Origin of the sequence: Stappia albiluteola (assembly GCF_014050225.1) — a bacterium.
Classification (GTDB): Bacteria; Pseudomonadota; Alphaproteobacteria; order Rhizobiales; family Stappiaceae; genus Hongsoonwoonella; species Hongsoonwoonella albiluteola.
Genome location: NZ_JACFXV010000043.1, coordinates 1 through 461,373 on the forward strand (window position 1 = coordinate 1; position 461,373 = coordinate 461,373).

Sequence of the window (461,373 nt, forward strand, 5' to 3'; positions counted from 1 at the left end):
GCTGAATTCACGAAACAAGTGCAACACCTGCTAAGGTGTTGCCGCGATGGGACAAAGTTACGATCAGTTGAGCCTGCGGGAGCGGGTAAAGATAGAGCTGTGGCACCGGGAAGGGCGCTCGCTGCGCTGGATCGGACGGCAACTGGGTCGTTCGGCTGCCACGATCAGCCGCGAGTTGCGGCGCAATGCCAGGCCGACCAAGCAGTGGTGCGGCAGCTATGACGGGGAACGGGCGCACGGACTGGCCCTCCGGCGCCGGCGCTGGGATGCCCGCTACAAGCTGGCACGCCAGCCGGCGCTGCGCGACATGGTCAGGCAACGCCTTGCGATGGGACAGTCACCCGAACAGATCGCCGGCCGGCTGGCGCGCGAGCACGGTGGCACGCTCATCAGCCATGAGTCCATCTACCGCTTCGTTTATCACCGCTCGGCGCAAAAGGATTACTGGCACCGCCTACTGCCGCGCGCCAAGAACCGCAGGGGCCGCCTGGGCCTGCGCGGCGGCTCGTCCGTCAGCTTCATCAAGCTGCGCCGCCCGCTGGCCCAACGTCCCGCCGAGGCCGACGACAGGGCCACGCCGGGCCACTGGGAGGCCGACCTCATGGCCTTTTCCCGCTATGGCCAGTATGTGCTGGTCACCCATGAGCGCAGCTCGCGCATCCTCACCATCGATCGGCTGTCGCGAAAGACCGCGCGCGCCGTCGTCCAGGCCCTGGTTCAGCGCTTCGGTCCGCTGCCCCGCCTGTTGCGCCGGTCGCTCACCTTCGACAATGGCACGGAATTCGCCTTGCATTTCGAACTCACGGACAGGCTCGGCCTCGCCACCTTCTTCTGCGATCCGCACGCCCCCTGGCAGAAGGGTGGCATCGAGAATGCCATCGGCCGCATGCGCAAGATCTTGCCGCGCAAGTCGGATCTGGCAACCATCGATCAAGGCCAAATCCGACAGTTGGTCGAGCACTACAACAATACCCCGCGCAAATGCCTTGCCTTCAGGACGCCGAATGAGGTCTTCTCGGAACTCCTCAACCGTGTTGCACTTCAAACGTGAACCCACCTCCCCGCCTGCGCGGGGATGACAGCCGAGTGTGGGGCAAGGACTGCTCAGTACTTTGCCACGTCCGCGAAAATGGGCGTCCTGTAGCGGTCAGAACTGAAGATCCAAACGTAAAATCAGCCGCTTACTGGGTCTCCGCCTTCGCGGAGACGACAACCTGGAGCAGGGCGGCGGTGCGCTGAGCTGCACGGCCGCGCTGGAGGGCTGGGGACAATCATGACAATCGAAGAGAGGGACGCAATCCACGGCGGCGCGCTGCCGGGGGCAGGCGAAGCCGTGCCGGAGGCCATGGCGCAGCAACTGGGGGATGGCAAGGCCGCAAGTGTCGACAACCCGAAATCCGACGAACGTACACCGCCCGGCCCCGACGACTGGGCAATGGCGCGGGCGCTCTACGAGATCGAGGGACTGCCCCTGACGGATATCGGGGCGCGGCTGGGCGTCAGCCGAGGCACGGTGCGCAGGCGGGTGCAGCAGGGCGGCTGGGTATCCCGCAAGGCGACGCAGTCGCTGCTCGACGCGGGCGAACCAAACGGCGTCGCAAGAATGGTGAGCCGCCTCTACCGCGCGTTCGAGACGGAGATCCTGCGGCTTGAGCGGCGGCTTCTTGCCGACCCGTACGAGGGGGCGGCGGACGGGCCGCAGGCCGATGCGGCGGCGGAGGCGGAGAAGACGGCCAGGACGCTGGCAAGCCTTGCCCGAACGCTCGACATGCTGATCGAGCTCAGGAAGGCGCAGCCGCAAGGAACAGACGAGGAAGCGAGGACCGCCGATGACCTGCGCCAGGAGCTTCAGGAACGGCTTGGCCGCCTCGGCGAGGGCGGGGACGCTGGCGAAATTCCTGGCGGGCCTGACGGCTGCGGAACTGGCCTTTCTGAAGACGGACTGGCCGATCTGGGCGCATGACCATCAACTGCCGCCCGGCGGCGACTGGCGGGTATGGATGCTGGTCGGCGGGCGCGGCGCGGGCAAGACGCGCGCCGGCGCGGAATGGGTGCGCGCGCTGGCCGAAGGCGCGGGCTGGGCGACGGCAGAGCCGGCGGGGCGCATCGCCCTGGTCGGAGAAACGCTGGCCGATGTGCGCGAGGTGATGGTGGAGGGGATTTCCGGCATCCTGAGCGTGCATGGCCGGATCAACCGGCCGGAATGGCAGCCGTCGCGCCGCCGGCTGGAATGGCCGAACGGCGCGGTGGCGATGGCGTTTTCGTCGGAGGATCCGGAGGCGCTGCGCGGGCCGCAATTCGACGCGGCCTGGTGCGACGAACTGGCCAAGTGGCGCTACGCGGAAGACTGCTTCGACATGCTGCAATTCGCGCTCAGGCTCGGCGAGCGCCCGCGCCAGCTGGTGACGACGACGCCAAGGCCGGTGCCGCTGGTCAAGCGGCTGCTGGGCGACCCGGAAACGGCGGTGACGCGGGCGGCAACCTCCGCCAACGCGGCCAATCTGGCGCCGGATTTCCTGAAAGCCATGCGCAAGGCCTATGCGGGCACCAGGCTCGGACGGCAGGAACTGGAAGGCGAGCTGATCGACGACCGGCCCGACGCGCTCTGGCAGCGCGGCGCGATCGAACGGATGCGGGTGGCGTGTGCGCCGGACCTGCAGCGCATCGTGGTCGCCGTCGATCCGCCCGCCTCCTCGGGCAAGCGGTCCGACGCCTGCGGCATCGTGGTGGCCGGACTGGCAGCCGATGGCACGGCCTATGTGCTGGCAGACGAAAGCGTGACGCAGGCGCGGCCCGCCGACTGGGGCGCGGCGGCGATCGCAGCCTATCGCCGCTTCGAGGCCGACGGCCTGGTCGCCGAGGTCAACCAGGGCGGCGAGATGGTGTCGGCGATCATCGGCGGCATCGATGCCGGCGTGCCGGTTAAGGCGATCCGGGCGACGCGCGGCAAGTGGCTGCGCGCCGAGCCGGTGGCGCTGCTCTACGAGCAGGGCCGGGTGCGGCATGTGGGAACCCTGCCGGAACTGGAGGACGAGATGGCGGATTTCGGCCGCAAGGGCCTTTCCTCCGGCCGCTCACCCGACCGGCTGGACGCGCTGGTGCACGGCTTGAGCGAACTGATGCTGGCGACAGGCGCCAAGCCGAGGCTGCGGCAGCTCTGAAGGTTGAATCGATTTCTCAACGGCTTGAATCCGTTTTTCAGAACGGCGCGAATTTGCGAGAAAAATCATGATCTTGAGACGACTGTTTGAATCTGTTTCGGCTCGGCCCGACGACATCAAAGCCTCGAAGGCCGGGCCGCTGGTGGCCCTGCAGGGCGCGGGGCGGGCAGTGTGGACGCCGCGCGACTATGCAGCGCTTGCCCGCGAGGGCTATGCCCGCAACCCGGTGGTTCACCGCTCGGTGCGTTTGATCGCCGAAGCGGCGGCCAGCGTGCCGATGGTGCTCTATGACGGCGAGCGGGAACTCGACCGCCATCCGCTGCTGGAGCTTCTTGCCCGGCCCAATCCGGCGGCGACGGGCGCGGGCCTGATGGAGGAGGTGTACGGGCATCTGCTGGTGGCGGGAAACGCTTATCTGGAGCGGGTGAACCTGGAGGGGCGGGTGCGGGAACTGCATGCGCTGCGGCCGGACCGGGTGCGGATCGTGCCGGGCGCGGACGGCTGGCCGGAGGCCTATGACTACACGGTCTCGGGGCGCACGGTGCGGTTCAGTCGGGAGGCAGGCGGCGGCCTGCCGGTGCTGCACCTGAAAATCTTCCATCCGCTCAACGACCATTACGGCTTCGCGCCGATCGAGGCGGCGCAGATGAGCCTCGACATCCACAATGCGGCGAGCAACTGGAACAAGGCGCTGCTCGACAATGCGGCGCGGCCCTCCGGCGCGCTGGTCTATGGCGCGGGCGAGGCGGCGAACCTGTCGGACGACCAGTTCGAGCGGCTGAAGACGGAGCTGGAAGCGGGCTACCAGGGCGCGCGCAATGCCGGGCGGCCGTTGCTGCTGGAAGGCGGACTCGACTGGAAGCCGATGGGTCTTGCGCCCAAGGACATGGATTTCATCGAGGCGAAGAACCAGGCGGCGCGGGAAATCGCGCTCGCCTTCGGCGTGCCGCCGATGCTGCTGGGCATACCGGGCGACAACACTTTCGCCAACTACCAGGAGGCGAACCGTGCCTTCTGGCGCCAAAGCGTGCTGCCGCTGGCAACCCGCGCACTGGATGCCGTCGGGCGATGGCTTTCGCCCGCCTTCGGCGAGGGGCTGCGGCTTGCGCCCGATCCAGACCGGGTGGAGGCGCTGTCGGTGGAGCGCGAGGCGCTGTGGCGGCGGGTGGAGGCGGCAAGCTTCCTCAGCCGCGACGAGAAGCGCGTCGCCGTCGGCTACGGCGTCGAGGAAGGCGGCGCGTGATGGAGGAGGTGACGCGCCTCATCGCCGAGAAGGGCGATCTCGCCCACCTGGTGCTGTTCCTGTGGGCAAGCTCGGCATCCGCGCTGTCCTTGATGCTGCTTCGGGAGATTTCGGCCTCGAACCGCCGCTTCAACGATTTCGTCCAGGCGATCGCACGGCTCAACCGGCTGTTCTCCGCGCTCGACGGCGAGGGGTGAGATTGGAGGGTGCGGGCTTGCGCCCGCGCCGATTTCCGGATCCCGGATCGGCGCTCGGCTTCGCCTCGCTTGTCCGGGATGACCGGGCACGGGGCAACAGTCCGACAATCAACGAAAGGAGAGAACCATGTCGCATCGTGGCAGGGCGGAGGCAGGTCGCGCCCATGAGGGACATCGCGCGGTCTTCGCAAGGTTTGCGTTGAGCGTGGCGCGGCTGTTGCGCCGGCAGGCTCTGGCGTGAGCGGCCGCATCCCGGCGCCCGCCTTCCGCATCAAGGGCTATGCAAGCCTGTTCGGCATCGCCGACGAGGGCGGCGACACGGTGATGGCGGGCGCCTTCCGCCGCAGCCTGCGCCAGCGCAGCGCTTCCGGCATCCGCTTCCTGTGGCAGCACGATCCGGCGCGGCCGATCGGCGTGTGGGAGGAGATGCGCGAGGATGAGCGCGGGCTTTTCGTTCGCGGGTCGCTGATCGCCGGACTGCCGCTGGCCGACGAGGCGCGGCTGCTGATCCGGGCCGGCGCGGTGGACGGGCTTTCGATCGGCTTTCGCGCCCGCAACGCGCTGCGAGATCCGAGATCCGGCACGCGCCGCCTCTACGACATCGATCTTTGGGAAATCTCGCTGGTGACCTTTCCCCAGCAGAGCTTCGCCAGGCTCGACACCCGCTCCGCCGAGCTTGCGGCGGAAGCGGAATTTTCACCCGCAGCCCGCGCCATCTGCCGGGCCTCTCTTACACTGGAGTATTGCGACACATGATCGATCTTGAACGGGCAATGGCCGGCGGAACCGAGACGAAGGCGGCCGAGGGCGAGTTGAAGCGGGCGGTGGAAGACCTGCAGCGCACCTTCCAGGTCTATTGCGAGGCCAATGACGAGCGGCTGGCCGACATCGAGACGCGCGCCTCCGACGACGTGGTAACGGGCGAGAAACTGGCCCGTATCGACGCCGCGCTCGACCGGCAGAAGCGCCAGCTCGACGACCTGATGCTGAAGGGCCGGCGGCCGATGCGCGAGGAGAGGGACGAGCTGCGCTTGCGGGGAGTGTCGCTGGAGCACAAGGCCGCCTTCGACGCCTATGTGCGCGGCGGCGGCGAGGACGGGCTGAAGGGACTGGAACAGAAGGCGCTTTCGGTCGGCTCCGACGCCGATGGCGGCTATCTGGTTCCGGAAGAGACGGAGACGGCGATCCTGACCAGGCTTGCCAGCGTCTCGCCGATCCGCGCGATCGCCGGCCTGAGGCAGGTGTCGGCCAGCGTCTTCAAGAAGCCCTTCTCGATCTCCGGGCCGCAGACGGGCTGGGTGGGCGAAACGGCGGCGCGGCCGCAGACAAACGGGCCGACGCTGGCCGAACTCGCCTTCCCGACCATGGAGCTCTACGCCATGCCGGCGGCAACCGCGACGCTGCTTGACGATGCCGCCGTCGACGTCGACCAGTGGATCGCCGAGGAGGTGGAGACGGCCTTCGCCGAGCAGGAAGGTGCTGCCTTCATCAACGGCGACGGCGTCAACAAGCCGCGCGGTTTCCTCGACTATCCGCGCGTCGACGAGGCGATGTGGAGCTGGGGGAATATCGGCGAGGTGGCGAGCGGAGCGGCGGGCGCCTTTCCGGCAACCGACCCGGCGGACAGGCTGATCGACCTCGTCTATGCGCTGAAGAGCGGCTACCGGCAGAACGGCCGCTTCGTCATGAACCGCCGCACGCAGGCGGCCGTGCGCAAGCTGAAGGACGGCGACGGCAACTATATCTGGCAGCCGCCGGCAACGGCCAACGCCCCGGCAACGCTGATGAGTTTTCCGGTGACGGAAGCCGAGGACATGCCCGACATCGCCGACGGCGCGGCGGCGATCGCCTTCGGCGACTTCCGACGCGGCTACCTGGTCGTCGACCGCACCGGCGTGCGCATCCTGCGCGACCCCTATTCGGCCAAGCCCTACGTGCTGTTCTACACCACGAAGCGCGTGGGCGGCGGCGTGCAGGATTTCGACGCGATCAAGCTGCTGAACTTCAGGGCGTAAGGCGCGGGCTTGCGCCCGCACTGATTTCCGGGTCCCGGCTCTCGCCATGCGCTGTCGCGCATGGCCAAGGCGGGATGACGGCGGAGGGTGGAGTAAGGGCTGCTCAGCAGGCTGTCATGCCCACGAAGGTGGGCATCCAGTATCCGCCGATGCTTGAGGTTTAGCCGCAGGCGCATGTGTTTACTGGATCCCCGGTCGAGCCGGGGATGACACCTGCGTTCGCGGTAAGCACTGGCCCAACCCTCAGCCGTCATCTCGCACCAATGAGGACGAAGTCCGAACGCGATGCGGGATCCGGATATCGCTCGTGCGCTAGCCGCGTCCTCATTTCCACCTCCCAACCTTCCGGAGACATCATGACATCGATCATCACGACGCCGCCGGCGATCGAGCCGGTGACGATCGCCGACGCGCGCCTGCACCTGAGGGTCACGCACACGGACGAGGACGCGCTGATTTCCAGGCTGATCGAAGCGGCGCGTGCCCATGTGGAACAGGCGACGCGGCGCGCGCTGATCACCCAGGGCTGGCGGCTCTATCTCGACGCCTGGCCGCCGGGGCGGATCATCCGCCTGCCCGTCAGCCCGGTGCAGCGCATCGACGCGGTCACCGTCTATGACGCCGACGGCATGCCGGTCGCGCTGGATCCCGGCGCCTATACGCTGGACGGAGCGTCGAGCCCCGCCCGCGTCAGGGTGCATGCGGGCGCGCCGGCCGCCGCAAACGGCGTCGAGATCGACTTCATCGCCGGCTACGGCGACGAGGCCGGCAGCGTGCCGGCGGCGCTTGTGCAGGCGATCCTGCTCCTCGTCGGCCAGTGGTACGAGTTCCGCGAGGCCGGCAGCGAGCTTGCGACGGCGGGCATCCCCTTCGGATTCGATGCGCTGACGGCCGGCTACCGGGCGCCGCGCCTATGAGAGGGGCGGCGCATTTCGATCGTGCGATGCGGCTGGAACGCCCCGAACGGGTGGAAGCCGGCGACGGCGAGGCGAGCCTCGTCTTCCATCCAGAAGGCACGGTCTGGGTCGCGCTCGCGCAGCCAGGCTTTTCCGAAAGGGTGACGGGCGAGCGGCTTTCTTCCCGCGTCACCCATCGCGCGAGGATGCGGGCGGGGCCGGCGGTCGCGGCGGGCTGGCGGCTCGTGGACGGGCAATCCGCCTTCACGGTGGTGTCGGCGGGACGCGGACAAAGGCGCGGCGAGACGGAACTCCTGCTGAAGGAGGATGAGGAATGAGCGCGGAAATCGCGCTGCGCGCCGCCATCCTCACGCGCTTGAAGGGGGATGCGGGCTTTGCGGCGGCGCTCGGCGGGGAACGCGTCTTCGACGGCGCGCCGCAGCGCCAGTCGTTTCCCTTCGCCTTTCTCGCCGAAGTGACGGCGGCGCCGCTCGATGCGGATGCGGGCGATGCGGAGGAGTTGCGGCTGACGATCGCGGTGCTTTCCAGAGCCGCAACGCGTGGCGAGACGGCCGGAGCGCTTGACGCGATCCGGGAGGGACTGGCGGTGCTCGACCCCGATCTCGGGGGCTACCGGCTCGCCAACCTGACGGTGACATCGGCGGCAACGGAGCGGCTCAACGACGGACGAACCTGGCGCGGCACGCTTCGGCTGCGCGCGGTCTGCGAGCCGGCGTGACAGGGAAAGGAACGGCAAATGGCGGTGCAGAAGGGCAGGGATCTGCTGCTGAAATGCGATACGGACGGGACGGGCAGCTTCATAACCGTTGCGGGGCTGAGGGCGCGGCGGATCGCCTTCAACGCGGCCTCCGTCGACGTGACCGACGCCGAGAGCGCGGGGCAATGGCGCGAGCTGCTGGCCGGGGCCGGCACGCGGGCGGCGGCGATATCCGGCAGCGGCATCTTTCGCGACGGAGCCTCGGACGCGGCCGTGCGGGCGATCTTCTTCGACGGGCTGATCCGCGACTGGCGGATCGTGCTGCCCGATTTCGGCGTGGTCGAAGGTCCGTTCCAGATCACCGGCCTGGACTACGCCGGCGAGCATAACGGCGAAATGACCTATGAGATCGCGCTGGAATCGGCCGGCGCGCTGAGCTTCACGGAGACCTGAGCCATGGCGAACAGGCTGAGAGGCGAGATCGACGCGATGCTGGACGGCCGGCGCTGGACGCTGGTGCTGACGCTGGGCGCGCTGGCGGAACTGGAGGCGGCCTATCAGGCCGGCAATCTGGCGGAACTGACGGAACGGTTCTCGACCGGCCGGCTTTCGGCGCGCGATCTCATCCGCATTATCGGCGCGGGGCTGAGAGGAGCCGGCAACGCGGTCGACGACGACCACGTGGCGGCGATGACGGCTGCCGGCGGCGCGGCGGGCATGGCGGCGATTGCCGCCGACCTGCTGCAGGTGACGTTCGGCGGGGAGGCCGAGCCCGAAAACCCTTGAACGGCGCGGCTGGCGGAGGAACGGCGGACGAGATCCGGCCGTTTCCATGGCGGGAACTGATGGCGCTCTGTCTTGGCCGGTACGGCTGGAGGCCGAGGGACTTCTGGGCCGCCACGCCGCGCGAGATCGCCTGCTTGCTGGGCGAGCCCGAGCGACAGCCTGCAATCGGGCGGGGGGAGCTTGAAGCGCTCATCGCCCGCTTTCCCGACGGAGCCAATTAATAATGCCCGAAACAGAAGATGCACCAAGCTTTCCGCAACAGGCGCTGGAGGATTTTACCCGCGGCCTCGACCTGGCGAAAATCAGCGCCGATTCCATTTCGCGCTCGCTGACAACCGGATTGCGGGAAGCCGTCAAGAACGGCCAGCGGCTGGACGCGGTGTTTCGCTCGATCGCGCTGAAGCTGTCCTCCGACATCCTGAACAAGACCCTGGAGCCACTGGAAAAGGGGCTGAATACGCTGATTTCCGGGTCCGTGAAGGCCGTGACCGCAAGTTTCGGCCCAAGCTCGCCACCGCCCATACCCACGCCCAAGCCCTTCGCCAAGGGGGGCGTGATCGCCTCGCCGACCTTCTTTCCGCTTGGAGGCGGCGGGATCGGGCTTGCGGGAGAGGCCGAGGCGGAGGCCGTGTTGCCGCTGTCACGCGGTAGCGACGGCAGGCTGGGGATTGCGGCAGCGGGCGGGGAAGGCGGTGGAATGACCGTCGTCTTCAATATCCAGACGCCGGATGTGGAAGGCTTTTCGCGCTCGAGGGCGCAGATCGCGACAATGGTTGCCCGCGCCGTCGGACGGGGACGGCGCGGGCTCTGACGTCGGGCCTGAAGAGGAGGGGCTCAGGCGCCGGCGCGTTCCGATCCGGCGATGATCGCCGCGATCTGGTCTTTCAGGTGCAACCGCTGCTTCTTGAAGGTTTCGAGCGCCTCGTCGGATGCGGGCTCGACCTCTGTCTCGATGCGGTGAATCTGGCGGTTGACCTGGTGATATTCGTCCGCGAGCCGCGAGAAATGGGCGTTGGAGAGCTTCAGTTCGTGAAGGACTGCCTGGGCCTCGGGGAATTCTTCATGCAGCTCGTGGGGCACGTGACTCATCTTGCGATCCGACTCCGGTTCACTGGGTTCCATTGGTAGCGACATTCGCGAAATTCGCCCCGGCCTTCCTTGAGCAAGATCAAAAGCGAAATGAGGTGTGATGGATGCCGGGCTTTCTTGAGGAACGTTTTCCGGTCGATGTGGGTTTCGGCGCGAGCGGCGGACCGGAGCGGCGCACGGATGTGGTGACGCTGGCCTCCGGCCACGAGAAGCGGAACGCGCGCTGGGCGCATTCGCGCCGGCGCTACGACGCGGGCACGGGAATCCGCTCGCTGGCAGATTTGCAGGCGGTTGCCGCGTTTTTCGAACGGGCGCAGGGCAGGCTGAACGGCTTCCGCTTCCGCGACCCCTTCGACAGCGCCTCCGCCCCGACGGGAACCGCGACGAGCCCGTTCGATTGCGAGATCGGCACCGGCGACGGGGCGGGTGCGACATTTCAGCTCGCCAAGACCTACGGAACCGGCGCGGCCGCCTATCGACGGGACATTGCCAAGCCGGTGGCCAGCAGCGTGCGGCTGGCGGTGGCCGGTGTCGAGCTGGCGGAAGGCGCGGGCTTCGTTCTCGACGCGGCGACGGGCCGCGTGACGCTCGCCGTTGCGCCGCCCGCAGGCGCGAGCGTGACGGCAGGCTTCCGGTTCGACGTGCCGGTGCGTTTCGACACGGACCGTCTGGACATGAGCCTGACGCATTTCGAGGCGGGCCGGCTGCCGAGCGTGCCGCTGATCGAGATCCTTCCGTTCATGCAGGAGGTATTGCCATGAAAGAGCTTCCGTCCGAATTCGCCAGCCGGCTGGCGCAGGAAACGACGACGCTGGCCCATTGCTGGACGGTGACGCGGCGCGACGGCCTGGTGCTCGGCTTCACCGATCACGACCGGCCGATCCTGCTGAACGGCGTCCCGCACGAACCGGGGCAGGGGCTGGAGACGGGCGCGGCGACCAGCGGTCCCGGACTATCGCCGGGCACGGCGGAAGTGACCGGTTTCCTTGCCTCCGAGAGCCTCGGCGAGGATGATCTGGCAATGGGTCGCTTCGATGGCGCGCTGGTGGAGGTGTTTCGGGTCGACTGGCGCGAGCCGTCGTTGAACGTGCTCGTCCGGTGCGCCGAGGTCGGCGAGGTGACGCGGGAGGGCAATGCCTTTCGCGCCGAGTTGCGCTCGCTTGCCCACAGGCTGAACCAGCAGCGGGGACGGGTGTTTTCCAGCCGCTGCGACGCCGATCTCGGCGACGGGCGTTGCCGGGTGGATATCGAGGATCCCGCCTACTCGTCGCTCTGCGTGGTGGAGGGGGGCACGGCGCAAAGATTGCGCGTGAGCGGGCTGGAAAGCTTCGCGGCCGGATGGTTCTCCGGCGGCAGGTTGACGGTTCTCGACGGACCGGATGGCGGACATAGCGTCGAGATCGCCGGTCACCGGATCGAGGCGGGCGAGGCGGTGATCGACCTGTTCCTGCCGCTCAGCGAGGCGCCCGCGCCCGGGACGCAGGCGAGGGTGCGGGCCGGCTGCGACAAGCGCTTTTCCACCTGCAGCCAAAAATTCGCCAACAGCCTGAACTTCCAGGGCTTTCCGCATATGCCGGGGGCCGATTTCGTCTTCTCCTATCCCTCGCGCGGGGCGGCGGAGAATGACGGCGGGCCGCTGATCGGCTGATTCTCCGAAGGACGAAACGATGATCGAGAGACCGGAGATCGTGCGCCTGGCGCGCGGCTGGATCGGCACGCCCTATCGCCACCAGGCAAGCCTGAAGGGGGCAGGCGCCGACTGCCTGGGCCTGATCCGGGGGCTGTGGCGCGAGATCTACGGCGCGGAGCCGGAGGACGTGTCGCCCTACAGCCCCGATTGGGCGGAGACGGGCACGGCGGAAACCATGCTCGCGGGTGCAAGGCGGCATTGCCGGGAAGTACCGGCAGCGCAGGCGTGGCCCGGCGATATCCTGCTCTTCCGCTGGCGCGACGGCGCGCCGGCCAAGCACGCGGCGATCCTCGCGACGCGGCAGACCATCATCCACGCCTATGAGGGTGTTGCGGTCGTCGAAAGCCCGCTGGTGAGCGGCTGGCGGCGGCGGATCGCCCATGCGTTCGAATTTCCGGGAGCGAACTGATGGCGACACTTGTCCTGACGGCTGCCGGGCAGGCGATCGGCGCGGCCATCGGCGGTCCTATCGGCGCGGCGATCGGGCAGACCGTGGGCGCCATAGCCGGGTCCTATGTGGATCAGGCGCTGTTCGGCGGCGGGAGCGGCAGAACGGTGGAAGGGGGCCGGCTTGCCGATCTCAATGTACAGTCCTCGACCGAAGGCACGGCCATACCGCTCGCCTATGGCCGGGTGCGCCTCTCCGGCCAGGTGATCTGGGCGACGCGCTTCGAGGAAGAGGTGACCGAGGAACGGCAGGGCGGCAAGGGCGGCGGGCGCAAGAGCGCGACCGTTCGCACCTATCGCTACTTCGCCAATTTCGCCGTCGCGCTGTGCCAGGGGCCGATCCACCATGTCGGACGGGTCTGGGCGGATGGCAAGCCGCTCGACCTTGCGACGGTGACGATGCGCGTCCATCGCGGCGAGGCGGATCAGCTACCCGACCCGCTGATCGCGGCAAGGCAGGGCGAAACGCCGGCCTATCGCGGCATCGCTTATGTAGTGTTCGAACGCCTGCCGCTGGAGGATTTCGGCAACCGCTTGCCGCAGCTTGCCTTCGAGGTGATCCGGGCGGTCGGCGACCTTGAAGAAAAGGTGCGGGCCGTGACGCTGATCCCGGCAGCCGGCGAGTTCGTCTATCATCCGAGCGAGGTGACGCGCATGCTGGGGCCGGGCGCGGCGGCGACGGAAAACCGCCATGTGCTGCAGGCGCCGAGCAATTTCGTCGCCGCGCTCGACGAGTTGACGGCGATCTGCCCGAACCTGGAAAGCGTGGCGCTGGCGGTGGCCTGGTTCGGCGACGATCTCAATTGCGGGACCTGCACCATTCGCCCGAAGACCGAGGGGCAGAACCGCGCGACGCGCGGAGCGACATGGTCGGTCAACGGGCTGTCGCGGCCGCAGGCCGAAGTGGTGAGCCCGGTGGACGGCCGCCCGGCCTATGGCGGCACGCCGTCCGACGCCTCGGTGGTCGCGGCGATCCGCGAGCTGAAGGCGCGCGGGCTCAAGGTCGCGCTCTATCCCTTCCTGCTGATGGATATCCCGCCGCAAAACGGCCTGACGGATCCTTATGGCGGCACCGAGCAGCCGGCCTTTCCCTGGCGCGGGCGGATCACGGGCAGCGTCGGCGAGGCGGCGGCCGGTACCGAAATCGCGGCGTTTACGGGACTTGCGACGCGGCAGCATTTCACGCGGCACGCCGAAACCGTCTCCTATTCGGGTCCGGTGGAATGGTCCTACCGTCGCTTCATCCTGCACCATGCCCATCTTGCGGAGGTGGCGGGTGGCGTGGACGCCTTCCTGATCGGGTCGGAGATGCGCGGCCTGACGCAGCTCCATGACGATGAGGGCGCCTATCCCTTCGTGACGGCGCTCAAGGCTCTGGCAGGAGAGGTGCGGCAGGTGGTCGGGGCGGGGACGAAGATCACCTATGCCGCCGACTGGTCGGAATACGGCAGCCATCAGCCGGAGCCCGGGAGCCTGCGCTTCCCGCTCGATCCCCTGTGGGCCGACGAGGTGATCGACATGGTGGGCATCGACAATTACCTGCCGATTGCCGACCAGCGCGACGATGGCGATCCGGACGGCAATTCCGACCCCTACGATATCCCGGCACTGCGGTCGCAGATCGCGGGCGGGGAATATTTCGACTGGTTCTATGCATCAAACGCGGATCGACGGGCGGGCCTGCGCAGCCCGATCAGCGACGGCGCCTACGGCAAGCCCTTCGTCTATCGCGCCAAGGACATTGCCGGCTGGTGGGCAAACCCTCACCACGAGCGCGATGGCGGCGTGGAACGGACGGCACCGACGCCCTGGCAGGCCGGGATGAAGCCGGTGTGGTTCACCGAACTGGGTTTCCCCGCGGTCGACAAGGGTGCGAACCAGCCGAACGTCTTTCCCGATCCGAAATCGTCGGAAAGCGCGCTGCCGTATTTTTCCAACGGCGGCCGCGACGACCTGCTGCAACGCCGGGCGCTGGAGGCGGTCCTCGGCTATTGGGACGGCGAAGGCGCGCCGACGGGCACCAATCCGGTGTCGCCCGTTTATGGCGGGCCGATGGTCGACCCGGCCGGCACATATCTCTGGGCTTTCGACGTGCGGCCCTATCCGGATTTTCCGGCGCGTGGCGACATCTGGTCCGACGGGGCAAACTGGCGCGGCGGGCACTGGCTGAACGGACGGCTGGGCGGGGTGACGCTGGATGCCTTCGCGAAGGCGCTTGCCGGCGATCTCGGCCTCGATGCCGGCCTGCTGGCAGAGGTGGCACCGGCGGTGGTCCTGGAAGGAATTGCCCTGTCCGGCCCGATCTCGCTGAGGCAGGCGATCGAACCCCTGATCGCCTCTTTCGGATTGGCGGCGGCCGACCGGGGCAGCGATATCGCGCTTCTTCCAGCATGGCGACCGCCGGTCGCAACGCTCGGCGCGGGCGATCTGGCGGAGCCGGGCGCGGGCGAGGCGCTGGTGAGCCGCCACCGCAACCAGGACAGCGACCTGCCGGCGGAAATCCGGATCGCCGGGCGGGACCCGCAGCGCGAACACCGCCGCCATGTGGCGGCGTCGAGACGGCTGGAAGGGGCCGCACTCGGCATCAGCGATTTCGACCTTGGCGCGGTGGCCGGTCCGGAAGTGCTTGGACGGGCGGCCGACAAGGCCCTGATCCGCCTGTGGGCGGAGCGGGAAACCTGCCGCTTCGCCCTGTCGCCGCACCGGCTGGATCTGGAGCCCGGCGATGTCGTGGAAATCGGGGCGGTGGCGGGAAGCGGCCTTTCCGCTTCGAAGATCGTGCGGATCGAGGAAATCGAGGACGGCCCCGTGCGGCTGGTTTCAGCACGGGTGGCCGCGCGCCCGCCGGTCGTTACCCGCGAGGAACGGGGCGAGGGCGGAAAGCCGCGATCGATCACGACGAGGAGCGGTCCGCCGGAAATCGTGCTTCTCGACCTGCCGGCGCTGCCGGGAGACACGGATGCCGGATCGCCGAGGGTTGCCGCATATGCCGCCCCCTGGCCGGGTGCGCTCGGGGTCTTCCGGCAGACGGAAAGCGGCGCGCTCTCGGCCATCGCGACGGTGGAGAGCCCGGCGACGATGGGACTGACGGTGACGCCGCTCGCGGCCGGTCCCGTGTGGCGTTTCGACAATGCGAGCACTGTCGAGGTGGAGCTTTTCGGCGGCGTGCTGGCAAGCCGCACACGGCAGGACGTGCTGGGCGGGGCGAATTCCGCCGCGATCGTGAGCGACGGCGGCGGGCTGGAAATCCTCCAGTTCCGAACGGCCGAACTTGTCGGACCAGGCCGCTACCGGCTGGGAGGCCTGCTGCGCGGCCAGCTCGGCACGGAGGCGGCGGCGGCTTCCGGCCACGCGGCGGGAGCGCGCTTCGTGCTGCTGAACGACGCGGTGACGCCGCTGCCGCTTGCCGGCGACAGGATCGGCCTCGATCTGACCTATCGATTCCTGGCGGAGGGGCGGGCGCTCGACGATCCGTCGGCGGTGGTCGCGAGCCATGCGGCGTCGGGACGCGGCCTATCGCCCCTGAGCCCGGTGCATCCGCGCGGCCGCAGGCTCGCGGACGGATCGGTGCGTTTCTCCTGGGTTCGGCGCACCCGCCGGGACGGCGACGGCTGGATCGGCCTCGACGTGCCGCTTGGCGAGGAGGCGGAGGCCTATGAACTGGACCTGCTGGCCGAAGACGGGACGGTGGCGGCGACGCTGGCGAGCGATGCGCCGCAGGCGGTGCTTTCGGTTGCTGAGGAACTGGCGGCTTTCGGCGGCGTGCAGGATGTGTTCCGCCTGCGGCTCGCGCAGCTCTCGCGGGCAGTCGGGAGGGGACAGGTGGCGGAAGCGGAGATCCGGGTGTGAGGTGGGAAGGATGAGAGAAGGTTGCGGGCTTCGCCCGCGATGAGTTCTGGACTCCGACTCTCGGGATGCGCCTCGGCGTACGCGGGCCGGGGTGACGGCGCAATCCCCTCTCCCTGGGGGAGAGGGCTAGGGTGAGGGCGTATTCAAAGCCCGCTGAAATTCAGTTGCTTCGCGTTCCCCTCACCCGGCGCTGACGCGCCGACCTCTCCCTCCAGGGAGAGGTGAAGCGCACGCGACATCCGCTCTGCCCTCCGCCAAGCTCAATCCAAATCGGGAGGGGGCGGGCTTGACCCGGGCATCCATAAAAACCTCCCGCACGCGGGCCAAAGCCTGCCGCCTTTGTCCAAACAATCCGTTCATATGCTATTCACGAGCGATGTTGCAGGATCGCGCCATGTTCAAACCTCGTCGTCTTGCCGCCTTCTTCCTGCTTACCGTGAGCCTCTGCGTGCCGCTGGCCGGAGGGGCCGCCGCCGCGTGCCTGAGCCAGGCGGAGGCCCGGCAGGCCGTTTCAAGCGGGCAGGCGCGCCCGCTCGGCTCCATGGCGGGAGCGGCGGGCGGCGAAATCGTGCGCGCCGACCTTTGCGAACAGGGCGGCAGGCTGGTTTATGTGCTTTCGGTGCTTTCCGGCGGGCGGGTCGTCCAGCGGGTGCTGGACGCGCGCAGTGGCAAGGTCTTGAAATAACGCCGAATCGGCCAGGGAAAGAGGCGAGCGTCAGGAATGCGAATACTCGTCGTCGAGGACGATCAGGATCTGAACCGGCAGCTCCGCGAGGCGCTGACGGATGCAGGCTATGTCGTGGACAGTGCCAGCGACGGCGAGGAAGGGCATTTCCTCGGCGATACGGAACCCTATGACGCGGTGGTGCTGGATCTCGGCCTGCCGGTTCTCGACGGATTGAGCGTGCTGGAGCGGTGGCGGCGCGACGGCAAGACGATGCCGGTGCTGATCCTCACCGCCCGCGACCGCTGGAGCGACAAGGTGGCCGGGATCGACGCCGGCGCCGACGACTACGTCGCCAAGCCTTTCCACATGGAAGAGGTGATCGCGCGGTTGCGGGCGCTGGTGCGCCGCGCGGCTGGTCACGCCTCCAACGAGATTTCGGTCGGGCCGCTGCGGCTCGATATCAAGGCCGGCAAAGTGACGCTGGACGGGGCGGCGGTGAAGCTGACCTCGCACGAATACCGGCTGCTTGCCTATCTCATGCACCAGAAGGGGCGGATCGTCTCGCGCACCGAACTGATCGAGCATCTCTACGACCAGGATTTCGACCGCGATTCCAACACGATCGAAGTGTTCGTGGGCCGTCTGCGAAAGAAACTCGGCGGCGATCATATCGAGACGGTACGCGGCCTCGGCTACCGGATCGGCGGCGATGGCGCAGACTGAGGCGGATACCGGACCGCGGACCGACGACCGAGCCGTTTCCGCCCGGAGCGTGAATGCGAACGGGGGCCGGCGGTCACTGGCCGGGAGGCTGATCACCGTAGCCACGCTCTGGTCGGTGGTGGCGCTGGCGGTGGCGGGGTTCATCCTCGTTGCGCTTTATCGCCAGGCGAGCGAAAGGGGCTTCGACGACCGCCTCGACCTGCATCTGAAGGCGATCATCGGCGCGATGGCCGGCGGCGAGCCCGGCAAGCCCAACCCACCCGAAAACCTCGGCGAGCCGCGCTTCGAACTGCCTGTATCCGGCTGGTACTGGCTGATCGCGGACGACCGGACCGGCGAAGTGGTGCACGCCTCCCTCTCGCTTCTGGGCGATGCATTGGCGCTGCCGGAAATTCCGCCCTCGGGGGTGTTCAACGGTACGATCGAGGGGCCGGAAGGCGAGGAACTGCGCGTGGCCGAGCGGCGCATCGTCTTCGGCCAGGAGGAAATCTACCGGATCGCCGTCGCCGGCGGGACGGACGAACTGCGCGACCAGATCACGGCGTTCGCCGGCCAGGTGGCGCTGACGCTGACGATCTTCGGGCTCGGTCTCGTGGGGGCGATCTTCCTGCAGGTGCGGGTCGGCCTGCGGCCGCTGCGGGACCTGCGCGCGTCCGTGGCGGCGGTGCGAAACGGCGATGCGGAGAGCGTGGAGGAAGACCTGCCGCGCGAATTGCAGCCGCTTGCCGTCGAACTCAACGATCTCATTCACTCCAACAGGGAGATCGTGGAGCGGGCACGCACCCATGTCGGCAATCTGGCGCATGCCCTGAAGACGCCCCTCAGCGTCATCACCAACGAGGCCCGCTCCTCGCCCGGGCCGCTGGCCGACAAGGTCGCGGAGCAGGCGGCGGTCATGCGAACGCAGGTGGATCATCACCTGGAACGCGCGCGCATGGCGGCGCAGCGCCGGGTGATCGGCGTGTCGGCGGAAATGGAGCCGGTGGTGGCGAGCCTGGTACGGGCGATGGCCAAGATCTATCGGGACCGGAATATCGCCTTTTCCGTCGATGTTCCGCACGGGATCCGGTTCCGTGGCGAGAAACAGGATCTGGAGGAACTGGTCGGCAACCTGCTCGACAATGCCTGCAAATGGACCAGAAGCCGCGTCGATGTGAGCGTGCAGCCGATGCCCGGCAGCGATCGCGGCCGCGACCTGGTGGCGATCGAGATCGCCGACGACGGTCCCGGCCTGACGGAAGGCGAGCGCAAGGAAGCGGTCAAGCGCGGCAGAAGGCTGGACGAAACGGTGCCGGGCACCGGCCTCGGCCTGTCGATTGTTGCCGATATTTCAGCGATTTACGGCGGCCGGCTGGAGCTTCATCCGGCACCCGCCGGCGGATTGCTTGCGCGCCTCGTGCTGCCGGCCGCGCAGGCGGCAGGCTCCTGAACGGGCTTTTCGCGAATGCGGTGGAAAGATCCGCGTTCCACCGCATCCGGTGCGTTTCAAGACGCAGTTCAGCCACAAATCTGTGAGAAGCGGAGTTCGCATCGCGCTATTATGATAATGTTCCGGGCAGGGCGCATGCGGTCGTTGTGATCTTGCATGGGATCTACCGGGACGAGCGTCGGATCTGGCCTGTTAAGGACGTGGAATGAACCGAACCGGAATTGCCGCCGTCATGCTGCTGGCCGCCGCCCTTGCGGGCTGCGGAGGCGGTACCAGCGTGGGTGGAAACGAAGGCGAGCCGGTCGTGGTCGGCGGCTTTCTGGGCAATGCATTTCGCGATAGCTCGATCCGCCAGAGCGAGGCCGATAGCGCGCTGGCCGACCTGCTGAAAACGAAGCCGGGAAGCGCGCTCGACGCCAAGGATCGTCAGGCCGCCGCCATGGCGCTGCTCAGGGCGCTCGACCAGCGGACGAACGGTACCTCCATCGAATGGCAGAACCGGTCTTCGGGCTCGTCGGGGAGCGTCATCGCCGGCCCGATCTACCAGGTCAACAACGTGATCTGCCGCGACTATACGCACGTGCTGACGTCGGGCGGCGCCCGCGAGCAGGTGCGCGGTTCCGCATGCCGCGAGCAGGACGGAACCTGGCGTCCGATCGTCTGATTCGACAGAAGCTTCCGGCATTTCGCCGCCGCCTGTCGCGGGGGCGGTAATGCGTTGCCCGCGAACGGATCGATCCGACCGTCGTCCCAAAGATTCGATTAATTGTTTTGGTCAATACTACCGCCTTGTGATTACGGAACATTCGGACTTCCGCATGCTTTCAAGGCATATCCTCGTTCAGAAGATCAGGGCGTATCTGCAGGCGCTGTCTCCGCGCGCCGTGGATATGCTGCTGCGCAACCTGGAGGCCAGCAAGGCACGCGGCGAGACGGACCCCATCGTGCGGCTGATCCTGGAAGCCGGGATCGAACTGCTGCGCGGGGAAGAGGAGGCTGTTGCCGGCGAGCCGCGCGGCAAGTGGCTGCGGCGGCTGTTTTTCCGCCCGGTCGAATGCCTGCTGATCGACGAGGCCCTGCCGCACAAGCAGAAGGGCCGTATCACCCGTTCCAGCCTTGTCGGCATCTGGACCATGATCGAACGCGATTTCGTGCCGGAGCTGATCGAAGCCGCCGAGCGGCAGGTGCAGGACCCGGCCCTGAGCGAAGCGGAGGCGGCGTCGATCGCTGGTCACCTGCGCGACGCGGTGACGCCGGATCTGAGGCGGTTCATCAATGACATGCTGCAGGATGAGAAGCTGCGCCAGCGCATGACGATGGTGATGGGCGGCGAGCGCGTCTATCTCGATCTTTTCGACGTGGTCGATGCGTTCGAGGCGGAAGCCTGGCTGACGCCGTTCCTCGACAGCCTGCCGGAAAAGCTCAGCGACTGGGACCTGAAGTCCGACAGTCCGGCGGCGCAGCGCGTGAAGGCGGCAACGGGGCGGCACGCGGAAAACGCGGCGCTGATCGCCGCAGCAATCCTTGGGCGGGCGGAGAACCCGGCAGGGGTCGCGGCCCTTGCCAGCAACCTGGCCCGGACGCAGGACGCCAAGAAAATCGCCGATTCGCCCTATGCGGCGTTCGTCGATGTGGTTCTGTCGGAGGCGGAGCGGCTTTATATCGTGGCCTGCAAGCGCCCCGACGCGGAGAGCGATATCACGTCCGCGTTGTCGCATTATCACGCCCTGATGCGCGGGATCGACCGGGACATCGATTTTTCCTGCGGCGGCAAGTGGTACAAGCGCCTTGCCGAAACGCGGCGGCAGTTTTCCGAGCTGGTGAGCGCGGAGCTGGAGGCGGCGGTGTCGCATGTGCGCCGCGCCCTCAAGGTTCCCGCCGTCGATGCCGATGGCAAACCTCTGACCGACAGGATTTCGGTTGAGGAAGCCAAGCGCGCGCTGGGCATGCTGGCGCTGATGCGGGTGGCGGCCGAAAGCCTCGCCGTCAACGAAGTGACAGCCCGCACCCGCCAGACGGTGGAGCAGACGCTGGAAATCATGACGCGCAAGCTGCTCGCCGATGCCGCGAAATGCACGGCGGAGGAAAAGCCGGCGCATCTTGCCGCCGTGGATGTGGCGATCGAACTGTGCGAAGGCTATTTCGGCAAGGACTATGCCGGCCTGCTACGCCGCAGCCGGCGGGCCGCGGAAAGCGTGCAGAAGCCCAAAAGCAAGGTAGCAAGGGGCGGCTGAGGGCCTTCCGCTCGGGCGGCAAACCGCCGTTTTTCTCCGGTAAAGTCCGTATCAGGGCCGTTTCAGCCGCGACCGCCTGTCACAGGTGGCTTATCGCGTTGCGGAAGAGGTTGCGATTTTCGACCGGGCACTATCTATTCTGCCGGCCATGATGATCTGGATTGCCTTTGCCCTGCTGACCGCGCTTGCCGCGCTTTCCGTGCTCGTGCCGATGGCGCGTGCGCGCAAGGAGACGGTTTCGCCCGCCGCCAACGATGCGGAGGTGTACCGGGCGCAGCTTCACGAGGTCGAGCGCGACCTCGAGCGAGGACTGATCGACGCCGAGCAGGCGGAAGGCGCGCGGACGGAGATCGCAAGGCGGCTGATCGCGGCCGGACGCGCCGGATCGTCTCAGGAGAGCGGCGAGGCGAAAGGCGAGACAAGCTTGCGGTTTGCGAGGCTCGCCGCGATCGCGATGCTGCCCCTGGCGGCCGTCGGTCTTTACCTGGAACTCGGTTCGCCAGACATTCCCGACCAGCCGCTTGCCGCGCGGATCGCGGCCGCCGACGCCAACACGGATATCAATCTGCTGGTCGCGCAGGTGGAGCGCCATCTGGCGGAAAATCCGCAGGACGGCCGTGGATGGGAAGTTCTGGCGCCGGTCTATATGCGGCTTGGCCGGACAACGGACGCGGTGAACGCCTATCGCAGCGCCATCCGGCTGCTTGGTTCCGACGCGCGGCGGGAAACGGATTTCGGCGAGGCTCTGACCATAGCCAACCAGGGACTGGTGAGCGCCGAGGCGCGCGTCGCCTTCGAGAAGGCGGTGGCGGCCGATCCCAAGGCTGCCAAGCCGCGTTTCTTCCTAGCGATTGCCCTTGGGCAGGAAGGCAAGACGCAGGAGGCGATCGCCGCCTGGCAGGCGCTGCTTGCCGATGCCGAGGGTAACGAACCCTGGGTGGAGGTCGCGCTTTCGGAACTGAAAAAGATCGGCGGAGAGCCGCCGGCGGCCGCGTCCGCTCCCGGTCCATCCGTGGAGGATGTCGAGGCTGCGGGCGCGATGTCGGATGAAGAGCGCGCACAGATGATCGGCGAGATGGTCGCCCGTCTCGACGAGCGCCTTGCCCGGGACGGGGGCAGCGCGGAGGAGTGGATGCGGCTGATCCGCGCCTATCAGGTGCTGGGGGAAAAGGACAAGACGGCCGCCTCGGTGAAACGGGCGGCGGCCGCGCTCAGGGACGACCCGGCGGCAAGCGAGGCGCTGCGCTCGCTGGCGCAGGAAATCGGTGTGCCGCTGTAACGCGGACGCAGTACGGGACAGACGGGCAAGATGACACGCAAGCAAAGACGCCTGACGCTTATCGGTTCGGCCGGTGTGGTGCTGGCCCTGGCAGCCGGCCTGATCCTCTATGCGCTGAACGACCAGATCGTGTTCTTCCAGAGCCCGACCGACATCGTCGCAAGGACGATACCGGAAGGAAGCCGCATTCGCCTTGGCGGGCTGGTGGAGGAAGGCTCGGTCACGCGCGGCGACAATGCCCGGGTGAGCTTCAAGGTGACCGACCTGGAGGCCAGCGTGCCGGTCACCTATGTCGGCCTGCTGCCGGATCTGTTCCGCGAGGGACAGGGCGTGGTTGCCGAAGGCGTGATCGGGCAGGACGGGATTTTCCACGCCGACAAGGTGCTGGCCAAGCACGACGAGACCTATATGCCGAAAGAAGTCGCCGACGCGCTAAAGGACAAGGGCGTATGGCAGGGCGAGGAAAAGCCGAAGTGAGGGCGCCCCGGCGCAGCGGAACCGGGCGGCGGAGATAAGCGATGATCGTTGAAATCGGCCACTACGCACTGGTGCTGGCCTTCGTGCTGTCGCTGGTGCAGTCCGTGGTCCCGGTCTACGGGGCGCTGAAGGCGGACAACCGGCTGATGGCGACGGCCGCCCCCGTGTCGGGCATGCTGTTCCTGCTCGTCGGCCTTTCCTTCGCGGCGCTGACGGCTGCCTATCTTTCTTCCGACTTTTCCGTGGTCAACGTCTTTGAGAATTCGCATTCGGCAAAGCCGCTCGTCTACAAGATCAGCGGCGTGTGGGGCAATCATGAAGGCTCCATGCTGCTGTGGGTGCTGATCCTCGTCTTCTTCGGATCGCTGGTGGCGGCGTTCGGGCGCAATATCCCGGATGTGCTGAAGGCGGCGACGCTCGGCGTACAGGCGTGGATCACGGCGGCCTTCCTGGCCTTCATTCTCGCCACCTCCAACCCGTTCCTGCGGCTGCTGCCGGCGCCGGCGGAAGGGCAGGACCTCAATCCGATCCTGCAGGATCTCGGCCTCGCCATCCATCCGCCGCTGCTTTATCTCGGCTATGTCGGCTTCTCCATCACCTTCGCCTTCGCCGTGGCGGCGCTGATCCTCGGCAGGCTCGATGCCGCCTGGGCGCGCTGGGTCAGGCCCTGGGCGCTGCTGGCCTGGCTGTTCCTCACGCTTGGCATCTCCATGGGCTCCTACTGGGCCTATTACGAACTCGGCTGGGGCGGCTGGTGGTTCTGGGATCCGGTCGAAAACGCCTCCTTCATGCCCTGGCTTGCCGGCACGGCTCTGCTGCACTCGGCCCTGGTGATGGAAAAGCGCAGCGCGCTGAAGATTTGGACCGTGCTTCTGGCGATCCTCACCTTTTCGCTGTCGCTGCTTGGTACCTTCCTCGTGCGCTCCGGCGTGCTGACGAGCGTGCATGCCTTCGCCACGGATCCGGCGCGGGGCGTATTCATCCTCGCCATCCTCTGCGTCTTCATCGGCGGTTCGCTGGCACTCTACGCCTGGCGCGCGCCGGCGCTGAAGCAGGGCGGCATCTTCGCCCCGGTCAGCCGGGAAGGGGCGCTCGTCCTCAACAACCTGCTTCTGACGGCCGCCTGCGTGGCCGTCTTCGTCGGCACGCTCTATCCGCTGGCGCTGGAAGCGCTGGCCAACGACAAGATCTCGGTCGGCCCGCCCTTCTTTAACCTGACGTTCGGGCCGATCATGGTGCCGTTGCTGATGGTCGTGCCCTTCGGCCAGTTCCTCGCCTGGAAGCGGGGCGACCTGCTGGCGGTGGCCCAACGGCTTTGGGCGGCCTTCGCGGTGGCGATCGGCGCCGTGCTCGTCGTCGCCTGGTCGCAGGGCGTCGAGCACGTGCTTGCGGCGCTCGGGATCGGACTCGCCTTCTGGGTGATCGCGGGCTCGCTTTCGGAAATCCTCAGCCGCGCGCGGTTCCGGGACGTCGGCCTCGCTACCGGAATCAGGCGGCTTGCCGGCCTGCCGCGTTCCGCTTGGGGTACGGTGCTGGGCCATGCCGGACTGGGCGTCAGCGTGCTCGGGATCGTGGCGGCGACCGCGTTCCAGACGGAGGCGATCCGCACGCTCAAGCCCGGCGAAACGATGACGATATCCGGATACGACCTGACCTTCCGGGGCATCGCGCCGCGGCGCGGGCCGAACTACGTGGAAGACGTCGCGCATCTGGAAGTGAGGCATGGCGGTACGCTTGTGAGCGAGCTCGACCCGGCAAAGCGCGTCTATCCGGCGCGCCAGCAGCCGACTACTGAATCAGCGATCGCGACCTACGGCTTCTCCCAGCTCTATCTCTCCGTCGGCGAGGTGCGTAACGATGGCGGCGTGGACATGCGCGCCTATTACAAGCCGCTGGTGACGCTGATCTGGCTCGGCACGCTGGTGATGGCGGCGGGCGGAGTGGTGTCGCTGAGCGACCGGCGCCTGAGGGTGGGCGCGCCGAAATCCGGCCGCGCGCAGCCCGTGCCGGCCGAATGAGGAGAGCGGGCATGGCCCTTCGCCGGATCCTGACCATCGTCGTTTCAACGCTTTTCCTCGCAACAGCGGCCCACGCGGTACAGCCGGACGAGGTTCTCGACGATCCGGCGCTGGAAGGGCGCGCGCGGGCGATTTCGGCCGAACTGCGCTGCATGGTCTGCCAGAACCAGTCGATCGACGATTCCGACGCGCCGCTTGCCAGGGATCTGCGGGTGCTGGTGCGCGAGAGGCTGGTGGCCGGCGACAGCGATGCGGAAGTGATGGACTATCTTGTTGCCCGCTATGGCGAATTCGTGCTTTTGAAACCCCGTTTCGGGCTTCATACGCTGATCCTGTGGGCAGGTGCGCCAATGGCGCTGATCGGAGGCGCAATTGCCGCCTATATCGCCTGGCGACGCCGGCAAGGGGAAGGCTCCGTCGCCGAAAAGCCGGCTCCGCTGACGGCGGACGAGAAGGCGGAACTGGAGCGATTGCTGAAAGACGGCTGACCGGTTGCCGTCCGCGCGACCTTGGAATCGAGAAAAGCAGGAGGAAAGCATGAGCGTCCGGCCGATCAGACTGAAGTTTGAAGGGGCGAGAGACGCTGAGCTTGCCGCCCGGCTCGACCTGCCGACAGGACCGGTGACGGCCTATGCGCTGTTTGCCCACTGCTTTACCTGTTCGAAGGATGTCTCGGCCGCACGCCATATCGCCGAAGCGCTGACGAGGCGCGGCATTGCCGTCCTGCGTTTCGACTTCACCGGGCTTGGCGGATCGGGAGGCGATTTCTCGTCGACCAACTTCTCCTCCAATCTGGAAGACCTGCGCCGCGCGGCGGACTATCTGCGGGAGCAATACGAAGCGCCGTCGCTGCTGATCGGGCATTCGCTGGGCGGTGCGGCGGTGATTTCGGTGGCGGCCGACCTGCCGGAGGTCAGGGCGGTTGCCACCATTGGCGCGCCGGCCGATGCGGAACACGTGACCCATAATTTCCATGCCCGCCTCGACGAAATCTCTGCCGACGGCAAGGCGGAGGTGCAGCTTGCCGGGCGCAGTTTCACCATTGAGAAGCAGTTCATCGACGACCTGAAGGAGCACGACGTCTCAAGCCGCGCGGCAGGCCTGCGCAAGGCGCTCTTGCTGCTGCATGCTCCACTCGACGAAACGGTCGGCATCGACAATGCCACGAAGATTTTCGTCGCGGCAAAGCACCCGAAGAGTTTCGTATCGCTGGATCATGCCGATCATCTGCTGAGCGATCCGAAGGACGCTGCCTATGCGGCCGATGTCATCGCCGCCTGGGCGTCGCGCTATATCGAGGAAGCCGGCGATGAGGCGGCGGACGGCGCGCCGGAGGACGGCATCGAGGTGCGCGAGACCGGTCTTGGCCGCTATCAGGCCATGGTACTTGCCGGACCGCACCGGCTCATCGCCGATGAGCCCACCGGCGTGGGCGGGTTAGGCTCGGGGCCGTCGCCTTACGAGTTCCTCTCCACCGCGCTCGGCGCCTGCACGGCGATGACGCTGCGCATGTATGCCGAACGCAAGGATATGCCGCTCGATCGGGTGTCGGTCGCCGTGCGCCACGGCAAGGTTCACGCCGAGGATTGCGCCGAGTGCGCGCAAGAGCTGCGGGAGCGTGGCGGCAAGATCGACCGTTTCGAAAGGGTCATCCGCCTGGAAGGCGATCTGGACGACGCAACCCGGGCGCGGCTGATAGAGATCGCGAACAAATGCCCGGTGCATCGCACCCTGGAAGCGGGCGCCGCCATTGCGACGCGCGAGGAGCGCTGAGCACCGCGGGATTGGCCCACATTACAAAAGATTAATCCCTCCGACAGGCGCCTGTAAGGCGCAATGGCCCATATGTGGGATGTCCGATGCGAACCGACCTCCACGGTGACCGCCAATCGGGCATTGCCTCATTCTGTCTTTGTTTCGAAGACCTGTTGGAGAAGTCGATCCATGAACACCATCAATGACCAGGCTGCAATCCTCCGCAAGCGCCGCAAGGCCCGCCTGCTCGGCAGCGCGGTCGCGCTTGGCCTCGCCGGTGCCTTCACCGCGCAGACGATCGCTCCGCAGGGTTTCGCGCTTGCCGATCCCGTTCATGTGGAAGCGCCTGCGCCCGCCAACTTCTCGGCCGTGGTTTCCGCCGTGCAGCCGGCCGTCGTCAGCGTGCGCGTGAAGACCGAAGCCCAGCCCGAGGCGATGTCGTTCAACGGCTTCGACGGCCTGCCCGGCTTCGAGGACCTTCCCAAGGACCATCCGCTGTACCGCTTCTTCCGCCGCTTCGGCGAGGACGGCAACCAGGGCCAGCAGCAGAACAAGCGCGCACCGAAGCGCTATGGCCAGTCGCAGGGTTCCGGCTTCTTCATTTCCGACGACGGCTATCTCGTCACCAACGAGCACGTGGTCTCGCACGGCGAGGAATTCACGGTCGTCATGGATGACGGTACCGAATACGACGCCAAGCTGATCGGCTCCGACGAGCGCAGCGATCTCGCCCTGCTGAAGGTCGACGCGGAACGCACATTCACCTACGTGGAATTTGCGGACGACGCACCGGCGGTCGGCGAATGGGTCGTCGCGATCGGCAATCCGTTCGGTCTCGGCGGCTCGGTGACGGCCGGTATCGTTTCGGCCCGCGGCCGCGACATCGGCGCCGGACCCTATGACGATTTCATCCAGATCGATGCGCCGGTCAATCGCGGCAATTCCGGCGGCCCGGCCTTCAACGTCAATGGCCAGGTGATCGGCGTCAACGCGGCGATCTTCTCGCCGTCGGGTGGCAATGTGGGTATTGCGTTCGCCATCCCCGCATCCACAGCCAGGACCATCGTGGCCGACCTGCGTGATGACGGCACCGTGGTGCGCGGCTGGCTGGGCGTGCAGATCCAGCCCGTGTCGCAGGACATTGCCGACAGCATCGGGCTGAAGGCTGCCAAGGGTGCGATCGTCGCCGAACCTCAGGCGGACAGCCCGGCGATCGCCGCCGGCATCCGCTCCGGCGATACCATCCTGAAGGTGGACGGCAAGGAGGTCGAAGGCCCGCGCGAGCTTGCCAAGATGATTGCCGGCTATGCGCCCGACACCAAGGTCGACGTGACCATCTGGCGCGACGGCGAGGAAAAGGATGTCGAAGTCACGCTCGGCAAGCTGCCGGAAACGCGCAAGGCTGCCGCCGAAGTCAGCCCGACCGGCAAGGATACGGCCGTTGTCGAAAGCCTCGGCGTCGAGCTCGCCTCCGCAAAGAGCGCCGGCGCCGGTGACGAAGGCGTGGTCGTAACGGAGGTCGATCCCGACGGACCGGCCGCGGAAAAGGGCTTGAAGGCTGGCGACGTGATTCTTGAAGTCGCCGGCGAGGCCGTCGAAACACCGGGTGACGTGGCCGAAGCCGTCGTCGCTGCCTCGGAGAAAGGCCGGAAAGCGGTGCTGCTGAGGGTCAAGTCCGATCAGACAGTGCGCTTCGTCGCGCTGCCTGTCGAAAAGGCCTGAGGCAAAACTGGCGGCGCGGTTCTCAATTCGCCCCCGCTGGGGAATCGCGCCGTTACAGTTTTACAGGTCCGAGCCCTGAACTATAGTTCCATCCTATGTTTTGGACCGGCGGGACTGCAAACCGCCGGTCCTTTCCGTCGATAAGCACAGCCGAAGATTGTCATGCGCATTCTCATTGTTGAAGATGACCGCGAAGCTGCCGCCTATCTCGCCAAGGCGCTGAAGGAGGCCGGCCATGTCGTCGACCAGGCGGCGGACGGCGAAGAAGGCTATGCTCTCGCAGCCAGCAGCGACTACGACGTCCTTGTGATCGACCGGATGCTGCCGCGCCGCGACGGGCTTTCCGTCGTTTCGGCGCTGCGCAAGGACGGCAACCACACGCCGGTGCTGATCCTCTCGGCCCTTGGCCAGGTGGACGACCGGGTGACGGGGCTGCGCGCCGGCGGCGACGACTACCTGCCGAAACCCTATGCCTTTTCCGAACTTCTCGCGCGCGTCGAGGCGCTGGGCCGCCGCCCGCGCCAGGCGGGGCTGGAAACCTCCTACAAGGTGGGCGACCTGACGCTCGACCGGCTGAGCCATACTGTCGAGCGGGCGGGCAAGGAGATCCCGCTGCAGCCGCGCGAATTCAAGCTGCTCGAATATCTGATGCAGAATGCCGGGCAGGTCGTGACGCGGACGATGCTCCTGGAAAACGTCTGGGAATATCATTTCGATCCGCAGACCAACGTCATCGACGTGCATATCTCCCGCCTGAGATCGAAGATCGACAAGGATTTCGACCGTCCGCTGCTTCACACCATTCGCGGGGCGGGATACTCGATCCGTGACCTCGCTCGGTAAGTTTTTCCGAACCACCGCCTTCAAGCTTGCCGTTATCTATCTCGGCGTGCTGACGATCGCCTCCGGCGTGCTTCTGGTCTATATCGCGCAGGAAACGGCCTCCGCCATGCGCGACCAGATCGTGGAAACGGTGGATGCGGAAATTTCCGGGCTTGCCGAACAGTACCGCGCAGGCGGCATCCGCCGGCTCGTCGGCGTGGTCGATGCCCTGTCGCGCCGGCCGGGAGCCAGCCTCTATCTGGTAACGGATTTTGCCGGCAACGCGCTTGCCGGCAACATCCAGGGAATTTCGGCCGACGCGATGGCCGGGGCGAACGGACAGCTCCAGCGCATCGACTACAGCCGCATCGACGACAATGCCCGCCTCGAGGCGCTGGTGCGCGTCTTCGAGATCAAGGGCGGCTTTCGCGTGCTGGTCGGCCGCGACCTGGCAGAGCAGCAATTCTTCCGCGTCGTATTGGCGGAGTCCCTGCGGTACTGGCTGGTCATTCTCGTCATTCTGGGTTTCGTCACCTGGATCTTCGTCAGTCGCCGGGTGCTGAAACGCATCGACGCCATGTCGGCAACCGGGCGGCGCATCATAAATGGCGACCTGAGCGAGCGGCTGCCGGTCGACGGCAGCGGCGACGAATTCGACCGGCTGGCGACCGGCCTGAACGCCATGCTGGAAAAGATCGAGGCGCTGCTTTACGGCCTCAAGGATGTTTCCGACAATATCGCCCATGACCTCAAGACGCCGCTGACACGCATGCGCAACCGGCTGGAGGGCGCGCTGCGCGAGGGCGCCGACCACGACAAGGCGGTGTATCGCAGTACGCTGGAATCGGCGATCGAGGACTGCGACCACCTGATCCGCACCTTCGACGCGCTGCTTCGCATCGCCCGCGTCGAGGCGGGCTCGTCGGATGCGGAAATGACGACGATCGACCTCAAGGAACTGACCGGGGAAATCGCCGAGCTTTACGAGCCACTTGCCGAGCACGAAGGCTCCACGCTCTCCCTTGGAGAAGTTCAGCCCTTGACGGCAAAGGGAAATCGGGAACTTCTGGCACAGGCGCTGGTCAATCTGGTCGAAAATGCCTTGAAATACGGAAAGGACCCGGCGACAGGCAGCGCGAAAGTGGCCATTGCGGTCAGGCGCGAAGGCGATACGGCAGTGCTCTCGGTCAGCGATACAGGCGCCGGGATCGCCGAGACCGACCGGGAGCGGGCGGCACGGCGCTTCGTGCGTCTGGAGGCGAGCCGGTCGGAGCCGGGCTCCGGCCTCGGCCTCAGCCTGGTTCAGGCCGTTGCGAGGCTGCATGGCGGCAGCCTGGAGCTTGGCGACGCAGCACCGGGCCTTCGGGCCGAATTGCGCCTGCCTGTCGAGGAGGCGGGCGCTAACTGACGATATAGTAGCGGCAAGCGGGGGAAGTGTGATGGCTGGTGAGGTGCCGCAAGGCGAAGGGCAGGGGCTCGCAGCGCTGGCGAGCGTTTACCCGAAGCCGGTGGACGAGGCCGCCGCGGCAAGCGTGCTGGAAGATCTGGAGGGGGCGCCCTTCGAGGACGAAGCCGTTCGCCGCCTGCTGTCGGGTATCTTCGCCAATGCACCTTATCTGCGCGATCTTGGCCTGATCGACAAGGATCGCCTTGCCGAAATCCTGCGCGGCGATCCGCGCCGGCGCGTTGCGGGTTTGATCGAGGCGGCGAGGGATCTGGCTCCCGCCGACGAAGCCAGCCTGATGACCGGCTTGCGCAACCTCAAGAAGGACCTGGCGCTCACCCTCGGCCTCGCCGACATCGGCGGCGTCCTCGATCTCGACGAGATAACGGGCGCGCTGAGCCGCTTCGCCGACGCGGCACTGACGGCTGCAATCCGCTTCTGCCTTCGCGACCTCGCGGCGCGGGGGCGTTTCGTGCCGGTGAAGGAGGATGAGCCGGAATTCGGCTCCGGCTTCATCGTGCTCGCCATGGGCAAATACGGCGCGCTGGAGCTGAATTATTCCTCCGATATCGACCTGATCGCGCTCTACGACCCGCACAAGGCACCGCTTGCCGGCGCCGCCGAGGCGCCGGTCGAATTCGTGCGGCTGACGAAGAGGGTGGTGAAAATCCTGAGCGACCGCACGGCGGACGGCTATGTCTTTCGTACCGACCTGAGATTGAGGCCGGATCCGGGCGCCACGCCGCTGGCCATGTCGGTGCCGGCGGCCTTCGTCTACTACGAAAGCCTCGGACAGAACTGGGAACGCGCGGCGTTGATCAAGGCCAGGGCCTGCGCCGGCGATATCGTGGCCGGCGAGAGCTTCCTGAAGGAGATCGCGCCCTTCATCTGGCGCAAATATCTGGATTATGCGGCGATCGCGGATGTCCATTCGATCAAGCGCCAGATCCATGCGCACAAGGGCCACGGCAGGGTCGCGGTTGCCGGCCACAACGTGAAGCTAGGCCGCGGCGGCATTCGCGAAGTGGAGTTCTTCGCCCAGACGCAGCAGCTCATCGCCGGCGGGCGGATTCCGGAACTGCGGGGCCGCCGCACGCTGGATACGCTGGCCACGCTCACCCGCCTCGGCTGGATCGAGGAAGATGCGCGCGCCGAACTCACCGACGCCTACCGGTTCCTGCGAGCGGTCGAGCATCGCATTCAGATGGTGAATGACGAACAGACGCACAGCCTGCCGGAGGACGAGGCGGGCCTCGCGCGGATCGCCTATCTGATGGGCTATCGGGAGCGTGCGGCATTCGAAAAGGACATGCGGCGGCAACTGACGACGGTGCAGCGCCATTATGCGGCCTTGTTCGAGGATGAGCCGGAACTCGCGTCGGAACTCGGCAATCTTGTCTTTACCGGAGACGACGACGACCCGGATACGCTGGAGACGCTGGGCCGTCTGGGCTTCAAGCGGCCAGTCGATGCTTGCCGCATCATCAAGGCCTGGCATTTCGGCCGCTATCCGGCCGTAAGATCCACCAAGGCTCGCGAAAGACTGACGGAGCTGCATCCGCTTCTCATCGACGCTCTGGCCAGGACCGACAATGCCGATCAGGCGCTGATTGCCTTCGACGGTTTCCTGTCGAAGCTGCCGGCGGGTGTGCAGCTCTTTTCCCTGCTCAAGTCGAACCCGCAGCTTCTGCAACTGATGGCGACGGTGATGGGGGCAGCACCGCGCATGGCGGAAGTGGTGTCGCGCCGGGTGCATGTGCTGGATGCGGTGCTCGACCCGGCCTTTTTCGACGCCATGCCTCGCGCGGCCGATTTCGAAGCCGGCCTCGACCGCACCCTGTCACTCGCGCGCTTCTACGAGGAAGCGCTGGACCGGGCGCGCATCTTCGCGCAGGAGCAGAAATTCTTGATCGGCCTGAGGCTGATTTCCGACACCCTGAATGCCCATCAGATGGGGCATGCGCTGGCCCGCCTGGCCGAGGTCATCGTCCAGCGCCTGTCCGTCCATGTCGTCGAGCATGTGGCCGAGTCCCACGGGCGGCTTGCGGGCGGCGACTTCGCGATCCTCGCCATGGGCAAGCTCGGCGGGCGGGAAATGACGTCGGCGTCCGACCTCGACCTGATCCTCCTCTACGATTTTGATGAGGAGACCCCGAAGACCGACGGGGCGAGGCCCTTGGAGGCGAGCCAGTATTATATCCGCCTGACGCAGCGGCTCGTGACGGCCCTCTCGGCACCCACGGCCGAAGGGCAGCTCTACGAAGTCGATTTCCGCCTGCGGCCGTCAGGCAATGCCGGTCCGCTCGCGACGAGGCTTTCCTCCTTCGAGGACTATCAGAAGAGCCGGGCCTGGACCTGGGAACACATGGCGCTGACGCGGGCGCGGGTCATCGCCGCGACTTCCGACGATTTCCGCAAGAGGATCGAGACGTCCATCGAGAAAACCCTTTGCGCTGCGCGTGAGGAAAAGACGATCGGCCGCGAGGTTGCCTCGATGCGCGCGCGGATCGAGGCGGAAAAGGGCACGAGCGACATCTGGGACCTGAAACAGGTCGCCGGCGGCATGGTGGATATCGAATTCGTTGCCCAGTACCTGCAGCTCGTCCATTCCGCAAGCCATCCCGACATCCTGAACCAGAACACGGAAACGGCACTCGGCAAGGCGGCGGAGGCGGGTGTGCTGTCCGCGGCGGATGCGGAAGTCCTCATTCCCGCCATCCGCCTGTATCATGCATTGACGCAGGTGCTGCGTCTTGCTTGGGAGGGCGGCTTCAAGGCCGAGACGGCGCCGCGCGGCGTGATCGATCTTCTGCTGCGGGCAAGCTCGGAGCCGGATTTCAGCCGGCTGGAAGCGCTGCTGCGCGAAACGCAGGGCCGGGTGCGGGCCACTTTCGAGCGGCTGGCGGGCGAGGTGAAACCCGACAGTCAGTGAACTGTCGGACCGTTGACGGGCAGGCGGATGACGACCGTGGTGCCCACGCCCACTTCCGAATCGATGCGCATCGAGCCGCCATGCAGTTCCGTCAGCGAGCGGGCAATGGCCAGGCCAAGGCCGGACCCCTTGTGCGTCTTGGTCATCTGGTTCTCGACCTGGACGAAGGGCTGCGCAAGCATCGGGATATGCTCGCGGGCGATGCCGATGCCGGTGTCGGTGACGGAGATTTCCAGCCAGTCGGTGCCGCGCGCGGCGTTCAGGGTGACGCGGCCATTGTCCGGCGTGAACTTCACGCCATTGGCGAGCAGGTTGATCAGGATCTGCTTGATCGCGCGGCGATCGCCGGACACATGCAAATCGATGCCGGCATTGGCTTCCACCGTGATCTGCTTTTCCTTGGCGGTCGCGGAAATGATGCGGGTGACGTCTTCCACGATCTTGCCGACGTCTACTTCCTCGCTCTTCAGCTCCATGCGGCCGGCTTCGATCTTCGACATGTCGAGGATGTCGTTGATGACGTTCAGCAGGTAGCGGCCGCTTTCATGAATGTCGCGGCAATATTCCTCGTACTTGCCCGAGCCGAGCGAGCCGAACATTCCCTGGTTCATGATTTCCGAGAAGCCGATGATGGCGTTCAGCGGCGTGCGCAACTCGTGCGAGATATTGGCCAGGAATTCCGACTTGGCGCGGTTGGCGTCCTCGGCGCGCGTCTTTTCCTCTGCGTATTTCTCAGCCAGTTCGACGAGCTGCTGTGCCTGGACTTCGAGCTTCTGGCGTGACTGACGCAGGTCTGCGATCGTGGCGATCTGGCGCCGCTCGCTTTCCATCAGCTTTTCTTCGTGGCGCTTCAGCGCGGTGATGTCCGTTCCGACCGAGACGAAGCCGCCGTCCTTGGTGCGGCGCTCGGAAATCTGCAGCCAGCGGCCATCCTCCAGTTGCGCCTCGTAGCTCGCCGAAGGGTCGTTCGCTTCCGTGCCGATCGTCGGGCTTGCGTTGACGACGGGCTGGCGCGCGGCGGACATGACGGAGGCATAGGCGGTGCCGGGCTTGATCACGGTATTCGGCAGATTGTGCAGCGTCTGGTAGTTCGAATTGCACATCACCAGGCGGTTTTCGGAATCCCACAGCACGAAGGCTTCCGAAATCGTCTCGATCGCGTCGCGCAGGCGAAGATCCGCCGTGCGGCTCTGCTCGGCCAGAAGCTTCTGTTCGGTCACGTCGATGCAGATGCCGATCAGGTGCGGCTCGCTCAGGCCCGGCTCGCTGTGCACCTCGGCGCGCGCCCTGAGCCACACCCATTCCCCGTTGGCATGGCGCATGCGGAACATCTGGTCGACCGTGCTTTCGCCGGTCTCCAGCAGGTGTTCCGCGAGGCGATAAAGGTCGACGTCGTCGGGGTGGACGAGGGCGGAAATCTCGGAAAAGCCGAGAATGTCGTCGCGCGGCTTCATGCCGAGCATTTCATAGAGAGAGGACGACCAGAAGATCCGGCCGCGCGAAAGGTCCCAGTCGAACAGGCCGCAACGGCCGCGAGTGAGAGCAGCGTCGATCCGACCGCGCGCGGCGCCATAGATCAGGTCGGCCTGTTCGGCGCGTGTCGCCTGGGCGAAGAAGGCATAGATCAGGACAATCAGGACAGCCGCCGTGCCGACGAAGAGCGTCACGTTGGCCGAAACATCCGCGCGCCAGCTCGCGAAGATCGCGCTTTCCGGTTGCAGGATCGCGACCATGCCGAGGCGGCCGTCCAGATGATGCACCGTCGCATAGGCCGCCTCGTCCGTGCCTTCGTTCACCGGCAGGACGCCGGCACGTTCGCCGAAGACCGTCAGCGGCTGGCCCAACCCGAGAAGGTCGGACAATGGGCGACCTTCGATTTCCGGACGGATTGGAGCGCTTGCGACAATGGTTCCGTTGGTGTCGGCGACATAGATCTGTCGGGCATCGCTGGTGGCGCGGGGCGGCAGGTTGTCGGCCAGGGCGGCCTGCAGGGCGTCGGCAAACCCCTGCTCGGGCAGGGTCTGTTCGGACAGGGACAGGCGGGCGGAGAGGGCGGTTGCAACCAGCGTCAGCTCGTCGCGGGCGCGCGCGTCCACCTCCTGATAGGCGTAGGAGAGCGAAAGGGCGCGGTAGACGGCGAGCGTCGCGATGAAAAAGATGCTGAGCGTCGGGATCAGGCCGCGGAAGAAGGGCTCCGCGGTCAGGAGACGATGATAGGCCGGCTGCGTGAGCAGCCGGATATGCGCCGTCAGGGACGATCGCCCCCGATGCTTTCTTATGAAGTCCGCGAATCGACGCGCGGACGCGGTGGCAACAAATGCCCGCGCCATCGCCATGGCCCCCGATGTGTCGATTTTGCTGCCGATCCGATGCACGCCGCACGTTCGAATCGAATTCATTTGAATCGTATTCGCGGATTCTGTCCAGTCCTTCGGCAGAAAATTTTGGTTAATGCATCGTTAATGCAACATAGGAGTCGTGCAGTTGACTTCAGTTAAAATTTATTCGCATGCCGTAGAGAGAGTAATATTGCGTTGCGATAATTACCATGGAAGCTCGGTGGATATTGTTTCTCATGGTGATGCAATAGTTCTGCCGAAACTTGATCTGGCATTTCGTGCGCCGGATAATTGTTTTTGGATAGGGCATATCCCGCGTAGATTGATTCAATCCGCGCAGGATATGCTCAAGATATTGATGGTAAAGCGTTTTCTCGCTCGGGCGGATACCTGATTTGAAGCCCGGGCCTGCTATTGCAGGCTGCGGGACACGATATCCTGGACGTCGCGCGAAAGGTTCTGCTTTGCCTCGACCTTGCGCAAGGCCCGTTCCGCGGCGGCTCTGCGCACCGGTTCCAGCGCGCGCCACGAGCGGAAGGCGGATAGCAGCCGTGCGGCGACCTGCGGATTGCGCTCGTCCAGTGCCAGAACCGTGTCGGCAACGAAGTCGAAGCCGGCTCCGTCAATCCGGTTGAACTGCGTCTGGTTGCCGGTGGCGAAGGCGCCGATCAGGGCGCGCACCCGGTTCGGATTGCCGAAGGAAAAGGCGGGGTGCGCCGTCAGCGCCCGTATCTTGTCGAGCGTGTCGGCATGGCCGGCCGTCGCCTGCACGGTGAACCACTTGTCGATGGCCAGCGCGTGATTGCGATGGCGATCGTAGAAGCGGGACAGCGCGGCGTCCCTTCCTTCGAGCCCGGCATGCACGATCATGTTCAGCGCGGCGTAGCGGTCGGTCATGTTGTCGGCAGCTTCGAAATGCTTCCGGACGAGGTCGCCTTCCGCGCCACCTGTCGCGTGGGCGAGATATTCCAGCAACGTATTGCGAAGCGCGCGAATGCCGGCCTGGGCCGCGGATGGCGAATAATTCTCGCCATCGCGCAGAGCTTCGAACTGCCGGCGAAAGGTGCTGCGCAGGCTGTCCGCCGTTGTCCGGCGCAGGTGGTTACGCGCCGCCGCCACGGCATCCGGATCGACGTCGGATCCGATCTCCCGGGCTATATCCGCTTCACCCGGCAATTGCAGCGCGAGCGCCCGAAAGGCCGGATCCAGGCTTTCGTCGCCCGCAACGGATGCAAAAGCCTCGATAAGCTGGGGGTCGGCGTCGGGCGTGCGTCCCTCGACTGCGGCGGAGGCGCCGGCGATCAGGGCTTGCAAGGCAACGGTCTGCAACGCCTGCCAGCGATTGAACGGATCGCGGTCGTGGCGAGCGAGGAACAGCAGGTCGTCCTCGCCAAGATTGCTTTCCAGCAGCACGGGCGCGGAAAAGTTGCGCAGCAACGAGGGGATCGGCTTCACCGCGACATCGGAGATGACAATCTTGTGCTCTGCCTCGGCAATGCGAAGCACGTCTCCTTCCACATCGACGCCGCCGATCCCGCCATATTCGAGATCCTCGCCGTTGGGCCCGACAAGGCCGATGCGTAGCGGGATCGCCATCGGCTGCTTTTCCGGTTGGCGCGGGGTGGGAGGCACCTGCTGGCGAATGTGCATGACGAACTGGCGGGTGCCGGCGTCATAGCGGCTGTCGACATCGATGACCGGAGTGCCGGCCTGCTCGTACCACAGCGCGAACTGCGTCAGATCCTGACCGGAACTCTCGGCGAAACAGGATAGGAAGGCTTCAATCGTCGTCGCCTCGCCGTCGTGACGCCTGAAATAGAGCGCCATTCCGGCGGCGAATGCCTCATCCCCCAGGAAGGTCTTCAGCATCCGCACCACTTCCGCACCCTTCTCGTAGACGGTCGCGGTGTAGAAGTTGTTGATCTCCTGATAGAGGCGCGGGCGCACGGGGTGGGCGAGCGGGCCCGCGTCTTCCGGAAACTGATGGGACTTCAGCAGCCGCACGTCGCTGATGCGCTTGACGGGGCGCGAGCGTTGATCGGACGAGAATTCCTGGTCGCGGAAGACGGTGAGCCCTTCCTTGAGGCAGAGCTGGAACCAGTCGCGGCAGGTGATACGGTTGCCGGTCCAGTTGTGGAAATACTCGTGGGCGATGACACCTTCAATGTTGGCATAGTCCTGGTCGGTCGCCGTGTCCGGATCGGCCAGGACGTATTTGTCGTTGAAGATATTGAGGCCCTTGTTCTCCATCGCGCCCATGTTGAAATCGGACACGGCGACGATGTTGAAAACGTCTAGATCGTATTCCAGGCCAAAGGCTTCTTCGTCCCAGCGCATGGAGCGCTTCAGGCAATCCATCGCCCAGCCGCAGCGCTCCTCGTTGCCGTGCTCGACATAGATCCCAAGCTTCACTTCGCGGCCCGAGGCAGTTGTGAAGCTGTCCTCGACCAGCGCGAGATCGCCGGCGACCATTGCGAAGAGATAGCTCGGCTTGGGGTGAGGATCGTGCCAGACGGCGAAATGGCGGTCGGTTCCCGGCACGTCGCCGGTCGCGGTCAGATTGCCGTTGCCGAGAAGGACCGGCGCTTCCGTGCGCCGCGCTTCGATGCGGGTGGTATAGACGCTGAGAACGTCGGGCCGGTCGAGGAAATAGGTGATACGGCGGAAGCCCTCCGCCTCGCACTGGGTGCAGTAGGTATCGCTTGACCGGTAGAGCCCCATAAGCTTGCTGTTGGCGTCCGGATCGAGCTCCGTAACGATCTCCAGCATGAACGGATCGGCGGGCGGAGCGACGATTTCGAGACGGTCCGGGGTTGCCTCGAACGCGTCGGCACCCAGCACGACGTCGTCGAGCTTCAGTCCGACAAGCTTCAGGTCGTCGCCGTCGAGCACCAGCGGCGTACCGGGCGCCGTGCCGTCGCGCCGGTTGACCGAAAGACGCGCGCGCACTTTCGCGGCTTTCGGAGCCAGACGGATATCGAGATCCACCTTGTCGATCGCATAGGCGGACGGCCGGTAATCTTCCAGGCGGATCTCAGCCGGCGTTTCTGTGCGCATGTTCTACTCCTCAACGGCAGATTGACCCCGACCGCTATCTCCTAGCCCCGGTGGCTGTGTCATGCCTTGATCCCGCTCATGGTGCGGATATCGAATGAAGATCCGCAGCCGGCTTTTTGCGATTATTTCGACAACCCGGCAAGCCGCAACACTTCCAGCGTCAGATCGCTGTTAGCATCGGCGAGTGGCGCGATCACAGTGAAATGGTTGGCGCCGGGGCGGATATCGAGCCTGGTTTCCACGCCGTTGCGTCCCCAGCTATCGACGATTGTCCGGGACTGGCGCAGATATTCGGAAGATTCGTCGCCCCCGACGGCGGCTGTCAGGCGCGTCCCCTTCGGCGCGGGCGCCAGGAGCGGCGACTGGGCCGATGCCTCCTCGACGTCGAGGCCAAGCTTGTCGTTGACCGTCGTGCCGATCAGCGGCGCGAGTTCGAAAAGTCCTGAAAGGGCAAGGCCTGCCGTCACCAGATTTCTGGGCAGGCCGCGCGCTTCCCAGTCGGTTGCAAGCAGACAGGCCGTCAGGTGCCCGCCGGCGGAATGGCCGTAGGCGACGATGGGCCTGGAAAAGCGCCACCAGAGCGTGCAGGCGAGCTGGCGCAACTCGTCGGCGATATCGCCGATACGGACGTCCGGGCACAGATCGTAGGATGCCACCGCAACGTTGAGACCATGCGCCAATGGTCCGGCCGCCATATGGGAAAAGCTCTTTCCGTCCAGCGCCTGCCAATATCCGCCGTGAATGAAAAGGGCGGTGACCGGGGCCGCAGCGTCCCTGTCGGCGCGGAAGAGGTCGTACATCGTACGCCGCGTCCGACCGTAGGAGACATCGAGCTCGCTCGTGACGGACTCCCGGAAGGCCGCGGCATCCCTTTGCCAGCCGGCCATAATCTGAGGATGCTCGGGCACCCTTGCGCGGTTATTGTATTCGCTTTCGTAGTCGATGCCCGTCATTCCGCCCTCAGCTTGTTCCCCGTCAAAGTCTTAGCCCTGAAGCCGGCGGGCGGACAAGCTGTAGATGCGATCCGCGCACCGGTGGGCGTTACAGGCCTTTGTAACGGCATTTGGCGGGCTTTGGCGGCAATTCGGCTATACTGTCATCGGGTGCCGGATTTCGGCGGATAGGGAAGCATGAATGGTGAAGGAAATCGCGTCAGCAAACGAACGGCGACGCAGCAGGCTGTCGCTGACCGCGCTCGTCGGGGCTGCGTTCGGGGGGCTCGTCACGCTTGCCGTCCTTATCGTGCTTTTCATGGCGGTGATGGCGAACCGCCAGAACACATTCTCGCTACTCAACGACAAGTCGATCCTGATCACCCGTTCGCTGGCGAACCAGGTGCGGGAGAACCTCGATTCCGTTTCGCAGGCGGTCATTGCGCTCAAGCGCATGTTCGACGGCGGGCAGATTTCGGGAAGCGACTTCGACAGGATGAAGCTGGCACTGAACGGAGCGATCCTCGCCAATTCAGTCATCGACGTCATCGTCTATACCGATCTGGAGCAGAACGAATCCGGGATCTATCGCAGCGAGACCGGCAAGCTCTGGCCCTTCCAGCGCCAGGCCGGACCGGAGATTGCCCGTCTCTACGTCCTGCCGGATCTCGGCGTCGATTCCCCCCCGACCTGGGGGCCGCTGACGGAGGTGCAGGGAAGGATCTATGCCAATATCACCGTGCCGCTCGTGCGTCACGACAAGCTGGTGGGATACCTGACGGCGGCCGTTTCGACCCGCGAGATCGGTGACGCCGTGCGGCAGATGGATGAGAGTGACGACGAGACCGTTTTCATCATCAACGGCGACGACAAGGTGATCGCCCACTCGGACCTGAACACGCTGCGCAAGGCCGAATCCGTGGAAGGACGTCTGCCGGCGGACGTCAAGGAACTCGGGGATCCGGTGCTTGCCCTTGCCAATGGCATGCCGACGCTGAATTCCTTCAAGGAGGCGGAGCTGGCCGGTGTCGACGTCCGGCGGGTGGACCTGCCGGAAAACGGCGATGCGTTCATCGTCATGACTTCAAAGGTCGAGGGATATGGCCCCGAACCCTGGATCGTCGGCGAATATTTCCGAGCCACCAGCATCTCTCGCGAAATCAGCCGGCTGCGGGGTTCGCTGATCGTCGGCTTGTTCGCTGCGGCAATCTCGTTCCTGCTGGCGCTCTGGATGGCGCGGCGCGTCGCCAGGCCGCTCAAGGAGCTGTCGCAACGGGCCGGTTTCGTGGGAAAGCTCGAATTCGACCACGTGAGGCCGCTCGAGCGAAGCCGGGTGAGCGAACTCGACCAGGTGGCGCTCGCCTTCAACGCGATGGTCGTGGGCCTGAAGGCCATGAATACCTATGTCCCGCGCACGCTCTTCCGCAAGCTGATGCGCATCGGCCTTGGCGAGGCGACGCAGGCGCGGGAAGCGGATCTGACGATCATCTTCACCGATATAGCCGGCTTTACATCCTTGTCGGAGAACATGACCGCCGGCGAGACGGCGGCGATCCTGAACGAGCATTTCGCGCTCCTTGTCGCGGCGGTGGAGGCCGAGGGAGGGACGGTCGACAAGTTCATCGGCGACGGCATGCTGGCCTTCTGGGGAGCTCCGGACGCGCGGGCGGACCATGCGCAAGCCGCCCTGCGATCCTGCCTCAGGATGGCGGAAGCCGTGCACGAGGCGAACCGCAAGGCGAAGGAGGACGGCAAGGTGCCCATTCGCCTGCGCGTTGGGGTGCACAGCGGACATGCCGTTGTGGGCAACGTGGGGGCGCTCGACCGCTGGAACTATACGGTCGTCGGCGATGCGGTGAATGTCTGCTCCCGCCTGCAGGAGCTTGGCCGGGAAGTGGCGCCCGATGACGAGCTTGTCATTCTTGCCAGTGCTGATACGGTCCGCCGCGTGCCGGGGATCGAGGGCGTGGAGCCTGCCGGCTCCCATCATTTGCGCGGACGCAGGATGCGAATTGACGTCTGGCGCGTTGGATACGGGGCACGGGGGATGCTGGACGGGGCCGCCGGGGACGAACCGGCCGTAGGCGTTGCCTGACGCTGGGTTATAAACCTGCAATTTCGCCGGCCACTTCTTGTATCCATTGATGAAACTGCGGCATAAAATTGATTAACATATCTATGCTTTACAAAATCGGCGGCATGACCGGTAAGTAGGCGGGGAACAAACCGGCAGGCAAAGCCGGAAAGAGGGTGCGGGGAATTGGGCTTCGGGAGCCGGAGGATGCCGGTTCGCGTAACGCAGAGGAAGCCGGCCGTCCGGTCTTGCAGGCCCAGGGCCTGGGCAAGGTCGGCTGGTATCGCCGGGGAGGGCGGTTCGGGTGAATGTCCTGACGATCGACGGGCTGACCGTCGATTTCAAAACGGGCGAAGGCACGACACGCGCCGTGGAGGGAGTTTCCTTCTCGGTTCCTAGGAACCGTACGGTAGCGCTTGTCGGCGAATCCGGATCGGGCAAGACGGTCATTTCCCAGACCATCATGGGGCTGTTGCCGGCAAATGCGCGCATCGTCTCCGGCAGCGTGATGCTCAGCGATCCCGGTCTCGCGGGCGGCAAGCCGGTCGATATCGTTTCGCTCGACCCGTCGGGCCCAAAGATGCGCGCGATCCGCGGTGACCGCATCGCCATCATCTTCCAGGAGCCGATGACGTCGCTGTCGCCGCTTCATACGATCGGCGACCAGATCGGCGAGGCGGCGGAACTCCACCGCAAGGTGGATTCCGCCCAGGCACGCGAACTGACGCGCGAGATGCTTCGGCTGGTCCGCTTTCCCGATCCCGCGCGCGCGCTCGATGCCTATCCGTTTGAATTGTCCGGCGGCCTGCGCCAGCGCGCCATGATCGCGATGGCCCTGATCTGCCATCCCGCCCTGCTGATTGCCGATGAGCCGACCACTGCCCTCGACGTCACGATCCAGGCGGAAATACTGAAGCTCATCAAGGACGTGCAGCAAGAGCTGCAGATGTCCGTGCTTGTGATCACCCACGATTTCGGCGTCGTTGCCAATCTCGCCGACGACGTGGTGGTGATCTATCACGGCCGGATCATGGAAAGCGGCAGCGCCCGCCAGCTCTTCGCCGATCCCCAGCACGACTACCTCAAGGCTTTGCTCAATGCGGTTCCACGCTTCACCATGAATGCGGGCGAGCGGCTGGTGCCCATCCGGCCGATCGAGCCGCATGCGGGCGGTTTTCTCGTCAAGGAGCGGCGAAAGGCGGTGGAGACCGGAAAGCCGCTGGTGCGGCTGGAGAACGTTTCCAAGAGCTTCATCACGCGCAAGGGCGGGCTGCTTGGTGCGAGGCCTCGCGAATTCCTGGCGCTGGACGACATCAACCTGACGATCAACCGGGGAGAATGCGTCGGCCTTGTGGGTGAATCCGGCTCGGGCAAGACGACGACCGCCAAGGCGATCCTCCGGGCGATTTCCATCGATCGCGGGCGCATCTTGTATGATTGCGGAGACGGGCCGATCGATGTCGCCGCCATGAGGGGTGAGGTGCTGAAGGACTATCGCCGGCGCGTCCAGCTGATCTTCCAGGATCCGTTTTCCTCGCTCAATCCGCGCATGACGGTGAACGACATCCTGGTGGAGCCTTATATCATCCACCGCATCGGAACTGCCGAGGAACGGGCGGAGCGGGTGCGCGAACTCATGCGTCTCGTCGGTCTCGACCCGCGCTTTTTGCGCCGCTATCCGCATTCATTTTCCGGCGGCCAGCGTCAGCGCATCGGCATCGCGCGGGCGCTTGCGCTCAATCCGGAACTCATCTTGTGCGACGAACCGACTTCCGCGCTCGATGTCTCGGTGCAGGCGCAGATATTGAACCTGCTGAAGGACCTGAAGTCGGAACTGGGTCTCACGTATCTTTTCGTCAGCCATAACCTTGCGGTGGTCAACTACATCTCCGACCGGATCGCGGTGATGTGCCGCGGGAGGATCGTCGAGGTCGGCCCGACGAAGGAAGTGGTGAGCGACCCGCTGCATCCCTACACCCAGGCCCTGCTGGCGGCCGTACCCGAGCCGGACCTGGATGCGAGGCTTGATTTCGAGGCGCTGGATGCCCGCAAGGCGTCGGAGCCCGCACTTTGGCCGGAGCCATTCCGCTTGACGGATGACGATGCCCCAACTCTCGTCGAACTCAGGCCAGGTCATTTCGCCTGCGCGCCGGGACTGGCCGATGGCGCCATGCCGGCCGCATTGATGGAGGCGGCACTATGATGCGCATGCTACGTCGTTTTCTCTTGTCGGCGGCCCTTTGCGCGACCGCGCTTTCAGCACCGGCCCTGGCGCTTGAGCTGAAAGAGACGCCGAGCCTTGCGGCCCGCGTCGGCAAGGACCTGCCGCCGGTTGCCGAGCGCGTGCCGGAAGAGATGCTCGTCGTCGACATGGAGGCGAGCGGTCGCAAGATCGGCAAGCAGGGCGGGACCATTGATACGATGATCGGACGCTCCAAGGACGTGCGGCTGATCAACGTGTGGGGCTATGCCCGCCTCGTCGGCTACAACGAAAAGCTGGAGCTCGTGCCCGATATCCTCCGCGACATCGAGGTGGAGGGCGACCGGGTCTTCACGCTGCATCTGCGCAAGGGGCACAAGTGGTCGGACGGGCATTCGTTCACCACGGAAGACATCCGTTTCTGGTTTGAGGACGTGGCGACGAACGAGGAACTGCAGCCCACGGGCCTGCCACCGTTCATGCTGGCCGCCGGCAAGCCGCCGAAGATGGACGTGATCGACGAGACGACGGTTCGATTCGCCTGGGATGCGCCGAATCCGCTCTTCCTGCCGGAACTGGCGAAATCCCGTCCGCCCTTCATCTACCGGCCGGCGCATTACCTGAAGCAGTTTCACGCCAAATATACGGACGAGGCCAAGCTGGCCAAACTCGCGGCGGCGCAGAAGGTGCGCGGCTGGGCTCCGCTCTTCAACAAGGCGGACGACATGTACAACCACGAGAATGACGACATTCCAACGCTTCAGCCATGGATGATGCAGTCGTCCGACGGCGACCGGCGTTTCGTGCTGACCCGCAATCCTTTCTACCACCGGGTAGACAGCGCCGGTCAGCAGCTTCCCTATGTCGACGAAGTGGTGATGACGGTCGCCGACAGCAAGATCATCCCGGCCAAGACGCAGGCGGGCGAAGCGAACCTGCAGGCCCGCAACATCGGCTTCTCCGACATCACCGTGCTGAAGCAGGGCGAGGCGCAGGCCGGCTACACCACCTACCTCTGGCCGATCTCCAAGGGGGCGGAAATCTCGATCCTGCCGAACCTGACGACCAAGGATCCGGTGTGGCGGGAACTCAACCGCGACACGCGCTTCCGCCATGCCCTCTCGATGGCGATCGATCGCGACCTGATCAACAAGGTGCTCTATCTGGGTTTCGCCAAGCCGGGCAACGACACCGTGTTGCCGCTGAGCCCGCTCTACAAGGAAGAATACACGACCGCGTGGGCAAACTACGATCCGGATGCGGCCAATGCGCTGCTTGACGAGATCGGTCTGACGAAGCGCCGCGGCGACGGCATCCGCCTGCTGCGCGACGGGCGCCCGCTCGAAATCATCGTGGAAACGGCGGGCGAGGACCAGTCGCAACTCGATGCGCTCGAACTCGTTGCCGAAACCTGGAAGGAGGTCGGCGTCAAGCTCTTCGCCAAGCCGAGCCAGCGAGACACGATCCGCGACCGGGCATTGTCGGGCGATCTGGTCATGTCGGTCTGGTGGGGCTTCGAGAACGGTATTCCCACGCCCGACATGCCGCCTGAAGATTATGCGCCGACCCGCGGGGATTTCCTGTCGTGGCCGCTTTGGGGCGACAATTACGAGACGGACGGCAAGTCGGGCGAGAAGCCGGATTGGGCGCCGGCCGAGCGGCTGATTTCGCTCTATGACGCGTGGCTGTCGTCGGCGTCCACGCAGGAGCGCGAGGCCATCTGGCGCGAGATGCTCGACATCCATGCCGCCGAAACGATCCATATCGGCCTGGTGTCGGGCGTACGCCAGCCGGTTGTGGTGAAGGGCCTGGAGAACGTGCCGAGCGAAGGCATCTACGGCTGGGATCCGGGCGCGCAGTTCGGCATCCACCGGATGGATGAGTTCTTCTTCAAGTGATGGCCAGACGTATGGAGAACCGGCATATGGCGCCTGGCGCTGTAGGAAACATCGACAAGGCAAGGGGCACGGCGGGATGATCTTCTATATCCTGCGCCGGCTCCTTGGCATGGTTCCGACGCTGCTGGTAATCAGCTTTCTCACCTTCTTCATCATCGAACTGCCGGCAGGCGATTATATCTCCAACCAGATCGCGGCGCTGAAGGCGACCGGCGAAAGCTCGTCGATCGCCAAGCTCGAATTCCTGCGCAAGGAATTTGCCCTCGATCGCCCGTTCCTGGAGCGCTACCTCGTCTGGGTCGGCTTGTGGCCCGGCCCGCACGGCTTTGACGGCCTGATCCAGGGCAACTGGGGCTGGTCGTTCGAATATGACAAGCCGGTGGCCGAAGTGGTCGGACCGACGATGCCGCTGACCATCGTGCTGAACGCGGCAACCATCCTCTTCGTTTATGTGGTCGCTTTCCCGATCGGCATCTATTCGGCGACCCGGCAGTATTCCTGGGGCGACTACGGCTTCACCTTCCTCGGCTATATCGGCCTTGCAACGCCGAACTTCCTGCTCGGCCTCATCCTGCTTTATTTCTCCAACCGCTGGTTCGGCCTGTCGATCGGCGGGCTGATGGATCCGCAATATATCGGCAAGCCCTGGAGTATGGGGAAGATGATGTCGGTGCTGGGGCATCTGATCGTGCCGACCATCGTCATCGGCACCGCCGGCACCGCGGCGATGATCCGGCGCCTGAGGGCCAATCTGCTCGATGAACTGCACCGCCAGTATGTGACGACGGCACGCGCCAAGGGCATGCGCGAAGCGCACCTGCTGGTGAAATATCCGCTGCGCATGGCGCTCAACCCCTTCATCGCCGATATCGGCAACCTGATCCCGTCGCTGGTCTCCGGCTCGGTGATCGTCTCGGTGGTCCTCAACCTGCCGACGGTCGGGCCGGTGCTGCTCACCGCGCTGCAGTCGCAGGATCAGTTCCTCTCCGGGTTCATTCTCCTGTTCGTCGCGTTGTTGACGCTCTTCGGCATGCTGATCTCGGACCTGCTGCTGGCCGTGCTCGACCCGCGCATCCGCCTTGGCGGGAGGGCGGTGTCGTGAACGAGGCGAGGGGCGAAAGGGCGGCGATGGATCGCGAGAAGAGCGTTCACTACGTGAACCCGGAAGCGTTCAACCCGGCTTCGGTCGAGACGTTGACGCCGGAACAGGAGCGCTACTACCAGTCGTCCCAATGGAAGATCATGTGGCTGAAATTCCGGCGCCACAAGGTCGCGCTGTGGTCGGCCGTTATCCTGTTTCTTTTCTATCTGAACGTCCCCTTCGCCGAGGTGATCGCCCCCTATACGGCCAACGATCGATCCAACGACCACCTTTTCGCGCCGCCTCAGGCCGTGCATTTCTTCCATGAGGGGGAATTCGTCGGGCCGTTCGTCTATGGCCAGACGGCAAGCATCGACATCCAGACCGTGAAGTGGGTCTTCACCGAGGACCGCAGCAAGGTCTATCCGATCCGCTTCTTCTGCACAGGCTCGCCTTACAAGTTCTGGGGATTGTTCGACGCCAGTTTCCATGTGATTTGCCCGGCGGAAGGCGGCACGCTGTTCCTGTTGGGCACAGACCGTCTCGGGCGCGACGTTTATTCCGGCCTCATCTACGGGGCTCGCCTTTCGCTGACGGTCGGCCTCATCGGTGTGGTGATCTCGATTGTGCTTGGCATGACCTTCGGCGGCATTGCCGGCTATTTCGGCGGCATTGTCGACAGCCTGATCCAGCGCATCATCGAGATCCTGCGTTCCCTGCCGGAACTGCCTTTGTGGATGGCGCTGTCGGCGGCGCTTCCGGTGACCTGGTCGCCGGTCTGGATCTATTTCGGCATCACCATCATCCTTGGCCTGCTTGACTGGCCGGGTCTGGCCCGTGCCGTCCGTTCCAAGCTGCTTGCGCTGCGCGAGGAGGAATACGCCAAGGCCGCCGTTCTGATGGGCGCGAAGCCGTCACGCGTGATCGCGAAGCACCTGCTGCCGGGCTTCACCAGCCACATCATCGCGTCGGCGACGCTGTCCGTGCCCAGCATGATCCTTGGCGAGACGGCGCTTTCCTATCTCAATCTCGGCCTGAGGCGACCTGCCGTATCCTGGGGCGTCATGCTCAACGAGGCGCAGGACATTACCGTCATCGTCGTCTATCCATGGCTGATGGCGCCGGTTGTGCCGATCATCATCGTCGTGCTTGCCTTCAACTTCATGGGCGACGGCTTGCGCGATGCGGCCGACCCTTACAAGTGAATGCGACTGGAATATCGGAGCGATCATGAACAGGAACGCCTCCACCGCCGAAGGCTGGGATGAGGAATATCGCGGCGGGCGCTGGTCCTTCCTTCGCGACCTTCCCGAAAGCGGCCGCTACGGCATTATCGGCATGTGGCTGGCGCTCAACGATTGCCTCGGCAACGTGCTCGATATCGGCTGCGGCGAAGGCCTGCTCTACGAGCGCCTGAAGCCGATGGGGATCGGCCGTTACCTCGGCGTGGACCTTGCTCCGGCGGCCCTCGGCATTGCCGATGTCGATCCGGCGATCGCGAGCCTGCGGGCAGGCGACATGCATACCTTCACGCCGGAAAAGGACGAGCGTTTCTCGGCCATCGTCTTCAACGAGGTGCTGCATTTTTCCGACGATCCGGTCGCGGTGGTGTCCCGCTACGTACCGTTCCTCGCGGAGGATGGGCTCATCGCCATCTCGATGTATTCGCCCAAGCGGCTCGACTCCGGCGCCAACCGCCTCATCGCCCGCCTGTGGGAAGCGACAGACGGCAACGGCTTCGAAGTCCTCGACGACTACCGCCTGACCTCCGACAAGAAGAAGGTCACCTGGCGCCTACGTCTTCTGAAGCCGGAGAGGTAGGCCTTCGCTCGTTGGGCCGCTCACCCCTCGGGTGGCTGACGCGGGCCGGATCACCAGCTTGATCACATCACCGTGAGACTGCGGCCGCAGGCGCCGCAATGGATCGCAATGCGCGAAAATTGCAGTTGCGAACGGTGAAATTGCGATTATAAAAAATACATGCGTCTCGCACGCATATATTAAAAGCAATAGCGTACTGTGTTTTATAAAGCCCAATTTCGACCCTGCGGGCGGCCAGCTCACCCCCTGGCCGCCCATTTTTATCGGGATGTGGCGGAAGATCCTGCTTTCGACATCGTACCTCCAAGGATCAGCTCGGGCCCGGTTTCTCGGTGGGTCGTTTATGGTGGTCAAATACGTGCGTCTTGCATATTTTTGGCGCCTGCAACCCCGAACCTCCGTGGCCGTCCATGTCTCATGCCGAAAACATTCTCGGTGCCCTAGCTCTTGCCGTTGCCGACCGGCTGAACAGGCTCGCCGAGGAAGGAAGCGGCTGTTCGCAAGGCGGGGCGATTGCGCTTACGCAGATCGGGCAGCGCGATCGGCCGGCGATAGAGGACCTGCGCGCCTGTCTGGATGTCGATACCCATTCCGCCGCAACCCGCGTGGTGGCCAGGCTTGAGGCGGACGACCTCGTCGCCAAGACGAAGGATCCGAAGGACGGCCGTTATGCCCACCTCATGCTGACCGAGAAGGGGAAACGGCTGCAGGAAACCGTTCTGGCGGAACGGGAGCATTTTCTGCGGGGCGTGTTGGACATCCTCAGCGAGGAAGAGCGCCAAACATTCGAGGCGCTTGTCTTCAAGCTGTTGAGCGGCCTGCCGTTCGATGTCAGGGCCTGCGACCGCACCTGCCGCCTGTGCGATACCCGGGTTTGCAGCGGCGACGATTGCCCGGTGCAGGTCAGATGAGGGGCGCTCGTAGGCCCGTCTGAATTCCAGGCCAGGTTTCTTCAACCAGCCTGGCAACGCCCGGGCATTCCGCGCCGGGGTGGCTGCGGATAATCGCGAAAAGTTCCATAAGAAACTCGAAGCACGCCTCGTCGTGGTCGAGGTGATGCGTCAGGATGCCGACCGGTTCGTCCGGCGCGTTGCGGCGGCGGGCCAATTGCAGGTCGAGGCGCAGGCCGGCGCAGTGATAGCCGATGAAGCTGCGGCCCTTCTTCCATTTGATGATGTCGATATGGCTTTGCAGCCTGCCGCGGGCGTAGGGCTGCATCCAGGTGAAAGTGGAAACGCCGGCAAGGCCGGCAGCCGGCAGGGCGCGCACGACCGCCGGCGAGATGCGGTTCCACGGCGGCACGAGCACGGGCACGAAGCGATTGCCGAACAATGCGTCCAGCCGCTTGCGGCCTTCGACGAGTTCGCGCACCGCCTCGTGCGGCAATCGGCGCGCGCCGAATTCGGCTGCCTTCTCGCCGCGTTCCCTGAGTTGGAAATTCTGGTGTCTGAAGCCATGCTGGAAGACGACGGCGTGGCGTTCGTCCTGCAGCCGGTCGGCGAGGCTTTCCCTCACCTCGTTCGGGATGATGGCCAGCGCCACGTCGATATCGAACTCGTTGGCGATCGCCATCAGCCGGTCGAGCGCTGGCGTGGGCTCCACCGCATCGTCGTCGCGCCACCAGAAGCGGGCCTTCAGGCCGCGTTCCGCGAACCAGTCCAGGTGCTCCAGAAGCGCATCGCGGAAGAAGGCGAAATGTTCCTTCATCGGCCGAAGCGCTCCTGCAGGTCGGCGATCAGGATGTCCGCGCTCGCCTGCGCGCCGCCAAGCCGCACGGCGAAATGCCGGCGTGGCGCGGCGAGCGCATCGTCGAGTGCGGCGGCAAGCCTTTCGGGCGAGAGGCCGCGTTCCGGCACGATCGTCGCGCGCCCCCTTGCCGCCAGCGCCTCGGCGCGCTGCTGCTGCTCCGTTTCCCTCACCTGGGCGAAGGGAACCAGCACGCAAGGCACGCCGGAGACCAGGATGTCGAGCACGGTGTTGTAGCCGGCCTGGCTGATGGAGGCGCGGGCGCGCGGCAACAATGCGGGAAAATCCGGCCGCGCCCGTTCCACGATGACGTTCTCCGGCAGGTTCCGGCGCAGGTCTTCGAATGTATCGCCGTCGATGTCGTGGCCGACGAGAAGCCGCCATGCGGTGTCGCCGGCCCGCCGCGACAGCGAGGCCGCATCGATTGCCGCCCGCAGCAGGCTGAGGCCCACCGCGCCGCCGCCGCAGGAGACGATCACCTCGTCCTCGCCGATGCCATCGGGAGCCTCTTCCTTTGCCTCGCCATTGACGAAGCCCGTGTATCGCACCAGCGATGCCACGCGGTCGGCGAAGGGAAAGCTGTCTTCCAGCCGCACGAATTCCGGATCGGAATGGATGAGGATGCGGTCGTAGAAGCGCTCGGCCCGCTCCGCCATCCATTCCTCTTTCCACAGTTCCTGCTTGCGCACCAGGATGTCGCGGATCGACGTTGCGATCAGCGGCGCGCGGTCCCGGTCCTTGGCCGCCTCCACCAGCGGTTCGAGTTCGAAGGCGAAGGGGCGCCGCCCGAAGGGAAAGGTCTCCGTCAGCAGCAGGTCATAGTCGTCGGCCAGGAAGGCTTTGAGCGTTGCCTTTTGCCGTGCCGCGCGCCAGTCGTCGTCGACCTCCTTGCCGTCCGGCGTCACGAAGCGGTTGAAATGCGCATCCAGGGTCCGCACCGCCGGCAGTTCGACGATTTTGAGGCCGTCCGTCGCCAGCATCGGCGGCAGGCGGTTGCCCGTGGCAAGGGTCACCTCGACGCCGCGTTCAGCAAGGGCGCGGCCGATCGCCGCTGCCCTAACGGCATGCCCGGTGCCAAGCAGGTGCTGGACGTGGATGAAAGCCTTGAAACTCATGATGCCGGGGTAAAACGTCCGGCCCGGTTCTGCAAGGCCAGATCGAGAAACCGGGCAAGGCTGCCGATACCTGCGGCAAGGTCGTGGCGCGCCGCCACATGGGCCTGGGCCGCTCGGCTCAGGCGGTGGCGAAGGGGCGCGTCCCCGATCACCCGACGCAGGTTGGCGGCGAATGCGGCAGCATCGCCCTCCGGTGAAAGCAGGCCGGTCTCGCCGTCGCGCACGATATCGGGAACGCCGAACGTGTCGCCGCCGACAACGCAAAGTCCCGCCGCCTGCGCCTCCAGGAAAACGAAGCCGAAGGCCTCGCGGATCGCCGGCCAGACGAGCACGTCATGTCCGGCATAGATCGCCGGCATGTCTGCCGCATCCCGGGCGCCGAGAAAGGTCAGGCGGCTGTCGGGAAAGAGCGGCAGAATTGCATCGCGCGCCGGGCCGTCGCCGACGATCGAAAGGCGCCAGTCGAGATCCTGCAGGCCTGACAGCGCTTCCGCCAGGATCCGGTAGGAGCGCTCCTTGTCGCCGTCCCGCATCATGCCGACGGCCAGCAGGCGCACGGGACCGTCATGGGCCTCGTTCGCCTGCGCCGCGAGGCGATAAGGCGCGGCATCGAGGAAAGGCGGCGTCACCACGAGCCGCTTCGGCTCCACCACCGCCGACAGGCATTCGGCGTCCGCCCGATGCAGGGCCGCCACCGCGTCCGCCCGTGCCAGTGCCTTGTCGGCCGCGGCAAAGCCGTGCGACCACGGTCCGCTCTGGCGCTTCGGCGCGCGGCTGGCCTCGATGATCGCGTAGGGCAGGGAGAAGAGATCGGCAAGCCGCGGGCCGATCCAGTCCGGCGCCTTGTGATAGAGGTGATAGGTCAGGAAAAGATCGGGGGCGGTGCCTTCCCTCGTCCAGCGTTCGGCGATGCGGTCCGCCTCGACCAGCGCCTCGCGCTCCACCAGCCTTTGCGCCTCGACGCCGCCGTCCGCCCGCCAGGCGCGGAAGCGGGTGGCGATCTCCACCTCATGCCCCGCCGTCTGCAGCGCCTTGAGGATCAGCCGCGCCATCGTCCGGTCGCCGGAGGGGCGCGGATCGTCGATGGGCTTCATCGGCGTTGCGAGGGCGATGCGCATTTTCTCCGCCCCTCAAAGGAGCTTGCGGAAACGGTCGGCGAGCCGGTCGAGGCCGGGCTCGGTCGAAAATTCGGCCCTGACATGGGCCGCCGCCGCAAGGCCCATCCGGGCGCGGTCCTGCGGCGCGCGCGCAAGCTTGTCGATTGCCTCGGCGAGTTGCTTGCGGTCGCCTGGTTTCACCAGATAGCCGGTCTGTTCATGGGTGATGAGTTCGGGGATCGCCGAAACGTCGCTTGCCAGACAGCATAGTCCCATGGCCTGCGCCTCCATCAGCACGTTCGGCAAGCCGTCGCGGTCGCCCGATTTCGCGATCTTCGACGGCAGCACGAACAGGTCGGCCTGCGAAAGGGTGGCGATCACCTTATCGCGCGGCTGGGCGCCATGCCATGCGATGCGCGGCGCAAGCCCCAGTCTCTCGCCAAGCGCCTTGAGATCGGCCGCGAGTTCGCCGCCGCCGACATGGTCGAAATGCCAGTCGAGGTCGTCCGGCAGGCGGGCCAGCGCGTGGAGCAGGTCGTCATAGCCCTTCTTCTCCACCGCCCGGCCCACCGAGACGAGACGCACCTGGCCGTTCGCGCCGCCGTCATGCCGGCTTCCCGGATTATGCGGCTTCGGGAAGGGCGAGAAATCGAGCCCGTGATAGACGAGCTCGATCTTTTCCGGCTCGCTCGCCAGGCTTCTCAGATAGTCCAGATTGAGGCTGGTGCAGGTCACGCCCCAGCTTGCATCGTCGAGCTTGGTGGCAAGATCCCATTCCGGGCTCGTCCAGATGTCCTTGGCATGGGCGGAGAACGACCATCTGCGCCCGGAAATATGCGCCGCGTAGCGGGCGACCGAGCAGGGCGCATGCAGGTAGTGCGTATGGATCCAGCTCACATCCTGCGGAAGATCGTGGGCGAGGACGCAGGCCTGTCCCCAGCGGCGATGGCGCGCCGCGTTGTTCTCATGCGCCTTGTCTGCCTCGAAGAGCGCGCGTGCCGCCTCGTAGCCCGGCTGTTCCTTCGCCCATCGGCGGGCGCGGGCGACGCGCTGCGGATCGTCCTTCAGGTATTCCGGCAGATAGAGCACGTCGGCGGAGATCTGCCGGTGCACGTCGTGGATAAAGGGATCGTAGGGCTTTCTCAGCGCGACGATCAGCTGCGGGATGCCGCGCCGCTCCAGCCCCAGGATCTCCTGCGCGATGAAGGTTTCCGAAAGGCGGGGATAGCCTTTGACGATGACGGCGATGCGGGACATTCAGCCTCGGGCACGGTTTTGATTTCGGCAAGCACCCTGTTTTTCGGAATTTCGAGCAAATTGCCAGCCCGGCGTCGCTCTTCCGCCGGCCTCATGGGGCCGTGCCGTTTCGCTGTTGTGGAAAACCCGGCGTCTTCAGGAGCCGGCGGCAGCAACGCGCACGGCCGGCTTGTCGCGCGCTTCCAGGATCTCGCCGACCTTGTCGCCGATCACCTCAAGGCCACCGAGCAGGTTTTCCACGCCCGCCCTCGACGGCGGGGCGGAGCGGGGCAGCTTCACCAATGCGTCGAGCATCATCTTCACGTTCGGATAGTTGTCGATCGGCAGCATCTTCAGCAGGCCGGTCTCGGCCGCCCGCGTCGCGCGGATCGACTGTTCGCGCCGCGGCACCACGCGGGGTACGAGCAGCGTCGGCTTGTCGAAGGACAGGATCTCGCAAAAGGTGTTGTAGCCGCCCATGCCGACGATGCCGATGGCATTGGCCATGTAGGGCTCGATCGTCGGCGTGAAGCGCATCACATGCACGTCGCGCAGGTGTTCGGCACGTGCCTGGAAGGCGGCCACCGCATTTGCGGCCATGAAGGGTCCAAGCACGATGAGCGCCGGAAACAACGGCTCGCAGCGCGCCTCGTAGGCCCGCATCACCCAGTCGACCAGTTCCACGCCGTCACCGCCGCCGCCGGGCGTGACGAGGATATAGGGCTCGTCGTCGAAGGGCAGGGGTTCGCTGATGCGGCTGTCGGCCGGCAGTTCGCGCCTCAGATAGCCGGTATAGCTCGCCTTCTCGCGGATCGCCTCGGAAAGTCCGAGGCCCTGCAGCGGATCGTGCAGGTTCGGCGGGCCGTAGATCCAGATGTCGTCGTAAAGCGTCTCGAGCGCCGGATCGACATTCTTGCGCGTCCATTCCTCGCGCAAGATGTCGGGGTCGTCCATCACGTCGCGCAGGCCCAGCACCAGTCGGGCATTGGTCGTGCGCTTCAGCATTTCCAGCGTGCCCAGGATCTCGCCCCGCAGCCCCAGCGGCTCCTTGTCGACGATCAGGATATCTGGATCGAAGACCTTGGCCGTGTGCTCGATGATGGAGGAGCGGATCGCCAGCGTCTGGTCTATGTTCAGCGACAGCGACAGCGGCGTGTATTCGCCGTTCCTCAGCTTGATGACGCCGGGAATGCGCACGAAGTCGACGCGCGAGCGGAATTCGAAGCTGCCGATGATCGGCGAACCCGACAGGATCAGTACCGACATCTTTTCGAAGCGGCTGACCAGCGAATGGGCGATCGTGCGGCAACGGCGCAGATGGCCGAGACCGAACGAATCGTGGCTGTAGATCAGCACTTTCGGGGAGGAGTTCGGCATCAAGCCCCGCTAGGATTTGCCCCGCAATCGATTTTGGGCACAGCCGGCCGCGCGTGTCGGCTTGCTTCAAACGCAGCGTTATCTGTAGCCAGCCCGTCGCCGGCACGCAAGGCTCCATTCCGATGTCCCTGCCCGGCAGCGTCGACACGCAAGCCGCGGCGGTGCGTATCGCATCGTCCTTGTCGCGCTCGCGCCTTGCCGTCCGCCGGGCTTTCCGGCCCCCTTGCGCCGGCCGGCCGGCCTCAGCATGATCGCCGCGGATTGAATCGATCCGGGACGAACATGATAAATGCCAATAAGGTAGCATGTGGATCCCGGGGCGCCGAGCTGTGCGAATGCGGCTCCCGTTCTGTCCGATCGCGAATTATTATGCCCGAGGCGGCGCGGTAAGGGGTGCCGTCCCAGGGCCTCCACATTCAGGATCCGGTGTGCGGTATGGGCGAAAAATGCTCGGATTCAGGAGCGGAACCGCAGGAAAGAGCGGCCCCTTTCAAGGTTTCGCGACGCGAATACCGGTGCATTTTGCCATGTCCCTTCGGGACGGGCCGCACCAGAAACCTGAATGTTGATCGGCCCTAGTGCTTCCGGAATAGCAAATGGAAAAAAGCCTCTTCAAGTTCATCTGGAAGTACAGCGCCCGGCAGCAGCTCGTCATCCTGCTCATCACCATTCTTTCCTATCCGGTCGGCTACATCCTGCTGGAACTGCCGAAGCTCATCACCAACGAAGCCATCCAGGGCGGGGCCTTCCCCAAGGAAATTTTTGGCTTCGAGTTCGACCAGATCTCCTATCTCGTCCTGCTTTGCTTCACGTTCCTTGGCCTCGTCGTCGTCTCCAACGGCATCAAGCTGGTGCTCAACGTCTACAAGGGACGGCTCGGCGAGCGCATGCTGCGCCGCCTGAGGTTCGAGCTGTTCCAGAGGGTGCTGCGGTTCCGTCTGCCGCATTTCAAGAAGGTGAGCTCGGGCGAGATCATCCCGATGATCACCTCGGAGGTGGAGGATGTCGGCGGTTTCGTCGGCGAGTCGATCGCGCTGCCCGCCTATCAGGGCGGTACGCTCGCGGTGCAGATCGGCTTCATCTTCATGCAGAACCCGCTGCTCGGGCTTGCCGCGATCTCGTCCTATCCGTTGCAGGCCTATGTCATCCCGAAGCTGCAACGGCGCGTCGTGCTCTTGTCGCGCGAGCGCGTGAAGAACGTGCGGGCGATCGCCGACAAGGTCGGCGAGAGCATTTCCGGCATTGCCGAGATCCATTCCAACGACGCCTCCGCCTGGCATTCGACGGACCTTTCCGACCGGCTCTACGCCAACTACCTCATCCGCTTCAAGATTTATAACTGGAAGTATTTCATAAAGTTTCTCAATAACTTCATGAACCAGTTGACGCCGTTCTTCTTCTATCTGATCGGCGGTTACCTCGTGATCGAGGGGGAACTTTCCATCGGCGCGCTGCTGGCGGTCATCGCCGCCTACAAGGACCTTGCCGGGCCGTGGAAGGAACTGCTGGCCTATTACCAGATGGTCGCTGATGTCGATGTGAAGTACCAGACGGTGGTGGAGAACTTCGACCCGCCCGACATCTATCCGGTCGACCGGCTGACCTCCGACGACGCCGAACCGCTTGCCGGCGAGATCGTTTTCCAGAACGTTTCCTTCTCGGGCGGTGCGGCGGGGCAGGAGGTGTTCGAGGTATCTCTGCATATCCCCGACAACACCGCCTGCGCGATCATCGGTCCGGACGGTTCGGGTCGCTCGGAGGTTCTGCAACTGGCGGCCGGCCTGCTCGGGCCGAATTCCGGCCGCGTGGAGATCGGCGGCAAGAGCCTCGACAAGCTGCCGGAGTCGGTGATCGGCAGGCAGATCGCCTATGTCGGGCCGTCCGTGCACATCTGGACGGGCACGGTGCGCGACAATCTGTTCTACGGCCTGCGTCATCGCCCCCTGCGTCCGCCGGAGCGCAAGGGCGAAGCGGTCGCGGAGCACGAAAGGCTTCTGGGCGAGGCTCGCCAGACGGCGAATCCTCTCCATGACGGCCAGGCCGAGTGGGAAGACTATGCCGCAGCCGGCGTCCGCGATGCCGACCAGCTCGACGCCCAGGCTCTCGATATCGTCCAGAAGATCGGCCTTGCCTCGGATATCTACCGCATGGGCCTGCAGTCGCGTCTCGACCCGGCGCAGAACTCCTCGCTCGCCTATCGCATCCTGACCGTCCGCCAGATCCTGGCCAAGCGCGTGGAAGAAGACAAGGAAGTGCGCGGGCTTGTCGAGCTTTGGGATATCGAGCGCTTCAACAACAGCGCGACACTGGTCGAGAACCTGCTTTTCGCCGCGCCCGAGGATCCGTCGATCTCGCTTGACCAGGTGTCCAGCGATCCCGACGTGAAGGCCTTCCTGAAGGAGACGGCGCTCGACAGCCGGCTTCAGACCATAGGCCTCAAGATCGCCGAGACGATGGTCGAGCTCTTCGCCAACCTGAGCAGCGATTCCGGGTTGCTTGGCACCTATTCCTTCATCACCCAGGACGAACTGCCGGAGTTCGAGCGCATCCTTCGCGCCAGCCGGTCGGAGAACGAGAAGCTGGGCCTGACCCCGGCCGACAAGGACCGTCTCGTCGGCCTGGCGTTCAAGCTCATCCCCGCCCGCCATCGCCTCGGCGTGCTCGACGACGCCACCAAGGAGGAGATCGTTCGCGCGCGGCGCAGCTTCCACGATCGCATCTACAAGAACGGCGGCCGCTTCGTGGTCTTCGATCCGGAGCGCTACGTGGCGCCGATGACGATCGAGGACAACCTGCTCTTCGGCAGGCCGCGCGTCGACCGGCGCGATGCGCGCGAGCGCATCGACGGCCTGATCCGCTCGATTGTGGAGGAGATGGACCTGCGGTTGCCGATCACACGCGCGGGATTCGATTTTCACGTCGGCGTGGCCGGCGCCCGCCTGTCGTCGGGTCAGCGGCGCCGGCTCGCACTCGCTCGCGCATTTTTGAAGAACGCCGAAATCACCATCCTTGACGAAACGGCTGCCGGGACTAGCGACGAGGAAAAGGCATTGCGCGGTGTCATTCTCGATCTGCTGAAAGGAAAGACACTACTATTTGGCGCATCGAATTTGATCGTTGCGCAGGAATTTGCGCATAGTGTTGTGATGGATCAAGGGCGCGTGGTTGAAAAGGCCAAGTGTTGACAGGTCTTTCCGCCAGCTAACGGGCAGGCAAGATCGGCCGCAGGAGTTCAAAGGGGAACATGGACCCCGGCCGACGCTGAAAGGAGGGAGCGTGACGCTGGAATCTGAGGTCGAGGCCCTGCGGCGGGTACCGCTGTTTCGGGGGATCGACGCAACGAAGCTGCGGCTTCTGGCGTTCATCAGCGAACGGACGCATTTCAGGGACGGGGAGCACCTGTGCAACCAGGGGGATCAGGGCGATTCGGCCTTCATCATCCTGGAAGGCACCGCGGACGTGCGGGTGAAGACGCCCGAGGGCGAACGCAGCGTGGCGCAGGTGGGACAGCATGCGATCGTCGGCGAGATCGCGATCCTGTGCGACGTGCCGCGCACCGCGACCCTCGTGGCGCTGGGCGACATGGATGTCCTCACCGTCTCCAAGGAGGATTTCCTAAAGCTGCTGAAAGAATTTCCGGAAATCGCTCTTGAAGTCATGCGCACGCTGGCGCAGCGTCTGGAGAAGACCACGCAGGATCTGGCGGCCATCAAGGCCGGTCAGACAGCGGCATGATCTGGATCGGAAGGCGCGTTCGGTGTCGCAGACATTTTCGCTGAAACTCTGGGGTGTGCGGGGCTCGACGCCGACGCCGGGTCCGTCAACGCTGCGATACGGCGGAGAGACCACATGTTTCGAGGTCGTCGCCGGCGATGCGGTGGTGCTCGTCGATTGCGGGTCGGGCGCGCGCGAATTGGGGCGCAAGCTTCACGCCCTGCCGCCGCGCCGCTACGACATGCTCTTCACCCACACCCATCTCGACCACATCTGCGGCATGCCGTTTTTTTCGCCTGCCTATGACGATCGATTCGAGATTGCCGCCTGGGCCGGCCATTTTCCCAATCGCGCAGGTCTCGTCGACATCATCTGCCGCATCATGTCGCCGCCGATCTTTCCCGTCGCGGCCAACACACTGAAAGCGGTCTCCTTCCACAGTTTCACGGCCGGAGGCGAGGTGCCGCGCGACGACGGTCTCGTCATCAGGAGCGTGGCGCTCAATCATCCGGGCGGCGCCTGCGGCTACCGCTTCGAATTCGACGGCAAGTCGATCTGCATCATCACCGATCACGAACATGGCGATCCGGAGATCGACAGGGCGGTCTTCCGTTTCGTGCAGGATGCCGACGTCATGATCTACGACGCCATGTACACGGACGAGGAATATCCGCGGTTCGTCGGCTGGGGGCATTCCACCTGGCAGAAGGCGGTCGAGCTTGCCCATGACGCCAATGTGAAGGTGCCGGTGCTATTCCACCACGATCCGCGCCGCAGCGATGCCGAACTTGACGAGATCGGCCGCCTTGCGAAGGAGCGCCACCCCGGCGCCCTGGTCGCCAGCGAGGGGCTCGTTCTCACGCCCTGATTGTCAGAATGGGCAATCGGATCGCGAGCATCTCAATATGGCGTGACGGCAACCTGACGCCGCTTGTGATTTGCCGAATAAGGCTCATCTTTTTCCCGATTGGACTGATTTGATATCTGCCTGGCCCGTTGCCTGGCATCTGGCTGTTTTTTGGTCCTTTGTTATTTGCCTGCCATGGCTGCCGGTCGCGGCTGGCCATGACACCCGCAACAGCGCCTGAAAGAGGGGGCGAACGGAATGGACACGGCGGGCATGCCTCAATTGCAGAAGAAGGACGGCCGTCTGAAGACGGCGTTTCGCTATATTGCCCGTGGCGGACCCACCGCCGATGGCATTCCGGCGCGCGTGCGCAACGAGATCGCCGAGCGGGAGGCGGCGGCCGAGCGGCTCATCGGCTGGGTGCAGCTTGGCGTCGTCGTCTTCTTCGCCACGCTCTATTCGATCGCGCCGCGCGCGGAAGGCAGCGGCGGCTTCAATTTCGTGCCGATCACGCTCGCCGCCTATTTCCTGTTCACCGTGCTGCGTGTCGTGCTGTCCTACCGCATCGTGCTGCCGCAGTGGTACCTGATCGTCTCGATCGTCGTCGACGTGGCGCTTTTGTGCGGGCTGATCTTTTCCTTCCACATCCAGTACCAGCAGCATCCGGCTTTCTATCTGAAGGCGCCGACGCTGATGTATGTCTTCATCTTCATCAGCCTGAGGGCGCTGCGTTTCGACCCGCGCTTCGTCCTGACCACCGGGCTGATCGCCGTCGGCGGATGGCTGGTGCTTGTCGCCTATGCGCTGGTCGGCGACATGGGCCGCATGCACATCACGCGGAACTACATCGAATACCTGACCTCCAATGCGATCCTGATCGGTGCGGAACTCGACAAGACGATCGTCATTCTCGGCGTGACGGCGATCCTGTCGCTCGCGCTCTATCGAGGCAGGCAGATCCTGTTCGATTCGATCCAGGACCACGCGGCGGCCGAGGATTTGAAGCGCTTCTTCGCCCCGGAGGTCGCCACCTCCATTACCGGCGCCGACGAGACGGTGATGGCCGGGCAGGGCGAGACACGCAACGCCGCGATCCTGCTCGTCGACCTGCGCTCCTTCACCTCCACCGCCGAAACCCTGGCGCCGGAAGTGGTGATGCGGGTTCTCGCCCGATATCAGGCGGCCGTGCTGCCGGTGATCGAGCAGCATAACGGCCGCGTCGACAAGTTCCTGGGCGACGGCATCCTGGCGACATTCGGCGCGGTCAGGCCGAGCGAGCATTACGCCGCCGACGCGATGCGGGCAGCCGAGGCGATCGTGGCGGCGATGGACAAGGAGGCCGCCGCCTTCAACATGCTTGGCTGGCCGAAGCGGCTGAGCGTCGGAACGGCGGTGGCCTGCGGCGGGGTCACGGTCGGTGTCGTCGGCGCCCGCGACCGGCTGGAATTCACGGTGATCGGAAACGCGGTCAATTTGGCCGCCAAGCTGGAAGACGCGAACAAGGTGCAGGCGACGCGGGCGCTCACCGATTCGGATAGCTATGAGCGCGCCCGTGCCCAGGGTTATGAACGCAGGGACTGCGAGGTCCGTCCGGGTGCAGAGATCGCCGGCATTTCCCATCCGGTGGATCTGGTGGTTATCGCGTGACGGGAACTTGACGCAGTGGCGCCAAGCAGTCACACGAATGCGTGAAAAGAAATTCGGAGGAAATGGTCATGAAGCTTGGCGATCAGATTGCGGCCGTCGTCACGGGCGGCGCATCGGGCCTTGGCGAGGCGACTGCCAGGCGACTTGCCGCAGCCGGCGTCAGGGTCACGATTTTCGATATGAGCGTGGAGAAGGGCGAGGCCGTTGCCCGCGACATCGGCGGGCTGTTCATTGCCGTCGACGTCTCCAGCGAGGAAAGCGTCGTCAAGGGGCTTGAAGCGGCGCGGGCCCGCCATGGCGTGGAGCGCATTCTGGTCAACTGCGCCGGCATCGCGCCCGCCGCCAGGACCACCTCGCGCGGCCAGCCGCATCGCCTCGACATGTTCGAGAAGGTGGTTGCCGTCAATCTGGTCGGAACGTTCCGCTGCATCGCCCATTCGTCCACTGCCATGGCGGAACTTGAGCCGGTGACGGCGGATGGCGAGCGTGGCGTGATCGTCTCCACCGCGTCGGTCGCCGCCTTCGACGGCCAGATCGGTCAGGTGGCCTATTCGGCGTCGAAGGGCGGCGTCGCGGCGATGACGCTGCCGGTCGCGCGCGATCTGGCGAAGTCCGGCATTCGCGTCATGACCATCGCGCCGGGCCTGTTCGAAACGCCGATGCTGCTCGGGCTGCCGGAAGAGGTGCAGGCTTCGCTCGGCCAGCAGGTGCCGTTCCCCTCGCGCCTCGGCAAGGCGGAGGAATATGCCCAGCTGGTGCAGGCGATCTGCGAAAACCCGATGCTGAACGGCGAGACGATCCGCCTCGACGGCGCCATCCGCATGGCGCCGCGCTGATCGACCTCAGTTCCGGCGCCCGAGCCTTTCCAGGGTCTTCGGGTGCCAGAATAGGAACTGGTCGGTCTTCTGCCTGTCGAAGGCCGCGTCGCCTTCGCCGACGTCGCTGAGCGTCGTCTCCAGGTCGTGGTGATCGTTGACGAAGAGCGCCTGATAGCCGGCGTCGAACAGCACTTTCACCGCGTCGCGCCGGTTCATGCCCGTTTTCGCCAGCATCCTGTCCTTGTGCAGTTCCAGCACCACGAAGGGGAAATGCGTGGCGAAAGTTTCGCGGCCGCCCTTCAGCACGGGGCCTTCATGGCCGTCCACGTCGATCTTGATGAGGTCCGGCACCACGTTCTCGCGCTTTGAGAAAGCGTCGATCGAGGTGATCTCGATGTCGGCTTCCTTCAGTTCGTCCCGGTTCCTGCGGCCTTTCAGGGCGAACTTGATGCGCCGCCAGACGGAGTCGCGATAGTCGTTTTCCTCCGGCTTCGTCTCGTAGAGCTTGGTCACCGAATACCAGACGTGCGACGTGCCCCTGTCGCTGTCGGAGAGGCCGGCGCAGTAGGCCTTGCCGCTGCGCCCGTCCTTCGCCCATTCCGCCATTATCGCATCCAGCTTGGGCGTCAGCGACGGCTGCATCTCGAAGGCATGGACGTCGATCGCGCGCGGCAGATAGGTCAGGCACAGGCGGGAGAAATATCCGCTGGCGGCACCTGCGTCGAAGAACGTGCGGATATCGAAGTGGTCCAGCAGGAAGGCGACGAGACCTGTCGTCGTTTCCTCGTACAGCTCGGTGTTCGGCTTGTTCTGAAAGAGGCGGCCCTTCATCGGCGGATGCCAGGGGATCGTCGCGAACCGGTCGATCTCGAGATAATAGCTGCCATTCCTCCCGGCGACCCTCGGCTGGAAGGTCTTCAAAAAGGCGCTGATCTCGTCTCGCATTGCCGTCATTCTGGAAAGCCCGCATCTGTCGCATGGTCACCTGATCACCTAAACGGCATGGTGCGGGGTTTCAACGCCTTTGTGCGCTCCCGGTGCCGGGTTATCCTTTCACGAAGTGTCCCTCGCGCGGCCCGTTGCGCTGCCGTGCCGAACCTCGATCGGGTGCCATGACCTATTCGACAAGGAAAGCCGTCGCGATCGCCCTGTCTGCTGCACTGCTGGGTCATGGCGGTCCGGCCGCCGCTCAGTCCTGTCGGCTAGCGCTGACATTGGCGCTCGATGCGTCCGCCAGTGTGGATGCGGAGGAGCACGCATTGCAGAGCATGGGTCTGGCCAGCGCTCTGGACGACAGCGACGTACGCCATGCGATCCTGTCGCTTGGCGGCATCTGGCTGAGCGCCTTCGAATGGAGCGGGCGCAATCAGCAGATCGTGCATGTCGACTGGACGTTTCTCGACAACCACGATGCAATCGATGCCGTGTCGGCCCGCTTCGCAGAAGTGCCGCGGCAGCATTTCGAATTCCCGACCGCGATGGGCTTCGCCCTCGGCTTTGCCTCCGTTCAGATGCGCAACGCCCCGCAGACCTGCGCGCGCAGGGTCATCGATGTTTCTGGCGACGGGGTGAACAACGAAGGCTTCCCGCCACGGGCCGCCTACCGCGAGTTCGACTTCGATGGCGTGACGATCAACGGCCTGGTCATCAAGAGCGCGGAAGCGGGAGCTGAGGATTATTACCGCGCGGAGGTCCTTCGCGGGCCCGATGCCTTCCTTGAGGTGGCCGAGAATTACGGCGATTACGCGCGGGCGATGAAGCGCAAGCTGCTGCGGGAAATCCGCGGCGATCAGGTTTCCGATCTGCGAGCGAGATGAGCGTTCATTCGCCACCGTTCGTCGGTCGCTCGCCTCAGGATTACCGGCACTCTCCCGGCAGGCGGGACGACGCGCTGTATTTGCCCCGGCTTGAGCCGGAGGGCGCGCCGCTCGTAACCGTTGCCGTCGAGGGGCAGTCGATGCCCGCGCCATCGGTGGCGAGCGGGCGTCCGGCCAGGCAGGCTTCATAGGCGGCGTCGTAGCGCTTCTGCCAGTCGTCGTTGTTCAGTGTGTCGAAGACGCCGAGCGCGCCGCCGGCGCGGGCCTCCTTTTCGGCATTGCGCGGGTCCCATCTGCCGCGCCCGGTAAATCCGCCATAGACCGCACCTTCGATACCGCCCCTGGCGGCGCTTTCGGCAAGTTCGGAGGGCGAGGGGCCGGCATCGGCATAGGCGATCGCCTGCTCCTCGCAGGCTGCCGGATCGCCCGTCGGCCGGCCGGCGTCTATGCCGTCGGCGCGCGCTGCGCAAACAGCCGATGCAAGCAGCAATGCGGCAAGGGGGCCAAGCAGAATGGCTCGCCACGCAGATCGTGTTGTCTCGCTCATGTCCTCGGCCCGCCTCGTCGTGCTGCGCTCATGCAGTCTTGCACCGACTTCCATGCAATCCGGTTACCGGGAGCGTTCTTTTCCAGTTCACCCAGCGTCCACATGATCCTCGCACGCCTCAAGCCATGCAAGCCAAGCCGGATCAATTGGTTACCGGCGTCCATGCATGCGTGAATTGTCTGAAAACGGCGTTCAAATGCCGGGCAAGGCGTGGTTTACTCGCCCCCGAAAGTGCTGCGGGGCTTCACACGGGAAATATTTTAGGCTTAAACTATCCTCCGTGTGGTGTCCGCCGCGCTTGAGCGCTTTCCACGAAAGCGGGATCGCTTCGTGACAGGAAATCGCTCCAGGATCAATGTCTTGCCCGCGACAGAACGGGCAGGTGTGCGGATTTTCCCACGCCGACTTGAGGGGAGACTGGCAATATGAAGCGTGCACTGAAAGTGGCGGTTGCGGCCGCCGCGCTCGGAATGTCTGGCCTCGCGGCCCAGGCCGAGGGCCTGAAGGTCGGGTTCATGGCCACGCTGTCCGGCCCGCCCGCCGCCCTTGGCGAGCATATGCGCGACGGCTTTCTGCTCGGCGTGAAGGAAGCCGGCGGCAAGCTTGGCGGGCTCGACACGGAAGTGCTGATCGTCGACGACGAGCTGAAGCCGGATGCGGCCCTCACCAAGGTTCAGGGCCTGCTGGAGCGCGACAAGGTCGATATCATGGCCGGCGTCGTCTTCTCCAACGTGATGATGTCGGTCTACAAGCCGATCATCCAGTCGGAGACGATCATGGTCAGCGCCAATGCCGGTCCGTCGCCGATCGCCGGCAAGGCCTGCTCGCCCTATTTCTTCTCCACCTCCTGGCAGAACGACCAGAACCACGAGGTGATGGGCAAATACGCCCAGGACCAGGGCTACAAGCGCGTCGTCGTGATGGCGCCGAACTACCAGGCCGGCAAGGACTCCATTTCCGGCTTCAAGCGCTACTACGGCGGCGAGGTGGTGGACGAGATCTACACCAAGCTCGGCCAGCTCGATTTTTCCGCCGAGATCGCCCGCATCGCCGATGCCAAGCCGGACGCGATCTTCACCTTCATGCCGGGCGGCATGGGCGTGAACCTCGTCAAGCAGTTCTCGCAGGCCGGCCTGTCCGACAAGGTGCCGTTCCTGTCGGCCTTCACCGTCGATGAGACGACGCTGCCGGCGACGCAGGACACCGCGGTCGGCCTCAAGTCCGGCTCGCAGTGGTCCTCCACGCTCGACAACCCGGCCAACAAGGCCTTCGTCGCGGCTTTCGAAAAGGAATACGGCTACGCTCCTTCGCTCTACGCGTCGCAGGGCTATGACGCGGCCCGCCTGATCGACGGCGCGCTGAAGAAGGCCGGCGGCAAGGACGACAAGCAGGCGCTGATTGCCGCCCTCAGGGAAGCGCCGTTCGAAAGCGTGCGCGGCGACTTCAAGTTCAACACCAACCACTTCCCGGTGCAGGACTTCTATGTCGTCGAAGGCGCCAAGCGCGACGACGGCAAGTATATCGTCAAGGTGGTCGAGAAGGTCTTCGACGACCAGGGCGACGCCTATGCGGCGGAATGCACGCTGAAATAATTCGCGGGAAGGCCGGGGGAACCACGGTTCTCCCGGCCTTCCGGCCGGTGCCTCGCGCCTGACGCGCTGCCGGGCTGGCCTGAACACGACCTCTCGAAAACCGGATCTAAGGGGCGAAGTCTCGTGAGCGCCACCTTGCTTGCCGTTCAGACGCTGAACGGGCTGCAGCTCGGCATTCTGCTTTTCCTGATCGCCGCCGGCCTGACGCTTGTCTTCGGCGTGATGGATTTCATCAATCTTGCCCACGGCGTGCAATACATGCTCGGCGCCTATCTGGCGGTGGCCGCCTATGGCGTGACCGGCAGCTTCTGGACGGCGATGCTGCTGGCGCTTGCCGGTTCGCTGGTCGTCGGGCTTGCGCTCGAACTCGTCGTCTTCCGCCACCTCTATGACCGGGATCATCTCGACCAGGTGCTGGCGACCTTCGGCGTCATCCTGTTTCTCGGCGAGGCGGTGAAGGTGATCTGGGGATCCTCGCCGCTCAGCCTGCCGGTTCCCGATCTCCTGTCCGGCTCGATCCCGATCAGCGACGGCCTGCTCTATCCCGTCTACCGCATCGCCCTCATCGTCGCCGGCCTCCTGATCGCGGCTCTTCTTTATGTGCTCGTCACCCATACCCGCGTCGGCATGCTGGTCAGGGCAGGGGCCACCAACGCGCCCATGGTCTCGGCGCTTGGCGTCAATATCCGCCGCCTCTTCATGGTGGTCTTCGGCTTCGGCGCGATGCTCGCCGGTTTCGCCGGCATCATGGCCGCCCCCATCCTCGCCGTCGAACCCGGCATGGGCGACAACCTGTTGATCCTCGCCTTCGTCGTGATCGTCATCGGCGGCATCGGCTCGATCCGCGGCGCTTTCCTCGCCGCCCTCATTATCGGCCTCGTCGACACGATCGGCCGCTCCGCTGCGACCGATATCGCCCGCCTCGTGCTACCCCCGGCCGCCGCCAATGACGTCGGGCCGGCGATTGCCTCCATGCTGATCTACATCCTGATGGCGGCCGTGCTGTTCTTCCGTCCCAGCGGGCTCTTTCCCGCCAGGGCAGGCTGAGGAAGGGCGGCACTGATGGAAAATGCTACCGCATCCCTGTTTCGCGCCCGCCTCGTGCCCGGCCTGATCCTTGCCGCCTTCGGCCTGCTGCCGGTGCTGGCGGGGTTGATCGACGATACTTTCATCGTCTTCTTCGCCATCCGGGTGATGATCTTCGCCATCGCGGCGGTCAGTCTGGCGCTGATCCTCGGTTTCGGCGCCATGGTCAGTTTCGGCCACGCCGCCTATATCGGGCTTGGCGCCTATACGGTCGGCATACTGGCGGAAAACGGCGTCTGGGAATTCTATGTCAGCCTGCCGGCGACGCTTGTCGTCTGCGGGCTGTTCGCCCTGGTGACGGGCGCGATCAGCCTGAAGACGCGCGGCGTCTATTTCATCATGATCACGCTCGCCTTCGGGCAGATGGCCTATTACACCGCCACCTCGCTGTCGGCCTATGGCGGCGACGACGGGCTCACCATGTGGGGCCGCACCGAGATCTTCGGCTCCTCGATGCTGTCGGACCGCATGACCTTCTACTACGTGGTCTTCGCGGTCCTCGTCGCCGTCTGGTGGCTATGCCGCACCATGGTCAACTCCCGCTTCGGCCGGGTGCTGCAGGGCGCGAGGCAGAGCGAAATGCGGCTGCAGGCGATCGGCATCGACCCTTACGCCTATCGCCTTGCGGCCTATGTCATTGCCGGCATGATCGCCGGCGTCGCCGGGGCGCTGCTCGCCAATGCGGCGGAGTTCGTTTCGCCCGCCTATATGTCGTGGCACCGCTCGGGCGAACTCATCTTCATGGTCGTGCTCGGCGGTCTCGGCTCCTTCTCCGGCGCGATCCTCGGCGCCAGCGGCTATCTCGTGCTGGAGGAGGTGCTGTCGCACGTGACCGAGAACTGGCGGCTGATCTTCGGCCCCTTCCTCATCCTCGTCGTGCTTTACGGGCGCGGCGGCCTGCTCGGCCTGATTACGGGAGGAAAGCGCGATGGCTGATTCGATCCTCCGCCTTGAAGCCCTGGAAAAGAGCTACGGCGCGCTGCTTGTCACCGACAGGGTATCGCTCGACGTGCGCCCCGGGGAGATCCACGCCGTCATCGGGCCGAACGGTGCCGGCAAGACGACCCTGATCGGCCAGATCTCCGGCTCGCTCCAGCCGGATGCCGGCCGCATCCTGTTCGAAGGGCGGGGTGTCACGCATCTTCCCATGCATGCCCGCGCGCGGGCGGGTCTCGCCCGCTCCTTCCAGATCACCACCATCCTGCCGGATTTCACCGCCCGCCAGAACGTGGCGCTGGCGTTGCAGGCGCATCAGGGCCATTCGTTTCGCTTCTTCCGCGACGTGGCGAAGGACGAGGCGCTGAACGAGGCGGCGGGCAGGGTGCTGGCCGACCTGTCGCTGGCCTCGCGTGCCGACATTCCGGCCGGCGTCCTGTCCCATGGCGAGAAACGGTCGCTGGAACTGGCGATTGCGCTCGCCACCGCTCCCAAGCTCCTGCTCCTCGACGAGCCGATGGCCGGTACGGGGCGCGAGGAGACCGACCGCCTGGTCGAGGTGCTGTCCTCGCTCAAGGGCCGCTATGCCATGCTTCTGGTCGAGCATGACATGAGCGCGGTCTTCGCCCTGGCCGACCGCATATCCGTGCTCGTCTACGGCGCGATCATCGCCACCGGCACACCGGAGGAAATCCGCAACGACGCGCGCGTGCGCGAGGCCTACCTTGGCGAGGAAGCGGCATGAGCGCGCTGCTTGAAGTCGCCGGTCTCGAAGCCTCCTACGGCGAGGCGCAGGTGCTCTTCGGCATGGCGCTTTCCGTCGAGAGCGGCGAGGTCGTCACGCTGATGGGCCGCAACGGCATGGGCAAGACGACGACGATCCGCGCCATCATGGGGCTGGTTTCGTCGAGCGCCGGCACGGTGCATTTCCTCGGCGAGGACCTGACCGCCGCCCCGCCGTACCGGATTGCCAAGGCCGGCATCGGTCTGGTGCCGGAAGGGCGGCAGATCTTCCCCACGCTCACCGTGGAGGAAAACCTCGTCGCCACCGCCGCCAACCGCTTCAAGGCCGCGCCCGCATGGTCGCTGGAGCGGGTCTACGAGTTCTTTCCGCGGCTGAAGGAACGGCGGAAGAACATGGGCAACCAGCTTTCCGGCGGCGAGCAGCAGATGCTTGCCATCGGCCGTGCGCTGATGACCAATCCGAAGCTCCTGATCCTCGACGAGGCGACGGAGGGACTTGCGCCCCTGATCCGTGCCGAGATCTGGGCCTGCCTCGGCCGGCTCAAGGGAGAGGGGCAGTCGATCCTCGTCATCGACAAGAATGTCGATGCGCTGGAAAGCCTCGCCGACCGCCATGTGGTGGTCGAAAAGGGGCATGTCGTATGGTCGGGCGACAGCGCCGCGCTGAAGGCGGACCCGACCATCCGCGACCGTTATTTGAGCGTTTAGGACCGGCAAGCGACCGATAGTTGACCGCTTGGCTACCGATCATGCAGCAGTCAGCCCGCGCTTTTTCAGCAGCGGACCGGCATCCGGCATCCGGCCGCGGAACTTCAGATAGGCTTCGGCCGGGTCGTCCCTGCCGCCGGCGGAATAGATGAAATCCTTCAGCCGTGCCGCTGTTTCGGGATCGAAGATGTCGCCCTTTTCCTCAAAGGCCATGAAGGCGTCGGCATCCATGACTTCCGACCACATGTAGCTGTAATAGCCCGACGAATAGCCATCGCCGGAAAATACATGGGCGAAATGCGCCGGGCGGTGGCGCATGACGATCTCTTCCGGCATGCCGATGCGCGTCAGCGTTTCCGCCTCAAGTTCGGTGATGTCGCCAATCCCGCCGCTGCGGCTGTGGACGTCGAGGTCGTAGAGGGCGGAGGCGAGATATTCCACCGTCGCGAAGCCCTGGTTGAAGTTGCGTGCGGCGAGCAGCCGGTCGAGCAGCGCTTCGGGCATCGGTTCGCCGGTCCGGTAGTGGACGGCATAGCGCGACAGCACCTCCGGTTGCGACAGCCAGTGCTCGTAGAGCTGCGACGGCAGTTCCACGAAATCGCGGGCGACGGACGTGCCAGAGATCGTCGGGTAGGTCACGTCGGACAGAAGCCCGTGCAGACCGTGGCCGAATTCGTGAAACAGCGTGCGCGCATCGTCGAAGGTCAGCAGTGCCGGCTCGCCGTCCGCGCCCTTGTTGAAGTTCATCACGTTGACGATGATCGGCCGCACCTCCCCATCCAGCTTGTGCTGGCGGCGGAAGGCGCTCATCCAGGCGCCGCTGCGCTTGGAGGAGCGGGCGAAATAATCGGCGAGGAACAGGCCGACATGGCGGCCGGAAGCGTCCGTCACCTCGAAGACGCGCACGTCCGGGTGATAGACCGGCAGTCCGCGCTTTTCGGCAAAGGTCAGGCCGAACAGGCGGCCTGCCGTATCGAAAGCCGCCTCGATCATCTTTTCGAGCTGCAGGTAGGGCTTCAGTTCCGCCTCGTCGAGATCGTGCTCGGCCTTGCGGAGCTTTTCGGCATAGTAGCGCCAGTCCCACGGGGCGACGGCGGTGTTGTCGCCGCCCGCGCGCGCCGTCTCGCGCAGCTTCTCGGCCTCTTCCCTTGCGCGCACCACGGCCGGCTGCCAGACTTGTTCCAGCAACTCGCGCACCGCGGCTGGCGTCTTCGCCATGGTGTCGTCCAGCTTGAAGGCGGCGAAATGCTCGTAGCCGAGCAGCTTCGCCCGCTCGTCGCGCAGCTTCAGCGTCTCGGCGATCAGCTCGCGATTGTCCGTATTCCCGCCCTTTTCGCCGCGTGCCGTCCAGGCGCGGAAAGCTTCCTCGCGCAGGTCGCGGCGGGTCGAGAATTGCAGGAAGGGCTCGATACTGGAGCGCGACAGGGTGATGGCGTATTTGCCGTCATGGCCGCGTTCGCGGGCAGCCGCGGCGGCTGCCGCGCGCAGGAAGTCGGGCAGGCCGGCAAGGTCCTCCTCACTTTCCAGATAGAGCGCGTAGTCAGCCTCGTCGGCCAGCACGTTCTGGGCAAACCGGGTACCGAGTTCCGCCAGCCGCTGCGAGATGGCCGCCATCCGCGCCTTGCCTTCGTCGTCAAGGCCAGCACCGGCGCGGCGGAAGGCGGTGTGATAGCGCTCAAGCACGCGCATCTGCTCTGCCGTGAGGCCCAGGCTGTCGCGCCTCTCCCAGAGGTCGGCGACGCGGGCAAACAGGCTAGAGTTCAGCATTGTCTCGCTGTGGTGGCGGGCAAGACGCGGCGCCATTTCACGCTCGATCTCCTGCAGGGCAGGCGAGGTATGGGAGCCGGTCAGGTTGAAGAAGACGCCGCCGACCTTCGTCAGCAGGCGCCCGCTCTTTTCCAGCGCGCCGATCGTGTTGTCGAAGCTTGGGGCTGCGTCCTGGTCCGCGATCGCATCGATATCGCGGCGGGCTTCGTCGAGCGCCGTATCGAAGGCCTCGCGGAAATGACCGGCCTCGATCCGGTCGAAGGGCGGCATTTCGAAGGGCGTGGCCCATTCGGCCAGCAGCGGATTGTCGTGCTTCGTCATGGTCGGTCGTGTGCTCGAAGATGTTGGCGGGCGGGGGCGGGGCGTGTCGGTCCCTGACGCTCAATATGGTGGCGTTTCCACGCCGGCTCCAGCCCTGAAAGCGGGTAATCGGACATTCCGGCGTCAAAAGAACCGGAGGCGCCGACCGACCACGCGCGAATATGCGCCCTCCCGCGGATATGCCCTTTCCCGCGGATATGCCCTTTCCCGCGGATATGATTGGCACCCGCAATATCGCACGACTAGTATGGCGCCCGCGAATATCGGCAAAGTCGGCATCCGCGCCGCTCCGCCTGCTTGATCGAATACGGACCTTAAATATTGAAATTCATAACGGTGGACACGGTCGGGAGCCCGAAACTCGATCGGCTCAAGCGATCCTGCGACTATCATTCCATTCCCCTGGAAGTCATCGGGCTGGGCCGGCCCTATCCGCATCACGGCGTCAAGCTGCACTATATCTGCGAATATCTCGCCGGGCTGGACCCCGAAGAGACGGTGATGTTCGTCGATGGCTATGACGTTGTCTTCCTCGCGGGAGTTGAGGAAATCGAGCGTAAATTCAAAGCGTTCGGGCGGGAAATTCTTTTCTCGACGGAGCAGAATTGCAACGTCAACGGCGGCTTGCGTGTGAGATTTCCCACCTGGCTGAAATATCCCAAGGCGAAGGGACCGTACCGCTTTCTGAATTCCGGCTCCTATGTCGGCAAGGCGGGGCGTTTGCTGGAGCTGTTCTCGCAGCTTCGCATAAAGCCGACCGACAGCGACCAGACGGTCCTCAACCGCTACCTCGTGGCGCATTCCCCCGATATCGCTCTGGATTGCGAGCAGCAGATCTTCACCTGTACTGCCGGGCGCACCGGTCTTGAGGAGCAGGATTACAGGGTCGAGGACGGACGCCTGCGCAACGTGGTGACCGACAGCCTTCCGTGTGTGCTGCACTGTCCGGGGAAAAACTATATTGGCCTGGAGAAGCTCGTCTCCAGGCTTCCCTTCGCAGGTCCGGTTTACGAGCCTGCGCCTGACGAGCTTCGTCGTTACCGCAAGAGCCGTTTCATGAACCGCATCACGGCGCGCCTGCTTCCCGATAATTTCCTGTTTCACCTGATCCTTGACGGATTGCTTCTTGCCGCCGGCATCGGCGTGCTGCTTGCGATCGTTGCCGCCTTCCTTTGACGGCATGGGCGTCGCCGGCCTGCTTCCCGGATACCGGTTCGTTAGATTTTTGCCGGAGGAATTAGGCCTGCCTTAACGGGATCGGCGCAGACTTGCCGCATGTCGGCTCTCGGTATCTCTCTTGGCGGTTTGCAGGGCGCTTCTGTCCGCTTCGAAAAGGCGGCGCAGCGCGTGGTCGCGAACGGCGCTGCGCAAAGCGAAAGTCTGGGCGCTGCGGCAGGGCGAGGTTCGGCGAATGCACCGCTGCAGGGCGGCGCGCCGGTACCGGCCGGGGCGCAGGGGCTGCTTGCCGGCGACACCACGGCGGCGCTCGTTGAACTGAAGCAATCCGAGTTGGATTTCAAGGTGAACGCCAGGGTCGCGGGCCGGGTGTCGGATCTCTACAAGGAAACGCTGGATCTTCTTGGCGGCCGCCGGGATCGCTGAGCAGCGAACAATTCAGGCCCTTTCAGTCACCCTTGGCCGGCTCGATCAGTCCGGCGGCCGCCAGTTCCTCTCTTACGACGTCGTAGGGCAGCAGCATGTTCGACTGCACCACGAGAAAGAGGCTGTCCGGATCCGGGTGTCTCAACCGCTCGCGCATGGTGTCGAGGTCTGTCGCATGCCATATGGATTTTCGGGATAGCAGGTGCATCGGCCGCTCCGGCGTGCCTGCGCGTACATGATAGCGATCAAGCAGGCCGTCTTCCCGCGCCGTCAGGAAATAGAGCGTATATTCGCTCCACCGGAAGAGGTATCTCTGGCGCGGCAGATAGACATGCGGCGCGCCCTGCCTGAGCGGTCTTACCAGATATTCGTACCAGTCTGCGTTTCGCGCCCGCGTGGCAAGCCGCTCCAGCGCCCTCCGGCAGATCTCGGTCGACATCAGGACGGGCGTCACGCCGATCGTCTCCTCGTTGCCGGGTCTGCCGACGCCGAGCTTTCTCGCGGAGGCACTCCACCACCAGGGTCGATGCGTCGCGCTTGGATCGATAAGCGCCTTGCCGCCGGGAAGCAGGATATCCTTTGAGAGGGGATGGACGCAGAGAACGTCGGCATCGAATGTCAGGACGAAATCGGCGTCCAGCCGTGCTGCGCCAGCGAGCTTGATGATCTGCTGCTTCGACCAGCCGCTGAGTTTTTCGTCGCCGGCAATCTCCGGAACGAGTTCGGTCTCATCGACAATGCGGACGTTAAGGCCGGTCCGATTTTCGAATGCCTCGCGTCCGGCATCCACTTCGTCAGGTCGCATGACGATCAGAAATTCGTCGAACGTCCCTTCGGCCGCGTACCGGGAAAGGCTGTCAAGCAGGTGGCGGGCTCGCTCGGCTTCGTGCAAATCCCTGTTCCCGTGGATCCTCAGGGGCAGAAGCGCGGCAAGTCTGGGTGCGGTACCGGAAGTCGACGAGGAAAGCATCCTCCTTTTTTGCATCAATCAACGCAGATAGCCATTTAATATTATTATGGACTTATAATTATATTCGTTGATTCCTCGTCAGTAGCTTCAAAATTGCTTCGATTTTCCGAATATTGAAGTGGAGCATATGAATTTGATGGCGTCGGGTTGAGCTTTTAATTGCCGACTGTACTCCTCTCCGACACCCTCAGATTGTTTTCGGGCCTCTCCGGGGTCACCAACTGGAAGAGGCGGTAGTCTCCGGCCTCGGCGATCTGGGTCATCGCATCGCCCGGGAGGTTCTGCCGGATCGCATTCGTCAATTCGCCATAGGTCAGCAGATAGTCGAAGCCCAGGATATGCGCTTTCGGGTCGATGCCGGCCGCCTTCAGGTTCCTTGCGGATTCGGCAAGAAAGACGACCGAGTTGCCTGGCGCATTCTGGATCGCTTCGTCGCGCAGGCGCAGGGGTTGCTGGCCCCTGTAGGTGAAAAGCGTCTGCACCAGTCCCCGGCGCTCGGTCACGATCAGGCTTTGCGCGTGATAGAGACCGACGGCATAGCTGTGCAGCCAGGACTTGTCGACATCGCCGAAGCCGAAATAGACGCGCGAACCTTCCGCGATCCGGGGCAGGATGCGATGAATGTCGCGAAGTCCCGCATCGCCGTCCTTGTAGGAGGAGATCAGCACGGCATTGGCGATGACGCTGACGCCGACGGACAATGCGGCAAGAACCGGCACGGTGAGCGAGGAGCCATTCTCGCCTGGACGCAGGGACGCTGCCAGCAGGAAGCCGAAGGGTAGAATGAAGCGCCAGCCGAGATGGCCGGTGGAGTTGAAGTTTCCCGGTGCCAACAGGAACAAAACGAGGAAAACGGCGATGGGTGCCATCATGCGTCTGTCGATCTTGATCCGCCGCAAGATCACGCCGAGCGCGATGATACCCAGGGACAGGAACGACAGCGCGCGGCACCAGCTTCCGGGACCGGCATCGACCAGGCGGCCGACCAGTTTCAATCTGCCGAGCGGATTGGCGATCTCGCTCGGCGTCTGGCCTACCGTGGAAAGCGGCTGCGAAAATTCCGAATAGAGGAAGAACACGGTTGCGGCGGGCAGGGCCTGCAGCCCGTCGCTCCAGGCCCGCGCCGCGAATGTCCGCAGGACTGCGCCGAGCCCCCTTGCGCTGAAGAGGCGCATCTGCGGTTCCGCCGCGCGGACGTCCTCGGCGGCCAGCGAGAGCGACCAGAGGGCGACGAAGACCCCGTAGATGCCGAATGCCATCAGATGGGCGGCGTAAAGCAGCGAGGAAGCAATCAGTCCGTAGGCTAGCCGCGCCCATCGTGGCTGGCGGGAAAGCAGGATCCAGCCGGCGATCGCCCAGAGTGCCAGCCCAAGTCCCAGTTCGAAGCCGACGAAACCCATTGCCGCCGCACCGTTGAAGGCGAAGGGCGTCGCGAGGAGGGCGAGCGGCGTAAGCTTCCTGTTGATCGCGCAGCTTACGGCAATCGTGCCGCTCCAGGGCAACAGCAGCATCAGCGCGACCGTGAACGTGATCGTGCCCGCATGGCCGAGCCATGGCCCGAAGGCGAGCACGATGCCTTCGAAGCCGAGGTTCGGTTCAGGCCGCCAGTCGAAATAGAAATGCCGAGCGAGCAGCGGATCGTCCTGGTTGAGCAGGATGAAAGCGCGAGCCGCGTGGTTCGGCAGGTCCTGCATGTGGACGTTGTCCGCCACAAGCAGCGGCATCAGGGCGGCGGTCAGGCTCGCGGCAAACAGCAATGCGGTCAGGGCCGCCATGGAGGCCCGCTTGCGGTTCGTCATCCGGTCCGGCCATGCGCGGCAGCGGCGTCGAAGGCATCCGCGATCACCTGGGCCTGCGCGCGGAACGAAAATTTCTCCGATGCCACCCGCGAGCGGGGCGGAATCGCGCCGGCCAGGCAATCGTCGAGGAAGGAAACAGCCTTGACGAGTTCGTCCGGCCCGACATGCAGGGCGGCGCCGGCCTCGGCGAATATGCGTGCCAGTTCGGGATGCTCGGGCCCGACCGAAAGGATGGGCCTGGACGAGGCCAGGTAGTCGTAGGTCTTGGCAACGATGCGCTGGGCGGTCGAATTGACCTCCACAAGCACATCCGCCTTTTCGAGGATCGCCTGCGCGGCCGCATAGGGCTGGTGGCCGATAATCGTGATGCGTTCGGCGACGCCGAGCGCGGCGGCAAGCGCCATGTCCCGTTCCGACGGCGAATGGGTGACGAAAAGCCGCAACCCGGATGACGGACCTCCGCTTCGGGCGGCTCTGGCCAGCAGGCGGATCAGCGGCTCGGCCCTTATCACGTTGCCGAAGGTGCCGAAGAAGAGCAGGGACGGCGACGGCAGCGAGCCGACCCAGTCGTGTGCCTGCAGGTCACGGTCGAAGCCGTTATGGAAGGAGACGAAAGTCTCCGGCGGCCGGTGCGGATAGAGTCCGCGGTAGTCGTCGCGGCAGCGCTCGGTATACAGGATCGCCCGGGCGCTTGCATCGATCACACGCCGCTCGTGGAAGGCATTCGCGATCCACGTATGCGGCAGGCGCTTGCGGTTGCGCAACTCGCAGCATCGCCATGGGTCAGCGAACAGGCTCACCAGCGGCAACCCGGTCTCAAGCGCGAGTTCGCGGCCGACCAGGAGCGCTGCGACCGGGGTCGACTGCGCGACGATGAGATCGCAAGGATGTTTTTCGAGCAGGCGCCTTGCCGCCGAAAGCGCGATCTTGCGATAGGCGCCGTAGTCGCCGATGGGCAGCACGTCCCGCTCCGCCGCCCAGCGAGAAATCCTGTCGATCAGGCCTGTCTTTTTCTTTTGGCCGCGCCGGGCCTCCGCTGTCGTGGAAGGCGAGAACGGTCCGCGACCGCTATAGCCGCGATCGACCGGCGTTCGAGGCGGGATCAGTCCGGCAAGCTGGGGGTCGGCGGGGATATCCGGGGCCTGATCGGCCAGCACGACAGCCTCCCAGCCATATTCCGGCAGGTGGCGGACGATCTTCAGCGGAGCAAGCGCACCAACCCGCTGGTTCGGCGGAAAGAAGGGGCTGATATAGAGAAATCGCCGCATCGAAAACGGATTCGGACCTTGAGGAAATTCGGTACGTTTGCGCTCTATGGCATGATTTTACGGACAAAGGGGCAAAAATTACTTGGCAGACGGAAATTCCTGATCCGTTCCGAGGACCGGCGCGACCGGTCAGACGCTCAGTTGGGCCGCGACGATATGAGACAGGATGAGACAGCAACAGTCACGAGATCGGCAATCACAATGTCGGGCGTCCGTCTTCCTCGGGACGTGACAGGATCATGACCCAGAAGTTGCGCCATTTTCCGTCGGCCCGTCTGGTTCGGGCGATGCCGACCCGGGTCACGTATGGGTTGAGGAGGTTCTTGTCATGGTCCTTCGATCCCTTCCAGCCTGCGAAGGCCGCGTCGAAGTCCTTGTAGCCGGCGCCCAGGTTTTCGGCGCCCGCATAATTGCGGTAGCCGGACCCGTCGAGGCGGCGGGCAAGGCCGGAGGCGCTGTGCTGGCGGGTCGAAAGGCTGTCGTTTTCGGCGATCAGGTGGGCCATGTCCCTTGAGGCCGCATCGAGACGGGCGTCGGCGGCAAGCGGATGCAGGCCCTTCGCCGCCCGATAGGCATTGACCTTGGCAAGCGCATCGGCGCGGTCCACCGGTACGTCCGAAATCTCGGCGGCGGAGTTGCCGGAGCCAAACCCGGCGCAACCTGCCAGCGCGAGCGGCAGGCTCGATGCGGCGATCAGGAAGGCACGGCGACTGCCTGGGTATTTCGCCATAAAGCTTTGATCCTGCACGACTCCTCCAGATGTTCCGACGCGCTCATGGCCAGCTCACGCCTTCGTCAGCCCAGAACGGGAAAGGGCCGGGATAGGCCTCCACATAGGCAAGATGCGTGACCATGCCGGCTTCCTGCGTAAAGTGATGGAGGAAGTAGGCCGGCGGCTCCATCACGAATTCGGCCGGCGCGCTGTCGTTGAGATCAAGGACGACCTGATGGGCCGTTCCTGGACAGAGCGTCATGACTGTTCCGGCGAAGGCGGAAATGATCGGCCGGTGGACATGGCCGCAGATCACCCGTTCGACATGGCGGTATTTCGAGATCACTTTTCCGAAGGCGGCGCCATCGCTGAGAGCTATGTCGTCCATGTGTCGGATTCCGACCGCCTTGGGCGGATGATGGACGGCGATCATCGTAGGCCTTGGGTGCTGCGCCAACTCAGTATCGAGCCAGTCGAGCTGCTCTTTGCCAAGTTCGCCGTTGGCAAAGCCGGGAATGGAGCTGTCAAGTGCGATCAGCCGCAACTCGCCGACCTCCGCCGCATAATACACCTTCTCCTTCGACCCTTTTGAAATCAGGGGGAAATCGGAGAGGTGCTCGCGCATTGCGTCCGTCCGGTCGTGATTGCCGGGCATCACGTAAACGGGGCAGGACAGGCGCTTGAGAAGCCGTCGGACGAGGCGATATTCGCGCGGATCATTCCGCTCGGTCAGGTCGCCGGTCACCACCACGGCATCCGGAGCCGGATCGAGCGCCTTGAGCGCGCGGACCGCACGGTCGGCCAGGAGGTTCGTTTCGCTGACGCGGTAGCAGGCGACCCCTTGCGGCCGGATGTGGAGATCGGTGATCTGCGCGATCAAGGTCATACGGCGCTCCGTCGGTCCATCGGGCGAGATACGTAGGAACATCTATATCAGGCCGCCACTGTTTGGCGACTGCCTGATGGCGGTTTCCCTTTCCTTCGGCGTCATGTAGGAAGCGCAGCGAAGGCTCGTGGCGCGTTGCCCCCAACGAAGTGCCTTATGCCGGGAGAACCTTGCAGCAGATGAGCGGATCTGTGCCGTCATCGGCTATTGCCGAAAACAGCGCTGGATTGCGGACCGAACCCGACCGCCGGCCTCTGTGGTTGCGCATCGCGGGGCGGCGCCTTCTCGCGCCGGTGATCCTGTTGGCTCTGGCGCTTGCGATGATCGTGCCGGGCGTCTTTCAGGTGCCGCCGCTCGATCGCGACGAGCCTCGTTTCGCCCAGGCCACGAAGCAGATGGTGGAGAGCGGCGACTATGTCGATATCCGCTTCCAGGACGAACCGCGCCACAAGAAGCCGGTCGGCATCTACTGGCTGCAGTCGGCGGCCGTGGCGGCAAGCGGCAAGGGTGCCGACGCGCCGATCTGGGTTTATCGGCTTCCGTCGCAGGTCGGGGCCGTCCTCGCCGTGATTCTGACCTACTGGGCGGCGCGAGCCTTCCTGCCACCGTCGGCAGCGCTGCTTGCCGGCCTGTTCACTGCCCTGGCCATCATTCTCGGGGTCGAGGCAAGGCTCGCCAAGACGGATGCCGTGCTCCTCGCCTGCATCGTCGCGTCGCAAGGCGCCCTGGCGAGGCTCTGGCTGAAGGCGCAGGAAATCAACCTGCCCCGCGGCCGACCCTGGCCTATTCTGTTCCTGTTCTGGACAAGCCTGAGCGCCAGTATCCTGATCAAGGGACCGGTCGGTCTCATGGTCGTCGGCCTTACGATCGCCGCACTGAGCGCCGCGACGCGCAAGCTGGGCTGGATCCGGACGCTCGCGCCGCTGCCGGGCATCCTGTATCTGCTGCTGCTGGTCAGCCCATGGTTCGTGGCGATCTGGATCGCAACCGACGGCCAATTCTTCCAGGAAGCGGTCGGCAAGGACTTTGTCGGAAAGCTCGCCACGGGCCAGGAAAGCCACGGAGCTCCGCCGCTGACCCATCTGGCTGCGATGCTCGGCACCTTCTGGCCCCTGCCTGGTTTCCTGCTTCTTGCCTTCACCCAACTCAAGGGGCGGCTGATGTCGCCACCCGTCCTCTTTGCGTTGTGCTGGGCCCTGCCGTCCTGGGTCGTCTTCGAACTGGTGGCGACCAAGCTGCCGCATTACACCCTACCGATCCTGCCGGCGCTCGCCATTCTCGCGGCTGCCCTCGTCGGCGCGGAGACCAGACGACCGGCCGGCAAGGCGCTGCGCTGGGCAGCCAGCGTCCTGTATTTCGTGCCGGCCGCGGTCCTTGCGGCCGCAGCCATCGCAGCTCCGGTCCATCTCGGTATATGGCCGTCACCTCCCGGGGCAGTCATCGCGCTGCTCTCTCTCGTCTTTTCGCTGGCTGCCGTAAGGTACCTGCTACGGGACAAGCCGCTTGCCGCTACAGGTCCCGCGATTCTTGCCAGCCTGCTGATCGCCGCGGGAACGTGGGGCTTCACCATGCCCTCCTTGTCGCCGATCTGGATCAGCCCGCGTCTTGCCGAGACCGTTCGCCAGACAGCAGGCTGCACCGATCCGGAGGTCGCGACCGCAGGTTTCAGCGAGCCGAGCTATGTATTTCTGCAGGGAACGGGCACGCTTCTTTCGACCGCCGAGGGGGCGGCGACGTTTCTGGCCGAGGCGGCGCCCGCCGACTGTCGTGTCGCCGTAATCGATATGCGTCAGGAACCCCGGTTCAAGGAAGAGGCCAGCGCCGCCGGCCTTGGGCTTCGCGAAGCAGCGCGGGTTCAAGGCCTGAACATCAATGGCGGCAGGAAGCTCGACATCGGCGTCTATCTCAAGGAGGGAACCGGGCGTGATTGAGAAGGGGGCTGCCGATGCGTCCTGGCTGCCGGTATGGAAGGCAAAGGTCGCTGTGCTTTGGGCGACTGCCCGGCGCAATGGCAGGAATATCGCGGCAATTCTTCGCACGCGCCGGCAGCGGATACGATCCGTCAAGACCGCCGCCAGAGCGGGGCAGCGGCCGCAGGACCTGCTGGCGATCCTGCTTCTGACTGTCGGGATAGCCGTCATCGCGCTCGATATTCCGACCTATCCGTGGATACATTCCATGCCCGCACAATATCGCGATGCCTTTGCGTCCTTCACGCATCTCGGCCGGGCGGACTGGATCCTCTGGTCGAGCGGTCTCTTCTGCCTGGGAATGCTTCTCGTCGACTGGCAGAAGCTGGCGAACCGGATACGTATCGCCGTAATCGCCGCCTGGACCTACGCGGCTTTCATCTTCGCCAGCGTCGCCGTCAGCGGCATCATCGCCGTCACCATAAAATGGTCGCTGGGGCGCGCGCGGCCGAAGCTGTTTCCCGAGTTCGGGCCGATGGAATTCCGTCCGTTCTACTTCGACAGCCATTTCACGAGTTTTCCTTCGGGTCACTCGACCACGATTGCGGCTCTCGCAACGGCACTGGTGCTTCTGTTTCCCACCTGGCGATGGCTGACGATCGTCGCTGCTTTCTGGATAGCCTTCAGCCGCATCATGATCGGCGCGCACTATCCCAGCGATGTCATCGCGGGAACCTTGCTTGGCATAACCATCACGCTCGCGACCGCCCGATGGATGGCGCGACGGCATATCGGTTTCGTACTCGGGCCCGACAACAGGCTCAGGCCGACGATCGGCAGGCTCTCGGCGAAAGCTTGCGCGGTTGCGCTGTGGCAGGCTGTGCAGGGGTACCGCAGCGCCTATCGCGGTTCGCCTTCCCACTCATCATCGAAGACAATCGAAAACGGTGATCAAGAATGATCGATCGCGCTATAGCGGACGCGGAGCAGGCTCCGGCTCCGGACATCACCGTCATCATCCCGGCTCGAGACGAGCGGGACAACCTGCCGACTCTGCTGGACGAGATCGCGGCGGCACTCGGAGAGCGACGCTTCGAGGTGGTGGTTGTCGATGACGGGTCGCGTGACGGAACCGACGAGACGCTGCGCGCCTATGCGGCTGAGCACCCCTGGCTCCGGGCCTTGCGGCATGCCCGCTCCTGCGGACAGAGCTGTTCGGTTCGCACGGGACTTCTGTCGGCCCGCGGCCGCATCGTCGTGACGATCGACGGCGACGGCCAGAACGACCCGGCCTATATTCCGGGGCTCGCCGATGCGCTCGACCGTGCCGGGCCGCGTGTCGCGCTCGCCGCCGGTCAGCGGATCGGACGCAAGGCAAGCGGCGCAAAACGGCTGGCTTCTAAATTCGCCAATCGCCTGCGCGGGGTGCTTCTAAAGGACGACACGCGCGATTCCGGCTGCGGATTGAAGGCACTTCGGCGCGAAGTCTTCCTGAGACTGCCCTATTTCGACAGCTGGCACCGCTTCCTGCCCGCGCTCGTGCTGCGCGAGGGATACGCAGTGGTGCATGTGGATGTCGTTGACCGCGAGCGCAGGCATGGTTCGTCGAAATACGGCATCTTCGATCGGGCGCTGGTCGGCGCGCTCGATCTTTTCGGCGTCTGGTGGCTGCGCCGCCGCCGGAAGCATGTTCCGGAAGTCGCGACGATCGCCGATCGCGCGCAAGCCGGGGAGGCTTGAGAGATGCTGGACCAGTTGTTCGCCTGGCTGAACCATGTCTTCGTCGCACGCTTCGATGGTTGGGTCGTGCTGGGCTTTGCTGCCCAGTTCCTTTTCATGATGCGCTTCGTGGTGCAGTGGATCGCCTCCGAACGGGTCGGCAGGTCGATCGTGCCGATTGCCTTCTGGTTCTTCTCGCTCGGCGGCGGCAGCCTGCTGCTGATCTATTCGATCCGCCAGCAGGACCCCGTCTTCATCGCCGGCCAGGGGCTCGGCCTGCTGATCTATTTCCGCAACCTGTGGCTGATCTTCCGCGAGAAACGCCGCGATCCGGCCTTGTAAACCGGACGCGGCGCAGCCCGTTCAGCGCGATATGACGTCGAAGGCCTGCTCGATATCGCGGCGCAGGTCCTCGACGTCTTCCAGACCTATATGCAGCCGTACGCTCGGGCCGCCTTCCGGCAGTGCCGAGGCCGTGCGCATGCCGGCAAGGCGAACCGGGATCACGAGGCTTTCGAAGCCGCCCCAGGAATAGCCGAGGCCGAAAAGCTTCAGCGCGTCGATGAAGGCATGCGACTGCTCGATCGTTACGCCTTTCCTGAAGTCGAAGGCGAAGAGGCCGCAGGCACCCTTGAAGTCGCGCTTCCAGATCGCATGGCCAGGATCGCTTTCAAGCGCGGGATGGCGGACGCGCTCGACGAGCGGGTGCGTCTCCAGCCAGCGGGCGATCGTCAGGCCGCTTTCCATATGCTGGCGCAGGCGTACGCCCATAGTGCGCAGGCCGCGCAACGCGAGGTAGACGTCGTCCGGCCCCACATGGACGCCCATGGCGCCGTGGGTCGTCTTCAGCCCTTCGATCGCCCGTTCGCTTGCCGCTACCGTGCCGATCATCACATCCGAGTGGCCGACGATGTATTTCGTTGCGGCCTGGATGGAGAGATCGACGCCGTGACTGATTGCCGGAAAATAAAGCGGTGTCGCCCAGGTATTGTCCATGAGGACAAGCGCGCCGCGGGCATGCGCGATGTCCGCGATCTGCGGAATGTCCTGCATTTCGAAGGAGAGCGAACCGGGCGCCTCGGTGAGGATAGCCTTCGTGTTCGCCTTGAAGAGGCCGGCGATGCCGGCCCGCAGTGCGGGATCGTAGTATTCGACCTCGATGTTCATCCGTTTCAGGACGGTTTCGCAGAAGTGGCGCGTCGGCCCGTAGGCGCTGTCGACGATCAGCACATGATCGCCGGCCGAGAGGCAGGAGAGCAGTGCGAGCGAGATGGCGTTCAATCCTGAAGTCGCCAGGCGGGCGCCCGCAGCCCCTTCAAGCTCGGTGATCGCCTCTTCCAGCGCTTCGGTGGTCGGCGTGCCGCGTCGCCCGTAGACATATCTCTGTTTTCCCGAAAGCATCGTGGCCGTATCGGGAAACAATACTGTCGAGGCGTGGATGACCGGCGGGTTGACGAAACCGTGATTCTCGGCCGAATGCCGCCCGGCATGGGCAAGTGTCGTGTCCATCCTGAGTGCAGGTTCTGACTTATTGCTGGGCATGTTCACCTTCTGTGCAGCGAATGGCTTTTCATCTTGTGAAAAATTATGCGTTTTTCTGATCAAGGTGTTTTTCACCCCTCTTGACCCTGCCCGTCAAATGCCATCGAATGCATGGCACGAGGCGATGGTCCGGCGTATCCCTTAACTTGAAACAAAAACGGGAGCGAGGATCGCCATCGGGGAGGGGCTTAGTCTGGAAGGCATTCTTGTTGGGAAACCGCCTTCACAAGGCCCGTGCCTGAGGCCGTTGTCTCCAAATGACGTATCCAAGGACAACAGAAAAGGCTGCAGATTCATGAAAACCAAATTCCTTCCCGTCGTGCTCGGCGCCGCGCTCGGCGTGGCCGCCACGGGCGCGAACGCGGCCAAGCTCGACGATGTCAAGGCCAAGGGCTTCGTGCAGTGCGGCGTGAGCCAGGGTCTGCCGGGCTTTTCCAATCCGGATTCCGCCGGCAACTGGACCGGTCTTGACGTCGACTTCTGCCGCGCCATGGCTGCCGCGATCTTCGACGATGCCAATGCGGTCAAGTTCACGCCGCTTTCGGCCAAGGAGCGCTTCACGGCTCTGCAGTCCGGCGAAATCGACGTGCTGTCGCGCAACACCACCTGGACCATGTCGCGCGACACGCAGCTCGGCCTGAACTTCGCCGGCGTCACCTACTATGACGGCCAGGGCTTCATGGTGCGCAAGTCGCTGGGCGTGACCTCGGCGCTCGAGCTGTCCGGCGCCACCGTCTGCACCCAGACCGGCACCACGACCGAGCTGAACGTCGCCGACTACTTCCGCGCCAACAACATGCCCTACGAGATCGTCGCTTTCGAAAAGAACGACGAGGTCGTGCAGGCCTATGACGCCGGCCGCTGCGACGTGTTCACCACGGATGCCTCGGGCCTCTATGCCGAGCGCCTGAAGCTTACGAACCCGGGCGATCACCAGGTCCTGCCGGAGATCATCTCCAAGGAGCCGCTCGGCCCGGTCGTCCAGCAGGGTGATGACCAGTGGTTCAACGTGACCAAGTGGGTCTACTTCGCTCTGATCAACGCTGAGGAAGCCGGCGTCAATTCGGCCAATGTCGATGAGATGAAGTCGTCCGAAGACCCGAACGTCAAGCGTCTGCTCGGCACCGAGGGCGCCTTCGGCGAGGCCATCGGCCTGTCCAACGACTGGGCATACCGTGTCGTCAAGCACGTCGGCAACTACGGCGAGATCTTCGAGCGTAACGTCGGTCCGGACACCCCGCTCGGCATCGCCCGCGGCCTGAACGCGCTGTGGTCGAAGGGCGGCATCCAGTACGCCCCGCCGGTCCGCTGATCCGCACACGAAACCGTGAAGCCCCGGTCGGTTGCCCGACCGGGGCTTTCAATCAAAAAGCACAAGCCGTACACGGGCGCCCTTGGCGGGTGACCCGCTGAAGCGGCGGCCGCAAGACCGCGTAGATCGGCAGCGGCCAATTGGGCGGGATATTTGCAGTTTTGCCGCGTTGGCGCGATGATATGCGCTGTGGCTGGACTGTTTGACCGTCGATACAGCAGGCGAGGGCATATGGCTGTTCAGGATCAGGGGATGGAAGCCCATCCACCGCGCACCTCCCTTTGGAACGACCCGAAAGCACGCGGGATAATTTTTCAGGCGCTCCTAGTCGCCGTTCTATCCTATCTCGTGTTCTGGATCGTCCGAAACACGATTGGAAATCTGGAAAAGCAGAATATCGCTTCCGGCTTCGCGTTCCTGGATACGACGGCCGGATTTGGCATCAGCCAGACACTCGTTTCCTATAGCGAAACCTCGAGCTATGGCCGGGCGATCCTGGTCGGGTTCTTCAACACGCTGCTGGTAGCGGTCGTTGGTATCATCGCCGCGACCATACTCGGCTTCGTCATCGGCATTGCGCGGCTCTCCAACAACTGGGTGATCTCCAGGCTCGCCTATTGTTATGTCGAGGTCATCCGCAATATCCCGTTGCTGCTGCAGATCCTGTTCTGGTACGTGGCCGCCCTGCGGTCGCTTCCCAGCAAGCGTGAGGAGCCGCTGTCGCTCTTCGGTTTGGTCGACATGAACGTCTTCGGCCTTTGGGGCCCGAAGCCGATCTTCGGCGAGGGATCTTCGACGGCGGTTATCGCGTTCATTGCCGCAATCGTGATCACCATCTTCATGCGTCGGTGGGCGCACAAGCGCCAGGACGCGACCGGCCAGCAGTTTCCCGTCGGCTGGACGACGCTCGGGCTCATCGTCGGTCTGCCACTGCTGGCGCTGATCGTGACCGGGTTCCCGATTTCTTTCGAATGGCCTGTTTTCGTCGATACCGGTCCGGTCTTCGGCCGCGGCTTCCAGCTCGGTGTCGGGCTCAACATCATTCCCGAACTGGTCGCCCTGACGCTGGCCCTGTCGATCTACACCGCCTCGTTCATCGCCGAGATCGTGCGTGCGGGTATCCAGGCGATCAGCCACGGCCAGACGGAGGCCTCGCATGCGTTGGGACTTCGCCACGGACCGACGCTCCGCCTGGTCATCATCCCGCAGGCCCTGCGCGTGATCATCCCGCCGCTGACAAGCCAGTATCTCAACCTGACGAAGAACTCGTCGCTGGCGGTCGCTATCGGCTACCCCGATCTCGTGGCAACGGGCGGCACGGTGCTCAACCAGACCGGCCAGGCAATCGAAATCATCGGTATCTGGATGCTTGTCTACCTCTCGCTCAGCCTGACGACGTCAGGACTGATGAACTGGTACAACCAGCGCGTCGCGCTGATAGAGCGATAGGAGCGGGCTCATGACAGATCTATCGTATGTGAGAGCCGACGAATCTCCGAACCTGCCACCGCCCGTCAACACGACCGGCGTGATCGGCTGGATGCGCGCGAACCTCTTTTCCAGCATCGGCAACACGATCCTGACGCTGATCGGGGTGTTCCTCGCCTACAGCATCTTCGAACCGCTGATCGAGTTTTCCCTGATCAACGCGGTGTGGGAGGGCGAAAACCGCCAGGCCTGTGTCGCCCCGCCGGATTCCGGGCTTCATGTCGGCGCCTGCTGGGCCTATGTGAAAGCCTATCTGCCGCAGTTCATCTACGGCCGCTATCCGATCGACGAGCGTTGGCGGGTGGACATCGTCTACGGCCTTTTCGCGCTGCTGCTGATCCCGATGGCGATACCCGGCGTGCCGTTCAAGCGGACCAATGCGCTGCTTCTCCTGATCGCCTACCCGATCGTCGCCTATTTCCTGCTGACCGGTGGTTTCGGCCTGCAGATCGTGGAGACCAACCTTTGGGGCGGCCTGCTGGTGACGCTGGTCATTGCGGTGACGGGCATCACGGCCTCACTGCCGCTTGGTATCCTGCTCGCGCTCGGACGGCGATCGAACTTGCCGATCATCAAGCTGGTCTCGGTGATCTTCATCGAGTTCTGGCGCGGCGTGCCGCTCATCACCGTGCTGTTCATGTCTTCGGTGATGCTGCCGCTGTTCCTTCCCGAAGGCGTCAATTTCGACAAGCTGCTACGCGTGCTGATCGGCGTCACGCTGTTCTCCGCCGCCTATATGGCGGAGGTGGTGCGCGGCGGTCTGCAGGCTATCCCGAAGGGCCAATACGAGGGCGCCCAGGCACTCGGCCTGCGCTATTGGCAGATGATGGGCCTCATCATCCTGCCGCAGGCGCTGAAGCTGGTGATCCCGGGCATCGTCAACACCTTCATCGGCCTGTTCAAGGACACGACGCTGGTGCTGATCGTGGGCATGTTCGACCTGCTCGGCCAGATCCAGTCGTCCTTCACGGATCCGACCTGGTCGTCGCCGACCCAGGCCCATACCGGCTACCTGTTCGCCGCGATGGTCTTCTGGAGCTTCTGTTTCGGCATGTCGCGCTATTCCCTGTTCATGGAGAAGAAGCTCCATACGGGCCACAAGCGCTAAACGAACAATTCGGTATCGGCCGCTCAAGGCCTTGAAGAAATTCGGAGTAACCCAATGGCGGAAAACACAGTCGAAGCCGAGGAACTGCACGCAAACCGGTCCAAGATGCACATCTCCGACACGGATGTGGCCATCGAAATCACCAAGATGAACAAGTGGTATGGCGACTTCCACGTCCTCAAGGACATCGACCTTCGGGTGATGCGGGGCGAGCGTATCGTCATCTGCGGTCCATCCGGCTCCGGCAAGTCGACCATGATCCGTTGCATCAACCGGCTGGAAGAGCATCAGAAGGGCTCGATCGTCGTCGATGGAATTGAACTGACGAACGACCTGAAGAAGATCGACGAGATCCGGCGCGAAGTCGGCATGGTGTTCCAGCATTTCAATCTCTTCCCGCATCTGACGATTCTGGAAAACTGCACTCTGGCGCCGATCTGGGTGCGCAAGATGCCGAAGAAAGAGGCGGAAGAGATCGCCATGCACTACCTGAGCCGGGTGAAGATCCCGGAGCAGGCGCACAAGTACCCGGGCCAGCTCTCCGGCGGTCAGCAGCAGCGCGTGGCCATTGCCCGTTCCCTTTGCATGAACCCGCGCATCATGCTGTTCGATGAGCCGACTTCCGCGCTCGATCCGGAGATGATCAAGGAGGTTCTGGACGTGATGGTCGGCCTGGCTGAAGAGGGCATGACGATGCTCTGCGTCACCCACGAAATGGGCTTTGCGCGGCAGGTCGCCAACCGCGTCATCTTCATGGACCGGGGCCAAATCGTCGAGCAGAACGAGCCGGAAGAGTTCTTCAACAATCCGAAGCATGAGCGGACCCAGCTCTTCCTCAGCCAGATCCTGCATCACTGAAGCAGCTTATATTTCGAGATCAGGAAGAGCCGGCCCATGGCCGGCTCTTTTTTTTTTGGTCGGAAAGCGGCTGCCGGTGGAGCAATGAAAAAGGCGAAACGCTTGTGCGCTTCGCCTTCATGGAACGATCTGCCTGAGCGGTCAGGAACCTTTTTCGATCACCGCTTCGCTGCGGGAAGCCCATTCCGCCCAGGAGCCGTCATAAAGCGCGTTGTCGCGATGGCCGATCACCGCCAGTCCCAGCGAAAGGATGGCAGCCGTAACGCCCGAGCCGCAACTGGTGACGATCGGCTGGGAAAGATCGGCGCCTGCATCCACGAACGCCTCTCGGATTTCAACGGCCGGACGCAAGGTGCCATCCCGCAGGAGCAGGTCGAAGGGCAGGTTCAGCGACCCGGGCATATGACCGCTGTCGATGCCGGGACGCGGCTCCGGCGCTTCTCCTCTGAAGCGCGCAGAGGAGCGCGCATCGATAAGTTGAGCGCTGCCATCGCCGAGCAACTCCCTTACCATGTCGAAATCGCGCACGAGCGCATTGTCGAGGCGGGCGGTGAAGTGGCGCTCGGGCCGGTTTACCGGGTCGTCCGTGACCTCACGGCCTTCCGCTTTCCATTTGGGCAGTCCGCCGTCGAGGACGTGAACGCTCTCCACGCCCATTGCGCGAAAGGTCCACCAGACGCGCGGCGCCGAGAAAAGCCCCATGCCGTCATAGACGACAATGGTCTGGCCGTCGCCGATCCCGAGCTTCCGCATCCTGGAGGAGAAGACATGCGGCTGCGGCAGCATGTGCGGCAGGTCGCTTGCCGTATCCGAGATCGCGTCGATATCGAAGAAGACGGCGCCTGGAATGTGCTCAAGCGCGTATTCCTTCCTGGCGTCGCGACCGTGAGCCGGCAGATACCAGGAGGCGTCGACGACCACGACGTCCGGCGCGGAAAGATGGTCGGCCAGCCATTCGGTGGATACGATCGGGGCGGAAGTCATGCGCGGTCCTCGCTCTGGCGGATCCTGTGGTTTCGGGTGTCCGGTTTGCGCTTTCGCGCCGGCCGCGTCAATCCGTCAGGAGAATACGAACCCGGCGGTTGAGCTTGCCCTTTTTCTCGATCTTGGTGACGGCAAGCTGCCCGATTTCCGACGTGCGTGCCACATGCGTGCCGCCGCAGGGCTGCAAGTCGACATCGTTGCCGATACGCACGAGCCGTACGCGGCCGCTACCCGTCGGCGGCTTCACGCTCATTGTCTTCACAAGGCCAGGATTGGCTTCCAGCTCCGCGTCGGTGATCCATTCGCTGGTGACCGGGTGATCGCCGGCGGCCAACTCATTCACCCTTGCGGCTATCTCGTCCTTGTCGAGAATGGCTTCGGGAATATCGAAGTCGAGCCGTCCTTCGCCTTCGCCGATCTGGCCGCCCGTGACGGGGTAGGGCAACACGACAGAAAGCAGGTGCAGGGCGGTGTGGACGCGCATCAGACGGAAACGGCGGTCCCAATCGAGATGAACGGCCACCTTTTCGCCGACGCCCGGCAGTGGTTGACCCTCAGCGGGCACATGGACGATCTCGCTTTTCGTATCGCCGTAGACAGTGGTCGCGATATCGACGCGCTTGCCTCCATCCAGTTCCAGATGTCCGATATCGCCCGGTTGCCCGCCGCCGGTCGCGTAGAAGACGGTGCGGTCCAGAATGATCCCGCCGCGATCGTTTACCGCTACGACCGCCGCTTCGCAGGACTTGAGGTAGGCGTCGTCACGAAAGAGCGGTTCGGTCATGGTGTCCTCAGCTGGAATCGATGCAAGGCCCGCCACCTTACAGGATGGCGCGGCGATGGATACTCACAGGATGGGCGAAAAGAGCCGTGCCGCCTGGGCAAGGAAGCGGAAAGCGTAGGAGCGCGTCAAGAGCACGTCGGCCGGCGTTGGAACACTGTTTTCGAAATCCGCTTCCAGCATCTTGGCAATGGCAGCGATCGTGCGCGGATGGGTGAACCAGAGCGTGATCTCGAAATTGATGCGGAAGGAGCGGTTGTCGAAGTTGACGGTGCCAACGCTCGCGATCTCATCGTCCACCAGCACGACCTTCTGATGCAGGAAGCCGCTCTTGTAGCGCAGGACCTGAATTCCGTGCGCCACCAGGTCGTCGGCATGGGCGTAGCTTGCCAGCCAGACCAGCCGGTGGTCGGCCTTTTCCGGCAGCAGGATGCGGATATCGACGCCCCGCAGCGCGGCGGCGAAGAGCGCGGTCTGGACGTCCGCGCCCGGCACGAAATAGGGACTGACGATCCAAAGGCGCTTCCTCGCTCTGGAGATCGCCTCGGTGAAGGCGATGGCGCAGTCCTCGAGCAGGTCGGCGGGGCCGGTCGGCATCACCAGCACCGCCTCATTGCCGGGTTTGGGAAGCGTGTCGCCGGGAGGCCGGATCGCCGACGACTCGCCGGTCGCCCATTGCCAATCCTCGTTGAAGACGAGGGCGCAGCCGAGCGCCGCCGGACCTTCCACGCGGACGTGAGTGTCGCGCCAGTGGCCGAACTCGCGCGAGCGCCCAAGGTATTCGTCGCCGACATTGTGCCCGCCGACCCAGGCGGTGAGGCCGTCGACGACCACGATCTTGCGGTGGTTGCGATAGTTGAGCCGCATGGGCCCGGTCATGCGCAGCAGCTTGTGTCGCTGGTTGAAGCCGGACACGCGAATGCCCGCGTCCGTCAGCCGTCGGACATAGGCTTTCGGCAGCGCCTTGCTGCCCACGTCGTCGTAGAGGAAGAAAACCTCAACGCCGGCTTTGGCACGTTCGATAAGTGCGTCCGCAAGCTGCCGGCCAATCTCGTCGTCCCGTACGATGAAGAACTGTACGAGCACATAGTGCCGGGATTCGGCGATGCCGGCGAGGATTGAGGCGAAGGTCGCTTCTCCGTCGACCAGCAGATCGACGCGGTTGCCGATCAGGAAGGGAAGTTCCGCGACGCGGGTGAGCACCGGCCATGATGCGCTGGCGTCTTCGTCGGACAGTTGCATGGCGCGCGCCCGCGCGGCGCGCTTTCCGCGCCCGGAATGGGTCTGCACCGCGATATAGTCATCGAACCGCTTCCAGCCGAAGACCAGATAGAGAAAGCCGGTAGGAAAGGGGAAAAAAAGAAGGGAAAGGAGCCAGGCGATAGAGCCCTGCGACGTACGGCCGTGCAAGACCTCACGCACCGCACATACGAAGGCGAGTCCGTAGATCGCCAGCGTCGCCAGTGCGATGATGTGCAGGTTTGCGAGGAGGAACCCGATGAGGTCGAAGTCTTGTTCAACTCGTGCAACGGGTTCCACGGCGCCCTGCCTCCGTTCGGTTTATGCGAAGGGGACTTCGATATCCCACCTGCGTTCCAGCCAGCCCGGAACCGGCAGGTTCTTCGAGCGCAGGAATTCCGGATTGAACATCTTCGACTGATAGCGCGTGCCATAGTCGCAAAGCATCGTCACGATCGTATTGCCGGGCCCCATCTCCTTCGCCATGCGGATTGCGCCGGCAACATTGATACCGGAGGAGCCGCCAAGGCAGAGGCCTTCGTGTTCCAGAAGGTCGTAGCAGATCGGCAGCGCTTCCTCGTCGCTGATCTGGAACGGCATGTCGACGGGGGCGCCTTCAAGATTTGCAGTGATGCGGCCCTGGCCGATGCCTTCCGTGATCGAGGAGCCTTCGGCCTTCAACTCGCCGTTGGCATAGTAGCCATAGATCGCCGAGCCGAGGGGGTCGGCCAGGCCGATCTTGATGCGGCTGTCGATTTCCTTCAGCCGAAGGCCGGTACCGGCCAGCGTGCCGCCGGTTCCCACGGCGCAGATGAAGCCGTCTACCTTGCCATCCGTCTGCTGCCAGATCTCGTTGGCGGTCGTTTCGACATGGGCCTGGCGGTTGGCGACGTTGTCGAACTGGTTGGCCCAGATTGCGCCGTGCTTCTCGCTCGCCGCGAGCGATTCCGCCAGGCGGCCGGACAGCTTGACGTAATTGTTGGGATCCTTGTAGGGAACGGCCGGCACTTCGATGAGATGAGCGCCGGCCAGACGCAACATATCCTTCTTTTCCTGGCTCTGCGTCTCGGGAATGACGATCACCGAGCGATAGCCGAGGGCATTGCCGACCAGCGCAAGGCCGATGCCTGTGTTGCCTGCGGTGCCTTCCACGATAACGCCGCCAGGTTCAAGCTTGCCCTTGGCAATGGCATCCTTGATGATGAAAAGCGCGGCGCGGTCCTTCACCGACTGGCCGGGGTTCATGAATTCCGCCTTGCCGTAGATTTCGCAGCCGGTCAATTCGGAGGCCTTCTTGAGGCGGATGAGCGGAGTGTTGCCGATCACGTCGACCACGGACTTGTTCAATTGCATGGGTCTCATCTTCTTTCAGGCGATGAATGGTTTGGCGGATACAATATCGCCGCGGCAGCTAGGGTCCAGCCGCAAGGGTTGATTTTCGGTCCGGTCCGGGCATTTTCGATGATCCGGCCCGGTAGAACGCGCGTAATGCCTTTGTAACAGTGCGGCGTGAGGCGTGCCACGGCCGGTATCGGATATCAGGTGAGAATGGCTGAGGAAGCTCCGGATTTTGATTCATTGCTGGCAAGCTATGTCGCGGGCTCGCTTGTTGAACCCGCCCGCGTCCTGGTGCGTTCGTATCTCGAACTCAATCGGGAGAACCGCGAATTCGTGCGCGGCCTGGAAAGCATGGCCGGCGAGATGCTGGACGATATCGAGCCTCAGCCGCTTGAGGCGCGAAACGAACGCCTGGCGTCGATTCTCGCGCTGGAACCGGAACAGCTACGGGACCGGAAGCGTGGTCCTGAAGTAGGCAAGGACGATCTCCTGCCGCCGTCCTTGCGCAATTTTCTTGGCCGCGGCCTCAACGATTTGTCCTGGCGGACGCGCCTGCCTGGCCTGAAGGAGCACCGGCTTGGCGAGATCGACGGCTGTTCGGTCAGCCTGCTATGGATCAGGGCGGGGCAGGCGATGCCGACGCATACCCATAGCGGCAAGGAATTGACGCTGGTGCTCGACGGCGGCTTTTCCGACGGCATTGGCCACTATCTGCGCGGAGACGTTTCTTTTGCCGATGACACGGTCGACCATCGTCCGGTCGCCGATGACGACGGGGATTGCCTCTGTTTCGTCGTCACGGAGGGCGACCTGCGTCTGACCGGGCCGATCGGCCGCTTTTTCGCGCCTTTCGTCCGCGGCTGACTTATCAGCGGGTCAGCCGTTCTTCACGTATACCATCTGGCGGACGTCGATGTTGCCGGAGCGGAACCCCGCTTCGCAGTAATGGAGGTAGAACTCCCAAAGGCGACGGAAGCGGTCATCGAAGCCAAGGTTGCTGATTCTCGGCCAGGCCTCGGCAAAACGGCTGCGCCATTCCTGCAGCGTCCTCGCATAGTCCTGTCCGAATACCCGCTGGTTTGCCAGATCCAGCCCGATGCGCCGGCCCAGCTCCTGCAGGCGGCCCGGCGGCGGCAGCATGCCCCCGGGAAAGATGTAGCGCTGGATGAAATCCGGCGTGCGGCGATAGTCGTCGAACATCTGGTCCTGGATGGTGATGATCTGGAGGCCGGCCCTGCCACCCGCCTTCAGGCAGTCGCCAAGCTTCTGGAAGAACGCGGGCCAGTACTGTTCTCCCACCGCCTCGAACATTTCGATCGAGGCGATGCGGTCATAAATGCCCGTCTCATCGCGATAGTCCTGGAACTTGACCGTCACGCGCTCGGTAAGCCCTGCATCGAAGACCCGTTTGCGCGCGAAGTCGAACTGCTCTCTGGAGATGGTGAGCGCGGTGACCTTCGCTTCCCTTTCGCGGGCGACATGTTCCGCGAAACCACCCCAGCCGCAGCCGATCTCCAGCACATGGTCGCCAGGACGGATTTCGGCGGCATCGGCCAGCGCGCGATATTTCTGCTTCTGCGCCTGTTCCAGATCGTTGATGCCGGCCTCGAAAAGAGCGGAGGAATAGGTCATCGAAGGGTCGAGCCACTCCCGATAGAAGGCATTGCCGAGATCGTAGTGGGACGAGATATTGCGCCTTGAGCCAGTGCGCGTGTTTCGGTTCAGCCAGTGGCGCAGCCGCGTCAAGGCGCGAAATAGGGGGCGTCCCGACACGGCTTCGATGGTCGCGTCGCGATTGACGCAAAAAAGCTCGAGGAAGGTCGTGACGTCCCGGCTCGACCATTCGCCAGCCATGAAGGATTCGCCTACTCCAATGTCGCCGCCATCGACGAGGCGCCGTGCGAACCCCCAGTGATGGATCGTCAGATCCGCGTCAGGTCCTCGTTCCTTGCCCGGTATGCGGAAGGTGCGGCCGTCTGGAACCGTCACCGTGAGGCTGCCATACCTCAGGCGAAGCGCGATGCTGAGGCCAAGTCTGGCAAGGCGGGGAAGCCCCTTGAGGTGCTTTCTGGCGTTGTCGCGGTCCAACACGATCGCATCGGGCATGGCAATACCTCTTAGCGCTGCATCGGTTTACGGTCTGGCACCTTCCCGCCTTGCGGAGCTGCGATAGCCGTGACGCTCGGCCGGAGAGTGAAAAGGCGCGCCTTTCAACCAGATTTTAAGCGCTTCAAAGTGGATCGCCGCAACAATTTTCAACGACAGCAACGGAATAGTGACGCAAAGGTGGAGAAGCGCCTTCGATGTCAGCTTCATCTTCTCACCTGAGAATGTCGCGCTTAGCAGCGGTCCACCAGCGTCACCCTGAAGGATCCGGATGCGTACGGCCTTGCCCGGGGGCAGCATGCTGAAGCGGTAGCGCTGATCCATGGCGATGAAGGGAGAGACGAAGAAAGCCTTGTCGCGCGCCTGTCGGATGCCTTCCGGCCCTTGCTGTCCTTGCCTGAGCGGCTCCACATAGGTGTGGATGTCGCCAAACGTGTTGCGCACTTCGTAGATGAGGGCAATCAGGCGGCCATCGCAGCCGTAGGCATAATAGACGGCGAGCGGATTGAAGACGAAGCCGAGGACGCGCGGATAGCAAAGCAGCAGCACCCGCTCCACCTTCTCCCGAACGCCATGCGCCGCAAGCAGCCGATCTACATGCAACCTTAGCGGCCTGCCATCGCGCAAGCCATGATCGGCCTCGTGAAATGACACCAGGTTGAAGCGGTTGACGGAGAACATACGACTGAGGCGACCGGTTTTCGGCAGCCGATCAAGATCGATCAGCAGGCTGAAGACGCGGTAGGAGAAACGGTGGGCGAAGGGCCTCAGGCGCGCATGCATGACGCTGCCGCGATAGAGCGTGGCGGCTTCTTCCGGCGGCGGACCGTTCGCCGCCATCGTCGTCGGCAGGCGCCTGTTCATTCCGCAGCCTCGAAGATTGCCGAACAGGCCCCGCCCGTCGCATGCCATGGGATTTCCGCGCCAAGCGCACGGGCGACATTGAGGCCGGAAACGAGGCCGTCCTCGTGAAAGCCGTAACCGCACCAGGCGCCGCAAAACCAGGTGTTCCGTTCGCCCTGCAAGCGGTCCAGCAGAAGCTGCGCCTTCAGCGCGTCGCCGCAGAACTGGGGATGGTCGTAGACGTAACTTGCGAACGTGGAGGCGGCATCGGGCAGCCTTGGCGGATTGAGGCTGACGAACAGCGGATATGCGGGATCGACCCCCTGCAGCCGGTTCATCCAGTAGGTGACGGAGACGTCCCGCTCGCCGGCGTCCTCCGCCGTCGAGCGCAGGTAGTTCCACGACGCCCAGACCTTTCTCCTTTTCGGCATCAAAGATGGATCGCGGTGCAGGATGACCGTGTTCGGCCGGTAGGCGATACTCGACAGCATTTCGCGCTCGGCAGGCGAAGCGTCCGCAAGCATTGCCAGCGCCTGATCGGTGTGGGCGGCGATGATCACATGGTCGAAGATGTCTTCATGGCCATGCGCGTCGATGATCCTGACGCGACCAGCCTCCCGGCGGATCTCGGCAACCGGCGTTGCAAGGCGGATGCGGCCGCGCAGGGGAGCAAGCAGTCGCTCCACATAGTTGCGGCTGCCGCCCGTGACGGTGCGCCACTTCGGCCGGTGGTGGTGGCGATGGACGAGGCGGTGGTTCTCGAAGAAGGCGACAAAGCTTTCAGCGGGAAAATCCATCATCGCGTCGGTTGGCGTCGACCAGATCGCAGCACCCATCGGGATCAGGTAATCGTTGACGAAGGAACGGGCGAAACGCCGCGCCGCGAGGTAATCGCCGAGCGTGCGTCCGGCGAGCAGGCCTTGGGCGCGATCGGCGACAGCAAGCCTGTTGAAGCGCAGGATTTCGCGCAGCATCCACAAGAAAGTGGGCGAGATGAGATTGCGGCGCTGACCGAAGATCGTATCGAGGCTTACCCCGGACCATTCCCGCCTGCCGCCGTCCACGGATAGCGAAAAGCTCATGTCGCTCTCCTGACTTTCGACGCCAAGATGGGCAAACAATGCGGTCAGGTTAGGATAGTTGAGCTCGTTGTAGACGATGAAGCCGGTATCGACGGATAGCGGATGGCCGTCATAGTCGATATCGACCGTGGCACTGTGGCCGCCGGGCCTGTCGCGCTTTTCGTAGAGAACGACCTGATGACGGTCGCTCAAGGCCCACGCGGCGCTATTGCCGGCGATACCCGAACCAACGACGGCTATTCGCATGCTTGTTCCTTCTTTTTTCAGGCTGCCGCGGAAAGCGTCTGGAAGGCCTGCAGCGCGCGGTCGCGTGCCAGGCCATGATCGACGATCGGGGAGGGATAGGTCTTGCCGAGCGTCACGCCGGCCTTTGCGAGGACGCTTTCCGGCGCCTCGAACGGGCGGAAGAGGTAACGGTCGGGGAGACCTGCGAGTTCGGGCACGAAGCGGCGGGTATAGCTGCCGTCCGGATCGAATTTCTCGCCCTGGAGCACCGGATTGAAGATGCGGAAATAGGGAGCGGCATCGGCGCCGGAGCCCGCCACCCACTGCCAGCTAGCCGAGTTGCTGGCGATATCGGCGTCGACCAGCGTGTCGCGGAACCATTCCGCCCCCTTTCTCCAGTCGACCAGCAGGTGCTTGATCAGGAAGGAGGCCGCGATCATCCGCACGCGATTGTGCATGGTGCCGGTCTGCCAGAGTTCGCGCATGCCGGCATCGACGATCGGGTAGCCGGTCCGGCCTTTTGTCCAGGCCCGGAAAGCCGCCTCGTTGTTCGCCCAGGGAAAGGCGTCGAATTTCCTCTGGAAATTTTCCCGAGGCAGGTCCGGATTGTGAAAGAGGAGGTGGTAGGAAAATTCCCGCCAGGCGAGTTCCGACAGGAACTTGTCGAGGTTGCCTTCCGGGATGTCCCGGCGCGCGGCCGCAAGCGACGCCGCGTGCCAGATCCGGCGGGGCGAGATTTCTCCGAAGCGCAGGTGAGGCGAGAGCATCGAGGTGGCGCCAGCCGCTGGAAAGTCGCGACAGTCCGCGTATTGTGCGAAGCCGTCCGCCAGGAATCGCTGCAACCGATCCCGCGCGCCGGCCTCGCCCGGGCACCAGGTTCCCCGCAAGCCATTTGCCCAGTCAGGCTTTCGCGGCAGAAGGTCCATGTCTTCAAGTCGCAGCGACGGAATGGAGGCGGTGGAACCTTCCAGCGTGGATGGTTCTGAGATCGGCTTGGCCGGGACGTAATGCGCTCGCAGTGCCTTCCAGAAAGGCGTAAACACGCGGAACGGACCGCCGGAACTGGTTTTCACCTCCCACGGCTCGGTGATGAGATTGCTGTTGAAACTTTCGACGACAAGTCCGGCCGCCCGCAGCTTTTCCTTGAGATCGGAATCGGCCGCAATGCCGTGCGGGTCGTAGCGGCGGTTCCAGAAAACGTTCGCAGCTCGCGTTTCGAGGGCGAGCGAGATGACTTCCTCACGAGCGGGGCCGCGCCTCAGGATCAGCGGCACCCCATGGCCCGCGAGGCGTTCGCCCAATTTTGCCAGGGAGTGATGCAGCCACCATCGGGTCGCTCCTCCGAGGTAGCAATCGTCGAGTACATGCAGCGCAATCAGCGGGCGACGGCTTGATGCGGCGCGTGCCAGGGCAGGGTTGTCGGCGAGCCTGAGGTCGTTCCGGAACCATATGATTGTCGGGCGGTTTTGCTCCGCATCATCCATCTGGGCGCGATCCGTATGTGAAAAACCTGTATCTTTTCACTTTTTTACGGCGCGCCAGCCCAGGCGGATCATCGGACGCCGGACAGTGGCGGGAAATTGTCCGAGACGCGGAAAAGCCGACGGAGGTTACTCCGCCGGCCCGTGCCAAAGCCCGGGTGCGATAGCCGGACTTGAAAATTCGTTCAGGCCTGGGCGGATCCGAAGAGCCAGCTCCAGGCGGTTTTCACGCTATCGGCCGCGGCGTGAAACACCACCACAATCGACGTCCAGACGTGGTTGCCGAAATCGGCAAGCGCCGTCAGCGCGGATTGTTCCCGCTGAGGTTTCTCCTCAATGAACTCGATCGTCGACTGGTTGGCCGGATCGTCCACCACGCGGCGTGTTACGACGAGGCGAGCGTCGGGAGCGACGCGGCTTTCATCCTGCTTGGCGATACGCGTCTTTGCGTTCTCCTCATTCTGGAGCGCGCGCACGACGATGGCACGGCCATCCGGCAGGAGATGGGTTTCGTTCTGCCTGACCTCGCTGTCATAGACCACCTCGCCGTGGTCATCGATCAACTCGACCCACACGGCCTTGCGGCCGCCGAGTTCCACTTCGCCGACCCAGATGGAATAGTCGGTTTCGTCGGTCAGGCTACCCGTAAGGCCGCTTGCGCCAAGCGTGACCGCAAGCTTGTCATCTGGCAGCAGGATTGTTTCGCGATCCTGCTTGGACGCCTCAAAGGCGAAGGCCGCTGTAGAAATGGCTACCACCGCGGCGCCCGCCGCGATTTTTACTAAGGTACGCATCCGAAGCCTCCCACAGGCTTTTTGCGCGCCCGGCCTTCTTTATTCGGGTCCGGTCCGCGCAACACGCAAACAGCTGTCTCTTTATTTGGTTCCGCAGTGTTTGCATTCTACCGCTTTACCCGGACACATTATCGACAAAAGTCCTACCGGATCTGTAATCTTCGTCACGAATCTTACGGCTATCAGGCCGAAATATGCGTGAGAATGCTTTAGGTGACCAAGGGTAACCTACTGGCCGGGGCCGCGTTTCCGATTTTGGAGAAAATATGGCAACCACCTGACGCAATTACGGCAGCGATATCAATCACATTTTCGTGATCAATGGATTCTTCGCTTTAATGGTGCGGAAATGCACGCGTCCCAACTCCTGCTTTCGGCGCGGCGAGAGATGTCAGAGGATGGAATTTTTGAAGGTTTTTTCAAGTTTGCGAATTTGGAGAAGAAGGAGCGTCTTCAGCCTGTTCCCACTCCATGCGGTCGGAGATTCGACTTGGGAGGACGGATGAGCCCTGAAATCTCGTCTCCGCGCCCGACTCCCGGATGAGGGTACGAGTTAGAAAGCCGGCGGGATGAAAAGCGCGCCTCATGCACTCATGTTCCTCAGCCAAGTAAACGGCGCTGCCAAGCCCGCCGGTGTGATAGGATGAAGCTGCCGTTCAGTGTATCCGACTTGACTTGAATGAAGGGAGGATAAGCTATGGCACTCTACCTATATCAGGCCGCCTATACGTCCGAGTCCTGGGCTGCGCAGGTTGCCGATCCCCAGAACCGCGTCGAGAATGTCGGGAGGCATGTCTGCGAGTCCGTTGGCGGAAGACTCGTCGGAGGCTGGCTCTCGTTCGGCGACTACGACATCGTTCTCGTCATGGACATCCCGGACAATGTCAGCGTTGCGGCGGTCGGAATGGCTGTGGCGGCCGGAGGGGCCATCAAGTCCAGCAAGACGACCGTCTTGATGAGTGGGGAGGATGGCGTTGCTGCCCTTCGGAAAGCGTCTTCCGTAGGCTACAAGCCGAAAAAATAACGACAAGTTTGTGACTTTGCTCTGAACGCGCGCAATTTCCGGGGCCGGGCGGTCTGCACGCTGCTGCGCCGGGCCGGCTCCAATCCCTGAAAGGTCCAGTACTCTATTCGAGAATAGCGGCGTAAGCGGCAGGCACGCCTGATAGGCGGCATATGTCGCATAGCACGTCTTTTGAGATTTGAAGGTGGTAGGAGGGATGGCTCCCCGGGCCGGACTCGAACCAGCGACCCAGCGGTTAACAGCCGCTTGCTCTACCAACTGAGCTACCGGGGATCACCACCTTCACTGCAAGCGCCTGAGCGCCGCGTCAGTGGCAGGCGTATAACAAAGCCTTGGCCCGCTTGCCAAGCCCTTTGTCGTAAAAGTTTTCCACACGAGCGAGGCCGATGCGGGAGTGGAGGCGGGAAGCCAAGGCGATTTCGCGGTTCGGACCCGGTCGCTGCCGCTTCAGGCGTGTTGTGGAAATCCTTGGGCCTCGTATTCGCGGCCTATGTTGCGGACAGGATCTCCACGCGCCGGTTCTGAGGGCACAATTGCCGCAGAAGGTTCTTGTTGAGCGCCGATTGTGCGGTTAGAACTGTCTTGTTCCGGTTCCCCGCCTTGGGCAAAGCCCGATGGGGACCAAATGGGAATGCGGTGCGGGAGGACCCAATCAGGGCTCCCAAGGCCGCAGCTGCCCCCGCAACTGTAAGCGGAGAGCCGCCTCGCGAAACGCCACTGGGCCTTGAGGGTCCGGGAAGGCGCGAGGGCGGCGACGACCCGTGAGCCAGGAGACCTGCCGGAACGCGAGACCTGCCAACCGTCGTCGGGTGGACGACAAAAGGAGACAGACATGCCTTCCGCCGTTTCTTCTCAGAGCCTTACTTCCCGCGCTGCCTTGCTGCCGACCTTGATCTTCACCGCCCTTTTCGGCGCGTTCCTGGTCTACGGCGCTGGATTCGCACATTCCAACGTGCTCCACAACGCAGCGCATGACAGCCGTCACGCGCTGGGCTTCCCCTGCCACTGAATTTGGAGCAGCCCGGCCTGGCCGCCGGGTGACGCCAATCCATGCTGACACGGATTTTCGGGGTGGCCCTCGGCGCGGGATGCGCTGCGGGTCTTGCCCTCGCTTTGCTTCAGGCAATGTTCACGACGCCGCTGATTCTGCAGGCGGAGGTCTTTGAAACCGCTTCCCATGCCCAGCCGCTCGTCCAGCACGCGGTTGCCGGGGAGGACGAGGCGCGCCTCTGGCTTGCCCATAGCGGTGCCGCGCACGATGAGGACGGAGGTCACGGCTTCCTGGACTCGATCTTTGGCGACTGGGCGCCGGAAGACGGGCTGGAGCGGACTGCCTACACGGCGCTTTCGAGCGTCCTGGTCGGCTTCGGCTATGCCTTGATGCTGCTTTCGGTGATGCTGCTCGGCGCGAAGAAACTGGACGCTTCAAGCGGCCTGTTGTGGGGTATCGGCGGCTTCGCGGCCGTTTCGCTTGCTCCTGCGCTCGGCCTTCCGCCCGAACTGCCGGGCTCGGCTGCTGCCGATCTGCTCGCGCGCCAGACCTGGTGGCTCGGCACGGCTGCTGCGACCGGCCTTGGTCTCTGGCTGATTGCTTCGCGCGAGAATGCTGGCCTGAAGGTCTCGGGCCTCCTCCTGCTGATTGCGCCGCATCTCATCGGCGCCCCGCATCCGCATGAATATGCCTCTCGGGTGCCGGCGGAACTGCAGGGCCATTTCGTTGCCGCCTCGCTGGTGCTGTCGGCCGTCTTCTGGGCGCTGCTCGGCAGCCTCACCGGCTGGCTGTGGCAGCGCGGCGAAGGGCGATGACGGGCGAAAGCCTGAGATCCCATATCATGCTCGTCCTCGGCGGGGCGCGCTCGGGCAAGAGCGACTTTGCCGAAAGCCTTGTCAGGAAAAGCGGTTTCGCTCCGGTCTATCTGGCGACCGGAGCAGCTTTCGATGGCGAGATGGAAGAGCGGATCGCCCGGCACAAGGCTTCGCGAGGCGAGGGCTGGCTGACGATCGAGGAGCAGCGCGACGTTGCCGGCGTTCTCGATCGCGAGAGCCGGGCGGAGCGGGCGATCCTGATCGACTGCCTGACGCTGTGGCTCTCAAACCTGATGTTCGCGGAAGCCGATATCGAGGCGGAAACGATGCGGCTCATCAAGGCGTTGGCTAACGCTAAGGGACCGGTCGTGCTGGTTTCCAACGAGGTCGGCGGCGGGATCGTGCCGGACAATGCGCTGGCCCGCCGCTTCAGAGATGAACAGGGGCGGCTCAACCGCCGCGTGGCCGAAGCCGCCGACACGGTGGTGCTGGTGGCCGCCGGGTTGCCGCTTCTGATGAAACCCAATCCAGATCAACCGGAGATCCGCCTATGAGCGCCGGACAGAAAATACCCGCAACCATCGTCACCGGCTTCCTCGGAGCCGGCAAGACGACGCTGCTGCGCCACCTGCTGCGCGAGACCGGCGGCAGGAGAATCGCGCTGATCGTCAATGAGTTCGGCGACATGGGCTTCGACGGATCGCTGGTCGACGGCTGCGCCGATGCCGATTGCCGGGCCGACGAGGTGGTGGAGCTCACCAACGGCTGCATTTGCTGCACCGTGGCCGACGACTTTCTGCCGACGATGGAAATGCTGATCGCTCGCGATCCGGCGCCGGACCATATCGTCATCGAGACTTCGGGCCTGGCGCTGCCGCAGCCGCTGGTGCGCGCTTTCTCCTGGCCGAGCGTGAAGACGAAAGTGACCGTCGACGCGGTGGTTACGGTCGTCGATGCGGCGGCGGTGGCCAGCGGAACCTTCGAGAGCGAGGCTGCAACCTCTCCTTCTGCTTCGCCGGAACCGGAGCATGAAAGCCCGCTTGAGGAATTGTTCGAGGACCAGCTCGTCTGCGCCGACCTGGTCGTGCTCAACAAGACCGATCTGGTGACGGGGACGGAACTGGAAAAGGTGCGGGAGGAAGTGGCGCGGCAGGTGCGCGGGTCCGTGGAGATTATCCCTGCGCGGATGGGCGAGGTGGCGACAAAAGTCATCCTGGGGCGAGCCTCGGCATCGGAAGACGACATGGACGGCCGCAGGAGCCACCACGAGATCCATCATGGCGACGAGGACCATGACCACGACGATTTCGAGAGCCATGTGATCGAGACGGGAGCCTTCGAGGTTATGACCGGCGTCGAGGAGATGGTCCGCCGGGCGATGGCGATGCCGGGCGTGCTGCGCATCAAGGGCGCGGTGACGGTGGCCGGCAAGGCCGCGCCCGTTTACGTGCAGGCGGTCGGCCCACGGGTCGAGGCGTGGTTCGCGCGCGAGGCGAAGGCGCCGGGCCGGCTGGTGGTGATCGGCACCAGGGGCTTCGATATCGACGGCGTGCGCGGCCTCCTGGCACAGGCACTGGCGGCCTGAGGCGATGCATATCCTGGCAAGCCGGACCGGGCGGATAGATCAGGGCGAGGAGGCGGTCGACCTCGGCCAGGCGCCGGCCGACCTCGTATTCCTGACCGCCGCCGATACCGAACTTGCCGGTTTCGCCGAAGCCGCGGCCGCACTTGGCGGGGAGGCGCCGGACCTGCGGCTGGCGAGCCTGTTGGCGCTGACGCATCCCTATTCGGTCGACCTCTACATGGAGCAGACCGTGCGCGGGTCGCGCATGGTTGCGGTGCGGCTCCTTGGCGGCGCGCAATACTGGGCCTATGGGCTGGAGCGGCTTGCCGAGATCGCGCGCGGCTACGACACGATGCTGATCGTGGTGCCGGGCGACGACCGCTGGGACGAGGCGCTGGCGGCCTATTCGACGATCGATATCGAAAAGGCACGGACATTCTGGCGCTACTGCGTCGAAGGTGGGCCGGAGAACCTGAAAAACGCGCTGCGCTTCGCCGCCCATTGCCTGGGTGAGTCGGAAGAGCCGGTACCGCCGCGCCCGTTGCCGAGGGCGGGAATTCACCTGTCGGGCGTCGCCGCGCCCGGCCTAGATGAGCTGAAGGCGACGTGGTCCAATCCAGCAGCGCCCGTCGCCGCGCTCGTCTTCTACCGGGCGCTGGTGCAATCCTCGGCGACGGCTCCGGTCGAGGCGATGTGCGAGGCGCTGGCGGAGCAGGGGCTCAATCCGCTTCCGGTTTTCGTCTCTTCGCTGAAGGAAGCCGAAAGTGCCGCCGTGCTCGATGCGTTGTTTGGCGACGCACCGCCGGCAGTCGTGTTGAACGCCACGGCCTTCGCCGTGTCGAAGGCGGGGCGGCTGCACGAGCCGACGCCGCTCGACCGGCCCGGAGCACCGGTGCTGCAGGTGGTTTTCGCCTCGTCGTCGGAAGAGGGCTGGCGCGACAGCGATCAGGGCCTTTCGATCCGCGACCTTGCCATGCATGTGGTGCTGCCGGAAGTGGATGGGCGCGTGCTGACGCGAGCGGTCTCCTTCAAGGAGGAGGGCGCGCGGGACGAAGCCACGCAATCCACGCCCGTGCGCTTCGTTCCGAAGGCGGACCGCATCCGCTTCGTGGCGGAACTGGCCGCCAATATCGCGCGGCTCTCAACGACGCCGGCGGCAGACCGCAAGGTGGCGCTGGTGCTCGCGAATTATCCCAACAAGGACGGCCGGCTTGCCAACGGCGTCGGGCTCGACACGCCGGCCTCCTGTGCCGGGCTATTGCGGGCGATGGCGCGCGAGGGTTACGCAATCGACGGGGTGCCGGAGGATTCGGCCGCGCTGATGGCGCGTCTGTCGGCGGGTGCTACCAACGCGCTCGAGGGTCGGGAAGAAAGAATCTTCGACGCCAGCTTATCGGTTGCAAGCTATCTCAGATACTTCAAGGCGCTTCCGGATTCGATACGTGAAGGGGTGACTGCGCGCTGGGGCGCTCCGGATGCCGATCCGCATGTGGAAGGCGGCGCATTCCGGCTGGCGCTGCACCGCTACGGCAATGCCGTTGTCGGCATTCAGCCGGCGCGCGGCTACAACATCGATCCGAAGGCGACCTATCACGATCCGGACCTGGTGCCGCCGCATCACTATTTCGCCTTCTACATGTGGATCAGGCATGAATTCGGCACCCATGCGGTGGTGCATCTTGGCAAGCACGGCAATCTGGAATGGCTGCCCGGCAAGGCGCTGGCACTTTCGCAAGGCTGCTATCCGGAAGCGGTGCTCGGCCCGCTGCCGAATGTCTATCCCTTCATCGTCAACGATCCGGGCGAGGGCGCGCAGGCCAAGCGGCGGACGTCCGCCGTCATCGTCGACCATCTGACGCCGCCGCTGACGCGGGCCGAAAGCCACGGCGCGGCAGGCGAACTGGAGACGCTGCTCGACGAATATTACCTGGCGCAGGGCGTCGACCCGCGCCGCCTGGCGGTGCTGTCGCGCGATATCCTGGATACGGCGGCGCGGCACGGGCTCGATATCGATATCGGCCTGTCGGCGGAAATGGACGATGCGACCAAGCTTGCCCGGCTCGACGCGCATCTCTGCGACCTCAAGGAATTGCAGATCCGCGACGGGCTGCATGTATTGGGCGAGGCGCCGACGGGCACACAACTGACGGACCTGCTGGTGGCATTGGTCCGTGTGCCGCGTGGGCGCAGCGAGGGTGACGAAAGCCTGCTGCGCGCGCTGGCGGCCGATCTGGAGCTTGGCGAGTTCGATCCGCTGGACTGCGATTTCGCGACCGCCTGGCAAGGCCCGAAGCCCGAAGCCCTGCTGACCGCGAGCGATGCACCCTGGCGCAGCCATGGCGACACGGTGGAGCGGCTGGAACTGCTGGCGAGCAACCTCGTGCGCGACGGATATTCGACTGACGGAATGCCGCGCAGCGCCGCTGTGCTGCGGGAAATCGCGGAGCGCCTCGAACCAGCCGTGACGGCGTCGGGCGAGGCGGAGACGAAGGCGGTGCTCGACGCGCTCGCCGGGCGGTTCGTGCCGCCGGGGCCTTCGGGCGCGCCGACGCGCGGGCGGCCGGACGTGCTGCCGACGGGGCGCAACTTCTACTCCGTCGACGTGCGGGCCGTGCCGACGGAAACCGCCTGGGGGATCGGCAAGGCAAGCGCGGAACGGCTCGTCGAGCGGCATTTCCAGGACGAGGGCGAGTTTCCGAAGGCCATCGCGCTGACCTGCTGGGGTACGGCGAACATGCGCACCGGCGGCGACGACATCGCGCAGGCTCTTGCCCTGATCGGCGCCAAGCCGGTCTGGGAAGCGGGATCGGGCCGGGTGACGGGCTACGAGATCCTGCCGCTGTCGCAGCTGCAGCGGCCGCGCATTGACGTCACGCTGCGCGTTTCCGGTTTCTTCCGCGATGCCTTCCCGCATCAGATGGATCTTTTCCAGTCGGCGGTGGCCGGCATCGCCGAGCTGGATGAGCCGGAGGAGGCCAATCCGATCGCCGCGCGGGTGCGGCGGGAAGCGGCTCAACTGGCCGCGTCGTCGGGGATTTCACCAGAGGAAGCGCGGCAGCGAGCCGCCTATCGCGTCTTCGGCTCCAAGCCCGGCGCCTATGGCGCGGGACTGCAGGCGCTGATCGACGAGGGGCTCTGGCAGGAGCGTTCCGATTTTGCTGAAGTCTTCCTCGCCTGGGGCGGTTACGCGTATGGCGGCGGGGCCGAAGGCGTAGTGGCGAAGGGCGCGCTGGAGCAGCGGCTGAAGCTGGTCGACGCGGTGGTGCACAATCAAGACAACCGCGAGCACGACCTGCTCGATTCGGACGACTACTATCAGTTCGAGGGCGGGCTGGCGGCCACTGTCGAGACGCTGAAGGGCGAAGCGCCCAACGTCTACCACAACGATCATTCGCGGCCGGAGCGTCCGGTCATCCGCACGCTCGCCGAGGAGATCGGCCGGGTGGTGCGAGGGCGGGCGGCCAACCCGAAATGGATCGCCGGCGTCATGCGGCACGGCTACAAGGGCGCCTTCGAGATCGCCGCGACCGTGGATTACCTCTTCGCCTTCGCGGCGACGACGCGGGCGGTGAAGGACCACCATTTCGACCAGCTCTTCGCCGCCTATCTGGAAGACAAGGCGGTGCGGGACTTCATCGAAGAGGCCAATCCGGTCGCGCTTGCAGAAATCGTCGCGCGCTTTCACGAAGCCATCGACCGGGGCTTGTGGACGCCGCGCAGGAACAGCACGCATGACAGCCTGAAACGGCTGGGACCGAGGGAGAAAGCATCGTGAGCGACAAGAAGAAGGAGATGAGCGAGGAGGAGCTCGACGCCCGCCATGCCGAGAAGATGCGCAAGAAGAAGGCCGCCCGCGACAAGATCATGGCGACCAAGACGATCGAGAAGGGCCTCCTGATCGTCCATACGGGCAAGGGCAAGGGCAAGTCGACGGCCGGCTTCGGCATGGTGTTCCGCTCGCTCGGCCATGGCCACAAGGTGGCGGTGGTGCAGTTCGTCAAGGGCCGGATCGAGACCGGCGAACGCATGGCGCTGGATCGTTTCTCAGACCTGGTGACGATCAAGCGCATGGGCGAGGGCTTCACCTGGGAAACGCAGGACCGCCAGCGCGACATCGCCGCCGCCCGCCAGGCCTGGGAGGCCGCGAAGGACCTGATCCGCTCCCGCGAGTACCGGCTGGTGCTGCTGGACGAACTGAACATCGTGCTGCGCTACGATTACCTGCCCATCGAGGAAGTGGTGGAGTTCTTCAAGACCGAGAAGCCCGAGGACGTGCATGTGATCGTCACCGGACGCAACGCCAAGGACGAGCTGATCGAGATCGCCGACCTTGTGACCGAGATGGAACAGGTGAAGCATCCGTTCCGCTCCGGCGTGAAGCCGCAGGAGGGAATCGAGTTTTGAGGGGATGACGAAAACAGAGACCGGAACGTATTGACCAGGCTCAGGAAAACCGGATGACCATCCGCCCGCCCGCCCTCATGATCCAGGGAACCGGCTCCAATGTCGGCAAGAGCCTGATCGTGGCCGGGCTCTGCCGCCTGTTTGCCGACCGGGGGCTGAAGGTGCGACCCTTCAAGCCGCAGAACATGTCGAACAATGCCGCGGTGACGGCCGATGGCGGCGAGATCGGCCGGGCGCAGGCGCTGCAGGCGATGGCGGCGCGCGTGGTTCCGAGCGTGCACATGAACCCGGTTCTGCTGAAGCCGGAAACCGATACCGGCGCGCAGGTGATCGTGCAGGGCCAGCGCGCGGGCACGATGCGGGCGCGCGAATACGGCAGCCGCAAGAACGAGTTGCTGCCGAAGGTGCTGGAGAGCTTCGCCATTACCTGCGAGGGCGCCGACCTGGTGCTGGTGGAAGGCGCGGGGAGCCCGGCGGAGGTGAACCTGCGTGCCGGCGACATCGCCAATATGGGTTTCGCCGAGGCGGCGGACCTTCCCGTGGCGCTGTGCGGCGACATCGACCGGGGCGGTGTGATCGCCAGCCTTGTCGGCACCCACGCGGTGCTGGCCGATGCCGAGCGGGCGCGCATCAAGGCGTTCCTGATCAACCGCTTTCGCGGCGATCCGTCGCTCTTTGCCGATGGCATGACGGAGATCGAGCGGCGGACCGGCTGGGTCCCGCTCGGCGTCGTGCCGTGGTTCGACGCGGCGAACCGCCTGCCGGCGGAGGATGCGTTGGGGCTGGAGGCGGGGCAAAGCGCGGGCGCGGTGAAGATCGCGGTGCCCGTGACCTCGCGGATCGCCAATTTCGACGACCTCGATCCGCTCCGCATGGAGGAGGGCGTCAGCCTGGTGCTGGTGCGCGCCGGCGAGGCGCTGCCGGGCGACGCCGATATCGTGCTGCTGCCTGGCTCGAAGTCGACGATCGGCGATCTCGCCTTCCTGCGCCAGCAGGGCTGGGACATCGATCTGGCCGCGCATGTGAGGCGCGGCGGGAGGGTGATCGGCATTTGCGGCGGCTACCAGATGCTGGGCGCAAGCATCGACGATCCCGAAGGCATCGAAGGGCCGGCCGGCAAGGTGGCTGGGCTGGGTTTGCTCGACGTGGAGACCGTGCTGACGCCGGAAAAGCGGCTCGTCTCGGTTAACGGCACGCACGCGGCGAGCGGCGCGGCGCTGTCGGGCTACGAGATCCATATCGGCCGAACGCGGGGCGCGGATTGTTCGCGTCCTTTCGCCCATATCGGCGAGGCTGGCGAGGGGCATCCCGACGGGGCGGTTTCGGCAGACGGTCGGATCATGGGGACCTATCTGCACGGGCTGTTCGGCGCGGACGGGTTTCGCCGGGCACTTCTCGGCCTCGACGACACGGCGTCGGCGCTGGCCTATGGCGCGACGGTGGAGGCGGTGCTGGACCAACTGGCACGGCATCTGGAAGCCGCGCTCGATATCGAGGCGATCCTGCGGATCGCGTTGGAGCGGCAGGTCCGGATCCTAACCCAAAGTTAAGTCGCGTTTTTCACGGCAGGGCGTTACTCTGGTCATTCGGCAGTTGTTGCAAGTCGCCAAGAGGTCAGGCCGATGGGCGAAGCACGCATCAGGAGCGACAGGCTCGACGGGATCGAGTGGCACTGGGTGGATGACAGGGTCTCGGTGGCCACGTCCGGCGGCGTGACGCTGGTGGTTCGCCAGATCAGCGCGCGGGAAGATGGCGTCAACTGGCAGCCCTGGGCCATCGGCGAGGGAGAGGGCGCGGCGCTGACGGACAAGCCGGCCGGCCTCAACGAGGCGAGACGAGCGGCGGCGATGCTTTCCCACAGCCTCGGTAGGCCGCGCGATGCGGGCATCCGGCCGGAAGACCTCAACGCCTCCAACGACGATTAGAACAGAAGTGCGAATATTGCGACGAGCACCGCCTGCAAGGTGCAGGCGCCGCCAAGCAGGCGCAGGCTGCGGGTGATGTCGCCCGCATTGGCGTCGCGCCGGCCCGCCTCGTTGAGGAAGGGATCTTCCACCACGTAGCCAGGATAAGCGCGCGGACCCGCAAGGGCGAGGCCGAGACCACCGGCCATCGCCGCTTCAGGCCAGCCGGCATTGGGCGAGCGGTGCCGGCCGGCATCAGCCCCAATGGTGCGGAAGGCGGTGGCAACCGAACCGCCGGCGAGCGGGGCGGCGATAGCCAGAAAAGCGCCGGCGAGGCGGGAGGCGGGCAGGTTGACGAGATCGTCGAAACGGGCCGAGGCCCAGCCGAAGGCCTCGTGACGCTCCGTCCGGTGGCCGATCATCGAGTCGGCCGTGTTCACTGCCTTGTAGGCCAGCAGGCCCGGCAGGCCGAAGACGAGGAACCAGAAGGCGGGCGCGACGACGCCGTCGGAGAAATTCTCGGCACAGGATTCGATCGCCGCGCGCGATACGCCGGCCTCGTCAAGGCGGGCAGGATCGCGGCCGACGATCATGGCGACCGCCTTGCGCCCGCCGGCAAGCCCCTCGCGCAGCAACCCGTCGCGAACCCTCGCCACATGGTCGTAGAGGCTGCGCTGGGCAAGGAACACGGCGGCGACGAGCACGGTGAGGATCTCGCCGAAAGGCAGGACGCGGGCGATTGCCTCGATCAGCAGGCCGAGCAGGAAGGCGCCGAAGACAAGGGCGGCAAGGAAGATCGCGCCGTAGAGCTTGCGCGTGCCCGCCGGCAGGTCGGGCGTGTTGAAGTCCTGGTCGGCGATCTCGATGATCTTGCCGAACAGCGTGACGGGGTGGGGCAGCCGCCGCCACAGGAAATCCGGGTCGCCGAAAGCCGCATCGACCAGAAGGGCGAAAAGAAGAAGGAACGCGGCGTCGGCAAAGAAGAGCATCGGCCCTAGGCTTCCTCGAGCGCTTCGCGAAGGGCGGTGTCGAAGCGGGCGAGATTTTCCGCTCCGCCCGGCAGGCCGAGGCGCATCCAGGTGGGTGCGTAGTCGAATATGCGGGTCCATACGCGGCGCTTCGCCAGCGCCTCGTGCAGGGCGGCGGCGCGCGGATGGGCGACGAGGGCGTAGAGCGGCGTGCCGCCGAAGACCGTCAGCCCGCGTTCGTGCAGCAGGATATTCAGATCGGCCATCTCGTCGGCGAGGCGCGAAAGCATCTTCGACTGCCATGCGGTGTCGCTCAATGCCGCGGTTCCGACAGCCAGCGCGGGTCCGGAGACGGCCCAGCTTTCCTGCGAACGCTGCAACGCCTGGGTGAGCCAGGCGGGGCCTGCGAGAAAGCCGAGGCGCAGCCCGGCCAGTCCGTAGAATTTGCCGAAGGAACGCAGCACGGCAACAGGTCGCCCCTCCGCCAGCGCCAGGACGCTGGCACCGGGCATGCAATCGGCAAAGGCCTCGTCGACGATCAGCAGTCCGTCACGCTCCGCCAGCCGGTCGGCAATCTCCAGCAGCGACTTGACACCGATCAGCCGGCCATCCGGATTGTTCGGATTGACGAGGATCAGCACGCGGCAGTCTTCGGGCAGGGCGAAAGGATTGGAAATCTCCTCGACCCGCTTTCCGGCGCGCCGCCAGGTCGCGGCATGGCTGCCATAGGTCGGCGACACTACGGCGACGCCGCAGTCCTGCAGCGCAGAAGGCAGCAGCGTGGGAAGGCGGCTGATGATCGCCTGGGTGCCGGGCGCCGCCGTAACGCCAAGCGAAGCCGGTACGGCGTAGCATCGGCGTGCGGCAGTCAGCAAGCCGTCCAGTGCACCGGCGGAAGGAAGTCGTTGCCAGCAGGAATGCTGGATCGACGGCAGCGGGTAGGCATGAGGATTGATGCCCGTCGACAGGTCCAGCCAGTCGGCTCCGAGGCCACCGTACCGCGCCATTGCCCTGTCGAGGTCGCCGCCATGCTCCATGTCCGCTCCGTTCTTTCAGCCACTTGCGCGAATGTCCGTCGGATCAAGCTTGTATCGCTTCCGAGAGGTGGCGCGCAATCATCGCGCCGTGCTTGACAGCGGCGAAAAGGAGCGGCAAAAATCAGAACAAAAGAAGAACATAATATCTCAACTCACTATAGACGCAACGTAAGGAAACGAAGGTCATGGCCCCACGCCGATCGTCGTCGCCGCTCGATTTCGACCGCGACACCCTGCTTGGAACGATGAAGAGCGCGCGCGACGAACTGGTGCAGGCAAGGCGGGGAATGCAGAAGCGCTCGGGGCTGATGCATTGCGTCGATGCAGTGATCGAGGATCTCGACGAACTGGCTCTGGTGCTGACGGGCCGGCGCGACTACTTCCATGCGGGCGGGCACGCCACATTGCCGGGCGAGCGCACTATCGGAAAGTGATGGGAAATTGGAGGCCTCGGCCGGAATCGAACCGGCGTACACGGATTTGCAGTCCGCTGCGTCACCACTCCGCCACGAGGCCACCGCGCGCTATATCAATTAGTTAGCTGTGGCTGTCAATCGGTGTGTGCAAAATTGTTCGTGCGCGTGTGCAAAAGCCATCCATCCGGCGTTCTCGATGGTGTTGAGAACGCAAAGCAAATCGTTCCGTCCGGCTGAATTCACGGGACGGGAGCAACAACTTCCAGGGTATTACTGGAATGGGAGTAAGTCACGATCGGTTAAGCACGCGGGAACCGGCGAAGATAGAGCTGTGACCCCAGGAAGGAATCCGCTCCGAAATTTCCGTGAAGTGCGGCAAAGGACGCCGGAAGAAAGCGAAGCAACCGGAATCCGCAGACTGCGTATCCAACCGCGCGGTTACACCGCCGCCGGTGCCTGCAGGGCGACCGATGTCTGCCGCCGCGCGGAGTTGGGCGTGATGTGGCAGAAGAGCAGCCGCGCGCCGCTCCCGGTTCGCACCGGCAATATCAACCGGTCGCATTCCAGACGACAAGGCATGCCGTCACCCGCGATCAGATTGCCGCTCAGCGTGTCGAAGGATGGTTCGTCCCGCTCGATCACCGTACGATACGCGGCGTGGATGCGCCTGCGGAAGGCTGGTTCGATCGCCGGGCGGCGGGCATTCGGCTCCAATACCCAGTCTCTGCCATAGAGTGCCGCCAGCAGGCTCTTTTCGCCGCAATAGAAAATGGCGGGACTTTCGTCCGGCATAGCCTTGTCGTCGAGGATGAGGAGATATTCGATTATGGCAAGGAAATCGGGAACCATCTGTCCCTCGGCTTCCGACCAGATCTGCCAGAGACGCCTTGCAACCGGATGAACGGACTGAAAGGCCCAGGGCTCGGTCCCCGCTTCGCGCAGGCCGCCGGCCAAACTATAGTCCCGGCCGCCCGAAGGCCGCTGGCGCGACGGCATCATGACACTGACGAGAACCATACGGCAGCGGGCGAGGAGCGCTTCCTGATCGCCCTCCTCCAGCCCTTCCAGATGCGGATGCCCAAACATCTGCCAGCATACGGCCTTGACGATGATCGAAAGATCATAGCGTTCGACGGCGTCGAGAAACTCCGAATAACGGAAGGATAGAGGCCGCCTCAGGCTCATGAATCGCGGGTTTGTAAGGATACTTTCAAACATGCCGGTCCGGATCGCTGGTCGATGCGTCAAGAAAGATCAAGGCCGCGCGTAAAAAGGGCTTGCGCCGCCTCGCTGCGATTTTGCCTGGAGCGATATACAGGTGGAACCTGATGGCCGAGGTCGGTCAGCGATTGTGTGGGTGCGATTGTCGTCGGACCGTGCCGGGACGAATAACTCTTAAAAAACCTGTGTTTAACATATTACCTGCCGCCGGCGAACAGTCCCGGCCGCGGGAGCCGGGGTGGGAACAGACCCCTAGTTCAAGTTGTTAGCGGCGCGAACTTCCATCGTTGCGCGTTATGAGATCGTTATACACCTTGAGGACGATCCGGAAGAAATCCTCCAGCGACCCGTGTCCCCCCATGAGCTGGCGTTCGAGTTCCAATGCGCGAAAGTGCGCTTCCTCAAGGAGGCTCAGGCCACCGGAAAGACTTTCCGTCCAATCCGGATGCCCGGGCTCCGGATCGGATGAAAGGGGGGCGGGCAGGGGTTCGCCGTGAAGAGGCAGGAAATATCCCGCCTGCTCGGCCATGCCGCCCTGTGCGTGCAGGCCCGCATCCTCGTGGACCGGAAAACCATAAGCCGCATCGAGCCCGGGAATGCGGTTTTCCGGGGTGGGATCGACGGGACCCGCTCCGATCAGCAGCCAGCGGATGCTCACGCCGAAAGCGGCGGCATACCGCTGCGCATCGGGAATTCCGAAAGGCGCCGTGCCGTCTTCATGTGCCGCGTAGAGTCCCTCGGCCACCCGCGCCCTGACCGCTCCCTCCTTCGCGCTATCGCAGCCAGCCTGTAGCCGCGCCCATCTCAGGCGCCGGTGCAACTTATCCATCGTTCAAAGGCTTGCTCCAGCACTTACCGGGGGTTCAAACTCAATCAGGAGGATTTCATGGCCGTTCCTTGGGCAAGGGACGAAATAGACCGTATCCGCGTCGCGGGTCTTTGAAGACCGCGCTGATTGCCCGTGCCATCGCTCTTCGTATCCCACCAGGTCGGCTCATACCATTGCCGTCAGTCTTATCGGTCCGGACTCTGATGGTCCCGCTTCGTCAGGCGAACTTCGCGGCAGCTCCAAGCGGAAGGCTTGTGCGCCAAGCCTGCGCAGACTCGGCTATACGGCGGCCGCGCCCTGGGAACATGCCGCCCGTGCCTCATGATCCAGGCCAGGCAACTCGCGATCCGGGTCAGGCAATATGCGCGTACTTCTATTCATTCGTCACCGGCAATCGCCACAGGAATGCAACATCAGTCTAACGTATGGGGCCTGCCGGCCTGTTTAAATCAACATGCGGAGGTGATGAAGAAAACTCTAGCATGTGAAATCCATCCGTACAATTGCCAATTGCCCGCGCGCCCGGGCCCGATGCCGGGTACGCCTCTTGTTCCGGGCGAAGGCGGGCACGGGTGCTTGTCACGGACCGAACTCATCGATAAGAGACCTGTTGCAGTTTCCAGGCTGCCGACCCGCAACGAGACGAGGCACAGGATGGGCGACTTCGAACAGTCCCGCACCCGCATGGTGGACAACCAACTCAGGACCAACGACGTCACGGACCTGAGAATTCTCGACGCGATGGGTTCGGTACCGCGCGAGCGCTTCGTCCCCGCGGCAAAGCGTGCGGTGGCCTATATCGACCAGGACCTGGCCGTACGTGAGGGCGCCGGCGGCCGTTACCTGCTGAAGCCTCATATCCTGGGGCGCCTGATCCAGCTTGCCGAGATCGCGCCGGAAGATGTCGTGCTGGTGGTCGGCTGCTCCACCGGCTACAGCGTCGCCGTTGCCGCCCGTCTTGCCCAATCGGTGGTAGGACTGGAAGAGGATGGTGAACTCGTGGAAGAGGCTTCCTCGACGCTGGTCGAACTGGGCATCGAGAATGGGGCGGTCATTCAGGGCACGCTATCTGAGGGTTGTGCCAGCGAAGGTCCCTATGACGTGATCCTGATCGATGGCGCGGTGGAAGAACTTCCCACGGCACTCACACGCCAGCTTAAGGACGGCGGCCGACTGGTCGCCGTGCAGGGCACCGGCGGCGCGGGCGCCGCATATATCCATACACGTTCCGGTGATACCGTCTCAGGGCGATTCGCGTTCAATGCGGCGGCGCGCCTGCTGCCGGGCTTCGCCCGTCCGAAAGCCTTCGTCTTTTAGAAAAACGTTAACGAATCAGCCGATTTTGCGGCCGTCCGATGCTGTCGGGCGGCCTTTTTTACGTACGGATATGTGTCGTAAGGGCAATATTGTTGCATTCAAGCCGCAGGCACTAAAAAACATGTTAGGCGCCGCCAGTTCAGGTTGTTTGTTTGACAAGTCCCGCTAACAGTAGGGGACAACGTGTGAGGAGTGATCAAATCGGCGCGTGAGGCGGCCTCGGTAATATTGCCGAGGAGGCGGACGACCATCCGCTAGGCTGGCGCCAAGACGGCTTTAGATGGGTGGAATTCTTTTATGAGGCGGTGCAACTTGGTGTCCCGAAAACTGCTTATAGCTCTCGCCGGGCTGGCGCTGCCCCTGCTTGGATCGGGTGTCGGCGCGCCATCGGCGCAGGCCCAGTCGATCAATGAAGCTCTTGGCGCGGCCTATGCCAACAATCCGTCGATAAATGCCGCCCGCGCGGAACTCAGGTCCGTCGATGAATCGGTTCCGCAGGCACTGTCCGGCTGGCGGCCGCAGATCTTCGGCAATGTCGATGTCGGCTCCGTTTCGAGCAATCCGAATCCGGGCTCGTCGCGCTACCGCAATACGGCGGCAATCGGCCTTTCCGTCCAGCAGGCGCTGTTTCGCGGCTTCCGGACGGTAAACTCCACCCGGCAGGCGGAGGCGATCGTGCTGGCGCAGCGCGAAAGCCTGCGCTCGACCGAGCAGAACGTGCTGTTCGATGCCGCCAGCGCCTATATGGACGTGATTCGCGACACGGCGATTGTGTCGCTGCGGCGCAGCAACATTCAGTTCCTGAACGAGCAGGTGCGCGCGGCGCGTGACCGCTTCGAGGTCGGCGAGGGCACGCGCACGGATGTTTCGCAGGCGGAAGCCCGCCTTGCCGACGCGCAGGCCGAACTCAACCTGGCGCTGGCCAACGTCAACACCAGCCGCGCCGTCTACCGGCAGGTGATCGGTGCTGATCCGAAGGCGCTTTCGGCCAGGACCGACATCTATCGCCACCTGCCGAAGAATGTCGATCAGGCGATCCGCATCGGCGCGGATGAGCATCCGGCGATCCTTTCGTCGCTGCATCTCGTCGATGCCGCGATCTTCAACGTCAAGGCGACGGAAGGCGAACTGCTGCCGACCGTGACGCTTGAGGGAAATATCGAGCGCCAGTGGAGCCCTCCGGGCGTCTCCAACCTGACCTCGCAGGATTCGGCGAGCGTCTTTGGCCGCGTGTCGATCCCGATCTACCAGGGCGGCTCCGTCTCCTCGCGGGTACGCGAGGCAAAGGAGGATCTCGGTCAGGCGCAAGTGCAGGTGGATGTCGCCCGCGACCGCATCCGCGCGCTGGTGGTTTCGGCCTGGGGTCAATATGAGGCGGCGGTGGCCTCCATTTCGGCCGCGGAGGCCTCGGTTTCGGCCAACCAGTTGGCCCTTGAAGGCGTGATCGAGGAACAGCGGGTCGGCCAGCGCACCACGCTGGACGTGCTTGACGCCCAGTTCGAGCTGGTCAACAGCCGCGTGCTGCTGGTCAGCGCGCAGCGCGACCGCGCGGTTGCCGCCTATCTGCTGATCTCCTCCATTGGCCGCCTGACAGCCGACAGCATTGGCCTGCGCGTGGCGGTCTATAAGCCGAGCGAGCATTACGACAAGGTCCGCAACAGCTGGTACGGCATCCGCACGCCGGACGGTCGCTGAGGATCAAGTCGAGCGAGAGCAAGAATGCGGGGCGGGTGCCGGAAGGCATCCGCCCCTTTCTATTTGAGCGGTGAAATGACGTAAACGAATACAGCCCGTCCGGGCAAGAATTCGTGCAGCGCCTTTCCTTCGTTCTACGTGCAGCCGCATGACCCGGTCAGAGATAAGGGGGAATACGGTTCGGAAAACCTGCTGGACTGGCGTGCGAGCGCGCGAAATATCCGCCATCTGGCAAGATATTCCACCTTGACTGAACCGGCCCCCATGATTCTTTTCCTTCCGCGCTTTGCCGTGCTTTCCGGCGCACGGTATATTTTGCTCATGTGATTCGTTCGCGCGCCGATGCGGCCGCGGGCGCTGTTGTTGGAAGTTGCCGGCCCTGGGGGACAGAATGGCCAATCCGAAATCGGCTCAAGAACCCTCGATGGAGGAAATCCTGGCGTCAATCCGCCGGATCATCTCCGACGACGACGCGCCGCCTGCCGAACCGGCGGTGGAAGAGGAGACCGACATGGATGCCGGCGCCTCCATGTCGCAGGACGACCTCGACAAGCTCTTCGACAGCGACGGCGGCAGCGATATCGAGATCGAGGCGCCCGAAGAGGACGACGACGTTCTTGAATTGACGGAAGAACTGGCCGTCGAGGACGACGATGCCGACGCCGGCGATTTCGACATGGTCAACGGCTTCGACAAGCAGGAGAGCGAACTCGCCTTCGTGGAGCCCGACGAGGAGCCGGACATGGCCGGCTTCGATGTGGCCATGGACGAAGAGGAGGACGAGACCGAGGATATGGACCTGGCAGCGATGGTTGCCGACCAGGTGTCCGACGAGGTGAGCGAGGAGGCCGAGCGGCTGCTTTCGCCGACCACGGACAACGCCGTCCATTCCGCCTTCAGCGACCTGGCCAGCACGATCCTGACCAAGAACGCCCGCACGCTGGAGGATCTGGTGAAGGAAATGCTGCGGCCGATGCTGAAGGCCTGGCTCGACCAGAACCTGCCGACCATGGTGGAGCGGCTGGTGCGGCAGGAAATCGAGCGCATCTCGCGCGGACGCTGAGGCGCCATCGTCCTTCGCTCAAGGGGCTGCCCGCGGGGCGGCCCTTTTTCGTTTGGCGCGGTTGACTTCACTCCCTGCATCCGATTTACACCCAAGCAATCACGAATGCAGGCTTGAGACCACTTTCATGCTCGACAAGACATATGAGGCGGCGGCTGTCGAGCCGCGGATCTACGAGGCTTGGGAACAGGCGGGCGCCTTCAGGGCGGGCGCCGGCGCGGAGCCGGGTGCCGCTTCCTATTCGATCGTCATTCCGCCGCCCAATGTCACCGGCTCGCTGCACATGGGCCACGCGCTCAACAACACGCTGCAGGACATCCTGGTGCGCTTTGAGCGCATGCGCGGGCGCGACGTGCTGTGGCAGCCGGGCATGGATCACGCCGGCATCGCCACGCAGATGGTCGTCGAGCGCCAGCTGGCCGAGCGCCAGGAGCCCGGTCGCCGCGACATGGGCCGCGAGGCCTTCGTCCAGCGCGTCTGGGACTGGAAGGCCGAATCCGGCGGCATGATCTTCAACCAGCTCAAGCGGCTGGGTGCGTCCTGCGACTGGTCGCGCGAGCGCTTCACCATGGACGAAGGCCTGTCGCGCGCGGTGCTGGACGTCTTCGTCTCCCTCTTCAAGGAGGGGCTGATCTACAAGGACAAGCGCCTCGTCAACTGGGACCCGAAGCTGCACACCGCGATCTCCGACCTGGAGGTGCAGCAGATCGAGGTGAAGGGCAACCTCTGGCACTTCCGCTATCCGCTGGAGAAGGGCGAGACCTACCAGGCGCCGGTGGCCTTCGACGACGACGGCAAGCCGACCGAGTTCGAGACGCGCGACTATATCGTCGTCGCCACGACGCGGCCCGAGACGATGCTGGGCGACACGGCGGTGGCCGTGAACCCGGAGGACGAGCGCTACAAGGACCTGATCGGCAAATACGTCATCCTGCCGCTGGTCGGCCGCCGCATCCCGATCGTCGGCGACGACTATGCCGACCCGGAAGCGGGCTCGGGCGCGGTGAAGATCACCCCGGCGCATGACTTCAACGACTTTGAGGTCGGCAAGCGCCACAACCTTGCGATGATCTCCGTGCTCGACCGCGAGGCGACGGTCACGCTTGCCGAAAACGAGGACTTCCTGGCCGGCGTGCCGCAGAGCGAGCAACTCGCGCGTACCCTTGCCGAACTGGACGGCAAGGAGCGCTTCGCGGCGCGCAAGCTGGTCGTGGCGATGATGGAGGAGGCGGGCTGCCTCGACCGCATCGAGGATCACGTCCACATGGTGCCGCATGGTGACCGGGGCGGCGTGCCGATCGAGCCCTATCTCACCGACCAGTGGTACGTCGACGCGGCGACGCTCGCAAAGCCGGCGATCGCCAGCGTGCGCGAGGGCCGCACCGCCTTCGTGCCGAAGGCTTGGGAAAAGACCTATTTCGAGTGGATGGAAAACATCCAGCCCTGGTGCATTTCCCGCCAGTTGTGGTGGGGGCACCAGATCCCGGCCTGGTACGGCCCGGATGGCGGCCTGTTCGTGGAAAAGAGCGAAGCGGAAGCCATCGCGGCGGCGCAAGAGAAATACGGCAGGCCCGTCGAGGTGGTCGAGATGGGCGAGGCGCTGCGGCGCTGGGAAACGGGCGAGGGAGACAGGATCGCGCTCCACCGCGACGAGGACGTGCTCGACACGTGGTTCTCCTCCGCGCTGTGGCCGTTCTCGACGCTCGGCTGGCCCGACAAGACCGAAGAACTGGCCAACTACTACCCGACGAGCGTGCTCGTCACCGGCTTCGACATCATCTTCTTCTGGGTTGCCCGGATGATGATGTTCGGCCTGCACTACATGAAGACCGAGCCCTTCAAGACGGTCTATATCCACGCGCTGGTCCGCGACGAGAAGGGCCAGAAGATGTCGAAGTCCAAGGGGAACGTGATCAACCCCCTGGAGCTGATCGACGAGTTCGGCGCCGACGCGCTGCGCTTCACGCTGGCGGCGATGGCGGCGCAGGGCCGCGACATCAAGCTGGCGACCAACCGCGTCGCCGGTTACCGCAACTTCGCGACCAAGCTGTGGAATGCCGCCCGCTTCGTGGAGATGAACGGCGGCACGCGGCCCGAGCGCTTCAACCCGGCGACCGTGCGCCAGACGGTGAACCGCTGGATCGTTACCGAGACGGGCCGCTGCGGCGCCGCCGTCACCGAGGCGCTGGAAGGCTACCGCTTCAACGAGGCGGCGGGCGCGGCCTACCGCTTCGTCTGGAATACCTATTGCGACTGGTATCTCGAATTCGCCAAGCCGATCTTCAACGGCGCGGACGAGGAAGCCAAGGCCGAGACGCGGGCGACCGCCGCCTGGGTGCTGGACGAGATCCTGAAGGTGCTGCACCCCTTCATGCCGTTCCTGACGGAGGAATTGTGGGCGCGTACCGTGGAAGGCGCGGCCCCCCGCGCCAACCTGCTGGCGCTGACGCGCTGGCCGGGCGCCATCGTCGGCGACGAGGACGCGGCGGCGGAAATCAACTGGCTGGTCGACGTGATCACGCAGGTGCGCTCGGTTCGGGCGGAGATGAACGTGCCGGCGGGCGCGCAGGTGCCGCTCGTCATCACGGGTGCCGGGCCCGTCACCGCCACGCGGCTTGAGACGCATGGCGCGCTGATCTCGCGTCTGGCGCGCTGCGAGACGATCACGCTGGCCGATGCGCCGCCGCAGGGCTCGGCCCAGATCGTCATCGGCGAGGCCACCTACTGCCTGCCGCTGGCCGGCATTATCGACCTTTCGGCGGAGCGGGCGCGGCTGTCCAAGGAACTCGGCAAGATCGACGAGGAAATCTCGCGCATCAACAAGAAGCTCTCCAACCAGAAGTTCGTCGACAACGCCCCGGAAGAGGTGGTGGAAGGCGAGCGGGAGAAGCGGGCCGACTATGCGGCGCGCCGGGCCAAGGTGGACGAAGCGCTGGCGCGTCTCGCCGGGCTGGCGTGAATTCAGGCCATTTCGCAGCCGCAATCTGCCGTTAAGCGGCGGGGCAGCTACGGGAAAATAATCGTCTGGAGCGGGCGAAGCGAATCCGCTTCAATCGGCTCCACTCCGGGCGAACATGCAGAGGGCTTCCGGCGATACATGCGCGGCGAGGTTTTGGCGAGAATGGCGGATCTGGCGTTTGGCGCGCGGCGCGTGAAAAGGGCGATGCTCGGCGTTGCGACTGTCGCGACCGCTCTTGGGCTCGCCGCCGGACCGGCGAGCGCGGAAAAGATCGCCAATCCGGTCGCCGTCTTCTCCGGCCTCGACAAGATCACCGGCCGCATCATCTCCTTCGACGTCTATATCGGCGAGACGGTGCAGTTCGGCGCCCTGCAGGTGACGCCGCATGTCTGCTACACGCGCCCGCCGACGGAAGCGCCGCAGACCACCGCCTTCCTGGAAGTGGACGAAATCACGCTGAACAACGAGGTGAAGCGCATCTTCACCGGCTGGATGTTCGCCGCCAGCCCCGGCCTGCACGCGGTGGAACACGCCGTCTATGACGTCTGGCTCACCGATTGCCGCCGCACCTCCAACGTGCCGCCGCCGGAAGGCTATTCCGGTCCCCCGGTCGAGGTGACGACCGGCGACGACACCGACCCGCTGGCCGGCAGCGTACCGCTCTCCGACGCCTCGCAGGTCAAGCCGCAGCCCAAGCCGCTGTTTTGAGGGGTCTAGCCGGAATGCCTGCAAGATTAGCCGCTGCTTCCTTCCAGATGCTTCACCCGCAGATATCTTCTCTTATCTAGCTGAAGGCTGCGACTACAGTCTCGATGGGCAGAAACAGCGTGCGGCTGTCTTCCGGGTATTCCATGAACTCGGCGCACTGCAGATAAAAGCGCTTTGCCGCATCATCCTTCGCGTGGACCAGAAGAGCTCCGATACCGATGCTCTGGGAAGCAATGGCGATCCGCCGCAATGCATCCGAGAGAATGTCGGCGCCGAGGCCTTTCCCCGAATGGCTGCGATCAACTGCGAGACGGCCAATCACGGAGACGGGGATTGCATCAGGCGCATTGCGCCGAATCTTGCCGGGAGCGGATGCACGTTCCACCGCCCCGGCAGAGATACAGAAGTAGGCGGCGACACGGTTTTCCTCGCAAACGACATAGGTGCGCGAAAAACGGCTTTCGTTCTTCAAGGCACGATGGCGCAGCCATTCGTTCAGCGCAGGCTCGCCACAATCAAATCCTGAATGGTCATGTTCGGAGGTCAGTGGAACGGGAGCCGAAAGGTGGGGTTCTGGGCGCTCCGAAGCATCCCCTATTTCTGCCATGCCGGCGCCCGGCGCAACAGCGACCGCAGCTTCGGCCCAGGGGCGGGCGGATTGTCGAGCGCATTCATGAAAGTGTTGAAGCGGTCGGCATCGAGCATGAACAGTCGCTGGTCAAGCAACACGTCGATGGCTTGCCGCCTGGCACTCTCGATCATGAATTCGGTGCGTGTCTTGCCTAGCACCGCTGCCGCATTGTCGATAAGTTCGCGGGTGCTGGTTTCGATGCGCAGATTGATGCTGCCCTTCGTATCGGCAGCCGGAACCCGCTCTGCCATCGTCACGTTTGCAGGGCTAGTACTTGCCGATGATGTGCGTACCTTTGACATACGTAACAATATGTGGGTTTGTATCTACAATGTCAATACAAACTAACTTTATTTGAATGGATGTAGCCATTCGAGCCGCGTTCTCGATTGCCGGAACCGAATCCTTGGGAGGGGCGCTTCTGCAATCCAGCCATGATTGTCAATGCGGCGGGTGGAGAAGCATGCGAGTGTCGATGCCCATTCTGGCAGACTGGCGACCAATTCCGTGGTCCCCGTGAAGCTTCATTCCGCGCTCCATCCAATCTCGGCGCTCTCGGGTGCGCGTACTAATTCCCGACCTAGGACATAGGTCCTTAGGCGTGCCGTCTGCGTTTCGAGGCGCGTCGCTCGCGGTCCTCTCACACCGCCATATCTCTCTGCCCGATAGCGCTTCATAGTTCTCTCCGCTAATCTGATGGGCGCGAAACGAAAAGATCCGGGCGCTGTGCGAGGCTCAATCTGGCGGTTCGGCGAAGCAAGCGGCGAACCGCTGCCGGAAGCGTCGGCATGGTCCATGCCCTTAAACGCCGCGCGTGCGATAGACCGGGAGTGCCCGACGCAAGAAAGAGAGCAGGGACGATGCCGACGCTGCTTTCGCTGCCCGACGAAATGAGGGTCGATTTCGAGCCCGGCGAAACCGTGCTCGATGTCTTGCGCAGCCATGGCATCCACATTGCCTGCGCCTGCGGCGGCAAGGCGAAATGTTCCACCTGCCGCATATGGGTGCTGGAGGGGGCAGCGGACTGTCCGGAGCGCAACGCGCTGGAAAGAGCCATGGCCGAGCGGCTTCGGCTGAGCGCCAATGTGCGCCTTGCCTGCCAGCTCCGCCCGACCGCCGATCTTACCTTCCGCCGCCTCGTGCTGGACGAGACGGACCTGCGCATGGCGAACCAGCTTCTGCGGCATGGCGCCATGGGGGCGGGGGAAATGCGCTCGGTCGTCCTGTTCTTCAGCGACGTTTCGGGCTTCACCAGCTTTTCCGAAGCGCTGACGCCCTATGACCTCATGTACCTGCTCAACCGCTATTTCGCGCAGGCTGGCGAGATCGTGGAACGCAACGACGGCTATATCGACAAGTTCGTCGGCGACGGCATGATGGCGATCTTCGGCGTCAAGGGCCAGGAAGACGCGGCGCTGCGCTCGGTCAACGCCTCGCTGCAGACGCTTGCCGCCGTCGACCGGCTGAAGCCTTTCTACGCCACCATGTACGGCATCGAGTTCGATATCCGTATCGGCCTGCATCTTGGCGACGCGGTGATCGGCTCGGTCGGCTCGCCCGGCAGCGAGCGTCTGACGGCGATCGGCGACGCGGTGAACATCGCAAGCCGCATCGAAAACGCTAACAAGGAGGCCGGCACGCGGCTTCTGATCTCCGAGCCTCTCTACGAAGCGGTGAAGGAGGATGTCGAGATCGCCGACTTCATCCGCGTGCGCCTGCGCGGCACCTTGGACCGCATCACGCTCTACGAAGTCAGGAAGCTGAAGGACGAGGCCGAACGGCGGCTGAACGAAACGGTCGAGCGCGAGGCCATGCGCCTTGACGGCAAGACATGGCGCAAGGCGATGCGCACGAACGAGTTGGCCGTCGGTGAACACAAGGTGGTGGAGTTTCCGGAATTCTACGTCGCGATCCTGCGCGACAGCGAGCACCTCTATGCCTTCAACAACGCCTGTCCGCACCTGAAGCTGCCGTTCTTCGAACAAAACCCCAGCACCAGCGGGCTGGCGCCGCCGGAAAGCCACGTCGACGACAAGGGCGTCCTGTTGTGCCGCTGGCACCACAGCGGCTTCGATCTTGCGACCGGCGAGATCGTGCATTGGTGCGAAAGCCTCAGCGCGGAAGGGGTTTCCGAAGGCATGGAGAAGCTCGGCGATATCTCCAAGAACCGGTCGCCGCTCAACCTTCTGCCCTGCCGCGAGGAAGACGGCTACATCTGGGTCGGTATCGATTGATGCGATAACGGCGGCTTTCTCAAATTTTCCGCGCGCTTGACACTCTGGGACGCTTGTCCTATTTTCCTGGAACTAGGACATGTGTCCCAGACCTTGCAGCATGGGCCCAATCGGGAAGAGGATAGATGAGCACGAAGACGACGCGCGCGGAGATCGTCGAGGCGGCGGACGACCTGTTCTACCGGCAGGGATTCGAGCACACGTCCTTCGCCGATATCGCCACTGTGGTGGGGATCTCGCGCGGCAATTTCTATCACCATTTCAAGTCCAAGGACGAGATCCTGGACGCGGTGATCGAGAAGCGGATCGTCGACCGGCAGTCGATGATGGAGCGCTGGGAGATCGAGGGCGCAAGCCCGGAGGAGCGTATCCGCCGCTTCATCGACATCCTGATCGTCAACGGCGAGAAGATCAAACGCTACGGCTGCCCGATCGGCACGCTGACGAGCGAGCTTGCCAAGCTGAACCACGCCGCGCAGGGCGAGGCGAACAGGCTCTTCACCCTGTTCCGCACCTGGCTGCGCCGGCAGTTCGCGGCCCTTGGCCGGGAAGACGATGCCGACGAACTGGCGATGCATCTGCTGGCCCGCAGCCAAGGAGCGGCGACGCTCGCCAACGCCTATCAGGACGACGCCTTCATCGCCCGCGAGCTTGAGAGCATGTACGCCTGGCTGAAGGACTGCGCGGCAGGCGCGAGCAAGCGGGAGACGGCGGCCATGTAAGGCCCGGCTCCGACACAGCCAGACTTATCGTTTCGGCATTCGGCCGCATGCAGCGTGCCGCCCCTGGGCGGCGCGAAGGGCAGCCTTTTGCCTGCACCAACCCCATGGAAATGATCAGAAAGGGACCACAGAGATGTTTGTCGTGCTGCTGAAATTCACCGAAAACAAGGCCCGCGCCGGCAAATTCATGGACGGCCACAAGGCCTGGATCCAGCGCGGATTCGAAGCCGGCACCTTCGTGCTGATGGGCAGCCTGCAGCCCAATCTCGGCGGGGCCCTCGTCGCGCACGGTGCCACGCGCGCGGATCTGGAGGCTTTCGTCGCCGAAGACCCCTTCGTCGCGGAGGGGATCGTGACGCCGGAAATCCTGGAGATCACCGCGTCGCGGGCCGATGAGCGGCTGAGTTTCCTGATCGGCTAACCGCAAACCACCCCGAACATTACCGGTTGCCGCAACGCTGAAGGCCACGCCTTCCGCGAACGGTTTCGCTTTGCCGCGTGTCGGCGCCGGGATGTGCTTCCAACCGGAAAAGGAAAGTCACTGATGAAACGCTTGATGACGCAGACGGCTAAGCTTGGCGCGGCCGCGGCGCTTGCCGCGATGCTGGCCAGTTCCCCGGCTCTTGCCGGCGGCGACAAGGCGGGCAAGAGCCCGTGGGGTCCGCAGGATGAAATCGGCACGCTCAACATGATGACCGATGCCTCGCGGCAGGAGATCCTGCAGCGGATCGAGACGGGCAAGGTCTACGATCTCGGCGTAGACCTGTTCGTCGGCATGCCGGATTGCTGCAGCGCTGCCTTCGGCGATCCGACCTATCAGATGTGGATGATCCACGCTCCGGCGCGCGGCGACGGCAGCGGCGAATTGCTGTCGCATTCCAGCGAGGCGATCTCGATGAACACCCACACGGGCACGCATATCGACACGCTCAGCCATTTCGGCCTGCACGGCAAGCTGTTCAACGGCGTCAGCGCCAATGAGGCGCTCGGCGTGCGCGGCTGGTCGAAGTCCGGCGCGGAGAAATATCCGCCGATCGTGGCGCGAGGCGTGCTGATCGACGTGGCGAAGGCCAAGGGCGTCGACATCCTGCCGGCCTCCTATGCGATCACGGTCGACGACCTTAAGGAAGCGCTGGCCAGGCAGGCTACGACGCTTTCCGAGGGCGACGTGGTGCTGGTGCGCACCGGGCAGATGAGCGCGTGGCCGGACAAGTCGAAGCTCACGCTCTTCACCCAGTCGGGCCTGAGCCTCGAAGCGGCGGAGTGGCTGGCCGAGGAGCAGAAGTCGATGGTGCTCGGCGCCGACAATCTGGGCCTTGAGAGCTTCCCCTCCACCAACCGCGAGAACTTCGCGCCGGTGCATTCCTACCTGCTGGCGGAAAAGGGCGTCTCCTTCATCGAGCTTCTGTGGCTGGAGGAGCTCGCCAGGAACGAGGTCTATGAATTCGCCTTCATCACCTCGCCGCTGAAGCTGCGCGGCGCGAGCGGCTCGCCGATCCGCCCCGTCGCCATTCCGGTCAAGCGCGGAAGCTGACGGCGGTAACGAACCCGGCGGGGCGTCCTGCTCCGCCGGATTTCCCAGTTCTGTTTTTGCAGGAGCGATTTCATGAAATTGTTGCATGTCGATTCCAGCCCCAAGGGCGAGCATTCGAATTCGCGCGCGTTGTCCCGCTATTTCGTGGATCGGCTCGGCGAGCGCGTTCCGGATCTTGAGATCGATTATCTGGATGTCGCAGCGGAGCCGCTGTCCCCGCCTTCGGGCTTGTTCACCCGCGCCATCTACACGCCGCCGCCGGAACGTACCGACGAGATGAACGTCGAACTGGCCGCTTCCGACCGGCTTTGCGAACGGGCACTGGATGCCAATGCGCTGGTGATGGCCATGCCCATGCACAATTTCTCCATGCCGGCGGCGTTCAAGGCCTTCGTCGACAATCTTGTACGCGTGGGAGTTACCTATACGTTCAACGAGGATGGGCGGCCTGTGGGGCGTTTTGGCCGGCACAGGGTGCTGTTCATCACCAGCCGGGGCGCGGATTTGCGCGCGGGAGGACCCATGGCGCACATGGATGCGCTGACGCCCGCGCTGCGTGCGGCCTTCGGCTTTATCGGCGTATCGGCGCCGGAGTTCGTTGACGCGCAGCCTCTGCAATTCGCCGATCGGGCCGCGCACGAGGCCGCATTGGCGCGGGCAAAGGCGGAGCTGGATGGCGTGGCGCGCGAATGGGGAGGCGGCCTGCCGGCTCAAGGATCGGAGAAGCAGAAGGCATGAGCAGGACGATCGAGGGGCTGGACGGAAAGCCGCGTTGCCGCTGGTGCGGCGCCGCGCCGGAATTCCTGGCCTATCATGACACAGAATGGGGCTTTCCGGTCGCCGACGACTGCCGCCTGTTCGAGAAGCTTTGTCTGGAAAGCTTCCAGTCCGGGCTGAGCTGGCGGACGATCCTTGCCAAGCGCGAGGGCTTTCGCGCAGCGTTCCACGGCTTTGACTTCAAGCGCGTCGCCGGCTTCACGGAGGCGGACGTCGAGCGCCTGTTGAAGGACGAGGGAATCGTGCGCCATCGCGGCAAGATCGAAGCGGTGATCAACAACGCGAAGCGGGCGCAGGAGATGGTGAGGCGCGAGGGATCGCTGGCGGCCTTCGTCTGGCGCTACGAACCCAGCGCGGAAGACCTCGGCGCGCCGCAAAGCGCCTCCACGTCGCAGGCATCGGTGGCACTGTCGAAGGACCTGAAGAAGCTCGGATGGAAGTTCGTGGGACCGACGACGGTCTACGCATTCATGCAGGCGATGGGCCTCATCAACGACCATGTCGAGGACTGTGTTGTCCGGGCGGAGGCAGCAAGGCAACGCGAGGCCTTCCGGCGGCCGGGAAGCTGACGATCAGGGCCTTCAGGCGTCGATGATGGACAGTGCGTGTTCGCCGGACACGGTATCGGGCAACGCCAGGAAGTCGCCGTCCTCCTGCAGGGCTTCCTGCAGGTCCAGGCCATAGAGCAGCTTCGGCACTTCCACGGCGCCGAAACGGGCGAGATGCTCGGTAACGAACTGGGTGTCGAGCAGGGTGAAGCCGCCGGCGATCATCCGCGCGACGAGATGGACAAGGGCGACCTTGGAGGCGTCGCGCTCGGCGGCGAACATGCTCTCGCCGAAGAACGCGCCGCCGAGGCTGACGCCGTAAAGGCCGCCGACAAGCTCGCCATCCTTCCAGGCCTCGACCGTATGGCAGTAGCCCATGTCGAACAGCGCGCCGTAGAGGCGGCGGATCTCCGTGTTGATCCAGGTCTTGCGCCGACCGGGCGCGGGCCGCGCGCAGCCATCGATCACGCCGGTGAAATCGTGGTCGACGCGGATCTCGAAGACGTCTTTGCGAACGGTCTTGCGCAGGCTGGAGGGGATATGGAACGCGTTCAGCGGCAGGATGCCGCGCCGCTCTGGCTCGATCCAGAAAAGGCCGGGATCCTCGGCGGATTCGGCCATCGGGAAGATGCCGCAGGCATAGGCTTTCAGCAGGACCTGCGGTGTGATCTCCAGGACGCCGTCGCCGCTCTTGCCAGCCATTCAAAGGCTCCCCTGGTTCGAACCTGGAGCAGGTCCCGATGGCCGGATGCATAATCCGGCCATCGGGCAAAGGAGGCCTCAGTCCTCCTTCGAATCGAGATACTTCTCCAGCCAATGAATATCATACATTCCATTGGCGATGTCCTGACTGGCAAGCAGGTCGCGGAAAAGCGGGATAGTCGACTGGATGCCGTCGACGACGAATTCGTCGAGGCAGCGGCGCAAGCGCATCATGCATTCCACCCGGTTGCGGCCATGCACGATCAGCTTGCCGATGAGGCTGTCGTAATAGGGCGGGATGCGATAGCCCTGATAAACGCCTGAATCGACACGCACGCCGAGACCGCCCGGCGGGTGGTAATAGGTGATCGTGCCGGGCGAGGGCGTGAAGTTTCGCGGGTTTTCCGCGTTGATGCGGCATTCGATCGCATGCCCCTCGAAGACGACGTCCGACTGCTTGATCGACAGCGTGGCGCCGGCCGCGATGCGGATCTGCTCGTTCACCAGATCGATGCCGGTGACCATTTCGGTGACCGGGTGTTCCACCTGCAGGCGGGTGTTCATCTCGATGAAATAGAACTTGCCGTCCTCGTAGAGGAACTCGACCGTGCCGGCGCCGCGATATTTCAGCTTGCGCATGGCCTCGGCGACGACTTCGCCGATCTTTGATCGCTGTGCCACGTTGAGGGCGGGCGAGGGAGCCTCTTCCCAGACCTTCTGGTGGCGGCGCTGCAGCGAGCAGTCTCGCTCGCCGAGATGGATCGCGTTGCCCTGGCCGTCGCCAAGCACCTGGATCTCGATATGGCGCGGCTTGGAGAGATATTTCTCCATGTAGAGCGCATCGTCGCCGAAGGCGGCCTTCGCCTCTGCACGGGCGGTCGAAAGCGCGGTATCGAGTTCCGCTTCGCTGCGGGCGACCTTCATGCCGCGTCCGCCGCCGCCGGCCGCTGCCTTGACGAGGACCGGATAGCCGATCTCGCGCGCGATCGCATGGGCGTCGTCGGTCGGCTTCACGGCGCCATTGGAGCCGGGCACGACCGGAATGCCGAGCTTCTCGGCCGTCAGCTTCGCCTCGATCTTGTCACCCATGATGCGGATATGCTCCGCCGTCGGGCCGATGAAGGTGACGCCATGCGCTTCCAGGATCTCCGCGAAGCGCGCGTTCTCCGACAGGAAGCCGTAGCCGGGATGAACGGCATCGGCGCCGGTGATCTCGCAGGCTGCCAGAAGCTGGGGAATGTTGAGGTAGCTGTCGCGCGCCTGCGGCGGGCCGACGCACACGCTTTCGTCCGCCAGCCGCACATGCATCGCGTCCGCATCGGCGGTGGAATGAACAGCGACCGTTTGGATGCCAAGTTCCTTGCAGGCACGTAGCACTCGCAGCGCAATTTCACCGCGGTTGGCGATCAGGATCTTGGAGAACATTGCCGGTCCCCCCGTCATTCGATGACGACGAGAGGTTCGCCATACTCGACCGGCTGGCCGTCCTCGACGAGTACCGCCGTGATCTTGCCGGCGCGCGGAGCCGGGATCTGGTTCATGGTCTTCATCGCTTCGATGATCATGATCGTCTGGCCCAGGGCGACGTTGTCGCCGACCTCGACGAAGGCGCGGGCGCCGGGCTCGGGCGAGCGGTAGGCGGTGCCGACCATCGGCGAGGAGACGGCGCCCGGATTGCCGGCAGCTTCGGCCGCGGAACCAGGAGCCGCTGCGGGAGCCGCGGTTGCCTGAGCGGGCCGGACGGGGGCGGCGGCAACCGGAGCCTCGATGGTGATCTGGCGGGCGACGCGGATGCGGAAATCGTCCCGCTCCAGCTCGATCTCGGAAAGATTGGTCTCGTCAAGAAGCATTGCGAGTTGCCGGATCAGCTCGTGATCGAACTGGTTCTTGTTTTCTGCCATGGTCGTTGTGGTCCGGTGCTCGGTGCCGCTCAGGGTCTGATAACGGTTGAAAGCGCCTCGAGCGCCAGGCGGTAGCCGGTGGCGCCAAAGCCGCAGATCACCCCGAGTGCGACGGGTGAAACATAGGAATGGTGACGAAAGGCCTCCCTGGCGAAGACATTCGACAGGTGGACTTCGATGGTGGGGATCTCGGCCGTGCGGATCGCGTCGTGGATGGCGACCGAGGTATGGGTATAGGCGGCCGGGTTGATGATCAGGCCCTGCGCCACGTCGCCAGCTTCCTGGATCCAGTCGACGAGGATGCCCTCGACGTTCGACTGGCGGAATTCTATGTCGAGATCCAGATCCTCACCGACGTCCCGGCACATGCTCTCGATGTCCGCGAGCGTCGTCTTGCCGTATGTCGCCGGTTCGCGCGTGCCGAGCCGGTTCAGGTTGGGTCCGTTCAGGATATAGATTGAGGCGGACATTTGATCCCCATACAGGCGATCGCCAAAACGGCGGCCCCCGTCGATGCGGCGCGGACGTTGCGTCCACGCTCACACATCCGCCCCTTATAGGCATTCACGCCGGACAGGAAAAGGCCCATCCGGCGTTTGTCGACATGGTCTTCCGCCACTCAACAGGTGGTGGTGCCGCAATCGCGCACGGCGGCGATCTTGGTCTTCAGCGCGTCGTAGCCGACGGCACCCATCACCACCTCGTTGCCGACGACGAAGGACGGCGTGCCGGTGAGGCCCAGGCGATTGGCCAGGGAATAGACTTCCTCAATGGTTGCAGCGACTTCGCCGGACGAGTTCATCACGGCTGCGATCTCTTCCTGATCGAGCCCGATCCTGGCGACAGCGTCGAGCGCCCGGGCTTCGTTGGCCTGGCCGCGACCGCCCAGAAGCTCCTTGTGGAAATCCATGTATTTTTCCGGAGCGACTTCCTTCACGGCCACCGCGACGCGAGCTGCCTCGACCGAGCCTTGGCCGAGAACCGGGAATTCCTTCAGCACGACGCGCAGGTTCTTGTCCTCATCCAGAAGCTGGATGATGTCCGCCATGGCGCGCTTGCAGTAGCCGCAGTTGTAATCGAAGAACTCGACCAGCGTGACGTCGCCTTCCGGATTGCCGAGTTCGACCTGACGGCTGGAATTGAAGAGATATTCTGCGGCGCTGCTGACGGCCTCAGAACGCGCCTTGTTCTGCGCTTCCTCGTCGCGGCGGTCGAGCTCGATCAGCGCTTCGCGAATGACCTCCGGGTGCTGGAGGATATATTCGCGCACCACCTTGCCGATCTCTTCCTTGTCGGTGGCGGAAAAATCGGCGGCCGAAGCAGCCGCGAACGTCATGGCGGCAATCACGGTTGCAGTGAGAGCGCGCGCCACCAGGCGGAAAAATGTCGTCATCCTGATCTCCCGATGCCGGTTGAGCGAAAGATGCCCGGCCGGCGAAAACGATTTGCTTCAGCGAGAAAGCTTCGGAGGTTTATAGGACAGGATATCATCGGCCTGTAGCCAAGGCCTCGTTCCCGACTTCAAATTTTTTTGCGCACGCGACGCGTAGCGCTTGGCGCCCTGGAAGTCTCCACGGGCCATCAGGCCTTGCGCCGTGGCAAGATCGGCCTCCGGCGTCTTGCCCTGGCGGGCAAGCGCGATGGCGAGCTGGGAGAAACCGATCTGCGAGTTGGCGTCGATCTGCAGGCCCGCCTTGAGTATGCGTTCAGCTTCCGGCAGGAGCGATGCGTCATTGGAGGCGACCATCGCGAAGCCGAGCCAGACCAGGAACTGGCCTTCGTTCGGCCGCAATGCGACCGCCTTGCGGAACGGGTCGATCGCGGCGCGGGGCTTGCCTGATTCAAGCAGCGACTGCCCCTTCAGTTCGTAGAAATAGGGGTTGTTCGGCATCTGGCGGATCAGATCGTCGACCGCCTTGGCGGCCCTGTCGCCGCTTTTCGTCTGCGACGCCACGACCGCACGGGCATATTGCGCGGGCAGGCTCTTGTCGGAACGCGGATAGGCCCGCTCCACCGTGCTCGGATGGCTGGTATAGGCCAGGAGCTTGGCACGGACCAGGTCGTGACGCAGCTGCAAGGAGGGTGGATCTGACTTGTCGAAATAGCGGCTCTTCTTCGCTACTTCCTCCAGCGCGTTGTAGCGCTCGCGCGGTAGCGGGTGGCTTAGTGCGTAGGGGTCCGCATAGCGGCTGGAAAAAAGCGCCTGGTCGGCAAAGCGGCTGAAGGTCTTCAGCATGCCCTTGGCCGACTGGCCGGTCTTCTCGAGATAGGTGAGGGCGGCGCGGTCGGCGGACGCCTCCTCGCTGCGCTGGTAAGACAGCAGGCTGCGCTTGCCGAAGCCCGCGCCTGCGGTCGCCAGACCGGCGCCGCCCCGCGATACGTCGACCGAGCCGGACGAGGCGCCCGCCGCAATTGCACCGGCACCAAGGATCGCGCCGATGACGGCGATGATCTGCGCCTGCGAGGCGGCCTGGCGGAGGCGGGCGAGATGGTTGCCGGCAATGTGGCCGGTCTCATGGGCGATGACGCCGATCACTTCGCCCGGCGTTTCCGCATCGAGGATGACCCCGAGATTGATGAACATGCGTCGCGCGTCGGGAACGAAGGCATTGAAGCCCTTGTCGTTCACCAGAATGATGTCGACCTGGGCGCTCGGAACGCCAGCGGCGGCGAAGATCGGCTTGGCATAGTCGCGCAGCAAATCCTCGGTTTCCGCGTCGCGCACCAGCGGCAGCTTCCCTCGCTGGGCTGTCGCGGGGGCGATGACGGAGGTCGACAGCAGCGCCGCGGCGGCGGCAACGGAGACAAATCGCGACACGGCCTTGCCGAATGAGCGCTTTATCGGAGAGGAAGTCTGCGATAGGGGACTTTGAGCCATGTGCCTGCCTGTGAACGTCTCGTGCCGGCGAAGGTAGGCATGCCGCAAGGGACGGTCAACTCACACAGTGTGAATGCGGCGGCATGGTGGCGGCGGGCGCGATCGGAACATTTGCAGCAGGAATGGGCGACACGATCTTGGACAAGGAACAGAGACAGCAGACGGCACTTCTTCAGCCTTCGCGGCGCAGCGCGGTGGATGCCTTCATTGCCATGGACGTCATGGCGGCCGCAAACAGGCGGGAAGCGGATGGCGGCCGCGTGATCCACATGGAAGTCGGCCAGCCGGGCGCCCCGGCGCCCAAACGGGCGCTCGACGCGGCGAGGGAAGCTCTTGTCCATGGCCGCTTCGGCTATACGGAAGCCTGCGGCATACCCGGACTGAGATCGGCGATCGCCAACCACTATCGGCTGACTTACGGCCAGGACGTTCCGGTGTCGCGCGTCGTGGCGACGACCGGGTCCTCCGCCGGGTTCAATCTCGCCTTCCTCGCCGCCTTCGATCCCGGCGACCGGATCGCACTGACAGCGCCCGGTTATCCGGCTTACCGCAACATCCTCAAGGCGCTCGGGCTTGAGCCGGTGGAAATCGAAGTGGGACCGGAAACCCGCTGGGCACTCACGGCGGAGCATATCGAGCGCGCGCATCGCGAAAAGCCGCTGAAGGGCGTGCTGGTGGCCAGTCCCGCCAATCCGACCGGCACGATGATGACACCGGAAACGCTGCAGGCGTTGATTGCCGCCTGCGAGGATCTGGGCCTGTGGTTCGTCTCCGACGAGATCTATCACGGTCTCGTCTATGCCGGACGGCAAGAGACGGCGCTGCGCCACACGCAAAACGCCATCGTCATCAACAGCTTCTCCAAATACTATTGCATGACCGGCTGGCGGATCGGCTGGATGGTGGTGCCCGAGGTTCTCGTGCGACCAATCGAACGCCTGGCGCAGAACCTCTATATCTCCCCGCCCTACCTGTCGCAGGTGGCAGCAACGGCGGCTTTCGAGGCGAGGGAAGAACTTGAGGCGGTGAAGGCCGGTTATGCCGCAAATCGGAACCTGCTTTTGAAGCGGCTGCCGGCTATCGGATTCGACGAATTGCTGCCGGTGGACGGCGCCTTCTACGTCTATGCCAGCGTCCGGCGCTTTTCGAACGACTCGCACGATTTCGCCACGCGGATGCTGCAGGAGGCGGGGATCGCGGCGACGCCGGGTGCCGATTTCGACCACGGGCGCGGCCATCGCTACATCCGCTTCTCTTTCGCCGGGCGGAACGACGAGATGGGCGAGGCGATGGACCGGATGGAAAACTGGCTGAAATAAAAAAGGCCGGGCGAGAGGCCCGGCCTTTCCAATTCAGTCAGCCGTTTCCATCAGAAGAAGCCGCGACGCTGCCACCAGCCTGAACGCTTGGGCTTGCCGTCGTCTTCGCTTTCGCTCACGACGGCATTGCCTTCGACGACGCGTTCGCTGACGAGAACCGGTTCGGCAGGGGCGGCGGGCTCAACCTCTTCCTCGGTCTCGGATTCTTCGACAGGTTCCGGCTGCGATTCTTCCGCTTGCGCCGCCTCGGCAGGAGCTTCGGCGTCAGTTTCCGCATCATTGGCAACCGCAATGGCCGCTTCGATCTCGACGCGCTCGGCGACGACGGCTTCTTCCGCGACAGGAGCGGGTTCGGTGCCAGCTTCGGCCGCCGCTACTTCAACCACTTCCTGATCGTCGTCGGTCGAAGCGGATTGCTCGTCAGTGGCGCCCTCGTCGCCTTCGCCCTCGCGTTCGCCTCCACGGCGGCCACGACGACCGCCACGGCGGCCGCGACGGCGCTTGCGCTTGCGGTCGTCATCCTCGGAAGATTCCTCGGCGTCGATGGAGGCTGCCTGGGCTTCGTCGCCGTCCTCACCTTCATCAGCCTCGCCATCGGCGGCATCCTGCGCCTGGGCGGCCTCGGACTCGCCATTCTGGCCGGGCTTGCGGCGCCTGCGGCGCCTGCGGCGCTTGCGGCCACCCTCGTCTTCCGCCTCCGCTTCGGCCACGAAAGGTTCTTCGGGCTCTTCTTCGACGATCGGCTGAACGGTATCCGGCTGCACGATCGGCGCAATGACGGGCGCCGCCGGGTCGCGCAGGATCGGTTCGCCGCGTTCCAGAACATAGTGCTGGCCGTTGACCATCGCATCGGCGACGACGGCGATCTGAAGCTGGAAGCGGGCTTCCAGGTCGACCAGGTGACCGCGCTTCTGGTTCAGGATGTATAGCGCCACCTCCGCCGGAGTGCGGACGATGAGATCGTGCGTGACGCCCTTCAGAAGCTGGTCCTCCAGCGAGCGCAGGACGTGCAGCGCAACCGACTCCACGGAGCGGATGATGCCGGAGCCGTGGCAATGCGGGCAGACCGTCGTCGAGCTTTCAAGAACGCCCGTGCGGATGCGCTGACGCGACATCTCCAGCAGGCCGAAATGGGAAATCCGGCCAACCTGGATGCGGGCGCGGTCGTTCTTCAGGCAGTCTTTCATCCGCCTTTCGACCGACCGGTTGTTCTTGTTCTCCTCCATGTCGATGAAGTCGATGACGATCAGGCCGGCCAGGTCGCGCAGGCGCAACTGGCGGGTGACTTCTTCCGCCGCCTCCAGATTGGTCTGGAGGGCGGTGTCCTCGATATTGTGCTCGCGCGTCGACTTGCCCGAGTTGACGTCGATGGAAACCAGCGCCTCGGTCTGGTTGATGACGATGTAGCCGCCGGATTTCAGTGTCACCTTGGGCGAGAACATCGCGTCGAGCTGCGCTTCCACGCCGAAGCGCGTGAAGACGGGCGTCGCCTCGCGATAGGGCTGGACGTTCTTGGCATGGCTCGGCATGAGCATGCGCATGAAGTCCTTCGCCTCGCGGTAGCCTTCCTCGCCGGAGACCAGAACCTCGTCGATGTCCTTGTTGTAGAGATCGCGGATCGAGCGCTTGATCAGCGAACCTTCCTCATAGACGAGGCAGGGGGCGGTCGACTTCAGCGTCAGGTCCCGCACATTCTCCCAAAGGCGCATCAGGTATTCGAAATCGCGCTTGATCTCGGCCTTGGTGCGGCTGGCACCGGCCGTGCGCAGGATAACGCCCATTCCGTGCGGGACTTCCAGCTCGGAAGCGATCTTCTTCAGCCGCTTGCGGTCCGCCGGGTTGGTGATCTTGCGCGAAATACCGCCGCCGCGCCCGGTATTGGGCATCAGCACCGAATAGCGTCCCGCAAGCGAAAGATAGGTGGTCAGCGCAGCGCCCTTGCTGCCGCGCTCCTCCTTCACGACCTGGACGAGCAGCACCTGGCGGCGCTTGATCACTTCCTGGATCTTGTACTGGCGGCGCGTTTTGCGCACACGCTGCGGCAGTTCCTCCAGCGCATCCTCGGCGCCGACGGACTCAACCTCGTCGATCTCATCCTCGCCCTCGGCCCTGGCCTCTTCCCGCCTGGCGGCCTTGCGCTTCTCGGCCGCGTCGTCGGCCGCCTCCTCGGCGTGATGCTCCTCGGCGTCTTCTTCCTCAAGCAGCGCCTGACGATCGGCGACGGGAATCTGGTAGTAGTCGGGATGGATTTCGCTGAAAGCGAGGAAGCCGTGGCGGTTGCCGCCGTATTCGACGAAAGCCGCCTGAAGGGACGGTTCGACACGGGTTACCCGTGCCAGGTAGATATTGCCGCGTAACTGCTTCCTGTTTGCCGCTTCGAAATCGAATTCTTCAACACGATTGCCGCGCACCACAACCACCCGGGTTTCTTCCGGGTGGGCGGCGTCGATGAGCATTTTGTTTGCCATTGACTGGGATCTCCACGACCTCCAGCCCGCCCTGACCCGCATCGAGGCCCTGGGGCAGGCGCAAGGGAACGGTCGCCTGGTTGTTCTTTGAAAGAGAGGGAAGCAAGGCGTTGCGCGCGGCGGAACCAAGGAGCGCGGCGGCCGGGAAGTCGCCTCGTACCGCTCCTTTAAATGACGTCCTCGCGCTGTTGCCCATAGCAACGCCTGTTCGACTGGATGCCTTGTGGGTCCGCCCGATGGGGCGAACGTCGATTGTTTCGCGCAGGTCAGACCTGCCGACGAACGAGCGGCGGACTCGCAATGCCCTGAAGAGATGGACGTCCTGACCCGCCTGCAAGGCGGGCCGTCAACACCTTTCCCGGCAGCCGCACTTGCGGGTTTGGCGAAACCGCCATAACCGGCATTCAGCGGCGCCGTTCCGCCCACCGGCACCGGATCCTCAGGATCGACGGCATATGCGGCGTGCGGCTGGTCCCGGCGCGGGATCCAAAACTTCGAAAAAGCCGATTCAGAGCAGTCTGAATCCGAAACCCGTTCGTCCCCCTTTTACGGTCCGTTACGAAGGAAGGCAAGCTATGTTAAACAGTGTCGGCAAAAGAGGGATTTTTTGAGTTACGCGACGGCATTGAGATCGTCAATCAAAGGTTAACTTGCCTCGCGTTATGCAATATGTAGCCGGTTCCGCGCGGCTGATTCCGCTACACTGTCGCTGATTTCGATTCTCGCAGAAGGTGTGACATTGCCAGCCCGACCCTTCCGATTCGCGCTTGCCATGCTGGCCATTGCGGCGGCGTTTTCGCTCGCCGGTCCGTCATACGCCGTCGACGGGAATGTGGCGAGCGATGAGGCGAAGGCCGAAAATGCGAGCATTGGCAAGCCGGTTGTCAGCGATGCGCGTCTGGCCGGCGACGGCGCGCGCACCCGCTTCATCCTCGATTTGAGCGAACCGGTAGCTTTCACGCATGCGACGCTTGCCGATCCATACCGATTGATCATCGACTTGCCGGAGGTTCGTTTCGATTTGCCCGAAGGGACCGGCGCGAGCGGGCGCGGTCTTGTCAGTGCGTGGCGCTATGGGCTTTTCGCAGCCGGCAAATCGCGCATCGTGCTCGACGCGGGCGAACCGGTTGCCGTGGACAAGTCCTTCATCCTGCCGCCGGTGGACAACCAGCCGGCGCGGCTGGTGATCGACCTGGTCAAGACTTCGCGCGAGGCATTTCTTGCAAACGCGCTCAAGCCAGCCCCTGCCGTGGCCTCCACCAAGGGGGACCGGCTGGACGACAAGCGGCGGGCGGGGAGGCCGGTTGTCGTGATAGACCCCGGCCATGGCGGCATCGACACGGGGGCAACGGGAGCGAACGGCACGCTGGAAAAGGCCGTGGCGCTCGATTTTGCAATCCTGCTTAAACGGAAACTGGAGGAGGGTGGCCGCTACGACGTCCATCTGACGCGCGAAACGGACATGTTCATACCGCTTCGAGAGCGCGTTAAGATCGCCCGGTCGCTCGGCGCGGATCTTTTCGTCTCGGTGCATGCGGATTCGGTGCGCATCGGTAAGAACGAAGTGCGCGGCGCCTCGGTCTACACACTTTCGGAAAAGGCGTCCGATGCCGTAGCCGCAGAACTGGCGGAACGCGAAAACCGCTCCGACGTGATCGCCGGTATCGATCTCAGCCACGAACCGACTGCCGTGACGGACATCCTGATCGACCTCGCGCGGCGGGAAACGAAGAATTTTTCGATCTTCTTCGCCAGGAACCTGGTCGAGGAATTGCAAAGCGCGGCGAAAGTGATCAAGAACCCGCATCGTTCCGCCGGCTTCCGCGTACTGGAAGCACATGATATGCCGTCGGCGCTGGTGGAACTGGGTTACCTGTCGAACAAGCTCGACGAGAAGCTGCTGACCAGCGACGAGTGGCGCGAGCGTATGTCGTCGGCGATTGCAGCGGCGGTCGATCGGTTCTTCGGTCCGCGCCTGGTGCAGCGGCAGGGCTTCAGGACGGCGCAATGACGCGCATATTTTGAGGAAGCGGCTGCAAGAATCGCCTCAGCATCGCCATATTGCTTGCAGATGGATGATGCAACGACGACAGCCGGGCGCAAGCGCACGGCCCGGATGTATTTAACCGCCGACGGATTGCTGCGAAACAAGCAGTGGCCGGGACGGCGGTTCAGACATGACTTGATGGGAAAACGAGCCGATCTATGAAATTTCTGGTCAAGCTCTTCGGCTATCTTTTCGGAATCGGCACCGTCTTTTTCCTGCTGATCGCAGCCGGCGTATGGATCTATCTCAACGAGATGGGCAAGGATCTGCCTGACTACACGGCCCTGAAGAACTACGAGCCACCTGTGATGACGCGCGTGCATGCCGCCGACGGCCAGCTAATGGCGGAGTTCGCGCATGAGCGCCGCCTTTTCCTGCCCATCCAGGCGGTACCGGACGTGCTGAAGCAGGCCTATATCTCGGCCGAAGACAAGAATTTCTATACGCATATCGGCGTCGACCCAGAGGGCGTGGCGCGCGCGCTGGTCAGCTATGTACAGAATTTCGGCTCCGGTCGCCGCCCGCAGGGCGCCTCCACCATCACCCAGCAGGTCGCAAAGAACTTCCTTCTGACGAACGAGCTTTCCATCGAGCGCAAGATCAAGGAAGCGATCCTGTCCTTGCGCATCGAGCAGACCTTTACGAAGGACGAGATCCTCGAACTCTATCTCAACGAGATCTATCTCGGTCTTGGCGCCTATGGCGTGGCTGCCGCCTCGCTGGTCTATTTCGACAAGTCGGTACATGAACTGACGATCGCGGAGGCAGCCTATCTCGCAGCCCTTCCCAAGGCGCCGAACAACTATCACCCCTTCAAGTACCGTGATGCCGCGATCGCCCGCCGCAACTGGGTGATCGACAGGATGGTGGAGAACGGCTATGTCGACCCGGCCGACGCGGAAAAGGCCAAGGCGTCGCCGCTGGAAGTAACGCCCCGCACGCGCGGCTCCCATCTGTTCGCCTCCGAGTATTTCGCCGAGGAAGTGCGCCGCAAGGTTGCCGAGATCTACGGCGAGGACCGGCTCTACGAAGGCGGCCTCTCGGTCCGTTCGACGCTTGATCCCAAGCTGCAGGTACTGGCGCGCAAGGCGCTGATGGACGGCCTCATCGATTTCGATCGCAAGCGAGGAGGCTGGCGCGGCCCGGTAACGACGATCTCGCTCGGCGCCGGCGACTGGGGCGAGGAACTCGGCAAGATCGACGGCCTGTCCGATGTGCCCGAATGGCAGCTTGCCGTCGTGCTTTCCCTGACAGGCGACGAAGCGACGATCGGCCTGAAGCCGGATCGGATCGTCAGCGGCGCGCTGTCGACCGAACGCGTGCGCGGCACCATTCCGTTTTCCGCCATGAACTGGGCACGTTCCAAGGGGCGTTCGCCAAAGACGCCCGCCGACGTGTTGGCAGCAGGCGATGTGGTCTACGTGCGTAAGCAGGAAGGCCCGGTCGCCGATTACTACGAGCTGATGCAGGTGCCGAAGGTCTCCGGCGCGATCGTCGCCATGGATCCCTATACGGGCCGCGTGCTTGCGATGTCGGGCGGTTTCAGCTTTGCCCAGAGCGAGTTCAACCGCGCCACGCAGGCCTATCGCCAACCGGGTTCGTCGTTCAAGCCGTTCATCTATTCGGCCGCCCTCGACAATGGCTACACGCCATCAAGCGTGGTGCTGGACGCGCCGCTGGAGATCAGCCAGGGGCCGGGCCTGCCGACATGGCAGCCGCAGAATTATGGCGGAAAGTTCTATGGCCCGTCGACGCTGCGAACCGGCATCGAGCTGTCGCGCAACGTGATGACAGTGCGCCTGGCGCAGGACATGGGCATGCCGCTGGTCGCCGAATACTCGAAGCGGTTCGGCATCTACGACGCGATGCCGCCGGTGCTTTCCATGTCGCTTGGCGCAGGCGAGACGACCGTCCTGAGGCTCACCACCGCCTATGCGATGATTGCCAACGGCGGACGCCAGGTGAAGCCGACGCTGATCGACCGGGTCCAGGACCGTTACGGCAAGACGATCTACAAGCATGAGGAGCGGATTTGCGACGCCTGCGCCGTCGATGCCTGGCAGGGCCAGGACGAGCCGGAACTGGTCGACAATCGCGAACAGGTGCTCGATCCGATGACGGCCTACCAGATCACTTCGATGATGGAAGGCGTTGTCCAGCGCGGCACGGCAACGAAGGTGCAGGAAGTCGGCCGCCCGGTTGCCGGCAAGACCGGCACCACCAACGATGAGAAGGATGCCTGGTTCATGGGCTTCACGCCCGATCTGACGGTTGGCGTCTTTGTCGGTTACGACACGCCCAAGCCGATGGGCCGCGGTGCGACGGGCGGCCAGATCGCCGCGCCGATCTTCACGGAATTCGTCAAGACTGCGCTGGCCGATCAGCCGCCGGTGGAATTCCGCGTGCCGCAGGGCCTGCAGCTCATCCCGATCAATCGCCGCACGGGTCTTCGCGCCGCTGCGGGCACGCCGGGGACAATCCTGGAATCCTTCAAGCCGGGCACCGCGCCGCCGGACGAATATTCGATCATCGGCTTCCAGGATGAGATCGGCATTCCACGCAGCGTTTCGCCGGATGCCGGGCGCGCTGTCCTTTCGGGAACCGGTGGTCTGTACTGAACTTTCAAGCGCTTTCCATCGGTTGCGGGCACGGTTTACACGCCGAAGCCTCGCGCGTATGGTCGCGGCCCTGAAATCGGGGTCGCGATCGCACGATCGCCAGCGGCTCCCACCTTCACCCATAGCTGAGAGGTAACGATGCGCGCCGAGACCCAGGCCGTCGTCGACGAAATCAAGCAGGCCATAAGCCTGCTGAGGAGGCATCTTTGACTGGGATGTCGCAATCTCCCGTCTCGATGAACTGAACGCCCTTTCCGAAGACCCCTCGCTGTGGAACGATTCGTCGCGCGCCCAGAAACTGATGCGCGAACGCCAGCACCTCGATGACAATATCGGCGGCGTCCGCAAACTCGAACGCGATCTCGCCGACAATCTCGAGCTGATCGAACTTGGAGAGGCAGAGGGCGACAAGGACGTGATCGCCGAAGCCGAGGGAGCCCTCAAGGGCCTCAAGGAGGAAGTCGGCAAGCGTCAGATGGCCTCGCTACTTTCCGGCGAAGCCGACGGCAACGACACCTATCTTGAAATCAACGCAGGCGCCGGCGGCACGGAAAGCCAGGACTGGGCCAGCATGCTGTTGCGCATGTATACCCGCTGGGCGGAACAGCGCGGTTTCAAGGTGGAACTGCTTGAAGTCCATGATGGCGAAGAGGCGGGCATCAAGTCGGCGACGCTCCTGATCAAGGGTGAGTGGGCCTATGGCTGGCTGAAAACGGAATCGGGCGTGCACCGTCTCGTCCGTATTTCGCCCTATGACAGCCAGGCGCGGCGACACACGAGCTTCGCCTCGGTCTGGGTCTACCCGGTGATCGACGACTCCATCGAGATCGAGATCAACGAGAGCGACTGCCGGATCGACACCTATCGCGCGTCCGGCGCCGGCGGCCAGCACATCAACACGACCGACTCGGCCGTGCGTATCACGCACCAGCCCACCGGTATCGTCGTGCAGTGCCAGAGCGAGCGGTCACAGCACAAGAACCGGGCGCAGGCCTGGTCGATGCTGAAGGCGCGTCTCTACGAGGCTGAACTGCAGAAGCGCGAAGAGCAGGCCAACGCCGAGGCCGCGTCGAAAACCTCGATTGGCTGGGGGCATCAAATCCGCTCCTACGTGCTGCAGCCCTATCAGCTTGTGAAGGACCTGCGTACGGGCGTCGAAACCACCAGCCCGCAAGACGTGCTCGACGGTGAACTGGACGCCTTCATGGAGGCGGCGCTGGCACAGCGCGTGTTCGGCGGCGAGCCGGCGGAAGTCGCGGACGTCGAGGCCTGATCGCCTTCTCAAGTTCGCGCGGCGAATAAAAAAGCCGCCGGATCATGATGACCCGGCGGCTTTTTCGTTCGGTGAGGATGGTGGGTATTCAGTAGTCCAGGATCGAGGCAAGTTCCTTGCCGGCCTGGACGAAACGGCGCGGGTCGGTCGCCTCACCGTTCACCCGGATCTCGTAGTGAAGGTGCGGGCCGGTGGAGCGGCCTGTGGAGCCGACAAGACCGAGGACATCGCCAGTGTCTACCTCTTCGCCTTCCGAAACCAGAAGCTTTCGCATATGCGCGTAGCGGCTCGTCAAGCCGCTTGGATGTTCGATTTCCACCATCAGGCCATAGCCGCCATTGCGGCCGGCCGAGACGACCTTGCCTGGTGCGCTGGCATGCACCTTCGTGCCGCCAGGGGCGCGCAGATCGATACCCGTATGCATGGCAAGGCGGCGAAGAAACGGGTCGAGGCGAGGGCCGAATGACGAGGAAATCTTGGCACCCTCGATCGGACGGGAGAGGGGGATGCCGCGAGCTGCTTCCTTGACGCGTTCCAGATCCGCAAGGGCCCGCTCTGCGCGCTCGAGCCGGCTGTCGAAGGCATCGTCGTCGAAAGCCTCGAACGGTCCGCCGGTGCCGCTTTCCGCCGACGCGGGCTTTCCGGCCAGGCGCAGCCCGAGGGAGCCGGCCGTTTGCTCGATCGTTTCGATATCCTGCTCTGCCGATACGGCAATCACGTCGAGGGCAAGATGTGCCTCGTCGTCCATCCGGTTGAGTGTCTCGTTCACCTGTACGAACAGGTTCTCCCGGTCTTCCGCTGCGGCGGACGCTCGCTTGTCGGCTGGGACGACGATTGGCGCGGATGTGGTACCGCGCAAGCCAAGCGCCGGGGCGATCTCGATCGGCTCGTTGGTGCCGCCGATGCCGGTGTCGTCCTGTCCGGACGGGTCGCCGGCGGCCAGAACGGGAGCTTCGGGCTTGCGGCCGGGAACCTGGCCGCTCAGCGAGAGCTTGATGCCGCTTTTCGCGGCCATTTCGAGCAGTGCGGATACGCGCGCCTGCCTTTCGTCGAGGTCGCGCTGGCGCACGATCAGGTCATCGACCTTTTCCTCTATGGATTTCTTGTCCAGGACGCGCCGGCTGGTGAGCCGATCTATTTGCGCCCGGAGATTTGCGATGCGGTCCTCGTAGGTAAGTTGGAGAGCCGCCTGCTTCTCGGTCGAGGTGCGGATCAGATCGTCGCGCAGAACCAGATAGGCCGTGGCGCCGATATAACCGATGGCGAAAAGGGCGCCGACACCGCTGACGAGCCCGGCCGCCCAGGGCGATATCGTGAAGGAACGGACATAGCCGTTACGGGCGATCGTTACCCGATGGGGTTCGCGCCTCTTGCCGAATTCGCGGTTGCTTGCCTGTGACCGTTCCATGGATCCCATGCTTCGTTCTTTGATCGACGATCGTGGATCTCTTTCCGGTCACGATTAGAAATCAGTAAGGTTAACAAACCCTAAGGACGCTGCGTTACGCGAGAAGCCGCACCTGGCGGTATGGGCAAGTTCCGCAGACGCGCTCACGCGGCCGCGGAACTCGTTCGGCCGACATCCGTCAGCCGAGCGCGCGGGCCGCTTCCAGCACCTCCTCGGCATGGCCGGGTACTTTTACCTTCCGCCAGATACGGGCCAGCCGGCCTTGCGAATCGATGAGGAAGGTGGAGCGCTCGATGCCCATGTACTTCCGCCCATACATGGACTTTTCTCCCCACACTCCATAGGCCGTCGCGACCTGGTTGTCGGTATCGGCTCCGAGCGTCACCGACAGGTCATGCTTGGTCTTGAACTTGTCGTGCCTTGTTGTCGAATCCGGCGATATACCGATTACCGCGACATTGAGCCTGTCGAATTCCCCCTTGAGACTGCTGAAGGAAATTGCCTCTTTGGTGCAGCCGGGCGTGTCGTCCTTGGGATAGAAGTAGATGACCGCCGGACGGCCCTTCAGATCTTCAAGGCTCAGCATTCCGCCGCCATCGGTCGCCACCGTGAAGCCCGGGGCTGCCATTCCTTCCTGCAAATTGCTCATCCTGCCTTCCTTTCGACACAGCTTGCCGACACATGATCGGTTGTAACAGAGCCTTGCGCCATGCGTTGTCGACGCTTGCCGCGATTGGGCGAACCCTGAATGAGGACTGACTCCGGATGCGGTCGACCGATCCTCGACGGCATACGCGGCGCGTGCATAGCCGGTTTTCTTTCCTTGCGATATCGCGCAGCCGAAGGCGTTATGATGTCGCGCAATAGGCGCGGATCGGGTAATCGCTCAACTAAAAAGGACAGCAGGGCTGATTAAGAGATTGCTGAGGAAGGAAGAAAAGGGAGGAGAGCGGCGCCAGACGAGCCGGCGGCGGCGAATCGTGCTCGTCCTTGCCGCCTTGCTCGCAGTCCTTACGGGTCTTTTGGTCGTCCGGATCGCACACGGGCCTATCAGCCTGCCGCGCCTGGCAAGCTTCCTGGAAGAGCGAGCCGCGAGTCGCGGCTACCATCTGGCGGTCGGCGACGTGATGATCGACCTGTCGAGCGGAAAGGCGCTGGAGGTCGTACTCGACGATGTCGTGATCGACACGAAGGGCAAGAGCGAAGCCCTTGTTGCGGTGCCCAGGATATCCGCCCCGGTCGATATTTCAGAAGCGATCGGCGGGCGCATCACTTTTCACTCGCTCATATTCGACCGGCCGAGCCTTGCCTTGAAAGCGGGTGAGCCCGACGAAGCCACGCCCGACATGAGCGTGATCATGGAGGCTGCGGATCGTCTTGCCGAAATGGTGCTTTCCGAATTCGAGCGCCGCGATCTCGAGCGGATCGAGGTGATCGATGGCAGCGTTAAGCTGGAGACCGGGAAAACGCGTTCCTTTTCCGGTATCGACGCGATCCTCACGCGCGACGGCTTGACCGGTCTTTCCGCCAAGGCGGATATTGCCGGACGGCTGGGGCGCTGGCGGGCGGACGTTAGCCGGAAGATCGACCCGCAGACCGGCGAGCGGCAGATCATCTTTGCGACTTCGGGGATCACGGCGGCGGAGTTCCTGCCCGAAGAGGCGCCGATCACGCCGGGCAGGGGGCTTGGCGTGCCGATCTACCCGAGATTCGAGGCCCTTCTCGATCGGGAGGGCAGCTTTCTCGGAGCCCGGCTCCATACAAGGGTTGCCGGCGGCTGGATAAACACCGGCAAGACGGCTATTGCGTTTGACGAGATCGATATGCATCTCGCCTGGCACCCGGACAAGGATGGCTTCAAGATCGAACCGTCCCGCTACGTGCGCGGCCGCACGGTCATTCCCTTCGAGGGCCTGGTGGAGGCTCCGCGCGAATGGCAATCCTCCTGGTCCTATCGCATCATCTCGAACGGTTCTCGGCTATCGCCGTCGGACGTACCCGGACCTCCGATGAATGTGCATTCGATTGTCGTCGAGGGTGACATCGATCCGAAGACCCGCACGATTGGCATCAATCGTTTCGACCTGCGCGCCGGCACGGCAAAGGTCGACATGGTTGGCACCGTGGAGATCAGGGAAGATGGTTCCTACGTGGCGTTGGCGATCGAGACCGGCAGCATGCCTATCGCGTCGGTCAAGCGGCTGTGGCCGATAACACTGGCGCCGGCAGCGCGCGCCTGGGTTATCGGGCATCTGACGGAAGGGCGCATCAATGGCGGAAGCGCGAATATTTCCCTTCGCCCCTCTACCTTCGATCCAAGGGACGATACACCCGGTTGGGCTGGGCACGACGTCCAGATGACCATGAGCGTTTCGGACATGTCGGTGAAGACCATCGGCACCCTACCGCCGGTCGAAAATATCTCCGGAGATATCCTTATCGACAACGCGACGCTGACCGTTCACGCGGCCGAGGGCGCGATTACGCCCCTGGTCGGGGATAAGGTGACCGTCACCGGTGGCACTTTTACCATCGGCGAGCTTAATTTCCATTCGATCAAGACAGGCCATTTGAGTCTCTCCGCCGAAGGGAAGGCAGAGAGCCTAGGTTCCGTGCTCGACAGCAAGCCGTTTTCGGTGCTGTCGATGCGCGAGTTGTCGGCTTCAGATCTGAGCGGTACAGGGAAGCTTGACGTCAAAGCCTCCTTTCCGCTGGCGCGCAATACCACAATGTCTGAAGTGTCCTGGCAGCTTGAAGGCGAGTTGAAAGGCTTTTCGCTGGCCAAACCGGTGAAGGGACGCGAGATCAGCGATGCCACGCTTTCCTTTGTCGCAGATCCTTCGAAGATCGAGGTGCAAGGCAAGGGCCGGCTGAACGGTATCCTGGCGAATATCGATATCGTCGAGCCTTTCGGGGACACTCCCATTTCCGGGAATGCCGTGGTGGCGAAGCAGGGGATCGTATTGCAGCTCACCGACAAGGATTTCGAGAGGCTCGGGCTCGACGCCGGTTCGCTTTTCAGCGGGCCGATGACGGTAACCCTCTCCCAGGACGGTGATACGCAGCGCTACGACATCGACCTCACGAAGACGAAGGTCGCTTTGGACGCACTTGGTTGGGAAAAGAGCTCCGGGGTGGCGGCGGATGCGCATTTCGAGCTCGTGAAAACCGATGACGGTCAAGTGCTCAGGAATTTCACCCTGACGTCGGAAGGGGTCGATATCAAAGGCGAAGTCCACCTGACGACTTCGGGTGCCCTGCAGGAGGCGCGGTTTGGGAGTTTCAAGCTGCGGCCAAGCGATTCCGCCTCGCTCACTATCACGCGCCAGGGCAGGCATGGCCTGACGGCGGAGCTGAAGGCGGAGCAACTGGACGGCCGGGGGCTGATTTCATCGTTCAAGCAGTCCGCAGGTGGAACCGGGGAGGGAAGCAAGGAAACCCTCCGCGTGAAGGCGGATGTGGACCTGTTGATCGGATTCAACGGGGTTTCGGCGAACAATATCAGGCTTGAGGCAGTCAAGAACGAAGCCGGGCTCCAGTCCCTGACACTGGAGGGCGTCACCGGCGGCAAGAATCCCGTGACCGCCGCGCTCAAGGCGGCCGGCAACGGCCGCTCCTTCGACGCCAGCTTTGCCAATACGGGCGAGACCTTGCGCCTGCTGAACCTCTACAAGCGCATGCGGGGCGGGCGCGGGCGGCTAACGATCGGTATGCCGGACAAGAAGGACTGGAACGGCAATTTTACCGTGAGCGACCTGTCGGTGACGGAAGATCCCGCAATCCAGCAACTGGCCTCCATCAGCCAGTATTCGCAGGACGACGGCGCGCTGGTGCGCAACGCCGGCGCCGTGCTGCGCGGGGAAGCTTCCTTCCAGAAGCTGCGGATCGATTTCCGCCGCAAGGGCGACGAGATCACGGTGACGGAAGGCACGCTGAACGGGGCGACGATCGGCGGCACCTTTACCGGTGGCATCAATCTCGCCGCGCAGTCGCTGGATCTGACCGGGACCTTCGTGCCGATCTTCGTGCTGAACAATCTTTTCGCGAAGATCCCCGTCCTCGGCTTCGCCCTGGGTGGCGGCAGCGACGAGGGGCTGATCGGCGTCACCTACAGGGTGACGGGCACGCTTTCCGAGCCGGACCTTTCGGTCAACCCGGTTTCCGCCATAGCGCCGGGAATTTTCCGCAAGCTCTTCGAATACAACTAAAAAAGCCCGCCCGAATTTTATTTCCGGGCGGGCTTCGTTCGAACGAACGCACGCTCAAACTGGCTTCAGCAGCACGTGGCGCTTGCGGCCAAGCGAGAGCTTGATCACGCCATCCGCCACAAGGTCCGAGGCGGTGAGGACGCGCTTTTCATCCCCTTCCGCCTGATCATTGATGCGAATAGCGCCGCCCTTGATATTGCGTCGAACTTCGCCGTTGGAGGCGCACAGCCCCGCAGCCACGACGGCGCTCAGAAGGCCGTAGCCCGCCTCCAGTTCGCCCCGGCTGATCTCCACCGTGGGAAGGCCGGTTGCAAGCTGTCCTTCCTCGAAGGCTTTACGGGCGGTCTCCGCCGCCTGTTCCGCGGTTTCGCGACCATGGGCCATGGCGGTGGCCTCGGTTGCCAGGATCTTCTTGGCCTCGTTGATCTCCGCGCCGCCAAGGCTGCCGAGCCGGGCGATCTCGTCCAGTGGCAGCGTGGTGAAGAGCTTCAGGAAGCGCTCGACGTCGGCGTCCTCGGTGTTGCGCCAATACTGCCAGTAGTCGTAGGGCGACAGCATTTCGGCATTGAGCCAGACTGCGCCGGCCGCCGTCTTGCCCATCTTGGCGCCCGATGCGGTGGTGAGCAGCGGTGTGGTGATGGCAAAAAGCTCGACATCCTCCATGCGGCGGCCGAGATCGACGCCGGAAACAATGTTGCCCCACTGGTCGGAGCCGCCAAGCTGCACCCGGCAACCGGTGCGCCGGTAAAGCTCCACGAAATCGTAGGCCTGCAGCAGCATGTAATTAAACTCCAGGAAGGAGAGATGCTGCTCACGCTCCAGGCGCAGGCGCACTGAATCGCGCTGGATCATCTGGTTGACGGAGAAATGACGGCCGACGTCACGCAGGAATGGCAGGTACTGCAGCTGCAGCAGCCATTCGGCATTGTCGAGCATGAGCGCGTCCTTCGGCCCCGAACCGAAGGTGAGGAAACGATCGAAGACTTGACGGATACCGGCCTTGTTGTCCTCGATCTGCTCTTCGGTAAGCAGCGGGCGCGCCTCGTCACGGAAGGACGGATCGCCGACGCGGGTGGTGCCACCGCCCATCAGCGCGATCGGCCGGTGGCCGGTCTGCTGCATCCAGTGGAGGATCATGATCTGCACGAGGGAGCCGACATGCAGGCTCCTGGCCGTGCAGTCGAAGCCGATATAGGCGGTGACCGTTTCGGATGCATACAGCTTGTCGAGTCCTTCCGGGTTCGACACCTGATGGATGAAGCCTCGCTCCTGGAGGACCTTCAGAAAATCCGATTTGAAAGCGGTCATCTCGCTCAATTTCCGTATGTTTTGAATTGTTCCCTGATTTCGGCCGGAGAGAGCCGGTCCGCTCTATAGCCGATGTAGCCTGCGAATTCACGGAGGAATTGGGCACGCCCTCGCTGATTCGGCAAAAAGAAAGGCGGCTCGCGGGAGCCGCCGAAGTTTGCGGGTAAGGGCGATGTCGGATGACATCAGCCTTGCGGCAATGTCATAGCCAGCCGAGATGACGGGGCCGTGACAGCTGCTTCTGTCGACACCTTGCCGTCGAGGTTCAGATGGCGATCTTGCCGCCCCCTCGCTTCGTGATGACGACGACGGAGGGGCGCGGCGGCATGCCGTCGGAGAAATCCGGCCAGCGCGTCGACGGATCTTCGAAATAGGACGGGCGGCCGAAGGGTTCCCAGTCCAGACCTTCGTCGGCAGGGTGCTGGATGGCGACGAAAAAGTTCTGCATGTCTTCCGTCATGCAGGGGCCGCAAAGCTCCGCGCCGACGGGAACACGGAAGAACAGGCGCGACGTACCGCGGCCTTCGCCTGTCGTCTCCACCGCCCATACGCCGTCTGTACGGCCGGTATCGGCGGGCGAATTGCCATCGGTTGCCACCCAAAGCCGTCCTTCGGCATCCACCGCGCAATTGTCCGGCATGCCAAACCAGCCGTTCTGCGTGGTGTCGGAGGAAAAAGTTGCGCCGACCTCGGCAATCGAGGGGTCGCCGCACTTGACGAGGATCTCCCACTTTGCCCGGGTCGCGGCGTGGTCCTGGTCCGGGTTGACGATCTCGATGATGTGGCCGAACGCGTTCTTTGCGCGCGGGTTGGCCGCGTTGATCTGGTCGTCCTTGCGCTTGGTATTGTTGGTGAGCATGACGAAGGCGTTGCCGTTCTTGCCGGGCTGCACGTCTTCCGGGCGGTCCATCTTCGTCGCCCCGAGTACGTCGCCGGCGCGGCGAGACTCGATCAGCACGTCTGCCTGGCTTTCGAAGCCGTTCTCGGCAGTCAGAGGACCTTCGCCGTGGACCATCGGCAGCCAGTTGAGGGTGCCGTCCTCCTCGAAGCGCGCGACGTAGAGAGTGCCCTCATCGAGGAGGTCCATGTTCGCGGTGCGATCGCTCGGATTGTAGATTCCGGCGGTCACGAATTTGTAGACGTAGTCGAAGCGCTCGTCATCGCCGGTGTAGATGACGACGCGTCCATCCTTGTTGACGATGGTCTCGCAACCTTCGTGTTTGAAGCGTCCGAGTGCCGTGCGCTTCTTCGGCGTGGAGTTAGGGTCAAGGACATCGACCTCGACGATCCAGCCGAAGCGGTTGGGTTCGTTCGGTTCCTTGCCGACGTGGAAGCGGTCGTGGAAATTACCCCAAGCATAGGAGTTGCCGGGAACACCGACACGTTTGAAGTTCGCCTCTTCCCTATGGCCGGCGGGCAGTTCACCGGTGAAGTAGCCGTGGAAATTTTCCTCCGCCATGAGATAGGTGCCCCATGGTGTCACGCCTCCGGCGCAGTTGTTGAGTGTGCCAAGCACTTCGACGCCAGACCGGTCAGCGGATGTCTTGACGCGATCATGGCCGGCGACCGGCCCGCTCAACATCATGGGTGTATCGGCGGTAATCCGGCGATTCATCCTGCCGTCGCGCCGGATCTGCCACTTGCCGCCTTCCTTGCGAATCTCGACGATGGAGCCGCCATGAGCGGCCATTTCGATATCGATGCGGGCCCGGTCCGCTTCGGCGACTTCGGCCTTCTTCACCTTCTTGCCGTCTTTCTCCACCTCGACAATGGTGACGATGCCCGGGAACATCAGCTCTTCATTCGTGTACTCGTGGTTGACGACCAGAAGGCCATGCTCGTCGGAGCCGCCAAGGGGAATGAAGCCTATGAAATCGTTGTTGTAGCCGAACTGCTTCCTTTGAGCGTCGGCCGACTGGTTCAATGGATCGAATGCAGGAGAATCGGCAAAGATGGCATCTCCCCAACGCAGCAGTATATCTGCGTCATAGCCTTCGGCGACATGGTGCATTTCATCTACACCGGCCTCTACCTCCTTGAAATTGAAGCTGAAAGAGCCTGAGGCACGGGCTTCCGACGAAGCCATCAAGGCCAGCGGGCTAACGGTAGCCGCAATCGCAGTAACGCCGAGCGCGCCTTTCAGGATGCCGCGACGGGAATAGCGAGCTGCAATGATGTCGCCCATGGTGGGGTTTGCACTGCTGTTGCGACCGATATCGTCGGAGACTTCGAACTGGCCGGCGCGGAAAAGCGGTTCGTTGCTGCTTTCGGACATTGCATGACCTCCCTTGTCGGCCGGCTGACAGAGCAGCCGGACATGGTCATGTCCGCTCTAACGCGCGGCGGTGAAGCCCTTGTGACATGATGGATGCCGGTCCGATTTTGGCCTTGCAGCCTGCAAATGAAAACGGGGTGGGAGATCGCTCACCCACCCCGCTGCAATGATGTATCGCCCGCCCAATCAGCAGGAGTAGTACATGTCGTACTCGATCGGATGCGGAGACATCTCGTAGCGCATGTTCTCTTCCATCTTCAGCTCGATGTAGGCATCGATCTGATCGTCGTCCATGACGCCGCCGGCCTTGAGGAATTCGCGGTCGGCATCGAGCGCTTCAAGCGCTTCGCGCAGCGAACCGGCGACGGTTGGGATTTCCTTCAGCTCCTCCGCCGGCAGGTCGTAGAGGTTCTTGTCCATCGGGTCGCCCGGATGGATCTTGTTCTTGATGCCGTCGAGGCCGGCCATCAGCATCGCGGCGAAACCGAGATACGGATTGGCGGACGGGTCCGGGAAGCGGACTTCCACGCGCTTCGCCTTCGGCGAGGACGTGAACGGGATGCGGCAGGAGGCGGAGCGGTTGCGCGACGAATAGGCGAGCAGAACCGGAGCCTCATAGCCCGGGACCAGGCGCTTGTAGGAGTTGGTCGACGGGTTGGTGAAGGCGTTGATCGCCTTGGCGTGCTTCAGGATACCGCCGATGTAGTAGAGGCAGGCTTCCGAGAGGTCGGCATACTGGTTGCCGGCGAAGACGGGCTTGCCTTCCTTCCAGATCGACTGATGGCAGTGCATGCCGGTGCCGTTGTCGCCGAATACCGGCTTCGGCATGAAGGTCGCGGTCTTGCCGTAGGCGTGAGCGACCTGGTGCACGGCGTACTTGTAGATCTGCATCTTATCGGCGTTGCGGACCATGGTGTCGAACTTGATGCCAAGTTCGTGCTGGGCCGCGGCCACCTCGTGGTGGTGCTTCTCGACTGTAACGCCCATCTCCTTGAGGACGGTGAGCATCTCGGAGCGGATGTCCTGGCAGCTGTCGATCGGCGGAACCGGGAAGTAGCCGCCCTTGGTGCGCGGACGGTGGCCGAGGTTGCCGGACTCGTACTCCGAGCCCATGTTGATCGGCAGTTCCATGGAGTCCACCTTGAAGGAGGTGTTGTACGGATCTGCCGAGAAACGAACGTCGTCGAAGATGAAAAATTCGGCTTCCGGGCCGAAGTACACGGTGTCGCCGATGCCGAGCGACTTCATGTAGGCTTCCGCCTTCTTGGCGGTCGTGCGCGGATCGCGGTTGTAGGCCTCGCCGGAAACCGGGTCGATGATGTCGCACATGATGGCGAGCGTCGACTGGGCGAAGAACGGATCGATATGCGCGCTCTCGGGATCGAGGACGAGCGTCATGTCGGATTCGTTGATGGCTTTCCAGCCGGCGATCGAGGAGCCGTCGAAGGCGACGCCTTCGGCGAACATGTCCTCGTTCACTTCCGAGGCGTCCATGGTGACATGCTGCAGCTTGCCGCGCGGATCAGTGAAGCGCAGGTCGACAAACTTGATGTCCTTCTCGCTCATTTCCTTGAGGATGTCGCTAGCGGTCGTCATTTCATCCTTCCCAGTTCATTCTTGGATTTAAGTTTCAGATTTTCCGCGAATTCCCGCGCGAGAGGGCGGCAGCGCCGCACTGCGGGGCGATCGTTCGCGTGCATGCTCAGATGGCGTCGACGCCGGTCTCGCCGGTGCGGATGCGTACGGCTTCCTCGATATTGGAAACGAAGATCTTGCCGTCGCCGATCCTGCCGGTTTGCGCGGCGTTGCGAATTGCCTCGACAGCCTTGTCCACCAGTTCATCGGTCAAGACAATCTCGACCTTCACTTTCGGAAGGAAATCGACGACGTATTCGGCGCCGCGATAAAGCTCCGTGTGGCCTTTCTGGCGCCCGAACCCCTTTGCTTCCGTGACGGTGATGCCCTGGAGGCCGACCTCCTGAAGCGCTTCCTTCACCTCGTCAAGCTTGAAGGGCTTTATGATCGCTTCGATTTTTTTCATCGCCTCCGTCTCTCCGCATCCAGTCCATCGGGTCCGGGTGGCCGTGCCCGGTCCCGAAATGTGCTAGCACGACGCGTGCCAATCCCGCATGCTTAAAAAAACGCCTCCAAATGCGGCAAATTCGCTCGACAAGCGGGGCTTGCGGCAGCGCAACCTGCTGTATGCTGACTAATTATTGGTCAATATGCACAAAAAATAATCGAGGAATCGGGTTGGAATGCGGCGGCCAGGCCGAAGAGAGTTACGGGGGAGGCGGGGAGGAGCGAGCTCGTTTGCACAGCATCGCGGCAGGGACGGGTGGCTTTCTGCCGCATATCAGGGCTGAGGACGTTGCTATCCGCTGTTCCGCGGCCTTCGTCGCCGTTGTCGGGTCTTCAAGGGGGGCTCGTGGCGCAATATCATCATGGAGTTATCAAATAAGCGCGGCGACCAGAAAAGTGGTGATATTTGCAAGGGGGAGCGAATGTCGATGAAGATCATCTCGATCGATCACCTGGTACTTACGGTTCGCGATGTCGACGCGACGGTGGATTTTTATGTCGGCGTGCTCGGTATGGAGGAAGTTGTCTTTTCGGGCGGGCGGCGGGCGCTTCGCTTCGGCCAGCAGAAGATCAATCTGCACCAGCACCAGCGAGAGTTCCTGCCGAAGGCGTTCGAGCCGACGCCCGGCTCCGGCGATCTCTGTCTTCTGGTGGAAAGCCTCGACGCGGCGATAGCGCGTTTGAAGGGGGCTAAAGTGGTGATCGAGGAGGGACCGGTATCCCGTACAGGAGCCACCAGTCCGATACGCTCGATATATATACGCGATCCCGACGGCAACCTGATCGAGCTCGCCGAGCCGCAGAACGTCGTTCTCGCCTGAGCCCGCGGTTGCTCTGGAGCGGTCCATGGAAGTTCTCCTGACGACGGAAGATATGGCGCGCGCCGACCGGTTGACGATCGAGTCCGGCGTGCCTGGCATTGAACTCCTGAACGCGGCCGGGCGTGCGGTCGCCAATTGCTGCACGCGGATGGTTGGGCCTGACGGCCGCATCCTAGTTTTGGCGGGGCCGGGAAATAACGGCGGCGACGGGTTCGTGGCGGCCGAGGTTCTGAAAAAACGCGGCTTCATCGTTTCCTGCCTGCTGCTCGGATCAGCGGAAAAACTGAGAGGCGACGCAAAGCTTGCCTTTGACTCAGCCCTGGCGAAGGGCGTCGATATCGCTCCGATCGACCTGAAGTCTTTACCCGAAAAGCTGGAGGTCTGCGGCCTCATCGTGGACGCGTTGTTCGGGGCGGGGCTCGATCGGCCGCTGTCAGGTGAGGCTGCCGAGGTGGTTGGCCTCGTCAATGCAAGCGGAGCCAGGGTTGTCGCTGTCGATCTTCCGTCGGGCGTTTCGGGCGACAGCGGTGCGGTAATGGGCGCCGCAGTCAGGGCAACGCGTACCGTCACCTTCTTTCGGCGGAAGCCGGGGCATTACCTGCTACCCGGACGCCTCCTGTGCGGGCCCGTCGATGTCGAGGATATCGGAATTCCGCAAGCGATACTGGGGCGGATCGATCCCGGCATGGTGGTCAATGAGCCGTCCGTCTGGTCAGGCTCCTGGCATCCGCCTGCCCCCGAGGGACATAAATATTCCCGCGGCCACGCGGTGGTCGTATCGGGGCCGGCCACGGCGACGGGCGCGGCGAGGCTTGCCGCGATGGCTGCATTGCGGGCGGGGGCAGGGCTGGTGACGGTGGCCTGTCCGTCTTCGGCGGCACTCGTTCAGGCCGCGCATCTGACCGCGGTGATGATCCGTTCCTGCCGGGACGAGGGAGACTTCGCCGAATTTCTCGGCGACCGGCGGATCAATGCCGCCGTTATCGGACCAGCCGCGGGCGTCGGCGCAAGAACGAGGGAAAAGGTTGCCATCGTTCTGGGTGGCTGCCGGTCCGTGGTCTTGGACGCGGACGCGTTGATGAGCTTTGCGGATGGACCGCAGGAGCTTTTCGAGGCGATCGCCGCTACCCGGCCGGGTGAGGCGGTGATGACGCCGCATGAAGGAGAGTTTGCCCGGCTCTTTCCCGATCTTTCCGCGGACATGGTTCCGTCCAAGGCCGAGCGGGCGAGGCAAGCGGCGCAAAGGAGCGGTGCGGTCATCCTTTTGAAAGGGGGCGATACAGTGATTGCGGCGCCGGACGGGCGCGTGTCCATATCGCCAGGTGCGACGCCGTGGCTTGCGACCGCGGGATCGGGCGATGTGCTTGCAGGCATTGTCGGCGGGCTGCTCGCCCAGCGGCTGCCGGCCTTCGAAGCGGCGGCGATGGGTGTCTGGCTCCACGGTGAGGCGGGACGTATCGCCGGGCCAGGACTCATCGCGGAGGATCTTTTGCCGGCACTCAAAACGGCGGTCGCCGAACTCGTGCGCGATGCCTGAAGTCCGGCTTGGATAGGGGCTGCGTTTTTTCTTTGAACGTGCCAAAGCGGATGCTATAGAGGCCGCGCCTTGGCTTCGGGCCTTTCGACCGTCGCGGGCGTGGTGGAACTGGTAGACACGCCAGATTTAGGTTCTGGTGGCGCAAGCCGTGGGGGTTCAAGTCCCTCCGCCCGCACCACGTCTGAAAGCCGTCATCCGAACCAGCGGAAGCGCAAGGCTGTTCTTGCGATCGTCGGGCATCGAAGCAGCGTTTGGCTGTCGTCCTGCGAGAGGTGGAACGATCGGGGGTATGATGAAGTTGGAAATCCCTGGCGGTTGCGCGCGTGCGCGGCTGGCCGCGAGGGCTTCCGGTTAGTTCCGTCGCCGGATCCCGTGAATGCGGGGCGGCTGGAGGATCGCCGAGCGATCGCCGGTACCTGCCGGCAGGAGGGGCGGCCTGATCCGGCGGGCGTCGAGGTGAGCTTGATCCCGAGGGTTCTCTGACCTTCCGGATATGATCATGCTCAGGAAAACAATCAGTTAGAACGGGATGAACGACTGAAACAGGTTCATCCCGATCTGGGGATTCAAGACCGAGGACGAAGCAAATTACCATGCAGGTGACCGAAACCCTGGCCGAGGGGCTGAAGCGCGAGCTCAAAGTCGTCATTCCGGCGTCAGATCTGGCAAGCCGCCTCGATTCCTATATCGAAGACCTGAAGGGCAAGGTGCAGATCAAGGGCTTCCGCCCGGGCAAGGTGCCGACCGCTCACCTGAAGCGGATGTATGGCCGGCAGGCCATGGCGGAACTGGTCAACAACCTGATTCAGGAAACGACCCAGAAGGCGATCGATGATCGCAACGAGAAGCCGGCCCTGCAGCCGGATATCGATCTGCCTGACGATGACGCGGAAGCGATCCTCGACGGCAAGGCTGATCTCGCCTTCAAGATGTCCTATGACCTGCTGCCGGAATTCGAGCTGATCGATTTTTCGTCGGTCGAGCTTGAGCGGCCCGTGGTCGAGATTCCGGAAGAGGAAATCGACGAGCAGATCAGGCGCATTGCCGAAAGCAACCGCCCCTTCACCACCAAGGAAGGTGCGGCGGAAGAGGGCGACCGCGTTTCGATGAGCTATGTCGGCAAGCTCGACGGCGAGGCCTTCGAAGGCGGCAGCGACGAGAATGGCCAGCTGGTGATCGGCTCCAAGATGTTCATTCCCGGCTTCGAGGAGCAGCTCGTCGGTCTCAAGGCCGGTGATGAAAAGACCATCGCCGTGACCTTCCCGGAAGACTATCCGGCCACCCATCTGGCGGGCAAGGAAGTGACTTTCGACATCGCGGTCAAGGAAATCGCCTCTCCGGGCGAACTGGTTCTCGATGACGAATTCGCCAAGGGCCTCGGCCTGGAGACGCTTGAGGCGCTGAAGGGTGTAATCCGGGGCCAGGCGGAGAGCCAGTACGGCGCCATGACGCGCCAGAAGATGAAGCGTCAGCTTCTCGACAAGCTGGACGAGGCCTATTCCTTCGACCTGCCGCAGAAGCTCGTCGAAACGGAATTTGAAGGCGTCTGGCGTCAGGTTTTGGCCGACATGCAGCGTGCCGGCAAGACCTTCGAGGACGAGGGGGCGAACGAGGAAGAATCCAAGGCCGAATACCGCAAGATTGCGGAGCGCCGGGTTCGTCTCGGTCTTGTTCTCTCCGAAGTGGGCGAGAAAAACGACGTCCAGGTCACGGACGACGAAGTGCAGCGTGCACTCTACGATCGCGTCCGCCAGTACCCGGGCAACGAGAAGCAGGTCTTCGACTTCTTCCGCAGCAACCCGCAGGCCCTGGCCGGCCTGCGTGCGCCGATCTACGAAGAGAAGGTGGTCGACTATATCTTCAGCATCGCCAAGGTCACTGACAAGACTGTGACCAAGGAAGAGCTGATGGCCGACGACGAGGACGATCAGGCGGAAGTCTGACCTTCAGTCATGCGATGCCTGGCTCCGGGCGACGGAACCCTGCAAGGTCAAGGCCGACAGGGAGGTTCGCCCGGGGTGGGCATGTCGGGTGGCCCGCTTTCCTCGCCGGCGTGAATGAATAAAGGAAGTTCGCAGCCGGCGCTCCAGACGACCTTTCGAAATGAAGCGACATCTCCTATGTTCCGGGTGTCGCTTTTTTCGACTCATGAAAGAGGGCGTCGTTTCTCCGCTGGAATGCCGGTTGCATTCGAGGTTCCGGCGTGGAGGGCGTCTCTCCGTTAAAACATGGAAGAGGCATGCAGGATCCTGTCGATTTCGCCGTGAACACGCTTGTGCCGATGGTCGTCGAGCAGACGAACCGCGGCGAACGGGCCTATGATATCTATTCGCGGCTTCTCAAGGAGCGCATTATTTTCCTGACCGGGCCGGTCGAGGATCATATGGCGACCCTGATCTGCGCCCAGCTTCTGTTTCTGGAAGCGGAGAATCCGACCAAGGAAATTGCGCTGTACATCAATTCGCCGGGCGGCCTGGTGACGTCGGGTCTTGCGATCTACGACACGATGCAGTTCATCCGGCCGGAAGTTTCCACGCTCTGCATCGGTCAGGCGGCCTCGATGGGGTCCCTCCTGCTTGCAGCGGGCGCAAAGGGAATGCGCTTCGCGCTGCCGAACTCCAGGGTGATGGTACACCAGCCGTCGGGCGGTTTCCGCGGACAGGCATCCGATATCATGCTGCACGCCCAGGAGATCCTGAAGCTGAAGCGCAGGCTGAATGATATCTACGTGAAGCACACCGGGCAGTCCCTCGATTCCGTCGAAGAGGCGCTCGAGCGTGACAATTTCATGACAGCCGACACAGCAAAGACCTTCGGCATCATCGACGAGGTCATCACCGACCGCACGAGCCTTGCCGCGAAAGCGGAATGATTTCAGGGACTTTGATTCCCGCCTTCCGGAAGGTGGGGATGTGGGGCCGGGGATGACCACCGCCTTGCATTCGCCTTAAACCAATATTGATTTTTAAGGTCGAAGCATGGTGACATTCTCAATAGACTGCCGGGGCAGTGCGGTGTTCGATCAGTTCGAGTTCTCGAGCAGCGATTGAGCCGGCTCCCGAGCGACAAGGGGCAGGGCGGCGGCCTTACCTTTTGCGGGCAGGCAAACGGGGAAGGATATGACCTTCTCCAAGCACGCGGGGTTTAACTGATGAGCAAGGCCAGCGGCGGCGACACGAAGAATACGCTCTACTGCTCCTTTTGCGGCAAGAGCCAGCATGAAGTGCGCAAGCTGATCGCAGGCCCGACCGTTTTCATCTGCGATGAGTGCGTCGAGCTTTGCATGGATATCATTCGCGAGGAGAACAAATCCTCGCTGGTGAAGTCGCGCGACGGGATCCCCACCCCGCAGGAGATCCGTAAGGTTCTCGATGACTATGTCATCGGGCAGAACGGCGCCAAGAAGGTGCTGTCGGTCGCAGTCCACAACCACTACAAGCGCCTGAACCACGCATCGAAGAACAACGACGTGGAACTGGCCAAGTCGAATATCCTGCTTGTCGGCCCGACCGGCTGCGGCAAGACGCTGCTGGCCCAGACGCTGGCGCGGATTCTCGACGTGCCCTTCACGATGGCCGATGCCACCACGCTGACTGAAGCCGGCTATGTGGGCGAGGATGTGGAAAACATCATCCTGAAGCTCCTGCAGTCGGCGGACTACAATGTCGAGCGCGCGCAGCGCGGCATCGTCTATATCGACGAGGTCGACAAGATCAGCCGCAAGGCCGACAACCCGTCGATTACGCGTGACGTGTCGGGCGAGGGCGTGCAGCAGGCGCTGCTGAAGATCATGGAAGGCACGGTCGCGAGCGTGCCGCCCCAGGGCGGCCGCAAGCATCCCCAGCAGGAGTTCCTGCAGGTGGACACGACCAATATCCTGTTCATTTGTGGCGGCGCGTTTGCAGGTCTTGAAAAGATCATTGCCGACCGTGGCCGCAAGACATCGATCGGCTTCAAGGCGATCGTCGAGGCCCCCGAAGATCGCAAGGTTGGCGAGTTCTTCTCGGAACTAGAGCCGGAAGACCTGCTGAAGTTCGGTCTCATTCCGGAATTCGTTGGCCGCTTGCCGGTCATCGCGACGCTGGAGGACCTGGACGAGGAAGCCCTGGTCACGATCCTGACCGAGCCGAAAAACGCGCTCGTGAAGCAGTATCAGCGGCTCTTCGAGATGGAGACGGTGGATCTCACTTTCCATGAGGATGCGCTGAAGGCGATTGCCCGGCGTGCCATCGAGCGCAAGACCGGCGCTCGCGGCCTTCGCTCCATCATGGAAGCGATCCTGCTGGATACGATGTACGAGCTTCCGGGCCTGAAGGGTGTAAAGGAAGTGGTCATCTCGCCGGAAGTCGTCGAGGGCAAGGCCCGCCCGCTCTACATATACGAGGATCGGGTCGAGGATTCAGCGACGAGCGCCTGAAGACAGTCGGGTGTGCATCGATCAAGGCGCCGGGCAGCATATCCGGCGCCTTTTTCGTGGGCGCATCTGTGTAAAACCTCATAGATAACCGCGGAAAGTCGGCAATTCGGCCACGGTTGGGGTACGCGTGAATACGCGAAACCGCGGGTTAGCTTGACACTCCCAGTGCGGGTAGCCACCTAATAGGCTAACGAGCGACGGGGCGAGTCTGCGCAAGCCGAGTGAATGGGTGCGTGAGGCCGGCCTTTTTCGAGCCGGGACTTGTGGTGCGCTGCATCATCGGGTCATGGTAAGACCGTCGAGTTCACTGCGCCTGTTTGTTTCTGCCACTTGGGGAATGACGGGCTGCAAGGAAAGGACATCAGATGACTGAATCCCAGACGCAGCTGGCAGGTGGGGGTGAAGAGGCGGTCTATCCGGTTCTTCCCCTGCGGGACATTGTTGTGTTCCCTCACATGATCGTGCCGCTGTTCGTCGGCCGCGAAAAGTCCATTCGCGCGCTTGAGGAGGTTATGAATTCGGACAAGCAGATCCTGCTGGCCACGCAAGTGAACGCCTCCGACGACGATCCTTCTCCAAAGGACATCTACCAGATCGGCACGCTTGCGACCGTGCTTCAACTCCTGAAATTGCCCGACAATACCGTAAAGGTGTTGGTCGAAGGTGCCGCGCGCGCGGAAATCGGCGACTACACCTCGCGGGAGGATCTCTTCGAGGCGCATGCCCGAGTCCTGCCGGAAGCCGAGGGCGACCCGGTGGAGATCGAAGCGCTGGCCCGCTCGGTGGTTTCCGAGTTCGAGAATTACGTGAAGCTCAACAAGAAGGTTTCACCGGAGGTTCTCGGCGCTGTAAGCCAGATCGACGACTATTCCAAGCTCGCCGATACGATTGCCTCGCATCTCGCGGTGAAGATCCCGGAGAAGCAGGAAATCCTAGGTATTGTCTCGGTCGCCGGCCGGCTCGAGCGTGTGCTCGGGCTGATGGAGAGCGAGATCTCCGTTCTCCAGGTGGAAAAGCGTATCCGTTCGCGCGTCAAGCGCCAGATGGAGAAGACGCAGCGCGAGTACTACCTCAACGAGCAGATGAAGGCGATCCAGAAGGAACTCGGCGACGGCGAGGAAGGCCGCGACGAGGTTGCCGAACTGGAAGAGCGCATCTCCAAGACCAAGCTTTCGAAGGAAGCCCGCGAAAAGGCCAATGCGGAGCTGAAGAAGCTCAAGCAGATGAGCCCGATGTCGGCGGAAGCTACCGTGGTGCGGAATTACCTAGACTGGATGCTCGGCATCCCGTGGGGCAAGCGCAGCAAGGTAAAGCACGACCTGGCATTCGCGGAGGAAGTGCTGAACGCGGACCACTACGGCCTTGAGAAGGTCAAGGAGCGCATCGTCGAGTATCTGGCGGTGCAGAAGCGCTCCACCAAGCTCAAGGGGCCGATTCTCTGCCTCGTTGGCCCTCCGGGCGTTGGCAAGACCTCGCTCGGCAAGTCGATTGCCAAGGCAACGGGACGCGAATTCGTCCGCATGTCGCTGGGCGGCGTGCGCGACGAAGCGGAAATCCGGGGTCACCGGCGGACGTATATCGGCTCGATGCCCGGCAAGGTCATCCAGTCGATGAAGAAGGCCAAGAAGTCCAATCCGCTCTTCCTGCTCGACGAGATCGACAAGATGGGCATGGATTTCCGGGGCGATCCGTCGTCGGCTCTGCTGGAGGTGCTGGATCCGGAGCAGAACTCCTCGTTCATGGATCACTATCTGGAGGTCGAGTACGACCTTTCGGAGGTGATGTTCGTGACGACGGCGAACACGCTCAACATCCCGCCCCCCTTGATGGATCGTATGGAGATCATTCGCATCGCCGGTTACACGGAAGATGAGAAGGTCGAGATCTCCCGCCGGCACCTGCTTACGAAGGCGGTCAAGGACCATGGCCTGAGGGAAGGCGAGTTCGAGGTGACCGACGAGGCGCTTCGGATGGTCATTCGCCGCTACACGCGGGAAGCGGGCGTCCGCAATCTCGAGCGCGAGCTGGCTTCGCTTGCCCGCAAGGCGGTGAAGAACATCCTGATGTCCGACCTCACGAAGATCGTCGTGACGGAACAGGTGGTCGAGGAGTATCTCGGCGTGCCGCGCTTCCGGTATGGCGAGGCGGAGCTGGAGGACCAGGTCGGTGTCGTCACCGGCCTTGCCTGGACGGAGGTCGGCGGCGAATTGCTGACGATCGAAGGCGTCATGATGCCCGGCAAGGGCAAGATGACGGTCACCGGCAACCTTCGCGACGTGATGAAGGAGTCCATCTCTGCGGCCGCGTCCTATGTGCGCTCGCGTGCGATCGACTTCGGCATCGAGCCACCGCTCTTCGACAAGCGGGACATCCACGTCCACGTGCCTGAAGGGGCAACGCCCAAGGACGGACCGTCCGCGGGTATCGCAATGGCGACGGCGGTCATTTCGGTGATGACCGGCATTCCGGCCCGCCGCGATGTCGCCATGACCGGCGAGATCACGCTGCGTGGCCGCATCCTGCCGATCGGCGGACTGAAGGAGAAGCTCCTTGCGGCCCTTCGCGGCGGTATCAAGACCGTGCTTATTCCGGAGGACAACGCCAAGGACCTGGCGGATATCCCGGACAATGTGAAGAACGGCCTTGAGATCGTTCCGGTCTCGCGCATGGAGGAGGTGCTGCGCAAGGCGCTCACCCGCATGCCGGAAGCCATCGAATGGACTGAGGAAGACGAGGCTAAGACCCCTAAGGAAGCCTCTGTTTCCGAAGAAGATTCCCCTGGCATGGTTGCGCACTGACGCAAGCGTGAAACGCGAAAAACCGAGGCCCCGGCGCAAGCCGGGGCCTTTTCTTTTGAAAAACCTGACCTGAATCGCGAAAAATCGCGGATTTCCGCCATTTTCGGCTTGCTTTGGCCGGTGATTCGAAAGACTGTCGCGCCGGAGCCTGTTGCGAATCGACAGGTAAACCGCTGTTTCCAAGAAAGGTGACTGCTATGAACAAAAACGATCTGATCGCAGCCGTGGCCGAAAAGACCGGCCTGACCAAGGCGCAGGCGGGCGAAGCTGTCGATGCAACCTTCGATGCCATCACCGGCTCGCTGAAGGGTGGCGACGAGGTCCGCATTATCGGCTTCGGCAACTTCAGCGTTTCCGAGCGTGCGGCTTCCGAAGGCCGTAACCCGCGCACTGGCGAGACGATTCAGATCCCGGCTTCCAAGACCCCGAAGTTCAAGGCCGGCAAGGGCCTCAAGGACGCGGTCAACGGCTAAGCCTGAACGAGCGACGGTTTTTCGGAGCGCCGCGCGCTGCCGCCGTTTCAGGCGGATCAGCGCCGGCGCTCCACCTTTTTTGTCACAGGCAAACTCGTGGATATAATCGCTGCTGGCGACTGAAGCCGCGGACGCTCTTGCAATATGCGGCCGGACGGCATAGACAACCGCAGTCCGGTGACAAGGCCAGAGTTGTCTGGCCCGCGGGCGGTTAGCTCAGTTGGTAGAGCGCCTCGTTTACACCGAGGATGTCGGGAGTTCGAGTCTCTCACCGCCCACCATTTCCCTGTTTTGGGTGCATCTGCGGCCGGCGTCTGTTTCCTGCAATTTGAGCTGTTTGACGATTGCCGAAGGCGTGACTTCGGCTGTCCGATCGCATTCTGCCTCGCGTATGCTTTTCCACAAGCGGAGGAAGTGGCGGCTGGGAATTTCGCGGATTTTCGCTGCATTGTTCAAAAGGTCGCCTGGCCGGCCTTGCGGCGCTTGACACCTGCCTCGTGTCGCCGTACATCAGCGCCACCTCGGGCGGTTCCGAAATCGCCCGGACGAAGCGGGTGTAGCTCAGTTGGTTAGAGTGCCGGCCTGTCACGCCGGAGGTCGCGGGTTCGAGCCCCGTCACTCGCGCCACTTCCCTGAAAGATCGTGTTCCTCGAGCCGGTCGGACTTCCGGGAAGGGCGCAAAAGCGAAATTGGCGAGCGGGTGTAGCTCAGTTGGTTAGAGTGCCGGCCTGTCACGCCGGAGGTCGCGGGTTCGAGCCCCGTCACTCGCGCCATTCGCTTGATTGGACTTTCCGAAAATCGCAGGATGTTCAGGGCCCGCGCCGGTTGGTGGCGGGTTGCTGTCGTTGAAGGGCGAAATCCCAGGGCTTTGGGCGAATGTTGGATTCGCCTGCCGGTCGGACTGCGCATTTTCTTCTCCCTCCCTGATATCCATGGCCATGATCCGCCGCATGACCTTTCGTTTTGACGGCTATCGCGACTTGTTGAAGTCGCCGAAATTTTGCCATCGGAGGGAATGCCGGTGGATGGCCACCCGATTGCGCACTTTATATGACTGTTGTGGGACTTGCGTTGCATGTGAGCGTGGGATAAGCGTGCCCACGCGGCGATTGCATCGGTCCCAACCTGATGTCGCCGCCGGTGCGGATCGGCTGATCGTGTTCCTCGGCAAGCCCGGGCGGAGCGATCGCCACAATCCCGCCACATGATCCATGCGCAGGGACATGTTCGAACATGGAAGAGCTCCTTAGGGACTATGTGCCCGTCATCGTGTTCATCGGCGTTTCTCTGGTGATCGGTCTGGCGCTGCTGGTGGCGCCGTTCCTGGTTGCCTATCAGAATCCCGATTCGGAAAAGCTCTCGGCCTATGAGTGCGGCTTCAACGCCTTCGATGATGCGCGAATGAAGTTCGACGTCCGCTTCTATCTGGTGTCGATCCTGTTCATCATCTTCGACCTCGAGGTGGCCTTCCTGTTTCCGTGGTCGGTCGCGTTCGGCGATCTCGGCTGGTACGGCTTCTGGTCTATGATGATCTTCCTTGGGGTCTTGACGATTGGCTTCATCTACGAATGGAAGAAGGGAGCTCTGGAATGGGATTGACGACTTCCGAGCCGCTGATTGCGCCGGCTCCAAAGGGCATCATCGATCCCAATACGGGCAAGCCCGTCGGCTCAGACGACGCATTCTTCCAGGGCATAAATGACGAACTGGCTGACAAGGGTTTCGTCGTTACTGCGACGGACAACCTGATTCAGTGGGCCCGTACGGGTTCGCTGATGTGGATGACATTCGGCCTGGCCTGTTGCGCCGTCGAGATGATGCAGATGTCGATGCCGCGCTATGACGTGGAGCGCTTCGGCTTTGCGCCGCGGGCAAGCCCGCGCCAGTCCGACGTGATGATCGTCGCCGGCACGCTGACCAACAAGATGGCGCCGGCTCTGCGCAAGGTCTACGACCAGATGCCGGAACCGCGCTATGTGATTTCGATGGGGTCCTGCGCCAACGGCGGTGGCTACTACCACTATTCTTATTCCGTGGTTCGCGGCTGCGATCGCGTGGTGCCGGTGGACATCTACGTCCCGGGCTGCCCGCCGACCGCCGAGGCGCTGCTTTACGGTGTTCTTCTGCTGCAGAAGAAGATCCGCCGCACCGGCACGATCGAGCGTTAGGCGAGGATGGCACGGCAATGGCCACAAGCGGGTCGAATCTGACGGGCGAAGGTGTCATGGACGAGACGCTCACCGAACTCGGCGAACACATTCAGGCATCGCTCGGCGATGCCATCGATGGCTGGTCGGTTGCCTATGGCGAACTGACCGTGGAGGCGAGGGCAGCGGAAATCATTTCCGTCATCCGGTTCCTGCGCGACGATGCGCGCTGCCAGTTCATCAACCTGACGGATCTCTGCGGCGTCGATTGGCCTGAGCGCGATCGCCGTTTCGATGTGGTCTATCACCTGCTGTCGCCGAAGCAGAACCTGCGTATCCGCGTCAAGGTGATGGCGGACGAGGAAGTGCCGGTGCCCTCACTGGTGTCGATCTTTCCGGCGGCCGAATGGTACGAGCGCGAAGCCTACGACATGTACGGCATGCTGTTTTCCGACCATCCGGACCTGCGCCGCATCCTGACCGACTATGGCTTCGACGGCTTTCCGCTGCGCAAGGATTTCCCGCTGACGGGTTATGTCGAGGTCCGTTACGACGACGAGAAGAAGCGCGTGGTCTACGAACCGGTGCGCCTCAACCAGGAATTCCGCGACTTCGATTTCCTTTCGCCCTGGGAAGGCACGGACTACGTGCTGCCCGGTGACGAAAAAGCAAAGTCCAATTGAGGCAGCCGATGGCAGAGGCTCAGGTCCGCAACTTCAATATCAATTTCGGTCCGCAACACCCGGCGGCGCACGGCGTGCTGCGCCTGGTGTTGGAGCTGGACGGCGAGGTCGTGACCCGCGTCGATCCGCATATCGGCCTGCTGCACCGCGGCACCGAAAAGCTGCTGGAGCACAAGACCTATCTGCAGGGCGTGCCCTATTTCGACCGCCTCGACTACGTGGCGCCGATGAATCAGGAGCACGCCTTCGCGCTGGCCGTCGAGAAGCTCGTCGGCATCGAGGTGCCGAAGCGCGGCCAGCTGATCCGCGTGCTCTATTCCGAGATCGGTCGCTTGCTGTCGCATCTCCTCAATGTGACGACGCAGGCACTCGACGTCGGCGCGCTGACGCCGCCGCTGTGGGGCTTCGAGGCTCGCGAAGAGCTGATGGTCTTCTATGAGCGCGCCTCCGGCTCGCGCATGCATGCGGCCTATGTTCGGCCGGGCGGCGTCCATCAGGATCTGCCGAAGGCGCTTCTGGACGATATCTGGGACTTCTGCGACCCGTTCCTGAAGACCGTGGACGATATCGAGGGGCTGCTGACGGACAACCGTATCTTCAAGCAGCGCAACGTCGACATCGGCGTGGTGTCGCTGGACGAGGCGTGGGCGCGCGGCTTTTCGGGCGTGATGGTGCGCGGTTCCGGCGCGCCGTGGGACCTGCGCAAGGCGCAACCCTACGAGTGCTATTCGGAGCTCGAGTTCGATATCCCGATCGGCAAGAACGGTGACTGCTACGACCGTTATCTGATCCGCATGGAGGAGATGCGCCAGTCGGTCCGCATCATGAAGCAGTGCCTTGAAAAGCTGACGGTGGAGACCGGGCCCGTGTCATCGGCCGACGGCAAGGTGGTGCCGCCGAAGCGCGGCGAGATGAAGCGCTCGATGGAGGCGCTGATCCACCACTTCAAGCTCTATACCGAGGGTTACCGCGTCCCCGAGGGCGAGGTCTATGCCGCCGTCGAAGCGCCGAAGGGCGAATTCGGCGTCTATCTCGTCTCTGACGGGTCCAACAAACCCTATCGCTGCAAGATCAAGGCGCCCGGTTTCGCGCATCTGGCGGCGATGGATTTCATGAGCCGTGGACACATGCTCGCCGACGTTTCGGCGGTGCTGGGTTCCCTTGACATCGTGTTCGGAGAGGTTGACCGGTAATGGCCGTTCGTCGCCTTCACCATGAGCAGCCTGAGAGCTTCGCCTTCAGCGAGGAAAACCTCGCCTGGGCGCGGAACGTGATCGGGCGCTATCCGGAGGGCCGCCAGGCGTCGGCCGTGATCCCGCTGCTGTGGCGGGCGCAGGAACAGCATGACGGCTGGCTGCCGGAGCCGGCAATCCGCTACGTGGCGGACATGCTGGGCATGCCGCATATCCGCGTGCTGGAAGTGGCGACCTTCTACACGATGTTCCAGCTGCAACCCGTGGGCAAGAAAGCGCATATCCAGGTCTGCGGCACGACGCCGTGCCAGCTGCGCGGTGCGGAAGATCTGATCCGCATCTGCAAGAGCCGCATCGCGGCTCATTCGCACGAGTTGTCTGAGGATGGCAACTTCTCCTGGGAAGAGGTGGAGTGCCTGGGTGCATGCGTGAATGCGCCAATGGTGCAGATTTTCAAGGACACTTACGAGGACCTGACGCCGGAAAGCTTCGAGAAGCTCATCGACGATATCGCGGCCGGTCGCGAGGTCGTGCCCGGTCCGCAGAACGGCCGCCGGTTCGGTGCGCCGGAAGGCGGAGCGACGACGCTGACCGAGATTGCCGACACCACTGTGGGCGCGGATCCGCTGGCCCATGTGGTCGCTGGCGCGGAGGCTGCCTCGCATGCCTTCGCCGGCCCTTCGATCAATGGCGGCGGCAGCGATTTCGCCGGTATCCCGGAGGCAGGCGCCTTCAAGGTGGCGAAGAAGCCTTCGGCGAAGAAGGCCGCCGAACCGAAATCTCCGGCGACCCGCGAGGCCAAGGCAGAGAACGTCGCCAAGCCGGAGCCGGAAGACCGGCCCGAGGTGGAGGCCATGCGTTCGGAAGGCGGGGTTGCCGACGAGGCTAAGCCCGAACTGCTGGCCGAACCGGACAACGGCAAGGCTGACGATCTGAAGCGGATCAAGGGCGTTGGCCCGAAGATCGAGGGGCTACTGAACGAAGCCGGCATCTTCCATTTCCGCCAGATCGCGTCATGGACCGAGGAAAACAAGTCCTGGATGGACGAGCGCCTGCAGTTCAAGGGGCGCATCGACCGCGAGGACTGGATCGGTCAGGCGAAAGTGCTGGCAGATGGCGGCGACACCGAATTTTCCAAGCGCGTCGACAATGGCGACGTGCCGACGAGCAAGGCGTAAGGTGGGCTTGGCGACATGCTGAAGGATCAGGATCGCATCTTCACCAATATTTACGGTTTGCACGACTGGGGGCTTGAGGGCGCTCGGCAGCGTGGCCAGTGGGACGGCACCAAGGCCCTTCTCGACAACGGCCGCGACTGGATCGTCGAGCAGATGAAGGCATCCGGGCTGCGCGGTCGCGGCGGCGCCGGTTTCCCCACCGGCCTGAAGTGGTCCTTCATGCCCAAGGAAAGCGACGGGCGCCCGGCCTATCTCGTCGTCAATGCCGACGAGTCCGAGCCCGGCACCTGCAAAGACCGCGAGATCCTGCGCCACGATCCGCATACGCTGGTGGAAGGCTGCCTGGTCGCCGGTTTCGCGATGGGCGCAATCGCAGCCTATATTTACGTGCGAGGCGAGTTCATCCGCGAACGCGAGCGGTTGCAGGCGGCCATCGACCAGGCCTATGAAGCGCGCCTGATCGGCAAGAACAACATTCACGGCTACGACTTCGACATCTACGTGCACCACGGTGCCGGCGCCTATATCTGCGGCGAGGAAACGGCGCTGCTGGAGAGCCTGGAAGGCAAGAAGGGTCAGCCGCGCCTGAAGCCTCCGTTCCCGGCCAATGTTGGCCTCTATGGCTGCCCGACCACGGTAAACAACGTGGAGTCCATCGCCGTGGCGCCGACGATCCTGCGTCGTGGCGCCGCGTGGTTCTCCGGTCTCGGCAAGCCGAACAACACCGGCACCAAGCTCTTCTGCGTTTCCGGCCACGTGAACAAGCCCTGCACGGTGGAAGAGGAGATGGGCATCTCCTTCCGCGAGCTGATCGACCGGCATTGCGGCGGCATTCGCGGCGGTTGGGACAACCTGATGGCCGTCATTCCCGGCGGTTCTTCGGTGCCCTGCGTGAAGGCGGAAGATATCGCCGACTGCGACATGGATTTCGACAGCCTGCGCGCGCTCGGCTCGGGTCTCGGCACGGCCGCGGTGATCGTGATGGACAAGTCCACCGACATCATCAAGGCGATCGCCCGGCTCAGCTACTTCTACAAGCACGAAAGCTGCGGCCAGTGCACGCCTTGCCGCGAGGGCACGGGCTGGATGTGGCGGGTGATGGAACGCATGGTCAAAGGCAATGCGTCGCGCGAAGAGATCGACATGCTCTTCCAGGTCACCAAGCAGGTGGAAGGCCACACGATCTGCGCCCTCGGCGATGCCGCCGCGTGGCCGATCCAGGGCCTCATCCGCCATTTCCGCCCGGTGATCGAAGAGCGGATCGACCAGTACACCGCCAAGTCGCGGAAGCCGGCCGCAGCGCTCGCTGCAGCGGAATAGGAAGCGGTTCCGGGCCGCATCCAGCCATTGGGCCGAAGGTGAGCCCGATAGGAAGCGCCCGGGGAAATGTTTTGGAACGCCGACAGGCCTGACGGGCGACAAGCCGCAGGCCGGGACGTTTCGGGAGTTCGGAGATTGCCGATGCGCAAGATTCTCGTCGACGGTAAGGAGGTCGAAGTTCCGGCCGAATTCACGCTGCTTCAGGCGTGCGAGGAAGCCGGTGCGGAGATCCCGCGGTTCTGCTTCCATGACCGGCTGTCGATCGCCGGCAATTGCCGCATGTGCCTGGTGGAAGTGAAGGGTGGACCTCCCAAGCCCGTTGCCTCCTGCGCCATGAACGTGCGCGACCTTCGCCCCGGTCCGAACGGCGAGCCGCCGGAAGTCTTCACTAAGACACCGATGGTGAAGAAGGCCCGCGAGGGCGTGATGGAATTCCTGCTGATCAACCATCCGCTGGATTGCCCGATCTGCGATCAGGGCGGCGAATGCGACCTGCAGGACCAGGCCATGGCCTACGGCGTCGACGCGTCGCGCTACCAGGAGAACAAGCGCGCGGTCGAGGACAAGTATATCGGCCCGCTGGTGAAGACGATCATGACGCGCTGCATCCACTGCACGCGCTGCGTCCGTTTCACCACCGAGGTCTGCGGCGTGTCCGATCTCGGCCTGATCGGCCGCGGCGAGGATGCCGAGATCACCTCCTATCTGGAAAAGGCGCTGACCTCGGAGATGCAGGGCAATGTGGTCGACCTGTGCCCGGTCGGCGCGCTGACCGCCAGGCCCTATGCCTTCCACGCCCGTCCGTGGGAACTGAAGAAGACCGAAGCCATCGACGTGATGGACGCGCTCGGCTCCGCGGTCCGCGTCGACACGCGCGGCCGCGAGGTGATGCGCATCCTGCCGCGCCTGAACGAGGCGGTGAACGAGGAGTGGATCTCCGACAAGACCCGCTACATCTGGGACGGACTGAAGGCGCAGCGTCTCGACCGGCCGTATATCCGGCGCGAAGGCAGGCTGCAGCCCGCGTCCTGGAACGAAGCCTTTGCCGCGATTGCCGGCAAGGTGAGCGCGGCCGGCGGCAGCAAGGTGGCGGCTCTTGCCGGCGACCTCGCCAGCGTCGAAGAAGTCTTCGCGCTAAAAAGCCTGATGGCGTCGCTCGGTTCCGCACATATCGACTGCCGCCAGGACGGCGCCGCGCTTGACCCCGATCTCGGCCGCGCGTCCTATATCTTCAACGCCACGGTGCAGGGCATCGAAGACGCCGACGCGGTTCTGATCATCGGCTCCAACCCGCGCATCGAAGCGCCGGTGCTGAACTCGCGCATCCGCAAGCGCATGCGCATGGGACCTCTGCCGGTCGGCCTGATCGGCGAGGCGGCGGAACTGACCTATCCCGCTACGTATCTGGGCGCCGGGACGGAGACGCTGATGGAAATCGCCTCCGGGAAGCATCCGTTCGCCGAGGTGCTGAAGAAGGCAGAGCGTCCGCTCATCATCGTCGGTCAGGGCGCCTTGATGCGTGAGGACGGTAGGGCGGTTCTTTCGACGGCCGCAAAGCTGGCGCTCGAGGTTGGCGCGGTGAGCGAGGGCTGGAACGGTTTTTCGGTGCTGCACACGGCAGCCGCCCGGGTTGGCGCGCTCGATGTCGGCTTCCTGCCGGGCGAGGGCGGTCTCGATACGGCCGGAATCCAGGATGCGGCGCAGAAGGGCGAAATCGAGGTGGTGTTCCTGCTGGGCGCCGACGAACTCGACATGGCCGCCTTCGGCAGCGCCTTCGTGGTTTATGTCGGTACGCATGGCGACCGTGGCGCGCACCGCGCGGACGTGATCTTGCCGGGCGCTGCCTACACGGAGAAATCCGGCACTTGGGTCAACACCGAAGGCCGGGTGCAGATGGGCGACCGCGCCGGCTTTCCTCCGGGCGACGCCCGCGAGGACTGGGCGATCCTGCGCGCCCTCTCAGCGGCGCTCGGCAAGCCGCTTGCCTTTGATTCTCTTGGCGAATTGCGGGCAGCGCTCTACGAAGCGCATCCGCACATGGCCGAAATCGATGTAATCGCCGAATTCGGCAAGGAAGGCGTGGAAAACGCCGCCAGGCTTGGCGGAAGCCTCGACAAAGCGGCTTTCGCCAACGCATTCAGCGACTTCTATCTCACCAACCCGATTGCCCGCGCGTCCGCGGTGATGGCCGAATGTTCGGCCCTCGCCAAGGCTCGCGCGGCCGAAGCAGCCGAGTAAGGGGCAGGGCGATCATGGCTGAACTGTGGGCGGACTATCTTCTTCCGCTGATCATCATGGTGGCGCAGAGCGTGCTGCTGCTCGTCGTGCTGCTGGTCGGGATTGCCTATATCCTCTATGCCGACCGCAAGATCTGGGCGGCGGTGCAGATCCGTCGTGGCCCGAACGTCGTCGGACCCTGGGGGTTGCTGCAATCCTTCGCCGACCTGCTGAAATTCGTGCTGAAGGAGCCGGTGATTCCGGCGAGCGCCAACAAGGGCCTGTTCCTCCTTGCACCGCTCGTCACCGTGATGCTGTCGTTGGCGGCCTGGGCAGTGGTGCCGGTTGCCGAGGGCTGGGTGATAGGCGATATCAATGTCGGCATCCTCTACATCTTCGCGATCTCGTCGCTTGGCGTTTACGGCATCATCATCGGCGGCTGGGCGTCGAACTCGAAATACCCGTTCCTGTCAGCCTTGCGTTCGGCGGCGCAGATGGTCTCCTACGAGGTGTCGATCGGCTTCGTCATCGTGACTGTGCTGTTGTGCGCCGGTTCGCTGAACCTGTCGGAGATCGTGCTTGCGCAGAAAAACGGCCTTGCCAGCGCTATCGGCCTGCCGTGGCTTTCGATCCTGAACTGGTACTGGCTGCCGCTCTTCCCGATGTTCGTGGTGTTCTTCGTCTCGGCTCTGGCCGAAACGAACCGTCCGCCCTTCGATCTGGCCGAGGCCGAATCGGAACTCGTTGCCGGATTCATGGTCGAATACGGCTCCACGCCTTACATGATGTTCATGTTGGGAGAGTATGTCGCGATCGCGCTGATGTGCGCGCTGACGACGATCCTCTTCCTTGGCGGCTGGCTGCCGCCGCTGGATATTGCGCCCTTCAACTGGGTTCCGGGCGTCATCTGGTTCACGCTGAAGGTTCTGCTCGTCTTCTTCATGTTCGCCATGGTCAAGGCGATGGTACCTCGCTACCGCTACGACCAGCTGATGCGTCTGGGCTGGAAGGTGTTCCTGCCGCTGTCGCTCGCCATGGTGTTCATCGTCGCAGCGGTCCTGATGGCGATGGGCTGGGCCTGACGGGATAAGGGAGCGCCGGACCATGCCGATATCGCTCGCCGGCCTGATCGGGGCGGCAATCGGGCTCTATATCGGCTGGCTCGACTACAAGATCCTCACTGGCGTCCTCAGGGCGCAGGTCGAGAAACGGAAGCAGAAGACGGGCAACGGCGGCTTTCTCGAACGCTTCGAGGAGCCGGTCCGGGTGCTGGTCATGGGTTTGACGGTCATCGGGTTTCCGGTGATCGGCTATATCGCGGCCCGCCAGTTGGCGGGCTGAGAGAAACGCGAGAGAGAGGCTTCAGGGCCATGGGACTGCAACAGGCCGTCAATTCGCTCTTTCTGAAGGAGTTCGTGTCGGCGTTCTTCCTCGCCATGCGGTATTTCTTCAAGCCGAAGCCGACGATCAACTACCCCTTCGAGAAGGGGCCGGTGAGCCCGCGGTTCCGCGGCGAACACGCTCTGCGCCGTTATCCGAACGGCGAGGAGCGCTGCATCGCCTGCAAACTGTGCGAGGCGATCTGCCCGGCTCAGGCAATCACCATCGAGGCCGGTCCGCGCCGTAACGACGGCACCCGGCGCACGACCCGCTACGATATCGACATGGTGAAGTGCATCTATTGCGGCTTCTGCCAGGAGGCCTGCCCCGTCGATGCGGTGGTCGAGGGACCGAATTTCGAGTTCGCGACGGAGACCCGTGAAGAACTCTACTACAGCAAGGAAAAGCTTCTCGAGAACGGCGATCGCTGGGAACGGGAAATCGCACGCAACATCGCCATGGACGCTCCCTATCGCTGACAAGCGGCGGCCGGCCGGCGGACCTTAAGGGGTTGGCCAGCGTGGCGGAGAACTGTGCGCGCAATATTTGAAACGGCCCTGCCGCCCGGTCCGGGTGGTGCCTTGAAGGAAAGCGACGGGAGCAAACGGAGACATGGTTCTGCAAGCCGTCTTCTTTTACATTTTTGCCGGCATCTGCGTGGCATCGGCCGTCATGGTCATTGCCTCGCGCAATCCCGTGCATTCGGTTCTGTTCCTGATCCTCGCGTTCTTCAACGCAGCGGGTCTGTTCATCCTGCTTGGGGCCGAGTTCCTCGCCATGCTGCTCGTCGTCGTCTATGTCGGCGCGGTGATGGTGCTCTTCCTCTTTGTCGTGATGATGCTGGACGTGGACTTCGTCGAACTCAGGCAGGGCTTCCTGCAGTATCTGCCGGTCGGTGCGCTGGTCGGCATCATTCTGCTGGTGGAACTGCTGCTCGGGCTGGGCGCATGGGTGATCGGCCCGGAAGTGACCGCGCAGGTCGCCACGCCGACGCCCGCGCTCTCCGAGGCCTCCAACATCCAGGCGTTGGGCGAGGTGATCTACACCCGCTACGTCTACTTCTTCCAGGTAGCCGGTCTCGTGCTTCTGGTCGCCATGGTCGGCGCCATCGTGCTGACGCTGCGCCATAAGGAAGGCGTGCGCCGACAGGATGTCTCGGCCCAGGTTGCCCGCAACAAGGCGACGGCGATCGAGGTGCGCAAGGTGGAAACTGGCAAGGGTATCTGACGCGAGGCTTCGCGTCGGCGGAATTGAAATCGAGCGGGGCACCGGTCTGACGGTGTCCCGTCTTCACAGGGAACGGGGAGCACGCGGAGCGCGCCCATGACAATCGGTCTATCTCATTACCTGACGGTGGCGGCGATCCTGTTCACGATCGGGATTTTCGGCATCTTCCTGAACCGGAAGAACGTGATCGTCATTCTGATGTCGATCGAGCTGCTGCTGCTGGCCGTCAATATCAACCTCGTCGCGTTCTCCTCCTACCTCGGCGACCTCGTCGGGCAGGTCTTCGCATTGCTGGTGCTGACCGTGGCCGCTGCCGAGGCGGCGATCGGGCTTGCAATTCTCGTCGCTTTCTATCGCAACCGCGGCTCCATTGCCGTGGAAGACGTCAACATGATGAAAGGCTGAGGGCGCGCATGTACTCCGCGATCGTCTTTCTCCCCCTTATCGGCTTCCTGATCGCCGGCCTTTTCGGCCGCTATATCGGGGCCAAGGCGTCCGAATACATTACTTCGGGCTTGCTGATCATCGCCGCGCTCCTGTCGTGGATCGCCTTCTTCAGTGTGGGTTTCGGCGAGACCGAGCTGATTCGCATAACCGTGCTGCGCTGGATCACCTCCGGCGCGCTGGATGTCGACTGGTCGATCCGCGTCGACACGCTGACGGTGGTGATGCTGGTCGTGGTCAACACGGTATCGGCGCTGGTGCATGTCTATTCCATCGGCTACATGCACCACGATCCGCATCGGCCGCGCTTCTTCGCCTATCTGTCGCTGTTCACCTTCGCCATGCTGACGCTGGTGACGGCCGATAACCTGCTACAGATGTTCTTCGGCTGGGAAGGCGTGGGCCTCGCGTCCTACCTGCTGATCGGCTTCTGGTATCACAAGCCTTCGGCCAATGCGGCGGCCATCAAGGCATTCGTCGTCAACCGCGTCGGCGATTTCGGTTTCGCCCTCGGCATTTTCGGCGTCTTCTATCTCTTCGATTCCATCAATTTCGAGACGATCTTCGCCAACGCGCAGGCACTGGCCGAAGGGCAGGGCGCGCAGGAGATGGTGTTCCTCGGCTACCATCTTGAAGCGGAATCCGCGCTGACCGCCGTCTGCCTGCTGCTCTTCATGGGTGCCATGGGCAAGTCGGCGCAGTTCCTGTTGCACACCTGGCTTCCCGACGCCATGGAGGGCCCGACGCCGGTCTCCGCGCTCATCCATGCGGCGACGATGGTGACCGCCGGCGTGTTCATGGTCGCGCGCCTGTCGCCGCTCTTCGAGCTATCGCACACGGCGCTGACGGTCGTTACGTTCTTTGGCGCGACCACGGCCTTCTTCGCGGCCACCGTCGGTCTGGTGCAGAACGACATCAAGCGCGTTATCGCCTATTCGACCTGTTCGCAGCTCGGCTACATGTTCGTGGCGCTCGGCGTGGGCGCCTATTCGGTCGGTATCTTTCACCTGTTCACGCATGCCTTTTTCAAGGCGCTGCTGTTCCTCGGCGCGGGATCGGTGATCCACGCCGTCTCCAACGAGCAGGACATGCGCAAGATGGGCGGGCTGCGCAAGCATATCCCGATCACCTACTGGACGATGATGATCGGTACGCTTGCGCTGACCGGCTTCCCGCTGACGGCAGGCTTCTTCTCAAAGGACGCCATCATCGAGGCGGCTTATGCCGGCCACAACGACTTCGCGCTCTACGGCTTCTGGCTGACAGTTGCCGCCGCGGCGCTGACCTCGTTCTACTCCTGGCGCCTGACCTTCATGACCTTCCACGGCAAGCCTCGCGCTTCCGTCGATGTGATGAAGCACGTGCATGAATCACCACTCGTCATGACGGTGCCGCTCATGCTGCTTGCGGTCGGGGCGATCGCTGCCGGCTTCACCTTCTCGGGTCAATTCATCGGCCATGCCTATGAGGAGTTCTGGAAAGGCTCGCTGTTCGTCTCGGCGGAAAACCACATCCTGCACGACATGCACGAAGTGCCGCTGTGGGTGAAGCTCACGGCCACGGTGATGATGGCCGGTGGCCTTGCGGTTGCCTGGTACTTCTACATCCGCTCGCCGGAGACGCCGCGCGCACTGGCTGCGCGTCATGACGGACTGTACCGCTTCCTTCTCAACAAGTGGTACTTCGACGAGCTCTATGACGCGATCTTCGTCCGCTCTGCAATGTGGGTCGGCCGCCAGCTCTGGAAGAAGGGCGACGGCGCGATCATCGACGGCTTCGGTCCGGACGGCGTGTCCGCCCGCGTGCAGAACGTAACGACTTGGGTCGTGCGTCTGCAGACGGGCTACGTCTATCACTATGCCTTCGCCATGCTCATCGGCGTTGCCGCACTTGTCACCTGGTCCATGTTCTCCGGCGGGGGTGCTCATTAATGAGCTGGCCTATTCTCAGCACCATCACCTTCATTCCGCTTGTCGGCGTATTCTTCATCCTGCTGGTTCGCGGCGATGACGAAAGCGCGAGGCAGAACATCCGCTGGGTGTCCCTTATTACGACCGGCTTCACCTTCCTCGCGTCGCTGTTCATCTGGGCGAATTTCGACTACCAGACGGCCGGCTTCCAGTTCGAGGAACGGTGGGACTGGCTCGGCGGCAATATCTCCTACCGCATGGGCGTCGACGGCATCTCCATGCTGTTCGTCATCCTGACGACCTTCCTGATGCCCTTCTGCATCCTGGCGAGCTGGGTGAGCATCGAGCGGCGCGTCAAGGAATACATGATCGCCTTCCTGGTGCTGGAAACGCTGATGATCGGCGTGTTCTGCGCCCTCGATCTGGTGGTGTTCTACGTGTTCTTCGAAGCCGGCCTCATCCCGATGTTCCTGATCATCGGCATCTGGGGCGGCAAGCGCCGCGTCTATGCGAGCTACAAGTTCTTCCTCTACACGCTGCTTGGCTCCGTGCTGATGCTGATCGCCATCATGGCGATGTACTGGGACGCCGGTACGACCGACATTCCCACGCTGATGGCGCATTCCTTCCCGGCCAGCATGCAGACATGGCTGTGGCTTGCCTTCTTCGCCAGCTTCGCGGTGAAGATGCCGATGTGGCCGGTGCATACCTGGCTTCCGGACGCGCACGTGGAAGCGCCGACGGCCGGATCTGTGATTCTGGCGGCAATCCTGCTGAAGATGGGCGGTTACGGCTTCCTGCGCTTCTCGCTGCCGATGTTCCCGGTTGCCAGCGACCTGTTCGCGCCCTTCGTCTTCACCCTTTCGGTGGTGGCGATCGTCTACACGTCTCTGGTGGCGCTGGCGCAGGAAGACATCAAGAAGCTGATTGCCTATTCGTCGGTCGCCCATATGGGCTACGTGACGATGGGCATCTTCACGATGACCGAGCAGGGTATCCAGGGCGGCCTGTTCCAGATGCTGTCGCACGGCATCGTGTCGGGCGCGCTGTTCTTGTGCGTCGGCGTTATCTACGACCGCATGCATACCCGAGAGATCGCGGCCTATAGCGGCCTCGTGAACCGCATGCCGTTTTACGCGGTGGCCTTCCTCATCTTCACGTTGGCCAATGTCGGCCTGCCGGGGACGAGCGGTTTCGTCGGCGAGTTCCTGACGCTGCTCGGTGCCTTCGAGGTGAATACCTGGGTGGCGTTGATCGCGACTACTGGCGTGATCCTGTCTGCGGCCTACGCGCTTTACCTCTACAAGCGGGTAATCTTCGGTACGCTCGACAAGGAGAGCCTGAAGTCGATCCTCGACCTGTCGCTGCGCGAGAAGGTGATCCTGGTACCGCTGATCGTGCTGACGGTGTTCTTCGGCTTCTATCCGGCGCCGGTGCTTGATGTGACGCAGGCTTCGGTGGACGCGTTGATACAGAACTACCAGGCAGCCCTGACCGCTGCCGGCAAGACAGCATTGCTGGCGCATTAAGAGCCGGGGGCGAGAGACGAACGATGGTGACTGAACTTCCCGATTTGATGCCCGTGCTGCCGGAGTTGCTGCTGGCGGTGGGCGCTCTCTTCCTCCTGATGGTCGGCGTGTTCGGCGGCGAGCGCTCGACGCCGGTCGTCACCGGCATGTCGGTCGCGGTGCTGACGGTCGCGGCGGTCATGCTGATCGCGAGCCCGGGGGAGGGCGTCACCTTCGGCGGCGCCTTCCTGCAGGACGGCTTCTCACGTTACCTCAAGATCCTGACGTTGATCGGATCGGGCCTGGCGATCGCCATGTCGGTGGCCTATGCCCGCAACGAGCATTTCGAGCGCTTCGAATATCCGGTGCTGATCGTCCTCGCGACGCTCGGCATGCTCCTGATGCTGTCGGCCAACGACATGATCGCGCTTTATCTCGGCCTGGAGCTGCAGTCGCTGGCGCTCTACGTGGTCGCCTCGATCAACCGCGACAGTGTGCGTTCGACGGAAGCTGGCCTGAAGTATTTCGTGCTCGGCGCCCTGTCCTCCGGCATGCTGCTCTATGGCATGTCGCTGGTTTATGGCTTTACCGGCCAGACGGGCTTCGGTCCGATCGCCGCGGCACTGAGTGCGGAAGGCACGTCTCTCGGCCTGACCTTCGGCCTGGTGTTCATCCTTGCCGGTATCGCGTTCAAGATCTCGGCCGTTCCCTTCCACATGTGGACGCCTGATGTCTATGAGGGAGCGCCGACACCGGTCACGGCCTTCTTCGCCGCGGCACCGAAGATTGCGGCCATGGGCATGCTGACCCGCATCGTGATCGACGCCTTCCAGCCGGTCGGGTCCGACTGGCAGCAGATCGTCGTCTTCGTCGCGATCGCGTCCATGGCGCTTGGTGCGTTTGCCGCGATCGGACAGCGCAACATCAAGCGGCTGATGGCCTATTCCTCGATCAGCCACATGGGCTACGCGCTTGTCGGCCTTGCGGCCGGTTCGGAAACCGGCGTCGAGGGCGTGGTGGTCTACTTGACGGCCTATATGGCGATGACGCTCGGCGCCTTCGCCTGCATCCTCGCGATGCGGCGGAAGGAAGGCATGGTCGAGGAGATCGACGAACTGGCCGGCCTGTCTCGCAACAACCTGCCGATGGCGGTGCTGCTGGCGATCATCCTGTTCTCGCTGGCCGGCATTCCTCCCTTCGTCGGCTTCTTCGCCAAGTTCTATGTGTTCCGGGCGGCGGTAGAGGCCGGGCTCTATCCGCTGGCGGTGATCGGCGTACTGACTTCGGTGGTGGGTGCCTATTATTACCTGCGCATCGTCAAGGTGATGTTCTTCGACGATCCGGCGCAGAAGTTCCTGCCCATGCCGGGAGAGCTCAAGGTGGTGCTCGGCCTTTCGGGTGCCTTCGTGCTGTTCTTCTCCGTCTTTGCCGGCCCGGTGGTTGCCCTGGCCAGCGAAGCCGCGAAGACGCTGTTCTGAGCGCAATGATCTTCGACGGAAGCGTGCGCCCGGTGCCCAGTGCGCCGGGCTTTCGCTATCAGGCCTTCCCGTCCGTGGGCTCGACCAACGCGGTGGCGATGGACGCGGCACGTAGCGGGGACGCCGGGAAGCTCTGGGTAATCAGCCAGGAGCAGACGGCCGGGCGCGCACGCCGCGGCAGGGGCTGGTCCTCCGCGCGGGGCAATCTCTACGCTTCGCTGCTCCTGATGGAGCCGATGCCGGAGGAGCGGCTTGGCAACCTGCCGATGGTGGCGGCCATCGCACTGGCAGACGCGGTGGAGGCGGCCTGCGGCGTGCTTGGGCTGGTGAAGCTCAAGTGGCCGAACGACTTGCTGGTCGATGGACGCAAGATTTCCGGTATCCTGCTGGAGGCACTACCGCTGTCGGGCGAGCAGGGAGCCATCGTCTGCGGCTTCGGCGTCAATTGTGCCCACCATCCAGATCTCGGTCTCTATCCCGCCGGCGATCTTGCCATGTTCGGCTACCGCATTGCGCCGGAACATCTCTTCGCGCATTTGGCGAAATCTGTTGCGGGCCGTCTCGACCAATGGCGGGAGAACGATGGTTTTGCCGGAATTCGCAAGGATTGGCTTGCCCGGGCGTCCGGAATTGGCGAAAGGATTACCGTTCGTTACCCTGACAGGGAAATTGCCGGCGTCTTCCTCGGGATCGAACAGGATGGCCGCTTGCGGCTTCGCCTCGACAACGGGCTCGTCGAGCATGTCTCGGCGGGGGATGTGTTCTTCGGCTGAATGACCGGATAGGAGCGGCAGGGCGCCGACTCCTGCAGACAGGAGTATCGTATGGCGGGCGGCAGTGAGCTCGTTTTCGTCGCCCTCGGCGGCCTTGGCGAAATCGGCATGAACATGGGCCTGTACGGTTACGGGCCCGAGCACGACCGCCGCTGGCTGATGGTGGATTGCGGCGTCTCCTTCGCCGGCCCCGATCTGCCGGGCGTCGACGTGCTGATGCCCGATATCCGCTTCATCGAGGAAGAGCGTGACCGGCTCGACGGCATCGTCATCACCCATGCACACGAGGATCATTACGGCGCGCTGATCCATCTCTGGCCGAAGCTGAAGGCGCCGCTCTACATGACGCCCTTCGCCGCCGGTCTTCTGGAGGCGAAAAAGGAGAGCGAGTTCGGTGCCGAGCATCTGCCGGTCACCGTGGTCGAGCAGGGATCGCGTCACAGGATCGGCCCCTTTGATGTCGAGTTCGTGTCGCAGTCGCATTCCATTCCCGAGCCTTGCGCGCTGGCAATTCGCACGGATATCGGCACGGTTGTCCATTCGGGCGACTGGAAGATCGACCCGACGCCCGGGGTCGGCTTGCCTATCGACACCAAGCGGCTGAGCGAGATCGGCCGGGAAGGCGTGCGGGCGCTCATCTGCGACAGCACCAACGCAATCCGTGAGGGCGAAAGCCCGAGCGAGGCGGATGTGGCGCAGGAACTCGGCCGGATCATCCGCAAGGCGAAGTACCGCGTCGCCGTGACGACCTTCGCTTCCAACATCTCCCGCATCCGCAGCGTGGCACTGGCGGCCCGGGCGGCCGAGCGCGAGGTTGTGGTGATGGGTCGCTCCATGCGCCGCGTCATCGATGTGGCGACCGAGCTTGGCTACATGGACGGGCTGCCGCCGTTCCTCGACGAGGAAGCCTTCGGCTACCTGCCGCGCGACAAGGTGGTGGCGCTTCTGACCGGCAGCCAGGGCGAGGCGCGGGCGGCGATGGCCAGGGTGGCGGCGGGCGATCACCGCAACGTGGTGCTGTCGCGCCGCGATCAGGTGATCTTCTCCTCGCGCACCATTCCGGGCAACGAGAAGGCGGTCAACGCCATCATCAACCAGCTTGTGGAGCAAGGCATCGAAGTCATCACCGACCGTGATGGCCTGGTCCATGTCTCCGGCCATCCGCGCCGCGGCGAGCTGGTGCAGCTCTATGACCTGCTGAAGCCGGAAGCGCTGATCCCGGCCCATGGCGAGGCGCTGCATCTAGAAGCGCAGCGCCAACTAGCGCAAGAGCATGGCATCGGCGAAAGCCTGGTGGCGCGCAACGGCGACATGGTGCGCCTGGTGCCGGGCCCGGTGGAGATCGTCGACGAGGTGCCGGTGGGCCTCTCCGTGCGCGACGGTAATATTCTTGGCGATCCGGAAGAAACCGGCGTGCGCGAAAGGCGCAAGCTTTCCTTTGCGGGTGCTGTGGTCGTGACGCTGGCGGTCGACGGCAAGGGGATGCTGCTCGGCGAGCCGGAAGTGGCGCTTTTCGGCCTGCCGGATGCCGACGGGCGTGGCGATACGTTCGAGGAGATCGTCATCGATGCGGTGACCGGCGCGGTGGGGAGTATTCCCAAGGGCCGCCGCAGGGACAAGGACCTTGTGGCGGAGGCGGCAAGGCGCGCGGCGCGGGCTGCCGTGCAGGAGCGCTGGGGCAAGAAGCCCGTGACACGCGCGATCGTCTGGCGCGTCTGATCGAGGCGCGCCGCGAGGGCGAGGTGGCCTTATGGCCACTGGACGCAGCCGCGCCGGCGCGGCAGATATGGGCGGATCGAACTCAACCGCCGCCAGGGAGTGCTTATCGATGATCGGGCGCCTCAATCACGTAGCCATTGCCGTACCGGATCTCGAAAAGGCGTCGGCGACCTATCGCGACGTTCTCGGCGCGACCATTTCCGCGCCGCAGGCCGAGCCGGATCATGGTGTCACGGTGGTCTTCATCGAGCTGCCGAATACCAAGATCGAATTGCTGGAGCCGCTCGGCGAGAATTCTCCGATCCAGGCCTTCCTGGACCGCAGCCCCTCTGGCGGTATCCATCATGTCTGCTATGAGGTGGACGACATTCTCGCAGCCCGCGATCGGCTCAAAGAACAGGGCGCCCGGGTGCTCGGTTCCGGCGAACCGAAGATTGGCGCGCATGGCAAGCCGGTGCTCTTCCTTCACCCGAAGGACTTCAACGGTACGCTCGTGGAGCTGGAGCAGGCCTGACGGCGACAGAAAGCGAACAAAGGAACCGGTTTTGTCTCTGACCTCGGCACTCGCCATCTATTTCATCATCTGGTGGGTCGTGCTCTTCGCGGTGCTGCCGATCGGCGTGCGCACGCAGGAAGAACATGGCGAGGTCGTGCCGGGATCGGTTCCGAGCGCTCCGGCACACCCCCGTCTGCTGCAGAAGGCGATCATCACCACGATCGTCGCCGGCGTGGTCTTTGCAATCTTCTATTGGCTAAAGGAATATTCCGGCCTGACGCTGGACGACTTTCCGATCTGAGCGGTCTACCCTCACGAAACCTTGATTGAATTTACAGGGTGAGGGCAGCCCAAACGGCGAATTGACATACCAAACGGCAGGCACCGCCCTACGCTTCTTCCCTATGGCTCATAAGGGAGGACCGTTGCCATGCATCGCGTGAAGGTATTTATGGGCGCCGCTGCGCTATTGACGAGCGTGTGTTTTGCCGCTCAGGCGCAGTCGCCGGACATGTCATTCTTCATCACCAGCCAAGGGCCGGGCGACGGAGCCAATCTGGGCGGGCTGGCCGGAGCCGATACCCATTGCCAGTCGCTTGCAGAGGCGGCCGGCGTCACCGGCAAGACTTGGCGCGCCTATCTCAGCACCTCTTCCGAAAACGCCCGCGACAGGATCGGCAGCGGCCCGTGGGCGAATGCCAAGGGTATCGTGATTGCGGCAAGCGTCGAGGAATTGCATTCGGACGCCAACGGCATCACCAAGGAAACCGGCCTTTCGGAAACGGGCGAGGTCATCAACGGCCGCGGCGACAACCCGAACCGGCATGACATCCTGACGGGCAGCAACGCGGACGGCACGGCTAATGAAAACACTTGCGGGGACTGGACGCTGAACGGCGACGGCAGTGCAATGGTCGGCCACCACGACCGCATAGGCCTGCGCGACGATGCGCCGTCCAAGTCCTGGAATTCCTCGCATCCGAGCCGCGGTTGCAGCCAGGATGCGCTTCGTGGCACGGGTGGCGACGGGCTGCTCTATTGCTTCGCGGCCAATTGATTTGCGGGTGAAACAGGAAGAATAAACAAAAAAGCAAGGCCGCGAGGCCTTGCTTTTAAAAAGTTGCGCGTCCTTAACCTTTTCACGCCTGTTGGGACGTTAATCTTCGCAAGCGGGCAGCAGCCGATAACGGCGCGCCAAAAGGTCTTTCCTCCCAAGACTCAGACCGCGATGTCTGTTATTGGCTCGGTAAGCGTTTTCACTGCCGGCCTTTGTTATGGGGAGGGAAGTTACTCCATCGAATTCCGCTTGTCATCATTTTGTGCAACTTCCGCCTAAAAAATTTGCTCTTGGCCTTTTGACGGAGGGAGATATTTTTTGACCATTCGATCAAAATGCTAAAATCCTTTTCTAATGAAGCGCTTGTGCGTGGTGTGCTGGATTCCGTAACCGGGCGGCCCGGCGGCGGTGATTTCGCGGGCAGGGCTGCAATCCTGGATTGAGCGTGTTCGCGGCCAGGATTGCACGCTGTCGCGGCTAAATCTCGCATCCGCGATTCCCCTGACCGTGGGGCTTGTGTTTTGGGGGGCGATGCGCTTTGTGTTCAAGCGCAGGAATCAGGTGGTTTCCCGTGAGGCTGAGGGATTCCTGACAGAGAGAAATTATCGCTCTTTCCGCGAGCCCGAAGCGACATCGCCGGCTTTCGGCAAGACGAACCAGCCGATGAGTGCCGCGCATGCGTCTGTCCCGATACTTCCTGCCCATCCTCAAGGAAACGCCGAAGGAAGCGGAGATCGTCTCCCACCGCCTGATGCTGCGGGCCGGGATGATCCGCCAGGAATCGGCGGGCATCTACGCGTGGTTGCCCTTGGGCTTGCGCGTGCTGCGCAAGATCGAGCGGATCGTCGAGGAAGAGCAGAACCGCTCCGGTGCGGTGCAACTGTTGATGCCGACGATCCAGGCGGCGGACCTGTGGCGCGAGAGCGGGCGCTACGACGCTTATGGCAAGGAGATGCTGCGCATCACCGACCGCCATGAGCGCGAGATGCTGTACGGTCCGACCAACGAGGAGATGATCACCGAGATCTTCCGGGCCTACATACGGTCGTACAAGGATCTGCCGCTGAATCTCTACCACATCCAGTGGAAGTTCCGTGACGAGGTGCGCCCCCGCTTCGGCATCATGCGCGGCCGCGAGTTCCTGATGAAGGATGCCTATTCTTTCGACACCGACAAGGAAGCGGCGCGCCACGCCTATAACCGCATGTTTGTCGCCTATCTCAGGACCTTCGACCGGATGGGACTGAAGGCGATCCCGATGCGCGCCGATACCGGACCGATCGGCGGCGACATGAGTCACGAGTTCATCATCCTCGCCTCGACCGGTGAGAGCGAGGTGTTCTGCAGCAAGGATATCCTTGACCTGCCGATTCCCGGCGCGGACACGGATTTTGCCTCCGACCTGACGCCGATCGTCGAGGCCTGGACGACCCCCTACGCGGCGACCGACGAGATGCACGACGAAGCCGCCTTCAATCAGGTGGCCGAGGACCGCAAGGTTTCGGCGCGCGGCATCGAGGTGGGGCATATCTTCTATTTCGGCACGAAGTATTCCGAGCCGATGAACGCGAAAGTCACCCTGTCGGATGGCTCGGAAGCCGTCGTTCACATGGGATCCTACGGCATCGGCGTGTCGCGGCTGCTTGGAGCCATCATCGAGGCGCATCACGACGACGAGGGCATCGTCTGGCCGGCTTCGGTCGCGCCATTCCATGTCGGCCTGATCAACCTGAAGCCGGGCGACGCCGCGACGGACGAGGCCTGCGCGGACTTCTACCGGCAGCTGGAAAATGCCGGCATTGAAGTTCTCTATGATGACGAGGATACTCGGGCCGGCGCGAAATTCGCCACGATGGACCTCATCGGCTTGCCCTGGCAGTTGATCGTCGGTCCGCGTGGGTTGAAGGACGGCGTCGTGGAGTTGAAGAACCGCCGCAGCGGCGAGCGCGTCTCGCTTTCGCCGCAGGAAGCGATCAACCGTCTGATCGCCGAACTGAAGGGCTGATTCTCATCTGACCCTAGCCGAGGAAACCGTCGCCCGATGAGTGCCAGCGCCGACGCCGCAAGCCAGCCGAACGGAACGAGACCCTTCGCTGCCTTCGAATGGATGATCGCCGGTCGCTACCTCCGCGCAAGGCGGCGGGAAACCTTCATCTCGGTCATTGCAGGTTTCTCCTTCGTCGGCATCATGCTGGGCGTGGCGACGCTTATCATCGTCATGGCGGTGATGAACGGCTTTCGCGGCGAGCTGCTGTCGAAGATCCTCGGCATCAACGGCCACATGCTGCTGCAGCCCATCGATTCGCCGCTCGACGATTTCGACGCGGTGGCCGCCCGGCTCGACAATGTAGACGGCGTTCGCTTCGCCATGCCCTTCGTGGAAGGACAGGCGCTGGTTTCCGGCCCTTCGGGCGCATTCGGCGGGCTGGTGCGCGGCGTGCGCGCCTCCGACCTGAGGCAGTTGCCGCTGGTGGCGGAGAACGTGCGCGCCGGAACGCTCGACGGTTTCGACGAGAGCACGTCGATTGCCATCGGCACGCGCATGGCGCAGCAGCTTGGCGTCACCGTCGGCGACACCGTGACACTCGTCAGCCCCAAGGGAAATGTCACGCCGCTGGGCGTGACGCCGCGCGTGAAGGGCTATCCGGTGACAGCGATCTTCGAGATCGGCATGTCGGAATACGACAGCACCTTCGTCTTCATGCCGCTTGAGGAAGGCCAGCGCTACTTCAACCAGGACGGCGCGGCGACCGGCATCGAGATCTTCGCGACCGATCCCGATGCCGTCGGCGAAATGCGTATTGCGGTGGAAGGCGGCGCCGGCCGGCCGGCTTTCGTCTCCGACTGGCGGCAGCGCAACGTCACCTTCTTCTCCGCGCTCGAGGTGGAGCGCAACGTGATGTTCCTGATCCTGACGCTGATCGTGCTGGTGGCGGCGCTCAACATCATCTCCGGCATGACGATGCTGGTGAAGGACAAGGGGCACGACATCGCCATCCTGCGCACGATGGGCGCGACGCGCGGCGCGATCATGCGCGTATTCGTCATCACCGGGGCCAGCATCGGCGTGGTCGGTACGATCGCGGGCTTCGTTCTCGGCTTCGTCGTCTGCCAGAACGTGGAGACGATCCGTCAGTTCATCTCCTGGCTGACCCGCACCGAGCTGTTTTCGCCGGAACTTTATTTCCTCAGCCGCCTGCCGGCGGACATGGACACGGGTGAGACGATCACTGTGGTGCTGATGGCGCTCGTGCTGTCGCTGCTTGCGACGCTTTATCCGGCATGGCGTGCGGCGCGCCTCGATCCTGTGGAGGCGCTTAGATACGAATGACCATTCAGCAGGAGGAAAACCGCTGGCAGGAGCCGATGCAGGAGGCGCATGACGCGCCGCCCCTGGAGCTCGTCGATATCCGCAAAAGCTTCAGCGAGGGGAAAGGGCGTCTCAACGTGCTGAAGGGCGCGAACCTGACGCTCTACCCGGGACAGATCGTAGCACTCGTCGCGCCGTCGGGCGCGGGCAAGTCGACCCTGCTGCAGATTGCCGGACTGCTTGAGCGACCCGACGAGGGCGAGGTCTATATCGGCGGCGTCGCCTGCGGGCGGGCCTCCGACAGCCAGCGTACGGCGATCCGGCGCAACGATATCGGCTTCGTTTATCAGTTCCACCACCTGCTGCCGGAGTTTACGGCGCTGGAAAATGTCGCCCTGCCGCAGCTGATCCGGGGACTCGACCGGAAGGAGGCGGAGGAACGCAGCCGGCAACTTCTGGGCTATATGCGGCTTTCGGAGCGTGTGACGCACCGTCCGGCCGAGCTTTCGGGTGGGGAGCGGCAGCGGGTGGCGATCGCAAGGGCCGTGGCAAACGCTCCCCGGCTGTTGCTTGCCGATGAGCCGACCGGCAATCTCGATCCGAAGACGGCCGCCTATGTGTTCGATGCATTGGTAGCGCTCGTACGGGCGTCGGGACTGGCGGCGGTGCTGGCCACTCATAACCTGGAGCTGGCCGAGCGGATGGATCGCCGTATCACGCTGGAAGACGGGTTGGTGCTGGAAATCTGACCGGCGGACGGTGGGACAGAATCGGGCAAGACGAAGCCTCAAACCCATCTATTTAGGAACTATTTACCACTTTGAACAAGAAGAACATAAGGGGGTTGTAAAAAGAACAATACGGGAACAAGATCATTTGCATCGATTGAGCAATCAGGTGGGGGATGATCATGTTCGGTTTTGCGAGAGATTTCTTCCAGGACGTCGCGGCTTTCGGATCGCTCGTTATGTTCGCAACCACGCTTGCCGTGTGGAGCGATGCCTTGATGGCGGTGTTTTGAGCTGCCCCCCTCTCTCCCGTCTTTTCCACATGCGCCTTAAAACGGTGGGCGAGTTGACGGCCGCGGTCGAAGCGGGCACCTGAATCGGGCAAGATCGATCAGGTATTTTGCCTTCTGTCCCGTCCGCGTGCGATCGATGCGGGCGGGAAAGCCTTCGGGGATGCGTGATGTCGAATGTCGGGTTTGTCCACCTCCGCACGCATTCCGCCTATTCGCTTCTTGAAGGAGCCTTGCCGCTAGGCAAGCTGATCGATCTCGCCAAGGTCGACGATCAGCCGGCCCTGGCGGTCGCCGACAGCGGCAATCTGTTCGGCGCGCTGGAATTCTCCGAGAAGGCCTGGGGCTACGGCATTCAGCCGATCGTCGGCGTGCAACTGCTCGTCGATTTCGGCGACGATGGCGTCCGCCTGCGCCGCACGCAGGAAAGGCTGAGTGAAATCGTCCTGCTCGCCCAGAGCGAGGAGGGCTATTCCAACCTCATGGACCTCGTCAGCCGGTCGTTCCTCGATACGGATCCGAGCATGCGTGCCCATGTGCCGATGGGCAGGGTGGCGGAAAAGGCGCGCGGGCTGATCGCGCTGACCGGCGGCTTTCACGGCACGGTAGGGCAGGCGGTGCTGGCGGGCGAGCAGAAGCTTGCCGAGGCGCGGCTCTCGACGCTGCTCGATGCCTTCGGCGACCGGCTTTACGTGGAGATCCAGCGTCACGGCCTGAACGAGGAGGGTGAGATCGAGCCTGGCCTTCTCGATCTGGCCTACCGGCGTGGCGTGCCGCTGGCAGCGACCAACGAACCTTTCTTTCCGGAGCGCGAGGATTATGAGGCGCATGACGCGCTGATCTGCATTTCGGAGGGCAGGGTGCTGATCGAGGACGATCGGCGCAGGCTCTCGCCGGAGCACTATTTCAAGACGCGGGCGGAAATGCAGGCGCTCTTCGCCGACCTGCCAGAGGCGACGGAAAATACCGTCGAGATCGCGCGCCGTTGCCACTATCGTCCGCTGAAGCGCAAGCCGATCCTGCCGCGCTTCGCCGGGGCCGATGCCGACGCGGAAGAAGCGGAGAAGGCGGAAGCGGCGGAACTGCGCCTCCAGGCGGAGGACGGCCTGGCCAAGCGGCTCGCCGACCACGGCACGGCGCCGGGCACGACGGAGAAGGACTACTGGGACCGGCTCGACTACGAGCTGAGCGTCATCGAGCGGATGAAGTTTCCCGGCTACTTCCTGATCGTTGCCGACTTCATCAAGTGGGCGAAGGCGCAGGATATTCCGGTCGGACCGGGGCGCGGTTCGGGCGCAGGCTCGCTGGTGGCCTGGTCGCTGACCATCACCGACCTCGATCCGATGCGCTTTGCGCTGCTGTTCGAGCGCTTCCTCAACCCGGAACGCGTGTCGATGCCAGACTTCGACATCGACTTCTGCCAGAACCGGCGCGAGGAGGTAATTCGCTACGTCCAGGAGAAATACGGCCGGGCGCAGGTGGCGCAGATCATTACCTTCGGAACGTTGCAGGCGCGAGCGGTATTGCGCGACGTCGGCCGCGTGCTGCAGATGCCTTACGGCCAGGTCGACCGGCTGTCCAAGCTGGTTCCGGCAGTGCCGGGCAAGCCGATCACGCTGGAACAGGCGATCCGCGACGAGCCGCGCCTGCAGGAAGCGCAGCGCGACGAAGAGGGCGTCGACCGGCTGCTGACCATGGCGCAGAAGCTGGAAGGCCTCTACCGGCACGCCTCCACCCATGCGGCGGGCGTTGTGATCGGCGACCGCCCGCTTGAGCAATTGGTGCCGCTCTATCGCGATCCGCGCTCCGACATGCCCGTCGCCCAGTTCAACATGAAATGGGTGGAGCAGGCCGGCCTGGTGAAATTCGACTTCCTGGGCTTGAAGACGCTGACGGTGATCGATACGGCGGTGAAGCTGATCCGCCGCAAGGGGATCGAGGTCGACATCGCCTCGTTGCCGATCGACGACGTGAAGACATACAAGATGCTGGCGGCCGGCGAGACGGTCGGCGTGTTCCAGCTTGAAAGTCAGGGCATGCGCCGGGCGATCGCCGGCATGAAGCCGGATCGTTTCGAGGATATCGTGGCGCTGGTGGCGCTCTACCGTCCGGGCCCGATGGACAATATCCCGGTCTATAACGCGGTGAAGCATGGCGAGCAGGAGCCGGACTACCTGCATCCGCTGCTCGAGCCGATCCTGAAGGAGACGAACGGCATCATCGTCTACCAGGAGCAGGTGATGCAGATCGCGCAGGTTCTGTCGGGCTATTCGCTCGGCGAAGCCGACCTGCTGCGCCGCGCCATGGGCAAGAAGATCGCCTCGGAAATGGAGGTGCAGCGCGCCCGCTTCGTCGATGGCGCGGTCGAGCGCGGCGTCGACAAGGAACAGGCCGGAACGATCTTCGACCTGGTGGCGAAATTCGCGAATTACGGCTTCAACAAATCGCATGCCGCCGCCTATGCGCTCGTCTCCTATCAGACGGCGTGGCTGAAGGCGAACCATCCGGTGGAGTTCATGGCCGCGTCCATGACGCTCGACCTTGGCAACACGGACAAGCTGAACGACTTCTGCCAGGAGGCGCGGCGTATGGGGATCTCCGTGCTGCCGCCTTCCGTCAACCGCTCCGGCGTGCATTTCGAGGTGGAGGACGGCAAGATCCGCTATGCGCTCGGTGCGATCAAGGGCGTCGGGGAACAGGCGGTGGAGCATATCGTCGAGGCGCGGGCGGCGAACCGCTTCGCCAATGTCGGGGATTTCGCGCGCCGCATTAGCGCCAGGCAGGTCAACAAGCGGACGCTGGAAAATCTTGCCGCCGCTGGCGCCTTTGACGATCTGGAGCGCAACCGCGCCCGCCTGATTGAAGGCCTCGATCGGATCGTGGCGGTAGCGCAGCGGACCGAGGAGGATGCCTTTTCCGGTCAGGGCAACATGTTCGGGGGGGCGGAGGATATCGAGCCCTTCAACCTGCCGGACTGCCAGCCCTGGCTGCCGGAAGACCAGTTACAGCGCGAACACGCGGCAGTCGGCTTCTATCTATCGGCTCATCCGCTCGACGAATATGCCGCGCTGCTGAAGCGGATGCGGGTGCAGATGTGGGCGGATTTCCAGGTGGCGGTCAAGAACGGCGCCGCGGCGGGGCGGCTTGCCGGTACGGTGGTCGCCCGCCAGGAGCGCAAGACCCGCTCCGGCAGCCGCATGGGTATCGTCCGCCTTTCGGACCCGACCGGGCAATACGAGGCGCTGCTCTTCTCCGAGGCTCTGCACCAGTTTCGCGACCAGCTGGAGCCCGGACGTTCCGTCGTGCTGTTGGTGGGCGCGGATATGCGCGACGACGAGCCGAGCCTCCGCATCCAGGCGGTGGATCCGCTGGAGAAGGCGGCGGAGCGCGTGCAGAAGAACCTCACGGTTTTCGTTCGCGACGGCAATGCGGCCGGCAGTCTGTCGCGCCATCTGAAGGACAGGGGCGATGGCGACGTCAGCGTCGTCGTGCTTCTCGACGGCGGCCAGCGCGAGGTGGAGGTCAGGCTTCCCGGCCGCTACCGGCTCTCGCCGCAGATAGCCGGCGCGGTGAAGGCCATTCCGGGCGTGGTCGAAGTGCAGATGGCGTAACGGAGCGAGGACCGGCAGCCGTCCGCTCCGATTCAGGTGCCATATCCGCAATTGGGCAGAAGTACCTGGTGAACAGCAGCGTAAACGAGTGAAGCGCCTCACAAATTGTGGCCTCCGACGCGACGCGTCGCAAAGTGTAGCCGCGCCAAGCTCCATTGAGGCGCGCGACTGCAAATTGCCATTTTCGTTTTTAGGAAATTTACGATAGGGTATTCAGGTTGAAGTCAACTTGATTTGCTTTGGCATTGGGGGATTCGACAGAGAAATCTTCCGATGTTGCCGGAATGTGGTGGGTCGTGTGGGCGGTGAGATTAATTGAAAGAAGTGACTACTTTGTTTTTCTTGAGATTGAACGAAATGACGACTTCCGGTTCGATGGCGTCAGCTTGAGAAAAACCGGCCAGCCTGCGAAACCTGCCAGATAAGAGAAGGACGGTCCAGCCAGAGCGGGGGCGGCATGGATGCGCGCATTGCACAGCGGCGTCTCGGCAGGCATCAACTCAGCGGCTTTCGCCGTGAGGTGATCCGGCGGATGTGGCGGGCGGAAGTCTCGCCGGAAGGTCTTTGGGCGCGGCCGACATTCGCGTTCGCCGCCGATGACCTCCCGGACCATCTGCGGGAACTTCTGGTCGGCCTTGATGCTGACGATCCGGTCCACGCGAGGATCGCTCAAGGCTGGATAGGCCTGTCTCCGGCCACCAACCCGGACTATGGCGACATTCTTCAGATCGTTCAGGGGATACTCGCCCATTGCGGGGTCAGTCAGCCGCTTCCGGCAAGCGGTCTCAGTTTCCATACAACATTCGACGCCGGCTTTTTTCGGGGACCCGTTTTCGGCCTCGGTTCCTTCATCAGCCTGAGCATCGGCCTGCTGCAATCGCTCGATGTCCTGAACGAATGGGTACTCGGCGCCTCCGATATTCATTTCGGTGCCATGACGCATGTGGCTGCGCTCGAGCAGGCCTATCTCGACGCGACCTTCCATGCGCTTCCCTTCATGCTGGGCCTGACGGCTGACATCCATGGCGAGGGCGGGGAGGCAGCCTTTCGGGCGGTCGTCATGGAAGAAACTCCGGGCTTTGACCGATATGCCCGCATGGGCCATATGATCGCGAAGACCCAGAAGGTCTGGATCGTGCTCCACGAGGTCGCCCATTGGCATCTCGGGCACCGGCGCATGAGCGGCATGGGTTCGCACCGCCAGGAATACGAAGCCGACCGGCAAGCCCTGCTATGGCTGCTGGACTGTGAAGCGGCGGAGGGCGTGCTTGAGAACAATGTTCCAAGCGAAGTGGCGATACCCACGCTCTTCGACCTTCTGCGCTGCGCGGAAGGCCTCCATCCATTCGAGAGCGATACCCATCCGACATACGCCGACCGATGGAGCCGGATTGCCGAAACGGCGGAAGTTCGTGCCCGTTGGGGTCCTATTGCCTTCGATCCGCAAATCTTCACCTACCTCTCCCGCGAAATGGAGGCGCGACATGAATGATCTGGCTTTCTTCGAACCCAATTCGGTACTGACGGCGGGAGGCGCGTCCTTCGTCATCCAGCTTGTCGCGAACACGCTGGCCCAATTCGGCGTGGGGCAACGCTGGACTGCCGGTCTCCTGTCGCTGGTGCTTGCGGGCCTAAACGCCGATCCGCAACTGAACGTCGCCTGGCTCATCCTGATGACGGTCATCAATGCCTGCTTCCTGTTTTGCACGGCGCTGGGGCTGAGCCAGTCGTTCAGGCAGGTCGGCGGTGGAGGTCTTGGTTTCGGCGCCACGCGGGATACGGCCTGGACGCGCTTTTTCAGCTCCTGGTTCTGACCTCCGGGTGGCATGGCAGCGGCTTCAGGGCGGTATTTCATGGCATTGGCGTCGGAGAACGCCGGCATGGACTTGAATTGGCGCGCGGCGGCGCTTATAAGGCGCGCATTCCACACGCAGGGCCGGTATCGCGGAAACGCGAGATCCATCCGGTGAAAGCACGGCAGATGCCGTTGCGCCCTGCGGAGGTTCAACCGGAAAAACAGGAGTTGCAAGGCTATGGCCCTGCCCGATTTCACTATGCGCCAACTGCTTGAAGCAGGCGTGCATTTCGGTCACCAGAAGCACCGCTGGAACCCGAAGATGGGTCAGTACATCTTCGGCGTGCGCAACAATATCCACATCATCGATCTCGCTCAGTCGGTGCCGATGCTGCACCAGGCGCTGAAAGCGGTGTCGGATACGGTTGCCGCCGGTGGCCGCGTTCTGCTCGTCGGCACGAAACGCCAGGCCCAGGAAGCGGTCGCCGAAGCGGCCCGCCGCTCGGCCCAGTACTATGTCAACGCCCGCTGGCTCGGCGGCATGCTGACCAACTGGAAGACGATTTCCCAGTCGATCCAGCGGCTGCGCAAGCTGGAAGAGCTGCTCGGCAACGAGAACAGCGGCCTGACCAAGAAGGAACGCCTGTTCCTGAGCCGCGAGCGCGAAAAGCTCGAGCGCAACCTTGGCGGCATCAAGGACATGGGCGGTCTGCCCGACCTGATCTTCATCATCGACACCAACCGCGAGGCGATCGCCATCCAGGAGGCTCGCCGCCTTGGGATCCCGGTTGCCGCGGTCGTCGATTCCAACTGCGATCCGGACGGCATCAACTATCCGGTTCCCGGCAATGACGACGCCGGTCGCGCCATCACGCTCTATTGCGACCTCATCGCCCGCGCCGCCATCGACGGCATTGCGCGTGCCCAGGGCAGCATGGGCGTCGACGTCGGAGCTTCCGAGGAAGCTCCGGTCGAGCCGGCCCTGGCCGACGAAGGTGAGGCCGCTGCCGAATAAAGCAGGACAGCCGGCCGAGGCGGCGGACAGTCGCCCGGCCGGAAGCCTTGCCGAAGTCATCCGGTCGTCATGGCCTTTTGTCATGCGAGGATGGCTGGTGGAGTTTCCGGGATTCGCGCCAACGGCGTTTCGCGCGGCGCGGTCCTGTTTCAAGAGCATGACCATCGCGAACAGCCTCCGGTAACGGTGGCCGATGGTCGGGGGCGGACCGAGTCCGCCCGTTTCATTCCAACAGATAACCCATCAACGAGGCGATCGATGAGCATTACCGCAGCGATGGTAAAAGAGCTTCGCGAGACGACCGGCGCGGGCATGATGGACTGCAAGGCAGCCCTGAACGAGACCGGCGGCAATATGGAAGCGGCCATCGACTGGCTGCGCGCCAAGGGCCTTTCCAAGGCCGCCAAGAAGGCGAGCCGCGTGGCGGCAGAGGGCCTGGTCGGCGTCGTCGGCGCCGGCAACAAGGCGGCCGTGATCGAGCTGAATTCCGAAACCGACTTCGTGGCGCGCAACGAGGGCTTCCAGAAGCTCGTTCGTGGCGTTGCGGAAGCGGCCCTTGCGTCGGACGGCGACATCGCCAAGCTGAACGCCACCACCTTCCCGGGCGGTTCGCGCACCGTCGAAGACGAGATCAAGGAATCCATCGCGACCATAGGCGAGAACATGACGCTGCGCCGTTGTGCGGTGCTTGAAGTCTCCGAGGGCGTGGTTGCCACCTACATCCACTCTTCGATTGCTGAAAACCTCGGCAAGATCGGGGTCCTGGTTGCCGTCGAATCCTCGGGCGACAAGGACAAGCTCAACGACTTCGGCCGCAAGGTCGCGATGCACGTCGCCGCGACGAGCCCGCTGGCCCTGCAGACCGACGAGCTGGATCCGGCCGTCGTCGAGCGCGAGCGTTCGATCTTCATCGAGCAGGCCCGGGAGTCCGGCAAGCCGGAGAATATCATCGAGAAGATGGTGGAAGGCCGCCTGCGCAAGTTCTACGAGGAAGTCACGCTGCTGAAGCAGGCTTTCGTGATCGACCCGGACAACACGGTCGAGAAGGCGGCCGAGAACCTGGCGAAGGAACTCGGCACGCCGGTCACGATCAAGGGCTTTGCCCGCTTCGCTCTCGGCGAGGGCATCCAGAAAGAGGAAACCGATTTCGCCGCCGAAGTGGCGGCGGCAGCGGGTCACTGAAGCGAAAAGGCGTCGGATCATCCGGCGCCTTTTTTCTTTGTCTGACATTTTGTGGGGACAGGCGCGGGCAAGGTTCTTGTACCCGCGCTTTTTCACGAATAGGGCAGGGGCCGACAAATATCGGGCTGCCGCAAACGCGCCCGAATGGCCTATAAGCTGATAATCAAACCGAGCGTCGATGGGTGGGTGAGTGACATGACCAGTAAGCTTCGCTGGCGACGGGTTCTCGTGAAGCTGTCGGGGGAGGCCCTCATGGGAGGGCAGGATTTCGGCATCGACCCGGCAACGGTCGACCGTGTGGCGAATGAGATCGCGGAGGCCGTCCGGCTGGGAGCCCAGGTCGGCGTCGTGGTCGGCGGCGGCAATATCTTCCGCGGCGTGGCGGTGGCGGCCAAGGGCGGCAACCGCGTAACCGGCGACCACATGGGCATGCTGGCGACGGTGATGAACAGCCTGACGCTAGCCGACGCCCTGCGGCGCCTCGGCGTCCCGGCCCGTGTGCTTTCGGCCGTTCCGGTGCCTTCCATCTGCGAGACATTCACCCAGCGCGGCGCGGACCGCTATATGGAAGACGGCGACGTTATCGTTTTCGCCGGCGGCACGGGAAACCCGTTCTTCACCACCGACAGCGGCGCTGCACTGCGCGCGGCGGAAATGCGCTGCGACGCGTTCCTGAAAGGGACAAGCGTCGACGGCGTCTATTCCGAGGATCCGAAGATCAACCCGGACGCGGAACGCTATGAAACGCTGACGCCGCAGCAGGTGCTGGAGCGCGGGCTGAAGGTGATGGATGCGACGGCGATAGCGCTTGCCCGCGACAACTCGATCCCCGTCATCGTGTTTTCGATCCGCACGCCGGGTGCGCTGGTGGACGTGATGAACGGCGAGGGCCGTTATACGGTCATTCACGGCTGAAGGGCTGCTCGCCAGCTGCATGCCCCGTTCAATTCTTTTGCCGGAATGCCTGACGCGCCTCGATATTCCGGCTATATGACTACACGAAGAATTCGCTAGAACTGGCGATCGAATCCGCTGCTGAGACAACGCGGCGGCAATAAGAACGCAGGAGAAGAAAATGGCCGAACAGGATGTCGACTACGACGATCTTCAGCGCCGGATGAACGGAGCGCTCGGCGTATTGAAGACCGAACTTGCGGGTCTGCGGACGGGCCGTGCCTCGTCGAGCATGCTCGATCCGATCCAGGTCGATGCCTATGGTTCGATGATGCCGCTGAACCAGGTAGCGACCGTAAGTGTGCCAGAACCGCGCATGATATCTGTGCAGGTCTGGGATCGCAGCATGGTCGGCAAGGTGGAGCGCGCGATCCGCGATTCCAATCTCGGCCTCAATCCCGTGGTCGATGGCCAGAACCTGCGCCTGCCGGTGCCGGAATTGAACCAGGAGCGCCGCCAGGAACTGATCAAGGTCGCGCATAAATATGCCGAGCAGGCCCGCGTGGCCGTGCGTCATGTGCGCCGGGACGGCATGGATCTCTCCAAGAAGCTGGAAAAGGATGGTGCGCTCAGCCAGGACGAGAGCCGGGTCGCTTCCGACAAGATCCAGAAGATGACCGACGAGATGATCGCGGAAGTCGATGCGATGCTGGCGCGCAAGGAGCAGGAAATCTCCCAAGTCTGACGGCTAAACGCGGCGAAATCGACGGCGGACAGAGGCTTTGCCTCGTCTTGCCGCTCGCAATTTCGCCGTTTCGTCATGATGATAGGGATGCGATTCGAATCCTGGCCTTGCGGCTCGCGACCGTTCGGGCCTCATCGGGCCCGCAAGCGGGGCCGTAGCGGGAGAAGGCAATGACGGCGAGCGTGCAGCGAGAAGCCCTCTCCGGAGTACATCCGCACGAACGGGCAGCTTTTCCGCGGCACGTCGCCATTATCATGGACGGCAATGGCCGCTGGGCAAAGGAGCGCGGGCTGCCGCGCACCGAAGGCCATCGCCAGGGCGTGGAAACGCTGCGCAGGATCGTCCGCCACGCCGCGAAGCTCGGCATCTCCTGCCTGACGCTTTACAGTTTCTCCTCCGAAAACTGGACCCGGCCGGAAGCGGAAGTCAGCTTCCTCATGGGCCTGCTGCAGCGTTTCGTGCGTCGGGATCTGGCAGAGCTGGTAAAGGCCAACATCAAGGTCAGGGTGATCGGGTCACGCGAGGGCCTGTCGCCGTCGATCGCAAGCCTGCTGGACGAAGCGGAAGCGGCCACGCGCGGTAACAGCGGCATGGAGCTGGTTGTTGCCTTCAATTATGGCGCGCGCGACGAACTGACCCGTGCGATGCGGAAGATTGCGGCGGACGTGGCGGCCGGCCGGCTCGATCCGGCGAAGATTGACGAGAGCGTCATTGCAAGTCGCCTCGACACGGCCGACCTGCCGGATCCGGATCTTATCATCCGCACCAGCGGCGAGCAGCGGCTCTCGAATTTCCTTTTGTGGCAGGCGGCTTACGCCGAATTCTTCTTCCCCCGGTTCAACTGGCCTGATTTTGACGAGAAGGCCTTCGACGAAGCGCTTTCCGTCTTTGCCGCGCGCGACCGGCGCTATGGCGGGCTTTCGCAAAAGGCTGACGCATGAGCGGGGAGGCAGGGGCCGGATTGCCGGATGGCTCGCCGGCCGGCGGCATGTCGAACCTGCGTCTCAGGGTGCTTTCGGCGCTGGTGCTGGGGCCGCTGGCACTGGCGGCGATCTGGTTCGGAGGGGTCGCTTTTGCCGCCTTTGTCGGCGTCACCACGATCCTGCTGCTGCATGAATGGTTGACGATCGTCGGCGCCAACCGGCTGAAGGCGGACACGGCGATCGCCTATGCGGCGGCATTTGCCGCGCTGCTGGCGGTGGCATTCGGCGAAGTCGGGATCGCCTTCGCGCTGGTGCTGGCTGGAGGGGCGGCCACCTTCCTCTTCGGGCTTAGGTCCGATGGCGGACGCTGGGTGGCCGAGGGGGTGCTCTACGCCGGACTGACGGGCGTGACTTTGATTGCGCTGAGGGACGGCGAATACGGGCTCGTCTCGGTGGCGTATCTCTTCCTGCTGGTCTGGGCGACGGACATTGCTGCCTATTTTGTCGGGCGGTCGCTTGGCGGTCCGAAATTGTGGCCCCGCGTGTCGCCGAAGAAGACTTGGAGCGGCGCGACCGGCGGAGCAGCGGCTGCAATGCTGATCGGCCTGGCAGGCGGGCTGTCCGCGGGCAGCTTCGGGCTGGCGGCGTGGCTTGCCGCGTCGGTGATCCTCTCCATTTTCTCGCAGGTCGGCGATCTGTTCGAGTCGGCGGTGAAACGGCATTTCGGAGTCAAGGATTCCGGGCGCATCATCCCCGGTCACGGTGGCGTCATGGACCGCGTCGACGGGATTGTCGGTGCGGCCGTCCTCGGCTATGCGCTGGCAAGCCTCGTGACGGGTTCGATTTCCGATCCGGTCGCGGGCCTCGTCGAGGCTTATGCCCGCTAGAAAAGCGTCTCCAGAATTTCAGGGTTACTTTCATGGGCAATGACGGCCAGCTCAATCTCAGCATCCTCGGAGCGACGGGCTCGGTCGGCCAGAACACGCTCGACATCGTGCTGCGTGCGCCGGAGCGCTTCTCGGTGGTGGCGCTAACGGCAAACCGCAACGCCAGGGGTCTTGCCGAAGCCGCGAAGCGGACGGGCGCGCGAATGGCGGTGGTTGCCGATCCCGAGGCCTATGGCGAGCTGAAGGAACTGCTTTCGGGGACGGGAATCGCGGTCGCCGCCGGCGACGAGGCGGTGGAAGAGGCGGCGGTACTTGACGCCGGCATGGTAGTCGCTGCCATCGTAGGAGCCGCTGGTCTCAGGCCGACGCTAGCCGCCGTCAGGCGCGGGAAGGCGATCGCGCTTGCCAACAAGGAATGCCTCGTCTGTGCCGGCAGGCTGTTCATGCAGGCGGCTGCGAATGCGAATGCCACGATCCTGCCGATGGATTCCGAGCACAATGCGATCTTCCAGGTTCTGGAACCGGGCAATGTGGACGAGGTGGAGAAGATCGTGCTGACCGCCTCGGGCGGCCCGTTTCGCACCGCAAGCCTGGAGGAAATGCGGACCGCGACGCCGCAGCAGGCGCTGAAACACCCGAACTGGGACATGGGTCGGCGTATCTCCATCGACAGCGCCACTATGATGAACAAGGGTTTCGAGGTGATCGAGGCCCATCACCTCTATGCCATGGAGGCCGCACGGCTGGACGTGCTGGTGCATCCGCAATCGGTGGTGCACGGGCTGGTGCAGTATCGCGATGGCTCGCTGCTCGCCCAGCTCGGCACTCCCGACATGCGCACGCCGATCTCCCATTGTCTGGCCTGGCCGAAGCGGATGGAACTTCCGGCCGCGCGCCTTGATCTCGCCGCATTGGCGACGCTCACCTTCGAGGCGCCCGACCCGGTGCGATTCCCGGCCCTGCCGCTCGCCTACCGGGCGATGGAGATGGGGACCGGCGCGACGGCGGCGCTCAATGCGGCGGACGAGATTGCGGTGGATGCTTTCCTGGATTGTCGTATCGGTTTCCTTGATATTGCAGCAACTTGCGAGAAAGTCCTGGAGACGCTGGACGGCGAGGGGATGCTGGCGGAACCCGCCTCCGTCGCCGAGGTCATGGCGATCGACGGGCGTGCGCGTCAAATTGCCCGTGAACGCACGGGACTTTGACCCGGCAAGTACTTATTTATTGGTGATGATGACAATCACGCCTGACCGGACGGGGTAGGACCATGGAAATGCTTCAGACGATCTTCGGCTCGGCATTCGGGTATATCCTGCCGTTTCTCTTCGTGCTGACGGTCGTGGTGTTCTTCCACGAACTCGGCCACTTTCTCGTCGCGCGCTGGTGCGGTGTAAAGGTGCTGGCCTTTTCGGTGGGGTTCGGGCCGGAGCTCTTCGGCAAGACCGACCGCAAGGGGACGCGCTGGAAGCTTTGTGCGATTCCGCTGGGCGGCTACGTGAAGTTCTCCGGCGACGAAAATGCCGCGAGCGTACCGGATCGCGGCGCGCTGGAGGCGATGAGCGAGGACGAGCGCAAGGGCGCCTTCCTGGGCAAGAACGTCTGGCAGCGTGCCGCCGTGGTTGCGGCTGGCCCGATCGCGAACTTCCTGCTTTCCATCGTCATTTTCGCCGCGCTCTTCGGCTTTCTGGGCCGCTCGGAAATCGCGCCGCGCGTCGATGCGGTGCAGCCCGGCAGCGCCGCGGAGTTTGCGGGCCTGCAACCGGGCGACCTCATCCTGCAGATCGACGGCCGCTCGATCGACACGTTTTCCGACCTTCAGCGGATCGTGACGGCAAGTGCCGACCTGCCGCTCGAGGTCACCCTCGACCGGGACGGCGAGGTCGTCACGGTGACGGCAACGCCGCAGCTTCGCGAGGTGAAGGATCCGTTCGGCAACGCTCAGAGGATCGGCCTTCTTGGCGTACAGAGCAGCCCGAAGCCGGAGGATGTCGTTTATCGCAGCTATGGTCCGCTCGAAGCCCTCTCGGAAGGCACGAAGGAAACCTGGTTCGTGGTCGAGAGGACCGGAAGTTATGTGGCGGGGATGATCTCTGGGCGGGAATCGACCGATCAGCTTGGCGGACCGATCCGGGTTGCGCAGGTGTCGGGACAGGTGGCGACGCTCGGTTTCGCAGCCCTGCTGAACCTTACAGCAATCCTTTCCGTCAGCATCGGCTTGCTTAACCTGTTGCCGATTCCCATGCTCGACGGCGGCCATCTGCTGTTCTACGCGGCGGAAGCGATCCGAGGCCGGCCCCTGAGCGAAAGGGTGCAGGATTTCGGCTTCCGGATCGGTATCGCGATCGTGCTGATGTTGATGATTTTCGCTACCTGGAACGACGTGATGCACCTGACTTCACTGTGACATTGGACACCTCGGCGTGATCGGAGGGCAACGCCCTGTCAGGAAATGGCAGGGCTCCCATCTGACCGGTTGCGTTGTTGCCAAAAGCCTGTAAAACGGCTGACGGTATTGAAGAATCTTCCGAAACTGCGTCCCGACGGGAGGCCGAGGCCGACCCCTGACGCGAAAAACAAAAGGCATAGCGTCTCTATGCAGCGTTTGCAGACTTTGACCCGTGCGATCATTGTGGCCGCAGCCTTTTTCGGCGCGGGAGCCGTCGCTCCCGCAGGCCTTCCGGTGATCGGCGTAGAGCGGGCTGAAGCCGCGGTTGCCAGCCGAATCGAGGTGCAGGGTACGACCCGCATCGAGAATTCGACGGTTGAAAGCTACCTGACGATCAGGCCCGGCCGGCAATACGGTCCGGCGGACATCGACGAATCGCTGAAGGCGTTGTTCGCCACCGGCCTGTTCGAGGACGTCTCGATCTCGCAGCAGGGCAGCACCCTGGTCGTGCGTGTGGTCGAAAATCCGATCGTCAATCGCATTTCGTTCGAAGGCAACAAGCGCATCTCCGACGAGGCGCTGCAGGGCGCGGTTCGCACGACCGAGCGCTCGGTGCTGACGCGCGCCAAGGTGCAGTCGGACGTCCAGAATATTCTCGAAGCCTACCGCCGCTCCGGCCGCTATCGCGCGTCCGTCGAGCCGAAGATCATTTCGCGCGATAACAACCGCGTGGACTTGGTCTTCGAGATCAATGAAGGCGACAAGACCGGCGTCGAGCGCATTACGTTCATCGGCAACAAGAATTTCAGCGACGGCCGTCTGCAGGACGTGATCCGCACCCGCGAGACGGGCCTGCTGGGATGGCTGCGCACGACCGACAGCTACGATCCGGACAGGCTGAACGCCGACCAGGAGCTGCTGCGCCAGTTCTACTACCGGCACGGCTACGCGGATTTCCGTATCGTTTCGGCCGTTGCCGATCTCGATCGCGAGGAGAACGTCTTCTACGTAACCTTCACGGTGGAAGAGGGCGAGCAGTACACCTTCGGTGAAATCGGCGTCGAGACGTCGCTTTCCGCCGTCGATCCCGAGGAACTGCGCCGCAAGATCCTGACCGATACCGGCGACACCTACGATTCGCTCGACGTCGAAAAGACGCTCGAGGCGATGACGCTCGAAGTGTCCCGTCAAGGCTACGCCTTCGCCGAGGTGCGCCCGCGCGCCAATCGCGATTATGAGAACCGCACGATCTCGATTACCTATTTCATCGAGGAAGGCCCGCGCGCCTACGTCGAGCGGATCAATATCCGCGGCAACGACCGGACGCGTGAGTATGTCATCCGCCGCGAGTTCGACCTCGCCGAGGGCGACGCCTTCAATCGTGTCCTGCTGGATCGCGCTGAGCGTCGCCTGCGGAACCTGCAGTTCTTCAAGGATGTGCGGATCACGACCGAGCGCGGCAGCGCGCCGGACCGGGTGATCATCAATGTGGACGTGACCGAACAGCCGACAGGTGAGGTGTCCTTCGGTGTCGGCTACTCGACGGCGGATGGCGTCATCGGCGACATTACGATCCAGGAGAAGAACTTCCTCGGTCGCGGCCAGTTCGTCCGCATCAAGGTCGGTGCCGGTGAAGACACCAACACCTATGAGTTCTCCTTCACCGAGCCTTATTTCCTCGGCCGGCGGATCTCGCTGTCGCTCGATGCGTACCAGCGCAGCTACGATGCGAACGACTTCCGCAACTACGATGAAGAGCAGACGGGTGGCGGCTTCTCCTTCGGCCTGCCGCTGATCGAGGACGACCTGCGTCTGAACCTCTTCTACAACATCTCGAACCGTGATGTTTCGCTCGACAATGCGACGCTGACCGACACGAGCATTTCGGCGGCTATCCGCGCCGGTCTCGGCGAGACGCTGACTTCGGCGCCGGGCTACTCGCTCGTCTACAATACGCTCGACAACAACTTCAATCCGCGCGAGGGCTTCTACGCCAAGTTCGACCAGCAGTTTGCCGGTCTCGGCGGCGACAGCCAGTATATCCGCACGACCTTCGATGCGCGCGCCTATCGGGAGCTTTATCCGGATTGGGACCTGACCGGTATCGTCCGCGTGGGCGGTGGTCACATCTTCAGCATCGGCAATGACCTGCGGGTACAGGACCAGTTCCAGCTTCGCAGCGACTGGCTGCGCGGATTCCAGCCCCAGGGTATCGGTCCGCGCGACCGGCTGACCGACGATGCGCTCGGTGGACGCCTCTACACCTACGCCTCGGCCGAAGCCCGCTTCCCCTTCCCCTATATCCCGAAGGAACTGGGCCTGACGGGCGCCGTCTTCACCGATATCGGATCGCTGTGGGACGTCGAGCCGGCAATCGAGGATTGCGTCGTTACCCCAGCGACCTGCGGCGTGCCGGGGCTGGCGGGCGATACGGTAGCTTCCAATGGCTTCGATCCGCGCGGCTCCGTGGGCGTGGGTATCCAGTGGGTGTCGCCCTTCGGCCCGATCCGCGCCGACTTTGCCTGGGCCTACCTCAAGGAAAACGTCGACAAGACCGAGGTCTTCCGTCTGAGCGGCGGTACCCGGTTCTGATCGAAGCGGGACAGGCAATCCTGATGACCGGCCGCCCCTCGGGCGGCCGGTTCCATTTCAGGCGGGGGAAATCGGGCAATCCGTTGTTCAATCGCCTGGGATAAGCGGAATACCGGCAGAATTCTTCGTTAAGGCCTTTCTTCTGCCGACCGCATGAACTAGTGAAGTATCCTCATGAGCGACCCGGTTTTCTTCCCGCCTTTCCGCCCCCTGACAGTCGATGACATTGCTGCCCATGTCGGCGGTTCTCTGCCGCGCGGCGGTGGCGATGCGATGGTTTCCGGCGTGGGACCTCTGGACGAGGCAAGGCCCGGCCAGTTGGTCTTCCTCGACAATCCGCAATATGTGGCAAGCCTTGCGGAGACGGAGGCGACGGCTTGTCTCGTGGCTGAGAAATTCGCGGCGAAGGTGCCCGAACATGTGGTGCCGATCGTCGTGCGCGAACCCTATCGCGCCTGGGGGCAGATCCTTTCGAAGCTTTATCCGGATGCGGTCCGGCCCGTTGGCGCGACGCGGGAGGCCGGGATTTCTCCGCAGGCGCGTATCGCGGCCACCGCGAGGTTGGAAGACGGTGTGAGTGTCGAGGCCGGCGCTGTCGTCGGCGAGGGCGCGGAGATCGGCTCGGGCACGCGGATCGCGGCCAATGCAGTGATTGCTGCGGGCGTGCGGATTGGCCGCGACTGCGATATCGGCGCCAATGTCTCGATCCAGTATGCGATGATCGGTAACCGGGTGATCCTGCATCCCGGCGTCTGCGTGGGGCAGGACGGTTTCGGTTTTGCCATGGGCGCGGGCGGCCACCTGAAAGTGCCGCAGATCGGGCGGGTGATCATCCAGGACGACGTGGAGATCGGCGCCAGCACGACGGTTGACCGCGGCGCCAATCGCGACACGATCATCGGCGAGGGAACCAAGATCGACAACCAGGTGCAGGTCGGGCACAACGTGGTGATCGGCCGTCATTGCGTGATCGTCGCCCAGGTGGGTATTTCCGGCAGCGCAACGCTGCAGGACTATGTCGCCATCGGCGGCCAGTCGGGTGTTCGGGGCCATGTGACCGTCGGCATGGGCGCGCAGATCGCGGCCGTCAGCGTTGTGGAAAGCGACGTTCCGCCAGGCGCGCGCTATGGCGGCGTGCCGGCCAAGCCCGTGAAGCAATGGTTCCGCGAATTGGCCGTACTGCGCAAACTGGCGGAAAAGCGGTCGTCATCCACCGATTGACGGCATAAGGGGCGGGGCCCTTGGGTGCGGAAGCTTGAGGGAAGGACATGCAGGAAGAAGAGACGAAGGTGCTGGAAAGCGCCGATATCATGCGGGTGCTGGAGCTACTGCCGCATCGCTATCCGTTCCTGATGGTGGACCGGATCATCGACATGCGTGGCGACGAGTTCGGGATCGGCATCAAGAACGTGACGGCCAACGAGCCGCAATTCATGGGGCACTTTCCCAACCAGCCGGTGATGCCTGGCGTGCTGATGATCGAGGGCATGGCCCAGACGGCAGGTGCGCTGTGCGTCGCTGCGCGCGGCAAGGACAATCCGCCCAAGCTCGTTTATTTCATGACCATCGACCGGGCGAAGTTCCGCAAGCCGGTGATGCCGGGCGACCGGGTGGAGTATCACGTCACCAAGATCCGCAACCGTGGAAATATCTGGAAGTATGACGCGGTGGCCCTGGTGGACGGCACCAAGGTCTGCGAGGCCGAAATCAGCGCCATGCTGGTGGACGATTGAGACAGGACGAAATGGCGAGCATTCATCCATCTGCCATTGTCGAGGACGGCGCGGTGCTGGGCGCGGACGTGGCAATCGGCCCGTTCTGCCATGTCGGCGCGCAAGCGGTGCTCGGTGACGGCGTGGAGCTGAAATCCCATGCGGTGGTTGCCGGCGCGACGACGATCGGCGCCGGCACGGTGATCTTTCCCTTCGCCTCCGTCGGCCATCAGGCGCAGGACCTGAAATACCGGGGCGAGCAAGCGACGGTGTCGATCGGCTCGTCCTGCATCATCCGCGAGGGCGTAACGATCAATGCGGGCACGCAAGGCGGCGGCGGCAAGACGGTGATCGGCGACCGCTGCGCCTTTCTCGCCAATTCCCATGTCGGGCACGATTCCATTCTCGGCAACGACATCATCCTGTCCAACAACGTGATGATCGCCGGCCATGTGACGGTGCAGGATCACGTCATCTTCGGCGGCGGTTCGGCGGTGATCCAGTTCACCCGCGTCGGCGCGCATGCCTTTGTCGGCGGGCTGGCGGGACTTGAAAACGACCTCATTCCCTTCGGCATGGTGACCGGCAACCGCGCGCGCCTTGGCGGACTGAACCTCGTCGGGCTGAAGCGGCGCGGTTTCCCGCGAGAACAGATCCACGCGCTGCGCGGCGCCTATCGCGCACTCTTCGAGAGCGAGGAGGGCACACTGCGCCAGCGGGCAGAGGACGCGCGCAAGGCCTATCCGCAGGAGCCTCTGGTCCAGCAGCTGACCGATTTCATCCTGGTGGAAGAGGACCGGCGCTTCTGCACGCCGAAATACGGCCTCGACCAGTGAAGGCCTGCCGGCGATGACCGCGCTTGCATCGAGCAATGACGCGCCTGTCGCAGTAATCTGCGGCGGCGGCACGCTGCCCGCCGAAGTGGTAGAGGCGGCGCGCGCGACCGGGCGCGAGGTGCTGGCCATCGCGATCAAGGGCGAAGCGGCGGCTGCGCTGGAGCGCTTTGAGCCGATCTCGCTTGGCTGGGGCCAGATCGGCAAGCTCTTCGACACGATGAAGAAGGCGGGCTGCCACGACGTGGTGCTGATCGGTGGCGTCACCAGGCGGCCGGATTTCCGCTCGGTTGCGGGCGATCTTGGCACGCTGCGCCGCCTGCCGCGCATCATCGCGGCGCTGACGGGTGGTGACGACAGCCTGCTTGTCAAGGTAATCGGTATATTCGAGGACGAGGGTTTTCGCGTCATCGGCGCGCATGAGATCGCACCCAGCCTGCTTGCCGGGCCGGGCGCGATTGTCGGGCCGGAACCGGCCGGCGAGGCGGTTGCCGACATGCAGCTTGCCCGTCAGGCGGTGGAAGCCCTCGGGCGTCTCGATATCGGCCAGGCGGCGGTGGCGCTCGGCGGCCGGGTGATCGCGGTCGAGGGCGCGGAAGGCACGGACGCAATGCTGGAGCGGTGTGCGGAGCTGCGCCGGATTGGCCGCGTCAACGCCAAGGGACGGATCGGTGTGCTCGTCAAGCGCGCCAAGCCGGGGCAGGACCTGCGCGCCGACCTGCCGACCATAGGGCCGAAGACGATTGAAGCGGCCGCGCAGGCCGGCTTGGCCGGCATTGCCCTTGAAGCCGGCCGTGTCTTCATCGCCGAGCGCGACGCGACGCTTGCGGCTGCCCGGGACAAGGGCCTTTTCCTCCATGGCTTCAAGGGAGAACTGGATGGAGCCTGAGGCCGGCAGGAGCAAGGCTTTGCGGGTTTTCCTGGTCGTCGGCGAGGAGTCTGGCGACCAACTCGGTGCGCGGCTGATGCAGAGCCTCAAGCGCCAGCACAGTGGGGCCGTGATCTTCTCGGGCGTTGGCGGCGAGCGCATGGCGCGGGAAGGTCTCGATACGATCTTTCCGCTCGCCGACATCGCCGTCATGGGGCTGACCGCCGTGCTACAGCGGCTCCCGGCGATCATCCGCCGCGTGCATCAAAGCGTCGATGCGGTGATCGCAGCCGATCCGGATGTGCTGGTCATCATCGACAGCCCGGATTTCACGCATAACGTCGCCAAGCGGGTGAGAAAACGGGCGCCCCATATTCCGATCGTCGACTACGTGTCGCCATCGGTCTGGGCCTGGCGGCCCGGGCGGGCGCGCAAGATGGCGGCCTATGTCGACCATCTGCTGGCAATCCTGCCTTTTGAACCGGAGGTGCACAAAAGGCTTGGCGGCCCGCCGACGACCTATGTCGGGCATCCGCTTTTCGAGCGGATCGACGAGTTGCGACCGACGGCGGGCGAACGCCCCGACATCTCCGGGGCCGGGGAACCGCTGCTCCTGATCCTGCCCGGCAGCCGTGGCAGCGAAGTCGGCAGGCTGCTGGCGCCTTTCGGCGAGGCGCTGGCGTTGATTGCGGAGAAGAAAGCGGGGCTGCGCGTGGCGCTGCCCGCCGTGCCTCATCTGGCCGACGAGATCCGGCGACGGGTCGCCTCCTGGCCGGTCAGGCCGGAGATCGTGCTGGGCGAGGCGGAGAAATTCGCGCTGTTCAGAAAGGCACATGCGGCGCTTGCTGCATCGGGCACGGTGTCGCTGGAGCTTGCGATCGCGGGCGTGCCGATGGCGGTCGCCTACAAGCTCGACTGGTTCTACCGACGGGTGAAGGACGCCAACCGCTTCCTGAATTTTGCCGGAGTGGACAGCATGGTGCTGCCAAACATCATTCTTGATGAGAAGGTGGTGCCTGAGTTCCTTGACGACGATGCGTCACCTCGGGCGCTGGCTGACAAAGTGCTTGAACTCCTCGCCGATACCGACACCCGCCGCCGACAGGTGGAAGCCTTTTCGAAGCTTGAGGACATCATGCGGCTGGACGACGGTGACAGCCAGTCCGGCAAGGCAGCGCGGATCGTCACCGAGTTGGCTCGCAAGATACGCTGAAACAGGACGCAATCAGTCAAGGAAAAGGGGCGCCGGTTGGGCGCCCCTTCGCGTTTCGATGGCTTGGAAGCGATCAGCGGCGCTGGCTGATCGGCACGTAGTCGCGCGGCGCATAGCCCGTGTAGAGCTGGCGCGGGCGGCCAATCTTCTGCGAGGGATCTTCCACCATCTCCTTCCACTGCGCAATCCAGCCCACGGTGCGGGCCAGCGCGAAGAGCACCGTGAACATCGTGGTCGGGAAGCCGAGCGCACGAAGCGTGATGCCCGAATAGAAGTCGATGTTGGGATAGAGCTTCTTCTCGATGAAGTACTCGTCGTTGAGCGCGATCTTTTCGAGCTCGATGGCCACGTCGAGAAGCGGATCGTCCCGGATGCCAAGCTCGGCCAGCACTTCGTGCGTGGTCTTCTGCATGATGCGGGCGCGCGGGTCGTAGTTCTTGTAGACCCGGTGACCGAAGCCCATCAGGCGGAACGGATCGTTCTTGTCCTTGGCGCGCTTGATGAATTCCGGGATGCGGTCGACGCTGCCGATTTCCGCCAGCATGTTGAGCGCAGCCTCGTTGGCGCCGCCATGGGCAGGGCCCCAGAGGCAGGCGATACCGGCGGCGATGCAGGCGAACGGGTTGGCGCCCGACGAGCCGGCAAGGCGGACGGTGGAGGTCGAAGCGTTCTGCTCGTGATCCGCGTGCAGGATGAAGATGCGGTCCATGGCACGGGCCAAAACCGGATTGACCTTGTATTCCTCACACGGCACGGCAAAGCACATGTGCAGGAAGTTCGACGCGTAGTCGAGGTCGTTGCGCGGGTAAATGAACGGCTGGCCGACATGGTACTTGTAGGCCATGGCCGCGATCGTCGGCATCTTGGCGATCATGCGCAGGCTGGCGACCATGCGCTGGTGCGGGTCGGAGATGTCGGTCGAGTCGTGGTAGAAGGCCGACAGCGCGCCGACGGTGCCGACCATGATCGCCATCGGATGGGCGTCGCGGCGGAAGCCGGTGAAGAAGCGCGACATCTGCTCGTGGATCATCGTGTGATAGGTCACACGCTGCACGAAATCGTCCTTCTGCGCCTTGGTCGGCAGTTCGCCGTAAAGCAGCAGGTAGCAGGCTTCCAGGAAGTCGCCCTGGTTTGCGAGCTGCTCGATCGGATAGCCGCGATAAAGCAGGGTGCCTTCGTCGCCGTCGATATAGGTGATCTTGGATTCGCAGGACGCGGTGGACGTGAAACCCGGATCATAGGTGAAATGACCGGTATTCTTGTAGAGAGCAGCGATGTCGATGACGCTCGGGCCGACGGAGCCGGGGCTGACCTCAAGGTCCCAGGACTCGTCGCCGATCGTCAGCTTCGCGGAATTGTTGCTCATTCAGATACCCCCTTTGGAGAATGTGGCCTGCCGCCAGCGGCGCTCGAGCCGCGCCCTGGTTACGGCGCGGCTTCCTGCCCAGCCTCTGGCGGCGGCGGGAGGAACGATCGCGATTTGGGTATCCCATTTACAGGCCGCCCGCAAGCGCACGACCCTAGCGCTTTGGTCACATAGTGCAGTGCGGAATGCCACTGCCCGATATTTGATCAACCGGGAGAGATCATGCCCTAAAGTCAGCGGAAATCACAGGCCCTCAGGCCGCCTGATCGGCGATGCGGGCCAGCGATTCTTCCCGTCCCAGTACGGCCAGCACGTCGAAGATGCCGGGCGAGGTCGCGCGACCGGTCAGGGCGGCGCGAAGCGGCTGGGCCACCTTGCCGAGCTTGAGACCTTCGGCCTCGGCAAAGGCGCGCACCGCCTCCTCGGTCGAGGTCACGCTCCAGTCCGGCAGGGCGGCGAAAGCGGCGTGAAGCCGGCCAAGCACGCCGCGTGCGTCCGCGTCGAGGATCTTGGCCGCCTTTTCATCGACAGGCAGCGGGCGTTCGACCCAAAGATATTGAGCGCTGTCAAGGAGTTCAACCAGCGTCTTCGCGCGCTCCTTGAGGCCGGGGAGGGCGAAGAGGAACTTCGCCTCATTGCCATCCCGACCAAGCCATTCCAGGACCTTCGGCCCGCCGTCGACATGCGGCAGGAAGATGCGGAAAGCGGCCAGCAGCTCATCGTCCGGGGTGGAGCGCATGTAATGGCCGTTGATGTTTTCCAGCTTCTGGAAGTCCATCCGCGAGGGCGACTTGCCGATGGCGGAGATGTCGAACCACTCGATCAGCTGCTCGGTGGAGAAGATTTCCTCGTCGCCGTGGCTCCAGCCGAGCCGGGCGAGATAGTTGCGCATTGCGGCCGGGAGATAGCCTAGCGCGCGATAGGCCTCCGCGCCGAGCGCGCCGTGGCGCTTGGACAGCTTGGCTCCATCCGGTCCATGAATGAGCGGTATATGCGCCATGACCGGTACATCCCAGTCCATCGCCTGGTAGATCAGCGTCTGGCGCGCGGCATTGGTCAGGTGGTCGTCGCCGCGAATGATATGGGTGACGCCCATGTCGTGATCGTCGACGACGACCGCGAGCATGTAGGTGGGTGTGCCGTCGGAGCGCAGCAGCACCAGATCGTCGAGATCCTTGTTCGGGAACGCGATGCGGCCCTGCACCTTGTCGTCGACGATGGTCTCGCCCTCGAGCGGCGCCTTGAGGCGGATCACCGGCTTGACGCCGGCGGGCGCCTCGGACGGGTCGCGGTCGCGCCAGCGGCCGTCATAGCGCGGCGGGCGGCCTTCGGCACGCGCCTTTTCCCGCATTTCGTCAAGCTCTTCCGGAGTGGCATAGCAGTAATAGGCGCGGCCGTTCGCCACCATGCTTTCAGCGACCTCGCGGTGACGGGGAGCGCGGGCGAATTGCGAGATCGGCTCGCCGTCCCAGTCGAGCCCGAGCCAGGCGAGCCCGTCCAGCAGGGCGTCCACGGCCGCCTGGGTGGAGCGCTCGCGGTCCGTATCCTCGATCCTCAACAGCATCTTGCCGCCGCGCCCCCTGGCATAGAGCCAGTTGAACAGCGCGGTGCGGGCGCCGCCGATGTGCAGATAGCCGGTCGGCGACGGAGCGAAGCGGGTAATCACGGTCTCGGACATCGGATGCCGGTCTTTCTTATTCGCGGAAACAGATGGGATATCTCTCGATTGGCGGCTCATGTAGCATAAGCGCCGGGGCAGCCCAAGGCCGCAGATATCGACGCCTTGGGAAAGGGGAGTGAGAGCCGCGACGGGGCAGGCGGAAGGGCTTTCGGAGAAGGAAGGGCTCGGCGAGCGACGCTTTCCGGGCCGCTGGTGGCTGCCTGAGCCGAAAGGCTCGGAACCGCCCGCACATGGTACGCGCCAATCCCGCCTAGACAGGCTGGCCGCCTATTTCCACGCGCTTCCCAGGGCATTTCAGGCGGATATCGATCGCGGTCGCCTGATCGTCTGGGCCTCGCTCGCTTATTGCTGCGGGATAGCGCTCTATTTCCGGCTCGATTTCGAGCCCTCGCTGCCGGCGATTTCGGTGGCGGTTCTCGCTCTCGCTCCGGTCAGCTACATGACGCATCGCGGGGGGCGGAGTGCGACGATGTCGCTGCTGGCGCTCTCCCTTGCCTCCGGTCTCTTCGCCGCGACGCTGCGAACGGAGCATGTCGCGGCTCCCATGATTGAGCGGCCGCGTTCGGTGACGGTGACGGGGTTCGTGGAAAGCGTTCAGCCGACGAAGTCGGGACAACGCCTTCAGATCCTCGTCTCTCGGATCGAAGGGCTTCGGCAGGAAAATCTTCCCGATCGCGTACGGATAAGCATACGCGGCACGGAGAGCGTTCCGAAGGTGGCGGAGGCCGTGAGCCTGCGTGCGCGGGTCGCCCCGCCACCGGGCCCGGTGATCCCGGGCGGCTACGACTATGCGTTTCGGATGTATTTCGAGGGTGTGGGGGCGACGGGTTATGCCTTCGGCCGGCCGCAGCCGGCTTCCATCGGCGTTGCTCCCCTGCGATTGCGGCTGATGGGAGCGCTGGAGCGCTTCAGGCACGGGATTGCCGAGAGGATCCGCGCGCGCCTGGGCGATGGACCGGCAGGCGCGCTTGCCGTTGCCTTGCTGATCGGCGACCGCTCCGGCCTCGACGAGCAGACGGTGGATGCGCTGCGCGAAGCAGGTCTGGCGCATGTCCTGGCGATCTCCGGCTTGCATATGGCGCTGTTCGCCGGCGCGGTCTTTGCCGGATTGCGCGCAGCACTGGCGCTGTTTCCGCCCCTGGCACTGAAATATCCGATCGACAAATGGGCAGCGGGTGCCGCACTGGCCGCCGCAACCTTCTATCTCGTGATATCCGGCGCCTCGATTGCCACGCAGCGGGCCTATGTGATGATCGCGCTGGTACTCGTCGGCAGGTTGCTCGGACGCCGGGCGCTGACCTTTCGAAGCGTGGCGCTGGCGGCCCTCGCCATCCTGATCCTGACGCCCGAAGCGCTGGTGGAGCCCGGCTTTCAGATGTCGTTTGCCGCCGTCATCGTGCTGATCGCCGCCTATGAGGAGGTGACGCGGCGGCGCGCCGGACGCGAGGAGCCGGTGGGGATGCCGCCGGGCCTTGCGCTTCGTTTCCTGAAGGCCATTTTCGGCGGGTTTGCCGCACTGGCCCTGACGTCGATCGTTGCGGGCACGGCGACCGGGCTGATCGGCGCCTATCACTTCCAGCGGGTGGCGCCGCTCGGCTTTCTGGTCAATGTGCTCGCCATGCCGCTTGTCACGCTGGTGGTGATGCCCTTCGGCGTGCTCTCCATCGCGCTGATGCCCCTTGGGCTCGAAGGGCCGGCGCTGGCGGTGATGGGCGAGGGGCTGGACCTGATGGTCGCCATCTCCCAGAAGGCGGGCGACTTCACGCCTGGCGATGGCCTGGTCGGAGCGCAATCCGCTGCCGGTGTGCTGGCCGCCGTCGTCGCGGGCCTTGCCCTTTGCCTGTTCCCGGTCGGCTATCGGCGGCTGTCGGTCATTCCCTTCCTCGCCGCTGCCGTGCTGATGGCGGCCTTCCGTTCGCCCGACCTCTACATAGCCGCCGACGGATCAAGCCTGGCGTTCCGCGACGGTGCAGGGGAGTTGAAGGTGGCGGCAAGCAGGCTCAATTTCGAGGCCTCGACCTGGCTGCGGGCGGATGCGGTGCCGGAAAGGCAGCAGATCGACAGGCGGCTGGGCAGGGAAGACTGGAACTGCGACCGGTTGGGCTGTGTCGGGAGGGCCCATGGCGAAGTTGGCGCGGCAGCGGCCATGCCGATCACCGTCGCCCTGGTGCGAAGGCCCGCCGCACTGGAGGAAGATTGCCGGCGCGCCGACATGGTCGTCACGCACTTCGACGCTCCGCGCCCCTGCGGACGGCTCGCGGTCTTCGACAGGAGCGTCCTGAATGAGACGGGCGCCGTGTCATTAAAGCTCAGGCAGACGCCCGACGGAACGCTGGCCATCGCCGCAAGAGCGGTAGCCCGAAGTCCCGACCGGCCATGGGGCCGGATTCAGCCTCAATAACGGCGGAAGAGCGACACCAGCCGCCCCTGAATGCGCACGCGGCCGGGGCCGAAGATGCGGGTTTCATAGGCAGGATTGGCCGCCTCCAGGGCGATGGACGCCCCTTTCTTGCGCAGCCGCTTCAAGGTCGCCTCTTCGTCATCGACAAGGGCGACGACGATGTCGCCGCTGTCGGCGCTGTCGGACCGGCGGATGATTACCGTGTCGCCGTCGAGGATACCGGCCTCGATCATCGAATCGCCGCGCACCTCAAGGGCGAAATGCTCGCCGCCGCCGATGAGATCGGCGGGAATCGCCACCGAATGACTGTGCGTCTGGATCGCCTCAATCGGTACGCCGGCGGCAATGCGGCCCATGACGGGAATGGAAACCGTGCCGCGGCTCTCGTGTTCGTCCGCGATCGGGGCAGGCGCGGGAACCTTGCCGCGCGACCCCTCGATCACGGAGGGAGAAAAGCCCTGGGCGCGAGCGGCCCCGAGGCCGGGCACCACCGAATCGGGGAGCTTAAGAACCTCCAGCGCCCGCGCGCGATTCGGCAGGCGGCGGATGAACCCGCGCTCTTCCAGCGCGGTGATGAGCCGGTGAATGCCGGATTTCGAGCGCAGGTCGAGCGCCTCCTTCATTTCATCGAAAGAGGGTGGAACGCCAGCTTCCTTCAGACGCTCGTGGATGAACATCAGAAGCTCGTATTGCTTGCGCGTAAGCATCGGCGCCGTCCCCAACTGCGGCCAGGCCTGCCCCCGATCGGGTTCCATGCGCCTCAGACCGACATTCCCCAATACCCGACGTCGCCCGAAAGGCCTGCGCCGGCATGGCGACAAGCAGAGCCCCGTTTAGCCACCGCAACCATTTGCGCGGTACAACGGGCGCCTTACCTGGCCAATACTGCAGGCACAGGTTCGCGGCAACGTCATGGTACAAACCATGAACGTACCCTACCTGTTCCTAATGTGTTCTGCAAGGGTTAAGGTCTGGTTACGACAAGGAAAGCCGCAGAATCGGAACGTTCTCGCCGGGATTTAGAGCCGGTGCATGCGGTGGACGCACGATCAGGACGTCGGCATCGGCAAAGGTCGCCAGCATCGACGAATCCTGGCGGCTGTAAGGGACGACGACGAGTTCGCCCCTTTCGTCACGGGTGAGCCTTGCCCGCAGGTAATCCTCGCGCTGGTCGTTCTGGCCGACCGGGCCGCCCAGCCGGGCGGTTTCGGTATCGCGACGGGGCGCCTGCTGCCCGAGAAGGGCGCCGATGAGCGGCCTCAGGAACAGAAGCGAACAAACGAGGCTCGAAACCGGATTGCCGGGAAGGCCGAGCACTTTCATGCGGCCTATGCTGCCGGCCATCAACGGCTTGCCGGGGCGCATCGCAATACGCCAGAAGGCAAGAGACATGCCTTCGCCGCCAAGGGCGTCCTGCACGAGATCGTGGTCGCCTACCGACGCGCCGCCGAGCGTGACGAGAATGTCGGCATCGGATTCGCGGGCAAGGGCGATCTTTTCGGCAAGCGAAGCATGGGTATCGCGGGCGATGCCAAGGTCGATCGGCTCACCGCCGCAATCGCGGACGAGCGCGGCGACACCGAAGCTGTTCGAGGCGATGATCTGGTCCGGGCCGGGCTCTTCGCCGGGCAGAACCAGCTCGTCGCCGGTCGCAAGGATCGCCACGCGCGGCCTGCGGATCACGGAAAGGCTCGCATGGTTCATGGCGGCCGCCAGCGCCACCTCGCGATAGCCAAGCAACCGGCCGGCAGGAATCAACTCGTCGCCCTGCCGAAAGTCGAGGCCGGCGGGGCGCACGAAGCGGCCCAACGGCTCGGACTGGAGCGCGGTTACCGTGTCGCCGTTTCGGCGCGCGTTTTCCTGGATCAGGATCGTGTCGGCGCCTTCGGGAACCGGCGCGCCGGTGAAGATCCGGACCGCCTGGCCGGGACCGACCGTTCCGCCGAAGCCATGGCCGGCAGGGGCCTCGCCGATGACCTTCAGGTCCGCGGGCGTGCCGGCGATATCCGCCGCGCGAACCGCATAGCCGTCCATGGCCGAGGCCGGGAAGGGAGGCTGGGTGCGCCGGGCGGCAAGAGGCAGGGCCAGGACGCGGCGATTGCCTTCGGCAAGCGGAACGGTTTCGGCCTGAAGCGGCGAAACGCCGTCCAGCAGTCGGCTCAGGGCTTCATCGACGGAGATCAGCGACATTCAGGCCCCGATGCTAGTGTGCCGACCAGTGGCCAGACTTGCCGCCGCGCTTCTCGACAAGGCGGATATCGCCGACCACCATGCCACGGTCGACTGCTTTTGCCATGTCGTAGATCGTCAGGCAGGCGACGGAACAGGCCGTCAGCGCTTCCATCTCCACGCCGGTCTGGCCGGTGACCTTGGCGAGCGCCTCGACGACAAGGCCGGGCAGCTCCTGATCGGCGGTGATGTCCACCGCGACCTTGGTAAGCGCGAGCGGATGGCAAAGCGGGATCAGTTCGTGCGTCCGCTTCGCAGCCATGATGCCGGCAATGCGCGCGGTGGCGAGCACATCCCCCTTCCTGGCGTTGCCGGAAAGGATCATTTGCAGTGTCGACGGCAGCATGCGCACGCTGCCGCGTGCCACCGCAATCCGCTCGGTCACGGCCTTGTCGCCGACATCCACCATGTTGGCGGCGCCGGTTTCGTCGATATGGGTGAGCTTCTTTTCGTCGTTCGACATGGTGGCGACCCCGCTATGCCGCCGGCCTTGCCGGATCGGCCAGCAAGTTGCGGGTCGCGGTCTCGACATCCTGCTGGCGCATCAGGCTCTCGCCGATCAGGAAGGTACGAATGCCGACCGCCGCCATGCGGGCAAGATCTTCGGGCGTGAAGAGACCGGATTCGCCGACGACGATCCGCTCGGCCGGAATCATCGGCGCAAGGCGCTCGCTGGTCGCCAGCGTCGTCTCGAAGGTCTTGAGGTTGCGGTTGTTGATGCCGATCAGCCGGGATTTGAGCTTCAGCGCCCGCTCCAGTTCGGCCTCGTCATGCACCTCGACCAGCACGTCCATGTCGAGGCCGAAGGCGACATCCTCCAGCAGCGCCGCGGTCGTATCGTCGACGGCGGCCATGATGATGAGAATGCAATCCGCGCCCCAGGCGCGTGCCTCGTAGACCTGATAGGGCTCGAACAGGAAATCCTTGCGCAGGGCAGGGAGGCGAACCGCGTCGCGCGCCTGCGTCAGGAAATCCGGGCTGCCCTGAAACGAGGGTGTATCGGTGAGCACCGACAGGCAGGCGGCGCCACCGGCCTCATAGGCGCGGGCAAGCGCGGGCGGATCGAAATCGGCGCGGATCAGGCCCTTGGAGGGGCTCGCTTTCTTGATTTCCGCGATCAGGGCATAGTCCCCGGCCACATGCCGCGCCTCAAGCGCCTTGAGGAAGCCGCGCGTCGGCGCTGCGTCTTCCGCGCGCCCGCGCAAGGTTTCCTCCGGGATGGCACGCCGGGCCGCGGCGATCTCTTCGCGCTTGTAGGCTTCGATCTTCTTCAGGATATCGGCCATCGATCCTATCCGTTCGATATCGCGACGAGCTTTTCCAGTCGCGCCCTGGCCGCACCGCTATCGATGGACTGGCGCGCAAGCTCGATACCTTCGCCGAGGTCTTTCGCCTTGCCGGCAACGACAAGGGTGGCGCCCGCATTCATCAGCACCGCATCGCGATAGGCGGAAGGCTTGCCTTCGAGGACGCCGAGCAGGGCAACGGCATTTTCCGGACCTTCGCCGCCGCGCAGCGCTTCCGCCGTGGAGCGGGGCAGCCCGTGATCTTCCGGCGACACCTCGAATTCGGTGATTTCGCCATCCTTCAGCGCCGCAACCATCGTCGGGCCGATAGGGCTGATCTCGTCAAGGCCGCCGGCGCCATGCACCACCCAGGCGGCCGTCGCGCCGAGATCGCGCAGCACTTCCGCCACCGGGCGCACCCATTGCGGCGCGAAAACGCCGACCATCTGCATCCTGACGCCGGCGGGGTTGGTCAGCGGCCCGAGCAGATTGAACACCGTACGCGTTCCAAGTTCCGTGCGGGCTGGACCGACATGCTTCATTGCCGAATGATGATTGGGCGCGAACATGAAGCCGAGGCCGGCACCGCGAATGCATTCGGAGATCTTTTCCGGCGCGAGATTGATGTTGACGCCAAGGGCCGTCAGCACGTCGGCGGCGCCTGAACGCGAGGAGAGCGAGCGATTGCCGTGCTTGGCGACCGGCACGCCGCAGCCGGCGACGACGAAAGCCGAGCAGGTGGAGATATTGTAGGAGCCGGAGCTGTCGCCACCCGTTCCCACGACATCCACGGCATCGGCGGGCGCTGACACCGGCAGCGCCTTGGCGCGCATCGTGGCGGCGGCGGCGGAAATTTCCTCGACGGTTTCGCCGCGAACGCGAAGGGCCATCAGGAAACCGCCGATCTGCGCCGGCGTGGCCTCGCCCGACATGATGATCTCGAAGGCTTCCCGTGCCTCCTCGCGTGTCAGGGCTGCACCGCCCGCGACATGCCCGATCAGCGCCTTGAGGTTGCTCACCGGCAAACTCCTCCGTGGTGACTTGCCTTTATTTATGCCCGAACGATCAGCCGCCGCTGCCAAGGCCGATGACCTGGGAGACGGCTGCCTGATTGACGCTGACGCCGGCCTTGTCTTCGATGTCGCCGACATACTGGCCGATGATCGAATCCTGCAGGCCCTGCGACAGGCGATCGCGCAACTGGGTCGTCTCCGCCGCTTCGGCGAAGAAGGCGGGGGTCGAAATCGTATCGACGACGACCAGCAGGCGGTGGCCGTCCTTGCCGGCAACATCGGCACTCGTGCCTGCGGGGCCGCTGAAGGCAGCCGAAACCGCCTCCGTGGTGAGATCGCCGGGAGCCTGGCCGCGCGTGAAGGCTTCGGAGGTCTTCACCTCAAGACCAAGCTCGGAGGCGATCGCGTCCAGTGTCTTGCCGCCGTCGAGGTCCTGTTTCGCCTTGGCCGAGATCTCGGCAAGCTTCATGGCGCGCTCTTCCTCGCGCCATCTGGCGAGCACCTGATCGCGGACTTCCGACAGCTCGCGGTCGCGCTCCGGCGTGACTTCCGAAACGTCGAACCAGATGAAGCCGCGGCGGCCGAGCTGAAGCGGATCGTTCTCGACGCCGATATCGCTTTCGAAGACCTCGCTCAGAAGATCCCGGGTCTCGGGGAGTGTGACGGGCTTGCCGTCTGTGCCCGCGCCGTTGCGGTCGAAGGGGCCGATCGGCTTGACCGAGAGGTCGAAGCGGGAAGCAACTTCCTCAAGCGTCGCGCCGCCGGCGCGCGCGTCTTCCACCTCGTCATGCAGGTCGAGCACCTCGCGTTCGGCGTCGCGCAGGGCGAGTTCGGCGCGAAGTTCGCCCTCGACCTCCTCGAATGCCCTGGTATGGGCCGGCGAAACGGCGGTCACCTTGAGGATCACCGGCGAAAAACGGCCGTCCACGACGCCGGAGGTTTCTCCCTCCGCCAGCGAGAATGCGGATTCGGCAATCGTCGGGTCGAGCAGGTCGGCCCTTGTCAGCGTGCCGAGATCGACATCCTTTTCGGCGAGCGAGCGCTCGGCCAGAACGTCCTCGAAGCTCTTGCCGCCGGCCATCGCGGCGGCGGCGGCATTCGCCTCCTCGGCGCTCGGGAAGGATATCTGGAGGATGCGCCGGCGCTCGGGCTCGCCGAAACGGTTGCCCGCCCGGTCATAGGCATCCCGCACGGCTTCCGCGCTGACGGCCTCGGGCCTGGAGATCGCCTCGGGCGTGACTTCAAGCACCTTGATGGAGCGATATTCCGGCGCCTTGAATTCCGACCTGTGCTCGTCGAACCAGGCGGCGAGGGCGGCATCGTCCGGGTCGGCGATTTCGCCGGCAAGCTCGCCGGCGAGGTCGAGATAGCGAACGGTGCGCGCTTCCTGTCCGTGCAGGTTCAGCGCCTCGACCATGGCGACGGGCGCGGGCATGGCGCCTGCAAGCGCCTCGGCAAGCTGCTGGCGCTTGGCAAGCTCGCGGCGCTGGTCGACGAACTCGTCCTCGCTAACCTGATTGGCGGCAAGAAGCTGGGCAAGGCGGCTGCGATCGAACCCCCCGCCCGGGCCCTGGAACGACGGATCGCGCTGGATGACGTTGCGCAGTTCCTCGTCCGAAAGGCCGATGTTCATGTTGTCGGCCGCCTCGTTGAGCGCGGCTTCCGCGATGAGCTGGCCGAGCACCTGGCCCGGAATGCCGAGGGCCGCGCCTTCGGTGGTGGACAGCGGCCGGCCGAGCTGGCGGCCAAGCGCGTCGAGGCGGCGGCGATAGGCGTTGTCGAAGTCGATCAGGGAGATGTTCTGGCCGCCGACTTCGGCGACGTTGCTGGAACTTCCGTTCAACACAGAGCCGGAGATACCCCACACGGCAAAGCTGAGGACAAGAAGGATCATCAGAAGCTTGGCAAGCCAAGATTTCGCGCCGCTGCGCAGTTTGTCGAGCATTTCCGCTTTCCTGGTCTCAGTATGCCGTCGGTCTGTGTCTGTTTCTTGGCCCCTGACATGCGGTCGGCAAGGGCGTGGAGCGGGCGGATAATAGAGAGGGCGGGTAGCCGGGGCAAGGCATGGGCGGGCGCAATTCCCCATGAGCGCCAAGCCTATTTGATCCGCCGGTCAATTCTGCTAGCTGGTGGGCTGAAATAAAACGACATGCGAGGAGCCCCTGCCGATGCCGACCGCGATCAAGCCGCTTGTGGCGGGAAACTGGAAGATGAACGGGCTGGCGGCGAGCCTCGCCGAGATCGATGCGCTGGGGGCGGGCCTGGATGACGGAATGCGCGACGCGGCGGACGTGATGATCTGCCCGCCGGCGACGCTGGTGGCGGCCGCCGCGGCAAAGGCGTCCGGCTACAGGGTCGCGATCGGCGGCCAGGATTGCCACACGGCCGAGAAGGGCGCCCATACAGGCGACATTTCCGCCGAAATGCTGGCCGACGCGGGAGCGACGGCGGTGATCGTCGGCCATTCCGAGCGGCGCGCCGACCATGGCGAGAGCGACGACGTCGTGCGGCGGAAGGCGGAAGCCGCATGGCGGGCGGGGCTTGTCGCCATCATCTGCGTCGGCGAGACGGAAGCAGAGCGCAAGGCCGGCTCCACCCTCGACGTCGTCGGCCGGCAGCTTGCCGGCTCGGTGCCGGAGGGAGCGCGCGCCGGGAATACCGTGATCGCTTACGAGCCGGTCTGGGCGATCGGCACGGGGCTCACGCCGACGGCCGGCGATGTGGCGGAGGTCCACGCGTTCATGCGCGCGCGCCTGGCCGAGCGATTTGCCGGCGAAGGTGCGGCGATGCGTCTTCTCTATGGCGGGTCGGTGAAGCCGTCCAACGCGGCGGAACTGATCGCTGTTGAAGAAGTGAACGGCGCCCTTGTGGGCGGGGCCAGCCTGAAGGCCGCCGATTTCCTCGGTATTCTGGCCGCTTACCGTTGAAGCTTCACGGACCGCCCCACATTTATCCTTTCGGGGTGGAAAGGCCGGGCGCATTCGTGTAGAAGGCCCGCAATCTCAAGCACAAGACTGGCGACCGATGGAAACCGTCATCATCGTAATTCACTTGATGGTCGTGCTGGCGCTCGTGCTCGTCGTACTCCTGCAGCGTTCCGAAGGCGGCGCTCTGGGAATCGGCGGGGGCTCGGGCGGCTTCATGTCCAGCCGCGGCAGCGCGAACGTCCTGACCCGGGCAACCGCAGTCCTTGCCCTCGCTTTCTTCGCAACGTCGCTGGTTCTGGCGATTCTGGCGCGTACGGACGAGCGTCCCGGTTCGATCCTCGATGGCGGAACGCCGTCGCAGACGCTGCCTGCCAACGGTGCAGAAGGCGGTCAGGGCATCCTCGATACCCTCAAGGGTCAAAGCGAGCCTCAGGCTCCCGTCCAGGGCGGCCCGCAGGTTCCGGCCGCGCAGTAAGACCGGCTTCCCGCGCCCGGTTTTCGGGCACTCCTTCGCTCCACAGGCGTCCTGCGGTTAAAGCCGCAGGGCGATCTCCTGTGTGTTATTCATTTTTCGGGCAGCCGAATCGCTGCTCGAAGCGATATGGTATTGGTCCATGGCGCGATACATCTTCATCACCGGCGGCGTGGTTTCTTCCCTCGGCAAGGGTCTGGCATCCGCAGCACTCGGCGCTCTTCTCCAGGCGCGGGGCTACAGGGTCCGCCTGAGGAAGCTCGATCCCTACCTCAACGTCGATCCGGGCACCATGAGCCCCTACCAGCACGGCGAGTGCTTCGTCACCGACGACGGCGCGGAGACCGATCTGGACCTTGGCCACTACGAGCGCTTCACCGGGCGCCCGGCCAACAAGATGGACAACATCACCACCGGCAAGATCTACCAGACGATCCTCGCCAAGGAGCGGCGGGGCGATTATCTGGGCGGCACGGTGCAGGTGATTCCGCACGTCACGGACGAGATCAAGAATTTCGTCCTCGACGGCAACGAGGATTACGATTTCGTGCTGGTGGAGATCGGCGGCACGGTGGGCGACATCGAAGGGCTTCCCTTCTTCGAGGCAATCCGCCAACTCGGCAACGAACTGCCGCGCGGCGATGCAGTCTATATCCATCTGACGCTGATGCCCTTCATCGCCACGGCGGGCGAGCTGAAGACCAAGCCGACCCAGCACTCGGTCAAGGAACTGCGCTCCATCGGCATCCAGCCGGATATCCTGCTGGTGCGCTGCGACCGCAAGATCCCGGAAAACGAGCGCCGCAAGCTGTCGCTGTTCTGCAACGTGCGCGAGACGGCCGTCATCCCGGCCTATGATGTCGCCTCCATCTATGAGGTGCCGATCGCCTATCATCGCGAGGGGCTCGACGACGAAGTCCTGGCCGCCTTCGGCATTACCGGGGCGCCGGCGCCCAATCTCGCCCGCTGGGAGGAGATCTCCCACAAGGTGAAGAACCCCGAAGGCGAGGTGACCATCGCGGTCGTCGGCAAGTACACAGTGCTGAAGGATGCCTACAAGTCGCTGATCGAGGCATTGGTGCACGGTGGCATCGCCAACAACGTCAAGGTCAATATCGAGTGGATCGAGTCGGAGATCTTCGAGAAGGAAGATCCCTCGCCATGGCTGGAAAACGTCCATGGCATCCTGGTGCCCGGCGGCTTCGGCGAACGCGGCTCGGAAGGCAAGATCGCGGCGGCTGGCTTTGCCCGTACGCACAACATTCCCTATTTCGGCATCTGCTTCGGCATGCAGATGGCGGTCATCGAGGCGGCGCGCAATCTCGCCGGCATCGCCAGTGCCAATTCGACCGAATTCGGCCCGGCCGAAGAGCCGGTTGTCGGCCTGATGACGGAGTGGCTGAAAGGCAATGAACTCGAAAGGCGCGCCAGCGACAGCGACCTCGGCGGCACGATGCGTCTCGGCGCCTATCCGGCCTGTTTCGCCGCCGATTCGAAAATCGCGGAAATCTATGGCTCGCGCGAGATTTCCGAACGCCATCGCCATCGCTACGAGGTGAATGTCAGCTACCGCGAGAGGCTTGAAGCGGCGGGACTTCGCTTTGCCGGCACGTCGCCCGACGGCCTGCTGCCGGAGACGGTTGAAATCGAGGGACATCCCTGGTTCATCGGCGTTCAGTATCATCCCGAGCTGAAGTCGCGGCCCTTCGAGCCGCATCCGTTGTTCGCCTCGTTCATCGGGGCGGCGATCGACCAGAGCCGGCTCGTCTGAGCCGGCTTGGGGAACGGCAATGGCGCGCGGTATCGATCATATCGTCTGGGCTGTGCGGGACATTGCCGCTACGGGAGATTTCCTGGAGCGGGCGGGCTTCACGCTGACGCCGCTCGCGCGCCATCCCTGGGGGACCGTCAATCGCCTCGTCCAGTTCGACGGCGCGTTTCTCGAGGTACTGTCGATCGGCGATATCGGCGGCATCGTCGAGCCGAAGCCGGGCGTGTTTTCCTTCGGCGCCTTCAACCGCGACTTCCTCGCGAAGCGCGAGGGCGCGTCGATGCTGGTGCTGGAAAGCCGCGACCCGCAACTGGACGGGGAGGCCTTCGAAAAGGCAAGGCTGGCCACCTACGAGCCGTTTTCCTTCGAGCGAATCGCAACCGGTCCGGATGGCAGCGAGCGGAAGGTTGCCTTCGACCTGACCTTCACGCGCGACGCCGCGGCGCCGTCGATCGGCTATTTCACCTGCTTCCATCGGTTCCCGGAGAATTTCTGGAAGCCCGAATTCCAGCAGCACGAGAACGGTGCCATCGGGATCGATGCCGCCGTGTTCGTGATGAACGAACCGGCGGATCATCACATTTTCTTTTCGGCCTTTTCGGGCATTCGCGAGATGCGGGCGACGACATTCGGTCTGTCGATCAGGACGCCGCGCGGCGCCATAGAGATCCTGACGCCCGCCGGATATCGCTCCCTTTATGGCCACGATGCTGCGGTGGGAGCAGACGAGGTGCCGCTGCTTGCCGCCGCGCGCCTTCGCGTCAAGGATCTCGGCAAGACGACGGATTTTCTGACCCGGGCCGGCATCTCCTTCCACGAGGCGCTGGAAGGGATTGTCGTTCCGGCCAAGGATTGCTTCGGTTTTTCGCTGGCCTTCTCGCAGGGGCGCGATTGAACCCTGCTGCACGTTAGTGGTGTGCCACGGAAAATGCCGCTTGCCACTGAAGCGCTTGCAAATGTTCTCTAAATAGCCGTCGTACGCCTCCGGTGCCGCAAATGTCGCAGGACCATCCATTTGCGGCAATTTTTGATTTGCCTCCTGTTTTTCTTGCGTAATCTTACCTAAAGTAATTTCGAATTGCCGTCAGGCGGAGAGGTCGCCGGCGGGTTGGGAGGTCTTCAAGCGCGAGCGGTCCAGCACTCGCGGAAGAAATGCCAGCGCGACCGGACGCCTCATCAGTCTGCACGTAGCAGTTTCAAAAGATGCGAGCGGCAAGCCGCGGCTCTGGCGGAGGCAGGCATGTTTTCCATAAAAGTTCTGTTTGGGGCGAAGCGGGCCGGAAGCTTCGTTTGCCTCACCGCGCTGGCGCTCGCGGCATGCGATAGCCAGGAGAATACGGCGGCACAGGCGCCGGCACCTTCGGTGATGGTTTCCGCGGCGCGGACCGAAGATGTGCGCCGCTCGGCGGATTTCGTCGGCCAGGTGCAGGCAGTCGACGACATTCAGCTTGTTGCCCGGGTCTCCGGCTTCCTTGAATCGAAGAATGTCGAGGACGGCGCCAAGGTGGACAAGGATACGCTGCTTTTCACCATCGAGAAGGCGCCCTACCAGGCCGAACTCCTTTCCGCCAAGGCGGACCAGGCCAAGGCCGAGGCCGACGACGCACTGAAGATCGCCGATCTCGAACGAGACAAGGACCTCTACGAAAAAGGGCATGTCTCCAAGGCCAAATACGAGGCGACCCTGGCGTCCAAGGAGCAGGCCGATGCCGTCGTCGAGGCGTCGAAGGCGGCCGTTACGCAGGCGGAGCTCAACCTCAGCTACACGGATATCAAGGCACCGTTTCCCGGCCAGATAGGCAAGACCAATTTCAGCGTCGGCGACGTGGTGGGCCCGTCCAGCGGTTCGCTTGCCCGTCTCGTGCGCCTGTCGCCGATCTATGTGTCGTTTTCGCTGAGCGAACAGGACTACCTCACGGCGGTGAAAGGTGGCGCATTGTCGCCGGAGGAAATCCGGAGCACGAAACAACGCCCGAATGTCGGCCTCGTTCTGCCCAACGGCGTGAAGCTGGAAGAAACCGGAGAGATCGTCTTCATCGACAATGCGGTCGATCCGAAGACCGGCACGATTTCGCTTCGCGCCCGATTCGAGAACGAAAGGAGCGTGCTGGTGCCGGGGACTTTCGTGACCGTGGTGCTGGAAGCCACTGAGGCTCAGCAGGAGCTGGTGATTCCGCAGGCGGCCGTGCAGCGCGACCAGCGCGGAGCCTTCGTGCTGGCGGTGAACGACCAGGAAATGGTCGAGCAGCGATATGTCGAGCTCGGCGACCAGTATCAGACGGACTACGTGGTGCAGGAGGGCCTGCAACCGGGCGAAAGAGTGATCGTGCAGGGCCTGCAGAAGGTCCGGCCGGGTGTGCCCGTCAACGCGGTCGTTGCCGGCAAGCCGGTGGAGTGACCGGCCATGTTCTCCAAATTCTTTATCTATCGGCCTAAATTCGCGCTGGTGATCTCGCTGGTCATCACCATCGCGGGCATTCTCGGCTACATCGCGCTGCCTGTGCAGCAATTCCCCGAAATCACCCCGCCGGTGGTTCAGGTGAGCGCCAGCTATAGCGGCGCCAATGCGCAGGTGCTGGAGGAAACCGTGGCCGCGCCGATCGAGGCGCAGGTCAATGGCGTCGACAACATGATCTACATGTCGTCGCAAAGCGCCGACAGCGGCGACTACAGCCTCTATGTGACCTTCCGGGTCGGAACCGATCCGGATATCGCAACGGTGAACGTGCAAAACCGCGTTTCGCAGGCGATGAGCCAGCTTCCCTCGGAAGTCACCAAGAACGGCGTCACCGTGGAAAAGGCGAGCACCAACATGCTGCTCGTCATCACGCTCTATTCGCCGAACAGCACCTATGACGAACTGTTTCTCTCCAACTACGCCTCGATCAACCTGAAGGATGCGCTGGCGCGCGTGCCGGGCGTCGGCAACGCGACGGTGATGACCGACTTTTCCTACGGCATGCGCGTCTGGCTCAACCCGGACAGGCTTGCGAGCCTCGGCATGACGCCGATCGATTTCATCAATGCGATCGAGGATCAGAATATCCAGGTTTCCGCGGGCCAGATCGGCGCGCCGCCGGTTCCAGAAGGACAGCAGTTCCAGTACACGATCACGGCGAAGGGCCGGCTCACGACGGCGGATGAGTTCCGCGACATCGTGCTGCGTACCGGCGCGGACGGCGCGGTTGTGCGGATCGGCGATGTCGCCAGGGTCGAACTGGGATCGCAGATCTACAATGCCAGTGGCAAGTTCAACGGCCAACCTTCGACGGTTCTGGCCGTCTACCAGGCGCCAGGCGCCAATGCGATAGCGGTCGCGGACGGGGTGAAAGCCCGGCTGGAATCGCTTGCGCGATCCTTCCCGAACGACGTTGCCTATGCGATTCCCTTCGATACGACGGAATTCGTGGAAAAATCCCTGGACGACGTGGTGCAGACGCTGATCGAGGCCTTCATCCTCGTGGTGAGCGTCGTCTTCATCTTCCTGGGCAGTTGGCGGGCGACGATCATTCCCACCGTTGCCATTCCCGTGTCGCTGATCGGGACCTTTGCCGTCCTGCTGGCGGCGGGCATGTCGCTCAACACGATCTCCCTGTTCGGCCTGGTATTGGCGATCGGTATCGTGGTCGACGACGCGATCATCGTGGTGGAGAATGTCGAGCGCATCATGGCCGAGGAAGGATTGCCGGCCAAGGAAGCCACTGCCAAGGCGATGGAGCAGATTACTGGGCCGGTCGTCGCCACCACGCTGGTGCTGCTCGCCGTCTTCGTGCCGACCATCTTCATGCCGGGCATCAGCGGCAGGCTTTTCTCGCAATTCGCCGTCACCATCTCCGTGGCGGTGGTGATTTCCTCCATCAACGCCCTCACGCTTTCGCCGGCGCTCTGCGGGCTGGTGCTCAAGCATCGCGGCGAACTGAAGGGGGTACTGGCCCTGTTCGAACGGGGCATCGGCAATGTGCGCGACCGCTATACCGGCCTCGTCGGCGCCCTGATCCGAAAATCCTTCGTCGGCGTCATCGCGGTTGGTCTGGCCATAGCGGCCATCGTCGTTCTCAACGGGCGGCTGCCGGGCGGCTTCCTGCCGCTGGAGGACCAGGGCTACCTGATGGTCGACGTGCAGTTGCCGGACGGCGCCGCGCTCGGCCGCACGCAGGTCATCACCGAGGACATCGAAGCGCGCCTGGAGGAGATGGAAGGCGTCGCCAACGTCGTCATCGTCAACGGCTACAGCATCCTCAATTCCGGCCTGATGCCGAATGGCGCGCTGGTGATCGTAACCCTGACGCCCTGGGACGAACGCACCGACCCATCGCTTGGCGTCAATGCCATCCTTGCCCGTCTGTGGCAGGAGTTCGGAACGATCGCGGGGGCGAATATCATTGCCTTCAATGCGCCGCCTATACCGGGGCTCGGCACGACGGGCGGCGTCGAGATGAAGGTGCAGCAGACCGGCGGAGGTACGCCGCAGGATCTTGCATCCGCCGCCGGCTCGCTCGTCTATTCAGCCAACCAGCAACCGGGTATCGGGCAGGCCTACACCACGTTCCGCGCAAATGTGCCGCAGATCTTTGTCGATCTCGACCGCACCAAGGCAAAGTCGCTCGGCATCAACGTCTCGGACATCTTCCTGACGCTGCAGGCCTATCTCGGGTCCTATTACGTCAACGACTTCAACATCTTCGGTCGCGTCTACAAGGTGCTGATCCAGGCCGAAGGGTCGTTCCGCGACAAGGTCGACGACATACGCCGGCTTTACGTGCGCAATGTCGATGGCGACATGGTGCCGCTCAGCACGCTGGTGCGGATCGAGAACCAGCTCGGGCCGCAAAACATCAACCGTTACAACATGTTCCGCGCGGCCTCCGTCAATGCCGAACCGGCGTCCGGCGCATCCACCGGCGTGGTGATGGACGGACTAGAGCGCTCAGCGGCAAGCGCCCTGCCGCCGGGCTATGCCTTTGAATGGACGGGCACGGCGCTGCAGCAACGCGGCGCCGGGCCGATCGTTGTCATCGTGCTGATGCTGTCCATCCTCTTCGCCTATCTGTTCCTCGTCGCCCAGTATGAAAGCTGGTCGATGCCGGTGGCGATCCTGATGTCGGTGACGGTCGCGCTGCTGGGCGCCTTCCTGTCCGTGCTGGTGTCCGGAAAGGATGTGAACCTCTACACGCAGATCGGCATGATCATGCTGGTGGGGCTTGGCGCGAAGAACGCGATCCTGATCGTGGAATTCGCCATGGAGGAGCGGGCCAAGGGCAAGTCGATCCTCGCCGCGGCGCGCGAGGCGGCTCATTTGCGCTTCCGGGCGGTGATGATGACCGCGCTTTCCTTCCTGCTCGGCGTGATGCCGCTGGTGCTGGCATCGGGCGCCGGTGCGGCGAGCCAGCAGGCGATCGGCTACGCCGTATTCGGCGGAATGTTCATGGCGACCACATTCGGCATCGTTCTGGTGCCGGTGCTTTATGTCGTCATGCAGATCCTGCGCGAGTGGATCAAGGGCCAATACAAGGGCGCCGATGTCGGCGATACGTCATCGAGCAGTCCTGCGGTCGAGCCGCCTGCGCCGGCTGAAGGCGAGCCGACGGGCAGCAAGGCCTGAGGAGGTCAATTGGCCGGCAGGCTTGCTTCCGCAGGCGGCCTGCCTTGGCCGTCGGGCTCCGGCCGGGCATCGGCGCCATTGCCGGATCGTTCCTGGGAAAGCCGGATATAGGCGGCCGGAGCACGGCCGTGCTTGTCCTCTCCAAAATAGATCGTCTGGTGCGGGAAGGGGATTTCGATCCCCTTCTCGTCGAAGACCTTTTTCAGGATGCCGTTGAAGGCGCGCCCCACCGCCCACTGCTTGCCGGGCATGGTCTTGATGCGCGCCCGCAGGATGACCGCGCTGTCGCCCAGTTGCTGAAGGCCATGCCATTCCATGTCGCCGAGAATGTCGTATCTGAATTCTTCGTCCCTGCGCAGGATCTCGAAGGCCTCGAACATCGCCGCTTTCGCTTCATCTTGGTCCTCGCGATATGCAATGCCCATGTCGCAGACGTGGTAGGCGAAATCGCGCATGAAGTTCGTCACCATGTCGACGGAGGAAAACGGGATGATGTGGTAGGAGCCGTGCAGGTCGCGGATGCCGACGGAGCGGATGGTCAGGCGTTCGGCCGTGCCGGTGGTGCCGCTGACGGTGATCACGTCACCCACGTTGATGGCATTTTCCAGCTGGATGAAGATGCCGGTTATGATGTCCTGCACCAGCTTCTGTGCGCCGAAACCGATCGCCAGGCCGAGCACGCCTGCCGAAGCGATGAGCGGCGCGATGTCGATGCCGATTTCGGAGAGAGAGACCATCAGCGTGAGCACGATGATGGCGATGGTTGCCGCGTTCTTGAGGAGCGTCAGCAGCGTCTGCTCGCGTGGCGAGGGGATCTTGCCGTATTCCGGGTTGGTCCGGTAGTCGACCCAGGAGGTTAGCGCCAGCCAAGAGACGAAGGCGAAGGTAAGGATCAGCGTAACGGTGATGACCGCCGACGTGGCGCGCACGCCGATCTGCGACTGAAGCCAGCCCTTGACGTCGACCAGACCGACTGTGTGCAGGGCGAAGGCGACGACGGCAACGAAGATCACGCCGCGAAGCAGCGTCAAGGTTTGCGGAATGAAGGTGTTGAGGCGCCGCTCCAGAAGCGGCAGGCGACGGTTGACTTCCTCCGGCAGCATGATGCCGCGGCTGACGGTGCCGGCGATCCAGCCCGAAACGGCGAAGCCGACAACGAAGCCGGCGAAGACCTGGAAGCTCGCATTGAGGACCGGGAAGAGCATGCCGCCCGGACGGGTAAGCACCACGGCCGCCAGGAAGGCGAGATAGCAAAGTGCCAGCACATGCCAGCGGCGGGCGATCGCGCCGGCCATGCCATTGCGTTCCGGTCCGCCCGGTGTCTGCAACAGCCAGTCGGAGACCGGCTTGCGGTTGCGCATGGTCATGGCCGCAGCTATGCCGACCGCGATCAACGCGATCAGCAGCGATACCGAACGGCCCGCAGCGAAGGAGACGTTCTGGTTGAAGATCGGGACGATCAGGAGCTGGCCGTAGCCGAGCAGCGTGATGATGGCGGTAAAGCCGCGGGTCAGCTTGTTGGCGGCGGCATCGCTCAGCGGCACCAGACGCAACTCTCCGGTGGTGGGAGAGAGCGCGAAGCGCAGCACGACCTTGATCAGTTCGACGATCAGGAAGGCGTTGAGGTATAGCGTCTGGCGCAAGCCGATCGAACCGAATGCGCCGAAAAAGGTGAGAGCGATAATATAGCCGCCGGTCCAGGCCAATATGACCGCGCCGGCATCAATGAGCATGGAAATGACGGCAAAGCCGACCAGCCTCAATCTGTTTTGGGTCGCCGCCAGATTGCCGATCGACAGATAGAGCCGCTTGGCGAATTGTCTGAGAAGCAGAAAGATCGCGTAGGTCGTGACGATGACAAGGGCAAGATCCTTCAGCGCGTCGAGCAGGACGCCGACCTGATCGCCGTCCAGCGCGGCGAAGGCGGCCGGAGCAGATTTCAGCCTTTGCCAGAAATCCTGAACGCTCCTGACGGCGGACTCCGCCATTTCCTGCGTATAGGTGGCAACCTGCCGGCCGAAGGAAGCCACTTCAGGAACGCTTTCGGGTGCGGTCGCGCCCGCGCTTTCCTCTCCCGAAGCGGTTTTCAGGCTCTGGATCAGCGCTTCGCGTTTCTTCTCGTCGCGCAGAACGTCGATGAAGCGGTTCAAGACCTCACCATCCGGCACGGATTGCCCGCCGTTCTCCAGGGCTTGCGGGCGGAGCGTTTGAGCGGATGCCGGGATGGCGGCGACGAGTGTCGCGGACAGGATCGACAGCAGGATTAGGGCGATTGCCGGAAATGCGGCGCCCCGCGGCATTACGACTGCCGATCTGATCTTCATGCCGGTCGACTCGTGCGGATTTTTCATCGGTTCGGATCGCCCAAAATCAATAATTGTCATTGCGTGCTGACGCGGATTCTAACGCTGCAACGTATTTTTTCTACCGCTCCCGCCGAGACGAGGGCGCCGGCAGTAGCTGAAGCGTCGAGGCACGAAGGAACAGTTCGGGAGTTGCCGGAGCCAAAGTATCTGTCGAACGGGAATCCCCGGTCATGAAATTCTTTTTGTCTGCATCCTTGCGATGCAGGCATTACAAATTCTATTTTGATCAGGAAAATGTGGTGAGCCCGCAGGGATTCGAACCCTGGACCTACTGATTAAAAGTCAGTTGCTCTACCGACTGAGCTACAGGCTCTCACCGAGAGACGAACGGTTCCATTCGTCGGGCGAACACATAGCGAGTTGCAGCAGGCAGGGCAAGACCCAGAGGGGGGCATCGGAACTTTATCCCTCGTGGATGAGAGAAAGCGACGAACTGGCGGGCATGCGAAGGCATCAGTGAAGGCCGCGCGTATAGCGGCAATCGAATGGGGCAGGATTTGAGAGCGGTCAAATCCAACGCGGTGTGAAACCCGCAGGCTCCGGACCAGCAATATAGGGCGGAAGCGTGCTATGGCGGACGGGGACAAAGACAATGCTCTCAACAGCGTCGAGTTCGAATTTCTCAAAGCCCATATTGCCGCGACGATGACACTGACCGAAGGCCTGATCGCTCAGGGCGCCGTCGATGCTCGGGCGCTTGACGAATTCTTCTCGTCCTTCCTTGCCAGACTTCCCGGCAATCGGCAGACGCTGGCCTTGCGGATGATCATCGAACAGTGGCGGCAGGCCCTGGCAGAGGATGGCGGATTCGGTGCGGCCTATCTTTCCGTGCTGGCCGACAAAAATCCGGGCCCTGGAAGCGGCGAAGCCAACTGAGTGGACGGCAGCATATCGTCGCAACGCCGTTGGGACATTCTGACGCGCAAAGCCGCGCGGGCGTTCCCAGGCAGCCGCTTACGTCTTACAAATCCTCGCGCAAGCTTGAAAGGACCGGAGGTTCGCCCTCGCCTATATAGGGGCGGCAAGGCAGCCGCATGCCGGACGTGATGCAGGCGGTCGGCAACTCTCTGAAATGAACGGGAATTTTTCTCGATGTTCGATAACGTTACGGTCTTCGGTGCATTTCTGGCGGGGATATTGTCCTTCGTGTCTCCCTGCGTCCTGCCCCTGGTGCCGCCTTATCTCGGCTTTCTGGCCGGGGTTTCGATGGATCAGTTGACCGGCTCCGGCGGCGAGAAGAGCGATGCGCGCCGGGTGTTCCTGGCCGCGCTCTTCTTCGTGCTCGGATTTTCGACCGTGTTCATCTCGCTGGGGGCAACCGCGAGCGTGATCGGCCAGACCCTGCGCGAGTATCTCGATTACTTCGCCTATCTGGCCGGTATCATCGTCATCATCATGGGCTTGCATTTCCTGGGCGTATTCCGCATCGCGCTGCTGTATCGCGAAGCGCGGGTGCATGTGGATCGCAAGCCGGCGGGCTATCTGGGCGCCTATCTGATCGGCCTTGCCTTCGCCTTCGGATGGACGCCCTGCATCGGCCCGATCCTCGGCGCCATCCTGTTTGTCGCGGGTTCGGAAGATACCGTCTATCAGGGGGCTTTCCTGCTTGCAGCCTATGCGCTGGGCCTTGGCGTGCCGTTCCTGCTGGCGGCGACCTTCGCGGGTCCCTTCATGCGGTTCATGTCGCGCTTCAAGCGGCATATGATGACGGTCGAGCGGGCCATGGGCGTCTTCCTTATCGTCGTCGGCATCGCGTTCCTGACGGGCCAGATGGCAACCTTTTCCTACTGGTTGCTGGAGACGTTCCCGGATCTCGCCAAGATCGGATAGGTGAGCGCGGCCTGGCTTCACCGCGTGGTGCGGCCTTCTTTGCTGGCGAGCGCGCGTAAACGTTCCGCAACGCGCGCGAATATGGACTTCGGCGCGGTGGCAAGTACCAGGCCGGTCATGATCAGCACAAAGCCGCCAATGTGGAAGAGATGCAATTCCTCGCCCAGGAACAGCACCGCCATCATCACGCCGTAGGGCGGTAGCAGATACATGAAGAGGCCCGTCGTAGCAGGGCCGACCACCTTGATGCCGTACTGGAAGCAGGTAAAGGCGAGCACCGAAGCGATCAGGGCGACGCCGGCAATCGAGCCCCATGCGCCGAGCGTGTCGGGAAAGAGGCCCGTCTCGGCATATTCCCAGATCGAGAAGGGAAGCAGGCTGATCGCTCCTGCAAGCGCGAGCGCGGCAAACAGGGAGACGGTCGGCACCTCGGCCAGTTCCTGACGCTTCAACAGCACCGAATAGATCGCCCAGCTGATGGCGGCGAGGGCAAAGACAACGTCGCCCGCGTTGAGGTCCAGTGCCAGAAGCGCCGCGAAGGAGCCCTTCACGACGATCGCGACCACGCCGGTGATCGCCAGTACGATGCCGATCCATTCCCGCAAGGCGATCCGCCGCCCGCGAAACAGCCATTCGAGAAGCAGGATGAGGACTGGCGACGAGGTGTAGATGAGCGTTCCGTTGGTGGCGGTGGTGAAGCGCAGCGCGAAGTAGACGCCCGCGCCGCAGATCCACATGCCGAGCACGCCCATGATGCCGATCAGTTCCCAATTGCCGAGGAGCGTCCTGCGGTAGCGAACCAGCCCTTGCGCGGCGAAGGGCAGCAGGATGGCAAAGGCCACGATCCAGCGCAGGAAAGCCAGCATCCATGGCTCGACCGATTCGACGGCTGCACGGCCGATGATCAGGTTGGAGGAAAAGAACAGCGGCATGGCAAGCAGCAGCGCGTAGGCGCGCGTACGTTCGTCGCTCATGGAAAACATATGTCTCGGGTCCGGATGGGGAGCGCGGCCGGGGAGGTGGCCGTTCAACACGTCGGCTCCTCATAGCTTAACTGCCGGAGCCTTGTATACGGGCTGGAAGAATTCGGGAACGGGCGCGGGCCCGATCAGTTCAGGGCAAGCGGCTTGCCGGCGAGGACATTGGGCTGGCAACCGATCTTGTGCGCTGCGAGCAGCACGCAAGCGGCTGCCGCATCCGCGGCATTCGGAAAAGGCCCGACAAGAAGGCGCATCTGGCCGCTTTTTTCACTGCCACCCGGGGCAAGGTGAGGAGCAAGGTTCGCTTTCAACGCGCCGAGTTCCGCCTTTATCCGCCGATAGGCCAATCCCGCGTCCTCGGGGGAGGAAAAGACGCCAAGGTCGATGGCGAAGTCCGTCCGTGCCAGTCGGCCGTCCCCGTCGCCCGCGATCGTGCCCGCGGCCCTGGATACAGCCAAAGTCGGCCTGGCGCTCTGCGATCCGTCGGCCGGTGTCGCCGCCTTGTGCCCGGGCGCGGGAATCGAGCCTACCGTGGCGGGTTCGTCGTGCGAGGGCAGGGCGACGATGCGAACGGGCTGGCGGGAGGGCGTCGCCACCGCCTCGGGATTGCCACGTTCGGTGAGCGGCACATTCAGCGAGACGGCCTCCGGAGCGGGAGCCGTTTCAACCGCGTTGGGCTTGCCGAGCTTCTTCTCGATGCGCTGCTGCATGACATCTTTTGTCGCGGGATGGGCTTGGTCGCCGCCCGTTCCGCCCGCATCCGACAACGGCACCTCCGGAGCGGGCGTCTTGCCCTGTTCGACCATCCGCAAGCGCTCTGAAAGTTGCCGGTCACGTTCCTGAAGGATATCGAGGGTGCGTCGCAGCCCTGCAACCTCCCGGCGCAATACGCCAAGTTCCACTTCGAGCCGGCTCTTCGCCTGAGCCGCCGCGAGGCCTCCCTGCGAGGGATAAACGGCAAAATCGACGGTCTCGCCATCCTGGACGATTGCGCCCGTGGCGCCGATTTCTCCGACCGCGGGAGGGAGCGGCAGGCCCGCCACTCTGGTTCCCGGCCCGTCGTCCTTGCCGGCTATGACGAAGGCGGCGATTGCGGAGACCGAAAACAGCAATGCGCCCGCTCCCCAGACCATGGCCCAGGCAACATCGAGCGAAGCCGCGCCACGGCTTCTGATCGACTTTCCACTGCCAAGTTTGCCGGGAGGCGGTTTCACGCACACGTATCCAGGATCGATTCACCCAATCGTCCAGACAGGAAACCTCGGATATGGTTAACAACCGTTAAATCTTTCTCGACCTGCGGACAAGCGAGGCAAAGTTTTGTCCTGAGCGCTGCGGCATCGTCGCATATCGGCCGTTTTCGAGCCTTGTCATGAAACGAAACAGGGTTTGATTGTTGTTCCCTCGCATCAGTCGGCTAAAGGGAAGCATCGGATTCGTTTCATGATTTTTGGTCAGGCAGAAAGGGCGCGGATTAATGTGCGGAATTGTCGGGATCCTTGGAAAGGCGGATGTCGCGGGGCAATTGGTCGACGCGCTGAAGCGCCTGGAATACCGGGGCTATGATTCCGCCGGCGTTGCCACGCTGATCGACGGCGGCCTTGTCAGCCGGCGCGCGGAAGGCAAGCTCAGGAACCTGGAAGCCAAACTGGAACAAAGCCCGCTGGCGGGAACCAGCGGCATCGGGCATACGCGCTGGGCCACGCACGGAGCGCCGAGCGTCAGAAACGCCCATCCGCACGCGACGACGCGGGTGGCCGTGGTCCACAACGGCATCATCGAGAATTTCCTGGAACTGCGCGCCGAGGTCGAGGCCAGGGGCTGCCGCCTGGAAAGCGATACGGACACGGAAGTGGTCGCCCACCTCATCACACTGGATCTTCAAGCGGGAAAGACACCGCGCGAGGCAGTGGCAGCCACACTGCACCGCCTCAAGGGTGCGTTCTCCTTCGCGATCCTCTTTGCCGGCGAAGACGACCTGATGATCGGTGCCCGGCGCGGCTCGCCGCTGGCGGTCGGTCACGGCGACGGCGAGATGTATCTCGGCTCGGACGCTATTGCATTGGCGCCCTTTACCGACCGCATCACCTATCTGGAGGAAGGCGACTGGGCGGTGCTGACGCGCCGGGGCGTCGAAATCTTCGACGAGAACGACAGGCCCGTGGAAAGGCGCGAAACGGCAACCTCGGCCGCGGCAACGCTGGTCGACAAGGGCAATTTCCGCCACTTCATGGCCAAGGAGATCCACGAGCAGCCGGAAGTGCTCGGGCATACCCTTTCGCGTTATCTCGATCTCACGCAGTCGAAGACGGTGCTGCCGAAAGGGGCGGAATTCGATTTCGCCTCCTGCGAGCGATTGGTGATTTCAGCCTGCGGCACAGCCTATTATGCCGGTCTCATCGGCAAATACTGGTTCGAGACGATTGCCCGGCTGCCGGTCGACATCGATATCGCTTCGGAGTTCCGCTATCGCGAAGTGCCGGTCAAGGCGGGCGACCTGGCGCTGTTCGTCTCGCAATCGGGCGAGACCGCCGACACGCTCGCCTCGCTGCGCTATTGCAAGGCGCAGGGAATGAAGATCGGCGCGGTGGTGAACGTGCCTGAATCGACCATCGCCCGTGAAGCGGATTTCGTCTTTCCGACCATCGCGGGCCGGGAGATCGGGGTCGCTTCCACCAAGGCATTCGTATGCCAGCTTGCGGTGCTTGCCTCGCTTGCCGTCCATGCCGGGCGCGTCAGGGGCACGATCAGCGATGAGCGCGAGGCAGAACTCGTGCGCATGCTCGCCGAAATCCCTGCCTATGCGGTCAAGGCGCTGCGGCACGAGGTGGAAGTGGAGCAGCTTGCCCAGCCGCTTTCCAAGTCGCAGCACGTGCTCTATCTCGGCCGCGGCACCAGCTTCCCGCTCGCCATGGAAGGCGCGCTGAAGCTGAAGGAGATTTCCTATATCCATGCCGAGGGATATGCCGCCGGCGAACTCAAGCACGGCCCGATCGCGCTGATCGACGAGACCATGCCGGTCGTCATTGTCGCGCCCTATGACGGGGTTTTCGAGAAGACGGTGTCGAACATGCAGGAAGTGGCGGCGCGAGGCGGCCGCATCATCCTGATCACCGACCAGCGCGGCGCCGAGGAATCCGGCTTGCAGGCCTGGAAGACGATCGTGCTGCCGGATGTGCCGGCCTTCATCGCGCCGATCGTGCACGCTATCCCCGTGCAGCTTCTGGCCTATCACACCGCCGTCTTCATGGGCACGGATGTGGATCAGCCGCGCAATCTGGCAAAGTCCGTCACGGTGGAATGACGATACAGGCCCGTCGCGCTTATTGGGCGGCGGGCTCTCCTTCGCCTTCCGGCTGGTCTTCCGGCAGGCGCGGGCAGACAAGGCCCAGATCGCCGACGCTGATGCAGGACCGGCACCAGGTGATGCCGCGCTCGGCCTCCTGCCTTTCGAGCTCTTCTTCCGACATGCCTTCCGGAGCGGGAATGCAGCTTTGGCCGCAAGCTTCCAGGCCCTGGGGCGCATCGGGCGCGCCTGCGAGCAAGGTGAAGATCCTGCCGGTCGCACACAGGATTTCGCTCGGTTCGAAGAGGCCGGGCAGCCCTGCTTCATCTTCTGGAGCGGTGTCCACCGGCGGTGCTATGGGCGGCGCCGTCCCGGCGGGCGGCGGCGAGCCGGGCTCGGCCGACACGGGCTGGCATGCCTCGAAAAGCATCGCCAGCGTTTCAGGGTCCGTGTAGGGCACCGTTTCGTCGCCCAACCCTTCGTCTTCCCGGAATTCCCGCCAGGCACGCTGGGTTTGCGGTCCCGGCAAACCGTCGACGGTGCCCGCGTCATAGCCCGATTCGTTGAGGCAGCCCTGTATCCAGGCCACATTTTCCTGACGCGTCGGGCGCGGGCGGATCGGCGCGCAGCCGGCGCCGTAAGGGCGATAGCCTTCCTGACAGACGCAGCGGTTTTCGGAGATCGAATAGACGAAGGGAGCACTGCATATGCGCGTGTCGCGCCGCACGCAGGCACCATCGAGCACCACATATCCGCTCGGGCAGATGCAGCCACCAGCACTTGCCGAATAAAGCCACGGCGCCTCGCAGCGCGGCGCCGGCAGCAGCGGCGGGATCGGCACCGGCAGGATGCAGCGGTTCAGGGCCGACGAATAGATATAGGGAAGAACGCAGCGGCGCGGCCGGTCGGGAAGAATGCAACGGCCGTTGCGCCAGACGCGCGGCGGCCGGCAGAAGTTTGCATCCGGCAGAATGCAGCGACCGTTGCGCAGCACGCGCGGTGGGCGGCACTCGACCACACGGTCCACGCAGCGGCCATTGCGGTAGACCTGGCCGGGCCGGCATTGGCGGTCCGGATCCACGCAACGCCCGTTACGTAAAACCTGAGGCGGGCGGCACTCCGCAACCCGGTCCACGCAGCGTCCGTCACGCAACACCTGACCTTGCCGGCATGTGGGGGCGACATCGACGCAACGGCCATTGCGCAGCACCTGGCCGGCGCGGCATTCAACGACGCGATCGACACAGCGTCCATTGCGCAGAACCTGACCCTCCCGGCAGGTGGGCGTTGCGTCGACGCAGCGACCGTTGCGCAGCACCTGGCCGCGGCGGCATTCGACGACCCGGTCCACGCACTGGCCGTTGCGGAGAACCTGACCGGCCGGGCAGTTGACAGGCTGAGGATTTACGCAGCGCCCGTTGCGAAGCACTTGCGGTGGCTGGCACTCCACGACGCGGTCCACGCACTGTCCGTCGCGCAAGACCTGTCCGCGGGGGCACCTCGGCGGCTGCTCAATGCAACGGCCGTTACGGAAGACCTGTCCTTCGGGGCACTGCTGCCGGCGGGGCTGGAATCCTTCTGCGGTCTTGGGCGGTTCGGGCTTTTGCTGCCCGAACTGGATTTGCAGAACCTCCTTCGCCGACGTTGGCGCCGTCCCTGCGGCGAATGCGCCAAGAAGGCCGATCAGAAGGGCAAGGAGGATGCCGGGAAGCGAGGCAGGGGCTTTAGGGAGGACCGTATTGGTCGACAGGCGTCTACGTGACACTTTCAGCCCCCTTGCTCAGGCGGTGCTTGGTCCGGAAACGGGACTGCCGATCCTCCGTCGGTTCGATGAAAGGAACGCGACGACGAGTCTATCGGTAGCCCTGCAGGAAAGAACTCTAGCACAGGTCAATCACGTTCGGGTGAACAGTGTTTCTCGGATGCTGCTTTTTATCGTGCCGCGCGAAGGAGTTAGCCTGCTGCGAAGCAGGCGTGCTCTTCAGGAAATCTCGGAAGGCCGGCTGACGACAAAGGCCGCGCAGCCGAGGAAGAAGAGTGCGACGAGGAACGCGGACATTCTTCCTGGATGGGCGGAGAGAAGGAAAATGCTGAAGCCGATGCCCATACCCGCAAGCGCAAAGGCCTTGGAGCGCCGCGAGATAACGCCGTGTTCCCGCCAGGCGCGCACGGGGGGACCGAACCGCCGATGCTCCATGATGCGGCGCTCCAGTTCCGGCGACGACCGTGCGAAGCATGTTGCGGCCAGGATGAGGAAGATCGTCGTCGGCAACAGGGGGACGACGACCCCGATCAGGCCGATCACGACGAATAGTGCGCCTAGCGTCTTGAATAGCGGTCGCTGCAACGTCGCAGCCTCACTCAGCCCTTGCGGGTACGGGATTGAAAAACTTTGGCGGCGTGGAGGATACCGCGCTGGCAATTTCTACACTATGTAGAGAGAGGGCCGTAAGGAAAAAGGCCCCGGTGCCGGCTGCCGGCGCCTCAGTTGTGATGGGACGCGGAAGCCGGTGACGCAAAAGCAGGATCTGGAACAGCAGGACGAGCCGCTGCATATGAAGGCATCGCGTCCAAGCGGGATGACGCGACTTAGGAACTATTTCCTTACGGGTCTCGTCATTGCCGGTCCCATAGGCATCACGCTTTATCTTACCTGGTCGCTGATCCAATGGGTCGACGGCTGGGTGAAGCCGTTCATTCCTGCCGTCTACAATCCAGACACCTATTTGCCGTTTCCGGTCCCCGGATTCGGGCTGATCGTCGCATTCTTCGCGCTGACGCTCGTCGGCTTCTTCACAGCCAATATCGCCGGCAGGACGTTGCTCGCCTATGGCGAATCCGTGCTTGGCCGCATGCCGCTGGTGCGCAATCTCTACAGCGGCCTGAAGCAGATTTTCGAGACCGTGCTTTCGGAGCGTTCCAACACCTTCAAGAAGGCGGGGCTGATCGAATATCCGCGGCAAGGTCTCTGGGCGATCGTCTTCGTCGCCACCGATACCAAGGGCGAGGTGTCCCATCGGCTTTCGGGTGGGCGGGAGTATATTTCCGTCTTCCTGCCGACGACGCCCAATCCAACCTCCGGCTTTCTGCTGTTCGTGCCGCGCGACGAAGTGATCGAGCTTGAGATGTCGGTCGAAGAGGCGGCCAAGCTGGTCATTTCCGCCGGTCTCGTCAGTCCCGAATTTCCGAAAAAGCTGCCCGTGAAGGCGCCCGGCAAGAAGTCGGCAAAGCCCGCTTCACTTGAACCTGCCGATTGATCAGCCCGCGCGCAGAAGTCTCACGGCTTCGTCGCGCGAGAACAGATAGAGCAGAACACGCAGGGCCTGGCCGCGCTCGCCCTTGAGCTCGGGATCTTTCTCCAGGATCAGCTTGGCGTCATCGCGGGCGACTTCCATGAGGTCGGCGTGTGTTTCGGCGCGGGCGATGCGAAAGCCGGGCATGCCCGACTGGCGCGTGCCGAGGATCTCGCCTTCGCCGCGCAGCCGCAGGTCTTCCTCGGCAATGCGGAAACCGTCGTTCGTCTCGCGCATGATCTGCAGACGCGCCGTTGCCGTTTCGCCGAGCGGCCCCTTGAACAGCAGAACGCAGGTCGACGCCTTCGAGCCGCGCCCGACGCGACCGCGCAGCTGGTGAAGCTGCGACAACCCGAAGCGCTCCGCGTGTTCGATGACGATGATCGTCGCGTCCGGCACGTCGACGCCGACCTCGATCACCGTGGTGGCCACGAGGACACGCGCCTGGCCGTCCTTGAAGGCTGACATCGCCGCTTCCTTTTCCGCCGCGTCCTGCCGGCCATGCACCAGCGCGACGACAGGACCGAGCGCGCGCGCCAGATCTTCGTAGCGTTGCTCGGCGGCCGCGAGATCGGATTTTTCCGATTCCTCCACCAACGGGCAGACCCAGTAGATCTTCTGGCCTTCGGCGATTGCCGCGCGCATCCGCTCGACCACCTCGCCGATACGATCCAATGCGACCGTGACCGTCTTGATCGGTTGCCGGCCGGCGGGTTTCTCGGTGAGCTTGGAGACCTCCATGTCGCCGAAATAGGTCAGCACGAGGGTGCGCGGGATGGGCGTCGCCGTCATGACGAGCACGTCGACGCCGCGCCCTTTCGCCGAAAGCGCCAGCCGCTGGTGCACGCCGAACCGGTGCTGCTCGTCGATCACCGCAAGGCCGAGATCCTTGAAGGCGACGTCGCCCTGAAAGAGGGCATGGGTTCCGACGAGAAGGTCGATCTCGCCGCTCTCCAGACCCTCGCGCACCTCGCGCCGATGTTTCGCGCCATCGCGCCCGGTAAGGACTGCCGCACGGATGCCCGCCGCCTCGCAGAGCGGGGCGATCGAGGCGAAGTGCTGGCGGGCGAGGATTTCGGTCGGGGCCATCATCGCGGCCTGAGCGCCGCTTTCGACCACGGTGCAGATGGCAAGAAGCGCGACGATGGTCTTGCCGGCGCCGACATCCCCCTGCAACAGACGCAACATGCGCGTCGGCTCGGCCAGATCGCTCTCGATCTCGGCGACCGCCTGCCGCTGACCGTCGGTCAGCGAATAGGGCAGGGCGGCAAGCACCTTGCGTTTCAGGTGGCCGTCCGGCCGCCGCGATATCCCGCCCACGGTCTTCAGAGAGCGGCGCACAAGGGCGAGCGCGAGCTGGTTGGCGAGGTATTCGTCATAGGCGAGGCGGCTCAGGGCGGGGTTCTCGTCGGAGCCGACACCGCCGTCCGCCGGATGATGGATCTCCTCCAGCGCCTCGCGGAACGGCGGGAAGCGGCGCCTGTCCAGAAAGGCCGCATCGAGCCATTCGGGCAGGTCCGGCACGGATTTCAGGGCGAGCCCGAGCGCCTTCTGCAACATTTTCGACGAAAGGCCCGCCGTGAGCGGATAGACGGGTTCGACCAGAGGCAAGTCGGCGGCATCGCCAATCGGCACCATGTGGTCCGGGTGGACCATCTGCGCGCGGCCGTTGAACCACTCGACCTTGCCCGAAACAAGCAGGGTTTCGCCTTCGGGAAGCGTCTTTTCCAGCCAGTCGCGCCGGGCGTGGAAGAAGACCAGGGCGATTTCGCCACTGTCGTCATGGGCAAAGACGCGGTAGGGAATCTTGCTGTGGCGCGGCGGCGGCTGGTGCCGGTCGATCCTCACCTCCAGCGTGACGATCGCGCCTTCCGGAGCGCGGGCGATGCCCGGCCTCAGGCGTCGATCGATCACGCCGCTCGGCATGTGGAACAGCAGATCGACGAGCGCCGGCTCCCGGTCGCCGGAGCCTTCCAGAAGGGTCTGCATGGTCTTTGCGGTTTTCGGTCCGATGCCCGAAAGGCTGGAGATCGGTCGAAACAGGGGATCGAGAAGGGCCGGGCGCATGCGTTCCTAACTGCCATCACCATTTGCGATAGGCAATCGCCGATCGCGGGTTTCGGCGCTGACAGGCGGCGATGCGCGGGCTATATAGGCGCCAGATCCTGTGCGCGTGACGGGCGAAACCGCCTGTCGCGAAGAATTCGATTCCGGAGATTTTCGATGGACGCTGAAAAGACGGGGAGCGCTGCGGTGGATGGCCTCGATGCGCGCCGCAAGCGCATTCTGTTTCGCGCCCAGCATCGCGGCATCAAGGAAATGGACATCCTGATCGGCGGCTATGTGAACGCGCATATCGCCACGATGCCGGAGGCCGACCTCAACGAAATCGAGGCGCTGATGGAGATACCCGATCAGGACCTGCTGTCGTGGATGACCGGCAGCCGCGAGGTTCCGGCGCGCGTCAATACGCCACTCTACCGGGCGATCATTGCCTTTCGCGGCGCGCAGGCGAGAAGCTGAAGCACGGCCGCGTTTTCAAGATTGAGGATTACCGAAAGTGTTTGAAGGCTTTCTGCGCGACCGCGGCAACATTGTCGTGTCGGGTGTTCCGGACGGTGCCGAGGTCCATGTACTGGCGCGCATGCTGCGCGAAACGGACAGGCGTGGCCTGAAACTCGTCTTCGTGGCGCGCGATGCGACGCGGATGCAGATGGCGGCGGAAGCCTTTGCCTTCTTCGCGCCGGACGCCTCGATCCTGCAACTGCCGGCCTGGGACTGCCTGCCTTACGATCGGGTGTCGCCGAACCCCTCGATCGTGGCGCAGCGGCTTTCCACGCTTGGGCGTCTGGCCTCGGGCCTTGAAGGCGACCAGCCCTTCGTGCTGCTGACGACCGCCAATGCGGCGATCCAGAGGTTGCCGTCGCGCGCGTTCGCCGAAAGCCAGAGCTTCCGCGCCGCGCCCGGCAACAGGGTCAACCTGTCGAAGCTGGTCGACTGGCTGGAACTCAACGGTTTCATTCGCTCCTCGACCGTACGCGACACCGGCGAATATGCGGTGCGCGGCGGCATCGTCGATCTCTTCGCGCCCGGCAGCGAGGCGCCGGTGCGGCTGGATTTCTTCGGCGATACGCTGGAGTCGATCCGCTCGTTCGATCCCGAAACCCAGCGCACCACGAAGCAATTGAAGCGCATCGACCTGGTGGCGATGAGCGAGGTCGTGCTTTCCGAAGAAGCGATCTCGCGGTTCCGCAACGGCTATGTGCGCCGTTTCGGTGCGGCCGATCGCGACGATATCCTCTATCAGTCGATCAGCGAGGGCCGGCGCTATCCCGGCATGGAGCATTGGCTGCCGCTCTTCCATGAGCATCTGGAGACGATTTTCGACTACACGGCCGACGTTCCGGTGGTGCTCGATGCGTCCATCGACGATGTGGTGCGCGAAAGGCTCGATCAGATCCGCGACCACCATGCAGCCCGCGCCGAGGCGATGGAAGGCGGCCGGACCGCCGGGTCCGTTCCTTATCGCCCCCTTGAGCCGCAGGAACTCTATCTCGGCACGGAGGAGTGGACGGCGCTGCTGGCCGATGGCGCCACGGCGCGCCTGAACCCGTTTTCCGTGCCGCAGGGGCAGGGTCAGCGTCTTGTGGAGCTCGATGGCCGCCAGGGCAGGACATTCGCGGCGGAGCGCGCCGCCGGCGATATCAACATCTTCGACGCCGTTGCCCAGCATGTCGGCAGGACGGCGAAGGACGGCAAGAAGGTCGTCATCGCCTGCTGGAGCGAGGGCTCGCGGGAGCGGCTCGCTCAGGTTCTCGACGATCACGGGCTGAAGAAACTTGCGCCAGTCGAGAACGAAGCGTCGATCCGGGACCTGCCGAAGGGCATGACGGGGCTTGCGGTGCTCGGTATCGAGCATGGCTTCGAGATGGACGACCTGGCCTTCATCGGCGAGCAGGACATCCTTGGCGACCGCCTTGTCCGCCAGCGGCGGAAGAAGGGCAAGGGCGCCAACGTCCTGACCGAGGCGACGAGCCTTTCGGAAGGCGACCTCGTGGTCCATGTCGAGCACGGTATCGGCCGCTTCCTCGGGCTGAAGACCATCGAGGCGGCAGGCGCGCCGCATGACTGCCTGGAGCTGCAATACGCGCTTTCGGCCAAGCTCTATCTGCCCGTCGAAAACATCGAGCTTCTGACCCGCTTCGGTTCCGAGGATACCGACGTCCAGCTCGACAGGCTCGGCGGCGGAGCGTGGCAGGCGCGCAAGGCGCGCATGAAGAAGCGCATCCTGGAAATCGCCGACGGCCTCATCAAGACGGCGGCGGAGCGGGCGCTCAAGACCGCGCCTGTGGTCAGCGCGCCGGACGGGGTCTACGACGAATTCGCCGCCCGCTTTCCTTACGAGGAAACGGAAGACCAGCTTACCGCCATCGATGCAATTTTCGAGGATCTGGCCGCCGGGCGGCCGATGGACCGTCTGGTCTGCGGCGATGTCGGCTTCGGCAAGACCGAGGTCGCCCTGCGTGCGGCCTTCATGACGGCGATGACGGGACGACAGGTGGCGGTCGTCGTGCCGACCACGCTGCTCGCCCGCCAGCATTTCCGGACCTTCTCCGAGCGGTTCCAGAGCCTGCCGATCCATGTCGCGCATGCGTCTCGCCTTGTCGCATCCAGGGAACTGAACCAGACCAAGAAGGGACTGGCGGACGGCTCTGTCGACATCGTCGTCGGCACCCACGCGCTGCTTGGCAAGGGGGTGACTTTCCGGGACCTCGGCCTTCTGATCATCGACGAGGAGCAGCACTTCGGCGTCAAGCACAAGGAGCGGCTGAAGGAACTGAAGTCGGACGTCCACGTGCTGACGCTTTCGGCAACGCCGATCCCGCGTACCCTGCAAATGGCGCTGACGGGCGTGCGGGAGCTGTCGCTGATCGCCACACCCCCGGTCGATCGTCTCGCCGTGAGGACATTCGTTTCGCCCTTCGATCCGCTGGTGGTGCGCGAAGCGTTGCTGCGCGAGCGCTATCGCGGCGGGCAAAGCTTCTATGTGTGCCCGCGCGTTTCCGACCTTGCCGATACCAGAGCCTTCCTGGAACAGACCGTGCCGGAGGTGAAGGTGGCGGTCGCCCATGGCCAGATGCCGCCGGGCGAACTCGACGACGTCATGAACGCCTTCTACGAGGGCAAGTTCGACGTGCTTCTGTCCACGACGATCGTGGAATCGGGCCTCGACGTGCCGACGGCCAACACGTTGATCGTGCACCGGGCGGATATGTTCGGCCTTGCCCAACTCTACCAGCTGCGCGGCCGCGTAGGCCGCTCCAAGACGCGCGCCTATGCGCTGTTCACCGTGCCGGCCAACAAGATGCTGACGGCGACGGCGGAGCGCCGGCTGAAGGTGCTGCAATCGCTGGAGGGGCTTGGCGCGGGTTTCCAGCTCGCCAGCCACGATCTCGACATTCGCGGCGCCGGCAACCTGCTTGGCGACGAGCAGTCGGGACACATCAGGGAAGTCGGCTTCGAGCTTTACCAGCAGATGCTGGAGGAAGCGGTAGCGCAGCTGAAGTCGGGCGGAGAGGACTTCGCCGACGAGCAATGGTCGCCGCAGATTTCGGTCGGCACGCCGGTGATGATCCCCGAAAGCTATGTCGGCGACCTGCAACTGCGCCTGCAGCTCTACCGTCGCCTTGCCGATCTCACCGAGCCGCAGGAGATCGACGGCTTCGGCGCCGAGCTGATCGACCGTTTCGGCCCGCTGCCGGAGGAAGTGCAGCACCTCCTGAAGATCGTCTACATCAAGGGCCTGTGCCGCAAGGCGAATGTGGAGAAGATCGACGCCGGACCGAAGGGCGCGGTGATCGCTTTCCGCAACAACGAATTCCCGAACCCGGCCGGCCTTGTCGGTTACATCACCGAACAGGGTGTGCTGGCCAAGATCCGGCCTGACCAGAAAGTGGTGTTCAGCCGCGACTGGGAGACGCCGGAAAGCCGGCTGAAGGGATCGGCGGCGATCCTCGTCAAGCTGTCGCGGCTGGCAGAGGTGGAAATAAAGGCGGCGTAACCGGGCCGAGGCCTTTCGCTTGATCGGGAGCGGGCGTTGCCCGCGAAGATTTCTGGATCGCCGGGTCGCCGCTCGGCTGCGCCTCACTCGCCCGGGATGGCGCCCGAGAGTGTTGTGTGCGCCCGCCCCACACTCGGATGTCATCCCCGTGAAAACGGGGATCCAGTAGACACCCGCCTCAGTGGCTAAATCTCCGATGCTGGCGGTTACTGGATGCCCGGTCGAGCCGGGCATGACAGAGTGTGTGGCTGCCACTCTGCCGTAACTCCTCGGTTCGTCATACGCGGGCTCGACCTGCGTATCCACGCGGCATCACCGCTTGCCGCAGAGCTTCATGGATCGCCGGGTAAAGCCCGGCGATGACGAACGGAGAGGCAGTACGTCCTCCGACGATCGAGGGTGTGGCAGGTCGCTTGTCACATACTCAGGTGTCATCCCCGTGAAGACGGGGATCCAGTAAACGCATGCGTTGGTGGCTGAATCTCCGGCCACCGTGGTTACTGGATGCCCGGTCGGGCCGGGCATGACAGAGCGTGTGATGAGCGCCTGCCCCACACTCCGTCGTCTCCCCGGACCGCGTGCGCTAAAGCGCATCGCGAGAGCCGGGATCTAGACATCAGCCGCGCGAAGCGCGTCGCCCGATTTCCCAACACATGCGACAGAATGAATGTGGCTATCAACCGGGAATTGCACTTTTCTCGCGAACGTCCTCAGGCTAGAATACGCATCGAGCCTTTGAAAAATACTGGCTCAGGGGTTTAGCAACCTCTACGAAAGCAGCTGGCATCAGCTGCAAATGATGCCTCCTCGACCTCAGGGGTCCAAACCCTCATGGCCGGGGAGGCGATGGCGCATGTCCAAGGGCTTGCCCTAAAGGCCATCGCGGCCGTTCTTTGGTCGGCTTGTGAACTCCCCGGCCGCCAGAGGTCTTCCTCTGGCGGTTCAAGCATCCGAAGGGGAGGCATGAATGGCGGACGGCTATAATTTCGCTGCGGATTTACTCACCACCTGGCGCTCGACGGCGGACTGGGTGAAGGCTGTAGGTCTGGTGGCATTCGCCGGCACAGCCGTTGCGTCGCTGGCCCTCACCTTGAAATACCGCCTCGCGAAGGCGCATCTCGCCCGCGAGAGCGAGCTGTTGAGCTTTCTCCCGCCCGCCGATTTTTCCGAACCGCGGATTTCGCATGCGCCGGGCATCCGCCTCGTCTCGCGACCAGCCAGGGACGAGGCCTGATCCGGCTCCGCAATCGTCATGTCCGGGCCCAGTTGGACACCCGCTCGCCCCTTGCGCCACCCGCACCTCAACCAGGTGCGGCGGGCGGGTCGCCGGTCAATGGCCCGGCGATGACGACCTTGTCTATCGGGGTCTATCGAGCGGGCCTTCGCCCGCGGATGATTTCTGGATACCGGATCAGCGGTCCGCTGCGCCTCACTCGCCCGGGATGACGACGGAGTGTGGGGTGCGCGCCTGCGCCAAACTCGGATGTCATCCCCGTGAAAACGGGGATCCAGTAAACACATGCGCCTAAGGCCAGACCTCCGGCGTTGGCGGTTACTGGATGCCCGGCCAAGCCGGGCATGACAGAGTGTGTGGGCGCGTTAGCGCAAGCACGACAGGGTAAGTGGCCACTCTGCCGAAACTCCTCGGCTCGTCATACGCGGGCTCGACCCGCGTATCCATGCGGCGCCAGCATATTTCGCCGTCGTCCGATGGATCGCCGGGGCGTTTTCCAGTACCGGGCCCGGCGAAGACGAGAGGGGAGGCAGAGCGTCCTCCGACGGTCGGGGGTGAGGCAAACGCCTGCCGCACACCCGTCATCCGGCACCAGTGAGGACAAAGTCCGAACGCCGGTGCAGGATCCAGACATCATCCGCGCGAAGCGCGTCATTTCACGATGGTGGTGTTGATCTTCAGACGAGTCCCAGACCTTCAAGTCGTTCGGCGTTCAAGCGTGACTTCGCTTTCACGAGGTCCCGGTCAAGGGTCGTGGGATTTCCGCCTTCGTCGAATGGCTTCTTGAAATTGAAGGCTCGCGCCGACGGTCCGTGGTCGTGCAGGTGCTCCATGCGCTCCACCCCTTCGCGCCAATCAGGCCGGTGGTCGCTGTCGATCCACCACAGGACGTAGGGCGGCCAGGAGGGCCTGACGAACCATTCGCCGCCGCGCTTCAGCGCTTCCAGGTGAATGCCGGAATAGGTGAAGGCGTAGATCGATTCCAGGTCGCGCCATTTGGATAAGGTCGACGGCGACCAACCGTCGCCGCGTTCGACATAAAATCGGGGGTAGATCTGCGCTCCCCAGCATTCGGGACCGGGCTCGCCGTCATAGCCGGAACGCCCGAGGAAGCCGTCACTGACTTCGACCGCCCGGAGATTGACGGGATCCAGTTCGCGGAACCCATCATTCACGGGATCCGAGGAAGGGCGAGCGAATATGCCAAACGTATAAAGTGCAACGCAGGGTCTGCGCATTCATGCTCCATTTCACGCGGGATATGGCCTTGCCGATAAAATGCCGGGATCGGAAGTTCAATCGGTAAAGGCATTGCAATAGTCGGCGCAATCAAAAGGGGCATCTCTTCGAAACCATCCATTAAGCCTGATAGGGCAGACTGATCGTCGGCAGAAAGTAGCTCAGAGCCACCAGTAAAGCGTTCAGGTCCCGCCCGTGCCCTTCAAAGCCACCCGCCACCGCAAGAATACCATCCGCCGCCGCCTCGTCATTCCGGCCCTTGCCATTGCCACCGTCGGTTATTTCGGCTTCCATGCGCTGAACGGCGAGTTCGGTCTTGTCGGCAGGGCGCGGATCGAGCATCGGGTCGAGAGCCTGAAGCTGGAGCTCGAAACGCTCCGCGCGGAGCGCCGGGAACTGGAAATGCGCGTAGTGCTTCTGCGGCCGGAAAGCCTCGATCCGGACATGATCGACGAGCGCGCGCGCCAGGCGCTGAACCTCGTCCATCCGCAGGAAGTGGCGATCCTGCGGCCATCGAACTGACATTCAACAATAAACTTGTTTTCAGTTAATGAGAGCCTGTTAGCCGAATTTCGGTTAAGGCGAAGAATTATGTGTTGAATTAATGAGTTGAACGAAAAAATACCGTTCGGCAAACGGTCTTTTGTTGACAGATGACCTGAAGTACCGTCCGCTAGATCGGTATTGGAGGAAACGTCGCCCCAGAGCGCATTCAGGCTGGATCATCACACTCGCCGACGAAGGTCTGTCCGGCTGCTTGAGGCTGGGGCATCTCCAGTCGTCGGTGAACGCTGTTCCGTCCCCTGACATGTCTCAACGGGCCCATAGCGAGTTGAGGGAAATGGCTGCGACAGCGAAACGGAACACGGGCACGCGCGCACGCGGCGCGAGCCAGGGGCGCTCAGGCGCACGCGCGGCGAAGGCCGCTCCGGCAACCGCCGAATTCAGCAAGGACGAAGAGCTTCACGCCTATCGCGAGATGCTGCTCATCCGCCGCTTCGAGGAGAAGGCCGGCCAGCTTTACGGCATGGGCCTGATCGGCGGTTTCTGCCACCTTTACATCGGCCAGGAAGCTGTCGTCGTCGGCATGCAGATGGCCAAGAAGGACGGTGACCAGATGATCACCGGCTACCGCGACCACGGCCACATGCTGGCCATGGACCTCGACCCGAAGGGGGTGATGGCGGAGCTGACCGGGCGCCGCGGCGGCCTTTCCAAGGGCAAGGGCGGCTCCATGCACATGTTCTCCAAGGAGAAGCATTTCTACGGCGGCCACGGCATCGTCGGCGCGCAGGTTTCCCTCGGTACGGGTCTGGGCTTCGCCAACAAGTATCGCGAGAACGGCAATGTCGCGATGACCTTCTTCGGCGACGGCGCCGCCAATCAGGGCCAAGTCTACGAAAGCTTCAACATGGCCCAGCTGTGGAAGCTGCCGGTCATCTACGTGATCGAGAACAACAAATACGGCATGGGCACCAGCATCGAGCGCGCCTCCGCCACGACCGACCTGTCGCAGCGCGGCGCGTCCTTCGGCATTCCGGGAGAGCAGGTCGACGGCATGGACGTCCGGGCTGTGAGGGAAGCCTCGGAGAAGGCCCTGGAGCACTGCCGTTCCGGCAAGGGCCCCTACATCCTTGAAATGATCACCTACCGCTATCGCGGCCATTCCATGTCCGATCCCGCCAAGTACCGCTCCAAGGAAGAGGTGCAGAAGATGCGCACGGAGCGGGACCCGATCGAACAGGTCCGCGCCCGCCTGCTGGAAAAGGGATGGGCGAGCGAGGACGACCTCAAGAAGATCGACAAGCAGGTGCGCGACGTCGTCAACGAGGCGGCGGAATTCGCGCAGCACGATCGTGAGCCGGACGTGTCCGAGCTCTACACCGACATCCTGCTTTGAGGCGAGGGAACGGATATGCCGATTGAGATTTTGATGCCGGCGCTTTCGCCGACAATGGAAGAGGGCAAGCTTGCAAAGTGGCTCAAGGCGGAAGGCGACACCGTCACCGCCGGCGACGTGATCGCGGAAATCGAGACCGACAAGGCGACGATGGAAGTGGAAGCCGTGGACGAGGGCAAGCTTGGCAAGATCCTGATCGCCGAGGGCACGGACAATGTGAAGGTCAACACGCCGATCGCCATGTTGCTGGCGGATGGCGAGGACGCGTCGGCGCTGAGTGCCGCGCCTAAGGCCGCTGCCGCGCCGGCCACCGAGGCTCCTGCTCCCGCGCCAACTCCCGCTCCGGCGGCCGTTGCCGCGCAGGTTCCCGCTGCCCCCGTGGCCGCCGAGCCGGACGTGCCGGCCGGCACCGAAATGGTGCCGATGACGGTCCGCGAAGCGCTGCGCGATGCGATGGCCGAAGAGATGCGCCGCGATCCGGACGTGTTCCTGATGGGCGAGGAAGTCGCCGAATACCAGGGCGCCTACAAGATCAGCCAGGGCCTGCTCGAGGAATTCGGCCCGAAGCGCGTGATCGACACGCCGATCACCGAGCACGGCTTTGCCGGTCTCGGCGTCGGTGCCGCGATGACCGGCCTGAAGCCGATCGTCGAGTTCATGACCTTCAACTTCGCCATGCAGGCGATCGACCACATCATCAACTCCGCCGCCAAGACGCTCTACATGTCCGGTGGCCAGATGGGTGCGCCGATGGTGTTCCGCGGCCCGAACGGCGCCGCCGCGCGCGTTGCCGCCCAGCACAGCCAGGACTATGCGGCCTGGTACGCGCATGTGCCGGGCCTGAAGGTGGTCCAGCCCTGGTCGGCTGCCGATGCCAAGGGCCTGCTGAAGGCGGCGATCCGCGATCCGAACCCGGTCATCTTCCTTGAGAACGAGATCCTCTACGGCCAGACCTTCCAGGTGCCGAAGGTGGACGACTTCGTGCTGCCGATCGGCAAGGCGAAGGTGGAACGCGCGGGAACGGACGTCACCATCGTCTCCTGGGGCATCGGCATGACCTATGCCACCAAGGCGGCCGACGAACTGGCCGGCATGGGGATTTCGGCGGAAATCGTCAACCTGCGCACGATCCGCCCGCTCGACATCGACACGGTGATTGCCTCGGTCCAGAAGACGGGCCGGCTGGTCACGGTCGAGGAAGCCTTCCCGATGTGCTCGGTTTCCTCCGAGATCGGCTTCCAGGTGCAGGAAAAGGCCTTCGACTGGCTCGACGCGCCGGTGCTCAGGGTCACGGGCAAGGACGTGCCGATGCCCTATGCGGCCAATCTCGAAAAGCTGGCGCTGCCGAATGTCGGCGAAGTGATCGATGCCGTTAAGGCAGTGACCTACAGGGCCTGAGGCGGGGGAGACGAACATGCCGATCAATATTCTGATGCCGGCCCTCTCTCCCACTATGGAAGAGGGCAACCTGGCCAAGTGGCTCGTCAAGGAAGGCGACAAGATCTCCTCCGGCGACGTGATCGCGGAAATCGAGACCGACAAGGCGACGATGGAAGTGGAGGCGGTCGACGAGGGCACGGTCGGGAAGATCGTGATCGCGGAAGGCACGTCCGGCGTGAAGGTGAACGAGATCATCGCCGTGCTGCTGGAAGAGGGCGAGGACGCCTCGGCGATCTCGGCGACCAAGGCCGCACCTGCCTCGAGCGGAAACGGTGCGGCCGCGCCCGCTCCGGCGGCTCCCGCGCCGGCTGCTGCCGCAACTCCGGCTCCTGCAGCCGCCCCCGCCGCTTCGGTGGCGGCTTCCGGCGGCAGGGTGTTTTCCTCGCCGCTCGCCCGCAGGCTCGCCGCGCAAAACGGCATCGATATCGCCGCAATCTCCGGCAGCGGCCCGCATGGCCGGGTGGTGAAGCGCGACGTCGACGCGGCGATTGCCGGCGGCACCGGCAAGGCGGCTCCTGCCGCGGCCGCGCAGCCCGCCGCCGCGGCTGCCCCGGCGCCTGCCGCACCTGCGGGACCGTCGGACGCCCAGCTGCTGAAGCTCTTCGAGGAAGGCTCCTACGAGCTCGTGCCGCATGACAACATGCGCAAGACGATCGCTCGCAGGCTGACGGAATCGAAGCAGTCGGTACCGCATTTCTACCTGACGGTGGATTGCGAGCTCGATGCGCTGCTGGCGCTCAGGACCCAGCTGAACTCCGCCGCGCCGACGGACAAGGACGGCAAGCCCGCCTACAAGCTCTCCGTCAACGACATGATCATCAAGGCGCATGCGCTGGCGCTGAATGCGGTGCCGGCGTCCAACTCGTCCTGGACCGACGGCGGCATGCTGCTGCACAAGCATGCGGATGTGGGCGTGGCGGTCGCCATCGACGGCGGCCTGATCACGCCGATCATCCGCAAGGCCGAGCAGAAGACGCTGTCCGCCATCTCCAACGAGATGAAGGACCTCGCGAAGCGGGCGCGCGAGCGCAAGCTGAAGCCCGAGGAATACCAGGGCGGCACCACGGCGGTCTCCAACCTCGGCATGTTCGGGGTGAAGGACTTCTGCGCCGTCATCAATCCGCCGCACGCGACCATTCTTGCGGTGGGTGCGGGCGAGCAGCGGCCGGTCGTCAAGAACGGCGCGCTGGCGGTGGCGACGGTGATGTCGGTGACGCTGTCGACCGATCATCGCGCGGTCGATGGCGCGCTTGGGGCCGAGCTTCTGCAGGCTTTCAAGGGCTTCATCGAAAACCCGATGTCGATGCTGGTCTAGGCCGCGCATCGATGGCGGTTGCGGCGGGTTTGGACAGAGGCGGCCTCGCACTGCGTCCGGCCGGGGTGGGTACCCCGGCCGGAGCGTCAGCGCTTGCCGTTCGCCAGCCTCGCGGCTTCCGGCAGGGCCCGCAGCTTTGCCATGGCAACGATGCCGAAAAGTGGGCCGGCCACGAGCGGCAGGAAGGCCCATTGCCAGCCGACCAGGGCAACCCAGGCCGGCAGGCCCTGGACGGTGATGACGGTGATGGCAAAGCCGATCGCCGTCTGCATTGTCAGCATGGTTCCCTGCGTGCCAGCATCGCTGAGCTCGGCGACGCTGGTGGAGAACTGGGCGGAATCGGCGATCACCGACACGCCCCACACCAGGGCGAGGACGACGATCAGCGCGGGTGCGGCGCCGAACAGCGGGCCGGCGGCGATGCAGCAGATGCCGCTGATGGCCAGCGCGCCGATGGTCAGCGCCGTGCGGCCGATCCGGTCGGCGATATAGCCGCCGGCGAAGGCGCCGCTCGCACCGAAGCCGATCGCCGCGAAGGCGACGAGGCGGGCCTTCGCGGCCGCGTCGGAGACGCCGGTTTCGGCAAAGCTTGCGGCGATGTAGCTGCCAAGCCACGCCCAGACAGCATAGAGCTCCCACATATGGCCGAAATAGCCGAAATTGGCGAGGCGCAGCGGGCGGTGCTTCAAGGCGCTGAGGGCGATGTGCGGGTCGAAGCGGCCGGAATTGCGGTAGCCGGGACCGATGCCGACGGCAAGCACCAGCAGCGCGCCGAGCGTCGCGGCGGCGGAAGCCGTCTTCATTACCAGCCGCCAGTCGAGATCGCCGGCAAAGGCGAAAAGATGAGGCAGCGCCGAGCCGATGGTCAGCGCACCGACCAGCGTGCCGACCAGCAGGCCGGCGTCGCGTTTGGCCCAGCTCACGGCCAGTTTCATGGCAACGGGATAGACGCCGGCCATGATGGCGCCGGTGACGAAGCGCAGGAAGATCGAAATTGCGGAGCCCGGCTCCACAAGCAGGAAGCAGGCATTGGCCGCGGCACCTGCAAGCGCGCTGAGGCTGTAAAGCAGTCGGGGATCGACGCGGTCGGGCAGGCCGAAGGCGGCGCTCGTCAGGCTGCCGGCGACGAAACCGACCTGGACGGCGGTCGTCAGCATGGCGGCGCGGGCCGAGCCGATGCCGTATTCGACGATCAGCGCCGGGGTGATGACGGACGCCGCGAACCAGAGCGAGAGCACGGCGACGCAGGACAGGGCGAGAAGGCTGATGCTGGCGGCTTTGGATTTCATGTCCGGGATCGGCGTGTCGGTGGGAATGGAACGCGGGCTCGGGCCGGTGCGCGGCGAGTCGGCGGATTGGAACGTGATTTGCGCGGCGAGCGCAAGCAGTTAGGCGAAAGCGGAAGAACCGGACGTCTGGAGCAGGCGGCCTTCGAACCCCGCAGGTTTAGGAAATCCAAGGAAGAGGGACTGCAAGATGGCTGATAGCTACGACGTAATCGTGATCGGCGCCGGGCCCGGCGGCTATGTCACCGCCATCCGCGCCTCTCAGCTCGGCCTGAAGACGGCGATCGTGGAACGCGAGCACATGGGCGGCATCTGCCTCAACTGGGGTTGCATCCCGACGAAGGCACTGCTGCGTTCAGCGGAAATCTATCACTACATGACGCACGCCAAGGACTACGGCCTGTCGGCGGAGAAGGTCGGTTTCGACGCGGCGGCGATCGTCAAGCGCTCGCGCGGGGTCTCCGGCCAGCTCAACGGCGGCGTCGGCTTCCTGATGAAGAAGAACAAGATCGACATCATCTGGGGCGAGGCGAAGCTGACCAAGCCGGGCGAGGTGGTCGTCTCCAAGAGCGCCAAACCGGCCATGCAGCCGCAGAACCCGGAGCCGAAAGGCGCCAAGGGGCCAGGCACCTACACCGCCAAGCACGTGATCATCGCGACCGGCGCGCGCCCGCGCACGCTGCCGGGCATCGAGCCGGACAAGGAAACGATCTGGACCTATTTCGAGGCGATGGTGCCGCCGTCCATGCCAAAGTCGCTGATCGTGATGGGGTCGGGCGCGATCGGCATCGAGTTCGCCTCCTTCTACCGCACTATGGGTGCCGAGGTGACCGTGGTCGAACTGCTGCCGCAGATCATGCCGGTCGAGGACCCGGAAATCGCGGGGATCGCCAAGAAGTCCTTCGAGAAGCAGGGCATCAAGATCCTGACCGATGCCAAGGTCACGTCCGTGAAGAAGGCCGCCGGATCGGTCACCGCGACCGTGGAGACCAAGGATGGCAAGAAGCAGGACATCGAGGCCGAGAAGCTGATTTCGGCTGTCGGCGTGGTCGGCAACATCGAGGGGCTCGGCCTCGAGGCCCTGGGCGTGAAGACCGATCGCGGCTGCATCGTCATCGATGGCTATGGCCGCACCAATGTGCCGGGCGTCTATGCGATCGGCGACGTTGCCGGGCCGCCGATGCTTGCCCACAAGGCCGAGCACGAGGGCGTCGTCTGCGTGGAAAAGATCGCCGGGCTCGACGTCCATGCGATGGACAAGCTGAAGATCCCGGGTTGCACCTATTGCCACCCGCAGGTCGCCTCCGTCGGCCTGACCGAGCCGAAGGCCAAGGAAGCCGGCTACGAGATCAAGGTCGGCCGCTTCCCCTTCGTCGGCAACGGCAAGGCGATCGCCCTCGGTGAGCCGGAAGGTCTCGTCAAGACGATCTTCGACGCCAAGACCGGCCAGCTGCTGGGCGCGCATATGGTCGGTGCGGAAGTCACTGAGCTTATCCAGGGTTACGTGGTGGCGATGAACCTTGAGACCACCGAAGAAGACCTGATGCACACGGTTTTCCCGCATCCTACTCTTTCGGAAATGATGAAGGAGAGCGTTCTCGACGCCTATGGCAAGGTGCTGAATATTTAGGCGGTAACCAGAAGTGGCGCATCTTGCGCTCTGGCGATCCAGATAAACTTGGGAGCGGTAGTCGGTTAAATATGAGGGTCTACGCCTTTTCCCTGATTCAAGGTAATATCCGTTACGTCACAAACGGATATCGCGGAGAGGGGACACGACATGGACGTCAAAGCGATCCTGATCTGGTGCGTGATCGGCATATTGGCCGGCTGGATTGCCAGCTTCGTGGTGGGCGGCGGCGGGCTGTTCCGCTACCTGGCGACGGGCCTGATAGGTGCCTTCGTGGGCGGACTGCTGCTGAACTGGAGCGGCCTGAACGTCAATCTGGGCAATCCATACGTGAATCAGGTCGTCGTTGCGGCGATCGGTGCCATCGTCGTGGTGCTGATCGCGCGTTTCCTTTCCTGAGCGGGCGGATAGATGCATTTCTTGTTCTGGGTGGCGATCGGATTGATCGCCGGGGCGGTGGCCTATCGGGTGCTCGACAGCCGGGGCGGCTTCTTCGGCAGCCTCGTCGTCGGCTTGCTGGGCGCGCTGATCGGCGGGGAACTCGCCAGCCTGCTGAGGCTGCGCGTCACCGGCAACTTCATCGACCAGCTGGTGGTGGCTACCGTCGGCGCGATCCTCTTTCTCTTTCTGTGGCGGAAGATCCGGCGGTGAAGACGCCGGCCTCCCGCCCGTGCGGGGGCGCCTGAGGCATGCGGGTGGAAGAGCCGAGGCTGGAGGACTATCCGCTGCGGGCGAGCGACAAGCTGCGCTATGCCGATACGGACCGGCAAGGCCACGTCAACAACGCTGTTTTCGCGACATTCCTTGAAACCGGGCGCGTCGAGATCCTCTACGACGCCGAAGGTCCGCTGGCGGAAGAAGGCTGCGCCTTCGTCATCGCGAACCTCGAACTCGGCTTCCTGTCGGAAATCAACTGGCCGGGCACGGTGGAGATCGGCAGCCGCATCGCGAGGATCGGCACCAGTTCGCTGACGCTCGAGCAGGGCATATTCCAGAGCGGCGCCTGCGTGGCGACCGCGCGCACCGTGATCGTCCAGATGGACGAGACGACGCGCAGGTCGAGGCCGCTTTCGGCGGGCGCGGTCGAAAGGCTCTCCGCTATCGCCGGGATCAAGCTTCCATGAGCTTCCGTATATGCCTCCCCATTGCGGGCTTGACGGCGGCTTTCAATAACGACATGTGAGACCCATGGTCACGATAATCGACACGACTGCTCTCCAGGAAGCCCCCGCAAACGGCGCTGAAGCGCGTCCGCGGCATCCGGAAAAGGCCCACCGCCCCGACAATCCGGTGCAGCGCAAGCCGGCCTGGATCCGGGTCAAGGCGCCGACCTCGCCGGTCTATCGTGAAACGATGGACGTGGTGCGGTCGAACAAGCTGGTGACGGTGTGCGAGGAAGCCGGCTGCCCGAATATCGGCGGCTGCTGGTCGAAGAAGCATGCAAGCTTCATGATCCTCGGCGACACCTGCACGCGCGCCTGCGCCTTCTGCAACGTGCGCACGGGCATGCCTGGCCCGGTCGACGGAGAAGAGCCGATCCGCGTCGCGGAGGCGGTCGCCACGATGGGTCTCAACCATGTGGTCATCACTTCGGTCGACCGTGACGATCTCGACGATGGCGGGGCAGGGCATTTCGCGGCCGTGATCAGGGCGATCCGCGAGCGCTCGCCCTCGACGACGGTGGAAGTGCTGACGCCGGATTTCCTGCGCAAGGATGGCGCTCTGGAAATCGTGGTCGAGGCACGGCCCGACGTCTTCAACCACAATCTGGAAACCGTGCCGTCGAAATACCTGACGGTGCGGCCCGGTGCCCGTTATTTCCATTCCATCCGCCTGTTGCAGCGGGTGAAGGAAATCGATCCGACGATGTTCACCAAATCCGGCATCATGGTCGGGCTCGGCGAGGAGCGGAACGAAGTATTGCAGTTGATGGACGACCTGCGTTCGGCCGATGTCGATTTCCTCACCGTCGGCCAGTACCTGCAGCCGACGAAGAAGCATCACCCGGTGATGGGTTTCGTGACGCCGGAAGAATTCAAGGCCTATGAGAAGATCGCCTATGCCAAGGGCTTCCTGAAGGTATCGGCGAGCCCGCTGACGCGCTCGTCCCATCACGCGGGCGAGGATTTTGAAGACCTGAAGCGCGCCCGCGCCGCCAAGATGACGCGATAACGACTATCCATGCCCGCTTTTCAGACCAGGCACCGGGTCGGACATTCCGCGGCCAACATGTTCGACCTCGTTGCGGATGTCGAAGCCTATCCACGCTTCGTGCCTCTCTGCGAGGCGCTGATCGTGCGCGGCCGCAAGGAACTCGGCGACGGGCGGGAGATCCTGATCGCGGACATGACGGTCGCCTACAAGCTCTTTCGGGAATCCTTTACCAGCCGCGTGACGTTGGCGGAAGCGGAGCGGCATATTCTCGTCGAATATCTCGACGGGCCGTTCAAGCACCTGGAAAATACCTGGGATTTCCATCCCGTGGGCGAAAACGCCTGCGAGATCGCTTTCCACATCACCTATGAATTCAAGAGCCGGACGCTCGGCGCCCTGATGGGGGCGATGTTCGACAGGGCGTTCCGCAAGTTCTCGGACGCCTTCGAGGCGCGGGCGGACGAGATCTACCGGCCGGCCTGAAGAATCGCCCGACCTGCCGAAGCGGCTCAGCGCTTGTGGTAGCTGTCTCCTATGCGGCCGGAATTGCTGTAATCTTCCAGGCCTTTGCGCACCTTGCTGAATCGTTCGGAGTGGGCGAGTTCGTCCTCGTCCAGGGCAAGCACAACGGTATAGTCGCTGCCAATTCCCAGATCGGCCAGCTTCACCTGCTCCTGCGGATCCAGGCACACGCGCAGCCACCCCTTGCCGCCGTTGAACTCCACATTGACGTTCCGGCCATTTTCCGTCTCCCACTGCATCCAGGCGACGGTGCGCGGGCGCGTCCAGTAGTTGGTTCCGCAGAAACTGACGTTGTAGAGGCCGTCGCCCGCTTTCGTGAAAAGCTGGTGGCTGGAATGGAAGGCGCCGTCGCTGTAGCGGGAGATCATGTAATACTCGCCGGCATCAGCGGAAGTGATGCCGCATCCAAGGAGACACATGAGGAAGACAGGCAAGCGCATGGCGATTCCATCTCTGGGATGTGGCAATCTATGCAGGCTACCGATGCGTTAATCCACCAAATTCCGAATATGTCGTCAAGTCATTGAAAGTGAACGGTTACGTCAATCGATAAGATTTAAAATGCCTTCTAGCGATTGACGCAGGGCTGCAAGGCGGATGGTGGATCGGCCAACGTCGGGGAAGCGTTTTTCGACATGCACCGTTTCCCTGTCCTTCATGGCGAAGGCGAAATGGACCAGGCCGACCGGCTTTTGCGGGGAACCGCCGCCCGGCCCGGCGATGCCGGTGACGGCGGCCGCGATATCGGCGCGGGAATGACGGAGCGCGCCTTCCGCCATGGCGAGTGCCACCTCCCGGCTGACGGCGCCGTGCTCGGCGATAAGTTCGGCGGGAACGCCGAGCATTTCCGTCTTGGCTTCGTTGGAATAGGTGACGAAACCACGCTCCACCACCGCGGACGAGCCGGGAATCTCGGTCAGGAGCGTGGAGACCAGCCCGCCGGTGCAGGATTCGGCGGTGGCGATCATGAGTCCCCTGTCGATGCAGCGTGCCAGAACGTCGCGGGCCAGCGGTTCAAGGCTGGAGGGATCTCTCATGATCGGTCCTTTCTCCGGCGCGGCCATCGCACGACATCAAAGCGGCAGGCGAATGGTCGCGGTGGCGAGCGTTGCAATTCCTTCCTTGCGGCCGGTGAAGCCGAGCTTTTCCGATGTGGTCGCCTTTACCGCCACTCGATCCACGGCGATTCGGCAGATTTCAGCGATCCTTATCCGCATTGCCTCGCGATACGGGCCGATTTTAGGCGCCTCGCAGACGATTGTGGCGTCGAGGTGGGAAATGAGCCCGCCGCGGGCCCTGACGCGGTCGGCAGCGAAGCTGAGGAAGATATCCGATGCCGCCCCGCGCCATTGCGGATCGCTTGGCGGGAAATGGCTGCCGATATCACCGTCGCCGAGTGCGCCGAAAATGGCGTCGGCCAGTGCGTGCAGGACGACGTCGGCATCCGAGTGTCCCTTGAGCTTGCGATCGTGGGGAATGCCGATCCCACCGAGAATCACGGTGTCGCCCGGTTCGAAGGCATGCACATCGTATCCGTTCCCGACCCGGATATCGGCCAGGGCGGCGATCTCTTCCATGCGTATCCTCCCTTCGGCGGCCGCCAGATCCGCTTTGGTGGTGATCTTGAAATTGGCGGTGTCGCCCGGCGAAATGGCGACGTCGTATCCCGCCCACTCGGCAATGGCTGCGTCGTCGGTGAAATCGACGCGCCCCTGTTTAGCCGCATGCCGATGGGCGGCAAGGATCATGGGGAAGTCGAAACTTTGCGGCGTCTGGGCCGCCCAAAGCCCCTCGCGGGCGACCGTCTCGCCGACATTGCCGGCCTCGTCTTCTCGCTTCAGAGTGTCGGTCACCGGAACGGCGGCAACGAGCGCTTTCGCACCGTCATCCAGCATCCGGACCGCGTCCTCGATTATCGCGTTCGTGACGAAGGGACGGGCGCCGTCGTGGATCAGGACCTTCCCTGGAGCGAGGGGCTGCAGTGCTTCGAGGCCGGCAAGCACGGACGCCTGACGCGTGGCGCCGCCCTCGACGGGATGCAACAGACGCGCTTCGTCTTCGAGACCGATAACCACTGACTGGTACAGCATCCGGTCGTCCGGATGGATGACCGGCAGGACGCCGTCGATCAGGTCCGATTTCAGGAGGGCGTCGAGCGTGCGCCTGAGGATCGCGACGCCGCCGAGCGGAAGATATTGCTTCGGCAGGGCTTGCTCGGCATCCCGTGCCAGCCGGGTTCCACGGCCGGCGGCGACGACGATCGCGAAGGTTTCGAGATTTCTCGGGCTAGGCGGCGTTATATCTGACATGGCTGGACCCGGGCGGTCAGGCTTGGCTGCTCATGCATCTGCCTGACTGCGTTGATTGCATTCCGCCTTTTGCGTCATCGACGTGCGAAGCTCAAGCGGTCTTGGATTCCGAAGCGCTTGACGGTCATGTGTGCACTGCGGCATTTCCCCGCTTGCGAGGCGCTTCGAATGTCTATTATATGGGCAGGCAATAGGCGTGCACATCATATGAGCAATAATTCCGTGGCATTCGCTTCCCTTTCAGCTCCGCTGCAAATCGGCCCCGTCGAGGTGCCGGCACGCTGCTTCCTCGCACCGATGTCGGGCGTCACCGACCTGCCGTTCCGCAGGCTCGCCGCGAGGTTCGGCGCCGGGCTCGTGGTTTCGGAAATGGTTGCCAGCGAGGAACTGGTCGGCGGTGGCGCGGAAGCCTCCCTGCGGGCAGAGGGGGACGGGCTGTCGCCTCATGTGGTGCAGCTTGCCGGCCGCGAGGCGCATTGGATGCGCGAAGGCGCCAAACAGGCGGAGGACGCCGGCGCCGATATTATCGACATCAACATGGGCTGCCCGGCGAAACGCGTCACGACCGGCTATTCCGGCTCGGCCCTGATGCGTGACCTCGATCACGCAATGACCCTGGTGGAGGCCACCATCGCCGCGGTCTCCATTCCCGTGACGCTGAAGATGCGCCTTGGCTGGGACGAAAGATCGGTCAATGCGCCGGAGCTCGCCAGACGGGCCGAGGATGCCGGCATCGCGCTCGTGACGGTGCATGGCCGCACGCGCAACCAGTTCTACAAGGGCAGGGCGGACTGGCGGGCGATCGGCGCCGTGCGCGAGGCTATCTCCATCCCGCTCGTCGCCAACGGCGACTGTGAGACGACGGATGACGCGCGGCGGATGATCGAGCTTTCCGGCGCGGATGCCGTGATGATCGGCCGCGGCGCTTACGGCAGGCCATGGCAGGCGGGTCTGATCGGCGCAGAGCTTGCCGGACGACGCTATGAGGCCGTTCCGACGGGCGAGGATCTGGCGGCGCTGGTTATCGAGCATTACGAGATGATGCTGTCCCACTATGGCGAGGGACTGGGCGTGCGAACGGCTCGCAAGCACCTTTCCTGGTATCTCGACGGCGTGGCGGAACCGATGCCGGCAGCGACGCGCCAGCGGATGCTCACCTCCACCGACCCGCGCGAGGTCATCGGCATGGCGCGTGACTGGTTTTCCGGACAGGCAATGAGGAGGGCAGCGTGATGACCCAGGTCAGGCCTCAGTCCGGCGCTGCCGGCGTGACGGTCAACGGACCGCAGATCCTCGACGCGCTTCCCCATCCCGTCATCATGGTGGGCCCGGAAGGGGCGATCGAGGCGGCGAACATGGCGGCGGAAAACTTCTTCGGCGCCAGCGCGGCGGTGTTGAAGCGCCATCCCATCTCCTATTTCGTGCCTTTCGGCAGCCCGCTGCTGTCGCTGGTCGAGCAGGTGCGTGAGCGCGGCGCGCCGGTCAACGAATACAAGGTCGATGTCGGCTCGCCGAGGATCGGGCCCGAGCGCGTGGTCGACATCAACGCGGCGCCGGTCTCCGAGCGGCCGGGCGCCGTCGTGCTGATGTTCCAGGAGCGCGGCATGGCGGAGAAGATCGACCGCCAGCTTACCTCGCGCGGGGCGGCACGCACGGTGACCGGGCTTGCGGCGATGCTGGCGCACGAGATCAAGAACCCGTTGTCGGGCATTCGCGGTGCGGCGCAACTGCTTGAGAGTTCGGCCGCCGAGGACGACCGGGCACTGACCCGCCTCATCATGGACGAGACCGACCGCATCGTGAAGCTGGTCGACCGGATGGAGGTCTTTTCCGACGAACGGCCGATCGAGCGCGAGCCGGTCAATATCCATGTCGTGCTGGACCATGTGAAGCGGCTGGCGGAATCGGGCTTCGCGCGCGACGTGCGCATCATCGAGGAATACGATCCTTCGCTGCCGCCGGTCTTCGCCAATCGCGACCAGCTGGTGCAGGTGTTCCTCAACCTGATCAAGAACGCCTGCGAGGCGATCGGCGGCCGCGCCGACGGCGAGGTGACGCTGTCGACGGCGTTCCGCCCGGGCATCCGCCTGTCCGTGCCGGGGACGTCGGAGCGGGTCAGCCTGCCGCTTGAATTCTGCGTGCGCGACAATGGCGCCGGCGTGCCGGCGGACCTGCTGCCGCATCTCTTCGAACCGTTCATCACCACCAAGACCAACGGCTCGGGGCTCGGCCTTGCATTGGTCGCCAAGATCATCGGCGACCACGGCGGCGTCATCGAGTGCGACAGCCAGAGTGGGCGCACGACCTTCCGCATCCTCATGCCGGCCTACATGCCGCACGACCATTCTATCAACGTCAGGACCGATTGATCATGCCGACCGGGACCATTCTCGTTGCTGATGACGATGCCGCGATCCGCACGGTTTTGAACCAGGCCCTGTCGCGTGCCGGCTACACGGTTCGGCTGACCTCCAACGCGACGACGCTGTGGCGTTGGGTGAGTTCGGGCGACGGCGATCTGGTGATCTCCGACGTGGTGATGCCGGACGAGAACGTCTTCGATGTGCTGCCGCGCATCAAGAAGCTCCGGCCGGAACTTCCCGTGATCGTCATGAGCGCGCAGAACACCTTCATGACGGCCATTCGCGCCTCGGAGAAGGGCGCGTACGAATACCTGCCCAAGCCCTTCGACCTGAAGGAACTCATCACGATCGTCGGGCGCGCCCTGTCGGAGCCAAAGGCCCGGCCGGCGCTGCAGCACGAGGAGGGGGCGGAGAACATCCCGCTGGTCGGCCGGTCGCCCGCCATGCAGGAGATCTACCGGGTGCTCGCCCGGCTGATGCAGACCGACCTGACGGTGATGATCAACGGCGAATCCGGCACCGGCAAGGAACTGGTCGCCCGCGCGCTGCATGACTACGGCAAGCGGCGGAACGGGCCGTTCGTGGCGATCAACATGGCCGCGATCCCGCGCGACCTGATCGAGGCGGAGCTTTTCGGGCACGAGAAGGGCGCTTTCACCGGCGCGCAGAACCGCTCGTCGGGCCGCTTCGAGCAGGCGGATGGCGGCACGCTGTTCCTCGACGAGATCGGCGACATGCCGCTTGAGGCGCAGACGCGGCTTTTGCGCGTGCTGCAGCAGGGCGAATATACGACGGTTGGCGGACGCACCCCGATCAAGACGGACGTGCGCATCATCGCTGCGACCAACAAGGACCTGAGCCAGCTGATCCATCAGGGCCTGTTCCGCGAAGACCTCTACTACCGTCTGAACGTGGTGCCGATCCGCCTGCCGCCGCTGCGCGAACGTTCCGAGGATATCGCCGACCTGGTGCGGCACTTCTTCAAGCTGGCCGAGCAGGAGGGGCTGCCGCCGAAGCAGATCGATCAGGCCGGCCTCGACCGCCTGCGCCGTCACCGCTGGCCCGGCAACGTGCGCGAACTGGAGAACCTGATCCGCCGTCTGGCGGCACTTTATCCGCAGGACGTCATCACGGCGCCCCTGATCGACCAGGAACTCGCGCAGCCCACCGCCAATTCCTACGAAGCGGAGGGATCGGACCCCAATCTGGGCGATTCCGTCGAGCGCTACCTGAATTCCTATTTCGACAATTTCGGCGAGGCGCTGCCGCCTCCCGGCCTCTATCACCGCATCCTGAGAGAGGTTGAGTATCCTCTCATCAGCGCGGCTCTGGCGGCGACGCGCGGCAACCAGATCAAGGCGGCGGAACTGCTGGGCGTAAACCGCAACACGCTGCGCAAGAAGGTCAAGGACCTCGATATCCAGGTGATCCGATCCAGCCGGTGACCTTGCCCCTGAACTGAATGACTCGGCGGCGGCTCCAGGCGCGCCGCCGCGAAGTTTTCCCCAAGTTCGTGATTTTGCGCTGCCGCGCCGTCATCGTGTCGTATTTTCGCAACATTCTGTGGTAAACGTGCCGCGGCCGTCGCATGATGGCTTAGCCGATAAAAACGATTCAATCGGGCGGTCCGCCTGGAGCAATCCTGGCCGCGTTGCCTGAAATGACGGTATCGAAGCATGATCTTGCAGGGGAGGGCGACAGCCTTCCCGGACTTGCTTCCACAGGGGTGGCTGTCGAACCGTGCTAGCCGAGCGACACGATATCTCAACGGTGGACGCCGATCCGCGGGCCAAGGTCGGATCCGCGCGCAAGACCGGGCTCGTCTTTGTTGCGCTCGCGCTGATTTCGATCGGCGTCACCTTTCTGATCCTGACCGGGCTGACTCCCCTCGAGCCGACGAGCGAGGTCGTCACGATCGCCATGGCGATCAATGGCGTCTTCGTGCTGGCACTGGCCGGATTGATCTGCGTCGAGGTGATCTCGCTCATCCAGTCCCGCAGGCGCGGGCGGGCCGCCGCGCGGCTGCATGTGCGCATCGTGGCGCTGTTCACGGTCATCGCGGCCGTGCCCGCGATCATGATCGCCGTCGTCGCGACCGTAACGCTCGACCGGGGTCTCGACCGGTGGTTCCAGGACCGTACCCGCACCATCATCGACAATGCGCTTGTCGTGGCGCAGGCTTATCTTCAGGAGCATGCGCGGGTCCTGCGCGGCGACCTGATCGCCATGGCCAACGACGTGGACCGCGCCAAGCAGGTCTATGACTACGAGCCGACCCGCTTCGACAGTTTCTTCCGGGCGCAGACCCAGCTGCGGGCACTCCTCGGTGCGTTCATCATGCAGGGCGACGGCACGGTGATCACGCGGGTGCTGACCAATCCCGATGCCAACGTGCTGCTGCCCCCGCCCAACGCCTTCAAGGAGGCGGACGGCGGCGAACCCGTCCTGATCGCGCCGGGCCCTTCGAACCTCGTCGGCGGCGTGATGCGGCTTTCCGCCTATGACGGGATGTACCTCTATGTCACGCGGTCACTCGACAAGCGCGTGGTCGACTACATGCGTCTGGCGGAAGAAGGCGCACAGCAATATACCGCGATGGACCAGACGCGCTTCGGCGTGCAGGTGGCCTTCGCGCTCGTCTTTACGGGCGTGACGCTGGTCCTCATCCTCGCCTCGATCTGGATCGGGTTCGGCTTCGCCAACCGGCTTGTGGCGCCGATCCGCCGCCTCATTGCCGCCGCCTCGGAGATTTCCAAGGGCAACCTCTTCGTCGAGGTTCAGACGGACAAGGCGTCCGGCGATCTTGCAAATCTCGGCACCACCTTCAACACGATGACCTCGCAGTTGCGGGGGCAGCGGGATGCGCTGCTGGCGGCAAACGACCAGATCGACCGCCGTCGCCGGTTCACGGAAGCTGTGCTCTCCGGCGTCACGGCAAGTGTCGTGGGCATCGACGAGACGGGCAGGATCACCCTGGTGAACCGGTCGGCGCTGGCGCTTTTCGACATGCCCGAGGAAGACCTGCTCGATCAGCCGCTGGCCGATGTCGTGCCGGAGCTTTCCGATGTGGTGACGCAGGTCATTTCGCGTGAAGACGGCCGCTTCAAGGAAACGCAGGTCGCGATCATCCGGCACGGCAAGGAACGCACGGTCAACGTCCGCATCACCAGCGAGCAGTCGACCCGGCGCGAGCATGGCTATGTGGTGACGCTCGACGACATTTCGGATCTCGTATCGGCGCAGCGCACATCCGCCTGGGCGGATGTGGCGCGCCGCATAGCGCATGAGATCAAGAATCCGCTGACGCCGATCCAGCTTTCGGCCGAGCGTATCCGCCGCCGCTACGGCAAGAAGATCGAGGACGACCGTGGCGTCTTCGACCAGTGCGTCGATACGATCATCCGCCAGGTCGGGGACATTGGAAGGATGGTGGACGAGTTCTCCTCCTTCGCGCGCATGCCGAAACCGACGATGAGCGAAGCGGACCTGCGCAATACGGTGCGCGAGGCGGCGTTCCTGCAGTCGGTCGCCCATCCGGAGATCGAGATCACGACGCATTTGCCGAAGGAGCCGGTGGTCACCGTCTTCGACGCGCGTCTAGTCGGGCAGGGGCTTACGAACGTCATAAAGAACGCGACCGAAGCCGTGCTCGCCGTGCCGCCCGAGGACTTGGGCAAGGGAAAGATTTCAGTGCATCTGCGCGTGGAAGACGACACCCGCGTGATCGAAATCATCGACAACGGTATCGGCCTGCCGCAGGAAAACAGGCAGCGTCTGCTGGAGCCCTACATGACGACGCGGGAAAAAGGCACCGGCCTCGGCCTCGCGATCGTTCGCAAGATCATGGAAGAGCATGGAGGCGGCATCGAACTTCTCGACGCTCCGGCTGTGGCCGAGGGCGGACGGGGAGCGATGATCCGTCTCACGATCAGTGCCAAACCTGCAACGCCGGAAGAAGTCGAGGAAAACGGCCAAGGCAAGCAGGACGAAGAAGTGACGGTTGCCACCAATGCCTTATGACATTCTCATCGTTGACGACGAAGCCGATATCCGCGAGCTGATCGCTGGCATCCTGGACGACGAGGGCTATGGAACCCGCACCGCCGGTGACAGCGATTCCGCGCTTGCCGCCATTCGGGAGCGCCGGCCGTCGCTGGTGGTCCTCGATATCTGGCTGATGGGAAGCCGCCTCGACGGCCTCGCCCTGCTCGATGTCATCCGCGAGCAGGACCCGGATCTTCCCGTCGTCATCATTTCCGGTCACGGCAATATCGAAACGGCCGTCTCCGCCATCAAGCGCGGCGCCTACGACTATATCGAGAAGCCGTTCAAGGCCGACCGGCTGGTGTTGATCACGGAGCGCGCGCTGGAAGCGTCCTCGCTGCGCCGCGAAATCCGCGACCTGAAACAACGCAGCACCGACGCCCTTTCGATGATCGGCAAATCCACGGCGATGAACCATCTGCGCCAGACGATCGAGCGCGTCGCCGCCACCAACAGCCGAATCCTGATCACCGGGCCTTCGGGCTCCGGCAAGGAGTTGGCCGCACGCACGATCCATACCTCTTCGCTGCGCTCGCGCGGACCGTTCGTCGTCATCAACGCCGCGACGATCACGCCGGAGAGGATGGAGGAGGAACTTTTCGGTATCGAGGACGAGGGCGGCAAGATCCGCAAGATCGGCGCCCTTGAGGAAGCTCATGGCGGCACGCTCTATATCGACGAGGTTGCCGACATGCCGCGCGAGACGCAGGGCAAGATCCTGCGCGTGCTCGTGGAACAGACATTCGCGCGCGTGGGCGGGGCGGGGAAAGTCAAGGTGGACGTGCGCATCCTGTCTTCCAGCGCCCGCAACCTGGAGCAGGAGATCGCCGCCGGGAACCTGCGGGAGGATCTCTTTCACCGGCTGAGCGTGGTGCCGCTTGCCATTCCCTCGCTCGCCGAGCGTCGCGAGGATATCCCGGAACTGATCACCTTCTTCATGGACCAGATTTCGGGAGCCGCCGGCCTGCCGATCCGCCGCATCGGCGACGACGCCATGGCGGTGCTGCAGGCGCATGACTGGCCCGGCAATATCCGTCAGCTGCGCAACAACGTGGAACGGCTGATGATCCTGACACGGGGCGATCCCGAAGCGGTGGTCACCGCCGACCTGCTGCCGGCGGAAGTGGGCGACATGCTGCCGAACCTGTCATCCACCGGCAATGGCGAGCACCTGATGTCATTGCCGCTTCGCGACGCCCGCGAGCTGTTCGAACGCGATTATCTGCAGGCCCAGATCAAGCGCTTCGGCGGCAATATTTCCCGCACGGCCGAATTCGTCGGCATGGAGCGCTCCGCCCTCCACCGCAAGCTCAAGACGCTCGGCCTTTCATAAGGCTTGGCGTAAACATTGAGACTTTCGCGCTGAGGCGTTCTATAGAGCACGGATCGGGTCAAAGGGGCGCGTTTCATGAGGGTTGTGATCTGTGGTGCCGGTCAGGTCGGCTACGGCATCGCCGAAAAGCTGGCGCAGGAGCAGAACGACGTTTCCGTCATCGATTCCTCGCCGCGTCTCGTAAATGCGATCCGCGACACGCTCGATGTGCGCGGATTCGTCGGACACGGGGCGCATCCCGATGTCCTGGCGCAGGCCGGCGCCGACCAGGCCGACATGCTGATCGCCGTCACGCTCTATGACGAAGTCAACATGGTCGCCTGCCAGGTGGCGCATTCCCTCTTCAATGTGCCAACCAAGATCGCTCGCGTGCGCGCGCAGAGCTATCTGGAATCGCGCTGGAGCGATCTGTTTTCGCGCGAAAACCTGCCCATCGACGTGATCATCTCGCCGGAGCTGGAAGTCGGCGACATGGTCCTGCGGCGCCTCGCCCTGCCCGGCGCGGTCGAGACGGTGCGGTTCGCCGATGACAATGTGGTCGTCGTCGGCATCATGTGCGACGAGGATTGCCCGGTGGTGAACACGCCGCTTCGGCAGTTGACTGAGCTTTTCCCCGATCTTGGTGCCGTCGTCGTCGGCATCTTCCGCAATGGCCGCCTTTTCGTGCCGAAGAGCTCCGATTCCATGATCACCGGCGACCTCGTCTACGCTGTTGCGCGGCGCGATCAGGTGCGGCGCACGCTCAATATCTTCGGTCACGAGGAGCCGGAGGCGAACCGGGTGGTTATCGCCGGCGGCGGCAATATCGGGCTTTACGTTGCCCATGCGCTCGAGCAGCGCCAGAGCAAGGCCAAGGTGAAGCTGATCGAGCATTCGCGGGATCGGGCGATCTCGATCGCCGACGAACTGAAGCGCACGGTGATCCTGCACGGCAGCGCGCTCGACCAGAACATCCTGCTGGAAGCCGATATCGAGCAGGCAGATACCATGGTGGCGCTGACCAACGAGGACGAGGTCAATATCCTCTCCTGCGTCATGGCAAAGAAGCTCGGCTGCCGGCGCAATCTGTCGCTTCTGAACAATTCCAGCTATCCGACCTTTGCCCATGCGCTGGGCATCGATGCCTATGTGAACCCGCGCCAGGTGACGATTTCGAAGATCCTGCGGCACGTGCGCCGAGGCCGGATCCGCGGCGTGCATGCGCTGCAGAACGGGGCCGCCGAAGTGATCGAGGCGGAAGCGCTGGAGACCTCGCCGCTGGTCGGGCGGCCGCTCAGGGACGTCGATCTGCCGGACGGCATCCGTGTCGGCGCCATTTTTCGCAATGGCAAGGTCATCACGCCGAATGGCGACACCCAGATCATGGCGCACGATCGCGCCGTGATCTTCGCGGTTGCCGAGCGCGTAAGGCAGGTAGAGCAGATGTTCCGCGTGAGCCTGGAATTCTTCTGATCTGCGTTGTTTGCAATGCAGACCTGCATCACAAACATAACTTTATGATCCGTGAGCCCTTGTCGGTTCGCCGCCAGCCGTCATACTCGGAACATGTATGATTTTTGACCAAATGGTCAAAACATCGCATATTCGGCGGATTGGTACGGGCTGCTTTTGGGCTGTATCCTGTCAACGAATGCAAGGGATACGTTCCGGACGGGGTAGAAGGTCTGCCTGCCGGAGCGATCGTCGGGAGCCAAGCCGGGAGTTCGCATGAGCCGTATCGCCTACGTCAATGGTCGTTACGTTCCGCACGCGCAAGCCTGCGTTCATATCGAGGATCGCGGTTATCAGTTCGCCGACGGCGTCTACGAAGTCTGTGAGGTCTGGTCCGGCAAGATCGTCGACGAGCGGCGCCATCTGGACAGGCTCGATCGTTCGCTCGGGGAATTGTCGATTGCCTCGCCGATGAGCCGGGCAGCGCTTGGTTTCGTTCTGCGCGAGGTCATCCGGCGCAACAGGGTGCGGGACGGTCTCGTTTACCTGCAGGTGACCCGCGGCGTTGCGAAACGCGATCATTATTTTCCCGCCGATGGTACACCGCCGGCTCTGGTCGTTACGGCGCGGGCGGCGGATCCGCGTGCCGCGGAGAAGGTCGCCGATGCCGGTGTCGGCGTCATCACGGTGCCGGAAAACCGGTGGGACCGTGTCGACATCAAGACCGTGGGCCTGTTGCCGAATGTGCTTGCCAAGCAGAAGGCCAGGGAGCGGGGCGCTCGCGAGGCATGGTTCGTCGACGGCGATGGCATGGTTACGGAAGGCGGCTCGACCAATGCCTGGATCGTCACGAAGGACGGGAAGCTGGTGACGCGGCCCGCCGATCACGGAATTCTGCGGGGCATAACCCGGCAAGTCGTGCTGGACCTCGCTGCGCGCGAAGGTTTAAGCGTTGAGGAAAGAGCCTTCTCCGTCGCGGAGGCGCTGGAGGCGAAGGAAGCTTTCATTACGGCCGCTTCATCGCTCGTCATGCCGGTCGTCCGGATTGACGGGCGCGCTGTGGGCAACGGGCATCCAGGCTCAATTGCACGGAATTTGAGGGAGAAATTTCATGAAATCAGCGAGTTGGAGGAAATTTGAACAAGGTGGAAACGCCCTGGAAGAATGGGCAGGAAAATTGAACCGGGTTACGTTAAACTGATTTTGGTGAGTTCAGGGCCTTAAGCCCGCTGACTGACTTCTAGAATAAAGCGGAAGGGGCGCGGTGATCTGGGCCCCGCCAACCTTCCGTAAACGAAAAATCCGGACGTCACGATTAGGGCGCCACGGGCATGGGCAGTGAACTTGGCGGATGCCGCGGCCGTATCCGGAGAAACTTAGGAAATATAAAAACATGGCTGACCGCGCACAGAATCTTCAGGACACGTTCCTGAATCACGTACGTAAACAGAAGACTCCTCTTACGATCTTTCTTATCAATGGCGTGAAATTGCAGGGTGTCGTCACCTGGTTCGACAATTTTTGCGTATTGCTTCGCCGCGACGGGCACTCCCAGCTCGTCTATAAGCATGCGATCTCGACCATAATGCCGAACGCCCCCGTGCAGCTCTTCGAGCCCAATGAAACCGAAGGCGAAAAGGCGGCAGGCTGATTGAGGCCAAAATCTCGCAAGGAAGCGGACAAGGCTAGGGGCGCGGCCGACGCTGAGCCCTTCGCCGAACGCAAGGATGCCGTGGGTGCGCGCGCCGTTGTGGTGGTTCCGGTTTTCGGACCCAGGCTACGGCGCACGATGGATGCCGCGCGGCCGCAGCGTACCGATCAGGCGCGGCTTGAGGAGGCGGTGGGCCTCGCACTCGCCATCGACCTGGAAATCGTATCCTCCTATGTCGTGACGCTTTCCCAGATCCGCCCGGCGACCCTGCTGGGGCAGGGCAAGGTTGAAGAGCTTTCCGTGATCGTCAAGACGGAAGAGGTGGAACTGGTCGTCGTCGATCATCCGCTGACGCCGATCCAGCAACGCAATCTGGAAAAGGCGCTCAATGCCAAGGTTCTGGACCGTACCGGCCTGATCCTTGAGATCTTTGGCGCCCGGGCGAGGACGGCGGAAGGTCGCCTGCAGGTGGAACTGGCTCACCTCAAGTGGCAGAAGAGCCGGCTCGTGCGTTCCTGGACCCATCTGGAACGTCAGCGAGGCGGTCTGGGGTTCATCGGCGGTCCCGGCGAAACCCAGATCGAGGCGGACAGGCGCCTGATCCAGGAACGCATCACGCGGCTGGAGAAGGATCTGGAACAGGTGCGGCGCACCCGCGACCTGCATCGCAAGCAGCGCCGCAAGGTGCCGCAGCCGATCGTCGCGCTCGTCGGCTATACCAATGCCGGCAAGTCGACGCTGTTCAACCGGCTGACGCGTTCCGACGTATTCGCCAAGAACCTGCTCTTTGCGACGCTCGATCCGACGTTGCGGCGCATCCCGCTGCCGCATGGCGGCGAGGTGATCCTCTCCGATACGGTGGGCTTCATTTCCGACCTGCCGACGCATCTGGTGGCAGCCTTCAGGGCAACGCTGGAAGAGGTGCTGGAGGCGGATCTCATCTTGCATGTGCGCGACATTTCGCACGAGGACACCGAAGCCCAGGCCGTCGACGTGGCGGAAACGCTGCGCCTGCTCGGCATCGAGGAAGGCGGCGACGAGCGGATCATCGAGGTCTGGAACAAGATCGACCTCGTCGACCCTGTCCGGCGCGAGGCGCTGTTGTCCGATAATGCGCGGGCAGAGGGACCGATTGCCGTTTCGGCCGTTTCCGGAGACGGCATCGCGGCTTTGCTGGCACGGATCGAGGATCGCGTCGCGGAAGACCGGGTGGTCTACAGTCTTTCGCTGCCGCTTGCCGAAGGAGAGACGCTGGCCTGGCTTTATCGCGCCGCCGAGGTGCTGGAACGGCGGGACGGCGAGGCCACGTCGATGCTGACCGTGCGCGTGCCGGAAAAGCAGCGCGAACGGTTCATGCAGCGCTGCGGCGGATATCTGGCCGCGCCGGGCTCGTCCGGCACATGAGGCCGGCTTTGACAGACGCCGGCAATTACCGGTATTCAAGCGCGCCATGAAGCAAGGCCAGCTCTATCGCGATTTCTCGCCCCGTTTCGCCGTCGCGCCCATGATGGAGTGGACGGATCGTCACTGCCGTGTCTTTCACCGGCAGCTGAGCCGCCATGCGCTGCTCTACACGGAGATGGTGGCGGCAGCGGCGGTCGTGCATGGCGACCGGCAACGGCTCCTCGGCTACAGCGAGGGCGAGCATCCGATTGCCTGCCAGCTCGGCGGTTCCGATCCGGCGGAATTGGCGCAAGCCGCCCGCATCGTTGCCGATTTCGGCTATGACGAGGTCAATATCAACGTCGGTTGTCCCTCCGATCGCGTGCAGTCCGGCCGCTTCGGCGCCTGCCTGATGCGCGAGCCGAACCTGGTTGCCGAATGCGTTTCGGCGATGAAGGCGGCGGTTTCGATCCCCGTTACCGTCAAATGCCGGATCGGCGTGGACGATCAGGACCCGGAAGTGGCGCTCAACGCGCTTGCCGACGCGGTGCTGGCGGCCGGCAGCGATGCCCTCTGGGTTCATGCCCGCAAGGCCTGGCTGAAGGGCCTGTCGCCCAAGGAAAACCGCGACGTCCCGCCGCTGGAATATGAGCGCGTCTATCGCCTGAAGGAGCGCTACCCGGGCGCTTTCATCGGCATCAATGGCGGCATTGCCGGCCTCGACGACGCGGAAGCCCATCTTTCGAACGTGGACGGCGTGATGCTCGGCCGCGCTGCCTATCACGATCCGTGGAGTATGGCGGAAGTGGATCCTCGCCTGTTCGAAACGACGCAGCCTTCCGCCACCCGTCGCGAGGCGCTCGAAGCCTACATCCCCTATATGGCGGCCGAGCTTCAGCGGGGCACGCGGCTGACCAACATGACGAAGCATATCCTTGGGCTGTTCCACGGCATGCCGGGCGCGCGTGCGTGGCGCCGCCGCCTCACGGTCGAGGCGGTGCGGGAAGGGGCCGGGCTCGATATCGTCTTTGCCGCTCTCGGCGAAGTTTCCGGCGATCTTCTGGACGGCACGCGTCCGGCAAGGGCGCGGCAGGAGGAAGTTGCGGCGGCCTGATCTAGTGGTCCGATTCCGACATTTGCCTCCCTTCGCAGCTCCCACATGAGCAAATGTCGGAATCAAAAAGGACCACTAGCAACCTTATGATCCTAGTGGAGCTTTTGAATTCGACATTTGAGCGTGAGCTCGCGGCAATCTGGACTCAAATGTCAAATTCGCTCCACTAGATCGCCGTCTTTCATTCACACGGGGGAATTCATGGACCTTTCGTCGCTGAACGGCGATGTGATCTGGCTCGGCCTGGCGCTTGTCGCCTCCGGCGCGATCGCTGGGCTTCTGGCCGGCATGTTCGGCATCGGCGGCGGGGCCGTGCTGGTGCCGGTGCTTTACCAGTTCCTCACCCTGCTGCAGATCGACCAGGCGGTGCGGGTGCATATCGCCGTTGCCACGTCGCTTGGCATCATCGTGCCGACGTCGATCCGGTCGTTCCTCGCTCACAAGAAACGCGGCTCCGTGGATATGGAACTGTGGCGAAGCTGGATCGTTCCCGTGCCTGCCGGCGTGGTGCTGGCAAGCCTTGTCGCGGCTTACGTCTCCGGCGACGGCCTGAAGGGGATTTTCGCCGTGATCGCCCTCGTCGTGGGACTGAAGATGATCTTCAACCGCGAAAGCTGGCGGCTTGGAACCGATATTCCCGGCAATCCGATCCGTGCCGTCTGCGGTATTCTGATCGGCTTCTTCTCCACGCTGATGGGGATTGGCGGCGGCGTCATGAACAACACTTTCATGACGCTCTACGGCCGGCCGATCCATCAGGCGGTCGCGACCTCCGCCGGAACGGGCGTGCTGATTTCCGTGCCTGGCGTCATCGGCCTGGCCTGGGCAGGCTGGGGCGCGCCGGGCTTGCCCGCCTTCTCGCTTGGATATGTGAACGTGCTTGGCGTCCTGCTGATCATTCCGATCACGACCTTGGCCGCGCCGCTCGGCGTGCGGATCGCGCACGCCCTGTCGCGCAGGGTCATGGAAGTCGCCTTCGGGCTGTTCCTGATTACCGTCTCGGCGCGCTTCGCGGTCAGCCTGATGGACTGATGGAACGGCGCGTCAGGGGTTGAGGATCAGCTTCGATCCCTCGACACGCCAGCTCGACAGTTTGTCGAGCGCGGTGAGACCCAGAAGGCTTGTCTCCAGCGCGCCATTGCGGCTGACATAGGCGCGGATGTCCGATAGCCGGATACTGCCGATGTCGAGCGTTTCGATCCTGACGGGCGCGACGAAGGTCCTGCCATTCGCGGTCGAGACGGGGATCGTGAAGGAAAGGCTATCGAGATCGTAGCCTGCGGCGCGTGCGTCGTCGGCCGTCAGCGTCACCGCCGACGCGCCGGTATCGACAAGGAATGTTGCCGGAGCGCCGTTGATCGCGGCTTTCACCCGGTAATGCTGCGTGCCGTCGCGGATCACCACGACCGAGCCGTCCGTCTGGTCGACCGCGGTTCCCGGTACGAGCACCGCGACGAGCCGGTCGCCCAGTCCGGCAAAGTCTCCCTTGTAGCTGTAGCCAAGGACGAGAACGAGCCCCAGCCCGCCCCAGACCAGCGCCGAATGCATGACCTCGCGCAGCCTCGGGCGGCTGAAGAAGAGGGAGATCAGCAGGACCGCGAGGATTGCGCCGAGAGCCGCCATGCGTGGTCCGCTGCGGTCGAAGCTGAGTGAGCTGGGGTCGCTTGCGCCTGCGAAAAAATAGGCAAGCGCGGCTATCGCCAGGACGACAAGCACCATGGCGGCGATGAAGTTCCTGAAGGCTCCCGGCTGCATTTCCGACCGCCTCCCATGCGCGCCTGCTTGAATTCGCCTTGCTAGTATAGTTGGGCGTTTATTGCCCGCCGGACAAGACCTGTACAGGTGCGGTGAGAATGCGGACGGGTAACGTTATGGCGATCTTCGCGGTGTTGCCGACCGCGGTACCGATCGTATCTGCATGGGTGTTGAGATCGCCCGGCTTGGTGTTGAGGCCGGCTTCCTGCAGCGCCACGCGCAGCCTCGGCGCGACTGCGGCGACCTGCGTGAATTTGCCATGGTCGATGGCGTCTGTGCCCTCAAGTTCCGTCAGATCAATGACAATCACGCCGAGATTGGCCAGTTCCTGCTCGTCTTCGTAGCGACCGACCCGCTGTTTGCCGCCGGCGATGAGGCTTGAGGCCTTCAGCGCCTTGTCGTCCCTGGAGACAAGAACGATGAAGGGGGTCTTGCGTTGACCGATCCGCCTGAGCTGCGACTTGAAAACATCGATGTCGAGGTCGGGCGCAGCCAGGATAACCGCTCCGATCCTGTCTTCCGGGATGGGGTTGTTGGACAGTTTGACCTGGCGGATTGTCTCGGTCAGCACCCAGTTGCCCATGGAGTGGGCGATGATGTGGACCCGGGAAACCCCGCTGTCCAGGATTTCGCGCAAGGTGCGCTCAAGCCCGTCACGCGCGGCGGTCGCGCTGTTATTGTCGTAGACGTAATCGGTCACCGTGCCGCGCGAGGCCCAGGTAAACAGCACCGGTATGCGCGGTGCGTCCGCATCGTGGGTAATTTGCGCGAAGCGATAAAGCGCTTCCGGGAAGCGCGTGTTGTAGCCGTGAATGAAAAGGATGACCTCCCGGTGGTCTGGGGTCCGCTTGGCCATCTCTTCCTTCAACGCGGCACGGAAGCCGGCCGCTCCGTCCAGATAGGTGAACGCGCGGGTGGTATAGCTCTTCTCCGGGTCGCCAGGCAGCGTTTCCGGCCATTCGATCTGGCCGGTGACATGGTTCGGCGGCACGGAAACGACGGCGGAAGCGTAATTCAGCGTGGGGGAGCGCTCGCCGTTGAAGTAAGTATCCGGCGTTGCATCCTTTTCCCGGGTGGTGGCGATGAGAATGCGGTGCTCCGTCGTACCCGGCGCGTTGCTGGTGGCGATCGCCAGCGCTCCCGGGCCCGGTCGTCCTCCACATCCTGCTAGGAATAGCAAAGCCACACATAAAACGACAAAGCCCGGCCGAAAACGGCCGGGTGTCGAACTGTGGACCGATGAACGCGTGACCTTTGGCAAGGGCAGTTCCAGAGGAGTTGACGCTTCTTCTTCCTGTCGTGTCGGCCAGCTTGTTCCGCAGGCTTACCGGTCAAGACTAGCACGGGTGCAGCCGGACAGGGGGGCTGCTCGCTGCTGTAGACGGGTTCTGACAGCCGATTCGCGGGCGCTGTTGCTATTACGCAACGGAAGTCAAGCCCAGGAGAAAAGCGACGGCGGTCAATTGCTGTGTAGCGCCCAATACGTCTCCGGTCTGGCCGCCGATTTTTGCCGCAGCAAGGCGGATGGCAAAAACGGTCGTAAGGACAAGGAGCATCAGGGCGACGACGATTGCGGCGAAGGGCATCAGCAGCAGGAGAGGCAGGCAGATGATCGCGGCAAGGAGGGCGGCGACGCGAACGGCGCCGGCCTCCGGCGTGCCGCACAGTGCGCCGAGGCCTCCGGGCCTTGCCGCCGGCAGCGCCTGCCATAGCCAGGCCATGGCCGTCCGCGACGTCGCTTCGGAGGCAATCAGGCCCAGCACGCCACCGGTCGCGCCATAGCGCTCGATCAGTGCGCCGAGCAGGACGACCTTCAAAAGCAGCCCCATCGTCAGGGCTATTGCGCCGAATGCCCCTGTACGGCTGTCCTTCATGATTTCGAGCCGACGCTCGGGTGTCGAAGCGCCGAAAAAGCCGTCTGCGACATCCGCGAGGCCGTCTTCGTGCAAGGCGCCGGTAATGCAGATCAAAACGATGACGGCGACGACCGCCTGTGCGAGCGGCGGCACGAAAGTCAGTGACAGGAATAGCAGGCACAGGGCGGACGGGAGGGCCAGGATTGCCCCTGCAACCGGCACGACCCGCGCCGAGCGCGAGAAGTCCGGCACGGCAAGCGGGTCGTCCCCGGGGCCGATCCGCGGCACGGGGAGGCGCGAGAAAAAGCGAATGACGGATGCGGTCTCTGCCAGAAATCCTGCCGCGCCCGGACCCCAAAGACCACCTTTCACGCTGTCATCGTCATCGTCGAACATGAACCTTCCCGGCTGATTCTTCTCCATTCGCCTTTGCGAACCGTACTCACCCGGTTATAGATCGGCGCCCCTCGGCTCACAATCGAGGCAGAAGTCTTCGGAGATCCAGAATGTCGCTTTCGCCGTCCGCCTTGCCTTTTGACGATATCCGCAACCTCGTGCGCAACATGCCAGGCGCCGACGAGGCGGCAGTGGCGGCATTTCGCGAGCGAAACGCGCAGTTGACGAAGCCGGCCGGCTCGCTCGGGCGGATGGAGGAGATCGCCGAATGGCTGGCCGCCTGGCACGGACCCGTCTGGCCGAAGGTGACGCGGCCGCTCGTCGCGGTCTTCGCGGCCAATCACGGCGTGACGGTAAAGGGCGTGTCCGCCTACCCGTCTTCCGTGACGCGTCAGATGGTGGAGAATTTCGCCGCCGGCGGTGCGGCGATCAACCAGATCTGCATCGCCTATGACCTTGGGCTCAAGATCTTCGACCTTGCTCTCGATTTGCCGACGCCGGACATCACCGAGGCCGATGCGCTGGAAGAGGCCAATTGCGCGGCGACCATGGCTTTCGGGATGGAAGCTCTGGCCGGCGGTATCGACCTGATCTGTATCGGCGAGATGGGGATCGGCAACACCACGATTGCGGCGGCGGTGCTGAACGGCCTGTTTGGCGGCGAGGCGGCGGACTGGGTCGGCCCGGGCACCGGTGTCGACGACGCGGGCCTGGAGCGGAAGCGCAGTGCGGTTGCGGCGGCCGTGGAGAGGCTGTCGGGCGAGCGCGATCCGCTGGAAGTTCTCCGCAGGGTCGGCGGCCGGGAGATCGCCGCCATGGCCGGCGTCATCCTCGGCGCGCGCCACCAGAAGGTGCCGGTGATTGTCGACGGCTATGTGGCGACCGCCGCAGCCGCCGTTTTGCATGCCATGGACAGCCGCGCGCTGGATCACTGCCTGTTCGGTCATCTGTCGGCGGAGCCCGCTCACGCGCGCGCGCTGGCCATCATGGAAAAGAAGCCGCTGCTCGATTTCGGCATGAGGCTTGGCGAGGGAACGGGGGCTGCCCTTGCCGCCGGCATCGTCAAGGCGGCCGCCCAGCTTCACTCCGGCATGGCGACATTCGAACAGGCCGGGGTCTCGGGCAAGGAACGCTGAGGCGGGCCGTAGCCTGCTTCACGAAACCCGGCGGATTGCCCGGCGCTGAGGCGAGCGGGCGGGCGCCGGCGGGGGCGTATCCTCGACGGGAGGCATCGCTTCCAGCACGCGGACGGCCGGGAAGGTGACGATCGCTTCGGTGCCTTCGCGCAGCTTCGACTTCAGCTCGAACTTGCCGCCATGCATGGCGACAAGCGCCTGAACGATGGACAGGCCCAGGCCCGTGCCGGCCTCGGCGCTCTTGATTGCAATCGATCCCTGGCCGAAGGCCTGCATGACGAGCGGGATCTCGTCCTCGGGAATGCCGGGCCCGTTGTCGAGGATCGACACGTATTGGCCGCCGCCGGCCGTCCAGCCGCACTTCAGCTGAACCTCGCCGTTTGCCGGCGTGAACTTCACCGCGTTGGAAATGAGGTTCAGGATCACCTGGCGTATGGCCCGTTCGTCGGCCCACAGGCGCGGCAGTCCATCCTCGAAGGATTCGGTGATGGTGATGTTCTTGTTGCGCGCGCGGATCGCCATCATGTGCCGGCAATCCTCGATGATGGCCGTCAGCGTGACAGCCTCCTCGCTCAGTTCGTACTTTCCGGCCTCGATGCGCGACAGGTCGAGGATCTCGTTGATGAGGTTGAGCAGGTGGCCGCCGGAATTGTGGATGTCGGCGGCATATTCGCGATAGGTCTTGTTGCCGATCGCGCCCAGCAATTCGTTCTTCATCACTTCCGAGAAGCCCAGGATGGCATTGAGCGGCGTGCGCAGCTCATGGCTCATCGTCGCCAGGAAGCGGGACTTGGCGAGGTTTGCCTCTTCCGCGCGGCGGCGCGATTCGTCGGAAATCGCCTTGGCCTGCTCCAGCTCCGCGATCAGGTGGTCCTTCTGGGCGCGATATTCCAGCATGGTCACCGTGGAGGTGTGCAGCTGGTTGCCAAGCATCAGGAAGAAGCCCTGCGCGCCAAGCGCCATCGCCAGCATCGCATAGTGGATCGGCGTCTGCTGATGCAGGAAGGTGAGGGCGATGGCGAGCGTGATCGGCAGGGTGGCCGCGGTCAGGGCCCGCGACACCGAAGACGACAGCATCGTGCTCATGGCGATCACGATCAGCATGGTCGCGAATTGCAGGATCTCGAAACCGCCCTGCAGGTCCTTGTTCGGCGGCAACAGGAAAAAGGCCGCCCAGCTCAGTCCGTAGAGCAGGTCGCCGATCACCATCTGCCGCCGCCAGACCTTCAGGTCCTGTTCCTGGCCGCCGGCTCGTTCGAAGCGGCGGCAGGTGGAAATGATCAGGCCGTGGGCCAGCAGGACGAAGAAAAGCCACGCGCTTATGACGATGGCATCGACCCAGAGCAGGGTGATCGCGCCGACGATGACGGCGAAGATCGGCAGGGCGAAGGCCGCACTCAGCCGGTTCTTCACATAGATCAGCATCAATTCGTGATCGAAGGCAGGCGGTGTCCCGTCGACCGAGCTCAGCCTTTCGCGCGCGTCGCGCACGGTGCGGGCGACTTCGCGGCGCTTGAGTGCGCGCTCGCGGTTCATCGCCGTTTTTTCCTGGCTGCTCCTCGGCTTGTCGAGGGACATGGTCAATCACGATCCGCTGGTTATCGGAAGGTTCCGATCAATGGAAGTATTGAAGCCATCATGATCATAAACCCTTAATAAGCGGCTCAAAGACATGGTTAACGATTGATTGCGCAGCGGTTTTGCCGCGCAATACTTGCCAGGCGGAGTGCGGCGCGCGACAACGGCCGCAGCGAAAATGCGGGAGGACCAGATGAAGCTTTATGACGGCGGGCGCGCGCCCAACCCGCGCCGGGTGCGGATATTCCTTGCCGAAAAGGGCGTCTCCGTGCCGCTGGTGCCGGTCGATATCATGGCGAAGGACCACAAGACCGATGCCTTCACCCGCATGAATCCGATGCAGCGCATCCCGGTGCTGGAACTCGACAACGGAGCGGTGATTTCCGAAAGCGTGGCGATCTGCCGCTATTTCGAGGAGCTTTTTCCCGAACCCGCGCTGATGGGATCGTCGCCGCTGGAAAAGGCGACCATTGAGATGTGGAACCGCCGGGTCGAACTCGGCATCTTCAGCGCGGTCGCCGCCTCCTTCCGCCATGCCCATCCGGCGATGCGCGACCTCGAAGTGCCGCAGATCGGCGAATGGGCGCAGGCCAACCGGGAAAAGGCAATCGAGATGATGCGCTTCCTCGACGAGGAACTGGCCGGCCGCGATTTCGTCGCCGGCGACAGCTACTCGATTGCCGATATCACGCTCTATTGCGCGATCGATTTCTGCCGGCTGCCGAAGATCGAGATGCCGGAAGAGCTTCATCACCTGAAGGACTGGTACGAGCGCATGGCGGCACGGGAGAGTGCGAAGGCATGAGCGCGTCGCGCGGCAACGGAGTCCTTTTTGCCGGTCGTTCGGTCGAGGCGATTGCGGTGGAGCTGTCCGGCTGCCGCCACTGTGCCGACTCTGTAGCAGTGGCGCAGCGATTACCGCACGAACCGCGACCGGTTTGCGTCCTCTCGCAAACCGCCAGAATCGCCATTTGCGGCCAGGCCCCCGGCACCCGCGTGCACGAGAGCGGCCGTCCCTATACCGATCCTTCCGGAGATCGCCTGCGCGACTGGATGGGGATCGGAAAGGACGTTTTCTACGATCCGGCAAAGGTTGCCATCGTGCCGATGGGCTTCTGTTTCCCCGGGCTCGATGCCAAGGGCGGGGACAAGCCGCCCCGGCGCGAATGCCGGGCGCTCTGGCACGACCGCCTCTTTGCCGTCATGCCGCAGCTCGAACTGAAGCTCGCCATCGGCCAGTATGCGATCGACTATCATCTGCGCGATCTGCGGCGGGCTTCGGTGCGCGAAACGGTGGCGGACTGGAGAGAAGTTGTCGCCGAGAGCCTCGCACGCGATGGCGTCGCCACATTGCCGATGCCGCACCCGTCCTGGCGCAACAATGCCTGGCTCAAGGCCAATCCGTGGTTCGAGGAGAGCGTGCTGCCATTCCTGAAGGCCGAGGTGGCCCGGATGATCGTCTGATCGAGCGAAGGCAGCAAAGAATGAGGAAATAATTTCCGGAATCTGAATATTCATGGCGTGATATTGAAATTGAAACGCAGTTTCGGCTTGCTGTTTAGAAGATGAATCCAATAGGGTTGCCGCAGCGCATGGCGCCGGAGCGCCGTCACCACTCAATGCGGATAACCCATCATGATCGACCGGATCGACCGCCGTATCCTTGCTATCCTTCAGGAGGACTGCACCGTGCCCGTTGCCGAAATCGGCCGCAGGGTAGGGCTTTCAACCACTCCCTGCTGGCGACGGATCCAGAAGCTGGAAGAGGAAGGCGTCATCCAGCGCCGCGTCGCCGTGCTCGATCCGAAGAAGGTCAACTGCAAGGTGACGGCCTTCATCGCAATCACCACGAGCCAGCACAATGCCGACTGGCTGAAGAAATTCGCCGACGTGATCAGCGAGTTTCCGGAAGTTGTTGAATTCTATCGCATGGCGGGGCAGGTGGACTATTTGCTGCGGGTCGTCGTGCCAGATATCGAGGCCTATGACGCCTTCTACAAGAAGCTCATCGCGAAAATCGACATCTCTGACGTGTCGACGACCTTCGCGATGGAGCAGATCAAATGCACCAACGAATTGCCGTTGAACTATGTCGGCGCCGAAAAGCCGCGGGAGCCGGTTTCCTGATCCGGCCTGCCGCGGCCGATCCTCATTTCCTGTCGGCGTTTTCCAGGCGGGCGATCAGGCTGGACGTATCCCAGCGGCGTCCGCCCATCGCCTGCACTTCCGCATAGAACTGGTCGACGAGCGCGGTGATCGGCAGGCGCGCGCCGGTCTCGTTCGCCGTCTTCAGGCAGATGCCGAGGTCCTTGCGCATCCAGTCGACGGCGAAACCGAAGTCGAACTTGCTGTCGCGCATCGTCTGCCAGCGGTTTTCCATCTGCCAGGATTGCGCCGCGCCCTTCGAAATGACGTTGATGACCTTCTCCACATCGAGGTCCGCCTTCTTGGCGAAATGGACCGCTTCGGAAAGGCCCTGAACAAGGCCGGCGATGCAGATCTGGTTGACCATCTTCGTCAGCTGGCCGGCGCCTGCCGGTCCCATCAGGCCGACCATGCGGGAGAAGCTGTCGATCACCGGCTTCGCCTTGTCGTAGTCCGCCTCGTCGCCGCCGACCATGACGGTCAGCGCGCCGTTTTCGGCACCCGCCTGGCCGCCGGAAACCGGCGCGTCCAGGAAGCCGCATCCCTTGGCCTTGGCTGCCTGATGGAGCTCGCGGGCGACGTCCGCGCTTGCCGTCGTGTTGTCGATAAAGATCGCACCGGCCTTCAGGCCGTGGAAAGCGCCATCCGGTCCGACGGTAACTGCGCGCAGGTCATCGTCATTGCCGACGCAGCAGAAGACGAAATCGCAGCCCTCTGCGGCCTCGCGGGGTGTCGCGGCATGTTTGCCGCCGAATTCGGCAGCCCATTTCTCCGCCTTGGCGGCCGTGCGGTTGTAGACAGTGACGTCATGCCCGCCCTTGGTCCTCAGATGCCCCGCCATGGGATAGCCCATGACGCCCAGGCCGATGAAGGCAACTTTTGCCATAGCGTACTCTCTCCCGAATGTTTGCTGCGCCCGCCCGTTCCCGGGAAACGGTCCAATAGGGTTCGACAGGGTTTTTAGAAGAGGCGGGCGCGGCTGTCACGCCAACAGCCGCAGGACGGCCTATTTACGGCCGAGCGCCTGTTCGAGATCCGCAACCAGATCCTCCACGCGCTCGATGCCGATGGAGAAGCGCAGCAGGTTCTTCGCCACGCCCGTGGCGTCTCCCTCGATCGTGTAGCGGTGCTCCACCAGGCTCTCCACGCCGCCGAGCGACGTTGCCCGCTTGATCAGGTTGAGCCTGCCGGCAACTTCGAGCGCGGCCTCCGCGCCGCCTTCGACGAGAATGGAGACGAGATAGCCGTAGCCGCCCGACATCTGCGCCTTTGCCAGCTCATGGCCCGGATGGGTTTCAAGCCCCGGATAGAGCACGCGTTCGACGCGGTGATGGGTCGAGAAGCGCTCGGCGATTGCCTGCGCATTGGTGCACATGCGCTCCATGCGGATGCCGAGGGTCCGCAAGCCGCGAAGCAGGAGATAAGCCTCGAACGGTCCCATCACGGCGCCGGCATCGTGGCGCTCCTCGCGGATGAAGGTCCAGGCGTCGGAATTGGCATCGCTGGTCGATACGATGCCGCCAAGAGCGTCCGAATGGCCATTCAGCGCCTTGGTGGTGGAATGAAGCACCAGGTCGGCGCCGAGGGCGAGGGGCTTCATCAAAAGCGGTGTCGCCGCCGTCGCATCGACCGCCAGAACGCCGTCCGCCTTGTGCGTGGCTTCGGCGGCCTTGGCGATGTCGGCGATCGCAAGGCCCGGATTGGAAGGAACCTCGATGAGCACCAGGGCAGGGCCGGTCTCGCGGATCGTTTCGCAGAATTGCTCGATTTCGGTCGCGTCCGCCTCGACAAGGGCTATGCCGTTGCGGGCGCAGTGTTTACGCAGCCAGGCTGTCGTGCCCCAATAGATCCCCGACTGCACAAGGATCGAACCGCCCGGTTTGGCGCTGCGCACCACCGCTGCGACCGCCGCCATGCCGGACGCGAAAAGCCGGCTGTCTGCGGCACCCTCCAGGTCCGCCACCAGCGCTTCGATCTGCCGGAACAGGTCGTTGTCGTCGCGGCTGTAGAGGTGGGCGGGGCTGGTAAGCTTGTAGTTGCGGTCGCGCACGAATGTGGTCGACGGCAGGATCGCCGGAACCACGGCGCCCGTCGACGGGTCGACACCGCCGCCGGCATGCGCAAGCAGGGTGTCGGGATGCAGGGATTTCTCGGCCATGCAGGCAGCTCCGGAAAGAGAGAGTTGTATTATATCAGAAATTTATCAGGAACGCTTCAGGTGGCGTGTGAGCCGCGCCTCGATTACGTCCCAGGTCTGCCTGAGGGCTTCCACCAGCACCAGATACATGACCGCGGCCCAGATATAGGCCTGGAAGTCATAGGAGCGGGAATAGGCGCGGCGCGTCTCGCCCATCAGGTCGTAGATGGTGATGATTGAGGCAATGGCGGATCCCTTGATCATCAGGATGATCTCGTTGCCATAGGGCCGAAGCGCCACGATCATCGCCTGCGGCAGGATCACCTTCCAGAAGATCACCGCCTTGTGGAGGCCCAGCGCCGCCGCCGCTTCCCATTGACCGCGGGACACATTCTGGATCGAGCCGCGCAGGATCTCCGCCTGATAGGCGGCAGTGTTCAGTGAGAAGGCGAAGATGGCGCAGTACCAGGCGTCGCGGAAGAACCACCACACGCCGGCGTCCTTCAGGAACGGCTGGAAGGTGCCTGCACCGTAATAGACCAGGAATGTCTGCGCGAGCAGCGGCGTACCGCGGAAGAAATAGACATAGGCATAGGAAATGCCGTTGAGGATGGCGGAACGGGACATGCGCATCGCCGCGACCGGCAGCGACAGCAGGCAGCCGACGACAAGCGAGATGGTTACCAGTTCGACGGTGACGACGAAGCCGGAGACAAACTTCTCGCCGTAGCGCTCAATGAAGTCGGGATTGAAGCTCTCCGCCATGAAGAGCACAAGGCCGACGACGGCGGCGGCCCAGACGCCCATCAGGGCATAGCCGGTCAGGCGGGCCTTGCTCCAGGCTCTTGACGGCGGAACCGTGGGCGCTGCGGACGCCTCGACCTTCTGTTCGGCGCGGTCGCTCATCGGCGAACCTCCCCGCGCTTCGTCCAGGCCTCGATCCTGTTGAGGCCTACCGAGGAGAACATGGCGAGGACGAGATAGATCAGGCAGGCAACGCCGAAGAAGAGAAACGGTTCCTTGGTGACGCGGGCGGCGATGCCGGATTGTCGCACGATGTCGGAAAGCCCGATGACGGAAACGAGCGAGGTTTCCTTGAGCAGGATGAGCCACAGATTGCCGAGAGCCGGGAGCGACAGGCGGATCAGTTGCGGCAGGATGACGAGGCGCATCGTCTTGAAGCGGGAGATCCCGAGCGCGTACGCGCCTTCATATTGGCCCTGCGCGATACCGCGGAAAGCGGAAAGAAACGCTTCCGAAGCATAGGAGGAAAACACAAAGGCAAGGGCGATCATGCCCGCGACAAAGGAATTCACCTCGATCCGCACGTCGCCGAACAGGGCGCCGAGGGCTTGCTGCAGAAGGATCTGCCCGCCGTAATAAACGAGGAAGAGGGTAAGAAGCTCAGGCAGGCCGCGAAAGATCGTCGTGTAGATGTTGGCGGCGGCCCGCAGGCTCGGTTCCTCGGATTTCTTGGCAAGGGCCAGGACGAAGCCGAGCAGCAGCCCGAAGGGAAGGGTGGCTACGGCGAGCAGGACGGTGATCAGCACGCCTTGCGCGATCTCGTCGCCCCAGCCATCCGGTCCGAAGGAAATGAGTATCAGGATTTCGTCCATGCCAGGATAGCTTCCTCGAGACGCTGGCAGCCCTCAGGGGCTTGCGTCTTCCAGCAGGAACTCCGCATCCCGGCGCGGATGGTCTGCGCCGGGATGCAACGGTGGCAGGACGTCAGCCGCCGTAGACGTCGAAGGCGAAGTACTTGTCGTTGATTTCCTTGTACTTGCCGTTGGCGCGGATCGCGGCGATCGCCTCGTTCAGCATTTCGCGCAGGTCGTCTTCGCCCTTGCGGACGGCGATGCCGGCGCCTTCGCCGTTGATCACCGGATCGGGCTGCAATGCGCCGAGGATCTTGCAGCAGGCGCCTTCGGTGGCGTTCACCCAGTCGGACAGCACGACCACGTCATCGATGGCGGCGTCGAGGCGGCCGGATTCCAGATCGAGCTTGTATTCGTCCGGGGTCGGGTAGAGCTTCAGCTCCGCATCCGGGAACTTGGCTTCGGCGTAGTTGGAGTGCGTGGTCGACGACTGTGCGCCGAGCGTGATGCCCTTCAGGTCTTCCGGGGTGACGCCGGCCAATTTGCTGTCCTTCGGGACGGCGATTGCCGGGCCGGTGTTGTAGTACTTCTTGGTGAAGTCGACCTTTTCCTTGCGCTCGTCGGTGATCGACATCGAGGCAATGATCGCGTCGAACTTGCCGGCCTGCAACGCCGGAATGATGCCGTCCCAATCCTGGGTGATGAATTCGCACTCGACCTTCATCTCGTCGCACAGCGCCTTGGCGATGTCGATGTCGAAGCCGACGAGCTGTCCGTCGGAGGTCAGGTTGTTGAACGGAGGATAGGCGCCCTCGGTGCCGATGCGCACCTTGGTCCAGTCCTTGGCCTCAACACCGCCGGCAGCCGCGAGAAGCAAAGCGGCCGCTGCCGCCAATCGCATCAAACGCATCGTATCTTTCCCCTGTCTTCTGCTTGTTATGGAAGGAACACCCTGTGACGCCCTTCAAACTACCGCGCATACTCCCACCAAATTTCCGGCGGATTCAACAAGTTTGCGCAAAATATCCCCCGTGTCGCAGCGATTTCCTGCGCTCTCGCGCGCGGTGAAGCCTGCCGCCGGGGGCGAAACGCAGGCCGGTTAGCCGGCTTTTCGAGAATCGGCGGCGGCGGATGCGCCGGGCCGCTCACCCGTGCGGCGGCAATCCCAATTCCGTGAATGGGATGAAGTCGACGAGGTCGCCGCGCGAAACGCCGGTCACCCTCTCCGGAATTTCGACAAGCCCGTCCGCCTCCCGCAACGAGGTGATGAGCCCGGAACCGTCGTGCTCGAACTTGCGGATGCAGGTCTGCCCGTCTCCGTCCACGGCAAGAATGCCGCGGAAGAATTCGCGGCGGCCGGTCTTTGTCCGTTCCATCGCGAAATCGGCCGGCAGCTGATAGCGCCTCGGTTGCAGGAAGGCGCCACCGCCCAGCACTGACAATACGGGCCGTGCATAGAGAAGGAAGCAGACCATCGCCGCGACCGGGTTGCCGGGCAGGCCCAGCATCACGCAATCGCCGATTTGCCCGAAACTCATCGGCCGGCCCGGCTTGATCGCAAGCTGCCAGACGTGGCGGGTGCCCAGCTTGTCGAGCGCATGGACGAGGTGATCCTCCTCGCCGCGCGATGCCCCGCCCGTGGTGACGATCGCGTCATGCGATGCGGCGGCCGTCACCAGAGCGTCTTCCACGACATCGGCCTTGTCGGGCAGGATGCCGCAGTCGGTGATCTCGGCGCCCGCACCTTCCAGCAGCGCCCGCAGCAGGAAATGGTTGCTGTCATAGACCTGTCCAGGGGACAGCGGCTCGCCCGGGCGACGGATCTCGTCGCCAGTGGAAACCAGCGCGACCCGCAGGCGCTTCATCACGCTGACGCTTGCCTTGCCGGTCGAGGCGATGGCCGCAACATCCTGGGGCCGCAGCAGGATGCCGGGCGCCAGCATCGGCGCGCCTTGCTTCAGGTCTTCGCCGGCCTTGCGACGGTTGGCGCCCGGCTTGAGGCCCGGCGGGATGGTGACAACGCCGGTGCCGCCTGCTTCTTCCGCTTCGCAATCTTCCTGCATGGCGACAGTGTCGAGGCCTTCCGGCATGACGGCGCCGGTGAAGATGCGCACTGCTGCCCCTTCAGGCGCGGCTCCGTCCATCGGGTGGCCGGCCGCGACGCGGGCCACGACCGGCATCCTGCCGCCGGAATTAATGTAATCGGCATGGCGGAAGGCATAGCCGTCGACGGCGGAATTATCGCTTGCGGGCACGTCGCGCGGCGCATGGATTTCCTCCGCCATGATGCGGCGACAGGCATCGGCGAGCGGCACGGTCTCCGCGTCGACGACCCGTGAGACCCGGGCTTTCAGGATTGCCAGCGCTTCCGAGTGACGCAAACGGTCGCGGTCATGCAGGAAGCAGTCGTCGAGAAGGCGTTTATTCGGCTGCATGACGGCGGTCTAATCCACACTGGTCGAGAATGAAATCGGCAATTGCGGCAATGTCATTCAGGTCGAACAAGGGAAGTCCGCCGCTGTCGGTTTCGTGATCGGCTGCAATCGCGCGGATTGCGGGATCGTCCGGGGCAAGGGCCTGACCCTTGCGGCCCTCCTTGCGCCGGACCTCGATTTTCGGATGGGCTTCCCGCTTGTAGCCCTCGATGATCACGATGTCGCAGGGCGCCAGCCGTGAAAGCACGTCCTCGAAAGACGGCTCCTCCTCGTCGCGCAGTTCATGCATCAAGGCCCAGCGTCGGCCGGAAACCAGCGCCACCTCGGTGGCGCCGGCCTCCCGGTGGCGGAAGCTGTCCGTGCCTTCGTGATCGATATCGAAGGCGTGGTGCGCGTGCTTGACCGTCGAGACGCGAAAGCCGCGGCCCGTCAACTCCCGCACCAGCCGCTCGACAAGCGTTGTCTTGCCCGAATTCTTCCAGCCGGTGACACCGAAAACAGGTGGCTGCGTCATGCGTCCAGTTCCCTGGCGAGCGTTGTCGCCTCGGCAAGCTGCTCCGCCGTGTTGATATTGAAGAATGGGTCGATGCCTTCCGCGCCGCGTCGGCCGGGATAGGTGTCGAAGAGCACGCTGCGGTGAGGATGCCGGTCGACGAAGGCAAGGACCTTGCGCGTTTCCCCGTCCTGCAGAAACCGCTCGAGGTCGCCGGCCGTCGTCACCGGCCAGAGACCGAAAACGGGATGCAGCCCCTCGTTCGAGCGCGCCAGAACGATTTCGCCGCCCGACTTGGCCGCCTCGCGCAGGCGCGCGACAAGACCTTGCGGGAAGAAGGGCGTGTCGCCTGCGACCGTTGCCACGAAATGGGCTTCCGGATGATTGTCGCGCGCCCAGAGCAGGCCGGCCAGCACGCCGGCCAGCGGACCGGCAAAGCCTCCGATCGGATCGGCAATGACGGGCAGCGAGAAATCGTCGAAGCGGGCCGGATCGCCATTGGCGTTGAGGACGATGGCGCCAACCTGCGGTGAAAGCCGCTTTATGACATGGGCCAGCACCGGCTTGCCGGCGAGATCGCGCAGTGGCTTGTCACCGCCGCCCATGCGCCGCGCGAGGCCGCCTGCGAGAATGCAGCCGATGACGTCCTTCCTCATTCTTCCTGTATCAGTTCCTTGCCATGTCATGCGTCGAGATCCTTCCGCGCGCCCTTGCGGCGGTGCTCTGGCGCCTCATCCTCGCCCTGCGCCGGGTCGAGGTCGAAGACGATCCGCTCTGCGCCCGACAGGGCGACGAAACGGCGGCCGCGGGCGCGTCCGATCAGCGTCATGCCGACCTGCCGCGCCAGCTCCACCCCCCATGCGGTGAAGCCGGATCGCGATACCAGGATCGGTATTCCCATCATCGCAGTCTTGATCACCATTTCCGACGTCAGCCTGCCGGTCGTGTAGAAGATCTTGTCGGCGGGACCGACCTTCTCGCTCCACATCCAGCCGGCAATCTTGTCCACCGCATTGTGGCGACCGACATCCTCCATATAGACGAGCGGACGATCCTCCTGGCAAAGCACGCAGCCGTGAATGGCGCCGGCGGCGAGGTAGAGGGAAGGGGCGGTGTTGATCTTCTTCGTCAGGGCCGCGAGCCAGGACGTGCGGAGGCGCGCATCCGCGTCGAGCTCGATCTCGTCGAAACGGTCCATCACGTCGCCGAAGACGGTCCCCTGCGCGCAGCCGGAGGTGCGCACCTTCTTCTTCAGCTTGTCCTCGTAGTTGGTCGCGCGCTCGGTGCGCACCACCACGACCTCCAGGTCCTCGTCATAGTCGATGCCGGTCACAACGTCGTCCGGCTTCAGCATGTTCTGGTTGATAAGGTAACCGACCGCGAGCAGGTCGGGATGATCGCCGATCGTCATCATGGTGACGATCTCCTGCGCATTGAGATACAGCGTCAGCGGCCGCTCGGTCACGACCCGCGTATCGATGGGCTGGCCGCTCTGGTCGATGCCGGCGACGGCTTTCGACAGGCGCTCGTCGTCCGGGTCGGGACGCACGAGGAATTCCCCCTCGACTGGCTGGAACGATTTCGGGTCGCCCGCTCGACCGCTCAACGGCATATCCTCCCCAGATTATGCATGTTTACTCAGGGTATGGTGTCGTCCCAGCCGGAAGCAAGGGGGAGGATCTGCCAATTCAACGTTGTGCAAAACGTGCAACCGCAATCATGCAAAGCCCGGCGACAAGGCCCCAGAATGCCCCCGATATGCCGAAGAAACTCGTGCCGGACGCGGTGACCAGAAACGTGACCAGAGCCGCTTCCCGCCGGCTTTCGTCGGCGAGGGCGGCGGAAATCGACGCGGCGAGCGCACCAAGCAGGGCAAGGCCCGCGACAGCTTCGATCAGAATGGGCGGCGCCGAGATCGCCAGCGCAGTGGCGAGCCCGGCCATCAGGCCGAACGCGCAATAAAAGATGCCGGCGAAGACGACGGCCCAGTAGCGGCGCGCGGGATCGGGGTCCGCATCGGGGCCGGCGCAAATCGCCGCGGTGATCGCCGCCAGGTTGACAGCGTGCCCGCCGAAGGGAGCGGAAAGCAGCGAGAATAGTCCGGTGGACCAGAACAGGCGGCCCGGTTCGGGGCGGTAACCGTTGACGTTCAGCACCGCCATGCCGGGAATGTTCTGCGATGCCATCGTCACGATGAATAGGGGAAGCGCAATTCCCACCATGGCGCCGAAGGAGAAGGCCGGGGCGACGAAAACGGCATCCGGCGACAGCCCTGCCGTCCCGAGGGCGCCGCCATCCGTACTATAGGCGACGAGTACCGCTGCGACGACCACCGCTGCCGGTATCGCCAGAAGCCGTTTGATGCGGCCCACGACCAGCCAGACGGCAACGACCGGCAGCGCGAGGGCGGGAACTTCGGCCACCGCTTCCACCGGCGCCAGGCAAAGGCCGAGCAATACGCCCGCGAGCATGGCATTGGCGAGCGGTGCCGGTATTGCGGCGACAGCCCGGCCGAACGGTCTGATGAAGCCGGCGGCGACGATCAGCGCGCCGCAGACCAAAAAAGCGCCGACGGCGGCAGGGAAGCCGCCTTCCGGCATCTGCGTGCTTGCCAGCAGGGCGGCGCCCGGCGTCGACCAGGCGACGGATATCGGCATTCGGTGCCAGATGCTGAGCACGATGCCGGACAGTCCCATGCTGATGCTGAGCGCCATCAGCCCGGAGGCGGCTTCTGCAGGCGAGGCTCCAACGGCGATCAGGCCTTGCAGAACGACGGCGAAGGAACTGGCAAAGCCGACGACCGCCGCCAGCAGCCCGGCCGAGACGGTCGCGAAGGACGGTCGCGCGGCGATCCCGTGCGCTGAAATCGTGGAACTGTCCGGCATCTTGCGCTCACCCGTTGTCGATCTGCCAAGCATAAGTCGGCCGATCCTGCCTAGCCGGACGCAGGGGCAAACGACAAGCGGAAGTTTTTCAGACCATCAGCGCGGCGCGGGTGATGCGTGCGGGATCGAGCCTCTTCGCGATGCCTTCCATGATCGACAGCGTTTCGCGGAAGCCGGCACTGGCCTCGCCGCGCGCAAATCGGTGGATCGCTTGATTGGTCCTGGTCGAGGGTGTCGCTCTAAGGTCCGCGAAATACATCCAGCTCGCCCGGAACAGCCGGTTCGGGATGCGGGCGGAGGATACAACCTGCAGCGACGCCAGGCGCGGATCCCGGCGGGCGCAGTCCAGCGTATCGTCGAGACCGGATATCTCGCCTTCGATCCACTGAAAGACGTGATTCGGGAAGAGCAGGATGGCTCCGGTAACGCCGTTCAGCCGGTTCAGCCGCCTCGCCCGCATCAGGGTTCGCTCTATTTCATCCTCGACGGGACGATGAACGGCCGTCCAGTCGATCGTGGCGCGAAAGGCGAGCCCATGCAGGTCCGGGTGGAGGTCCATAGGCGGATACTCCCTTGAAGGATTCGACCCTGGCTCCATTCTTCCGCGGCAATGCTTCCGAAAGGGTAAAGATTGACGAAAATTGTAGTGGCCGGGCCGTTTCTCCCTCAAAGAACGCCCGGGTGCTTTCCCCTTCGGGCCGCATGAACTAAGACTGCGGACTGCAATCGGATGCGAGTGGTTGGAATGTTTTGGAAAAAGGGATCGGGCATGCTGTCTAAAGAGGCGGTTCTCAAGGAGCTTTCCAAGGTCAAGGGGCCGGATCTGCAAGGGGATATCGTCTCGCTCGGCCTGGTTTCCGACATCTTCATCTCCGAGGGCCGTGTCGCCTTTTCCGTAACCGTGCCCGCGGAACGCGCGACGGAGCTCGAGCCGCTGCGCCAGGCGGCCGAAAAGATCGTTTCCGGGATGCCTGGCGTCGAAAAGGCAATGGTGGCCCTGACGGCGGAGCGCAAGGCGGGCACGCAATCGCCCGTGCGCCCGGCCCCGGCCAGGTCCGATGCAGACCGCGTGCCGCCGCCCATGCAGGCGCGGGCGCGCGCGGCGGGTCCTCAGCCCTCTACCCAGAAGCCGGGCGTGCCGGGGGTGAAGGCGATCATCGCGGTTGCGTCGGGCAAGGGCGGCGTCGGCAAGTCCACCACCACCTGCAACCTGGCGCTTGCCCTGCAGGCGAACGGCCTGAAGGTCGGCGTTCTGGATGCCGATATCTACGGTCCGTCGGTTCCCCGCCTGTTTCATGTCACCGGCCGGCCGGAGCCGGTGTCCGGACGCATCCTCAAGCCGCTTGAAGGCTACGGCGTGAAGGTGATGTCCATGGGGTTCCTCGTGGAAGAGGAAACGCCGATGATCTGGCGCGGGCCGATGGTGATTTCCGCGATCACCCAGATGCTGCGCGAGGTCGCCTGGGGCGAGCTCGATGTCCTCGTCGTCGACATGCCGCCGGGTACGGGGGACGCGCAGCTGACCATGGCGCAGAACGTGCCGCTGGCCGGCGCGGTGATCGTTTCCACGCCGCAGGACCTTGCGCTGATCGATGCGCGCAAGGGGCTCAACATGTTCCGTCGCGTCGATGTGCCCGTTCTCGGTATCGTCGAGAACATGAGCTATTTCTTGTGCCCGGATTGCGGCGGCCGCCACGATATCTTCGGTCACGGCGGCGCGCGCAAGGAGGCGGAGAAGCTCGGCGTTCCCTTCCTCGGCGAAGTCCCGCTCGACATGGCGATCCGCGAGAAGTCCGACGCCGGCACGCCCGTGGTGGTCACCGATCCGGACGGGCCGCATGCGACGATCTACAAGGAGATCGCGCGGAAGGTGGTGGCCGAGATTGAGCGCAACAACGCGGACGCGCACCGCGCCCCGCCGAAAATCGTCATCGAATAGCGCGGATCGTTGCTTGGGCGGGCTTGTCCGATCGCTCGGCCGGTCTCTTCCCGGGCGACTGCGACTCGGCGGATAAGATCCGGCGTGCGGTTCCGTATGTGACCGAAAATGCCGCGGTCGCTCGTCTCCTGTAACGCAGAGATGCGCGAAAGTGTGATGCTGCAATGCAAAATATAACCACCTGAAAGAATTTTCGCGCCTGTCTTTTCGTGTCGTTCTTTGCTGTATTGCGCGTATTGATCTTGATTTTCGGCAGAAACGCACAGGTGCGGCGCAATACCAAATTCATTTGCAATATGAATAGCTTGCTCGTTATTCTTCCAGATGGGAGGCATCTGGATGACGGTAGCAGATACGCCAAGTCAACAATCCCGCTCGACCAAGGCTCCAAAAGGCGAAATCGGTCAAGGCGGGATCGCGCATGCGCGGATTGCCGACGAAGATCAGGACCGCGCCGCTCTCTACAATCTCCTTGGCAGTGCCTTGGAGCGTCCTGTCGGTGGGGAATGGCTCACCGCAGCGTCGCGGCTTGTCGGTGGCGACGGGCCGCTTGGCGAGGCGATCGATGCATTGGCGCTTGCCGCTTCGCGCATGTCGGCGCAATCAGCCGCGCGCGAATACCAGGACCTGTTCATCGGAATCGGTCGCGGCGAGCTGGTTCCCTTCGGGTCTTATTATCTGACCGGATTCCTTCACGAAAAGCCCCTGGCGCTGTTGCGTGCCGACATGGCGAAGCTCGGCGTCGAGCGCGATCCGGCGAGCAAGGAGCCGGAGGATCACGCTGCCGCGCTTTGCCAGATGATGGCCGGCTTCATTGCCGGCGCGTTTGGCCCGTCCCTCCCGCTCGATGAGCAGAAGCGCTTCTATGTTGCCCATGTCGGCAGCTGGATGCCCTATTTCTTCCGGGATCTGGAAAATGCGCAATCGGGGCAGATTTACAAAGAAATCGGCCGTATCGGCCGACTGTTCCTCGAGATTGAGGGACGGGCATTCGAGATGGTGAACTGAGAATTCGTCGCATTGGAGGATGGACGTCATGGCTAAGGATGACCGGGTCAGGGATGACGGAAAGGTCGAGGCGGACCGCAGGAGCTTTCTGAAGCTTGCCGGTCTCGGCGCGGTGGCAAGCGGCGCGACCATTGTCGCCGGCGAGGCCGCTGCTGTGGAGGCTTCTTCGCAGAAAGCCTCCGGATACCGGGAAACGGAACACGTAAAGACGTTTTACAAGACGGCGCGTTTCTGACGCGCGGGGCAGTTCGCGGCGCGGATTGCAAGCGCGCCCGCCTGATGCAAGACCGGCCGTGAGACCGGCGAAGGGAGAGACGACATGCTGAGGAAAAAGGCGAGCGCTGCAGCCCGTCCGGCCCGGTTGTCCGCTGCAATCGAGGCAATCGGCGCCAGTGCCATGGACCGCAGAAGCTTCCTGCGCCGGTCCGGTGTGACGGCGGGCGGCGTTGCTGCTGCGGCGGCCTTCTCCGGATCGATGGTGCGCCGGGCGGAAGCCCAGGCCGCAACCGCGGCGAAGGTCGACATCAAGAAATCGGTCTGCACGCACTGCTCGGTCGGCTGTACCGTGCTGGCGGAGGTGCAGGACGGTGTGTGGATTGGCCAGGAACCGGGGTTCGACAGCCCGTTCAATCTTGGCGCCCATTGCGCCAAGGGTGCCTCCGTGCGCGAGCATGCGCATGGCGAGCGGCGGCTGAAATACCCGACCAAGCTGGTCAACGGCAAGTGGGAGCGCATTTCCTGGGATCAGGCGATCGAAGAGATCGGCAACAAGATGCTGGAAGTGCGGGAGAGCTCCGGGCCTGACAGCGTCTACTGGCTGGGTTCGGCCAAGCACTCGAACGAGCAGGCCTATCTGATCCGCAAGTTCGCCGCCTTCTGGGGGTCGAACAACGTCGATCACCAGGCGCGTATCTGTCACTCGACCACGGTCGCGGGTGTTGCCAACACCTGGGGCTATGGCGCGATGACGAATTCCTACAACGATATCCATAACTCGCGGGCGATCTTCCTGATTGGCGGCAACCCGGCGGAAGCCCATCCGGTTTCCCTGCTGCATCTGCTGAAGGCCAAGGAAGAGAACAACGCGCCGCTGATCGTCTGCGATCCGCGCTTCACCCGTACAGCCGCGCATGCGAGCGAGTATGTGCGCTTCCGTCCGGGCACGGACGTGGCGCTCGTCTGGGGCATTCTCTGGCACATCTTCGACAATGGCTGGGAGGACAAGGAGTTCATCCGCCAGCGCGTCTGGGGTATGGACCAGATCAAGGCCGAAGTCGCCAACTGGACTCCGGAAGAGACCGAGCGCGTCACCGGCGTGCCCGGCTCGCAATTGAAGCGCGTTGCCCGCACGCTGGCGAACAACCGTCCGGGCACGGTGATCTGGTGCATGGGCGGCACCCAGCACACCAACGGCAACAACAACACCCGCGCCTATTGCGCCTTGCAGCTTGCGCTCGGCAACATGGGCAGGGCGGGCGGCGGCACCAACATCTTCCGCGGCCATGACAACGTGCAGGGTGCGACGGATCTCGGCGTGCTGGCCGATACGCTTCCCGGTTATTACGGTCTGGAAGAAGGAGCCTGGAAACATTGGGCTCGTGTGTGGGACGTCGACTACGGTTATCTGCAGGGCCGCTTCGCCACGATGAAGGGCAAGGACGGCGCTGACGTCGCGATGATGAACGAGAAGGGTATTCCCGTCTCGCGCTGGATCGATGGCGTGCTGGAGGACAAGGAAAACCTCGTCCAGCCCGACAACACCCGGGTGATGGTGCTTTGGGGCCATGCGCCGAACTCGCAGACCCGGCAGCCGGAAATGAAGACGGCGATGGAGAAGCTCGACATGCTTGTCGTGGTCGATCCGTATCCGACCGTCTCGGCGATCCTGCACGATCGCACCGATGGCGTCTATCTGCTGCCGGCGGCGACGCAGTTCGAGACCTCCGGCTCGGTGACGGCGTCCAACCGCTCGCTGCAATGGCGCGAAAAGGTGGTCGAGCCGCTGTTCGAGGCGCTGCCCGATCACACGATCATGTACAAGTTCGCGGTGAAGTTCGGCTTTGCCGACGAGATGTTCAAGAACATTGCGGTGGAGAACGACGAGCCGCTGGTGGAGGACATCACCCGCGAATTCAACCGCGGCATGTGGACCGTCGGCTATACCGGCCAGTCGCCGGAGCGGCTGAAGATGCACATGGCCAACCAGCACACCTTCGACCGCACGACGCTGCGGGCGAGGGGCGGTCCGGCCGATGGCGACTTCTACGGCCTGCCGTGGCCGTGCTGGGGTACGGCGGAAATGGGTCACCCCGGCTCGGCGGTGCTCTACGATACGTCGATTCCGGTCGCCGAAGGCGGCATGGGCTTCCGCGCCCGCTTCGGCGTGGAGCGGGATGGCGACAACCTACTGGCCGAGGGATCGTGGCCGGTCGGCTCGGAGATCGAGGATGGCTACCCCGAGTTCACCATGGCCATGCTCGCGAAGCTTGGCTGGGACGGCGACCTGACTGCCGAAGAGCGGGCCTCGATCGAGAAGGTCGCGGGCTCGTCCGATCCGGAAGCGGTCGGCAAGGTGAACTGGAAGACCGACCTGTCCGGCGGCATCCAGCGGGTGGCGATCAAGCATGGCTGCGCGCCCTACGGCAACGCCAAGGCCCGCGCGGTGGTGTGGACCTTCCCGGATCCGGTGCCGCTGCATCGCGAACCGCTCTATACCAACCGCCGCGATCTGCTCGACAAGTACGCCACCTATGACGACAAGGTCTTCTGGCGCGTGCCGACGGCCTACAAGTCGATCCAGGAGAAGGACTTCTCCAAGGATTTCCCGATGATCCTGACTTCGGGACGCCTGGTGGAATACGAAGGCGGCGGCGACGAGAGCCGGTCCAACCCGTGGCTGGCGGAACTGCAGCAGGACATGTTCGTCGAGATCAACCCGGTCGACGCGAACAACCTCGGCATCCGCGACGGCGAAATGGTCTGGGTCACCGGTCCGGAAGACGGCAAGGTCAAGGTCATGGCGATGATCACCGAGCGCGTCGGCCGGGGCGTTGCCTTCATGCCATTCCACTTCGGCGGCTGGTTCCAGGGCGAGGATCGTCGGTCGAAATATCCGGCCGGAGCCGATCCTTACGTGCTTGGCGAAGCGTCGAACACGGCCCAGACCTACGGGTACGACTCGGTCACCCAGATGCAGGAAACAAAAGCCACGCTGTGCCGCATCGAGCGCGCGTGAGGGAGGGATAACTCATGGCACGGATGAAATTCCTGTGTGACGCGGAGCGCTGCATCGAATGCAATGCCTGCGTGACGGCATGCAAGAACGAGCATGAGGTCCCCTGGGGCATCAATCGTCGGCGCGTGGTGACGATCCAGGACGGCAAGCCGGGGGAACGCTCCATCTCGGTCGCCTGCATGCATTGCTCGGATGCGCCCTGCATGGCGGTCTGCCCGGTGGATTGCTTCTACCAGTCCGAAGAGGGAGTGGTGTTGCATTCCAAGGACCTGTGCATCGGCTGCGGCTATTGCTTCTACGCGTGCCCCTTCGGGGCGCCGCAATATCCGCAGGCCGGCAATTTCGGCTCGCGCGGCAAGATGGACAAGTGCACCTTCTGTTCGGGCGGTCCGGAGGCTGACAATTCGCAGGCTGAATTCACCAAATACGGCCGCAACCGTCTGGCGGAAGGCAAGTTGCCGCTTTGCGCGGAAATGTGCTCGACCAAGGCGCTCCTGGCCGGCGACGGCGATGTGGTCTCGGCGATCTATCGCGAGCGCGTCGTGGCACGCGGTTTCGGTTCCGGTGCCTGGGGCTGGGGCACGGCCTACGAGCAGAAGGCCGGCAGCTTCTGATCTTCAGTGATCGAAATGCCGGATTTGCCTGAAAGGCGCTAGGATAAGGGGCGGGGTCATTCCCCGCCCCGTTTTGCAGGAGCGGGGTCCCCTAATTCCGGGTATTTGGACCCGTTAGACAGGAGCGCGGCAAAGAGTGGCGACCGGGTCGAATTCGATCAAGACGAGGCGTGGAAGGGTTGTGCTGGCGGCCATGGCGGGATTGCTGGCCATTGGTCTTTCCTCATGCCGTGAGGATGAGCAGAACCGGGCGCTACACCTTGAAAAGGGAACCTATGCCGGCAAGGCCGACAAGGAACTGACGCCGGAGCAGCAACGCGAGTTGCAGGCGCGCGGTTACAAGCAAAAATTCTGAAAGGCGTCGCGTGACGCAACAGCGGGCGGTGGGCGGTGTTGATTGGCAATCTCGGGAGGGAGACGATGCGGAAAGCGGTGGAAACCTGTCGTGAGCAAGTTCCGGATCGCAATACCCGCGGACATGGGGCGCAGTCGCATCGCGGCGCCGCGTTCCTGAAATTGGCGGTGTTCCTGTTATTCGCGTTCCTTCTCGCGGTTCCGGCTCTGGCGCCGGCTCAGGCGCAGCCGACGTCGAACCCCGTTGCCTCGGAAAGTCCGGCCGATGGCCATGTACCCGGCAACACATTGGGTACGGCTTCGGATGCGGATCTGTGGCGCGCCGTGCGCCAGGGCGTGGCTGGCAATGTGTCCATTCCCGACAAGAAGGCGGGAACGCTCGTCCAGTCGGAAGGCGAACTCTGGCGTTCGCTGCGCAATGGTCCTGTTGCTCTTTATTCCAGCTGGGCGCTGATCGGCATGATCGTGCTGCTGGCGCTGTTTTTCGCCCTTCGCGGCCGAATCCGGATCGATCATGGGCGCTCCGGCGCAACCATCACCCGCTTTGCCGGTTATGAGCGCTTCGGCCACTGGCTGCTGGCGCTTTCCTTCCTCACCCTGGCGGTTACCGGCCTGAACATCATGTATGGCCGATATGTGCTGCTGCCGATCATCGGGGGCGAGGCGTTCGGTTTCATCACGCTGATGGGCAAGTACCTGCACAATTACCTCGCCTTCGCCTTCATGGCCGGGCTGGTGATGATCTTCCTGATGTGGGTGCGCCACAATCTGCCGGACCGCACCGATCTCGTGTGGCTGGCAAAGGGCGGCGGCATTTTCGTCAAGGGCAGCCATCCACCGGCGAAGAAGTTCAACGCCGGGCAGAAGGCGATCTTCTGGCTCGTCATCCTGCTTGGCCTCTCGCTGTCCGTCTCCGGCTGGGCACTTCTCTTCCCATTCACGACGGATTTCTTCTCCGGCACGTTCGCGGCGGTGAATGCCGTCTTCGGCACCGACCTGCCGACCGCGCTGGCTCCCATCCAGGAACAGCAGCTCAACAGCCTGTGGCATTCGGTCGTCGCCGTGGCGCTGACCTGCGTCATTCTCGCCCATATCTATATCGGCTCGGTCGGCATGGAGGGCGCCTTCGACGCGATGGGCTCGGGAGAGGTGGACCTCAACTGGGCCAAGGAACACCACTCGATCTGGGTCGAGGAGGTCACTGCCGGGGAGCGCGGCCCTGCCGGCGCTCCGCAGGCGGCCGAATAGCCGCAAGCCGGGCGTGGCAACAATGACCGCCTGCGGCCTGAAGACCGTATTGGCTTTCGGCGTGACCATGTGCCTCGCCGGGACGGTTCATGCCTGGCCCGAGCGCTTCGAGGGCCACGGCGGGCCGGTCAAATCCATCGCCCTGTCGGCGGATGGCAGTTCGGCGCTTTCCTCGTCATTCGACTATTCGGCGATCGTCTGGCAGGTCGGCAAGGATAGCGCTGCCGTCGGCCAGCGTCTGATCGGCCATGAGGGCCCGCTTAACGACGGCGTGCTGGTCGGGAAGGACATGGCCGCCACCGTGTCCGACGACGGCTCTGTCGCGCTTTGGAATCTTGCGACCGGCGAGATGCTCGACCGTGTGGACGAGGGCGAGGAAAAGATGATCCGGGTCGCCGCCAGCGCCGATGGCCGGTTCGTTGCTTCCGCGTCCTGGGATCGCAATGCCTATGTCTACGGCCTTGCCGGCAACCGGCTTGGCCGCCACGCCGTTCTGTCCGGCCATCGCGGGCCGGTCAACGCGGTTGCGTTCCTTCCTGACGGCAAGCGGCTGATAACGGCCTCCTATGATGGTGTGATACGCCTCTTCGACGCGGACAGCGGTGAATTGCAGCGTGAGGCCTATTCCCACGGCTGGGGCGTCAATGTGCTGGCCGTATTGCCGGATGGTGACCGGGTCGTCTTCGGTGCCGCCGATGGCGAGGCCGGTGTGATTTCGCTTGCCAGGGGAGAGATCGTCAAGATCCTACCGAAGCACGAGCGTCCCGTGCTTTCCGTGGCCCTCTCGAGCGACCTCAGCGCACTGGCAATCGGAGATGGCGCAGGCGTCATCCGTTTCTACTCGGTGGACGGCTTCGCCCTGGAAGAGGAATTTCAGAACCCCTATGGCCCGGTATGGGGTCTTGCGATCTCTCCCGACAACAAGACGGTGTTCTATGCCGGGCTCGACGATAGCGTGAAGTCCTGGCAGGTGACGCCGCGCGCGCCGTTCGAGCCGGTGGAAAATGACTTCCCGCGACGCTTCCAGGTCTCGGAAACGGCTGATCCCGGGGAGCTTCAATTCGCCAGGAAGTGCTCCGTCTGCCATACTCTGACGCCGGATGGCGCCAATCGGGCAGGGCCGACGCTCTATGGTGTGTTCGGACGCAAGGTCGGTTCGCTGCCGGGTTATCCCTATTCGAATGCCCTGAGGACGGCCGACTTCGTCTGGAGCGAAAAGACCATTTCCGATCTCTTCGACTACGGTCCGGACGTGGTGACGCCCGGTTCCAAGATGCCGCTGCAAAGGCTCAGGACGGAGGCCGACAGGGATGCCCTGATCGCCTTCCTGAAGCGGGCGACGGCGCCGGGTCCGGATCGGCGGAGCTCCCAGGAAAGAAACGAGGTGGTGAAATGAAGGCGTTTCTGGCAGGTCTTGCGGCCATGGCTGTCATCGGCGTCGCTGCCTGGGCCGTCCTGACCAAGGCCTACGATTACTCTTCGGCCAGCGTCTATACGTCGGCCAATCCGGGCGCCGTACGCCTGTCGCCCTCCGACGAGGCGCAAAAGGGCGGCTGATGCGGTTTCATTCGGGCGCATTGGCGCTTGCGTGTATGTCCTGCCTGCTGCTGCCTGGCGCTGCCGCGCGCGCCGATCCGAAGGCTATAGCCGACGCGCGCCACTCCGTGGTTGTTCTGCTGCCGGACTGGCCGAAGGGCCGGGTTCGCGCCGAAGAACCCGAGGGCTCGGCGGTGGTGGTTGCGGACGGGCACTGGCTCGTCACCGCGGATCACGTCCTCGGGCCTGCGAAGGGCGCTCGCATCCGTCTTGCGGACGGCCGCCTGATCGATACCGAAATTGCCGCTCGCGACCGGGAAAGCGATCTTGCTTTCCTGCGAATTGCCGAAGCCTTGCCGCCGATTGAGTTTGCCGGCGATCCGGAGGTTGCGACAACGGCCTGCGCCATCGGCAACAGCTTCGGTCTCGGGGTCGCGGTTACGTGCGGCGTCGTGTCCGCCACGGGCCGAGGGGGTGTCGGCTTCAACGATATCGAGGATTTCGTGCAAACGGATGCCGCCGTCAATCCGGGCGCTTCGGGCGGGGCTCTCGTCGATGAATACGGCCGGCTGATCGGTATCCTGTCGGCAATCTACACCAAGGCCAATGACGGTGACCTCGGCGTCAATTTCGCGGTCTCCGCGCCGTTGACCGCAGTATTGTTGGAAAAGATCCAGGCAGACGGCCGCCTCGCGCATTTGCGCCTCGGCGTGTCGCTTGTCGAAACGCGTCCCGGCCCCGAGGCGGCCGGATTGGAGGTCCGCGCCGTGGAGGCCGGCGGGCTGGCGGAACAGGCCGGTTTGCGTGCCGGGGATGTCGTCGTTGCCGTTGACGGCGCTCCCGTTTCGTCCGTGGCCGGCCTGAGGGGCAGGCTGGCGAGGGAAACTGGCGGTTCCTCGCTGAAAATCCGCCGCGCGGGTGAGGTGGCCGATATTTCGGTGAGGTACGCAATAGGAGACAATTGATCGGCAAGAGGACTATCGTCTTGCAGGGATAAAACCTTGAAAATCTGATAGAAACACGCTCATTGGCGTGCGGGCTGCAAATTGCGGAGGAAGGGAAGGAATGAACGAGGAAAACTTCAACATGTCGATGCGCAAGTTCCTGAAGCAGGTCGGCGTGACCTCGCAGCAGGCGATCGAGCGTCAGGTGCGCGAGACCGGCATGGAAAGCGGCAAGCTCAACGTTCGCATGAAGCTGACGATCGACGGCCAGGACTTTGAACACGTCGTCGAAGGGGTGATCGATCTCGACTGACCGGACCATGCCGGAGCGCGCCGTGACACCTGTGGAGCCAAGTTTTCCGCCCCTGCTGACCGGTATTGCGGTCGATGCCGGGACCGATGCCTTTGCGGCTGCCTGCGAGGGCGCGCGACGGGGCGAACTGGGCGCCGGGGATTTTGTCTGGTCGCGCGCCATCGACCGCATTTCGGTCGCTCTGGTGCTGGAGCCGGATGTCGACCGGCGGCGCGCCCGCGAAATGCTGTTCGTCGCCATGGTGGCGCTGGCCGATGCGATCGGCGCCAATACGCCGCCGGAATTCGCCTTTACCTGGCTATGGCCGGCAACGCTTCGGGCGAACGGTGCCGCTGTAGGGCAAATGCGCTACCAGGAAGCCCCGGCCGCAAGCGACGACGCCACTCCGGACTGGCTCGCCGTGGGTATCGAGATCCGGTTGTTCGATGTGACCGCGCCCGAAGGGGAACCTGGCGAGCGGCCCGACAGAACAACGCTTGCCGAGGAAGGGGCAGGAGACCTTGAGGCCGGCGAGATGATCTCTTCGCTTGCCCGTCACTGGCTTACCTGGATCCATCGCTGGGAAACCGACGGCATTCGCCCGGTGCACGAGGCCTGGCTGTTTCGTGCCGACGGCTATGGCAAGGAGGTGGCGCTGCCGTCGCTGCACGGAGAGGCGAAGGGCATCTTTCTCGGACTGGACGAGGCCGGCAATCTTTTGCTGAAGGCGGAGGGCGGCGTCAGGCTGCTTTCGCTTGCGGAGCACCTTGCAATCCAGCGGCCAGAGGCCTGAGATGCCGCGTTTTCTGAAGGCCATCCGCCTCGATATCTCCGACGTCCATGTGTTTCCGCAGGCGGCGGAGCCCGGCGAACCGGTCCTCCCCGGCGCATTCGTCTTTCACGATGTCCGACCGGAAGACCTCGCCGGCAAGCTGCGGCAGGCCTTCGTCTCCGGTTTCCTGTCGCTTGAGACATTCGGCTGGACGACGCTTGCAACGCCGGTGGACCTCAGCGATGGCGAGATCGAAGCCCTGACGCTGCGCCTTGCTGAGCATTTCATGTCGCACTACGGCGCTCCGAGCATGGAGGCGGCGCTTCCCGTGGCGCGGCAGGAAATTCAGGATACGGTGGAGCTTGCCAGCGGCCTTGCAATCAACGCGCTTCTGGCGGTCAAGCGCGAGCGGGACGAGACGGGCGCCATGCGCGAAGCTTTTCATCTGGTGACGCCATCAGGCGAAAAGCCGCATGCATGCGTCTGGGATGTCGAGGAAGATTAGGATCCGAACTCGGTTCGAGAAGGGAGTGGAATGCGGGATTTCTGGAGATCGGCGGGCATGCATCTCGTCGGCAGGGACAAGAACGGCTGGCTGACGGTCACGCCGGATTTCCTGCGCGCTTACTACACCCGTCCGGAGATCCATCCTGTCGAGGACTCCTGCCCGGCGGAGCATGCGCTTTTCGAAAGATTGATGACCGATCCGCTTGCCGTTGTCTCCGCGAACGAGATCGAAGCCATCGTCGATCCGGATACCGCCGAAAACTACCGCATCATTCTCGCCTTCCGCGATCACCTGGTGCGTCACGGCACAATCGAGGGCGCTTATGCCGCGTTGTTCGAGCCGGCTGCGAGCATCGTCATTCCGCCGATATTCATCGACCAGATGGTGCATCTGATTGTCCGCAACATCCTGCGCAACGTCCATGATCCGCTGCGGGTGAGGGCGGGGGAGATCTTGTTTCGCGAACAGGCCGTCACTGTCGACGAGGGCCAACTCATGCTTGCGGATGCCGAGATCGTCGAAATGTATGCCGAGAATGGCGGCTTCGGCGGGCTTGGCGCGCTGCTCGCCGAGGCCGGTACGCCGATGCGCGAGGTTACGCTCGACGTGATCGGGGAGGACAACGCGGATATCTACTGGGAGCGTTCGGACCGGTTCGACACGGCGATCGATTTCCGCTTCACCCAGCCGGCGCAAGATGCCTTCGCCCGCGTGCTCGAAGCCTGGATCCGGCATTTCCTTGGGGTGGAGGTGCGGGTGCAGCCGCAGCGCTCCATTCGCGACGAGCGCTGGTCCTGGCATGTCGGCCTCGATGCGGAATCGACGCGTATCCTGAACGCGCTCTACGAGGGCAAGCCGGTTGGCGAGGAAGACCTGTTCCGCGTCGTGGCCCTGTTCCGCCTCGACTTCGAAAATCCCGGCGACATGCGCGACGAACTGCGCGGTAAGGCCGTCTGGATGGCGCTCGCCATGGGGCCGGATCAGGTCGTACGGATGAAGCCGCAGAACCTGCTCACCAATCTGCCGGTAAAGCGGCGCAACTGATCGCAACGCATGGCAGCTTCCCGCAGTTAGCGCTTGCGGCCACGGCGGGCGCGGCCTAAAGCGAAGGACCCTGATCGCTGCGCCCCGCATTGCCGGCCGAGCGCCGCCCCTTCCGGAACCTGTCATGGACCTTCGCGAGAATACGCGCGCCGTCGTGGCGATGATGGCTGCAATGCTGGCCTTCATCGCCAACGATTCCATCGTCAAGCTGATCGCCGATCGTCTGCCGCTCGGCGAGATCATGTTCGTGCGTGGCTGCATGGCGATCGTCATCGTGCTGGCGATCGCCCATTTCACCGACCAGCTGCGCGAATTCCGCCACATCGTTCACTGGACGGTGCCGACGCGCGCCTTCGGCGAAGTGGCGGCGACGGTGCTCTATCTCACGGCGCTGTTCAACATGCCGATCGCCAACGCGACGGCGATCCTGCAGGCCCTGCCGCTGATGGTGACGGCCGGTGCCGCGATCTTTCTCGGCATGCCGGTCGGCTGGCGCCGCTGGACGGCGATCGCCATCGGCTTTGCCGGTGTGCTGCTGATCGTCCGCCCGGGTGTCGCAGGCTTCAACCTCTATTCGCTGGTCGCGCTGTTCGGCGTTGTTTTCATGGCGATGCGCGACCTCGTCACCCGCGGCATGCCGAAGGTGGTCCCGACGCTCGGCGTGACCCTGGCCACGCTTGTCGGCGTGGCGCTCACGGGTCTCGCGCTGTCCGCCACAGAAACCTGGATCATGCCGCCGGCGAGCGATCTGGCGCTGCTTGCCTTCGCGGCAGTCTCGATCAATATCGGCTTCGTCTGCCTGATCTTTTCCATGCGCACCGGCGACGTGACCTTCGTCGCGCCGTTCCGTTATTCGATGATCGTCTGGGCGATCCTGCTCGGCTATGCCGTGTGGGGCGACGTGCCGGATGCTTTGACGCTGGCGGGCACCTTCGTCGTCGTTGCCAGTGGCATCTACAGTTTCTTCCGGGAGCGCAGCCTGGCGCTGGCCGGCACCCGGCCCGTCCCCAGTCACGGCACGGGCAGGCCAATGGAGCCGAGCGCCGTGGTTGTGGAAGGAGACGAGACGACCTGACGCCGCTTTCGTCGGCCGCTTGCTAAAAATCATACAAATATGATAGCAATGGCTTTGCAATCCATCGGCGATTGCAGCCTTGCCTGTCCAATTTCCTCAGCTTTCCCAAACCCTGGCCTATGAGGTCGTGTTTCGCCTCATGCCACCGTCGGCGGGAAGCTGAGGCTCTTTTTCTCAGGCGTTTCATTCCCGCCCTGGCGCTTGGCCCCATCGCGGTATGAACCTGCTCATCGAGGGGTAGCGGTGTTGCTGCAGGACAATGGCCGTGCGGCGGTTGCGGTCATGCTTTCCATGCTGGTGGGGATCGTCAACGATACCTGCGTGAAGCTTGTCGCGAGCCGCCTGCCGCTTGGCGAGATCATGTTTCTCCGTGGCATTCTGGCCCTGGCGCTCGTGTTCGCCTATTGCATGGCCACCGGCGCGTTTCGCCATTTCTCCGGCCTCCGGCATCGATTGGTGATCGTGCGTGTCGCGGCGGAAGTGGGGGCCGCACTGCTCTATCTGCCGGCGTTGTTTCGCCTGCCGCTCGCCAATGCGACGGCGATCCTCCAGTCGTTGCCGCTGATGGTGACGGCGGGGGCGGCCCTGTTTCTGGGGGCGCCGGTCGGCTGGCGCCGCTGGCTCGCCATCGCGCTCGGCTTTACCGGCGTGCTGATCATCGCACGGCCCGGACTGGAGGGGTTCAATATCTGGGCGCTCGTGGCGCTTGCCGGCGTTGCCTGCGCGGCGCTGCGGGATCTGGTCACGCGGTCGCTGCCTGCCGGAATATCGTCGTTCGGGATCACGGTGCTCACCCTTGTTGGCATATGTGCCGCCGGGCTCGGCCTCACCTCCGTCGAGGACTGGGTGATGCCGACACGGCGGGAACTCGTCCTTCTTCTTGCCGCCGCCGTCTTTTTCAACGGGGCGTTCCTGCTGATGATCTTTGCCATGCGCACGGGCGAGATCGCCGTTGTCGCGCCGTTCCGCTATTCGATCATCGTCTGGGCGATTGGCCTCGGCTTCGTCGTCTGGGGGGAGGTGCCGGACGCCTTCACGCTGCTGGGCGCTGCCGTCATCGTGGCGACGGGCATCTACAGCTTCCTGCGCGAGCGCAAACTCGCACGCAGGCCCGATCTGGCCTCCGGCCCGACCCGGATACTGCCCGCCTCAGGCCAACATCAGCCAGAGGCCTGATACGAGGAAAACCACGCCTGCGAGGCGCGAGATCGCCTCACCCCGGGGCAGCAGCTTTTCGAGCAGCACAAGGATCGCAAGCCCGGCGATCCAGACCAGGTTCATGATACCGCCGACGAAAAGCAAGGCCATCAGCAAGAGGCAGCAGCCGAGACAGTAAAGCCCGTGCGTCAGGCCCATGCGAAACGCGCCGGCGGTACCACGGCGATAGTGACGGGCGAGAAACACGGCCGGCGCGCGGCAATGCCGCAGGCATGCCTGCTTGAAGGGGGAAAACTGGTAGGCGCCGGCCATGATCAGAAAGGCGCCGGAAAACTGCCGGTCGATGCTCCACATCAGCATGGCATGCACGAGCCCGGCAAGTTCCAGCGCCCATTGCAGGCCCGTCGCGACCACGCTGAAGACGAGCCAGGCTGCCAGATATCCGCAGAAAAAAGCGAAGGTCGGCGCGGCCGCGGTTTCCAGCTTGCCACGACCAGCCTCGTGGCGATGCGCCGTGCCGTAGAGCAGCACCATGGGCGCAGCACTCGGCGTCATCATGGCGATCATCATCACCCACCACATGACGACCATGGTCACGGCGTAGGCGAGCGTCCAGTCGGTCACCATCGACGGACGTTCCGGCGGTGGGAACGACCATGTGGTCATGGCGGTGACGCTCATGCCGGTGCCGGCGCCCATCAGCAGCCACCACCACGACAAGCCCGTGATCAGCACCAGGCCGGTCACCGTAACCATCTGATCTCGAAGCAGTATCCGCTCCGTCAGCGTCCTGCCGCCGGGTTCGGGTTGCTCTGCCATCCTGTCGCCTCAGACGCTGCGGTGGCGGACGACCCCGTGATTGTTGAGATGCAGGTGGGCGAATTGCGCGTAGCTGTTCTCCAATGTGAAGGCGACAGGCCCCTTCGCCGTGCTGCTGCCGGATCCGACCTCGGCGATCTCATATTCGAAGCCATGCGGCAGGTCGATGCGTACGCGATGCTCGGCTCCTGTCACCGGATTGCGAATAGGTTGGCCGGTACTGTCGACGACATTTGCAACCTTGTAGCGGCCACGACGGCCCTCGACGTCGACCTCGAAGGCGATCGGCGCGAAGACCGGATCGTAGACCGTCTCCATCGTCGACGCGAACACCGAAAAGACAGTCGCCATCGGATCGGTGTCCTCGCCGGACATGATCTTCAGCACAGCTTCCCGCTGCTGCGGGCTCGCCGCCTCGTCGACGAAGGGCTGGCAGCGCCCGTGCCCCATATGGATCGGGCCGGGCCAGGCGAATACGCCGCCGAATCTCACGCCCTTCAGGTCTACATCGCCGTAATGCCCTTCCGTGATCTCCTGGCAGACGACAGCCTGACAGTGACCGTGGGTAGGCAGCGCGTTGAACTGGCAGGGGCAGCCATAGGCGCAGTTGCAGTTCGCGAACTCGGTGGTGCGGATTTCCCATGGCGTCATTGCGGAGTCCTTCCTCATGAAGTTGAAGGTCTGCATGGCCGATAATGTAAATGTAGTACAAAAGTACTTATCTCGTAAGACGTTATCTTACTAAAATTTTGCGAGTTCCCATATTTGTATTCAGGAAGGTTTTGGCGAAAATTTCTCGCTTTTCTGCATCGAAACGATAGGTGCGTGAGCTGTTCTCTATCCGGATGAACGATCCCGCCGTCCGGATATTCAGGCAACGATTGCCAGGCGCGGTTCGCAGGGAGCACCCGGCCAGGCCCTTCGGGTAACCGGCGGATGCGGGCGCGTGCTTGCCGCCGCAATTGGGCTTGCCGCACCGGCCTGCGGGTCCAATATAGGCGCCATGACAAACAATGCCTTAGCGCCGGCATTCGACCGGCGGCCATCCCTTGCCATCCTCGTGATTGTCTCCGCCGTCAATCCCCTGGCTATGAACATCTACCTGCCGTCGATGCCGACGCTGGTCGGCACCTTCGACACCACGCTCGCGCAGGCGCAGCTGACGCTTTCGCTTTATCTCGCGGCGGTCGCGGTCGCCCAGATCGGTATCGGGCCGCTGTCGGATCGCTTCGGCCGCCGGCCCGTGCTGTTGTGGGGACTGGCAATCTTCGTGGTGGGCAGCCTGATCTGCGCCTATGCGGGGTCGCTCGCTGCATTTCTGGTCGGCAGGCTGTTGCAGGCCGCCGGCGGCTGTACGGGCATCGTGCTCGGACGCGCTATCGTGCGCGACATGTACGACCGCCAGCAATCGGCCAGCATGATCGGCTACGTCACCATGGGCATGGCGGTCGCGCCGATGGTCGGGCCTGCGGTCGGCGGAGCGATCGATCAGGCGTTCGGCCTGACGGCGATTTCGCTGGCCATGGTCGCGGTCGGACTGGTCGTGCTGGTCGCGGCGATCGCCGACCTGCACGAGACCAACAGGACGCGGATCCCCGCCGGCATCGGCGCGCTGTGGCGGAGCTATCGCACGCTGATGGCGATCCCGGCCTTCTGGGCCTATGCGCTGACGGCTGCCTTCACCTCCGCCGTATTCTTCGCCTTTCTCGGCGGCGGGCCGTTTGTCGCTGCGGAAATCCTCAGGATGACGCCCTCCGAATACGGCCTCTATTTCATGTTCGTCGCCATAGGCTACATCGTCGGCAACTGGATTTCGGGCCGCTATTCGGCGATGGCCGGCGTCGCGATGATGATCCTTGCCGGAAATCTGGTGCTGCTCATGGCGATCGGGCTCATCGGCCTGCTGTTCTCCGCCGGCTTCCTGCATCCCCTGTCGCTGTTCGGTCCGGTCTTCTTCGTCGGCCTTGCCAATGGCATCTGCCTGCCGAGTTCGATTGCCGGCGCCGTCAGCATCCGGCCGGAACTCGCGGGAGCGGCATCGGGTCTTGCCGGCAGCCTGCAAATCGGCTTCGGCGCCATCACATCGGCGCTCGTCGGCTGGCTGCTTTCCGGGGTATTGTGGCCGGGGACCGTCTGGCCCGTCATCATGATGATGGCGATCATGGCCGTGCTGACGCTGATCAGCGGCATGGCGGCACGGCTGGTCGATCCTGATGCCTGACATCGAATTTAGGAGTGTTTGAATGAAACCGTTCCGGTCGCTGCCGGTGGACCGCAGGGCGTTTCTTGGCGGTTGCGGCGCCATGCTCGCTACCTCGTTGCTCCCGCGCGCCGGCGTTGCCGGAGGCACGCCGGTGACGATTACGGCGCGGCCGGGGCAGGCGTCGCTGCTGGAGGATGGCGGACCGCTTGCCGATATCTGGGGCTATGACGGCGGCGTGCCCGGTCCCGCGCTGCGCATGCGGCAGGGCGAGACGCTGTCTGTCCTCTTCCGCAATGACCTGCCGCAGCCATCCACGATCCACTGGCACGGCATCCGTATCGACAATGCCTATGACGGCGTTGCCGGGCTGACGCAGGAGGCCGTGCCACCGGGCGAGACGTTCGAATATCGCATCACCGCACCCGACGCCGGCACCTACTGGTATCACCCGCACAATCGCTCCTGGGAACAGCTGGCCCGCGGCCTCTATGGCGTCCTCGTCGTCGAGGAGCCGGGCGCGAAGGCCTATGACCGCGAGCAGGTGCTGGTCTTCGACGACTGGCGCCTTGGCGAGGACGGACGGATCGACGAGGCGACATTCGGCAACATGCACGACTGGAGCCATCACGGCAGGCTCGGCAACGTGCTGACTGTCAACGCCGCGCCCTATTTCACGGCACCGGGAAGGCCGGGCGAGCGGCTTCGCCTGCGTATCCTGAACACGGCGAACGCCCGCGTTCTCTCCCTGCGTTTCGCCGGTTTGTCGCCTCGGGTGATCGCCCTCGACGGCCAGCCGGTCGAGCCCCATGCGCTGAATGCGGACACGCTCGTCATCGCGCCGGCCCAGCGGGCGGACCTGATCGTCGACATTCCCCTCGGCGGCGGCCGCTTTCCCATCGAGGAAGTCAGCCTACAGCCCTATGCGGCAGCGGAAATCGTGGCGGCGGGCGAGGCCATCGTTCGCATTGCGCCTCTGCCGGAAGACATAGGGCTACCGGCCAACCCCCTGCCGGCTCACCTTGCCATGAACGACGCGCTGCCGGTCGAACTGCTGATGCAGGGCGGGGCCATGGGCTCGCTGCGCGAGGGCAAGTTCCACGGCAGGATGATGGATATTCGCGAGCTGGTGCAAAACGGCATGGCCTGGACCTTCAACGGCACCGCCGGCAGCCATCACGATCCGGCGCTGTTTTCCGCGCCGCGCGGACGGACGGTGCATATGCCGATCGTCAATGACACCAACTGGCAGCATGCGATCCATATTCACGGCCATCATTTCAGGGTGCTGTCGCGCGACGGCAAGCCCGAAGCGGCGCCGGTCTGGCGGGATACGGTTCTTACCGAACCGGGAGAACGCGTCGAGATCGCGTTCGTCGCCGACAATCCGGGCAAATGGATGATCCATTGCCACATGCTGGAGCATCAGGCGGCCGGCATGGGCGCGTGGTTCGAGGTTGCCTGACGAGGCCGGACGGCCACACGCCTTGCGGAACCCGGGCTTCAGCCAAGTTCGGGATCGGCAAGGTGCTGGCGAAGCATGTCGCGATAGTCGTTGACCATCGCCTCCACGAATTCCTCGTGATTGTCGACCTCCAGCACAGCCTTGGCGACATGCGCATTGTAGCGTGCCGCGGCCCACAGGAAGGCCATGTGCAGGTCGGTGGCGGGCACCTTGCGGTTCTCCCGGTTCGCGAGGTCGATGAAGCGGCCGGCCAGCTCCAGGAATACCTTGGTGTCGATCTCGCCCCCGGCGCGGGCGGCCCGCCGCTCTTTCCGGTTCATCCCTTAATTGTCCTTCAGGAAGTCGTCGATGGATAACCCGCTCTTCTCGGCGGAGAGATAGTCGTCGGTGGTGGTGATGCGCGGCCGGCCGGCGACCTTCATCGGATTGTCGCCGACTTCCCATTGCGCCGCCACGCGGCAGTCGTCGCACATGCCGATCAGCGCCACCTGCTCGGGCCGTTGGAACATCCAGTGCTTTCCCGACAGGCGTTCGGAAATCCGCCTGATGCTCGACTGCGTGCCGAAGGGCTTGCCGCAGCGCGTGCAGAGCGCAGGCTCCTCCTCATGCAGCACCGCCGGCCGCAAGGCACTGTCGTCGGCATTGTAGCGTGCTTCCAGCGTGATCACCTTTTCCGGGCAGGTCGCGGCGCAAAGCCCGCATTGCACGCAGGCAGTCTCCGTCAGCGAAACCTGAGGCCGGTCGGGATTGTCGGAAAGCGCATTGACCGGGCAGGCGCCGACGCAGGCGAGGCAGAGCGTGCAGCCGTCGCCGTCGATCTTGATGCGGCCATAGGGAGCGTCATCGGGAAGGGCAATGACGTCCGGCGCATCCTTAGCCCGCTCCAGCAGTGCTGTGATCGCCGCCCGCGCCACGTCGCGCTTGCCGCCGACGGGGTCGAAGCCAGAGGGCTGAACCACGGGAGCGGTCCTTGCCTTCGCCCGGCATGCCGTGTCGAGCCGGTCCGGGTCGCTCTCGCTCAGGATCTCGAACAGGCCGTCGGTGTCGTGGCCCATGCCGGCAAGCAGGGCGCTGGCGATGCCGATCTCTGCCTGAAGTGGCACCAGTTCGTCGGCCTTTTGCGGCGGCGACAGGAAGATCAGGCGGCTGGCGCCGGCGAGGATCGCCGCAAGCATCTGCTCGTGGCCTGTCGCAGTCACCGCATGCATTGCGAGCGGTAGAACGTTACCCGGCAGACCGTCTCCGAAGCGGGCGAGCGCCGAGATCATCTCCGTGCCGTGGGGATCTTCATGCAGCAGCAGGACGGGGTTCTTTCCGCCAGCCTCGCGATATGAGGCAAGCAGCGTCTGCATCCGGCGGATCTGATCGCCGCGCCCCGGATACTGGTAGAAGACGGCCCCCGTCGGGCAATGGGCCGCGCAGGAGCCGCAGCCGCCGCAAATGCCGGCATCGACCGCGATCCTGTCGCCGTCTTCCGTTATGGCGCCGGCCGGGCAGGCATCCAGGCAGTTGCTGCAGCCCACCTTGCCGGATCGGCCATGGGCGCAGATATCGGCATCGTAACCGACATAGAACGGCTTTTCGAACGTGCCTACCATGTCGGAAAGAGCAAAGATCGCCCGCGCCACGGCGGCCGGGTCACGCGGGTCGGCGCGGAAATAGCCGTCCCGCTTTCGCGGCGCGGCAATCGGAGCGGTTCCCTCCGAAAGATCGAGGATCAGGCTGCACCTGGCGCGCGCGCCATCGCGCGGCAGGCCGAACTGCGGCGTCCGGCGGGAGGAGGGGAGCAGTTGCGCATAGCCGTCCACCACCACGTCGAAGCCGCCGAAGGATCCGGCCGCGGACCTGAGCCTGCCGGAAAAGACCGGGAAATCCGCCACGGCCGGGAGCAGCGCATCCTCCGCCTCGCTGAGGACGAGCGTCACCGAAAGGCGGCCTTCCAGCTCCCGCGCCGCATCGATTGCCGCCTGACCTGCACCATAGACAAGGCAGAGCCCGTCGCTTTCGACCGTGCGCAGCGGCGCGGGCGCGGGCTCCAGCATCGCCTCGGCCAGCAAGGCCGCGATCTTGGGGTGCGGATCGGTATCGGACGCGCACCAGCCGGCCCGTTCGCGGATATTGGCAAACGCAATGTCCGCTTCCGGCGCCTGCTCGCCGGCCACCTCGGAAAACAGCGGCGCTTCCTGCGTGCAGGCGACCAGGAGCGGTTCGCCCGTGCGGATGGCCTTCTCGAAGGCGTCGAGCTGCGTACGGCAGAGATGGCTGTGCAGCGGTTCTTCGCCGAAGGCACCGAGACGTCCGGGGTCGAGGGCCATCGTCCTCTCGCAGTTGCACAAGAGCACGCGCCGGCGCTTCATACCCATTCATGTCCTCCCGTGCGCCCCGACAGCCGGGACGCCATGCCGCTGATTGAGCGGCAATTTCTTGTCGTTACCCTATTTGTAGGGGGCGCAACCATGGTTGCCAAGTAAACTCGGACTTTCTGCGCTTGCCATTGTCAAATCCCTGCCGTCACTCCAGAATTGTCCTGAAAGATCGATTGGGAGGTCGCCCTTGGCGAAGGAAGTGTCCAGGCAGTTCGGCGTCGTGCTTCAGCGCCGGCCCGCAGTGTCGAAATGGGCGGACTGGGTTTGGTCGGTGGCGGATATTGTTCCCGATGCCCCGGCTACTGACGGCTGGCGCGAAATCGCCCGCGAGGGCGATGTCGTCCGCTACATGAACGCGCCTTTCACCGCGACGCTTTATGAGAAGATGGTGGAGGCTTACGATTCCAATATCGAGACGGGCCAGCCGGCAATATGGGTGGCTCTTGCCGAAAACGATGCCGGCGACCCGCCCTGGCGGGTAATCGGCGTGACGGTCGACCCCTATCAGGCGCAAAGCTGGCAAGAGGCGGGCGAGGGGCTGGTGGAACGTATTGCTCTGGCTCCCGATGCGGTGGCGTGGATGGCGCGGTTCCTTCAGGAGGTGCCTGAAGCGCCTGCCTTCCGCAAGAGGCGGCGGGATTCCGCGAAGGTCGAGGAGCCGCAGTTCGGCAAGACGCCGATCTTTTCGCCGGAGCATCGCCGCAGCGAGCAGGATTGAGATATGGGCGAGGAAGAAGGATTCCTGAAGCGCTGGTCCCGCCTCAAGCAGGAGGCCCAGACCGAGCCTGAAGCGCCGACGGCGGAAGAGGAAACTCAGGACGAACTCGACGTGATCGTCGAAGAGGCCGAGGATATCGAGGCCGCCAACCGGGCAGCTGCCGAGGCGGTCGATCTGGAAGGCCTCAGCTATGATTCCGATTTCTCCGTCTTTCTGAAGAAGGGCGTGCCCGCAGCGCTGAAGAATGCGGCGCTGCGCAAGCTGTGGGCCTCGAACCCCGTACTTGCCAATGTCGACGGCCTCAACGACTACGATGAGGATTTTCGCCTCGGCAATCAGCTCGGGCGAGAGTTCAGATCGGCTTGGGAGGCCGGGCGCGGCTATGCCCGCAAATTCGAGGAAATGAGGAAGAAGGCGGCGGAGGCTTCCGGCACGGAGCCGGTTGCCGGAGCTGCTCCCACGGATGCGCCGTCTCAGCCGGCGGACGAGACACGGCCCTCCGGGCCCGATGCGGAACCGGACGCCGATGACGGTGCGGACAGTCATGCGGCGGCTCCCGGGCCCGCGGCGGCCGACGATCCCAAAGCGTTCCCGGACGAGCCACGGGAGGACGAGAAGCCGAACAAGGTTTCCCTCAGGAGGCGGATGACCTTCGGAGAAGGTTGAGTGTCCGGCCAACTTTCGGCGGGCGACTGGATGCGTAGCCTTTCCGCCCGTCTTCGCCGGGCCCTGTACCGGGAAACCGGGACCCGGCGATCCATCGGAAGGCTGTGCGGCAAGGGGTGATATCGCGTGGATACGCGGGTCAAGCCCGCGTATGACGAGCCGAGAGGGTACGGAAGAGGGGTAACCCCACACTCCGCCGTCATCCCGGGCGAGTGAGGCGCAGCCGAACGATGACCCGGATCCGGAAATCAGCGCGGGCGCAGCCCGTACCTAATCCAATTCAAGATGCGCTGCCTCTCCCTTCGTCATTGCCGGGCTTGACCCAGCAATCCATCGGACGATGGCGAAATGTGCTGGCGCCAAATGGATACGCGGGTCGAGCCCGTGTATGACGAACCGAGAGGCTGGAACGAAGAGGGAGCTGCACGCTCCGTCATGCCCATGCAGGCTGGTATCCAGTCAGCAATTGCGCGGTTCATGATGCTGAAGCAGCCCTCTGCCGGCTGCCTCAATTCACGCGAAACGCGATTACCGATTTTTAGGATGCGTGGCAGCGGTCTATAGGAAGGTTCGTTAAGGCGTGCCGGTATATCGCGGCCGGTACTTGATAACATTTTTTCGGAGATTATCGGTGACGAAGCCGAATCCGGGCCGGCAGCGCCCTTTTGAAATCCTGGCTTCGATACCGCCGACTCCGCCTGGAGACGCCATCGCCAGTTGGGTAGCCTCGGATCGCCGCGTCATGCGGTACTTCCTTGGCGACGAGGAACGGCGGCGACGCCTCTTCCTGCCGGGACTGGATCGATCCCGTATCGTCGCGGTGGTCAGCGGCACCAATATCCTCGGATACGCATCCTTCAAGCTTGGCAATCGCGGCCCCCTCAATCCGGTATTCGCCGATTTCCGCCGCGAATATGGCGCCGTCCCCGGGCTCGTCAGGATGATGATCTTTCATGCCGTCGAGTGGCGTGAGAGGGCGGCGGGACAATTCTACGTCTACGGCATCTTCGTGAAGCCGAAACATCGCCGCAAGGGCGTCGGCAAGATGCTGCTCGCGGCGCTTGTCGAACGGGCTCGCCGCGAAGGCGCACCCGTCATCGAACTGGAAGTGGCCGAGAATAACGAGCGGGCCATCAGCCTCTATGAGGGCTATGGGTTCACGGTGACGCGACGGGTCGGCATCGGTTTCCTCCGTCGCTTCTTTCCGTTCTCCGCGCTGCTGCGGATGCAACGACCGTCGGGAGACGCCGGCTAGAGTATCTTCTCCACCGCATGATTGTGGATCGGCGTACCGGCGACTTCGAAGTCGCGCCGGCCCAGATGCCGGAAGCCGTGCTTGAGGAAAAAGGGCAGGGCGACTTCGCTCGCCTCGGCATAGAGACGACCGATCTCCAGATTCCGCGCGGCTTCTTCCAGCGCTTCGTAGAGCCGCGAGGCGACGCCCCGGCCGGCAGCTTCCGGCGCACAATAGAAGAAGTGGATGTGCCCGTCCGTTTCAAGATCGGCAAAGGCAAGCGGCAAGTCATCGTCATCCGCGGCGACAAGGCGATACCGTCCGTCGACCATTAAGGCCCGAAAGTGTTCCGGTGAGGGAGCAAGGTTGGCCCACTCTTCGACCTGATCGGGAGCGTAGCCGCGCGGCCCGAGTTCGAGCACGGACCTCCGATAAAGATCGTTCAGGGCCGGCGCGTCGTCCGGCCGATAGGGGCGTATTGCCGGCATCGGTCACTCCGGATGGCGATGTCAGAGCGAGCGCTTGCCGAAGCTGTTGGAGCGCGGGAAGCCGTTGGGCGGCAGGCGGCCTGCCTGGGCACGGTCGCCGCGCCAGTCGGCCAGATCCTCAAGCGTGCGGGTGAAGCTGCGCCCGGAACTGTCCTGCCAGGTCAGGCCTTCGCTGCCGTTGAACACCAGCGCATCGGAAATGCCGCCATCACGGAAGCGCTGCAGTCGGACACCGCGCCCGCGCGTCATCTCCGGGATCTGCGCCAGCGGGAAGACGAGCAGCTTGCGGTTCTCGCCGATCACGGCGACGAAATCTCCGTCGGCCGCCACGCAAAGCCGCGCTTCCTCGGGCAACGTCACGTTGAGCACCTGCTTGCCCTTGCGGGTGTTGGCGACGACGTCGGCTTCCTTCACCAGGAAGCCGCGAGCCTCTGAAGAAATGACGAGCAGCCGGCGCCCGGGCTTGTGTACAAAGACGTCGATGACGTCCTGTCCTTCCTCCATGTCGACCATCAGCCGGATCGGCTCGCCGTGGCCGCGCCCGCCCGGCAGCTTGTCGGCGCCGATCGTATAGATCTTGCCGCCGGTGGTGAAGACGAGCAGCTTGTCCGTCGTTTCGGCGAAGAAGGAGATCTTCAGCTTGTCGCCCTGCTTGAAGGCGAGGGTGGAGAGATCCTGCTGATGTCCCTTGAGCGCGCGGATCCAGCCCTTTTCCGACACGATGATGGTAACCGGTTCCTTTTCGATCATCGCGTGGTGCAGGTCGCCGACGTCGTGGTTCGGCGCTTCGGCAAATCCGGTGCGGCGCTTGCCAAGCTCCGTATCCGGGCCGAAGGCCTTGCCGATCTCCGTGACCTCTTTGCCGATCCTCGTCCACTGGCGCTGCTCGGAGCCGAGCAGGGCATTGAGCTCCGCCTTTTCCTCGGTCAGCTTCTGGTGTTCCTTGCGGATCTCCATTTCCTCGAGCTTGCGCAAGCTCCTCAGCCGCATGTTGAGGATAGCTTCCGCCTGCACGTCCGTCAGCTTGAAGGTTCGGATCAGCTCCGCCTTGGCATCGTCCTCCTCGCGGATGATGCGGATCACCTCGTCGAGGTTCAGGTAAGCGACAAGGTAGCCTTCCAGCACCTCCAGCCGGTGCTCGATCTGGCCGAGCCGGTATTCGGAGCGGCGGACCAGCACTTCCTTGCGGTGCTCCAGCCACTCCTGCAACGCCTGCTTCAGGCCCATCACCATCGGAACGCGGCCGCGCGACAGCACGTTCATGTTGAGGGAGAAGCGGCTTTCCAGGTCGGTGAGCTTGAACAGCGATTCCATCAGCAGCGCCGGATCGACATTCTTCGACCTCGGCACCAGCACGACGCGCACGTCCTCCGCGCTTTCGTCGCGGATATCGTCCAGCAGTGGCAGTTTGCGGGCCTGCAGCAGTTCGGCGATCTTCTCGATCAGGCGCGACTTCTGCACCTGGTAGGGAATCTCGGTGACGATCACCTGCCAGGTACCGCGTCCGAGGTCTTCCACCTCCCAGCGTGCGCGGACGCGGAAGCCGCCGCGGCCCGTCTCATACGCTTCGAGCAGGCCAGCCTGATCGTCCACCAGCAGGCCGCCGGTCGGGAAGTCCGGCCCCTTGACGAACTGCAGCAGGTCGCTCGTTTCCGCGCGCGGATTCTTGATGAGATGAAGTGCCGCATCGCAAAGCTCCGCCGCATTGTGCGGCGGAATGGAAGTCGCCATGCCCACGGCGATACCGGAGGAACCGTTGGCCAGCAGGTTCGGGAAGCCTGCCGGCAGGACGACCGGCTCCCTTTCCTCACCGTCATAGGTTTCGCGGAAGTCGACAGCATTCTCGTCCAGCCCGTCGAGCAGGCGGCGGGCAACCTCCGTCAGGCGGGCCTCGGTATAGCGCATGGCAGCGGCGTTATCGCCGTCGATATTGCCGAAATTGCCCTGTCCGTCGACCAGCGGATAGCGCTGCGCGAAATCCTGCGCCAGACGTACAAGCGCGTCATAGACGGCCTGGTCGCCATGCGGATGATATTTACCGATGACGTCGCCAACCACGCGGGCGCATTTCTTGAAACCGGCACCGGGATCGAGCTTCAACAGCCGCATGGCATATAGCAGGCGGCGGTGAACCGGCTTCAACCCGTCGCGCACATCCGGCAGCGCGCGATGCATGATCGTCGACAGCGCGTAGGCGAGGTAGCGTTCCTCAAGCGCTTCGCGCAGATTGATCGGTTCTATGCCACCGGGCGGAATCAGTTCGTTTCCCATATGTTCCGGTTACCGCCTTTCCTTTGTCAAGACAACGGGATTGCGGTTGAATTTGCACAGAAAAGCGCAGAATTCCGCCGATTTCTCGCGATCCGGGGTTTTCGGGTATCAGCCCGACGCGCGCAGCACGGCCTGGATCAGACCTTCGCGTGCGTCCGACGGCTGAATGCCCCTCGGCTCCCAGACGTATCGGTGCAGGAAAAAGCCGGTCATCCGGAAGGCTTCCCCGATCGCCTGCCCGTCAGCTTGGCGCGGTTCGGCTCCGGTGGCCAGTAGGAAGGCGGGTAGCGGCAGCATCCGGTCCGCGTAGGGCGCGCCGGCATCCCGGCTGACAGCGCGGCCGGATTTCGGCGATACGAAGACCAGGTCCTCACGGCGCCCCGTCGCCGCGCACTGACTGAGGTCTAGGCCGAAACCCAGTTCGTTCAACACCTGCAATTCGAAGCGCACGGCGAGAGCGCCCGCGATTTCCGCGTTTTCGAGATGGTCGAGTACCACTTCCAGAGCGTCGTAGAGGGCAGGGTGCGGATCGCGCTCGGGCAGCAGTCGCAACAGTGCCGCCAGCGCCTGAATGGCGTAGATGCCGATCGCGCTTTCCATCAACTCGGCGGCCCTCAAGCGCACAGGCTCCACGGCATAGTTGCCCAGATGCCCGTCAAGCCTCGCCCGCCAGACGAGACCCACCTTGTTGCCGGGCTGCAGGCTTGCCTGATGGCGTCGGCTCCTGCCGCCACGCACGAGGCCGAGGTGACGGCCGCGCTCGCGCGTCATCGCTTCGACGATGACGTCGTTTTCCCCGTGCCGCCGGCAGCCGAGGATCACCCCTTCGCCCGCCCATTCCATCGCCTTGTCCCGTTATCCGCGCATGTGGCTAATAATGCTCAGTGCGGAAAATCGAGCCCCATCTCGCGGTAGCGCTCGGGGTCGTCCGCCCAGTTTTCCCTCACCTTGACGAAGAGGAACAGGTGAACGGGCTGCTCCAGCACCTCGGCGATCTCGGTGCGCGCGGCCTGCGAGATCGCCTTGATCGTCTGTCCGTTGCGGCCGAGCACGATGCTCTTCTGGCTGTCGCGCTCCACGTAGATCGTCTGTTCGATCCTGACGGAGCCATCCTTGCGCTCCTGCCAGCTTTCCGTCTCCACCGTCGAGATATAGGGCAGTTCCTCGTGCAGGCGCAGGAACAGCTTTTCACGCGTGATTTCGGCCGCCAGCATCCGCATCGGCAGGTCCGAGGCCTGATCCTCCGGGTAAAGCCACGGCCCGGCCGGCACCTCGGCGGCGAAGAAATCGAGCAGGTCCTCGACGCGGTCGCCCGTCAGCGCGGAAACCATGAAGGTGCGGACGAAGTCGCAGCGCTGGTTCAGCTCCTGCGCCAGCGCCAGCAGGTTCTCGCGTTTCGTGACATCCACCTTGTTAAGGATCAGCACCTTGCGCAGGCGGATATCGGCGAGCTTCTCGAGGATCTTCTCGTTCTGCTCGTCGATCCCCTTGCGTGCATCGATCAGCAGCGCCACGAGGTCAGCGTCCTTCGCCCCGCCCCAGGCGGTGTCGACCATGGCGCGGTCGAGCCGGCGCTTGGGCCTGAAGATGCCGGGCGTGTCGACGAAGACGATCTGTGACGGTCCGCGCATGGCTATGCCGCGCACGATCGCGCGGGTCGTCTGCACCTTGTGCGTCACGATCGACACCTTGGTGCCGACCAGTGCGTTGAGCAGCGTCGACTTGCCGGCATTCGGCGCACCGATCAGCGCCACGAAGCCGGCGCGTGTCTCCGCGTCCTGTTGTTCACTCACTGCCTGATTTCTCCGTCCAGACGCCTTCGCGGACCAGTGCCGCCTCGGCTGCATTCTGCTCGGCGATCCGCTTCGAGCCGCCGATGCCGATAGCCGGCGCATAGCCATGCACATTCACCGCGACCGTGAAGGTCGGCGCATGGTCGGGGCCGCCGCGCTCCGTGACCTGATAGACCGGCGGTTCCAGGCCCTTGCCCTGCGCCCATTCCTGCAGGCTCGTCTTGGCATCGCGCAGATTGCCCTTGAAGGACAGCATGCGCTGGCGCCAGAAGCGATCGACGAACGTGGATGCCGCCTCGAAACCGGCATCCAGGTAGACAGCAGCGATCAGCGCCTCGCAGACATCCGCAAGGATTGCCGCTTTCTTGCGACCGCCGGTCTGCGCCTCTCCCTCGCCGACACGCAGCGCCGGCCCCACGTCCAGTTCGGCGGCGACCGCCGCGCAGGTCTCGCGCTTGACGAGCTGGTTGAGCCTGCGCGCCAGTTCGCCCTCGTCCGCATCCGGAAAGGCTTCGTGCAGCATTGCGGCGATCGCGAGCCCCAGCACGCGGTCGCCGAGGAATTCGAGCCGCTGGTAGTTCTTGGCCGGCGTGCCGTCCGCTTCGGCCGCCGAGGCATGCGTCAGCGCGCGTGCCAGAAGGGCGGGGTTCACGAAGCGATGCCCGATACGTTCTTCCAGCGCGCGCTCCATGCGGCGGTGGATCATGTCAGTCTCCAAAGTATCGACCTATTGGAAAACCGCGCATCGGCGGCGTGCCGGCGCGCGGTCATCTGCTTTGCAAAAGGCCGTCCAGGCCGGCCCGAGCGTGTGTCAAAGCGTACGGAACAGCCGGCTCCAGCGCACCGTCCACGGCCATTGCCAGAACATCCAGGCGGACGCGTCCTCGTCTATGGAGAAGAAGATCACTTCCGCGCGGCCCACGAAATTCTCGAAGGGCACGTATCCGACGGAGTTCAGCACCCGGCTGTCGGTCGAGTTGTCGCGGTTGTCGCCCATCATGAAGAAGTGTCCGGGCGGCACCTTGTAGATGCCGGTATTGTCCCAGGTGCCGCGGGTCGTCAGGTCCAGCGTCTCGTAGCTCACCCCGTTCGGCAGGGTCTCGCGGTAGCGCGGCACGCGGCGCACGCTGCCGAAGGTATCCTTGTCGATGAAATCGTCGATGCGCTCGCGCTTGACCGCCTCGCCGTTGATGTGCAGCACGCCGTCGATCATCTGGATCTCGTCGCCCGGCAGGCCGATCACGCGCTTGATGTAGTCGGTCGAATTGTCCTTCGGCAGCTTGAAGACGGCGATGTCGCCGCGCTCAGGCTCCGCCGACCAGACGCGCCCGTCGATCGGCGCGAGTCCGTAAGGGAAGGAGTAGCGCGAGTAGCCGTAGCTGTATTTCGACACGAAGAGATAGTCGCCGATCAGCAACGTATCCATCATCGAGCCGGAGGGGATGTTGAAAGGCTGGAAAAGCAGGGTGCGGACGATGAGCGCCAGGATCAGCGCCTGCGCGATCACCTTGACGGTTTCATAGTAACCGCCTTCCTTCGCCTTCTTTTCGTCAGACACGCTCATATCGTCCTTCGTCTCGCCCTCGGACATCGTTCTCAGCACTCCATCCCGATTTCGGGTTCGACTTCAGGCGAAGCAGCTTAGCGGATTCCCATCAAAAGGCTTGTATCGGCTCGCCTGTCGCAACGCAACGAATGTCGCGCGGCAAATCCACGTCCGCTCAGGTGTCGTCGCCTCGGCTCATTCCCGGCTGCGGCCAGTCGGGCGGCCAGGCGGTGATGACCACGAAGGCCTGCGCCAGGGGAAAATCGTCGGTGATCGTCAGGTCGATGCGGGCAATAAAGCCCTCCGGAACAAGCAATTGCAGCCGCTGTTCCGCGCTTCCCGTCAGCCGCATCGTCGGCTTGCCGGACGGAAGGTTCACGACGCCCATTTCCCGCCATGCCACGCCCATGCGGATGCCCGTGCCGAGCGCCTTGGAGCAGGCTTCCTTGGCCGCGAAGCGCTTGGCATAGGATGCGGCCCGCTCCTGACGGCGATCGGACTTGGCCCGTTCGATCTCGGTGAAGACGCGATTCGTGAAACGCTCGCCGAAACGGGCGAGCGTTTTTTCGATGCGGCGGATATCGATCAGGTCCGAACCGATGCCGATGATCATGTCAGGCCACGCCCTTGTCCTTGCGAAGGCTATTCTGTGGTTCCCGCATCCTTGCGGCGCCTTGCCAGTCGTTCGCGGCGCCCGTTCTGATAGGCGCTGACGCTGAAATAGACGATAAAATAGAAAAGCGCCCCAACCACAAGCCCGATCGGCACTGCGCCCACCAGCATGGGCTTGAGCAACGGCCAGATCGTGTCCAGGGATTTCTCCAGCAGGTTCTCGCCCAGCTGATGCCGCAGGCTGTTGGACTCCAGATGCCGCGCCTTACCCTCCAGGATCAGCGAGCCGAGTTTGTAGGTCGAGGCCCAGATAAAGGGGAAGGTGAGGGGATTGCCGACCACCGTGCCGAGAGCGGCTGCCAGCATGTTGCCGCCAATGAAGAAGGCGACGACGAAGCTGAGGACGAAATGCAGGCCGATGAACGGCGTGATGGAGGCAAAGGCTCCGGCCGCGAAACCGAGCGCGATCGCGTTCGGAGACGCTGTCAGCCGCAATACGCGCTTGGAGAAATAGCGGGCGGAGCGGGCGAAACTGTGCCGGGGCCACACCGCCACGCGCAGACGTTCCAGATGGGTCGGTTTCTGTCTGCGTCTAAAGAGCATGGGCGGCCGGTTTCTCCGTCTTGTTCTTATGCCCGCTTCGGGAAGGTCAGGTGAGTCCCCTGCTGCCCGGCTTCATCGCCGGCAACGCGGCAAGTTCCGGTGGCAGGGCATCCTCAGGATAGGCGGGGACCTTGTATTCGGCCAGCGCCACAAGAGGCGCGCCGGGATCGGCCTCGCCGCCGGAACGGTCGATCAGGCAGGTCACCGCAAGCACGTCGGCGCCGAGGGCGCGCAGCGCGTCCACGGTCTCTCGGCTCGAAAGGCCGGTCGTGACGATATCCTCCACGATCACGACCCGGGCCCCCTTCGGCATCTCGAAGCGGCGCAGGCGAAACTCGCCGCCCTCCCGCTCCACCCACATGGCGGGAATGGCCAGGTGGCGCGCGGTTTCGTAACCGGGGATCAGGCCGCCGAGGGCCGGGGAGACGACGTAGTCGATCGGGCCGGGCACCGATTCCCGGATCTTCGCCGCCAAAGCGCGGCATAGGATTTCGGTCTTTTCCGGGTACATGAAGACCCGGGCCTTCTGCAGGAAGACGGGGCTGTGCAGGCCGGACGATAGGATGAAGTGGCCTTCAAGCATGGCGCCCGCGTCGCGGAACACCTGCAATACCTCGTCTCGTGTCATGGCCGGTCCTGCTCTTTCAGTCGGTTATCGTCGCGGCTCGCCGTCAGCCGTTCACGCGGCTTGCGCTGGAAACATTGGGCTTGGCACGCAACTGGTTGATGATCCGGTTCAGGTGTTTCAGATCCCATACTTCCAGATCGATGATCATCTCGTGAAAATCGGGCGCCCGGTTGATCATTTTCAGATTGTCGATATTGCCGTCGAGATCGGCAATGGTGCCGGCGATCGCCGCCAGCGAACCGGGTTCGTTGAGAGCCGCGACCGAGATGCGGGCGGGGAAACGATCCTGCTTGTCGGCGTCAAGATCCCAGCGGACGTCGAGCCAGTGCTCGGGCTGTTCCTCGAATTCCTTCAGCGCAGGCGACTGGATCGGATAGATCGTCACGCCGACGCCGGGTGTCAGGATGCCGACGATCCGGTCGCCGGGCACGGCTCCCCCGTCCGGTGCAAAGATCACTGGAAGATCGCCGCGCAATCCCCTGATGGGAATCGCATTCTTGCTCTCGCCGGGATTGCTGCCGTCGGGTACCCGGAACTTCATGCCGGCTCCCGACTGCAGGTCGAACCAGCCTTCTTCGTTACCGGCCTGCGGTCCGGCAATTCTCTCGCCATGCGTCTCGGCCGGCTGGTCGGGATAGAGCACGCCGGTTATCTCGGCGGCACGAATTTCGCCACGACCGACCGCCGCCAGCAGGTCTGCGACATTCGCCTGGCCGAGCGGCACGACGGCAGCTGCCAGAGCTTCGTCGGAAAATGGATGGCCGCCGCGCAGGAAGGCGCGCTCCAGGATATGCCGGCCGAGGGCGCCATATTGCTGGCGGACGGATTCGCGCGTCGCGCGGCGGATGGCGGCGCGCGCCTTGCCGGTAACGGCGATCGACTCCCAAGCGGGGGGTGGCGTCTGCGCCTGGCTGCGGATGATGTCCACCTCGTCGCCGTTCCGCAGTTCCGTCACCAGCGGCATGATATGGCCGTTGATCTTGCAGCCGACACAGGTGTTGCCGATGTCCGTGTGGACCGCATAGGCGAAGTCGATCGGCGTTGCACCGCGCGGCAGCGCGATCAGCCGCCCCTTGGGCGTGAAGCAGAAGACCTGGTCGTGGAAGAGTTCCAGCTTGGTATTTTCCAGGAATTCTTCCGGCGTGTCGCCCTGCGACAGAAGCTCGATCGTGCGCCTGAGCCAGTCGTAGGCGCGGCTTTCCTCCTGCGGCTTGGCTATGTTGCGGCCGCCGAACTCGCCATCCTTGTAAAGAGCATGCGCGGCGATCCCGTATTCGGCGACCCTGTCCATGGCGAAGGTGCGGATCTGCAGCTCTACGCGCTGGCGGCTCGGGCCGACCACAGTGGTGTGGATCGAGCGGTAGTCGTTCTGCTTCGGTGTCGAGAGGTAGTCCTTGAAGCGGCCCGGTACGGTCGGCCATGTCGTGTGAATGACGCCGATCACCCGGTAGCAGGCTTCAACGGTGCCCACGATGATGCGGAAACCGTAGATGTCGGACAGCTGCTCGAAAGCGATCGACTTCGACTGCATCTTGCGGAAGATCGAATAGGGCCGCTTCTCCCGCCCCTTGACCACCGCGGCGATGCCGCGCTCGGCCAGTCGCTCCGTCAAGTTCGTTTCGATGTCCGATATGAGGCCTTCGTTCTTGGCGCGAAGCTGTGCCAACCGCTCGCTGATCGTCGCATAGGCGTCAGGGTTGAGGGTCTGGAAGGCAAGGTCTTCTAGCTCCTCGCGCATGTCATGCATGCCCATGCGGCCGGCGAGCGGCGCATAGATCTCCATCGTCTCTTCGGCGATACGCCCCCGCTTGGACTCCGGCATGTGCTGCAGCGTGCGCATGTTGTGCAGCCGGTCGGCGAGCTTCACCAGGAGAACGCGCACGTCGTCGGCGATTGCCAGCAGGAGCTTACGGAAATTCTCCGCCTGTTTCGCGCGCTTGGAGACAAGGTCGAGACGCTTGATCTTCGTCAGGCCGTCGACCAGCTTGCCGATTTCCTCGCCGAAGGTCTTGTCGATTTCTGCGCGGGTTGCGTCGGTATCTTCAATCGTGTCGTGAAGAAGGGCGACAGCGATGGTCGCGTCGTCCAGCCGCAGGTCGGTCAGGATCGCGGCGACTTCCAGGGGGTGGGAAAAATAGGGATCGCCCGAAGCGCGCGTCTGTGTGCCGTGCTTGCGCATGGCATAGACGTAGGCCTTGTTGAGAAGCGGCTCGTCGCAGTTCGGATTGTATCGTTGAACCCGCTCCACGAGTTCGTATTGGCGCATCATGGCGCTGATCGGTCCCGGAGGTCTGGAAAACGCGGACAAACCGACGGGCCCTGCCATGGCTCGGCGGGCCCGCGCGATTCATCCTTGTCGTATCGATCAAATATCGTCGGAGCGCTCGGGCGGGACAAGTCCTTCCAGGCCGCGCAACAGGTCTTCCTCGGACATGCGGTCGAATTCGATGTTGGAATCGTCCACCGCGTTGACCTGCGTTCCGCCGGACTGCGAAGACTGGCTCGGCACCAGCGGCACGGATTCCGGCTCCGGCTCGTCCACTTCAACGTATTTCTGCAGCGAGTGGATCAGATCTTCCTTGAGATCTTCCGGGCTGACGGTCTGGTCGGCGATCTCGCGCAGCGAAACGACGGGGTTCTTGTCATTGTCGCGGTCGATGGTCAGCGGCGAACCGCTGGAAATCATCCGTGCACGATGGCTCGCCAGAAGAACCAGTTCGAAGCGATTCTCGACCTTGTCGATGCAGTCTTCGACGGTTACGCGCGCCATGCATCATCTCCATTATTCGGGGGAAAACGAAGGTGGAGACATAATGCCAGTCGGCAGCGAAAGCAAGCGTTGCGGCGCTTGAAATTACGAGGCGAATCTTTCGTGTCCGCCAATCCAGACGGGGAGATGCGTAAATTGGCGAACTTGCCGCGTGACGCAACGGTGTCGAGTTTAGTTGCGGGCCCTATATTAAATGGTGTAGGGACGGAAACAGGCGCTGCTAACGATCATGCGAGCGCTCAAAAACAAACAAGAACGAGGTGCACCTTCAGGGGCACCTCTCTGGGCACAGGCACAAATCCGCATTGCGGATGAATTGCGGGACGGATATCTCACACCGCGAATGTTTTCGGCGCGGATGTTTTTTGATCGCCAGCCGCATGGTTGGTCTTTCATGCAATACATCTCCATGTTGCGCTCTACGTCGGTGCCCGTCCTGTATTTGAAGGAAAGGCATTCCTGGGATGTTCGACCCTCGTGAGAAGATTGCGCTGTTTATCGACGGGGCAAATCTTTACTCGACCGCAAAAGCCATCGGCTTCGACATCGATTACAAGCGTCTTCTGAAGGAGTTTCAGTCGACGGGATATTTGCTGCGCGCTTACTACTACACAGCCTTGATTGAGGATCAGGAATATTCTTCGATCCGCCCGCTGATCGACTGGCTCGACTACAATGGCTACAAGGTTGTCACCAAGCCTGTGAAGGAATTCGTCGACTCCAGCGGCCGCCGCAAGGTAAAGGGCAACATGGATATCGAACTTGCCGTCGATGCCATGGAAATTGTCGATCACGTCGACCACGTCGTGCTGTTTTCCGGCGACGGCGATTTCCGCTCGCTCGTTGAGGCGCTGCAGCGCCGCGGCCGCAAGGTCAGCGTCGTTTCGACCTTGCAGACCCAGCCGCCGATGATCGCCGACGACCTGCGTCGCCAGGCGGATCACTTCATCGATCTGGCAAGTCTGTCGAACAAGATCGGCCGTGACCCGTCCGAGCGTCCGGCCCGTGCGGCGGAACGGTTTGAAGACGACGAATATTGATCGCAATCCGCTGATGTCTCTCGCAGATCCCGGTCGTGACTGCCCGGCGTGCCCGCGTCTGGTCGCGTTTCGCAATCACCATCGGCAATTGGAAAGGGACTGGTTCAACGCGCCGGTCCCGACCTTTGCCGCCGAGCACCCGCGCCTTCTGGTGGTCGGGCTGGCGCCGGGACTGCGCGGGGCAAATCGCACCGGCAGGCCGTTTACCGGGGATTACGCCGGCGATCTTCTCTACGCGACGCTCAAGGAATTCGGTTTCGCGAAGGGCAATTACGAGGCCCGGCCCGATGACGGGCTGACGCTCATCGATGCGGCAATCACCAATGCCGTTCGTTGCGTTCCTCCCGAAAACAAGCCGACGGGCGCTGAAATCAGGAACTGCCGCCCATTTCTTCTGGAAACCCTGCAGGCGGCATCTTCGGTCAAAGCCGTCCTTGCACTCGGGCGCATTGCCCACGACACGGTGCTGAGCGCGCTCGAACTCAAGCGTTCGGCCTTTCCCTTCGCCCATCAGGCGAACCACGCCCTGGCAGAAGGCGTCAGGCTTTTCGACAGTTATCACTGCTCCCGCTACAACACCAACACCGGGCGCCTGACGACGGAGATGTTCCAGGCGGTCTTCCGGGATATCCGCGGCCATCTCGACGCAGCCTGAATGGACGCTTCGAGACGGAAAAATCACCGATAAGTCAAAAAACGATCATTCGCCGTTGTCGGCATCGACTTCCCGCCACCCTTGCGCGCCCAGGTGCTGTTGCGGCTGAAAGCGGGCCTTGTAGGCCATCTTCTTCGAGCCATCGACCCAGTAACCGAGATAGACATAGGGCAGGCCCATCGCCTTCGCCCGCTCGACATGATCGAGGATCATGTAGGTGCCCATGCTGGGTGCCTCGATGTCCGGATCGTAGAACGAGTAAACCATCGACAGGCCGTCGCTCAGCCGGTCGGTCAGCGCAACGGCAGCCAGCGGCCCGTCTCCGCGCCTGGTGATGAAAGTGTCGGGGCTGCGCCTTCGATACTCGATCACCATCGTCTCCACATGCGTATCCTCGACCATCATGGCGTAGTCGAGCACCGTCATGTCGGACATGCCGCCATTGGCATGGCGTGTATCGAGATATCGGCGGAAAAGGTCGTACTGTTCGGAAGACGGCGCGGGCGGCGTGGCGTGACCGACGAGGTAGGCCGCCTTGCGCATCTCACGCCGGAAAGATTTCGTCCAGCGAAAGCCGTCGACCACGATCCTGACCGAGACGCAGGCGCGGCAGTTCTCGCAGGCGGGCCGATAGGCGATGTTCTGGCTGCGACGGAAGCCGCCTTGCGTCAGGATGTCGTTCAGCGCCGAGGCCTGCGGGCCGACCAGATGCGTAAAGACCTTACGTTCCTGCCGTCCTTTGAGATAGGGGCAGGGCGAGGGGGCCGTCAGGTAGAACTGCGGTGTCTCGCTCGTATGCCGCGTCACGCTCGCCACTCCGACGCATTTCCATCCGGCGCTGCCGCTTCTTTCGAAGCGTATCACTGCGCATAGTGGAAACCATAATACATTGGCGCCGTGAATGTGAATGTAATCCAGAGGAGGATGGCCAGAGGCACGCCCGCGATGACGAAATCCGAAAAGCGATAGTGGCCCGGGCCCATGACGATCAGATTGGTCTGATAGCCGATCGGCGTGGCGAAGGAGCAGTTGGCGGCAAAGATCACGCAGGTGATGAAGCCTTCGGCCGGCACACCCAGATCGTTGGCCATGTTGATTGCAATCGGAGTGAAGAGCAGCGCGGTCGCGTTGTTCGACAGGATGTTCGTCAGGATCATCACGAGAAGGAAAAGCCCGGACATCATAACTGCCGGTGACAGACCTTCCATCAGATCGATCAGCAGGCGCGCGATCGCCGCGGCGCCGTTCGTCGCCTCCAGAGCGGTCGCAGCGGCAATCGAAGCACCGATCAGCATGAAGATGCGGCTGTCGATGGCGCGCATCGCCTGGCGAACGTTCAGGCAGCCGGTGACGATCATCGCAAAGGTACCTGCCAGAGCCGTCGTCACGATGGGGACGAGGCCGGAGGCTGCAGCGAGCACCACGGCGATGAATATGGCAAGCGCCGTCGGGGCGTGCCGCTTGCGCGGAACCTCGGCGGCCGACCAGTCGAGCAGCAACACGTCGCGATTGCCGCGCAGCCGCTGAATGTCGTTGCTGCCGCCGGCCAACAGCAGCACGTCGCCTGCTTCGAGGCGGATATCGTTCATCGCCATGCGTGGCATGCGAGACCGCCGCTGGATTCCCATAGCGACGCAGTTGGTGTCGGCATGGAAGCCGGATTGCGCGATCGTGCGCGAGATCAGGCGCGAGGCCGGGGCGACGACGGCCTCGGCAAGCGTCAGGGAATCGGCGGATGCGATAGAGGAAGCCTCCGCGTCGCCGCCCTCCGAGCGTTCGCCGCCCATCAGCGGGTTGCGCCGCGATAGCGCCTGCATCAGGGCGGCGCGGGTGGCGGCAACGATCACGGTATCTCCCGGCGACAGCGTGACGTTTTCGAACGGGGGGAGGATCGGCCGTTCGCCTCGCTGGACGAGACGCACCGTCATGTCCTTCAGTTCCGGGAAAAGGCCCGAGACGGACGCGACGCCGACCAGGGGATGCCCGTAGGTGATATTGATCTGGGCGATGAACTGCTTGCCGGAGACGACCTGGATCTCCTCGGCCATGGTCTGCCGGGGCCGCAGCAGATAGGGCATGAGAAAGAGCACATAGACCGCGCCCACGCCGGCCAGCAGGACGCCAAGCGGGGTGAAGGAGAAGAAGCTCAACTTCACATCGCTCGATTGCGCCGCGACCGTCGCCACCAGCAGGTTGGTGGAGGAGCCGATCAGCGTCGTCATGCCGCCGAGAATGGCGATGAAGGATAGCGGCATCAGGAAGCGTGAGGCAGGTGTCGCCTGGGCGACCGCCACGGCGGAGAGAATCGGCAGGAACATCACCACGACCGGCGTGTTGTTCAGGAACGCGCTTGTCGCGCCGACCGCCAGCAGGATCGGCCCGGCGGCGAGCCAGGGCCGACGCCGGCTCATGTAGACGATCAGTTGTGCGGGCTTTTCCAGGGCGTCCGTCTGAAAGAGGCCCTGGCCGACGATCAGGAGGCAGATGACCGTGATGAGGGCGGGGTTGGCGAAGCCGACGAGGAGATCGCCCGGATCGATTTTCCCGGCGGCCGGGCCGACGGGAAGCAGCGTGAAGACCAGGATCAGTGCCACCACGGAGCCAAGAGCGACAAGCTCGATGGCAATGCGTTCCATGGCATAAAGGACAACCGTGACGCCGATAACCACCAGCGTCAAAATCATGGGTAGGTCGGCGAAACTCATGCGTCGGCCCGGGCCCCTTGCTTTCTTCCGGCACTCCAGCGGCCGGTTCGAAAGCGTAAGCTAAGGCTTAATGCGTTTGCGGTCGACGGATTAGATGGCCGTCCAGGCAGAGCTTGTGTGGATGTTTTTTCCTTTTAGGGGCTTCAGGCGAAAAACCGATCCTCAATCGGGACGTGTCGGCGCGGGTGCGTTCATCACCAGCGTCCCCAGAATCATGTCGTGCAACAAGCGCTTACGGTCGCTGAAGAAGGTCACGAGCAGGACCAGCGGCGTGATGATGGCAACCGAGAACCAAAACAGGATCGAATGCATGGCGGCAAGCAGAGGGTAGGGTTTGGCGCCGTACCACAGGCGCATTTCCAGGCCCATCGCCCGCATGCCGGGTGTTGCGGCGTTCGGACCACCCAGTGTGAAGGCGCAATAGGCAAGCGCGACCGTCTGCCAGAGAATGGCATAGAGCAGCCAGCCAAGGCCGAGCGTGAAGATGCCGAGCACGAAGACCAGGATACCTGCGCCGACCGTCAGGATGGCGATGGCGATCACGTCGATGAAGAAGGCGAAGACGCGTCTGGAGCGCACGCCGTCGAACAGCTCCGGCCGGGTCAGCGGATCATAGATATCGACGCGGGTTTCAGCGGATTCCGTGGACATTCGCCTGCCTTCCGAAAGAGGTCGGTCTTGTTTTCAGATGGGAACTGCAGGCCATACTGTCAAATTGGGCCGTTCGGAGCCAAGCCTCACACCATGGCCTCGGCCACATCCAGGTGCCGGATGCGGTAGCCGTGTGCTTCCAGGGCCTTCGTGATGCGCTCGCCATGCTCGGCATCGTGGGTTTCCAGCGTCACGTCGAGGGTCGTACCCTTGGCGGGCACATCGAGGAAGAGACGATGGTGCGAGACGCCGAGAATGTTGCCGTCGAGCTCGCCGATGATGCTGGAGATATCGCCGAGCACGCCGGGCCGGTCGGGCGCTGCGATGCGGATGGCGATGATGCGTCCGTCGCGCGCCAGCTCGCGCACCATGATGGAAGAGAGCAAACGCGGGTCGATATTGCCGCCGCACAGCACGAGCCCCACCTTGCGGCCCCTGAAGCGCTCGGGTTCGGAGAGCAGGGCGGCAAGTCCCGCCGCACCCGCGCCTTCGGCCATCGTCTTCTGCTGTGTCAGGAAGGCGTTGACGGCGCGCTCGATGGCCGGTTCCTCGACAAGCAGGATATCGTCGACGACCTGGCGGGCGATCGTCTCCGTCAGCTTGCCGATATTCTTCACCGCGATGCCTTCGGCCAGCGTCGGGCCGCCGAAGGTGACAGGCTTGCCCTTCAGCGCGCCCCACAGGCCGGGGTAAAGGGCCGTCTCCACGCCGATGATCTCGATGCCGGGTTTCAACGCCTTGGCTGCGATCGCCATGCCGGCGATCAGCCCGCCGCCGCCCACCGGGATCACCAGCACCTCCAGCGTCGGATCGTCGGCCAGCATTTCCAGCGCGATGGTGCCCTGGCCACGGATCACATGCGGATCGTCATAGGGGTGCACCCAGACGAGGCCTTCCTCGCTGGCGAGCCGTTCGGCTTCCGCCTGCGCCTCGGTCAGCATTTCGCCGGCGAGCACAACGCGCGCGCCATAGCCGCGCGTCGCCTTGACCTTCACGAAGGGGGTGGGGCGCGGCATGACGATCGTCGCCGGTATGCCGAGCCTTGCCGCGTGATAGGCGACCGCCTGGGCATGGTTGCCGGCGGACATGGCAATCACGCCGCGTCGCCGCTCATCTTCCGTCAGCGACAGCAGCTTGACGAGCGCGCCGCGCTCCTTGAAGGCGTTGGTGACCTGCAGGTTCTCGTATTTGACGGAGACTTCGGCGCCGGTCAGTTGCGACAGCTTCGGTGCAGGCAGGAAGGGCGTGCGCATCACTGCCCCCTCGATTGCCCGGGCGGCGTCGCGGATATCCTCAAGCGTCGGGATCATGGCCCCAGGCACCCTCTCGTCGGCCGTTTCAGGCACCGGCTTTCAGCTTGCGGGCGACTTCCGCCGCGAAATAGGTGAGGATGCCGTCGGCGCCCGCCCGCTTGAAGGCCATCAGGCTCTCCATCATCGCGCGGTCGCGGTCGAGCCAGCCGTTTTGCGCGGCGGCCGCGATCATCGCGTATTCGCCCGACACCTGATAGGCATAGGTGGGCACGAGGAACGTGTCCTTCACCCGGCGGATGATGTCGAGATAGGGCAGGCCCGGCTTCACCATCACCATGTCGGCACCCTCGGCGAGATCGAGTTCCACTTCGCGCAGGGCCTCGTTCGTATTGGCCGGATCGATCTGGTAGGTGCGCTTGTCGCCCACCAGCGTCGCATTGGTACCGATGGCGTCGCGGAACGGACCGTAGAAGGCGGAGGCGTATTTGGCCGAATAGGCCATGATCTGCGTGTTGCGGTGGCCCTTGAGGTCGAGCGCCTGACGGATCGCGCCGATGCGCCCGTCCATCATGTCCGAGGGCGCGATGACGTCGCAGCCGGCTTCCGCCTGGATCAGCGCCTGGCTGACGAGTTGCTCCACCGTTTCGTCGTTCAGGATCTCCTCGCCATGCATCAGTCCGTCATGGCCGTGGCTGGTATAGGGGTCGAGCGCCACGTCCGTGATGATGCCGATATCGAAGCCCTCTTCGCGCACGGCCCGGCAGGCCCGGCAGACCAGGTTTTCCGGATTGAGGGCTTCCGAGCCGGTTTCGTCGCGCAGCGACGGATCGGTATTGGGGAAGAGCGCTATTGCCGGAATGCCGAGCTTGGCGGCTTCCTCGGCGGCGCGCACCGCGTTGTCGATCGAAAGTCTGTCGACGCCGGGCATGGAGGAAACGGCCTCGCGGACGCCGTTGCCCTCGGTCAGGAAGATCGGCCAGATCAGATCGTCGACCGTCACCGTGTTTTCGCGCACAAGCCGGCGCGACCAGTCCGCGCGGCGGTTGCGGCGCATCCTGCGGCCGCCGACGACTTCGTCAACCGACGTGGTGCCGAGGGCGATCGGGGTGTGGGAATGCGCGGTCATCGACGGATCTCCGATTGAAAATTTGCGCGAACCTATCACCATGCCGCGCGCGACCCAAGGGCAAGCATCGGCCATGCGGCGAGATTGACGCCCTGCGGCGAGCCCGATAAGCCAATTCGACAAAAGTCGGGAGACACAGTACCGGACATTCGGGAGGCGAACGGTCAGGCCATGGATTTCACACTGGGCGAGGAACAGCGGGCCTTTCGCGATGTCGCGGCGCAATTCGCGCGCGACGAGATGGAACCCAACGCCCGCGAGTGGGACGAGAAGTCGATCTTCCCGGTGGAAACGTTGCGCAAGGCGGCCGAACTCGGTTTCGGCGGCATCTATGTGCGCGACGATGTCGGCGGCTCGGGCCTGTCGCGCCTCGATGCAGCGGTGATTTTCGAGGAACTGGCGAAGGGCTGCACCTCCACCGCCGCCTATATCTCCATCCACAATATGGCGTCGTGGATGATCGACACATTCGGCAATGACGAGCAGCGCCAGCGCCTGCTGCCGAAGCTTTGCTCGATGGAACATTTCGCCGCCTACTGCCTGACGGAACCCGGCTCGGGTTCGGATGCCGCGTCGCTGCGCACCCGCGCGGTGCTGGAGGGCGACCATTACGTTCTCAACGGCTCCAAGGCCTTCATCTCCGGCGGCGGCAGGGCCGATATCTATGTCGTGATGGTGCGCACCGGCGATGCCGGCCCGAAGGGAATTTCCTGCATCGTCGTGGAAAAGGACACACCGGGCCTTTCCTTCGGCGCTCAGGAGCAGAAGCTTGGCTGGAAGAGCCAGCCGACCGCGCAGGTCAATTTTTCCGATTGCCGCGTGCCTGTCGCGAACCGCATCGGCGACGAGGGCATGGGCTTCGCCATCGCCATGGCGGGCCTCGACGGCGGGCGGCTCAATATCGGTGCCTGCTCGCTCGGCGCGGCGCAGACCTGTCTCGACCGGACCATCGACTACATGAAGGACCGCAAGCAGTTCGGCCGCGCCATCGCCGAATTCCAGGCCTTGCAGTTTCGCGTCGCCGACATGGCGACGGAACTCGAGGCAGCGCGTCTGCTCTTGCACAAGGCGGCGACGCTGGTCGATGCCAAGACGCCCGACGCAACCCGCATGGCGGCGATGGCCAAGCGCCTTGCGACGGACACAGGCTTCAAGGTGGTGAACGAGGCGCTGCAGCTGCATGGCGGCTACGGATACCTGCGCGATTATCCGATCGAGCGCTACCTGCGCGACGTGCGCGTGCACCAGATCCTCGAAGGCACCAACGAGATCATGCGGCTGATCATTTCGCGCGAGCTGTTCGCGAAGTAAGGCATTCGCCGGCACGATGACATAGCGGTACGGGCATTGAATGACTGACGAGATCCTATTCGAGAAGCGTGGCAAGGCTGGAGTGGTTACGCTGAACCGGCCCAAGGCGCTCAACGCGCTCAGCCATGGCATGGTGCGAGCCCTGGCGCAGAAGCTCGACGAGTGGAAGGCGGACGCGGACGTTCGCCACGTGCTCGTCACGGCTGCGGGGGAGAAGGCCTTTTGCGCCGGCGGCGACATACTCCAGCTCTATCATATGGGCAAAGCCGGCAAGGCAGGCACCCCCGAGCAGCTTGCATTCTTTGCCGATGAATATCGGCTGAACTATGCCATCAAGACCTATCCGAAGCCGTATGTCGCACTGGTCGACGGCATCGTGATGGGGGGCGGCGTTGGCATTTCCGTCCACGGCAGTCACCGCATTGCGGGAGAGCGTGTGACCTTCGCCATGCCGGAGGTCGGCATCGGCTTCTTTCCCGATGTCGGCGGCACCTATTTCCTGCCGCGCATGCCGCACGAGACCGGGATGTATGCAGCGTTGACGGCGGCCAGGCTGAAACAGGCCGATTGCCTGTGGACGGGCATTGCCACTCATGCCGCGCCATCGGAAAGCCTCAGCGAGATCCTCGACGCGCTGACGAGGGAAACGGATGTCGACGGCGTGTTGCGCGAATCCTCCGCCGACGCCGGGCCGGCGCCACTTGCCGAAAGGGCCGGTTTCATCGAAAAGGTCTTCGGCCGGGATAGCGTGGCGGAAATCCTTGCCGCCTTGGACGAGGCCGAAGGCGCGGACCGGGAATTCGCGCAGAAGACGGCTGCAACGATCCGGTCCAAGTCGCCTTCCAGCCTTGCGATCACGTATCGCCAGCTTCGCGAGGGCGCAGGCCTCGGTTTCGCTGATGCCATGCGCCTGGATTTCAGGATTGTCAGCCGGATCATGAAGGGGCACGATTTCTACGAAGGCGTACGTTCCGTGCTCGTCGACAAGGACAATCGGCCGCACTGGAACCCTTCGAGCCTCGACACGCTGGACAGCCGCGATGTCGCCGCGCATTTTGAGGCCCCTACATCGGGCGACCTCGACCTCTCCGCCTGATTGACCGGGAGCGACCTCCAGGAAAGCCCTGCCGCCATGATCGTCTCGTTTCAGGATTTCATCCGCCACCGGCCAGCCTGGTCAACCCTGATGCTGTGGTATCTACGGGCGATGGCGCTGCTGTTGCTCGGCGGTGGCGTCATCCATTGGGCACGCATCGTCGGCTTTGTTCCCTGGCGAGGGCAGTGGTTCTGGGACATGCCCGTGGAGTGGCAGGCGGCCACGATCTTCTTCGGCGTTCTCGACCTCGTGGCGGCGATAGGCCTGTGGCTCGCCGTTTCCTGGGGCACGGTGATGTGGCTCTTTCGCGCCTTGTGCCAGGTGACGATGCACACCGCCTTTGCCGACATCTATGGCCGGCGGCCTTACGAGATCTCGTTCTATCTGGCGACGATCCTCATCTACCTCGTTCTCCTGTACCTGATGGAACGGGAGAACCGGGCGCAATAGCCGGGCGCTTCGGGCATTCGGGAACGCAAGCAGTTCAGACAGGCCCCCATCCGAGAACGGGTGGGATCGGCAAATCAGGGAGGAATTCATGGCGACGATCGGCTTTATCGGGCTTGGCAACATGGGTGGGCCGATGGCGGCCAATCTCGTGAAGGCCGGGCACACGGTCTACGGCCTCGATCTTTCGGATGCCGCAAGGGCCGCATTCGCCGACGCCGGCGGCAATCCGGTCGAAGGCATTGCCGAAGCCGTCTCCCAGTCCGACGTGGTGATCTCGATGCTGCCGGCGGGCGCTCACGTGCGCAAGGTCTATACGGGCGAGGACGGAATTCTGGAGAACGCGCGCCCCGGCACGCTGCTGATCGATTCCTCCACCATCGATGTGGAAAGCGCGCGCGCCGTCGCCAGCGCGGCGGAGGCAGCCGACATGGTCATGGTCGATGCCCCGGTATCGGGCGGCGTCGGCGGGGCCACAGCCGGCACGCTGACATTCATGGTCGGCGGTACGGATGCGGGCTTTGCCGCCGCGCGTCCCTACCTGGAGGTCATGGGCAAGACCATCGTCCACGCGGGCGGCGCGGGCAACGGCCAGGCGGCGAAGATCTGCAACAACATGATCCTCGGCATTTCGATGATCGCGGTCAGCGAAGCCTTCGTGCTGGCGGAGCGCCTTGGCCTCGATCATCAGAAGCTCTTCGACATCTCTTCCACGGCATCCGGACAATGCTGGTCGTTGACCACCTATTGTCCCGTCCCGGGACCGGTGCCGACTTCACCGGCCAATCGCGACTATCAGCCGGGCTTTGCGGCCGCCATGATGCTGAAGGATCTGAAGCTCGCCCAGGAAGCAGCCAGCACGTCCGGCGCATCCACGCCGCTGGGAGCCGAGGCCGCCGCCCTCTACAACCTTTTTTGCAACTCGGGCGAGGCGGGTACGGATTTCTCCGGTATCGTCAAATTCCTGCGCGGCAAGGCTTCCGCCTGATGCACCTGCCGCGATCGCCGCAATTGGAACGGGCGGTTATCCGCCCGTTTTCATTGAGTCCGGTGCGAGCGGTTGGTAAATCAACTGTCAAAATAACCTATTGAATTCATGACTGGATTTAAGAATTGATTCAGTCTGCTTTTTAAGAGCATTTTATATTTCCTCCTCTAAGGTCAGCTTCAAGGTGACAAAAATAATGCACCTACAAGGCAAACATAGAGGCGAAGACAGATGATCACGGCAAAAAGGGCAGTTGACCAGGTCGTCAATGTTGAGGACGATGCAGAAATCAAGCCGCTTTATCTTGAAGCGTTGACGCTTGTCGAAAGACTGCATCGTCGTCTTCTGGACGTCATCAAGGACGAGTTCGACCGGATGGGCCGCTCGGACGTCAATGCGGTTCAGGCGTTGCTTCTCTTCAACATCGGCGATGCGGAGCTGACGGCGGGCGAACTTCGCAGCCGCGGCTACTACCTGGGCTCGAACGTCTCCTACAACCTGAAGAAGCTCGTCGAGATGGGTTATATCCATCACCAGCGCTCACGCATGGATCGCCGTTCGGTGCGCGTCAGCCTGACCGACAAGGGCATCGCGGTGGCGGAGATCGTCGGCGATCTCTATAACCGTCACATGCTTTCCGTGGAGCAGGTTGGCGAGATCGGCGTGGACGATTTCAAGCAGCTCAACAAGTCGCTGCGTCGTCTGGAGCGTTTCTGGACCGACCAGATCCTCTACCGCCTGTAAGATCTTCAGGCATGCAGATCGTGAGAAAGGCCGCTCTTCGGGAGGAGAGCGGCCTTTCTCGCTTGCAGATGCGGATCTCAAAACGGGTCGTGACGGAAAGGGATGCCCGCTAGTTGGTAAGCCTCCATGCAGAGGAGGGAAGCCAATGGGTATGTTGCCGGAGAAAGTCGCGATCGTGACGGGCGCGTCGTCGGGTATCGGCCGTTCGATCGCGGTGACGTTTGCTGGCGAAGGCGCCGCCGTCGTATTGAGCGGCAGAAACGAAGCGGCGTTAGAGGAAACCGCGGTAGCGATCCGCAGGCAGGGCGGTCGCGCCGTTGCGGTCGTTGGCGACATCGTTTCGCCCGGCACACACGAGGGTCTGGTGTCGATTGCGGAAAGGGAATTCGGTGGCCTGGATATTGCCGTCGACAACGCCGGAACCACCGGCCCGATAAAGCCTCTTGCCGAGGTATCGGAACAGGAATGGCGGGAAACGCTCGGCACCAATCTTGACGCTGCTTTCCTCGGCGCTCGCAGTCAGATACCCGCCATGCTCGCGCGCGGCGGCGGGTCGATCATCTACACTTCCAGTTTCGTCGGCACCAGTGTCGGGCTGCCGGGAATGTCCGTCTATGCAGCGTCGAAGGCCGCCCTCATGGGGCTGGTTAAGGGCATAACCGCCGATTATGCGGCCAGCGGGATCAGGGCGAACGCCTTGCTGCCGGGTGGCGTCGACACGCCGATGGCGGGCGACGAAGCGCAAAAGGAATGGGCAGCCGGACTGCATGCCATGAAGCGGATCGCCCAGCCGGAAGAAATCGCAAGGGCGGCTCTCTTCCTGGCCGGACCCATGGCGAGTTTCGTCGCCGGTTCCGCACTCTTTGCTGACGGCGGCAACGCATCGGTGAAATAGGCATCGTATCGCGACTGGAGCGGCGGGATTACTCCGCCGCTTCCCGGAAGGCGGGATTGTGCGTCTTCGGCTTGGCCTTCAGCTTCAGTTCGATCAGGTCGGCGCGTTCTCGCTCAGCGTTGCGCAAGAGTTGCGACTTGCCCGGCGCATACTGGACAGGCGCGAAGATTGTCGGAACGCCGCATTCGCCGGCTGCCCTCAACGTGAAGGACGGATCCGCCAGATGTGGGCGCCCTAGCGCAATCAGGTCGGCGCGTCCTGCGGCAAGGATCGTGTTCGCCTGGTCGGCCGAGGTGATGGCGCCCACCGCCATGGTGGCCAGCCCGCCTTCGTTGCGGATCTGGTCGGCAAACGGCGTCTGGAACATGCGGCCATAGATCGGGGCGCTTTCCGGTGCTGTCTGTCCGCTCGAGCAGTCGACCAGATCGACGCCGGCTTTATGGAAGGCTTTGGCGATCCTGACCGCGTCGTCACCGGTAATGCCTCCCTCGATCCAGTCGGTCGCGGAAATGCGCACCGACATCGGCTTCTCGTTCGGCCAGATGGCCCTGAGCGCCCGGAAGACCTCGAGCGGAAAGCGAAGGCGGTTTTCCAGCAAGCCGCCATATTCGTCCCGCCGCCGGTTGGTAACGGGCGAGAGGAAGCTCGCAAGCAGATAGCCGTGCGCACAATGCAGCTCCAGCATGTCGAACCCGCAGGCGATGCCCCGCTTCGCCGCCGCCACGAAATCCGCGGTCACCCGGTCCATGTCCGCGCGGGCCATTTCGCGCGGCGTCGGGCTGTCGGGGTAATAGGGCAGGGCGGAGGGTGCGATTACCGGCCAGCCCTCATCGTCCGGCAGGGGCCGATCCATGCCCTCCCACATCAGCTTCGTGGCGCCCTTGCGGCCGGCATGGCCGAGCTGGAGGCAGATCTTCGCCTTCGAATTGGCGTGGACGAAATCGACGATGCGCGTCCATGCGGCTTGCTGCTCGTCATTCCAAAGACCGGTGCAGCCGTGGGTGATGCGGGCATCCGGCGACGGGCAGGTCATCTCGGTGAAGACCAGTCCGGCCCCACCCAACGCACGTGCTCCGTAGTGGACGAAATGGAAATCCTGCGGCATGCCGTAGACGGCCGAATACATGCACATCGGCGAGACGACGAAACGGTTCTCGACGGTCATTCCACGCAGGCGAAACGGCTGGAAGGCGGGCGGTATCGGGTTCTGCGTATCGATGTCGAAGCCTTGCGCCTTCACGGTCCTGGCGAAGGCCCGGCTCGCCTCCCTGACGAATTCGGGCGCGCGCAGTGCGAGGTTGTCGTAGGTGATCGCCTTGGAGCGGGTCATCACGCCGAAGGAGAAGGTCACCGGATCCATCGGCCAGTAGCGTTTCACATGCTCGAACCAGACCAGCGAGACGTCGGCGGCGTGCTGGGTCTTTTCCACTTCCTCGCGGCGCGTTGCCTCGAAATCGGCAAGCGCACCCTCCACCGTGTTCTGGCGACGGAAACTCTCGTAGAGGCCGATCGCGTCTTCCATGGCGAGCTTGGTGCCGGAGCCAATGGAAAAATGCGCCGTCGACTTCGCGTCGCCGAGCAGCACCACGTTATCCATGGTCCAGCGTTCGTTGCGGATCATCGGAAACTGGCGCCAGAGCGAGCGGTTGATCATCAGCGGATGGCCGTCGAGCTCCTCGGCGAAAACGCCTTCCAGAAATCGTGCGGATTCCTCCTCGCTCATTGAGCCGAGCCCGGCCTTGTCGAAGGTCTCGGGATCCGTCTCCAGCACCCAGGTCGAGCGGCCCGGCTCATACTGATAGGTATGGGCGATGAAGATGCCGTGTTCCGTTTCCTTGAAATAGAAGGTGAAGGCATCGAGCGGTTTGGTTGAGCCCATCCAGGTGAACTTGTTCGGCCGCAGGTCGACGCGCGGCCGGAAATGCTCGCGGTGGCTTTCGCGGACCGCGGAATTGATGCCGTCTGCGGCGACGATGAGATCCGCGCCTTCAAGCTGGCCCAGGCTTGTGATCTCGGTCTCGAAATCCATCTCAACGCCGAGTTCGTGCGCCCGCTCCTGCAAAAGAAGCAGGAGGGTCCGGCGTGAGCAGCCGCAAAAGCCATTGCCGCCAATACGATGTACGCTGTCCTTGAAGTGGATTTCTATGTCGTCCCAATAGGCGAAATTCTCGGTGATCGCGCGGTAGCTCGGCTTGTCGTATGCCTCGAACGTGTCGAGCGTCTGGTCGGAGAAGACGACGCCGAAGCCGAATGTGTCGTCGGCGCGGTTGCGCTCGTAGACCCGGATTGCCGCGCCCGGCTTATGTTTCTTCATCAGGATCGCGAAATAAAGGCCCGCCGGTCCTCCGCCGATGATCTCGATCCGCATGGGAGCTCTCCCTTTTGCCACCAGATCACGATGAGCTTGGATCGGCCCGATCAAATCTCATAAAACGTGATCGCTTCTAAATATCTAGAGCGGGATTATCGGCGAAAACCGCTCACACTTTTCGCCATCCCGCTCTATCGCCGCCGCTCGCTGACGTTGGAGCGGCTTGCGTCGTCCGACGAGATATTTTAAGCTTAAAATAATTCGCGACGCAATGGTGGGGACGAAAACGTGCGCGACGAACCGCTTCATGGACGGCATGCGCTGGTAACGGGAGGCTCGCGCGGGATCGGTACGGCGATAGCCCGCCGCCTCGCCGAAAGGGGCGCAACCGTCACGATCCTCGGGCGCGAAGCGGTCCGCCTGGAGCAGGTGGCGAAGGAAATCGGAGCGGATGGCTTCGTGACTGCCGACGTCACTGACCGCGATGCCTTGACTGCAGCGATTGCCGAAGCCGAGGCCACACATGGCGGCGTCGCGATCCTCGTCAACAATGCTGGCGCGGCCGAAAGCGCCCCTTTCCTGAAATCGTCGCCCGAACTCTTCTCGCGCATGCTGTCGGTCAACCTGGAAAGCGTGGTGACGGCCTGCCATGCGGTGCTGCCGGGCATGATCGCGGAAGGCTACGGGCGCGTGGTCAACATTGCCTCGACGGCCGGGCTGAAGGGCTATCGCTACGTTTCCGCCTATGTCGCGGCGAAACACGCGGTGATCGGTCTCACACGAGCGCTGGCGCTGGAGACGGCGGAGCGCGGCGTAACGGTCAATGCTATCTGCCCGGGCTTCACCGATACGGACCTGCTTCGCGGCAGCGTCGAGCGCATCGTCGAAAAGACCGGCCGCGACGAGGCCGAGGTCATTTCGGAGATGGTGAAGGACAATCCGCAGAAGCGGCTGATTGCGCCGGAGGAAATCGCCGATGCCGTCATCTGGCTCGCAAGCCCCTCTGCCAGGAGCGTGACGGGTCAGTCGATCGCCATTGCCGGCGGCGAGGTCATGTGAGGGGGGATATGGCGGATATTCCGATATTCGGTGAAGGCGAGGTGGACGCGGAGACCCGCGCCAACGGTGCCGCCGGCCACAAGGACGAGCTTCGGCTTTGGCTGCGGCTACTTACCTGCACCAACCTGATCGAGGCAGAGATCCGCTCGCGCCTGCGCTCCCGTTTCGATGTCACGCTGCCGCGCTTCGACCTGATGGCGCAGCTTGAGCGCGCGCCGGACGGCATGACGCTCGGCGAATTGTCGAAGCGGATGATGGTCTCCGCCGGCAATGTCACCGGCCTCGTCGACCGGCTTCTGCAGGACGGCCTGCTGGAGAGGCGCCGGGCGCCGGGCGACCGGCGATCTTCGCTCGTGCGCCTGACGGCTGCGGGCCATGACAGCTTCAGGGCGATGGCGGAAGCCCATGGCGACTGGATCGGCGATTTCTTCGCCGGCCTCGGCGACGACGACGTCGACGCGTTGATGGCGTTGCTCGGCCGCACCAAGGCATCCGTGCGCGGAGCGATCGAAGGCCAGGCCGGCATAGCCGGCGAGGGGGAGACGGACAATGTCTGATGACGCGCCACGCGGCCAGGAAACCTATGCCATCACGCCGCCTGTCCGCGATTACCGCCCCCGGCACTTTCTGCTGGAGGTTGCCGGCAAGACGGCGACGATCACGCTCAACCGCCCGGAGCGCAAGAATCCGCTGACTTTCCAGTCCTACGCGGAACTGCGCGATCTCTTTCGCGCCCTGCAATTCGACGACGATGTGAAGACAGTCGTCGTTACCGGCGCGGGCGGCAATTTCTGTTCCGGCGGCGATGTGTTCGAAATTATCGAGCCGCTCCTGTCGCGCGACATGCCGGGCCTTCTCCAGTTCACCAGGATGACGGGCGAACTGGTCAAGGCGATGCGCGCCTGTCCGCAGCCGATCGTCGCGGCCATCGACGGGATCTGTGTCGGTGCCGGCGCCATTATCGCCATGGCGTCGGACCTTCGCGTGGGCACGGCGCGCGCCAAGGTCGCCTTCCTGTTCAACAAGGTCGGCCTCGCTGGCTGCGACATGGGCGCCTGCGCCATCCTGCCAAGGATCATCGGCCAGGGGCGGGCGTCAGAGCTTCTCTATACCGGCCGCGTGATGAAGGGCGACGAAGCCGAGCGCTGGGGCTTCTTCAATCGGCTCGTCGAGCCGGAAGCGGTCCTCGTCGAGGCGACAGTCCTTGCAAACGAACTTTCCGCCGGTCCGACATTCGCCAACGCCATGACAAAGCGCATGCTGCACATGGAGTGGGACATGTCGGTCGATCAGGCGATCGAGGCGGAAGCCATGGCTCAGGCCGTCTGCATGAAGACGGAGGACTATCGCCGCGCCTTCGAGGCCTTCGCCAGTAAGCAGACGCCGGTCTTCAAGGGCGATTGAACCAGGGAACGACTAAGCGAGATGGCTGACAAGAGCTTCCTGTCCTGGCCCTTCTTCGAGGATCGCCACCGCGACCTGGCCGCTTCGCTCGAACACTGGGCCGCGGAAAATGTCGCAGGCCTGAGCGACCATGGTGATGTAGACGCCAGCTGCCGTCGACTGGTAGCCGCGCTTGGGAAAGCCGGCTTCCTGCGCCATGCGATCCCGCAAGCCTACGGCGGTGCCTCGGAAGCGCTCGACGTACGTTCGCTCTGCATCATCCGCGAGACGCTGGCCCGGTTCGATGGCCTTGCCGACTTCGCCTTCGCCATGCAGGGGCTCGGCACGGGGTCAATCTCGCTGGCTGGTTCTGCAGAGCTCAAGGCGCGCTATCTGCCGCCGGTAGGGCGCGGAGAGAAGCTCGCCGCATTCGCTCTCTCCGAGCCGGAGGCGGGCTCCGATGTCGCGGCGCTGGCAACGCAGGCTGATCCGGACGGTCCGAACCATGTGGTGTTGAACGGAACCAAGACCTGGATTTCCAATGGCGGCATCGCCGACCACTATGTGGTTTTCGCCAGGACGGGCGAGGCGACCGGCGCGCGCGGCCTTTCCGCCTTCGTGGTCGATGCCGACACGCAGGGATTGACGATCGCGGAGCGCATTGAGACCATCGCGCCGCATCCGCTGGCGACGCTATCCTTCGAAAATTGCAGGGTTCCCATCAGCCATCGCCTCGGTAATCCGGGCGAGGGCTTCAAGGTGGCGATGGCCACGCTCGACATCTTCCGTTCCACTGTTGGGGCGGCAGCCCTGGGTTTCGCGCGCGCCGCGCTCGACGCCACGCTCTCGCATACGACGAGCCGGCAGCTCTTCGGCGCGCCGCTTGCCGATCTGCAGATGACGCAGGCATCGCTCGCCGACATGGTGGCTGAGGTCGATGCAGCGGCCCTTCTCGTCTACCGCGCTGCCTGGACCAAGGATCGGGGGGCGGCTCGCGTCACGCGCGAGGCAGCCCTTGCCAAGCTCGTCGCCACCGAGAACGCGCAAACCGTCATCGACCGCGCCGTGCAGCTTCACGGCGGTATGGGCGTTACCGTCGGCTCGAAAGTCGAAGCGCTCTATCGCGAGATCCGGGCGCTGCGCATCTACGAAGGTGCATCTGAGATCCAGAAGCTTGTGATCGCCCGTCAGGCGATCGCCGATCACGTTGCCAAGGTTGGGTGAGGGCAGGAGAGGACCGTCATGGTGAAGTCAGCCCATGTCGATACGTTCACGGCCGACAATCTGCCGCCGAGGGAACAGTGGCCGGAATTCATCAATCTCGACAGCCTGGGCTATGGCGAGCGCATGAACTGCGCCGTCGAGCTGATAGACCGGAACATTGAGGCTGGACTGGGTGGCAAATATGCGGTGATCTCGCCCGAGCTGCGCTGGACCTATAGCGAACTGTCGCGCACCGTTGCCCGCATAGCCCATGTACTGGTGCAGGATTTCGGCCTGAAGCCAGGCAACCGGGTGCTCTTGCGCTTCCCCAATTCTCCGATGATGGTCGCCGCCTATTTTGCCGTGCTTCGGGCCGGCGGCGCCGTTGTCGCCACCATGCCGTTGCTGCGCGCGAAGGAGCTCTCCGCGATCGCCGGAAAAGCGCAGATCTCGCTTGCTCTCTGCGACCACCGCCTGCGGGAGGAAATGGAGAAGACGGCCGCACAGGTGCCTGAACTGGTTTCGATCCTCTATTCGGGAAGCGGCGAAGGAAGCTCCCTTGAGGCGCGGATGGCGGAAAAGGCGCCGGAATTCACGCCGTGCGATACGGCGGCGGACGACGTTTGTCTGCTCGGCTTCACTTCCGGCACGACCGGCGAGCCGAAGGCGACCATGCACTTCCACCGCGATATGCTGGCAATTTGCGACTGCTATTCGCGCGAGGTCTTGCGGCCTCAATCGAGCGATGTCTTCATCGGCTCGCCGCCGCTTGCCTTCACCTTCGGTCTTGGCGGGCTCGTGCTCTTCCCGTTCCGCGCCGGCGCGACGGCGGTGCTGCTGGAAAGAGCCGGACCCGACGATCTGCTCGCCGCCATCCCCTATTATAAGCCTTCTGTGTTGTTCACCGCGCCTACCGCCTATCGCGCCATGCTCGCCAAGCTGACCGGCGTCGATTTTTCGTCGCTTCGCAAATGCGTCTCGGCTGGCGAGCCCCTGCCGAAGGCGACCTTCGACGATTGGCAGCAGGCGACCGGCATTTCGATCATGGACGGCATCGGCGCCACCGAGATGCTGCATATTTTCATCGCCGCCCGCGAAGAGGAAATCCGCCCCGGCGCGACGGGCAAGCCGGTTCCAGGCTACGAAGCCAGGGTGGTCGATGAGGACGGCGAGGAGGTTCCCGACGGAACACCCGGAAAGCTTGCGGTACGCGGGCCCACAGGCTGCCGCTATCTCGCCGATCCAAGGCAGGCCGACTACGTGAAGGACGGCTGGAATATTACCGGCGACACCTATATCCGCGACGCCGATGGCTATTTCTGGTATCAGGCCCGCTCCGACGACATGATCATCTCCGCCGGTTACAACATCGCCGGGCCGGAGGTTGAAGCGACGCTTCTTGCCCATCAGGCCGTCGCGGAATGCGGGGTTGTCGCTCAGCCGGATCGCGAACGAGGGCAGATCGTCAAGGCGTATGTCGTGTTGAAGCCCGGTGTGTCGGGCGATGCCGCACTTGTCAAAGCCTTGCAGGAGCACGTAAAGGCGGAGCTTGCGCCATACAAATATCCGCGCGCCGTCGAATTCGTCGACAAGCTGCCAAGGACCGAGACCGGCAAGCTGCAACGCTTCGCCCTTCGCGAAATCGCGGCCGCCAGTGCCTCGTCGTGAAGCCGACAATCGGGCTTCTGGAAAAGAAATTCAGGGAGTGACGCCGTGAGCCTCAGCGAAAAAGGCACTCAGCCAGGCAAGGCCGCAGCCATTGACGCAGGTTCGCCGCCCCTTCAACCGTTGTTGCCTGATGGCTGGCCGGTGCCGAAAGGCTATGCCAACGGCATGGCCGGTGAGGGCCGCGTGGTGTTGACGGGCGGGCAGGTCGGCTGGACGCCCGAAGGCGTCTTTTCGCCCGACTTCATAGAACAGGTGCGCCAGACGCTGGAAAATATCGTCAAAGTGGTGGAAGCGGCCGGCGGGAGGGCGGAGCATATCGGCCGGCTGACCTGGTATGTTACCGATATCGACCGCTATCGCGCGTCGCTGAAGGATCTTGGCCCCGCCTATCGCTCCGTCATGGGGCGGCATTTCCCGGCCATGGCAGTTGTTCAGGTCGTCTCGCTGGTCGAGCCGGAAGCCATGGTGGAGATCGAGGGGACGGCGATCATCCCCAAAAACGAAGGTAAAATCTCCTAGGGTTCGGACCCCGGTCAGGCAACCTCGGCGTCGAGGTCGCCGTCCGTCTGGACCTGATTGCGGCCGGCGCGCTTGCCGGCATATAGCGCGGAATCGGCACGCGCTATGAGGGATTGCGCCGTATCGCCCGGCCTATAGGCGGCCGCGCCAATGGTAATCGTTATGCGTCCCAGATTTTCGCCGGTCGAGCGCTTCACCAATTCCTTCGAATAGACGGCTCGGCGGATGTGTTCGGCAACAGTCGCGGCCTGGCTCAGCGAGGTTTGCGGCAGAATGATCGCGAATTCCTCACCGCCATAACGGCAGGCAATATCGTGGCCCTTGACGTTTTGCTTCACCGCAAGCGCGACAAGGCGCAGTACCTGATCTCCGGTTTGATGGCCGAAATTATCGTTGAACTGCTTGAAGTGATCGATATCCGTGATCAGCAGGGAGAGGGGCTCGCCGGACTTTTCCGTTTCCTGTACCAGCCGCTCGATGATTTGGTCGAAGTGCTTTCGATTGTTGAGGGTGGTCAACTCGTCGGTCATGGACTCGTAGCGGATCGCTTCAAGGCTTTCCTGAAGCGACTCTATCTGCTTCCTGGATGTAACGAGCTGGTTTTCAAGCGAACGGTTGGCGTCTGCCGTATCCTGCGTCGCTTTCAGGATCCCTGCAATCAGGGATTTCAATTGAGCCGGATCGAGTAATGTTTGAAGTTGATCGATTGCTCCGGAAAGGGCGGTCCCATATTCGGATATGATATCCGTATTCTGGCCAAGCCTGTCGACCATATCCCGGATCTCATCGGAGAGCTTTTCTCCCACCTGGTCGATTCGTTCCCCCAACCGGTGAGGCGAAAGAAATCTATTATATATCTGCTGCAGCTCTTCGGTAGTAATGCGCCCCTGAGATCCAACCACTTCATTGACGGCGCGATTTAATGAATGATTGAAGCCGGCTGAATACGTGTACCAGAGCTCATAATAGCGCGGGTAGGCGGGAAGCGTATTCTTCCGTATATAATTTAACGCAGCGTCACCGTATACAATCGTACGCTTGAAATCGTCTTCCTGAGCCATGAAGCCTTCCATGCGTTCCTGCGAGCATTTGACTTTCAAACCGCTCGTCGGCCCGAATATTTAATTAAGAATAATCACTGGAAACGCTTAAATTGCAGTTAAAAAACTCGCAGAAACGATTATTGACGCTCCGTCAGATAAGGAAAGCCAAGAACTCCGATTGAAATATTCGGAATTCTCAACCCGTGCGTTTCGGCCTGGGGTCACGAAGCAGGAATGCCGGGACGTGATCACCGAGGCCAACGACCGCTTCCTCGGCCCGCGAACCCCGATCGCGCCCGGAATGCTCCCGCTTCGGGCGCTTGCGTGTGTCCGCGGGCTTCGGGTTCGAATTGTCGTTGGTGATCGTGCTGCTTCGGCTTGCGGTCCGTGCTTCGCCGCCCGCTTCTTCGGCAGATCGCTCACGCTTCCTGGGGGCTCGCTTGGACTTGCTGTCCGTCGTCCTGGACGTGTCGGATGACTTTTCCGCCGAGGTCTTCCTGCGGCGGCGATCGCTACGTGCTTCGGCCTCGGCACTGAAATCGATTGCTTCGCCTTGCCACTCGATCTTCCTGTCGATGAGTTTCTCAATCGCGGAGAGGTATTTCTCGTCGCCAGGCGTCACGACCGTATAGGCGGTGCCGGACCTGCCGGCACGTCCCGTGCGTCCGATGCGGTGGACGTAGTCTTCACTATGAATTGGGACGTCATAGTTGAAGACGTGGCTGACGTCGGGAATATCGAGACCACGGGCTGCGACATCGCTTGCCACAAGAAGAGAAACCTCGCCCTTCCTGAAACTATCGAGCGTGCTCATGCGCGAGCGTTGATCCATGTCGCCATGCAGCGCGCCGACCGAATAGCCGTGCCTCTCGAGCGAACGAAAAAGCGTCTGAACGTCGCGCTTGCGATTGCAGAAGATGATGGCGTTCTTCAAGTCTTCGGCGTCATCAATGAGCGAGCGCAGCACTGCGCGTTTCTCGAAATCCTTTGAAGGGGAGGCCGCGACCTTCTGCGTTACGGTTTCGGCAGTGGACGACGTCTTCGCCACTTCCACGCGCACGGGATTGTGCAGGAAAGTGTCGACAAGGCGCTGGATTTCCGGCGGCATGGTTGCCGAGAAGAATAGCGTCTGGCGTGTGAAGGGGATCAGCTTGCAGATGCGCTCGATGTCGGGAATGAAGCCCATGTCGAGCATCCGATCGGCTTCGTCGATGACGAGGATCTCGACACCCTGAAGAAGAAGCTTGCCGCGCTCGCTGTGATCGAGCAGGCGGCCGGGTGTGGCGATCAGCACATCGACGCCGCGATCGAGCTTCTTGTCCTGGTCGCCGAAGGATGTGCCGCCGATCAGCAAAGCCACGTTCAGCTTGTGGTTTGTTCCGTATTTGAGGAAGTTTTCTTCCACCTGGGCGGCTAGTTCGCGTGTCGGCTCAAGAATGAGGGTTCGCGGCATTCGCGCCCGGGCACGGCCCTTTTCGAGAAGGGTAAGCATCGGAAGCGTGAAAGAGGCCGTCTTGCCGGTACCCGTCTGCGCAAGGCCAAGCACGTCCCTGCGCTCCAGCACATGCGGGATAGCGCCAGCCTGGATCGGAGTGGGTTCCTTGTAACCGGCAGCTTCAACGGCTGCGATAACTTTTTCGCTCAGCCCGAGTGCAGAAAAGGACATGTTACCTATGTATCATCAGGAGGGTATGTCCGTTATTCCCCAAGGACCAGCATTGATCGCAGAGCCATGAACCGGACAATTTGGCGCGCACACTACAGTTCGATTTGGAAAAGTCAATGATTACGGAGTGCCATTGGCGGGAACCCGACCTTCTGCAGCATCGAGATCAATATCCGTCGAAAAGATCGATTGATTCAACGTTGAGAATCGCGAATGCACGAACACCGCCTGAATGTCACGTTAACGCGGGAAATGGCCATGTCATCTCGTATGGATTAGTTGGTCGTTTCCCGAAAGATATACGCAGGCTTTTCGCCCGATTCGATAAATAGTTCATACGTTACTTCGTCACCGGCTGGAGTGGCAGTGTCTACGAATGCCGATATTTCGCCATTTTCAATTTCGCTGCGAAGATCCAAAACGCGCTCGCCGCTTTCACGGAGTTCCACGATCTCCATTGTTCGCGCAGGAGTGTCTTCTCCCCGCCATTGAACAAAAAGCCTGTCCCGTTCCTCCAACCGCAAGACGACGAAGCGAGCCCCGCTCTCGCCCGGTCCCGCAACAACGGACATTTGTTGGATGCCGCTTGGCAGGTGCGCAACAAAATCATCGATTTCGTCGGCGAGTCCGACCCTCACGGTGCTTACGAGCGAAAGCGCGACGACAAGCAGATGCTGGCGCCACAGAAACCTGATTTTGCGCAAATGTTTGCGCCGGTTCATGCTAAGGGCAAAGTGCAATCAGTTTCCTTCGCTGGTTGGCCGGAATCATACGCACTGCAACTGGGCTATAACTAGGCTATCCTGCGTTCCGCCTGATTGGAATGGTCTGAATGACCCACGCCCCTGGGAAGGGCCGACATCTCCGCCTTCGAATAGAAAGCGTCATAATCGCGCTTGTAGCGCAGGCGCACTCTTGTCTTGGTGGAAGAAGGCAGGCTGTGAAACAGGCTTTCATCCTGCTCGATTGTATCGGTGTCGATATCGGGGAGCGGCCCGGGGTCCGCCAGATCGCGCGTCGCCGCCATTTCACGCATGATCTCCCAGTCGCTTTCCAGTGATTCAAGTCGCAAGATGGATTGAGGGACGATGCGACCATCCAGCGAGATCATTGAACTTTGGCTTCTTATATGACTGTCCGCGCGCAGATCGGAGAGGGCGCATGCGCGCTGCGCGAAGGCGTCAAAGGATATTCCTTTCCGGAACCCATAGACGTGCCAGGTTTCAGAGATCGTGTCGCGCTCCAGTATCTGCCTGCGAAAAGCAGCCGCCAGCCGAGTGCCGGGATCTCTCACCAAAGCGATCGTGAATATATCGGGGCTGAGCCTTTGCAGCTTGCGGGCCGTGACCAATTGCAGGTCATCCATCCAGAGGAAGTCATTCGATGCTTCGCTTGATTTACCGGCCTTTTCGCGCAGGATATGGATCAATGTGTTCCGCGTGAGATCGTCGCCCGTATGAGGCAATCGCGCGCAGGCAATCCTGATGGCCGGAGCATAGAAAAAATGGTGGTCGCGAAGCGGCCGCCTTATACGGTCATACGCTTTATAAACTGTTTCAAACATTGCCTGACGCTACAATCCTAAGGGGTACTATTGCGCTTATCCGCCGCCACAGCATATCCCGCTAAATCTGAATCGGATTTTGCGCCATGGATATGCTCAAGATATTGATCCTGTAGCGCTTTCCACGAACGCAATTCCGCTTGCATGAAAAGCGCTTTGGTGGCGGAATTCTGCACGAAATGCGAGAAAATACAAACTCTAAGTAGTTACGCTGCGTTAGATATCCAAATCTTCGGCGAACTCCGCGTTCTCCTGAATGAATGTGAAGCGGGCTTCCGGCTTGTTGCCCATCAGCCTTTCGACTGCATCACGGGTGGCGATCGCGTCGGCCTCGGCGATGGTAACGTTGAGAAGGGTCCGGTGTGCCGGCGACATGGTCGTTTCCTTCAACTGGCCCGGCAGCATCTCGCCGAGGCCCTTGAACCGGCCGATTTCGATCTTGCCCCTGCTCTTGAACTCGCTGGCAATCAGCTCGTCCTTGTGCCTATCGTCACGGGCGTAAAGAGTCTTCCCGCCCTGGCTGAGCCGATAGAGCGGCGGCACAGCCAGGAACAGATGCCCGTTCGCAATGAGTTGCGGCATCTCGCGGTAGAAAAACGTGATCAGAAGCGAAGCGATATGGGCGCCATCCACGTCGGCGTCCGTCATGATGATGACCCGCTCGTAGCGCAGCTCGCTGTCGCAATAAGATGAGCGCGTGCCGCAGCCGAGCGCCTGAACGAGGTCGGCAAGCTGCTGGTTTGCGGCCAGTTTGTCGCGACCGGCGCTTGCGACATTGAGGATCTTCCCACGCAGCGGCAGCACGGCCTGGTTTTGCCGGTTGCGCGCTTGTTTTGCCGAGCCGCCGGCCGAATCGCCCTCGACGATGAAGAGTTCCGTGCCGCCAGCCTGGCTGGTCGAGCAATCGGCAAGCTTTCCCGGCAGACGCAATTTGCGCACAGCCGTTTTGCGGGCGACATCCTTTTCCTGGCGACGACGGAGCCGTTCCTCGGCGCGGTCGATCACCCATTCCAGCAGCTTGTTCGCCTGATTGGGGGAGGCGGTGAGCCAATGGTCGAACTCGTCGCGCAATGCGTTCTCGACGACGCGTGTTGCTTCGCCGGTGGCCAGTTTGTCCTTGGTCTGACCGACGAATTCCGGCTCGCGGATGAAGACCGACAGCATGGCGCCGGCCGAGGTTAGCACGTCGTCGCCAGTAATAAGTGAGGCCTTCTTGTTGCCGACCAACTCGCCGTAGTTCTTCAATCCGCGCAGGAGCGCGTAGCGCAGGCCCGCCTCGTGCGTTCCACCTTCGGGGGTCGGCACCGTATTGCAGTAGGAATTCACGAAACCGTCGCCGGCGAACCAGCACACCGCCCACTCAACAGCGCCGTGCTTGCCCGTATTCTGCGTGCGACCGGCAAAGACGTCGTCGATGACGCGCCGCTCCTTGCCAAGCGCGTCGACGAGATAGTCGCGCAATCCGCCGGGGAAGTGGAACACGGCCTCGGAAGGCGTCGCATCTTTTTCGCCGATCAGTTCCGGCGCGCAGCGCCAGCGGATCTCGACACCGGAGAAGAGGTAAGCCTTCGAGCGCGCCATCTTGAACAGGCGCGCAGGCTCGAAACGGGCGCCCTTGCCGAATATCTCCTGGTCCGGGCGGAATTTCACCATGGTGCCGCGCCGATTGTGTACCTCGCCAACACAGCCGAGCGGCGATTGCGGCAGGCCGCGACGGAATACTTGACGATAGAGTTTTCGGGCCCGTGCCACCTCCACGATCAATTCCTCGGAAAGGGCATTGACCACGGATACGCCGACACCGTGCAGGCCGCCGGAAGTCTCGTAGACCTTGCTGTCGAACTTGCCGCCTGCATGCAGGGTCGTCATGATCACTTCGAGGGCCGATTTGTCCCGAAACTTCGGATGCGGATCGACAGGAATGCCGCGTCCGTTGTCGGTAACGGTGAGATAGCCCTCGGTATCGAGCAGCACCTCGATCCAGGTGGCGTGGCCGGCGACGGCCTCGTCCATTGAATTGTCGATCACCTCGGCAAAGAGATGATGCAGTGCCTTTTCGTCTGTCCCGCCGATATACATGCCCGGGCGCCGACGCACCGGTTCCAGCCCTTCCAGGACCTCGATATCGTGGGCGGTGTATTCGCCATCGCTGCGGCCGCTCGCCGGCTTCGGGGGGGGCTGCCGTTCCTTGCGGCCGGCGCCCGCGCCTTTGGGCTTTACGGCCCCAGACAGAGTTGGCTCCTCAGGCTGGAAGCTGGCAAAAAGATCGTTTTTGGCGCTCATGCCGCTTGTCCCCACATCGGGCCTGCGCCCGCCGAATCACGAGTCAATTGTCGCAAGTGCCGCGCATTGCCGCAAAAGGCAATCGCAATCTGGTCTGGCATTGTGGGAAAAGTGGGCCTTTCATTGGTGTCGAGAGGATGCCGGAGAAGGGTGGGCTGAGCCGCATTCACTAAAATTGCAGCTTATTTCGATAGTCGAAACAACGATGCGTCAATTGTTTGATGCTTGAATTTTAAGGTTCTTGCTTCCTGGCGGTTCTCACCCGAGCGTTGTCGGCAGGGGGCGGGCACCAAAAATGCGGCGAGGCGGGCGCGCAAAGATTTGAACGGTGTGGCAGCGTTGCATCGGTTTGGTGGAAGAGCTGGAAAATCCGAGATTTGCGCAATGTTGCGGGGCTTTACGTGGACGGGCAGGCAGGCGGATTGAAATGGCTTTGCCGCACTTGTTGTGGATCTGCAACAGCTGACATGCACGCTTTGGAATAAAATCGAAACAACAGCCACGGGACGCTTTCAGGCTCTTCGAAGAGATGATGCGGGTCTGTTGGCGATGAATGCCGGGGGGCGAAACCGGTAGGCGCCGTGCATCCCGCTTCTTTTGCGGTAATGCCGTAGTCTTGCCGAAAAATGGGCCCATGATGTGTTGATTGGACAACAAGATCACGGGCTAAGGGATGGCAGCCCGCCGATGCGGGCGAAAATCAGTGCCGGAAAAGCCGGTCGATCGTTGGAGAGGCGTCGACGGCCCTGGCCGGCAGACGAAAACAGAGCGATGCGTATTCTTAGATCAGGCTTTGTGCTTGCCGGTTCGCTGGTGCTGTTATTGACCGCGCCTTCGCTTGCACTCGACGGCCAGAAGGTGACGGAAGGCGGCGTGATCAGCCCGTCGGATATGTCGCCGGGCGAAGCGCTGCGGGTCGGGACGAAATTCTACTATGCCGGCGAAAAGGCGCGTGCCGTCGATTCGCTGCGTTTTGCCGCCGACAACGGACACCCGCTTGCCGCCTGGAAATTGGGGCGTATGTATGCCGCAGGAGACGGCGTCGAGGAAGACGATATCAAGGCCTTCGAATATTTCCGTCAGATCGCAACGCAATATGGCGATGACAGTCCCACATCGCCGCGCGCTCCCTTCGTCGCCAACGCCTTTGTCGCACTCGGTGGCTATTATCTGACGGGCATTCAGGACTCCGCTATCGAGCCGAATACGGCCAAGGCGAAGGAAATCTTCACCTATGCCGCATCCTATTTTGGCGACGCGGATGCTCAATATCAGCTCGGCAGGCTGTATCTTGAAGACAAGACGCAGAACACGCGCATGGCGGCGCGCTGGCTAAAATTGGCGGCCGGGAAGGGCCACGTCGAAGCGCAGGGACGCCTCGGAGAACTGCTCTTCACTTCGGATGCTTTCGGCGACAGCAAGGCTCGCGGCCTGATGTGGCTGACGATCGCGCGCGAACGGGCTCGTCCGGACCGCGAAGGCTGGATCGTCGAGACGCAGGAACGCTGCTTTGGCCTTGCAGATGAGGCAACACGCCGCCGGGCCGAACGCCTTGCCAGGTCGTGGCTGGACAAGAACCCGATAACGATTGCTGGAAGCAACTGAAGCCGGCGCTGAATTCTCTCCCTTCGCGTATCCAACAATGGCGCCGACAGGCGCCATTTCCGTTTCTGCAGACCCTGGCCGCCCGGATCGGGCGATGCATGAGAGGTCGGAGGCGTTCTTTCGGGCAACCGGATCGCCTGCGGTGCTCGTTTGTCCAAATGGTCCTGCTTCGACTGTGTTTAGTAAAATTCGACAAGTCGCAAACCCTCGAATACATCCTTTATCCATTTGATTTTATTTATATGTGCCAGAAATAATAACTATGATAACTACGGATTGCGATTTTGCACTGCAATAAAGCAATATTGCTCTGCGTCAACAAATTAAGTTGTCGTGTTTAGCAAAATGAACTTTACTAAACAAAGCGGTAAACACCAGCGGTGTCGTGGGGGTGTTTTCTTAGGTCTGCCTTAGTGTCGGCAGGCGCGTGAACTTGCGGAGGAATAAACGCAAGCCCGCTTGGGGTGGCATGCCGCTTTAACCTGGGAGGAGCACGTGAACAGATTCTTCAAGACGGCTGTGCCGTTGGTTCTGGCCACGGTGGCAAGCGGTGTTGCCGGCAAAGCGGCAAAAGCGGAAGACATCACACTTTGCTGGGCGGCCTGGGATCCGGCCAATGCGCTAGTGGAGCTTTCAAAAGACTTCACGGCGGAAACCGGCGTTGGCATGAAGTTCGAGTTCGTGCCCTGGCCCAATTTCGCCGACCGCATGCTGAATGAGCTGAATTCGGGCGGCAAGCTCTGCGATCTGATGATCGGTGACAGCCAGTGGATCGGCGGTGGTGCTGAAAACGGACACTACGTCAAACTGAATGAATTCTTCGACAAGGAGAATATCAGCATGGACGATTTCGCGCCGGCGACCGTCTATGCCTATTCGACCTGGCCGAAGGGTGAGCCGAATTACTACGCGCTTCCTGCCATGGGAGATGCAAACGGCTGGTTCTACCGCAAGGACTGGTTTGCGAGGCCGGACCTGCAGGCCGCGTTCAAGGAAAAATACGGCCGCGATCTCGCGCCGCCGAAGACGCAGCTTGAACTGAAGGACATTGCCGAATTCTTCCAGGGTCGCGAGATCGACGGGCAGAAGCGCTACGGTGTGGCGATCTTCACCGAGCGCGGCTCGGAAGGCATCACCATGGGAGCGACGGGAGCGCTCTACGCCTGGGGCTTCAAATACGAGAACACCCCCGGCAAATACGACATGGAAGGTGCCGTGAACTCGCCGGAAGCCGTGGAGGCGCTCGAGTTCTACAAGGAACTCTACAAGTGCTGCACGCCTCCGGGCTATACTGACAGCTACATGCAGGAAAGCCTGGACGCCTTCAAGTCCGGCCAGGTCGCCATGGCGATGAACTGGTTCGCCTTCTTCCCCGGCCTCTACAAGGACGAGCAGGTTGGCGGCGACAAGATCGGCTTCTTCGTCAACCCGGGCCAGAAGGTCGAAGCCTCGACGCTTGGCGGGCAGGGCATCTCCGTTATTGCCTATTCGGACAAGAAGGATCTCGCCCTGCAATACATCAAGTGGTTCGCCCAGCCGGAAGTGCAGAAGAAGTGGTGGTCGTTGGGTGGCTATTCCTGTCACGTGGCGGTGTTGAACGATCCGGGCTTCAAGGATAGCCAGCCCTTCGCCGCGGATTTCCTGCTTGCGATGGATGGCGTGCAGGACTTCTGGCAGGAACCGGCCTATGCCGAACTGCTGCTTTCCATGCAAAAACGCCTGCATGACTACGTGGTGGCCGACCAGGGCACGGCGAAGGAAGCTCTCGACAAGCTGATCGAGGACTGGACCGAAGTGTTCCAGGACGAAGGCAAGCTTTGACGCCGCACGACTGAAAAACAGAACCTCGCCCCGCCGAACTCAGGCGGGGCGATGGGAAAAGTGTCGGCGAAGCCCGTGCTTTTCGCCAATTCCATCCCGGCCCAAGCACCCATGGACCCTGAGATGACGAACTCATCGGCCAGCGAAGCCGTCGCCATCGGAGCGGCGAAGAGGACGCCCGAGGTGATCGCACGCCGGGTTCGCGGCCTTTCCGATCGGGCAATCGCATGGTTGTTCATCGCGCCGACCATCGTCCTGCTGCTGGCGATCAACGTCTTTCCATTGATCTGGACGGTCTACCTGTCCTTCACCAACTACAAGGCCAACCGTGCGGCGCGGGGCGTTGAATGGGTCGGCCTTGATAACTACCGCCGTGTCCTGACCGACAGCGATATCTGGCACAACATGCTGGTCACCGGGCATTTCCTGCTCTGGACCATGACTTTTCAGGTGCTGATCGGGTTTGGACTTGCGTGGTTGATCAACAAGAATTTCAAGGGCCATGGCGTCTGGACGACGGTCATCCTGCTGCCGATGATGCTGTCGCCCGCCGTGGTCGGCAACTTCTGGACGTTCCTCTACCAGCCGCAAATCGGCCTCTTCAACTACATCGTCGGCTTCTTCACCGGCGTCGATCCGTCGTCCTTCGAAATGATCGGCAGCGTCAATCTGGCGCCCTGGGCAATCGTCATCGTCGATACCTGGATGTGGACGCCCTACGTGATGCTGATCTGCCTCGCGGGGCTGAGATCCATTCCCGACTACATCTACGAGGCGGCGGAAGTCGACGGCGCCGGACCGCTGCGCACCTTCTGGTCGATCACGCTGCCCATGGTGTTGCCATTCCTGATGCTGGCGGTGCTTTTCCGGGCGATAGAGAACTTCAAGATGTTCGATCTTGTGGTCGAACTCACATCCGGGGGTCCGGGCTCGGTCACGGAACTCGCGTCCATCAATCTCAAGCGCGAAGCCTTCGAGAAATGGCGCACGGGCCTGTCATCGGCCTTCGCGATCATTCTTTTCGTCACCGTCTTCGGCGCCGCCAACATCTACGTGAAGGCGCTCAACCGGGTGAAGCAGAGATGAGCTCGACCACCGCCCATTCCGTCGTCGAACCCGGCCGTTATCTGCGCTTCTTCGCCGGCGCGGTCGTGGTCGTTTATGCGCTCGTCACCATGATCCCGCTGGTGTGGATCTTCATCACCGGCTTCAAGACGCCGCAGGATTCCATTTCCTATCCGCCGAAGGTGATCTTCGAGCCTTCGCTTGAGGGCTACGTGAACCTGTTCACCACGCGGACGCGGCAGACGCCGGATTATATGGCGACCTTGCCGCCGCCGGAGACCTGGTATGACGAACTGGTGCGCTCCCGGCAGATGGTGATCGCCGGGCCGTCGAAATTCGGCGAGCGCTTCATGAACTCGATCATCATCGGGTTCGGGTCGACCTTCCTCTCGGTCTTTCTCGGCACGCTGGCGGCTTATGCCTTTTCCCGCTTCCGCATACCCCTGGCCGACGACCTGCTGTTCTTCATCCTGTCGACGAGGATGATGCCGCCCATTGCGGTCGCGATCCCGATCTTCCTGATGTACCGGACGGTTGGGCTGTCCGACACGCATCTCGGCATGATCATCCTCTACACGACGGTGAACGTGTCGCTTGCCGTGTGGCTCCTCAAGGGTTTTGTCGATGAGATCCCGCGCGAATACGAGGAAGCCGCGCTTATCGACGGCTATACCCGCTTCCAGGCCTTCGTGAAGGTGGTCCTGCCGCAAATGGCGACCGGTATCGCGGCGACCGCGATCTTCTGCCTGATCTTCGCCTGGAACGAATATGCCTTCGCTCTGCTTCTGACCTCAGGCACCGCGCAGACGGCACCTCCCTTCATCCCGACGATCATTGGCGAGGGCGGCCTGGACTGGCCGGCCATCGGCGCGGGCGTAACGCTGTTCCTCTTGCCTGTGCTCGTCTTCACCATCCTGCTCAGGAAGCATCTCCTGCGCGGAATAACCTTCGGAGCGGTGCGCAAATGATACCGGACACCCATCTGAAGCCGGCACTGGCGGGGGAGGCGGAACGGCGTATCGAAGCGCAGCGGGCGCATCCGCCAAAGTCCAATGACAGCGGGCAGGGCGATATCGTCGAGCGAAACAGACGCATCCTTCGACGTGGACCGTGGGAAATGGCGGCAACGATCATCATCGGCCTTGGGGTGGTGATGCTGATGCAACCCTTCGCGTTGTCGCTCTTCACCTACTCGTTCGTCACCATCCTGGCCGGGACGGTGATGTTCATCATCGTCAGCCATTTTCCGGACTAGCGGGGCAGGCATGGCCGAGATCAGGGTCGACAGTCTGAAGAAATCGTTCGGAGATTTCACCGCCGTGAAGGACTCCAACTTCACGGTGGAGAATGGCGAGTTCTTCGTCATGCTGGGGCCGTCCGGCTGCGGCAAGACAACGACGCTTCGAATGATCGCGGGCCTCGAAATGCCGTCCTCCGGCAAGATCCTGCTCGATGGCGACGACGTGACCTTCAACCGGGCATCGCATCGCGACATTGCCTTCGTGTTCCAGCTCTTCGCGCTCTATCCGCATATGAACGTGCGCAGGAACATCGGCTTTCCGCTGATTTGCCAAGGAATTGGGCGAACGGAGATACGTCGGCGGGTGGAAGAAACCGCAAGGCTGCTGAGGATCGACCATATTCTCGACAAGCCGGTCTCGGGGCTGGCTGGCGGCGACCGCCAGCGGGTGGCCCTCGGGCGCGCCATCGTTCGCCGACCCAAGGCCTTCCTGATGGACGAGCCGCTGGGCACGCTCGATACGGAATTCCGCGACCTGATGGTCCGGGAACTGCGCGAGCTGCACAACAACATTGGCGCAACGACTGTTTACGTGACGCATGACCAGATCGAGGCCATGGCGATGGCCGACAAGATCGCGGTCATGAACCATGGGGTCATCGAGCAGTTCGGCCCGCCGCAGGAAATCTACGACCGGCCGGCCACGATGTATGTGGCCGACTTCATCGGATCGCCGCCGATGAATTTCCTGGCCTTTCGGGCCAGCCTGCCGAAGGGCGGCAGCAATATCGATATCGGCAATGCCTCGATCGAAATTCCCGAGCTTCGCGAAGAGGTCGAGGAAAGCGACCTGATGCTTGGCGTGCGGCCGGAGCATATCCGCCTCGATGACACGTCGGCTTTCAGGGGAAAGGTCATCGGCACCGAATATCTGGGCACGACGCAGATCGTGACGATCTCGACCGATCACGGGCAGCTCAAGGCGCGCTTCGCCGCTGACATCCCGGTGCGGGAAGGCGAAACGGTGGGGCTGTCGTTTGCAGGCGAGCGGCTTTCGGTGTTCGACCGGGGATCGGGGCGGGCGTTGCACAGTGCGCTCCACGACACACATGCCGAGACGGGAGGGTGAGATGGCGAACGTTTCCCTCCGCAATATCGACAAGTCATTCGGCGAGACCAAAGCGGTCAGGAATGTGACTTTCGAGGTCGCAAAGGGTGAGTTTCTCGTCCTGTTGGGGCCGACGGGTGCGGGAAAGACGACCACCCTTCGTCTTGTTGCCGGGTTGGAGAAGCCGGATGCCGGATCGGTGCTGATCGATGGGGCCGATGTTACCTCGGCAGCGCCCGCCAGCCGGGATGTGGCTTTCGTCTTCCAGCAGTATTCGCTCTACCCACATCTTTCGGTCTACGACAACCTGGCATTCCCGCTGCGCTCTCCGGCAAGGCGGATGCCGGAGGACGAAATCCGCTCACGCATCGAGGCGGTCGCCGGGATGCTCAGGATCGGCGGCAAGCTGCAGAACCGCTCGACAAAGCTGTCCGGCGGCGAGATGCAGAGGGTGGCGATCGGGCGGGCGCTGGTGCGTCGCCCCGCGATCTATCTGATGGACGAGCCGCTATCCTCCCTCGATGCCAAGCTGCGCGCCGATCTGAGGCTGGAGCTGAAGCGGATCCAGCGCGATCTCGGTGCGACGATCCTCTATGTCACCCATGACCAGATCGAGGCCATGACCATGGCAGACAGGATCGGCATCCTGTCGGAAGGACGGCTGGTGCAGGTCGGCAGCCCGCGCGAGATCTACGCCGACCCGGACAACGTCTACGTGGCGGCGCGCCTCGGCCAGCCGTCGATCAACGTCCTGCCGCTCGGCGCCTTGCCGGTCAGGAGCGCGCCCAGGACCGCCTATTCGGTCGGGGTGCGCACGGAGCATCTCGACATTTCTCGGGACGGAGGTCCGGGGGCCAATGCGCGGCTTGACTGGGTGGAACATCTCGGCGACCAGAACCACCTCCATATCCGGTTGGGCGATCACCGCCTGACGATCCTAGCCCAGCCGGGCACGGATCTGTCGGCCGGTGAGGCACTCAGGATCGAGGCAGCGAACCCTCTCTTCTTCGACGAGGACGGCAGGCGGATCAGATGACGGAAGCCGGCAATACGAGAACGCGCAGGCTGATCGAGGCCGTAGCGGCAACGATCATCGAGCATACGGGAGAGCTGACCGAACTCGACTCGGCGATCGGCGACGGCGATCACGGGCAGAACATGAAACGCGGCATGACGGCGATCTTGGACGATCTTGATGCTATCGCAGCCAAGCCGCTGCCGGAGGCGCTGAAGGCGGCCGGAACGCAGCTTGTCATGAAGGTCGGCGGCGCATCCGGTCCGCTCTACGGCACGCTGTTCATGGCGCTCGGCAAGGAGATTGCGCCGGACCCGACGCGCGATGACCTGACGCATGCCTTCGCTGCCGCGATCGAGGCGGTGAAAGTGCGCGGCAAATCGGATGCCGGCCAGAAAACGATGCTCGACGTGCTCGTGCCGGTCTGCGAGGCGCTGCGCAACGGCGGCAGCGCGCGGGAGATCGACGAGGCGGCGGAGAAGGCGCGGGATGCGACTAGGGACATGCAGGCGCAAAAGGGGCGGGCGTCTTTCCTGCGCGAGCGGTCGATCGGACATATCGATCCCGGCGCGCGGTCGAGCCAGCTGATGATTGCTGCCGTGATTGACGTTCTTGGGGAGGGAGCATGAGCAATGTAGGGATCGTCATCGTGTCCCATTCGGCGAAGGTTGCCGAGGGAACCGCGGACATGGTGCGGCAGATGGTCGGTGAAGAGGTGCCGGTCGGCTATTGCGGCGGCGATCCGGACGGCGGTCTCGGCACCAGCGTCGAAAGCATTCTGAAGGCTGTCGATACGGCCTGGTCGGATGCCGGGGTGGCAATCCTGGTCGATCTCGGCGGAGCCGAAACGAACAGCGAAATGGCGGTCGAAATGCTACCCGTCGAACGCAAGACGAAAGTGGTTGTCTGTAATGCGCCGATCGTGGAGGGCGCCGTGATCGCGGCGACGGAAGCGGCCGGCGGCGCGTCGCTCGACGAGGTGCGCAGGACGGCCGAAGAGCTGTCGGCACAGTGAGGTTGAGGAATGTCCGTACCCGCCCAGTCCACCAAGGTGCTGATGATTCACGAAGCGGGCCTGCATGCGCGCCCTTCGGTGAAATTCACCAAGCTGGCCAAGCGCTTCGGCGCGGCAATCGAGATCTCGGCGCAGGAGGAAGGCCCGTGGATCGATGCCAAGAGCATCGTCAAGGTGATGGCGACCCGGATCCCGAAGGGAACGATGCTGCATATCCGGGCGACAGGGGAGGACGCCGGTGAGGCGATCGCCGCGTTGAGCGCCCTGGTGGAACAGGATTTCGAGGACGAAACGGTCGAAGGCGGCGCATAGATGATTGCCCCGGAACATCTTCGCGGAATGCCGGCGTCGCCTGGGCTGGCCGACGGGCCGATTTTCGTGCTCGCGGAAATGTTCGCGGATGAAAGAGCGGCCGGTACGCCGGAGGATGAGCGTGCGGCACTGAAAGGGGCGATCGCGGAGGCCTCCACCGGGATCGCCGACCTGATGGGGCAGTCGGGGGAAGAGGGCGCGGCGATCCTGGAGTTCCAGCTTGCCATGCTGGAGGACGATGCCCTCGCCGAGCCGGCCTACGAGATGATCGCAGCCGGCGCTTCGGCGCTCGCTGGTTGGCGCGCCGCCATGGATGCCCAGATCACGGGTTTCGAGACAGCCGATGACGACTATTTCCGGGCGCGGGCGGCCGATCTTGCCGATATCCGCGACCGGGTTACGGCAATCCTGACAGGCAGTGCCGCGCAAACCGTGCCGCCGGGCAGCGTTGTGGCGGGGGAGGACATCACGCCGAGCCGTTTCCTGCAGACGGACTGGTCGCGAGGCGGGGCGATCGTGCTGGGAGACGGGAGCCCGTCGAGCCATGTGGCGATCCTGGCGCGGGCGCGGGGCGTGCCGATGGTGACGGGGATCGGCAAGGCGGATTTCGCAAGTCACCGGCGCGCGCTCGTCGACGGTGGCACGGGAAATGTGGTGTTGAGCCCGGACGGCGAGGCGGAGGCCCGCTATCGCGAGCGCTGCCGGATCGATGCTGCTCAGCGCCATCTCGCCGAGGCGCATCTCCTGAAGCCTGCCGTCCTTGCCGACGGCGAGCGCGTGCAGGTGATGGTCAACATTGCTGCGCCCGAGGACGTGGATGCGATCGACATCGCCAGTTGCGACGGCGTCGGCCTGATGCGCAGCGAATTCCTGTTTCACGGCGAAACCGCTCTGCCGGATGAAAAGGCGCAGTACCTTGCCTACCGCAAGGTTCTTGAGTGGGCGTCCGGCAAGCCGGTGACGATCCGCACGCTTGATGCCGGCGGTGACAAGCCGGTGCAGGGGTTGACGGTGGAAGAGGCCAATCCGTTTCTGGGCCTGCGCGGCATCCGTCTGTCGCTCACGCGCCCTGACGTTTTCAAAAGCCAGCTTCGCGCCCTGGCGCGGGCCGCCGTGTACGGCGATCTCAAGGTCATGCTGCCGATGGTCACTGTACCGGAAGAGATTGACGAGGCCGCGCGCCTGCTCGACGGGTGCCTGGCAGAGCTCATCGGCGAGGGTGTGCCTGCGAAGCGGCCGCAGCTTGGCATCATGATCGAGGTTCCGGCTGTCGCGATCCTGCCCGAGCGCTTCGCCAGGGCGGCGTTCTTCTCCATTGGCTCCAACGACCTGAGCCAGTATGTGACCGCGGCTGCGCGCGATTCCAGCGCCGTTGCGCGGCTGAACACTGCGGGAGATCCCGCGGTGCTGCATCTGATCGCCCATGTGGCCGGCGAGGCAAAGCGGCTCGGCATACCCTTGAGCCTTTGCGGCGATGCGGGCAGTGATCCGGTCTTGCTGCCGGCGCTGCTTTCCGCCGGCCTTCGCACCCTTTCCGTTGCGCCGACGGCCCTTGGTCGCGTGAAGAGTGCGATCAGTCAAATCAGGCCTTGAGAGGCAAATGGGCAAGCGACATGAACAAGCGCCGGCCGATCCGGCGCAACTGGTGGCGGACTACAAGACGGTTCTGCAAAGGGTGCTGGACCGCCGCCCTTCCGGCACGCGCCAGCGCATTGCCTCGACGCTCGGCAAGAACCGCAGTTTCGTCACCCAGATCTGCAATCCGGGCTATCCGACGCCAATCCCTGCGGCTCATCTCGAGCAGATCATGGAGATCTGTCACTTTTCCGCTGTCGAGCGGCAGCAATTCCTCACGGCTTATGACGCAGCCCATCCGGGCCGGTTGCCGCTGCACGAGAAGAAGACGCGGCTGCGGGTTCACACGGTCTACCTGCCCGACCTGGGCGACGAGGCGAAGAACCGGAAGCTCGACGCGCTGGTGGGCGATTTCCTCCAGCGGCTCGGCGATATCCTCGACGACGAAGCGGGACAGGACTGACGCATCTACAACGAGGGGAGCAGGATGAAGAAGCTGATCAATTCCGTGGACACGGTGCTGAGCGACAGTCTTGCCGGATTTTGCGCCGCGCATGCCGACATCCTGACCCCGGGCGGGGATTTCAAATTTGTCCGGCGACGGGAGCTCAAGCCCGGCAAGGTGGCGCTGATTTCCGGCGGCGGGTCCGGCCACGAGCCGCTGCATGCCGGCCTGGTGGGGCGCGGCATGCTGGATGCCGCCTGTCCGGGTCAGATCTTCACCTCGCCGACGCCGGACCAGATGCTGGCGGCGGCCGAAGCCGTCGACACCGGCGCCGGCGTGCTGCTGATCGTGAAGAACTACGAAGGCGACGTCATGAATTTCGACATGGCGTCGGAAATGAGTTCCGGTTCGGTTGCCAGCGTCATCACCAACGACGATGTCGCGGTGGAAGATTCCCTTTACACGACCGGCCGGCGCGGCGTGGCCGGGACGCTCGTGGTGGAGAAGATCGTCGGTGCCGCTGCAGAAGAGGGCGGCGACCTGGCATCCCTGAAGGCGCTTGGAGAGCGGGTGAACGGCGCGACGCGGTCGATGGGCGTGGCGCTGACGAGCTGCACGGTGCCGGCGGCCGGCAAGCCGATGTTCGAGATCGGTGACGACGAGATGGAAATGGGGGTCGGCATCCACGGCGAACCGGGGCGGCGCAGGGTGAAGCTGGCGTCGGCCGACAAGATCGCCGAGGAAATGATCGCCGCGATCGTCAATGATTTCGGCGAGCGCCCGAAAGGCGATGTCCTGTTGTTCGTCAATGGATTCGGCGCCACTCCTGCGATGGAACTTTATCTGATGTACGATTCCGCGGCGCGCGAATTGCAGAAGCACGGCATTCGTATCGCGCGTTCACTCGTCGGCTCCTACGTGACTTCCCTCGATATGGCGGGCTGCTCGCTGACGGTCACTTTCCTCGATGAGGAAATGCTGCGGCTCTGGGACGCGCCCGTGCATACGGCGGCCCTTCGCTGGGGATGCTGAAAAACGCCCGGCCATAGCTTTGCCGGATAAGTTAATTGACGCCGCCTCGGAAGCCTGCCTGTCTTGGTGCAACTGAAGTCGGCTTGCGATCCGGAGAGTGACGTGGTGACTGGCAATATTGCCGCGGCGGGAAGGTTCTCGCTCAATCATATGTGCGTGCCGGGATTCGGGTTCCCGGAATTCATGGACCTCGCTGTCCTGCTCGGCGTGGTCGCCGTCGAAATCCGCAACGACCTGGAAGGTGGGGCGCATATCGACGGCATCCTGCCCGCGACGCTGCGGTCCGCCGCAGCTGTCAGGGGCCTGCGGATCGCCTCGATCAATGCGTTGCAGCGCTTCAATCGATGGGACGCTGTGCGGGCCGACGAGGCGAAGGCGCTTGCAGGTTACGCCGCCGAATGCGGCGCCGAGGCGCTGGTTCTGGTGCCGACCAATGACGGGACAGGCCTCGGCATGGAAGAGCGCCGCAAGGCTCTGCGTCTCGCGCTGGAACGGCTCGACCCCATCCTTGAAGATGCCGGCATTATCGGACTGGTGGAGCCGCTCGGCTTTGCAAGCTGCTCGCTGCGCTCGAAAACCGAAGCGGTGGAGGCAATCCGCGAACTGGGGATGGGTGCGCGTTTCCAGCTCGTGCACGACACGTTTCACCATCATCTGGCGGGAGAGGCCGCACTCTTTCCGCAGGAAACCGGACTGGTTCATATTTCGGGCGTAGTGGATGGCGGGCTTGCCGTCGACGGCATGCGGGACGAGCACCGGGTGCTGGTCGATGAGGATGACCGGCTCGACAGTATCGGCCAGATCGGTGCCTTGCTGGCCTCTGGCCTCGATGTCCCGCTGTCTTTCGAACCGTTCGCTCCGTCCGTGCACGATCTCGCCGATCCGCGCAGGGAGATCTCCCGGTCGATCGCCTTCATCGAGGCGGGCCTAGCGGCGCGGGCGGCCTGAGGCGAAGCGGCTCTTGCGGACGGGAGGGTGCGAGGCTATACCCTGCGCGCAACCGGACACGCCCCCGACGACCGGCCCGACGGGTCCACGCAGGGATGTCATCCGGGATCGATAGATTCAGGACAGCCGGCTGCCGCGGACGAACGCAATCGCAGCCGGCCTGTCTTTATCGGCCACCCAATCTCAAGGCCTGCGCCGGCTGTCGCCGCGCGGCCGAGCAGCAGGAAGACGGAACGAAACCATGGCGATTGAACGCACCTTTTCGATGATCAAGCCGGATGCCACCAAGCGCAACCTCACCGGCGCCATCACGGCGAAGCTGGAGGCCGCCGGCCTGCGCGTTGTCGCATCCAAGCGCGTGTGGATGTCGCGCCGCGAAGCCGAAGGTTTCTACGCGGTGCACAAGGAACGTCCCTTCTTCGGCGAGCTGGTCGACTTCATGTCCTCCGGCCCGACGGTCGTACAGGTGCTGGAAGGCGAGAACGCCATCGCCAGGAACCGCGAAGTGATGGGCGCGACCAATCCGGCCCAGGCCGAGGAAGGCACGATCCGCAAGGAATTCGCCCTGTCCATCGGCGAAAACTCGGTTCATGGCTCCGACGCTGCGGAAACCGCCGCTCAGGAAATCGCCTACTGGTTCTCGGAGACCGAGATCGTCGGCTGATCTGCGGAATTTCAGAGGCGAGCCTTCCGAAAGCCGGCCTTGTGCCGGCTTTCGTGTTTTCGGCTACCCTTGACAGCGGCAGGGGCGAGGCCGAGAAACGAGCATCCTCCACTTGCGAGCACGCCATGAACGCACCAGTGATCCGCCATTCCGCCTGCCCACACGATTGCCCGTCGACCTGCGCGCTGGACGTGGAGGTGCTGGAGGACGGCCGGATCGGGCGAGTGCGCGGTTCGAGCGACAATCTCTATACGGCCGGCGTCATCTGCGCGAAGGTCGCCCGCTATGCCGAGCGGCTCTACCATCCCGACCGGGTGCTCCATCCGCTGAAGCGGGTGGGCAGGAAGGGTGAGGGGCGTTTCGAGCGGGTGTCCTGGGACGAGGCGCTGGATATCGTCGCGAAGAAATTTCTGGAAGCGGAAGAGCGCCACGGCGCCCAGTCGGTCTGGCCCTATCATTTCGCCGGAACCATGGGGCTGGTGCAGCGCGACTCCCTGCAGCGGTTGCGCCATGCCAAGGGCTATTCGCGCGAATTCGAGACGATCTGCACCAACATGGCCTGGACGGGCTTCATCGCCGGCACCGGTCGGCTGGCGGGTCCCGATCCTCGTGAGATTGCGGTTTCCGACCAGGTGGTGATCTGGGGCACGAACCCGGTCAACACGCAGGTCAACGTGATGACGCATGCGATCACCGCCCGCAAGACGCGGGGCGCGAAGATCATCGTCGTCGATGTCTATCCGACCGACACGCTGAAGCAGGCGGATCTGGGCCTGGTGCTCAAGCCGGGCACCGACGCGGCACTTGCCTGTGCGGTGATGCATGTGCTGTTCCGCGACGGCTATGCCGACCGGCTCTATCTGGAGAAATACACCGATTGTCCGGGCGAACTGGAAGCGCATGTGGCGACCCGCACGCCGGAATGGGCGGCAGCGATCACCGGCCTGACTGTCGAGGAGATCGAGACCTTCGCCCGCATGGTGGGTGAAACGAAGCGCACCTTCTTCCGCCTCGGCTACGGCTTCACCCGCTCGCGCAACGGCACCGTTTCCATGCATGCGGCCTCCTGCATTGCGGCAGTGACCGGCGCCTGGCAACTGGAAGGCGGCGGCGCGTTCCACAACAATGGCTGGATCTACAAGCTCGACAAGTCGATGGTGGAAGGTCACGACCTGCGCGATCCCGCGACCCGCCGTCTCGACCAGTGTCTGATCGGCCGCATCCTGACCGGCGACCGCGAGGCCTTGCAGGACGGGCCGCCTGTGACGGCCATGCTGATCCAGAACACCAATCCGGTCTCCGTCGCGCCCGAACAGGCGCTGGTGAAGCAGGGTTTCGCGCGCGAAGACCTCTTCGTCTGCGTGCACGAGCAGTTCATGACCGAGACGGCGTTGATGGCCGATATCGTGCTGCCGGCAACCCAGTTCCTGGAGCATGACGACATCTACAAGGGCGGCGGGCACCAGTATCTGATGTTCGGGCCGAAGCTGACCGAAGCTCCGGGCGAGGCGCGCGAGAACCTCTATGTGCAGAACGAGATCGCCCGGCGTACCGGCGCGCCGGACCATCCCGGCTTCCACATGACGGCACGCGAGCACATCGACTGGATGCTGCGGAAATCGGGCTATGGCACGCTTGAGGAATTCGAGCAAAAGCGCTGGCTCGACCTGCAGCCCGAATTCGAGGACGCCCACTATCTCAACGGTTTCGCCTATCCGGACGGCAAATTCCGCTTCAAGCCGGACTGGGCGCACATCCCGGCCGACAATAACGGCCCGATGGGGCCGTGGGCCGACCTGCCGGCTCTGCCCGACTACTGGCCGGTGATCGAGGAAGCGGACGAGACGCATCCCTTCCGGCTGGCGACGTCGCCGGCGCGCTCCTTCCTGAACACGACGTTCAACGAGACGCGCAGTTCACGCAAGAAGGAGGGCAGGCCCGAGGTGATGATCTCGCCGAAGGATGCCGCGCGTTTCGGCATCGCCGACGGCGACCTGGTGGTGCTTGGCAACAGGCGCGGCACGGTGACGCTGCATGCCCGCTTCACGGACGGGTTGAAGCCCGGCGTGGTCATCGCGGAAGGCATCTGGCCGAACGAGGCCTATCCGGACGGCAACGGCATCAACACGCTGACGGGCGCCGAGCCCGTGGCGCCTTATGGCGGCGCCGCGTTCCACGACACCGCCATCTGGATTCGCAAGGGCTGAAATTATGCCGCTGCGGGCAGGATCGCCTTGTCCTTGAAGACGGCCTCCTCGAAGCGGGCGACATAATCGGCAAGCGGCGGAATGGCGTCTGCGAAAGTGCGGAGCGGCGACGTGAAGGCCGGTTGCAGGATGTTGGCGATCAGCCCGACCAGCGAGGCATCGATTGTCGTCGGCTCGTCACCGAGGAAGAAGGTCTTGTCGTCGAGATAGGCGGCGATGGCCTCGATATCGCGGCGGCCGAATTCGTAGATCGCTTCCGGATCGTGCAGGCCGATGCCCTGGGCGGCGAGCTTCTCCACCACCGACCGGCGGATGTCGAGGAACGCCGGTTCGCGCTGCGCCTCGGGCAGGGCCCCGAGCACGCCGTTGATCATGGTGCCTTCGTTCACCGGATCGACCCAGCGGCTATAGACGACAGTGAAGTAAAGATGTTCCTCGCCCATGCGGCGGAAGGCTTCCGCTACCGCGTATTCATGCGCGTTGAGGTGGCGGTCGGCGTCGAGACCGTGATGACGTTCCAGATGCGCCTGGATCAGGCTGCTGTCGGGAATGACAAGGTCGCCGTCGCGCAGCACCGGTACCTTTCCGCGCGGCGTCAGCGACAGATCGACTATGTATTCCGAGGCATAGGGCTTGCCGGTCATGGCCAGCAGGGCTTCCGCCTTGTAGGAGAAGGAGCTCAGGTTGCGCGTACCCGGGATGGTGGGGAAGGCGATCAGGGTCAGCATCGTCGTATCTCCGTTTGTCCAGATGAAGCCTTGATACGCCCCGCCTGCTGACAGCATAGTGTCAGCATGATATCGGCCATCAGACAGTTGAGCGCGCAGCGTCAGGAGGGATGATGCGGAGAGCAGACAGGCTGTTGCAGATCATCCAGATCCTGCGGCGCGAGCGCGCGCCCGTGAGCGGCGGGGCGATTGCCGGCGAGCTGGAAGTGTCCCTCCGCACTGTCTATCGCGACATGGTGGCGCTGGAGGCGAGCGGCGTGCCGATACGGGGCGAAGCCGGCGTGGGCTATGTGCTGGAGGCGGGATTCGACCTGCCGCCGTTGATGTTCAGCACCGACGAGCTGGAAGCGGTGATGCTGGGCCTGCGCATGGTGGAAGGCCGGGGCGACGCCGTCTTGTCGCGCGCGGCACGGGATACGGTCGCCAAGATCGCTGCCGTGCTGCCGGGTTCGCTGAAGGACGAGTTCATCGAGGTGCCGCTGTTTGCGCCGGTCTACGAGCCGTTTCCGCGCGAGCATATCGAACTGCCCGAACTGCGCGCCGCTCTGCGAGCGGGGCAGGTGGTGGAGATCACATATCAGGTACCGGGGCGTCCGGCCGAGCGGCGTTCCATCTGGCCCTGCGTGCTCGGCTTCTTCCAGCAGTCGCGGGTGCTGGGTGCATGGTGCGAGTTGAGACAGGATTTCCGCAATTTTCGCACCGACCGCATCCTGGATATGACCGTCACGGAGCGGATGATCCCGAAGCCGCGGCGCCAGCTTTTCGCCGAATGGCGTCGGCATCAACAGGCCGAAATGGAAAGATGCGAGGCGGAGCAGGCGATCGTGGGCGGTCAGGCCTGAGGAGAAATCAGGGCTTCGGCTGTCGCTTCCGACACCTCGCCGTCGAGAAACACGCGCATGCCATCGACGCGAACCCTGCCGGAGGCAACGAGGGCGAGCGCCTGCGGATAGATGCGGTGTTCGACGGCGAGCACTCGCGCTGCAAGGGCGGCTTCGTCGTCACCGTCCAGAACCGGAATCGCGCCCTGCACGATGATCGGGCCGGCATCCATTTCCGCCCGCACGAAATGGACCGTGGCGCCGTGGATGCGGCAGCCTTCCGCGAGGGCGCGAGCGTGGGTGTCGAGGCCCTTGAAGGAGGGAAGCAGGGCCGGATGGATGTTGATCAGCCGGTCGTTCCAGCGGTTCACGAACCAGGGCGTCAGCAGGCGCATGAAGCCGGCCAGACAGACAATCTCGATGCCCGCCTCCCGCAGTCTGGCGTCGAGTTCTTCCTCGAAGACCTGCCGTGAGCCCTTGCCCTTGTGATCGACGACGGCGGTCGGCACACCGGCTTGCGCGGCACGTTTAAGGCCGCCGGCATCGGGGCGATTGGAAACGACAAGCGCGATTTCCGCCGGGTAGTCCGGCCTGGCGGCGGCCTCCAGCAGGCTCGCCATGTTGCTGCCACGGCCGGAAATGAGCACCGCGACGCGGCTGCGCTGGCCCATTGCTTCAGATCTCCAGCGCGCCGTCGAAGACTACCGTTGCGCCGGTGCGTGCCTCGATACGGCCAAGTTCGGCGACGGTCTCGCCTTCCGTCTCAAGCACCGCCCGCACGGCCGACGCTTCCTCCTCGGCGACCACCATGACCATGCCGATGCCGCAATTGAAGGTGCGCAGCATTTCGGTTTCGGCAACGCCGCCTTCGCGGGCAAGCCAGCGGAAGACGGGGGGCAGGGAAATCGCACCGAGATCGATGCGTGCCGCCGAGCCTTCGGGAAGCACGCGAGGCAGGTTTTCCGGCAACCCGCCGCCGGTGATATGGGCAAGCGCCTTGATGCCGCCCGTGGCACGCAGCGCCTTCAGCAGGGGTTTGACATAGATGCGGGTCGGCGTCATCAGCACATCGGCCAGCGCCTGGCCGGAGGCGAAGGGCGCTTCCGCCTCGAAGGCAACGCTGGAACGCTCGACGATGCGGCGCACCAGCGAATAGCCGTTGGAATGCACGCCCGAGGAGGCAAGGCCGAGGAGCACGTCGCCCTGCTTCACGTCGCCGCGCGGCAGCAGCCGGTCGCGATTGACGGCGCCGACGGCGAAGCCCGCGAGATCGTAGTCGTCCTTATCGTACATGCCTGGCATCTCGGCCGTCTCGCCGCCGATCAGGGCGCAGCCGGCGATGCGGCAGCCTTCCGCGATCCCCTTGACGACGCTCGCCGCCGTTTCGACATCAAGGGCGCCGCAGGCGTAATAGTCGAGGAAAAACAGGGGTTCGGCGCCTTGAACGATCAGATCGTTGACGCACATGGCGACAAGATCGATGCCGACCGTGTCGTGTCGGCCCGTGTCGATGGCGACTTTCAGCTTGGTGCCGACACCGTCGTTGGCGGCGACCAGGATCGGATCGTCATAACCGGCCGCCTTGAGGTCGAAAAGGCCGCCGAAGCCGCCGATCTCGCTGTCGGCTCCCGGACGCGCCGTCGCCTTCACGAATGGCTTGATCCGCCGCACCAGTTCGTTGCCCGCGTCGATATCCACCCCGACCGCAGCGTAGGTGAGGCCGTTTTGCTGGCCAGGGTTACGATCGCTCATCGCAAGTCTCCAGTTTTCCATGGCCCGCGTCTACAATAGTGCGTGCCGCGAGGGCAAGCGGAAGCGTGCGGGAACGTGCCATATATCGTTTGCGACCGGCCGTTATCGGAGCCGCCGGGCAATGCCGACAATTGTATCGCGCCGCCGTTGCGCTATGACAGGAAACAGCTTCCCGCCGATCCAGCTTCGGGGAAATCCGTGACGCTGCCCAATTTCATTACCCTTGCGCGCCTCATCGCCGTGCCGTTCTTCGTGTGGCTGGTGATCGACGAACGGCCGGCGACAGCCTTCTGGGTGTTCCTGGCAGCCGGACTGTCGGACGCTGCCGACGGCTATATCGCCCGCCGCTACGATCTCGGCAGCGAGATCGGCGCCTATCTCGACCCGATCGCCGACAAGGCATTGCTGGTCGCGGCCTTCGTCTCGCTCGGCGTCGCGGGGCTCATTCCGAGCTGGCTGGTGATTGCAGCGGTCGCGCGCGACCTGCTGATCATCGGCGCGGTGGTGTTTTCCTGGATGCTGGATCAGCCGGTGGCGATGCGCCCCCTCTTTGTCAGCAAGGCCAATACGCTGATGCAGATCACGCTGGTCTGCGTGGTTCTGGGGCAACGCGCCTTCGGTGTCAGCGTGGATATCTTGGAAGGACTGCTGGTGTGGGCGACAGGTGCCTTGACGCTCGCTTCCGCGGGTGCCTATCTCATAACCTGGCTCAGGCACATGTCCGGCGATCAAACGAACGTGATCCCCCGGGCGGACGGAAACGCTAAGCGGAGCGGGGGCGAAGAACCGTGACCTTGCAGCGTCAGATCTCATTCTGGCTCGTCGCGCTCGCGGCCTTTATAGCCTTTCTCTATATTTTCAGTCCGATCCTGCTGCCCTTCGTGGCCGGCATGGCGCTGGCCTATCTGCTCGACCCCGTGGCCGACAGGCTGGAAAAGCTGGGGTTTGGCCGACTTGCGGCGACCGTGACGATCCTTGTCCTCTTCGTGATCGTCTTCGTGCTGGCGCTGATCCTGATCCTGCCGATCCTCGGCGGACAGCTCACGGGTTTCATTGCCAATCTGCCCGGCCTGATCGGCAAGTTGCAGCACATCCTCACCGAGCTGATCGGAGACCGGCTGCCTTCGGTCACAGGCGTGAGCGTCAAGGACCTTCAGGCCAATCTCGGCAATATCCTGGGGCAGGGGGCGAGCTGGCTTGGCGGGCTGCTGCGCTCTCTGTGGAGCGGCGGACAGGCGATCCTGTCGATCGTCTCGCTGTTCATCGTCACCCCGGTCGTGGCCTTTTACCTGCTGCTCGACTGGGACCGGATGATCGCCAATATCGATGCCTGGCTGCCCAGGGACCATCGGGAAACGATCTGCAAGCTCGCGGGGGAGATGAACCTGGCGGTGGCGGGTTTCGTGCGCGGCCAGGTGAGCGTCTGCCTCATCCTTGGTACTTTCTATGCCGTCGGACTGGCACTCGTTGGCCTCAATTTCGGCCTGCTGATCGGCCTCGGCGCAGGCGTGATCAGCTTCATTCCCTATGTTGGTGCGACGGTTGGTCTGGTGGTGTCGCTGGGTGTCGCCGTCGTTCAGTTCTGGCCTGACTGGCATTGGATCCTGGCGGTACTGGTGGTCTTCGGGATCGGCCAGTTCCTTGAGGGCAACGTCCTGCAGCCGCGGCTCGTCGGCCGCAGCGTCGGCCTGCACCCCGTCTGGCTGATGTTCGCGCTGTTCGCCTTCGGTTACCTGTTCGGCTTCGTCGGCCTGCTCATTGCGGTGCCTGCCGCGGCGATGGTCGGCGTGCTGGCCCGTTTTTCCCTGGCGCGGTATCTGGCAAGCCGGCTCTATACTGGTACCGAGCCAAGAATAGATGGTGCGAACGATGCCTGATCCCGTCGGCGCCCGGCAATTGCCGCTCGTCCTGCCGCATGAAGCGGCGCTGGGACGGGATGATTTCCTGATCGGCGGCTCCAACCGCGACGCCTTCGCCCTGGTCGACGGCTGGCCGGACTGGCCGTCGCCGGTTGTGGTACTGGCCGGGCCGATCGGCTCCGGCAAGACGCATCTGGTCGAGATCTGGCGCGCGATTTCCGGTGCGGCAATTGTCGATGCGGGCGATCTCGGCAGCGTCGATGTTGCGGCCCTTGCCGCGCAGGGCGCGGTCGCCGTGGAAGATGCCCATCTCGGCTTCGACGAGACCGCGCTGTTCCATCTGCTCAACGCCGCGCGCCAGAGTGGGACAAGCGTGCTGATCACCAGCCGCACCTGGCCGCAGGCCTGGCAGTTGTCGCTGCCCGATCTTGCCTCGCGCCTTCGCGCGGCGACGCCGCTGGAAATTCTCGAACCGGACGACGACCTGCTGCGGCGGGTGCTGGTGAAGCTTTTTTCCGACCGCCAGATCATGGTGGAACCGTCTGTCGTCGATTTCCTGGTCACGCGTATGGAGCGCTCGTTGTTCGCCGCCGGACGGGCAGTGGACTCGCTCGATCGCAAGTCCTTGGCCGAAGGTCGGCGGATCACCCGCCCTCTGGCCGCCCGCTGTCTCGAAAGCGCCGACCCGCAAGCCGAATGACGGTTTCGCCGCGCCCCGGCACGGCCAAGCCCCGTATGGCTAAGGCATGAAAAATCCGTCACATTAAACGGATAAGTACATGGGTTCGGCAAACCGGATCCAGCCTGTGGGGATTGAAATGGACGATACGAGTGAACTGGCCGAGGGCATCGTTCAGGCGGAAGAGGCGGCAACCGACGCAATAGCGCCGCGACTGGATGCGGCCGAAGCGCTGGCCGGCCATCCCGAACGCTTCATGAACCGCGAGCTGTCCTGGCTCCAGTTCAACCTGCGCGTTCTGGAGGAATCCGAAAACGAACACCATCCGCTGCTGGAAAGGCTGCGGTTTCTGTCGATATCGGCCAACAATCTCGACGAGTTCTTCATGGTTCGCGTCGCGGGCCTGCTGGGCCAGCAGCGGCTTGGCGTCGGCACCCGCTCCGATGACGGGCTGACACCGACGGGCCAGCTGGAAAAGATCACCCAGGCCGTGCAGAAGCTGCAGAGCGAGCAGCAACGCTGCTGGCGCGACATGCGTGGACGGCTTGCCGAAGACGGCATCATGATCGTCGACGGGCCGGACTTGTCGGCTGAAGACCGATCATGGCTGGAGGATTATTTCCTCTCCCACATCTTCCCTGTGCTGACGCCGCTTGCCATCGATCCGGCGCATCCCTTCCCGTTCATTCCCAATCTCGGGTTCTCGCTGGTGCTGGAGCTCGCCGCCGCAAAGGGCGGTCGGGGAATGACCGCGCTGCTGCGCATTCCCTCCCAGATCGACCGTTTCGTGCAATTGCCGGCACGCGACGGAGACGACAGGAAGGTGTTCCGCTTCATTACGATCGAGAATGCTATCGGCCTGTTCACGGGCAAGCTCTTCCCGGGCTACGAGGTGCGAGGCAAGGGTGCCTTCAGGGTGATCCGCGATTCCGACCTTGAAATCGAGGAGGAGGCGGAGGATCTGGTGCGCCTGTTCGAGACAGCGTTGAAGCGGCGGCGGCGCGGCTCGGTTATCCGTCTCGAAATCGAGGAGGCGACGCCGGCCGGCCTGCGCGACTTCGTGGCCGAAGCGCTGCATGTCGAAGAGGAGGAATGCTTCCTGGTCGACGGGCTGCTGGCGCTGAACAATCTGTCGCAGCTGGTGGGGATCGATCGGGAGGACCTGAAGTTCCATCCCTTCACGGCGCGCTTTCCCGAGCGCATCCGCGAACATGGCGGCGATTGCTTCTCCGCGATCCAGCAGAAGGACATCGTCGTCCATCACCCCTATGAATCCTTCGACGTCGTGGTGCAGTTCCTGCGTCAGGCGGCGCAGGATCCCGATGTGGTGGCGATCAAGCAGACGCTCTACCGCACCTCCAACGATTCCCCGATCGTGCGCGCGCTCGGGGAAGCCGCGGAAGCCGGAAAATCGGTGACGGCACTGGTGGAGCTTAAGGCGCGTTTCGACGAGGAAGCCAATATTCGCTGGGCGCGCGACCTTGAACGCGCCGGCGTACAGGTAGTCTTTGGCTTCATCGAGCTGAAGACCCATTCGAAGCTTTCCATGGTGGTGCGGCGCGAGCACGGCGAATTGCGCACCTATTGCCATATCGGAACGGGCAACTATCACCCGATCACCGCGCGCATATACACCGACCTGTCCTATTTCACCGCCGACCCGGCGATCGGCCGCGACGTGGCGAAGATCTTCAACTACATCACCGGCTACGCTGAACCCGTCGAACTTGAGCGGCTGTCGATTTCGCCGGTGAAGCTGCGCTCGGACATCCTCAAGCTCATCAAGGACGAGATCGAGCATGCCAGGGCGGGGCGCCCAGCGCAGATCTGGATGAAGATGAACTCGCTGGTCGATCCCGGCATCATCGACGCGCTCTACGAAGCGAGCCAGGAGGGTGTGGAAATCGATCTGGTGGTGCGCGGCATCTGCTGTTTGCGGCCAGGGATTCCGGGCTTTTCCGAGAATATCCGCGCCAAGTCGATCGTGGGTCGATTCCTCGAGCACAGCCGCATCTTCTGCTTCGGCAACGGCCATGGGCTTCCCTCGCCAAAAGCGATTGTCTATATCGGCTCCGCCGATCTGATGCCGCGCAACATCGACCGGCGCGTCGAGGTGCTGGCACCCCTGCTGACACCGACGGTGCATGAGCAGGTGCTTGGGCAGATCATGGTGGCCAACCTGAGGGACAACCAGCAAAGCTGGCGGCTCCTGCCGGACGGCGGCCATGAGCGCGTCAAGCCGAGGAAAGGCGAAGAGCCGTTCAACGCGCATGAGTACTTCATGACGAACCCGTCGCTGTCGGGACGCGGCAAGTCGCTGAAGAGCCATTCGCCGAAATCCTTCGTGGAGCGAAGAAAGCGTGGCTGACGCCAAGAAACGAAAGCCCCTGGTCCGTGGTCGCTTCAACGGCGATGGGCCGATCGCCATCATAGACATCGGTTCGAATTCCATCCGTCTGGTCGTCTACGAGCGCTACGCACGCGCGCCGACCGGGCTTTTCAACGAAAAGGTACTGGCCGGGCTCGGCCGCGGGATCGGTGCGACGGGACGGCTTGCATCCGAGACGGTCACGGTTGCGCTTTCCGCGCTCGCCCGCTTTCGCCGCATCTGCGACCAGTGCGACGTGAAGGAACTGCACGTGCTGGCGACCGCCGCCGTGCGCGATGCCTCAAACGGCGCAGATTTCATCGAGGATGTGGAGGACATCTGCCGGGTGCCGGTGCGCGTCCTGTCCGGCAAGGACGAGGCACGGCTTTCGGCCCTTGGCATTATTTCGGGTATCTGGAAGCCGAACGGCGTGGTCGGCGACCTGGGCGGCGGCAGCCTGGAACTGGTCGAGGTGACAGGCACGGATATAGGCCGCGGGCAGACGCTGCCGCTCGGCGGTATCCGCCTGCAGGAGGATGCCGACGGCAAGCCGGCGAAGGCGCTGAAGATCGCCGACGACATGCTTGCCAATGTCGGTTGGCTGCCGGAATCGGCAGGCAGGGATTTCTATGCGGTCGGCGGCACCTGGCGTTCGCTCGGCCGGCTGCATCTCTTCCAGGAAGGCTATCCGCTGCATGTGATGCACGAATACGACATCGCCACGGACGAGGCGATCGAGTTCTGCCAGATGGTGGCCCGGCGGGATATCGAATCGATCGACAGCATCGAGACCGTTTCCAAGGCACGCCGGCCGCTGCTGCCCTATGGTGCGGCGGTGATGGAGAAGGTTCTGCGGCGAATGAAGCCGAAGCGCGTCGTCATGTCGGCGCTTGGCGTGCGCGAGGGCCTGCTCTTCGATCTGTTGCCGAAGAAGACGCAGCGCCTCGATCCGCTGGTCGATGCGGCGCGCGAGCTGTCCGAACTCAGATCACGCTCTCCCGATTATGCGGAAGAGCTGATCGACTGGACCGGTCAGGTTTTCGAGAAGGTGGGCATCGACGAGACCGATGACGAGAAGCGCCTGCGCCATGCCAGCTGCCTGCTGTCGGATATTGGCTGGCGCGCCCATCCCGACTATCGCGGCGAGCAGAGCCTCAACATCATCTCCAATGCCGGTTTCGTCGGCGTCGACCACGCGGGCCGGGCCTATCTGGCGCTAGCGGTCTATTACCGTCACCAGGGCCTGATCGACGACGCGCTGAGCCCGCGCATCCGCGAATTGGCGAATTCAAGGCTGAAGGAGAGGGCGCGTATCCTCGGCGCGGTGCTGCGCGTCGCTTCGGTGATCAGCGCCTCGGTGGAGGGTATCTTGCCGAATTCAAGCTGGGACGTTGACGGGGATTGCGCGGTGCTGCGCCTGCCGGGCGAACTTGCCATGCTGGATGGCGAGCGCCTGCGCAAGCGTGTCGGCCAGTTCGGCAAGCTCGTCGGCCTGAAGGGGATCGTGCTGCCCCTGCCGTGACAGGGGCGCGGGACGCTTATTCGGCGGCCATTGGAGCCTTTTTGCCGCCCTTGCGGGACTTTCGATGCTCCACATGGCGGATGAGCGGTTCGCCCTGATTGATGACGGCGACCTTGCGTCCGTCGAAGGCGAGCGAGATCTCGCCGCGTTTGAGCTTGAGGGCGGTCTCGCCGAACAGTTCGCGGCGCCACCCCTTGAGCGCATCGACGTCGGCCTCGTCATCGGCGGCGATCTGCTCAAGGTCCTCGACCGTCGCGATCACTTTTGCCGCAACACCCTGATCTTCGCTGACGAGTTTCAACAGAACCTTCAGCAGATCGACTGCAGCGCCCGAACCATCCGGCGCCGGCCGGCCCTTCGGGATGCTGGGCAACTGGTCCTTCGGCAGCGACAGGGCGCGATTGACCGCAGCCAGGATCTCATCGGCCGCACGTGAGCGCTCGAAGCCGCGCGGCATCGTGCGCAGCGATCCGAGGGCGGCCGAATTTCGGGGTTGTTGTGCTGCGATTTCGTAGATCGCATCGTCCTTCAGCACCCTGTTGCGCGGCACGTCGCGGCCCTGGGCCTCCCGCTCGCGCCATGCGGCGACCTCCTGCAGCACGGCGAGTTCGGCGGGTTTGCGCACCCGCAGCTTCAGCCGTTGCCAGGCGCGTTCGGGATCGGTGCGATAGGTCGCTTCCGAGGTCAGCACTTCCATCTCGTCGGCCACCCAGTGCGAGCGGTCCTGTTCGGCCAGGTTGGCTTTGAGGAAGCCGTACACGTCGCGCAGATGGGTGACATCGGCCAGTGCATAGTCAAGCTGCTTGTCGGAAAGCGGGCGGCGCGACCAGTCGGTGAAGCGCGATGACTTGTCGATCCGCGCGCCGGTTATCTTGCCAACGAGTTGGTCGTAGGAGATCGAATCGCCGAAGCCGCACACCATCGCCGCAACCTGGGTATCGAAGACAGGATGCGGGATGAAGCCGCCGAGATGATAGACGATCTCGATGTCCTGCCGCGCCGCGTGGAAGACCTTGATCACGCTCTCGTCGCGCATCAGGGCGAAGAAGGGCGCGAGTTCCAGTTCGCCCGACAGCGCATCCACAATGACGGCCTCCTCGGGCGAGGCCATCTGGATGACGCAAAGCTTCGGCCAGAAGGTCGTTTCCCGAAGGAATTCGGTGTCGACCGTCACAAAGTCATGCTTGGCAAGACGGGTGCAGGCGGCGGTGAGTTCGGCGGTTTTCGTTATGACTTTCATGGTGATCGCGAGATATAGCGCAGCTTCGCCGCTTTGTCGCCACGAAACCGCCAAAGCAATTGCACGATCATCCCAATTGCCTATACCTCCGTCCGGCAGGGCCCAAGCGGTTCCGCGTTGCGAGGCGAGGCGTCGCGAGTGTGACCCGCATCAATGGCGGGGGCGTTCTTTTCGCGCAAATCTTGACTTTGCCGGCGCGGCATGGCTTGTCCACCCGGCGCGCCGCGACGGTGCAACAACGAATTTCCTGCCGGAGGCGGCCGGGCCCGAAAGAAGAGGTCCGGCGGTCTCGGGTGGATCTGAACTCATGTGTTTTCGGGGCCGGCACCAGCCGGGCATCGGTCCCGTCCAGTTATCCGGTGTCGAGGTCAATATGCATCGCTATCGCAGTCACACTTGCGGAGAATTGCGGGAAAGCCACGTTGGCGAAACGGCCCGCCTGTCGGGCTGGGTGCACCGCGTGCGCGATCATGGCGGTCTGCTCTTCATCGACCTGCGCGATCACTATGGCGTGACGCAATGCGTGGTCGATCCGGATTCTGCGGCCTTCGCGGCCGCCGAAAAAGTGCGTGCCGAATGGTGCGTGCGAATCGACGGCGAGGTGAAGAAGCGCTCGGACGAGACGATCAATCCGAACCTGCCAACCGGCGCGATCGAGCTTTTCATCCGCGATATCGAGGTGCTGGGCGCTTCGAAGGAGCTCCCGCTGCCGGTGTTCGGCGAGCCGGATTATCCCGAGGACGTGCGCCTGACCTATCGTTTCCTCGATCTACGGCGAGAGACTTTGCACCGCAACATCATGACGCGCACCAAGGTGATCGCCTCGATCCGCCGCCGCATGATGGAAGCCGGCTTCAACGAGTTCCAGACGCCGATCCTGACGGCCTCCTCGCCGGAGGGCGCGCGCGACTTCCTGGTGCCCTCGCGCATTCATCCTGGCAAGTTCTACGCGCTGCCGCAGGCGCCCCAGCAGTTCAAGCAGCTGCTGATGATGTCCGGCTTCGACCGCTACTTCCAGGTCGCTCCCTGCTTCCGCGATGAAGACCCGCGCGCCGATCGCCTGCCGGGCGAGTTCTACCAGCTCGACCTGGAAATGAGCTTCGTCGAACAGGAGGACGTGTTCCAGGCCATGGAACCGGTCTTGCGCAACCTGTTCGTGGAATTCGCCGCGGGTAAACCGGTGACCGAGCAGTTGCCGCGCATTCCCTACGCAGAAGCGTTGCGAAAATACGGCACCGACAAACCGGATTTGCGTAATCCTATCGTCATGCAGGACGTCAGCGAGCATTTCGCGGGATCGGGCTTCAAGATCTTCGCCCGCATGCTGGAAGACGGCAGCGGCAACGAGGTTTGGGCCGTGCCCGCGCCGAAAGGCGGCAGCCGCGCGTTCTGCGACCGGATGAATTCCTGGGCGCAGAGCGAAGGGCAGCCGGGTCTCGGTTATATTTTCTGGCGCAAGGAAGGCGATGTGCTGGAAGGCGCCGGCCCGATCGCCAAGAATATTGGCCCGGAGCGAACGGACGCGATCCGCCGCCAGCTCGGTCTCGATGATGGCGATGCCGTGTTTTTCATCGCCGGCGACCCCAGGAAATTCTTCGATTTCGCAGGCAAGGCGCGCACCAAGGCGGGCGAGGATCTCGACCTGGTCGACCGCGACCGTTTCGAGCTGGCCTGGATCGTCGACTTTCCGATGTACGAGTGGGACGAGGACGAGAAAAAGATCGAGTTCTCGCACAATCCCTTCTCTATGCCACAGGGCGGTCTGGAAGGGCTGGAGACGGTCGATCCTCTGAAACTCAATGCCTATCAGTACGATATGGTCTGCAATGGTTTCGAGATCGCCTCGGGCGCTATCCGTAACCACAAGCCGGAAATCATGAAGAAGGCCTTTGCGATTGCCGGCTACGACGAGGCGGTGCTGGAAGAAAAGTTTGGCGGCATGTATCGCGCGTTCCAATATGGCGCCCCTCCGCATGGCGGCATGGCGGCGGGTATCGATCGCATCGTGATGCTTGTGGTCGGTGCCAAGAACCTGCGCGAAGTGACGCTCTTCCCGATGAACCAGCAGGCCAATGACCTGCTGATGGGTGCGCCTTCCGAAGCAACGCCCAAGCAGCTCCGCGAGTTGCATATCCGTCTCAATCTGCCGGAAAGCTGAGGCGAATTCTCACTCGGCAATTGCGCGGGAAGCGAAAAACGCGATAAGGGCGACTGTCAGCGAATGGCAGTCGCCCTTTTTCTAGAGCGCTTTCGTGGCAGGAAACCGCTCCAGGATCAATCTCTTGAGCATATCCTTGCAGCCAAGTCCGATACAGATTTGACGGGATTTGCTCCAGGCGACGGTGCGGGGTAATGCGGTGTTGAAACGACTGGAGAATTGGCTCTTTGGCGATGCCGACAGCGCGCTCGCCCTAATCCGCCGGCTCGTCCAGGAGAATGCGCGCGCCTATCTTCGCCAGTACATGCTGGCCTTTTTCTTCATGGGGCTGGTAGCCACCTCGACCGCGGCCAGCGCCTGGATCATGAAGGACGTCATCAACGAGGTCTTCATCGATCGCGACAAAACCAAGGTCTATGCGATCGCACTTGCCGTGTTGGTGATCTTCGCCGTGAAGGGCGGCGCGACCTACGGCCAGATGATCGTGATGAGCCGGATCGGCAACAATATCGTTGCCTCCGCCCAACGCCGCCTTTTCGACCGCATCACGCATCAAAGCCTGGCCTTCTTCGATCGCATGCCGCTTGGCGATCTCGGTACCAGAATCTCGCACAACACCAATGCCGCGCGCGCGGCACTTGAAATGGTCATCACCAGCATCGGGCGCGACCTGCTGACGGTGATCGGGCTCATCGCGGTCATGGTGGTGCAGGACCCGGTGATGAGCCTGATCGCCTTCGTCATCATGCCGCCGGCGATCATCGCAGTGTCGGCGCTCGTGCGTCGCGTTCGGCGGATCGCCAAGTCGCAGTTCGTCTCGCTGTCGCAGATCCTGTCGATCATGCAGGAAACGGCCATCGGCATCCGGATCGTCAAGGCTTTTTCCGCGGAAGAATGGTTGCGTCAACGCATGAACGCCGCGGTCGACGACGTGGAGCGGCAGGCCAACAAGATCGCCCGGCTCACGGCAAGGACCTCGCCGATCATGGAGACGCTCGGCGGCTTCGCGATTGCCGGTATCATTCTCTACGGCGGCTACAGCGTCATCGAGATGGGGCGTGATCCTGGCGGTTTCTTCGCCTTCATCACCGCGCTGTTGCTTGCCTACGATCCCGCGAAACGCCTTGCACGGCTCAATGTCAATCTTGGCAATTCGCTCGTCGGCGTGCGCCTGATGTACGATCTGCTCGACCGCCCGATCGTGCTGGGCGACAAGGCGGGCGCGCACGACCTCCCCAAGGGCCCGGGCGAGGTGAGCCTCAAGGATGTAAGGTTCCAGTATGGCGAGGCGCCGGCGCTGAACGGTGTGAGCTTCACTGCCAGGGCCGGCAATGTCACGGCTCTGGTCGGCCCCTCGGGGGCGGGCAAGTCGACGATCTTTTCGCTGCTTGAGCGCTTCTACGATGTCGCCTCGGGCCGGATCGAGATCGACGGCAACGACATCCGCGACCTGACGCTCGCGTCTCTGCGCGGCAACCTGGCGCTCGTATCGCAGGATACGTTCCTGTTCGACCTGTCGGTGAGGGAGAACATCGCACTCGGCCGGCCGGGTGCCAGCGATGCGGAAATCGTCGAAGCCGCCAGGGCAGCCAACGCGCATGATTTCATCATGGCGATGCCGGAAGGCTACGAGACATCGGTCGGTGAGGGCGGCAACAGGTTGTCAGGCGGCCAGCGTCAGCGCATTGCCATTGCGCGGGCGATGCTGAAGGACGCTCGCATCCTCCTGCTGGACGAGGCGACGTCGGCACTCGACTCGGAATCGGAGGCCAAGATCCAGACGGCTCTCGAGCGTCTGATGCAGGGGCGCACGACACTCGTCATTGCGCACCGGCTCTCAACGGTGCGTGACGCGAACCGCATTCTCGTCTTCGACAAGGGGATGCTGGTCGAGGAGGGAAGCCACCACGAACTCTTCGCCCGTGACGGCCTTTATCGTCGCCTCTGCGACTTGCAGTTCCGCGAGCCGGACGCGGCCGCATAGAGCCGCTGCGCCGCCAGCATTCGCCTATTCGCTATTGGCCCTGATCTCGACGGCCAGCACGTCCGGGAGCGTCTGGGGCGCGATCATCGCGGTGCCGATGAGCTGGGCAATCGGAACCGGGTTGGCTGGCGTGGCCACGGCTCGAAGCGACTTCGGATCCTTGAGGAACGTCGTCAGGGCACCGGCAACCTTGTTCTGGAATTCCGGGTTGCCGATTACCGAAAGCATAAGCGGCAATGCTCCAGTGATCTGCTCAACGAAAGTGGCTCGATCAGTGCCGACCTCCTGCGCCTGACGGTCGAGGACGCGCTCCACGATGGAGCTGTTTTCAAGGTCGATGGCTAGGTGTTCGACGCCAAGGCCCTGAAGGAGCCCCAGCGCCTTTTCCGGGTCGCCCTGGGCCTGCTCCAGGCGGGCAACGACTTCACGGGTTACTCCATTGATGCGGGCCGCGAAGGCGAGATTGCCGACCTCCTTGCCTGCGATGGCGAGTTTCTCGAGGTTGAGAATGCCTTCGTCGGGCAGCCATTTGCCTGTGCCCTCGACGGAAAGGGTCATGTCCTCATAGCCGAGGTCGGTCAGCATCTTCTGGCCTTCCTCATCGAGGTCCGCCTTGGAAAGCCTGATGCCTTCGATCTGGAACGAGCCTGCGGTCGGCGTGTCGCCGTCAAGTGCATCGACGGTCGCCGCCACGCGCTCGATCGGCACGGCGCCGCGGCCCTCTGCCTTCAGCATGATGCCGAGCAGTTCCGCGCTCTTGTAAAGGGGAGCGACGGCATTGTCCTTGCCGGCCTTGCCGACTTCCTCGGGAGAGGGGAACACGGTGCCGACCGTATGGAGGCTGTCGACGGTCACACCGCCGTCTTCGGCAGTCACGCTGATGTCGTTCAACCTGAAATCGGCAACCGTGAGCCGCTTGCTTTCAAGCACTTCGGCACCCTCGAGCCGGGCTTCGCCGATCTCAAGCTTTGAGACCTTGCCGTCGGCGGCGACATCCGCCGTTATTGCGTCGATGGAGATCACGCCGCCAACGTCCGAAACGGTCCCGATGGAGGTTACGGTCGCGCCGCCGGCCTCGATCGTGGTCAGGAAATGATCCGCTGTCGCATTGCCGGTGGTCTCGAAGGCGGATGCCGGGGCTGCCAGCGCGAGCCCACAGGCAAGCGCCAAGGAGAAGGAGGTCAATGAGACCCGCGATGTCATGTCGATGCTCCCTGTGATGGATTGGGACGTCGGGGCGTGCCTCCCGGCGACCTTACGATGCGCCCGTATCGGTGTCGCGGCAAGCCGGGTACGGGCATCGGCAGGCCCGCGAGCTTCACGACGCGCCCGCCGCATTTAGCAAGTCGGACCAGCGCCGCCTGGCCGCCTCGACGTCAGCGATTGTCGGCAGGCTCGCCTCGTTGCCGAGATGACGGATGGAGTGGGCGGAGGCCGTCCGGGCAAAATCGAGATGCTCGATCCAGGGCCTGTCGGGCGCACTCATGTAGGAATAGAGATAGGCACCGTGAAAGATGTCCCCGGCGCCACTTGTGTCCACGACTTCGTCCGCCGGCACGGGAAGTGCTGGAAGATGGGCAATCGGCGCGGCGTCATGGTACCAGTAGACGCCACGCTCGCCGAGTGTCACCGCGCCGACCTTGCAGCCTTTGGTGCGCAGAAATTCGAGCGTTTCCGCAGGCGAGAGCGACAGTTTAGCGCAGAAGAGCTCCGAAACCACGGCAACGTCGATGAACGGCAGCAACTCCATCGTGTCCTCGCGCACCGTGCCTCCGTCGAGCGAGGTGAGAATTCCGGCCTGCCGGCAGGTCCGCGCATAGTGGATCGCCGCGTCCGGCATGTGGCCGTCGACGTGGAGAGCACGGCAGTTGCCCAGGTTGAGCGGCTGGAAGGGATGAATGAAGGCGTTGTCCCGGCAGCGGACGATCGCGCGCTTGCCGTCATTCGGCATGATGAAGGAAATCGAGGATTCCCTGACTTTCCGGCCATGAACTGAAATGCCGTATTGCGCAGCCATGTCCAGGAACATGCGCGCGAGCCAGTCGTCCGCCTGCTGGCACATGAGGTCCGGCACGATGCCGAGTTTGGCGCAGGCAAACGCGGCAGTCACGGCATTGCCGCCGAAACTCACTGCGTAGTCGCGGGCAATCGTCTTCTCGTCACCGGTCGGCAGGTCATCCGTCAGGAACGTTACGTCTATGTAGGCCTGGCCGATGAATAGCGCCTGCATCGCATGCCAATCCCGTTGAATAGGATACTGCAAGTAGCTCTAGCCGCTTCGTCCGACCGCGTCCAGAAGGACGGGGCAAGCAGCGGTTGCGGCTCGCTGATATTCCGCATTTTGGATGTGATTCAGATACCGTTTACCAAACTCATTCATAAACTGAGGCTGATGCTGCTTGCCAGGTTCAGCCCGTGTCGCGACGCTATTCCACATTCTTGAAATCGCTTGCTATCGCGATCGTGCTCGCGGTTGCGCCTTTGGTTGCCGCGAATTTCATACTCGACAACTACGCCGAGACACAGGCGCGCGCAGAAATGAAGGCGATCGGTTCGCGTTATGTCGCCCGCGCCGAAAAAGCGATCGAGAATGCCGTTACGACGCTCCAGAAGCTGCACCGCAACGGCGTCACCACGTGCGCTGCACAGGACCGGGCCAGGTTCAGGGCGGTCATCGGCGAGGCGCCTTTCATCCAGAAGATCGGCCTTGTAGATGCCACGGGCATTCGTATGTGCATCGTGCCCGATCAGCCGATCGACGGCGAGGCAATCCTGCCGCCCTTGCGTGAGGATGCGCCGCTCGTCGGCATCGGCATGCTGAAGGCGGGCTTCGAGGGGACGCGGGTCGCCCTGGTCAGCTGGCGTCTGGAAAATGGCGTTCGCTTGTTTGCCGAACTGCCGCCGGCGGCGATTTCAATCGATCCGGGTCCCGACTACCTGCGGGCCTATCGGCATGTGGAACTCAGGCTTTCCAGCGACGTCGTGTGGCTCACTTCCGGCGAGGCAGAGTCCACGCAGCGTCTCGGCAGCGACATGCCGATGGTGGAGATCTCGTCGTCGAAGCAGTATCCGCTGCAGGCTATCGTCACGGCGCCGCGGTCGGCGTCCGGAACGCTGGTCCGGGACCTGAAGGTGATCACGGCGATCGCAAGCGCCGGTTTCGCGCTACTCTTCGTGATGGGCGGCGTCTGGATATCCTGGCGGCCCGACAACGAAGCGGAAGATGAATTCGTCCAGGCGATCCGCAACGGAGAGTTCATCCCCTACTACCAGCCGGTGATGGATATCGAGACCGGCAAGCTGCGCGGCTGCGAAGTGCTGATGCGCTGGCAGCGGCCGGACGGTTCGGTGATTTCGCCGGGCCAGTTCATGACCTTCGCCGAGACCTCGGGCCACATTTTCGAGATGACCCGGCAGGTCATGCGCAAGACCCGCGCCGAAATGGCCGATCTCTATCACGAGAATCCGGAGCTGAAGCTTTCGGTCAACTTGTTTGCCGGGCATTTCGAGGATCGCCAGATCGTCGAGGATATCGTGCAGGTCTACGGCGATTCCCGCATCGCCTATCAGCAGATCGTTCTGGAGGTGACCGAGCGCCAACCGCTCGGAAACATGGATCTGGCCCGCAAGATCATCGCGGAATTGCAGGCGCTCGGCGTTCGTGTCGCGCTGGATGATGTGGGCACGGGCCACGGCGGCCTTGCTTATCTGCAGCGGCTTGGCATCGATATCATCAAGATCGACAAGATGTTCATCGACTATCTCGGCACGGACGACAATTCGACGACCATCGTCGATACGCTTGTCGAGCTCGCCGACAACCTTGGCATGGGCATCATCGCCGAGGGCGTGGAAACCATGGAACAGATCGAGCGATTGCGCGCGCTCGGCGTCTCCGCCGCGCAGGGCTATATCTTCGCGCCGCCCTTGCCGGCGAAGCTTTTCATCGATCTGGCCAAAGCACTGGCCGCCAAGCCGGACGCCACCTTTGGCGAAGACTCGATCAAGCTTGTTGGCTAGGGCTCCGACCCTAGGGGAAATTACTTATCGGAAATTCCGCGAGAATTCCGAAATATTTCCGGGATTACCCGCTTGTCATCCAATGCCTTAAGAGGCACGATTGCACGGTTCGGCGAGTGAGGTGAGTATTCGCAATTTGCCCGTGCAGATCTCCCTGTTGCGGGAGCGTACGGCAACAAAAAAGCCTTCCGGCATTTTGCGCGATGCTTTCCGATGCATACCTTCCTTTCAGGGAAATGCCGTTTCGCGCACCATCGGGAGAGCCGGTATGCCTGAGCAGTTTCAGGTGCGAATGGCAAGGTGGCGCAAGGCGTTACGGAGGTGTCGCCTTGCCGTACATGCAGAGCCGGGGTGTTTGGTCCAATAGTCGGGAAGGCGGTAGCAATGTCGTTTGGCGAGCGACGTGAAGTCACCGCGTTATTCTACGATCTCATAGATTCTACAAAGCTGCTTACGCATTCCGACCTGGAGGAGTTCCAGGACGTGATTGCGGCTTTCCACGAGAAGACGAGCCGTGCCGTCCAGTCCCAGGGCGGATCCATCGGCGAGACTTTCGGCGATGGCGGCATGGCGTTCTTCGGGCATCCGGAACCGCTGGAGGATACGGCGACGGCGGCGATCCAGGCCGGGCTCGATATCGTGCAGGCCTGCCGCAGGCTTGCAGCCGAGGCGGGCCGCGACGATCTTCACGTTCGCATCGGCATTGCCACATCGGAGGTCGTCGTTCAGCTTGGCGAGGCCAAGATCGGGGCGGGCGTAACGGGTCTCGCGCCGACGCTTGCCTCGCGCCTGCAGGGGTTGGCCGAGCCGGACACCGTCGTGGTTGGCGAACGCACGAGAGAGCTGGCGAGGCGACACTTTTCCTACACGTATCTTGGCGCGCACAAGCTGAAGGGCCTCGATGAGGAACTCAATCTCTGGAGTGTCAAGCCGCGCGCCATCAGGGCGAGCCGTTTTCTTGCATCGGGTCGCCTGAGCACGCACCTGGTCGGGCGAAAGCGTGAGCTTGAGACGGCATTGGGTCTATGGAAGAAAGCGGCGTCAGGGCAGGGACAGACGCTGGTGCTGACAGGCGAGGCAGGGATCGGCAAGTCCCGCTTTGCCTACGAAGTCTTCCGTCGGACGCGTGCGGGACGATCCCGCTTGACCGTCCTACAATGCGATCCGCGAAGCTCCAACATTTCCATGTTTCCGCTGGCCGAACTCGTCAGGGCTTCCTCGGGCCTTGGCGAAGATATCGGGGCCCACGGCCTGGGTGCCGTGGCGGATCTGATGCAGGGCGAAGGGATCAGCGATCCCGAAGTCATCGAGACGATCGCATTTGCGGCCGGTGTCGCACCTGCACCCAACGGGCTCGCTGCCGAGGTGAACCCCCAGCGGGTGCGCGATCGCATCGTCTGGGCGATACATGAGGTTCTGGCCGCCTGGGCACAGGCCGGGCCTGTCATCATCGCGGTGGAAGACCTGCATTGGATCGACCCGACTTCGCTCGACCTTCTCAAGGATCTGACTGACTGGATAGCCGACAAGCCTATCCTTCTGGTGCTGACGATGCGTGACGCGCAGGGCTGGCTGGAGAGCCGAAAGGATGTCACGCATATTGCCTTAAACAGACTGCAGGCAGACGAGATCGGCGATTTCGTTGCAAAGCTCATCCCTGGCGACGATCAGGATGGCGGGCGGGAGGCGGCCTTGCCGCTGATCTATCAGCGGACGAACGGAATCCCGCTTTTCCTTGAAGAACTTCTGCAATGGCTGAAGAACGAACCTGGAAACGGGGATGTGGATACGCTGACGAAGCTTTCCAACGCCCGGATATTCAGCTTCGAGAACCTGCTTTCGGCAAGGCTCGGCGCAAGCCGGCTAGCCAAGAGCGTGGCGCAGGCGGCTTCCGTGATCGGCCATGCCTTCGACGAAGAGACGCTCTGGTCGATCCTTCCCGACGTCGCCGCGAATGACATAACCCACGCGCTGGACGACCTGGTGGAAGCCAAGCTGCTGGTACGAAGACGTGACGGAAGCGGCGGAACCTACGATTTTCGCCATGCGATGATCGAGGAAACGCTCTACGGCACCTTGCTGCGCAAGTCCCGCAGCGCACTGCACGAGAAGATCTATCTTGCCGCAAGCGCGGGCACGGCGCGCACGAAACTGGGTCCGGCGCGGCTCGCCGAGCATGCGGAACGGGCCGGCCTGTCGAAAGAGGCGGTGCGGAATTTCATTGCTGCGGCAAAGGAAAGTTCCATTCGTTCGGCGGTCGTCGAGGCACGGCATTTTCTGGAGCGGGCATCCAGGTTGCTGGAGGCTATCAATCCGGACGACGAACGCGAAAAGCTTGAACTGACGGCGTTGGCCGCGCTTGGGCCGATCCTCACCAGCACGCAGGGAACGCGCTCTCCGGAAGCCTGTCGGCTTTATGAAAGGGCGGTCGAGATTGCCCGCCGCCGTCCGATTCATGAGCAGGCCCAGTGGTTCCCGATCTATTGGGGCTGGTGGTATACGGGGGCCGATTTCGGCATTCAGCGCGAACGGGCGGAAACGGTCATGTCTGACCTCAGGCAGGTCGCCGATCCGGAAGTGCAATTGCAGGTCCAGCATTGCGTCTGGGCGATCGATTTCAACATGGGGCGGCACGACACTTGCGTAGCGGCGGTTGATGCAGGCCTTGAGCTCTATCAGGCCGGCCGCGGCCGCGAAAGCCTGACGCTTTATGGCGGCCACGACCCCCGCGTCTGCGGACTCGGACAAAAGGGCCTGTCGCTCTGGTTCAAGGGTTTTCCCTCCCGGGCCCTCGCTTCTGTCGAGGAGTCTCTTCGATGGGCGCGTGAGATCAGGCATATGGGCAGTGAATGCCATGCCTGCGACATCGCCGCGATGCTGCATCGATATCGCAGGGATTACGGGTCATTGCGGGAAGTTATTGGCAATATGCGCGAGTTGGCGCGCAAGCACGATCTGCCGTCCCTGGACGCCAAAAGCATGATCTTTGAAGGCTGGTGCATGGCGGAGCTTGGCGACCCGGCCGCCGGTGGGACGGCTGCGGAAGAAGGTGCGGCAATCCTTGCGGGGATTGGAACGCGAGAGGACTTCCCCGTTTATTCCGAGATGCGGGCGGAAATCCTCGCCATGCAGGGGGAAACGGCCGCCGCGCTAAGCCTGCTGAACGAAGCGCTGGCGGAAGCCGAGGCGACCGGCCATCGCTATTGGCTGGCAGAGCTTTACCGTCGCCGGGCGCTGGTTCTTGATCAGCGCGGCGAGGGGAAGACCGAAGTGGTGGACGCCCTCAACCGGGCGCTTGCGGTGGCGCAGGACCAGGGAGCGAAGCTGCTCTTCCTTATGGCCTATCATACCGCACTGGAGCTTGGGGTTGCCGACGAGATCGAGCCCGAGTTCCATCAACAGGCTCTGGCGGCGGCGAAAACGGTCGAACAATCCACCGAGATGGCAGCGTTGCTGGCCTCGATTGCAGCGAAGGCTGGCGCGGCTTTCCCGGGATGACGGGACTCCCCACCAGCGACGCGCTGAAGCGCCTGCTGCCGCTGGCGCCGAGGCTCGGCATCACCCGGATCGGAGACCTTACCGGTCTAGACCGGATCGGTATTCCGGTTGTCCAGGCCGTAAGACCGCTCGGTCTTGCAAATTCCGTCACCCAGGGAAAGGGGACGAGCCTGGATGCGGCAGCCGTTTCCGCGATCATGGAAGCTGCCGAGCAGTTTTTTGCAGAACGCGTTGACGTCATGGACCCAGTGATGGCTACAGCCCTGGAGTTGGGTGCCGATACCGCATCCTTCGGGCTTCACCTGCTGGAAGGTGTTGCTGAGGATTGGCATCGACGATCGCTGGCCTGGTTGCCGGCGGAAGACCTGCTGGGCGGCCCTGGCGGCTGGTTGCCGATGGAACTGGTGCACACCGCCTATATAGATCCGCCACTGGCATCGGACGGAGTATTTGAGGCTTCGACCACGGGCCTTGCCTGCGGCTTCTGTCGGCAGCAGGCACAGCTGCACGGGCTTCTGGAATGTATCGAACGCGACGCCATCGCCCGGGCGCAGCAAACGCACGGTTTCTTCCATCGCTTCCGGTTCGAGCCCCAAACGCTCGAAGACGAGACGCTGACTTTGCTGATCGAAATGCTCCAGGCAGCGGGGCTGATTGCCGCATTCTGGGCAGCAGATGCGGCGGGGAATGTGCCGACCGTCTGGTGCCAGATCATGGAAGATGAAGGCGCGGTGCCGTTGATGCCGTTGCCCGCCGAAGGATTTGCATCTGCGCTCGACTTCAAACGGGCGTCGCGTGGGGCCCTGCTGGAGGCCGCGCAGTCTCGGCTTGCGGCGATATCCGGCGCAAGGGACGATATCAGCCGGCTTGCATTCCCCGCCCGCTTCGACTGGGAGGCGATCGACACCCATCGCCGCTTCCTGCGCGAGGGAAAAAAGTCGTTTTGCTATGAGGATCTCGCGAACCGGGAAATCAGCGGTGGCTCGGCGCTCGACCCAGTCGTGGAACGCCTTGCTGCCGACGGAATTACCTCGGTCCTGCATGTTGCGCTCGACAACACACCGTGCCCAGAGATTTTGGCGAGCCGCATATTCGTGCCCCAATTCTTGCCGCTGCGGGAGGCATGAAGCGATGGCGGCTAATTCGGCGAACGATTTGCCCGTTGTCTTTCTCGGTCCCTCATTGCCGCGCATCGAGGCGGAGCAGGCCCTTGCCGCTCATTACCTTCCGCCTGCCTCACAAGGTTCGGTGGTGAGGGCAGTCCTTGACTATCGTCCACCGGCCATCGTGCTGATCGACGGCGCATTCCAGGGAGAGCCGGCGGTCAGGCACAAGGAAATCCTTTGGGCGCTTTCGCAGGGTATCCCGGTATTCGGAGCTTCCAGCATGGGCGCGCTCCGCGCGGCGGAACTGGCGCCTTTTGGAATGACGGGCATCGGTTTGATCTATCGCTGGTACAGGCGCTTTCCTTTGCTGGCCGACGATGCGGTGGCGGTGCTGCATGGCCCGGCCGAACTTGGCTCCATGCCACTCACCACCTCGCTGGTCGATTTGAGGCGGACCTTTCGCCGGGCGGAACGAGAGGGGGTCATCGATGCACAGCAGTCGGCAAGGCTGTGTGATGTGGCCGCCATGCTGAATTTCCGCGACAGGACGATCCTGCGCGCGGTGGAAAGAGCGGTCGGGCTCAAGGGAGATAGTTCGCGGGCGTTGGAAATAGTCGCGAGCCTGACGCACTGTATCGTCATGCAAAAGAAGGGCGATGCCCTGGCTGCGCTTCGATTGGTTGCAAAACTTATCGATAAGGGCGGCCTTCCCAAGCCGAATCCCATTGAGTTCGTAACAACGACAACCTTTATTAGAGACCTCGTTCACAGCGGCATAAGGCTGACATGAGGTAATATGTTGCTCATCGCGGCCTTTTAAGGGCAAGAAGAAGGTAGTAACGTTGCGGCATCGTTAGGGAGCTGCATATGCTGTCCGCCCCTCCGACGAGCAATCCTGCGAGCTTGGGCACTCGATTTCTGATCTATCCGCAGGCACCGCATGTGCCGGGATACGGCACGCCCGAAACCGTGTGGATCTCGACCGACCCGGCCTCTCTGCAGCCTGGCCCTGCGGATCGCCGCATCTATGTGCGCGATCCGGCGCTGCAGAAAGATCCTTACGAGTTTCCCTATCTGCCACCGTTCACAGGCGAGACGTTCGAGCCGGCGACGGCCGGGCCCGACGGGCACTTCGATACCATTCCCACATCGTCACGCGCGTTTGTTTCCGCACATGCCTTTGCCTGCGTGAGCCGTGTGCTTGATATCTGGGAAAGTTACCTTGGAAGGCCCATCGACTGGCATTTCGCCGAAACGTACGAGCGGCTTGAAATCATTCCGTGGCTCGATTGGGAGAACGCCCAGTCGGGCTACGGCTTTTTGGAACTCGGCATCGAGCGCGATGCGTCAGGTGAACCTTTTCCCTTCGCGCTGAATTTCGACACCATCGCCCATGAAGTCGGGCATTCGATCCTGTTTTCGCTGATGGGCGTGCCGGAGGACGGGCGCTATACGCCGGACTTCGGGGCGTTCCATGAAGCGTCCGCCGATCTCGTATCTCTGATCTCCTTCCTGCATTTCGACAGTGGGCTTGACCGCCTGCTGCGGGGTTCGCAAGGCAACCTGCTGACGCTGAACGAGTTGAACCGGATCGCCGAACTTGCCGGCGAACGGCAGATCCGCCTCGCCAGCAATTCCCGCCGCATGTCGGAAGTAACCGGCGAGATCCACGATCGCTCGCGTCCCTTTACCGGGGCCATTTTCGATACGATCGCGGATACGTTCCACGGCTTGCTCGTAGCCGACGGATTGGTCGACGAGCGCCTGCTCGACCTGGACATCCGGGAGTTCGACGAGGCTCTGCTCGAGCATATCAACGCCTTCACCGCAGATGCCTATCGCGCGCGGCCTTTCCTCTTCAAGGCCGCACTGACCGAGGCGCGGGACTTTGTCGGCATTTCGCTGGCACGTGCCTGGGATCGATTGCTGCCGGACGGGCTGAATGTCGAAGACGCGGGGCTTGCGGTGATCGAGGCCGCCGACGAACTGAGGCCGGGGCTTGCCCGGCAATTCGAGATCAATTTCCGCTGGCGGGAGATCGTATGACGGCGGAGAACCTTCGAGGGGAGATTGGAATATGAGCGATTTTCACAAGCCGACCTATTCTTTGAAAAATCCGGACGGAAGTTCCAAGGCGTACAATCCTACGGAAGTGCGCCTGTACGGCCTATCGGGAAGTCAGAGTATTTTGGCGAAAGGCGCGAACTCATTTGAAGTCAGCTCCGGAGGCAACAGGTTTAATATCTCCGTAAATGCAGGGGCGTCAGGAGCGAAAAAGGGTGGTTCGCCGGCTTCGATACCGGGAATTTCTCTGATAAATATCTCAAATACATCTTTGGGATCGATTGTTGCCCTTCTTTGCCTGAACTCCTCTCCCGACGATGAGCTCGAGGCGGGTGTGATTTTCGGCTATTCGTATGAAGGGCACTGCTATGACCTGCCGAAGCCGAAAGTGATGCTGATCCCGGCGCAGGGTGTCGACATTCCAGCCGACGATTGCGGATATCACAACAAGCCGGATTACAAGGTCTGGGTGGTCGACAAGCTCGACCAGTGTATCGAAATCGAGGTGAATCAGGGCTTTATCGAACAGGTGGTTCTTGAAGCGAACCTGCCTGGCAAGCGTTCTCCCTCAACCTACCGGGCAACGATGGCGCTAAGCCACAGGAGCGGGCGCCTGACCGAATAGGTTTGCGCCGCCGTCGAGAAGCCCAGGCTCAGTGCCTCGAGCATAGTCTTGTCGTTCTGGTTGGCTCGATCTGAACGGAATATGCTCCGGCCGGAAGAAGGGTGATTCCGGCGGCAAGAGGCGGCAGATGGGAACGATCGTCGAAAAGGCAAGAAGCGCAATTGCCCGCGTTGAAAGCATGGGCGATCGGGCGACCGGCATTTTCACGGAATTCGACCCGCAGCGAATCCTCGATGATGCAGCAAGAGCCGAAACGGCGGTGGAGGGCAGTAGCAGGGCCCTTCCGCTCGCCGGCATGCTCGTGTCCGTGAAGGACCTCTTCGACGAGGCGGGATATCGGACCACGGCGGGCTCAAGGCTTCTTGCCGACCAACCGCCGGCAGGGGCCGACAGCGATGTCGTGGCCCGCATGAAAGCGGCCGGTGCCGTGATGTTCGGCCGAACCGCGATGAGCGAATTCGCTTATTCCGGCGTTGGCTTAAACCCACACCATGGAACGCCCGGCAATGCACTGGACGCCAGCCGCATTCCTGGTGGATCGACGTCGGGAGGCGCGCTGACGGTCGCGCTTGGCATCTGCGATATCGCGCTTGGCACTGACACCGGCGGTTCCGTTCGTATCCCCGCTGCAGCGAACGGCATTTACGGTTTCAAGCCCAGCCAATCGGCCGTTTCAAGACAGGGCGTGCATCCGCTGTCGCAGACGCTGGACAGCGTTGGGCCGCTGGCGGGCGACCTGACAACGACGATTGACGCATTCGAGGTGATGAGCGGGGGGCGGCGGCCGAGCGCCAAATCGCGTCGCGAGCCGCTTCGACTCGCAAAGCCCCGCGGGGCTCTCACCAACGAACTGGACGAACCGATTGCCGATGCGTTCGACGATGCCTGTGAGAACATTGCCAAGCATGGTCACGAGATACGGGAGATCGAACTCGGCTTCCTGCAAGATGCGCTTTTCGTCAACAAGATCATCGTTTCCGTCGAAGCGCATGCGATCTATGCGGGCTCGCTCCACAGGCTGGAGGAAGTCGGCGACCCTCGCGTGCTGAAGCGCATACGTTTTGCCGAAACTTTGTCGAAAACGGAGATACAGGACGCCTACCGGCTGCGCGCCGACACCGTGCGCCGATTTGGCGAAGTCCTGACCGGCTTCGACGGGCTTCTGGCCCCGACCCTGCAGATCCTCACGCCGACGATTGCGGATACCGAAGCGGATTTCGACCGGCTCAATGCCGCCATGCTGCGTAATCCGTCGCTGATCAATCTGGCGGATGGCTGCGCGATTACAATGCCAGTGGGTGGGGGAGGCGGTGGCCAGGCTCACGCCTTGATGATCGCCGGGTCTTCGGGAACGGACTGGCGAATCCTCGATATCGCCGAAACCTTGAGACCGATGCTTCCCGCCTGAAGGCAGGTATCATCCCGCTTCCGCGCGAAAGGCTTTCGCAAGTTCGACGAAGCCTTCGACCGATATTTCCTCAGCCCGGCGTGTCGGTTCCAGTCCGGCGGCCACGATCCTGTCCTCGGCATCCGGGCACAGGCTTTTCAGGCTTGCCCGCAGCATTTTGCGCCGCTGTCCGAAGGCAGCGGCAGTGACCTGTTCCAAGGCCTTGAGCGGACAGGCGAGGGGCTCGACCCTTGGCGTCAGATGGACTATCGCGGAGGTGACCTTCGGCGGCGGTGTGAAGGCCTTCGGGCTGATGTCGAACAGCAACTCCGCATTGGTGCGCCAACCCGCCAGAACGCCGAGACGGCCGTAGGCCTTGGATCCGGGGGAGGCAACAATTCGCTCGGCGACCTCCTTCTGGAACATCAGCGTCAGGGAGGACCATACCGGCGGCCACTCGCTGCTGGCGATCCACTGCAGCAGAAGCTGCGTTCCGACGTTGTAAGGCAGGTTTGCCACGATCTTCAGCGGTTCGCCGGCAGCGATTGCCGTCAGGTCGACCTCCAGCGCGTCGCCTTCAATGATTTCCAGCCGGCCGGGATAGCGTGCCGCGATTTCGGCCAGAACAGGCAGGCAGCGCCGGTCTTTCTCGACGGCGACGACCTTCTTTGCGCCGGCGACGAGGAGCGCGCGCGTAAGCCCGCCTGGTCCAGGCCCGACTTCGAGAACAGTCGCGTCGGTGAGATCGCCGGCGGCGCGGGCGATCTTCAGCGTCAGATTCAGGTCGAGCAGGAAATTCTGCCCAAGCGACTTGCGCGCATCGAGGCCGTGTTCCCGGATCACGTCGCGCAGCGGGGGAAGGTCATCGATTTGCGCCATGCGGTTCCGGCCTCAATCCACCGAATGCGGATCTGAAAGTGCGGCTGCAAGGCGCAACGCGGCTTCCAGACTGTCCGGTCGCGCCTTGCCGGTCCCGGCGAGTGAAAGCGCGGTGCCGTGGTCGGGTGACGTGCGCACGAAAGGCAGGCCGAGCGTGACGTTGACCGCGCTGTCAAAGGCAATGGTCTTGATCGGGATGAGCGCCTGATCGTGATACATCGCGAGCGCGCAGTCATACGTTGTCCGCGCCCGGGCGTGAAAGAGCGTATCGGCAGAATAGGGACCGCTCGCGTCTATCCCTTCCGCCCGCAGGTCAGCCACTGCCGGAGCGATGATCTCCATATCCTCGCGCCCGATGGTGCCGCCTTCGCCGGCATGTGGATTGAGACCGCACAAGGCCAGGCGCGGTGCCTCTATACCGAATCTTTTCTTCAGGTCGGCAGCGACGATACGCCCGGTTTCAGCAATCAGTTCCCGACTGAGTGTGCCTGGAACATCCTTCAGCGGGATATGCACGGTTACCGGAACTACGTGAAGGTCCGGACCGGCGAGGAGCATGACCGGGCGTGCGCTGGCAATGCCGAAGCGCGCTGACAGTGCGCCCAGATACTCCGTGTGGCCGGGATAGTCGAACCCGGCATCATAAAGCGCCTTCTTGTGGATTGGGTTGGTGACGACAGCCGCTGCCTTGCCTTGTCGGATATCGTCCACGGCGCGGTCGATCGACGCGATGACGGCTGGGCCGTTGGCACTGCGAAGTTCGCCCGGCTCATCGCTGATTTCGCGGTCGAGCGGGACGACGGGGAGGGCATTACTGAATACGCTCAGCGCCTCGTCGGCTGTGCAGACCCGGATCGGCACTTGCAGCTTGAGGCGTTCGGCGCGCGCAGCCAGCAATCCGGGATCGGCAATGACGTAGAATGCCGGCAGCGTCTCATCGAAGCGGCGCAGCCAGCTGGCAAGAGTGATATCCGGGCCGATACCGCCCGGCTCGCCCATTGTGAGGGCGACCGGAAGAGAGAGTGAGCGCATGGAGCAGCTTTCGGATTCGCGTCAGCGATAATCGATCAGCGCTCTCTGCCTCAATTCGCGCAGATATTGGCGAGACAACGCTTCGCCTTCCTTGTTGCGCAGCTCCGCTTCCTTTGCAACGCGCGCGTCGACGTCTCCGTCGATTTCGCGCTTGTCACAAACCGCAAAAAACTCAAAGCCTTTGGCGCCAAGTGTCGGCTCAGTGGTTCGCCCGACGGAAACCTTCTGGACCGCGTCCTTCAAATTGCCGGGCAATTCCGCCTCGAGGCGGCGGCGCGCAGGCTGGGCGACGACCTCATTGAGCCCCTTCGCGGTCTTCTCGCCTTCCTCGCATGAGGTGAACTGGGCGCGAAACTGGTCGACTTCTCGCTTGCGCTTTGCCTTGAAGTCGTTCGATGCCTTGGACGGAACGACGAAAACATAGGATTGAAGCGTATATTCCACGCTCTTCGCGTTCTCGGTGCCGCCGTCCTTGCGCAAGGCTGCGATAACGTCGGAATCCGTGATCTTCACCGTGGCGCGGAAACGGTTTCGCACGGCCTGGCTCCACGCAAGCTCTGCCTTGAGCCGATCGCGCAACGTTCCGGGATTGACGCCCGATTGTTTGAGAGCGGCTTCCAGGCGGCTCGGCGTCAGCTTCACATTCTGCGCGATGTTGCCGAAAGCTTCGTCCACCTGCCCCTTGGAGACGGATATGCGCAGTCTTTCCGCTTCCTGCAGTTTGAGTGTTTCGTCGACAAGTTCTTCCAGCGCCGCTTTCTGCGCGGCGGCTGCCGACCGTCGCGTGGTCAGGCGAAGCAGTTTGGCCCGCTGATCGACGTCGTAGCTGGTAATAGCCTTGTCGTTGACGATGACTTCGATCGACGTGGCGGATACGGCTGGAGTGGCGCCTGTCAGAGCTATCGCTGCCAGCAGGAGAGCCGCGCGGAGGCCATGACACAGTTTCATAATTCCGCTCCGTTCAATTCCGCCCTGAATCCTGCACGGGCGGTATCCTCGAATATTGCGAGAATTGCCGCAAGGATTTGCGAGTAGCCGGGCACTTCGCCTTTCGAGCGATGCCGGCCAGCGCTTTCTGCGGGGAAATTCAGCCTAAACAGTGGCAAGTAATTCCTGCATTGCCATGTCGGCCTCTCCCCTATTGACCTACTCCCGAGGAAACCTGCGTATCACCCAGGGTTCGGAATCCGACCCTCAGGAAGAACAGCCGGTCCACCGGCTCACCGTTGTTGCGGCTGCGGTCTTCCGAATAGGAGAAGGAGATGGAGAAGCCTTCGTCGTCGTAACCAACGCCGACAGTGTCCTGAACAACGTTGTCGTTGACGAGATCGTAGCGAAGGGCTCCGAAAAGCCGCCAGTTTTCTTCAAGCCGCAGACTTGAGGAACCGAGGATTTCCTCGCGCGAATCCTCGATGCCGAGATCGGGTTGAGAATCCAAGAACGCATAGGCGAGTGTGCCGACGACAGGACCGTAGATTCCCGATGCCTGCACCTGCGCGCGCCGCACACCGAGGTCGCTGCCATCGAATCGCGCCTGAGCACCCAGACGGAAGCCATGGCTCGTATCGAAATAGACGCTGCTGACGTAGTCGGACTGCGTGGAGTCGAGACCCGAATCGCCTGTAGCATCGAGAATGTCGGGTTTGATGTAGGAATTGAGGCCCGCAAGCTGATAGGAGCGGCCGAACAACGCGCTCACATAGCTGCCTTCCTCAAGTTGCACCTTGTACTTGACGCCGAGATTGGCTCTGGTGCCGCCTTCGCTACGGTCGAAACCGGAGAATTTGTCCCATTCGAACAGCGTCGTGGAATCGAACACGATGCTCTGCGCATCCTCGTTCGGCAACTGCCCGATCCGCTGCTCGTCGGGGCGCACGATGATCTGCGCGACCGGCTCGAACACGTGGTTGCCGCCTTCGAAGGTGGCAATGATTGGATACCGGTATTCGAGGCCGACCGCGGGCATGCCGTTCGCCACAACGGCGTCGCCGGTCAGTGCGGTCACGTTCTGATCGGCTGATGCCAGGAAGAACAGGTCGCCCTTCACATAGGCAAACGGCGTGAAGACCTGACCAAGCGGATCGATCAGCGACCGCCGCCAACTGGCCTCCAGGGTCGTACGGGTGAACGTGCCTTCCACGCCGCGGAAGCGGTCCACCGTATTCACGTTGATCGCATCCGTCGTGTCACGCGTCAGGCTGGTCAGGTTGCCGACGAAAGAGAGTTCGCCTCCGGCAATCGGTTCGCCGTAGATATAGCTGTAGTCGACCACCGGATGAACATAGGGCTGCTTGTCCTGTAGCTGGGATCCGACAGGCGCAAACCCGGCCGCGTTCAGCGAGGGTGGGCTGGTAACATAGTCTTCCTGGGATATGCGAAATGCATAGGCGTTGGCTTCGAAGCGGTTCTGCTCGGTATTTCCCTCAAGAAAGATGCGGGAAATGTCATTCGCGGAGCCGAACTCGGTAAACGAATAATCCTTCAGGAAGGCGCGATCGGAGCGGTAGGAAACATCCCAGCCCCAATTCCAGCGCTCGTTGATGTCGAACTTGCCCTCGGAGCCGATGACGCCCCGGAAACGGCGGTCGCCGCTCGATCCGGCAAATTCGCCCGGCTGGGCCTGAAGGATCGCACCGCCAAAAATCGAATAGCTGCCGGTATCCAGTCGCTGGCGCCATTCCGCCTGACCGAGTACGCCCTGCTTGGTCAGCGGCGTTGCCTGCAGCAGGAGATCGTAGGTCGGATCGAGGGCAACTTCGTAAGGAATGGTGAGGCCGGCGCCGACACGACTGCCGACCACTGCCGAGGGGATGAGGAAACCGGACTTGTTTCGTACGGTCGGATCCGGCATCGACAGGTAGGGCAGGTAGATGATCGGCTTGCCGAAGAATTCCAGCGACGCATCCTCGTAATAGATCGTGCGCTCCTGCTGGTCGTGCACGATCTTGGCGGCACGAACACGCCACAGCGGTGGCTTGTTCGGAGGTGTCGTCGGCCGGGTGTAGACCGTGTAGAGCCCGTTCTCGAATGTCGTCTTGTTGCCGGCTTCCCGCTTCGCGGTATCTGCGATGAACCGTGTACGCTGTGGCGTATCGAGTTGCAGGGCTTCGGCGAAACCGTCCCTCAGATTGTCCGAAAGCGTGATCGACTGTGTTGTCAGCACATTGCCATCCGGCTCGGTCAGCCGAACGTTGCCGCTGGCCTTGAGTGTGCTGTTGCGACGGTCGTAGTCCACCCGATCCGCTTCGACCGCATAGTTGTCGTAGTAGATCTGGACGTCGCCGACGGCCGAAATCACATCCCGATCGAAATCGTAGCGAAGCTCGGTCGCCTCCAGAAGAAGCGGTGTGTTTGAGTCGGCCGGTTTCTGCAGTGCGCCGAGAAGAGAACTCGCCGGATCTTGCTGCGCAAGCGCCGGGGAGGCGTGAATGGCACTTATGCCGATGAGAATTCCTGCAAGCCCTGCGAGGCAGGTCGTGCGCAGAAGCCACGAGGATGCGGGGCGCAAAACGCCCTCCGCATCCGCAGCCTGCTGGCTACGGGCGTCTTTCGCCGGTTGCGGGAAGACGAAACGCATACTCATAAACTCAACCGTCTTCCTGATGCAGAAGGATCGTTGATCCCATCAAGATTCCCAAAATTCCAGGCGCCCAAGCTGCGATGACGGGCGGCACGATTCCGGCCCCGCCGAAATCCTTCGCCAGTTCCGACAGAACGTAAAGCACGAACCCGGCTACGATTCCACCCAGAATCAGCCTCCCGATACCACCCATCCTGGAAACTCTAAGTGAAACCGACGCTGCAATCAGCACCATAGCGGCCAGAAGCAGTGGACGGGCGAGAAGTACCTGATATTGAAGCGAGTATCGATAAGCCGGTAATCCCGCGCGTTGTGACAATTCGATCACGCGCGGGAGATCCCAGAAGGGGACCGATTCGGGTGCGGCGATGCTGTTCTGGATCTCGGTCGGCGTGAGGTAGGTGCTTACCGAATAGGACCGGAATTGCTGCGGATCGCCCTCGGTCGTGTATACGGTGGCATTGATGAGGTTCCAGCGACCCGACGAAAGCCTCGCTTCATCGGCTTCGATGCGCTCCATGAACAGGCCTTCGCGATTGAAGGCGAGGATGGTGAGGCCAACGAGCCGCTGACCGCGATCGGCCAGCTGGCGTGCATGCAGGATCGATTCTCCATCCTCGCCGTCCTGGCGCAGCCAGATGTCCTCCTGGGTATCGATCAGGAAATTCTGCTCGTGGCTGAACAGCCCGACCGCCATATCGTCGGACCAGGTCCGCAAATGGACCGCCAGCGGATTGTAGACGGTAATAGCCAGGGCGCCGATGACGAGACCGATGAAGAAGCCCGGCGCCACGAACTGCCAGACCGAAACGCCCGCAGCCCGCGTGACCACCAGCTCCAGCGATCGGCTGAGCGAAAGAAAGGCGCCGATCGAGCCGAAGAGCACGGCGAACGGCAGCACCTGTTCCATCAGTTGCGGAACGCGCAACAGCGAGATGAGGCCGACGCGCAGCAGGGAGAAGCCTTCGCGATCGCCGCCGCGCCTTACCAGCTCGAGCAGATCGAACACGAAGATCAGCACAGCAGCCAGCAGGAAGAGGCCTGCGATTGCGGCGATGAAGCGAAGCGAGAAATAGCTGGCGAGCGTGCGTCCCTTGACCTGCATGTCAGACCGCCCCGCCCGTAGGGCCTGCGCTCCGGCGGGAAAGGAACGATTCCAGCCGCTCAGTCACCTGCTCCAGTCTGTCGTGGATGCGTTCAAGCCATGCGGGATGCGACGATGCGAGGTTAAACCAGACGGCGATCAGAAACCCTGCGACCGGCACGGCATAGAGCGCGAAACGAGCTGAAGGAACGGACGAAATCAGGGTGAGCGCTCCGAAGCCTGCCGTCCTGAGCAAGATCGGCACGATGATCGCCGCCAGCAGGGCGAGATTTCGGCTTTGACGGGTCGTGCGGGCATTGCCGAGAAAGGCGAAGACGATCATGCCGAAAGCCAGCGGATAAAGTGGCTGACTCAGTCGATCGTGCAGCTCGGCGACGAAACGTTCTCTTTTCTCCGCGGCGTATCGATCATCCGGCGATGGCCACATCAATTCGGCCATCGAGCGTTCGCTCGGCTTGTAGACCGGTGCGCTTGCCTCGGGGATGAGGTTCGACAGGTCGAAGGCATAAGACTGGAAGCGGATGATGGAAATGGCGCCACTGCCGCGCGATCGGCGCTGGATGGTACCATCCTGCATGACGAGCAAGGTTCGATCTGCCGCCTCGATGATGTGACCGCGCGCTGCCTCATAGGTGAAGATCGTATCTTCCGCCCGCTCGTCATGCAGCATCAGGCCGTCGAGCTGCCCGTCGCCGGAGCGGTTGCGGATATGGAACGTGAGGCCGTCCTCAACACCGATGAAGCGGCCGGGTTTCACGATATTTGCGACGAGATCGACGCGAACGCGTGCGACTTCATTGCGGAGCAAGGCCAGGCTGGCCGGGGAGATATAGGTCGAAAGGACTGCGCAAAGCAGCGAAACGGCTGCCGAGAACACGATCACGGGGCGCAGGAGGATGGAGCGGGAGGCGCCGGAAGCGCTTATGACGATCAACTCGCTGTCCTGCGATAACGCGTTCAGCACCAGAATCAGCGCGATGAGCAAGGCGAAGGGCGCGACGATAAGCAGCAGAAACGGCATCGCCAGCATGGTAATGCCGATGAACTGCACAATCGTCTGGCCTTTGGAGGTGACCAGGTCCAGTTCGCGTAGTGCCTGCGTGGCCCACACCACGCCCGCCAAGGCGGCCAGCGACGCCATGAATGTAAATGTCAGGCGGCGCAGCACATATCGCTCAAAGGTTTTCATAAGCTGGCCTGACGGACGGGTTTTCGTGCACAAGCGCAAGCCATTCCGCGGGGCGGGGGCGCGCGATGGGATTTAGCGCGAATTTAGGTAAAGAATCGCGGAAGAAAAAGGGTTAGCAAATTGTAAAGTGCTCCGCCGCTTGCCGGATTGCGGTTGGCGCGCCATTGTTTGGCATTCGAAGTCTGCGCATGCGCGGCTGCCGAAGCATCGCAAATGGGGCGGGAACGTTCCTCCTGACGCTTCGTTTGCAATACGGTAGCACTCATCGAACCGAAGCATTCAACGATAAGCATCACCAAAAAAGGACCGCACCTTGTTTCCTGAAATTTTCTTTGCAAAACCGGCGGCACCCAAGAAGGGCGCGGCTGTGGTGTTCGTCGACGAAAACCTGGTTGCCGGACCGGCGGCATCGGAGTTCCTGGCCGCTTCACCGGGGTTGATCGAGAAGGCGGCGAAAGCCGCCTCCTTCAGCGGGAAGCAAAGCAAGATCCTCGATATCGTGGCGCCTGCCGGGCTTTCCTGCGACCGCGTCTTCCTGGTTGGGCTCGGCAAGGTTTCCGACCTCGGGGAAAACGATTGGTCCAAACTCGGGGGTACGGTCATGGGCACCCTCAAGTCTGCTCGTGCCGACCATGCGGCAATATTTCTGGAAACACCGGAGGGCGAAGTTTCGGCCGGTGCTGCCGCCGGCTTTGCCGCCGGCATCAAGCTGCGCAGCTACGTTTTCGACAAATACAAGTCGAAGAAGAACGACGACGAGAACGGCGAGCCGAAAAAACCGATCAAGATCGCGATTGGCATCGAGAACACCAAGGAGGCAAAAAAGGCCTGGAGCGATGCCGAAGGCGTTGCGGACGGCGTGATCCTGGCCAGGGATCTCGTCAATGAGCCGGCCAATGTGCTGGGGCCGGAGGAGTTCGCAAAACGGGCGAAGGAGCTGGAAAAGCTCGGCGTCGAGATCGAAATCCTCGAAGAGAAGGACATGAAGAAGCTCAAGATGCATGCGCTTCTTGGTGTTGCTCAAGGGTCCGTGCGTCCGCCCCGCATGGTGATCATGCGCTGGAATGGTGGAGCGAAGGATGCCAAGCCACTGGCCTTTGTCGGCAAGGGCGTCGTCTTCGATACCGGCGGCATCTCGATCAAGCCGGCCGGCGGCATGGAGGACATGAAGGGCGATATGGGCGGCGCCGCCGCCGTGACCGGTCTGATCCACGCGCTTGCAGCGCGAAAGGCGAAGGTCAACGCCATCGGCGTCATCGGGCTCGTGGAAAACATGCCGGACGGCAATGCACAGCGCCCCGGCGACATTGTCACCGCGATGTCAGGTGCGACGATCGAGGTGATCAACACCGACGCGGAAGGCCGCCTCGTTCTTGCCGATGCGCTCTGGTATACGCAGGAGCGGTTCAAGCCGGCCTTCATGATCAACCTCGCCACGCTAACCGGCGCGATTATCATCGCCCTCGGTCACCACCATGCCGGCATCTTCTCCAACAATGACGAACTGGCGGAGCGTTTGACCAAGGCCGGCCTCGATGCGGATGAAAAGGTCTGGCGGCTGCCCTTGTCGAAGGACTACGACAAGATCATCGATACACCGAATGCGGACATGAAGAATACCGGCGGCCGCGCGGCAGGCTCGATCACCGCGGCCCAGTTTCTGCAGCGCTTCGTCAACGACGTGCCCTGGGTTCACATCGATGTTGCCGGCACGGCGATGGGCAGCCCCAAGACAGAGCTGAGCCAGGGCTGGGCGTCCGGTTACGGTGTCAGGTTGCTGGAGCGATTGGTAGCGGGTTTCTACGAAGGCAAATAGGGGACCCGCACGCAGGCTTGCTAAAAAATAAAAACCCGCCGGAAACGACGGGTTTTTTCTTTCGGAAAAATCGAGGTTGCCTCAGCAGGTCTTGTAGGCCTGACAAGTGCTGTTTGCTTCGCTGACGACCGTGCCCATGGCAATCGTCGCGCCGGCAAGGCCCATGACCAGTCCGAAGAAAAGGGCAATTCGCACAGCCATAAAAAACACTCCAGTTAACCCGTGCCAGGCTCCGGCGTAGACCGAATTCGCTTTAGAGGCTGTGACGCAGAGCACGAAACATCCCCATCCCCGGAACCGAGAATCTCCCGGGCACGTTGGGAAAGCGTTAATGACAAAAGGATTGGCGAAGTAAAGGCGAAGGAATGGCGCGGATCAGGGCACGGACTTCACCGCCCTGGCCGGAAGATCATGTGTAAGCTATTGAGAAGGCGTATGAATTGATGCCGCGACGCAGAGCAGGTAGGTAGTATGCGGAAAAATGAGGCTGGAATGGTGTTGCCGGAAAGCCGCACTTGCGCCGACCGGCCTGTGGATTGAAAGTTCCTTCATGGCCGAAGTCCTGTTCTACCACCTGACATTACGTCCGCTCGAATCGGTGCTGCCCGAGTTGCTCGAGAAATGCCTTGAGCGCGGTTGGCGTGCCACCGTGCAGACCGGTTCGCCCGAGCGCTGCGCTCATCTCGACGCGCATTTGTGGACCTATCGCGACGAGGCCTTTTTGCCGCATGGAACTTCTGCGGACGGACCTGCGGAAAATCAGCCTGTCTATCTCACGGCGGGCTCCGACAATCCGAATCGGTCGGACGTCCGTTTTCTTGTCGATCGTGCCGAACCGCCAGATCTGTCGCCCTATCAGCGCGCTGTCTTTCTGTTCGACGGCCACGATCCGGAGGCCGTCTTGGAAGCGCGCAGCCACTGGACGGCAGCGAAGGATGCCGGCCACCAGATCACTTATTGGCAGCAGACGGAGCAGGGTGGCTGGGAGCGCAAGGCATGAGCGGTACCGATGACGATACGGACGCTGACTTCATGGCCCGTCGCGATGCTGCCCGCGCGCGCCTCGATCTCCTGTTCGGGTCGAAAGGCGGCGATGGGGATGCACGCGCATCCTGGTTCGAGGCGGTGTACGAGCAAGCCGCAGGCGACCCTGCCGCCGTGCCCTGGGCCGATCTGAAACCGAAGGCGGCACTTTGCGACTGGCTGACAACGCATCCTGGCAATGGAAAGCGGGCTGTCGACATTGCCTGCGGGCTTGGCGACAACGCGGAAGCGATTGCCGCCTCCGGATATGTGACCACCGCCTTCGATCTTTCGAAAGGCGCGATCGAGTGGGCGCGCCGCCGCTTCCCGGAAAGCAAGGTCGATTATCGTCAGGCGGACCTTTTCGATCTGCCAACGGAATGGCACCGATCGTTCGATCTCGTGCACGAATGCTACACCGTTCAGGCGCTTCACGGCCAACTGAGGAATCAGGCGTTTGCTGCGATCGCCGAACTCGTCACGCCTGGCGGCACGCTCCTTGTGATCACGCGGGTGCGGGAGGAAGGCGAAGAGGTCAACGGTCCGCCTTGGCCACTTGAGCCTTCGGAGCTGTCTCGCTTCGAGGCTGCGGGTCTCGGTCTCGTCGCCGAGAAAGCCTATGACGTTAGTCGGGCCGATCGTGTGATCCCGCACAAGATGCTGGAATTCCGGCGTCCCGAATAGGGTCGTACGAGCAAGGAAGCCCTTATCTGACCCAATTTCCGAAGGCGTAAAGCCGTTACCGATTGGCGTCCGCCTGAAAATGATATACGTACCTCAAAAATCGGATCAGGGCGGATGCCGACTGCTGATTGGGGCGTTCGACTGACCAGTTGATGTCGTTCGCGAGGGAGTTCTGGCGTGTATCTAGGCATTGATGTCGGTACATCCGGCGTGAAAGCCGTATTGATCGACGAGGCGCAGAAGGTGGTCGGCTCGGCGACCGCGGCGCTGGTCGTATCCCGGCCGAAACCCGGCTGGTCGGAACAGGACCCGGCTGACTGGTGGCAAGCGACCCGGTCGGCCCTGGACGAGCTTGCCCGCGACCATTCGCGGCCAATGTCGGCTGTCGTTGCTATCGGCCTTTCGGGTCAGATGCACGGCGCAACCCTGCTTGACGACGAAGATCGGGTGCTACGGCCGGCAATTCTATGGAACGATGGACGCTCGGCCACCGAATGCGCGGAGCTCGATGCACGCGCCGATTTTCGCGGCATTGGCGGCAATCTGGTCATGCCCGGCTTCACCGCGCCGAAGCTCGAATGGGTGCGCAAGCATGAGGCCGATATCTTCGGTCGCATCGCCAAGGTCCTTTTGCCGAAGGATTATATCCGCCTGATGCTGACGGGTGCCCATGTCTCGGACATGTCCGATTCCGCCGGCACGCTCTGGCTCGACGTTGAGGGGCGCAAATGGTCGGATGCGCTGCTGGCGGCCTGCGGGCTACAGCGGTCGCAAATGCCGGATCTCGTCGAAGGCAGTGACGCTTCGGCGGAACTGAAGGTCGAACTGGCCAGTCGCTGGGGCATGGCAAAAAGACCGGTGGTTGCCGGAGGTGCCGGCGATAATGCGGCCAGCGCCTGCGGCATTGGGGCCGTGTCACCAGGAGGCGCGTTCCTTTCCATCGGAACATCCGGGGTGCTCTTCGTGTCCACGGACCGTTTTCGTCCCAATACGGAGAGTGCCGTTCACGCCTTTTGCCATGCCATTCCGGATACCTGGCACCAGATGGGTGTTATCCTCTCGGCAACCGACAGCCTGAACTGGCTGTCGCGCATGACCGGTAGCGACCCTGCGGCCCTTGTGGAAGAGGCGGAGGCCGCTGCCTTAAACGGGGCAGGGCCATCGCCGGTTACCTTCCTGCCCTATCTCTCAGGCGAGCGGACGCCGCATAACGATGCGTCGGCACGCGGCGCGTTTGCCGGGCTTGCACAAGCGCAGGAGCGGGCAGACCTCACGCAAGCGGTGCTCGACGGCGTGGCTTTTGCCTTCCGCGATTGCCTCGATGCACTGCTCGCGGCGGGAACCGATGTCAACCGCATGACTGCGGTCGGTGGCGGCGCAAGATCCCGGCTCTGGCTGAAGATCATGGCCAGCGTGCTGGAGCGAAATGTCGATGTTCCGGACAACGGCGACTACGGCGCGGCCTTCGGCGCGGCGCGTCTCGGCATGGCGGCGGCCGGCGAGTCGCATGAGACTATATTTGGGCCCCCCGCCATCACGGAAACGATCGAACCCGACGCGCGGCTAATCGCGGCCTACGGCGAACGCCTGCAGCGCTACCGCGCCCTTTATCCTTCCTTGAAAGAGGTGTTCTCATGACGACCGGCTTTTTCGGCGACCTCCAATCCGTCCGCTACGAGGGACCTGACAGCGACAATCCGCTGGCCTACCGCTGGTACGATCCGGATCGGCTGGTGCTCGGCAAGCGGATGGAAGACCATCTGCGCTTCGCCATCTGCTACTGGCACAATTTCTGCTGGCCGGGCGGCGATCCGTTCGGCGGCCAGACGTTCGAACGCCCCTGGTTCGGAGAAGCCCTGGATCAGGCCAAGCTGAAGGCAGATGTCGCCTTCGAGATGTTCGAGATCCTCGGCGCTCCCTATTTCTGCTTCCACGACCGCGATATCGCCCCGGAAGGTGCAAGCCTCGCGGAATCGAACCGCAATGTTCGCGAGATTGCCGACTATTTCCGCCCGAAGATGGAAAAAAGCGGTACGAAGCTGCTGTGGGGCACGGCCAATCTCTTCTCCAACCGCCGTTACATGGCGGGTGCGGCGACCAATCCGGATCCGGACGTTTTCGCCTATGCGGCGGCGCAGGTGAAGAACTGCATCGACGTGACCCATGAACTCGGCGGCGAGAACTACGTGCTGTGGGGCGGGCGCGAGGGTTATGAAACCCTGCTCAACACGAACCTGAAGCAGGAGCTTGATCAGCTTGGCCGTTTCCTGTCCTTGGTTGTCGAGTACAAGCACAAGATCGGCTTTTCCGGCACGATCCTGATCGAGCCGAAGCCGCAGGAGCCGACCAAGCACCAGTACGATTTCGATGTCGGCACGGTCTACGGCTTCCTGAAGTCCTACGGGCTCGAAAAGGACGTGAAGGTCAATATCGAAGTTGGCCACGCGGTGCTTGCCGGCCATTCCTTCGAGCACGAATTGGCGCTGGCTGCCGCGCTCGGTATTTTTGGCTCCGTGGACATGAACCGCAACGACTATCAGTCTGGCTGGGATACCGACCAGTTCCCGATGAACGTGCCGGAGCTCGGGCTCGCCATCTACGAGATCCTGAAGGCGGGCGGCTTCACCACGGGCGGCATGAATTTCGATGCCAAGCTCCGCCGCCAGTCGATCGATCCGGAGGACCTGATCCACGCCCATGTCGGCGGCTTCGACGCCTGCGCGCGAGGTCTTCTGGTCGCAGCCGATCTGATCGAGAAGGGCGAATTGTCCAAGGCGCTCTCGGACCGCTATGCGGGCTGGGAGGCGCCCCGTGGCAAGTCGATGCTTTCCGGGGCCTTGGACCTTGCCGAGATTGCGTCGGCGGTGGAACGGGAGAACCTCGATCCGCAGCCGAGGTCCGGGCGCCAGGAGCGTCTGGAAAATATCGTCAATCGCAGCCTGTGATGACAACGGCCGGCAGGGGTGGGCCCTGCCGGTACAGCCACTGCTACGCTCAGTTTGGGTTCGGTGGTCAGGCAGAGTGATGACCGGGGCTGTTCACCTCTCTCCTCAAAGGGAGAGGTTGGTGCACCAGCGCCGGGTGTGGGCGAATAAGAAGCCCTGAAACTTCAACAATTCAAAATGACCCCTCACCCTAACCCTCTCCGAAAGGGAGAGGGGACGGCGCCTACACACGGTCTGTACTTCACCATCAAACTGAAATCGGGCAGCAATGTAAGGCCGGTCTGCCTCACTCCGGGCGGCAGATTTCCCCGCGCAGCGCAGCGAGCGTCGTTCGCGCGAGCAGTACGAAGATGACGAGAGCCAGCGTGGCATATGCGGCAATCCCGGCGAGAATGCCTCCCTGCGTGTGATGGGCCGCATCGACATAGATGAAGGTCGCGACCGTGAAACCTGCAAGCGGGAAGGAATAAGCCCACCAGGCGATCGAAAACGGTAGCCGGACCAGCTTGCGTATCTGCAGCAGGATGACCGCTGCAAAAAAGACCGCGCTGAAATAGAGGATGCGGCCGAAGGCGTCGAGTTCGGGGCTCAGTTGCATCCATGCGATGAAGGCGACGGATGGCGGAGCGATCAGGATCACCAGTGTCGGCAGCAAGCGCTCCGGGATCGGATTGTGGAAGACCAGTCGGTTGAAAATGAGCGTCAGCAAAACGATCCAGAAGACGATGCCAACCGAGAAAAAGAACCAGGACAGTTCCACATAGCCGAAGGAAACGCCGGCAATCGGTACGAGCACGTTGCCGACGGCGGGGATGAACCAGGCTGGCGTCAGATGCACCGACTCAAATGGCCGGTGACTGATCCATGCCGAAACCACGCCAAGCGTGAAGACGAAATGCAGGAATGCCCCCGTCGCCCAGACGGTTTTCGCGGGCAGAGGCCAAAGCACGGACATCGCAGACCCTGTAAGGATCAGTCCGATGCTGATGGCAGGAAAGAAGGCGATTTTCACCGGATGGTGCCAGTCGGCGGCGACGGCCTTTGGATAGCGTAATGCCTTCAGGCCGTAGAGCATGAGGCTCCCGGCCAACACGCCCACGGTAATTGCGAGAAACGTACTGCTTGCCGCGTGCGTCAGGTGTGCGGCGCCTTCCAGGCGCAACGTGGCGAGCGTCATGCCGCTCAAGCCCATCACCGTGGCAAAGAAATTGACCGGAAAATATTCGAGCCAGGCGCCAGCCGTGCGGTCCACCGCGCTTCCCGGGCTCTGCGCGTCCATTCCAGTCTCCCGAATTCAGGCAACATAAGAGGCGCAAGTCTGCTCATTGCAGCATGCGACCCGTGTATATACCTCTATTCGCGGAATTCGGGAGGAACGTTTTTGAGAAAGGTGTTTTTCCTGAAATAACAAAAGCGTGCAAAATCAGGATTGCTGGTTCAACCGAGCTTCGATTGGGAGGATTACGGGGCTGAAGGCGGGAGTCTCATTCGCGTCAAGCGGGACCGGCGCTTCGAGTTCGCCCACCGGGCATTGCTCGGACAGGAATTTCCATGACGTGTTATTGAGCACCATCTGGCACTGCGCAAGTTCCAGACCGTTTGCGGTCTTCAGGCAGACGGTGTCGCCAAGATTGTAGTCTGAGCCCCGGAAGCGGCAGGTGCAATCGACCGCGCTTGCCGCTGCGGCTGCGAAGGTGGTCATCGCGCCGGTGAGCAGGAGGAGAGCGATCTTGCCTGTCGTTCCCGTACTCATAGCAAAAGCATAGCACGGGAAACCGGCCCTGACGATCAGGGAGTGTAAAGGCTCCAGCCGTTCACGCGGGGCCAGACCTCGGCAATGTGGCCGTCCGCTTCGGCGACGTGATAGGCATCATAGGCCGCCGCGGTCATGCAGGCGTGGTTCGGCAGCACCCGCAAAAGGCTGCCGACCGGAAAGCGGTTGAGATCGAGCGGCGACCCGTCCCGCGTCGTGACATAGCCATGCTCTTGGCTGACGCCGTTCACGTAGAGGCCGGGAATGAGCCTGCCGACCTCGTCGGTCAGAAAGCCATAGCCGCAGTCGTTTTCCTGGATCGCGCATGACCGGTCTTTGGAGAGCGCCATGCCGCCTGCATCGATGACAAGCCGGTTCAGGTGGGGAGCGTGGCTGACGACGGAGGTCAGCACGCTGAGCGCAATGGCGTCTGGCGGACAAACACCAAGGTTGGACTGGAAGACGTCCTGGAACATGTAGACGCCGGCGCGAACCTCATCGACCCCTTCATAGGAGGTGCCGAAGCGCGCGGTTGGCGTGGATCCGACACTGACGGTCGGGCAGGGGATACCGTCGGCGCGTATCGCCTCGGCAGCGGCGACCGTGATGCGCCGTTCCTGTTCCGCCATCGCTTCGATTTCGGCGAGGGAGCGAGAGGCGTAGCTTTCCCCGCCGTGGGCCATGACCCCGGCAAGGACCAGCCGCTCTGTCGAGTGGATCCTCGTGGCGATATCGATCAGTCGCGTTTCGCCAGGCTGCAAACCGGTGCGGTGATGGTCGACATCGATTTCGAGAAACACCCTCAGTGGCGGACCTTCGGGCAAGGCGGCCGCCAAAGCATCGGCGCCCTCCATCGTGTCGAGGCAGACGGCCACGTTGGCGCCGGTTCGGTTCAACGCCATCACCCGGTCGATCTTCGCTGGAACGATCGAAACGGCGTAAAGCATGTCGCTCAGACCGTGCGACGCGAAATATTCCGCCTCGCGCAGGGTGGAAACCGTCCATCGGTCGGCACCATGGGCCTGGCAGAGACGAGCGACATCGATCGATTTCGCGGTCTTCAGATGCGGGCGCAATGGCACACCGATGGTGCGGAAGCGAGCGGCCATCGACGCTATATTGGCAGCAAGCTTCGCACGGTCGAGAAGAAGGCAAGGGGTTTCGAAAGCGCCTTGAGGCATCACCGATATTGCTCCTCAGGCGGCGAGCCGCACCCACACCGGAACATGATCGGACGGCTTTTCCCATCCGCGCACGAAACGGTCGATGCCGCAGCTCTCGAAGCGGTCGGCGGCCTGCGGTGACATGAGGATGTGGTCGATGCGAATGCCTTCGTCCTTCTGCCAGGCGCCGGCCTGATAATCCCAGAAGGTAAAGACTCCGGCGTCATCGTTCACCGAACGCACTGCCTCCGTGAAACCCAGATTGGCGAGGGCGCGGAAGGCGCGGCGGCTCTCCGGCCTGAAAAGGGCGTCGCCAACCCATCTTTCGGGGCTTTTCGCGTCGATTGGATCCGGGATCACGTTGTAGTCGCCAACGAGCAGGAAGGCTTCCTCCAGATCAAGGCGTTGCCTTGCATGCGCGTGCAGCCGCTCCATCCACGCCAGCTTGTAGGGAAACTTTTCAGACTCCACCGGATTGCCGTTCGGCAGGTAGAGGCAACCAACGCGGACGACACCGCTCTCCGTCGACATGACGCCTTCGATGTAACGGGCCTGCTCGTCGTTTTCGTCGCCCGGCAGGCGGGTCAGTACCTCGTCGAAAGGCCTCTTCGACAACAGGGCGACGCCATTGAAGCCTTTCTGGCCGTGGGTCGCGACGTTGTAACCGAGATCCTCGAAGGGCTCGCGCGGGAAATTCTCGTCGACCGACTTGATCTCCTGGAAGCAGGCGATATCCGGGCTCTCGCTCTTCAGCCAGTCGAGCACGGTGTCGATACGGGCCTTCACCCCGTTGATATTCCAGGTCGCGATCTTCAAGGGAGGCTCCAAGCAGCGTTCGTCGGATGATTCAGATCGAGAAGCTGGTGCCGCAGCCGCACCCTGCGGTGGCATTCGGGTTCTTGATCTGGAAGGACTGGCCTATCAGGTCATCGACGAAGTCGATCTCCGAACCTGCCATATATTGCAGGGAAACGGCGTCGATCAGTACGGTCGCGCCGCCTTGCTCGATGACGAAATCATCCGGCTCGCGCTCCTGCACGAGGTCGTATTTGTACTGGAAACCGGAGCAACCGCCGCCCTCGACGCTGATGCGCAGCATCGTCTGCGCGGGCTCGGCTGCAAGGATGCGCGAAACCCGCTTTGCGGCTCTCTCGCTGATTGTCACGTTGTCGGAAACTGCCTGGTCCATCTTCTTCCCATGGCTTTCTCGATCCGCCGCAACGGGACGGCGCAATATCGATTCGAAGCAGGCTGTCGGCCTCATGCGGTGGCACGATCTGCTGCATTCATGTTACCAGAATAGGTATGGATGCGGGCCTGCTGCGTCAACACTCCATGCGCGCAGGCAGTTGAGCCGGCATTTGCGCCCGCATCGGCAGCGGAGCGTGGACAAGCGTTGCGGCGTGGTGGAAAAAGAGCCGCTTTTCGAAAATCACGCCAGAAGCAGGCAAGCAGCGGACGAGCCGGAGTGAAGATGGTCGCAACCCTTGGCTATGGCGCCCAGCCGCGCGCTGTTTACGCCGTCGACCCGGACCGGAGCCGGGGCAGGCTCTTCGATGAGGCGGAAAGCCCGACGCGCACTCCGTTTCAGCGCGACCGCGACCGCATCATCCATTCCTCCGCCTTCCGCAGGCTCAAGCACAAGACGCAGGTCTTCGTCTATCACGAGGGCGATCATTACCGCACGCGCCTGACGCATACGATCGAGGTGTCGCAGATCGCGCGGGCCCTGTCGCGGGCGCTCCGTCTCGACGAGGATCTGGCCGAGTGTCTGGCGCTGGCCCACGACCTCGGCCATACGCCTTTCGGCCACGAAGGCGAGGACGTGATGCATGACTGCATGGCGCCCTTTGGCGGCTTCGACCATAACGCGCAGTCGCTCCGCGTCGTCGTGAAGCTGGAGCGCCGCTATGCGGAATTCGACGGGCTGAACCTTTCCTGGGAGACGCTCGAAGGCCTCGTCAAGCACAATGGCCCCCTGATAACCCGCGATGGCAGGCCGCTCGGCAAATTCAAGGGTAGCGAGTTGCCCTTCGCCATCCGGCGATATGGCGAGCAGCAGGATCTCGAGCTCTGGTCCTGGCCGAGCGCGGAGGCGCAGGCAGCGGCGATCGCCGACGATATCGCCTACGATGCCCATGATCTCGACGACGGGCTGCGTGCCGGCCTGTTTCGCATAGAGGATATGGCCAGCGTCCCGTTTCTTGCCTCGATCCTCGCCGAGGTGGATGGCCGTTATCCCGGACTGGAGACATCCCGCCGCATCCACGAGATCGTGCGGCGCTGCATCACGCGTATGGTCGAGGACGTCATCGGGGAATCAATCCGCCGGCTGGCAGAGCTTGATCCGCGAAGTGCAGGGGATGTCCGGAATGCCGGGCGGGCAGTCGTCGGCTTCTCGCCCGCCATGCAGGCCGCGGAGCGGGAGGTGAAGGCCTTCCTGTTCGCGCATGTCTATCGCCACGAGAACGTCTTGTCCGTTCGCCGCAAGGTGGCGCGGATCGTACGGGAATTGTTCGACTTCTATCTCACCCGACCGGACAGGATGCCGGATGAATGGGCGAGTGGGCTCGATAATGCGGCTCAGGCACAGATCGCGCGCCGCGTCTGCGATTATATCGCCGGAATGACCGACCGCTATGCGGTCGACGAACATCGCCGATGGTTTGACGATACCCCCGATTTGGGATAGGCCCCGCGAAGTTCTCTTTTGCGACAGGGGTCGCCAGGCTGCGGAAAAGCTGCAGCGCGACGCCGATCGAGCTTCGAGTGGATCCATGAACATCTTCGCAGACTTCACGAGCCGCATTCGTTCAATCGTGGAAGCGCTTGATCTCGCAACGGAAGATGGAAATCTGGACCTCTCCCGCATTGTTGTGGAGCCGCCGCGCGATTCCGCGCATGGCGATCTTGCGACCAATGCGGCCATGGTGCTCGCCAAGCCCTTGAAGCGCAATCCAAGGGAGCTTGCGGGCGCAATCGCGGAAGGCCTGCAAAAGGACGGCGACGTTCTTTCGGTCGAGATCGCAGGTCCCGGCTTCATCAATATCCGACTGCATCCACGCATGCTGGAACGTGTGCTCGCGGCGGTGCTTCAGGACGGACGGAACTTCGGCCGCTCGAAGCTTGGCGGCGGCAAGAAGGTCAATGTCGAATACGTTTCGGCAAACCCGACCGGGCCTATGCATGTCGGCCACTGCCGCGGGGCGGTCGTCGGCGATGCTCTTGCGAGCCTTCTCGATTTCGCCGGCTACGACGTCACGCGCGAGTACTACATCAACGATGCAGGCGCCCAGATCGAGGTTTTGGCCCGCTCTGCGTTTCTGCGCTATCGCGAGGCATTGGGACACGACATCGGCGAAATCCCCTCCGGCCTCTATCCGGGCGACTACCTCGTCCCGGTCGGCAAGGCCCTGGCGGAAAAATACGGCGCCTCGCTCGATTCCATGCCGGAGGCTGAGTGGCTGCCGATCGTCAAGCAGGCCGCCATCGATGCGATGATGGACCTGATCCGCGAGGATCTAGCGCTCCTCAACGTCCACCATGACGTCTTCTTCTCCGAAAAGACGCTGCATGAACGCGTGGATGGTTCCGCCTCGCAAATCGATGAGATGCTTGCGGACCTTCGCGGGCGCAACCTGGTCTACGAAGGCACGCTGCCGCCGCCGAAGGGGCAGCTGCCGGAAGACTGGGAAGATCGCGAGCAGACGCTGTTTCGCGCGATGGACTTTGGCGACGATATCGACCGCCCGCTGAAGAAATCCGACGGTTCCTATACCTACTTTGCCGCCGACGTAGCGTATTTTCGCTCCAAGTATCTGCGCGGCTTCAAAGAGATGATCTATATCCTGGGGGCCGATCACGGAGGATACGTGAAGCGCCTGGAGGCCGTCGGGCGTGCGATTTCCGGCGGAGAGGCGGAAGTCATCGTCCGTCTGTGCCAGCTCGTTAAGCTCTTCCGGGCCGGCGAACCGGTCCGCATGTCGAAGCGCTCCGGAGACTTCATCACCTTGCGGGACGTGGTGGAGGAGGTCGGCCGCGATCCCGTCCGCTTCATGATGCTGTTTCGCAAGAACGATGCGCCGCTCGACTTCGACTTCCAGAAGGTTACGGAGCAGTCGAAAGACAATCCCGTATTCTATGTGCAATACGGCCATGCACGCTGTCGCTCGGTGCTGCGGCAGGCGCGTGAGGACCTCGGTGGCGCCGATTTGTCGACTTCGGTCTTGTCGGGGGCTGATTTTTCGCTATTGACTGATTCGGGCGAAAAGCAATTGCTGGCCCTGCTTGCCGCCTGGCCGAGACAAGTTGAGGCGGCTGCCGAAGCGCATGAGCCTCACAGGATTGCTTTCTTCCTGCACGAACTGGCTAGCGCTTTGCATTCACACTGGAATCGCGGAAAGGATCTGCCCCAATTACGCTTTATTAACCCTGAAGATCGACAAATGACCTTAGCGCGCCTGGCAATGGTTCATGCGATCTCTTTGGTGCTTTCTGCAGGGCTTGGTATTCTTGGCGTTGCTGCCCCAGAGGAGATGCGCTGACGACGGGCGACCCTTGTCTCCCCCGCCAAGGCCAGCGCGGGAATACGGGAAACCGGTAAAACATGCCCAGTCGCTCGAATTTTCCAATGCCTGAGAATGACCGCTCGGACGAGCGGATGCGGCAGGGTGACCCCTATGAGGACTTCGACGAGGATCCGCTCGTCGAACTGGCCCGTATTGTCAGCGAAGGCAGCAATGCCAGGCTGCCGACCGTCGCGCCTCAACAATACGACGAACAGCAGTATCAGGCTGACGACCAGCCCGCCGAATACGATGAAGTCGAGTCGTCTGCCGAAGGTGAGGCGGAAGACTGGGGTCTCGAAGAGCAGGGTTTGCCCTACAATCCCGAATACTCGGAGGAAGAGGCCGACTATCAGTACCGGGCAGCAGAGGAGGCAGAGCCTTCGCCCGGTTATGAGCAGGCCGACGTCTTTGAGCCCGACGAAGCCGTCTATGCCGCTCCGGTCGCACCCTATGGACAGCAGCACTATGTGACCGAAGGCTTCGTCGCTGGGCAGCCCACCGAGTCTTATGAAGAAGAGCCCCAGCCGCAGTACCAGTCTCGTGAAGAGCCTTATGAGGACGACGCCGTCTATGAAGGTGCTCCCGAGGCGATGGCCGAAGAGGAATACGAGACTGTACCGGCGCAATCTCCGGACACCGATTTTGCCGAGCAACTGATGGCCGGGTTCGAGGACGAGCTTCGTTCGGCCTTCGATCAGAAATTCGGCGCGCCTGCTGCGCAGGACGCAGGAACCGACGCGGAGGACTATCCGCAGCCTTATGGGGAAGAGACGGCCGGCCGCGCCGAGGCAACCTCTTCCGATGAGGAAATCTATGACGATCTTTTCTCCGAGGAGGCTGAAGTCGAAGCTCGTGAGCAGGCGCGCCGCTCCTCCGAGGCGTCGGCGGGAAGGGGACTGACAACTGCTGGCGTTGCGCCTGTCGTCGCCGCTGCTGCCTTTACGCCTGCAAGGCAGGTCCGGTCGCAGGCAACGCCGATCGCGGCTCCCGCTGCGGCTCCGGCTCAGCAGCAGTCCCAGCCCCAGTCATTCTCCGCCGTCGAAGACGACTACGACGACGACCTGTACGAAGACCTTCCGCCGGCGCAGGGCTACGACATCGAGGCGGTAGCCCGCGCGATGAAGGAAAGCGATCCCGCGCTGTCTGGGCATGGCGTGCTGCCACCACATTCTCCGGCCGAGGAACTTGCGACCCCGGAAGGACGCAGCCGGCGTGGCCTTGCAGTGGCGGTTGCGATCCTTGGCCTTGCGGTGATCGGCGGGGCAGTATTCGCCCTGGTCGATTTCGGCGAGAGCGGCGTAGATATCGGCCCCCCGCAGGTGATTGCCGCCCAGGAGGGACCATTGAAGGTCTATCCGGAGCAGGATTCGGAAGAAAAGCCGTCTCAAAGCAAGCTGATCTACGATCGTGTCGGTGGAAACGCCGGGGGAACGGAAGAAAGGCTGATCGTCCAGGAGGAAACCCCTGTTGCGTCGCTCCCGCCGGCGCCCGCGACGGAAGAGCAACTCAGTCCCTCGACCGGCCTCGTGCAGCCATCAGGCCCGCGACGTGTCCGGACGGTGATCGTTCGCCCGGACGGCACAATCATTTCGGAAGACGAAGCAGAGGCCGCCGCGACCGGTGTCACGCCGCCGGCTGTTGAGCCAACCCCTGCTGCCGAGCCTCGCGACGTAACGGCTGCCGTGGAGCCGGCATCTCCTGTCAGTGTGCCTGAAACGGCGGCCGAAGAGGCTGATCCGGTTGAAGCCGTCACGCCGGAGGCTGCCGCTCCCGTGGAAGGGGCTGCTTCCCCTGTACCTGCGGGCCAGCCCGGCATTCTGCCGCGTCCGAAGCCGGAGGGTGCGGCAGTGCGTGTGGCAAGCGCGCCGGCAACTTCCGCCCCCGCGGCCAATACGTCCCAGCCACTCGATCTGACAACGAACGAGCCGGCGCAGGCCGCACCCAGCGCTCCCGCTGTTCAGACGGCATCGGTTCCGCGCGGGTCTTACGTGGTTCAGATTTCATCACAGCGGTCGGAGGAGCAGGCGAGAACCTCTTTCGCCGACTTGCAGAAGCGCTATCCCGACGTGCTGGCTTCGATCCAGCCCGTTATCGAGAAGGCGGAACTGGGCGATCGCGGGATCTTCTACCGGGTGCGCATCCCCTATGGATCTCGTGACGAGGCGATCAGCCTTTGCGAGAACCTGAAGGCGGCGGGCGGCGACTGCTTCGTTCGGCAGAACTAGTTTCCCCCGTTCATGTCCAAGCGGGCGGTGTGATCCGCCCGCGGCATCTGGAAACAATCATGGTAAAGGCCTTCATCGCCGGCTGTTCCTCGACATCGCTTACAAATGAGGAACAGTCCTTCTTCGCCAGCGAGCAACCGGTCGGCCTCATTCTGTTTGCACGCAACTGCCGGGAACCGGACCAGATCCGCGAACTTGTCGCGTCTTATCGCGAAGCGGTCGGCGATCCCGAAGCCTTCGTGTTGATCGATCAGGAAGGCGGCCGCGTCAGGCGCCTGCGCCCTCCGCACTGGCCCGATTATCCACCCGGCGAGGTCTATGCGCGGCTCTATGAGCGGGATCGTGATACGGGGCTGCGCGCCGCGTTCCTGGGTGCGCAGCTCATCGGCTCCGATCTGGCCGCACTCGGCATCAATGTCGATTGTGCGCCGATCCTCGATGTGAGGTTTGCGGAGACCGATGACGTCATCGGCGATCGCGCTTACGGAAGCGGGTCTGAGCAGGTGGCGTCCATCGGCCGGGCGGTCGCCGACGGGCTGGAGACGGCTGGCGTCCTGTCGATCATCAAGCATATACCCGGGCATGGCCGTGCGACAGCGGACAGCCACCTCGAACTGCCGGTGGTCGATGCGTCGCATGAGGCGCTTTCGTCGGTGGACTTTGCGCCATTCAAGGCGCTTGCCGATCTGCCGATGGCAATGACCGCGCATATCGTCTATTCCGCGCTGGATGCGGAGCGCTGCGCCACGCTTTCGCCTTCCATCATAGAAAACGTGATCCGGCAGGAGATCGGCTTTGCCGGTCTGCTGATGAGCGATGACGTTTCGATGAAGGCGCTTGGCGGCCCGATGCGGCAAAGGATAGAGGGCCTTTTTGCCGCCGGCTGCGATCTGGCCTTGCATTGCAATGGCGATTTTGCCGAAATGCAGGAGGTCGCGGCGGCATCACCGCTTCTTGAAGGCGCGGCACTCGACCGCGTTCGGCAGGCCCGGGCACGCTTGCGCGCTCCCGCGCCGATCGATCGGGCTGCGCTAAGGGAAGAGTTCGACGGCCTGATCGCCCAAAACGCAATCGCGTGACGAACGGGCAGGGAACGATGCTGCCGCCGGACGAGAGGCCGCCGGTGCAGGACGAATTTGCCAATGACAGCGCGGATGCCGTCCCGGCCAAGGGGGAGCCCTCCTTCGTCGTCGATGTGGATGGCTTCGAAGGGCCTCTCGATCTCCTGCTGGCGCTCGCGCGAAACCAAAAGGTCGACCTCGCGCGCATCTCCATTCTCGCCCTCGTGGAGCAATATCTCGAATTCGTCACCCAGGCCCGGCGCCTGAGGCTCGAACTTGCCGCCGACTATCTGGTGATGGCGGCATGGCTCGCCTACCTGAAGTCCCGCCTTCTGATCCCTGAACAGAAGAACGACGATGAGCCAACCGGCGAAGAGCTCGCGGCAGCACTTGCCTTTCGTCTCCGTCGTCTCGAGGCCATGCGGCAGGCGGCAGGCCGGCTGATGAACCGCAACCGGCTAGGCCGGGATATTTTCGCACGCGGCATGGCCGAGACCATGTCGACGGAGCGCATCGGACGCTACGAGGCAAGCCTCTACGATCTTCTGGTGGCCTATGCCGCGCAGCGCCAGCGCCAGTCCGTTACCTCCGTGCAGGTACGCCGCCGCACGGTCTGGTCCCTTCAGGAGGCGCGCGATCTCCTGACGCGTCTGATCGGCGCTGCGGTGGAATGGATGCCGATCGATTCCTATCTGATGCGCTATATTGCCGATCCGGATCAGCGCCCGACGGTGATCGCCAGTTCCTTTTCCGCAAGCCTTGAGCTTGTTCGCGAAGGGGAAATCGAGTTAAGGCAGTCGGGGCCGTTCCAGCCTCTCTATCTCCGCAGGCGGCAGGGGGAGCGGGACGGGGCCGCAATGCCGGGTGACGATGCAATTCCCAGCCCCGGAAGAGATGACGACAAGGCCGGTGACAGTGACTGACGGTGGCGGCAGCGAGAGGGACGAGGATCGGCAGGTCAATGACCTCGGCGCTGCGTCCGGCGGTTATTCGGGCCTGCGAATGCTCGAAGCGCTGCTCTTCGCGTCAAGTGATCCGCTCGGCATCGCGGAATTGCGGGATCGTCTGCCGGGAGATCTGGATATCGAAAGCCTGCTTCGCCAGCTCCAGCGCGACTACGCGACCCGCGGCGTCAATCTCGTCGAGGTTGCTGGCAAATGGGCATTCCGCACGGCCGAGGATCTCGCTTTCCTGCTCAAGCGGGAAATGGTCGAGGAACGGAAGCTCTCCCGCGCCGCGCTTGAGACGCTCGCAATTATCGCCTATCACCAGCCGGTCACGCGGGCCGAGATCGAGGAGATCAGGGGCGTTTCCACGTCCAAGGGCACGCTGGACGTGCTGATGGAAACCGGGTGGGTCCGCATGCGCGGGCGCCGTCGCTCTCCCGGGCGACCGGTAACCTACGGAACGACGGAAAATTTCCTCGACCAGTTTTCGCTGGCGGCGATCAACGATCTTCCCGGACTTGAAGAACTCAAGGGTTCGGGGCTGCTCGACAGCGCCATCCCCGCGAATTTCCAGGTGCCGGTGCCCAATGACTCCTCCGACCTGCAGGAAGACGAAGACCCGCTGGAACAGGCCGTTCTCTTTGACCTGCTTGATGATGACGAGGCCGAGGACGCCTCGCGATGACCATGCCGATTGAGACTTTGAAAGCCCCGCCCGCCAACCGGCGCCGTTGGGGGACGCGTGGTACGGCGGCGGCCACCATCGCGGCCAGGCTTACCTACGAGAATGTTAGTCACGATTATTCAGGCGTGGCGTCCATCCGGGATGTGTCTCTCGATGTCGCACCGGGAGAGGTCCTTTGCTTGCTGGGTCATTCCGGCTGCGGCAAGACAACGCTGCTGAGGATTGCCGCCGGCGTGGAACGCCAGAGCCGGGGACGGGTGCTGATCAACGAGCTCGAGGTTGGCGGACCGCAGCAGTTTCTGCCGCCGGAAAAGCGCGGCGTCGGCCTGATGTTCCAGGATTACGCGCTGTTTCCGCACCTGTCGATCGTCGAAAACGTGATGTTCGGCCTGACAACGCTGCCGAAGGACATCGCGAGGCGCGAGGCGCTCGGGGCCTTGGCGCGCGTCGGGTTGGAAGGCTACGCGGAGGACTATCCGCATGCCCTCTCCGGCGGCGAGCAGCAGCGTGTGGCCCTGGCACGGGCGATTGCCCCGCGCCCCGGCGTATTGCTGATGGATGAGCCGTTTTCCGGTCTCGACCGGCGCCTGCGCGACAGCGTGCGCGACGAAACGCTTTCCGTTTTGCGCGAGACGCGGGCGACCTGCATTCTCGTCACGCACGACCCGGAGGAGGCGATGCGCATGGGTGACCGCATCGCGCTGATGCGCAGGGGCCGGATCGCTCAGCTCGGCACCGCCGACGAGCTCTACAACAGGCCGTCGGACCTGTTCGTCGCGCGGTTCTTCTCCGAACTGAACGAACTGGAAGGTTCGTCCCATGACGGTCATGTCGAGACGGTTTTCGGCAAGCATCCGGCTCCAGGCGTCAAGGCGGGCGATACGGTCGAGGTATCGTTGCGCCCGCAGGGAGTCCTGCTCGGAGAGCCGGGTGAGGGTCGGCCGGGCCGCGTCATTGCCCGCCGCTTTGTGGGGGAAGTTGATCTGATCGATCTGGCCGTGGACGGCATTGAGCACCAGATAAAGGCACGTATACGCGACGGCGGCCGCTTCGCGGTCGGTATGGATGTCGGCGTCAGGGTCGACGATCGCGACGTTCTCGTCTTCCGGCGCGACGAGGACAGTGACGACGCGTCCTGAACGGCGTCGTCGATATCACGCTTCAAATCGCGAGAGCGTTGGTTGCGGTTTGACTTTGTTTGCTGCAATAGTGCCGCGCCGGTGAAAAGGCGCAGATAAAGGACGGGGAGTTGGGCGTATGGGTATCAGCATCTGGCAGCTTCTGATCATCGCGGTGATCGTCGTGCTGCTGTTCGGCCGTGGCAAGATTTCCGAACTGATGGGTGATGTCGCCAAGGGAATCAAGAGCTTCAAGAAGGGCATGGCGGAAGACGACGACAAGCCCGCCGAAAGCCCGGCGCAATCGCCCAAGACGATCGACCACAAGCCGGCCGATACGGTTGCCATGGAACAGTCCGAGGACAAGTCCAAGGCGAGCTGATTGTGTTGCGGCTGGCCTGACCCGCACGGGTATGGGCTTGGCGCGGTGCGGCGGCGAAGGATCGGCGGCGGCATATGTTCGATATTGGCTGGACGGAACTTCTGGTGATAGCCTGCGTGGCGATCATCGTGGTCGGACCGAAGGATCTGCCGAGGATGCTTCGCACCTTCGGGCAGACGGTGGGCAAGCTCAGGCGGATGGCCGGCGAGTTCCAGTCGACCTTCAACGAGGCTTTGCGCGAAGCGGAACGCCAGGCCGATATCGATGATATGCGCCGCGAGGTCGAGAAGATCGGCAATTTCGATCCCCTGGGCGATCTGAAGAAGACCATCCAGCCCATCGAGGCCCCCCAGGCCACCAAGCCTGCTGCAGAAAAGCCCGCAAATGATCCGGTGCCCGAGGCCCCGGCGAAGGCTGCCGACAATGAGGGCGGGACAATCGGCGAGGCGCCCGATTCCGGCCCGGTCGATCGCGAGAACGAACAAAAGGCCGCTAAAGGCTCCAAGGCATGACGCAAGAAGATATCGATGCCTCCAAGGCGCCGCTGATCGAGCACCTGATCGAGCTGCGTCAGCGGCTTCTGAAATCGGTGATTGCGATCCTGATCGCCTTTGTCGTCTGCTTTTTCTTCGCGACCGACATCTTCAATATCCTGATCAGGCCATTCGAGGCGGCAGCCGGCACGGAACGCTCGATCGAGCTGATCTACACCGCTCCTCAGGAATATTTCTTCACCCAGCTCAAGCTCGCGCTGTTCGGTGCGCTTTTCCTGGCTTTTCCGATTGTGGCCTCGCAGATCTACATGTTCGTTGCGCCCGGCCTCTACAAGCATGAGCGCGGTGCGTTCCTGCCGTTTCTGGTGGCGACGCCGATCCTGTTTCTGATTGGCGCGGCGCTCGTCTATTTCATGGTGATGCCACTCGCCATGGGCTTCTTCCTGTCGATGGAACAGATCGGCGGAGAGGGCAAGGCGAGCATCCAGCTGTTGCCGCGGGTAAGCGAGTATCTCGGTCTCATCATGGTCCTGATCTTCGCTTTCGGGCTGGTATTCCAGTTGCCGGTTCTGCTCACGCTGCTGGGAAGGGCCGGGCTCGTGTCTTCCGCTGCCCTGAAGCAGAAGCGCAAATATGCGATCGTCATCGCCTTCATCATGGCAGCGGTCCTGACGCCGCCTGATCCGATCAGTCAGATCGGCCTTGCGATTCCAACGCTGCTTCTCTACGAAGTCTCGATCATTTCCGTCCGGCTCGTCGAAAAGAAGCGCGAGGAGCGGGAAGCCGAAAAAGCCGGGGCCTGATTACCTCGGCGGCGCGCAACGTTTCGCGTGCCGGGGTCCTTCCGCTGCCTGCCGCCCAGCTTCTCCGGCGATCCGGTTTCCAGCCAGCCGGAGTAGGGCATGCACGACATCAAATGGATACGCGAGAACGCGGAGGCTTTCGACCGGGCGCTGGCACGCCGGGGCGTTGCGCCCGCTTCCGCCGCGCTGCTGGCGCTGGACGATGCGCGCCGTTCCCATCTGGTAAAGCTTCAGGATGCGCAGGAAAGGCGGAACGCGGCCTCGAAGGAAATCGGCAAGGCCAAGGCAAGCCGCGACGAGGCGCGTGCGCAGGCGCTGATCGACGAAGTCGCCCAGATCAAGTCCTTCATCCAGACAGGTGAGGAGGAAGAGCGACGGCTGACGGCTGCGCTCAACGACGCGCTTTCCACCATCCCCAACCTGCCGCTCGATAACGTGCCCGACGGCAAGGACGAGGCCGACAATGTCGAGCTTCATGTCGTCGGCACGAAGCCGTCCTTCGATTTCGAGCCGAAGGAGCATTACGAACTCGGCGAGACCCTGGGTGGCATGGATTTCGAGACGGCGGCAAAGCTTGCCGGATCGCGATTCGTCATGTTGAAGGGCCAGATCGCGCGGCTGGAACGGGCGCTCGGTCAGTTCATGGTCGACCTTCACACCAATGATCACGGCTACACGGAAGTTTCGCCGCCGCTCCTCGTGCGCGACGAAATTCTCTATGGCACCGGCCAGTTGCCGAAGTTCGCCGAGGATCAATTCCGCACCACCGACGACCGCTGGCTGATTCCGACCGCCGAAGTGCCGCTGACCAACATCGTCAATGGCGAGATCCTAGAGGAGGGCGCGCTGCCCTTGCGCCTGACGGCGCTGACCTATTGCTTCCGCTCGGAAGCCGGGTCGGCTGGACGCGACGTTCGCGGCATGCTGCGTCAGCACCAGTTCCAGAAATGCGAGCTGGTATCGATTACCCGGCCGGACGAGTCGCTCGACGAACTGGAGCGCATGCGTGAGGCGGCAGAAACGGTGCTCCGGAAGCTTGGGCTGCATTATCGCGTGGTGACCCTTTGCACCGGCGACATGGGATTCGGCGCGCGCAAGACGTATGACATCGAGGTCTGGCTGCCGGGCCAGGATGCCTATCGCGAAATCTCCAGCTGTTCCGCCTGCGGCGACTTCCAGGCCCGCCGCATGAACGCGCGCTACCGCCCGGAGGGCGAGAAAGGCCTGCGCTTCGTCCACACGCTGAACGGCTCCGGCATTGCCGTTGGCAGGGCGCTTATTGCCGTGCTGGAGAACTACCAGAACGCGGACGGTTCGATCACCGTGCCGGAAGCGCTGCGGCCCTATATGGGCGGGCTCGAACGGATTGGCTGAGCGGGATATCCGGCATGCGTATTCTTCTGACCAATGACGACGGCATCCATGCGGAGGGCTTCGCGGCCCTTCAGCGGATTGCCCACGAGATCTCCGACGATGTCTGGTCGGTCGCTCCCGAAAGCGATCAGAGCGGCACCGCTCATTCGCTGACCCTGCACGATCCCCTGCGGGTCCGTCGCGTCGAGGAGAAGACATTCGCCGTTCGCGGAACGCCGACCGATTGCGTGATCATGGGCGTGCGCGAGCTTCTGCCCTCTCCGCCGGACCTCATCCTTTCCGGTATCAATCGCGGGCAAAATGCCGCCGATGACGTGACCTATTCCGGCACCATCGCGGGCGCCATGGAAGGCACGCTGATGGGCATTCGCTCGATTGCCCTTTCGCAGGCCTATCGCCCCAGGCATTCGGGATCCGCGGACTACGCGACGGCCATCGCCCATGCACCGGGCCTCATCGATAAGCTGATGCGGATCGACATGCCCGCCGATACGCTCTTCAACGTCAATTTTCCCGCGGTCGGCCCCGGCGACGTAGCCGGTGTGGACGTCACCCGGCAGGGCAAGCGTGAAATCGGTGCTCTCTACGTCGATGCGCGCACCGACGGACGCGGCGTGCCATACTATTGGCTTGGCTTTCGCGGGGAGGAGCAGGATCCGGCCGAACACACCGACCTGTGGGCTCTTCGCGAAGGATATATATCGGTGACGCCTCTGACGCTGAACCTTACCGCCGAAGTGCTGCGCGAGAGGATCGCCTCCGCATTGGGTTGAGCATCAGGCGTCAGTGAGGGGGCTCGCGCATGATCGATGAAGAGGACGGGCCGCCCGAGCCTACGCCGCAGGAGGTGGAAGCGCGCGCCGCGCTGGTTCTGCAGTTGCGCAAGCAGGGCCTGCGCGACCGCCGGGTTCTTTCGGCAATCGAGCGCGTTCCGCGCCGCTTTTTCCTGACCGCGAAACTGCAGCGTCATGCCTATGAGGACCGTGCGCTGCCGATAGAGTGCGGCCAGACGATTTCCCAGCCATACGTGGTGGGCATGATGAGCGAGGCGCTCGACGTGCATGCCGATCACAAGGTACTCGAGATCGGGACCGGCTCCGGCTTTCAGGCCGCCGTCCTGGGTTATCTGGCGGCCGAGGTTCACACCGTCGAACGCTATCGGACGCTGGCCGATCTGGCGCGCGAAAGGTTGAGCGCGCTGAAGATCGACAACGTAACGGTTCATTTTGGCGATGGCATGCTGGGGCTTTCCGAGCATGCGCCCTACGACAGGATCATCGTCACGGCCGCGGGTGCGGAAGTTCCCAAGGCCCTGTTCGACCAGCTTGTAGTTGGCGGCAAGCTGATTGCTCCCGTCGGCGCTTCCGGCGGAATTCAGGAACTGGTGCTTTTCGAAAAGACGTCGCGCGGCATCGAGAAGCATGCGCTGGCTGCCGTGCGCTTCGTGCCCCTTGTCGAGGGCGCGGCCGTCCGCCTCTGAACAAAGCTCGGATTTGCGCGCGCCTCGTGCCGTTTCGCAAGCAGGTTTCCACCTGCATTAAACCTTTATCAACGTTACTAAGCTTTAGTGGTTGTGGGCATTCACAAGGCACTGGAGCGATCTGCACCCGGTCGGATGCAGTAAAAACTCCTGCCAAAATGAAACGGTCAAATATTCGATCGCCAGTCAATCTTGACCTGGCGGCCGGTCGATCGAGAGTTCGAGTAACGCCATGATCACGCAGACGACCAGCCAACGTTCCTACTTTCTTTCCCGCACAGCTCTCGCGGTGATTATTGCCGCCATGGCTGCCGGCTGCAGCGCTGGAATCGAGCGGTTCGAGGATCCGATTTATACCGGCGGTACGAGCAATCAGAAGCAGATCCTTGGCACGGCCTCTTCGCAGCCGAGCTTTGAGGATATCAGCGCAGGGCCGACCAGTTCCAAGGTCAGGACCGGCAAGGTGGAAAGCGTTGCCTTGCCGCCGCCGGGTCAGGCGCCTGCTGTCGCCACGGGCTCCATTTCCAGCCAGGCCCGCTCCGCCGCTCCGGTTGCCGCCGCGACGACGACACGAGGCTGGACGACCGCCGGCGGAACGCAGATCACCGCGCGCGGCGGCGATACGCTCGCGTCCTTGTCCCGGCGCTACGGCGTGCCGGAGAAGGCGCTTGCCGATGCCAATGGCCTTCAGGCGGGAGCGGCGCTCAAGAGCGGCCAGAGCCTGATCGTGCCGACCTATGTGTATGGCGGCGCGCCTGCCACGGCGAGCAAGCCCGCTGCAAGCGTTTCCGGCTCGCTGCCTGCCACCGCAATTGAAACGCCTGCGATTGCCGGGATCCCGCAGCGCAAGCCCGCAGGAACTCCGGTCAAGGTCGCAGCAGTCCAGCGCAACGTCAGCGATGCTGTTTCGGCCGGTACGCCGCGCTTCAAGGACGACGTGCGCAAAGGGGCTCCGACGGTCGTGAAAACGGTCGCTCCCGCAGAGACGCCAACCGCCACTCCCGCGAGGCTTGTAACGGGCGACGCCGAGCCGGAAACCGCAAAAGAATCCGCAAAGCAGGCCGTCGCGTCGTCGGATCCCGATGTCGGTCGTTTCCGCTGGCCCGTGCACGGGCGCATCATTTCCGATTTCGGCGCCAAGCCCGGTGGCAGCCGCAATGACGGCATCAACCTCGCGGTTCCGGAAGGATCTGAAGTCAAGGCCGTCGAGGACGGTGTGGTTATCTACGCCGGCAACGAGTTGAAGGGTTACGGCAACCTGGTGCTTGTCCGTCACAACGACGGCTGGGTTTCGGCCTACGCCCACAACAGCAAGCTGAACGTTTCGCGCGGCGACACGGTCAGGCGCGGCGACACGGTTTCCTATTCGGGCAATACCGGATCGGTGACCCAGCCGCAGGTTCATTTCGAGTTGCGAAAGGGCAACAAGCCGGTCGATCCGCTTCGTTACCTTGCCAAGCTCCAGTAACCGACAGCAATCCACTGAAGAATTTGGCCGACCGGATGGCGATCCGGTCGGCTTTTTTGTTGTGCTTCAGCCAAGGGTGCGTCCGAGACGACCGGCAAGGTCCTGGATATACTGGAACGCCACACGGCCGGACCGGCTGCCACGCGTCGTCGACCACTCGAGCGCTTCGGCGCGAAGGGTGTCAGGATCGATCTTCAGTCCGTAGTGGCTGACATAGGCATCCACCATGGCGAGGTATTCGTCCTGGCTGCATTTGTGGAAGCCGAGCCACAGCCCGAAGCGATCCGAAAGCGAAACCTTCTCCTCGACGGCCTCGCCGGGATTGATGGCGGTTGACCGCTCGTTCTCGATCATGTCGCGGGGCAGGAGATGCCTGCGGTTCGAGGTGGCGTAGAAGAGCACGTTCTCCGGTCGGCCTTCGATGCCGCCTTCCAGGACGGCTTTCAGCGACTTGTAGGACGCGTCTCCGCCATCGAAGCTCAGGTCGTCGCAGAATACGATGAAGCGATGGGGGCTGGACTTGAGATGCGCCATCAGCCTCGGCAGGCTTTCGATGTCCTCCCGGTGGATCTCGATGAGTTTCAGCCGGATTTCGGTCTTTTCCGCGTCGAGCCTGCCGTTGACCTCGGCATGGGCGGCCTTGACCAGGGAAGACTTGCCCATGCCGCGCGCGCCCCACAGAAGTACGTTGTTCGCTGCATAACCGCGCGCGAAACGGTCGGTGTTTGCAAGAAGTTGGTCACGTGGGCGGTCGACGCCCTGAAGCAGGCCGATCTCGATACGGTTGACCCTGGCCACCGGCTCGAGCCGCTCCGGCGAAAGCTGCCAGACGAAGGCATCGGCCGAATCCAGATCCGGCATCGCCGCTGCCGGCGGAACGGCGCGGGCGATCAGTTCGAGGAGCCGGTCGAGCTTCGAGGCGATTTCAGACAAATCCCGTGACGCTGACATATGCTTTTCGATGCCTTGCTTTAGGGTGGCCCGGACGGGCGTAAGTTACTGGCATCCCGTGCGGTTCCTTGCGGAATCCGGCCCGGGGCACCATCTGTTCGCAACGGCCCCTTATCACGGCTGCGAAAAAGACCAAAGCCTGTTGGCAAACCAACATGGCCCGCCTTGCAATACGAGGTGTGCCCGCTATAGTCCGCCGACCTTGGAATAACGGTCGACGATGACGCTTCCGGATACTTTCCCGATTCAAGGGGAGGGTGGCGGTTTCGTCTTCCTGAGGAGATGCTCATGCTGATTACGCCTGCCTATGCGCAAGGAGCCGCCGGCGCGGGCGGCACGGATATTCTGTTCAATATCCTGCCCTTCGTCCTGATTTTCGTGATCATGTATTTCCTGATCATCCGCCCGCAGCGGCAACGGATGAAGCAGCACCAGGACATGGTCGCCAATCTTCGGCGGGGCGACACGGTGGTGACGTCCGGCGGCCTGATTGCCAAGGTGGCCAAGGTTGTCGACGACAGCCAGGTCGAGCTGGAAATCAGCGATGGCGTCAAGGTTCGCGCAGTCCGCGGCATGATCCAGGAAGTGCGCGCCAAGTCCGAACCGGTGAAGGAAAACAGCTGAGCCCGCAACGGGCTGGATTGCAGGCGAAGCCGGTTTGAAAGGCTTCGCGGACGTCATCGAACGGGCTCCCCACCATGCTTTACTTCGCACGTTGGAAGATCGCTCTGATCATCCTCGTTGTCCTGGCCGGCCTGGCCTCGACCCTGCCGAACTTTTTGTCCCCGGACACCTTGAGGGCATGGCCAGACTGGCTGCCGAAGCGGCAGATCGTGCTCGGCCTCGACCTTCAGGGCGGCGCCTACCTGCTCTATGAGGTGGACAGGAAGGACTACGAGGCAAAGCGCCTGACGACGCTTGTCAGCGATATCCGCCGCACGCTCCGCGAGGAGCCGCGTATCGGCTATACGGGTCTCGGCATCCAGGGCAGCAGCGTGCAGGTGCGCATTCGCGACCTTACCCGCCTGGACGAGGCGAAAACCCGGCTGGAAGCCCTGCGCAATCCGCTGGTCTCCTCGCTGTTCGGCGGTCAGGAGATCGACGAATTCGCGATCACCGCCTCAGATGACGGCCTGGTGCGTTTCGAATTCACCGAGGAAGGGCTGGCACAGCGGGTTCGTTCCGTCGTCCAGCAGTCGATCGAGGTGATCCGGCGCCGCGTTGACGAACTCGGTACCACGGAGCCCAACATCCAGCGTCAGGGCGAGGATCGCATCCTCGTCGAGGCACCGGGTGAAAGCGATCCGCAGCGGCTGAAGGCGCTGGTCGGCCAGACCGCCCAGCTGACCTTCCATATGGTCGATACGTCGATGTCGGGCGAACAGGCCCTGCAAAGCCGCCCGCCGGTCGGCAGCATCGTGCTGAATTCGGTGGACGATCCACCGCTTCCCTATCTGGTGGAGGAAGCGCCGCTTCTGTCGGGCGAGGACCTGACCGATGCGCAGGTGTCCTTCGACCAGCGCACCAACGAGCCGGTGGTGAACTTCCGCTTCAATACCGCGGGCGCGCGCAAGTTCGCCGTCGTCACCCAGCAGAATGTCGGGCGACCCTTTGCAATCGTGCTTGACGACGAGGTCATTTCCGCGCCCGTCATCCGCGAACCGATCACGGGCGGCTCGGGCCAGATCTCCGGCAGCTTCACCGTCGAAACGGCGAACGACCTCGCGGTCCTGCTGCGCGCCGGCGCCCTGCCGGCCAAGCTGACGGTCATCGAGGAACGCTCCATCGGCCCGGGCCTCGGGCAGGATTCGATCGATGCAGGCAAGCTGGCCTCCTACATCGGCGCCGCCGCCGTCGTGATCTTCATGATCCTCGCTTACGGCCGGTTCGGCGTGATCGCCGATCTGGCGCTTGCGGCGAACGTGCTGCTGATCTTCGGCGCGCTGACCTTCCTGCAGGCAACGCTGACGTTGCCCGGCATCGCCGGCATCGTGCTGACGATCGGCATGGCGGTGGATGCCAATGTGCTCATCTTCGAGCGCATTCGCGAAGAGACAAGGGCAGGGCGCTCGGCCATCAGCGCCATCGATGCAGGCTTTTCGCGAGCGCTCGGCACTATTCTCGATGCCAACATCACCACGCTCATTGCGGCGCTGATCCTGTTCCAGCTCGGCTCTGGGCCGATCCGCGGCTTCGCGGTCACGCTCGCCATCGGTATTTTCACAACGGTCTTCTCGGCCTTCACGCTGTCGCGCCTGCTGATCTCGCTTTGGGTCCGCAAGCGCCGGCCCAGCCAGCTGCCGATCTGACCGTTTGAAGGACGCGCCCCATGTATCTGAAACTGGTTCCGGAAAATACGAACTACCGCTTCATGTGGCTGCGGAAGTTCAGCTTCCCGCTGTCGATGGCAATCGCGGTCGCCTCGATCGCGCTTTTCTTCACCGTTGGTCTGAACTACGGCATCGACTTCAAGGGCGGCACGGTCATCGAGATGAAGACCAACGAAAGCCCGGCCGATATCGCCGCGATCCGCGCAGGCCTCGGGGAGCTGAACCTCGGCGACATCCAGGTGCAGCAATTCGGCGGCCCGGACGAAGTCCTCGTGCGCATCCAGCAACAGGAAGGCGGAGAGCTGGCCCAGCAGGCGGCGGTCGAGAATGTACGCTCCGCCTTCGCCGACAGCGTGGAGTTTCGCCGTGTCGAAGTGGTGGGGCCCCGCGTTTCGGGCGAACTGGCGCAGGCGGGTACCCTTGCGGTCGTCACCGCCCTGGTGGTGATCCTGTTCTACATCTGGTTCCGTTTCGAATGGCAGTTTGCCGTCGGTGCCATCGTCACGACGATCAATGACATCATCGTCACGGTTGGACTGTTCGTCGTTCTCCAGCTCGATTTCTCGCTGTCGAGCATCGCGGCCATACTCACGATCATCGGCTATTCACTGAACGATACCGTCGTCGTCTATGACCGCATCCGAGAAAATCTGCGCCGCTACAAGAAGCTGGCATTGCCTGAACTGATCGACCGATCGATCAACGAGATGCTGTCACGTACGCTGATGACATCGGTGACAACGCTTCTGGCCCTGATCGCCCTATATACGTTCGGGGGCGAGGTGATCCGTTCCTTCACGCTGGCCATGATCTTCGGCATCGTGATCGGCACCTATTCCTCGATCTTCCTGGCTGCGCCGATGCTGATCTTCCTCAATCTCAGACCGGGCGGCCCGGAGAAGGCGAAAGAGGAAGACGACGGCGCCAAGGCAACCGCGTAGGCGCCAACTGCAGGCACGAGGCGATGGCTAGTTCCGGACAGGGGCCCGAACGGAGGCCCGACCATGGAATCGTGATACGGGAGGCTCATTTTCCCGGTCGCGCACCCGTGGACGCGTATGGCGGGGGCGGCTTTCGCTTCGCCGGCATGTCGCATCGCGGCTCAATCCTTTTCGTCCCGACGGGCATTTACGGCTGGGCGCCGGAAAAGCCGGAAGACCTGACCCGGGAGGCTTTTGAACGGGTGTTTGCCGAGGCGGACGAGATAGAAGTCCTGCTTGTGGGAACGGGCGCGACGCTACGCCCGCTGCCCAGCACGCTGCGCGAGCAGTTTCGCGAGGCCGGCATCATGGCCGATCCCATGGCAACGGGAGCTGCGGTCCGCACGCTCAACGTCCTGCTGTCGGAAGAACGCGCTGTGGCTGCTGCCCTGCTGGCCGTGGACTGAACGGGGGGCGGCCCTAGAACATGCATATGCAGGGCGCCGATAAGCATTGCCAGGAACTTGTGAGAGAGGCCGATCGCGATCGGTATCTTTCGGCTTTGTTCGCTCCGGAAGAACCACGCCGGGCATTGATGGCTCTTTATGCGTTCAATGCCGAGGTGGCGCGTATCCGTGAGATCGTATCCGACCCGCTGCCGGGGGAAATTCGCCTGCAATGGTGGCGGGATGTACTGGAGGGGAATGGCCACGGCGAGACGGAGCACCATCCAGTCGCGGCCGAGGTGCTGCGGGCAATCGAGCGGTACAATCTCCCCGTCAAGGCGCTGACCAATCTGATCGACGCCCGCATTTTCGACCTTTACGACGACCCGATGCCCAGCCTGACGGATCTGGAAGGCTATGCGGGCGAGACGTCGTCATCGCTGATCCAGCTTGGCGCGATCATCCTGGCCAGGGGAGAGGATCCGGGGACGGCGGAGATCGCCGGTCATGCCGGCGTTGCCTACGCCTTGACCGGCCTTATGCGGGCCCTGCCGATCCATGCATCGCGCAGGCAGATGTACCTGCCTGCGGATCTGATTGCGAAATACGGCGTGGATCAGGAAAGCGTCTTTCGCGGCGAGACGTCGAAAGAGCTGAAAGCCCTGCTTGGGGAGTTGCGCACGAAAGCTCTCGATCATCTGCTGCAGACGCGGAGCATGATCGCCGCCGTGCCCCGATGCGTGGTTCCCGCCTTCCTGCCGGTGTGCCTTGTCGAACCTCACTTGAGGAACCTCGAAAAGAACGGCTATGACCCGCTGCGCAATATCTCCGAGATATCGCAACTGAAGCGCCAGTGGTTTCTCTGGCGCGCCTGGCGCAAGGCGTCGAAGGTGGCCGTCTGAGACGGCCGAATATCATTCGGCGGCTTCGTGCGTTGCTTGTTGTCCCGCGATCCAGCGATCGAAGTCGGCCAGTGCGCGACTGGTAAGGGCCTTGTTCTTCGCCTTCTTCTTGTCCTGGCCCTTCAGCCTCTTGCCGTCATCGCCCGTCTTTGGTGCCTCGACCGGCGGGAAGAGGCCGAAATTCACGTTCATTGGCTGGAAGGAGCGGGGGCCTTCGTCCTCGCGCGAGATATGACCGCCGGTGATATGGGCAAGCAGCGCGCCCATGGCCGTCGTCGCCGGAGGGGCGACCGGCGTTTCGCCCCGTCGCTCCGCCGCGGCGAACAGGCCTGCCATGCAGCCGACGGCGGCAGATTCCACATAGCCTTCGCAACCCGTGACCTGGCCGGCGAAGCGGATCGCCGTTCGCGCTTTCAGCCGGAGCGTCTCGTCGAGCAGCTTCGGCGAATTCAGGAAGGTATTGCGGTGCAGGCCGCCAAGCCGGGCAAAGGAGGCGTTTTCCAGCCCCGGGATCATGCGGAAGATCTCGCTCTGCGCGCCGTATTTCAGTTTCGTCTGGAAACCGACGATATTGTAGAGCGTGCCGAGCGCGTTGTCCTGGCGTAGCTGGACGACCGCATAGGGCTTGACGGTCGGGTTATGCGCGTTGGTCAGCCCCATCGGCTTCATCGGACCGTGTCGCAGGGTTTCGCGACCGCGCTCCGCCATGACCTCGATCGGCAGGCAGCCGTCGAAATAGGGCGTGTTCTCCTCCCACTCCTTGAACTCCGTTTTCGGGCCTGCGAGCAGCGCGTCGATGAAGGCCTCGTACTGCTCCTTGTCGAGCGGGCAGTTGATGTAGTCCTTGCCCGTGCCGCCCGGGCCGGTCTTGTCGTAACGGGACTGGAACCAGGCCTTGTCCATATCGATGCTGTCGAAATGGACGATCGGGGCGATCGCGTCGAAAAAGGCGAGCGAATCCTCGTCAGTCAGCGACAGGATTGCCTTGCCGAGGGCTTCGGAGGTCAGCGGCCCGGTCGCGATGATGACGCTGTCCCAGTCCTGCGGAGGCAGACCGGCCACTTCCTCGCGCCGGATTTCGATCAGCGGATGCGCTTCCAGCGCGTCGGTGACGGCTTGAGAGAAGCCATCGCGGTCGACGGCCAGGGCCCCGCCCGCCGGCACCTGATGGGAGTCCGCGGAGCGCATGATCAGCGATCCCGCGCGGCGCAACTCGGCATGCAGCAGCCCGACGGCATTGTGCTCGGCATCGTCCGAACGGAACGAATTCGAGCAGACCAGCTCCGCCAGCCCGTCCGTCTTGTGCGCGTCCGTGCCCCGAACGGGGCGCATTTCGTGCAGGACGACCGGGATTCCCCGATTGGCGAGCTGCCAGCAGGCTTCCGAGCCGGCAAGGCCGCCGCCGATGACGTGGACAGGCTTCATGAGTGTTCTTTCCTGAATTGAGCCGCCTCGGGTTTCCCGCCGTTCACGAATCACGCATCGTCATGAGCAGCTTTGGCCAGCTTATCGAGACTGCGCATCGCCCTGGTCGGCGGGAATGCATCCGACCGGAGTATGGATTGGGCGCCGGAGTCCGGGCCACGATTTTGCTATGAATTAACGTGGTAGGCGGTCCATGGCAAATCGAAAGGCGGCGACGCCGCGAGTGCTCGGATGGGGCAGCCGATGACAGGTCAACGCTCTCGCGGTTCGTGTCGAAAACCAGGCCGCCTTCCGGTCATCGGCGCGATGCTCGTGACCTTGAGTGGTTGTGCGGCGCAGCTCGGCGGATCGCCCGGTGTCTGGTACGCGCAGCATGATGGCATAGCTCCGCGCCAGGACCGCATCTATGTCTGTCATGCTTTCGGCTGCGCCCGCAAGACCCCCGTCGACTTCTCCGCAGGCGACCGGAGGAAGCTCGCGGGTATTCTGGCGAAGGGGAGGTCGTCGGCGGCGGCGGAGCGCCGAGCGATCGCGGAAGCCGTGGCATGGAACGAGAAGCGCGTCGCGCCGATCGTCGGTTCGGCCAATGATCAGGGCGGCTACGATCTTCGCAATTCGGGCGTCCCGGGTCAGATGGACTGCATCGACGAAGCGACGAATACGACGAGCCTGCTGCTCGTCGCGGCGCGCCATGGCTATCTCAAGCATCATGCGGTGGCATCGCCCGTCGCCCGCGGGTTCTTCATCGACGGCGAATATCCGCACGCGACAGCCGTCGTCACAGAGTTGAAGACAAACAAGCCGTACGCGATCGATTCCTGGCCCTACGCCAACGGCGTGAAGCCGGTCGTCCAGGATCTCGACCAGTGGTTTGCCTACCTGCCGGACCCGGCGGGCTGATCGCAGCTTCAAGACGGAGGGGGGCGGCAGCAGGCCGCGAAAACGACAACGCCCGCCGGTGGGAGGAGGTACCGGCGGGCGTCGTTCAGAGGTCCGCCCCGGGGGGAGAAGGGCTGGACCTGAGGCATGCGGCAAGGGAGGAGGGATACCGTCATGCCCCGTTGAGATTGGATATAGGCGTTAATTCTTGAATTTCAAATCCAGAATTCTCGCATGGCAGCGTTGCGCCTGTCGCATGGCGGCTGCCGAGAAGATGCTATGCAGATTGCAAGTTCCCGGTTCGGTTTCAGCGGTCTGCGCCACGCGAGATGAAGTGGATATCGCCCCGGCCGATGCCGACATCATCGAGCTCCCGCTCCGTGAGCCGCGAAAGTTCGGCATATGTCTGACGATATTTCTTCCAGTGGCGATATTTCTGAATGATCGTGTCGATCATGTTGCACCTTGATCTTTGTCTTGAGCCAGCGGTGCGTGGACCCGAAAGCAGGCTCATCGCCGCCTTTCCATTCGGATGACGGGAGCCGCTTTCGAAGGCGCGCGCCTGCGGCGAACCGCCTGGCTGGTTTTGGGAAGCCTCCGGATAGCGGCGGCTTGAAGCCGCCGGCGGAGGATCGGGTTGGGCGCGGCAGTTCAGTTCGCCACGCAACAAAATCACCGTTGCACTGCATATAGGCGCTTGCCCGATTCATGGGCAGTGCGTTTCTGCGCATGTCAGCCCTGCTTTTGCTGCAGAGCACAAAGCCGTTATTGCGTCGTGAGACAGCGCTCGGGCAAGCTCTTTGCCCAAGCCGGCAATCGCGCGCCTGTCGTTTTGTGCGGGAGGTGAACGAATGAAGGATCGTGTATGCGAAAAAGCGATCGCCCGCCGGTGGGAGGAGGTACCGGCGGGCGACGCAATTTCCGACAAGAGCTGGGAGGAGGATGCCCTTGCCGGGCACGCTCAGAGGTATGGGAGGAGGATTACCTCTTTGAACGTGAAACCTTTTTTAGCGGGTCTTGCGGGCAACGAACGGAATGTCGCCGCGACCGATGCCGATGTCGCTCAGTTCGCGGTTGGAAAGACGGGACAGTTCGGAGACCGTCTCCTGATACGTCTTCCAGCTGCGGTACTTGCTGCGGATAGCGTCAAACATGACTGGCTCCAGGAACCTCGAAACTGGCGGCAGCGCCGTTTCCGTCGCGCCGTCCTGATGCTTCCTATTTAATTTTTTCACTTGCTGAATTAAAGAGACGATTGTGCATGGCAGCCTTGCGTATTGTGCAATGCAAAATCGCCGGCTCGATCTGCCGATAACGAAAAGCCTGCCGCGACCGGGGGCCGGCAACGCGCCGTCCAATCCCCGCGCACGCCCGGAGCCCCTCGAAGGCTATTCGGCTGCCGTCATCCGCCGCGACGGGCGGCGCTCCAGCAGTTCCCGAAGATACTGGCCGGTATAGCTCGCCTCGACCTTCACCACATCCTCCGGGCGTCCTTCGGCAACGATCGTGCCGCCGCCGTCGCCGCCTTCCGGCCCGAGATCGAGGATCCAGTCCGCCGTCTTGATGACTTCAAGGTTGTGCTCGATCACCAGCACGGTGTTGCCCTGTTCGACCAGCTGGTGCAGCACTTCCAGAAGCTTGGCGACATCGTGGAAATGCAGGCCGGTGGTCGGCTCGTCCAGGATATAGAGCGTGCGGCCCGTGGAGCGCCGGGACAGCTCCTTGGCGAGCTTGACGCGCTGCGCCTCGCCGCCGGATAGCGTCGTGGCCTGCTGGCCCACATGAATATAGCCAAGGCCGACGCGGGCCAGCGTCTCCATCTTCTCGCGCACCGCCGGAACGGCGGAGAAGAACTGGGCGGCTTCCTCCACCGTCATGTCGAGCACGTCGGCGATCGACTTGCCCTTGAACGTGACCTCCAGCGTCTCGCGGTTGTAGCGCTTGCCCTTGCAGACGTCGCAGGTGACGTAGACGTCCGGCAGGAAGTGCATCTCGATCTTGATGACGCCGTCGCCCTGGCAGGCCTCGCAGCGCCCACCCTTGACGTTGAAGGAGAAACGGCCGGGCTGATAGCCGCGCGCCTTGGCCTCCGGCAGGCCGGCGAACCATTCGCGGATCGGCGTGAAGGCGCCGGTATAGGTCGCCGGATTGGAGCGCGGCGTGCGGCCGATCGGCGACTGGTCGATATCGATCACCTTGTCGAGATGTTCCAGCCCCTCGATATTGTCGTGCGGGGAGGGGTTCTCCCGCGATCCGTTGAGCCTGCGGGCCGCCGCCTTGAACAGCGTGTCGATCAGGAAGGTCGACTTGCCGCCACCCGAGACCCCCGTCACGCAGGTGAAGGTGCCCAGCGGGATCGCCGCGCTGACATTCTTCAAATTGTTGCCGCGCGCGCCGTTCACCTTGATCTGGCGTGTCTTGGAGATCTTGCGCCGCTGCTCGGGCAGGGGGATCGCCATGTCGCCCGACAGATAGCGCCCGGTCAGCGAATTCGGACTGGCGAGGATTTCAGCCGGCGTCCCGCGCGCGACGATCTCGCCGCCATGCACCCCGGCGCCCGGCCCCACGTCCACCACGTAGTCGGCGGTGAGGATCGCATCCTCGTCATGTTCCACCACGATAACCGTATTGCCGAGGTCGCGCAGGTGCTTCAGCGTTTCCAGCAACCGGGTATTGTCACGCTGGTGCAGGCCGATCGACGGCTCGTCGAGCACGTAGAGAACGCCCGTCAGGCCCGAACCGATCTGGGAGGCGAGGCGAATGCGCTGGCTTTCGCCACCCGACAACGTTCCGGAGGAGCGCGACAGCGTCAGGTAGTCGAGGCCGACATCGTTGAGGAAGCGCAGCCTTTCGCGGATCTCCTTGAGGATACGGATCGCGATCTCGTTCTGCTTGGCCGAGAGCTTCTCCGGCAGGCCGTCAAACCAGTCACCGGCAGCGCGGATCGACAATTGGGTGATCTGGCCGATATGCCGGCCGGCGATCTTCACCGCCAGCGCTTCCGGCTTCAGACGGTTGCCGCCGCACGCCTCGCAAGGGTGATCGGACTGGAAGCGCGACAGTTCCTCGCGCACCCATTGCGATTCCGTCTCGCGCCAGCGGCGTTCGATATTGCCGATCACGCCTTCGAAGGGCTTCGACGTGCGATAGCTGCGCGCGCCGTCGTCATAGACGAATTCGATCTCCGACTTGCCTGAGCCGTGCAGGATCACTTGACGCACGTCTTCCGGCAGGTCCCGCCAGGGCGTGGCCATGGAAACGTTGAAGTTGCGGCAGAGCGCCTCGAGCGTCTGGTTGTAGTAGGGCGAGGTTGCGCCGGTCTTCGCCCAAGGCAGGACCGCGCCCTCGCGCAGCGACAGCGACTGGTCCGGCACGACCAGGTCGGCCTCGAAGGCAAGCGTGGTGCCGAGCCCGTCGCAGGTCGGGCAGGCGCCGAAGGGATTGTTGAAGGAAAACAGACGCGGCTCGATCTCCGGAATGGTGAAACCGGAGACAGGGCAGGCGAACTTCTCCGAAAAGATCAGGCGTTGCGGATTGCCCTGCTCGTCCGTCTGGTCGGCGAGCTCGGCCACCGCGATGCCGTCGGCGAGCGACAGCGCCGTCTCGAAGGAATCCGCCAGCCGGTTGGCGATATCGTTGCGCACCACGATGCGGTCGACCACCACGTCGATATCGTGCTTGAACTTCTTGTCGAGCGCCGGGGCGTCCGCGATCTCGTGGAACGTGCCGTCGATCTTCACCCGCTGGAAGCCCTTCTTCATCAGCTCGGCGAGTTCCTTGCGGTATTCGCCCTTGCGGCCGCGCACGATCGGCGCCAGCAGATAGAGGCGCGTCCCCTCCGGCAGGTCCAGCACCCGGTCGACCATCTGGCTGACGGTCTGGCTTTCGATCGGCAGGCCGGTCGCAGGCGAGTAGGGCACGCCGACCCGCGCGAAGAGCAGGCGCATGTAGTCGTAGATTTCCGTCACCGTGCCGACGGTCGAGCGCGGATTGCGCGACGTCGTCTTCTGCTCGATGGAGATTGCCGGCGACAGCCCGTCGATCTGGTCGACATCGGGCTTCTGCATCATTTCCAGAAACTGGCGGGCATAGGCCGAGAGGCTTTCGACATAGCGCCGCTGGCCCTCGGCATAGATGGTGTCGAAGGCAAGCGACGACTTGCCGGAGCCCGACAGGCCGGTCATCACGATCAGCCGGTCGCGCGGCAGGTCGAGATCGACATTCTTCAGGTTATGCTCGCGCGCACCGCGGATCGAGATCATCTTGGTGCCGGCAAACGGGTCGTCAGCGGACTGCAATGCCTTGTCCAGAACCGGGCGCGAAGGAGCCATGAAGAAATTCCCTGATGATATCCGGCGCCAGATCGGGATCGGACGCGAACGCACGATAGTCTTGCGATCCCTCCTACGTCTGCGGACGGGATCGGATCAGCTTTTACGACATGGAACACACGAGGTCGATTGTCGAGATCGGCCACGTCCCTCACGCCGCCTTGAAATGTCGAAGGCCGGTCGCTTGGCGCGCGAGCGGCCGGAAAGAACATAAAGTGAACATAGGCAGGGAGGCAAGCGAATTCTGCTGCGCTGGCGCGTGGCAGGATTGCGACGGTAATGGAGCGCTTTTCTCGGCTGCCTGCCTCTGTTAAAAGAACAAAAATGGAACAATTTTCCACTCGCCCAAAAGAGGCGTGGAAAAGAAGCTCATCGGCCTTCTGCAGGGGATCGGGCCGCGGCGGAGGTCTGGTATCGCAGGCCCGCGCGGCTATTCTGCCGCAAAAGATCGCGGCTAGCCTGCCGCAAGATGTCAATGGCGAAATCGGCAGCGTGGGAGATACGAGATGTCGGGAAGCGTGAACAAGGTGATCCTGGTGGGCAATCTGGGCGCCGACCCGGAAGTGCGCCGCATGCAGGACGGGCGGCCCGTCGTGAACCTGCGCATCGCGACTTCGGAAACCTGGCGTGATCGCGGCACCGGAGAGCGTCGCGAGAAGACCGAATGGCACCGTGTGGTGATCTTCAACGAAGGACTGGCCAAGGTCGCCGAGAATTATCTGCGCAAGGGCTCCAAGGTCTATATCGAAGGCCAGCTGCAGACCCGCAAATGGCAGGATCAGCAGGGCCAGGAACGCTACAGCACAGAGGTGGTGCTGCAGGGGTTCAATTCGACGCTGACCATGCTCGACGGGCGCGGCGAGGGCGGTTCCTCCGCTGGCGGGCAAAGCGGCGATTTCGGCTCCGGATCTGGTGGCGGCGGATACGGTGGAGACTATGGCGGCGGGTCTTCCGGCGGCGGCCGGGGCGGCCAGAGCGGCGGCTTCGGCGGCGGTGGCGGGGGAATGGACGACGAAATCCCGTTCTGATGACGCTGCGATATCATCTGGATATCGCGGAGGGCTGGTATATGACTTCAATGACAGGCGCCGCCGGCGCCTGTTTTCATTTCGGCATGCCCATCAGGGCGGTCGCCACACAAGGCTTGCCTCAACTATCGTCCTTTGACGCAAACGTGACTGTTTTTGGCAGTCGGGGGGCGTGATCGTGCAAATTCCGATCGAAAGCGAAGGAGTGCACGTCATGCTGTCGATACTGAAACCGTGCCCGTCGATGCTTGCGACGACGGCATCGTGCTTGCTGGTCGCGGCGTCGCTTCTCCTCTCGTCTGGCGTGAGTGCCCATGCCGGCGAGGCGGATGTCATCCAGGTCAGGTCGACACAGGCTTCCGATGGCACCTGGCGGTTCGATGTGACGGTCCGTCATGCCGACGATGGCTGGGCGCACTATGCAGACAGTTTCGAGATCCTCGCTCCCGACAAATCGGTGCTCGGGACGCGGGTATTGCTGCATCCCCATGTTACCGAGCAGCCGTTCACGCGATCCATCGACGGCGTGGTTATACCCAGAGACATTCGGCAGGTGATCGTGCGCGCGCATGACAAGGTGCATGGATACGGCGGCGAAGAGCAGACAGTCGAGCTTCCGCTGGATTGAAGATCCGTACCTCTACCGGTGGCGCACCGTGCGACTTGAAATGCACGGCAAGAAATGTGAATACTGATTCATATCTCATGTTCAAGGCGACGGACCAGCGGGAAAACGGATGGAAGGCGAAGCAGGCGCGGCATCGAAGGAGCCGAAGACGGCGCGCGGAGAGGCGACCCGGAGGGCCATTCTCGACGCGGCGGAGAAGGTCATCGGCCGGCTCGGCTATAGTGAGGCGTCAATCGGCTCCATCACGCGCGAGGCGGGTGTCGCCCAGGGAACGTTCTACATCTACTTCAAGAGCAAGGACGAGATTTTCTCGGAGCTTGTTCGGGAAATGGGTCGCAGCCTGCGTCATCGCATCAGCGATGCGACGGCGGATATTCCCGGACGCCTGAATGCCGAGAGGGAAGGCCTGCGCGCGTTCCTCGCCTTCGTCGCCGAACACCCGGAGCTCTACCGGATCGTCCAGGAGGCCCAGTTCGTCGATCCCGAAGCTTACCGCGCTTATTTCCGGGCCTTTGCTGAGGGGTATCGCCAGGGGCTTGCGGCGGCCGCCGCAAGTGGCGAGATCCGTCCCGGAGATGCTGAAATCCGGGCGTGGATCCTGATGGGCATCGCCCGCTCGCTCGGTGAGCGGGCGGTTGTGTTTGGCCACCAGACACCCGTCGACGAACTGGTCGAGACCGCTCACGACCTGATCGTCAACGGATTGAAACGCTGACCGGCAAGTTCCATGGCAGGCTCCGACGCCACATCCCGCAAGCTGGTGCTGTCAGAGCGGCAGGACGATATCGTGCGTCTCTGGCTGAACCGGCCGGAAAGATCGAACGCGCTGGTGCCGGAACTGCTGGAGGCGCTTCGAGACGGCCTGGCATCCGCGGCGGCCGGGCGTCCCGCCGCACTGGTGATCTCCGCGAAGGGGCGCGCCTTTTCGACGGGCGGCGATATCGCCGGATTTCTCGACCATTCCGAAAGCCTGGAAGCGCTGAAGACCTATTCCGAGCGCCTCGTGGGTCTCTTGAACGCGACCATTCTCGATCTGCTGGCCTTTCCGGCCCCCGTCCTTTGCGCCGTACAGGGTGCCGTGACCGGTGGTTCCGCCGCCTTTCCGCTCGCATCCGACATGGTGCTGATGAGTGAGGAAGCTTTTCTGCAACCGTATTACGTCGAAGTCGGTTTTGCCCCGGATGGCGGATGGACAGCGCTATTGCCCGAGCGCATCGGCGCGGCGCGGGCACTGGAAATTCAGCTTAGAAATCGACGCCTCGGGGCTGCGGAACTCAAGGAACTGGGGGTTGCCTCGGAAATCGTTCCACCAGGCAAGCTCCAGGATGCCCTGGCCAGCGAGCTCGTGCGTTTGCGCGGGAAGGAGGCGGCGAGCGTCAGGGCGACAAGGGACCTTGTACGCGATGCCGCCTGGCGTGAGCATGTAGCCCTGCGGCTTGAAGCGGAAAAGACCCGCTTTCTGGAACTCATCGCCCGCAGGGAGGTGGTGGATCGGATGAGGGAATTCGTCGGGCGCAAATGAGCCGGCATGCCTGGGAGGGGTGCATGGAATGGGTCACGGACATGGCGGCGAAGCGGGCGGAAATCTCGCCCGGGCGCATTGCCTTCAAAGACCACGCCACGGGTGCGGAACTCACTTTCGCCGAAGTGAACGCGTGCGCGACCAGGCTCGCCTCCAGATTTGCCGCGCAGGGCTTCAGCCGCCGCGACCGCATTGCCGTCCTGTGCCACAATCGGCCGGAATTCTTTATCCTGCTTTTCGCGGCACAAAAGGCGGGGATGATCCTCGTGCCGCTGAACTGGCGCCAGCCTGCCGCCGAACTTGAACCCATATTGCAGGATTCCGGCGCAAGACTCCTGATTTATGACGAGATCTACGCGGCTACCGCATTCGCTCTTGAGCGTTCGGGCTTGCGGATCGCCGGAATGGAAAGCGAAATGCGGCGCTGGATGGAGACCGCCGCGGATATCCCTTCCAGCGGCCAGCAGGTAAGGGCATCCGATCCCTGGTACCTGCTCTACACCTCCGGCACCACGGGACTTCCCAAGGCTGTCATCCAGACGCCGTCGATGGCCTGGGCGAATGCGATCAACTACTCGCAGGCCGTCGATCTCGTCTCGAGCGACAAAGCCTTGAATTTCCTGCCGCTGTTTCATACGGCCGGCATCAACCTCTTTACCCTGCCGCTGTTCCTGGCGGGGGGCACATCGACGATCCTGCGGAAGTTCGATGAGGAGGCCGTTCTCGACCTGATCAACGCCAGGGAGGTAACGGCCTTTTTCGGCGTGCCCGCCATCTATCAGGCGCTCGCGCTCAACCGGCGGTTCGCCGCCGTCGATTTCTCCGCCATTCGCTCACTCGGCTGCGGCGGCGCGCCGATTTCCGAAGCCCTTCTCGAGACGTATCAGGAGCGGGGCCTGACCATCTGCAACGGTATGGGCATGACGGAAACCGGGCCGACCGTTTTCCTGATGGACAAGGAGAGCGCCGCCGGGAAGATCGGATCGGTCGGCAAGGCGCAAATTCTTGCCGACGTGCGCCTGGTCGGTCTCGACGACGCGGTTGTCGACGGGGAGGGCGAAGGAGAGTTGCAGATCCGCGGACCGGGCGTAACGCCTGGCTATTTCGAAAACAGCGAGGCAACCTCCGCAGCCTTTGCCGATGGCGGCTGGCTGAGGACCGGCGATGTCGCCCGGCGTGATGCCGATGGATATTTCTACATCGTCGATCGCATCAAGGACATGTACATCTCCGGCGGAGAAAACGTCTATCCGGCCGAGGTGGAACGGGTCCTGACCGCCCATGATGCGGTGTTGGAGGCCGTCGTCATCGGGGTTTCCGACGAAAAATGGGGCGAGGTTGGCGCCGCCTATCTGATTGCCAAACCCAATCGGAGCATTGATGTCGACGCCCTCGCTCGCTGGTGCCGCGAGCGGTTGGCCGCCTACAAGGTGCCCAAGAGCTTTCATGTGACCACCGAATTGCCGCGAACGGCCGCCGGCAAGGTTCAAAAGCACATCCTGAAAAAAGCGTATTCGCAAGCCGCGAAGGAAATTTCGCAATGACAGGTTTTGCGCCGATCGAAGCGGAATGGACGCCAATCCAGGCGGATTTCGACAGTTTTGCCGAGATTTCCGGCGACGACAATCCGATCCATGTCGACCCTGTGTTTTCCGCGCGCACGCGTTTCGGGCGGACTGTATCGCACGGAATGCTTCTCTACAGCCGGGTGTGGGCGCTCATTCGCGAAGCCGTGCCGGGAAAACGCCACGAGCTACAATCCCTGATGTTCCCCAATCCCGCCTATGCCGATGAAGCTCTGGTGATCCATGTGGTTGCGGAGGAGGGCGGCGAGGCAGGGCGGCTGAAAATCAGCGTGCGCCGAAAGCGCGACGACGCGGTGGTGCTGCAAGGGGAATGCGTGCTGGGTGGGGAAGGAAAGTGGAATGACACTGGCATTAGGTGACACCGCTTCTGTAACGCGAACGTATAAGGCGGGCGATGCGCCTGCCTATGCCGAACTCGCCGGTCTGAGGGGGGTGCCCGATCGCGTGCCCGAACCTTTGATCGGTGGTCTGTTTTCCTATCTCCTCGGCGTCGAATTGCCGGGCTTCGGAACGAATTACCTCAAGCAGGAAATGCGTTTCCTGGCTCCTGCGGCTTATGACGAACCGCTGACCGCGCGGGTGACGATTACCCGCCTGCGGCCGGAAAAGCATCTGGTCGACCTTGAGACCATTTGCGAGGCCGCCGACGGCAGGCGCATCTGCGAGGGGCGTGCTCTCGTCTATGTCGAGGATGTGGGAAAGAGCTAGGATCCGGCCAAGGCGCTTTTGCCGGCTCAAGCCCGACGCGGTTCAGCGCACGCCCGTTACGAGATCCAGCAGCAAGGCGTTGAACTTGTCCGGCTCTTCGAGGTGCGGGGCATGTCCCGAAGCGTCGAAGGTATGGATCGTTGCCTGCCTGATATGTTCGGCTTGCCATAGGGCTACGTCGCGGCGATAGAGCGCGCTGCGCGCGCCGGTTGCCAGATGGACCGGAATGTCGATTTCGGAAAGCAGGGCACGGAAATCCTGAGAGGTCAGGGAAGCCCACATCGGCCTGAGCAGCTTCGGGTCGGCGCTGGCAATCTCCGACACGGCGAAGGCGAGCAGTTTCGGGTCGGGCTCGCTCCCTTCCGCGAAAATCCGACCGGCGATCCGATGACTGAACTGGGGCCAATATGGCTCGATGGCGCATAATATTTCGGCATTCCGGCCGGCATCCGTGCCGTCGCTGGTGCCAAGTCTCCAGCCGTCGTCGTTCAGAACCTTCGCGGTCATGTCCTCTACGACGAGGCATGCCAGTCGCGCCGATCCGTGCCGTTCGACCAGGCTGTAGGCGACATGCGCGCCCATCGACCATCCAACCAGCACGACATCGCGCAAGTTCTCCGCCCGGAAAAGCTCCGACACCTCGTCGGCGGCACTTTCAATCGCAAGCTCCGCTTTGTCCCCGGTCCCGCCGTGGCCCGGCAGGTCGGGAGCGATGACGAGCGTTTCTCCGGCAAGAGCCGAGAATTGCGGCTTGAAGAAGCCGCCGTGGCAGGACCAGCCATGGAGCAGGACGACAGGCTTGCGTTCCGGGCGGATCTTTCCGGCGGAACGTATGGCCAGGCGGCAGGCGGAAGTCGCCGTCACCCGCCTTGGCCCCTGAGCCGCCCGACAATGCCGGCCGGGAAGAAATAGACCGACAGGATGAAAAGCACGCCAAGCCAGAGCAGCCAGCGCTCGGGCGCGACAAGAACGGAGATCAGCGGCAAAGCCTCGGTCGCCTTTTCCGCCACGCCCATGACGTCCTGAAGATAGGTCTGGGCGAGAATGAAGATCGTGGCGCCGATCACCGCGCCGTACATGGTGCCCATGCCGCCGATGACCACCATCAGCAGGATATCGACCATGATTTCCATCGAAAGCGTGGTGGCCGGGCCCGTATAGCGCAGCCAGATGGCGAGCAGGGAGCCGGAAAGCGCGGCCATGACCGCCGAAAGAACGGTGGCCGTCGTGCGGTACAGGACGGCGCGGTAGCCGATCGCTTCGGCGCGGAAACCGTTGTCGCGCACGGCCTGCAGCGTTCGGCCGAAGGGCGAGTTGACGATCCGCAGCATAACCAGGAACAGGAAGGCCGACAGGAAGAATATCAGGTAGTAGGCAATCAGCCGCCCGTTGATCGCGGTCCCGAAAAGCTTCTCCTTGATCGGCCGGAAGCCCGGCGTGAGCTCTCGGGGAATGCGATAGGTAAGGCCGTCTTCGCCACCCGTGAAGCCTGAGAGCTGGGATACGAGAACCGCGAAGGCGCTGGCGATGGCAAGTGTCACCATCGCGAAGAAGATCGCCTTCACGCGCAGCGAAAACAGCCCGATGGCGAGCGCGAATACCGCCGCGACGATGGCGCCGGCGAGCATGCCAAGCAGGATCGCCGTGAAGCTTGGTCCCATGGAAGACAGCGTGAGCGCGGTTCCATAGGCGCCAATACCGAAAAACATGGTGTGGGCGAAGGAGACGATGCCCGTATAGCCCAGAAGAAGGTCGTAGCTTGCCACCAGCACGACGAAGATCGCGATCTTCGCCGCCGTGTCGAGGGACTTCGTGCCGGGGTAAAGGAACGGCGCCAGCAGAAGGGATATGCCGATCGCCAGGACGACAAGGCTGAGGACGCGGCTGCGGGGGTAGTCGCCGGAAAGAAGGGTCTTCAGCATCCTGGCCGCCTCACTTTGCCTTCACCACGGGAAACAGGCCCTGCGGGCGCCACATCAGGATCACCACCATCAGGCCGATCGTCGATACCAGGGCGATCTTGGGAGCGAGGAAGGCGGTGTAGTTCGACAACAGGCCGACGAGCAACGCGCCGATGAAGCAGCCCTCGACGGAGCCGAGGCCGCCGATGATCACCACGATGAAGACCAGCACCAGGATTTCCGACCCCATATGCGCGGTAATCGTCTCCTGGTAGAGCCCCCACATGACGCCGCCAAGTCCGGCAAGGGCGGAGCCTGCTATGAAGACCATCAGGAACAGGCGCTTGATGCGATAGCCGAGCGCCTCGACCATCTCGCCGTTCTCCACGCCCGCGCGCACCAGGAGGCCGATCCTGGTGGAACGCAGCACGTAGCGCATCGCCAGGAACAGGGCGAGGCCGATCCCCACGGCCATGATGCGGTACTTTTCGATCGCCGCCCCGGCGACGATCACGGACCCGCGCAGCGTTTCCGGCCGCGCGAGATGGATTGCGTCCGGGCCCCAGATGACGTGAATGAGTTGCTGCGTGACGATGAGGCCGCCCATCGTCACCAGGATCTGCTTCAGGTGATGGCCGTAGACCGGCATCACGATGACCCGCTCGAAGGCGTAGCCCATGGCGCCCGTCACAAGCGCCGCCGCGCAGATCGCCAGGAATACGGCCGCGAGATTGAGAACGACGCTCGGGGACGCTGTCCAGCCGCCCATCCAGGCAAGGGCCGTGAAGCCGACGAACGCGCCGACGGACACGAACGCTCCGTGGCCGAAGTTGATCACGTCCATCAGGCCGAAGACCACGGTAAGCCCGGATGCCATGACGAAGATCATCAGGCCCATGGCAAGTCCGGCGACCGTGAGTGTGAGCCAGGTCGTCGCATCGCCGATCGCGGCGAAACCGAGCAAGGCGAGCATGGGCACCAGCAGGATCGGCAGGGCGGCAGTCAGCCTGTCGGCCAGCCCTGCCTGCTCTATCCGGGGTCGGATGGCTGTATCGCTCATTGATGGGCCTCCAGGCTCAGTCCCATGAGCCTTTCCTGAAGTGCCGCATCGGCGGCCAGGGCCGCCATGTCGCCGGCGTGGATGATGCGCCCGTCGTCCATCACGGCGACGGTGTCTCCCAGCGCGCGGGCCATGGCGAAATTCTGCTCGACGAGGACGATGGTCGTCTCCGTTTCCTTCAGCTGCTTGAGGGCCCCCGTCATCGACTTGATGATTGCCGGCGCCAGTCCCTTGGTCGGCTCGTCGATCAGGATCAGGTCCCGCGGCTCGATGATCGCCCGTGCGACGGAAAGCATCTGCTTCTGGCCGCCCGATAACGTGCCGGCGGATGATTCCCAGAACGTGCGGATGGGCGGAAACAGATCGCATATCCAGTCGAGGCGGCGCTTGTCGGGCGCGCCCCGCGTCGCGGCCAGGGTCATGTTTTCCGCCACCGTCAGGTCGGTGAAGATGCCCATGTCTTCCGGAACGAAGGCGATGCCCTTCCGTGAGATGGCGGGCGTGTCCAGGGAGGTGATGTCCTTGCCGCGAAAGCGAACCGCGCCCCGGCTAGCCTTCCACAGGCCCATGATCGTGCGCAGGGTCGTGGTCTTGCCGGCGCCGTTCCTGCCCAGCAGCATCGCGACGCCGCCCTCGGGCACGCTCAGGTCGACCCCGTGCAGGATGTGATAGGGGCCGATATGCGTGTGGACGCCGTCGAGTGTCAAAATCGCCTCAGGCATTGGCGGTTTCCCCCACGGCGGACTCGATTTCGTCCGGATCCCTGCCGAGATAGGCCTGCTGGACGATGGGCGATGCGATGACTTCCGCCGGTTGTCCGTCCGCCACCAGTGCGCCGTTGTGCAGGACGATGATGCGGTCGGCGAGCGAGCGGATCACGTCCATCTTGTGCTCGACCAGCAGGATGGTCCTGTCGGCGTCGGCCTTGAGGCCGCGAATGAGATCGAGGATCACGGGAACCTCGTCGACGCTCATGCCGGCCGTCGGTTCATCGAACATCAGGACCTGCGGACCAAGGGCGATCATCAGCGCGACCTCGAGCTTGCGCTGGTCGCCGTGCGACAGGGCGGAGACGGCGAGGCCGGCCTTGTCGAGAAGCCTGACTTCGGCCAGGACGTGCTCGGCGCGCTCGATCAGCTCCACATGGTTCTCCGCGATGGAGAAGAGGTCGAAGCCCTTGCGCGCCTTCGCCTGGGCGACGAGCCGGACGTTTTCGCGCACCGTCAGGGAAGGGAAGAGGTTCGTGAGCTGGAAGGCCCTGCCGATGCCCTTTTCCGTCCGCGCCGGCACGGACATGCGGGTGATGTCCTCGCCATTGAGGGCCACCTTGCCGGCCGTGGCGCGCAACTGCCCGGAAATCAGGTTGAAATACGTCGTCTTGCCGGCACCGTTCGGGCCGACGATTGCCGTCAGTGTGCCGCGGTTGAAGGCACAGGACACATGGTCGACCGCGACATGCCCGCCAAAGCGGATCGTCAGGTCGCGCGTCTCCAGGACCGGATGCTCCCTGTTCAAGGAAATCCCTCCGTGATCCGGTTTCGGAAAAAAGGTCCGCCGCGCTTCGGGCCGAAGCAGCCGGCGGACCACTCCGCTGCGCTCAGTTGCGAACGGGGATGTTCATGTCCTCGATCTTCAGCTCGCGGACGAGCTCGGGAATGCCCCACTCGACGTCCGGGTCGACCTTGATCTTGAAGTGATACATCGGCTGGAGTGCCTGATGGTCTTCGGGACGGAAGATCATCTTGCCCTTCGGCGTGTCGAACTCCATGCCTTCCATCGCCGCGATCAGCTCTTCGCTGTCGGTGGAGCCGCCGGTCTTGCGCAGCGCCGCGACGATGGCCATGCCGGCCGACATGCCGCCGGCGGTGAAGAAGTCGGGCGGGGCGTCGAAGCGGCTCTGGTGCTCCGCAACAAGCCATTCGTTGGCCGGGTTCTTCGGAATTTCGTAATAGTAGTAGGTCGCGCCTTCCATGCCGGGCAGCGCCTTGTAGGCCTGCATGGCGGCCAGGATGTTGCCGCCCGTGGCAATCTCGACGCCGAGGCGTTCGGGTTCCATCGCCTTGATCTTGCCGATCGGATTGTTGCCGCCGGCCCAGATGACGAACAGGATCTTGCGGCCCGGCTCATCCTTCAGCGCGTCGAAGATGCGCTGTGCGCTTGCCGTGAAGTCCTGCGTATCGGTCGGGGCGTATTCCTCGAACACCAGCTTTGCGCCGGTATCCTGCAGCGCTTCCTTGAAGGCGGCCACGCCGTCGCGGCCGAAGGCGTAGTCCTGGGCAAGCGTTGCGATGGAAACGCCTTCCTCGCCGAGCGCCACGGCATTGGCGATCGCGTCCTGCGACGAGTTGCGGCCGGTGCGGAAAACGTAGCGGTTCCAGTTCTCTCCGGTGATGGAGTCGGCCACTGCCGGTTCCACGATCAGCACCTTGCCGTATTCCTCGGCCACCGGCAGCATCGCCAGCGCCACGCCGGATGAAACCGGCCCGACGGCGATATCGGCCTCGTCGTCGCC

At 63.4% G+C, this 461,373-nt stretch carries 404 protein-coding genes, 7 tRNA genes, 1 pseudogene and 1 riboswitch (1 of these 413 only partly in view); of the genes and pseudogenes, 275 read left to right on the forward strand and 137 right to left on the reverse strand.

Going from position 1 to position 461,373, the window contains the following annotated elements; genetic code table 11:
• Positions 1-46: 46 nt before the first annotated feature.
• The 14 genes from H2509_RS04365 to H2509_RS04425 all read left to right on the forward strand — a co-directional run bounded on the left by H2509_RS04365 (position 47) and on the right by H2509_RS04425 (position 9,827).
• Complete coding sequence (locus H2509_RS04365; protein ID WP_182162602.1) at positions 47-1,051, forward strand: IS30 family transposase; 1,005 nt, start codon at positions 47-49, stop codon at positions 1,049-1,051.
• 222 nt (positions 1,052-1,273) lie between these two features.
• Positions 1,274-1,963 carry a sigma factor-like helix-turn-helix DNA-binding protein gene (locus H2509_RS20925; RefSeq protein WP_235974684.1) on the forward strand — a complete coding sequence of 230 codons (690 nt, stop codon included), beginning with the start codon at positions 1,274-1,276 and terminating at the stop codon, positions 1,961-1,963.
• The gene (locus H2509_RS04370) at positions 1,908-3,161 is read left to right on the forward strand and encodes a DNA-packaging protein (protein WP_235974726.1); all 1,254 of its coding nucleotides are present in this window, start codon (positions 1,908-1,910) and stop codon (positions 3,159-3,161) included. Before H2509_RS20925 ends, H2509_RS04370 begins: the two co-directional genes overlap by 56 nt.
• A 67-nt stretch (positions 3,162-3,228) precedes the next feature.
• Complete coding sequence (locus H2509_RS04375) at positions 3,229-4,404, forward strand: phage portal protein (RefSeq protein ID WP_182162699.1); 1,176 nt, start codon at positions 3,229-3,231, stop codon at positions 4,402-4,404.
• The gene (locus H2509_RS04380) at positions 4,404-4,601 is read left to right on the forward strand and encodes a hypothetical protein (RefSeq protein WP_182162701.1); all 198 of its coding nucleotides are present in this window, start codon (positions 4,404-4,406) and stop codon (positions 4,599-4,601) included. The genes H2509_RS04375 and H2509_RS04380 overlap by 1 nt, the downstream gene beginning before the upstream one ends.
• Positions 4,602-4,838: 237 nt before the next feature.
• The gene (locus tag H2509_RS04385; protein WP_182162703.1) at positions 4,839-5,357 is read left to right on the forward strand and encodes an HK97 family phage prohead protease; all 519 of its coding nucleotides are present in this window, start codon (positions 4,839-4,841) and stop codon (positions 5,355-5,357) included.
• On the forward strand, positions 5,354-6,616 hold the full coding sequence (locus tag H2509_RS04390; protein ID WP_235974686.1) for a phage major capsid protein: 1,263 nt from the start codon (positions 5,354-5,356) through the stop codon (positions 6,614-6,616). The genes H2509_RS04385 and H2509_RS04390 overlap by 4 nt, the downstream gene beginning before the upstream one ends.
• Before the next feature lie 356 nt (positions 6,617-6,972).
• Positions 6,973-7,533 carry a head-tail connector protein gene (locus tag H2509_RS04395; protein WP_182162705.1) on the forward strand — a complete coding sequence of 187 codons (561 nt, stop codon included), beginning with the start codon at positions 6,973-6,975 and terminating at the stop codon, positions 7,531-7,533.
• Complete coding sequence (locus H2509_RS04400) at positions 7,530-7,850, forward strand: head-tail adaptor protein (protein ID WP_456243047.1); 321 nt, start codon at positions 7,530-7,532, stop codon at positions 7,848-7,850. Before H2509_RS04395 ends, H2509_RS04400 begins: the two co-directional genes overlap by 4 nt.
• Positions 7,847-8,251: a DUF3168 domain-containing protein gene (locus H2509_RS04405; protein ID WP_182162709.1), complete on the forward strand. Its 405-nt coding sequence runs from the start codon at positions 7,847-7,849 to the stop codon at positions 8,249-8,251. Before H2509_RS04400 ends, H2509_RS04405 begins: the two co-directional genes overlap by 4 nt.
• An 18-nt stretch (positions 8,252-8,269) precedes the next feature.
• The gene (locus tag H2509_RS04410; protein WP_182162711.1) at positions 8,270-8,683 is read left to right on the forward strand and encodes a phage major tail protein, TP901-1 family; all 414 of its coding nucleotides are present in this window, start codon (positions 8,270-8,272) and stop codon (positions 8,681-8,683) included.
• A 3-nt stretch (positions 8,684-8,686) separates the two neighbouring features.
• Positions 8,687-9,016 carry a gene transfer agent family protein gene (locus H2509_RS04415; RefSeq protein WP_182162713.1) on the forward strand — a complete coding sequence of 110 codons (330 nt, stop codon included), beginning with the start codon at positions 8,687-8,689 and terminating at the stop codon, positions 9,014-9,016.
• Positions 9,013-9,237, forward strand: coding sequence for a phage tail assembly chaperone (locus H2509_RS04420; RefSeq protein WP_235974688.1), 225 nt, complete (start codon positions 9,013-9,015; stop codon positions 9,235-9,237). The genes H2509_RS04415 and H2509_RS04420 overlap by 4 nt, the downstream gene beginning before the upstream one ends.
• 2 nt (positions 9,238-9,239) lie before the next feature.
• On the forward strand, positions 9,240-9,827 hold the full coding sequence (locus tag H2509_RS04425) for a phage tail tape measure protein (protein ID WP_182162715.1): 588 nt from the start codon (positions 9,240-9,242) through the stop codon (positions 9,825-9,827).
• Between the two features lie 23 nt (positions 9,828-9,850).
• Here the strand turns inward: H2509_RS04425 and H2509_RS04430 are convergent, their stop codons facing one another.
• On the reverse strand, positions 9,851-10,105 hold the full coding sequence (locus H2509_RS04430; RefSeq protein ID WP_182162717.1) for a YdcH family protein: 255 nt from the start codon (positions 10,103-10,105) through the stop codon (positions 9,851-9,853).
• A 104-nt stretch (positions 10,106-10,209) separates the two neighbouring features.
• Between H2509_RS04430 and H2509_RS04435 the strand changes: the two genes are divergently transcribed.
• The 18 genes from H2509_RS04435 (at position 10,210) to H2509_RS04520 (ending at position 33,593) form a co-directional block, all read left to right on the forward strand.
• The gene (locus H2509_RS04435; protein ID WP_182162719.1) at positions 10,210-10,866 is read left to right on the forward strand and encodes a DUF2460 domain-containing protein; all 657 of its coding nucleotides are present in this window, start codon (positions 10,210-10,212) and stop codon (positions 10,864-10,866) included.
• On the forward strand, positions 10,863-11,753 hold the full coding sequence (locus H2509_RS04440) for a DUF2163 domain-containing protein (RefSeq protein ID WP_182162721.1): 891 nt from the start codon (positions 10,863-10,865) through the stop codon (positions 11,751-11,753). The genes H2509_RS04435 and H2509_RS04440 overlap by 4 nt, the downstream gene beginning before the upstream one ends.
• A 19-nt stretch (positions 11,754-11,772) precedes the next feature.
• A complete protein-coding gene (locus tag H2509_RS04445) occupies positions 11,773-12,204 on the forward strand; it encodes an NlpC/P60 family protein (RefSeq protein ID WP_182162724.1) in 432 nt (143 codons plus the stop codon).
• A complete protein-coding gene (locus tag H2509_RS04450; RefSeq protein WP_182162726.1) occupies positions 12,204-16,091 on the forward strand; it encodes a baseplate multidomain protein megatron in 3,888 nt (1,295 codons plus the stop codon). The genes H2509_RS04445 and H2509_RS04450 overlap by 1 nt, the downstream gene beginning before the upstream one ends.
• A gap of 394 nt (positions 16,092-16,485) precedes the next feature.
• Positions 16,486-16,776 (forward strand): PepSY domain-containing protein, encoded by a 291-nt coding sequence (locus tag H2509_RS04455; protein ID WP_209001796.1) that lies wholly within the window; start codon positions 16,486-16,488, stop codon positions 16,774-16,776.
• A gap of 36 nt (positions 16,777-16,812) precedes the next feature.
• Positions 16,813-17,481 (forward strand): response regulator transcription factor, encoded by a 669-nt coding sequence (locus tag H2509_RS04460; protein WP_182162728.1) that lies wholly within the window; start codon positions 16,813-16,815, stop codon positions 17,479-17,481.
• Positions 17,468-18,910 (forward strand): ATP-binding protein, encoded by a 1,443-nt coding sequence (locus tag H2509_RS04465; RefSeq protein ID WP_182162730.1) that lies wholly within the window; start codon positions 17,468-17,470, stop codon positions 18,908-18,910. The genes H2509_RS04460 and H2509_RS04465 overlap by 14 nt, the downstream gene beginning before the upstream one ends.
• Positions 18,911-19,115: 205 nt before the next feature.
• Positions 19,116-19,574 (forward strand): RT0821/Lpp0805 family surface protein, encoded by a 459-nt coding sequence (locus tag H2509_RS04470; RefSeq protein ID WP_182162732.1) that lies wholly within the window; start codon positions 19,116-19,118, stop codon positions 19,572-19,574.
• A 154-nt stretch (positions 19,575-19,728) separates the two neighbouring features.
• Complete coding sequence (locus H2509_RS04475; protein WP_182162734.1) at positions 19,729-21,144, forward strand: hypothetical protein; 1,416 nt, start codon at positions 19,729-19,731, stop codon at positions 21,142-21,144.
• A gap of 85 nt (positions 21,145-21,229) precedes the next feature.
• The gene (gene ccmI, locus H2509_RS04480; protein ID WP_209001797.1) at positions 21,230-22,423 is read left to right on the forward strand and encodes a c-type cytochrome biogenesis protein CcmI; all 1,194 of its coding nucleotides are present in this window, start codon (positions 21,230-21,232) and stop codon (positions 22,421-22,423) included.
• 30 nt (positions 22,424-22,453) lie between these two features.
• A complete protein-coding gene (ccmE, locus tag H2509_RS04485) occupies positions 22,454-22,900 on the forward strand; it encodes a cytochrome c maturation protein CcmE (protein WP_182162736.1) in 447 nt (148 codons plus the stop codon).
• Between the two features lie 41 nt (positions 22,901-22,941).
• Complete coding sequence (locus H2509_RS04490) at positions 22,942-24,918, forward strand: heme lyase CcmF/NrfE family subunit (protein WP_182162738.1); 1,977 nt, start codon at positions 22,942-22,944, stop codon at positions 24,916-24,918.
• Positions 24,919-24,929: 11 nt separating this feature from the next.
• On the forward strand, positions 24,930-25,406 hold the full coding sequence (locus H2509_RS04495; RefSeq protein ID WP_235974690.1) for a cytochrome c-type biogenesis protein: 477 nt from the start codon (positions 24,930-24,932) through the stop codon (positions 25,404-25,406).
• A 49-nt stretch (positions 25,407-25,455) separates the two neighbouring features.
• On the forward strand, positions 25,456-26,691 hold the full coding sequence (locus tag H2509_RS04500) for a bifunctional alpha/beta hydrolase/OsmC family protein (RefSeq protein ID WP_182162742.1): 1,236 nt from the start codon (positions 25,456-25,458) through the stop codon (positions 26,689-26,691).
• 171 nt (positions 26,692-26,862) lie between these two features.
• On the forward strand, positions 26,863-28,395 hold the full coding sequence (locus H2509_RS04505; protein ID WP_182162744.1) for a Do family serine endopeptidase: 1,533 nt from the start codon (positions 26,863-26,865) through the stop codon (positions 28,393-28,395).
• 162 nt (positions 28,396-28,557) lie between these two features.
• A complete protein-coding gene (locus H2509_RS04510; RefSeq protein WP_182162746.1) occupies positions 28,558-29,238 on the forward strand; it encodes a response regulator transcription factor in 681 nt (226 codons plus the stop codon).
• Positions 29,222-30,625, forward strand: a complete 1,404-nt coding sequence (locus H2509_RS20930; protein WP_182162748.1) for a sensor histidine kinase — start codon at positions 29,222-29,224, stop codon at positions 30,623-30,625. Before H2509_RS04510 ends, H2509_RS20930 begins: the two co-directional genes overlap by 17 nt.
• Positions 30,626-30,656: 31 nt before the next feature.
• Positions 30,657-33,593, forward strand: a complete 2,937-nt coding sequence (locus tag H2509_RS04520; protein WP_182162750.1) for a bifunctional [glutamine synthetase] adenylyltransferase/[glutamine synthetase]-adenylyl-L-tyrosine phosphorylase — start codon at positions 30,657-30,659, stop codon at positions 33,591-33,593.
• Here H2509_RS04520 and H2509_RS04525 read toward each other — a convergent pair.
• The 3 genes from H2509_RS04525 to H2509_RS04535 form a co-directional block, all read right to left on the reverse strand.
• Positions 33,587-35,923 carry a PAS domain-containing sensor histidine kinase gene (locus tag H2509_RS04525; RefSeq protein ID WP_182162752.1) on the reverse strand — a complete coding sequence of 779 codons (2,337 nt, stop codon included), beginning with the start codon at positions 35,921-35,923 and terminating at the stop codon, positions 33,587-33,589. The genes H2509_RS04520 and H2509_RS04525 overlap by 7 nt on opposite strands.
• 420 nt (positions 35,924-36,343) lie before the next feature.
• Positions 36,344-38,989 (reverse strand): aminopeptidase N, encoded by a 2,646-nt coding sequence (gene pepN, locus H2509_RS04530; protein WP_182162754.1) that lies wholly within the window; start codon positions 38,987-38,989, stop codon positions 36,344-36,346.
• Between the two features lie 122 nt (positions 38,990-39,111).
• On the reverse strand, positions 39,112-39,942 hold the full coding sequence (locus H2509_RS04535) for an alpha/beta hydrolase (RefSeq protein ID WP_182162756.1): 831 nt from the start codon (positions 39,940-39,942) through the stop codon (positions 39,112-39,114).
• A 181-nt stretch (positions 39,943-40,123) separates the two neighbouring features.
• On the opposite strand from H2509_RS04535, the gene H2509_RS04540 reads away from it, so the two are divergent.
• The 7 genes from H2509_RS04540 (at position 40,124) to H2509_RS04570 (ending at position 49,906) form a co-directional block, all read left to right on the forward strand.
• A complete protein-coding gene (locus H2509_RS04540; RefSeq protein ID WP_182162758.1) occupies positions 40,124-42,016 on the forward strand; it encodes an adenylate/guanylate cyclase domain-containing protein in 1,893 nt (630 codons plus the stop codon).
• A gap of 283 nt (positions 42,017-42,299) precedes the next feature.
• Positions 42,300-44,198, forward strand: a complete 1,899-nt coding sequence (locus tag H2509_RS04545; protein ID WP_182162760.1) for an ABC transporter ATP-binding protein — start codon at positions 42,300-42,302, stop codon at positions 44,196-44,198.
• A 5-nt stretch (positions 44,199-44,203) separates the two neighbouring features.
• On the forward strand, positions 44,204-46,093 hold the full coding sequence (locus H2509_RS04550; protein WP_182163759.1) for an ABC transporter substrate-binding protein: 1,890 nt from the start codon (positions 44,204-44,206) through the stop codon (positions 46,091-46,093).
• Positions 46,094-46,169: 76 nt separating this feature from the next.
• Positions 46,170-47,195 (forward strand): ABC transporter permease, encoded by a 1,026-nt coding sequence (locus tag H2509_RS04555; protein WP_182162762.1) that lies wholly within the window; start codon positions 46,170-46,172, stop codon positions 47,193-47,195.
• A gap of 26 nt (positions 47,196-47,221) precedes the next feature.
• Positions 47,222-48,379, forward strand: coding sequence for an ABC transporter permease (locus tag H2509_RS04560; RefSeq protein ID WP_182163761.1), 1,158 nt, complete (start codon positions 47,222-47,224; stop codon positions 48,377-48,379).
• Positions 48,380-48,404: 25 nt separating this feature from the next.
• Positions 48,405-48,995 carry a class I SAM-dependent methyltransferase gene (locus tag H2509_RS04565; RefSeq protein ID WP_182162764.1) on the forward strand — a complete coding sequence of 197 codons (591 nt, stop codon included), beginning with the start codon at positions 48,405-48,407 and terminating at the stop codon, positions 48,993-48,995.
• A 410-nt stretch (positions 48,996-49,405) separates the two neighbouring features.
• Positions 49,406-49,906 (forward strand): MarR family winged helix-turn-helix transcriptional regulator, encoded by a 501-nt coding sequence (locus H2509_RS04570; protein WP_182162766.1) that lies wholly within the window; start codon positions 49,406-49,408, stop codon positions 49,904-49,906.
• Here H2509_RS04570 and H2509_RS04575 read toward each other — a convergent pair.
• The 5 genes from H2509_RS04575 to H2509_RS04595 form a co-directional block, all read right to left on the reverse strand.
• Positions 49,899-50,702 (reverse strand): polysaccharide deacetylase family protein, encoded by an 804-nt coding sequence (locus H2509_RS04575; protein ID WP_182162768.1) that lies wholly within the window; start codon positions 50,700-50,702, stop codon positions 49,899-49,901. The two genes, H2509_RS04570 and H2509_RS04575, sit on opposite strands and share 8 nt — an antisense overlap.
• Positions 50,699-51,856 carry a glycosyltransferase family protein gene (locus tag H2509_RS04580; RefSeq protein WP_182162770.1) on the reverse strand — a complete coding sequence of 386 codons (1,158 nt, stop codon included), beginning with the start codon at positions 51,854-51,856 and terminating at the stop codon, positions 50,699-50,701. Before H2509_RS04580 ends, H2509_RS04575 begins: the two co-directional genes overlap by 4 nt.
• The gene (locus H2509_RS04585) at positions 51,853-52,974 is read right to left on the reverse strand and encodes a glycosyltransferase family 4 protein (protein ID WP_182162772.1); all 1,122 of its coding nucleotides are present in this window, start codon (positions 52,972-52,974) and stop codon (positions 51,853-51,855) included. The genes H2509_RS04580 and H2509_RS04585 overlap by 4 nt, the downstream gene beginning before the upstream one ends.
• 12 nt (positions 52,975-52,986) lie before the next feature.
• The gene (locus H2509_RS04590; RefSeq protein WP_182162774.1) at positions 52,987-54,210 is read right to left on the reverse strand and encodes a glycosyltransferase family 4 protein; all 1,224 of its coding nucleotides are present in this window, start codon (positions 54,208-54,210) and stop codon (positions 52,987-52,989) included.
• A 135-nt stretch (positions 54,211-54,345) separates the two neighbouring features.
• Complete coding sequence (locus tag H2509_RS04595) at positions 54,346-55,566, reverse strand: glycosyltransferase family protein (RefSeq protein WP_182162776.1); 1,221 nt, start codon at positions 55,564-55,566, stop codon at positions 54,346-54,348.
• A 596-nt stretch (positions 55,567-56,162) separates the two neighbouring features.
• On the opposite strand from H2509_RS04595, the gene H2509_RS04600 reads away from it, so the two are divergent.
• The 5 genes from H2509_RS04600 (at position 56,163) to H2509_RS04620 (ending at position 62,610) form a co-directional block, all read left to right on the forward strand.
• The gene (locus tag H2509_RS04600; RefSeq protein WP_182162778.1) at positions 56,163-58,751 is read left to right on the forward strand and encodes an ABC transporter transmembrane domain-containing protein; all 2,589 of its coding nucleotides are present in this window, start codon (positions 56,163-56,165) and stop codon (positions 58,749-58,751) included.
• Between the two features lie 91 nt (positions 58,752-58,842).
• Entirely contained in the window at positions 58,843-59,301 is a 459-nt protein-coding gene (locus tag H2509_RS04605; protein ID WP_182162780.1) for a cyclic nucleotide-binding domain-containing protein, read from the forward strand.
• 22 nt (positions 59,302-59,323) lie between these two features.
• A complete protein-coding gene (locus H2509_RS04610; protein WP_182162782.1) occupies positions 59,324-60,148 on the forward strand; it encodes an MBL fold metallo-hydrolase in 825 nt (274 codons plus the stop codon).
• 237 nt (positions 60,149-60,385) lie between these two features.
• Positions 60,386-61,774 (forward strand): adenylate/guanylate cyclase domain-containing protein, encoded by a 1,389-nt coding sequence (locus H2509_RS04615; RefSeq protein WP_209001798.1) that lies wholly within the window; start codon positions 60,386-60,388, stop codon positions 61,772-61,774.
• Positions 61,775-61,842: 68 nt separating this feature from the next.
• Positions 61,843-62,610, forward strand: a complete 768-nt coding sequence (locus H2509_RS04620; RefSeq protein ID WP_182162786.1) for an SDR family NAD(P)-dependent oxidoreductase — start codon at positions 61,843-61,845, stop codon at positions 62,608-62,610.
• 6 nt (positions 62,611-62,616) lie between these two features.
• On the opposite strand, the gene H2509_RS04625 is transcribed toward H2509_RS04620, so the two are convergent.
• A complete protein-coding gene (locus H2509_RS04625; protein WP_182162788.1) occupies positions 62,617-63,546 on the reverse strand; it encodes an FkbM family methyltransferase in 930 nt (309 codons plus the stop codon).
• 158 nt (positions 63,547-63,704) lie between these two features.
• Between H2509_RS04625 and H2509_RS04630 the strand changes: the two genes are divergently transcribed.
• Positions 63,705-64,409, forward strand: coding sequence for a DUF1194 domain-containing protein (locus H2509_RS04630; protein WP_182162790.1), 705 nt, complete (start codon positions 63,705-63,707; stop codon positions 64,407-64,409).
• A gap of 40 nt (positions 64,410-64,449) precedes the next feature.
• Here H2509_RS04630 and H2509_RS04635 read toward each other — a convergent pair whose 3' ends face one another.
• Entirely contained in the window at positions 64,450-64,956 is a 507-nt protein-coding gene (locus H2509_RS04635; RefSeq protein WP_182162792.1) for a hypothetical protein, read from the reverse strand.
• Between the two features lie 425 nt (positions 64,957-65,381).
• Here H2509_RS04635 and H2509_RS04640 point away from each other — a divergent pair, with 425 nt between their 5' ends.
• The 5 genes from H2509_RS04640 (at position 65,382) to H2509_RS04660 (ending at position 70,022) form a co-directional block, all read left to right on the forward strand.
• Positions 65,382-66,548, forward strand: a complete 1,167-nt coding sequence (locus H2509_RS04640) for an ABC transporter substrate-binding protein (RefSeq protein WP_182162794.1) — start codon at positions 65,382-65,384, stop codon at positions 66,546-66,548.
• A gap of 123 nt (positions 66,549-66,671) precedes the next feature.
• Positions 66,672-67,595 (forward strand): branched-chain amino acid ABC transporter permease, encoded by a 924-nt coding sequence (locus H2509_RS04645; protein ID WP_182162796.1) that lies wholly within the window; start codon positions 66,672-66,674, stop codon positions 67,593-67,595.
• 15 nt (positions 67,596-67,610) lie between these two features.
• Complete coding sequence (locus tag H2509_RS04650) at positions 67,611-68,570, forward strand: branched-chain amino acid ABC transporter permease (protein WP_182162798.1); 960 nt, start codon at positions 67,611-67,613, stop codon at positions 68,568-68,570.
• Positions 68,563-69,315 (forward strand): ABC transporter ATP-binding protein, encoded by a 753-nt coding sequence (locus tag H2509_RS04655; protein WP_182162800.1) that lies wholly within the window; start codon positions 68,563-68,565, stop codon positions 69,313-69,315. Before H2509_RS04650 ends, H2509_RS04655 begins: the two co-directional genes overlap by 8 nt.
• Positions 69,312-70,022, forward strand: a complete 711-nt coding sequence (locus H2509_RS04660) for an ABC transporter ATP-binding protein (protein WP_182162802.1) — start codon at positions 69,312-69,314, stop codon at positions 70,020-70,022. Before H2509_RS04655 ends, H2509_RS04660 begins: the two co-directional genes overlap by 4 nt.
• A gap of 39 nt (positions 70,023-70,061) precedes the next feature.
• On the opposite strand, the gene H2509_RS04665 is transcribed toward H2509_RS04660, so the two are convergent.
• Positions 70,062-72,110 (reverse strand): M3 family metallopeptidase, encoded by a 2,049-nt coding sequence (locus H2509_RS04665; protein ID WP_182162804.1) that lies wholly within the window; start codon positions 72,108-72,110, stop codon positions 70,062-70,064.
• A gap of 321 nt (positions 72,111-72,431) precedes the next feature.
• On the opposite strand from H2509_RS04665, the gene H2509_RS04670 reads away from it, so the two are divergent.
• Both H2509_RS04670 and H2509_RS04675 read left to right on the forward strand, forming a co-directional pair.
• Complete coding sequence (locus H2509_RS04670) at positions 72,432-73,286, forward strand: glycosyltransferase domain-containing protein (protein WP_182162806.1); 855 nt, start codon at positions 72,432-72,434, stop codon at positions 73,284-73,286.
• A gap of 99 nt (positions 73,287-73,385) precedes the next feature.
• Positions 73,386-73,712: a hypothetical protein gene (locus H2509_RS04675; protein ID WP_182162808.1), complete on the forward strand. Its 327-nt coding sequence runs from the start codon at positions 73,386-73,388 to the stop codon at positions 73,710-73,712.
• 22 nt (positions 73,713-73,734) lie between these two features.
• Here H2509_RS04675 and H2509_RS04680 read toward each other — a convergent pair whose 3' ends face one another.
• The 5 genes from H2509_RS04680 to H2509_RS04700 all read right to left on the reverse strand — a co-directional run bounded on the left by H2509_RS04680 (position 73,735) and on the right by H2509_RS04700 (position 79,347).
• A complete protein-coding gene (locus tag H2509_RS04680; RefSeq protein ID WP_328804980.1) occupies positions 73,735-74,697 on the reverse strand; it encodes a DUF6492 family protein in 963 nt (320 codons plus the stop codon).
• A 140-nt stretch (positions 74,698-74,837) separates the two neighbouring features.
• The gene (locus tag H2509_RS04685) at positions 74,838-76,481 is read right to left on the reverse strand and encodes a hypothetical protein (RefSeq protein ID WP_182162812.1); all 1,644 of its coding nucleotides are present in this window, start codon (positions 76,479-76,481) and stop codon (positions 74,838-74,840) included.
• The gene (locus H2509_RS04690; protein ID WP_182162814.1) at positions 76,478-77,749 is read right to left on the reverse strand and encodes a glycosyltransferase family protein; all 1,272 of its coding nucleotides are present in this window, start codon (positions 77,747-77,749) and stop codon (positions 76,478-76,480) included. Before H2509_RS04690 ends, H2509_RS04685 begins: the two co-directional genes overlap by 4 nt.
• 196 nt (positions 77,750-77,945) lie before the next feature.
• A complete protein-coding gene (locus H2509_RS04695; RefSeq protein WP_182162816.1) occupies positions 77,946-78,479 on the reverse strand; it encodes a CAP domain-containing protein in 534 nt (177 codons plus the stop codon).
• Between the two features lie 43 nt (positions 78,480-78,522).
• The gene (locus H2509_RS04700; RefSeq protein WP_182162818.1) at positions 78,523-79,347 is read right to left on the reverse strand and encodes a phosphodiesterase; all 825 of its coding nucleotides are present in this window, start codon (positions 79,345-79,347) and stop codon (positions 78,523-78,525) included.
• Between the two features lie 179 nt (positions 79,348-79,526).
• On the opposite strand from H2509_RS04700, the gene H2509_RS04705 reads away from it, so the two are divergent.
• From H2509_RS04705 to H2509_RS04720, 4 genes are read left to right on the forward strand one after another with little or no spacing between them, the layout of a single operon-like run.
• Positions 79,527-81,278 carry an ArnT family glycosyltransferase gene (locus tag H2509_RS04705; protein ID WP_182162820.1) on the forward strand — a complete coding sequence of 584 codons (1,752 nt, stop codon included), beginning with the start codon at positions 79,527-79,529 and terminating at the stop codon, positions 81,276-81,278.
• Complete coding sequence (locus H2509_RS04710) at positions 81,271-82,218, forward strand: phosphatase PAP2 family protein (protein ID WP_209001799.1); 948 nt, start codon at positions 81,271-81,273, stop codon at positions 82,216-82,218. The genes H2509_RS04705 and H2509_RS04710 overlap by 8 nt, the downstream gene beginning before the upstream one ends.
• Positions 82,215-82,997 (forward strand): glycosyltransferase family 2 protein, encoded by a 783-nt coding sequence (locus H2509_RS04715; protein ID WP_182162824.1) that lies wholly within the window; start codon positions 82,215-82,217, stop codon positions 82,995-82,997. Before H2509_RS04710 ends, H2509_RS04715 begins: the two co-directional genes overlap by 4 nt.
• 3 nt (positions 82,998-83,000) lie before the next feature.
• Positions 83,001-83,318, forward strand: a complete 318-nt coding sequence (locus tag H2509_RS04720) for a lipid-A-disaccharide synthase N-terminal domain-containing protein (protein WP_182162826.1) — start codon at positions 83,001-83,003, stop codon at positions 83,316-83,318.
• A 21-nt stretch (positions 83,319-83,339) separates the two neighbouring features.
• On the opposite strand, the gene metC is transcribed toward H2509_RS04720, so the two are convergent.
• Positions 83,340-84,518: a cystathionine beta-lyase gene (metC, locus tag H2509_RS04725; protein ID WP_182162828.1), complete on the reverse strand. Its 1,179-nt coding sequence runs from the start codon at positions 84,516-84,518 to the stop codon at positions 83,340-83,342.
• A 295-nt stretch (positions 84,519-84,813) separates the two neighbouring features.
• Between metC and H2509_RS04730 the strand changes: the two genes are divergently transcribed.
• The 4 genes from H2509_RS04730 to H2509_RS04745 all read left to right on the forward strand — a co-directional run bounded on the left by H2509_RS04730 (position 84,814) and on the right by H2509_RS04745 (position 89,284).
• On the forward strand, positions 84,814-85,830 hold the full coding sequence (locus H2509_RS04730) for an amino acid ABC transporter substrate-binding protein (RefSeq protein ID WP_182162830.1): 1,017 nt from the start codon (positions 84,814-84,816) through the stop codon (positions 85,828-85,830).
• A gap of 231 nt (positions 85,831-86,061) precedes the next feature.
• Positions 86,062-87,279 (forward strand): amino acid ABC transporter permease, encoded by a 1,218-nt coding sequence (locus tag H2509_RS04735; RefSeq protein ID WP_209001800.1) that lies wholly within the window; start codon positions 86,062-86,064, stop codon positions 87,277-87,279.
• A gap of 10 nt (positions 87,280-87,289) precedes the next feature.
• Complete coding sequence (locus H2509_RS04740; protein WP_182162832.1) at positions 87,290-88,426, forward strand: amino acid ABC transporter permease; 1,137 nt, start codon at positions 87,290-87,292, stop codon at positions 88,424-88,426.
• Positions 88,427-88,480: 54 nt separating this feature from the next.
• Positions 88,481-89,284, forward strand: coding sequence for an amino acid ABC transporter ATP-binding protein (locus H2509_RS04745; RefSeq protein WP_328804982.1), 804 nt, complete (start codon positions 88,481-88,483; stop codon positions 89,282-89,284).
• A 141-nt stretch (positions 89,285-89,425) separates the two neighbouring features.
• Here the strand turns inward: H2509_RS04745 and sseA are convergent, their stop codons facing one another.
• From sseA to H2509_RS04765, 4 genes are all read right to left on the reverse strand, one after another.
• Positions 89,426-90,268 carry a 3-mercaptopyruvate sulfurtransferase gene (gene sseA, locus H2509_RS04750; protein ID WP_182162834.1) on the reverse strand — a complete coding sequence of 281 codons (843 nt, stop codon included), beginning with the start codon at positions 90,266-90,268 and terminating at the stop codon, positions 89,426-89,428.
• A 67-nt stretch (positions 90,269-90,335) separates the two neighbouring features.
• On the reverse strand, positions 90,336-91,052 hold the full coding sequence (locus H2509_RS04755) for an alanyl-tRNA editing protein (RefSeq protein WP_182162836.1): 717 nt from the start codon (positions 91,050-91,052) through the stop codon (positions 90,336-90,338).
• A gap of 63 nt (positions 91,053-91,115) precedes the next feature.
• A complete protein-coding gene (gene cls, locus H2509_RS04760) occupies positions 91,116-92,588 on the reverse strand; it encodes a cardiolipin synthase (protein WP_328804983.1) in 1,473 nt (490 codons plus the stop codon).
• 21 nt (positions 92,589-92,609) lie between these two features.
• Positions 92,610-93,641 (reverse strand): cysteine synthase A, encoded by a 1,032-nt coding sequence (locus H2509_RS04765; protein WP_182162838.1) that lies wholly within the window; start codon positions 93,639-93,641, stop codon positions 92,610-92,612.
• Between the two features lie 195 nt (positions 93,642-93,836).
• Between H2509_RS04765 and H2509_RS04770 the strand changes: the two genes are divergently transcribed.
• Entirely contained in the window at positions 93,837-94,490 is a 654-nt protein-coding gene (locus H2509_RS04770; protein ID WP_182162840.1) for a ChrR family anti-sigma-E factor, read from the forward strand.
• Between the two features lie 12 nt (positions 94,491-94,502).
• Here H2509_RS04770 and H2509_RS04775 read toward each other — a convergent pair whose 3' ends face one another.
• From H2509_RS04775 to H2509_RS04795, 5 genes are all read right to left on the reverse strand, one after another.
• On the reverse strand, positions 94,503-95,732 hold the full coding sequence (locus H2509_RS04775) for an SAM-dependent methyltransferase (RefSeq protein WP_182162842.1): 1,230 nt from the start codon (positions 95,730-95,732) through the stop codon (positions 94,503-94,505).
• Positions 95,733-95,759: 27 nt separating this feature from the next.
• Positions 95,760-96,596, reverse strand: a complete 837-nt coding sequence (locus H2509_RS04780) for a DUF1365 domain-containing protein (RefSeq protein WP_182162844.1) — start codon at positions 96,594-96,596, stop codon at positions 95,760-95,762.
• Positions 96,593-97,903, reverse strand: coding sequence for an NAD(P)/FAD-dependent oxidoreductase (locus H2509_RS04785; RefSeq protein WP_182162846.1), 1,311 nt, complete (start codon positions 97,901-97,903; stop codon positions 96,593-96,595). The genes H2509_RS04780 and H2509_RS04785 overlap by 4 nt, the downstream gene beginning before the upstream one ends.
• Before the next feature lie 17 nt (positions 97,904-97,920).
• Positions 97,921-99,366 (reverse strand): cryptochrome/photolyase family protein, encoded by a 1,446-nt coding sequence (locus tag H2509_RS04790; RefSeq protein WP_182162848.1) that lies wholly within the window; start codon positions 99,364-99,366, stop codon positions 97,921-97,923.
• A gap of 182 nt (positions 99,367-99,548) precedes the next feature.
• Positions 99,549-100,157, reverse strand: coding sequence for a hypothetical protein (locus H2509_RS04795; protein WP_209001801.1), 609 nt, complete (start codon positions 100,155-100,157; stop codon positions 99,549-99,551).
• A gap of 697 nt (positions 100,158-100,854) precedes the next feature.
• Here H2509_RS04795 and H2509_RS04800 point away from each other — a divergent pair.
• A complete protein-coding gene (locus H2509_RS04800) occupies positions 100,855-101,181 on the forward strand; it encodes a GYD domain-containing protein (RefSeq protein ID WP_182162850.1) in 327 nt (108 codons plus the stop codon).
• 197 nt (positions 101,182-101,378) lie between these two features.
• Here the strand turns inward: H2509_RS04800 and H2509_RS04805 are convergent.
• A tRNA-Asn gene (locus tag H2509_RS04805) sits at positions 101,379-101,454 on the reverse strand.
• A gap of 298 nt (positions 101,455-101,752) precedes the next feature.
• Positions 101,753-101,978: riboswitch (cobalamin riboswitch) on the forward strand.
• A 35-nt stretch (positions 101,979-102,013) separates the two neighbouring features.
• On the opposite strand from H2509_RS04805, the gene H2509_RS04810 reads away from it, so the two are divergent.
• From H2509_RS04810 to H2509_RS04845, 8 genes are all read left to right on the forward strand, one after another.
• Positions 102,014-102,190: a CbtB domain-containing protein gene (locus tag H2509_RS04810; protein WP_182162852.1), complete on the forward strand. Its 177-nt coding sequence runs from the start codon at positions 102,014-102,016 to the stop codon at positions 102,188-102,190.
• A 41-nt stretch (positions 102,191-102,231) separates the two neighbouring features.
• Positions 102,232-102,987 carry a CbtA family protein gene (locus H2509_RS04815; RefSeq protein WP_182162854.1) on the forward strand — a complete coding sequence of 252 codons (756 nt, stop codon included), beginning with the start codon at positions 102,232-102,234 and terminating at the stop codon, positions 102,985-102,987.
• Positions 102,984-103,541, forward strand: a complete 558-nt coding sequence (gene cobU, locus H2509_RS04820) for a bifunctional adenosylcobinamide kinase/adenosylcobinamide-phosphate guanylyltransferase (protein WP_182162856.1) — start codon at positions 102,984-102,986, stop codon at positions 103,539-103,541. The genes H2509_RS04815 and cobU overlap by 4 nt, the downstream gene beginning before the upstream one ends.
• Complete coding sequence (gene cobW, locus H2509_RS04825) at positions 103,538-104,572, forward strand: cobalamin biosynthesis protein CobW (protein WP_182162859.1); 1,035 nt, start codon at positions 103,538-103,540, stop codon at positions 104,570-104,572. Before cobU ends, cobW begins: the two co-directional genes overlap by 4 nt.
• A 4-nt stretch (positions 104,573-104,576) precedes the next feature.
• Complete coding sequence (gene cobN / locus H2509_RS04830; RefSeq protein ID WP_182162861.1) at positions 104,577-108,326, forward strand: cobaltochelatase subunit CobN; 3,750 nt, start codon at positions 104,577-104,579, stop codon at positions 108,324-108,326.
• A gap of 17 nt (positions 108,327-108,343) precedes the next feature.
• Positions 108,344-108,955, forward strand: coding sequence for a cob(I)yrinic acid a,c-diamide adenosyltransferase (cobO, locus tag H2509_RS04835; protein ID WP_182163771.1), 612 nt, complete (start codon positions 108,344-108,346; stop codon positions 108,953-108,955).
• A 53-nt stretch (positions 108,956-109,008) separates the two neighbouring features.
• Complete coding sequence (locus tag H2509_RS04840; protein ID WP_182162863.1) at positions 109,009-110,505, forward strand: cobyric acid synthase; 1,497 nt, start codon at positions 109,009-109,011, stop codon at positions 110,503-110,505.
• A gap of 72 nt (positions 110,506-110,577) precedes the next feature.
• Positions 110,578-110,880, forward strand: a complete 303-nt coding sequence (locus H2509_RS04845; RefSeq protein WP_182162865.1) for a hypothetical protein — start codon at positions 110,578-110,580, stop codon at positions 110,878-110,880.
• Here the strand turns inward: H2509_RS04845 and cbiB are convergent.
• Positions 110,877-111,848 carry an adenosylcobinamide-phosphate synthase CbiB gene (gene cbiB, locus H2509_RS04850; protein ID WP_182162867.1) on the reverse strand — a complete coding sequence of 324 codons (972 nt, stop codon included), beginning with the start codon at positions 111,846-111,848 and terminating at the stop codon, positions 110,877-110,879. The genes H2509_RS04845 and cbiB overlap by 4 nt on opposite strands.
• A 5-nt stretch (positions 111,849-111,853) precedes the next feature.
• Entirely contained in the window at positions 111,854-112,864 is a 1,011-nt protein-coding gene (cobD, locus tag H2509_RS04855) for a threonine-phosphate decarboxylase CobD (protein WP_182162869.1), read from the reverse strand.
• Positions 112,865-113,049: 185 nt separating this feature from the next.
• Between cobD and H2509_RS04860 the strand changes: the two genes are divergently transcribed.
• A complete protein-coding gene (locus tag H2509_RS04860) occupies positions 113,050-113,298 on the forward strand; it encodes a hypothetical protein (protein WP_182162871.1) in 249 nt (82 codons plus the stop codon).
• Positions 113,299-113,306: 8 nt separating this feature from the next.
• Here the strand turns inward: H2509_RS04860 and H2509_RS04865 are convergent.
• The 3 genes from H2509_RS04865 to H2509_RS04875 form a co-directional block, all read right to left on the reverse strand.
• A tRNA-Cys gene (locus H2509_RS04865) sits at positions 113,307-113,380 on the reverse strand.
• 338 nt (positions 113,381-113,718) lie between these two features.
• Positions 113,719-114,465 (reverse strand): hypothetical protein, encoded by a 747-nt coding sequence (locus H2509_RS04870; RefSeq protein WP_182162873.1) that lies wholly within the window; start codon positions 114,463-114,465, stop codon positions 113,719-113,721.
• Positions 114,466-114,766: 301 nt separating this feature from the next.
• Positions 114,767-115,330: a helix-turn-helix domain-containing protein gene (locus H2509_RS04875; RefSeq protein ID WP_182162875.1), complete on the reverse strand. Its 564-nt coding sequence runs from the start codon at positions 115,328-115,330 to the stop codon at positions 114,767-114,769.
• Between the two features lie 654 nt (positions 115,331-115,984).
• On the opposite strand from H2509_RS04875, the gene H2509_RS04880 reads away from it, so the two are divergent.
• The 5 genes from H2509_RS04880 (at position 115,985) to H2509_RS04900 (ending at position 123,072) form a co-directional block, all read left to right on the forward strand.
• On the forward strand, positions 115,985-116,647 hold the full coding sequence (locus tag H2509_RS04880; RefSeq protein ID WP_182162877.1) for a protein-L-isoaspartate O-methyltransferase family protein: 663 nt from the start codon (positions 115,985-115,987) through the stop codon (positions 116,645-116,647).
• 315 nt (positions 116,648-116,962) lie between these two features.
• Positions 116,963-118,342 carry a TolC family outer membrane protein gene (locus H2509_RS04885; protein WP_328804984.1) on the forward strand — a complete coding sequence of 460 codons (1,380 nt, stop codon included), beginning with the start codon at positions 116,963-116,965 and terminating at the stop codon, positions 118,340-118,342.
• Positions 118,343-118,733: 391 nt separating this feature from the next.
• Positions 118,734-119,405: a PopZ family protein gene (locus H2509_RS04890; RefSeq protein WP_182162881.1), complete on the forward strand. Its 672-nt coding sequence runs from the start codon at positions 118,734-118,736 to the stop codon at positions 119,403-119,405.
• Positions 119,406-119,532: 127 nt separating this feature from the next.
• The gene (locus H2509_RS04895) at positions 119,533-122,364 is read left to right on the forward strand and encodes a valine--tRNA ligase (protein WP_182162883.1); all 2,832 of its coding nucleotides are present in this window, start codon (positions 119,533-119,535) and stop codon (positions 122,362-122,364) included.
• A 204-nt stretch (positions 122,365-122,568) separates the two neighbouring features.
• Positions 122,569-123,072: a DUF2155 domain-containing protein gene (locus H2509_RS04900; RefSeq protein WP_209001834.1), complete on the forward strand. Its 504-nt coding sequence runs from the start codon at positions 122,569-122,571 to the stop codon at positions 123,070-123,072.
• A 76-nt stretch (positions 123,073-123,148) separates the two neighbouring features.
• On the opposite strand, the gene H2509_RS04905 is transcribed toward H2509_RS04900, so the two are convergent.
• Together H2509_RS04905 and H2509_RS04910 are read right to left on the reverse strand one after the other, a co-directional pair.
• Positions 123,149-123,679 (reverse strand): GNAT family N-acetyltransferase, encoded by a 531-nt coding sequence (locus H2509_RS04905; protein ID WP_182162887.1) that lies wholly within the window; start codon positions 123,677-123,679, stop codon positions 123,149-123,151.
• The gene (locus tag H2509_RS04910) at positions 123,667-123,954 is read right to left on the reverse strand and encodes a type II toxin-antitoxin system TacA family antitoxin (RefSeq protein ID WP_408022662.1); all 288 of its coding nucleotides are present in this window, start codon (positions 123,952-123,954) and stop codon (positions 123,667-123,669) included. Before H2509_RS04910 ends, H2509_RS04905 begins: the two co-directional genes overlap by 13 nt.
• A 609-nt stretch (positions 123,955-124,563) precedes the next feature.
• Between H2509_RS04910 and H2509_RS04915 the strand changes: the two genes are divergently transcribed.
• From H2509_RS04915 to H2509_RS04940, 6 genes are all read left to right on the forward strand, one after another.
• Entirely contained in the window at positions 124,564-125,937 is a 1,374-nt protein-coding gene (locus H2509_RS04915) for an adenylate/guanylate cyclase domain-containing protein (RefSeq protein ID WP_182162891.1), read from the forward strand.
• A 125-nt stretch (positions 125,938-126,062) separates the two neighbouring features.
• Positions 126,063-126,659 (forward strand): TetR/AcrR family transcriptional regulator, encoded by a 597-nt coding sequence (locus H2509_RS04920; RefSeq protein ID WP_182162893.1) that lies wholly within the window; start codon positions 126,063-126,065, stop codon positions 126,657-126,659.
• A 133-nt stretch (positions 126,660-126,792) separates the two neighbouring features.
• Positions 126,793-127,080 carry a YciI family protein gene (locus tag H2509_RS04925; protein ID WP_182162895.1) on the forward strand — a complete coding sequence of 96 codons (288 nt, stop codon included), beginning with the start codon at positions 126,793-126,795 and terminating at the stop codon, positions 127,078-127,080.
• 123 nt (positions 127,081-127,203) lie between these two features.
• Positions 127,204-128,193 carry a cyclase family protein gene (locus H2509_RS04930; protein ID WP_182162897.1) on the forward strand — a complete coding sequence of 330 codons (990 nt, stop codon included), beginning with the start codon at positions 127,204-127,206 and terminating at the stop codon, positions 128,191-128,193.
• Positions 128,194-128,265: 72 nt separating this feature from the next.
• Complete coding sequence (locus H2509_RS04935) at positions 128,266-128,931, forward strand: FMN-dependent NADH-azoreductase (RefSeq protein ID WP_182162899.1); 666 nt, start codon at positions 128,266-128,268, stop codon at positions 128,929-128,931.
• Positions 128,928-129,539 carry a DNA-3-methyladenine glycosylase I gene (locus H2509_RS04940; RefSeq protein ID WP_182162901.1) on the forward strand — a complete coding sequence of 204 codons (612 nt, stop codon included), beginning with the start codon at positions 128,928-128,930 and terminating at the stop codon, positions 129,537-129,539. The genes H2509_RS04935 and H2509_RS04940 overlap by 4 nt, the downstream gene beginning before the upstream one ends.
• Before the next feature lie 12 nt (positions 129,540-129,551).
• Here the strand turns inward: H2509_RS04940 and aat are convergent, their stop codons facing one another.
• The 6 genes from aat to H2509_RS04970 all read right to left on the reverse strand — a co-directional run bounded on the left by aat (position 129,552) and on the right by H2509_RS04970 (position 134,939).
• Complete coding sequence (aat, locus tag H2509_RS04945) at positions 129,552-130,220, reverse strand: leucyl/phenylalanyl-tRNA--protein transferase (protein WP_182162903.1); 669 nt, start codon at positions 130,218-130,220, stop codon at positions 129,552-129,554.
• A gap of 78 nt (positions 130,221-130,298) precedes the next feature.
• Positions 130,299-131,645, reverse strand: coding sequence for an acetyl-CoA carboxylase biotin carboxylase subunit (gene accC, locus H2509_RS04950; protein ID WP_182162905.1), 1,347 nt, complete (start codon positions 131,643-131,645; stop codon positions 130,299-130,301).
• 14 nt (positions 131,646-131,659) lie between these two features.
• The gene (gene accB, locus H2509_RS04955) at positions 131,660-132,121 is read right to left on the reverse strand and encodes an acetyl-CoA carboxylase biotin carboxyl carrier protein (RefSeq protein ID WP_182162907.1); all 462 of its coding nucleotides are present in this window, start codon (positions 132,119-132,121) and stop codon (positions 131,660-131,662) included.
• 29 nt (positions 132,122-132,150) lie between these two features.
• Positions 132,151-132,591 (reverse strand): type II 3-dehydroquinate dehydratase, encoded by a 441-nt coding sequence (gene aroQ, locus H2509_RS04960; RefSeq protein WP_182162909.1) that lies wholly within the window; start codon positions 132,589-132,591, stop codon positions 132,151-132,153.
• A gap of 149 nt (positions 132,592-132,740) precedes the next feature.
• Positions 132,741-133,514: a DsbA family protein gene (locus H2509_RS04965; RefSeq protein WP_182162911.1), complete on the reverse strand. Its 774-nt coding sequence runs from the start codon at positions 133,512-133,514 to the stop codon at positions 132,741-132,743.
• Positions 133,515-133,571: 57 nt separating this feature from the next.
• Entirely contained in the window at positions 133,572-134,939 is a 1,368-nt protein-coding gene (locus H2509_RS04970) for a M48 family metalloprotease (RefSeq protein ID WP_328804986.1), read from the reverse strand.
• Positions 134,940-135,121: 182 nt separating this feature from the next.
• Between H2509_RS04970 and H2509_RS04975 the strand changes: the two genes are divergently transcribed.
• Positions 135,122-136,318: a pyridoxal phosphate-dependent aminotransferase gene (locus H2509_RS04975; RefSeq protein WP_182162915.1), complete on the forward strand. Its 1,197-nt coding sequence runs from the start codon at positions 135,122-135,124 to the stop codon at positions 136,316-136,318.
• Positions 136,319-136,368: 50 nt separating this feature from the next.
• Here H2509_RS04975 and H2509_RS04980 read toward each other — a convergent pair whose 3' ends face one another.
• A complete protein-coding gene (locus H2509_RS04980) occupies positions 136,369-138,786 on the reverse strand; it encodes an Rne/Rng family ribonuclease (protein ID WP_182162917.1) in 2,418 nt (805 codons plus the stop codon).
• Between the two features lie 733 nt (positions 138,787-139,519).
• On the opposite strand from H2509_RS04980, the gene H2509_RS04985 reads away from it, so the two are divergent.
• The 3 genes from H2509_RS04985 to prfB all read left to right on the forward strand — a co-directional run bounded on the left by H2509_RS04985 (position 139,520) and on the right by prfB (position 144,724).
• On the forward strand, positions 139,520-140,797 hold the full coding sequence (locus H2509_RS04985; protein WP_408022663.1) for an N-acetylmuramoyl-L-alanine amidase: 1,278 nt from the start codon (positions 139,520-139,522) through the stop codon (positions 140,795-140,797).
• Between the two features lie 194 nt (positions 140,798-140,991).
• The gene (locus H2509_RS04990; protein ID WP_182162919.1) at positions 140,992-143,451 is read left to right on the forward strand and encodes a penicillin-binding protein 1A; all 2,460 of its coding nucleotides are present in this window, start codon (positions 140,992-140,994) and stop codon (positions 143,449-143,451) included.
• Between the two features lie 138 nt (positions 143,452-143,589).
• A protein-coding gene (gene prfB, locus H2509_RS04995; RefSeq protein WP_182162921.1) for a peptide chain release factor 2 occupies positions 143,590-144,724 on the forward strand; the annotation gives its coding sequence in 2 pieces (ribosomal slippage) (positions 143,590-143,658 and positions 143,660-144,724; 1,134 coding nt in all).
• A gap of 88 nt (positions 144,725-144,812) precedes the next feature.
• On the opposite strand, the gene H2509_RS05000 is transcribed toward prfB, so the two are convergent.
• Positions 144,813-146,132 carry a M23 family metallopeptidase gene (locus H2509_RS05000; RefSeq protein ID WP_182162923.1) on the reverse strand — a complete coding sequence of 440 codons (1,320 nt, stop codon included), beginning with the start codon at positions 146,130-146,132 and terminating at the stop codon, positions 144,813-144,815.
• A gap of 178 nt (positions 146,133-146,310) precedes the next feature.
• Positions 146,311-146,781 (reverse strand): thioredoxin-dependent thiol peroxidase, encoded by a 471-nt coding sequence (gene bcp / locus H2509_RS05005; protein ID WP_182162925.1) that lies wholly within the window; start codon positions 146,779-146,781, stop codon positions 146,311-146,313.
• A 271-nt stretch (positions 146,782-147,052) separates the two neighbouring features.
• Here bcp and H2509_RS05010 point away from each other — a divergent pair, with 271 nt between their 5' ends.
• Positions 147,053-150,340, forward strand: a complete 3,288-nt coding sequence (locus tag H2509_RS05010) for a YhdP family protein (protein ID WP_182162927.1) — start codon at positions 147,053-147,055, stop codon at positions 150,338-150,340.
• Between the two features lie 54 nt (positions 150,341-150,394).
• Here the strand turns inward: H2509_RS05010 and tyrS are convergent, their stop codons facing one another.
• From tyrS to H2509_RS05030, 4 genes are all read right to left on the reverse strand, one after another.
• Positions 150,395-151,648 (reverse strand): tyrosine--tRNA ligase, encoded by a 1,254-nt coding sequence (gene tyrS, locus H2509_RS05015; RefSeq protein ID WP_182162929.1) that lies wholly within the window; start codon positions 151,646-151,648, stop codon positions 150,395-150,397.
• 265 nt (positions 151,649-151,913) lie between these two features.
• The gene (locus H2509_RS05020; RefSeq protein ID WP_182162931.1) at positions 151,914-153,923 is read right to left on the reverse strand and encodes a PhoX family protein; all 2,010 of its coding nucleotides are present in this window, start codon (positions 153,921-153,923) and stop codon (positions 151,914-151,916) included.
• Between the two features lie 186 nt (positions 153,924-154,109).
• On the reverse strand, positions 154,110-155,519 hold the full coding sequence (gene glnA, locus H2509_RS05025; RefSeq protein WP_182162933.1) for a type I glutamate--ammonia ligase: 1,410 nt from the start codon (positions 155,517-155,519) through the stop codon (positions 154,110-154,112).
• Positions 155,520-155,625: 106 nt separating this feature from the next.
• The gene (locus H2509_RS05030) at positions 155,626-155,964 is read right to left on the reverse strand and encodes a P-II family nitrogen regulator (protein WP_182162935.1); all 339 of its coding nucleotides are present in this window, start codon (positions 155,962-155,964) and stop codon (positions 155,626-155,628) included.
• Positions 155,965-156,433: 469 nt separating this feature from the next.
• Here H2509_RS05030 and H2509_RS05035 point away from each other — a divergent pair, with 469 nt between their 5' ends.
• The 51 genes from H2509_RS05035 to lpxB all read left to right on the forward strand — a co-directional run bounded on the left by H2509_RS05035 (position 156,434) and on the right by lpxB (position 211,768).
• Positions 156,434-156,826, forward strand: a complete 393-nt coding sequence (locus tag H2509_RS05035) for a VOC family protein (protein ID WP_182163775.1) — start codon at positions 156,434-156,436, stop codon at positions 156,824-156,826.
• A gap of 25 nt (positions 156,827-156,851) precedes the next feature.
• The gene (locus H2509_RS05040; protein ID WP_182162937.1) at positions 156,852-158,363 is read left to right on the forward strand and encodes an NAD(P)H-hydrate dehydratase; all 1,512 of its coding nucleotides are present in this window, start codon (positions 156,852-156,854) and stop codon (positions 158,361-158,363) included.
• Positions 158,364-158,456: 93 nt separating this feature from the next.
• Positions 158,457-158,541 (forward strand) — tRNA-Leu (locus tag H2509_RS05045).
• A 415-nt stretch (positions 158,542-158,956) separates the two neighbouring features.
• Positions 158,957-160,306: a trigger factor gene (gene tig, locus H2509_RS05050; protein ID WP_182162939.1), complete on the forward strand. Its 1,350-nt coding sequence runs from the start codon at positions 158,957-158,959 to the stop codon at positions 160,304-160,306.
• 296 nt (positions 160,307-160,602) lie between these two features.
• Positions 160,603-161,235 carry an ATP-dependent Clp endopeptidase proteolytic subunit ClpP gene (clpP, locus tag H2509_RS05055; protein ID WP_182162941.1) on the forward strand — a complete coding sequence of 211 codons (633 nt, stop codon included), beginning with the start codon at positions 160,603-160,605 and terminating at the stop codon, positions 161,233-161,235.
• A gap of 279 nt (positions 161,236-161,514) precedes the next feature.
• Positions 161,515-162,780: an ATP-dependent Clp protease ATP-binding subunit ClpX gene (gene clpX / locus H2509_RS05060; protein WP_182162943.1), complete on the forward strand. Its 1,266-nt coding sequence runs from the start codon at positions 161,515-161,517 to the stop codon at positions 162,778-162,780.
• Positions 162,781-163,145: 365 nt separating this feature from the next.
• Positions 163,146-165,578 (forward strand): endopeptidase La, encoded by a 2,433-nt coding sequence (gene lon / locus H2509_RS05065; RefSeq protein WP_182162945.1) that lies wholly within the window; start codon positions 163,146-163,148, stop codon positions 165,576-165,578.
• 197 nt (positions 165,579-165,775) lie between these two features.
• Positions 165,776-166,051: an HU family DNA-binding protein gene (locus H2509_RS05070; RefSeq protein WP_182162947.1), complete on the forward strand. Its 276-nt coding sequence runs from the start codon at positions 165,776-165,778 to the stop codon at positions 166,049-166,051.
• Positions 166,052-166,256: 205 nt separating this feature from the next.
• Positions 166,257-166,332 (forward strand) — tRNA-Val (locus tag H2509_RS05075).
• Positions 166,333-166,601: 269 nt separating this feature from the next.
• Positions 166,602-166,678, forward strand: a tRNA-Asp gene (locus tag H2509_RS05080).
• 69 nt (positions 166,679-166,747) lie between these two features.
• Positions 166,748-166,824, forward strand: a tRNA-Asp gene (locus H2509_RS05085).
• Between the two features lie 460 nt (positions 166,825-167,284).
• Complete coding sequence (locus H2509_RS05090) at positions 167,285-167,650, forward strand: NADH-quinone oxidoreductase subunit A (RefSeq protein WP_182162949.1); 366 nt, start codon at positions 167,285-167,287, stop codon at positions 167,648-167,650.
• The gene (locus tag H2509_RS05095) at positions 167,641-168,219 is read left to right on the forward strand and encodes a NuoB/complex I 20 kDa subunit family protein (protein WP_182162951.1); all 579 of its coding nucleotides are present in this window, start codon (positions 167,641-167,643) and stop codon (positions 168,217-168,219) included. Before H2509_RS05090 ends, H2509_RS05095 begins: the two co-directional genes overlap by 10 nt.
• A 56-nt stretch (positions 168,220-168,275) precedes the next feature.
• Entirely contained in the window at positions 168,276-168,881 is a 606-nt protein-coding gene (locus H2509_RS05100) for an NADH-quinone oxidoreductase subunit C (protein WP_182163777.1), read from the forward strand.
• Positions 168,882-168,889: 8 nt separating this feature from the next.
• The gene (locus tag H2509_RS05105; protein ID WP_182162953.1) at positions 168,890-170,074 is read left to right on the forward strand and encodes an NADH-quinone oxidoreductase subunit D; all 1,185 of its coding nucleotides are present in this window, start codon (positions 168,890-168,892) and stop codon (positions 170,072-170,074) included.
• Complete coding sequence (gene nuoE / locus H2509_RS05110; RefSeq protein WP_182162955.1) at positions 170,074-171,252, forward strand: NADH-quinone oxidoreductase subunit NuoE; 1,179 nt, start codon at positions 170,074-170,076, stop codon at positions 171,250-171,252. Before H2509_RS05105 ends, nuoE begins: the two co-directional genes overlap by 1 nt.
• Before the next feature lie 15 nt (positions 171,253-171,267).
• A complete protein-coding gene (nuoF, locus tag H2509_RS05115) occupies positions 171,268-172,572 on the forward strand; it encodes an NADH-quinone oxidoreductase subunit NuoF (protein ID WP_182162957.1) in 1,305 nt (434 codons plus the stop codon).
• A 141-nt stretch (positions 172,573-172,713) separates the two neighbouring features.
• The gene (gene nuoG, locus H2509_RS05120; protein ID WP_182162959.1) at positions 172,714-174,810 is read left to right on the forward strand and encodes an NADH-quinone oxidoreductase subunit NuoG; all 2,097 of its coding nucleotides are present in this window, start codon (positions 172,714-172,716) and stop codon (positions 174,808-174,810) included.
• A gap of 14 nt (positions 174,811-174,824) precedes the next feature.
• Positions 174,825-175,871: an NADH-quinone oxidoreductase subunit NuoH gene (gene nuoH, locus H2509_RS05125; protein ID WP_182162961.1), complete on the forward strand. Its 1,047-nt coding sequence runs from the start codon at positions 174,825-174,827 to the stop codon at positions 175,869-175,871.
• A gap of 22 nt (positions 175,872-175,893) precedes the next feature.
• Positions 175,894-176,130 (forward strand): hypothetical protein, encoded by a 237-nt coding sequence (locus H2509_RS05130; RefSeq protein WP_182162963.1) that lies wholly within the window; start codon positions 175,894-175,896, stop codon positions 176,128-176,130.
• 29 nt (positions 176,131-176,159) lie between these two features.
• On the forward strand, positions 176,160-176,648 hold the full coding sequence (nuoI, locus tag H2509_RS05135; RefSeq protein ID WP_182162965.1) for an NADH-quinone oxidoreductase subunit NuoI: 489 nt from the start codon (positions 176,160-176,162) through the stop codon (positions 176,646-176,648).
• A gap of 133 nt (positions 176,649-176,781) precedes the next feature.
• The gene (locus tag H2509_RS05140; RefSeq protein WP_182162967.1) at positions 176,782-177,396 is read left to right on the forward strand and encodes an NADH-quinone oxidoreductase subunit J; all 615 of its coding nucleotides are present in this window, start codon (positions 176,782-176,784) and stop codon (positions 177,394-177,396) included.
• Positions 177,397-177,492: 96 nt separating this feature from the next.
• On the forward strand, positions 177,493-177,801 hold the full coding sequence (gene nuoK / locus H2509_RS05145) for an NADH-quinone oxidoreductase subunit NuoK (RefSeq protein ID WP_182162969.1): 309 nt from the start codon (positions 177,493-177,495) through the stop codon (positions 177,799-177,801).
• Between the two features lie 8 nt (positions 177,802-177,809).
• A complete protein-coding gene (nuoL, locus tag H2509_RS05150; RefSeq protein ID WP_182162971.1) occupies positions 177,810-179,771 on the forward strand; it encodes an NADH-quinone oxidoreductase subunit L in 1,962 nt (653 codons plus the stop codon).
• Entirely contained in the window at positions 179,771-181,279 is a 1,509-nt protein-coding gene (locus tag H2509_RS05155; RefSeq protein WP_182162973.1) for an NADH-quinone oxidoreductase subunit M, read from the forward strand. The genes nuoL and H2509_RS05155 overlap by 1 nt, the downstream gene beginning before the upstream one ends.
• Before the next feature lie 23 nt (positions 181,280-181,302).
• On the forward strand, positions 181,303-182,736 hold the full coding sequence (gene nuoN, locus H2509_RS05160) for an NADH-quinone oxidoreductase subunit NuoN (protein ID WP_209001802.1): 1,434 nt from the start codon (positions 181,303-181,305) through the stop codon (positions 182,734-182,736).
• A gap of 32 nt (positions 182,737-182,768) precedes the next feature.
• The gene (locus tag H2509_RS05165) at positions 182,769-183,509 is read left to right on the forward strand and encodes a biotin--[acetyl-CoA-carboxylase] ligase (RefSeq protein ID WP_209001803.1); all 741 of its coding nucleotides are present in this window, start codon (positions 182,769-182,771) and stop codon (positions 183,507-183,509) included.
• 51 nt (positions 183,510-183,560) lie between these two features.
• Complete coding sequence (locus H2509_RS05170) at positions 183,561-185,228, forward strand: ribonuclease J (RefSeq protein WP_182162977.1); 1,668 nt, start codon at positions 183,561-183,563, stop codon at positions 185,226-185,228.
• A gap of 109 nt (positions 185,229-185,337) precedes the next feature.
• Entirely contained in the window at positions 185,338-185,742 is a 405-nt protein-coding gene (mce, locus tag H2509_RS05175; RefSeq protein ID WP_182162979.1) for a methylmalonyl-CoA epimerase, read from the forward strand.
• A gap of 31 nt (positions 185,743-185,773) precedes the next feature.
• The gene (locus H2509_RS05180) at positions 185,774-186,025 is read left to right on the forward strand and encodes a DUF1467 family protein (RefSeq protein WP_182162981.1); all 252 of its coding nucleotides are present in this window, start codon (positions 185,774-185,776) and stop codon (positions 186,023-186,025) included.
• A 129-nt stretch (positions 186,026-186,154) separates the two neighbouring features.
• The gene (locus H2509_RS05185) at positions 186,155-186,781 is read left to right on the forward strand and encodes a hypothetical protein (protein ID WP_182162983.1); all 627 of its coding nucleotides are present in this window, start codon (positions 186,155-186,157) and stop codon (positions 186,779-186,781) included.
• A 676-nt stretch (positions 186,782-187,457) separates the two neighbouring features.
• Positions 187,458-188,786, forward strand: a complete 1,329-nt coding sequence (gene proS / locus H2509_RS05190) for a proline--tRNA ligase (protein ID WP_182162985.1) — start codon at positions 187,458-187,460, stop codon at positions 188,784-188,786.
• Between the two features lie 36 nt (positions 188,787-188,822).
• Positions 188,823-190,112 (forward strand): lipoprotein-releasing ABC transporter permease subunit, encoded by a 1,290-nt coding sequence (locus H2509_RS05195; protein WP_235974696.1) that lies wholly within the window; start codon positions 188,823-188,825, stop codon positions 190,110-190,112.
• Positions 190,109-190,840: an ABC transporter ATP-binding protein gene (locus tag H2509_RS05200; protein ID WP_408022664.1), complete on the forward strand. Its 732-nt coding sequence runs from the start codon at positions 190,109-190,111 to the stop codon at positions 190,838-190,840. The genes H2509_RS05195 and H2509_RS05200 overlap by 4 nt, the downstream gene beginning before the upstream one ends.
• A gap of 439 nt (positions 190,841-191,279) precedes the next feature.
• Positions 191,280-194,720, forward strand: a complete 3,441-nt coding sequence (gene dnaE, locus H2509_RS05205) for a DNA polymerase III subunit alpha (protein ID WP_182162987.1) — start codon at positions 191,280-191,282, stop codon at positions 194,718-194,720.
• Between the two features lie 457 nt (positions 194,721-195,177).
• Positions 195,178-196,212, forward strand: coding sequence for a phage exclusion protein Lit family protein (locus tag H2509_RS05210; RefSeq protein ID WP_182162989.1), 1,035 nt, complete (start codon positions 195,178-195,180; stop codon positions 196,210-196,212).
• Entirely contained in the window at positions 196,205-196,534 is a 330-nt protein-coding gene (locus tag H2509_RS05215) for a hypothetical protein (RefSeq protein ID WP_182162991.1), read from the forward strand. The genes H2509_RS05210 and H2509_RS05215 overlap by 8 nt, the downstream gene beginning before the upstream one ends.
• A gap of 219 nt (positions 196,535-196,753) precedes the next feature.
• Complete coding sequence (gene rpsB / locus H2509_RS05220; protein WP_182162993.1) at positions 196,754-197,530, forward strand: 30S ribosomal protein S2; 777 nt, start codon at positions 196,754-196,756, stop codon at positions 197,528-197,530.
• Positions 197,531-197,788: 258 nt separating this feature from the next.
• Positions 197,789-198,712: a translation elongation factor Ts gene (gene tsf / locus H2509_RS05225; protein WP_182162995.1), complete on the forward strand. Its 924-nt coding sequence runs from the start codon at positions 197,789-197,791 to the stop codon at positions 198,710-198,712.
• Between the two features lie 195 nt (positions 198,713-198,907).
• Positions 198,908-199,627 (forward strand): UMP kinase, encoded by a 720-nt coding sequence (gene pyrH / locus H2509_RS05230; RefSeq protein WP_182162997.1) that lies wholly within the window; start codon positions 198,908-198,910, stop codon positions 199,625-199,627.
• A 160-nt stretch (positions 199,628-199,787) separates the two neighbouring features.
• Positions 199,788-200,351 (forward strand): ribosome recycling factor, encoded by a 564-nt coding sequence (gene frr / locus H2509_RS05235; protein WP_182162999.1) that lies wholly within the window; start codon positions 199,788-199,790, stop codon positions 200,349-200,351.
• 170 nt (positions 200,352-200,521) lie between these two features.
• Positions 200,522-201,292 (forward strand): isoprenyl transferase, encoded by a 771-nt coding sequence (locus H2509_RS05240; RefSeq protein ID WP_182163001.1) that lies wholly within the window; start codon positions 200,522-200,524, stop codon positions 201,290-201,292.
• Positions 201,289-202,161, forward strand: coding sequence for a phosphatidate cytidylyltransferase (locus tag H2509_RS05245; RefSeq protein ID WP_182163003.1), 873 nt, complete (start codon positions 201,289-201,291; stop codon positions 202,159-202,161). The genes H2509_RS05240 and H2509_RS05245 overlap by 4 nt, the downstream gene beginning before the upstream one ends.
• Positions 202,162-202,193: 32 nt before the next feature.
• Positions 202,194-203,369 (forward strand): 1-deoxy-D-xylulose-5-phosphate reductoisomerase, encoded by a 1,176-nt coding sequence (locus H2509_RS05250; protein WP_182163005.1) that lies wholly within the window; start codon positions 202,194-202,196, stop codon positions 203,367-203,369.
• Positions 203,370-203,431: 62 nt separating this feature from the next.
• Entirely contained in the window at positions 203,432-204,568 is a 1,137-nt protein-coding gene (gene rseP / locus H2509_RS05255; RefSeq protein WP_182163007.1) for an RIP metalloprotease RseP, read from the forward strand.
• 189 nt (positions 204,569-204,757) lie between these two features.
• Positions 204,758-207,142, forward strand: a complete 2,385-nt coding sequence (bamA, locus tag H2509_RS05260; protein ID WP_182163009.1) for an outer membrane protein assembly factor BamA — start codon at positions 204,758-204,760, stop codon at positions 207,140-207,142.
• Between the two features lie 174 nt (positions 207,143-207,316).
• A complete protein-coding gene (lpxD, locus tag H2509_RS05265; protein ID WP_182163011.1) occupies positions 207,317-208,363 on the forward strand; it encodes a UDP-3-O-(3-hydroxymyristoyl)glucosamine N-acyltransferase in 1,047 nt (348 codons plus the stop codon).
• Positions 208,364-208,410: 47 nt separating this feature from the next.
• Entirely contained in the window at positions 208,411-208,875 is a 465-nt protein-coding gene (gene fabZ / locus H2509_RS05270; protein ID WP_182163013.1) for a 3-hydroxyacyl-ACP dehydratase FabZ, read from the forward strand.
• 11 nt (positions 208,876-208,886) lie between these two features.
• A complete protein-coding gene (lpxA, locus tag H2509_RS05275; RefSeq protein WP_182163015.1) occupies positions 208,887-209,690 on the forward strand; it encodes an acyl-ACP--UDP-N-acetylglucosamine O-acyltransferase in 804 nt (267 codons plus the stop codon).
• 13 nt (positions 209,691-209,703) lie between these two features.
• Positions 209,704-210,576, forward strand: coding sequence for an LpxI family protein (locus H2509_RS05280; protein WP_182163017.1), 873 nt, complete (start codon positions 209,704-209,706; stop codon positions 210,574-210,576).
• Positions 210,566-211,768 carry a lipid-A-disaccharide synthase gene (gene lpxB, locus H2509_RS05285; RefSeq protein ID WP_182163020.1) on the forward strand — a complete coding sequence of 401 codons (1,203 nt, stop codon included), beginning with the start codon at positions 210,566-210,568 and terminating at the stop codon, positions 211,766-211,768. Before H2509_RS05280 ends, lpxB begins: the two co-directional genes overlap by 11 nt.
• 73 nt (positions 211,769-211,841) lie before the next feature.
• Here lpxB and gltA read toward each other — a convergent pair whose 3' ends face one another.
• The gene (gene gltA / locus H2509_RS05290; protein WP_182163022.1) at positions 211,842-213,134 is read right to left on the reverse strand and encodes a citrate synthase; all 1,293 of its coding nucleotides are present in this window, start codon (positions 213,132-213,134) and stop codon (positions 211,842-211,844) included.
• 253 nt (positions 213,135-213,387) lie between these two features.
• Entirely contained in the window at positions 213,388-214,812 is a 1,425-nt protein-coding gene (gene gltX / locus H2509_RS05295; RefSeq protein WP_182163024.1) for a glutamate--tRNA ligase, read from the reverse strand.
• 118 nt (positions 214,813-214,930) lie between these two features.
• On the opposite strand from gltX, the gene H2509_RS05300 reads away from it, so the two are divergent.
• Positions 214,931-217,216 carry a ComEC/Rec2 family competence protein gene (locus H2509_RS05300; protein ID WP_182163026.1) on the forward strand — a complete coding sequence of 762 codons (2,286 nt, stop codon included), beginning with the start codon at positions 214,931-214,933 and terminating at the stop codon, positions 217,214-217,216.
• Here the strand turns inward: H2509_RS05300 and lexA are convergent.
• The 6 genes from lexA to H2509_RS05330 all read right to left on the reverse strand — a co-directional run bounded on the left by lexA (position 217,210) and on the right by H2509_RS05330 (position 223,689).
• Complete coding sequence (lexA, locus tag H2509_RS05305; protein ID WP_182163028.1) at positions 217,210-217,923, reverse strand: transcriptional repressor LexA; 714 nt, start codon at positions 217,921-217,923, stop codon at positions 217,210-217,212. The genes H2509_RS05300 and lexA overlap by 7 nt on opposite strands.
• A gap of 268 nt (positions 217,924-218,191) precedes the next feature.
• Positions 218,192-219,406 (reverse strand): molybdopterin molybdotransferase MoeA, encoded by a 1,215-nt coding sequence (locus H2509_RS05310; protein ID WP_182163030.1) that lies wholly within the window; start codon positions 219,404-219,406, stop codon positions 218,192-218,194.
• Between the two features lie 13 nt (positions 219,407-219,419).
• Positions 219,420-219,908 carry a cyclic pyranopterin monophosphate synthase MoaC gene (gene moaC / locus H2509_RS05315; protein WP_182163032.1) on the reverse strand — a complete coding sequence of 163 codons (489 nt, stop codon included), beginning with the start codon at positions 219,906-219,908 and terminating at the stop codon, positions 219,420-219,422.
• Positions 219,909-219,921: 13 nt separating this feature from the next.
• Positions 219,922-220,731: an indole-3-glycerol phosphate synthase TrpC gene (gene trpC, locus H2509_RS05320; RefSeq protein WP_182163034.1), complete on the reverse strand. Its 810-nt coding sequence runs from the start codon at positions 220,729-220,731 to the stop codon at positions 219,922-219,924.
• A 5-nt stretch (positions 220,732-220,736) separates the two neighbouring features.
• A complete protein-coding gene (gene trpD / locus H2509_RS05325; RefSeq protein WP_182163036.1) occupies positions 220,737-221,750 on the reverse strand; it encodes an anthranilate phosphoribosyltransferase in 1,014 nt (337 codons plus the stop codon).
• Positions 221,751-221,796: 46 nt separating this feature from the next.
• On the reverse strand, positions 221,797-223,689 hold the full coding sequence (locus H2509_RS05330; protein WP_182163038.1) for a peptidylprolyl isomerase: 1,893 nt from the start codon (positions 223,687-223,689) through the stop codon (positions 221,797-221,799).
• 223 nt (positions 223,690-223,912) lie between these two features.
• Between H2509_RS05330 and tpiA the strand changes: the two genes are divergently transcribed.
• From tpiA to H2509_RS05360, 6 genes are all read left to right on the forward strand, one after another.
• Positions 223,913-224,671, forward strand: a complete 759-nt coding sequence (gene tpiA, locus H2509_RS05335; protein ID WP_182163040.1) for a triose-phosphate isomerase — start codon at positions 223,913-223,915, stop codon at positions 224,669-224,671.
• Positions 224,672-224,768: 97 nt separating this feature from the next.
• Positions 224,769-225,146: a preprotein translocase subunit SecG gene (gene secG / locus H2509_RS05340; RefSeq protein WP_182163042.1), complete on the forward strand. Its 378-nt coding sequence runs from the start codon at positions 224,769-224,771 to the stop codon at positions 225,144-225,146.
• Positions 225,147-225,285: 139 nt separating this feature from the next.
• Entirely contained in the window at positions 225,286-226,914 is a 1,629-nt protein-coding gene (locus H2509_RS05345; RefSeq protein WP_182163044.1) for a CTP synthase, read from the forward strand.
• A gap of 19 nt (positions 226,915-226,933) precedes the next feature.
• Entirely contained in the window at positions 226,934-227,809 is an 876-nt protein-coding gene (locus tag H2509_RS05350) for a VOC family protein (RefSeq protein WP_182163046.1), read from the forward strand.
• Between the two features lie 345 nt (positions 227,810-228,154).
• Positions 228,155-229,312: an efflux RND transporter periplasmic adaptor subunit gene (locus H2509_RS05355; RefSeq protein ID WP_182163048.1), complete on the forward strand. Its 1,158-nt coding sequence runs from the start codon at positions 228,155-228,157 to the stop codon at positions 229,310-229,312.
• A gap of 6 nt (positions 229,313-229,318) precedes the next feature.
• Positions 229,319-232,516, forward strand: coding sequence for an efflux RND transporter permease subunit (locus H2509_RS05360; protein WP_182163050.1), 3,198 nt, complete (start codon positions 229,319-229,321; stop codon positions 232,514-232,516).
• A gap of 5 nt (positions 232,517-232,521) precedes the next feature.
• Here H2509_RS05360 and H2509_RS05365 read toward each other — a convergent pair whose 3' ends face one another.
• Entirely contained in the window at positions 232,522-234,840 is a 2,319-nt protein-coding gene (locus tag H2509_RS05365) for a mechanosensitive ion channel domain-containing protein (RefSeq protein ID WP_209001805.1), read from the reverse strand.
• 279 nt (positions 234,841-235,119) lie between these two features.
• Positions 235,120-235,195 (reverse strand) — tRNA-Lys (locus tag H2509_RS05370).
• 257 nt (positions 235,196-235,452) lie between these two features.
• On the opposite strand from H2509_RS05370, the gene H2509_RS05375 reads away from it, so the two are divergent.
• Entirely contained in the window at positions 235,453-235,758 is a 306-nt protein-coding gene (locus tag H2509_RS05375; RefSeq protein ID WP_182163052.1) for a hypothetical protein, read from the forward strand.
• A 216-nt stretch (positions 235,759-235,974) separates the two neighbouring features.
• Positions 235,975-236,712, forward strand: coding sequence for a cytochrome c biogenesis CcdA family protein (locus H2509_RS05380; RefSeq protein WP_182163054.1), 738 nt, complete (start codon positions 235,975-235,977; stop codon positions 236,710-236,712).
• Positions 236,713-236,729: 17 nt separating this feature from the next.
• Here H2509_RS05380 and H2509_RS05385 read toward each other — a convergent pair whose 3' ends face one another.
• On the reverse strand, positions 236,730-237,686 hold the full coding sequence (locus H2509_RS05385) for a DMT family transporter (protein WP_182163056.1): 957 nt from the start codon (positions 237,684-237,686) through the stop codon (positions 236,730-236,732).
• 134 nt (positions 237,687-237,820) lie between these two features.
• The gene (locus tag H2509_RS21170; RefSeq protein WP_182163058.1) at positions 237,821-238,906 is read right to left on the reverse strand and encodes an SPOR domain-containing protein; all 1,086 of its coding nucleotides are present in this window, start codon (positions 238,904-238,906) and stop codon (positions 237,821-237,823) included.
• 263 nt (positions 238,907-239,169) lie between these two features.
• On the opposite strand from H2509_RS21170, the gene glmS reads away from it, so the two are divergent.
• Entirely contained in the window at positions 239,170-240,996 is a 1,827-nt protein-coding gene (gene glmS / locus H2509_RS05395) for a glutamine--fructose-6-phosphate transaminase (isomerizing) (RefSeq protein ID WP_182163060.1), read from the forward strand.
• Positions 240,997-241,015: 19 nt separating this feature from the next.
• Here the strand turns inward: glmS and H2509_RS05400 are convergent, their stop codons facing one another.
• Entirely contained in the window at positions 241,016-242,458 is a 1,443-nt protein-coding gene (locus H2509_RS05400) for a peptidoglycan-binding domain-containing protein (RefSeq protein WP_182163062.1), read from the reverse strand.
• Positions 242,459-242,959: 501 nt separating this feature from the next.
• The gene (locus H2509_RS05405) at positions 242,960-243,325 is read right to left on the reverse strand and encodes a YbaN family protein (RefSeq protein ID WP_182163064.1); all 366 of its coding nucleotides are present in this window, start codon (positions 243,323-243,325) and stop codon (positions 242,960-242,962) included.
• 208 nt (positions 243,326-243,533) lie between these two features.
• Between H2509_RS05405 and H2509_RS05410 the strand changes: the two genes are divergently transcribed.
• Complete coding sequence (locus H2509_RS05410) at positions 243,534-244,235, forward strand: DUF502 domain-containing protein (RefSeq protein WP_408022667.1); 702 nt, start codon at positions 243,534-243,536, stop codon at positions 244,233-244,235.
• On the opposite strand, the gene recG is transcribed toward H2509_RS05410, so the two are convergent.
• Positions 244,236-246,338, reverse strand: a complete 2,103-nt coding sequence (recG, locus tag H2509_RS05415) for an ATP-dependent DNA helicase RecG (protein WP_182163066.1) — start codon at positions 246,336-246,338, stop codon at positions 244,236-244,238.
• Between the two features lie 156 nt (positions 246,339-246,494).
• Here recG and H2509_RS05420 point away from each other — a divergent pair, with 156 nt between their 5' ends.
• The 3 genes from H2509_RS05420 to H2509_RS05430 all read left to right on the forward strand — a co-directional run bounded on the left by H2509_RS05420 (position 246,495) and on the right by H2509_RS05430 (position 251,566).
• On the forward strand, positions 246,495-246,794 hold the full coding sequence (locus H2509_RS05420; protein ID WP_182163068.1) for an FAD assembly factor SdhE: 300 nt from the start codon (positions 246,495-246,497) through the stop codon (positions 246,792-246,794).
• A 37-nt stretch (positions 246,795-246,831) separates the two neighbouring features.
• Positions 246,832-250,332, forward strand: a complete 3,501-nt coding sequence (gene mfd, locus H2509_RS05425) for a transcription-repair coupling factor (protein ID WP_182163070.1) — start codon at positions 246,832-246,834, stop codon at positions 250,330-250,332.
• A 967-nt stretch (positions 250,333-251,299) separates the two neighbouring features.
• Entirely contained in the window at positions 251,300-251,566 is a 267-nt protein-coding gene (locus H2509_RS05430) for a hypothetical protein (RefSeq protein WP_182163072.1), read from the forward strand.
• Between the two features lie 677 nt (positions 251,567-252,243).
• Here H2509_RS05430 and H2509_RS05435 read toward each other — a convergent pair.
• On the reverse strand, positions 252,244-252,804 hold the full coding sequence (locus H2509_RS05435) for a DUF3291 domain-containing protein (RefSeq protein ID WP_182163074.1): 561 nt from the start codon (positions 252,802-252,804) through the stop codon (positions 252,244-252,246).
• A gap of 196 nt (positions 252,805-253,000) precedes the next feature.
• Between H2509_RS05435 and H2509_RS05440 the strand changes: the two genes are divergently transcribed.
• From H2509_RS05440 to H2509_RS05455, 4 genes are all read left to right on the forward strand, one after another.
• Positions 253,001-253,327: an FtsB family cell division protein gene (locus H2509_RS05440; protein ID WP_328804989.1), complete on the forward strand. Its 327-nt coding sequence runs from the start codon at positions 253,001-253,003 to the stop codon at positions 253,325-253,327.
• Between the two features lie 319 nt (positions 253,328-253,646).
• Positions 253,647-254,705 carry a pyruvate dehydrogenase (acetyl-transferring) E1 component subunit alpha gene (gene pdhA, locus H2509_RS05445; RefSeq protein WP_182163076.1) on the forward strand — a complete coding sequence of 353 codons (1,059 nt, stop codon included), beginning with the start codon at positions 253,647-253,649 and terminating at the stop codon, positions 254,703-254,705.
• Between the two features lie 15 nt (positions 254,706-254,720).
• Positions 254,721-256,103, forward strand: a complete 1,383-nt coding sequence (locus H2509_RS05450; RefSeq protein ID WP_182163078.1) for a pyruvate dehydrogenase complex E1 component subunit beta — start codon at positions 254,721-254,723, stop codon at positions 256,101-256,103.
• Between the two features lie 16 nt (positions 256,104-256,119).
• A complete protein-coding gene (locus H2509_RS05455) occupies positions 256,120-257,460 on the forward strand; it encodes a pyruvate dehydrogenase complex dihydrolipoamide acetyltransferase (protein WP_182163080.1) in 1,341 nt (446 codons plus the stop codon).
• 86 nt (positions 257,461-257,546) lie between these two features.
• On the opposite strand, the gene H2509_RS05460 is transcribed toward H2509_RS05455, so the two are convergent.
• Complete coding sequence (locus H2509_RS05460; protein ID WP_182163082.1) at positions 257,547-258,749, reverse strand: MFS transporter; 1,203 nt, start codon at positions 258,747-258,749, stop codon at positions 257,547-257,549.
• A gap of 187 nt (positions 258,750-258,936) precedes the next feature.
• Between H2509_RS05460 and lpdA the strand changes: the two genes are divergently transcribed.
• The 6 genes from lpdA (at position 258,937) to H2509_RS05490 (ending at position 263,013) form a co-directional block, all read left to right on the forward strand.
• Positions 258,937-260,376 (forward strand): dihydrolipoyl dehydrogenase, encoded by a 1,440-nt coding sequence (lpdA, locus tag H2509_RS05465; RefSeq protein WP_182163084.1) that lies wholly within the window; start codon positions 258,937-258,939, stop codon positions 260,374-260,376.
• A 150-nt stretch (positions 260,377-260,526) separates the two neighbouring features.
• Positions 260,527-260,775: a GlsB/YeaQ/YmgE family stress response membrane protein gene (locus H2509_RS05470; RefSeq protein WP_182163086.1), complete on the forward strand. Its 249-nt coding sequence runs from the start codon at positions 260,527-260,529 to the stop codon at positions 260,773-260,775.
• A 12-nt stretch (positions 260,776-260,787) separates the two neighbouring features.
• Positions 260,788-261,027 (forward strand): GlsB/YeaQ/YmgE family stress response membrane protein, encoded by a 240-nt coding sequence (locus H2509_RS05475; protein ID WP_182163088.1) that lies wholly within the window; start codon positions 260,788-260,790, stop codon positions 261,025-261,027.
• Positions 261,028-261,065: 38 nt separating this feature from the next.
• Positions 261,066-261,500, forward strand: coding sequence for an acyl-CoA thioesterase (locus H2509_RS05480; RefSeq protein ID WP_182163090.1), 435 nt, complete (start codon positions 261,066-261,068; stop codon positions 261,498-261,500).
• A 64-nt stretch (positions 261,501-261,564) separates the two neighbouring features.
• Complete coding sequence (gene lipA, locus H2509_RS05485; protein ID WP_182163092.1) at positions 261,565-262,548, forward strand: lipoyl synthase; 984 nt, start codon at positions 261,565-261,567, stop codon at positions 262,546-262,548.
• Positions 262,549-262,557: 9 nt separating this feature from the next.
• On the forward strand, positions 262,558-263,013 hold the full coding sequence (locus H2509_RS05490; protein WP_182163094.1) for a type II toxin-antitoxin system RatA family toxin: 456 nt from the start codon (positions 262,558-262,560) through the stop codon (positions 263,011-263,013).
• A gap of 26 nt (positions 263,014-263,039) precedes the next feature.
• Here the strand turns inward: H2509_RS05490 and H2509_RS05495 are convergent, their stop codons facing one another.
• The 3 genes from H2509_RS05495 to H2509_RS05505 form a co-directional block, all read right to left on the reverse strand.
• The gene (locus tag H2509_RS05495; RefSeq protein WP_182163096.1) at positions 263,040-263,420 is read right to left on the reverse strand and encodes a hypothetical protein; all 381 of its coding nucleotides are present in this window, start codon (positions 263,418-263,420) and stop codon (positions 263,040-263,042) included.
• A gap of 174 nt (positions 263,421-263,594) precedes the next feature.
• Positions 263,595-264,089, reverse strand: coding sequence for a CinA family protein (locus H2509_RS05500; RefSeq protein WP_182163098.1), 495 nt, complete (start codon positions 264,087-264,089; stop codon positions 263,595-263,597).
• A 36-nt stretch (positions 264,090-264,125) separates the two neighbouring features.
• The gene (locus H2509_RS05505; protein ID WP_182163100.1) at positions 264,126-265,361 is read right to left on the reverse strand and encodes a bifunctional 2-C-methyl-D-erythritol 4-phosphate cytidylyltransferase/2-C-methyl-D-erythritol 2,4-cyclodiphosphate synthase; all 1,236 of its coding nucleotides are present in this window, start codon (positions 265,359-265,361) and stop codon (positions 264,126-264,128) included.
• Positions 265,362-265,568: 207 nt separating this feature from the next.
• On the opposite strand from H2509_RS05505, the gene dusB reads away from it, so the two are divergent.
• The 11 genes from dusB to H2509_RS05560 all read left to right on the forward strand — a co-directional run bounded on the left by dusB (position 265,569) and on the right by H2509_RS05560 (position 279,712).
• Positions 265,569-266,594: a tRNA dihydrouridine synthase DusB gene (gene dusB / locus H2509_RS05510; RefSeq protein WP_209001806.1), complete on the forward strand. Its 1,026-nt coding sequence runs from the start codon at positions 265,569-265,571 to the stop codon at positions 266,592-266,594.
• On the forward strand, positions 266,594-267,730 hold the full coding sequence (locus H2509_RS05515; RefSeq protein WP_182163104.1) for a two-component system sensor histidine kinase NtrB: 1,137 nt from the start codon (positions 266,594-266,596) through the stop codon (positions 267,728-267,730). The genes dusB and H2509_RS05515 overlap by 1 nt, the downstream gene beginning before the upstream one ends.
• Positions 267,731-267,732: 2 nt before the next feature.
• Positions 267,733-269,169 (forward strand): nitrogen regulation protein NR(I), encoded by a 1,437-nt coding sequence (gene ntrC / locus H2509_RS05520; protein ID WP_182163106.1) that lies wholly within the window; start codon positions 267,733-267,735, stop codon positions 269,167-269,169.
• Positions 269,170-269,494: 325 nt separating this feature from the next.
• Positions 269,495-271,744, forward strand: a complete 2,250-nt coding sequence (locus H2509_RS05525) for a sensor histidine kinase NtrY-like (RefSeq protein WP_209001807.1) — start codon at positions 269,495-269,497, stop codon at positions 271,742-271,744.
• Entirely contained in the window at positions 271,734-273,101 is a 1,368-nt protein-coding gene (ntrX, locus tag H2509_RS05530) for a nitrogen assimilation response regulator NtrX (RefSeq protein ID WP_182163108.1), read from the forward strand. Before H2509_RS05525 ends, ntrX begins: the two co-directional genes overlap by 11 nt.
• A 75-nt stretch (positions 273,102-273,176) precedes the next feature.
• Positions 273,177-274,553, forward strand: a complete 1,377-nt coding sequence (gene trkA, locus H2509_RS05535; RefSeq protein WP_182163110.1) for a Trk system potassium transporter TrkA — start codon at positions 273,177-273,179, stop codon at positions 274,551-274,553.
• 255 nt (positions 274,554-274,808) lie between these two features.
• Complete coding sequence (locus tag H2509_RS05540; RefSeq protein WP_182163112.1) at positions 274,809-275,672, forward strand: D-amino-acid transaminase; 864 nt, start codon at positions 274,809-274,811, stop codon at positions 275,670-275,672.
• A gap of 253 nt (positions 275,673-275,925) precedes the next feature.
• The gene (gene hfq, locus H2509_RS05545) at positions 275,926-276,183 is read left to right on the forward strand and encodes an RNA chaperone Hfq (protein ID WP_182163114.1); all 258 of its coding nucleotides are present in this window, start codon (positions 275,926-275,928) and stop codon (positions 276,181-276,183) included.
• Positions 276,184-277,587 carry a GTPase HflX gene (gene hflX, locus H2509_RS05550; RefSeq protein ID WP_408022665.1) on the forward strand — a complete coding sequence of 468 codons (1,404 nt, stop codon included), beginning with the start codon at positions 276,184-276,186 and terminating at the stop codon, positions 277,585-277,587.
• 46 nt (positions 277,588-277,633) lie between these two features.
• Positions 277,634-278,680, forward strand: a complete 1,047-nt coding sequence (dusA, locus tag H2509_RS05555; RefSeq protein WP_182163116.1) for a tRNA dihydrouridine(20/20a) synthase DusA — start codon at positions 277,634-277,636, stop codon at positions 278,678-278,680.
• Between the two features lie 201 nt (positions 278,681-278,881).
• The gene (locus tag H2509_RS05560) at positions 278,882-279,712 is read left to right on the forward strand and encodes a sulfite exporter TauE/SafE family protein (protein WP_182163118.1); all 831 of its coding nucleotides are present in this window, start codon (positions 278,882-278,884) and stop codon (positions 279,710-279,712) included.
• A gap of 12 nt (positions 279,713-279,724) precedes the next feature.
• Here H2509_RS05560 and H2509_RS05565 read toward each other — a convergent pair whose 3' ends face one another.
• The 3 genes from H2509_RS05565 to cobS form a co-directional block, all read right to left on the reverse strand.
• The gene (locus H2509_RS05565) at positions 279,725-280,435 is read right to left on the reverse strand and encodes a retropepsin-like aspartic protease family protein (RefSeq protein ID WP_182163120.1); all 711 of its coding nucleotides are present in this window, start codon (positions 280,433-280,435) and stop codon (positions 279,725-279,727) included.
• A 58-nt stretch (positions 280,436-280,493) separates the two neighbouring features.
• Positions 280,494-281,621 (reverse strand): alpha/beta hydrolase, encoded by a 1,128-nt coding sequence (locus tag H2509_RS05570; RefSeq protein WP_328804993.1) that lies wholly within the window; start codon positions 281,619-281,621, stop codon positions 280,494-280,496.
• Positions 281,622-281,853: 232 nt separating this feature from the next.
• Positions 281,854-282,687, reverse strand: coding sequence for an adenosylcobinamide-GDP ribazoletransferase (gene cobS / locus H2509_RS05575; RefSeq protein ID WP_182163124.1), 834 nt, complete (start codon positions 282,685-282,687; stop codon positions 281,854-281,856).
• Positions 282,688-282,797: 110 nt separating this feature from the next.
• Between cobS and cobT the strand changes: the two genes are divergently transcribed.
• On the forward strand, positions 282,798-283,823 hold the full coding sequence (gene cobT, locus H2509_RS05580) for a nicotinate-nucleotide--dimethylbenzimidazole phosphoribosyltransferase (protein ID WP_182163126.1): 1,026 nt from the start codon (positions 282,798-282,800) through the stop codon (positions 283,821-283,823).
• A gap of 18 nt (positions 283,824-283,841) precedes the next feature.
• On the opposite strand, the gene H2509_RS05585 is transcribed toward cobT, so the two are convergent.
• Positions 283,842-285,359 carry a sensor histidine kinase gene (locus H2509_RS05585; RefSeq protein ID WP_209001809.1) on the reverse strand — a complete coding sequence of 506 codons (1,518 nt, stop codon included), beginning with the start codon at positions 285,357-285,359 and terminating at the stop codon, positions 283,842-283,844.
• 235 nt (positions 285,360-285,594) lie between these two features.
• On the opposite strand from H2509_RS05585, the gene H2509_RS05590 reads away from it, so the two are divergent.
• From H2509_RS05590 to H2509_RS05600, 3 genes are all read left to right on the forward strand, one after another.
• Complete coding sequence (locus H2509_RS05590) at positions 285,595-286,206, forward strand: glutathione S-transferase family protein (RefSeq protein WP_182163128.1); 612 nt, start codon at positions 285,595-285,597, stop codon at positions 286,204-286,206.
• The gene (locus tag H2509_RS05595; RefSeq protein WP_182163130.1) at positions 286,203-286,865 is read left to right on the forward strand and encodes a uracil-DNA glycosylase family protein; all 663 of its coding nucleotides are present in this window, start codon (positions 286,203-286,205) and stop codon (positions 286,863-286,865) included. The genes H2509_RS05590 and H2509_RS05595 overlap by 4 nt, the downstream gene beginning before the upstream one ends.
• A 171-nt stretch (positions 286,866-287,036) precedes the next feature.
• The gene (locus tag H2509_RS05600; RefSeq protein ID WP_182163132.1) at positions 287,037-287,528 is read left to right on the forward strand and encodes an Lrp/AsnC family transcriptional regulator; all 492 of its coding nucleotides are present in this window, start codon (positions 287,037-287,039) and stop codon (positions 287,526-287,528) included.
• 22 nt (positions 287,529-287,550) lie between these two features.
• On the opposite strand, the gene H2509_RS05605 is transcribed toward H2509_RS05600, so the two are convergent.
• The 11 genes from H2509_RS05605 to H2509_RS05655 all read right to left on the reverse strand — a co-directional run bounded on the left by H2509_RS05605 (position 287,551) and on the right by H2509_RS05655 (position 297,650).
• A complete protein-coding gene (locus H2509_RS05605) occupies positions 287,551-288,489 on the reverse strand; it encodes an NAD(P)-dependent oxidoreductase (protein WP_328805009.1) in 939 nt (312 codons plus the stop codon).
• 63 nt (positions 288,490-288,552) lie between these two features.
• Positions 288,553-289,704 carry a trans-sulfuration enzyme family protein gene (locus H2509_RS05610; protein ID WP_182163136.1) on the reverse strand — a complete coding sequence of 384 codons (1,152 nt, stop codon included), beginning with the start codon at positions 289,702-289,704 and terminating at the stop codon, positions 288,553-288,555.
• A gap of 45 nt (positions 289,705-289,749) precedes the next feature.
• Entirely contained in the window at positions 289,750-290,589 is an 840-nt protein-coding gene (locus H2509_RS05615; RefSeq protein WP_182163138.1) for an ABC transporter permease, read from the reverse strand.
• The gene (locus H2509_RS05620; RefSeq protein ID WP_182163140.1) at positions 290,586-291,299 is read right to left on the reverse strand and encodes an ABC transporter permease; all 714 of its coding nucleotides are present in this window, start codon (positions 291,297-291,299) and stop codon (positions 290,586-290,588) included. Before H2509_RS05620 ends, H2509_RS05615 begins: the two co-directional genes overlap by 4 nt.
• Before the next feature lie 112 nt (positions 291,300-291,411).
• Positions 291,412-292,188 carry an ABC transporter substrate-binding protein gene (locus H2509_RS05625; RefSeq protein ID WP_182163142.1) on the reverse strand — a complete coding sequence of 259 codons (777 nt, stop codon included), beginning with the start codon at positions 292,186-292,188 and terminating at the stop codon, positions 291,412-291,414.
• A 235-nt stretch (positions 292,189-292,423) separates the two neighbouring features.
• Positions 292,424-293,713, reverse strand: a complete 1,290-nt coding sequence (locus tag H2509_RS05630; RefSeq protein ID WP_182163144.1) for a molybdopterin molybdotransferase MoeA — start codon at positions 293,711-293,713, stop codon at positions 292,424-292,426.
• Positions 293,700-294,227: a molybdopterin-guanine dinucleotide biosynthesis protein B gene (mobB, locus tag H2509_RS05635; RefSeq protein ID WP_182163146.1), complete on the reverse strand. Its 528-nt coding sequence runs from the start codon at positions 294,225-294,227 to the stop codon at positions 293,700-293,702. The genes H2509_RS05630 and mobB overlap by 14 nt, the downstream gene beginning before the upstream one ends.
• Positions 294,224-294,862 (reverse strand): molybdenum cofactor guanylyltransferase MobA, encoded by a 639-nt coding sequence (mobA, locus tag H2509_RS05640; RefSeq protein ID WP_182163148.1) that lies wholly within the window; start codon positions 294,860-294,862, stop codon positions 294,224-294,226. Before mobA ends, mobB begins: the two co-directional genes overlap by 4 nt.
• A gap of 26 nt (positions 294,863-294,888) precedes the next feature.
• Positions 294,889-295,812 (reverse strand): formate dehydrogenase accessory sulfurtransferase FdhD, encoded by a 924-nt coding sequence (locus H2509_RS05645; RefSeq protein WP_235974700.1) that lies wholly within the window; start codon positions 295,810-295,812, stop codon positions 294,889-294,891.
• A gap of 82 nt (positions 295,813-295,894) precedes the next feature.
• Positions 295,895-297,091, reverse strand: coding sequence for a benzoate/H(+) symporter BenE family transporter (locus H2509_RS05650; RefSeq protein WP_182163152.1), 1,197 nt, complete (start codon positions 297,089-297,091; stop codon positions 295,895-295,897).
• 88 nt (positions 297,092-297,179) lie between these two features.
• Positions 297,180-297,650, reverse strand: coding sequence for a BLUF domain-containing protein (locus H2509_RS05655; protein ID WP_182163154.1), 471 nt, complete (start codon positions 297,648-297,650; stop codon positions 297,180-297,182).
• Between the two features lie 186 nt (positions 297,651-297,836).
• Here H2509_RS05655 and apbC point away from each other — a divergent pair, with 186 nt between their 5' ends.
• From apbC to H2509_RS05735, 16 genes are all read left to right on the forward strand, one after another.
• The gene (gene apbC / locus H2509_RS05660; protein ID WP_235974701.1) at positions 297,837-299,030 is read left to right on the forward strand and encodes an iron-sulfur cluster carrier protein ApbC; all 1,194 of its coding nucleotides are present in this window, start codon (positions 297,837-297,839) and stop codon (positions 299,028-299,030) included.
• A 339-nt stretch (positions 299,031-299,369) separates the two neighbouring features.
• Positions 299,370-300,038 carry a TorD/DmsD family molecular chaperone gene (locus tag H2509_RS05665; RefSeq protein ID WP_182163156.1) on the forward strand — a complete coding sequence of 223 codons (669 nt, stop codon included), beginning with the start codon at positions 299,370-299,372 and terminating at the stop codon, positions 300,036-300,038.
• Between the two features lie 28 nt (positions 300,039-300,066).
• Entirely contained in the window at positions 300,067-300,273 is a 207-nt protein-coding gene (locus H2509_RS05670; protein ID WP_182163158.1) for a twin-arginine translocation signal domain-containing protein, read from the forward strand.
• A gap of 84 nt (positions 300,274-300,357) precedes the next feature.
• Positions 300,358-303,273, forward strand: a complete 2,916-nt coding sequence (locus H2509_RS05675) for a formate dehydrogenase subunit alpha (protein ID WP_182163160.1) — start codon at positions 300,358-300,360, stop codon at positions 303,271-303,273.
• Between the two features lie 14 nt (positions 303,274-303,287).
• A complete protein-coding gene (gene fdh3B / locus H2509_RS05680) occupies positions 303,288-303,887 on the forward strand; it encodes a formate dehydrogenase FDH3 subunit beta (RefSeq protein ID WP_182163162.1) in 600 nt (199 codons plus the stop codon).
• Between the two features lie 181 nt (positions 303,888-304,068).
• Complete coding sequence (locus tag H2509_RS05685) at positions 304,069-304,242, forward strand: hypothetical protein (protein ID WP_182163164.1); 174 nt, start codon at positions 304,069-304,071, stop codon at positions 304,240-304,242.
• Between the two features lie 65 nt (positions 304,243-304,307).
• The gene (locus H2509_RS05690) at positions 304,308-305,489 is read left to right on the forward strand and encodes a formate dehydrogenase subunit gamma (RefSeq protein ID WP_182163166.1); all 1,182 of its coding nucleotides are present in this window, start codon (positions 304,308-304,310) and stop codon (positions 305,487-305,489) included.
• Positions 305,490-305,511: 22 nt separating this feature from the next.
• Complete coding sequence (locus tag H2509_RS05695) at positions 305,512-306,885, forward strand: c-type cytochrome (protein ID WP_182163168.1); 1,374 nt, start codon at positions 305,512-305,514, stop codon at positions 306,883-306,885.
• Positions 306,882-307,046: a hypothetical protein gene (locus tag H2509_RS05700; protein WP_182163170.1), complete on the forward strand. Its 165-nt coding sequence runs from the start codon at positions 306,882-306,884 to the stop codon at positions 307,044-307,046. The genes H2509_RS05695 and H2509_RS05700 overlap by 4 nt, the downstream gene beginning before the upstream one ends.
• On the forward strand, positions 307,046-307,990 hold the full coding sequence (locus tag H2509_RS05705) for a S1C family serine protease (protein ID WP_182163172.1): 945 nt from the start codon (positions 307,046-307,048) through the stop codon (positions 307,988-307,990). The genes H2509_RS05700 and H2509_RS05705 overlap by 1 nt, the downstream gene beginning before the upstream one ends.
• 100 nt (positions 307,991-308,090) lie before the next feature.
• Positions 308,091-308,282 (forward strand): DUF6494 family protein, encoded by a 192-nt coding sequence (locus tag H2509_RS05710; RefSeq protein WP_182163174.1) that lies wholly within the window; start codon positions 308,091-308,093, stop codon positions 308,280-308,282.
• A 22-nt stretch (positions 308,283-308,304) separates the two neighbouring features.
• Entirely contained in the window at positions 308,305-309,054 is a 750-nt protein-coding gene (locus H2509_RS05715; protein ID WP_182163176.1) for a biotin/lipoate--protein ligase family protein, read from the forward strand.
• 1 nt (position 309,055) lies between these two features.
• Positions 309,056-309,538: a DUF6505 family protein gene (locus tag H2509_RS05720; RefSeq protein ID WP_182163178.1), complete on the forward strand. Its 483-nt coding sequence runs from the start codon at positions 309,056-309,058 to the stop codon at positions 309,536-309,538.
• 30 nt (positions 309,539-309,568) lie between these two features.
• A complete protein-coding gene (locus H2509_RS05725; protein WP_182163180.1) occupies positions 309,569-310,585 on the forward strand; it encodes a DUF6352 family protein in 1,017 nt (338 codons plus the stop codon).
• A 124-nt stretch (positions 310,586-310,709) separates the two neighbouring features.
• Positions 310,710-311,660 (forward strand): DMT family transporter, encoded by a 951-nt coding sequence (locus H2509_RS05730; protein ID WP_182163182.1) that lies wholly within the window; start codon positions 310,710-310,712, stop codon positions 311,658-311,660.
• A gap of 243 nt (positions 311,661-311,903) precedes the next feature.
• Positions 311,904-312,836 (forward strand): DMT family transporter, encoded by a 933-nt coding sequence (locus H2509_RS05735; protein ID WP_209001810.1) that lies wholly within the window; start codon positions 311,904-311,906, stop codon positions 312,834-312,836.
• Here the strand turns inward: H2509_RS05735 and H2509_RS05740 are convergent.
• Both H2509_RS05740 and H2509_RS05745 read right to left on the reverse strand, forming a co-directional pair.
• Positions 312,810-313,637, reverse strand: a complete 828-nt coding sequence (locus H2509_RS05740) for a DUF2182 domain-containing protein (RefSeq protein ID WP_182163184.1) — start codon at positions 313,635-313,637, stop codon at positions 312,810-312,812. The genes H2509_RS05735 and H2509_RS05740 overlap by 27 nt on opposite strands.
• A gap of 9 nt (positions 313,638-313,646) precedes the next feature.
• Entirely contained in the window at positions 313,647-314,288 is a 642-nt protein-coding gene (locus tag H2509_RS05745; protein ID WP_182163186.1) for a DUF1326 domain-containing protein, read from the reverse strand.
• 352 nt (positions 314,289-314,640) lie between these two features.
• On the opposite strand from H2509_RS05745, the gene H2509_RS05750 reads away from it, so the two are divergent.
• Both H2509_RS05750 and H2509_RS05755 read left to right on the forward strand, forming a co-directional pair.
• Positions 314,641-315,858: a multidrug effflux MFS transporter gene (locus H2509_RS05750; protein WP_182163188.1), complete on the forward strand. Its 1,218-nt coding sequence runs from the start codon at positions 314,641-314,643 to the stop codon at positions 315,856-315,858.
• A 22-nt stretch (positions 315,859-315,880) separates the two neighbouring features.
• Positions 315,881-317,302, forward strand: a complete 1,422-nt coding sequence (locus H2509_RS05755; protein ID WP_182163190.1) for a multicopper oxidase family protein — start codon at positions 315,881-315,883, stop codon at positions 317,300-317,302.
• A 38-nt stretch (positions 317,303-317,340) separates the two neighbouring features.
• On the opposite strand, the gene H2509_RS05760 is transcribed toward H2509_RS05755, so the two are convergent.
• Positions 317,341-317,622: a DUF3144 domain-containing protein gene (locus H2509_RS05760; RefSeq protein ID WP_182163192.1), complete on the reverse strand. Its 282-nt coding sequence runs from the start codon at positions 317,620-317,622 to the stop codon at positions 317,341-317,343.
• 3 nt (positions 317,623-317,625) lie between these two features.
• The gene (locus H2509_RS05765; protein WP_182163194.1) at positions 317,626-319,665 is read right to left on the reverse strand and encodes a 4Fe-4S dicluster domain-containing protein; all 2,040 of its coding nucleotides are present in this window, start codon (positions 319,663-319,665) and stop codon (positions 317,626-317,628) included.
• A gap of 190 nt (positions 319,666-319,855) precedes the next feature.
• On the opposite strand from H2509_RS05765, the gene H2509_RS05770 reads away from it, so the two are divergent.
• From H2509_RS05770 to H2509_RS05780, 3 genes are all read left to right on the forward strand, one after another.
• A complete protein-coding gene (locus H2509_RS05770) occupies positions 319,856-320,386 on the forward strand; it encodes a DUF3305 domain-containing protein (RefSeq protein ID WP_182163196.1) in 531 nt (176 codons plus the stop codon).
• Between the two features lie 3 nt (positions 320,387-320,389).
• Positions 320,390-321,052: a DUF3306 domain-containing protein gene (locus H2509_RS05775; RefSeq protein WP_182163198.1), complete on the forward strand. Its 663-nt coding sequence runs from the start codon at positions 320,390-320,392 to the stop codon at positions 321,050-321,052.
• 742 nt (positions 321,053-321,794) lie between these two features.
• Complete coding sequence (locus tag H2509_RS05780) at positions 321,795-322,307, forward strand: GNAT family N-acetyltransferase (protein WP_182163200.1); 513 nt, start codon at positions 321,795-321,797, stop codon at positions 322,305-322,307.
• On the opposite strand, the gene H2509_RS05785 is transcribed toward H2509_RS05780, so the two are convergent.
• The 11 genes from H2509_RS05785 to rpoZ form a co-directional block, all read right to left on the reverse strand.
• A complete protein-coding gene (locus H2509_RS05785; RefSeq protein ID WP_182163202.1) occupies positions 322,304-322,774 on the reverse strand; it encodes a GNAT family N-acetyltransferase in 471 nt (156 codons plus the stop codon). The genes H2509_RS05780 and H2509_RS05785 overlap by 4 nt on opposite strands.
• A gap of 21 nt (positions 322,775-322,795) precedes the next feature.
• Positions 322,796-325,045: a DNA topoisomerase IV subunit A gene (parC, locus tag H2509_RS05790; protein WP_182163204.1), complete on the reverse strand. Its 2,250-nt coding sequence runs from the start codon at positions 325,043-325,045 to the stop codon at positions 322,796-322,798.
• A 108-nt stretch (positions 325,046-325,153) separates the two neighbouring features.
• Positions 325,154-325,888 carry a DNA repair protein RecO gene (gene recO, locus H2509_RS05795; RefSeq protein WP_182163206.1) on the reverse strand — a complete coding sequence of 245 codons (735 nt, stop codon included), beginning with the start codon at positions 325,886-325,888 and terminating at the stop codon, positions 325,154-325,156.
• Between the two features lie 38 nt (positions 325,889-325,926).
• Complete coding sequence (era, locus tag H2509_RS05800; RefSeq protein ID WP_182163208.1) at positions 325,927-326,892, reverse strand: GTPase Era; 966 nt, start codon at positions 326,890-326,892, stop codon at positions 325,927-325,929.
• The gene (gene rnc, locus H2509_RS05805; protein WP_182163210.1) at positions 326,831-327,544 is read right to left on the reverse strand and encodes a ribonuclease III; all 714 of its coding nucleotides are present in this window, start codon (positions 327,542-327,544) and stop codon (positions 326,831-326,833) included. Before rnc ends, era begins: the two co-directional genes overlap by 62 nt.
• Positions 327,545-327,649: 105 nt before the next feature.
• Positions 327,650-328,402, reverse strand: a complete 753-nt coding sequence (gene lepB / locus H2509_RS05810) for a signal peptidase I (RefSeq protein ID WP_182163801.1) — start codon at positions 328,400-328,402, stop codon at positions 327,650-327,652.
• 157 nt (positions 328,403-328,559) lie between these two features.
• Complete coding sequence (gene acpS, locus H2509_RS05815; protein ID WP_182163212.1) at positions 328,560-328,997, reverse strand: holo-ACP synthase; 438 nt, start codon at positions 328,995-328,997, stop codon at positions 328,560-328,562.
• 29 nt (positions 328,998-329,026) lie between these two features.
• Positions 329,027-329,599: a DUF2062 domain-containing protein gene (locus H2509_RS05820; protein ID WP_182163214.1), complete on the reverse strand. Its 573-nt coding sequence runs from the start codon at positions 329,597-329,599 to the stop codon at positions 329,027-329,029.
• Positions 329,600-329,645: 46 nt separating this feature from the next.
• On the reverse strand, positions 329,646-330,227 hold the full coding sequence (gene pyrE, locus H2509_RS05825; RefSeq protein ID WP_182163216.1) for an orotate phosphoribosyltransferase: 582 nt from the start codon (positions 330,225-330,227) through the stop codon (positions 329,646-329,648).
• A gap of 43 nt (positions 330,228-330,270) precedes the next feature.
• On the reverse strand, positions 330,271-332,496 hold the full coding sequence (locus tag H2509_RS05830; protein ID WP_182163218.1) for a RelA/SpoT family protein: 2,226 nt from the start codon (positions 332,494-332,496) through the stop codon (positions 330,271-330,273).
• A gap of 96 nt (positions 332,497-332,592) precedes the next feature.
• Positions 332,593-332,997 carry a DNA-directed RNA polymerase subunit omega gene (gene rpoZ / locus H2509_RS05835; protein ID WP_182163220.1) on the reverse strand — a complete coding sequence of 135 codons (405 nt, stop codon included), beginning with the start codon at positions 332,995-332,997 and terminating at the stop codon, positions 332,593-332,595.
• 464 nt (positions 332,998-333,461) lie between these two features.
• Here rpoZ and H2509_RS05840 point away from each other — a divergent pair, with 464 nt between their 5' ends.
• Positions 333,462-334,037 carry a LabA-like NYN domain-containing protein gene (locus tag H2509_RS05840; RefSeq protein ID WP_182163222.1) on the forward strand — a complete coding sequence of 192 codons (576 nt, stop codon included), beginning with the start codon at positions 333,462-333,464 and terminating at the stop codon, positions 334,035-334,037.
• A 13-nt stretch (positions 334,038-334,050) separates the two neighbouring features.
• The gene (locus H2509_RS05845; RefSeq protein ID WP_182163224.1) at positions 334,051-334,692 is read left to right on the forward strand and encodes a uracil-DNA glycosylase; all 642 of its coding nucleotides are present in this window, start codon (positions 334,051-334,053) and stop codon (positions 334,690-334,692) included.
• Positions 334,693-334,737: 45 nt separating this feature from the next.
• Here the strand turns inward: H2509_RS05845 and H2509_RS05850 are convergent, their stop codons facing one another.
• From H2509_RS05850 to hemB, 5 genes are all read right to left on the reverse strand, one after another.
• Positions 334,738-335,499: an arginyltransferase gene (locus H2509_RS05850; protein WP_182163226.1), complete on the reverse strand. Its 762-nt coding sequence runs from the start codon at positions 335,497-335,499 to the stop codon at positions 334,738-334,740.
• Between the two features lie 53 nt (positions 335,500-335,552).
• Positions 335,553-337,397, reverse strand: a complete 1,845-nt coding sequence (locus H2509_RS05855) for an SLC13 family permease (RefSeq protein ID WP_182163228.1) — start codon at positions 337,395-337,397, stop codon at positions 335,553-335,555.
• A 162-nt stretch (positions 337,398-337,559) separates the two neighbouring features.
• Positions 337,560-338,048, reverse strand: a complete 489-nt coding sequence (locus tag H2509_RS05860; RefSeq protein WP_182163230.1) for an RDD family protein — start codon at positions 338,046-338,048, stop codon at positions 337,560-337,562.
• A gap of 86 nt (positions 338,049-338,134) precedes the next feature.
• Complete coding sequence (locus tag H2509_RS05865; protein WP_182163232.1) at positions 338,135-339,358, reverse strand: threonine ammonia-lyase; 1,224 nt, start codon at positions 339,356-339,358, stop codon at positions 338,135-338,137.
• A 28-nt stretch (positions 339,359-339,386) separates the two neighbouring features.
• Positions 339,387-340,427, reverse strand: a complete 1,041-nt coding sequence (gene hemB / locus H2509_RS05870; protein WP_182163234.1) for a porphobilinogen synthase — start codon at positions 340,425-340,427, stop codon at positions 339,387-339,389.
• A gap of 171 nt (positions 340,428-340,598) precedes the next feature.
• On the opposite strand from hemB, the gene H2509_RS05875 reads away from it, so the two are divergent.
• The 6 genes and pseudogenes from H2509_RS05875 to H2509_RS05900 all read left to right on the forward strand — a co-directional run bounded on the left by H2509_RS05875 (position 340,599) and on the right by H2509_RS05900 (position 345,908).
• Positions 340,599-341,738, forward strand: a complete 1,140-nt coding sequence (locus H2509_RS05875; protein ID WP_182163236.1) for an isobutyryl-CoA dehydrogenase — start codon at positions 340,599-340,601, stop codon at positions 341,736-341,738.
• A 40-nt stretch (positions 341,739-341,778) separates the two neighbouring features.
• Positions 341,779-342,834, forward strand: a complete 1,056-nt coding sequence (locus tag H2509_RS05880) for an enoyl-CoA hydratase/isomerase family protein (protein ID WP_182163238.1) — start codon at positions 341,779-341,781, stop codon at positions 342,832-342,834.
• A gap of 36 nt (positions 342,835-342,870) precedes the next feature.
• Positions 342,871-343,284, forward strand: a complete 414-nt coding sequence (locus H2509_RS05885) for a DUF6163 family protein (RefSeq protein ID WP_182163240.1) — start codon at positions 342,871-342,873, stop codon at positions 343,282-343,284.
• Positions 343,285-343,348: 64 nt separating this feature from the next.
• A pseudogene (gene mmsB, locus H2509_RS05890) lies at positions 343,349-344,269 on the forward strand (3-hydroxyisobutyrate dehydrogenase); the annotation flags it as partial.
• A 231-nt stretch (positions 344,270-344,500) separates the two neighbouring features.
• Positions 344,501-345,013, forward strand: a complete 513-nt coding sequence (ldtR, locus tag H2509_RS05895; RefSeq protein ID WP_182163244.1) for a transcriptional regulator LdtR — start codon at positions 344,501-344,503, stop codon at positions 345,011-345,013.
• Positions 345,014-345,158: 145 nt separating this feature from the next.
• Positions 345,159-345,908 carry an SDR family oxidoreductase gene (locus tag H2509_RS05900; RefSeq protein WP_182163246.1) on the forward strand — a complete coding sequence of 250 codons (750 nt, stop codon included), beginning with the start codon at positions 345,159-345,161 and terminating at the stop codon, positions 345,906-345,908.
• Between the two features lie 28 nt (positions 345,909-345,936).
• Here H2509_RS05900 and H2509_RS05905 read toward each other — a convergent pair whose 3' ends face one another.
• Complete coding sequence (locus H2509_RS05905) at positions 345,937-348,276, reverse strand: bifunctional salicylyl-CoA 5-hydroxylase/oxidoreductase (protein ID WP_182163248.1); 2,340 nt, start codon at positions 348,274-348,276, stop codon at positions 345,937-345,939.
• A 231-nt stretch (positions 348,277-348,507) separates the two neighbouring features.
• Here H2509_RS05905 and H2509_RS05910 point away from each other — a divergent pair, with 231 nt between their 5' ends.
• Genes H2509_RS05910 through H2509_RS05935 form a run of 6 tightly spaced genes read left to right on the forward strand, consistent with a single transcriptional unit; the run spans position 348,508 to position 354,051 of the window.
• Positions 348,508-349,278 (forward strand): SDR family NAD(P)-dependent oxidoreductase, encoded by a 771-nt coding sequence (locus H2509_RS05910; RefSeq protein WP_182163250.1) that lies wholly within the window; start codon positions 348,508-348,510, stop codon positions 349,276-349,278.
• A gap of 8 nt (positions 349,279-349,286) precedes the next feature.
• A complete protein-coding gene (locus tag H2509_RS05915; protein WP_182163252.1) occupies positions 349,287-349,835 on the forward strand; it encodes a MarR family winged helix-turn-helix transcriptional regulator in 549 nt (182 codons plus the stop codon).
• Positions 349,828-350,682, forward strand: coding sequence for an enoyl-CoA hydratase family protein (locus H2509_RS05920; protein ID WP_182163254.1), 855 nt, complete (start codon positions 349,828-349,830; stop codon positions 350,680-350,682). Before H2509_RS05915 ends, H2509_RS05920 begins: the two co-directional genes overlap by 8 nt.
• A gap of 21 nt (positions 350,683-350,703) precedes the next feature.
• Complete coding sequence (locus H2509_RS05925; protein ID WP_182163256.1) at positions 350,704-351,885, forward strand: acyl-CoA dehydrogenase family protein; 1,182 nt, start codon at positions 350,704-350,706, stop codon at positions 351,883-351,885.
• Positions 351,886-351,903: 18 nt separating this feature from the next.
• Entirely contained in the window at positions 351,904-353,532 is a 1,629-nt protein-coding gene (locus H2509_RS05930; RefSeq protein ID WP_182163258.1) for a benzoate-CoA ligase family protein, read from the forward strand.
• A gap of 45 nt (positions 353,533-353,577) precedes the next feature.
• A complete protein-coding gene (locus H2509_RS05935) occupies positions 353,578-354,051 on the forward strand; it encodes a RidA family protein (protein ID WP_408022666.1) in 474 nt (157 codons plus the stop codon).
• 14 nt (positions 354,052-354,065) lie between these two features.
• Here the strand turns inward: H2509_RS05935 and H2509_RS05940 are convergent, their stop codons facing one another.
• The 5 genes from H2509_RS05940 to parE form a co-directional block, all read right to left on the reverse strand.
• A complete protein-coding gene (locus H2509_RS05940; RefSeq protein ID WP_182163260.1) occupies positions 354,066-355,112 on the reverse strand; it encodes a GGDEF domain-containing protein in 1,047 nt (348 codons plus the stop codon).
• Between the two features lie 178 nt (positions 355,113-355,290).
• A complete protein-coding gene (locus tag H2509_RS05945) occupies positions 355,291-356,760 on the reverse strand; it encodes a DEAD/DEAH box helicase (protein WP_182163262.1) in 1,470 nt (489 codons plus the stop codon).
• Between the two features lie 275 nt (positions 356,761-357,035).
• On the reverse strand, positions 357,036-357,500 hold the full coding sequence (locus H2509_RS05950) for a hypothetical protein (RefSeq protein WP_182163264.1): 465 nt from the start codon (positions 357,498-357,500) through the stop codon (positions 357,036-357,038).
• A 53-nt stretch (positions 357,501-357,553) separates the two neighbouring features.
• Positions 357,554-358,324, reverse strand: coding sequence for a sulfotransferase family 2 domain-containing protein (locus H2509_RS05955; protein ID WP_182163266.1), 771 nt, complete (start codon positions 358,322-358,324; stop codon positions 357,554-357,556).
• Positions 358,325-358,540: 216 nt separating this feature from the next.
• Positions 358,541-360,607 carry a DNA topoisomerase IV subunit B gene (parE, locus tag H2509_RS05960; RefSeq protein WP_182163268.1) on the reverse strand — a complete coding sequence of 689 codons (2,067 nt, stop codon included), beginning with the start codon at positions 360,605-360,607 and terminating at the stop codon, positions 358,541-358,543.
• A gap of 771 nt (positions 360,608-361,378) precedes the next feature.
• On the opposite strand from parE, the gene H2509_RS05965 reads away from it, so the two are divergent.
• From H2509_RS05965 to H2509_RS06040, 16 genes are all read left to right on the forward strand, one after another.
• The gene (locus H2509_RS05965) at positions 361,379-362,212 is read left to right on the forward strand and encodes a tetratricopeptide repeat protein (protein WP_182163270.1); all 834 of its coding nucleotides are present in this window, start codon (positions 361,379-361,381) and stop codon (positions 362,210-362,212) included.
• Between the two features lie 519 nt (positions 362,213-362,731).
• Entirely contained in the window at positions 362,732-364,033 is a 1,302-nt protein-coding gene (locus H2509_RS05970) for an ABC transporter substrate-binding protein (protein ID WP_328805011.1), read from the forward strand.
• Between the two features lie 123 nt (positions 364,034-364,156).
• Entirely contained in the window at positions 364,157-365,119 is a 963-nt protein-coding gene (locus H2509_RS05975; protein ID WP_182163274.1) for a carbohydrate ABC transporter permease, read from the forward strand.
• Entirely contained in the window at positions 365,116-366,066 is a 951-nt protein-coding gene (locus tag H2509_RS05980) for a carbohydrate ABC transporter permease (protein ID WP_182163276.1), read from the forward strand. Before H2509_RS05975 ends, H2509_RS05980 begins: the two co-directional genes overlap by 4 nt.
• On the forward strand, positions 366,063-366,353 hold the full coding sequence (locus H2509_RS05985; protein ID WP_182163853.1) for a hypothetical protein: 291 nt from the start codon (positions 366,063-366,065) through the stop codon (positions 366,351-366,353). Before H2509_RS05980 ends, H2509_RS05985 begins: the two co-directional genes overlap by 4 nt.
• 10 nt (positions 366,354-366,363) lie before the next feature.
• Entirely contained in the window at positions 366,364-367,467 is a 1,104-nt protein-coding gene (locus tag H2509_RS05990; RefSeq protein ID WP_182163278.1) for an ABC transporter ATP-binding protein, read from the forward strand.
• 1 nt (position 367,468) lies between these two features.
• Positions 367,469-368,482, forward strand: coding sequence for an ABC transporter ATP-binding protein (locus H2509_RS05995; protein WP_182163280.1), 1,014 nt, complete (start codon positions 367,469-367,471; stop codon positions 368,480-368,482).
• Entirely contained in the window at positions 368,479-369,090 is a 612-nt protein-coding gene (dhaL, locus tag H2509_RS06000; protein ID WP_182163282.1) for a dihydroxyacetone kinase subunit DhaL, read from the forward strand. Before H2509_RS05995 ends, dhaL begins: the two co-directional genes overlap by 4 nt.
• Complete coding sequence (dhaM, locus tag H2509_RS06005) at positions 369,087-369,476, forward strand: dihydroxyacetone kinase phosphoryl donor subunit DhaM (protein ID WP_182163284.1); 390 nt, start codon at positions 369,087-369,089, stop codon at positions 369,474-369,476. Before dhaL ends, dhaM begins: the two co-directional genes overlap by 4 nt.
• 9 nt (positions 369,477-369,485) lie before the next feature.
• Positions 369,486-369,788, forward strand: coding sequence for an HPr family phosphocarrier protein (locus H2509_RS06010; RefSeq protein ID WP_182163286.1), 303 nt, complete (start codon positions 369,486-369,488; stop codon positions 369,786-369,788).
• 27 nt (positions 369,789-369,815) lie between these two features.
• Positions 369,816-371,381: a phosphoenolpyruvate--protein phosphotransferase gene (gene ptsP / locus H2509_RS06015; protein WP_235974704.1), complete on the forward strand. Its 1,566-nt coding sequence runs from the start codon at positions 369,816-369,818 to the stop codon at positions 371,379-371,381.
• Between the two features lie 7 nt (positions 371,382-371,388).
• Positions 371,389-371,826, forward strand: a complete 438-nt coding sequence (locus tag H2509_RS06020; protein WP_182163290.1) for a hypothetical protein — start codon at positions 371,389-371,391, stop codon at positions 371,824-371,826.
• 24 nt (positions 371,827-371,850) lie between these two features.
• Positions 371,851-372,840 (forward strand): dihydroxyacetone kinase subunit DhaK, encoded by a 990-nt coding sequence (gene dhaK, locus H2509_RS06025; RefSeq protein WP_182163292.1) that lies wholly within the window; start codon positions 371,851-371,853, stop codon positions 372,838-372,840.
• Between the two features lie 150 nt (positions 372,841-372,990).
• Positions 372,991-373,788, forward strand: coding sequence for a TIM barrel protein (locus H2509_RS06030; RefSeq protein ID WP_182163805.1), 798 nt, complete (start codon positions 372,991-372,993; stop codon positions 373,786-373,788).
• A gap of 241 nt (positions 373,789-374,029) precedes the next feature.
• A complete protein-coding gene (gene ndk / locus H2509_RS06035) occupies positions 374,030-374,452 on the forward strand; it encodes a nucleoside-diphosphate kinase (protein WP_182163294.1) in 423 nt (140 codons plus the stop codon).
• 125 nt (positions 374,453-374,577) lie between these two features.
• Positions 374,578-376,659, forward strand: a complete 2,082-nt coding sequence (locus H2509_RS06040) for a molybdopterin-containing oxidoreductase family protein (protein ID WP_182163296.1) — start codon at positions 374,578-374,580, stop codon at positions 376,657-376,659.
• Positions 376,660-376,661: 2 nt separating this feature from the next.
• Here the strand turns inward: H2509_RS06040 and H2509_RS06045 are convergent, their stop codons facing one another.
• A complete protein-coding gene (locus tag H2509_RS06045; RefSeq protein ID WP_182163298.1) occupies positions 376,662-377,387 on the reverse strand; it encodes a glutathione S-transferase family protein in 726 nt (241 codons plus the stop codon).
• Between the two features lie 113 nt (positions 377,388-377,500).
• Between H2509_RS06045 and H2509_RS06050 the strand changes: the two genes are divergently transcribed.
• A complete protein-coding gene (locus H2509_RS06050; RefSeq protein ID WP_182163300.1) occupies positions 377,501-378,229 on the forward strand; it encodes a helix-turn-helix transcriptional regulator in 729 nt (242 codons plus the stop codon).
• Here the strand turns inward: H2509_RS06050 and purN are convergent.
• Together purN and purM are read right to left on the reverse strand one after the other, a co-directional pair.
• Positions 378,220-378,879: a phosphoribosylglycinamide formyltransferase gene (gene purN / locus H2509_RS06055; RefSeq protein ID WP_182163302.1), complete on the reverse strand. Its 660-nt coding sequence runs from the start codon at positions 378,877-378,879 to the stop codon at positions 378,220-378,222. The two genes, H2509_RS06050 and purN, sit on opposite strands and share 10 nt — an antisense overlap.
• Positions 378,880-378,883: 4 nt before the next feature.
• The gene (gene purM / locus H2509_RS06060; RefSeq protein WP_182163304.1) at positions 378,884-379,960 is read right to left on the reverse strand and encodes a phosphoribosylformylglycinamidine cyclo-ligase; all 1,077 of its coding nucleotides are present in this window, start codon (positions 379,958-379,960) and stop codon (positions 378,884-378,886) included.
• Positions 379,961-380,158: 198 nt separating this feature from the next.
• Here purM and H2509_RS06065 point away from each other — a divergent pair, with 198 nt between their 5' ends.
• The 5 genes from H2509_RS06065 (at position 380,159) to H2509_RS06085 (ending at position 386,388) form a co-directional block, all read left to right on the forward strand.
• The gene (locus H2509_RS06065) at positions 380,159-380,752 is read left to right on the forward strand and encodes a CDP-alcohol phosphatidyltransferase family protein (protein WP_182163306.1); all 594 of its coding nucleotides are present in this window, start codon (positions 380,159-380,161) and stop codon (positions 380,750-380,752) included.
• On the forward strand, positions 380,749-381,837 hold the full coding sequence (locus tag H2509_RS06070) for an AI-2E family transporter (protein ID WP_182163308.1): 1,089 nt from the start codon (positions 380,749-380,751) through the stop codon (positions 381,835-381,837). Before H2509_RS06065 ends, H2509_RS06070 begins: the two co-directional genes overlap by 4 nt.
• On the forward strand, positions 381,830-382,519 hold the full coding sequence (locus H2509_RS06075) for an HdaA/DnaA family protein (protein ID WP_182163310.1): 690 nt from the start codon (positions 381,830-381,832) through the stop codon (positions 382,517-382,519). Before H2509_RS06070 ends, H2509_RS06075 begins: the two co-directional genes overlap by 8 nt.
• Before the next feature lie 235 nt (positions 382,520-382,754).
• Complete coding sequence (locus H2509_RS06080) at positions 382,755-384,866, forward strand: RNA degradosome polyphosphate kinase (protein WP_235974756.1); 2,112 nt, start codon at positions 382,755-382,757, stop codon at positions 384,864-384,866.
• Entirely contained in the window at positions 384,859-386,388 is a 1,530-nt protein-coding gene (locus H2509_RS06085; protein WP_182163314.1) for a Ppx/GppA family phosphatase, read from the forward strand. The genes H2509_RS06080 and H2509_RS06085 overlap by 8 nt, the downstream gene beginning before the upstream one ends.
• A 16-nt stretch (positions 386,389-386,404) precedes the next feature.
• Here the strand turns inward: H2509_RS06085 and rnd are convergent, their stop codons facing one another.
• Entirely contained in the window at positions 386,405-387,628 is a 1,224-nt protein-coding gene (gene rnd, locus H2509_RS06090) for a ribonuclease D (protein WP_182163316.1), read from the reverse strand.
• Between the two features lie 373 nt (positions 387,629-388,001).
• Here rnd and aspS point away from each other — a divergent pair, with 373 nt between their 5' ends.
• The gene (gene aspS, locus H2509_RS06095) at positions 388,002-389,786 is read left to right on the forward strand and encodes an aspartate--tRNA ligase (RefSeq protein ID WP_182163318.1); all 1,785 of its coding nucleotides are present in this window, start codon (positions 388,002-388,004) and stop codon (positions 389,784-389,786) included.
• 304 nt (positions 389,787-390,090) lie between these two features.
• Complete coding sequence (locus H2509_RS06100) at positions 390,091-391,770, forward strand: ABC transporter ATP-binding protein (protein ID WP_182163807.1); 1,680 nt, start codon at positions 390,091-390,093, stop codon at positions 391,768-391,770.
• A 24-nt stretch (positions 391,771-391,794) separates the two neighbouring features.
• On the opposite strand, the gene H2509_RS06105 is transcribed toward H2509_RS06100, so the two are convergent.
• Complete coding sequence (locus H2509_RS06105) at positions 391,795-392,973, reverse strand: hypothetical protein (RefSeq protein WP_182163320.1); 1,179 nt, start codon at positions 392,971-392,973, stop codon at positions 391,795-391,797.
• Between the two features lie 115 nt (positions 392,974-393,088).
• Positions 393,089-394,000 (reverse strand): sugar kinase, encoded by a 912-nt coding sequence (locus H2509_RS06110; RefSeq protein ID WP_182163322.1) that lies wholly within the window; start codon positions 393,998-394,000, stop codon positions 393,089-393,091.
• A 185-nt stretch (positions 394,001-394,185) separates the two neighbouring features.
• Here H2509_RS06110 and H2509_RS06115 point away from each other — a divergent pair, with 185 nt between their 5' ends.
• The 7 genes from H2509_RS06115 to H2509_RS06145 all read left to right on the forward strand — a co-directional run bounded on the left by H2509_RS06115 (position 394,186) and on the right by H2509_RS06145 (position 404,491).
• Positions 394,186-395,790, forward strand: coding sequence for an EAL domain-containing protein (locus H2509_RS06115; protein WP_209001813.1), 1,605 nt, complete (start codon positions 394,186-394,188; stop codon positions 395,788-395,790).
• A 384-nt stretch (positions 395,791-396,174) separates the two neighbouring features.
• Complete coding sequence (locus H2509_RS06120; protein ID WP_182163324.1) at positions 396,175-399,288, forward strand: ATP-binding protein; 3,114 nt, start codon at positions 396,175-396,177, stop codon at positions 399,286-399,288.
• A complete protein-coding gene (locus H2509_RS06125) occupies positions 399,285-400,415 on the forward strand; it encodes a YcaO-like family protein (protein WP_182163326.1) in 1,131 nt (376 codons plus the stop codon). Before H2509_RS06120 ends, H2509_RS06125 begins: the two co-directional genes overlap by 4 nt.
• A 4-nt stretch (positions 400,416-400,419) precedes the next feature.
• Positions 400,420-401,184: a TfuA-like protein gene (locus H2509_RS06130; protein ID WP_182163328.1), complete on the forward strand. Its 765-nt coding sequence runs from the start codon at positions 400,420-400,422 to the stop codon at positions 401,182-401,184.
• Between the two features lie 77 nt (positions 401,185-401,261).
• On the forward strand, positions 401,262-402,440 hold the full coding sequence (locus H2509_RS06135; protein ID WP_182163330.1) for a gluzincin family metallopeptidase: 1,179 nt from the start codon (positions 401,262-401,264) through the stop codon (positions 402,438-402,440).
• Between the two features lie 31 nt (positions 402,441-402,471).
• Positions 402,472-403,083, forward strand: a complete 612-nt coding sequence (locus H2509_RS06140) for a hypothetical protein (RefSeq protein ID WP_182163332.1) — start codon at positions 402,472-402,474, stop codon at positions 403,081-403,083.
• Between the two features lie 127 nt (positions 403,084-403,210).
• A complete protein-coding gene (locus H2509_RS06145) occupies positions 403,211-404,491 on the forward strand; it encodes an amidase family protein (protein WP_182163334.1) in 1,281 nt (426 codons plus the stop codon).
• 9 nt (positions 404,492-404,500) lie between these two features.
• Here the strand turns inward: H2509_RS06145 and rsmA are convergent, their stop codons facing one another.
• The 6 genes from rsmA to lptF form a co-directional block, all read right to left on the reverse strand.
• A complete protein-coding gene (gene rsmA / locus H2509_RS06150; RefSeq protein WP_182163336.1) occupies positions 404,501-405,349 on the reverse strand; it encodes a 16S rRNA (adenine(1518)-N(6)/adenine(1519)-N(6))-dimethyltransferase RsmA in 849 nt (282 codons plus the stop codon).
• 12 nt (positions 405,350-405,361) lie between these two features.
• On the reverse strand, positions 405,362-406,381 hold the full coding sequence (gene pdxA / locus H2509_RS06155; protein WP_182163338.1) for a 4-hydroxythreonine-4-phosphate dehydrogenase PdxA: 1,020 nt from the start codon (positions 406,379-406,381) through the stop codon (positions 405,362-405,364).
• A 21-nt stretch (positions 406,382-406,402) separates the two neighbouring features.
• Positions 406,403-407,329: a SurA N-terminal domain-containing protein gene (locus H2509_RS06160; RefSeq protein ID WP_182163340.1), complete on the reverse strand. Its 927-nt coding sequence runs from the start codon at positions 407,327-407,329 to the stop codon at positions 406,403-406,405.
• A 190-nt stretch (positions 407,330-407,519) separates the two neighbouring features.
• Positions 407,520-409,964 carry an LPS-assembly protein LptD gene (locus tag H2509_RS06165; protein WP_209001814.1) on the reverse strand — a complete coding sequence of 815 codons (2,445 nt, stop codon included), beginning with the start codon at positions 409,962-409,964 and terminating at the stop codon, positions 407,520-407,522.
• A 4-nt stretch (positions 409,965-409,968) separates the two neighbouring features.
• Positions 409,969-411,066, reverse strand: coding sequence for an LPS export ABC transporter permease LptG (gene lptG, locus H2509_RS06170; RefSeq protein ID WP_182163342.1), 1,098 nt, complete (start codon positions 411,064-411,066; stop codon positions 409,969-409,971).
• Position 411,067: 1 nt separating this feature from the next.
• On the reverse strand, positions 411,068-412,255 hold the full coding sequence (gene lptF / locus H2509_RS06175) for an LPS export ABC transporter permease LptF (RefSeq protein WP_182163344.1): 1,188 nt from the start codon (positions 412,253-412,255) through the stop codon (positions 411,068-411,070).
• Between the two features lie 313 nt (positions 412,256-412,568).
• On the opposite strand from lptF, the gene H2509_RS06180 reads away from it, so the two are divergent.
• From H2509_RS06180 to xylA, 5 genes are all read left to right on the forward strand, one after another.
• Positions 412,569-414,071, forward strand: a complete 1,503-nt coding sequence (locus tag H2509_RS06180) for a leucyl aminopeptidase (protein WP_182163346.1) — start codon at positions 412,569-412,571, stop codon at positions 414,069-414,071.
• 550 nt (positions 414,072-414,621) lie between these two features.
• Positions 414,622-415,071 (forward strand): DNA polymerase III subunit chi, encoded by a 450-nt coding sequence (locus H2509_RS06185; protein WP_182163348.1) that lies wholly within the window; start codon positions 414,622-414,624, stop codon positions 415,069-415,071.
• Positions 415,068-415,778 carry a class I SAM-dependent methyltransferase gene (locus H2509_RS06190; RefSeq protein WP_182163350.1) on the forward strand — a complete coding sequence of 237 codons (711 nt, stop codon included), beginning with the start codon at positions 415,068-415,070 and terminating at the stop codon, positions 415,776-415,778. Before H2509_RS06185 ends, H2509_RS06190 begins: the two co-directional genes overlap by 4 nt.
• A gap of 177 nt (positions 415,779-415,955) precedes the next feature.
• The gene (gene xylB / locus H2509_RS06195; RefSeq protein ID WP_182163352.1) at positions 415,956-417,416 is read left to right on the forward strand and encodes a xylulokinase; all 1,461 of its coding nucleotides are present in this window, start codon (positions 415,956-415,958) and stop codon (positions 417,414-417,416) included.
• Positions 417,413-418,723 (forward strand): xylose isomerase, encoded by a 1,311-nt coding sequence (gene xylA / locus H2509_RS06200; RefSeq protein ID WP_182163354.1) that lies wholly within the window; start codon positions 417,413-417,415, stop codon positions 418,721-418,723. Before xylB ends, xylA begins: the two co-directional genes overlap by 4 nt.
• Before the next feature lie 286 nt (positions 418,724-419,009).
• On the opposite strand, the gene H2509_RS06205 is transcribed toward xylA, so the two are convergent.
• The 5 genes from H2509_RS06205 to erpA form a co-directional block, all read right to left on the reverse strand.
• Positions 419,010-420,002 (reverse strand): SLAC1 anion channel family protein, encoded by a 993-nt coding sequence (locus H2509_RS06205; RefSeq protein ID WP_182163356.1) that lies wholly within the window; start codon positions 420,000-420,002, stop codon positions 419,010-419,012.
• Between the two features lie 144 nt (positions 420,003-420,146).
• Complete coding sequence (locus tag H2509_RS06210) at positions 420,147-420,476, reverse strand: hypothetical protein (protein WP_182163358.1); 330 nt, start codon at positions 420,474-420,476, stop codon at positions 420,147-420,149.
• Between the two features lie 35 nt (positions 420,477-420,511).
• Complete coding sequence (locus H2509_RS06215) at positions 420,512-421,657, reverse strand: alanine racemase (RefSeq protein WP_182163360.1); 1,146 nt, start codon at positions 421,655-421,657, stop codon at positions 420,512-420,514.
• A gap of 15 nt (positions 421,658-421,672) precedes the next feature.
• The gene (xth, locus tag H2509_RS06220; protein ID WP_182163362.1) at positions 421,673-422,455 is read right to left on the reverse strand and encodes an exodeoxyribonuclease III; all 783 of its coding nucleotides are present in this window, start codon (positions 422,453-422,455) and stop codon (positions 421,673-421,675) included.
• A gap of 31 nt (positions 422,456-422,486) precedes the next feature.
• A complete protein-coding gene (erpA, locus tag H2509_RS06225; RefSeq protein WP_182163364.1) occupies positions 422,487-422,828 on the reverse strand; it encodes an iron-sulfur cluster insertion protein ErpA in 342 nt (113 codons plus the stop codon).
• 285 nt (positions 422,829-423,113) lie between these two features.
• Between erpA and H2509_RS06230 the strand changes: the two genes are divergently transcribed.
• The 14 genes from H2509_RS06230 to H2509_RS06295 all read left to right on the forward strand — a co-directional run bounded on the left by H2509_RS06230 (position 423,114) and on the right by H2509_RS06295 (position 438,244).
• Positions 423,114-424,331, forward strand: coding sequence for a deoxyguanosinetriphosphate triphosphohydrolase (locus H2509_RS06230; RefSeq protein ID WP_182163367.1), 1,218 nt, complete (start codon positions 423,114-423,116; stop codon positions 424,329-424,331).
• 85 nt (positions 424,332-424,416) lie between these two features.
• A complete protein-coding gene (gene argS / locus H2509_RS06235; RefSeq protein WP_182163369.1) occupies positions 424,417-426,183 on the forward strand; it encodes an arginine--tRNA ligase in 1,767 nt (588 codons plus the stop codon).
• An 86-nt stretch (positions 426,184-426,269) separates the two neighbouring features.
• Positions 426,270-428,432, forward strand: coding sequence for an SPOR domain-containing protein (locus tag H2509_RS06240; RefSeq protein WP_182163371.1), 2,163 nt, complete (start codon positions 426,270-426,272; stop codon positions 428,430-428,432).
• Between the two features lie 56 nt (positions 428,433-428,488).
• Complete coding sequence (gene nagZ / locus H2509_RS06245) at positions 428,489-429,511, forward strand: beta-N-acetylhexosaminidase (protein WP_182163813.1); 1,023 nt, start codon at positions 428,489-428,491, stop codon at positions 429,509-429,511.
• A gap of 17 nt (positions 429,512-429,528) precedes the next feature.
• On the forward strand, positions 429,529-430,416 hold the full coding sequence (locus H2509_RS06250; protein WP_182163373.1) for a segregation and condensation protein A: 888 nt from the start codon (positions 429,529-429,531) through the stop codon (positions 430,414-430,416).
• A 79-nt stretch (positions 430,417-430,495) separates the two neighbouring features.
• Positions 430,496-431,125 (forward strand): SMC-Scp complex subunit ScpB, encoded by a 630-nt coding sequence (gene scpB / locus H2509_RS06255; RefSeq protein ID WP_235974760.1) that lies wholly within the window; start codon positions 430,496-430,498, stop codon positions 431,123-431,125.
• 2 nt (positions 431,126-431,127) lie between these two features.
• On the forward strand, positions 431,128-432,264 hold the full coding sequence (locus tag H2509_RS06260; RefSeq protein ID WP_209001846.1) for an ABC transporter ATP-binding protein: 1,137 nt from the start codon (positions 431,128-431,130) through the stop codon (positions 432,262-432,264).
• A 118-nt stretch (positions 432,265-432,382) separates the two neighbouring features.
• A complete protein-coding gene (locus H2509_RS06265; protein WP_182163379.1) occupies positions 432,383-432,625 on the forward strand; it encodes a twin-arginine translocase TatA/TatE family subunit in 243 nt (80 codons plus the stop codon).
• Positions 432,626-432,699: 74 nt separating this feature from the next.
• Positions 432,700-433,137, forward strand: coding sequence for a Sec-independent protein translocase protein TatB (gene tatB / locus H2509_RS06270; protein WP_182163381.1), 438 nt, complete (start codon positions 432,700-432,702; stop codon positions 433,135-433,137).
• Positions 433,134-433,922, forward strand: coding sequence for a twin-arginine translocase subunit TatC (gene tatC, locus H2509_RS06275; protein ID WP_182163383.1), 789 nt, complete (start codon positions 433,134-433,136; stop codon positions 433,920-433,922). The genes tatB and tatC overlap by 4 nt, the downstream gene beginning before the upstream one ends.
• Before the next feature lie 99 nt (positions 433,923-434,021).
• The gene (gene serS / locus H2509_RS06280) at positions 434,022-435,296 is read left to right on the forward strand and encodes a serine--tRNA ligase (protein WP_182163385.1); all 1,275 of its coding nucleotides are present in this window, start codon (positions 434,022-434,024) and stop codon (positions 435,294-435,296) included.
• Between the two features lie 14 nt (positions 435,297-435,310).
• Positions 435,311-436,069, forward strand: a complete 759-nt coding sequence (gene surE, locus H2509_RS06285) for a 5'/3'-nucleotidase SurE (RefSeq protein WP_182163387.1) — start codon at positions 435,311-435,313, stop codon at positions 436,067-436,069.
• A 29-nt stretch (positions 436,070-436,098) separates the two neighbouring features.
• Complete coding sequence (locus H2509_RS06290) at positions 436,099-436,776, forward strand: protein-L-isoaspartate(D-aspartate) O-methyltransferase (protein WP_182163389.1); 678 nt, start codon at positions 436,099-436,101, stop codon at positions 436,774-436,776.
• 232 nt (positions 436,777-437,008) lie between these two features.
• Positions 437,009-438,244: a M23 family metallopeptidase gene (locus H2509_RS06295; RefSeq protein ID WP_182163391.1), complete on the forward strand. Its 1,236-nt coding sequence runs from the start codon at positions 437,009-437,011 to the stop codon at positions 438,242-438,244.
• A 66-nt stretch (positions 438,245-438,310) separates the two neighbouring features.
• Here the strand turns inward: H2509_RS06295 and H2509_RS06300 are convergent, their stop codons facing one another.
• On the reverse strand, positions 438,311-439,195 hold the full coding sequence (locus tag H2509_RS06300; protein ID WP_182163393.1) for an ATP-binding protein: 885 nt from the start codon (positions 439,193-439,195) through the stop codon (positions 438,311-438,313).
• Positions 439,196-439,483: 288 nt separating this feature from the next.
• Between H2509_RS06300 and yajC the strand changes: the two genes are divergently transcribed.
• The 5 genes from yajC (at position 439,484) to H2509_RS06325 (ending at position 443,793) form a co-directional block, all read left to right on the forward strand.
• The gene (gene yajC / locus H2509_RS06305; RefSeq protein ID WP_182163395.1) at positions 439,484-439,819 is read left to right on the forward strand and encodes a preprotein translocase subunit YajC; all 336 of its coding nucleotides are present in this window, start codon (positions 439,484-439,486) and stop codon (positions 439,817-439,819) included.
• Between the two features lie 74 nt (positions 439,820-439,893).
• Positions 439,894-441,504 carry a protein translocase subunit SecD gene (gene secD, locus H2509_RS20790; RefSeq protein WP_182163397.1) on the forward strand — a complete coding sequence of 537 codons (1,611 nt, stop codon included), beginning with the start codon at positions 439,894-439,896 and terminating at the stop codon, positions 441,502-441,504.
• A 20-nt stretch (positions 441,505-441,524) separates the two neighbouring features.
• A complete protein-coding gene (secF, locus tag H2509_RS20795) occupies positions 441,525-442,466 on the forward strand; it encodes a protein translocase subunit SecF (RefSeq protein WP_182163399.1) in 942 nt (313 codons plus the stop codon).
• Positions 442,467-442,489: 23 nt separating this feature from the next.
• Positions 442,490-442,912, forward strand: coding sequence for an Mth938-like domain-containing protein (locus tag H2509_RS06320; protein WP_182163401.1), 423 nt, complete (start codon positions 442,490-442,492; stop codon positions 442,910-442,912).
• 26 nt (positions 442,913-442,938) lie between these two features.
• Complete coding sequence (locus H2509_RS06325) at positions 442,939-443,793, forward strand: phytoene/squalene synthase family protein (RefSeq protein ID WP_182163403.1); 855 nt, start codon at positions 442,939-442,941, stop codon at positions 443,791-443,793.
• 12 nt (positions 443,794-443,805) lie between these two features.
• Here the strand turns inward: H2509_RS06325 and trmFO are convergent, their stop codons facing one another.
• The gene (trmFO, locus tag H2509_RS06330; RefSeq protein WP_182163405.1) at positions 443,806-445,218 is read right to left on the reverse strand and encodes a methylenetetrahydrofolate--tRNA-(uracil(54)-C(5))-methyltransferase (FADH(2)-oxidizing) TrmFO; all 1,413 of its coding nucleotides are present in this window, start codon (positions 445,216-445,218) and stop codon (positions 443,806-443,808) included.
• 306 nt (positions 445,219-445,524) lie between these two features.
• On the opposite strand from trmFO, the gene H2509_RS06335 reads away from it, so the two are divergent.
• Entirely contained in the window at positions 445,525-446,118 is a 594-nt protein-coding gene (locus H2509_RS06335; protein ID WP_235974706.1) for a hypothetical protein, read from the forward strand.
• 286 nt (positions 446,119-446,404) lie between these two features.
• Here H2509_RS06335 and H2509_RS06340 read toward each other — a convergent pair whose 3' ends face one another.
• From H2509_RS06340 to uvrA, 3 genes are all read right to left on the reverse strand, one after another.
• Entirely contained in the window at positions 446,405-446,554 is a 150-nt protein-coding gene (locus H2509_RS06340; RefSeq protein ID WP_182163407.1) for a DUF1127 domain-containing protein, read from the reverse strand.
• Positions 446,555-447,104: 550 nt separating this feature from the next.
• Positions 447,105-447,251, reverse strand: coding sequence for a DUF1127 domain-containing protein (locus H2509_RS06345; RefSeq protein WP_182163409.1), 147 nt, complete (start codon positions 447,249-447,251; stop codon positions 447,105-447,107).
• 234 nt (positions 447,252-447,485) lie between these two features.
• A complete protein-coding gene (gene uvrA / locus H2509_RS06350) occupies positions 447,486-450,359 on the reverse strand; it encodes an excinuclease ABC subunit UvrA (protein WP_209001847.1) in 2,874 nt (957 codons plus the stop codon).
• A gap of 575 nt (positions 450,360-450,934) precedes the next feature.
• Here uvrA and H2509_RS06355 point away from each other — a divergent pair.
• The 7 genes from H2509_RS06355 (at position 450,935) to H2509_RS06385 (ending at position 455,900) form a co-directional block, all read left to right on the forward strand.
• A complete protein-coding gene (locus tag H2509_RS06355) occupies positions 450,935-451,456 on the forward strand; it encodes a single-stranded DNA-binding protein (protein WP_182163413.1) in 522 nt (173 codons plus the stop codon).
• Between the two features lie 214 nt (positions 451,457-451,670).
• Complete coding sequence (locus H2509_RS06360; protein ID WP_235974712.1) at positions 451,671-452,084, forward strand: hypothetical protein; 414 nt, start codon at positions 451,671-451,673, stop codon at positions 452,082-452,084.
• A gap of 109 nt (positions 452,085-452,193) precedes the next feature.
• The gene (locus H2509_RS06365) at positions 452,194-452,799 is read left to right on the forward strand and encodes a TetR/AcrR family transcriptional regulator (RefSeq protein ID WP_182163415.1); all 606 of its coding nucleotides are present in this window, start codon (positions 452,194-452,196) and stop codon (positions 452,797-452,799) included.
• Between the two features lie 12 nt (positions 452,800-452,811).
• On the forward strand, positions 452,812-453,606 hold the full coding sequence (locus H2509_RS06370) for an enoyl-CoA hydratase/isomerase family protein (protein WP_182163417.1): 795 nt from the start codon (positions 452,812-452,814) through the stop codon (positions 453,604-453,606).
• A 23-nt stretch (positions 453,607-453,629) separates the two neighbouring features.
• Positions 453,630-455,150: a class I adenylate-forming enzyme family protein gene (locus tag H2509_RS06375; RefSeq protein ID WP_182163419.1), complete on the forward strand. Its 1,521-nt coding sequence runs from the start codon at positions 453,630-453,632 to the stop codon at positions 455,148-455,150.
• Complete coding sequence (locus tag H2509_RS06380; protein WP_182163421.1) at positions 455,147-455,551, forward strand: MaoC/PaaZ C-terminal domain-containing protein; 405 nt, start codon at positions 455,147-455,149, stop codon at positions 455,549-455,551. Before H2509_RS06375 ends, H2509_RS06380 begins: the two co-directional genes overlap by 4 nt.
• Before the next feature lie 85 nt (positions 455,552-455,636).
• On the forward strand, positions 455,637-455,900 hold the full coding sequence (locus H2509_RS06385; protein WP_235974714.1) for a hotdog family protein: 264 nt from the start codon (positions 455,637-455,639) through the stop codon (positions 455,898-455,900).
• Between the two features lie 42 nt (positions 455,901-455,942).
• Here the strand turns inward: H2509_RS06385 and H2509_RS06390 are convergent, their stop codons facing one another.
• The 6 genes from H2509_RS06390 to H2509_RS06415 form a co-directional block, all read right to left on the reverse strand.
• Positions 455,943-456,764 carry an alpha/beta fold hydrolase gene (locus H2509_RS06390; RefSeq protein ID WP_209001817.1) on the reverse strand — a complete coding sequence of 274 codons (822 nt, stop codon included), beginning with the start codon at positions 456,762-456,764 and terminating at the stop codon, positions 455,943-455,945.
• Positions 456,761-457,822: a branched-chain amino acid ABC transporter permease gene (locus H2509_RS06395; protein WP_182163425.1), complete on the reverse strand. Its 1,062-nt coding sequence runs from the start codon at positions 457,820-457,822 to the stop codon at positions 456,761-456,763. The genes H2509_RS06390 and H2509_RS06395 overlap by 4 nt, the downstream gene beginning before the upstream one ends.
• Before the next feature lie 10 nt (positions 457,823-457,832).
• Positions 457,833-458,861 (reverse strand): branched-chain amino acid ABC transporter permease, encoded by a 1,029-nt coding sequence (locus H2509_RS06400; protein WP_182163427.1) that lies wholly within the window; start codon positions 458,859-458,861, stop codon positions 457,833-457,835.
• Positions 458,858-459,583, reverse strand: coding sequence for a branched-chain amino acid ABC transporter ATP-binding protein (locus tag H2509_RS06405; protein ID WP_182163429.1), 726 nt, complete (start codon positions 459,581-459,583; stop codon positions 458,858-458,860). Before H2509_RS06405 ends, H2509_RS06400 begins: the two co-directional genes overlap by 4 nt.
• Entirely contained in the window at positions 459,576-460,376 is an 801-nt protein-coding gene (locus tag H2509_RS06410; RefSeq protein ID WP_182163431.1) for an ABC transporter ATP-binding protein, read from the reverse strand. Before H2509_RS06410 ends, H2509_RS06405 begins: the two co-directional genes overlap by 8 nt.
• 82 nt (positions 460,377-460,458) lie before the next feature.
• Positions 460,459-461,373, reverse strand: the 3' portion of a protein-coding gene (locus H2509_RS06415; RefSeq protein ID WP_182163433.1) for a substrate-binding domain-containing protein. It continues 279 nt past the right edge of the window; 915 of the gene's 1,194 nt are visible here — the last part of the coding sequence; the start codon falls outside the window, past its right edge — the gene reads right to left on this strand; the stop codon is at positions 460,459-460,461.

Coding starts and splice junctions, on each gene's coding strand:
- H2509_RS05995 (WP_182163280.1), top strand. CDS start 367,469: ATGGCGAACGTTTCCCTCCGCAATATCGACAAGTCATTCGGCGAGACC.
- H2509_RS04590 (WP_182162774.1), bottom strand. CDS start 54,210: ATGTCCCGCATCGCCGTCATCGTCAAAGGCTATCCCCGCCTTTCGGAA.
- H2509_RS04575 (WP_182162768.1), bottom strand. CDS start 50,702: ATGAAGGAACATTTCGCCTTCTTCCGCGATGCGCTTCTGGAGCACCTG.
- rpsB (WP_182162993.1), top strand. CDS start 196,754: ATGGCCCTGCCCGATTTCACTATGCGCCAACTGCTTGAAGCAGGCGTG.
- H2509_RS05460 (WP_182163082.1), bottom strand. CDS start 258,749: ATGAAATCCAAAGCCGCCAGCATCAGCCTTCTCGCCCTGTCCTGCGTC.
- H2509_RS04800 (WP_182162850.1), top strand. CDS start 100,855: ATGGCACTCTACCTATATCAGGCCGCCTATACGTCCGAGTCCTGGGCT.
- H2509_RS05280 (WP_182163017.1), top strand. CDS start 209,704: ATGACCGCGCTTGCATCGAGCAATGACGCGCCTGTCGCAGTAATCTGC.
- H2509_RS06105 (WP_182163320.1), bottom strand. CDS start 392,973: ATGACATCGCGGGTCTCATTGACCTCCTTCTCCTTGGCGCTTGCCTGT.
- H2509_RS06230 (WP_182163367.1), top strand. CDS start 423,114: ATGGTCGCAACCCTTGGCTATGGCGCCCAGCCGCGCGCTGTTTACGCC.
- H2509_RS04685 (WP_182162812.1), bottom strand. CDS start 76,481: ATGACGAACCGCAAGCGGGCCTCCATGGCGGCCCTGACCGCATTGCTG.
- pdhA (WP_182163076.1), top strand. CDS start 253,647: ATGGCTGCGACAGCGAAACGGAACACGGGCACGCGCGCACGCGGCGCG.
- H2509_RS05690 (WP_182163166.1), top strand. CDS start 304,308: ATGCGGAAAGCGGTGGAAACCTGTCGTGAGCAAGTTCCGGATCGCAAT.
- trkA (WP_182163110.1), top strand. CDS start 273,177: ATGAGGGTTGTGATCTGTGGTGCCGGTCAGGTCGGCTACGGCATCGCC.
- H2509_RS04525 (WP_182162752.1), bottom strand. CDS start 35,923: ATGGCGCGGGCATTTGTTGCCACCGCGTCCGCGCGTCGATTCGCGGAC.
- H2509_RS05185 (WP_182162983.1), top strand. CDS start 186,155: ATGCATCGCGTGAAGGTATTTATGGGCGCCGCTGCGCTATTGACGAGC.
- purN (WP_182163302.1), bottom strand. CDS start 378,879: ATGGGCCAGCGCAGCCGCGTCGCGGTGCTCATTTCCGGCCGTGGCAGC.
- H2509_RS04755 (WP_182162836.1), bottom strand. CDS start 91,052: ATGACCGAACCGCTCTTTCGTGACGACGCCTACCTCAAGTCCTGCGAA.
- hfq (WP_182163114.1), top strand. CDS start 275,926: ATGGCTGACCGCGCACAGAATCTTCAGGACACGTTCCTGAATCACGTA.
- nuoH (WP_182162961.1), top strand. CDS start 174,825: ATGGCTGAACTGTGGGCGGACTATCTTCTTCCGCTGATCATCATGGTG.
- H2509_RS05540 (WP_182163112.1), top strand. CDS start 274,809: ATGAGCCGTATCGCCTACGTCAATGGTCGTTACGTTCCGCACGCGCAA.
- lpxA (WP_182163015.1), top strand. CDS start 208,887: ATGGCGAGCATTCATCCATCTGCCATTGTCGAGGACGGCGCGGTGCTG.
- fabZ (WP_182163013.1), top strand. CDS start 208,411: ATGCAGGAAGAAGAGACGAAGGTGCTGGAAAGCGCCGATATCATGCGG.
- H2509_RS05585 (WP_209001809.1), bottom strand. CDS start 285,359: ATGAACCGCGAGCGCGCACTCAAGCGCCGCGAAGTCGCCCGCACCGTG.
- H2509_RS05655 (WP_182163154.1), bottom strand. CDS start 297,650: ATGGACCTCCACCCGGACCTGCATGGGCTCGCCTTTCGCGCCACGATC.
- lpxD (WP_182163011.1), top strand. CDS start 207,317: ATGAGCGACCCGGTTTTCTTCCCGCCTTTCCGCCCCCTGACAGTCGAT.
- H2509_RS05565 (WP_182163120.1), bottom strand. CDS start 280,435: ATGCAGCCGGGAGCCTTCAGGAACTTCATCGCCGCCATGGTGCTTGTC.
- H2509_RS06380 (WP_182163421.1), top strand. CDS start 455,147: ATGACAGGTTTTGCGCCGATCGAAGCGGAATGGACGCCAATCCAGGCG.
- H2509_RS06335 (WP_235974706.1), top strand. CDS start 445,525: ATGCTCGTGACCTTGAGTGGTTGTGCGGCGCAGCTCGGCGGATCGCCC.
- H2509_RS05785 (WP_182163202.1), bottom strand. CDS start 322,774: ATGCCGGCAATACGCCCCTATCGGCCGGACGACGCGCCGGCCCTGAAC.
- H2509_RS05600 (WP_182163132.1), top strand. CDS start 287,037: ATGATCGACCGGATCGACCGCCGTATCCTTGCTATCCTTCAGGAGGAC.
- H2509_RS04570 (WP_182162766.1), top strand. CDS start 49,406: ATGTCTCATGCCGAAAACATTCTCGGTGCCCTAGCTCTTGCCGTTGCC.
- H2509_RS04930 (WP_182162897.1), top strand. CDS start 127,204: ATGAAACGCTTGATGACGCAGACGGCTAAGCTTGGCGCGGCCGCGGCG.
- H2509_RS06120 (WP_182163324.1), top strand. CDS start 396,175: ATGTCGTTTGGCGAGCGACGTGAAGTCACCGCGTTATTCTACGATCTC.
- H2509_RS05675 (WP_182163160.1), top strand. CDS start 300,358: ATGCTGAGGAAAAAGGCGAGCGCTGCAGCCCGTCCGGCCCGGTTGTCC.
- H2509_RS05740 (WP_182163184.1), bottom strand. CDS start 313,637: ATGGCAGAGCAACCCGAACCCGGCGGCAGGACGCTGACGGAGCGGATA.
- H2509_RS05355 (WP_182163048.1), top strand. CDS start 228,155: ATGTTTTCCATAAAAGTTCTGTTTGGGGCGAAGCGGGCCGGAAGCTTC.
- nuoI (WP_182162965.1), top strand. CDS start 176,160: ATGGGACTGCAACAGGCCGTCAATTCGCTCTTTCTGAAGGAGTTCGTG.
- H2509_RS05035 (WP_182163775.1), top strand. CDS start 156,434: ATGAAGATCATCTCGATCGATCACCTGGTACTTACGGTTCGCGATGTC.
- pepN (WP_182162754.1), bottom strand. CDS start 38,989: ATGCGCACAGAAACGCCGGCTGAGATCCGCCTGGAAGATTACCGGCCG.
- H2509_RS04400 (WP_456243047.1), top strand. CDS start 7,530: ATGAGAGGGGCGGCGCATTTCGATCGTGCGATGCGGCTGGAACGCCCC.
- H2509_RS04700 (WP_182162818.1), bottom strand. CDS start 79,347: ATGACCTTGATCGCGCAGATCACCGATCTCCACATCCGGCCGCAAGGG.
- rpoZ (WP_182163220.1), bottom strand. CDS start 332,997: ATGGCGCGCGTAACCGTCGAAGACTGCATCGACAAGGTCGAGAATCGC.
- tsf (WP_182162995.1), top strand. CDS start 197,789: ATGAGCATTACCGCAGCGATGGTAAAAGAGCTTCGCGAGACGACCGGC.
- hemB (WP_182163234.1), bottom strand. CDS start 340,427: ATGACCGCGCATTCCCACACCCCGATCGCCCTCGGCACCACGTCGGTT.
- H2509_RS05490 (WP_182163094.1), top strand. CDS start 262,558: ATGCCCGCTTTTCAGACCAGGCACCGGGTCGGACATTCCGCGGCCAAC.
- erpA (WP_182163364.1), bottom strand. CDS start 422,828: ATGGACCAGGCAGTTTCCGACAACGTGACAATCAGCGAGAGAGCCGCA.
- H2509_RS04690 (WP_182162814.1), bottom strand. CDS start 77,749: ATGCGGCGATTTCTCTATATCAGCCCCTTCTTTCCGCCGAACCAGCGG.
- frr (WP_182162999.1), top strand. CDS start 199,788: ATGGCCGAACAGGATGTCGACTACGACGATCTTCAGCGCCGGATGAAC.
- H2509_RS05195 (WP_235974696.1), top strand. CDS start 188,823: ATGAGTGCCAGCGCCGACGCCGCAAGCCAGCCGAACGGAACGAGACCC.
- H2509_RS06240 (WP_182163371.1), top strand. CDS start 426,270: ATGCCTGAGAATGACCGCTCGGACGAGCGGATGCGGCAGGGTGACCCC.
- H2509_RS04475 (WP_182162734.1), top strand. CDS start 19,729: ATGCTTTCAAGGCATATCCTCGTTCAGAAGATCAGGGCGTATCTGCAG.
- H2509_RS04910 (WP_408022662.1), bottom strand. CDS start 123,954: ATGGCAGAGCGGGTTCCGGCTGCCGATACGAAGGGCAGCATCAATCTG.
- H2509_RS06215 (WP_182163360.1), bottom strand. CDS start 421,657: ATGCCTCAAGGCGCTTTCGAAACCCCTTGCCTTCTTCTCGACCGTGCG.
- bcp (WP_182162925.1), bottom strand. CDS start 146,781: ATGAGCAATTTGCAGGAAGGAATGGCAGCCCCGGGCTTCACGGTGGCG.
- H2509_RS05365 (WP_209001805.1), bottom strand. CDS start 234,840: ATGAAGATCAGATCGGCAGTCGTAATGCCGCGGGGCGCCGCATTTCCG.
- cbiB (WP_182162867.1), bottom strand. CDS start 111,848: ATGCTCTTCTTTGCCGACGCCGCGTTCCTTCTTCTTTTCGCCCTTCTG.
- H2509_RS04595 (WP_182162776.1), bottom strand. CDS start 55,566: ATGCCGAACTCCTCCCCGAAAGTGCTGATCTACAGCCACGATTCGTTC.
- H2509_RS06160 (WP_182163340.1), bottom strand. CDS start 407,329: ATGAAACTGTGTCATGGCCTCCGCGCGGCTCTCCTGCTGGCAGCGATA.
- H2509_RS05620 (WP_182163140.1), bottom strand. CDS start 291,299: ATGGACGAAATCCTGATACTCATTTCCTTCGGACCGGATGGCTGGGGC.
- aroQ (WP_182162909.1), bottom strand. CDS start 132,591: ATGTCCGCCTCAATCTATATCCTGAACGGACCCAACCTGAACCGGCTC.
- H2509_RS05380 (WP_182163054.1), top strand. CDS start 235,975: ATGTTCGATAACGTTACGGTCTTCGGTGCATTTCTGGCGGGGATATTG.
- H2509_RS05720 (WP_182163178.1), top strand. CDS start 309,056: ATGCCGCGTTTTCTGAAGGCCATCCGCCTCGATATCTCCGACGTCCAT.
- trpC (WP_182163034.1), bottom strand. CDS start 220,731: ATGGCCGATATCCTGAAGAAGATCGAAGCCTACAAGCGCGAAGAGATC.
- scpB (WP_235974760.1), top strand. CDS start 430,496: ATGCTCGAAGCGCTGCTCTTCGCGTCAAGTGATCCGCTCGGCATCGCG.
- uvrA (WP_209001847.1), bottom strand. CDS start 450,359: ATGATCTCGATCCGCGGTGCGCGCGAGCATAACCTGAAGAATGTCGAT.
- H2509_RS04455 (WP_209001796.1), top strand. CDS start 16,486: ATGTTCAAACCTCGTCGTCTTGCCGCCTTCTTCCTGCTTACCGTGAGC.
- H2509_RS04875 (WP_182162875.1), bottom strand. CDS start 115,330: ATGGATAAGTTGCACCGGCGCCTGAGATGGGCGCGGCTACAGGCTGGC.
- H2509_RS05885 (WP_182163240.1), top strand. CDS start 342,871: ATGATCGTCTCGTTTCAGGATTTCATCCGCCACCGGCCAGCCTGGTCA.
- proS (WP_182162985.1), top strand. CDS start 187,458: ATGCGTCTGTCCCGATACTTCCTGCCCATCCTCAAGGAAACGCCGAAG.
- H2509_RS04890 (WP_182162881.1), top strand. CDS start 118,734: ATGGCCAATCCGAAATCGGCTCAAGAACCCTCGATGGAGGAAATCCTG.
- H2509_RS05435 (WP_182163074.1), bottom strand. CDS start 252,804: ATGCGCAGACCCTGCGTTGCACTTTATACGTTTGGCATATTCGCTCGC.
- lipA (WP_182163092.1), top strand. CDS start 261,565: ATGGTCACGATAATCGACACGACTGCTCTCCAGGAAGCCCCCGCAAAC.
- H2509_RS04775 (WP_182162842.1), bottom strand. CDS start 95,732: ATGCCCGATGCGATCGTGTTGGACCGCGACAACGCCAGAAAGCACCTC.
- H2509_RS05955 (WP_182163266.1), bottom strand. CDS start 358,324: ATGTTTGAAACAGTTTATAAAGCGTATGACCGTATAAGGCGGCCGCTT.
- H2509_RS04680 (WP_328804980.1), bottom strand. CDS start 74,697: ATGCAAAAAAGGAGGATGCTTTCCTCGTCGACTTCCGGTACCGCACCC.
- H2509_RS06130 (WP_182163328.1), top strand. CDS start 400,420: ATGGCGGCTAATTCGGCGAACGATTTGCCCGTTGTCTTTCTCGGTCCC.
- H2509_RS05450 (WP_182163078.1), top strand. CDS start 254,721: ATGCCGATTGAGATTTTGATGCCGGCGCTTTCGCCGACAATGGAAGAG.
- argS (WP_182163369.1), top strand. CDS start 424,417: ATGAACATCTTCGCAGACTTCACGAGCCGCATTCGTTCAATCGTGGAA.
- H2509_RS05470 (WP_182163086.1), top strand. CDS start 260,527: ATGGACGTCAAAGCGATCCTGATCTGGTGCGTGATCGGCATATTGGCC.
- ntrC (WP_182163106.1), top strand. CDS start 267,733: ATGCCGACCGGGACCATTCTCGTTGCTGATGACGATGCCGCGATCCGC.
- dhaL (WP_182163282.1), top strand. CDS start 368,479: ATGACGGAAGCCGGCAATACGAGAACGCGCAGGCTGATCGAGGCCGTA.
- H2509_RS04935 (WP_182162899.1), top strand. CDS start 128,266: ATGAAATTGTTGCATGTCGATTCCAGCCCCAAGGGCGAGCATTCGAAT.
- H2509_RS06210 (WP_182163358.1), bottom strand. CDS start 420,476: ATGAGTACGGGAACGACAGGCAAGATCGCTCTCCTCCTGCTCACCGGC.
- recG (WP_182163066.1), bottom strand. CDS start 246,338: ATGCGCCCGGCCCTTCTCGATCCCCTGTTTCGACCGATCTCCAGCCTT.
- apbC (WP_235974701.1), top strand. CDS start 297,837: ATGTTTTGGAAAAAGGGATCGGGCATGCTGTCTAAAGAGGCGGTTCTC.
- parE (WP_182163268.1), bottom strand. CDS start 360,607: ATGAGCGCCAAAAACGATCTTTTTGCCAGCTTCCAGCCTGAGGAGCCA.
- H2509_RS05615 (WP_182163138.1), bottom strand. CDS start 290,589: ATGAGCGACCGCGCCGAACAGAAGGTCGAGGCGTCCGCAGCGCCCACG.
- H2509_RS06110 (WP_182163322.1), bottom strand. CDS start 394,000: ATGCAGGCGCTATTCATCGGCCAGGCCTACATAGACGTAACGTTCCTG.
- tatC (WP_182163383.1), top strand. CDS start 433,134: ATGACGCAAGAAGATATCGATGCCTCCAAGGCGCCGCTGATCGAGCAC.
- tatB (WP_182163381.1), top strand. CDS start 432,700: ATGTTCGATATTGGCTGGACGGAACTTCTGGTGATAGCCTGCGTGGCG.
- H2509_RS06100 (WP_182163807.1), top strand. CDS start 390,091: ATGCTGGCCTTTTTCTTCATGGGGCTGGTAGCCACCTCGACCGCGGCC.
- H2509_RS04615 (WP_209001798.1), top strand. CDS start 60,386: ATGGACACGGCGGGCATGCCTCAATTGCAGAAGAAGGACGGCCGTCTG.
- H2509_RS06345 (WP_182163409.1), bottom strand. CDS start 447,251: ATGTTTGACGCTATCCGCAGCAAGTACCGCAGCTGGAAGACGTATCAG.
- moaC (WP_182163032.1), bottom strand. CDS start 219,908: ATGTCGAACGACGAAAAGAAGCTCACCCATATCGACGAAACCGGCGCC.
- lptF (WP_182163344.1), bottom strand. CDS start 412,255: ATGAAAACCTTTGAGCGATATGTGCTGCGCCGCCTGACATTTACATTC.
- tig (WP_182162939.1), top strand. CDS start 158,957: ATGCAGGTGACCGAAACCCTGGCCGAGGGGCTGAAGCGCGAGCTCAAA.
- H2509_RS05495 (WP_182163096.1), bottom strand. CDS start 263,420: ATGATCTCCCGCTACAGCGACGGCGCCTTCCATTCCAGCCACCAGCTT.
- H2509_RS05455 (WP_182163080.1), top strand. CDS start 256,120: ATGCCGATCAATATTCTGATGCCGGCCCTCTCTCCCACTATGGAAGAG.
- H2509_RS04630 (WP_182162790.1), top strand. CDS start 63,705: ATGACCTATTCGACAAGGAAAGCCGTCGCGATCGCCCTGTCTGCTGCA.
- sseA (WP_182162834.1), bottom strand. CDS start 90,268: ATGACTTCCGCCCCGATCGTATCCACCGAATGGCTGGCCGACCATCTT.
- H2509_RS05410 (WP_408022667.1), top strand. CDS start 243,534: ATGAAGGCATCGCGTCCAAGCGGGATGACGCGACTTAGGAACTATTTC.
- H2509_RS05780 (WP_182163200.1), top strand. CDS start 321,795: ATGCGGTACTTCCTTGGCGACGAGGAACGGCGGCGACGCCTCTTCCTG.
- H2509_RS05095 (WP_182162951.1), top strand. CDS start 167,641: ATGGGATTGACGACTTCCGAGCCGCTGATTGCGCCGGCTCCAAAGGGC.
- parC (WP_182163204.1), bottom strand. CDS start 325,045: ATGGGAAACGAACTGATTCCGCCCGGTGGCATAGAACCGATCAATCTG.
- H2509_RS05860 (WP_182163230.1), bottom strand. CDS start 338,048: ATGTCCACGGAATCCGCTGAAACCCGCGTCGATATCTATGATCCGCTG.
- H2509_RS05865 (WP_182163232.1), bottom strand. CDS start 339,358: ATGATCCCGACGCTTGAGGATATCCGCGACGCCGCCCGGGCAATCGAG.
- H2509_RS06045 (WP_182163298.1), bottom strand. CDS start 377,387: ATGCTGACCCTGATCGCCTTCCCCACCATCCCGGGTACGCGCAACCTG.
- H2509_RS05710 (WP_182163174.1), top strand. CDS start 308,091: ATGAACGAGGAAAACTTCAACATGTCGATGCGCAAGTTCCTGAAGCAG.
- H2509_RS06125 (WP_182163326.1), top strand. CDS start 399,285: ATGACGGGACTCCCCACCAGCGACGCGCTGAAGCGCCTGCTGCCGCTG.
- cobS (WP_182163124.1), bottom strand. CDS start 282,687: ATGTTCGACGATGACGATGACAGCGTGAAAGGTGGTCTTTGGGGTCCG.
- H2509_RS04655 (WP_182162800.1), top strand. CDS start 68,563: ATGGCTGATTCGATCCTCCGCCTTGAAGCCCTGGAAAAGAGCTACGGC.
- cobW (WP_182162859.1), top strand. CDS start 103,538: ATGAGCGCCGGACAGAAAATACCCGCAACCATCGTCACCGGCTTCCTC.
- clpP (WP_182162941.1), top strand. CDS start 160,603: ATGCAGGATCCTGTCGATTTCGCCGTGAACACGCTTGTGCCGATGGTC.
- fdh3B (WP_182163162.1), top strand. CDS start 303,288: ATGGCACGGATGAAATTCCTGTGTGACGCGGAGCGCTGCATCGAATGC.
- nuoK (WP_182162969.1), top strand. CDS start 177,493: ATGACAATCGGTCTATCTCATTACCTGACGGTGGCGGCGATCCTGTTC.
- H2509_RS06010 (WP_182163286.1), top strand. CDS start 369,486: ATGTCCGTACCCGCCCAGTCCACCAAGGTGCTGATGATTCACGAAGCG.
- aspS (WP_182163318.1), top strand. CDS start 388,002: ATGCATCGCTATCGCAGTCACACTTGCGGAGAATTGCGGGAAAGCCAC.
- H2509_RS04780 (WP_182162844.1), bottom strand. CDS start 96,596: ATGAACAGGCGCCTGCCGACGACGATGGCGGCGAACGGTCCGCCGCCG.
- H2509_RS05250 (WP_182163005.1), top strand. CDS start 202,194: ATGGGCAATGACGGCCAGCTCAATCTCAGCATCCTCGGAGCGACGGGC.
- rnc (WP_182163210.1), bottom strand. CDS start 327,544: ATGATCCACCGCCGCATGGAGCGCGCGCTGGAAGAACGTATCGGGCAT.
- aat (WP_182162903.1), bottom strand. CDS start 130,220: ATGGCTGGCAAGAGCGGCGACGGCGTCCTGGAGATCACACCGCAGGTC.
- tyrS (WP_182162929.1), bottom strand. CDS start 151,648: ATGACCGCTTTCAAATCGGATTTTCTGAAGGTCCTCCAGGAGCGAGGC.
- H2509_RS05930 (WP_182163258.1), top strand. CDS start 351,904: ATGGTGAAGTCAGCCCATGTCGATACGTTCACGGCCGACAATCTGCCG.
- cobT (WP_182163126.1), top strand. CDS start 282,798: ATGTCGCTTTCGCCGTCCGCCTTGCCTTTTGACGATATCCGCAACCTC.
- gltX (WP_182163024.1), bottom strand. CDS start 214,812: ATGTCCGAGACCGTGATTACCCGCTTCGCTCCGTCGCCGACCGGCTAT.
- H2509_RS05730 (WP_182163182.1), top strand. CDS start 310,710: ATGGACCTTCGCGAGAATACGCGCGCCGTCGTGGCGATGATGGCTGCA.
- H2509_RS04715 (WP_182162824.1), top strand. CDS start 82,215: ATGATCGATCGCGCTATAGCGGACGCGGAGCAGGCTCCGGCTCCGGAC.
- ccmE (WP_182162736.1), top strand. CDS start 22,454: ATGACACGCAAGCAAAGACGCCTGACGCTTATCGGTTCGGCCGGTGTG.
- H2509_RS04705 (WP_182162820.1), top strand. CDS start 79,527: ATGAGCGGATCTGTGCCGTCATCGGCTATTGCCGAAAACAGCGCTGGA.
- H2509_RS05670 (WP_182163158.1), top strand. CDS start 300,067: ATGGCTAAGGATGACCGGGTCAGGGATGACGGAAAGGTCGAGGCGGAC.
- dhaM (WP_182163284.1), top strand. CDS start 369,087: ATGAGCAATGTAGGGATCGTCATCGTGTCCCATTCGGCGAAGGTTGCC.
- H2509_RS06190 (WP_182163350.1), top strand. CDS start 415,068: ATGAGCGGTACCGATGACGATACGGACGCTGACTTCATGGCCCGTCGC.
- H2509_RS05140 (WP_182162967.1), top strand. CDS start 176,782: ATGGTTCTGCAAGCCGTCTTCTTTTACATTTTTGCCGGCATCTGCGTG.
- serS (WP_182163385.1), top strand. CDS start 434,022: ATGCACGACATCAAATGGATACGCGAGAACGCGGAGGCTTTCGACCGG.
- H2509_RS06165 (WP_209001814.1), bottom strand. CDS start 409,964: ATGAGTATGCGTTTCGTCTTCCCGCAACCGGCGAAAGACGCCCGTAGC.
- H2509_RS06145 (WP_182163334.1), top strand. CDS start 403,211: ATGGGAACGATCGTCGAAAAGGCAAGAAGCGCAATTGCCCGCGTTGAA.
- dnaE (WP_182162987.1), top strand. CDS start 191,280: ATGTCGAATGTCGGGTTTGTCCACCTCCGCACGCATTCCGCCTATTCG.
- H2509_RS20925 (WP_235974684.1), top strand. CDS start 1,274: ATGACAATCGAAGAGAGGGACGCAATCCACGGCGGCGCGCTGCCGGGG.
- H2509_RS06140 (WP_182163332.1), top strand. CDS start 402,472: ATGAGCGATTTTCACAAGCCGACCTATTCTTTGAAAAATCCGGACGGA.
- H2509_RS04520 (WP_182162750.1), top strand. CDS start 30,657: ATGGCTGGTGAGGTGCCGCAAGGCGAAGGGCAGGGGCTCGCAGCGCTG.
- era (WP_182163208.1), bottom strand. CDS start 326,892: ATGCAGCCGAGGCGGCACTGGTCCGCGAAGGCGTCTGGACGGAGAAAT.
- H2509_RS04390 (WP_235974686.1), top strand. CDS start 5,354: ATGATCGATCTTGAACGGGCAATGGCCGGCGGAACCGAGACGAAGGCG.
- H2509_RS05855 (WP_182163228.1), bottom strand. CDS start 337,397: ATGAGTTTCGCCGACCTACCCATGATTTTGACGCTGGTGGTTATCGGC.
- H2509_RS06320 (WP_182163401.1), top strand. CDS start 442,490: ATGGCTAGTTCCGGACAGGGGCCCGAACGGAGGCCCGACCATGGAATC.
- H2509_RS05215 (WP_182162991.1), top strand. CDS start 196,205: ATGAATGATCTGGCTTTCTTCGAACCCAATTCGGTACTGACGGCGGGA.
- H2509_RS04450 (WP_182162726.1), top strand. CDS start 12,204: ATGGCGACACTTGTCCTGACGGCTGCCGGGCAGGCGATCGGCGCGGCC.
- H2509_RS04785 (WP_182162846.1), bottom strand. CDS start 97,903: ATGCGAATAGCCGTCGTTGGTTCGGGTATCGCCGGCAATAGCGCCGCG.
- H2509_RS05725 (WP_182163180.1), top strand. CDS start 309,569: ATGCGGGATTTCTGGAGATCGGCGGGCATGCATCTCGTCGGCAGGGAC.
- H2509_RS06300 (WP_182163393.1), bottom strand. CDS start 439,195: ATGTCAGCGTCACGGGATTTGTCTGAAATCGCCTCGAAGCTCGACCGG.
- H2509_RS04430 (WP_182162717.1), bottom strand. CDS start 10,105: ATGAGTCACGTGCCCCACGAGCTGCATGAAGAATTCCCCGAGGCCCAG.
- H2509_RS05610 (WP_182163136.1), bottom strand. CDS start 289,704: ATGGCCGAGAAATCCCTGCATCCCGACACCCTGCTTGCGCATGCCGGC.
- lexA (WP_182163028.1), bottom strand. CDS start 217,923: ATGCTTACGCGCAAGCAATACGAGCTTCTGATGTTCATCCACGAGCGT.
- H2509_RS05100 (WP_182163777.1), top strand. CDS start 168,276: ATGGACGAGACGCTCACCGAACTCGGCGAACACATTCAGGCATCGCTC.
- H2509_RS04675 (WP_182162808.1), top strand. CDS start 73,386: ATGTCGGCTCTCGGTATCTCTCTTGGCGGTTTGCAGGGCGCTTCTGTC.
- ntrX (WP_182163108.1), top strand. CDS start 271,734: ATGCCTTATGACATTCTCATCGTTGACGACGAAGCCGATATCCGCGAG.
- H2509_RS06340 (WP_182163407.1), bottom strand. CDS start 446,554: ATGATCGACACGATCATTCAGAAATATCGCCACTGGAAGAAATATCGT.
- H2509_RS05360 (WP_182163050.1), top strand. CDS start 229,319: ATGTTCTCCAAATTCTTTATCTATCGGCCTAAATTCGCGCTGGTGATC.
- H2509_RS04535 (WP_182162756.1), bottom strand. CDS start 39,942: ATGACGGGCATCGACTACGAAAGCGAATACAATAACCGCGCAAGGGTG.
- H2509_RS05755 (WP_182163190.1), top strand. CDS start 315,881: ATGAAACCGTTCCGGTCGCTGCCGGTGGACCGCAGGGCGTTTCTTGGC.
- H2509_RS05090 (WP_182162949.1), top strand. CDS start 167,285: ATGGAAGAGCTCCTTAGGGACTATGTGCCCGTCATCGTGTTCATCGGC.
- H2509_RS05515 (WP_182163104.1), top strand. CDS start 266,594: ATGACCCAGGTCAGGCCTCAGTCCGGCGCTGCCGGCGTGACGGTCAAC.
- H2509_RS04650 (WP_182162798.1), top strand. CDS start 67,611: ATGGAAAATGCTACCGCATCCCTGTTTCGCGCCCGCCTCGTGCCCGGC.
- H2509_RS04415 (WP_182162713.1), top strand. CDS start 8,687: ATGGCGAACAGGCTGAGAGGCGAGATCGACGCGATGCTGGACGGCCGG.
- H2509_RS04990 (WP_182162919.1), top strand. CDS start 140,992: ATGAAATTTCTGGTCAAGCTCTTCGGCTATCTTTTCGGAATCGGCACC.
- H2509_RS04550 (WP_182163759.1), top strand. CDS start 44,204: ATGCTACGTCGTTTTCTCTTGTCGGCGGCCCTTTGCGCGACCGCGCTT.
- H2509_RS05875 (WP_182163236.1), top strand. CDS start 340,599: ATGGATTTCACACTGGGCGAGGAACAGCGGGCCTTTCGCGATGTCGCG.
- ptsP (WP_235974704.1), top strand. CDS start 369,816: ATGCCGGCGTCGCCTGGGCTGGCCGACGGGCCGATTTTCGTGCTCGCG.
- H2509_RS06325 (WP_182163403.1), top strand. CDS start 442,939: ATGCAGGGCGCCGATAAGCATTGCCAGGAACTTGTGAGAGAGGCCGAT.
- glnA (WP_182162933.1), bottom strand. CDS start 155,519: ATGACGACCGCTAGCGACATCCTCAAGGAAATGAGCGAGAAGGACATC.
- H2509_RS04745 (WP_328804982.1), top strand. CDS start 88,481: ATGGCGGAAAACACAGTCGAAGCCGAGGAACTGCACGCAAACCGGTCC.
- H2509_RS04790 (WP_182162848.1), bottom strand. CDS start 99,366: ATGGATGATGCGGAGCAAAACCGCCCGACAATCATATGGTTCCGGAAC.
- H2509_RS06405 (WP_182163429.1), bottom strand. CDS start 459,583: ATGCCTGAGGCGATTTTGACACTCGACGGCGTCCACACGCATATCGGC.
- H2509_RS04735 (WP_209001800.1), top strand. CDS start 86,062: ATGGCTGTTCAGGATCAGGGGATGGAAGCCCATCCACCGCGCACCTCC.
- cobD (WP_182162869.1), bottom strand. CDS start 112,864: ATGGAGCATGGCGGCGACCTCGACAGGGCAATGGCGCGGTACGGTGGC.
- pdxA (WP_182163338.1), bottom strand. CDS start 406,381: ATGCGCTCACTCTCTCTTCCGGTCGCCCTCACAATGGGCGAGCCGGGC.
- rseP (WP_182163007.1), top strand. CDS start 203,432: ATGGAAATGCTTCAGACGATCTTCGGCTCGGCATTCGGGTATATCCTG.
- H2509_RS04435 (WP_182162719.1), top strand. CDS start 10,210: ATGCCGGGCTTTCTTGAGGAACGTTTTCCGGTCGATGTGGGTTTCGGC.
- H2509_RS05070 (WP_182162947.1), top strand. CDS start 165,776: ATGAACAAAAACGATCTGATCGCAGCCGTGGCCGAAAAGACCGGCCTG.
- cobU (WP_182162856.1), top strand. CDS start 102,984: ATGACGGGCGAAAGCCTGAGATCCCATATCATGCTCGTCCTCGGCGGG.
- nuoF (WP_182162957.1), top strand. CDS start 171,268: ATGCTGAAGGATCAGGATCGCATCTTCACCAATATTTACGGTTTGCAC.
- lpxB (WP_182163020.1), top strand. CDS start 210,566: ATGGAGCCTGAGGCCGGCAGGAGCAAGGCTTTGCGGGTTTTCCTGGTC.
- H2509_RS04810 (WP_182162852.1), top strand. CDS start 102,014: ATGCCTTCCGCCGTTTCTTCTCAGAGCCTTACTTCCCGCGCTGCCTTG.
- H2509_RS05900 (WP_182163246.1), top strand. CDS start 345,159: ATGGGTATGTTGCCGGAGAAAGTCGCGATCGTGACGGGCGCGTCGTCG.
- H2509_RS05940 (WP_182163260.1), bottom strand. CDS start 355,112: ATGGCTCAGGAAGACGATTTCAAGCGTACGATTGTATACGGTGACGCT.
- H2509_RS04540 (WP_182162758.1), top strand. CDS start 40,124: ATGGTGAAGGAAATCGCGTCAGCAAACGAACGGCGACGCAGCAGGCTG.
- H2509_RS06080 (WP_235974756.1), top strand. CDS start 382,755: ATGAACCGCGAGCTGTCCTGGCTCCAGTTCAACCTGCGCGTTCTGGAG.
- H2509_RS04730 (WP_182162830.1), top strand. CDS start 84,814: ATGAAAACCAAATTCCTTCCCGTCGTGCTCGGCGCCGCGCTCGGCGTG.
- H2509_RS04635 (WP_182162792.1), bottom strand. CDS start 64,956: ATGAGCGAGACAACACGATCTGCGTGGCGAGCCATTCTGCTTGGCCCC.
- glmS (WP_182163060.1), top strand. CDS start 239,170: ATGTGCGGAATTGTCGGGATCCTTGGAAAGGCGGATGTCGCGGGGCAA.
- nuoE (WP_182162955.1), top strand. CDS start 170,074: ATGGCCGTTCGTCGCCTTCACCATGAGCAGCCTGAGAGCTTCGCCTTC.
- surE (WP_182163387.1), top strand. CDS start 435,311: ATGCGTATTCTTCTGACCAATGACGACGGCATCCATGCGGAGGGCTTC.
- H2509_RS06050 (WP_182163300.1), top strand. CDS start 377,501: ATGCGGAGAGCAGACAGGCTGTTGCAGATCATCCAGATCCTGCGGCGC.
- H2509_RS06020 (WP_182163290.1), top strand. CDS start 371,389: ATGGGCAAGCGACATGAACAAGCGCCGGCCGATCCGGCGCAACTGGTG.
- dhaK (WP_182163292.1), top strand. CDS start 371,851: ATGAAGAAGCTGATCAATTCCGTGGACACGGTGCTGAGCGACAGTCTT.
- H2509_RS05760 (WP_182163192.1), bottom strand. CDS start 317,622: ATGAACCGGAAAGAGCGGCGGGCCGCCCGCGCCGGGGGCGAGATCGAC.
- H2509_RS04505 (WP_182162744.1), top strand. CDS start 26,863: ATGAACACCATCAATGACCAGGCTGCAATCCTCCGCAAGCGCCGCAAG.
- ldtR (WP_182163244.1), top strand. CDS start 344,501: ATGATCACGGCAAAAAGGGCAGTTGACCAGGTCGTCAATGTTGAGGAC.
- secG (WP_182163042.1), top strand. CDS start 224,769: ATGGAAACCGTCATCATCGTAATTCACTTGATGGTCGTGCTGGCGCTC.
- trmFO (WP_182163405.1), bottom strand. CDS start 445,218: ATGAAGCCTGTCCACGTCATCGGCGGCGGCCTTGCCGGCTCGGAAGCC.
- accB (WP_182162907.1), bottom strand. CDS start 132,121: ATGGCAGAAAACAAGAACCAGTTCGATCACGAGCTGATCCGGCAACTC.
- H2509_RS04920 (WP_182162893.1), top strand. CDS start 126,063: ATGAGCACGAAGACGACGCGCGCGGAGATCGTCGAGGCGGCGGACGAC.
- H2509_RS05980 (WP_182163276.1), top strand. CDS start 365,116: ATGAGCTCGACCACCGCCCATTCCGTCGTCGAACCCGGCCGTTATCTG.
- lpdA (WP_182163084.1), top strand. CDS start 258,937: ATGGCTGATAGCTACGACGTAATCGTGATCGGCGCCGGGCCCGGCGGC.
- pyrH (WP_182162997.1), top strand. CDS start 198,908: ATGACCAGTAAGCTTCGCTGGCGACGGGTTCTCGTGAAGCTGTCGGGG.
- H2509_RS05750 (WP_182163188.1), top strand. CDS start 314,641: ATGACAAACAATGCCTTAGCGCCGGCATTCGACCGGCGGCCATCCCTT.
- H2509_RS05375 (WP_182163052.1), top strand. CDS start 235,453: ATGGCGGACGGGGACAAAGACAATGCTCTCAACAGCGTCGAGTTCGAA.
- H2509_RS04620 (WP_182162786.1), top strand. CDS start 61,843: ATGAAGCTTGGCGATCAGATTGCGGCCGTCGTCACGGGCGGCGCATCG.
- H2509_RS04770 (WP_182162840.1), top strand. CDS start 93,837: ATGGCTGAGGAAGCTCCGGATTTTGATTCATTGCTGGCAAGCTATGTC.
- H2509_RS04395 (WP_182162705.1), top strand. CDS start 6,973: ATGACATCGATCATCACGACGCCGCCGGCGATCGAGCCGGTGACGATC.
- H2509_RS04445 (WP_182162724.1), top strand. CDS start 11,773: ATGATCGAGAGACCGGAGATCGTGCGCCTGGCGCGCGGCTGGATCGGC.
- H2509_RS04965 (WP_182162911.1), bottom strand. CDS start 133,514: ATGACGACATTTTTCCGCCTGGTGGCGCGCGCTCTCACTGCAACCGTG.
- H2509_RS04495 (WP_235974690.1), top strand. CDS start 24,930: ATGGCCCTTCGCCGGATCCTGACCATCGTCGTTTCAACGCTTTTCCTC.
- H2509_RS04765 (WP_182162838.1), bottom strand. CDS start 93,641: ATGCAATTGAACAAGTCCGTGGTCGACGTGATCGGCAACACTCCGCTC.
- dusB (WP_209001806.1), top strand. CDS start 265,569: ATGAGCAATAATTCCGTGGCATTCGCTTCCCTTTCAGCTCCGCTGCAA.
- H2509_RS04870 (WP_182162873.1), bottom strand. CDS start 114,465: ATGAGCCTGAGGCGGCCTCTATCCTTCCGTTATTCGGAGTTTCTCGAC.
- secD (WP_182163397.1), top strand. CDS start 439,894: ATGCTTTACTTCGCACGTTGGAAGATCGCTCTGATCATCCTCGTTGTC.
- H2509_RS06075 (WP_182163310.1), top strand. CDS start 381,830: ATGCCTGATCCCGTCGGCGCCCGGCAATTGCCGCTCGTCCTGCCGCAT.
- H2509_RS06355 (WP_182163413.1), top strand. CDS start 450,935: ATGTCGGGAAGCGTGAACAAGGTGATCCTGGTGGGCAATCTGGGCGCC.
- H2509_RS04585 (WP_182162772.1), bottom strand. CDS start 52,974: ATGCGCATCGCCCTCGCAACGCCGATGAAGCCCATCGACGATCCGCGC.
- H2509_RS04845 (WP_182162865.1), top strand. CDS start 110,578: ATGGGCGAAGCACGCATCAGGAGCGACAGGCTCGACGGGATCGAGTGG.
- H2509_RS04555 (WP_182162762.1), top strand. CDS start 46,170: ATGATCTTCTATATCCTGCGCCGGCTCCTTGGCATGGTTCCGACGCTG.
- ndk (WP_182163294.1), top strand. CDS start 374,030: ATGGCGATTGAACGCACCTTTTCGATGATCAAGCCGGATGCCACCAAG.
- H2509_RS04880 (WP_182162877.1), top strand. CDS start 115,985: ATGGGCGACTTCGAACAGTCCCGCACCCGCATGGTGGACAACCAACTC.
- H2509_RS05030 (WP_182162935.1), bottom strand. CDS start 155,964: ATGAAAAAAATCGAAGCGATCATAAAGCCCTTCAAGCTTGACGAGGTG.
- rnd (WP_182163316.1), bottom strand. CDS start 387,628: ATGAAAGTCATAACGAAAACCGCCGAACTCACCGCCGCCTGCACCCGT.
- gltA (WP_182163022.1), bottom strand. CDS start 213,134: ATGAGCAACAATTCCGCGAAGCTGACGATCGGCGACGAGTCCTGGGAC.
- H2509_RS05945 (WP_182163262.1), bottom strand. CDS start 356,760: ATGTCCTTTTCTGCACTCGGGCTGAGCGAAAAAGTTATCGCAGCCGTT.
- H2509_RS05420 (WP_182163068.1), top strand. CDS start 246,495: ATGGACGCTGAAAAGACGGGGAGCGCTGCGGTGGATGGCCTCGATGCG.
- xylA (WP_182163354.1), top strand. CDS start 417,413: ATGACGACCGGCTTTTTCGGCGACCTCCAATCCGTCCGCTACGAGGGA.
- H2509_RS06365 (WP_182163415.1), top strand. CDS start 452,194: ATGGAAGGCGAAGCAGGCGCGGCATCGAAGGAGCCGAAGACGGCGCGC.
- H2509_RS05665 (WP_182163156.1), top strand. CDS start 299,370: ATGACGGTAGCAGATACGCCAAGTCAACAATCCCGCTCGACCAAGGCT.
- nuoN (WP_209001802.1), top strand. CDS start 181,303: ATGGTGACTGAACTTCCCGATTTGATGCCCGTGCTGCCGGAGTTGCTG.
- H2509_RS05240 (WP_182163001.1), top strand. CDS start 200,522: ATGACGGCGAGCGTGCAGCGAGAAGCCCTCTCCGGAGTACATCCGCAC.
- H2509_RS04980 (WP_182162917.1), bottom strand. CDS start 138,786: ATGGCAAACAAAATGCTCATCGACGCCGCCCACCCGGAAGAAACCCGG.
- H2509_RS04900 (WP_209001834.1), top strand. CDS start 122,569: ATGCTCGGCGTTGCGACTGTCGCGACCGCTCTTGGGCTCGCCGCCGGA.
- H2509_RS05350 (WP_182163046.1), top strand. CDS start 226,934: ATGGCGCGCGGTATCGATCATATCGTCTGGGCTGTGCGGGACATTGCC.
- nuoG (WP_182162959.1), top strand. CDS start 172,714: ATGCGCAAGATTCTCGTCGACGGTAAGGAGGTCGAAGTTCCGGCCGAA.
- H2509_RS04925 (WP_182162895.1), top strand. CDS start 126,793: ATGTTTGTCGTGCTGCTGAAATTCACCGAAAACAAGGCCCGCGCCGGC.
- H2509_RS04600 (WP_182162778.1), top strand. CDS start 56,163: ATGGAAAAAAGCCTCTTCAAGTTCATCTGGAAGTACAGCGCCCGGCAG.
- H2509_RS05965 (WP_182163270.1), top strand. CDS start 361,379: ATGCGTATTCTTAGATCAGGCTTTGTGCTTGCCGGTTCGCTGGTGCTG.
- lon (WP_182162945.1), top strand. CDS start 163,146: ATGACTGAATCCCAGACGCAGCTGGCAGGTGGGGGTGAAGAGGCGGTC.
- cobN (WP_182162861.1), top strand. CDS start 104,577: ATGCATATCCTGGCAAGCCGGACCGGGCGGATAGATCAGGGCGAGGAG.
- H2509_RS04895 (WP_182162883.1), top strand. CDS start 119,533: ATGCTCGACAAGACATATGAGGCGGCGGCTGTCGAGCCGCGGATCTAC.
- H2509_RS06040 (WP_182163296.1), top strand. CDS start 374,578: ATGAACGCACCAGTGATCCGCCATTCCGCCTGCCCACACGATTGCCCG.
- H2509_RS05130 (WP_182162963.1), top strand. CDS start 175,894: ATGCCGATATCGCTCGCCGGCCTGATCGGGGCGGCAATCGGGCTCTAT.
- H2509_RS04465 (WP_182162730.1), top strand. CDS start 17,468: ATGGCGCAGACTGAGGCGGATACCGGACCGCGGACCGACGACCGAGCC.
- H2509_RS04640 (WP_182162794.1), top strand. CDS start 65,382: ATGAAGCGTGCACTGAAAGTGGCGGTTGCGGCCGCCGCGCTCGGAATG.
- H2509_RS04840 (WP_182162863.1), top strand. CDS start 109,009: ATGACCATCCGCCCGCCCGCCCTCATGATCCAGGGAACCGGCTCCAAT.
- H2509_RS05880 (WP_182163238.1), top strand. CDS start 341,779: ATGACTGACGAGATCCTATTCGAGAAGCGTGGCAAGGCTGGAGTGGTT.
- H2509_RS06185 (WP_182163348.1), top strand. CDS start 414,622: ATGGCCGAAGTCCTGTTCTACCACCTGACATTACGTCCGCTCGAATCG.
- H2509_RS05990 (WP_182163278.1), top strand. CDS start 366,364: ATGGCCGAGATCAGGGTCGACAGTCTGAAGAAATCGTTCGGAGATTTC.
- H2509_RS04560 (WP_182163761.1), top strand. CDS start 47,222: ATGGATCGCGAGAAGAGCGTTCACTACGTGAACCCGGAAGCGTTCAAC.
- H2509_RS06395 (WP_182163425.1), bottom strand. CDS start 457,822: ATGCTGAAGACCCTTCTTTCCGGCGACTACCCCCGCAGCCGCGTCCTC.
- H2509_RS04625 (WP_182162788.1), bottom strand. CDS start 63,546: ATGACGGCAATGCGAGACGAGATCAGCGCCTTTTTGAAGACCTTCCAG.
- H2509_RS06360 (WP_235974712.1), top strand. CDS start 451,671: ATGCTGTCGATACTGAAACCGTGCCCGTCGATGCTTGCGACGACGGCA.
- accC (WP_182162905.1), bottom strand. CDS start 131,645: ATGTTCTCCAAGATCCTGATCGCCAACCGCGGTGAAATTGCGCTGCGA.
- H2509_RS05915 (WP_182163252.1), top strand. CDS start 349,287: ATGGCGGATATTCCGATATTCGGTGAAGGCGAGGTGGACGCGGAGACC.
- H2509_RS04440 (WP_182162721.1), top strand. CDS start 10,863: ATGAAAGAGCTTCCGTCCGAATTCGCCAGCCGGCTGGCGCAGGAAACG.
- H2509_RS04905 (WP_182162887.1), bottom strand. CDS start 123,679: ATGGCAGAAATAGGGGATGCTTCGGAGCGCCCAGAACCCCACCTTTCG.
- H2509_RS05210 (WP_182162989.1), top strand. CDS start 195,178: ATGGATGCGCGCATTGCACAGCGGCGTCTCGGCAGGCATCAACTCAGC.
- H2509_RS05705 (WP_182163172.1), top strand. CDS start 307,046: ATGCGGTTTCATTCGGGCGCATTGGCGCTTGCGTGTATGTCCTGCCTG.
- H2509_RS04470 (WP_182162732.1), top strand. CDS start 19,116: ATGAACCGAACCGGAATTGCCGCCGTCATGCTGCTGGCCGCCGCCCTT.
- H2509_RS05505 (WP_182163100.1), bottom strand. CDS start 265,361: ATGTCAGATATAACGCCGCCTAGCCCGAGAAATCTCGAAACCTTCGCG.
- H2509_RS06205 (WP_182163356.1), bottom strand. CDS start 420,002: ATGGACGCGCAGAGCCCGGGAAGCGCGGTGGACCGCACGGCTGGCGCC.
- H2509_RS05830 (WP_182163218.1), bottom strand. CDS start 332,496: ATGATGCGCCAATACGAACTCGTGGAGCGGGTTCAACGATACAATCCG.
- H2509_RS06250 (WP_182163373.1), top strand. CDS start 429,529: ATGCTGCCGCCGGACGAGAGGCCGCCGGTGCAGGACGAATTTGCCAAT.
- H2509_RS04665 (WP_182162804.1), bottom strand. CDS start 72,110: ATGACGAAGCACGACAATCCGCTGCTGGCCGAATGGGCCACGCCCTTC.
- H2509_RS04375 (WP_182162699.1), top strand. CDS start 3,229: ATGATCTTGAGACGACTGTTTGAATCTGTTTCGGCTCGGCCCGACGAC.
- secF (WP_182163399.1), top strand. CDS start 441,525: ATGTATCTGAAACTGGTTCCGGAAAATACGAACTACCGCTTCATGTGG.
- pyrE (WP_182163216.1), bottom strand. CDS start 330,227: ATGACACGAGACGAGGTATTGCAGGTGTTCCGCGACGCGGGCGCCATG.
- tpiA (WP_182163040.1), top strand. CDS start 223,913: ATGCCGACCGCGATCAAGCCGCTTGTGGCGGGAAACTGGAAGATGAAC.
- H2509_RS05765 (WP_182163194.1), bottom strand. CDS start 319,665: ATGGGTATGAAGCGCCGGCGCGTGCTCTTGTGCAACTGCGAGAGGACG.
- H2509_RS04580 (WP_182162770.1), bottom strand. CDS start 51,856: ATGAGTTTCAAGGCTTTCATCCACGTCCAGCACCTGCTTGGCACCGGG.
- H2509_RS06370 (WP_182163417.1), top strand. CDS start 452,812: ATGGCAGGCTCCGACGCCACATCCCGCAAGCTGGTGCTGTCAGAGCGG.
- nuoL (WP_182162971.1), top strand. CDS start 177,810: ATGTACTCCGCGATCGTCTTTCTCCCCCTTATCGGCTTCCTGATCGCC.
- metC (WP_182162828.1), bottom strand. CDS start 84,518: ATGCCCAGCAATAAGTCAGAACCTGCACTCAGGATGGACACGACACTT.
- H2509_RS05020 (WP_182162931.1), bottom strand. CDS start 153,923: ATGTCCGAAAGCAGCAACGAACCGCTTTTCCGCGCCGGCCAGTTCGAA.
- H2509_RS04490 (WP_182162738.1), top strand. CDS start 22,942: ATGATCGTTGAAATCGGCCACTACGCACTGGTGCTGGCCTTCGTGCTG.
- H2509_RS05480 (WP_182163090.1), top strand. CDS start 261,066: ATGCGGGTGGAAGAGCCGAGGCTGGAGGACTATCCGCTGCGGGCGAGC.
- H2509_RS06260 (WP_209001846.1), top strand. CDS start 431,128: ATGCCGATTGAGACTTTGAAAGCCCCGCCCGCCAACCGGCGCCGTTGG.
- H2509_RS05985 (WP_182163853.1), top strand. CDS start 366,063: ATGATACCGGACACCCATCTGAAGCCGGCACTGGCGGGGGAGGCGGAA.
- H2509_RS05345 (WP_182163044.1), top strand. CDS start 225,286: ATGGCGCGATACATCTTCATCACCGGCGGCGTGGTTTCTTCCCTCGGC.
- H2509_RS05625 (WP_182163142.1), bottom strand. CDS start 292,188: ATGCGTTTGATGCGATTGGCGGCAGCGGCCGCTTTGCTTCTCGCGGCT.
- H2509_RS05200 (WP_408022664.1), top strand. CDS start 190,109: ATGACCATTCAGCAGGAGGAAAACCGCTGGCAGGAGCCGATGCAGGAG.
- H2509_RS04500 (WP_182162742.1), top strand. CDS start 25,456: ATGAGCGTCCGGCCGATCAGACTGAAGTTTGAAGGGGCGAGAGACGCT.
- cobO (WP_182163771.1), top strand. CDS start 108,344: ATGAGCGAGGAGGAGCTCGACGCCCGCCATGCCGAGAAGATGCGCAAG.
- H2509_RS05820 (WP_182163214.1), bottom strand. CDS start 329,599: ATGCTCTTTAGACGCAGACAGAAACCGACCCATCTGGAACGTCTGCGC.
- H2509_RS04365 (WP_182162602.1), top strand. CDS start 47: ATGGGACAAAGTTACGATCAGTTGAGCCTGCGGGAGCGGGTAAAGATA.
- mobA (WP_182163148.1), bottom strand. CDS start 294,862: ATGAGGAAGGACGTCATCGGCTGCATTCTCGCAGGCGGCCTCGCGCGG.
- H2509_RS05590 (WP_182163128.1), top strand. CDS start 285,595: ATGAAGCTTTATGACGGCGGGCGCGCGCCCAACCCGCGCCGGGTGCGG.
- H2509_RS05630 (WP_182163144.1), bottom strand. CDS start 293,713: ATGCAGCCGAATAAACGCCTTCTCGACGACTGCTTCCTGCATGACCGC.
- recO (WP_182163206.1), bottom strand. CDS start 325,888: ATGGAATGGGCGGGCGAAGGGGTGATCCTCGGCTGCCGGCGGCACGGG.
- H2509_RS04380 (WP_182162701.1), top strand. CDS start 4,404: ATGGAGGAGGTGACGCGCCTCATCGCCGAGAAGGGCGATCTCGCCCAC.
- H2509_RS05840 (WP_182163222.1), top strand. CDS start 333,462: ATGTTCGACCCTCGTGAGAAGATTGCGCTGTTTATCGACGGGGCAAAT.
- H2509_RS05920 (WP_182163254.1), top strand. CDS start 349,828: ATGTCTGATGACGCGCCACGCGGCCAGGAAACCTATGCCATCACGCCG.
- H2509_RS04975 (WP_182162915.1), top strand. CDS start 135,122: ATGGGCGACACGATCTTGGACAAGGAACAGAGACAGCAGACGGCACTT.
- H2509_RS04815 (WP_182162854.1), top strand. CDS start 102,232: ATGCTGACACGGATTTTCGGGGTGGCCCTCGGCGCGGGATGCGCTGCG.
- H2509_RS05500 (WP_182163098.1), bottom strand. CDS start 264,089: ATGAGAGATCCCTCCAGCCTTGAACCGCTGGCCCGCGACGTTCTGGCA.
- H2509_RS05925 (WP_182163256.1), top strand. CDS start 350,704: ATGGCTGACAAGAGCTTCCTGTCCTGGCCCTTCTTCGAGGATCGCCAC.
- H2509_RS06265 (WP_182163379.1), top strand. CDS start 432,383: ATGGGTATCAGCATCTGGCAGCTTCTGATCATCGCGGTGATCGTCGTG.
- acpS (WP_182163212.1), bottom strand. CDS start 328,997: ATGATCATCGGCATCGGTTCGGACCTGATCGATATCCGCCGCATCGAA.
- H2509_RS05330 (WP_182163038.1), bottom strand. CDS start 223,689: ATGCTCGACAAACTGCGCAGCGGCGCGAAATCTTGGCTTGCCAAGCTT.
- H2509_RS05155 (WP_182162973.1), top strand. CDS start 179,771: ATGAGCTGGCCTATTCTCAGCACCATCACCTTCATTCCGCTTGTCGGC.
- H2509_RS04460 (WP_182162728.1), top strand. CDS start 16,813: ATGCGAATACTCGTCGTCGAGGACGATCAGGATCTGAACCGGCAGCTC.
- yajC (WP_182163395.1), top strand. CDS start 439,484: ATGCTGATTACGCCTGCCTATGCGCAAGGAGCCGCCGGCGCGGGCGGC.
- mce (WP_182162979.1), top strand. CDS start 185,338: ATGATCGGGCGCCTCAATCACGTAGCCATTGCCGTACCGGATCTCGAA.
- lptG (WP_182163342.1), bottom strand. CDS start 411,066: ATGCAGGTCAAGGGACGCACGCTCGCCAGCTATTTCTCGCTTCGCTTC.
- H2509_RS04405 (WP_182162709.1), top strand. CDS start 7,847: ATGAGCGCGGAAATCGCGCTGCGCGCCGCCATCCTCACGCGCTTGAAG.
- clpX (WP_182162943.1), top strand. CDS start 161,515: ATGAGCAAGGCCAGCGGCGGCGACACGAAGAATACGCTCTACTGCTCC.
- H2509_RS06295 (WP_182163391.1), top strand. CDS start 437,009: ATGATCACGCAGACGACCAGCCAACGTTCCTACTTTCTTTCCCGCACA.
- H2509_RS05905 (WP_182163248.1), bottom strand. CDS start 348,276: ATGCGGATCGAGATCATCGGCGGAGGACCGGCGGGCCTTTATTTCGCG.
- H2509_RS05475 (WP_182163088.1), top strand. CDS start 260,788: ATGCATTTCTTGTTCTGGGTGGCGATCGGATTGATCGCCGGGGCGGTG.
- H2509_RS06375 (WP_182163419.1), top strand. CDS start 453,630: ATGGAATGGGTCACGGACATGGCGGCGAAGCGGGCGGAAATCTCGCCC.
- bamA (WP_182163009.1), top strand. CDS start 204,758: ATGCAGCGTTTGCAGACTTTGACCCGTGCGATCATTGTGGCCGCAGCC.
- H2509_RS05595 (WP_182163130.1), top strand. CDS start 286,203: ATGAGCGCGTCGCGCGGCAACGGAGTCCTTTTTGCCGGTCGTTCGGTC.
- H2509_RS05775 (WP_182163198.1), top strand. CDS start 320,390: ATGGGCGAGGAAGAAGGATTCCTGAAGCGCTGGTCCCGCCTCAAGCAG.
- H2509_RS04565 (WP_182162764.1), top strand. CDS start 48,405: ATGAACAGGAACGCCTCCACCGCCGAAGGCTGGGATGAGGAATATCGC.
- H2509_RS04720 (WP_182162826.1), top strand. CDS start 83,001: ATGCTGGACCAGTTGTTCGCCTGGCTGAACCATGTCTTCGTCGCACGC.
- H2509_RS06290 (WP_182163389.1), top strand. CDS start 436,099: ATGATCGATGAAGAGGACGGGCCGCCCGAGCCTACGCCGCAGGAGGTG.
- H2509_RS05105 (WP_182162953.1), top strand. CDS start 168,890: ATGGCAGAGGCTCAGGTCCGCAACTTCAATATCAATTTCGGTCCGCAA.
- H2509_RS06030 (WP_182163805.1), top strand. CDS start 372,991: ATGTGCGTGCCGGGATTCGGGTTCCCGGAATTCATGGACCTCGCTGTC.
- mobB (WP_182163146.1), bottom strand. CDS start 294,227: ATGACGCAGCCACCTGTTTTCGGTGTCACCGGCTGGAAGAATTCGGGC.
- H2509_RS04940 (WP_182162901.1), top strand. CDS start 128,928: ATGAGCAGGACGATCGAGGGGCTGGACGGAAAGCCGCGTTGCCGCTGG.
- H2509_RS05560 (WP_182163118.1), top strand. CDS start 278,882: ATGGACCTTTCGTCGCTGAACGGCGATGTGATCTGGCTCGGCCTGGCG.
- H2509_RS04410 (WP_182162711.1), top strand. CDS start 8,270: ATGGCGGTGCAGAAGGGCAGGGATCTGCTGCTGAAATGCGATACGGAC.
- rsmA (WP_182163336.1), bottom strand. CDS start 405,349: ATGGCGCAAATCGATGACCTTCCCCCGCTGCGCGACGTGATCCGGGAA.
- H2509_RS06400 (WP_182163427.1), bottom strand. CDS start 458,861: ATGAGCGATACAGCCATCCGACCCCGGATAGAGCAGGCAGGGCTGGCC.
- H2509_RS05650 (WP_182163152.1), bottom strand. CDS start 297,091: ATGCCGGACAGTTCCACGATTTCAGCGCACGGGATCGCCGCGCGACCG.
- H2509_RS05245 (WP_182163003.1), top strand. CDS start 201,289: ATGAGCGGGGAGGCAGGGGCCGGATTGCCGGATGGCTCGCCGGCCGGC.
- H2509_RS04425 (WP_182162715.1), top strand. CDS start 9,240: ATGCCCGAAACAGAAGATGCACCAAGCTTTCCGCAACAGGCGCTGGAG.
- H2509_RS05845 (WP_182163224.1), top strand. CDS start 334,051: ATGTCTCTCGCAGATCCCGGTCGTGACTGCCCGGCGTGCCCGCGTCTG.
- H2509_RS04795 (WP_209001801.1), bottom strand. CDS start 100,157: ATGCGTACCTTAGTAAAAATCGCGGCGGGCGCCGCGGTGGTAGCCATT.
- H2509_RS04740 (WP_182162832.1), top strand. CDS start 87,290: ATGACAGATCTATCGTATGTGAGAGCCGACGAATCTCCGAACCTGCCA.
- H2509_RS05385 (WP_182163056.1), bottom strand. CDS start 237,686: ATGAGCGACGAACGTACGCGCGCCTACGCGCTGCTGCTTGCCATGCCG.
- H2509_RS06135 (WP_182163330.1), top strand. CDS start 401,262: ATGCTGTCCGCCCCTCCGACGAGCAATCCTGCGAGCTTGGGCACTCGA.
- H2509_RS04660 (WP_182162802.1), top strand. CDS start 69,312: ATGAGCGCGCTGCTTGAAGTCGCCGGTCTCGAAGCCTCCTACGGCGAG.
- H2509_RS05700 (WP_182163170.1), top strand. CDS start 306,882: ATGAAGGCGTTTCTGGCAGGTCTTGCGGCCATGGCTGTCATCGGCGTC.
- purM (WP_182163304.1), bottom strand. CDS start 379,960: ATGAGCGATCGTAACCCTGGCCAGCAAAACGGCCTCACCTACGCTGCG.
- H2509_RS05430 (WP_182163072.1), top strand. CDS start 251,300: ATGGCGGACGGCTATAATTTCGCTGCGGATTTACTCACCACCTGGCGC.
- H2509_RS04695 (WP_182162816.1), bottom strand. CDS start 78,479: ATGGCGAAATACCCAGGCAGTCGCCGTGCCTTCCTGATCGCCGCATCG.
- lepB (WP_182163801.1), bottom strand. CDS start 328,402: ATGAGCGTGTCTGACGAAAAGAAGGCGAAGGAAGGCGGTTACTATGAA.
- dusA (WP_182163116.1), top strand. CDS start 277,634: ATGAAGCAAGGCCAGCTCTATCGCGATTTCTCGCCCCGTTTCGCCGTC.
- H2509_RS05695 (WP_182163168.1), top strand. CDS start 305,512: ATGACCGCCTGCGGCCTGAAGACCGTATTGGCTTTCGGCGTGACCATG.
- H2509_RS04860 (WP_182162871.1), top strand. CDS start 113,050: ATGGCCCCACGCCGATCGTCGTCGCCGCTCGATTTCGACCGCGACACC.
- H2509_RS05745 (WP_182163186.1), bottom strand. CDS start 314,288: ATGACGCCATGGGAAATCCGCACCACCGAGTTCGCGAACTGCAACTGC.
- H2509_RS05310 (WP_182163030.1), bottom strand. CDS start 219,406: ATGTCGCTGATCTCCGTCGATGAAGCCCTGAGCCGACTGCTGGACGGC.
- H2509_RS04915 (WP_182162891.1), top strand. CDS start 124,564: ATGCCGACGCTGCTTTCGCTGCCCGACGAAATGAGGGTCGATTTCGAG.
- H2509_RS05040 (WP_182162937.1), top strand. CDS start 156,852: ATGGAAGTTCTCCTGACGACGGAAGATATGGCGCGCGCCGACCGGTTG.
- H2509_RS05000 (WP_182162923.1), bottom strand. CDS start 146,132: ATGGAACGGTCACAGGCAAGCAACCGCGAATTCGGCAAGAGGCGCGAA.
- H2509_RS05975 (WP_182163274.1), top strand. CDS start 364,157: ATGACGAACTCATCGGCCAGCGAAGCCGTCGCCATCGGAGCGGCGAAG.
- H2509_RS04510 (WP_182162746.1), top strand. CDS start 28,558: ATGCGCATTCTCATTGTTGAAGATGACCGCGAAGCTGCCGCCTATCTC.
- H2509_RS05170 (WP_182162977.1), top strand. CDS start 183,561: ATGGCGGGCGGCAGTGAGCTCGTTTTCGTCGCCCTCGGCGGCCTTGGC.